The organism is Paenibacillus sp. A3M_27_13 (assembly GCF_024213315.1).
Lineage (GTDB): Bacteria > Bacillota > Bacilli > Paenibacillales > Paenibacillaceae > Paenibacillus > Paenibacillus polymyxa_B.
In genome coordinates this window covers 403,700-865,072 of sequence record NZ_JANAVE010000001.1, presented here as the reverse complement: position 1 = coordinate 865,072, position 461,373 = coordinate 403,700, and the positions used below count along the sequence as shown (strand labels likewise).

At 46.2% G+C, this 461,373-nt stretch carries 392 protein-coding genes, 2 tRNA genes, 4 pseudogenes, 2 riboswitches and 2 other annotated features (2 of these 402 only partly in view); of the genes and pseudogenes, 316 read left to right on the top strand and 82 right to left on the bottom strand.

Features of this window, described 5'->3' with window-relative positions; translation table 11 throughout:
* Positions 1-546, bottom strand: partial view of a carbohydrate ABC transporter permease gene (locus NLX82_RS03815; RefSeq protein ID WP_028540498.1) — the 5' portion only. It extends 354 nt beyond the left edge of the window; 546 of the gene's 900 nt are visible here — the first part of the coding sequence; it begins with the start codon at positions 544-546; its stop codon lies beyond the left edge, outside the window.
* Positions 547-815: 269 nt separating this feature from the next.
* On the opposite strand from NLX82_RS03815, the gene NLX82_RS03810 reads away from it, so the two are divergent.
* From NLX82_RS03810 to NLX82_RS03780, 7 genes are all read left to right on the top strand, one after another.
* On the top strand, positions 816-1,775 hold the full coding sequence (locus NLX82_RS03810) for an ABC transporter permease (protein ID WP_023989418.1): 960 nt from the start codon (positions 816-818) through the stop codon (positions 1,773-1,775).
* Between the two features lie 21 nt (positions 1,776-1,796).
* Positions 1,797-2,420: a YesL family protein gene (locus NLX82_RS03805; RefSeq protein WP_023989417.1), complete on the top strand. Its 624-nt coding sequence runs from the start codon at positions 1,797-1,799 to the stop codon at positions 2,418-2,420.
* A gap of 28 nt (positions 2,421-2,448) precedes the next feature.
* Positions 2,449-3,969: an extracellular solute-binding protein gene (locus NLX82_RS03800; protein ID WP_028540499.1), complete on the top strand. Its 1,521-nt coding sequence runs from the start codon at positions 2,449-2,451 to the stop codon at positions 3,967-3,969.
* A gap of 134 nt (positions 3,970-4,103) precedes the next feature.
* Positions 4,104-5,465 (top strand): glycoside hydrolase family 28 protein, encoded by a 1,362-nt coding sequence (locus tag NLX82_RS03795; RefSeq protein ID WP_068942319.1) that lies wholly within the window; start codon positions 4,104-4,106, stop codon positions 5,463-5,465.
* A 23-nt stretch (positions 5,466-5,488) separates the two neighbouring features.
* Positions 5,489-6,373: a dienelactone hydrolase family protein gene (locus tag NLX82_RS03790; protein WP_068942317.1), complete on the top strand. Its 885-nt coding sequence runs from the start codon at positions 5,489-5,491 to the stop codon at positions 6,371-6,373.
* A gap of 24 nt (positions 6,374-6,397) precedes the next feature.
* Positions 6,398-7,354 (top strand): pectinesterase family protein, encoded by a 957-nt coding sequence (locus NLX82_RS03785; RefSeq protein ID WP_023989413.1) that lies wholly within the window; start codon positions 6,398-6,400, stop codon positions 7,352-7,354.
* Positions 7,355-7,370: 16 nt separating this feature from the next.
* Positions 7,371-8,948, top strand: coding sequence for a glycoside hydrolase family 43 protein (locus tag NLX82_RS03780; RefSeq protein ID WP_076295455.1), 1,578 nt, complete (start codon positions 7,371-7,373; stop codon positions 8,946-8,948).
* A 64-nt stretch (positions 8,949-9,012) separates the two neighbouring features.
* Here NLX82_RS03780 and NLX82_RS03775 read toward each other — a convergent pair whose 3' ends face one another.
* A complete protein-coding gene (locus NLX82_RS03775) occupies positions 9,013-9,900 on the bottom strand; it encodes a LysR family transcriptional regulator (RefSeq protein WP_023989411.1) in 888 nt (295 codons plus the stop codon).
* Positions 9,901-10,018: 118 nt separating this feature from the next.
* Here NLX82_RS03775 and NLX82_RS03770 point away from each other — a divergent pair, with 118 nt between their 5' ends.
* Both NLX82_RS03770 and NLX82_RS03765 read left to right on the top strand, forming a co-directional pair.
* On the top strand, positions 10,019-11,044 hold the full coding sequence (locus NLX82_RS03770) for a YeiH family protein (protein ID WP_053325755.1): 1,026 nt from the start codon (positions 10,019-10,021) through the stop codon (positions 11,042-11,044).
* Positions 11,045-11,283: 239 nt separating this feature from the next.
* The gene (locus NLX82_RS03765; protein WP_254347495.1) at positions 11,284-12,828 is read left to right on the top strand and encodes a GH25 family lysozyme; all 1,545 of its coding nucleotides are present in this window, start codon (positions 11,284-11,286) and stop codon (positions 12,826-12,828) included.
* Between the two features lie 71 nt (positions 12,829-12,899).
* Here NLX82_RS03765 and NLX82_RS03760 read toward each other — a convergent pair whose 3' ends face one another.
* A complete protein-coding gene (locus NLX82_RS03760) occupies positions 12,900-13,166 on the bottom strand; it encodes a DUF2642 domain-containing protein (protein WP_025719729.1) in 267 nt (88 codons plus the stop codon).
* A gap of 168 nt (positions 13,167-13,334) precedes the next feature.
* On the opposite strand from NLX82_RS03760, the gene NLX82_RS27510 reads away from it, so the two are divergent.
* On the top strand, positions 13,335-13,463 hold the full coding sequence (locus NLX82_RS27510) for a hypothetical protein (RefSeq protein WP_013371969.1): 129 nt from the start codon (positions 13,335-13,337) through the stop codon (positions 13,461-13,463).
* A gap of 189 nt (positions 13,464-13,652) precedes the next feature.
* Here NLX82_RS27510 and NLX82_RS03755 read toward each other — a convergent pair whose 3' ends face one another.
* The gene (locus tag NLX82_RS03755) at positions 13,653-13,883 is read right to left on the bottom strand and encodes an LSm family protein (RefSeq protein WP_023989407.1); all 231 of its coding nucleotides are present in this window, start codon (positions 13,881-13,883) and stop codon (positions 13,653-13,655) included.
* Between the two features lie 112 nt (positions 13,884-13,995).
* On the bottom strand, positions 13,996-14,661 hold the full coding sequence (locus tag NLX82_RS03750) for a cupin domain-containing protein (RefSeq protein WP_023989406.1): 666 nt from the start codon (positions 14,659-14,661) through the stop codon (positions 13,996-13,998).
* A gap of 457 nt (positions 14,662-15,118) precedes the next feature.
* Between NLX82_RS03750 and NLX82_RS03745 the strand changes: the two genes are divergently transcribed.
* The 6 genes from NLX82_RS03745 (at position 15,119) to NLX82_RS03720 (ending at position 19,714) form a co-directional block, all read left to right on the top strand.
* Entirely contained in the window at positions 15,119-15,772 is a 654-nt protein-coding gene (locus tag NLX82_RS03745; protein WP_023989405.1) for a cell wall hydrolase, read from the top strand.
* A gap of 184 nt (positions 15,773-15,956) precedes the next feature.
* Positions 15,957-16,307: a hypothetical protein gene (locus tag NLX82_RS03740; protein ID WP_013311042.1), complete on the top strand. Its 351-nt coding sequence runs from the start codon at positions 15,957-15,959 to the stop codon at positions 16,305-16,307.
* 31 nt (positions 16,308-16,338) lie between these two features.
* Positions 16,339-17,325 (top strand): ketoacyl-ACP synthase III, encoded by a 987-nt coding sequence (locus tag NLX82_RS03735; RefSeq protein ID WP_023989404.1) that lies wholly within the window; start codon positions 16,339-16,341, stop codon positions 17,323-17,325.
* 201 nt (positions 17,326-17,526) lie between these two features.
* Positions 17,527-18,075 (top strand): GNAT family N-acetyltransferase, encoded by a 549-nt coding sequence (locus tag NLX82_RS03730; RefSeq protein WP_023989403.1) that lies wholly within the window; start codon positions 17,527-17,529, stop codon positions 18,073-18,075.
* Positions 18,076-18,208: 133 nt separating this feature from the next.
* Entirely contained in the window at positions 18,209-19,312 is a 1,104-nt protein-coding gene (locus tag NLX82_RS03725; RefSeq protein WP_023989402.1) for a glycerol dehydrogenase, read from the top strand.
* A 186-nt stretch (positions 19,313-19,498) separates the two neighbouring features.
* Positions 19,499-19,714: a hypothetical protein gene (locus NLX82_RS03720; RefSeq protein WP_013311038.1), complete on the top strand. Its 216-nt coding sequence runs from the start codon at positions 19,499-19,501 to the stop codon at positions 19,712-19,714.
* Between the two features lie 71 nt (positions 19,715-19,785).
* Here the strand turns inward: NLX82_RS03720 and NLX82_RS03715 are convergent, their stop codons facing one another.
* Together NLX82_RS03715 and NLX82_RS03710 are read right to left on the bottom strand one after the other, a co-directional pair.
* Positions 19,786-20,817, bottom strand: a complete 1,032-nt coding sequence (locus NLX82_RS03715; RefSeq protein ID WP_023989401.1) for a glycosyl hydrolase — start codon at positions 20,815-20,817, stop codon at positions 19,786-19,788.
* A 31-nt stretch (positions 20,818-20,848) separates the two neighbouring features.
* A complete protein-coding gene (locus NLX82_RS03710) occupies positions 20,849-21,127 on the bottom strand; it encodes a hypothetical protein (protein ID WP_028540506.1) in 279 nt (92 codons plus the stop codon).
* A 353-nt stretch (positions 21,128-21,480) separates the two neighbouring features.
* Here NLX82_RS03710 and NLX82_RS03705 point away from each other — a divergent pair, with 353 nt between their 5' ends.
* The 3 genes from NLX82_RS03705 to NLX82_RS03695 all read left to right on the top strand — a co-directional run bounded on the left by NLX82_RS03705 (position 21,481) and on the right by NLX82_RS03695 (position 22,290).
* Positions 21,481-21,663, top strand: a complete 183-nt coding sequence (locus NLX82_RS03705; protein WP_023989399.1) for a hypothetical protein — start codon at positions 21,481-21,483, stop codon at positions 21,661-21,663.
* Between the two features lie 52 nt (positions 21,664-21,715).
* On the top strand, positions 21,716-22,042 hold the full coding sequence (locus NLX82_RS03700) for a YnfA family protein (RefSeq protein ID WP_023989398.1): 327 nt from the start codon (positions 21,716-21,718) through the stop codon (positions 22,040-22,042).
* 95 nt (positions 22,043-22,137) lie between these two features.
* On the top strand, positions 22,138-22,290 hold the full coding sequence (locus NLX82_RS03695; RefSeq protein ID WP_023989397.1) for a hypothetical protein: 153 nt from the start codon (positions 22,138-22,140) through the stop codon (positions 22,288-22,290).
* Between the two features lie 76 nt (positions 22,291-22,366).
* On the opposite strand, the gene NLX82_RS03690 is transcribed toward NLX82_RS03695, so the two are convergent.
* Positions 22,367-22,555 (bottom strand): hypothetical protein, encoded by a 189-nt coding sequence (locus NLX82_RS03690; RefSeq protein ID WP_023989396.1) that lies wholly within the window; start codon positions 22,553-22,555, stop codon positions 22,367-22,369.
* Between the two features lie 130 nt (positions 22,556-22,685).
* Complete coding sequence (locus NLX82_RS03685) at positions 22,686-22,844, bottom strand: hypothetical protein (protein WP_013311032.1); 159 nt, start codon at positions 22,842-22,844, stop codon at positions 22,686-22,688.
* 246 nt (positions 22,845-23,090) lie between these two features.
* Here NLX82_RS03685 and NLX82_RS03680 point away from each other — a divergent pair.
* From NLX82_RS03680 to aspS, 17 genes are all read left to right on the top strand, one after another.
* Positions 23,091-23,176, top strand: a tRNA-Leu gene (locus NLX82_RS03680).
* A gap of 337 nt (positions 23,177-23,513) precedes the next feature.
* A complete protein-coding gene (locus NLX82_RS03675) occupies positions 23,514-24,191 on the top strand; it encodes an MBL fold metallo-hydrolase (RefSeq protein ID WP_076158249.1) in 678 nt (225 codons plus the stop codon).
* A gap of 492 nt (positions 24,192-24,683) precedes the next feature.
* On the top strand, positions 24,684-25,205 hold the full coding sequence (gene loaP, locus NLX82_RS03670) for an antiterminator LoaP (protein WP_023989394.1): 522 nt from the start codon (positions 24,684-24,686) through the stop codon (positions 25,203-25,205).
* Positions 25,206-25,346: 141 nt separating this feature from the next.
* Positions 25,347-26,099 carry a 4'-phosphopantetheinyl transferase family protein gene (locus NLX82_RS03665; RefSeq protein ID WP_023989393.1) on the top strand — a complete coding sequence of 251 codons (753 nt, stop codon included), beginning with the start codon at positions 25,347-25,349 and terminating at the stop codon, positions 26,097-26,099.
* A gap of 49 nt (positions 26,100-26,148) precedes the next feature.
* Positions 26,149-26,388 carry an acyl carrier protein gene (locus NLX82_RS03660; RefSeq protein WP_013310983.1) on the top strand — a complete coding sequence of 80 codons (240 nt, stop codon included), beginning with the start codon at positions 26,149-26,151 and terminating at the stop codon, positions 26,386-26,388.
* Positions 26,385-27,623 (top strand): beta-ketoacyl synthase N-terminal-like domain-containing protein, encoded by a 1,239-nt coding sequence (locus NLX82_RS03655; RefSeq protein ID WP_076158245.1) that lies wholly within the window; start codon positions 26,385-26,387, stop codon positions 27,621-27,623. The genes NLX82_RS03660 and NLX82_RS03655 overlap by 4 nt, the downstream gene beginning before the upstream one ends.
* Positions 27,624-27,638: 15 nt before the next feature.
* Positions 27,639-28,901: a hydroxymethylglutaryl-CoA synthase family protein gene (locus tag NLX82_RS03650; protein WP_023989391.1), complete on the top strand. Its 1,263-nt coding sequence runs from the start codon at positions 27,639-27,641 to the stop codon at positions 28,899-28,901.
* Positions 28,898-29,659 (top strand): enoyl-CoA hydratase/isomerase, encoded by a 762-nt coding sequence (locus NLX82_RS03645; protein WP_023989390.1) that lies wholly within the window; start codon positions 28,898-28,900, stop codon positions 29,657-29,659. Before NLX82_RS03650 ends, NLX82_RS03645 begins: the two co-directional genes overlap by 4 nt.
* 45 nt (positions 29,660-29,704) lie before the next feature.
* Positions 29,705-30,454, top strand: a complete 750-nt coding sequence (locus NLX82_RS03640) for a polyketide synthase (protein WP_023989389.1) — start codon at positions 29,705-29,707, stop codon at positions 30,452-30,454.
* A gap of 221 nt (positions 30,455-30,675) precedes the next feature.
* On the top strand, positions 30,676-41,814 hold the full coding sequence (locus NLX82_RS03635; RefSeq protein WP_254347494.1) for a hybrid non-ribosomal peptide synthetase/type I polyketide synthase: 11,139 nt from the start codon (positions 30,676-30,678) through the stop codon (positions 41,812-41,814).
* Positions 41,798-61,486 (top strand): SDR family NAD(P)-dependent oxidoreductase, encoded by a 19,689-nt coding sequence (locus NLX82_RS03630; RefSeq protein WP_254347493.1) that lies wholly within the window; start codon positions 41,798-41,800, stop codon positions 61,484-61,486. The genes NLX82_RS03635 and NLX82_RS03630 overlap by 17 nt, the downstream gene beginning before the upstream one ends.
* Positions 61,487-61,536: 50 nt before the next feature.
* The gene (locus NLX82_RS03625; protein ID WP_254347492.1) at positions 61,537-74,937 is read left to right on the top strand and encodes an SDR family NAD(P)-dependent oxidoreductase; all 13,401 of its coding nucleotides are present in this window, start codon (positions 61,537-61,539) and stop codon (positions 74,935-74,937) included.
* A 31-nt stretch (positions 74,938-74,968) separates the two neighbouring features.
* Positions 74,969-83,845 (top strand): hybrid non-ribosomal peptide synthetase/type I polyketide synthase, encoded by an 8,877-nt coding sequence (locus tag NLX82_RS03620; RefSeq protein ID WP_254347491.1) that lies wholly within the window; start codon positions 74,969-74,971, stop codon positions 83,843-83,845.
* A gap of 60 nt (positions 83,846-83,905) precedes the next feature.
* Complete coding sequence (locus tag NLX82_RS03615) at positions 83,906-84,781, top strand: SDR family NAD(P)-dependent oxidoreductase (RefSeq protein WP_025718361.1); 876 nt, start codon at positions 83,906-83,908, stop codon at positions 84,779-84,781.
* Between the two features lie 61 nt (positions 84,782-84,842).
* A complete protein-coding gene (locus tag NLX82_RS03610) occupies positions 84,843-85,796 on the top strand; it encodes an acyltransferase domain-containing protein (RefSeq protein ID WP_254347490.1) in 954 nt (317 codons plus the stop codon).
* A 31-nt stretch (positions 85,797-85,827) separates the two neighbouring features.
* Positions 85,828-88,101, top strand: coding sequence for an ACP S-malonyltransferase (gene fabD / locus NLX82_RS03605; RefSeq protein WP_023989384.1), 2,274 nt, complete (start codon positions 85,828-85,830; stop codon positions 88,099-88,101).
* Between the two features lie 65 nt (positions 88,102-88,166).
* The gene (aspS, locus tag NLX82_RS03600) at positions 88,167-89,936 is read left to right on the top strand and encodes an aspartate--tRNA ligase (RefSeq protein ID WP_302055712.1); all 1,770 of its coding nucleotides are present in this window, start codon (positions 88,167-88,169) and stop codon (positions 89,934-89,936) included.
* 185 nt (positions 89,937-90,121) lie between these two features.
* On the opposite strand, the gene NLX82_RS03595 is transcribed toward aspS, so the two are convergent.
* On the bottom strand, positions 90,122-92,065 hold the full coding sequence (locus tag NLX82_RS03595) for a serine hydrolase domain-containing protein (protein WP_254347488.1): 1,944 nt from the start codon (positions 92,063-92,065) through the stop codon (positions 90,122-90,124).
* Between the two features lie 257 nt (positions 92,066-92,322).
* On the opposite strand from NLX82_RS03595, the gene NLX82_RS03590 reads away from it, so the two are divergent.
* A complete protein-coding gene (locus NLX82_RS03590; RefSeq protein ID WP_254347487.1) occupies positions 92,323-94,383 on the top strand; it encodes a glycosyl hydrolase 115 family protein in 2,061 nt (686 codons plus the stop codon).
* Positions 94,384-94,743: 360 nt separating this feature from the next.
* On the opposite strand, the gene NLX82_RS03585 is transcribed toward NLX82_RS03590, so the two are convergent.
* Positions 94,744-94,998: an MFS transporter gene (locus NLX82_RS03585; protein ID WP_075154430.1), complete on the bottom strand. Its 255-nt coding sequence runs from the start codon at positions 94,996-94,998 to the stop codon at positions 94,744-94,746.
* 90 nt (positions 94,999-95,088) lie between these two features.
* On the opposite strand from NLX82_RS03585, the gene NLX82_RS03580 reads away from it, so the two are divergent.
* The gene (locus NLX82_RS03580) at positions 95,089-95,967 is read left to right on the top strand and encodes a LysR family transcriptional regulator (RefSeq protein ID WP_254347486.1); all 879 of its coding nucleotides are present in this window, start codon (positions 95,089-95,091) and stop codon (positions 95,965-95,967) included.
* A gap of 86 nt (positions 95,968-96,053) precedes the next feature.
* Here NLX82_RS03580 and glpK read toward each other — a convergent pair whose 3' ends face one another.
* The 4 genes from glpK to NLX82_RS03560 are packed head-to-tail and all read right to left on the bottom strand — an operon-like array spanning position 96,054 to position 100,885.
* Positions 96,054-97,571, bottom strand: coding sequence for a glycerol kinase GlpK (glpK, locus tag NLX82_RS03575; RefSeq protein WP_254347485.1), 1,518 nt, complete (start codon positions 97,569-97,571; stop codon positions 96,054-96,056).
* Positions 97,572-97,583: 12 nt separating this feature from the next.
* The gene (locus tag NLX82_RS03570; protein WP_023989377.1) at positions 97,584-98,519 is read right to left on the bottom strand and encodes a transketolase family protein; all 936 of its coding nucleotides are present in this window, start codon (positions 98,517-98,519) and stop codon (positions 97,584-97,586) included.
* 2 nt (positions 98,520-98,521) lie between these two features.
* Positions 98,522-99,367, bottom strand: a complete 846-nt coding sequence (locus NLX82_RS03565; protein WP_023989376.1) for a transketolase — start codon at positions 99,365-99,367, stop codon at positions 98,522-98,524.
* A 54-nt stretch (positions 99,368-99,421) separates the two neighbouring features.
* Positions 99,422-100,885 carry an L-fucose/L-arabinose isomerase family protein gene (locus tag NLX82_RS03560; protein ID WP_023989375.1) on the bottom strand — a complete coding sequence of 488 codons (1,464 nt, stop codon included), beginning with the start codon at positions 100,883-100,885 and terminating at the stop codon, positions 99,422-99,424.
* 312 nt (positions 100,886-101,197) lie between these two features.
* Here NLX82_RS03560 and NLX82_RS03555 point away from each other — a divergent pair, with 312 nt between their 5' ends.
* The 11 genes from NLX82_RS03555 (at position 101,198) to NLX82_RS03505 (ending at position 113,416) form a co-directional block, all read left to right on the top strand.
* Positions 101,198-102,268, top strand: a complete 1,071-nt coding sequence (locus NLX82_RS03555; protein WP_023989374.1) for a LacI family DNA-binding transcriptional regulator — start codon at positions 101,198-101,200, stop codon at positions 102,266-102,268.
* Between the two features lie 42 nt (positions 102,269-102,310).
* Positions 102,311-104,260 carry a BglG family transcription antiterminator gene (locus tag NLX82_RS03550; RefSeq protein ID WP_028540520.1) on the top strand — a complete coding sequence of 650 codons (1,950 nt, stop codon included), beginning with the start codon at positions 102,311-102,313 and terminating at the stop codon, positions 104,258-104,260.
* A 178-nt stretch (positions 104,261-104,438) separates the two neighbouring features.
* Positions 104,439-104,798 (top strand): PTS sugar transporter subunit IIA, encoded by a 360-nt coding sequence (locus NLX82_RS03545; RefSeq protein WP_023989372.1) that lies wholly within the window; start codon positions 104,439-104,441, stop codon positions 104,796-104,798.
* The gene (locus tag NLX82_RS03540) at positions 104,795-105,094 is read left to right on the top strand and encodes a PTS sugar transporter subunit IIB (protein WP_023989371.1); all 300 of its coding nucleotides are present in this window, start codon (positions 104,795-104,797) and stop codon (positions 105,092-105,094) included. Before NLX82_RS03545 ends, NLX82_RS03540 begins: the two co-directional genes overlap by 4 nt.
* Before the next feature lie 44 nt (positions 105,095-105,138).
* Positions 105,139-106,548, top strand: a complete 1,410-nt coding sequence (locus tag NLX82_RS03535) for a glycoside hydrolase family 1 protein (RefSeq protein WP_028540521.1) — start codon at positions 105,139-105,141, stop codon at positions 106,546-106,548.
* Positions 106,549-106,593: 45 nt separating this feature from the next.
* A complete protein-coding gene (locus NLX82_RS03530) occupies positions 106,594-107,898 on the top strand; it encodes a PTS sugar transporter subunit IIC (protein ID WP_053325740.1) in 1,305 nt (434 codons plus the stop codon).
* Between the two features lie 71 nt (positions 107,899-107,969).
* A complete protein-coding gene (locus NLX82_RS03525; protein WP_254347484.1) occupies positions 107,970-109,256 on the top strand; it encodes a glycoside hydrolase family 140 protein in 1,287 nt (428 codons plus the stop codon).
* Positions 109,257-109,379: 123 nt separating this feature from the next.
* Positions 109,380-110,042 (top strand): S-layer homology domain-containing protein, encoded by a 663-nt coding sequence (locus NLX82_RS03520; RefSeq protein ID WP_254347483.1) that lies wholly within the window; start codon positions 109,380-109,382, stop codon positions 110,040-110,042.
* 259 nt (positions 110,043-110,301) lie between these two features.
* Positions 110,302-110,970 carry a uracil-DNA glycosylase gene (locus tag NLX82_RS03515; protein WP_013310967.1) on the top strand — a complete coding sequence of 223 codons (669 nt, stop codon included), beginning with the start codon at positions 110,302-110,304 and terminating at the stop codon, positions 110,968-110,970.
* A gap of 16 nt (positions 110,971-110,986) precedes the next feature.
* Entirely contained in the window at positions 110,987-111,409 is a 423-nt protein-coding gene (locus NLX82_RS03510; protein ID WP_023989366.1) for a hypothetical protein, read from the top strand.
* Between the two features lie 120 nt (positions 111,410-111,529).
* Entirely contained in the window at positions 111,530-113,416 is a 1,887-nt protein-coding gene (locus NLX82_RS03505) for an Ig-like domain-containing protein (RefSeq protein WP_254347482.1), read from the top strand.
* Between the two features lie 69 nt (positions 113,417-113,485).
* Here the strand turns inward: NLX82_RS03505 and NLX82_RS03500 are convergent, their stop codons facing one another.
* Complete coding sequence (locus NLX82_RS03500) at positions 113,486-113,788, bottom strand: hypothetical protein (RefSeq protein ID WP_013310964.1); 303 nt, start codon at positions 113,786-113,788, stop codon at positions 113,486-113,488.
* Positions 113,789-114,175: 387 nt separating this feature from the next.
* On the bottom strand, positions 114,176-114,370 hold the full coding sequence (locus NLX82_RS03495) for a hypothetical protein (protein ID WP_013310963.1): 195 nt from the start codon (positions 114,368-114,370) through the stop codon (positions 114,176-114,178).
* A gap of 140 nt (positions 114,371-114,510) precedes the next feature.
* On the opposite strand from NLX82_RS03495, the gene NLX82_RS03490 reads away from it, so the two are divergent.
* A complete protein-coding gene (locus NLX82_RS03490) occupies positions 114,511-114,948 on the top strand; it encodes a NucA/NucB deoxyribonuclease domain-containing protein (RefSeq protein WP_023989364.1) in 438 nt (145 codons plus the stop codon).
* A gap of 5 nt (positions 114,949-114,953) precedes the next feature.
* On the opposite strand, the gene NLX82_RS03485 is transcribed toward NLX82_RS03490, so the two are convergent.
* Positions 114,954-115,106 (bottom strand): hypothetical protein, encoded by a 153-nt coding sequence (locus NLX82_RS03485; protein WP_023989363.1) that lies wholly within the window; start codon positions 115,104-115,106, stop codon positions 114,954-114,956.
* A gap of 114 nt (positions 115,107-115,220) precedes the next feature.
* On the opposite strand from NLX82_RS03485, the gene NLX82_RS03480 reads away from it, so the two are divergent.
* From NLX82_RS03480 to NLX82_RS03450, 7 genes are all read left to right on the top strand, one after another.
* The gene (locus NLX82_RS03480; protein ID WP_076159414.1) at positions 115,221-117,041 is read left to right on the top strand and encodes a sensor histidine kinase; all 1,821 of its coding nucleotides are present in this window, start codon (positions 115,221-115,223) and stop codon (positions 117,039-117,041) included.
* Entirely contained in the window at positions 117,016-118,641 is a 1,626-nt protein-coding gene (locus NLX82_RS03475) for a response regulator transcription factor (protein WP_254347481.1), read from the top strand. The genes NLX82_RS03480 and NLX82_RS03475 overlap by 26 nt, the downstream gene beginning before the upstream one ends.
* 136 nt (positions 118,642-118,777) lie before the next feature.
* On the top strand, positions 118,778-120,460 hold the full coding sequence (locus NLX82_RS03470; RefSeq protein WP_254347480.1) for a type 2 periplasmic-binding domain-containing protein: 1,683 nt from the start codon (positions 118,778-118,780) through the stop codon (positions 120,458-120,460).
* Positions 120,461-120,702: 242 nt separating this feature from the next.
* Positions 120,703-121,593 (top strand): ABC transporter permease, encoded by an 891-nt coding sequence (locus NLX82_RS03465; protein ID WP_025718416.1) that lies wholly within the window; start codon positions 120,703-120,705, stop codon positions 121,591-121,593.
* Between the two features lie 27 nt (positions 121,594-121,620).
* Complete coding sequence (locus NLX82_RS03460; protein ID WP_023989359.1) at positions 121,621-122,499, top strand: carbohydrate ABC transporter permease; 879 nt, start codon at positions 121,621-121,623, stop codon at positions 122,497-122,499.
* Positions 122,500-122,527: 28 nt separating this feature from the next.
* A complete protein-coding gene (locus NLX82_RS03455; protein WP_367995871.1) occupies positions 122,528-124,615 on the top strand; it encodes a beta-galactosidase in 2,088 nt (695 codons plus the stop codon).
* A 102-nt stretch (positions 124,616-124,717) separates the two neighbouring features.
* A complete protein-coding gene (locus tag NLX82_RS03450) occupies positions 124,718-125,770 on the top strand; it encodes a glycoside hydrolase family 53 protein (RefSeq protein ID WP_068941472.1) in 1,053 nt (350 codons plus the stop codon).
* 96 nt (positions 125,771-125,866) lie between these two features.
* On the opposite strand, the gene NLX82_RS03445 is transcribed toward NLX82_RS03450, so the two are convergent.
* The 4 genes from NLX82_RS03445 to NLX82_RS03430 all read right to left on the bottom strand — a co-directional run bounded on the left by NLX82_RS03445 (position 125,867) and on the right by NLX82_RS03430 (position 132,352).
* Positions 125,867-127,630 carry a methyl-accepting chemotaxis protein gene (locus tag NLX82_RS03445; RefSeq protein ID WP_068941474.1) on the bottom strand — a complete coding sequence of 588 codons (1,764 nt, stop codon included), beginning with the start codon at positions 127,628-127,630 and terminating at the stop codon, positions 125,867-125,869.
* 324 nt (positions 127,631-127,954) lie between these two features.
* The gene (locus NLX82_RS03440) at positions 127,955-128,914 is read right to left on the bottom strand and encodes an AEC family transporter (protein WP_025718424.1); all 960 of its coding nucleotides are present in this window, start codon (positions 128,912-128,914) and stop codon (positions 127,955-127,957) included.
* 98 nt (positions 128,915-129,012) lie between these two features.
* Positions 129,013-130,731, bottom strand: coding sequence for an NAD-dependent malic enzyme (locus NLX82_RS03435; protein ID WP_023989354.1), 1,719 nt, complete (start codon positions 130,729-130,731; stop codon positions 129,013-129,015).
* 379 nt (positions 130,732-131,110) lie between these two features.
* Complete coding sequence (locus NLX82_RS03430; protein WP_254347479.1) at positions 131,111-132,352, bottom strand: nitrate/nitrite transporter; 1,242 nt, start codon at positions 132,350-132,352, stop codon at positions 131,111-131,113.
* A 418-nt stretch (positions 132,353-132,770) separates the two neighbouring features.
* Between NLX82_RS03430 and nirB (NLX82_RS03425) the strand changes: the two genes are divergently transcribed.
* Complete coding sequence (nirB, locus tag NLX82_RS03425) at positions 132,771-134,945, top strand: nitrite reductase large subunit NirB (protein ID WP_254347478.1); 2,175 nt, start codon at positions 132,771-132,773, stop codon at positions 134,943-134,945.
* An 86-nt stretch (positions 134,946-135,031) separates the two neighbouring features.
* Positions 135,032-137,212, top strand: coding sequence for an assimilatory nitrate reductase catalytic subunit NasC (gene nasC / locus NLX82_RS03420; protein WP_069080021.1), 2,181 nt, complete (start codon positions 135,032-135,034; stop codon positions 137,210-137,212).
* 127 nt (positions 137,213-137,339) lie between these two features.
* On the opposite strand, the gene NLX82_RS03415 is transcribed toward nasC, so the two are convergent.
* Both NLX82_RS03415 and NLX82_RS03410 read right to left on the bottom strand, forming a co-directional pair.
* The gene (locus tag NLX82_RS03415) at positions 137,340-138,413 is read right to left on the bottom strand and encodes an anthranilate phosphoribosyltransferase (RefSeq protein WP_254347477.1); all 1,074 of its coding nucleotides are present in this window, start codon (positions 138,411-138,413) and stop codon (positions 137,340-137,342) included.
* Positions 138,414-138,432: 19 nt separating this feature from the next.
* A complete protein-coding gene (locus NLX82_RS03410; protein WP_023989349.1) occupies positions 138,433-139,035 on the bottom strand; it encodes an ANTAR domain-containing response regulator in 603 nt (200 codons plus the stop codon).
* A 446-nt stretch (positions 139,036-139,481) separates the two neighbouring features.
* On the opposite strand from NLX82_RS03410, the gene nirB (NLX82_RS03405) reads away from it, so the two are divergent.
* Both nirB (NLX82_RS03405) and nirD read left to right on the top strand, forming a co-directional pair.
* Positions 139,482-141,914 carry a nitrite reductase large subunit NirB gene (gene nirB / locus NLX82_RS03405; RefSeq protein ID WP_069080019.1) on the top strand — a complete coding sequence of 811 codons (2,433 nt, stop codon included), beginning with the start codon at positions 139,482-139,484 and terminating at the stop codon, positions 141,912-141,914.
* A 12-nt stretch (positions 141,915-141,926) separates the two neighbouring features.
* Positions 141,927-142,256 (top strand): nitrite reductase small subunit NirD, encoded by a 330-nt coding sequence (gene nirD / locus NLX82_RS03400; RefSeq protein WP_025724005.1) that lies wholly within the window; start codon positions 141,927-141,929, stop codon positions 142,254-142,256.
* Positions 142,257-142,548: 292 nt separating this feature from the next.
* Here the strand turns inward: nirD and NLX82_RS03395 are convergent.
* Positions 142,549-142,620 (bottom strand) — tRNA-Val (locus NLX82_RS03395).
* Between the two features lie 141 nt (positions 142,621-142,761).
* Here NLX82_RS03395 and NLX82_RS03390 point away from each other — a divergent pair.
* Together NLX82_RS03390 and NLX82_RS03385 are read left to right on the top strand one after the other, a co-directional pair.
* Positions 142,762-143,205 (top strand): GNAT family N-acetyltransferase, encoded by a 444-nt coding sequence (locus NLX82_RS03390; RefSeq protein WP_023989346.1) that lies wholly within the window; start codon positions 142,762-142,764, stop codon positions 143,203-143,205.
* Between the two features lie 90 nt (positions 143,206-143,295).
* Positions 143,296-143,532: a DUF3892 domain-containing protein gene (locus NLX82_RS03385; protein WP_023989345.1), complete on the top strand. Its 237-nt coding sequence runs from the start codon at positions 143,296-143,298 to the stop codon at positions 143,530-143,532.
* 122 nt (positions 143,533-143,654) lie between these two features.
* On the opposite strand, the gene NLX82_RS03380 is transcribed toward NLX82_RS03385, so the two are convergent.
* Entirely contained in the window at positions 143,655-144,413 is a 759-nt protein-coding gene (locus NLX82_RS03380) for an MBL fold metallo-hydrolase (protein ID WP_023989344.1), read from the bottom strand.
* 201 nt (positions 144,414-144,614) lie between these two features.
* Here NLX82_RS03380 and NLX82_RS03375 point away from each other — a divergent pair, with 201 nt between their 5' ends.
* Both NLX82_RS03375 and NLX82_RS03370 read left to right on the top strand, forming a co-directional pair.
* Entirely contained in the window at positions 144,615-145,172 is a 558-nt protein-coding gene (locus NLX82_RS03375; RefSeq protein ID WP_023989343.1) for a hypothetical protein, read from the top strand.
* 79 nt (positions 145,173-145,251) lie between these two features.
* On the top strand, positions 145,252-145,557 hold the full coding sequence (locus tag NLX82_RS03370) for a DUF1292 domain-containing protein (protein WP_007431055.1): 306 nt from the start codon (positions 145,252-145,254) through the stop codon (positions 145,555-145,557).
* A 105-nt stretch (positions 145,558-145,662) separates the two neighbouring features.
* On the opposite strand, the gene NLX82_RS03365 is transcribed toward NLX82_RS03370, so the two are convergent.
* On the bottom strand, positions 145,663-147,138 hold the full coding sequence (locus NLX82_RS03365; RefSeq protein ID WP_013310938.1) for an aminotransferase class I/II-fold pyridoxal phosphate-dependent enzyme: 1,476 nt from the start codon (positions 147,136-147,138) through the stop codon (positions 145,663-145,665).
* 187 nt (positions 147,139-147,325) lie between these two features.
* Between NLX82_RS03365 and NLX82_RS03360 the strand changes: the two genes are divergently transcribed.
* Entirely contained in the window at positions 147,326-148,609 is a 1,284-nt protein-coding gene (locus NLX82_RS03360; RefSeq protein ID WP_023989342.1) for an MFS transporter, read from the top strand.
* A gap of 26 nt (positions 148,610-148,635) precedes the next feature.
* Here the strand turns inward: NLX82_RS03360 and NLX82_RS03355 are convergent, their stop codons facing one another.
* On the bottom strand, positions 148,636-149,268 hold the full coding sequence (locus NLX82_RS03355; RefSeq protein WP_025724011.1) for a YktB family protein: 633 nt from the start codon (positions 149,266-149,268) through the stop codon (positions 148,636-148,638).
* A 279-nt stretch (positions 149,269-149,547) separates the two neighbouring features.
* Here NLX82_RS03355 and NLX82_RS03350 point away from each other — a divergent pair, with 279 nt between their 5' ends.
* Positions 149,548-150,147 (top strand): hypothetical protein, encoded by a 600-nt coding sequence (locus tag NLX82_RS03350; protein WP_023989339.1) that lies wholly within the window; start codon positions 149,548-149,550, stop codon positions 150,145-150,147.
* A gap of 173 nt (positions 150,148-150,320) precedes the next feature.
* The gene (gndA, locus tag NLX82_RS03345) at positions 150,321-151,727 is read left to right on the top strand and encodes an NADP-dependent phosphogluconate dehydrogenase (protein WP_013310934.1); all 1,407 of its coding nucleotides are present in this window, start codon (positions 150,321-150,323) and stop codon (positions 151,725-151,727) included.
* Between the two features lie 245 nt (positions 151,728-151,972).
* Here gndA and NLX82_RS03340 read toward each other — a convergent pair whose 3' ends face one another.
* Positions 151,973-152,278 (bottom strand): rhodanese-like domain-containing protein, encoded by a 306-nt coding sequence (locus NLX82_RS03340; protein WP_010345522.1) that lies wholly within the window; start codon positions 152,276-152,278, stop codon positions 151,973-151,975.
* Between the two features lie 269 nt (positions 152,279-152,547).
* Here NLX82_RS03340 and aroA point away from each other — a divergent pair, with 269 nt between their 5' ends.
* The 4 genes from aroA (at position 152,548) to ptsP (ending at position 158,234) form a co-directional block, all read left to right on the top strand.
* Positions 152,548-153,840 (top strand): 3-phosphoshikimate 1-carboxyvinyltransferase, encoded by a 1,293-nt coding sequence (gene aroA, locus NLX82_RS03335; RefSeq protein WP_028540541.1) that lies wholly within the window; start codon positions 152,548-152,550, stop codon positions 153,838-153,840.
* Positions 153,841-153,873: 33 nt separating this feature from the next.
* On the top strand, positions 153,874-154,308 hold the full coding sequence (locus NLX82_RS03330) for a CoA-binding protein (RefSeq protein ID WP_013310932.1): 435 nt from the start codon (positions 153,874-153,876) through the stop codon (positions 154,306-154,308).
* A 300-nt stretch (positions 154,309-154,608) separates the two neighbouring features.
* Positions 154,609-156,492 carry a glucose PTS transporter subunit IIA gene (locus NLX82_RS03325; protein WP_023989337.1) on the top strand — a complete coding sequence of 628 codons (1,884 nt, stop codon included), beginning with the start codon at positions 154,609-154,611 and terminating at the stop codon, positions 156,490-156,492.
* Positions 156,489-158,234: a phosphoenolpyruvate--protein phosphotransferase gene (gene ptsP, locus NLX82_RS03320; protein ID WP_023989336.1), complete on the top strand. Its 1,746-nt coding sequence runs from the start codon at positions 156,489-156,491 to the stop codon at positions 158,232-158,234. Before NLX82_RS03325 ends, ptsP begins: the two co-directional genes overlap by 4 nt.
* Before the next feature lie 187 nt (positions 158,235-158,421).
* On the opposite strand, the gene NLX82_RS03315 is transcribed toward ptsP, so the two are convergent.
* Entirely contained in the window at positions 158,422-158,958 is a 537-nt protein-coding gene (locus NLX82_RS03315; RefSeq protein WP_053325723.1) for a type 1 glutamine amidotransferase domain-containing protein, read from the bottom strand.
* A gap of 338 nt (positions 158,959-159,296) precedes the next feature.
* Between NLX82_RS03315 and NLX82_RS03310 the strand changes: the two genes are divergently transcribed.
* From NLX82_RS03310 to NLX82_RS03295, 4 genes are all read left to right on the top strand, one after another.
* A complete protein-coding gene (locus NLX82_RS03310) occupies positions 159,297-159,743 on the top strand; it encodes a hypothetical protein (RefSeq protein WP_023989334.1) in 447 nt (148 codons plus the stop codon).
* A gap of 101 nt (positions 159,744-159,844) precedes the next feature.
* Positions 159,845-160,186: a bacillithiol system redox-active protein YtxJ gene (gene ytxJ / locus NLX82_RS03305; RefSeq protein WP_013310927.1), complete on the top strand. Its 342-nt coding sequence runs from the start codon at positions 159,845-159,847 to the stop codon at positions 160,184-160,186.
* 107 nt (positions 160,187-160,293) lie between these two features.
* Positions 160,294-161,301 carry a catabolite control protein A gene (ccpA, locus tag NLX82_RS03300; protein WP_023989333.1) on the top strand — a complete coding sequence of 336 codons (1,008 nt, stop codon included), beginning with the start codon at positions 160,294-160,296 and terminating at the stop codon, positions 161,299-161,301.
* 114 nt (positions 161,302-161,415) lie between these two features.
* Positions 161,416-162,114, top strand: a complete 699-nt coding sequence (locus NLX82_RS03295) for a 5'-methylthioadenosine/adenosylhomocysteine nucleosidase (protein WP_068941485.1) — start codon at positions 161,416-161,418, stop codon at positions 162,112-162,114.
* Positions 162,115-162,126: 12 nt separating this feature from the next.
* On the opposite strand, the gene NLX82_RS03290 is transcribed toward NLX82_RS03295, so the two are convergent.
* Positions 162,127-162,759 carry a GNAT family N-acetyltransferase gene (locus tag NLX82_RS03290; protein WP_023989332.1) on the bottom strand — a complete coding sequence of 211 codons (633 nt, stop codon included), beginning with the start codon at positions 162,757-162,759 and terminating at the stop codon, positions 162,127-162,129.
* A gap of 246 nt (positions 162,760-163,005) precedes the next feature.
* On the opposite strand from NLX82_RS03290, the gene acsA reads away from it, so the two are divergent.
* Positions 163,006-164,721 carry an acetate--CoA ligase gene (acsA, locus tag NLX82_RS03285; protein WP_028540545.1) on the top strand — a complete coding sequence of 572 codons (1,716 nt, stop codon included), beginning with the start codon at positions 163,006-163,008 and terminating at the stop codon, positions 164,719-164,721.
* Between the two features lie 118 nt (positions 164,722-164,839).
* On the opposite strand, the gene NLX82_RS03280 is transcribed toward acsA, so the two are convergent.
* Positions 164,840-167,863 (bottom strand): penicillin-binding protein 1A, encoded by a 3,024-nt coding sequence (locus NLX82_RS03280; RefSeq protein WP_254347476.1) that lies wholly within the window; start codon positions 167,861-167,863, stop codon positions 164,840-164,842.
* Positions 167,864-167,998: 135 nt separating this feature from the next.
* Positions 167,999-168,265: a binding site (T-box leader), on the top strand.
* A gap of 66 nt (positions 168,266-168,331) precedes the next feature.
* Here NLX82_RS03280 and tyrS point away from each other — a divergent pair.
* Positions 168,332-169,585, top strand: coding sequence for a tyrosine--tRNA ligase (tyrS, locus tag NLX82_RS03275; protein ID WP_013310921.1), 1,254 nt, complete (start codon positions 168,332-168,334; stop codon positions 169,583-169,585).
* Positions 169,586-169,784: 199 nt separating this feature from the next.
* Entirely contained in the window at positions 169,785-170,654 is an 870-nt protein-coding gene (locus NLX82_RS03270) for an AraC family transcriptional regulator (RefSeq protein ID WP_068941495.1), read from the top strand.
* Between the two features lie 79 nt (positions 170,655-170,733).
* Here NLX82_RS03270 and rpsD read toward each other — a convergent pair whose 3' ends face one another.
* The gene (gene rpsD, locus NLX82_RS03265; protein WP_025723468.1) at positions 170,734-171,333 is read right to left on the bottom strand and encodes a 30S ribosomal protein S4; all 600 of its coding nucleotides are present in this window, start codon (positions 171,331-171,333) and stop codon (positions 170,734-170,736) included.
* Positions 171,334-171,769: 436 nt separating this feature from the next.
* On the opposite strand from rpsD, the gene NLX82_RS03260 reads away from it, so the two are divergent.
* The 5 genes from NLX82_RS03260 (at position 171,770) to NLX82_RS03240 (ending at position 176,758) form a co-directional block, all read left to right on the top strand.
* Positions 171,770-173,755: a sensor domain-containing diguanylate cyclase gene (locus tag NLX82_RS03260; protein ID WP_028540548.1), complete on the top strand. Its 1,986-nt coding sequence runs from the start codon at positions 171,770-171,772 to the stop codon at positions 173,753-173,755.
* Positions 173,756-173,950: 195 nt separating this feature from the next.
* Complete coding sequence (locus NLX82_RS03255) at positions 173,951-174,802, top strand: hypothetical protein (protein ID WP_483312054.1); 852 nt, start codon at positions 173,951-173,953, stop codon at positions 174,800-174,802.
* A gap of 76 nt (positions 174,803-174,878) precedes the next feature.
* The gene (locus NLX82_RS03250) at positions 174,879-175,994 is read left to right on the top strand and encodes an aminopeptidase (protein ID WP_013310916.1); all 1,116 of its coding nucleotides are present in this window, start codon (positions 174,879-174,881) and stop codon (positions 175,992-175,994) included.
* A gap of 89 nt (positions 175,995-176,083) precedes the next feature.
* Positions 176,084-176,326, top strand: a complete 243-nt coding sequence (locus tag NLX82_RS03245) for an HPr family phosphocarrier protein (protein WP_013310915.1) — start codon at positions 176,084-176,086, stop codon at positions 176,324-176,326.
* Between the two features lie 141 nt (positions 176,327-176,467).
* Positions 176,468-176,758: an Fpa/YlaN family protein gene (locus tag NLX82_RS03240; protein WP_007431028.1), complete on the top strand. Its 291-nt coding sequence runs from the start codon at positions 176,468-176,470 to the stop codon at positions 176,756-176,758.
* A gap of 140 nt (positions 176,759-176,898) precedes the next feature.
* Here NLX82_RS03240 and cax read toward each other — a convergent pair whose 3' ends face one another.
* Positions 176,899-177,969, bottom strand: coding sequence for a calcium/proton exchanger (cax, locus tag NLX82_RS03235; protein ID WP_028540551.1), 1,071 nt, complete (start codon positions 177,967-177,969; stop codon positions 176,899-176,901).
* Positions 177,970-178,161: 192 nt separating this feature from the next.
* Here cax and NLX82_RS03230 point away from each other — a divergent pair, with 192 nt between their 5' ends.
* Positions 178,162-178,527: an Asp23/Gls24 family envelope stress response protein gene (locus NLX82_RS03230; protein WP_013310912.1), complete on the top strand. Its 366-nt coding sequence runs from the start codon at positions 178,162-178,164 to the stop codon at positions 178,525-178,527.
* A gap of 226 nt (positions 178,528-178,753) precedes the next feature.
* Here NLX82_RS03230 and ftsW read toward each other — a convergent pair whose 3' ends face one another.
* Entirely contained in the window at positions 178,754-180,013 is a 1,260-nt protein-coding gene (gene ftsW / locus NLX82_RS03225) for a putative lipid II flippase FtsW (protein WP_023989322.1), read from the bottom strand.
* Positions 180,014-180,264: 251 nt separating this feature from the next.
* Here ftsW and NLX82_RS03220 point away from each other — a divergent pair, with 251 nt between their 5' ends.
* The 9 genes from NLX82_RS03220 to NLX82_RS03180 all read left to right on the top strand — a co-directional run bounded on the left by NLX82_RS03220 (position 180,265) and on the right by NLX82_RS03180 (position 189,566).
* The gene (locus tag NLX82_RS03220) at positions 180,265-181,470 is read left to right on the top strand and encodes a M20 metallopeptidase family protein (protein WP_254347475.1); all 1,206 of its coding nucleotides are present in this window, start codon (positions 180,265-180,267) and stop codon (positions 181,468-181,470) included.
* Between the two features lie 84 nt (positions 181,471-181,554).
* Entirely contained in the window at positions 181,555-181,983 is a 429-nt protein-coding gene (locus NLX82_RS03215) for a CBS domain-containing protein (protein WP_023989320.1), read from the top strand.
* 176 nt (positions 181,984-182,159) lie between these two features.
* Positions 182,160-183,983, top strand: coding sequence for a DNA repair helicase XPB (locus NLX82_RS03210; protein WP_023989319.1), 1,824 nt, complete (start codon positions 182,160-182,162; stop codon positions 183,981-183,983).
* A gap of 6 nt (positions 183,984-183,989) precedes the next feature.
* Positions 183,990-186,014 (top strand): helicase-associated domain-containing protein, encoded by a 2,025-nt coding sequence (locus tag NLX82_RS03205; protein WP_254347474.1) that lies wholly within the window; start codon positions 183,990-183,992, stop codon positions 186,012-186,014.
* Positions 186,015-186,122: 108 nt separating this feature from the next.
* Positions 186,123-186,563 (top strand): YlbF/YmcA family competence regulator, encoded by a 441-nt coding sequence (locus NLX82_RS03200; protein ID WP_013310906.1) that lies wholly within the window; start codon positions 186,123-186,125, stop codon positions 186,561-186,563.
* A gap of 39 nt (positions 186,564-186,602) precedes the next feature.
* Entirely contained in the window at positions 186,603-186,863 is a 261-nt protein-coding gene (locus NLX82_RS03195) for a YlbG family protein (RefSeq protein WP_023989316.1), read from the top strand.
* Positions 186,864-187,093: 230 nt separating this feature from the next.
* A complete protein-coding gene (locus tag NLX82_RS03190; protein ID WP_023989315.1) occupies positions 187,094-187,531 on the top strand; it encodes a hypothetical protein in 438 nt (145 codons plus the stop codon).
* Between the two features lie 209 nt (positions 187,532-187,740).
* Entirely contained in the window at positions 187,741-188,697 is a 957-nt protein-coding gene (locus NLX82_RS03185) for a selenium metabolism-associated LysR family transcriptional regulator (RefSeq protein ID WP_254347473.1), read from the top strand.
* Positions 188,697-189,566, top strand: coding sequence for a PHP domain-containing protein (locus NLX82_RS03180; RefSeq protein WP_254347472.1), 870 nt, complete (start codon positions 188,697-188,699; stop codon positions 189,564-189,566). The genes NLX82_RS03185 and NLX82_RS03180 overlap by 1 nt, the downstream gene beginning before the upstream one ends.
* A 92-nt stretch (positions 189,567-189,658) precedes the next feature.
* Here NLX82_RS03180 and NLX82_RS03175 read toward each other — a convergent pair whose 3' ends face one another.
* Positions 189,659-191,404 carry an Rqc2 family fibronectin-binding protein gene (locus NLX82_RS03175; RefSeq protein WP_053325718.1) on the bottom strand — a complete coding sequence of 582 codons (1,746 nt, stop codon included), beginning with the start codon at positions 191,402-191,404 and terminating at the stop codon, positions 189,659-189,661.
* 229 nt (positions 191,405-191,633) lie between these two features.
* Between NLX82_RS03175 and NLX82_RS03170 the strand changes: the two genes are divergently transcribed.
* From NLX82_RS03170 to spoVM, 19 genes are all read left to right on the top strand, one after another.
* Positions 191,634-194,432, top strand: a complete 2,799-nt coding sequence (locus NLX82_RS03170) for a calcium-translocating P-type ATPase, SERCA-type (RefSeq protein ID WP_254347471.1) — start codon at positions 191,634-191,636, stop codon at positions 194,430-194,432.
* A gap of 109 nt (positions 194,433-194,541) precedes the next feature.
* Positions 194,542-195,375 (top strand): diaminopimelate epimerase, encoded by an 834-nt coding sequence (gene dapF, locus NLX82_RS03165; protein ID WP_254347470.1) that lies wholly within the window; start codon positions 194,542-194,544, stop codon positions 195,373-195,375.
* A gap of 207 nt (positions 195,376-195,582) precedes the next feature.
* Positions 195,583-196,608 carry a hypothetical protein gene (locus NLX82_RS03160; protein ID WP_023989310.1) on the top strand — a complete coding sequence of 342 codons (1,026 nt, stop codon included), beginning with the start codon at positions 195,583-195,585 and terminating at the stop codon, positions 196,606-196,608.
* A 155-nt stretch (positions 196,609-196,763) separates the two neighbouring features.
* Positions 196,764-198,650, top strand: coding sequence for a bifunctional homocysteine S-methyltransferase/methylenetetrahydrofolate reductase (locus NLX82_RS03155; protein WP_028540559.1), 1,887 nt, complete (start codon positions 196,764-196,766; stop codon positions 198,648-198,650).
* A gap of 35 nt (positions 198,651-198,685) precedes the next feature.
* A complete protein-coding gene (locus NLX82_RS03150) occupies positions 198,686-199,573 on the top strand; it encodes a YicC/YloC family endoribonuclease (protein WP_013310895.1) in 888 nt (295 codons plus the stop codon).
* 56 nt (positions 199,574-199,629) lie between these two features.
* Positions 199,630-199,890: an extracellular matrix/biofilm regulator RemA gene (gene remA / locus NLX82_RS03145; RefSeq protein WP_005548256.1), complete on the top strand. Its 261-nt coding sequence runs from the start codon at positions 199,630-199,632 to the stop codon at positions 199,888-199,890.
* 14 nt (positions 199,891-199,904) lie between these two features.
* Entirely contained in the window at positions 199,905-200,477 is a 573-nt protein-coding gene (gmk, locus tag NLX82_RS03140; RefSeq protein WP_013310894.1) for a guanylate kinase, read from the top strand.
* Between the two features lie 122 nt (positions 200,478-200,599).
* On the top strand, positions 200,600-200,803 hold the full coding sequence (gene rpoZ, locus NLX82_RS03135; RefSeq protein ID WP_013310893.1) for a DNA-directed RNA polymerase subunit omega: 204 nt from the start codon (positions 200,600-200,602) through the stop codon (positions 200,801-200,803).
* A 90-nt stretch (positions 200,804-200,893) separates the two neighbouring features.
* The gene (coaBC, locus tag NLX82_RS03130; protein WP_254347469.1) at positions 200,894-202,198 is read left to right on the top strand and encodes a bifunctional phosphopantothenoylcysteine decarboxylase/phosphopantothenate--cysteine ligase CoaBC; all 1,305 of its coding nucleotides are present in this window, start codon (positions 200,894-200,896) and stop codon (positions 202,196-202,198) included.
* Entirely contained in the window at positions 202,198-204,774 is a 2,577-nt protein-coding gene (gene priA, locus NLX82_RS03125; RefSeq protein ID WP_254347468.1) for a primosomal protein N', read from the top strand. Before coaBC ends, priA begins: the two co-directional genes overlap by 1 nt.
* A 132-nt stretch (positions 204,775-204,906) precedes the next feature.
* The gene (gene def, locus NLX82_RS03120) at positions 204,907-205,404 is read left to right on the top strand and encodes a peptide deformylase (protein WP_023989305.1); all 498 of its coding nucleotides are present in this window, start codon (positions 204,907-204,909) and stop codon (positions 205,402-205,404) included.
* A gap of 6 nt (positions 205,405-205,410) precedes the next feature.
* Positions 205,411-206,370, top strand: a complete 960-nt coding sequence (fmt, locus tag NLX82_RS03115; RefSeq protein WP_023989304.1) for a methionyl-tRNA formyltransferase — start codon at positions 205,411-205,413, stop codon at positions 206,368-206,370.
* The gene (gene rsmB / locus NLX82_RS03110; RefSeq protein WP_023989303.1) at positions 206,367-207,782 is read left to right on the top strand and encodes a 16S rRNA (cytosine(967)-C(5))-methyltransferase RsmB; all 1,416 of its coding nucleotides are present in this window, start codon (positions 206,367-206,369) and stop codon (positions 207,780-207,782) included. Before fmt ends, rsmB begins: the two co-directional genes overlap by 4 nt.
* Before the next feature lie 187 nt (positions 207,783-207,969).
* A complete protein-coding gene (gene rlmN / locus NLX82_RS03105) occupies positions 207,970-209,010 on the top strand; it encodes a dual-specificity RNA methyltransferase RlmN (protein WP_013310887.1) in 1,041 nt (346 codons plus the stop codon).
* A gap of 6 nt (positions 209,011-209,016) precedes the next feature.
* A complete protein-coding gene (locus NLX82_RS03100; protein ID WP_069080004.1) occupies positions 209,017-209,793 on the top strand; it encodes a Stp1/IreP family PP2C-type Ser/Thr phosphatase in 777 nt (258 codons plus the stop codon).
* The gene (gene pknB / locus NLX82_RS03095; RefSeq protein ID WP_254347467.1) at positions 209,790-212,060 is read left to right on the top strand and encodes a Stk1 family PASTA domain-containing Ser/Thr kinase; all 2,271 of its coding nucleotides are present in this window, start codon (positions 209,790-209,792) and stop codon (positions 212,058-212,060) included. Before NLX82_RS03100 ends, pknB begins: the two co-directional genes overlap by 4 nt.
* Before the next feature lie 73 nt (positions 212,061-212,133).
* Complete coding sequence (gene rsgA / locus NLX82_RS03090; protein WP_254347466.1) at positions 212,134-213,051, top strand: ribosome small subunit-dependent GTPase A; 918 nt, start codon at positions 212,134-212,136, stop codon at positions 213,049-213,051.
* Positions 213,052-213,055: 4 nt separating this feature from the next.
* Positions 213,056-213,724, top strand: a complete 669-nt coding sequence (rpe, locus tag NLX82_RS03085; protein ID WP_023989299.1) for a ribulose-phosphate 3-epimerase — start codon at positions 213,056-213,058, stop codon at positions 213,722-213,724.
* A gap of 391 nt (positions 213,725-214,115) precedes the next feature.
* A complete protein-coding gene (gene spoVM / locus NLX82_RS03080) occupies positions 214,116-214,196 on the top strand; it encodes a stage V sporulation protein SpoVM (RefSeq protein WP_010345573.1) in 81 nt (26 codons plus the stop codon).
* 223 nt (positions 214,197-214,419) lie between these two features.
* Here the strand turns inward: spoVM and rpmB are convergent, their stop codons facing one another.
* Positions 214,420-214,608, bottom strand: a complete 189-nt coding sequence (gene rpmB / locus NLX82_RS03075) for a 50S ribosomal protein L28 (RefSeq protein WP_013310881.1) — start codon at positions 214,606-214,608, stop codon at positions 214,420-214,422.
* 509 nt (positions 214,609-215,117) lie between these two features.
* On the opposite strand from rpmB, the gene NLX82_RS03070 reads away from it, so the two are divergent.
* From NLX82_RS03070 to NLX82_RS03055, 4 genes are all read left to right on the top strand, one after another.
* Entirely contained in the window at positions 215,118-216,902 is a 1,785-nt protein-coding gene (locus NLX82_RS03070) for a DAK2 domain-containing protein (RefSeq protein WP_254347465.1), read from the top strand.
* Between the two features lie 49 nt (positions 216,903-216,951).
* Positions 216,952-217,821, top strand: a complete 870-nt coding sequence (locus NLX82_RS03065; protein WP_023989297.1) for a DegV family protein — start codon at positions 216,952-216,954, stop codon at positions 217,819-217,821.
* A 1-nt stretch (position 217,822) separates the two neighbouring features.
* On the top strand, positions 217,823-219,871 hold the full coding sequence (gene recG, locus NLX82_RS03060) for an ATP-dependent DNA helicase RecG (RefSeq protein WP_069080003.1): 2,049 nt from the start codon (positions 217,823-217,825) through the stop codon (positions 219,869-219,871).
* A 111-nt stretch (positions 219,872-219,982) separates the two neighbouring features.
* Positions 219,983-220,270, top strand: a complete 288-nt coding sequence (locus tag NLX82_RS03055; RefSeq protein WP_013310877.1) for a stage VI sporulation protein F — start codon at positions 219,983-219,985, stop codon at positions 220,268-220,270.
* A 148-nt stretch (positions 220,271-220,418) separates the two neighbouring features.
* Here the strand turns inward: NLX82_RS03055 and NLX82_RS03050 are convergent, their stop codons facing one another.
* Positions 220,419-221,687 (bottom strand): DNA polymerase IV, encoded by a 1,269-nt coding sequence (locus NLX82_RS03050; protein WP_069080002.1) that lies wholly within the window; start codon positions 221,685-221,687, stop codon positions 220,419-220,421.
* Between the two features lie 216 nt (positions 221,688-221,903).
* Here NLX82_RS03050 and NLX82_RS03045 point away from each other — a divergent pair, with 216 nt between their 5' ends.
* Positions 221,904-224,429 carry a transglycosylase domain-containing protein gene (locus NLX82_RS03045; protein ID WP_254347464.1) on the top strand — a complete coding sequence of 842 codons (2,526 nt, stop codon included), beginning with the start codon at positions 221,904-221,906 and terminating at the stop codon, positions 224,427-224,429.
* A 14-nt stretch (positions 224,430-224,443) separates the two neighbouring features.
* On the opposite strand, the gene NLX82_RS03040 is transcribed toward NLX82_RS03045, so the two are convergent.
* The 5 genes and pseudogenes from NLX82_RS03040 to NLX82_RS03020 all read right to left on the bottom strand — a co-directional run bounded on the left by NLX82_RS03040 (position 224,444) and on the right by NLX82_RS03020 (position 228,733).
* Entirely contained in the window at positions 224,444-225,565 is a 1,122-nt protein-coding gene (locus NLX82_RS03040) for a Ger(x)C family spore germination protein (protein ID WP_023989293.1), read from the bottom strand.
* Positions 225,562-225,894 carry a GerAB/ArcD/ProY family transporter gene (locus tag NLX82_RS03035; protein WP_254347463.1) on the bottom strand — a complete coding sequence of 111 codons (333 nt, stop codon included), beginning with the start codon at positions 225,892-225,894 and terminating at the stop codon, positions 225,562-225,564. Before NLX82_RS03035 ends, NLX82_RS03040 begins: the two co-directional genes overlap by 4 nt.
* 20 nt (positions 225,895-225,914) lie before the next feature.
* A pseudogene (locus NLX82_RS03030) lies at positions 225,915-226,652 on the bottom strand (GerAB/ArcD/ProY family transporter).
* On the bottom strand, positions 226,645-228,108 hold the full coding sequence (locus NLX82_RS03025) for a spore germination protein (RefSeq protein WP_076159474.1): 1,464 nt from the start codon (positions 228,106-228,108) through the stop codon (positions 226,645-226,647). The pseudogene NLX82_RS03030 and the gene NLX82_RS03025 overlap by 8 nt, the downstream one beginning before the upstream one ends.
* Before the next feature lie 223 nt (positions 228,109-228,331).
* Positions 228,332-228,733, bottom strand: a complete 402-nt coding sequence (locus NLX82_RS03020) for a YhjD family protein (RefSeq protein ID WP_023989292.1) — start codon at positions 228,731-228,733, stop codon at positions 228,332-228,334.
* A gap of 307 nt (positions 228,734-229,040) precedes the next feature.
* Here NLX82_RS03020 and NLX82_RS03015 point away from each other — a divergent pair, with 307 nt between their 5' ends.
* Positions 229,041-229,931: a DMT family transporter gene (locus tag NLX82_RS03015; protein WP_076159477.1), complete on the top strand. Its 891-nt coding sequence runs from the start codon at positions 229,041-229,043 to the stop codon at positions 229,929-229,931.
* A gap of 463 nt (positions 229,932-230,394) precedes the next feature.
* Positions 230,395-231,099, top strand: coding sequence for a YitT family protein (locus NLX82_RS03010; RefSeq protein ID WP_023989290.1), 705 nt, complete (start codon positions 230,395-230,397; stop codon positions 231,097-231,099).
* A 66-nt stretch (positions 231,100-231,165) separates the two neighbouring features.
* Here the strand turns inward: NLX82_RS03010 and NLX82_RS03005 are convergent, their stop codons facing one another.
* Positions 231,166-231,615, bottom strand: a complete 450-nt coding sequence (locus tag NLX82_RS03005) for a DUF2188 domain-containing protein (RefSeq protein ID WP_076295278.1) — start codon at positions 231,613-231,615, stop codon at positions 231,166-231,168.
* A 91-nt stretch (positions 231,616-231,706) separates the two neighbouring features.
* Between NLX82_RS03005 and NLX82_RS03000 the strand changes: the two are divergent.
* Positions 231,707-232,522, top strand: a pseudogene (locus NLX82_RS03000) (lipid II flippase family protein).
* A 105-nt stretch (positions 232,523-232,627) separates the two neighbouring features.
* Here NLX82_RS03000 and msrA read toward each other — a convergent pair.
* Both msrA and NLX82_RS02990 read right to left on the bottom strand, forming a co-directional pair.
* Positions 232,628-233,599, bottom strand: coding sequence for a peptide-methionine (S)-S-oxide reductase MsrA (msrA, locus tag NLX82_RS02995; protein ID WP_023989287.1), 972 nt, complete (start codon positions 233,597-233,599; stop codon positions 232,628-232,630).
* Positions 233,600-233,769: 170 nt separating this feature from the next.
* A complete protein-coding gene (locus NLX82_RS02990) occupies positions 233,770-234,387 on the bottom strand; it encodes a TVP38/TMEM64 family protein (RefSeq protein ID WP_023989286.1) in 618 nt (205 codons plus the stop codon).
* Between the two features lie 351 nt (positions 234,388-234,738).
* Here NLX82_RS02990 and NLX82_RS02985 point away from each other — a divergent pair, with 351 nt between their 5' ends.
* The 5 genes from NLX82_RS02985 to NLX82_RS02965 all read left to right on the top strand — a co-directional run bounded on the left by NLX82_RS02985 (position 234,739) and on the right by NLX82_RS02965 (position 239,109).
* Positions 234,739-235,428 carry a TerC family protein gene (locus NLX82_RS02985; protein ID WP_023989285.1) on the top strand — a complete coding sequence of 230 codons (690 nt, stop codon included), beginning with the start codon at positions 234,739-234,741 and terminating at the stop codon, positions 235,426-235,428.
* Between the two features lie 163 nt (positions 235,429-235,591).
* Positions 235,592-236,536, top strand: a complete 945-nt coding sequence (locus NLX82_RS02980) for a Gfo/Idh/MocA family protein (RefSeq protein ID WP_076159489.1) — start codon at positions 235,592-235,594, stop codon at positions 236,534-236,536.
* Between the two features lie 72 nt (positions 236,537-236,608).
* Positions 236,609-236,929 carry a hypothetical protein gene (locus NLX82_RS02975; protein WP_023989283.1) on the top strand — a complete coding sequence of 107 codons (321 nt, stop codon included), beginning with the start codon at positions 236,609-236,611 and terminating at the stop codon, positions 236,927-236,929.
* A 96-nt stretch (positions 236,930-237,025) separates the two neighbouring features.
* Positions 237,026-237,304, top strand: coding sequence for a DUF6171 family protein (locus NLX82_RS02970; RefSeq protein WP_023989282.1), 279 nt, complete (start codon positions 237,026-237,028; stop codon positions 237,302-237,304).
* A 320-nt stretch (positions 237,305-237,624) separates the two neighbouring features.
* Positions 237,625-239,109: an alpha-N-arabinofuranosidase gene (locus NLX82_RS02965; RefSeq protein WP_254347462.1), complete on the top strand. Its 1,485-nt coding sequence runs from the start codon at positions 237,625-237,627 to the stop codon at positions 239,107-239,109.
* Between the two features lie 85 nt (positions 239,110-239,194).
* On the opposite strand, the gene NLX82_RS02960 is transcribed toward NLX82_RS02965, so the two are convergent.
* Positions 239,195-240,013 (bottom strand): AraC family transcriptional regulator, encoded by an 819-nt coding sequence (locus NLX82_RS02960; protein WP_023989280.1) that lies wholly within the window; start codon positions 240,011-240,013, stop codon positions 239,195-239,197.
* 166 nt (positions 240,014-240,179) lie between these two features.
* Here NLX82_RS02960 and NLX82_RS02955 point away from each other — a divergent pair.
* The 7 genes and pseudogenes from NLX82_RS02955 to NLX82_RS02925 form a co-directional block, all read left to right on the top strand.
* A pseudogene (locus NLX82_RS02955) lies at positions 240,180-240,473 on the top strand (Gfo/Idh/MocA family protein); the annotation flags it as partial.
* 2 nt (positions 240,474-240,475) lie between these two features.
* Positions 240,476-240,646, top strand: a complete 171-nt coding sequence (locus tag NLX82_RS02950; protein WP_023989278.1) for a hypothetical protein — start codon at positions 240,476-240,478, stop codon at positions 240,644-240,646.
* 18 nt (positions 240,647-240,664) lie between these two features.
* Complete coding sequence (locus NLX82_RS02945; protein WP_023989277.1) at positions 240,665-241,432, top strand: sugar phosphate isomerase/epimerase family protein; 768 nt, start codon at positions 240,665-240,667, stop codon at positions 241,430-241,432.
* Positions 241,425-242,507: a Gfo/Idh/MocA family protein gene (locus NLX82_RS02940; protein ID WP_013310855.1), complete on the top strand. Its 1,083-nt coding sequence runs from the start codon at positions 241,425-241,427 to the stop codon at positions 242,505-242,507. Before NLX82_RS02945 ends, NLX82_RS02940 begins: the two co-directional genes overlap by 8 nt.
* A 77-nt stretch (positions 242,508-242,584) precedes the next feature.
* The gene (locus NLX82_RS02935; RefSeq protein ID WP_013310854.1) at positions 242,585-243,553 is read left to right on the top strand and encodes a sugar phosphate isomerase/epimerase family protein; all 969 of its coding nucleotides are present in this window, start codon (positions 242,585-242,587) and stop codon (positions 243,551-243,553) included.
* Between the two features lie 20 nt (positions 243,554-243,573).
* Positions 243,574-244,305 carry a ThuA domain-containing protein gene (locus NLX82_RS02930; RefSeq protein WP_023989276.1) on the top strand — a complete coding sequence of 244 codons (732 nt, stop codon included), beginning with the start codon at positions 243,574-243,576 and terminating at the stop codon, positions 244,303-244,305.
* 246 nt (positions 244,306-244,551) lie between these two features.
* On the top strand, positions 244,552-244,896 hold the full coding sequence (locus NLX82_RS02925; protein ID WP_013371810.1) for a winged helix-turn-helix transcriptional regulator: 345 nt from the start codon (positions 244,552-244,554) through the stop codon (positions 244,894-244,896).
* A 125-nt stretch (positions 244,897-245,021) separates the two neighbouring features.
* Here the strand turns inward: NLX82_RS02925 and NLX82_RS02920 are convergent, their stop codons facing one another.
* Entirely contained in the window at positions 245,022-245,321 is a 300-nt protein-coding gene (locus NLX82_RS02920; RefSeq protein WP_226887755.1) for a hypothetical protein, read from the bottom strand.
* Between the two features lie 318 nt (positions 245,322-245,639).
* Between NLX82_RS02920 and NLX82_RS02915 the strand changes: the two genes are divergently transcribed.
* The gene (locus NLX82_RS02915; protein ID WP_075154407.1) at positions 245,640-246,407 is read left to right on the top strand and encodes a DODA-type extradiol aromatic ring-opening family dioxygenase; all 768 of its coding nucleotides are present in this window, start codon (positions 245,640-245,642) and stop codon (positions 246,405-246,407) included.
* A 139-nt stretch (positions 246,408-246,546) separates the two neighbouring features.
* Here NLX82_RS02915 and NLX82_RS02910 read toward each other — a convergent pair whose 3' ends face one another.
* On the bottom strand, positions 246,547-247,263 hold the full coding sequence (locus tag NLX82_RS02910; protein ID WP_013310849.1) for a Crp/Fnr family transcriptional regulator: 717 nt from the start codon (positions 247,261-247,263) through the stop codon (positions 246,547-246,549).
* 258 nt (positions 247,264-247,521) lie between these two features.
* Between NLX82_RS02910 and adhE the strand changes: the two genes are divergently transcribed.
* The 4 genes from adhE (at position 247,522) to NLX82_RS02890 (ending at position 254,689) form a co-directional block, all read left to right on the top strand.
* Entirely contained in the window at positions 247,522-250,134 is a 2,613-nt protein-coding gene (gene adhE / locus NLX82_RS02905) for a bifunctional acetaldehyde-CoA/alcohol dehydrogenase (RefSeq protein WP_023989274.1), read from the top strand.
* Positions 250,135-250,462: 328 nt separating this feature from the next.
* Complete coding sequence (gene pflB / locus NLX82_RS02900; protein WP_025722256.1) at positions 250,463-252,724, top strand: formate C-acetyltransferase; 2,262 nt, start codon at positions 250,463-250,465, stop codon at positions 252,722-252,724.
* A gap of 51 nt (positions 252,725-252,775) precedes the next feature.
* Complete coding sequence (gene pflA / locus NLX82_RS02895) at positions 252,776-253,534, top strand: pyruvate formate-lyase-activating protein (protein WP_076159496.1); 759 nt, start codon at positions 252,776-252,778, stop codon at positions 253,532-253,534.
* 723 nt (positions 253,535-254,257) lie between these two features.
* A complete protein-coding gene (locus NLX82_RS02890; protein ID WP_069079995.1) occupies positions 254,258-254,689 on the top strand; it encodes a hypothetical protein in 432 nt (143 codons plus the stop codon).
* A 12-nt stretch (positions 254,690-254,701) separates the two neighbouring features.
* Here the strand turns inward: NLX82_RS02890 and NLX82_RS27505 are convergent, their stop codons facing one another.
* Positions 254,702-254,824, bottom strand: a complete 123-nt coding sequence (locus NLX82_RS27505; RefSeq protein ID WP_256715643.1) for a hypothetical protein — start codon at positions 254,822-254,824, stop codon at positions 254,702-254,704.
* Between the two features lie 353 nt (positions 254,825-255,177).
* Between NLX82_RS27505 and NLX82_RS02885 the strand changes: the two genes are divergently transcribed.
* The 5 genes from NLX82_RS02885 (at position 255,178) to NLX82_RS02865 (ending at position 261,751) form a co-directional block, all read left to right on the top strand.
* Positions 255,178-257,400 carry a copper amine oxidase N-terminal domain-containing protein gene (locus NLX82_RS02885; RefSeq protein WP_023989272.1) on the top strand — a complete coding sequence of 741 codons (2,223 nt, stop codon included), beginning with the start codon at positions 255,178-255,180 and terminating at the stop codon, positions 257,398-257,400.
* Positions 257,401-257,653: 253 nt separating this feature from the next.
* Positions 257,654-258,145 carry a Fur family transcriptional regulator gene (locus tag NLX82_RS02880; RefSeq protein ID WP_013310843.1) on the top strand — a complete coding sequence of 164 codons (492 nt, stop codon included), beginning with the start codon at positions 257,654-257,656 and terminating at the stop codon, positions 258,143-258,145.
* A 1-nt stretch (position 258,146) separates the two neighbouring features.
* A complete protein-coding gene (gene yidD, locus NLX82_RS02875) occupies positions 258,147-258,437 on the top strand; it encodes a membrane protein insertion efficiency factor YidD (protein ID WP_254347461.1) in 291 nt (96 codons plus the stop codon).
* Positions 258,438-258,849: 412 nt separating this feature from the next.
* Positions 258,850-260,868 (top strand): methionine--tRNA ligase, encoded by a 2,019-nt coding sequence (gene metG / locus NLX82_RS02870; protein WP_254347460.1) that lies wholly within the window; start codon positions 258,850-258,852, stop codon positions 260,866-260,868.
* A 166-nt stretch (positions 260,869-261,034) separates the two neighbouring features.
* Positions 261,035-261,751, top strand: a complete 717-nt coding sequence (locus NLX82_RS02865) for a cytochrome c biogenesis CcdA family protein (protein ID WP_068941542.1) — start codon at positions 261,035-261,037, stop codon at positions 261,749-261,751.
* Here NLX82_RS02865 and splB read toward each other — a convergent pair.
* Positions 261,744-262,808, bottom strand: a complete 1,065-nt coding sequence (gene splB, locus NLX82_RS02860; protein ID WP_023989268.1) for a spore photoproduct lyase — start codon at positions 262,806-262,808, stop codon at positions 261,744-261,746. The genes NLX82_RS02865 and splB overlap by 8 nt on opposite strands.
* Before the next feature lie 252 nt (positions 262,809-263,060).
* Between splB and mntR the strand changes: the two genes are divergently transcribed.
* The 3 genes from mntR (at position 263,061) to NLX82_RS02845 (ending at position 266,450) form a co-directional block, all read left to right on the top strand.
* Complete coding sequence (gene mntR / locus NLX82_RS02855; protein ID WP_007430946.1) at positions 263,061-263,486, top strand: transcriptional regulator MntR; 426 nt, start codon at positions 263,061-263,063, stop codon at positions 263,484-263,486.
* Positions 263,487-263,622: 136 nt separating this feature from the next.
* A complete protein-coding gene (locus tag NLX82_RS02850) occupies positions 263,623-265,365 on the top strand; it encodes a family 10 glycosylhydrolase (protein WP_069079991.1) in 1,743 nt (580 codons plus the stop codon).
* Between the two features lie 95 nt (positions 265,366-265,460).
* Entirely contained in the window at positions 265,461-266,450 is a 990-nt protein-coding gene (locus tag NLX82_RS02845; RefSeq protein ID WP_069079990.1) for a patatin-like phospholipase family protein, read from the top strand.
* A gap of 117 nt (positions 266,451-266,567) precedes the next feature.
* Here NLX82_RS02845 and NLX82_RS02840 read toward each other — a convergent pair whose 3' ends face one another.
* From NLX82_RS02840 to NLX82_RS02830, 3 genes are all read right to left on the bottom strand, one after another.
* Complete coding sequence (locus tag NLX82_RS02840; RefSeq protein ID WP_023989265.1) at positions 266,568-266,888, bottom strand: hypothetical protein; 321 nt, start codon at positions 266,886-266,888, stop codon at positions 266,568-266,570.
* Between the two features lie 7 nt (positions 266,889-266,895).
* Complete coding sequence (locus NLX82_RS02835; protein ID WP_023989264.1) at positions 266,896-267,888, bottom strand: DUF1385 domain-containing protein; 993 nt, start codon at positions 267,886-267,888, stop codon at positions 266,896-266,898.
* Positions 267,889-268,138: 250 nt separating this feature from the next.
* Positions 268,139-269,140, bottom strand: coding sequence for an ABC transporter substrate-binding protein (locus tag NLX82_RS02830; RefSeq protein WP_023989262.1), 1,002 nt, complete (start codon positions 269,138-269,140; stop codon positions 268,139-268,141).
* 285 nt (positions 269,141-269,425) lie between these two features.
* On the opposite strand from NLX82_RS02830, the gene NLX82_RS02825 reads away from it, so the two are divergent.
* The 33 genes from NLX82_RS02825 (at position 269,426) to NLX82_RS02665 (ending at position 299,548) form a co-directional block, all read left to right on the top strand.
* Positions 269,426-270,007: a YqhR family membrane protein gene (locus NLX82_RS02825; RefSeq protein WP_023989261.1), complete on the top strand. Its 582-nt coding sequence runs from the start codon at positions 269,426-269,428 to the stop codon at positions 270,005-270,007.
* An 81-nt stretch (positions 270,008-270,088) separates the two neighbouring features.
* Complete coding sequence (locus tag NLX82_RS02820; RefSeq protein ID WP_053325698.1) at positions 270,089-271,162, top strand: M24 family metallopeptidase; 1,074 nt, start codon at positions 270,089-270,091, stop codon at positions 271,160-271,162.
* A gap of 33 nt (positions 271,163-271,195) precedes the next feature.
* Positions 271,196-271,753 (top strand): elongation factor P, encoded by a 558-nt coding sequence (efp, locus tag NLX82_RS02815; RefSeq protein WP_023989259.1) that lies wholly within the window; start codon positions 271,196-271,198, stop codon positions 271,751-271,753.
* Between the two features lie 197 nt (positions 271,754-271,950).
* Positions 271,951-273,204, top strand: coding sequence for an aspartate kinase (locus tag NLX82_RS02810; RefSeq protein ID WP_254347459.1), 1,254 nt, complete (start codon positions 271,951-271,953; stop codon positions 273,202-273,204).
* Positions 273,205-273,615: 411 nt separating this feature from the next.
* The gene (gene spoIIIAA / locus NLX82_RS02805; RefSeq protein WP_023989257.1) at positions 273,616-274,611 is read left to right on the top strand and encodes a stage III sporulation protein AA; all 996 of its coding nucleotides are present in this window, start codon (positions 273,616-273,618) and stop codon (positions 274,609-274,611) included.
* The gene (spoIIIAB, locus tag NLX82_RS02800; protein WP_023989256.1) at positions 274,604-275,122 is read left to right on the top strand and encodes a stage III sporulation protein SpoIIIAB; all 519 of its coding nucleotides are present in this window, start codon (positions 274,604-274,606) and stop codon (positions 275,120-275,122) included. The genes spoIIIAA and spoIIIAB overlap by 8 nt, the downstream gene beginning before the upstream one ends.
* A gap of 12 nt (positions 275,123-275,134) precedes the next feature.
* Positions 275,135-275,338, top strand: coding sequence for a stage III sporulation protein AC (gene spoIIIAC / locus NLX82_RS02795; protein WP_010345636.1), 204 nt, complete (start codon positions 275,135-275,137; stop codon positions 275,336-275,338).
* A gap of 8 nt (positions 275,339-275,346) precedes the next feature.
* Positions 275,347-275,736: a stage III sporulation protein AD gene (gene spoIIIAD / locus NLX82_RS02790; protein WP_013310826.1), complete on the top strand. Its 390-nt coding sequence runs from the start codon at positions 275,347-275,349 to the stop codon at positions 275,734-275,736.
* A gap of 12 nt (positions 275,737-275,748) precedes the next feature.
* Positions 275,749-276,939, top strand: a complete 1,191-nt coding sequence (spoIIIAE, locus tag NLX82_RS02785) for a stage III sporulation protein AE (protein WP_023989255.1) — start codon at positions 275,749-275,751, stop codon at positions 276,937-276,939.
* A 39-nt stretch (positions 276,940-276,978) separates the two neighbouring features.
* Positions 276,979-277,749 (top strand): stage III sporulation protein AF, encoded by a 771-nt coding sequence (gene spoIIIAF, locus NLX82_RS02780; RefSeq protein WP_023989254.1) that lies wholly within the window; start codon positions 276,979-276,981, stop codon positions 277,747-277,749.
* 16 nt (positions 277,750-277,765) lie between these two features.
* On the top strand, positions 277,766-278,407 hold the full coding sequence (gene spoIIIAG, locus NLX82_RS02775; protein WP_023989253.1) for a stage III sporulation protein AG: 642 nt from the start codon (positions 277,766-277,768) through the stop codon (positions 278,405-278,407).
* Positions 278,408-278,469: 62 nt separating this feature from the next.
* Positions 278,470-279,294: a SpoIIIAH-like family protein gene (locus NLX82_RS02770; protein ID WP_023989252.1), complete on the top strand. Its 825-nt coding sequence runs from the start codon at positions 278,470-278,472 to the stop codon at positions 279,292-279,294.
* Positions 279,295-279,432: 138 nt separating this feature from the next.
* Complete coding sequence (gene accB, locus NLX82_RS02765) at positions 279,433-279,924, top strand: acetyl-CoA carboxylase biotin carboxyl carrier protein (RefSeq protein WP_023989251.1); 492 nt, start codon at positions 279,433-279,435, stop codon at positions 279,922-279,924.
* Positions 279,925-279,985: 61 nt separating this feature from the next.
* The gene (accC, locus tag NLX82_RS02760; RefSeq protein ID WP_023989250.1) at positions 279,986-281,329 is read left to right on the top strand and encodes an acetyl-CoA carboxylase biotin carboxylase subunit; all 1,344 of its coding nucleotides are present in this window, start codon (positions 279,986-279,988) and stop codon (positions 281,327-281,329) included.
* A 125-nt stretch (positions 281,330-281,454) separates the two neighbouring features.
* Positions 281,455-281,868, top strand: a complete 414-nt coding sequence (locus NLX82_RS02755; RefSeq protein ID WP_028540595.1) for an Asp23/Gls24 family envelope stress response protein — start codon at positions 281,455-281,457, stop codon at positions 281,866-281,868.
* Between the two features lie 73 nt (positions 281,869-281,941).
* Positions 281,942-282,481, top strand: a complete 540-nt coding sequence (gene amaP / locus NLX82_RS02750) for an alkaline shock response membrane anchor protein AmaP (RefSeq protein ID WP_013310819.1) — start codon at positions 281,942-281,944, stop codon at positions 282,479-282,481.
* A 15-nt stretch (positions 282,482-282,496) separates the two neighbouring features.
* Positions 282,497-282,730, top strand: a complete 234-nt coding sequence (locus tag NLX82_RS02745) for a DUF2273 domain-containing protein (protein WP_023989248.1) — start codon at positions 282,497-282,499, stop codon at positions 282,728-282,730.
* A 135-nt stretch (positions 282,731-282,865) separates the two neighbouring features.
* The gene (gene nusB, locus NLX82_RS02740) at positions 282,866-283,315 is read left to right on the top strand and encodes a transcription antitermination factor NusB (RefSeq protein WP_013310817.1); all 450 of its coding nucleotides are present in this window, start codon (positions 282,866-282,868) and stop codon (positions 283,313-283,315) included.
* Between the two features lie 37 nt (positions 283,316-283,352).
* Complete coding sequence (gene folD / locus NLX82_RS02735) at positions 283,353-284,210, top strand: bifunctional methylenetetrahydrofolate dehydrogenase/methenyltetrahydrofolate cyclohydrolase FolD (RefSeq protein WP_076264823.1); 858 nt, start codon at positions 283,353-283,355, stop codon at positions 284,208-284,210.
* 12 nt (positions 284,211-284,222) lie between these two features.
* Positions 284,223-285,587, top strand: coding sequence for an exodeoxyribonuclease VII large subunit (xseA, locus tag NLX82_RS02730; RefSeq protein WP_076264824.1), 1,365 nt, complete (start codon positions 284,223-284,225; stop codon positions 285,585-285,587).
* Entirely contained in the window at positions 285,577-285,837 is a 261-nt protein-coding gene (gene xseB, locus NLX82_RS02725; protein ID WP_013310814.1) for an exodeoxyribonuclease VII small subunit, read from the top strand. The genes xseA and xseB overlap by 11 nt, the downstream gene beginning before the upstream one ends.
* The gene (locus NLX82_RS02720) at positions 285,809-286,732 is read left to right on the top strand and encodes a polyprenyl synthetase family protein (protein WP_068941553.1); all 924 of its coding nucleotides are present in this window, start codon (positions 285,809-285,811) and stop codon (positions 286,730-286,732) included. The genes xseB and NLX82_RS02720 overlap by 29 nt, the downstream gene beginning before the upstream one ends.
* A gap of 107 nt (positions 286,733-286,839) precedes the next feature.
* Positions 286,840-288,738 (top strand): 1-deoxy-D-xylulose-5-phosphate synthase, encoded by a 1,899-nt coding sequence (gene dxs / locus NLX82_RS02715; RefSeq protein ID WP_023989244.1) that lies wholly within the window; start codon positions 286,840-286,842, stop codon positions 288,736-288,738.
* Positions 288,739-288,814: 76 nt separating this feature from the next.
* Positions 288,815-289,666, top strand: coding sequence for a TlyA family RNA methyltransferase (locus NLX82_RS02710; RefSeq protein ID WP_023989243.1), 852 nt, complete (start codon positions 288,815-288,817; stop codon positions 289,664-289,666).
* A 155-nt stretch (positions 289,667-289,821) separates the two neighbouring features.
* Positions 289,822-290,298, top strand: a complete 477-nt coding sequence (locus NLX82_RS02705; protein ID WP_028540597.1) for a hypothetical protein — start codon at positions 289,822-289,824, stop codon at positions 290,296-290,298.
* Between the two features lie 16 nt (positions 290,299-290,314).
* Positions 290,315-290,764: a transcriptional regulator AhrC/ArgR gene (gene ahrC, locus NLX82_RS02700; protein ID WP_013310809.1), complete on the top strand. Its 450-nt coding sequence runs from the start codon at positions 290,315-290,317 to the stop codon at positions 290,762-290,764.
* 58 nt (positions 290,765-290,822) lie between these two features.
* The gene (gene recN / locus NLX82_RS02695; protein ID WP_023989241.1) at positions 290,823-292,541 is read left to right on the top strand and encodes a DNA repair protein RecN; all 1,719 of its coding nucleotides are present in this window, start codon (positions 290,823-290,825) and stop codon (positions 292,539-292,541) included.
* A 123-nt stretch (positions 292,542-292,664) separates the two neighbouring features.
* Entirely contained in the window at positions 292,665-293,825 is a 1,161-nt protein-coding gene (gene spoIVB, locus NLX82_RS02690) for a SpoIVB peptidase (protein ID WP_254347458.1), read from the top strand.
* Positions 293,826-294,041: 216 nt separating this feature from the next.
* Positions 294,042-294,845 (top strand): sporulation transcription factor Spo0A, encoded by an 804-nt coding sequence (spo0A, locus tag NLX82_RS02685; RefSeq protein ID WP_023989239.1) that lies wholly within the window; start codon positions 294,042-294,044, stop codon positions 294,843-294,845.
* Between the two features lie 516 nt (positions 294,846-295,361).
* Entirely contained in the window at positions 295,362-296,111 is a 750-nt protein-coding gene (locus NLX82_RS02680; protein ID WP_023989237.1) for a class I SAM-dependent methyltransferase, read from the top strand.
* Between the two features lie 299 nt (positions 296,112-296,410).
* Positions 296,411-298,111, top strand: a complete 1,701-nt coding sequence (locus NLX82_RS02675; RefSeq protein ID WP_254347457.1) for a methyl-accepting chemotaxis protein — start codon at positions 296,411-296,413, stop codon at positions 298,109-298,111.
* Between the two features lie 113 nt (positions 298,112-298,224).
* Positions 298,225-298,779, top strand: a complete 555-nt coding sequence (locus tag NLX82_RS02670; RefSeq protein ID WP_233903742.1) for a hypothetical protein — start codon at positions 298,225-298,227, stop codon at positions 298,777-298,779.
* Between the two features lie 364 nt (positions 298,780-299,143).
* Positions 299,144-299,548: a hypothetical protein gene (locus NLX82_RS02665; RefSeq protein WP_023989234.1), complete on the top strand. Its 405-nt coding sequence runs from the start codon at positions 299,144-299,146 to the stop codon at positions 299,546-299,548.
* A gap of 108 nt (positions 299,549-299,656) precedes the next feature.
* On the opposite strand, the gene NLX82_RS02660 is transcribed toward NLX82_RS02665, so the two are convergent.
* Both NLX82_RS02660 and NLX82_RS02655 read right to left on the bottom strand, forming a co-directional pair.
* Positions 299,657-300,433 carry a sporulation protein gene (locus NLX82_RS02660; protein ID WP_023989233.1) on the bottom strand — a complete coding sequence of 259 codons (777 nt, stop codon included), beginning with the start codon at positions 300,431-300,433 and terminating at the stop codon, positions 299,657-299,659.
* Between the two features lie 171 nt (positions 300,434-300,604).
* The gene (locus tag NLX82_RS02655) at positions 300,605-301,201 is read right to left on the bottom strand and encodes a thymidine kinase (protein ID WP_254347456.1); all 597 of its coding nucleotides are present in this window, start codon (positions 301,199-301,201) and stop codon (positions 300,605-300,607) included.
* A 207-nt stretch (positions 301,202-301,408) separates the two neighbouring features.
* Here NLX82_RS02655 and NLX82_RS02650 point away from each other — a divergent pair, with 207 nt between their 5' ends.
* The 6 genes from NLX82_RS02650 to lipB all read left to right on the top strand — a co-directional run bounded on the left by NLX82_RS02650 (position 301,409) and on the right by lipB (position 307,572).
* Positions 301,409-301,642 (top strand): hypothetical protein, encoded by a 234-nt coding sequence (locus NLX82_RS02650; RefSeq protein WP_341057569.1) that lies wholly within the window; start codon positions 301,409-301,411, stop codon positions 301,640-301,642.
* Positions 301,643-301,768: 126 nt separating this feature from the next.
* Positions 301,769-303,190 carry a dihydrolipoyl dehydrogenase gene (gene lpdA, locus NLX82_RS02645; protein ID WP_023989230.1) on the top strand — a complete coding sequence of 474 codons (1,422 nt, stop codon included), beginning with the start codon at positions 301,769-301,771 and terminating at the stop codon, positions 303,188-303,190.
* Between the two features lie 140 nt (positions 303,191-303,330).
* Positions 303,331-304,359 (top strand): thiamine pyrophosphate-dependent dehydrogenase E1 component subunit alpha, encoded by a 1,029-nt coding sequence (locus NLX82_RS02640; RefSeq protein WP_068941562.1) that lies wholly within the window; start codon positions 303,331-303,333, stop codon positions 304,357-304,359.
* Positions 304,360-304,361: 2 nt separating this feature from the next.
* Entirely contained in the window at positions 304,362-305,348 is a 987-nt protein-coding gene (locus tag NLX82_RS02635; RefSeq protein WP_254347454.1) for an alpha-ketoacid dehydrogenase subunit beta, read from the top strand.
* 88 nt (positions 305,349-305,436) lie between these two features.
* A complete protein-coding gene (locus tag NLX82_RS02630; protein ID WP_254347453.1) occupies positions 305,437-306,828 on the top strand; it encodes a dihydrolipoamide acetyltransferase family protein in 1,392 nt (463 codons plus the stop codon).
* A gap of 45 nt (positions 306,829-306,873) precedes the next feature.
* On the top strand, positions 306,874-307,572 hold the full coding sequence (gene lipB / locus NLX82_RS02625) for a lipoyl(octanoyl) transferase LipB (protein WP_068941567.1): 699 nt from the start codon (positions 306,874-306,876) through the stop codon (positions 307,570-307,572).
* 121 nt (positions 307,573-307,693) lie between these two features.
* Here the strand turns inward: lipB and prli42 are convergent, their stop codons facing one another.
* Positions 307,694-307,798 (bottom strand): stressosome-associated protein Prli42, encoded by a 105-nt coding sequence (gene prli42, locus NLX82_RS02620; protein ID WP_023989226.1) that lies wholly within the window; start codon positions 307,796-307,798, stop codon positions 307,694-307,696.
* An 85-nt stretch (positions 307,799-307,883) separates the two neighbouring features.
* On the opposite strand from prli42, the gene NLX82_RS02615 reads away from it, so the two are divergent.
* The gene (locus NLX82_RS02615) at positions 307,884-309,017 is read left to right on the top strand and encodes a tripeptidase T (protein ID WP_254347452.1); all 1,134 of its coding nucleotides are present in this window, start codon (positions 307,884-307,886) and stop codon (positions 309,015-309,017) included.
* Positions 309,018-309,088: 71 nt separating this feature from the next.
* Here NLX82_RS02615 and mciZ read toward each other — a convergent pair whose 3' ends face one another.
* Complete coding sequence (mciZ, locus tag NLX82_RS02610; RefSeq protein ID WP_076159536.1) at positions 309,089-309,232, bottom strand: Z-ring formation inhibitor MciZ; 144 nt, start codon at positions 309,230-309,232, stop codon at positions 309,089-309,091.
* Between the two features lie 125 nt (positions 309,233-309,357).
* On the opposite strand from mciZ, the gene NLX82_RS02605 reads away from it, so the two are divergent.
* The 7 genes from NLX82_RS02605 (at position 309,358) to NLX82_RS02575 (ending at position 314,962) form a co-directional block, all read left to right on the top strand.
* Entirely contained in the window at positions 309,358-309,969 is a 612-nt protein-coding gene (locus tag NLX82_RS02605; RefSeq protein ID WP_023989223.1) for an NUDIX domain-containing protein, read from the top strand.
* Positions 309,970-309,973: 4 nt separating this feature from the next.
* Positions 309,974-311,170, top strand: coding sequence for an endonuclease Q family protein (locus tag NLX82_RS02600; protein WP_254347635.1), 1,197 nt, complete (start codon positions 309,974-309,976; stop codon positions 311,168-311,170).
* Between the two features lie 188 nt (positions 311,171-311,358).
* A complete protein-coding gene (spoIIM, locus tag NLX82_RS02595) occupies positions 311,359-312,012 on the top strand; it encodes a stage II sporulation protein M (protein ID WP_023989222.1) in 654 nt (217 codons plus the stop codon).
* A 99-nt stretch (positions 312,013-312,111) separates the two neighbouring features.
* Positions 312,112-312,609 (top strand): ferric iron uptake transcriptional regulator, encoded by a 498-nt coding sequence (gene fur, locus NLX82_RS02590; RefSeq protein WP_023989221.1) that lies wholly within the window; start codon positions 312,112-312,114, stop codon positions 312,607-312,609.
* Positions 312,610-312,775: 166 nt separating this feature from the next.
* Positions 312,776-313,018, top strand: a complete 243-nt coding sequence (locus NLX82_RS02585) for a YqzK family protein (RefSeq protein ID WP_023989220.1) — start codon at positions 312,776-312,778, stop codon at positions 313,016-313,018.
* A 102-nt stretch (positions 313,019-313,120) separates the two neighbouring features.
* The gene (xerD, locus tag NLX82_RS02580; protein WP_254347451.1) at positions 313,121-314,065 is read left to right on the top strand and encodes a site-specific tyrosine recombinase XerD; all 945 of its coding nucleotides are present in this window, start codon (positions 313,121-313,123) and stop codon (positions 314,063-314,065) included.
* A 72-nt stretch (positions 314,066-314,137) separates the two neighbouring features.
* Positions 314,138-314,962, top strand: a complete 825-nt coding sequence (locus NLX82_RS02575; RefSeq protein ID WP_023989218.1) for a purine-nucleoside phosphorylase — start codon at positions 314,138-314,140, stop codon at positions 314,960-314,962.
* A gap of 123 nt (positions 314,963-315,085) precedes the next feature.
* On the opposite strand, the gene NLX82_RS02570 is transcribed toward NLX82_RS02575, so the two are convergent.
* A complete protein-coding gene (locus NLX82_RS02570) occupies positions 315,086-316,297 on the bottom strand; it encodes an O-antigen ligase family protein (RefSeq protein ID WP_028540613.1) in 1,212 nt (403 codons plus the stop codon).
* A gap of 205 nt (positions 316,298-316,502) precedes the next feature.
* Here NLX82_RS02570 and NLX82_RS02565 point away from each other — a divergent pair, with 205 nt between their 5' ends.
* The 20 genes from NLX82_RS02565 to ytfJ all read left to right on the top strand — a co-directional run bounded on the left by NLX82_RS02565 (position 316,503) and on the right by ytfJ (position 336,082).
* Positions 316,503-318,146, top strand: coding sequence for a glycosyl hydrolase family 28-related protein (locus tag NLX82_RS02565; protein ID WP_068941573.1), 1,644 nt, complete (start codon positions 316,503-316,505; stop codon positions 318,144-318,146).
* 213 nt (positions 318,147-318,359) lie between these two features.
* On the top strand, positions 318,360-319,553 hold the full coding sequence (locus NLX82_RS02560; protein WP_068941575.1) for a D-alanyl-D-alanine carboxypeptidase family protein: 1,194 nt from the start codon (positions 318,360-318,362) through the stop codon (positions 319,551-319,553).
* A 96-nt stretch (positions 319,554-319,649) separates the two neighbouring features.
* Complete coding sequence (gene spoIIAA, locus NLX82_RS02555) at positions 319,650-320,003, top strand: anti-sigma F factor antagonist (RefSeq protein WP_013310782.1); 354 nt, start codon at positions 319,650-319,652, stop codon at positions 320,001-320,003.
* Positions 320,000-320,455 (top strand): anti-sigma F factor, encoded by a 456-nt coding sequence (spoIIAB, locus tag NLX82_RS02550; RefSeq protein WP_023989214.1) that lies wholly within the window; start codon positions 320,000-320,002, stop codon positions 320,453-320,455. Before spoIIAA ends, spoIIAB begins: the two co-directional genes overlap by 4 nt.
* An 11-nt stretch (positions 320,456-320,466) precedes the next feature.
* Positions 320,467-321,222 carry an RNA polymerase sporulation sigma factor SigF gene (gene sigF / locus NLX82_RS02545; RefSeq protein WP_023989213.1) on the top strand — a complete coding sequence of 252 codons (756 nt, stop codon included), beginning with the start codon at positions 320,467-320,469 and terminating at the stop codon, positions 321,220-321,222.
* A gap of 176 nt (positions 321,223-321,398) precedes the next feature.
* The gene (locus tag NLX82_RS02540) at positions 321,399-322,052 is read left to right on the top strand and encodes a stage V sporulation protein AA (protein WP_053325683.1); all 654 of its coding nucleotides are present in this window, start codon (positions 321,399-321,401) and stop codon (positions 322,050-322,052) included.
* A complete protein-coding gene (locus NLX82_RS02535; RefSeq protein WP_023989211.1) occupies positions 322,049-322,471 on the top strand; it encodes a stage V sporulation protein AB in 423 nt (140 codons plus the stop codon). Before NLX82_RS02540 ends, NLX82_RS02535 begins: the two co-directional genes overlap by 4 nt.
* Before the next feature lie 26 nt (positions 322,472-322,497).
* The gene (locus NLX82_RS02530) at positions 322,498-324,192 is read left to right on the top strand and encodes a spore germination protein (RefSeq protein ID WP_068941577.1); all 1,695 of its coding nucleotides are present in this window, start codon (positions 322,498-322,500) and stop codon (positions 324,190-324,192) included.
* Between the two features lie 110 nt (positions 324,193-324,302).
* Positions 324,303-325,670, top strand: coding sequence for a diaminopimelate decarboxylase (lysA, locus tag NLX82_RS02525; protein ID WP_013310776.1), 1,368 nt, complete (start codon positions 324,303-324,305; stop codon positions 325,668-325,670).
* A 162-nt stretch (positions 325,671-325,832) separates the two neighbouring features.
* On the top strand, positions 325,833-326,267 hold the full coding sequence (locus NLX82_RS02520) for a peptidylprolyl isomerase (protein WP_013310775.1): 435 nt from the start codon (positions 325,833-325,835) through the stop codon (positions 326,265-326,267).
* Positions 326,268-326,518: 251 nt separating this feature from the next.
* Positions 326,519-327,532 (top strand): 2-oxoacid:acceptor oxidoreductase family protein, encoded by a 1,014-nt coding sequence (locus NLX82_RS02515; protein ID WP_023989209.1) that lies wholly within the window; start codon positions 326,519-326,521, stop codon positions 327,530-327,532.
* Positions 327,532-329,820: a thiamine pyrophosphate-dependent enzyme gene (locus NLX82_RS02510; RefSeq protein WP_028540618.1), complete on the top strand. Its 2,289-nt coding sequence runs from the start codon at positions 327,532-327,534 to the stop codon at positions 329,818-329,820. The genes NLX82_RS02515 and NLX82_RS02510 overlap by 1 nt, the downstream gene beginning before the upstream one ends.
* Positions 329,821-330,039: 219 nt before the next feature.
* Positions 330,040-330,507: an IDEAL domain-containing protein gene (locus NLX82_RS02505; protein ID WP_013310772.1), complete on the top strand. Its 468-nt coding sequence runs from the start codon at positions 330,040-330,042 to the stop codon at positions 330,505-330,507.
* Positions 330,508-330,575: 68 nt separating this feature from the next.
* A riboswitch (FMN riboswitch) is annotated at positions 330,576-330,749 on the top strand.
* 331 nt (positions 330,750-331,080) lie between these two features.
* On the top strand, positions 331,081-331,746 hold the full coding sequence (ribE, locus tag NLX82_RS02500) for a riboflavin synthase (protein ID WP_071558546.1): 666 nt from the start codon (positions 331,081-331,083) through the stop codon (positions 331,744-331,746).
* Between the two features lie 60 nt (positions 331,747-331,806).
* Entirely contained in the window at positions 331,807-332,490 is a 684-nt protein-coding gene (gene ribB / locus NLX82_RS02495) for a 3,4-dihydroxy-2-butanone-4-phosphate synthase (RefSeq protein WP_023989206.1), read from the top strand.
* Positions 332,491-332,569: 79 nt separating this feature from the next.
* Positions 332,570-333,034: a 6,7-dimethyl-8-ribityllumazine synthase gene (ribH, locus tag NLX82_RS02490; RefSeq protein WP_023989205.1), complete on the top strand. Its 465-nt coding sequence runs from the start codon at positions 332,570-332,572 to the stop codon at positions 333,032-333,034.
* Between the two features lie 172 nt (positions 333,035-333,206).
* Positions 333,207-334,001, top strand: a complete 795-nt coding sequence (locus NLX82_RS02485) for a segregation and condensation protein A (RefSeq protein WP_034095057.1) — start codon at positions 333,207-333,209, stop codon at positions 333,999-334,001.
* Positions 333,970-334,581 (top strand): SMC-Scp complex subunit ScpB, encoded by a 612-nt coding sequence (gene scpB / locus NLX82_RS02480; RefSeq protein ID WP_013310766.1) that lies wholly within the window; start codon positions 333,970-333,972, stop codon positions 334,579-334,581. The genes NLX82_RS02485 and scpB overlap by 32 nt, the downstream gene beginning before the upstream one ends.
* Before the next feature lie 166 nt (positions 334,582-334,747).
* Entirely contained in the window at positions 334,748-335,461 is a 714-nt protein-coding gene (locus NLX82_RS02475) for a DUF2953 domain-containing protein (RefSeq protein ID WP_071558547.1), read from the top strand.
* A 129-nt stretch (positions 335,462-335,590) separates the two neighbouring features.
* Positions 335,591-336,082 carry a GerW family sporulation protein gene (ytfJ, locus tag NLX82_RS02470; protein ID WP_023989202.1) on the top strand — a complete coding sequence of 164 codons (492 nt, stop codon included), beginning with the start codon at positions 335,591-335,593 and terminating at the stop codon, positions 336,080-336,082.
* 91 nt (positions 336,083-336,173) lie between these two features.
* Here ytfJ and NLX82_RS02465 read toward each other — a convergent pair whose 3' ends face one another.
* Positions 336,174-336,896, bottom strand: a complete 723-nt coding sequence (locus NLX82_RS02465; protein WP_053325680.1) for a protein-glutamine gamma-glutamyltransferase — start codon at positions 336,894-336,896, stop codon at positions 336,174-336,176.
* Between the two features lie 208 nt (positions 336,897-337,104).
* Here NLX82_RS02465 and NLX82_RS02460 point away from each other — a divergent pair, with 208 nt between their 5' ends.
* The 6 genes from NLX82_RS02460 (at position 337,105) to NLX82_RS02435 (ending at position 342,813) form a co-directional block, all read left to right on the top strand.
* Positions 337,105-338,367 carry a D-alanyl-D-alanine carboxypeptidase family protein gene (locus NLX82_RS02460; protein WP_076295281.1) on the top strand — a complete coding sequence of 421 codons (1,263 nt, stop codon included), beginning with the start codon at positions 337,105-337,107 and terminating at the stop codon, positions 338,365-338,367.
* 57 nt (positions 338,368-338,424) lie between these two features.
* Complete coding sequence (locus NLX82_RS02455) at positions 338,425-339,168, top strand: nucleoside recognition domain-containing protein (protein WP_023989199.1); 744 nt, start codon at positions 338,425-338,427, stop codon at positions 339,166-339,168.
* Positions 339,169-339,175: 7 nt separating this feature from the next.
* The gene (locus NLX82_RS02450; protein WP_023989198.1) at positions 339,176-339,706 is read left to right on the top strand and encodes a spore maturation protein; all 531 of its coding nucleotides are present in this window, start codon (positions 339,176-339,178) and stop codon (positions 339,704-339,706) included.
* 78 nt (positions 339,707-339,784) lie between these two features.
* Positions 339,785-340,543, top strand: coding sequence for a pseudouridine synthase (locus tag NLX82_RS02445; RefSeq protein ID WP_023989197.1), 759 nt, complete (start codon positions 339,785-339,787; stop codon positions 340,541-340,543).
* A gap of 109 nt (positions 340,544-340,652) precedes the next feature.
* Positions 340,653-341,369 (top strand): response regulator transcription factor, encoded by a 717-nt coding sequence (locus tag NLX82_RS02440; RefSeq protein ID WP_013310758.1) that lies wholly within the window; start codon positions 340,653-340,655, stop codon positions 341,367-341,369.
* 1 nt (position 341,370) lies between these two features.
* Positions 341,371-342,813: an ATP-binding protein gene (locus tag NLX82_RS02435; protein WP_023989196.1), complete on the top strand. Its 1,443-nt coding sequence runs from the start codon at positions 341,371-341,373 to the stop codon at positions 342,811-342,813.
* A gap of 214 nt (positions 342,814-343,027) precedes the next feature.
* On the opposite strand, the gene serA is transcribed toward NLX82_RS02435, so the two are convergent.
* The gene (serA, locus tag NLX82_RS02430) at positions 343,028-344,620 is read right to left on the bottom strand and encodes a phosphoglycerate dehydrogenase (RefSeq protein WP_028540623.1); all 1,593 of its coding nucleotides are present in this window, start codon (positions 344,618-344,620) and stop codon (positions 343,028-343,030) included.
* A 261-nt stretch (positions 344,621-344,881) separates the two neighbouring features.
* Positions 344,882-345,131: a binding site (T-box leader), on the bottom strand.
* A gap of 185 nt (positions 345,132-345,316) precedes the next feature.
* Between serA and NLX82_RS02425 the strand changes: the two genes are divergently transcribed.
* Both NLX82_RS02425 and NLX82_RS02420 read left to right on the top strand, forming a co-directional pair.
* Positions 345,317-345,904, top strand: a complete 588-nt coding sequence (locus NLX82_RS02425) for a type II CAAX endopeptidase family protein (RefSeq protein ID WP_025723057.1) — start codon at positions 345,317-345,319, stop codon at positions 345,902-345,904.
* Positions 345,901-346,242, top strand: coding sequence for a hypothetical protein (locus NLX82_RS02420; RefSeq protein WP_023989193.1), 342 nt, complete (start codon positions 345,901-345,903; stop codon positions 346,240-346,242). Before NLX82_RS02425 ends, NLX82_RS02420 begins: the two co-directional genes overlap by 4 nt.
* A 140-nt stretch (positions 346,243-346,382) precedes the next feature.
* Here the strand turns inward: NLX82_RS02420 and NLX82_RS02415 are convergent, their stop codons facing one another.
* Entirely contained in the window at positions 346,383-347,315 is a 933-nt protein-coding gene (locus NLX82_RS02415; protein WP_075154396.1) for a polysaccharide deacetylase family protein, read from the bottom strand.
* A 94-nt stretch (positions 347,316-347,409) separates the two neighbouring features.
* Between NLX82_RS02415 and NLX82_RS02410 the strand changes: the two genes are divergently transcribed.
* From NLX82_RS02410 to spoIVA, 15 genes are all read left to right on the top strand, one after another.
* Positions 347,410-347,787, top strand: a complete 378-nt coding sequence (locus NLX82_RS02410; RefSeq protein ID WP_023989191.1) for a hypothetical protein — start codon at positions 347,410-347,412, stop codon at positions 347,785-347,787.
* 197 nt (positions 347,788-347,984) lie between these two features.
* Positions 347,985-348,599, top strand: a complete 615-nt coding sequence (locus NLX82_RS02405; protein WP_013310751.1) for a genetic competence negative regulator — start codon at positions 347,985-347,987, stop codon at positions 348,597-348,599.
* Positions 348,600-348,685: 86 nt separating this feature from the next.
* On the top strand, positions 348,686-349,381 hold the full coding sequence (prsW, locus tag NLX82_RS02400; protein WP_023989190.1) for a glutamic-type intramembrane protease PrsW: 696 nt from the start codon (positions 348,686-348,688) through the stop codon (positions 349,379-349,381).
* Between the two features lie 264 nt (positions 349,382-349,645).
* Positions 349,646-351,031: a germination protein YpeB gene (gene ypeB, locus NLX82_RS02395; RefSeq protein ID WP_023989189.1), complete on the top strand. Its 1,386-nt coding sequence runs from the start codon at positions 349,646-349,648 to the stop codon at positions 351,029-351,031.
* Positions 351,032-351,196: 165 nt separating this feature from the next.
* Positions 351,197-351,856, top strand: coding sequence for a flagellar brake protein (locus NLX82_RS02390; RefSeq protein WP_023989188.1), 660 nt, complete (start codon positions 351,197-351,199; stop codon positions 351,854-351,856).
* 128 nt (positions 351,857-351,984) lie between these two features.
* The gene (gene cmk, locus NLX82_RS02385) at positions 351,985-352,692 is read left to right on the top strand and encodes a (d)CMP kinase (protein WP_023989187.1); all 708 of its coding nucleotides are present in this window, start codon (positions 351,985-351,987) and stop codon (positions 352,690-352,692) included.
* On the top strand, positions 352,689-353,282 hold the full coding sequence (locus NLX82_RS02380; protein WP_069079974.1) for a lysophospholipid acyltransferase family protein: 594 nt from the start codon (positions 352,689-352,691) through the stop codon (positions 353,280-353,282). The genes cmk and NLX82_RS02380 overlap by 4 nt, the downstream gene beginning before the upstream one ends.
* Positions 353,283-353,402: 120 nt before the next feature.
* Positions 353,403-354,629, top strand: a complete 1,227-nt coding sequence (gene rpsA / locus NLX82_RS02375) for a 30S ribosomal protein S1 (protein WP_013371699.1) — start codon at positions 353,403-353,405, stop codon at positions 354,627-354,629.
* 147 nt (positions 354,630-354,776) lie between these two features.
* A complete protein-coding gene (gene der, locus NLX82_RS02370) occupies positions 354,777-356,099 on the top strand; it encodes a ribosome biogenesis GTPase Der (protein ID WP_013310744.1) in 1,323 nt (440 codons plus the stop codon).
* A gap of 11 nt (positions 356,100-356,110) precedes the next feature.
* Positions 356,111-356,719 (top strand): glycerol-3-phosphate 1-O-acyltransferase PlsY, encoded by a 609-nt coding sequence (plsY, locus tag NLX82_RS02365; RefSeq protein ID WP_025723065.1) that lies wholly within the window; start codon positions 356,111-356,113, stop codon positions 356,717-356,719.
* The gene (locus tag NLX82_RS02360; protein WP_023989185.1) at positions 356,712-357,752 is read left to right on the top strand and encodes an NAD(P)H-dependent glycerol-3-phosphate dehydrogenase; all 1,041 of its coding nucleotides are present in this window, start codon (positions 356,712-356,714) and stop codon (positions 357,750-357,752) included. The genes plsY and NLX82_RS02360 overlap by 8 nt, the downstream gene beginning before the upstream one ends.
* A gap of 165 nt (positions 357,753-357,917) precedes the next feature.
* Positions 357,918-358,193 carry a stage VI sporulation protein F gene (locus tag NLX82_RS02355; protein ID WP_013310741.1) on the top strand — a complete coding sequence of 92 codons (276 nt, stop codon included), beginning with the start codon at positions 357,918-357,920 and terminating at the stop codon, positions 358,191-358,193.
* A gap of 178 nt (positions 358,194-358,371) precedes the next feature.
* Entirely contained in the window at positions 358,372-359,022 is a 651-nt protein-coding gene (locus NLX82_RS02350; RefSeq protein ID WP_068941592.1) for a hypothetical protein, read from the top strand.
* A 39-nt stretch (positions 359,023-359,061) separates the two neighbouring features.
* A complete protein-coding gene (locus NLX82_RS02345; protein ID WP_028540631.1) occupies positions 359,062-359,412 on the top strand; it encodes a 2Fe-2S iron-sulfur cluster-binding protein in 351 nt (116 codons plus the stop codon).
* A 420-nt stretch (positions 359,413-359,832) separates the two neighbouring features.
* Positions 359,833-361,311, top strand: coding sequence for a stage IV sporulation protein A (gene spoIVA, locus NLX82_RS02340; protein ID WP_023989182.1), 1,479 nt, complete (start codon positions 359,833-359,835; stop codon positions 361,309-361,311).
* Between the two features lie 331 nt (positions 361,312-361,642).
* On the opposite strand, the gene NLX82_RS02335 is transcribed toward spoIVA, so the two are convergent.
* Entirely contained in the window at positions 361,643-362,554 is a 912-nt protein-coding gene (locus NLX82_RS02335) for an MmyB family transcriptional regulator (RefSeq protein WP_023989180.1), read from the bottom strand.
* 131 nt (positions 362,555-362,685) lie between these two features.
* Between NLX82_RS02335 and NLX82_RS02330 the strand changes: the two genes are divergently transcribed.
* The 5 genes from NLX82_RS02330 to NLX82_RS02310 all read left to right on the top strand — a co-directional run bounded on the left by NLX82_RS02330 (position 362,686) and on the right by NLX82_RS02310 (position 368,154).
* Positions 362,686-363,618, top strand: coding sequence for a zinc-binding dehydrogenase (locus NLX82_RS02330; RefSeq protein ID WP_028540632.1), 933 nt, complete (start codon positions 362,686-362,688; stop codon positions 363,616-363,618).
* 333 nt (positions 363,619-363,951) lie between these two features.
* Positions 363,952-365,067, top strand: coding sequence for a sugar ABC transporter substrate-binding protein (locus NLX82_RS02325; protein WP_013310735.1), 1,116 nt, complete (start codon positions 363,952-363,954; stop codon positions 365,065-365,067).
* 66 nt (positions 365,068-365,133) lie between these two features.
* Positions 365,134-366,651 carry a sugar ABC transporter ATP-binding protein gene (locus NLX82_RS02320; protein WP_254347450.1) on the top strand — a complete coding sequence of 506 codons (1,518 nt, stop codon included), beginning with the start codon at positions 365,134-365,136 and terminating at the stop codon, positions 366,649-366,651.
* Positions 366,648-367,634, top strand: coding sequence for an ABC transporter permease (locus NLX82_RS02315; protein ID WP_013310733.1), 987 nt, complete (start codon positions 366,648-366,650; stop codon positions 367,632-367,634). Before NLX82_RS02320 ends, NLX82_RS02315 begins: the two co-directional genes overlap by 4 nt.
* 247 nt (positions 367,635-367,881) lie before the next feature.
* A complete protein-coding gene (locus NLX82_RS02310) occupies positions 367,882-368,154 on the top strand; it encodes an HU family DNA-binding protein (RefSeq protein ID WP_013310732.1) in 273 nt (90 codons plus the stop codon).
* A 71-nt stretch (positions 368,155-368,225) separates the two neighbouring features.
* Here NLX82_RS02310 and NLX82_RS02305 read toward each other — a convergent pair whose 3' ends face one another.
* Positions 368,226-368,519, bottom strand: a complete 294-nt coding sequence (locus tag NLX82_RS02305; RefSeq protein ID WP_034095056.1) for a hypothetical protein — start codon at positions 368,517-368,519, stop codon at positions 368,226-368,228.
* A 37-nt stretch (positions 368,520-368,556) separates the two neighbouring features.
* Between NLX82_RS02305 and mtrB the strand changes: the two genes are divergently transcribed.
* The 30 genes from mtrB (at position 368,557) to NLX82_RS02155 (ending at position 394,857) form a co-directional block, all read left to right on the top strand.
* Complete coding sequence (gene mtrB / locus NLX82_RS02300; protein WP_013310730.1) at positions 368,557-368,787, top strand: trp RNA-binding attenuation protein MtrB; 231 nt, start codon at positions 368,557-368,559, stop codon at positions 368,785-368,787.
* A 98-nt stretch (positions 368,788-368,885) separates the two neighbouring features.
* Positions 368,886-369,437 carry a hypothetical protein gene (locus NLX82_RS02295; protein WP_254347449.1) on the top strand — a complete coding sequence of 184 codons (552 nt, stop codon included), beginning with the start codon at positions 368,886-368,888 and terminating at the stop codon, positions 369,435-369,437.
* A gap of 116 nt (positions 369,438-369,553) precedes the next feature.
* A complete protein-coding gene (locus tag NLX82_RS02290) occupies positions 369,554-370,423 on the top strand; it encodes a heptaprenyl diphosphate synthase component 1 (protein ID WP_076295286.1) in 870 nt (289 codons plus the stop codon).
* A 9-nt stretch (positions 370,424-370,432) separates the two neighbouring features.
* Entirely contained in the window at positions 370,433-371,161 is a 729-nt protein-coding gene (locus NLX82_RS02285) for a demethylmenaquinone methyltransferase (protein WP_023989173.1), read from the top strand.
* On the top strand, positions 371,154-372,026 hold the full coding sequence (locus NLX82_RS02280; RefSeq protein WP_028540635.1) for a UbiA-like polyprenyltransferase: 873 nt from the start codon (positions 371,154-371,156) through the stop codon (positions 372,024-372,026). Before NLX82_RS02285 ends, NLX82_RS02280 begins: the two co-directional genes overlap by 8 nt.
* Positions 372,026-372,685, top strand: a complete 660-nt coding sequence (locus NLX82_RS02275) for a UbiX family flavin prenyltransferase (protein ID WP_013310725.1) — start codon at positions 372,026-372,028, stop codon at positions 372,683-372,685. The genes NLX82_RS02280 and NLX82_RS02275 overlap by 1 nt, the downstream gene beginning before the upstream one ends.
* Positions 372,642-373,508: a menaquinone biosynthetic enzyme MqnA/MqnD family protein gene (locus tag NLX82_RS02270; protein ID WP_028540636.1), complete on the top strand. Its 867-nt coding sequence runs from the start codon at positions 372,642-372,644 to the stop codon at positions 373,506-373,508. The genes NLX82_RS02275 and NLX82_RS02270 overlap by 44 nt, the downstream gene beginning before the upstream one ends.
* Entirely contained in the window at positions 373,505-374,479 is a 975-nt protein-coding gene (locus NLX82_RS02265) for a polyprenyl synthetase family protein (RefSeq protein ID WP_013310723.1), read from the top strand. Before NLX82_RS02270 ends, NLX82_RS02265 begins: the two co-directional genes overlap by 4 nt.
* Positions 374,480-374,589: 110 nt before the next feature.
* Positions 374,590-375,033, top strand: a complete 444-nt coding sequence (gene ndk / locus NLX82_RS02260) for a nucleoside-diphosphate kinase (protein ID WP_209942701.1) — start codon at positions 374,590-374,592, stop codon at positions 375,031-375,033.
* A gap of 30 nt (positions 375,034-375,063) precedes the next feature.
* Positions 375,064-375,864 (top strand): CheR family methyltransferase, encoded by an 801-nt coding sequence (locus NLX82_RS02255; RefSeq protein WP_023989169.1) that lies wholly within the window; start codon positions 375,064-375,066, stop codon positions 375,862-375,864.
* A 228-nt stretch (positions 375,865-376,092) separates the two neighbouring features.
* The gene (aroC, locus tag NLX82_RS02250; protein ID WP_028540638.1) at positions 376,093-377,262 is read left to right on the top strand and encodes a chorismate synthase; all 1,170 of its coding nucleotides are present in this window, start codon (positions 376,093-376,095) and stop codon (positions 377,260-377,262) included.
* 1 nt (position 377,263) lies between these two features.
* The gene (gene aroB / locus NLX82_RS02245) at positions 377,264-378,358 is read left to right on the top strand and encodes a 3-dehydroquinate synthase (RefSeq protein WP_254347448.1); all 1,095 of its coding nucleotides are present in this window, start codon (positions 377,264-377,266) and stop codon (positions 378,356-378,358) included.
* A gap of 2 nt (positions 378,359-378,360) precedes the next feature.
* A complete protein-coding gene (gene aroH, locus NLX82_RS02240) occupies positions 378,361-378,735 on the top strand; it encodes a chorismate mutase (RefSeq protein ID WP_013310718.1) in 375 nt (124 codons plus the stop codon).
* A 386-nt stretch (positions 378,736-379,121) separates the two neighbouring features.
* Positions 379,122-380,672: an anthranilate synthase component I gene (gene trpE / locus NLX82_RS02235; protein ID WP_075154394.1), complete on the top strand. Its 1,551-nt coding sequence runs from the start codon at positions 379,122-379,124 to the stop codon at positions 380,670-380,672.
* Positions 380,673-380,706: 34 nt separating this feature from the next.
* Complete coding sequence (gene trpD, locus NLX82_RS02230; RefSeq protein ID WP_023989165.1) at positions 380,707-381,753, top strand: anthranilate phosphoribosyltransferase; 1,047 nt, start codon at positions 380,707-380,709, stop codon at positions 381,751-381,753.
* Positions 381,743-382,537 carry an indole-3-glycerol phosphate synthase TrpC gene (gene trpC / locus NLX82_RS02225; protein ID WP_023989164.1) on the top strand — a complete coding sequence of 265 codons (795 nt, stop codon included), beginning with the start codon at positions 381,743-381,745 and terminating at the stop codon, positions 382,535-382,537. Before trpD ends, trpC begins: the two co-directional genes overlap by 11 nt.
* Positions 382,534-383,205: a phosphoribosylanthranilate isomerase gene (locus NLX82_RS02220; protein ID WP_023989163.1), complete on the top strand. Its 672-nt coding sequence runs from the start codon at positions 382,534-382,536 to the stop codon at positions 383,203-383,205. Before trpC ends, NLX82_RS02220 begins: the two co-directional genes overlap by 4 nt.
* On the top strand, positions 383,202-384,398 hold the full coding sequence (gene trpB, locus NLX82_RS02215) for a tryptophan synthase subunit beta (protein WP_023989162.1): 1,197 nt from the start codon (positions 383,202-383,204) through the stop codon (positions 384,396-384,398). Before NLX82_RS02220 ends, trpB begins: the two co-directional genes overlap by 4 nt.
* Positions 384,395-385,201, top strand: coding sequence for a tryptophan synthase subunit alpha (gene trpA, locus NLX82_RS02210; RefSeq protein ID WP_023989161.1), 807 nt, complete (start codon positions 384,395-384,397; stop codon positions 385,199-385,201). Before trpB ends, trpA begins: the two co-directional genes overlap by 4 nt.
* Before the next feature lie 57 nt (positions 385,202-385,258).
* Positions 385,259-386,362 carry a histidinol-phosphate transaminase gene (hisC, locus tag NLX82_RS02205; protein WP_023989160.1) on the top strand — a complete coding sequence of 368 codons (1,104 nt, stop codon included), beginning with the start codon at positions 385,259-385,261 and terminating at the stop codon, positions 386,360-386,362.
* A gap of 26 nt (positions 386,363-386,388) precedes the next feature.
* Positions 386,389-387,477, top strand: coding sequence for a prephenate dehydrogenase (locus NLX82_RS02200; protein ID WP_068941606.1), 1,089 nt, complete (start codon positions 386,389-386,391; stop codon positions 387,475-387,477).
* 809 nt (positions 387,478-388,286) lie between these two features.
* The gene (locus NLX82_RS02195) at positions 388,287-388,883 is read left to right on the top strand and encodes an RNA polymerase sigma factor (protein WP_013310707.1); all 597 of its coding nucleotides are present in this window, start codon (positions 388,287-388,289) and stop codon (positions 388,881-388,883) included.
* Entirely contained in the window at positions 388,880-389,506 is a 627-nt protein-coding gene (locus NLX82_RS02190; RefSeq protein ID WP_025723085.1) for a hypothetical protein, read from the top strand. Before NLX82_RS02195 ends, NLX82_RS02190 begins: the two co-directional genes overlap by 4 nt.
* Positions 389,507-389,574: 68 nt before the next feature.
* The gene (locus tag NLX82_RS02185) at positions 389,575-390,177 is read left to right on the top strand and encodes a histidine phosphatase family protein (protein WP_023989155.1); all 603 of its coding nucleotides are present in this window, start codon (positions 389,575-389,577) and stop codon (positions 390,175-390,177) included.
* Positions 390,178-390,343: 166 nt separating this feature from the next.
* Positions 390,344-391,453, top strand: a complete 1,110-nt coding sequence (locus tag NLX82_RS02180; protein ID WP_068941609.1) for a hypothetical protein — start codon at positions 390,344-390,346, stop codon at positions 391,451-391,453.
* Between the two features lie 52 nt (positions 391,454-391,505).
* Positions 391,506-392,012: a gamma carbonic anhydrase family protein gene (locus NLX82_RS02175; protein WP_025723088.1), complete on the top strand. Its 507-nt coding sequence runs from the start codon at positions 391,506-391,508 to the stop codon at positions 392,010-392,012.
* A gap of 22 nt (positions 392,013-392,034) precedes the next feature.
* On the top strand, positions 392,035-392,214 hold the full coding sequence (locus tag NLX82_RS02170; RefSeq protein WP_013371655.1) for an IDEAL domain-containing protein: 180 nt from the start codon (positions 392,035-392,037) through the stop codon (positions 392,212-392,214).
* 173 nt (positions 392,215-392,387) lie between these two features.
* Positions 392,388-393,032 (top strand): DUF1405 domain-containing protein, encoded by a 645-nt coding sequence (locus NLX82_RS02165; RefSeq protein WP_028540646.1) that lies wholly within the window; start codon positions 392,388-392,390, stop codon positions 393,030-393,032.
* 2 nt (positions 393,033-393,034) lie between these two features.
* Positions 393,035-393,931, top strand: a complete 897-nt coding sequence (locus tag NLX82_RS02160) for a GNAT family N-acetyltransferase (RefSeq protein ID WP_028540647.1) — start codon at positions 393,035-393,037, stop codon at positions 393,929-393,931.
* An 80-nt stretch (positions 393,932-394,011) separates the two neighbouring features.
* A complete protein-coding gene (locus tag NLX82_RS02155; RefSeq protein WP_023989150.1) occupies positions 394,012-394,857 on the top strand; it encodes a sporulation protein YpjB in 846 nt (281 codons plus the stop codon).
* Between the two features lie 77 nt (positions 394,858-394,934).
* On the opposite strand, the gene NLX82_RS02150 is transcribed toward NLX82_RS02155, so the two are convergent.
* Positions 394,935-395,804, bottom strand: coding sequence for a YitT family protein (locus NLX82_RS02150; protein ID WP_023989149.1), 870 nt, complete (start codon positions 395,802-395,804; stop codon positions 394,935-394,937).
* A gap of 214 nt (positions 395,805-396,018) precedes the next feature.
* Here NLX82_RS02150 and NLX82_RS02145 point away from each other — a divergent pair, with 214 nt between their 5' ends.
* The 27 genes from NLX82_RS02145 (at position 396,019) to NLX82_RS02015 (ending at position 422,528) form a co-directional block, all read left to right on the top strand.
* Entirely contained in the window at positions 396,019-396,348 is a 330-nt protein-coding gene (locus NLX82_RS02145; RefSeq protein WP_023989148.1) for a nucleotide pyrophosphohydrolase, read from the top strand.
* 50 nt (positions 396,349-396,398) lie between these two features.
* Positions 396,399-396,917 (top strand): tetratricopeptide repeat protein, encoded by a 519-nt coding sequence (locus NLX82_RS02140; protein WP_023989147.1) that lies wholly within the window; start codon positions 396,399-396,401, stop codon positions 396,915-396,917.
* 31 nt (positions 396,918-396,948) lie between these two features.
* Positions 396,949-397,752, top strand: coding sequence for a 4-hydroxy-tetrahydrodipicolinate reductase (dapB, locus tag NLX82_RS02135; protein ID WP_023989146.1), 804 nt, complete (start codon positions 396,949-396,951; stop codon positions 397,750-397,752).
* 56 nt (positions 397,753-397,808) lie between these two features.
* Entirely contained in the window at positions 397,809-398,246 is a 438-nt protein-coding gene (mgsA, locus tag NLX82_RS02130) for a methylglyoxal synthase (protein ID WP_023989145.1), read from the top strand.
* Positions 398,243-398,935, top strand: a complete 693-nt coding sequence (gene bshB1, locus NLX82_RS02125; protein ID WP_023989144.1) for a bacillithiol biosynthesis deacetylase BshB1 — start codon at positions 398,243-398,245, stop codon at positions 398,933-398,935. Before mgsA ends, bshB1 begins: the two co-directional genes overlap by 4 nt.
* Positions 398,936-399,141: 206 nt before the next feature.
* Positions 399,142-400,305, top strand: coding sequence for an N-acetyl-alpha-D-glucosaminyl L-malate synthase BshA (bshA, locus tag NLX82_RS02120; RefSeq protein ID WP_023989143.1), 1,164 nt, complete (start codon positions 399,142-399,144; stop codon positions 400,303-400,305).
* Positions 400,306-400,360: 55 nt separating this feature from the next.
* Entirely contained in the window at positions 400,361-401,683 is a 1,323-nt protein-coding gene (locus NLX82_RS02115) for a CCA tRNA nucleotidyltransferase (RefSeq protein ID WP_076159304.1), read from the top strand.
* Positions 401,676-402,650, top strand: a complete 975-nt coding sequence (locus NLX82_RS02110) for a biotin--[acetyl-CoA-carboxylase] ligase (RefSeq protein WP_028540649.1) — start codon at positions 401,676-401,678, stop codon at positions 402,648-402,650. The genes NLX82_RS02115 and NLX82_RS02110 overlap by 8 nt, the downstream gene beginning before the upstream one ends.
* A gap of 345 nt (positions 402,651-402,995) precedes the next feature.
* Complete coding sequence (gene panB, locus NLX82_RS02105) at positions 402,996-403,895, top strand: 3-methyl-2-oxobutanoate hydroxymethyltransferase (protein ID WP_023989139.1); 900 nt, start codon at positions 402,996-402,998, stop codon at positions 403,893-403,895.
* Positions 403,892-404,830, top strand: a complete 939-nt coding sequence (panC, locus tag NLX82_RS02100) for a pantoate--beta-alanine ligase (protein ID WP_023989138.1) — start codon at positions 403,892-403,894, stop codon at positions 404,828-404,830. The genes panB and panC overlap by 4 nt, the downstream gene beginning before the upstream one ends.
* Positions 404,823-405,206: an aspartate 1-decarboxylase gene (gene panD / locus NLX82_RS02095; protein WP_013371641.1), complete on the top strand. Its 384-nt coding sequence runs from the start codon at positions 404,823-404,825 to the stop codon at positions 405,204-405,206. The genes panC and panD overlap by 8 nt, the downstream gene beginning before the upstream one ends.
* Before the next feature lie 82 nt (positions 405,207-405,288).
* On the top strand, positions 405,289-405,921 hold the full coding sequence (locus tag NLX82_RS02090; RefSeq protein WP_023989137.1) for a tetratricopeptide repeat protein: 633 nt from the start codon (positions 405,289-405,291) through the stop codon (positions 405,919-405,921).
* Positions 405,922-406,078: 157 nt separating this feature from the next.
* On the top strand, positions 406,079-408,946 hold the full coding sequence (gene dinG, locus NLX82_RS02085; RefSeq protein WP_053325663.1) for an ATP-dependent DNA helicase DinG: 2,868 nt from the start codon (positions 406,079-406,081) through the stop codon (positions 408,944-408,946).
* 44 nt (positions 408,947-408,990) lie between these two features.
* Positions 408,991-409,644 carry a redox-sensing transcriptional repressor Rex gene (locus NLX82_RS02080; RefSeq protein WP_013310684.1) on the top strand — a complete coding sequence of 218 codons (654 nt, stop codon included), beginning with the start codon at positions 408,991-408,993 and terminating at the stop codon, positions 409,642-409,644.
* On the top strand, positions 409,631-410,932 hold the full coding sequence (locus tag NLX82_RS02075; protein ID WP_023989134.1) for an amidohydrolase: 1,302 nt from the start codon (positions 409,631-409,633) through the stop codon (positions 410,930-410,932). The genes NLX82_RS02080 and NLX82_RS02075 overlap by 14 nt, the downstream gene beginning before the upstream one ends.
* 37 nt (positions 410,933-410,969) lie before the next feature.
* A complete protein-coding gene (locus NLX82_RS02070; RefSeq protein ID WP_069079760.1) occupies positions 410,970-411,494 on the top strand; it encodes a cell wall elongation regulator TseB-like domain-containing protein in 525 nt (174 codons plus the stop codon).
* 446 nt (positions 411,495-411,940) lie between these two features.
* Positions 411,941-412,474, top strand: a complete 534-nt coding sequence (locus tag NLX82_RS02065; RefSeq protein ID WP_220025323.1) for a hypothetical protein — start codon at positions 411,941-411,943, stop codon at positions 412,472-412,474.
* Entirely contained in the window at positions 412,467-413,969 is a 1,503-nt protein-coding gene (locus NLX82_RS02060; protein ID WP_254347447.1) for an AAA family ATPase, read from the top strand. Before NLX82_RS02065 ends, NLX82_RS02060 begins: the two co-directional genes overlap by 8 nt.
* Positions 413,970-414,105: 136 nt before the next feature.
* The gene (locus tag NLX82_RS02055) at positions 414,106-414,978 is read left to right on the top strand and encodes a 3-hydroxyacyl-CoA dehydrogenase family protein (protein WP_023989130.1); all 873 of its coding nucleotides are present in this window, start codon (positions 414,106-414,108) and stop codon (positions 414,976-414,978) included.
* A complete protein-coding gene (locus NLX82_RS02050) occupies positions 414,975-416,171 on the top strand; it encodes an acetate/propionate family kinase (RefSeq protein ID WP_023989129.1) in 1,197 nt (398 codons plus the stop codon). The genes NLX82_RS02055 and NLX82_RS02050 overlap by 4 nt, the downstream gene beginning before the upstream one ends.
* Before the next feature lie 132 nt (positions 416,172-416,303).
* On the top strand, positions 416,304-417,599 hold the full coding sequence (gene asnS / locus NLX82_RS02045) for an asparagine--tRNA ligase (protein WP_013310674.1): 1,296 nt from the start codon (positions 416,304-416,306) through the stop codon (positions 417,597-417,599).
* Between the two features lie 3 nt (positions 417,600-417,602).
* The gene (locus tag NLX82_RS02040) at positions 417,603-418,331 is read left to right on the top strand and encodes a DnaD domain-containing protein (protein WP_071558556.1); all 729 of its coding nucleotides are present in this window, start codon (positions 417,603-417,605) and stop codon (positions 418,329-418,331) included.
* Positions 418,332-418,510: 179 nt separating this feature from the next.
* Positions 418,511-419,143, top strand: coding sequence for an RNA polymerase sigma factor (locus tag NLX82_RS02035; RefSeq protein ID WP_316243892.1), 633 nt, complete (start codon positions 418,511-418,513; stop codon positions 419,141-419,143).
* Complete coding sequence (locus tag NLX82_RS02030) at positions 419,140-419,610, top strand: hypothetical protein (RefSeq protein ID WP_254347445.1); 471 nt, start codon at positions 419,140-419,142, stop codon at positions 419,608-419,610. The genes NLX82_RS02035 and NLX82_RS02030 overlap by 4 nt, the downstream gene beginning before the upstream one ends.
* Before the next feature lie 92 nt (positions 419,611-419,702).
* Positions 419,703-420,968: a multi-tm2 domain protein gene (locus NLX82_RS02025; RefSeq protein ID WP_254347444.1), complete on the top strand. Its 1,266-nt coding sequence runs from the start codon at positions 419,703-419,705 to the stop codon at positions 420,966-420,968.
* Between the two features lies 1 nt (position 420,969).
* Positions 420,970-421,752, top strand: coding sequence for a hypothetical protein (locus NLX82_RS02020; protein WP_069079756.1), 783 nt, complete (start codon positions 420,970-420,972; stop codon positions 421,750-421,752).
* Positions 421,753-421,916: 164 nt separating this feature from the next.
* The gene (locus NLX82_RS02015) at positions 421,917-422,528 is read left to right on the top strand and encodes a flavin reductase family protein (RefSeq protein WP_028540656.1); all 612 of its coding nucleotides are present in this window, start codon (positions 421,917-421,919) and stop codon (positions 422,526-422,528) included.
* A gap of 202 nt (positions 422,529-422,730) precedes the next feature.
* Here the strand turns inward: NLX82_RS02015 and NLX82_RS02010 are convergent, their stop codons facing one another.
* From NLX82_RS02010 to NLX82_RS01980, 7 genes are all read right to left on the bottom strand, one after another.
* Complete coding sequence (locus NLX82_RS02010) at positions 422,731-423,387, bottom strand: methylthioribulose 1-phosphate dehydratase (protein WP_023989122.1); 657 nt, start codon at positions 423,385-423,387, stop codon at positions 422,731-422,733.
* Positions 423,388-424,065, bottom strand: coding sequence for a 2-hydroxy-3-keto-5-methylthiopentenyl-1-phosphate phosphatase (locus NLX82_RS02005; protein WP_254347443.1), 678 nt, complete (start codon positions 424,063-424,065; stop codon positions 423,388-423,390).
* The gene (locus tag NLX82_RS02000; protein WP_254347442.1) at positions 424,062-425,273 is read right to left on the bottom strand and encodes a 2,3-diketo-5-methylthiopentyl-1-phosphate enolase; all 1,212 of its coding nucleotides are present in this window, start codon (positions 425,271-425,273) and stop codon (positions 424,062-424,064) included. The genes NLX82_RS02005 and NLX82_RS02000 overlap by 4 nt, the downstream gene beginning before the upstream one ends.
* Positions 425,270-426,136 (bottom strand): pyrroline-5-carboxylate reductase, encoded by an 867-nt coding sequence (proC, locus tag NLX82_RS01995; RefSeq protein ID WP_254347441.1) that lies wholly within the window; start codon positions 426,134-426,136, stop codon positions 425,270-425,272. The genes NLX82_RS02000 and proC overlap by 4 nt, the downstream gene beginning before the upstream one ends.
* Positions 426,137-426,175: 39 nt before the next feature.
* On the bottom strand, positions 426,176-427,468 hold the full coding sequence (locus tag NLX82_RS01990) for a glutamate-5-semialdehyde dehydrogenase (RefSeq protein WP_254347440.1): 1,293 nt from the start codon (positions 427,466-427,468) through the stop codon (positions 426,176-426,178).
* A 12-nt stretch (positions 427,469-427,480) separates the two neighbouring features.
* Positions 427,481-428,686: a glutamate 5-kinase gene (gene proB / locus NLX82_RS01985; RefSeq protein ID WP_028540662.1), complete on the bottom strand. Its 1,206-nt coding sequence runs from the start codon at positions 428,684-428,686 to the stop codon at positions 427,481-427,483.
* A 241-nt stretch (positions 428,687-428,927) separates the two neighbouring features.
* Positions 428,928-430,109 carry a pyridoxal phosphate-dependent aminotransferase gene (locus NLX82_RS01980; RefSeq protein WP_254347439.1) on the bottom strand — a complete coding sequence of 394 codons (1,182 nt, stop codon included), beginning with the start codon at positions 430,107-430,109 and terminating at the stop codon, positions 428,928-428,930.
* A gap of 176 nt (positions 430,110-430,285) precedes the next feature.
* On the opposite strand from NLX82_RS01980, the gene NLX82_RS01975 reads away from it, so the two are divergent.
* The 5 genes from NLX82_RS01975 (at position 430,286) to NLX82_RS01955 (ending at position 434,156) form a co-directional block, all read left to right on the top strand.
* Positions 430,286-431,104, top strand: coding sequence for a carbon-nitrogen family hydrolase (locus tag NLX82_RS01975; protein WP_254347438.1), 819 nt, complete (start codon positions 430,286-430,288; stop codon positions 431,102-431,104).
* Positions 431,105-431,126: 22 nt separating this feature from the next.
* Positions 431,127-432,407 carry a helix-turn-helix domain-containing protein gene (locus NLX82_RS01970; protein ID WP_254347437.1) on the top strand — a complete coding sequence of 427 codons (1,281 nt, stop codon included), beginning with the start codon at positions 431,127-431,129 and terminating at the stop codon, positions 432,405-432,407.
* 234 nt (positions 432,408-432,641) lie between these two features.
* Entirely contained in the window at positions 432,642-433,061 is a 420-nt protein-coding gene (locus NLX82_RS01965) for a hypothetical protein (RefSeq protein ID WP_023989114.1), read from the top strand.
* Positions 433,062-433,132: 71 nt separating this feature from the next.
* The gene (locus NLX82_RS01960; protein WP_023989113.1) at positions 433,133-433,933 is read left to right on the top strand and encodes a hypothetical protein; all 801 of its coding nucleotides are present in this window, start codon (positions 433,133-433,135) and stop codon (positions 433,931-433,933) included.
* Between the two features lie 82 nt (positions 433,934-434,015).
* The gene (locus NLX82_RS01955; protein WP_023989112.1) at positions 434,016-434,156 is read left to right on the top strand and encodes a hypothetical protein; all 141 of its coding nucleotides are present in this window, start codon (positions 434,016-434,018) and stop codon (positions 434,154-434,156) included.
* Positions 434,157-434,495: 339 nt separating this feature from the next.
* Here NLX82_RS01955 and NLX82_RS01950 read toward each other — a convergent pair whose 3' ends face one another.
* A complete protein-coding gene (locus NLX82_RS01950) occupies positions 434,496-435,413 on the bottom strand; it encodes a LysR family transcriptional regulator (protein ID WP_025723122.1) in 918 nt (305 codons plus the stop codon).
* Positions 435,414-435,687: 274 nt separating this feature from the next.
* On the opposite strand from NLX82_RS01950, the gene NLX82_RS01945 reads away from it, so the two are divergent.
* The 10 genes from NLX82_RS01945 to hydG all read left to right on the top strand — a co-directional run bounded on the left by NLX82_RS01945 (position 435,688) and on the right by hydG (position 447,383).
* Positions 435,688-437,289 carry an ABC transporter substrate-binding protein gene (locus tag NLX82_RS01945; protein WP_023989110.1) on the top strand — a complete coding sequence of 534 codons (1,602 nt, stop codon included), beginning with the start codon at positions 435,688-435,690 and terminating at the stop codon, positions 437,287-437,289.
* Between the two features lie 4 nt (positions 437,290-437,293).
* Positions 437,294-438,292 (top strand): ABC transporter permease, encoded by a 999-nt coding sequence (locus NLX82_RS01940; protein WP_226887757.1) that lies wholly within the window; start codon positions 437,294-437,296, stop codon positions 438,290-438,292.
* Positions 438,289-439,155 carry an ABC transporter permease gene (locus NLX82_RS01935; RefSeq protein WP_023989108.1) on the top strand — a complete coding sequence of 289 codons (867 nt, stop codon included), beginning with the start codon at positions 438,289-438,291 and terminating at the stop codon, positions 439,153-439,155. The genes NLX82_RS01940 and NLX82_RS01935 overlap by 4 nt, the downstream gene beginning before the upstream one ends.
* Positions 439,140-439,913, top strand: a complete 774-nt coding sequence (locus tag NLX82_RS01930; RefSeq protein WP_048481509.1) for an ABC transporter ATP-binding protein — start codon at positions 439,140-439,142, stop codon at positions 439,911-439,913. The genes NLX82_RS01935 and NLX82_RS01930 overlap by 16 nt, the downstream gene beginning before the upstream one ends.
* The gene (locus NLX82_RS01925; RefSeq protein ID WP_075154381.1) at positions 439,910-440,692 is read left to right on the top strand and encodes an ABC transporter ATP-binding protein; all 783 of its coding nucleotides are present in this window, start codon (positions 439,910-439,912) and stop codon (positions 440,690-440,692) included. Before NLX82_RS01930 ends, NLX82_RS01925 begins: the two co-directional genes overlap by 4 nt.
* On the top strand, positions 440,679-441,749 hold the full coding sequence (locus NLX82_RS01920; protein ID WP_075154380.1) for a pyridoxal-phosphate-dependent aminotransferase family protein: 1,071 nt from the start codon (positions 440,679-440,681) through the stop codon (positions 441,747-441,749). Before NLX82_RS01925 ends, NLX82_RS01920 begins: the two co-directional genes overlap by 14 nt.
* Positions 441,739-442,878, top strand: coding sequence for an amidohydrolase family protein (locus NLX82_RS01915; protein WP_254347436.1), 1,140 nt, complete (start codon positions 441,739-441,741; stop codon positions 442,876-442,878). The genes NLX82_RS01920 and NLX82_RS01915 overlap by 11 nt, the downstream gene beginning before the upstream one ends.
* Before the next feature lie 117 nt (positions 442,879-442,995).
* A complete protein-coding gene (locus NLX82_RS01910; RefSeq protein ID WP_069079747.1) occupies positions 442,996-444,612 on the top strand; it encodes an alkaline phosphatase in 1,617 nt (538 codons plus the stop codon).
* Positions 444,613-444,868: 256 nt separating this feature from the next.
* Positions 444,869-445,921: a [FeFe] hydrogenase H-cluster radical SAM maturase HydE gene (gene hydE, locus NLX82_RS01905; protein WP_226887778.1), complete on the top strand. Its 1,053-nt coding sequence runs from the start codon at positions 444,869-444,871 to the stop codon at positions 445,919-445,921.
* A gap of 49 nt (positions 445,922-445,970) precedes the next feature.
* The gene (gene hydG, locus NLX82_RS01900; protein ID WP_069079746.1) at positions 445,971-447,383 is read left to right on the top strand and encodes a [FeFe] hydrogenase H-cluster radical SAM maturase HydG; all 1,413 of its coding nucleotides are present in this window, start codon (positions 445,971-445,973) and stop codon (positions 447,381-447,383) included.
* 147 nt (positions 447,384-447,530) lie between these two features.
* Here hydG and hydF read toward each other — a convergent pair whose 3' ends face one another.
* The 8 genes from hydF to NLX82_RS01850 all read right to left on the bottom strand — a co-directional run bounded on the left by hydF (position 447,531) and on the right by NLX82_RS01850 (position 456,834).
* Positions 447,531-448,784, bottom strand: a complete 1,254-nt coding sequence (gene hydF / locus NLX82_RS01895; RefSeq protein WP_254347435.1) for a [FeFe] hydrogenase H-cluster maturation GTPase HydF — start codon at positions 448,782-448,784, stop codon at positions 447,531-447,533.
* Positions 448,771-450,219, bottom strand: a complete 1,449-nt coding sequence (locus NLX82_RS01890) for an aspartate ammonia-lyase (RefSeq protein WP_076159271.1) — start codon at positions 450,217-450,219, stop codon at positions 448,771-448,773. The genes hydF and NLX82_RS01890 overlap by 14 nt, the downstream gene beginning before the upstream one ends.
* Complete coding sequence (locus NLX82_RS01885; protein ID WP_028540676.1) at positions 450,216-450,806, bottom strand: 4Fe-4S dicluster domain-containing protein; 591 nt, start codon at positions 450,804-450,806, stop codon at positions 450,216-450,218. Before NLX82_RS01885 ends, NLX82_RS01890 begins: the two co-directional genes overlap by 4 nt.
* A gap of 65 nt (positions 450,807-450,871) precedes the next feature.
* Complete coding sequence (locus tag NLX82_RS01880) at positions 450,872-452,377, bottom strand: [FeFe] hydrogenase, group A (protein WP_023989099.1); 1,506 nt, start codon at positions 452,375-452,377, stop codon at positions 450,872-450,874.
* A 32-nt stretch (positions 452,378-452,409) separates the two neighbouring features.
* Entirely contained in the window at positions 452,410-453,060 is a 651-nt protein-coding gene (locus NLX82_RS27500; RefSeq protein WP_076295294.1) for a 4Fe-4S dicluster domain-containing protein, read from the bottom strand.
* A complete protein-coding gene (fdhF, locus tag NLX82_RS01860) occupies positions 453,057-455,219 on the bottom strand; it encodes a formate dehydrogenase subunit alpha (protein WP_076295295.1) in 2,163 nt (720 codons plus the stop codon). Before fdhF ends, NLX82_RS27500 begins: the two co-directional genes overlap by 4 nt.
* 127 nt (positions 455,220-455,346) lie before the next feature.
* Positions 455,347-455,712 carry a hypothetical protein gene (locus NLX82_RS01855; RefSeq protein ID WP_013310644.1) on the bottom strand — a complete coding sequence of 122 codons (366 nt, stop codon included), beginning with the start codon at positions 455,710-455,712 and terminating at the stop codon, positions 455,347-455,349.
* A gap of 696 nt (positions 455,713-456,408) precedes the next feature.
* Complete coding sequence (locus NLX82_RS01850) at positions 456,409-456,834, bottom strand: MaoC family dehydratase (RefSeq protein ID WP_028540679.1); 426 nt, start codon at positions 456,832-456,834, stop codon at positions 456,409-456,411.
* A 345-nt stretch (positions 456,835-457,179) separates the two neighbouring features.
* On the opposite strand from NLX82_RS01850, the gene NLX82_RS01845 reads away from it, so the two are divergent.
* Together NLX82_RS01845 and NLX82_RS01840 are read left to right on the top strand one after the other, a co-directional pair.
* Positions 457,180-458,598 carry a helix-turn-helix domain-containing protein gene (locus tag NLX82_RS01845; RefSeq protein ID WP_254347434.1) on the top strand — a complete coding sequence of 473 codons (1,419 nt, stop codon included), beginning with the start codon at positions 457,180-457,182 and terminating at the stop codon, positions 458,596-458,598.
* Between the two features lie 453 nt (positions 458,599-459,051).
* Positions 459,052-459,224: riboswitch (M-box (ykoK) riboswitch) on the top strand.
* Between the two features lie 311 nt (positions 459,225-459,535).
* On the top strand, positions 459,536-460,090 hold the full coding sequence (locus tag NLX82_RS01840) for a DUF1003 domain-containing protein (RefSeq protein WP_069079742.1): 555 nt from the start codon (positions 459,536-459,538) through the stop codon (positions 460,088-460,090).
* A gap of 153 nt (positions 460,091-460,243) precedes the next feature.
* Here the strand turns inward: NLX82_RS01840 and NLX82_RS01835 are convergent, their stop codons facing one another.
* The gene (locus NLX82_RS01835; RefSeq protein WP_254347433.1) at positions 460,244-461,101 is read right to left on the bottom strand and encodes a hypothetical protein; all 858 of its coding nucleotides are present in this window, start codon (positions 461,099-461,101) and stop codon (positions 460,244-460,246) included.
* A gap of 234 nt (positions 461,102-461,335) precedes the next feature.
* Here NLX82_RS01835 and NLX82_RS01830 point away from each other — a divergent pair.
* Positions 461,336-461,373: pseudogene (locus NLX82_RS01830) on the top strand (NucA/NucB deoxyribonuclease domain-containing protein); it runs 401 nt beyond the window's last position.

Below are 461,373 nucleotides of genomic sequence, written 5' to 3'. Positions count from 1 at the left end.
GGCTGATTCCTCCAAATCATCTGGCAGCGCCTGAAAAAAGTTACGCATGATAATCAGGTTAAACGCATTAATGGCCACGGGAAGAATCAAGGACCAATACGAATTGATAAGCCCCATACTTTTTACAACCAGGAATGTCGGAATCATCCCCCCACTAAACAACATAGAGAACACTACAATGAAGTTAATCGTATTGCGGCCAAGTAGATATCTTCGGGATAATCCATAAGCCATAAAAGCAGTAAATATCATACTTACAACTGTACCGACGACCGTTACTCCAACCGAAACCCCGAGACCTCTAAAAATGGTGGGAGTCGACAGAATATAGCGATAGGCATCCAAGGAAAAAGTAACTGGGAATAAAATGAACTTCTTGGCTATCACTTCTTCAGTTGAGGCAAAAGAGCTGGCGATGATATTCAAAAAAGGTAAGAGACAAGTGAGGGCAATGAGAATCAATAGTGTGCTGTTTACAATGTTGAAAATACGGCTGCCCAGCGATTCTTTTTTTCGTAATTTTTGTTTTCGTAATGGTTGCGTCAATGTGGTTGACCTCCTCGTAATCGTTTACATGTCAACCTTATCAAGAGGAAAGAATTCCGTATATAATCAAATCTTGAGGTGTTCTCTAATCATGGAGAAAAGCGGATGATCATTAGGTTGTGTTGTAATCATTAGCTAAGGTGAAAAGGTTGAAAAGTAGGCTGTATACTCAATTTTGTAAACGCTATCATTTGATGATTATATGCGGAATGCTGAAAATCGCGTACTCTTGAAAACGTATACAGGAATGTTTGAAGGAGGTCGAACTAATGAAAGTTTCAAGTGTCCCCGCACCAAACATGAAAATGAAAAAGAACAAAAGAACGACGGAAAGCCTTTTACGAATGCAGAAACACAAGTTGCTCTATTTAATGGTTTTACCCGGACTGGTGTACTTCATTATTTTTAAGTACTTTCCTATGGGGGGATTGGTGATTGCATTTCAGGATTATCAAGCTTTTCAGGGAATCACGGGCAGTCCATGGGTAGGAATGAAGCATTTTATTCGTTTGTTTACCGAGCCTACGTTTTTTATGCTGCTTCGTAATACACTGGTTTTGTTTGCGCTGAACATTGTAATCTTTTTTCCATTGCCCATCATTTTGGCACTCATGTTGAACGAGGTTAGGAAGATGTTTTTTAAAAACATTATTCAAACCATCATCTACATCCCGCACTTTATGTCATGGGTTATCATTGTTTCGATTTCTTATGTATTCCTAACCGTAGACGGTGGGGTGCTGAATGAAATGATTGCCGCGCTGGGCGGTGAGAAGATCAGCTTCTTAACTTCTCCGCAATGGCTGCGAACCGTCTACATCGGGCAAGTGATTTGGAAGGAACTCGGCTGGTCTACCATCATTTATCTATCTGCGATTACAGTGGTAGATACGCAATTGTATGAGGCAGCAGAGATGGACGGAGCTGGACGCCTGAGAAAGACATGGCACGTTACCTTGCCTGCGATCCGCCCAGTCATTATTACATTGTTAATTTTGAAGATCGGTAGCACGTTGGATTTGGGCTTTGAGCATATGTATCTGCTATTGAACTCATTAAACCGCGAGGTTGCCGAAATCTTTGACACCTACATTTATACTGCGGGCTTAAAGAATGGACAATTAAGTTTCAGTACGACGGTAGGACTTTTTAAAGGTGTAGTAGGGTTAATCCTGATTATGGGCTCCAATCGACTGGCCAAGAAATTTGGTGAAGACGGCGTTTACTAATGACGACGGGAAGGATGCAAAATGGTACGGTTTGTAGAAAACATGAACAAATGGTGCATGCGCCTGCTGCGCCTGGTCTACCTTAACTTGCTTTGGACGGTTGCGACGATTCTGGGCTTGGGTTTTATAGGCGTTGGGCCTGCAACCGTTGCTATGCTTAGTATTTTAAGGCAGTGGATTCGGGGCAATGAGGAAGTCGCCATTTTCTCGACGTTTGTACGTTACTTTAGAGAAAGCTTTAAAGAAGCAGCAATCATTGGCGGGCTTTACAGCCTTGTGGGTTACGTGCTCTACGTGGATATAGTCAACGTCTCGTCCTGGTATGTTCGTGTGGTGACGCTTATTGGAGCCTTTTTGTATCTCATCTCTTTGGCCTACATTTTCCCGCTGCTGGCTCACTATGATTGGAAAGGTATCGGACTGAAGGTCAAAATGTCGATAGTGATTGGATTTTCGTATTTACAATATACGCTTGTTCTTTTTGTAGCCATTGTCGTGCTTTTTGCATTGATTCTAGGCTTGTACCCAGGAATTCTAACTTTTGCCGGAGCAAGTATTATGGGTTATCTCGTGATGTGGATGACGCATCAGGTGTTCAGCAAAATAGAGCGAGAGGTTCTGGTGAAAGAGGAAGATATGGCATAAATATATAAACAGAAAAGGAGCAAACACGATGAAAAAGGGAATCACGACGAAAAAGGGAGTATCGGGCCTTCTTGCTGTACTAATGGTCATGAGTGTTTTTTTAGCTGCTTGCGGTGACAAGGGAGCTGAGGATCAAAGCGGCCAAACCTATGATCCGAAGTCCAAACTGGAATTTACCTGGTTAAACGTATTGCATACAGCTTCTCCGCCTACAGAAACGATCAAAAGCAAAATTGAAGAATACACCAATTCTAAAATCACGTTCAATTGGGTGCCTGACGCTTCCAAAGAAGAGAGAATCACTACCGCGCTTGCATCCGGCGAATTGGCCGATATGGTGACTCTGACGATGATGACAAATTCTTCAGTACGAAGCTCTTTGAAATCAGGGCTATTCTGGGATGTAGGAAAGTATTTGGATGATTATGAAAATTTGAAGAAAATCCCGCCTGAAGTTCGGGAAGCCGCATCCATTGAAGGGGTACTGTATGGCGTTCCGTTCCAGAAGAATCTGGCTCGGGCGGGTCTGGTCATTCGCCAGGATTGGCTGGATCGCTTGGGACTGAAGGTGCCGACGACACTGGATGAGTTGTATGAAGTTGCGAGAGCGTTTACAGAAGATGATCCGGATGGAAATGGAAAAAATGATACGACTGGGTTTGTTGACAGATCGGATCTACGCTACAGCAGCTTCAAAACTTTAAGTTCCTACTTTGGCACACCTAATGGCTGGAAAGTAGATGAAAGCGGAAAATTTACGCCGGAATTTGATACTCCTCAATATTTGGAGACCTTAAAGTATTCCAATAAATTATACAAAAATGGATATCTTTCTAAAGACTTTGCTGTAACCGCTAAAACGGACCAGCAGCAACAATTTGCACAAGGTAAAGCAGGTATTTATACAGGCATGATCGATATCTCTAACCTCAGAACCTTGTCCCAAGGCTTACAAAAGGGGCTGAAGCTGGTACCGGTTAACAAGATTTCGAATGGAGATGGCAAATACCACGTATGGTCTGAGGGAAGCGGGGTAGGAGGTTTGCTGGCATTTCCGAAATCCGAAGTAAAAACAGAAGCTGAGTTGAAGAGACTGCTGCAATTTGTAGATGATTTAATTGACAAAGATGTATATATGTATATGACCGGCGGTATAGAAGGCACTCATTATAAGATCGAAAAAGATGGAGCCTTCAAAATTACGAATACAGATTTGTGGCAAGCAGATGTTCAGCCGTTTTCAAGCTCCAGACCAAGTGAAGTGACCTACAACTTAAAAGATGCCAATCCAGAGAAGGAACTGGCTAATGAATTAGTCCGAGAAAATAATGAATTTGCTGTTCTGGACCCAACCGTGCCACTGGATTCAGTCACCGCTAATGAGCAAGGAACAGAGCTGGAGAAAATCATTACCGACGCCTCCTTCAAATTTATTATGGGTGAGCTTGACGAAGCAGGATTTAAAGCAGCCGTAGAAAACTGGAAAAACTCCGGTGGATCACGGATTACTGCTGAGTACGAGGAAGCGTATAAGAAAACGAAAAAATAATAGCTGAGCATGGCTGTTGCCCCCAGACTCCTTGAATAATTTCTTGGATGTTGAAATCCGGGGGCAGCTTATGCTTTCTTCCCAATACAAAATGGATCTAACATTCACAAAATATAAAGACAGGAGAGAACGAAATGCAATTGTATAACATTGTAGATTATGGAGCAGTTCAGGATGGCACGACGCTGGTTACGGGAGCGATTGCGGCTGCCATTGAAGCGGCCAGCAATGCTGGAGGAGGAACCGTTTTTGTTCCGTCTGGGACGTATCTGACAGGTGCTATCTTTCTGAAAAGTAACATTGAGCTGCATGTAAGCCCTGGCGCAACTCTGTCCTTCAGTACGGAACTGGCTGATTACCCTGTAGTAGAATCCAGATGGGAAGGCGTTCAGCGGGAAGTGCATGCGTCATGCATTTATGGGCAGAACCTTGAGAATATTTCAGTTACAGGTAGCGGAACGCTGGATGGAAATGGTCAGCCGTGGTGGGAAAAGCACCGCAATCATCCAGAGGAGTTACAGTATCCGAGACCCAAATTAATCAGCTTTGACCGTTGTCAGCGGGTTACCATTAAAGATGTTATGTTAAAAAATTCCCCCAGTTGGACTGTAAACCCCATCGCTTGCTATAACGTTACAATTGATAATTTGTCCATTCTTAACCCGGCGGACTCCCCCAATACGGATGGCATTAATCCTGAATCCTGTTCCAATGTTCGTATTAGCAACTGCAATATAGATGTGGGCGATGACTGTATTGCGATCAAAGCAGGAACTGAAGATACACAAGAGCGAATTCCATGTGAAAATATTACGATTACCAACTGTACGATGGTGCATGGACATGGCGCAGTCGTACTGGGAAGCGAAATGAGTGGTGACATTCGTAATGTTACGATCAGCAATTGCGTGTTCAAGCAAACGGATCGGGGCATACGTCTGAAATCCAGACGAGGACGTGGCGGAACCATCGAGGATATTCGCGTCAGCAACATTGTGATGGAAGATGTAATTTGTCCATTTATTCTGAATCTTTATTATTTCTGCGGCCCTCGGGGCAAAGACAAATATGTGTGGGACAAAAATCCCTATCCGATTACCGATGAAACCCCGTGCTTTAGACGAATCCATTTTTCCGATATTACGGCACGACAGGTTCATGCGGCTGCTGGATTCTTATACGGACTTGCAGAACGATATATTGCTGAAATCACATTTTCCAATATTGATATTTCTATGGCTAAAAATGCAATTCCCGGTCGTCCGGCCATGATGACAGGGATAGAAGATATGAACAACCGTGGTTTTTATCTAGGTAACGTGAAGGATATTCGTTTTCAACATGTGACGATTGAGAATCATGAAGGTCCTGCCTTTTATATTGAAAATGGGGAAGACGTTGAAATCAATCGTTGCCATTCGAAGAATACAGCTCAGCCCGAAAAGCTGATAGAACAAGTAACGATACAACCTTCTGAACAAAATATGATGAATTAGGAGGGCATGAAAGGAGGTACAACGTGGATAAGTTGCAAGCATTGTTGGGAGACCTTCCGGCAGATCGCCCTGTAACGGCAACTCTGCTGAATCAAGAAGAGCGTGAGGGATATCGACTGGAGTGTCTCCTGCTGGACTTGAACGGGATCGAGTCTGTACCCGCTTATGTAGCTACACCCTTACAAGGGAACGGTCCGTTCCCATTGGTCGTTTTTAACCATTCGCATGGAGGCAATTATACGAACGGGCGCAAGGAACTGATCCATAGCAGTTCTTACTTACAGCAGCCCTCGTTTGCTACAACTCTGACAGACATGGGATACTGCGTATGCTGCATTGACATGTGGGGATTTAATGAACGTGGAGGCAAAACCGAGAGCGAGCTGGTAAAGGAAATGCTCTGGCAGGGCCAAGTGATGTGGGGCATGATGCTGTATGATAACCGTCGTTTGGTGGATTATATGTGCCAGCGTGAGGACATTGATGCTTCTCGTATCGGAACAATCGGTATGTCGATGGGTGGACTCATGGCATGGTGGATGGCTGCGTTAGATGAACGGATACAGGTCACGGTTGATATTTGTGGACAGGTAGATGCCCATACGCTGATCGCCAAAAGGGGATTGGACCATCATGGCTTCTACTCCTATGTCCCCGGCTTGCTGAAGCATTTTACCACCTTGGATATTCAAAAGCGGATCGTACCTCGTCCACGGATGAGTATAACAGGTCAAAATGACCGGATGTGTCCTATTGAAGGAGTCGAGCATTTGGCAAAAGGGCTGCTGGAAGCTTACCAGGAGGCAGGTCACCCTGAGCATTGGCAGCCTGTGATTGCGGGCGGTGGACATATGGAGACGTTGGAAATGCGAACGGCGTGGCAGTCATTTTTAGCTGAACACCTGTAAATCAAATGAAGGGATCGGGGTACCATGCTAGTTGGAAAAGAATCCTTTTGTGATTTCCATACGATTCAGGAGGCGATTGCTGTATTGGAGCAGTCAGCTTCCAACGAAATGGAAACGCTAACTATTTTATCAGGTACTTATGAGGAAGAGGTACGAATTTACCGTTCATATCTTCATATTATAGGCATCGGGCAGGTAGAGATTCGAATGGATCGGTATGCCAAAGAGAGGGATGAAGCGGGTGAGGAAATAGGGACCTTTGCGACACCTACTTTATTTTTAGGCGGTAGCCATCTGATCTTGGAAAATCTCACAATTTCCAACACGGCAGGACAGGGAGAAGCCATTGGGCAGGCCGTTGCGGTATACGCTCATTGTGATGAAACGGTCTTTAGAAACTGTACCTTTAAAGGGCACCAGGATACTTTATTTACAGGCCCTCTACCTCCTGCACCGAAAGAACGACTCCAGTTTGGTGGAATCCATTTGAAGGAGCATCATAGGCACTATCGGCAGCTCTATCAGCATTGTTATATAGAGGGTACGGTGGACTTTATTTTTGGTGGGGCTACCGCGTATTTTGAAGATTGCGAAATTCGCAGTTTACGCCATCATAAGAACCAAACGAGCTACGTTACAGCTGCCTCTACGCCGCAAGGACAAGCGTATGGTTATGTATTCAACCATTGCTACCTAACTGCAGAGCCTGATATTACTCCGGTTTTTTTGGGGCGTCCGTGGCGGGAATATGCCAAGACCGTATTTGTCGATTGTAAAATGGGCGATCATATTGACCCACGTGGCTGGGACAATTGGGACAATGTTGCGAACGAGAAAACCGTCTGTTATCAAGAATATAACGGACACGATGAAGTTGCTACGTTACGTAAGCAGCGTGTTCCGTGGGCGGATTGTTTTGAAGCGGGAACAGAAGCATGGAGCAAGGAACAGGTTTTTGCTGAAGTTACATTTTGGAAGTAAGGAGAAGTGAGGTCTCATGATGATCCAAAATCCCATATTAAAAGGCTTTAATCCCGATCCGTGTATTACACGTGTCGAAGATACTTACTATATTGTGGTGTCATCGTTTGAGTGGCTGCCTGGAGTGCGGGTGTACCAGTCCAAAGATTTGGCAAATTGGGAGCATTGTACAGATATTTTGACCGATCAGGTTGACTTAAGAGGTAATCCTAAAAATTGCAGCATTTGGGCACCGCAGCTTAGCTATGCAGATGACCTTTTTTATCTGCTCTATACGGATGTGAAAAGCACCAAACGTCCGTTCAAGGATGTTCATAATTTTGTGATGACGGCGCCTACGATCCAAGGACCGTGGTCGGACCCCGTTTATCTTAACAGTAGCGGATTTGATCCGTCTTTATTTCATGATGAGGACGGACGTAAATGGCTGTTGAACGCATTGTGGGATTACCGCATGTTGGAAAGCAATAAATCTTCCGGTATAGTCATGCAGGAGTATGACAGCAAGCAACAACAGCTCATTGGCGAGCCTGTTAAAATCTTTGATTGTACTCCTTTAAAGAAAACAGAAGCGCCTCACATCTACAAGCAAAACGGATATTATTATCTTGTTACAGCGGAAGGCGGAACGGGTACGGGGCATGCCGTTACCGTAGCACGCTCGAAGCAGATATCCGGGCCATATGAAGTAGACCCGCACAACCCAATGCTTACGTCACGTGATCAACTTGATTTCCCGTTACAATGCGCAGGACATGGCAGTCTTGTACAAACACCAGACGGCGAATGGTACATGGCTCATTTATGCACACGTCCAGTAGAGGGGAAATATGCCATTTTAGGACGGGAAACAGCCTTGCAGCAAGTGTACTGGAATGATGAAGGCTGGCTGCGATTAACTGCTGGGGGCCATACACCTCAATTGGAGGTACCCGCACCTCAAGGGATGTTCTCGGTTAAGCAAGAGCAGCAGAGTTATGTTTTTAAGGATTTTTTCGAGGGACCCACATTAGATAAAACGTGGAACACATTGCGTATCCTGGCGGACGATAGCTGGTGTTCATTAAGCCAGCGCCCAGGCTACCTTCGCATTCTGGCTGGAGAATCCATTCAAAGTCTGTTCCAGCATCACGTGCTTGCCATTCGGCAAACGGATCATCATTTCCGGGTAGAAACAGCATTGGAGTATAAGCCGACAAGCTATTTACAAATGGCGGGGCTACTACTGTACCTTAATGAAGAAGATTATTTGTATGCCTATATTAGCTATGAGGAGGGGCAAGGGAAGGTACTGCGCATGATGCGATGTGAAGCCAATACATTTACCTTAGTTCCTCAAGCAATTACGCTTCAGGACGATCTTCCTATACATTTAGCTGTGGAAGTCCATGCATCCCACGGGCAATTTTATTATGGAGTCGGAGACAAACCTGCTTGGAAGCGGCTTTTTGAAATGCAGGATATCAGCTTTTTATCCGGGGGTTTTACAGGAAATTTTGTAGGTATTGCTGCTCATGATATGCAACAATTCCAAGGAAGCTACGCTGATTTTTCTCATTTCTTCTATCATGGTAAGGATCATCTTTCCTCATAAAAAAACATGATAATGATTATGTTGAAAGCACCTTAATGGGTGCTTTTTTCGTTGTTTCTGCACTTTACCTTTTCACATTATAACTTCGCAAAATCTCCAAAAAAGCGGTGCTTGCTTTCGTTTCAAATGTCGAAGAAGGAGTTAGGAAGGAGAATTTTCGAATAACCGGAAGATTACGAATATCCAGTACTTTTAATGTTCCCAGAGCAAGTTCCTTCTGAATGACCCATTGGGACAGCAAAGAAATCCCCAAGCCTGCTTCTACAGACTCTTTGATGATCTGTGTACTGCCAAAATTCATCATATGAGAAGGGGAGAACTGAAACCGTGCAAACATTTTTTCAGCCGCTTCCCGGGTTCCAGAACCTTCTTCCCGCAGAATCCAGATGTCCTCTTGCAGCTCACTTACATCCACTTGAGATTTACCAGCCAAACGGTGATTTTGCGGAACGACGATATACATTCTATCATCAGCAAATGATTCGATGTGTAAATGGTCATGCTGAAATTCTCCTTCGATAATGCCTACATCCAGTTGATTATGGATCATGAGTTTTTCAATTTCCTGGGTGTTGCCGATGGTAATGGAGGGCTGAATGAGTGGATACCGGACCCTCATTTGCGCGATCACATGCGGCAGCACATATTCGCCATACGTGTAGCTTGCGCCGATCGACAGGTTTCCTTTTGCTGTATGCATCAGCTCGTCCACCAAATACTGCATCCGTGTATGGAGACGGATAATCTCCTGAGCATGATGATACACAATTTCACCTGCTTTGGTTAAGCGTACATACTTATTGCTACGCTCCAGGAGGCGGGTTCCTACGCTACGTTCCAGCGTTTGAATATATTGACTTACCGCAGGTTGGGTCATGTGTAACACCTCGGCAGCTCGTGTGAAATTTTGTTTCTCCGCGACCATAACAAATACGATTAAAGATTGGTCCAAGGCCCATTCCTCCAAATTCATAATATCTATTTACTTATTATCATTATTATAATGATTTATTTTTCTTATGACAAAAAACATATTAAGCTGGATGCATGTAGAATTGGAGGGGTTCACCATGAACAGTCATACACAACACACCAAATTATTTTCGAACAGAGGTCGATTATTCCAGCGTATATTTGGCATTGTCCTCACGATGTTATTTGCTTTGGCAGGCTATGGCCTGAACGAATTGCCAGGCTTTCATTATGTAGGTCCATTGGCTTGTGCCATGTTTCTCGCTATTCTGTACCGACAGTTGTGGGGATACCCTGAAGCTGTGCGCTTGGGAGTTGAGTTTTCAGCAAAGAAAATACTACGTGGAGCTATTGTGTTATTTGGGCTGAAGTTGAACATGGATGTTGTCATTCATCATGGACTTGGTTTACTTTTGCGTGATGTGGGCACTGTTGTATTTTCCATCTTTTTTACGGTTTGGCTGGCAAAACGTTTCAAGGCAGATGCTTCGCTTTCGCTTCTTCTTGGTATTGGAACAGGAGTTTGCGGTGCAGCAGCGATTGCAGCGGTTTCTCCCTTGTTAAAATCCAAAGATGAGGATACAGCCATAGGGGTAGGACTCATTGCCTTGGTTGGAACGGTATTTGCCATTTTATTTACTGTGCTTCGGCCCTGGCTTCCTTTGACGGATATGCAATATGGAATCTGGTCGGGTATCAGTTTACATGAAATTGCACATGTGGCCTTAGCTGCAGCCCCTGCCGGACAGGATGCACTTGCAATGGGCTTATTAGCCAAACTGGGGCGTGTTTTCTTACTCATACCGCTCAGCTTTGTTTTAATGGTTTGGATGAAACGAACTGGAAAAATTCGTACAGACGCTAAAGTGGAGTTCCCCTGGTTCCTCATCGGCTTTATGGCTACAAGTATTGTGGGCAGCTATGTTTTTGGAAAATATATTGTAGTTCCATCTAGTCTGACGAACGGAATTTCTCAAGTTACCACCTTTATGTTAACGATGGCTATGGTAGGCATGGGGCTGAATGTGAGCTTTAAGGCTTTGCGGGAGAAAGCAATGCTTCCCTTACTGGTACTGTCTGTTACTTCGATCATTCTTATAGGGTTAACATTTTTAACAGTGTGAACATGAAGTATTCGTTTGTGATAAGATTGCTAGTAAACTAGATTAATAAAACTGGAAAAAGCTCTGCTTGCTGTATAGCTGGCAGAGTTTTTTAGTACTTTTGTATGATAAGACTGAAATATATACTGAATCAATCGTAACTTTTTACATATGATTCGCGTCTATCAAAATGGAGGTCCTGAGAATCATAGAGTGCAAGAATTTCATAAGCGAAAATTTAGAGAATGGTAGGGTACATAATGAAGAAAATTTGTTTATTTGCTTTTTTGTTTCTGTTTCTACTAGCATTTCCAAGAGAAAGTCATGCTGCATCTTCGAGTTCACATCTTCAGTTGGATGGTAAAGATATAAGTGTTGGCAAAGGTGTTCAGATTCAAGAAGTAAAGGGGAATGTACTGGTTCCACTCCGTCTCATTGTAGAGGAATTGGGTTATAGCGTGAATTGGGAGTCCAAGACAGGGACCATAACTATACATAAGCAAAATCTTAACCTCAGTCTTCAGGTCAACAATCCCATAGCCTCTGTCAATGATCATCAAATGGGATTGGCTGTAGCGCCTTTGCTTAGAGAGGGGACGACTTATGTTCCGCTTCGCTTCGTGTCCGAACAGACAGGGATTGATGTGGCCTGGAACAACGAGCTTAAAACTGTGTTCCTGACGACTCCGCCTACTTCAAGCCGCAATAGCGAGTCCACTCATGATCATTCTGCTACTCCAGCTGTAAGTAATTCTAAAGAGAGTGCGCGTACGGCTATAAACCAAATTAGCTTCGCTAATCACCAATTGACTATAGCTGTTAATGGAAAAGCAACCCCCAAAGTAACTACGTTGACTCATGCAGACCGTATTGTTGTAGACATACCTAGTTCAACGTTTTCTGAGGAATTTCTAGCATCGCAATCATTTGACAGTAGTGGACAAGGAAGTTTTCCAGTCACTGAAGATCCAGATGTTTCCCAAGTAAGATACTCCATGTTTAGTACAACCCCCGCATCGGTACGTATTGTGGTTGATCTTAATCACAGCACACCCTTTCATGTACTCAATGCGGATGATGGTAAGGTTGTTATAGCGTTGGATCAGGAAACGGAGGAGCCATCAACTACCGAGGACGTTATACCTACCATACCTGTTGTACCTGCGATTTCTTCTGATGGACACGCGCAAGGAATTGACGTCTCACACTATAATGGCAATATTGATTGGCAGCAAGTGGCAGCGGCAGGTAAGACATTTGCTTTTATTAAAGCTACAGAGGGCACAAAATATCAAGATAATCAATTTTTGATAAATGTACAGGGTGCCAGAGATGCTAACATCTTGGTTGGCGCTTACCACTTTTTGAATGCTACTACCGCGGATGGAGCTCGTCAGGAAGCAGCTAATTTTGCCAGGGCTATAGATTCAGCAGGAGGCAGGCTAGATCTGCCCCCTGTGATGGACTATGAAAATAACCCCAAAGGTCTTACTCCTGCACAAATTAGTGAAGTGGCTCATGCCTTTTTGGATGAAATGGAGAGGCTTACCGGGCGTCAGCCAATCGTATACACGGGCAATGTTTTTGCTTCCAAGTTTGATCCTACATTTTCTATGTATAAACTGTGGGTAGCCCGATACAGCACTACGCAAAAGCCGACCGCGGTTCCAGCTTGGAATAACTGGTGGGCTTGGCAGTACAGTAGCACAGGCAGTGTTCCGGGTATTCAAGGCCAAGTCGATTTGGATGAATACAACGGAACGATAGATGAACTCCGGGCTTCACTGGCAGGAGAGCTCGATTAGCCAAATCATATCATGATCAATCCTCGCGAATCCGGAACGGGATCTGCGAGGATTTTTAATGTCTGATTTGTTTAGTTGGGCATGATCCATACGATTTCGCTGATTCGAACAAAGAATTTTTTTCCGTATACATCTAAAATGACATGGTCGGGCTTACAATCGACTACGCATCCATCAATTCTGCCACGTGTTGTCTCAAGTACAACGTACTTGCCGATCACCGATTTTAATGTTTCTACGACGTATGGATCTACAGGGTGCACCACGACGTGATGAGAGGTAGGATGGTGAGGAAAAGGTTGATTAACGTTGTAATTGAGCATTTGATTTGAATTCAATTGCTTCACTCCTTCAAGATTAGTTGTGTTATCCTATGCTCCTGCCTAGGAAAGGTGTAGGCTAATGCCCATCAGCGAAAACATTCATAACATTGCCGAAAAGCCCGGTCCATAGGAAAGCTCAATACATAAGCTATGTTGTACCTTGAATTGAAGGAGGCAATGACCATGAGTGAATGTGAAAGAGGTTGTGGTGGCGGTTCAGTAGGGGGCTACCCAGGAGTATGGACATCGACAGGAGCTATCCTGGTACTGTTCATTTTGCTCGTTATCATTACTAAGTCTTTATGGGTTTAAATTGAAATGAGTAGCTTAACCCCCCATCGGTATATAACCGATGGGGGGTTAAGTGCTTTAGAGGATGGAACGTATGATAAAACACCTCAAATAACAGCGTACAGGCCCTACACAAACTGTGCCGGGCTGGGCAGCTGTCATTTGAGGTACATTGGCATCTATAGACAGGAACGGACAATGGAACAGAGATTAAATTAACGCAATCGCCAGCAGGGTGAACAAGCTCAAAGTTAAGATTTGATTCCCATACCCGTAGCCAGGATAAAAGGCAGACGTTTGTACACGTCCGTTCCGTTCTTTTTTTAAGTACACATTATTACGATCCACATCCATAATGGTTCCTTCGTACTGTTTTCCGTCAACGGTGAGAATACGCACTTTTTTATTCATGCAGTTCAAACAGTTGTAATAAGCGTCCATTCCATCACCCCCTCTTATACATTGGCATTTTATGAGAGGGACGGTCTTATGGTAACGGCGAACATACAGGGAAAAGGTATTCCCTCGAACTTAAGGCCTGACTAGAGTTAGCCTATTCTTGATAGGGATTAAAAGAGAAGCCAGGATATCCATTGGTATGGGCGTAACCTCTTTGGGGGGCGACCTGAGGGTGGGGTGAAGTATCGGCAAGCCTTACATGTATCCCAGGTTTTCGGGGGGGCTGCTGCTTGCAGTCATTGGGAGGACCGATGATGACAGGCTTTTTAATTGGGGCGAGTGCTTCCTGAATCTTATTCTCATTCAGGCAGTAAGTATGAGCCAGAATGTTACTTGGCGTTAGCCGCAAAATGTCGGAGCCCAGTATGAATTCAGGGGTCGGAGCATTAAAAATGGTCAACAAATGAGTGTTGTCCATCGTGGCGACCAGATAATGCCACCATCCCTGAGGAACGTTAGCCACTTGGCCAGGTGTGATCGGAAAATGTCGTAACTCGAGGGTGAAGGGGTTAATCAGTGACACGGTTACTGCTCCAGAGATGCAGTATACCAGTTCTGTGGCATTTTGGTGATAGTGAGGCTCCACAACATTAGCTGTGCTAAGGCGAATATCCAGCAGCGATACATTCGCCAATGTATTCAGCTGCTGGATCGACAGCTCGTTGATCGAGTTTTGAGCATCCTTCTGAAACAAAACATTGTCTCTTAAATCATAGGTAAATTGTACAGTAGGGGAGGTGTAATCCATATATGAATCCACGCGTCGTTTCCTGCCTTTCTATTATTCGAAATTTGATGATCGTACGCTACCCTATGCATACGCCCATGTATGTGTGCGCGGATATGTGATTTGAATTAGTAGAAATCAGGCTCCGGTCCCGGGCAAGTTGAAGCGAAAAATAGCGAAAAAAGTCACGTATTCAAGTGTGGTCAGAACATGATCCATTGTTCTTAATACACGTCATCCCTTTAGGGATGGCGTTTTATTTGCTTGGGTAGTCTTAGGACCAGAGCCGGATGATACGTAAATGCGGCTTATGGTATACTGCAACGGACGTGTGAAAGCATGATTGTCCCATTCCGTATGTAGCCACGCGTCATTTCTGCAGCTAGGCATAAGTTATGTCATAAGAAACATCATCGGATAAACGTCCCTGAGTTGTACAGGCCGGAATGGTTGCACCGGACAGAACATGAAAGAGGAGGTTGTCTGGAATATGAAAAAGTTATCTATTTTAATCCTGTCCTGCGCATGTATGTTAGGTACTGTATTGTCAGTCGCACCAGGACAAGCACAAGCACAAACGTCAGCTTTGAAGAAAGGGGTTCAAAGCGAACGGGTGCTGGAGCTTCAACAGCAGCTTCATTCGCTCGGTTATTTCAAGGCTGGGTTTACTGGGTACTATGGTTCTCTGACCAGTAAAGCGGTGGCTCGTTTTCAACGGGATAACGGTCTGACACCTGATGGAGTAGCCGGAGCGGCTACACAAGCCAAGCTGGAATCCTTCGGAGAGGTGCGCGTAACCGCGCTGGATCAACTGGCTCGTATCATTTATTCTGAGGCTCGCGGGGAATCGTTTGAAGGTCAAGTGGCTGTCGGCGCTGTCGTATTAAACCGTGTTCAGTCCGGTGAGTTTCCAAGCTCGATCCCGGACGTTATTTTGCAGCCTGGTCAATTCACCGCTGTACAGGATGGTCAATACCGCCTGAAACCCAACAAGACTGCGTACCGTGCAGCCAGACAGGCACTTAATGGTGCTGATCCGACCAATGGGTCCTTGTTTTATTACAACCCGGCCATTGCTACAGCCAAATGGAGTAAAAGTCGCCCGGCTGTCATCTCACTCGGTCGCCATACGTTTACGAATTAATTTCATATGAGAATACGCAAATTTCTAGCCGTCAGTTGCTTCTTCTAGGAGCAGTGACGGTTTTTTATATTCACAAATTTGTAATATTTTAGTGGTGAATTATCTGATTTAATATTAAAAATTCTACCTATTATTCCGATACTCTTAATAGACAAAAAAATGAAATTAAAGGAGTCCTTCTAAAATGAGTCAACATCCTTACACTATCGAAGTAGATCAAGCCATGAAAACGGTACATATGGCGGTGAATGGAGTTTTTAGCCAGGAGGAGTATGATAGCTTTGTAAAAGATTATGTAGCCAAAACCTCATCCATTCAGGCGTCCAGCTTTACACTCAAGGTAGATTGTACCCAGATGGCACTTTTGGGTCCGGGAGAAGTGGAAAAATTGAAGGGCTCATTTGTACGTTATAAAGAAACTGGATTTACCAAAGTAATCTTTGGCATCAGCCTTCAACAAACCATTATTAAAATGCAGCTTGGTCGAGTAGCACGCGAAGCAGGATTAAACAACGTAGATATTGTTGTACAATAATGCGCTGATGTATGTGTAAGGGGGAAGCCTGATGAGCCATATCAAAATAAAAGCACTGGGTGTGTATCATCCGTCCCATTCGTTGGATAACGAATACTATGTTCGCCATTTTGACGAGCAGGGCAAAGATATTCGACGCTTCATGGAGCATATGGGTAGAAAACAGCGTTATATCATTGATGATCCGAACGAAAACGGTCTAACAATGGGAATTGCGGCTGCGCAAAAAGCTCTGGAACAGGCTGGTATGACAGGCCGTGACGTGGATATGATCGTGTTCTCCACTCAAGTTCCTGAGTCACTGTTTCCGATGAATGCATTGTTTGTTCACCAGGCGATTGGGGCCAGACATGATGTGGCCGTGATGGATTCCAACGCGAATTGTGCAGGGATGACAGTCGCTGTCGATCAAGTCAGTCGGTCGATGTTATCTAATCCTGACGTGCGGACAGCGCTTATTATCGGTTCGGATTATAATTCACTCATTTCCGGTCCGGAGGATGAGATTACTTATGCGAACTATGGAGATGCTGCATGTGCGGCTATTTTGGAGCGTACAGAAGAAGACACCGGATTTATAGATTCTATGTATTTTACGGACCCAGTCAATATAGATAAAATTTTGTACCCGGCTCAGGGGTTAGCGGCGACACTCCAAAGGAACGCCCCCGGAAAATATATTCAGTGGCTTCCGTTCGACGCCAATATGGCCTTGCCTCCTACATTTGATCTGCTTGAACGCATTTTAAAAAAGAATGGGCTGACGCCTCGGGATGTACGGGCTTATTGTCTGTCTCAGTTCTCGTTAGCAAATGTATTGAAGATTCAGGATCACTTGGAGCTAGAGGATGCCCAAATGATTTATGTGGGTGATCGATATGGTTACACAGGTACCAGTAGCCCGTTCATTGCTCTATATGAAGGTATTGAATCGGGTCGTATCCGGCGCGGTGATTATGTACTGTTCTGGACGATTGGAGCTGGATATCAACTGGTTGCTATGTTATTTAAATACTAGGAATATGAAGACCTTGCAGCTGCAAGGTCTTTTTGTGTATCACACAATGACAACTGTAATGATTTGGTTGTGTTATGTTTGATTATTTTGTAAAATTTAAACATTGAGTACATAAGGGAGAGCTTATATTGCGGACATCGGATAGCATGACAATTATGACAGAAAACATGGCACACAATTCATAATAGGAGCTGAAGGGGCATTAAGATCGAAAATTTATTTTATGGAGAACGAATAAAATTGGCCGCAGTCAGGGAAGAAGATGCCGAAGTGATGTTCAAATGGGGTGAGGATGCGAAGTATCTGCGAAATGTAGATACGGATTTGGCGCTCCCTTACACGTTGAAACAGATGGAGTCAGAAGGATCTCCCAGCTCTAACGAGGTCTATTTTCGATTAAGAACATTGGCAGATGATGTCTTGATCGGATTTGTTGCTATCCACGGAATTGAGTGGAATAATCGCAGCGGGCAGCTGGCAATAGGTATAGGTAATACGGACTACCGTGGCAAGGGCTTTGGGGCAGAAGCTGTAGGTCTCATTCTTCGTTATGCGTTTTATGAGCTCAATTTAAATCGGGTCGGCTTGGATGTGATTGAGTACAATACACAAGCGATCCGAACTTATGAGAAGGCGGGGTTCCAGCTTGAGGGTAGAGTTCGTTCTGCTGTTCTTCGTGATGGTAACAGTTATGATCGTATCATGATGGGTATCCTGTATTCTGAATGGCGCTCGACTGTTCAAGTATAATAGATACACAATTTGTTCATAAAATATTCCATAATAAGCCTTTTAATAACGTGAAAAGAGGTTTATAGTTAAAGGGTCACATGCCCAAATCATTATTAATTTGAGTATGAGTCAAAGCTGAGGAGGAATTTACATGGCAAACGTTGTAAGGTCCGTTACTTCACCCAAGAAATTTATTTCTGGACAAAATCTACTCTCGTCGTTAAATGACTATATTAAGGATTATGGCGATAAAGCCTTTGTCATTTGTGATGAGTTCATACTTGAAAGGGCCCAAAAGGAGGCGGGTGCTTCAATTGAAGCAGCTGGTAACCAGGTGGTCTTCGAGAAATTCCAATATGAATGTACAAAAGAAGAGATTGATCGTAACCGTGAATTGGTGCGTAAACATGGTTCGAACATTATCATAGGGATTGGCGGGGGAAAAACGTTGGATACCGCCAAGGCAACCGCTTATTATGAAAAGCTGCCTGTTGTTATTTTCCCAACGATTGCTTCTACAGATGCTCCTTGTACCGCGCTTGCGGTTATATACAAAAAAGATGGCTCTTTTGATGAATATCTGTTCCTGCCTACTAATCCAGACGTTGTACTGGCGGATACAGGCATTCTGGCAGCAGCGCCTGCACGTTTCTTTGCAGCTGGAATCGGTGATGCACTGGCCACTTATTTTGAAGCTCGTGCTTGCTATCAGGCTAACGGGGATAACCTGGTTCTGAACAAGCCTTCCACTACAGGATTGGGACTTGCTCGTCTTTGTTATGATACGTTGCTGGAAAATGCTGTGAAGGCCAAACGTGCTGTGGATCGGAAAGTATATACTCGTGCGGTGGAGGATACGATTGAAGCTACCATTTATCTGAGCGGTGTTGGTGCAGAATCAGGTGGGTTGGCAGCAGCACACGCCATTCATAACGGCATGACGGCTGTTCCTTCGCTTCATAAAGCACAGCATGGTGAGAAAGTTACATTCGGTTTGTTAACCCAGCTAGTGCTGGAAAATGCACCGAAAGAAGAACTGGAAACCGTGATTAAACTGGTTAAGGATGTAGGCCTTCCATTGACGCTTCGTGACTTGGGTGTAGAGGAATTTGTTGAGGCTGAATGGCGCCAAGTGGCTGAAGCTGCTTGTGCATCGAATGATACAATGGTCAACATGCCGTTCCCGGTTAGTCCTGCTGACGTGTACAATGCAATCATTGCAGCGAATGCAATAGCAGAATCCTATCAAGAATAGTTTCTTCCTAAATCACGAAAATGGGTTTACAAAAACGGGTCTGTCACATCACTGGCAGACCCGTTTCGTTTACGTGCACTAACATGTGAAACGAAAGAGGGTACCAGGGACTTATATCCTATCTTGTTCTGACCGATATACATGTAACAGGGAAATTAGGTTGGTTACACAGCAGGAGGAGATTTGATGTTGGTGCATGGTAAAACACGTAGGGGCAACTTGTACATCCATATGTCCAGCGGTTTTCACAAAATTGGAGATTATCGGGAAGAATATTCTGTAGCACCGGGTGATCGGCTGATGTCTAGACTGTCCAAGCGGATCTACACCATTGTATCCGTACATCTTGGTGAAGAGGCGTATGCCGATATTGATCTAGAAGAGGTTATTAGAAATAGTTAGAGTGCTTTATTTGGATTTGGTATAAAAAAGCTTCCACTTTGCTCCTAGAGCGAAGTGGAAGCTTTTTTCTTTCAGCGTAGGGACTCATGAAGAAGGTCTCGTGTGATGATATTATTTTGGTTCATAAAATGTCTGATTGCTGCTTGTGAATTGGTTGCAGACAGCTCCTTTCCCCATGTCATGGCATAGGCCCAGGCTGGCTGATTTTGCAGCACCTTCGCACTTGGCAGAATATCACTTTCTCCGATTCCCATAGGCTTGCCCTGCGCAAGCTTTAGCAATTCGGTGTAGTAGGAGGGTTTGTAATCATTGTTATAGATATCAGCTGCAAGAATATCTACTCGGTTAATACCTGGGAAGGACAAATTATAGGGAGTGCTATATGCGTTTGGAGCATTGGGACTCCACACCCACAACAGGTTATCCAGATGATGGACATGAGTGAACCGATCATACATTAGATTCCACAACTTAGCATAATTTTGCTTGTTTCCCCACCAAAACCAGTTGCCGTTCATTTCATGATAGGGCCTCCATAAAACAGGTACATCCGCGTCTCGTAAGGTCTTAAGGGACAAAGCCACCTCATCCAGATCAGCGATCAGTTGTTTATATTGCGGGGTACCCGGCGTGATGTAACGATTAAATTCAGCTTGAGTAATTTTTGCTTGTACGTTTTTCCACGTTTTAGGTTTGCCAGGAAGCGCCTGATGGAAGGTAACAGCTACGATTCCGCCGTCCTGACTCCATTGGATAGCACTATTCACAACATGCTGACGTTGCTCTCGTAGGGCTGTACGGGACTGGTTAGCCAATCCTCCAAACTCATAGCCGTGAAGTCCTGCGTATTGTCCGCTGATTTGTTGTAGCTTGTTATTTTGTTCATCCGGTGCCTCTAAGTAATCATGCTGCCCGGAAATTAGCATATCATCCGGTACATTAGATAGGTAGGCAAGTAATTGCTTGGCTTTGGCAGAGGCCTGAACATTAATTGGCGGGGCGGCATCGGCAACAATGAATGATTGCTGAGAGCCGCTGAAGAGTAAAACAAGCATTAGCAGTAGCACCCTCTGTAACCAAAAGCGTGTTGAGTGAGATTTCATGGCGCTCCTCCTTTGATGCATGGTAATGGGATTAGTATTTTTCTTTTTGCTTTCTAAGCTGTATATAGGCGCTAATAATAATCACCAGCAGACTAATCGTGGCCCATCCATTGAATTCCTGTAAGTGTATCCAGTTATCCCACACAAGGAAACCTAAAATTACAACGAGCAAACCCATTGCAAGATACATTTTGGTTTGTGCTGGACGTTGGGTTCGTTTTGAAATCCAATGTATGATGCCGAGAACGATGGCTGCCTGAAATAAAAATATGCCCATCATCATTAAACTTGCTATAAAGATTGGGGACATCGGTATCCTCCTCCTGGGTTTACAAACAGAATATGCAGGTTGTAACCGGGATGTGGATTCTTAGATGTCAATTTAATTATAAGTTGAGTAAACAAATGAGCGCTGGTTACGATCTTGAACAAGTTGACTAAATTATACCATAACTACCGTCCTGCAATGAAAGACGTCTAAATACCCACTCTACCTTGATTCGACATCATACTTTATATTCAGCGAAATATTGACATATGGATGTACACTTCACATATATGAAGATGCAATCAGAAATATATGTGAAGTATATGCATAAGAGCAACGCGAAATCGACGGAAAAGTTTGGTATGATTAAAGTGGATTGAAAAGGAGGTGCTCTTATGAATGAAGAAAACAGACCATTCTCTAGGTCAGCAGATGCTGAAGGAGCCAAAGCGAACTTTGATGCCAATCAGCGGAAGCTTCTCTCCGAGGGAGTGCCTAGCTTATGGCGTCAGGTCAGCAACCTGCTGATTCTGGTTGGCGTGATTGCATTGATTATCCTTTTAGGTCGAGTGCTCTAATGAGATATCCAAAAAAATCGAAAAGAATTTGAAGAATTAGGGATGTGAAATGGTGTTAAAGGCAGCTTTACTTTTTATATTGGCTGGCATCGCTGAAATTGGAGGAGGATATTTGATTTGGCAGTGGCTGCGTGAAGGAAAGACATGGTATGTCGGACTTTGCGGCGGAGTAATCTTGGCTGTGTATGGAATCATTGCTACCTTTCAGGTTTTTTCCTCCTTTGGGCGTGTATATGCAGCATACGGAGGTGTCTTTATTGTTCTTTCCATTGCATGGGGCTGGTGGATTGATAAAAAGACACCCGACTTGTACGATTTCATTGGTGGATTGATTTGTTTGGTCGGTATAGCTGTAATCCTATTTCCGCGATCAGGATGATAGGACGAAAAACCCTATTTTATTTTTGAAAACATGACTATAGGTCTACAAAAATAAGCTTCATATTCCGAAATAGAACTTAAGGAGGGGGTTCTATGAACTGGAATCAAATGAAGCTTAGATTGAAATTTGGTAGTGCTGTACCGAAGAGTGAAGGTAATTTCTCTTTTGGTATCATGTGTGGACTCTTAATCAGCATCGTGCTGTGGATATCAATCATTGGCTGGATCATGCTGATCTTTAAGTGATTTTACGAAATCACTGTACATATCAAAACAAATGAATTAAGGACTGCTCACAAACCTGTGTCTTATTACCCATGCTTTATTTTGTGAAATCGTTACGTAACTTGTCTATCCCGCGACCTATGGCTTCATCAATCATATCAGTAGCAGCAGGTGTATCTGCATCGGTGTCAGGAATGCGATTAAATCCTGGCTCGCGCTTGTCCAGGGATTGTTTATGTTCGATTTGATCGTCAGTACGATTCTTTTCAGAGTTATTATCTCTCATAGCACATCACAGCTCCTTTTATTAGGCATATTCAGCTTCTATACTTTACATAAACGCTTGTGCTCCAGACTAAACGTTGATAAAAATAAAACCGGGAGGGAGTAAATCCCGCCCGGTACTTCCCAAACAACTAGCGATGCTCAATCAGATCAATCGCTCCCAGAACAACATGAGCCAGTCCGAAACCGAGAATGCCTGTAGCTGCAAGTTTGTACTTACTGCTCAGCAACACAGCGCCTGAAGCCGATACTACCGTTCCAAGAACAGCTGGAATCATACCTTCACGCATTCGTAACACCCCTTCTGGTAGTTTGGAAAGACGTTTATTAGTGTAATTCAAATGTGCACAAGTTATACAAAAAGAGAATTTTATTATTTTTTTTTAAAACACTTTACAATTCGATAAAATTATCGTATTATATGTTGGTGCCCAATTGAACGACATTTACATAATGAGAACACTTCTTAATCAGATGCGTGTTTCTCAGATACTTGTAAGACAAGTAAGTGTGAAGATTAGCGTTCCTAAATTTATGCCGGGGTGGCGGAATTGGCAGACGCACAGGACTTAAAATCCTGCGGTAGGTGACTACCGTACCGGTTCGATCCCGGTCCTCGGCATTTTTGATTTATAACGGACACATCAAAGTTAAATGAACGAAAATAACGCGAGGTTCTGTGTACCTGCGGAATACTCCGTAACAGGTACACAGAACCAACAAAAACGTCTCACCGTTAACATACGGAGAGGCGTTTTTTGTTTTGGAAAAATTAAGCGATCTTGTAACAGAGAGTTGGAGCCTTTCTATTGCATCAATTGTTATAATCATAGGACAACGAAATTAGGCCTTTATAATTAAATAGTAAGTATTTCTAAAAAATGAAGTGGCCCAAAACCTTAAATCAGAATGTTGTTGTTTTTAATTAACTATTGGGAAGGTGGTTCGGTGAAGCTGATATGAATCTGACTTTTCATATGGAACAGTTAAGAGCCTGTTTTATGAATTTTATCAATTATGTATATTTTGTAATGGATGAGAAAACAAGAGACATAGCTATTGTTGACCCATCATGGGATTTATTAAAGGTAGAGTCCTATCTTCAACATTTGAATGGCGATCTCAAAGCGATACTATTAACTCACTCACATTGGGATCATATTAATTTGGTAAATCCACTCCTGGAAAAATATAACCCGCAGGTATTCATGTCAACAAACGAAATCGATTTTTATCATTTTAGATGTAGAAATTTACATTCAATTAAAGACAAGGATTCAATCCAGGTCGGTGAAACAGAAATTAAAAGTCTTTTGACTCCTGGACATACCGCGGGAAGTGTATGCTATCTTTTATCAGATCGCTTATTTACTGGGGATACAATATTCATTGAAGGTTGTGGCTTTTGTGACCCAAATGGAGGAAATCCAATAGAATTATATAATAGTGTTCAAAAAATAAAGCGAGAAATTGATGACTCTATTCAAATTTATCCTGCTCATTCATTTGGTAAAGCGCCTGGTTTTACACTCAATCACCTCATGGATGAAAATATTTATTTTCAATTTACGAGTAAGGAATCTTTTATTAAATTTAGAATGCGTCCGAACCAAAAGGGCCTGTTCGATTTCAAATGAGTCTGTATTGTGGCCCAGTTCTAATGGTGAGAGAAAATCTTAAATATAAAAAATAATACATAACGATCTATCATTTGTCTGTGCCCCAGATGCTCAAGTTAACTAGAGTAAAACACTCGGATCAGTTCTTTTATAAGCCGCCAGAAACGTTGAAGCTGTATTCGAAAGATAATAATGACTTCAAATTAAGCATTTTCAGAAAGGTTTGCGAATCCAATCTGAACTTGGCCGTTTCCAATCAACTGTGAATTGACAGGGTTTGAGTAGAGGATTATAATGGAAAAACATTATTCCAATTATATGATTATATGAAAAATAAAGGAACTTTTCTGTGGTTAATCGCTGGCGGGTCACGTTAACCATCAAAGAGGGATATATCGTGAGAGATTGTAGCTTATCAAGTAGGATAAGTGAAAGGGCGAAGCTATGTATATGGGTAGTAGACATTATAGGAGATGATTTGGCAGTACGTTTTTATAGGAGATGAGTTAAGTGAGCTGGTACGTGTTTTTTGTGCGAACGGGTAGGGAAGAACAGGTCAAGCAGCTTATTAATGAGTGGTTGGATTCTGAAGTCTACAAACCCTTTATACCACTCCAAGAGAGACTCTTTAAAGTAGCAGGAATAGTAAAGAAAGAATGGGCTCCTTTGTTCCCAAGCTATGTATTTATTGAGTCGAATTTACCTGACTTGCAGTTCGTAACCAGTACAAATTCAATGATTTGCACTTCTAGTGATATCATTCGTTTATTGAGATACTCGAAGTTTGAAGCTTCAATGAGAGATTCGGAGAAACAAATGTTAGAAAGTCTATGCAATGATAGCTATTGTATAGAATCATCAACTGGAATTATTGAAGGAGACAATATATGTATCCTAGATGGCCCACTTAAAGGAAGGGGGAGTATAGTTAAGAAAATAGATAGACATAAACGACAAGCGGTCATTCAGTTAGAATTTATGGGTGATATCAGGTTAGTGAGAGTAGCTTTGGAAATTATAAGTAAGGTTTAAAGTGGAGAACTCGTGACGAGTTCATACTCCATGAGGAAGCTTTCAGAACCCTTAAGGGATTTGAAGGCCTTTTTTGATTTGGACTGCTAAGTTAGTAGTTTACTAGGGGGGATATGCGTAGCCTCGTATGCAGAACAACTAATGTTGAAGCGGGAAGATGCCGTGATGAAGGCGGCCGTCAGTTTTGTCCATGCAGATTATAACGCAGACGCTCCCCTTGATCGAGAAGTCTTTCATTCGGATGAGTGTAGTTACTTCGAGAGTTTGGTATTCCATCGGCGGAAATCCAACTTTGTGCTTGGCAGGCTAAGTGCCAAACAAGCAGTTTCGGTGCTGTTAAGCGAGCCAGACCTGCGCAACGTAAGTGTGGAGTCAGGTGTCTTCGGCCAGCCCATGCTTCGAATCAATGGTGTCCACAGCTATCAGGTGAGCATTGCCCACTGCGACTATATCGGAGCGGCTGTTGTTTTTCCCGAAGCACATCCCATGGGCATTGATATTGAGAGGATTGATTCTAAGCGAAATAAGACAATTGAAAGCCAACTGACGGTGGAAGAAAAGGAAAGAATCTCTGTCGTGCGGGGAGTAGGGGAGTACTCAGCTTTATTGACGGTTTTTTGGACAGTGAAGGAGGCCCTGTCGAAAATATTACGTACAGGTTTTACAACATCGCTGCATGTACTTGAAATGAATGAGACCAGGTTTGTGGATGGATACTTCCAAAGTACATTTTCACATTTTCCACAATATGCTGCCCAGTCTTACCAGTTAGGTGACTATATCTGCACGATTGTAGCACCGAGGAAGACGGAATGGAGTATGAATACTTCTCGGCTTTATGAAAAATTCAATGCAAGTTTTCATCGAAATCCGTTTGTAGATCATGTTTACTGAACACTAGGTTTGTTGAGTTTTAAATCATTTATTTTTTAGGAGGATACCTATGCATAAGGAAGAAGTATTCGATATCGTTAAACGTTGTATTCGTGAAGTGCTTCCCGAATTACAAGATCACACGTTCGAGTATGGCGATCGATTGGTGGATTTGGGTGCAGATTCAGTAGATCGGGCTGAAATTGTAAACAAGACGATGGAAACATTATCTCTTAATATTCCGCGCGTCGAATTGTCCGGCGTGAAAAATATAGGGGAATTGACAGATGCACTTTATGCGAAATTATGAAAAATTATGAAGAGTCTGAGTTAGTCGTTACGGGGATTGGCGTGACTTCGGCGATTGGGCAGGGGAAGGCTGCTTTTGCCTCGGCGTTGTTCAAAGGGCAGCATGCATTTGGCGTCATGCAACGCCCGGGCAGAAGAGGTGAAGCTTCATTTATAGGTGCGGAGCTGCCACCCTTGTCTTATCCGAAGGCATTATCCAAACGAATGTTACGTACAGCATCATTTTCGGGGCAGGTGGCCATGGTAACCCTTCAAGAAGCCTGGGAAGATGCCCAATTGGATAACGTTGATCCTAGCCGTATTGGACTGGTGATTGGAGGCTCCAATTTTCAGCAACGGGAGCTATTTCAGACCTATGAGGCCTACCGGGAAAAAATGTGCTTTGTACCGCCGACCTATGGGGTTTCCTTTATGGATACTGATTTGTGCGGACTATGTACCGAACAGTTCGGTATTCAGGGGTTAGCTTATACCGTCGGTGGTGCATCCGCGAGTGGACAAGTCGCAATCATTCAAGCAATTGAGGCCATTCAAGCAGATCGTGTTGATGTTTGCATTGCAATGGGGGCATTGATGGATATTTCGTATATGGAATGCCAGGCATTGCGATCCTTGGGAGCGATGGGAAGCGAGCGATATGCCGATGAGCCTGCAATGGCGTGTCGACCATTTGATCAATCGCGGGACGGGTTCATCTATGGGGAATCTTGCGGGGTTGTAGTCATAGAACGGGCCGATTCTGCCGTGAGGCTTCGGGAGAAACCTTATGCCAAACTGGCAGGATGGGATATGGGAATGGATCGAAACCGGAATCCCAATCCCTCCTACGAAGGCGAAGCCCGAGTGATTAGAAGAGCTTTGGAGAAAGCAAAGCTGCTACCGGAAGAGATTGATTATATTAATCCCCATGGGACAGGCTCGGTCGTTGGAGACGAGATAGAAATAAAGGCATTACAGGATTGTAAATTGTCACATGCCTATATCAATGCAACTAAATCCATTATCGGTCACGGCTTGAGCGCGGCAGGAACTGTTGAAATTATTGCTACTCTTTTACAAATGAAAGAGTCGAGACTTCACCCTACCCTTAATTTGGAGGAGCCTATCCAATTGGACTGCAATTGGGTGAGGAATGAGTCCGTACCAGCAATTATTCACAATACTATGAATCTAAGCATGGGGTTTGGTGGAATCAATACTGCCATTTGTATGCAAAAATGTGAGTCGCGTATTTGAGAGAGGGGGACGATTATGGTTGTCGTGGGAATTGAGGCAATGAACGTTTTTGGTGGCTCTGCCTATCTGGATGTTATGCAATTAGCCCAACACAGGCAATTGGATCCTGCAAGGTTCGAAAATTTATTAATGAAAGAAAAGGCGGTTGCCCTACCTTACGAAGATCCAGTTACCTTTGGAGTAAATGCGGCAAAACCGCTGGTGGACGCTCTTTCAGAAGCGGAAAAAAACCGAATCGAAATGCTTATCACCTGTACGGAATCAGGTATTGATTTTGGGAAATCAATCAGTACATATATTCACCACTATTTGGGGTTGAATCGGAATTGCAGATTATTCGAGCTCAAGCAAGCCTGCTATTCCGGTACTGCTGGACTCCAAATGGCGGTGAATTTTATTCTTTCTCAGGTCTCGCCAGGAGCAAAAGCGCTTGTAATTGCCAGTGATATTTCACGATTTATTGCTGCTGAAGGCGGGGATGTCTTGAGTGAGGATTGGTCTTATGCTGAGCCAAGTGGAGGCGCAGGGGCCGTGGCAATGCTCATTAGTGAAAATCCTCATGTTTTTCAAATCGATGCAGGCGCTAATGGATATTACGGCTATGAGGTGATGGATACTTGCCGGCCGATTCCAGATAGCGAGGCTGGGGATGCAGATTTGTCTTTAATGTCCTATCTGGACTGTTGCGAGCAAGCGTTTTTGGAATACCAAAAACGGGTGCAAGGAGTGGATTATAAAGATACCTTTCAGTATCTTGCCTTTCATACTCCTTTTGGCGGAATGGTAAAAGGAGCGCATCGCACGATGATGCGAAGGTTGACTAAATCCAAACCAAATGAGATTGAGGCAGATTATTTACAACGTGTTAAGCCCGGATTGGCGTATTGCCAACGAGTCGGTAATATTATGGGGGCGACTTTGTACCTCTCCTTGGCAGGTACGATTGATCAGGGTACATTCGATGCTCCAAAGCGAATCGGCTGTTTTTCCTACGGGTCAGGCTGCTGCTCTGAATTTTATAGCGGGGTTGTTATGCCGCAAAGCCAGGAACATCTGCGGCGTTTTGAAATTGAGCGTAATTTGAATGATCGCTATCAGTTAACTATGGATGAATATGAATCCCTGCTAAAAGGCAGTGGCGCTGTACGGTTTGGAACCCGCAACGCCAAGCTGGATTTTCAATTGATTCCGGGGGTGATAGCTTCCGGGAAAGGGAGACAGCGGTTGTATTTGGAAGAAATCTATGAATTCCACCGTAAATACAGGTGGGAATCATGAGTTATCAAACGATTCAGGTTCGGTTTCAAGAATCGATTTGTTATATTCGCTTTTACCGACCGGAGGCAAATAATACGATTAATAATACCCTCATCGAGGAGTGCTTGCATGTACTTGCACTGTGTGAGGAGTCAGTTACGATCGTAGTTTTGGAAGGTTTGCCGGAGGTGTTCTGTTTTGGCGCGGATTTTGAGGGAATGCGTGAAAAAGTGGAAAGTGGACAAGAACATGCAATGAGTCCAGAGCCTATGTATGATCTGTGGTTAAAATTAGCAACTGGGCCCTATATCACGATTTCTCATGTGCGAGGAAAAGCAAACGCTGGTGGCGTCGGATTTATTGCTGCCAGCGATATTGTGATAGCCGACGAGACGGCACAGTTCAGCTTGTCAGAATTGCTATTTGGACTTTTCCCTGCTTGCGTTCTACCATTTTTAGTCCGCAGGATTGGATTCCAAAAAGCGCATTATTTAACACTAATGACGCAGCTCGTTTCGGTTCAACAGGCCCATGTATGGGGGTTGGTTGATGCGTACGATGCTCAGAGTGAGATGGTGCTACGCAAGCATTTATTACGCCTCAGACGATTGAGCAAGCATGGGATTTTACGCTACAAGCGCTTTATGGATGAACTCAACGATTTGCGTCAGTGTAAACCACTAGCGTTGGCGTCCAATCAAGAGGTGTTTTCAGACGCTCAAAATCTTAAGGGCATTTTCCGATACGTTGAAACGGGGCAATTTCCGTGGATGGACTGATGGTCTACGCCACAAGATGGGGATGTAGGAGGGAAGAAGATCATAATGTCACAATCCGTGGTTGAATTACTTGAAATCGAACGAGGTATTATTCAAGTGAAAATGCAAGATAGAGTTCATAAAAATACATTTACGCTTGAAATGACCCATGGACTAAGACAAGCGTTCAAGACGATCCAAGAAGATTCAACCTGCAAAGTCGTAATTCTAACAGGATACGATAATTACTTTGCCACGGGTGGGACGCAAGAGGGACTGTTGGCTTTACATGAAGGAATCTCGAAGTTTACCGATGAAAATATTTACTCACTTGCATTGGGCTGTAAAGTTCCAGTGATAGCTGCTATGCAGGGACATGCGGTGGGCGGAGGCTTTGTAATGGGGCTATTTTCTGACTTTGTAGTCCTAAGCAGGGAAAGTGTGTACACGACTAATTTTATGAGATACGGATTCACACCGGGAATGGGTGCCACGTATATTATTCCTAAAAAACTAGGGTTCAGCTTGGGAGAAGAGTTATTGTTAAATGGGGGCAATTATCGAGGTGTTGAACTGGAAAAACGGGGAGTTCCATTTCCGACCCTGCCCCGCAAAGAAGTGATGGGCTATGTAATGGATCTTGCCCGGCAGCTAGCCGAGAAACCCAGATTTTCTTTAATCACGCTAAAGGATCATTTGGTTGCTCCACTCCGGGAACAGCTTCCCAAAATCGTAGAACAAGAGCTTATCATGCATGAGAAGACCTTTCATCAAGCGGAGGTTAAAGAACGAATTATCAACTTGTTTGGAAAATAACCAAATAGAGATTCGTTGAACGCCTTTGCGGTTGTTCATGCGAACCAGCAACGAGTGTGAAAGAGGCATATAGCCTTCCTCATCACTCGTTTTTTCTTTGATATATTTTAGCAGGCAACTCCTGGCAATGCTTCAAACGTGAATAATAGCTCAAAATGGACAGGGTGATAAGCCTTTAGCTCATGTTATATAAACTTTGTGTTTTGAGGAGTTGGTGGAGAATGATGCGAAAACATGACCAAACATGGAACCTTGATATTCCGATCGCTTCTTTTATTGAAACTTGCCGGAAATTTCCTGAAAAAGAGTTATTTACGTTTGAGAAAGAAGGCCAGAGTCCTCAAATTCTTTCCGGAAATACGCTTCTACATCAAATACAGGCTTTGGGCAATATCCTATTGAAAGAACTGGCTGAGCAGGAACGGGCACTTCTTGTATTTCCTCAGGGTCTGGAATATATCAGCAGCATGCTGGCATGTTTTTATGCAAATATCGTGGCCATACCTACACCTATTACAGATTCGGAGCCGGATGAAAAAATCTTTGAGAAGATGATGCCTATCTATAGGGATTCCCAAGCCGTATGTATCATAACCAATACGGACTTCAAAGCATTTCTCCAAACACGGAGGGAGTTTAATTCAATCCGTATCCTGAATATTGATGAAATCTTTCAAGAAGACACCGTTGACGTTGAGATAGAGATGAGAATGCCAGCGCCGCAGGATACTGCTCTTTTGATGTATACATCGGGCTCGACATCCTTGCCAAAAGGCGTAATCCTCAGTCACAGCTGTGTGATGAATCAGGCCAAGGCCGAGCAATGGAGAATTGACCGGAATAGTCGTGTCGTTTCCTGGACGCCGCAATTTCATGCTTTTGGACTGCATAACAATATTTTAGTCCCACTTTTAAACGGGGCGTCGAGCATTATTCTCCCGCCAGAAAGCTTCGCTAAAAATCCGGAAAATTGGATTCATATGATTGACAAGTATCAGGCTACCCATACGGCAGCGCCAAATTTTGCGTTCGATTATTGCTGCTCCACACTGGACATAGCTTCAATTAAGCAATATTCACTTCGCCATCTCCAAGCGATTATATGTGCAGGTGAGCCCATCCGGAAGGAAACTTACGAGAACTTCATCCATAAATTCCGGGAATTAGGGCTACAAGAGGATATATTTTGTCCCCTCCTTGGCTTATCGGAGCTGTGCCCTGTCGCCAGTATAAAACCAGGTCAGTCGATGAGATTCCTTAACTTGGATATCCCTAGCTTGGAGCAACGAAGAGTCCAATACACGGATGAAAAGAATAAATCGAAGTCCGTAGTGAGCTGTGGGGAGATTGAAGATCCGACGCAAATACGAATTGTTCATCCTGAAAGGCATACACAATGCTTACCGGAGGAAGTCGGCGAGATTTGGATTAAATCCGCACGGATGGCAGAGGGATATTTAAACAGGAAGGAAGAAACGAATAGCACTTTTGAGGTAGCCCTTTCAGATACAAAAGAAGGCGGCTTTTTTCGTTCCGGGGACCTTGGCTTTATTGCGGATAATCATATCTATGTCATCGGTAGAGAGAAGGAAGTCATCATTATTCGCGGCAAAAACCATCATCCCGTCGATATTGAATGGACCATCCAAAAAAATATGCCAGAGTTGACCTTGCCCATCGCTGTATTTTCCTCTGAAATCAATGGTCAGGAAAAAGTAATCGTCGTACAGGAAATTGAAGCGCCCCTTCATGAGCAGGAATATAAACGTCTGGTCGAAAACATACTGAATGCCGTATCCAATACGCATCAACTTGAAATTTACGATATCTATTTGCTGCTTAAGGGAAGTATACCCAAAACTGGAAGTGGGAAAATCCAAAGAAAGATCTGCCGCAATGCTTATATCAAACAAGAGCTTCAAGCACTTTATCAATATCGGAGTGCGTTCTCACTATCACATTCGAATATGGAAGAAACCGCCGCAGAAAACCATGACAGTACCATAAATGCCGTTTCATTGGTTCAATCGAAGATTCAGGAGTATATAGTGCAATTTTTGTGTTGGGAACTGAATCTCAAGCACGAGGAAATGAATTTGAATACAAATCTTCATGGTTATGGCATCGATTCTATTCTTGTCATGAAGCTTATACGCGGCCTTGAGAAGTCCTATCCGATCAAGGTCAAAGCAAGAGAAATTTTAGAGAACCCGACGATTCAACTATTATCGGCATATTTAGCCCAAAAGGTGGAAGAAGATAAATCCACTGTACAGGTCAATACTGAGAAAAATTCGCTCAGTTTCCGAAGGAATCCGCTTTCTGAAGTTCAGAAAGGGTTGTGGCTATTACATAAAATGTCCCCTGAGATGAATGCTTACAATATACCAATATGCCTCCGGTTTAATACGAAGATTGAGATTGAGAGCATTAAACGGGCTTTTCACATCGTTTTAGAACAGTATCCTATTTTAAAAAGTGTGATTGAAGAGGAAAATGGGATACCTTATCAAAAGCTGCAGCCCACGCAGCCGCTTCATGTGCAAGTGGAGGATATTTCAGCCTTGGAAGCAGATGAGATTATTCCATTTATTAGGGATAAAGCGAAGCAACCATTCGTGCTGGAACAGGATCCTTTGATGCGTATTTATGTTATGTCCAGATCTGAACAGGAACATTTCATACTGGTTGTCATCCACCATATTATTTTTGATGGAAGTTCTTTCGGCATGTTTACACAAAGCTTTTTAGATGCCTATAAAAACGTGGTACAGGGAAAGACATCGACAGTGTTTCCACCCGCAGCGAGCTACGGCGATTTTGTTAAATGGGAGCAAACGATGTTAGCGAGTGCAGAAGGGGAGAAGTATCGTTCCTACTGGACACAACAGCTGTCAGGTGCTTTACCGACCCTGGAGCTGCCATATGACCGCTCTGTTTTTCCGGCTCAAAGCATGGAAGCACAAACATATTCCAAGCCGCTTCCGCTTAAATGGGTCAAACGGGTAAAGTCTTTTGCCCAAGCGCAATATACGAGCTTGTCTACAGTCTTGTTAGGTATGTATACGGTATTGCTTAACCAGTATTCGGGACAGGAAGATATCATTGTTGGAATGCCAGTTATGGTGCGCCCGGAGCAGCGTTTTGATAATTTAATCGGCTATTTTGTCAATATGCTTCCAATCCGGAGTCAGATATCGGAAACAGAGACATTCCTGGATTTCATGAAAAAATTGCAGCTGACAGTAGTCGATGGAATGGATCATGCCTCGTATCCTTTTCCGGCTCTGGTCCGAGAATTGAATGTGCCGCGGAAGCAGACGAGCTCACCTGTTTTCCAAGCAGCCTTTTCTTATCAAAACTTCCTTCCAACTTCAAGCTTTCAGCAGCTTTGCAAGCCATATAAAGATATCTTTTTCGTCGAATTGGTTGAAGAAATTCACCAGGAAGGCGAATACGAGTTGGTATTGGAACTGCAAGAGCAGGAAGAGGAAATGATATTAAATATTAAATATCGCTCCAATTTGTTCGATCATTCAACCATCATACAGATGGCAGAGCGTTATATAGAATTAGCGGAAGCACTTATGGAGAATCCCGCTTGGCCCTTGGAGGAGCATTCCTTACTCTTACCAGAGGAAAAGGACATCATCCTTAATGACTGGAATGCTACCGGAACAAGTTATCCTGATAAGTGCTTCCCTGAATTATTCGCAAAACAGGCAAGAAAAACACCTGAAGCTATTGCAGTTGTATATGAAAAGGAATCGCTTACCTATGGGGAACTAAAAGAAAAGAGCACTTTACTGGCCTTATATTTGCAGAAACATGGGGTAACTCCTGATACTCTTGTGGGGATTTGCATGGAACGTTCTTTAGATATGGTGATTGGGCTGTTAGGAATCCTGATGGCCGGTGGAGCCTACGTACCGCTCGATCCGGAATATCCGGAGGACCGATTGGAGTATATGCTTCAGGATTCCAATGTTTCACTGGTTATTACGCAATCGGGGTTGTTGGAGAAAGTATCACGCTTGGAAGGGAACAACGTTAGCTGTATTGTCCTTGATAAAGACTGGGATCATCTGAAAAGTGATGTGAAGGGTAGAAAGACAATCAAACGGGAAGTGCAACCTCACCATTTGGCATATGTGATATATACCTCTGGAAGTACAGGGAAACCCAAGGGGGTCATGATTTCACATAAAGCGTTGACCAACTTTCTTATTTCCATGGGAGAGCAGCCCGGTTTAACAGAGCAGGACAAACTACTTGCGGTGACAACGTATTGCTTTGATATAGCGGGACTGGAATTATATCTGCCTTTGATTAAGGGGGCTCAATGCTATATTTGCAGCTCCAAAAACATAAAGGATGCCGAAAGACTTAAGCGGGAAATTCAAAGAATAAAACCGACAATCATGCAAGCTACTCCTGTGACTTGGACTCTGCTCTTTCAAGCCGGCTGGAAGAACGAAGAGAACATGAAAGTTCTCTGCGGAGGGGAAGCCCTTTCGGAAACGTTGAAATCTTATTTTGTTCATAACAGCTGTGACGCATGGAATATGTTCGGTCCGACTGAAACCACAATTTGGTCTACAATTCAAAAGATCGACGCAGATAAGCCTATTTCGATCGGTAAGCCTATCGCAAACACCCAGATTTACATTTTGGACAAACATCTTAGACCTGTGCCTGTCGGTCTTCCGGGAGAGCTTTTTATTTCGGGCAGCGGATTGGCCAGAGGCTATTGGAACCAGCCAGAGCTTACGGCTGAAAAGTTCATAGACAACCCATTCAATCCGGAAACCAAGCTCTACAGAACTGGAGATTTATGCAGGTGGCTTTCGGACGGCTCTATTGAGTATGTGGGACGGATGGATTATCAAGTGAAAATTCGCGGGTTTCGGATCGAGCTGAGTGAAGTTGAAGGTCAGGTCAGAACATATCCAGGAATCGATGATTGTGTCGTGATTGCCAAGGAACAGGAGGGAAATAAGCAGCTTATTGCCTACTGTTTGCTGAACAATTCCGAGTCCGGTAAGCCTCCTCTTGATCCGAAGGAAGTGCGAAACTATTTAAAAACTTTCTTGCCTTTTTATATGATACCAGCATTTTTTATAGAGCTAGATAAGCTGCCTTTGACCCCTAATGGGAAAATAGATCGAAAAGAATTAATGAATCGCAGGATCGAGTTAGCAACAACAAGAAAGATCCATTTACCACAATCAGATGTTGAACATCAGGTTCTAGCGGTGTGGAAAAAACTTCTGAATGTTGATGATCTAAGTACAGATGATGCTTTCTTTGACGTAGGCGGGAATTCTTTTTCAGCAGCAGAGATGATCGGAAGGGTCAAGGAATTGTTGGAATGCGATATTTCGGTGACAGCATTGTTCAAGTATCCGACAGTTAAGGAACTCAGTGCCTACATTACAGAAACAAGAAGCGAGAATGTTGATTCTCAAACGGAACAATCACATACAGCGGAACAAACAGATACAGCTGAAAATACAGCCTTACCGAAAATGGTTTCAGGCGAAGATGACCTCAAGCCACCCTACCCAGATTACTTTGAGGATAGTCTCGCAATTATAGGGATTTCATGTCATTTTCCAGGGGCCAAAAACCATGCCGAGTTTTGGAGCAATTTGAGGGCAGGGGTGGAGAGTGTCCGCTTCTTTTCCGAGGAAGAATTGGTTGGATTAGGGCTGGAAAAAGAAATCGTCGGGAATCGAGGCTATGTTCCCGGACGATGCACGATTGAAGGAAAAGAGTATTTCGACCCTGAGTTTTTCAGCTTATCACAGAAAAATGCAGAGTTTATGGATCCTCAAATGAAATTGCTGTTGCAGCATTCATGGAAAGCCGTTGAGGATGCTGGCTATATTAGCAAAGAAATTCCTGAAACCAGTGTGTATATGTCGGCAAGCAGCAGTTTCTATCAAGCATTTATTCCAAATTTGGCGTCGCAATCACCTAATGTCCTGAAGAACGCGGATGAATATGTAACCTGGATTTTAGCACAGGGTGGGACAATTCCTACCATGATCTCTCATAAATTGGGATTTAAAGGTCCGAGTCTGTTTGTGCACTCGAACTGCTCTTCCTCATTAGTCGGATTGCGTCTGGCTTCGCAAAGCCTGTTATCCGGTGAAGCCAAATACGCTTTAGTCGGAGCATCCACGATCTTTCCTTTCACCAGTTTAGGCTATGTGCATCAACCCGGCTTGAATTTTTCCAGTGACGGACATATTAAAGCCTTTGACGAGTCGGCAGATGGAATGATTGGCGGAGAAGGGGTTGGGGTTGTTCTACTGAAGAAAGCCCCAGATGCCATTAGAGACGGTGACCATATTTATGCGCTTTTACGGGGAGTAGGTGTGAACAACGATGGAACCGACAAATTAGGGTTTTATGCCCCAAGTGTCAAAGGTCAGGCTGAGGTTATTCAGAAGACGATAGAATCAACCCGAATTCATCCCGAATCCATCAGTTATATCGAGACGCATGGAACTGGAACCAAATTGGGCGATCCTGTTGAATTTGCCGCCTTAAATGAAACGTACAGGCAGTATACAACCAAAAAACAATTTTGCGGTATTGGATCGGTCAAAACCAATATCGGGCATCTGGATACTGCAGCAGGTTTGGCGGGGTGCATTAAAGTTGCTTTAAGCTTATACCATAATGAGATTCCTCCTTCACTTAATTACGAAAAACCGAATTCTGATATCAATTTTCCTGATTCACCCTTTTATGTTGTTGATAGTCTCCAAAAATGGGAGAAGGCGTCGGCTCCTCATCGGGCGGCGTTAAGCTCCTTTGGAATAGGCGGAACTAACGCTCATGCGATTTTCGAACAATTTGTAGTCAATGCTGAATCAGAACGATTTAAAGATAGTTCTGTGAACAAAGAAGCTGTATATCTGATTCCATTATCTGCAAGGAATCATCATCGTCTTAAAGTGTATGCACAAGAGCTTTCAGATTTTTTGATAGCTTCTGAAGACATTAATTTGTCGGATGTATCCTTTACGCTTCAGACAGGACGAATGGCAATGAAAAACCGGGTAGCTTTTATCGTAAAGAATACGAGCGAGCTGGTACAAAAGCTCCAATCGTTCACGAATGAACAAGAATCTATCGAGAATTGCTGGAGGGGAGAAAACAATCAGTCAAAAGATTCAGTGCAATTATTTGAACAGGAAGAAGTTTTCAAGGAATTAATGAGCAAATGGATTGCAAATCGTGAAATGAACAAGCTGGCAGAGTTGTGGACCAAAGGCTTCTATTTAGATTGGCGATTGCTATATTCCAATGTCATACCGAAAAGAATAAGTCTACCTACGTATCCTTTTGCTCAGGAGCGCTGTTGGGCTCCTGAGGTTGAGGCCGGAGCAGTAAGAACCGAAACAGTGGATGCGCCTGCGATTAGCCGTACACTGCTATTTGAGCCTGCCTGGAAGGAGCAGGACGTACCACTGGAAGCCGAAGCCCCTGACTATGATTGGCGAATGGTCTTGCTTTGTGAGCCGGAAGAAGCTTTGCACGAGCGACTCGAAGCGAGCTTGAATGGAGCTGCGCAGGTGCTTGCCTTTCAATCCGGAAAAGGTCGGGTCGATGAGCGGTTCCAGGCCTATGCTGTTCAGGCCTTTGAGAGCATCCAAAGTATGCTCAAAGACAAGCCGAAGGGAAGAGTATTGGTCCAAATTGTGGTGCGGAACGCCGGGGAAGGACGGCTCTTTTCGGGACTTTCGGGACTGTTGAAGACAGCCCGTCTGGAAAACCCGAAATTCATCGGGCAGCTGATCGAAGTGGATCAGGGAGAACAGGCGGAAGGTATCCTGGCGAAGCTGGAGGACAACAGTCGAAGCCCGATGGATGGCTGGATTCGCTATGAGGAAGGTCAACGGAAAACCGCTTTTTGGAGCAGGCTCGAAACATCTGGGCAAAAAGAGGAGCTTCTATGGAGAGATGGTGGGGTCTATCTGATCACTGGCGGCTCCGGCAGTCTGGGGCTACTGATTGCAGAAGAGATTTCCCGGCAGACGCGAGCAGCGACCTTCATTTTGACGGGGCGGTCGTCGCTGGACCAAGACAAGCAGACGAGGCTGCAGGAGCTGGAGGCTTCAGGGGCCAGCGTGGTGTACAGGCAAGGCGATATCACCGATAGGAAGACGGTTATCGATTTACTGAACAGCATCGAGCAGGAATATGGGCGTGTCCATGGGATCATCCACTGTGCAGGGGTGATTCAAGATAACTTCATCATCAAGAAAACAAGGGAAGAATTTATAGAAGTGCTGGGACCGAAGGTGAGCGGACTGGTCCATCTGGATGAGGCAAGCAGTGGCCAGAACCTGGACTTCTTTGTGCTCTTTTCTTCCATATCGGGTAGCCTGGGCAATCCGGGACAGGCTGATTATGCGACCGCTAATGCCTTTATGGATGCATACGCCGAATACCGGAACGCACTGGTAGGGGCCAAGCAACGGCAGGGACAGACGTTATCTATCCGCTGGCCGTTATGGAAAGAGGGCGGAATGCGGATCGATGCGGATTCGGAACAGATCATGACGCAAAACATGGGCATTACAGCCATGCAGACCTGGTCGGGAATGAGGGCGTTGTACCAAAGTTTGGCCTCCGGCAAGGAGCAGGTGATGGTCATGGAAGGGGAGCCCGAGAAGATCGAGACCTACCTGACGAAAGCCTTCTCACAGGCCGGTGTCCGTGCCATCCAGGCAGCTGTACCTAACCAGGCAAGCGTACCTATGCTGGATGCAGGCTTGCTCTACGACAAAACCTTGCATTGTCTCAAGGTGCTGTTTGGAGAGGTGACCCGGCTGAGCGTCAGCAGCATTGAAACCAATGAACCGCTGGAAACCTATGGAATCGACTCGATCATGATTACCCAGCTCAATGCCAAGCTGGCGGGCTTCTTTGGAGAACTGTCCCAGACGCTGTTTTATGAGTACCAAACCTTGCGTGCTTTGACGGAATATTTTGTGGCGGAATACCCGCAGGAGTGTATGCAGTGGACCGGGATGAGCCGTGACATGCAGCCTGTAGAGGAAATACTTGCGGCACCGCTGTATGCCGAGGAAGAAGCCGTGCCGGCTGAGGCAAAGGCGGAAGCGAAGCCTGTCCGAAGCTTGGCCGGGTCTGCTCGTGCGGAAATGCGTGAACCGATAGCGATCATTGGGATGGCTGGAAAGTATCCCTGGTCCAGAGACATGAACGAATATTGGGAAAATCTAAAAGCAGGGAAGGACTGTGTCACCGAAATCCCGCGTGAGCGCTGGACGATGGAAGGGTTCTTCCATCCTGATCCACAGGAAGCGGCGGTGAATGCAAAAAGCTACAGCAAGTGGGGGAGCTTTATCGAAGGTTTTGCAGAATTCGATCCGCTGTTTTTCAATATTTCGCCACGGGAAGCACTCGGTATGGACCCGCAGGAAAGGCTGTTCATTGAAGCCTGCTGGGAAGCACTGGAGGACGCGGGCTATACTCGGGAGCAGCTTGTGGTGCGGCATAACCGCCAGGTAGGCGTATTTGCCGGAATTACTAAGACGGGCTACGAGCTCTATGGGCCGGAATTATGGAAGAAGGGAGCGCAAATATTTCCCCAAATATCCTTTAGTTCGGTAGCGAATAGGATTTCGTACCTCTTTAATTTGCAAGGGCCAAGCATGCCGATCGATACGATGTGTTCGTCCTCGTTGACCGCGATTCATGAAGCCTGTGAGCATCTGTACCGTGGAGAATGCGAAATGGCTATTGCAGGCGGAGTAAATCTGTATCTCCATCCGCTCAGCTATGTCGGACTTTGCGCCAACCACATGCTGTCGATAGACGGGCAGTGCAAGAGCTTCGGCAAAGGAGGCAATGGATTTGTCCCTGGAGAAGGCGCGGGGGTCGTCCTATTAAAGCCACTGTCCAAGGCGATCGCTGATGGGGACCTCATCCATGCGGTGATCCGGGGGACAAGCATCAACCATGGAGGTAAGACCAACGGCTATACGGTGCCGAACCCGACAGCCCAAGGGGAACTGATTCGGACGGCATTGGAGCGAGCGGGGGTCCACGCGCGGACGGTCAGCTATATTGAAGCTCACGGGACAGGTACGGAGCTGGGAGACCCGATAGAAGTGACGGGTCTGACTCAGGCATTCAGGAAGGATACGCCGGATACGGGATTCTGCGCCATAGGCTCTGTGAAGTCCAACATCGGACACTTGGAGGCGGCAGCGGGCATCGCCGGGGTTGGGAAAATCATCTTGCAGATGAAAAACCAGACGCTGGTTCCCAGCCTGCATGCCCAAGAATTGAATCCGAATATCCATTTCGGTCAGACGCCGTTCGTCGTCCAGCAGGAGCTGGGGGAATGGAAGCGGCCGGTGGTTGAGATCGATGGAGAGACGCGGGAATACCCAAGGATTGCCGGGATTTCATCGTTTGGAGCGGGAGGCTCCAATGCACATGTCATCATCGAAGAGTACATTGCAGAAGAGAGGGTGCCGATGAGCGTTACGGCTCAAAAGCCTGCGATCATCGTATTGTCGGCCAAAAATGAAGAACGACTGAAAAAGCAGGCAGAGAGATTGCTAGCCGTTACGCGGGAAGGACAGCTCAGCGAAAGCAGTCTGGCCAATGTGGCATACACGCTGCAGGTGGGACGCGAGGCCATGGAAGAGCGCCTGGCAGTGATTGCAGGGTCTATGCAGGAGCTGGTGGACAAGCTGGAAGGATTCCTGGAAGGACGGGACGGAATCCCTGAGTTGTACCGGGGCCAGGTCAAACGGAATAAGGAGGCGCTGACGGCGCTGGTAGAAGATGAAGACATGGAGAAAATGATTGCTGCGTGGATAGGGAAAAGGAAATATTCGAAGGTTGTTGATCTCTGGGTCAAGGGACTGGCAATGGATTGGAACATGCTTTATGGGGATGCCAAGCCGCGGCGAATCAGCCTGCCGGCCTATCCTTTTGCGAGAGAGCGGTACTGGATCACGGATATTAAAACTAAATTGGCTTCCATTGAATCTGCAGATGCTGTAAAGCCAACAGATTCGTTCATTGCCCAAAAGACACTTGCCAAAACGGCAAATGTTTCGGAAATGAATAAGGAAGACATCGATGCTTCAAATGCCAAAGCTATTCCTTCGTATATCCAAAACATCCAGAGTCATATTTCTGCCAGTGTAAAAATAAAGAAGATGCCAGATCTTTCTTACCTAGCGGCTGCATACGAGACAATGTCCTCGACTACAGTCGACAGCAAAGCTTACTCGGAACAGGACGGAGCGACACGAGGGGCTGAACGGGAATGGAGGCTTACAGATGAAGGAAATGAATGATATCTTATGCAGGCTGTTATGGAGCCATTTGCGCTTGATGGGATTATGTCCATATGCGCAAATGGAAAAGAAAGCTATGATCGCAGATTTTAAAACAAAAACCGCCTTACTGAATTTATACGATCGTTGGCTTGAAGAAAGCATAGAGATTTTGGTACGGAATCAGTATTTGTATTGCAATGGAGAGTCATATAGCGTAGCGGGTACCGCTTCGGTCAATCTGCAGGCTGTATGGAAGGAGTGGGAATGGAAGAAAGGGGCATGGCTGAAAAATCCGGATCTCTCAGCCTGGGTATTTTTGGTAGAATCAACCTTGCGCAAACTGCCGGAAATTTTAACCGGGAAAATACCAGCCACCGATATCATTTTTCCTAATTCCTCTATGAAACTGGTAGAAGGTATATATAAGAACAGTCCTGCAGCGGATTACTTTAATGAAGTGTTGGGAGATATCGTAGTTTCCTATCTGAATGAGCGGATTAAGCATAACCCGTCGGTACCGATTCGAATCATTGAAATTGGCGCAGGCACTGGAGGTACTAGCGCTTTGGTCTTCCAGAAGCTCGAACCTTATCGGAAGCATATTCAAGAATATTGCTATACCGACAAATCCAGAGCATTTTTATTACATGCACAAAAAGAGTACGGTCCGCAAAACCCTTACCTGACTTATCAGATTTTTAATGTGGAAGAGTCGGCTCAGGGACAAGATATCGATACAGGTGGATATGATATTGCGATTGCCACCAATGTATTGCATGCCACTCGGAACATTCGCCAAACGTTACGCAATGTCAAAGCAGCGCTGCGAGAAAACGGTCTGATTCTTATAAATGAAATCAGCGGTAACTCTCTGTTAAACCATCTATCCTTTGGCCTTTTAGAGGGATGGTGGCTTTATAATGATCCGGAGCTGCGCATTCCAGGCTCTCCCGGGTTATATCCCGAAAGTTGGCGAAAGGTATTGGAAATGGAGGGTTTCCGGTCCGTTTTCTTCCCTGCTCAGGAAGCGCATGATATAGGTCAACAAATTATTGTGGCGGAAAGCGATGGTCTGATTCGGAACAAACAGGAGCCTGAACACGACAAATCTCAAATGAAACAGCGTGACGAAGGAATTCGATCAGATATTGATGTAACAAGCGAGATGGCTGAAGAGTATGTCCAGGAGCTTATCGTAGGGAAGCTGGTAGAGGCTTTGAATGTGGACTTTACTATGATTGATATTCATGAGTCTTTCGCAGATTATGGCCTGGACTCCATTCTTGGCGTCAACTTTGTGCAGGCTGTCAATCAGGGGCTGGGGATTCATTTGCAAACCACCGACATCTTCGATTACAGTTCGGTAAAACAACTGACGCTATACATTTTAAGCCAATATGGAGATAAAGTTTCACAAGTCTTGGACCAGAGCGCTAATCCAATAGACAACATGGAAGATGCAAGTCGCGACATCCAAAAACTTAAAGACACGGATTATACGATTCATCCTGTTGAAACGGCAAGTATATCCTTTGAGCCGGACAGACCCAATAAGAAGGATAAAGAGAGAGCTTTAACACCAAGGGAGCCCATTGCGATTATTGGAATGAGCGGGCGGTTTGCTGGATCAGATAATGTATATGAGCTTTGGAATCACCTTAAGAACGGTGACGATTTAGTGGAAGAGGTAACCCGATGGGATCTTTCGAAATACCAGGAAAAACATGCAAGCTATTGCAATCACGGCAGTTTTTTGGGGGATATTGATAAGTTTGATCCGCTTTTTTTCAATATCTCGGGACTGGAAGCGACCTATATGGATCCGCAGCAGCGATTGTTTCTGGAGGAAGCGTGGCATGCTCTGGAGGATGCTGGCTATGCAGGTACAGGGATGGAGGGTCGCCGCTGTGGAGTGTATGTGGGTTGTGCCGAGGGAGATTACCAACAATTGCTGGGTGAAGACCTGCCTCCACAAGCGCTTTGGGGTCATATGGGTTCCGTGATTCCCGCTAGAATATCCTACTACTTGAATCTTCACGGACCAGCAATAGCTGTAGATACAGCTTGTTCCAGTTCGTTAGTTGCAGTTCATCTGGCTTGCCAAAGCTTATGGACCGGAGAAACGGATATGGCTTTAGCGGGTGGTGTCTATATTCATACGACCCCTCGCTGCTATTTGTATGGTGACAGGGCAGGGATGCTGTCTCGCTCGGGACGCTGCTATACCTTTGATGACAGGGCAGATGGAATGGTTCCGGGAGAGGCGCTTGGCGCGATTGTGCTCAAGCGACTTCATGAAGCTGTTGCTGATGGAGACCACATCTATGGAGTGATTTCAGGCTCGGCGATCAACCAGGACGGCACCACGAATGGACTTACTGCGCCAAGCCAGAAATCTCAGGAGCGACTCGAGCAAAATGTATACGATACATTTCATATCCACCCAGAGCAAATCCAGATGGTGGAAGCACATGGAACTGGCACCAAATTGGGAGATCCCATTGAATATCAGGCACTGACTCGAACCTTTAGAAAGTATACCGACAAGAAGGAATATTGCGCCATAGGGTCCATTAAGACGAATATTGGCCATACGCAAATTGCGGCAGGAATTACGGGAATGATCAAACTGTTATTGTCATTAAAGAATAAGCAAATTCCTCCTACACTTAATTTCCGGTCGGGCAATTCAAACATTCAGTTTGCGGATAGTCCTTTTTATGTCAATACGTATCTGCAGGACTGGGAAGTTGAGCCTGGAGTCAGACGCTGTGCAGCGGTCAGCTCTTTTGGTGCCAGCGGTACGAATGCTCATATGGTCATAGAAGAGGCTCCACAGACGGAACGGAGACATTCCGAAAAGCCAGGTTATTTCATTCCGTTGTCGGCACGGACTTCAAAACAATTGCGCCAGCAGGTAGAGCAACTGCTTGCCTATTGCGAACAGGAGCCTAAGGCGGATTGCGGTAATATGAGTTATACATTATTGCTTGGGAGAAAGCACTGTAATCATCGTCTTGCCTGTGTTGCCCGTAATCAAGGCGAGCTTGCCATGTCCCTTAAAAAGTGGCTGGAAAAAGGCAGTGCTTCTCAAGTTTATCATTCTGAACTGCACGAAAAAGATCAACGCATACAAACATCTTTGAAAAGATACGGGGATGAATGTATTTACAATTGTCAAAACGCAAGCGATACCCGCGAGTATTTGGAGCTTTTGACTACGATTGCAGATCTGTATGTTCAGGGATATTCGTTAGACTTTGAGTGCTTGTTTTCAAATGAACAGTACTCTAGGATTCCGTTGCCAACTTATCCTTTTGCAAAAGAGCAGTATTGGGCGCCTAGGAGTGAGGACGAAATTACAGGCGGCAGAGCGGCAGAGCGTGAACCAAAATTAACGGTCGCCAGAGCTGCGGAAGCGCCTGCCGTTACGAGTAGTCGTACACTGCTATTTGAGCCTACATGGAAAAATCAGGATGTACCGCTGGAAGCCGAAGTCCCTGCCTATGATCGGCGAATGGTCTTGCTTTGTGAACCAGACGAAGCTTTGCACGAGCGACTTGAAGCGAGTTTGAACGGAGCTGTGCAGGTGCTTGCCTTTCGATCCGGGAAGAGCCGGATTGATGAACGGTTCCAGGCCTATGCTATTCAGGCCTTTGAGAGCATTCAAAGCATACTCAAAGACAAGCCTGAGGGGAGGGTGCTGGTCCAAATTGTGGTGCGGAACGCCGGGGAAGGACGGCTCTTTTCGGGACTTTCGGGACTGTTGAAGACAGCCCGGCTGGAAAACCCGAAATTCATCGGGCAGCTGATCGAAGTGGAACAGGGAGAACAGGCGGAAGGCATCCTGGCGAAGCTGGAGGATAACAGCCGTAGCCCGATGGATGGCTGGATTCGCTATGAGAACGGACAACGGACAATCGCTTGCTGGAGCAGGCTTGAAACATCTGGGCAAGAAGAGGGGCTTCCATGGAGAGACGGTGGGGTCTATCTGATCACCGGCGGCTCCGGCAGTCTGGGGCTACTGATTGCAGAAGAGATTTCCCGGCAGACGCAAGCAGCGACCTTCATTTTGACGGGCCGGTCGCCGCTGGACCGAGACAAGCAGACGAGGCTACAGGAGCTGGAGTCTTCAGGCGCCAGCGTGGTGTACAGGCAAGCCGATATCACCCATAGAAACACCGTTATCGATTTATTGGACAGCATTCAGCAGGAATTTGGACGTGTCCATGGGATCATCCACTGCGCAGGGGTGATTCACGATAATTTTATCATTAAAAAAACTAGTGAAGAATTTATGGAGGTGCTGGGACCGAAGGTAAGCGGACTGGTCCATCTGGATGAGGCAAGCAGTGGCCAGAACCTGGACTTCTTTGTGCTCTTTTCTTCCATATCGGGCAGCCTAGGCAATCCGGGACAGGCTGACTATTCGACCGCCAATGCCTTTATGGACGCATACGCCGAATACCGGAATGCCCTGGTAGGGGCCAAGCAACGGCGGGGACAGACGTTATCCATCCGCTGGCCGCTATGGAAAGAGGGCGGAATGCGGATCGATGCGGACACGGAACAGATCATGACGCAAAACATGGGTATTACAGCCATGCAGACCTGGTCGGGAATGAGGGCGTTGTACCAAAGTTTGGCCTCTGGCAAGAAGCAGGTGATGGTCATGGAAGGAGAACCTGAGAAAATTGAGGCCTACCTGGCAAAAGCCGTTTCACAGCCCGATGTCCATGCTATCCAGGCAACTGCGCCTAAGCTGGATTCGAACTTGCTCTACGATAAAACCTTATATCGACTCAAGGTGCTATTGGGAGAGGTGACTCGGCTGAGCGTCAGCAGCATCGAAGCCCATGAGCCGCTGGAGAGGTATGGAATCGACTCGATCATGATTACCCAGCTCAATGCCAAGCTGGCGGGCTTCTTTGGAGAGCTGTCCCAGACGCTGTTTTATGAGTGCCAGACCTTGCGCGCCTTGACGGAATATTTTGTAGCGGAATACCCGCAGGAGTGCATGCAGTGGACCGGGATGAACCATGACATACAGCCTGTGGAGGAAACACTTGCGGCACCGCTGTATGTAGAAGTAGAAGCCGTGCCATCTGCAGCAAAAGCGGCAGCGAAGCCCGTCCGAAGCTTGGCCGGGTCTGCCCCTGCGGAAATGCGTGAACCAATAGCGATCATTGGGATGGCTGGAAAGTATCCCTGGTCCAGGGACATGAACGAATATTGGGAAAATCTAAAAGCAGGGAAGGACTGTGTCACCGAAATCCCGCGTGAGCGTTGGATGATGGAAGGGTTCTTCCATCCTGATTCACAGGAAGCGGTGGCGAATGGAAAAAGCTACAGCAAGTGGGGGGGCTTTATCGAAGGATTTGCGGATTTCGATCCGCGCTTTTTCAATATTGCGCCACGGGAAGCACTCGGTATGGACCCGCAGGAAAGGTTGTTCATTGAAGCCTGCTGGGAAGCGCTGGAGGACGCGGGCTACACCCGGGAACAGCTTGCGTTGCGGCATAACCGCCGGGTAGGCGTATTTGCCGGAATTACCAAAACGGGTTTTGATCTATACGGACTTGATTTATGGAGAAAAGGAACGCAAATATACCCTCACACATCCTTTAGTTCAGTGGCCAACAGGATTTCGTATCTCTTTAATTTGCAAGGGCCAAGCATGCCGATCGATACGATGTGTTCGTCCTCGTTGACCGCGATTCATGAAGCCTGTGAGCATCTGTACCGTGGAGAATGCGAAATGGCTATTGCAGGCGGAGTAAATCTGTATCTCCATCCGCTCAGCTATGTCGGACTTTGCGCCAACCACATGCTGTCAGCAGACGGGCAGTGCAAGAGCTTCGGCAAAGGAGGCAATGGATTTGTCCCTGGAGAAGGCGCGGGGGTCGTCCTATTAAAGCCGCTGTCCAAGGCGATCGCTGATGGGGACCTCATCCATGCGGTGATTCGGGGGACGAGCATCAACCATGGAGGCAAGACCAACGGCTATACGGTGCCGAATCCGACAGCCCAAGGGGAACTGATTCGGGCGGCATTGGAGCGAGCGGGGGTCCATGCGCGGACGGTCAGCTATATTGAAGCCCACGGGACAGGCACGGAGCTGGGAGACCCGATTGAAGTGACGGGTCTGACCCAGGCATTCAGGAAGGATACGCCGGATACGGGATTCTGCGCCATAGGCTCTGTGAAGTCCAACATCGGACATCTGGAGGCGGCAGCGGGCATCGCCGGGGTTGGGAAAATCATCTTGCAGATGAAAAACCAGACGCTGGTTCCCAGCCTGCATGCCCAAGAATTGAATCCGAATATCCATTTCGGTCAGACGCCGTTCGTCGTCCAGCAGGAGCTGGGGGAATGGAAGCGGCCGGTGGTTGAGATCGATGGAGAGACGCGGGAATATCCGAGGATTGCCGGGATTTCATCGTTTGGAGCAGGAGGCTCCAATGCACATGTCATCATCGAAGAGTACATTGCAGAAGAGAAGGTGCCGATGAGCGTTACGGCTCAAAAGCCTGCGATCATCGTATTGTCGGCCAAAAATGAAGAACGACTGAAAAAGCAGGCTGAGAGATTGCTAGCTGTTATGCGGGAAGGAAAGCTAAGCGAAAGCAGTCTGGCCGATGTGGCATACACGCTCCAGGTGGGACGCGAAGCCATGGAAGAGCGCCTGGCAGTGATTGCAGGGTCTATGCAGGAGCTGGTGGACAAGCTGGAAGGATTCCTGGAAGGACGGGACGGAATCCCTGAGTTGTACCGGGGCCAGGTCAAACGGAATAAGGAGGCGCTGACGGCGCTGGTAGAAGATGAAGACATGGACAAAACGATCGCTGCCTGGATAGGGAAAAGAAAATATTCGAAGGTTGTTGATCTCTGGGTCAAGGGACTGTCGATGGATTGGAACATGCTTTATGGGGATGCCAAGCCGCGACGAATCAGCCTGCCGGCCTATCCTTTTGCGAGGGAGCGGTACTGGATCACGGATATTATGAGCCCATTTGTAGAAAGAGTCTCTTCTGTAGAAAGAGCTGTTACGGAAGCTCAGGAAAAGGCAATTCCCGTCCAGACTCATGCGATGCAGCCAACAGCCCTAATACAACCCGGTTTTTTGAATAGTTCTGAAAAACCAAGCGCCATATCCTTACCGAATTTGTTGGACCGTCAGCCGCACCTAAGCAAGTCTACCAACCAGGAGGGGACAACGATCATGTTAACTTCACTGGAGGAGACATCGCACACATTTGAGGATGAGAAGAAGACGGAAGCGCTGTCGTCTATTCCTTCTGCAATATCGGCGGAAATATTGCAGGAGGAGCTGACAACAAGCCTGGCGCAGGCTTTATATATAGATCGGAGCGATATCGATTCGGATAGAAACTTTGTTGATCTTGGATTGGATTCCATTATTGGCGTAGAGTGGGTTCGTAGCATTAATAAGCATTACAATACAGCCATAACAGCGACAAAAGTCTACGATTATCCAACCATCCGGGATTTTAGCAAATTTGTAGAGAAGGAATTGTTGAGCAAATCAATTGCGCCATTCTCTGCCCAGTCTATTTCGGATCATTCTCCAGCAGAGTATTCACCGTCATCCGTTGCATTAGAGCCGGAGAAATCGGCAGAGGCTTCCATTCAGGTGAATTTGATGCCGATTTCGTTTGAAAAGCAGGCGCAGGCCAGCATGGCTGAGTGCAGCGCCTCTGCAGAGCTGTTACAGGAAGAACTGACGGTGAGCCTGGCTGAGGCTTTGTATATGGAACGGAGCGAGATTGAGGCGGATAAAAACTTTATAGATACCGGACTAGATTCCATTATAGGCGTAGAGTGGGTTCGAAACATTAATAAACGATATGGTACATCTATAGCAGCGACCAAGGTCTACGACTATCCGACCATTCGCCAATTCGCTGCATATTTGGCACAAGAAATCAATAAGCGTGGAGGAAGCTCCAATCAACAGTCCTTGAGCACAGTCCCGGACACGGATAAGCCTATTGCGAAAGTCCATTCGAAGGGACCTGACACGCTGCAATGTTCCCCAAGGCTATCGCCTAAGGAGGATTCCGAGCCATTCCACCTGGTAAAGGTAGCAGAGGATTCATCGCCTATGCCTTCGGAAAATAAAGAAGTAATTGCAATTGTCGGGATTTCGGGAAGATATCCTGGTGCGGAAGATGTGCAGCAATATTGGGATAATCTCGCTCTAGGCAAAAATTCCATTATTGAAATCCCGAAGGACCGTTGGGATGTAAGCCAATATTACGATCCTCGTCCAGCGCAAGAGGGGAAAATCAATTGCAAGTGGCTGGGTGTTTTAGAGGATATGGAATATTTTGATCCGTTATTTTTCAATATTTCTCCTACCGAGGCGGAAGGGATGGATCCCCAGCAGCGCATTTTTATGCAGGAAGCATATAAGGCAATTGAGGATGCAGGCTATAGTGGCTCACAATTGGGAAATAAAAAATGCGGGGTTTACCTTGGAATTTTAAATAATGAATATAGTATGCTGCGGTACAAGCATCAAGCGCAGTTCACCAATACTACTGGGAACAGTAACGCTATTGCAGCGGCTCGTATCTCTTATTTCCTCAATCTGAAGGGTCCGGCCATATCCGTAGATACGGCATGCTCCTCATCGCTGGTGGCAACCCATCTGGCATGCCAGGCGTTATCTAACGGAGAGATAGAAATGGCGTTGGTTGGCGGGGTGTCGCTATATCTGACTCCTGAATCGTATGTAGGCATGTCTGCATCCGGAATGTTGTCGCCAGATGGCCGGTGTAAAACGTTTGACAATAGCGCCAACGGCTTTGTTCCGGGGGAAGGAGTAGGGGCGCTGGTTCTGAAGCGGCTGAAGGATGCTGAGGCTGATCGGGATCATATATACGGAGTTATTATTGGGTCCGGAATCAATCAAGATGGAAAAACCAACGGGATTACCGCTCCAAGCACAAACAGCCAAATTGAGCTGGAGCGGGAAATATACAACAAATATCAGATTGAGCCTGAAAGCATTAGCTATGTTGAAATGCATGGGACAGGAACCAAGCTGGGCGACCCTATTGAATTGGAAGCTTTATCAACCGCCTTTAAAGAGAAAACCGATCAGAAGAACTACTGTGCCATAGGTTCGGTAAAAAGCAATATCGGGCATACTTCTGCAGCAGCGGGCATAGCAAGCGTGCAAAAGGTGTTGCTATGCATGAAGCATAGAAAACTAGTACCGACACTGAATTTCAAGAACCCGAATGAGCATTTTGATTTTGATAATTCTCCTTTTTATGTCAATACAGAATTGAACGCCTGGGAACCTTCCCGCGGGAACAAAAGGCGCGCCGCTGTGAGCTCTTTCGGATTTAGCGGTACGAACGCCCATCTTATTATTGAAGAATATCGTCCCGGGACTGGAACATCTGCGACATCACCAGCAGCCGCCGATATCCATAATCCCGTTCTCTTCGTTTTGTCTGCTAAAGGTGAAAAGCAACTAAAAACGTATGCCGAAAGAATGAGGAGCTTTATTGCATCCCGGGAAAATCTTAACCTCTCGGATATGGGGTATACGCTGCAAGTGAGCCGCGAGCCGATGGATTACCGGCTGGCTTTTGTGGCAGATTCAAAAGAGGCATTGCTAAAAGCGCTCGAAGGATTTGCGAATCATGATCTGGTTTCTGGCGTCCTAACGGCGCAGGTGAAAAAGAGCAAAGACGGGATTGTGATGTTTGAGGCGGATGAAGATGCCAAATCGTTGCTTGAAACCTGGATCAAGAAGAGAAAACTGAAAAAAATAGCGGAGTTGTGGGTAAAGGGGCTAACTATTGACTGGAACAAGCTGTATGGGGACATCAAACCTTACCGGATCAGTCTACCGACCTATCCTTTTGCGAGAGAACGCTGCTGGGCGCCTGAGCTTGACAGCAAGGCAGGCAAAGGCATGACTTCTGTCACTGCTGCTTCGCTCCATCCTTTACTGCATCTAAACACCTCCGATTTCTCGGAGCAGCGGTTCAGTTCGACTTTTACAGGCCAGGAGTTTTTCCTGAAGGATCATGTGGTGAATGGACGCAAGGTTCTATCCGGGGCTGCTTGTCTTGAAATGGTCCGGGCGGCCGTGGATCAGGCAACAGGATATGATGAGGGCGGGCCAACCGGAATTTGCCTTAAAAACGTGGTTTGGGCACGGCCTATTATCGTAGAGGATGGGCCACTACAGCTACACATCGGACTTTTCCTGGATGATCATCAAGAGATTTCCTATGAAATATATGGGGAGAGCGCAGAAGCTGATGCAGGGATTGTGATATATAGCTACGGCAGTGCTACACGAAGATCGGCTGTGGAGGTCCCAACACTGAATATTAAAGACTTGCAGAATGTATGCAGTCGGAACTTCGACTCCACACAATTGTATGGAGTTTTCAGGGATATGGGAATGGATTATGGCCCTGGACATCAAGGGATTGAGATGGTGTATGCGGGAGAGGGTCAAGTGCTGGCTAAGTTATGCTTGCCGGCTTCCGTTTCTGACAACCAAAGCAAATTTGTCCTGCATCCAAGTATGATAGATTCGGCCTTGCAGGCAACCGTAGGCTTGACGCTGGGGTCTGGCGAGATCAAACCTTCTTTGCCTTACGCCATTCAAGAAGTTGAAATTATAAAAAATTGCAGCTCCATCATGTGGGCGCTGATTCGCTACAATGCAGACGGTCTAGCTGAGGAAAAGGCACAGAAGCTGGATATTGACCTGAGCGACGAAACTGGAGCCATCTGTGTCAGGATAAAAGGATATTCATCAAGAATTCTGAATAGGGACTTGATTTCCTCGGATGTTCAGTCAAATTCCAGTAACTTGATGCTTGAACCCGTATGGAAAGAGCAAGGGATTGCTCTAGGGGCTGAAATGCCCGTATATGATCGCCATGTCGTGTTACTCTGCCAGCCGTCCGAGATTTCCCGTGAACAAGTTGAAGCTCGGATGGACGGCGTGCAATGCATTGTACTGCAACCCGACCGAAACGGAATCGCGGAACAGTTCCAGCATTACGCCGTCCAGGTGGTTGAAGAGATTCAAAGCATTTTCAGGGAAAAACCCAATGGCAAGGTGCTGATCCAGATTGCCATAAGCGGACAGGAGGAGCAGCAGCTTTTCTCGGGACTTTCCGGTCTTTTAAAAACGGCCCGGCTTGAGCATTCAAAACTGGTAGGTCAGTTAATAGAACTGGGACAGGATGAGGACTGGGGAGCAATCATAGACATTTTAAAAGAAAACAGCCGTAGCCTCGAGGATATCCAGATTCGGTACGAGAAAGGCACACGGTGGGTTTCCTGCTGGAACGAAGTTCACATCTCTCAGGAAGCGGCGGGTAACCCGTGGAAGGATGGCGGAGTGTACCTGATTACTGGCGGTGCCGGTGGATTGGGACTCATTTTTGCCAAAGAGATTACGGATAAAGTCCATAAAGCCGTCTTGATTTTAACGGGGCGTTCCGCGCTGGATGAGGGCAAACGGGCTGAGATAAAGAAAATGGAGGCATTAGGGGCGCGAATAATATACAGACAGGTCGATGTGACTCAGGAGCAGGCGGTGACCGATTTAATCCAGGAAATTCAGGAGGAATTCGGAAACATCAATGGCATCATTCACAGTGCAGGAGTCATTCGTGACAACCGCATACTCCAAAAAAATAGCGAGGAAATGCTGGAGGTTCTCGCACCCAAAGTAATAGGGACAGTGAATCTGGATCAGGCAAGCAAGAATCTGCCGCTTGACTTCTTTGTTCTATTTTCGTCTGTAGCCGGAGGATTAGGTAATCAGGGACAGGCAGACTATTCTGCAGCTAATGCGTTTATGGATGCTTATGCCGGATACCGGAACACTCTGATAGCATCTAAGCAGCGCCAGGGTCAAACGCTATCCATCAATTGGCCGCTATGGAAAGAGGGTGGGATGCGTATTGATGAGGAAACGGAGAAGCTGGTAAGGCAGCGTACAGGCATGAGCGGCATGTCAACCTCTTCCGGCGTTCAGGCCTTGTATCGTGGCATGATCGCGGGCGTTGATCAGGTTATGGTGATGGAAGGCAATCTCGCAAAAATGAAGAAAAGCATGGGTTTAATCACGACTCCAGAGATTAGGCAGCCTGAAAAGGTGACAGGAATTTCAGAAGCTTCCCCTAAAAGCAATGCCGTACCGGATCTGCTGGACAAGGTACAGGCCGCTATGATACAGGCCGTGTCAAAATTGCTGAAAGTCAAACTTGAAGATATTGATGAACATGTAGAACTGAGTGAGTATGGCTTCGATTCCATCCTACTCACACAATTTACCAACAACATCAATCACTTATACCGACTTGAGCTGACGCCGGACATATTTTTTGAATACACAACGATTCATGACTTCACCAGGTATTTGGTGGACGAATATGATGCCGTGCTTGGCGAGCAGTTTGCCGTGCATGCCCGGATTGAGCCTGCTGTCCAGGCCGTGGAGGATGATAGGGAAGACAGTACCCACGTTAGACGGCAGCGTTTCCGGTTTGCAGGCGGGAATGTGTTGTCCATGCCGCAACAGACTCAGGCTGTTCCTGAACCTATTGCCATCGTGGGAATGAGCGGTGTATTTCCCATGGCTCGGGATGTGGATGAGTTTTGGAAAAATCTTGAGGAAGGCAGGGACTGTATCACTGAAATCCCTGAAGATCGCTGGGATTGGAAGACGTATTACGGTGACCCTGAGCAGGAGGCCAATAAAACAAACATCAAGTGGGGCGGGTTTATTGAGGGGATCTATGAGTTTGACCCGTTATTCTTTGGAATTTCACCACGGGAAGCCGCACTCATGGACCCGCAGCAGCGTCTGTTGATGACCTATATCTGGAAGGCGATTGAAGATGCAGGCATTCAGGCAGGGAGTCTGTCGGGAACCCGCACAGGAATCTTTGTAGGTACCGCGAACAGCGGCTACAGCGGTATGATCTATCAGGGAAATGTGGGTGTCGAGGCGTATTCCTCCAGCGGTATGGCACCGTCTGTTGGGCCCAATCGAATGAGCTATTTCCTTAATATTCATGGTCCGAGTGAGCCTATCGAAACGGCTTGCTCCAGTTCGCTGGTGGCCATTCACCGAGCCGTTAGAGCCATAGAGGATGGAAGCTGCGAGATGGCGATTGCAGGCGGTGTCAATGTGATTATCACGCCTGAACTCCATATCAGCTTCAACAAAGCAGGAATGCTGTGTGAGGACGGTCGGTGCAAAACCTTCTCCGATAAGGCCAATGGCTACGTGCGTGGTGAAGGGGCCGGCATGCTTTTCCTGAAAAAGCTGAAGGATGCAGAGAAGGACGGAGACCATATTTATGGTGTAATTCGGGGTACTGCCGTCAATCACGGAGGCCGGGCCAATTCCCTGACAGCTCCTAATCCGAGGGCTCAGGCGGATGTGTTGGTAAATGCATATACAAAGGCCGGAATCGATCCAAGGACTGTCTCTTACATTGAGGCCCACGGGACAGGCACCGAGCTGGGCGATCCGATTGAAATTAACGGACTGAAAGCAGCTTTCAAAGAGCTTTATGAGAATACAGAGGGACCCGGGATCACAGAATCCCATTGCGGATTGGGCTCGGTGAAGACCAATATCGGACATCTGGAACTGGCTTCTGGAATCGCGGGTGTCATAAAAGTACTGCTTCAGTTAAAGCATAAAAAGCTGGTCAAAAGCCTTCATTGCGAGGCAATTAATCCCTATATAAAAGTTGAAGGTAGTCCGTTCTATATCGTTCAGGAGGCGCGGGAGTGGAAGCCACAGCGGGATACTCAAGGGAAAAATATTCCTCGAAGAGCGGGTGTTAGCTCCTTTGGATTCGGGGGTGCCAATGCCCATTTGATAATCGAAGAATACATTCCTGGAAAGCAGGCGCAGAATTCTATTACCCTTACCACCCCAAAATCGGCTATTGTGGTGCTGTCAGCCAAGAGTGAAGGACAACTGCTAGAGCAGGCGCAGCTATTACTTGCTGCAATCGGGGAGCATCCGTTCACAGACAGCAGTCTGGTAGATATAGCGTATACCCTTCAGGTGGGGCGCGAAGCAATGGAAGAACGTTTGGCTTTCGTTGTAGGCTCTCTCCGGGAGCTTGAAGAGAAATTGAAAGGATTTGTGGAAGGCCGGGATGGTATCCACGGCTTACACGTGGGACACGCCAAACGCCATAAAGAAGAAATTAGAGCTCGTGAAGACGGAGAGGGTGCAGGCACGACGATTGATGTTTTGGTTAGCGAAGGCAGCTATGGAAAAATCGCAGACCTTTGGGTAAAAGGAGTCGCAATTGACTGGGCCCTGTTGTACGGAGAGGCTAAACCAAACCGTATCAGTCTGCCAACCTATCCCTTTGCCAAAGAACGATATTGTATAACCGATATCAATAAACGGACGGGAGCAAGCGGTGTTGTGTTGGAACGGGAGACAGCAGTCGGCATTCATCCCTTACTTCAGCGTAATACGTCCGATATTTATGGACTGCAGTTCAGCTCCATTTTTACGGGGAAGGAATTTTTCCTGTCTGACCATGTGATAAGGGGGCAGAAGCTCTTGCCTGGAGTGGCCTACCTTGAAATGGCGCGGGCGGCAGTAGAGCAGGTTGCAGGATCTCCAGAAGATAAGTGGACGTCCATCCGGTTAAAAGATGTGGATTGGATCCGTCCAGTTGTGGTTGGGGAGGAGTCGGTTGATGTCAGTATTGGGCTCTATCCGCAAGATGGCGGGGAGATCGCCTATGAAATTTACAGCAAGTCTGGAGCAACGGACACCGAGCTGGTGGTGCAAAGTGAAGGCAGGGCAGTAATTGTTCCGGTGGCAGAGGTCCCTGCTATAGATATTAAAACCTTGCTGGAGCAGTGCAGTCTGGGCTCCGTTTCATCCCGTCAGTGCTATGAGGCGTTTGCGGCGATGCAGATTTCCTATGGGCCGGGACATCAGGGAATTGAGAAAATATATGTCGGAGTGGGTCAAGCGCTTGCCAAGTTGTCCTTGCCTTCTTCCGTTTACCATACGATGGAGCATTATGTGATGCACCCCAGTTTGATGGACTCCGCTCTTCAGGCGACGATAGGCTTGATTATGAGTGCAGGTGATCGCAAAGCTTCCATTAAGCCAGCTTTACCATTTGCATTGGAAGAGTTAGAGGTATTTAACAGATGCACATCAGAGATGTGGGCCTGGATTCGTAATAGTGAAGACAGCAGGCAGGATGGCCCGCTGCAAAAGTTAGATATCGATTTGTGTGACGAGCAGGGGAATGTTTGTGTGAGGATGAAGGGATTTTTATCACGAGTTGCTGAAAGAGGGACAGGGGCACCAGAGGAATGGACTGCACCGGAGACTTTGATGCTTGAGCCTGTGTGGGAAGAACAAGCGATTGCTCTGGAAGGAACAGCACCTGACTATCAACAGCATCTGGTAATTTTATGCGAACCGGGATATATTTCCGGGGAAATTATTGAATCGCAAATGAACGGGGTGCAGTGCCTCATTCTCCAATCCGAAGAGAAGAGCATTGATGCACGGTTTAGGACTTATGCGACACAGGTGTTTGAGGCAATTCAACATATTCTTAAAACGGAATCCAAAGGCAAAACATTGGTTCAGCTTGTCGTTCCGGTGCAGGATCACCAACAGGTATTCTCGGGACTTTCCGGACTCTTAAAAACAGCATGGCTGGAGAATCCAGTACTGGTTGGCCAATTGATAGAAATGGATGTGGAGCAGGATCCAGCAGGTCTGATAAATATCCTGCAAGAAAACAGTCGCGGTTCTATAGAACCACATATCCGCTATCAATCAGGTAGACGGCATGTTGCCGTATGGACGGAAATTAAAGCCTCCGGGGAAGCGATCAGCATTCCGTGGAAAGACAGGGGAGTATATTTAATTACCGGCGGAACCGGAAGTCTCGGTTTGATTTTTGCCGAAGAAATTACACGACAGGCCAGGGATACCGCTTTAATTCTTGTCGGACGCTCCCCGCTTCGTGGTGACACCAAAGCAAGGATTGAGGAGATAGAGGCTTTAGGTGCAAGAGTAGTATTCCGACAAGCCGATGTCGCCGATAAAAGGGCCGTTGAAGTTTTGATTCGGGATATTCAGGAAGAGTTTGGGAAGCTGGACGGAATTGTGCACAGCGCAGGAATGGTTAGCGATAATTTCATTATTAAAAAAACACGGGAGGAATTGCAAAACGTTTTGGCACCAAAGGTTACGGGATTGGTGAATCTGGATCAGGCTTGCAAGGAAATCCCGCTGGACTTCTTCATCCTTTTTTCATCCGTTGCAGGGAGCCTCGGGAATATAGGGCAGGCTGACTATGCTGCTGCCAATGCCTTTATGGACGCCTATGCCAAGTACCGTAATACGCTGGTAGAGCGAGAACAACGCCAGGGGCGGACGATTTCAGTCAATTGGCCACTCTGGAAAGAAGGCGGAATGCGTATTGATGGGGAAACAGAAAAGATCATGGAAGGGATGGGGATGTTTGCAATGGAGACTGGTGCAGGAATTCGGGCTTTGTATCAGAGCCTGGCTTCCGAAAAGAATCAAGTCATGGTGTTGGAAGGGCATGCCAGTCAGCTAAGAGAAACGCTCCTGCAGCAACCGTCCCTGAATCAGGCTGGAGATGCCTCCTCTATGATAAGGGAAAGCGAGATGGGTTCGGTCATCGGACAAGACCTGCTTGCCGAAAAAGCGGCAAATTATTTAAAGCAATTGCTCGCTACATCCATCAGGCTGCCGGCAAGGCAGATTGAAACCGATGCCCCTATGGAGAAGTACGGCATTGATTCCATTATGATTAAACAGCTAACCCGTGAGTTGGAGAAAACGTTTGGAACACTGCCCAAAACTTTATTTTTTGAATACCAGAATATCCGGGAATTGACCCAATATTTCCTTAAAGTCCACCAGAAGCAGCTGATTAAATTGCTTGGAATCGAGACAGAGGTCAACCCTGCGAAAGAATTCAAGCCTTCTACGATGGAAAACGACCCGGGAAGGTCACTTTCTGATAGTCGGAAGCAATCGCGTTTCATGCCAGTTCAGGCAAGTTTCCAACCGCAACCGAAAAGAGCAGGCGAATCAGAGGAAATTGCCATTATCGGTTTGTCGGGCATGTATCCCGATGCAGAAAACATACGGGAATTCTGGAACAATCTGCGCGATGGGAAGGATTGCATTACGGAAATTCCCAAAGATCGCTGGGATCACAGCATGCACTTTGACGAGGACAGGAACCAGTCCGGAAAAGCTTACAGCAAGTGGGGAGGCTTTATCAAAGGTGTGGATCAGTTTGACCCCATGTTTTTCAATATCTCTCCTAGAGAAGCACAGATAATCGATCCTCAGGAGCGTCTATTCCTGAAATGCGTCTATGAAACGATAGAGGATGCAGGCTATACCCGGGAAGCGCTTGGACTAGAGCGGGGCCTTGGGCAGGATAGGAATGTGGGTGTTTTTGTCGGGGTCATGTATGAAGAATACCAGCTTTATGGGGCACAGGAACAAGCTAGGGGCAGAATGATTGCCGTTCCTGGCAATCCGGCTTCCATCGCAAATCGGGTATCTTATTTCTGTAACTTCCACGGTCCGAGCATGGCTGTGGACACCATGTGTTCTTCTTCATTGACGACCATTCATCTGGCCTGCCAAAGCTTGCGACAAGGCGAGTGTGAGCTTGCCATTGCTGGCGGCGTCAATGTATCCATTCATCCGAACAAATACCTGATGCTTGGGCAAGGCAGGTTTGTATCGAGTAAAGGACGGTGCGAAAGCTTTGGACAAGGCGGAGATGGATATGTGCCAGGAGAAGGCGTAGGAGCCGTACTGCTCAAACCACTGTCCAAAGCTATTGCAGATGGCGACCATATATATGGGGTCGTAAAGGGGACCTCGGTGAATCATGGAGGGAAGACAAACGGATTCTCAGTTCCTAATCCCAATGCGCAGGCCAGTGTAATTGGAAGGGCCTTTAAGAAAGCAGGAATTAACCCCAGAACCATTAGTTACATCGAAGCGCATGGCACCGGGACATCCTTAGGTGACCCCATTGAAATCGCCGGATTGCAAAAAGTTTTCCAGGAATATACGGAGGATAAGCAATTTTGCGCAATCGGATCGGCAAAATCAAATATTGGGCATTGTGAGAGCGCGGCAGGGATCGCCGGAGTTACAAAGGTGCTCCTTCAGCTCAAATACGGACAAATCGTGCCTTCATTGCATTCAAAAACACTAAACCCGAATATCGATTTTAGCGATAGTCCTTTTATAGTTCAGCAGGAGCTGGGAGAGTGGAAAAGACCCGTCGTCACAATGAATGGGAAGACAGTTGAATACCCAAGAATCGCAGGTATTTCCTCCTTTGGCGCCGGAGGCTCCAACGCACATGTGCTCATTGAGGAATATATCCCTGAGGAGCAGGAGACTAGACAAGTTACCATTCCACTGCAAAATCCGGCAATGATCGTGCTGTCGGCGAGGAATAAAGATCGACTGGATGAACAGGTGCAAAGACTGCTTGCTGAACTCAAAGAGCCGGAATACTCGCAAACCAGCCTGGAGGATATAGCATTTACTCTGCAGGTGGGACGGGAAGCCATGGAAGAACGGTTAGCAGTCATAGTTAAGTCTACCCGTGAGCTTACAGAAAAGCTGGAGAGTTTTTTAGCGGGGAATGAGGATATTGACGGGCTGTATTTGGGTCAGGCAAAGAAGAATAAAGACATCCTAGCTGTTCTTGAGGCAGACGAAGACATGGCAAAAATGGTGGATAGTTGGATAAGCAAGGGGAAGTATACAAAGCTGGCGGAGCTTTGGGTGAAGGGGCTACTCTTCGATTGGACTAGACTTTATGAGAATACCAGCCCTCGTCGGATTAGTCTGCCAACTTATCCATTTGCCAAGGAGAGCTATTGGATCTTCGCGCGTGGGGGCGAATCCCGGGACGTCGAGGCGGAAACTCCTGTAGTCGATGTGTCGGTACAAGAGTTCGTTTCCAGCCCTCCTGCAGTTAACCATAGCAACGATAATGTGCAGAGACAGGCTTTGGCGAAAGTACCTGAAAAACCGCAGGGCATTTTGCTAAGCTCCGTTTCCAACATCCAGATGGTAGCAGATAAGCCAGAAAAGTCAGCTGTGCTGGCAGAATCCAAGCCTGCCCCGCCGCAACCTGAGGCCAAGCCTTCTTCGCCGCCGCCCATTGTTGCCAGGGATGAGGCAAAGCGGTCGACATATGCGCCAACGGCTGTACGGATAGAAACATTGGAGAAGGAACTGGTAGAAAGTCTTGCGAAATCCTTGAGTATGAATGAAATGGATATTGGCCGGGATGATCAATTTATTGATATGGGACTGGACTCCATTATAGGTGTAGAGTGGGTGCAGGCTGTGAATAAACGCTTTGGAACAGCTATTCCGGCAACCAGAGTGTACGACTATCCTAACATTAAAGAATTCTCCAAATTTTTGGCAAAGGAATTGAACAAGTCGGCGGGAGATACAAATCAGGATCCTACAGAGCCGAAGCCTAAGCAGCCCATGCAAGTCTTGTTACAGAAAGTACTGCAGGGTGAGTTAGATTTTGAACAGGCCGACCAGTTATTCAACCAATTACACTCGTAGACAGCCAACATGATATTTGTCCTATTTCATACAGCTAGGAGGACATGTTTATGGATTCAAAAGATATTTTTCGTGCGGTGCAAGCAGGGGAAATCAATTATGAAGATGCTGAAAAACAATTGCTTCAATTTATTGGCGAGCTCCCGGATGAATCATTGGAAGCCAGTCCACAGGAATTATCAGAAGGACGGGCTTTCACGTTGCAACCATTGGACAGCTTCCACACGTCGGAGGATGGGCAGGAGATAAGCGCCCCCCAAATGAAGGTACAGTCTGTGGTTGAATTGCAGGAATTTGAGCACGGGATTGTCTTGTTGAAAATGAAGGACACGGTGCACAAAAATACATTTTCCGATGAACTGATTATTGGCCTGAATCAGGCGTTTGAGACAGTGCAGGCTAACGAGAATTATAAAGTTGTGATTCTGACGGGATATGACACCTACTTTGCCACAGGAGGCACCCAAGAGGGGTTGCTGGCTATCCATGAGGGAAAGGCGAAATATAGCGATACCAATGTTTACAAGATTGCTTTGGATTGCAAGCTGCCCGTCATCGCTGCTATGCAGGGACATGGGATTGGTGCTGGCTGGTGCATGGGGATGTTTTGCGATTTTATCGTGATGAGTCGGGAAAGCATCTATACTACTAACTTTATGAAGTACGGCTTTACTCCCGGAGCGGGTTCGACCCTGATTTTCCCTGAGAAATTCGGGGTTAGTATGGCACAGGAAATTCTATTTACAGGTACTAGATATAGTGGTTCGGAACTGGAAACCAAAGGGGTTCCTTTTCCGGTTGTACCGAGGAATGAAGTGGTGCCGCACGCCATGCAGCTGGCAAGAAAACTGTCTGAGTCTCCCAGGGAGTCATTAATTGAGCTGAAAAACCATATGGCCCAATCGATAAGAGAAAAGCTGGCGGCTACTATTGAAAAAGAAATAAAAATGCAGGATAAAACGTTTCTGAATCAGCAAGAAGTTAAAGAACGGATTCAATTCGCCTATGGACAGCTGCCGAATAGCAATGATTCCCACAAAACGGTCAAGCATGCTGATTCTAAAAAAGCTATGCTAGATATGCCGCGCGGTCAGGAACATAAGGAGTCTATCGCAATTATTGGTATGGCAGGGCAATTCCCGGAATCAGGGACTTTGGCTGAATTTTGGGACAATCTGGCTCAGGGCAGGGATTGTATATCGGAAATCCCTTCAACGCGATGGTCAATCGATGAATATTACGATACCGATCCCAAGGCTCAGGGAAAAACCTATAGCAAATGGATGGGTGTTTTAGAGGATGTAGATAAATTTGACCCGTTGTTCTTTAATATATCCCCTGCAGAAGCAGAGATGATGGATCCTCAACAGCGCCTATTTCTTGAAAGCAGCTGGAAATGCATTGAAGATGCCGGATTAAATCCAGCCTCACTGTCGGAGAGCCGCTGCGGTGTTTTTGTAGGTTGTGCAGCCAGTGATTATGGGAGGTCCATGAGTGGGCAGGGGTTAAATGCGCAGGTTCTTATGGGAGGGTCTCCTTCAATTCTATCCGCTCGGATTTCGTATCTGCTAAATTTGAAAGGTCCTTCTTTGGCTATTGATACCGCATGCTCTTCCTCTCTGGTGGCTATTGCTGAAGCCTGCAACAGTCTCCTTTTAGAAACAAGTGACCTTGCTCTGGCAGGCGGAGTCATGATTATGGCTGGTCCGGGGATGCATGTTATGACTAGCAAGGCAGGAATGCTGTCCAAGGATGGACGGTGCTTTACCTTTGATGCCCGTGCAAACGGGTTTGTCCCCGGAGAAGGAGTTGGGGTCATTTTATTAAAACGGCTCTCTGATGCAGTCAGAGACAAGGACTCCATATATGGAGTTATTCGGGGATGGGGAATGAACCAGGATGGAAAAACCAACGGAATAACTGCCCCAAGTGTAAATTCACAAATCTCGCTGGAAAAAGACGTATATCGACGGTTTAACATTCATCCCGAAACCATCTCCATGATAGAGGCCCACGGAACAGGAACAAAGCTGGGTGATCCTATCGAGGTGGAGGGACTTACGGAATCATTCCGATCCTATACAAGCAAGAAGGGCTATTGCGCATTGGGGTCACTGAAAAGCAATATGGGTCATATGATGACTGCGGCCGGAGTGGCCAGTGTGATGAAAGTGCTGCTGGCCATGAAGCACCACCAATTGCCGCCTACCATTCATTTCGAATCCTTAAATGAGCATATTTCTCTGGAGGATAGCCCGTTCTATATTAACACCAGTCTGCAAAGCTGGGAGCCCGAACCGGGAGTACCCCGGCGTGCGGGCGTAAGTTCTTTCGGATTTAGCGGCACTAACGCTCATATGGTTATTGAAGAATATGTTCCTGTAGTCTCTGCGGTGAATCTACCCCCAGTGGGTAAAGACAACCCGGGACTATTTGTGCTGTCCGCTAAAAGTGAACAATCCTTGAAAACCTATGCAGCAGATATGATGAATTTTGTTAAGTTGCACGAAAGCGTTAATCTCACGGACCTGGCCTATACCTTGCAAGTGGGAAGAGAGGCCATGGACTGGCGTCTCGCGTTTTTGACGGATTCAAGAGAAAATCTGATAGATGAACTTGAACATTTTATTAACGGAAACTCGTCGGAAAAAGTGCTGATCGGCCGTGTGAACTATCCAGGTGGCGGAATCGAACTCTTGGATTCGGACGAAGACACCGGAACCCTGGTTCGGGCCTGGACTGAGAAGAAAAGACTTGATAAGGTAGCCAAATTGTGGGCCAATGGCGCAAGCATTGAATGGGACGCACTTTATGGAGATATCAAGCCCAGACGAATCAGTCTGCCGACCTATCCTTTCGAAAGGGCACGCTATTGGTTATCCGAAACAGACACTGGACAAGGCAGTGTAAATCTGGCTATGACTGCCCAAATTCATCCTTTATTGCATCAGAATATTTCCGATCTCTCCGGACAACGTTATAGCTCTACTTTTACAGGCCGGGAATTTTTCCTGTCAGACCACAGAATCAAGGGTCAACAAACATTACCCGGGGTGGCTTACCTCGAAATGGTGCGAGCAGCTGTAGAAGAGGCAGTGGGGGCCGTAGTAGAAGGCGGGACCCATATTCAGCTGAAAAATATCGTATGGGCTCGGCCTGTGGTTGTAGCAGACGGACCGGTCAGGGTACTCATCAGTCTATATCCCCAGGACAATGGAGAGATTGCGTTTGAAATATGCAGCGGGATGGAAGGGGCCGACGCTGAAGGTATTATACACAGTCAGGGAATGGCTGTGTTGGAGAGGGTTGGGGAGATACAGTATCTGGACCTGAATGTCTTACGGGCAGACTGTACCCTCACACCACTTTCTTCGAGCCAATGCTATGAAGCTTTCAAAGCCATGGGGATAGACTATGGACCCGCACACCGTGGCATTGAGGCAATCTTTCGAGGAAAGGATTACGTGCTGGCCAAGCTGTCCCTACCATCCGCTGTACTCCATACTCAAACTGAATTTGTACTGCATCCAGCTTTGATGGATTCAACTTTGCAGGCCACAATCGGCTTGGTAATGGGTTCGGAAGAAAATTTGCCTGTAGGCAAGCCTGCGTTACCCTTTGCTTTGGAGGAACTGAAGATATCCGAAAAATGCACTCCAGTGATGTGGGCCCGGATCTCTCACGATGGGAGTGAAGAGACGTCGAATGGATTAAGCAAGGTGGATATTGATCTGTGCGATGAGACCGGAAAGATTTGCGTGCAGCTCAAAGGACTTTTATCCAGAGCTTTGGAAGGAGATGTGGGGCAAGCCAGCATCACTGAGGATATGGGTACACTGATGCTTGAGCCTATCTGGCAGGAGATGCCTGTCACCACAGGGGTGAACGCTAACGAAGATATCCAGCATGTTGTGATCCTGTGTGAAGTGGATGGTATCTCCGGGGAGGATATTGAAGCCCACATGGATGGTACTCGCTGCCTTGTTTTACAGTCCTCCAGCATGGATATGGACAGTCGGTTTGAAGATTATACCATTCAGATATTTGAAGAATTGCAAAGCATCCTGCTAGACATCCCAAAACAGAAAGTTTTGATACAGCTTGCAACCCGCGCTCGGAAGGACCAACAGGTTTATTCCGGGCTCTTTGCAATGCTGAAAACCGCTCAAAAAGAAAATCCGAATGTCATGGGTCAGTTGCTTGAGCTTGATGTAGAGAATGATTTCGAAGAAATCATTGAGAAACTACAAGGGAACCGAAGTGACCGGCATAACGAACGGATACGGTACCAAGGGGACAAACGACAGGCTTTAATGTGGCAAGAAATTGAAGCCTTACGTGAAGATGCAGACCTGCCGTGGAGAGATGGTGGGATCTATCTCATTACTGGTGGCTTAGGCGGCCTGGGGCTCATTTTTGCCAGAGACATTGTGCGCAATGTGAAAAACTCCACCGTCGTATTGGTGGGTCGGTCATCACTTTCTGCGGACCAAAAGGCTCTGTTAAGCGAACTGAGAGCGCTGGGTGGTCATATAGAGTACCAACAGGCGGATGTGGGCCACAACGAATCGGTTACCGGGCTAATTCATGGCATCGTCGAGCAATTTGGCTGCCTTAACGGTATTTTGCACACAGCCGGAGTGATTCGGGACAACTTCATCATCAAGAAGACTAAAGAAGAGGTTAGAGAAGTGCTGGCTCCGAAGGTCTCAGGAGTGATGAATCTGGACCAGGCCAGCAGAGACCTGCCTCTGGACTTCTTTATCTTATTTTCTTCTGGCGCAGGAAGCCTTGGCAATGTAGGGCAGGTTGACTACTCCGCTGCTAATGGCTTTATGGATGCGTATGCCTCCTATCGAAATGCTTTGGTGACAGCAAAGCAGCGCCAGGGGCAAACACTGTCGATAAACTGGCCTCTGTGGAAGGATGGAGGCATGCATGTCGACCTGGAAACGGAAAGGGCGATGCAAGACCTGGGCATGATTGCCATGCAAACGGAGAATGGAATCAAAGCTTTGTATCAAAGCCTGTCTTCCGGCAGAAGTCAGGTTATGGTGATCGAAGGGTATCCCCAAAGGATTAAAGCGGCAATTTTAGGCCAGCTCTCGGAAACTGATGTCTCAGGCCGATCTGTAATGGAAAGCGGAGGAGCACCGCTTATCGGAGAAGAATGGCTAAGGGAAAAAGCGGAGGGTTATTTGAAAACGGTACTTTCAACCGTGATCAAGCTGCCCGCTGAAAGTATAGATGTAAATGCACCAATGGACAGGTATGGGATTGACTCCATACTGGTTATGCAGCTTACCAATGAATTGGAAAAGACTTTCGGCTCATTACCGAAAACATTATTTTTTGAATACCAGAATCTCCGGTCATTGACGGGTTATTTCCTTGAATCGTATCGCGGTCGGCTGATTGATGCTGTAGAAGCGACAGAGAAGAATACGGCTCCTGATGCAGGCCCGAAAGTACCTATAAAAGCAACCATAGAGCCTTTAGTCTCGATATCGGCTAATCGTAGGCGTCCATGGCTTTTCCCGACAGGTATACAGCCACATCAGGAGAAGAAGGCATTAGACATTGCAATTATCGGCGTGTCGGGGAGATATCCGGGAGCATTGGGTATCCGAGAGTTCTGGGACAACCTAAGGGATGGAAAGGATTGCATTACAGAGATTCCTAAGGAACGCTGGGATCACAGTCTGTACTTTAATGAAAACAGAGGCAAGCCCGGAAAAACCTACAGCAAGTGGGGAGGGTTCATCGATGGAGTGGACTGGTTTGACCCGTTGTTTTTCAATATTTCGCCAAGGGAAGCGGAAACGATGGACCCGCAGGAGCGCTTATTCCTGGAATGCGTTTATGAAACGATAGAGGATGCAGGTTATACGAGAGAAACCCTTTGTGCAGAGCGGGAGCTTGGCGGCATAGAAGGCAATGTCGGGGTTTACGTCGGAGTGATGTACCATGAGTATCAACTCTATGGAGCCCAGGAACAAGCCAAGGGAAGGATGATTGGACTTCTCGGGAATGCCTCGGCGGTTGCCAACCGGGTATCGTATTTTTGTAATTTTCAAGGGCCAAGTATCGCTGTAGATACCATGTGCTCCTCGTCACTGACATCAATTCATATGGCCTGTCATGGACTACAGCATGGAGAATGCGAACTGGCAGTAGCAGGAGGGGTCAACGTCTCCATCCATCCTAACAAATACCTATTGTTGGGACAGGGAAGTTTTGCATCAAGCAATGGGAGATGTGAAAGCTTCGGACAGGGAGACGGATATGTACCGGGAGAAGGAGTCGGGGCTTTGCTGCTCAAGCCATTAGCCAAAGCCATAGCAGACGGAGACCGGATATATGGAGTTATCAAAGGAACTGCAGTGAACCACGGGGGAAAAACCAACGGCTATACCGTACCTAACCCCAACGCACAGGCCCGTGTGATTGGTCAGGCAATTAAGGAGGCAGGAATCAACCCCAGAACCATCAGCTATATAGAAGCCCATGGAACAGGAACTCCACTGGGAGACCCGATTGAAATTGCAGGCTTACAGAAGGCCTTCCGGAAATATACCGGCGATAAGCAGTTCTGTTCAATCGGGTCGGCGAAGTCTAATATCGGGCATTGTGAGAGTGCTGCTGGTATCGCCGCGGTGACAAAGGTGCTTATGCAGTTGAAATATAAACAAATCGTGCCTTCGCTACATGCAAGTACCTTAAATCCCAATATCGACTTCAGCGATAGTCCCTTTAAAGTTCAGCAAGGGTTAGAAGAGTGGAAAAGACCAGTAGTTGCTATCAACGGTGAAACCAGAGAATACCCAAGGGCAGCAGGAGTATCGGCCTTTGGTGCTGGGGGCTCTAACGCTCATGTGGTTATCGAAGAATATATTCCAGAAGAAGCTAGTCAGCAGCAAGCTGCGCCTGTATCCCTGAATCCTGTCATAGTCGTGTTGTCGGCCAAAAATAAGGAAAGGCTGGACGAGCAGGTGCAAAGATTGCTGTCTGCACTCAGAGAGCTGAATGACCCGCATACAAGTCTCTCAGATATCGCCTACACGCTGCAAATCGGGCGAGAAGCGATGGACGAACGTCTGGCGATCATTGCAAAATCCATCCAAGAGCTTGACTGGAAATTGGAAGGCTTCCTACAAAAAAAGGAAGGCGTAGAAGAACTGTATAGAGGACAGGTAAAGCGTAATAGAGGAGGGCTTGTCACTCAGGAAGTCGATGAAGATATGGCTAAAATGATTGATGCATGGGTGGACAAAGGGAAGTATGGAAAGCTCGCTGAACTTTGGGTTACGGGACTGATTTTGGATTGGAACAAGCTTTATGAGGATGTGAAGCCTCGCAGGATGAGTCTGCCAACCTATCCTTTTGCCAGAGAAAGCTATTGGATACCCGTACATGAGGAAAAGAGCGCCGCAATAACAGAAGCCGCTTCGTCCCAATCATCCTTTTTGACACCTTTACTGCATCAGAACACTTCAGACTTTCTGGAACAGCGGTTCAGTTCAACGTTTACAGGCGAGGAATTTTTCCTCAAGGATCATGTTGTGAAAGGTCAAAAGGTTCTGCCTGGCGTAGCCTATCTTGAGATGGTACGGGCGGCTGTAGAACGTTCCACAGGAGATATGGACAACAGCACAACAGGAATCCGTTTGAAAAATGTAAACTGGATTCGGCCCATTGTGGTGGATAACCAGCCAGTTTCTGTACACACCAGGCTCTACCTGGAAGACACTGGAAAAATCAGCTTTGAAGTGTATAGCGGGCAAGTAGGAAGCGAAAGAGGGCATACCGTGCATAGCCAAGGTGATGCGGTGCAGGTTTGCGTAGAGCAAAAACCGACACTAAACCTTAAGGCGTTACAGGCAGATTTTGGTCAACACAGGTTTAACGGATCGCAATGTTATGAAATCTTCGAGGAAATGGGAATGGATTATGGCCCGGCATACAGATGTGTGGAGAAGGTATATACACATCCGGGCAGGGTACTAGCCAAGCTGGCATTGCCTTCCTTCATTTCTAATATGGCGGACAGCTTGGTTCTTCACCCCAGCTTGCTGGATTCGGCCTTGCATGCATCCATCGGGCTAATTATGGGCCAAGAGAACGGAGGGTTGTCGGGTAGCGCTGTACCAGCTACGCCTCATATGCCGTTTGCCCTCCAAGAGATTGAGATTTATGGGGCATGCACCCCGAACATGTGGTCGTTGATTCAATACAGCGAGGGCAGCAAGAAAGAAGACAAGGTACAGAAGCTTAATATTGACTTGTGTGATGAGGAAGGAACTATTTGCGTCAGAATAACAGGATTATCCACCCGGGCGCTGGAAGGAGAAGTCGGCATTGAAAATGCACAAGGCGCAGCGGCAGGAGAAAGTGCCGCCGACCCGCTTGTAGGATCCGTAATGCTCATCCCGAAATGGGACCCTGCTGCTGTAAAAAAAGATGTCGTTTCCCCGTCACCGACAGACCGATTGGTCATTGCAGGTGGTACTGACAAAGACAGACAGGCCATCCGGGAGTATTATCCTAGGGCGCATTTCTTGGAGCTTCAAGCGCACGATTCCATTGAAACAGTTGCCTCAAAGGTAGAAGAATATGGAGCCGTTGACCATATCCTGTGGATTGCACCCTGTGTTTCCGTCGAATCGGTGACTGCCGAGTCCTTGATCAAGGAACAGGAGCAGGGAGTCCTTCTCTTCTTTAGAATGGTCAAAGCGATGCTTTTATTGGGATACGGGACGAAAAAGCTAGGCTGGGCAACGATAACCAATCAAGCTCAGCCGATGGATCAGAACGATACAGTCAACCCGACTCACGCAAGTCTTCATGGGCTGGTAGGCACCATGGCCAAAGAATATCCGAACTGGAAAATCCGTATCCTTGACCTGCAATCCGATGATGACTGGCCGCTATCCGATATGTTTACGCTGCCTTCGGACCGACAAGGACGGATGTGGGTTTACAGAAATGGGCAGTGGTACCGGCAGCACTTGGTCCCATTCAAACAGACTTCAGGTTTAAAAGGACAGACGCTATACAAAACCGGAGGCGTCTATGTGGTCATCGGGGGTGCCGGCACTATCGGAGAGGCTTGGAGCAAGTATATGGCCTGTACCTACCAGGCCCAGATGGTGTGGCTAGGCAGAAGGCAAAAGGATGCCTCTATCCAGGCCAAACTGGACGGATTTGAAGGCCTGGGACCTGTTCCATGCTATATCACGGCGGATGTAGCAGACGAAAGGGAGCTGCAGCGGGCATATGAGGAAATAAAACAGCGGTACTCCAACATAAACGGAGTGGTCCACTCAGCCATTTCATTTTTGGAGAAGGGCTTGGAAGATTTGACGGAGGAAGAGCTCCGGTCAGGGCTTTCAGCAAAGGTTGATGTAAGTGTACGCATGGCTCAGGTCTTCCAAAATGAGCCGTTGGATTTCGTATTGTTCTTCTCTTCCATGATTACCTATGTAAAGAATCCGGGACAAAGTAGCTATGCTGCCGGAAGTACCTTTAAAGACGCGTTTGCGCATCGTCTTTCGCAGGAATGGCGTTGTCCAGTGAAGGTCATGAACTGGGGATACTGGGGGAGCGGCGAAAACAATGCCTCTCAAAATGGAGGGCAGGAGGTAGAAAATTACTCCAGACTGGCGCAAATAGGTGTTGGGCTCATTGACCCGCAGGAGGGGATGGAGGCGCTTGAGACGCTTCTTGCCTCACCGATAGACCAAATGGGGCTTATGAAAACAACAAGACATCTGGAGATGGAAGGGACTAATCCGACGGAAGAGATTGATCTCTACCCGCCTAATTCGGATCCGAATCTCAGGGATATTCAGGAAAATATTGCTACAGCAATACAATCAAGAAGCCATTTTATCGAAAACTATGCTGCAGACGATATGGGCGACCTCCAGGAAAGGGAGATGGAACATCTCCTAAGCAGGTTGTTGCGGGAGCAGCTCTTGTCCATGGGGTTATCAGGGACAGATCGTCAGTCTGTCGACGAGTTCAAAAATAAACTCGGACTACCTGAGCTATATGGCAAATGGCTGAAAGAGAGCATGGAGATTTTGGCACAGATGGATAACGACCTATCAGGTAGAAACTCCAGCTTGACGGATCGAGATGATGTCTGGCAGGAATGGGAAGAGCGCAAGCGTACATGGCTACAATATCCGCAGATGAGAGCAAGGGTTAATTTGGTTGAGACAACGCTACGGGCTTTACCGGAAGTGCTTACCGGAAAATCGCCTGCGACTGAAGTCATCTTTCCCAATTCCTCAATGGAACTAGTGGAAGGAATTTACAAGAACAATCTGGTGGTGGACTACTTTAATGAAGTACTTGCCGATACTACTGCCGCTTATATCCAGGAGAGGATTATGGCCGACGCCGCTGCGGAAATCAGAATTCTGGAAATCGGCGCGGGCACCGGAGGGACCAGTGCCACGCTATTCCTGAAATTACGCCCATACCGCAAACACATTCAGGAATATTGCTATACCGATATTTCCAAAGCCTTTTTGATGCACGCGGAAAAAGAGTATGGGCCGCATAATCCGTATCTCAGCTACCAGATTTTTAATGTTGAAGAACCTATTGCTGGGCAAGGTGTTGAGACGGGTAAATATGATATTGTCATTGCCGCTAATGTACTTCATACCGCAAAAGACATCCGCCAGGCGTTACGTAATGCTAAAGCGGTTTTGAAAAGCAACGGCTTGCTCCTGCTCAATGAAATCACAGGTAGTAGCGTGTTTACCCACCTTACCTTCGGATTGCTAGATGGCTGGTGGGCGTATGAGGATCCGGAATGGCGTATTCCTGGATGTCCAGGGCTTCACCCTCAAATATGGGAAACCGTACTGGACAAAGAAGGCTTCCATGCAGCGTTCTTCCCGGCGCAAGAGGCGCATGATTGGGGCCAGCAGATTGTTGCAGCCCAAAGCGATGGCTTGGTTCGGCAAAAGCGACAGCACAAACGAAGATCAATATTGATAGAGAAAAGAACCGTAGAAACGGTATCAGTGAAACAACAATCTCAACCCAAAATAGAGGTAGCACAAGCAGAGGTAGAGCATGTGCTGCGTGAAAAAAGTACGGCGTACTTTAAACATTTGCTTGGTGAGACGCTAAAAATGGAACCGGGAAGTATCGACTCAACGGTTGCCCTGGAAGAGTATGGAATCGACTCGATATTGGTTGTGCAAATCACAAATGTTTTGCGTGAAGTCATCGAGGATTTTGCCAGCACGCTGTTTTTTGAGTACAACACCATAGATGATCTAGTAGCATACCTTCTTCAAACGCAAAAGGACTCGTTGAAGAAGCTGGTAGGAATGAAGGAACAGGAGTTGACCGAAGAGACTTCCAGAGTTGAAGAGGTCCCTGCTTTGCAATTACTCGCTACTGTCCCAATGAAGTTTGACCGGGGAGGGCGTTTCCTTAAGCCTTCTGACAGCACAAAGGAAAAGCCAACGACACGATCCTCCAATATCAGGGATGTTGCGATTGTTGGGATGTCAGGACGCTATCCGGGAGCTCGTAATATAGAGGAATATTGGAACAATCTAAGAGAAGGTAAAAATTGCATAACTGAAATTCCGAAAGACCGTTGGGATTGGAAGACCTACTTTGACCAAGAAAAAGGGAAAAGGGGCACAATCTATACGAAATCGGGCGGTTTTATCGAAGGCATTGATTTATTCGATCCGCTATTCTTTAAGATTTCTCCCGCAGAAGCCGAAACAATGGATCCGCAGGAAAGACTGTTCCTGGAAGCAGCATATGCAAGCATAGAGGATGCTGGGTATACCCCTGCCAATCTTTGTGAGAGTAGAAGAGTCGGTGTATTTGCAGGCGTTATGAACGGAAATTACGGTTTGGGACCTCAATATAATTCCATCTCGAATCGGGTTTCCTATCATTTGGATTTCCAAGGTCCGAGTATGTCCTTAGATACCGCTTGCTCTTCCTCATTGACGGCGATCCATTTGGCTTTGGAAAGCCTGTATAGCGGTACAAGCGAGTGTGCCATTGCCGGGGGAGTCAACTTGATTGTAGACCCTATCCACTATATCAAGCTGTCGGCTATGACGATGCTTTCTAAAACGGGTGAATGTAAGTCATTCGGAGATCAGGCAGATGGATTCGTCGACGGAGAGGGTGTCGGCGCGATCGTGTTGAAGCCGTTGGAGAAGGCGATTGCAGATGGCGACCATATTTATGGAGTAATCAAAGGGAGCATGCTTAATGCTTCAGGTAAAACCAGCGGTTATACAGTACCTAGCCCTCAAGCTCAATCCTGGTTGATTGAAGAAGCGCTCCAGCGTGCGGATGTCGATGCAAGGACAGTCAGTTATATTGAAGCCCACGGAACCGGTACAGCTCTGGGAGATCCTATTGAAATTGCAGGACTGACAAGGGCTTTCGAAAAATTCACAAAGGATAAGCAGTTCTGCGCCATAGGGGCGGTCAAATCTAATATAGGCCATTGTGAGAGTGCAGCAGGCATTGCAGGAGTGACTAAAATATTGTTGCAGCTAAAGCACAGCCAGCTAGTACCATCCTTACATTCAAGGAAGTTGAACCCTGAAATTAATTTCAACAATACTCCATTTATCGTTCAGCAAAGCCTGGAGGAATGGAAGAGACCGGTAATTACAACCGATGGAATCACAAAAGAATATCCAAGACGGGCTGGAATATCTTCTTTTGGTGCAGGCGGGGCAAACGCTCATATCGTGATTGAAGAGTATATTCCCGAGTATCAGGAACAGTCTGGAACAGAATCCGCTTCTCAGGGACCTGTCATGATCGTGTTGTCAGCCAAGAGCGAGGAGCAGCTTAAGGAAAAGGGACGGCAGCTGCTGAATGCTCTTCAGGGTCAGCTATTCTCCGCAAGCCTATCGGATATTGCTTACACGCTTCAGTTGGGGCGCGAAGCGATGGAGGAGCGTTTAGCCATACTTGTGGAATCTACCGCAGAGCTTGAGGAAAAATTAAAGAGTTTTGTGGATGGACGCCATAACATGCTCAACCTATATAGGGGACAGGCTAAACGTAACAGAGAATCGTTGTCTATTTTTTCGGGGGACGAAGACTTGCAACAAATGATCGATCTTTGGATTTCCAAAAAGAAATATACCAAGCTTTTGGAGCTGTGGGCCAAAGGGATAAATTTGGATTGGGAAAAACTTTACACAGGGAAGATGCCTCACCGTATCAGCCTGCCTACCTACCCTTTTGCTAAAGAGCATTACTGGGCTTCTGAAAGCAAGGATCAAGTAAAAGCCTATGCATTATTTTCGCAAGGTGAGAGCGATGTAGACTTTGATGATATATTGTGCGGCAGACTCTTGGATGAAATGATGAACGATACCCTGTCTGTTGATGAGGCTGCCAGTGAAATCCTCAATATATGTATACGTAAATGAGAAGTTTCTACGTGCTGGGAGGCAATAGAAGATGAAGGATTTTTTTCAATATATTCTAGGCGAGGTAAAAAGCGGACGGATACAGAAAGAGGATGCCATTGTAAAAATACGCCAATTTCAAGCTCAAATGGTTTCACATGAGGCCCCGCAAAGCGGAACAGGGACTGCGGGGTCCTTGGCGGATACGGGAGTCCTTATGCTTGAGCCTTTCTGGAAAGAGCAAGTTGCTCATCAGAAAGTGGCACGCCCTGAATTTAGCCAGCATCTGGTGGTGCTTTGCGAACTGGATCATTTCGCGGAGCGAAGCATTGAATCGCTCATGAAAGGAACCCGTTGCATCAAGCTGCATGCCAGCCAAAGCAGCATGGATGAACGCTTTCAGGCGTATGCCCTCCAGCTGCTCACGGAAGTGCAAATGGTTCTCACAGAGGAATCCAAGGGTAGCGTACTGATACAGATTGCAGTTTCCGCACAAAGCGCACAGCAACCTTTCGCAGGACTATTGGGATTACTGCAGACAGCTGAGAAAGAAAACCCGAAAATCGTAGGGCAACTCGTAGAATTGGAATCTGTAGGTCTGGAAGAGGTGATTGAGAAATTAAAAGAGAACAGTCAATATCCAAAGAATAAAAGGATACGGTATGAGGATGGTAAACGTTTGGTTCTCGGTTGGAACGAGATGAAACCCACTGAGACAACGGGAAGAGTACCCTGGAAGGATCGGGGGACTTATTTGATTACGGGTGGTGCAGGAGGTTTAGGACTTATTTTTGCGGAGGATATCGCCCAGCGAGTCAGGGAAGCCACGCTAGTTCTTGTAGGCCGTTCAAATCTAGACGAAGGCAAACAGGCCATATTGGAGAAGTTGAAGGCACTGGGGACCCGCGTTGAGTACAGACAGGTAGATGTAGCACGGAAGGAAGAGGTCTCCAAATTGATCCTTGAGATCAGGGAAGAGTATGGAGGCCTTGATGGTATCCTTCATAGTGCTGGAGTAATACAGGATCGTTTTATTATGAATAAATCACAGGAAGAGTTCGCGGAAGTAATGGCACCAAAGGTTGCCGGACTGGTGAACTTAGATCAGGAGACCAAGGAGCTACATCTGGATTTCTTTATTCTCTTCTCCTCAATAGCTGGGATTATGGGCAACCCCGGTCAAGCCGACTATTCTGCCGCTAATGCCTTTATGGATGCCTATGCCGCGTATCGAAACAGCCTTGTATCCTCAAAGGGGCGCAAAGGGCAGACGCTATCTGTCAATTGGCCTCTTTGGAAGGATGGAGGGATGCATGTGGACGATGACACGGAGAGGGCTTGGCAAAGTATTGGCATGGTAGCCATGCAAGCTTCAAACGGTATCCAGGCTTTATATAACGGTCTGGCCGCTGGCCTGAATCAGTTATTAGTAATAGAAGGTGAGCAATCCAAATTGCAAAAGTATTTCCTGGCGTCCCAACCACAGGAGAAAGAATATGTTGAAGAGTCAGCTTCTTCAGAGGTGAATCTTGAACTGCTTCTTGAAAAAACCTTACATCAGCTAAAACTATTGTTTGGAGAAGTTACCAAGCTGAGCATTGACAAAATTGATGTCAGCGAGCCTTTAGAAAGCTATGGCATAGACTCCATCATGATTACAAGGCTTAATCAAAAGCTGCAGGGGATTTTTGGAGAAATATCAATGACCTTGTTTTATGAATATCAGACGTTGGAAGCAGTGGCCGAATATTTTATTGCTGATTATCACAAGGAATGCGTACGGTGGACAGGACTCGGAAGCCCGATAAAGACGGAAGAGAAATCCGTCTCCATTTCCGCAACCTTGCATGCTGCCAGCGAGTTTTCTTTGTCACCCCTGCCAAAGGAAGAAAACAATCGTATCTGCAACACGGCTACTAACAGAGACCGTGTGAAACACGAGCCAATAGCCATTATTGGTGTAAGTGGACGATATCCGCAGGCCAAAAATATGGAAGAGTACTGGAGCAATCTGGAACAGGGCAAAGACTGTATAACAGAAATCCCTGCGGAACGCTGGAAGAGGGAAGGTTTCTACTGTTCCGACATCAAAGAAGCTGTTGAGAAGGGCAAAAGCTATAGTAAATATGGAGGATTTGTGGAGGATTTTGCAGATTTTGATCCTCTCTTCTTTAATATATCTCCCCGGGAAGCGATGAGTATGGATCCTCAGGAGCGAATATTCCTGGAAGAATGCTGGAAGGTTTTCGAGGATGCAGGATATAGCAGGGAACAGCTCGCCGAACAGTATAATGGCCGGATTGGCGTCTTTGCAGGAATTACCGGAACGGGGTTCAATTTATACGGGCCAAAGCTGTGGGAACAAGGACAACCCGTCTTTCCGCGAACCTCCTTCAGCTCGGTAGCCAACAGAATATCCTATTTCTTGAACTTAAAGGGGCCCAGTATCCCGGTTGATACCATGTGCTCTTCCTCATTAACTGCAATCCACGAGGCCTGTGAGCATATCTTTAACGGTGAATGCGAAATGGCTGTTGCTGGAGGAGTCAACTTATATCTTCATCCTTCAAGCTATATCTTTCTCAGTACGATGAGAATGCTATCGCCTGAGGGGCGGTGTAAAAGCTTTGGGGAAGGCGGGAATGGATTTGTCCCTGGCGAAGGTGCAGGGGTTGTGCTGCTCAAACCTTTGTCACGAGCCATTGCAGACAAGGACCATATCTATGCCGTTATTCGGGGAACCCGTATCAACCATGGAGGAAAAACAAACGGGTATACCGTGCCTAACCCGGTAGCACAGGGTGAACTGATTAGAGAGGCTTTTGATAAAGCAGGCGTAAATGCCCGGGCAGTCAGTTATATTGAGGCCCACGGTACTGGAACGGAGCTCGGTGATCCTATTGAAGTCACCGGGCTTACCCAGGCATTTAAGAAAGATACGCAGGACACGGGGTTTTGTGCTATCGGCTCGGTAAAATCAAACATAGGCCATTTAGAGGCGGCCGCAGGGATTGCAGGCATCGCTAAAATCATCTTGCAAATGAAAAACCGGAAAATTGCCCCTAGCCTGCATTCCCAAAAACTGAACCCTAATATAAACTTTTCCAAAACGCCATTTGTAGTCCAACAGGGGCTTTCTGAATGGGAGCGTCCGATAGTGGAGGAGGATGGCGAACAACGGGAATACCCGAGGATCGCCGGGATATCTTCCTTTGGAGCCGGTGGGGCTAATGCCCATATTGTCCTTGAGGAATACCTCCCTGCGGAACAGGATGACTTTCAAAATACCTTTACTCCTCCAAGACCGGTCGTCATAGTTCTGTCGGCAAAAAGTGATGGAGCATTGAAGGAGCAGGTAAGCCAATTGGCTACTGTAATGGATCGGAATGAGTTTTCCGATCACGATTTGGTGAATGTGGCTTATACCTTGCAGACAGGACGTGAGGCGATGGAAGAGCGCCTCGCTGTGGTCGTTGAATCAGTGGAGGAACTTAGAAGCAAGTTGCGGGGCTTTATTGGAGGAAGACAGAGTATTGCACAGCTTTACCGGGGACAGGCCAAGCGAGACAAGGAGAGCTTGAACATGGCCTCAGAGGAGAAAACGCTCGATGAAACGATTGATTTACAGATTCTAGCGGAAAAGTACGGCAGAATCTCAGACTTGTGGGTCAAGGGTGTCCGTATTGATTGGAGCAGACTTTACGGTAATGTCCAGCCCCGCCGTATCCCTTTACCCACATATCCTTTTGCCAGAGAACGATATTGGATACATGTAGATGAAGAAAAGCCGTTCGCCAATGTGGCTGCACATCTACATCCATTACTGCATCAAAACACCTCCGTACTTTCTGAGCAAAGATTTAGTTCAACCTTTAGCGGCCAGGAGTTTTATCTGAAGGACTCCGTAGTTGACGGAAAGCTTGTCCTGTCAGAAGCGGCATGCCTTGAAATGGTGCGGGCAGCGGTGGAGCAGTCGTTAACAGTACAGGAGAAGGGTCAGGCAAACATCATTATTAAAGATATTGTATGGACACATGCTCCCGCTATAGGAGATCAGCCGTTAGAAATACATATAGGGCTCTTTCCGGGAGATCAAGGAGCGATTGGCTTCAAAATCTACAGCAGATTAACAGAAGCCAGGGACCCTGTCTTACACAGCCAGGGTAGTGCCGAACTGAAGATGTTAAATGAAGCGGAAACGTGGGATATACAGGCTTTGCAGATGGAGTGCTTTCAGCATGTTTCGCCTGGGATAGACGATGAAGCAGTGTGGGGCATGGGGGCCGACTACAGTTCGGGACATCAGGCCAATGAACAAGTGCATATAGGACAGGGGTTAGTGCTGGCCAAGCTATCGTTGCCTTCCGGTATAAGGAATACTGAGGGCTTATTTGTTTTGCATCCCTTTATAATAAATGCTGCATTGCAAATGCCGCCGGCATACTTGTTTTCGAATGATGAAAATATCATGCGGCCTTCAGGCATTGACCCTCTACAGAAAATACGGCCGACTGCCATTGAGAGACTCGAAATTTTTCGGGAATGTCCCTGTGAAATGTGGGCGTTGATCCGGTATAGCAGAGGAAGCGGGGCTGGTCATAATACGCAGAAGTATGACATTGATTTGTGTGATGAGGCAGGCCAAGTCTGCGTGCGTATAAAAGGATGCTCCTACAAGGTAGTGGGCGCATGTGAGAAAACACCTGGTGTAATGATGCTCCAACCCTTCTGGAAAGAACAGGCGGTTGCGGAGGACACGATGGTTCCCACTTACGAACGACATGTGGTAATGCTTTGCGAAACAGATACCATTGCTGCAGGAGATATCGAGTTCTCCTTGGCAGGAATGGAATGTATCACTCTGCAATCCGGTATGGAAGAGGTTGATCGGCGCTTCGAAAAGTATGCCGTCCAGGTTTTTGAAAAAATAAAAAGTATCCTGAATGACAAACCCAAAGGCAAGGTGCTGGTGCAGATTGTAACGATGCCTCAACATGAAAAGCTGCTCTTCGCTGGGCTGTGCGGCATACTCAAAACTGCGCAAAAGGAAAATCCAAAGATCCATGGTCAGTTAATTGAAGTTGAGGGTACAGAAAAAATGGAAGGGCTCATTGAAATACTAAAGACGAGCAGCCGACACCCTGCGGATAGCCGCATCCGGTTTGCAGAAGGCAAACGTTGGATTCCTGTCTGGAGTAAAGCAGAAATGCCGTCAGAAACACCGGATATTCCATGGAAAGACCGCGGGGTTTATTTGATTACTGGAGGAGCAAAGGGTTTAGGTCTTATTTTTGCTAAAGAGATTGCGCGTCAGGCCAAGGAAGTGACTTTGATTCTTACTGGACGTTCCCTACTGGATCAGGACAAGCAGACCTCATTGGAGGAATTGAAGGCATTGGGCGCCCGGGTAGAATACAAGCAGGCGGATGTCACGCGGAAGGAAGCTGTGGTTGGCTTAATTGAAGATATCAAACAGACATACGGCGGAATCAACGGCATCCTGCACAGTGCTGGAATAATTCAGGATAACTATATTATTAAAAAGACTAGCCTGGAATTCAGGGCAGTGCTGGCGCCCAAGGTTGCGGGACTGGTAAATCTGGACCAAGCCAGTAAGGACATTGCTCTTGACTTCTTTATCCTTTTTTCGTCAGGTTCGGGAGTGGGTGGTAATGCAGGTCAGTCTGACTATGCTGCCGCGAATGCTTTTATGGACGCATATGCCTGGTACCGCAATACCTTGGTATCCTCCATGGAGCGTACAGGCAAAACGCTGTCCATCAATTGGCCGTTATGGAAAGATGGCGGAATGCGGCCTGACCAGGAGACGGAGAAGGCCATGCAGAAGGTGGGTATGTATGCGATGAGGACAGAGACAGGAATGAGCGCCCTGTACCAAAGCATAGCCTGCATACCGGATCAGGTCATGGTGATCGAAGGAGACGTAGAGCTAATCAGCAACATGATGATCATGGAGGGACAGCTTGAAGAAAGCGGCAAAGCATCCCGGGATCAGGCGCTCGGATCAGAAGCTGAAGCATACATCGTTTCCTCCACAGCAAAGAAGACAGAGTCCGGCCAGGAAGAAGACCTGTTGCGTGAAAAGACGGTCCATTACTTGAAGACTCTGCTTTCATCGTCCATCGGCCTGCCAGTATATCGAATCGAAGAGGATACACCTTTTGAAAATTATGGGGTTGATTCTATAAAGTCTATGGAGTTGACCGACCAGCTGGAGAAAACGTTCGATCAGGTGTCGAGGACTCTATTTTTTGAATATCCGGATATCCGGAGTTTAACGGAATATTTTGTGGAAGCCTATCGAGACCAATTGATCGCTTTGTTTGGCATAGATCAGGTAGCGGTTGCAGGCGCGAAAGCCGACACAACTGTTGCAGCAAACAAGGAAGTGTCCGGCAGAGAAGAGGACCTGCTGCGTGAAAAGACGGTCCATTACTTGAAGACCCTGCTTTCAACGTCCATCGAACTGCCCGTATATCGAATCGAAGAGAATACACCTTTTGAGAATTATGGGGTTGACTCTATAAAGTCTATGGAGTTGACCGACCAGCTGGAGAAAACATTCGATCAGGTGTCGAGGACTCTATTTTTTGAATATCCAGATATTCGAAGTTTGACGGAATATTTTGTGGAAGCCTATCGAGACCAATTGATCGCTTTGTTTGGCATAGATCAGGCAACAGCTGAGGGTGAAAATGCCGAACCAACTTCTATAACAAATAAGGCAGTGTCCAGCCAGGAAGAAGAGCTACTGCGTGAAAAAATGGCAAGTTACCTAAAGAGCCTGCTCTCTTCGTCCACTGGACTGCCGGAACATCGCATTGAAGAGGACAAAAATCTAGAAAACTATGGTGTTGACTCCATAAAGTCAATGGAATTAACCGATGAGCTAGAAAAAAACTTCGGCCCGCTATCGAGGACCTTACTTTTTGAATATCCGAATATCCAGAGTTTAATAGAATATTTCCTGGAATCGCATCGAGGCGAATTGATTGAATGGTTTGGTATGGAGCAGGTAAAAGCCCCTTCTCCGATATTCCGTCGTCCCCAATTTTCGGCAACCGAGGTAGAGGCTCAGGAGGAGAAGAAACAAGAAACAGGAGCGATGGACATTGCTGTCATCGGGGTGTCCGGGAAATATCCAGGGGCGGAAAATCTTCAGGAGTTCTGGAGCAATCTCCAAGAAAGCAAGGACTGCATTACCGAAGTTCCAAAAGATCGTTGGGAGCACGATCTTTATTTTGACAAGGAGAGAAGCAAGCCGGGAAAAACCTACTGCAAGTGGGGCGGTTTCATGGAACGAATAAGCCTGTCAGAGCCAGCATTCTTTCATCTCACCCCCTATGAGATCAGTTTAATGGACCCGATGGAGCAACTTTTCCTGGGAATAATATGGAATTTGCTTGAAAGTGCAGGATATACGCGAGAGGCATTACAGAAGAAGCACCAGAACAAGGTTGGCGTCTATGTGGGCGCTACGTATCACAAATACTGCTCCTGTGATATCGAACCGGACTCTGCCCAACGGGTAACATCATTTGGGTCTGTTGCAGTCGCAAATCCCATGTCGCATTATTTCAATTTCCAGGGACCGAGCATATCCATTGATACGATGAGCTCTTCCTCAGCTGTAGCTGTCCATATGGCATGTGAAAGCCTGATCAGGGGAGAGTGTCAAATAGCGGTAGCTGGCGGGGGGAATCTATTGACTAGTCCCAAAAAGTATATTGAATCCAGTCAAAATCAGTTGATTGGAAGTCATGAAGATAGCAGAAGCTTTGCAGATGGGGATGGGTACCTTCCAGCGGAAGGAGTTGGAGCGGTACTCTTAAAACCGCTTCATAAGGCTGTACAGGATGGAGATTGCATTTTAGCGGTTATTAAATCCACGGCAACCAATCATGGGGGACATAGCAATGGATATACAATCCCTAACCCCAATGCGCAGGCGCAACTAGTCGAAGAAAACTTTTTGAAAGCCGGTATAGACCCCCGGACGATCAGTTATGTAGAGGCAGCCGCAAATGGTTCTACATTGGGAGACCCTATTGAACTTGCTGCTTTGAATAAAGCATTCCAGAAATTCACGACCGAGCAGCAATTTTGTGCCATTGGCTCAGTCAAATCCAATATAGGGCATGCAGAAGCGGCTTCGGGAATATCACAGCTAACCAAGGTCATATTGCAATTGTGGCATCGAAAACTGGTTCCTACCATTAAGGCCGAGAAGCTTAACCCTAATATTAATTTCAGTAATACTCCATTTTATTTGCAACGGGAGGTTCAGGAATGGGAGCGGCCTGTAATTGAGATTCAGGGAGAAGAACGGGAATTCCCGTTGCGGGCAACCGTAAGCTCCTTTGGTGCGGGAGGCTCTAATGTGCATTTCATTCTGGAAGAATATATCCCTTCAGAAAAAGACAACATTCATTTACGAGTGGCAGATCAGCCCCAGGTGGTGATTCTCTCGGACATAAACCGGGAGAGACTGATGGCGCTTGCCAATCAATTACTGGGATATCTGGAGCAGCAGAGCGATGATGCCTTACAAGATATTGCCTTTACACTTCAGACAGGCCGCGAAGCGATGACATGCCGGGCGGCAATCGTAGCGAATACGCGGCAGGATCTACTCACGGGTCTTAGGGAACTTCTCGAAATAGCCGATAGCGGCAACGGGCCCGAAGGGGCATCTATTCCTTTATTTATAGGAGAAAGTGCAGAAGACTCAAATACGAGTGCGCTTCTCTCAGGGAAAATAGGAGAGACCGTTTCTCAATTGCTGCTAGAGGAGAAAAATATGGAAAATATAGCGATGTATTGGACCCAGGGGGGCAGGATTTCATGGGAGGCACTCCATGAGGATAAAGATGTTCGCAGAATCCCCCTACCGATAACCCTGTTTTAAACATAAACAGGGAACCGATCACTATCAGATGGAAAATACAAAATATTCTGGAGGTAAATCATGAGGGAATTTAAAGATAAGATAGCCGTAGTTACGGGAGCCGCCAGTGGGATTGGCCGTGCTATTGCGGACCGATGTGTAAATGAGGGCATGAAGGTCGTCCTCGCGGATATTGAGGAAGAGGCCCTTCTAAGGGCCGAAAAACAATTAAAAGACATGGGTGCAGAAACGTTATCCGTGGTGACGGATATTTCCAAAGAAGCTGATATACGTGCATTAGCGCAAAAAACGGTTCAGACATTTGGAGCTGTGCATCTTTTGTTCAACAATGCAGGAGTGGACGCCGGAACGGGCTGCTTATTATGGGAAAATACGGTGGCGGATTGGCAGTGGGTAATAAACGTAAACATATGGGGGATTCTCTTTGCAACTGAAATTTTTGTTCCTATTATGCTGAAACAGAAAACCGCATGTCATATTGTGAATACAGCATCCATCGCCGGGCTATTGTCCGGCCCTGGTAATGGCATATATAGCGCATCAAAACATGCCGTTTTAAGCTTGTCTGAAACGCTACACCAAGAACTCAGATTGATAGGTTCCAATGTAGGAGTTTCAGTTGTCTGCCCCGGGTTCGTACGCACCCAAATTATGGATGCGGAACGGAACCGACCGACGGAGCTGAGTAAGCAGACCGGACTAGGAAATCTTCCCCCGGAAAGACAAGTCATTAATCAATTGGCCCGCAAGGCTGTCCAGAATGGAATACTTCCAGAGGATGTAGCAAATCAGATGTTTGAGGGAATCAAAAAAGGGCAGCTATATATCATAACAGAGCCGAAATTCAAACCTGCAATAAGACAACATATGGAGAATGTTCTTAACGAAAGCAATCCCACACCTTCCCAAATGCAATTAGTTCGCAATCTACTGTGAAATATTCGTTTTAAATGGAGTTATTGGGATTTTATCAATGAGTATGTTGTGGGAGGTTAGAATGGACAGATCTGTGATTTTTATGTTTTCAGGCCAAGGCTCACAATACTACGGCATGGGAAGAGAATTATTTAAGTTAAATCCAGTTTTCCGAAAATGGATGACCAAGCTGGATGAGATTCATACGGATATTACAGGCAGGTCCGTATTAAAAATGCTGTACGACGACAACCGTGGGAGAGGAGACGTGTTTGATAGTCTGTTATATACTCACCCCGCAATTTTCATGGTGGAGTATGCCCTCACACAGGTATTACTGGAAAAGGGGATTTATCCTGATTACGTTTTGGGTTCCAGCCTCGGTGAGTTTGCATCTGTTGCTGTGGCTGGTTGTATGAGTTATGAAGATACTCTTCAATGCCTTGTCAAGCAAGCAGAAATGGTAGAAACCTACTGTCCAAAGGGTGGCATGCTGGCCGTAATTGGCGACCTCAGTCTGTATGACCAAATATCCGTATTGAATGCCAATTCAGAGTTAGCATCAATCAACTATGACTCGCATTTTGTCATTTCTGGCAGCTGTGAGGAACTGGAAGGAATTGAACGCTACTTGATAGCAAATGAGTTTATATGTCAAAGATTACCGGTCCAGTTTGCTTTTCACTCTTCCTTAATGGACCCTATAGCCTTGGAATATACAGCGTATTTAAAGCTTAAGCCCCTAAGGAATCCGACTATAAATATGGTTTCATCTATGTACGGAGGAAAGGCGACATCCCTTGACAACCGTTTTCTTTGGGATGTCACTAGAAAACCTATCCGTTTTCGGAACGCTTTAAAATGTCTGGGAGACGGGGACGGGGTCATCTATATTGACCTTGGCCCCTCGGGCACTCTTGCTAATTTTGTGAAGTACAATTTTGGTAGCAAGAAAATGGCAAGTATTTGTTCTATTCTTTCACCTTTTCAAAACGATATGAAAAATTTGGATCGTCTATTTGAAATATTCGACTAATATGCATTCACTAGCAAAAAGGAGGACACAAATGATCGCATATCTGTTCCCTGGACAAGGGGCTCAAGCCAAAGGCATGGGAGTAGGACTATTTGACGAATTTCAGGAATTGGTTGCAAAAGCGGATGCTATTCTTGGTTATTCTATTAAGAAACTGTGTCTTGAAGATCCTGCCAATCAACTAGGACAAACGGATTTTACCCAACCGGCGCTATTTGTCGTAAACGCTTTGAGTTATCTTAATAAATTAAAAGAGACTGGAAGAAAACCCGATTATGTTGCAGGACATAGCCTAGGTGAATACAATGCCTTATTTGCCGCAGAGGCATTTGACTTTGAAACGGGCTTGAAGCTGGTTAAAAAAAGAGGAGAACTGATGGTCAAGGCTACCGGTGGTGGTATGGCAGCGGTCATAGGCTTGAACGAGGAAGTATTTAGAGAAGTTATCGAGAAAAATAATTTAAGGGAGATTGATGTTGCTAATTTTAATTCGCCAAGCCAGATTGTCATCTCAGGACCGAAGGACATGATTGAGCAGGCGCAGCCAATTTTTGAGGATGCAGGAGCCACAAACTATGTGATTTTAAATGTAAGTGGAGCATTTCACTCCAGGTATTTGGAAGATGCCAGACAGAGATTTGAGGCCTATGCGTCACAGTTCGAATTCTCAAAATTGAAAATACCAGTCATTTCAAATATCTATGCCAGACCCTACAGGCAGCAAGATGTAAGGAGTACGCTGATCAACCAGATCGTAAGTCCAGTCAAATGGTCGGAAAGTATAAGATATCTAATGGGTAAAAATGTAACCCAGTTCATACAGGTTGGGCCTGGAAAAGTCATAACAGGGTTGGTTAACGCAATACAACGAGACGCAGAACCGCTGATTGTGAGGGAGGATGAGGAACGTAGCGAGCAGGTACAGGAAGTAAAGTCGAAGAATAGTATATCCGGCCAACGATTTACGGCGGAGTCTCTTGGTCATAGCGAATTCAAAAAATATTATGGACTTAAATACGCGTATCTTATGGGTTCGATGTATAAGGGAATATCTTCAAAAGAGATGGTCGTAAAAGCAGGTAAGGCAGGAATGATGGGATTCTTTGGGGCAGGGGGAGTCAAGATTGGGGCCCTTGAGGAAGCTATAAAGTATATTCAGCAAGAATTGAACCAAGGCGAAGCCTATGGAATGAATCTTATTCATGTTCCCGATCACCTGGAAATAGAAAATAACATCGTTGATTTGTACATAAAATACGGTGTTAGAACTATTGAAGCCTCTGCTTTTATGAGTATAACGCCTTCTTTGGTAAGGTACAGATTGAAAGGTTTGAAACGAAATGAAAAGGGGATCGTAACACCGCAGAACAGGATTATAGCGAAAGTATCAAGACCCGAGGTTGTGGAGGCATTCTTGAGTCCTGCGCCTCAGAATATCGTAAATAAACTGCTCGAGGAAAATAGGATAAGCCGGGATGAGGCCCGGATGGCGATGGAAATTCCTATGGTAGACGATCTGTGTGTCGAGGCTGATTCAGGCGGGCATACTGATCATGCTGTTGCATATGTACTGGTTCCGTTAATGCTTAAAATGAGGGATGAAGCGTTACTTAAGTATAAATACAATAAAAGTATAAGGGTAGGGGCAGCCGGGGGGATAGGGACTCCACAAGCTGCTGCGGCAGCGTTTATACTGGGTGCGGATTTTATCATGACAGGCTCAATCAACCAATGTACGGTTGAAGCAGGGACAAGTGATGATGTAAAGGATTTGCTCCAGCAGTTAAATATACAGGATACAGACTACGCTCCCGCAGGAGATATGTTTGAAATGGGAGCGAAGATTCAGGTTATGAAAAAAGGAGTTTTTTTCCCGGCCAGGGCGAATAAATTATATGATCTTTACCGTAATTATAACTCCATAGATGAAATTGATAGCGGAACCAAAAAATATATTGAAGAAAAGTATTTTAAGAAGAGTATTGAACAAGTATATGAAGATATTAAAGCTTATTACCCGGCTGAGATCATTGAAAAAGCTGAAAGAATTCCTAAACGTAAGATGGCGTTGATATTTAGATGGTACTTTACTTATTCTACACGACTTGCAATGAATGGAGACAAACACAGTAAGGTTGATTATCAAGTACACTGCGGACCAGCCCTCGGCGCTTTTAACCAATGGGTTAAGGGAACAGTCTTTGAGAATTGGAAGAACAGGCATGTTGACGAAATAGGACAAAAAATAATGGTTGAAACTGCGGAATACCTGAATGAGAGGTATAAAGCTTTAACGATAATGTGAGTATATGTGTGGAGAAAAATAGAAATCATTAAGATGATAGGGAATAAAAGAAAGTGGGGTTTTTCATGCATAGTTACAGGACTCATAACTGTGGAGAATTGGATCAAAAACATGTCGGCGAAGTAGTGAGAATTGCAGGATGGATAAAAAATATGCGTGACCATGGCGGGGTTATTTTTATTGACCTTAGGGATCATTATGGAGTAACGCAGATTGTTGTTTCTGATAATAACGAATTGAAAGATTTTGTATCAAAGATCACCAGAGAGTCAACTATTTCTGTTACAGGCACTGTATGTAACAGATCTGAAAATACGATTAGTCCCACTATGAAAACCGGACATATTGAGTTAGCTGCTAATGAGATAAAAGTTTTAGGGAAGGTAGTGAATCCATTACCTTTTGAAGTATCTTTAGCAAATGAAGCTCGGGAAGATTTAAGATTAAAGTACCGTTTCTTGGATCTACGGAATGAAAAAATACACAATAATATTATACTTCGTTCTAAAGTAATTCAAAGTATCAGAAGAAAGATGATCGATTTGAATTTTTTAGAGATCCAGACACCTATCCTGACAAGTTCATCTCCAGAGGGCGCCAGAGACTATTTAGTTCCTAGTAGAGTGCATCCAGGCCAATTTTATGCCTTGCCTCAAGCACCACAACAATTTAAACAATTATTAATGGTTTCGGGCTTTGATAAATATTTTCAAATTGCTCCGTGCTTTAGAGATGAGGATGCAAGGGCAGACAGATCACCCGGCGAGTTTTATCAGCTGGATTTGGAAATGGCTTTTGCAACACAGGAAGATGTCTTTAATGTAGTTGAAAATATGCTATATGAAGTTTTCTCTGAATTTACAAATTTTAAAATCTCAAAGCCTTTTACCAGGATTCCATATCAAGAAGCCATGCTCAAATACGGGAGCGATAAACCTGATTTAAGAAATCCATTAATTATCCATGATGTTACAGAGCTGTTTACAGAGACTGATTTTAAAGTATTTAAAAATAAAACGATAAGAGTTATTGCTGTTCCTGGTTGTGGAGCACAGCCAAGAAGCTTTTATGACGATATAGTAAACTTTGCTATTGAGGCTGGAGCGAAAGGCCTCTCATGGATTAAGTTCAACGATGATATGTCTCTTAGTGGCTCTATTGCAAAATTCATCTCTGAAGAGGTGAAAAACGAATTAATACATGTTACGCAAGCTAGTTCAGGATATGCACTGTTTTTTGCTGCTGACCAACTTAAAAATGTCGAAAAAATAGCCGGTGCTGTCAGAAATCAATTAGGAAAAAGACTGGATTTGCTGGAAAAGGATATATATAAATTTTGCTGGATAGTTGATTTTCCTATGTTTGAATTGGATCCTGATACTCATAAAATTGGGTTTAGTCATAATCCTTTTTCGATGCCACAAGGTGGTATGGATGCGCTGCTGAATATGAATCCTCTTGATATCCTAGCGTACCAATATGATATTGTATGTAATGGGATTGAACTGTCCTCGGGTGCTGTCCGTAACCATGATACGGAGATTATGGTAAAAGCCTTTGAGATTGCAGGTTATACATATGGAGATATCAAGAGTAAATTTCCTGCACTCTTTAATGCTTTTCAATTTGGGCCGCCGCCTCATGCAGGTATAGCACCTGGAATTGATAGGATTGTTATGATCATTGCAAATGAATCGAATATCCGAGAGGTTATTGCTTTTCCAATGAATAGCAAAGCGCAGGATCTATTAATGGGAGCACCTTCGGAGGTTACTGAGAAACAATTGAGAGATGTTCATATAAAATTGGTAAATACTCAGCCAGAAACAGAATAAACAGATTCAACAACATACTGAAAGCAAAGGCTGAAATCGGCACGTATTTGAATCTCATTGAGTGTGTTAAAAACTCTCCCTGCTAGATGCAGAGGAGAGTTTTTTTATTTAGCTCAGATTGGGGTTGTTCACGATGACAATCTTCATCGGTATACTAGAAGGTATGGCAGGCTTATCAAGTGGAGCTATGCCAAAAAGTAGAAATTATAGGAATACAGGAAAATCGAAATAGCTAGAAACGAAAGAATCAGCGTCGCGATGTATACCTTTCTTAACAATGTTGTTTTGGAAATATTGCATTTTCTTACAGCAAGATAAGCGGCCGGTACAAAGGCAAGCCCAAGTACCCAGAAAAAGATAATATTCAAATTGAAATTGGACATAGGCTGAAAGGGGTCGCCTATCAATTGGATGCTGGAAGCAATGAGATTGACGATCACAAGCAGACCCAGCAATGGTATTACGGTTACACTGTCAGGGAAGGGAAGCCGCGAAGTACTCTTCTGCTTTCTTGCGTCCTTGAGCTTCCGCAGCCACCCTGTAATACCAAAAACAAACCCAAGCGCAAACCAAATGCCGCATGCCCCCACTAGAATATAACTGAAAATGGATGTTTGCAGGAAGGAGATCGGCAATTGGTCATCGATCACTCCATATGACAACTGCGTCACTTTACCATCGGCATTGGTTAAGAAAAAAAGACGACTGATGTTTAAGCCCGCGTAATCATAAGAAGTGCTCCCAGGAGTCACACGTTCAAAAAAATAGGGTTTGGTTTCTACATAATCAACATGAATATTCATGGATGGAATACTCAGAGTGATTCCGCCATTGCCGTTGGCTGTGACCACTTCTTCCGCATTAGATAATACGGGTATAAGCTTCAATATATCAGATGATACTGCACGAGCAGAGCGGTATTTTCCCGCCACATCCGCGCTATGCTTCAACGTGCTGTCCGCTTGCGGAGTAGCGTGGGAATCCCCGACAAACAGGTCAATGAGTTCGCTTCTCGCACCGGACATTTCATTTTCCACATTGGTCAGGATGCTGATCCCAAAGTTTTGATCCGGTACGATAGAGACCAGAGAGGAGAATGAATCTGTATTTCCACCGTGCTCGATAACACGATAATCTCCCGCGAACCGTTCCCAAAAGCCATGGGCATTCCCCGGAAGCTCGGGATAGTGGGTATATGAAGCCTCATGCATTTCTCGCAGGGTTTCATTCTTGTTGAATAGCGAATATTTTAAGGAATGCTCCATGTTCAGATGAGCAAGCATAAAATGAGCCATGTCCTCCGAAGTAATGTTTAACGCACCCGCCGGCACATCATTAAAGAAAACATTGGGCTTTGCCACCCAGTTTCCATCCTTCTTGGAGTAGCCTGTTGCTTTATGTTCGATAACCTCCGGGATAAGATCATATCGTTGTGTAAAGTAAGAATGTTTCATGTCTAGAGGCTCAAATATATGTTTCTGAATATAGGTTTCAAAAGGCATTCCGGATACACGTTCTATAATATAACCGGCCAGGTTGGTCCCATAGTTGGAATAAGCAATCACTGTTCCAGGCTCATAAATCTGTTCAGGCTGATTTCTGGGTGCGATATGCTCCTTGAGAGGCCTAAGATCAGTAGGATCATGAACCAAAAGTTTTTCCAGGTGCTCCTCAAAACCTGCCGTGTGGCTCATCAGTGATTTCAGGGTAATAGGCTTATCAAAAGAAAGCTTGAGAAAGCCGTCAGGCAAGTATGTGCGGATGTCCGTATTCAAATCCAGCTTTCCCTGCTCAACCAGTTGCATTACTGCCGTCCAGGTGAACAATTTCGATACTGAACCGGCCTCCATATAGGTTGTTTCCGTACTCATGGGTATTTGTTTCTCGATGTTTGAGTATCCGTAACCTTTTGAAAAAACAATTTTCCCGTCCTTTACTATGGAAACCGCAGCACCAGGAATCGCTGTTCCTATATATTTTTTCATAATTTGATCTGTTCTGTTTTCGATTTCGGAAATCGGAATTCCAGAGGGCGTGGTTGGAACGGACCCAGAAGCATATGTCTGGACCGGGATAAATGCCATCAATGCCAACAGGAACAAAGAGGCAAATCGTTTTTTCAATTTCATATCAAGTCTCCTTTTTGCTGCACTTGAATCTTTAAGGGCAGTCTGTTTTTTGGAACATTTTTAGTGTAGCAATCAAGTCTTTCTTATTTCTCTCCTGTTCCTTACTTTTTTCTTTCTCGAATTAAGCTTCAACTCTCAAGTGATTTACCGAAAAAAAGCTATATTTACGTTGGAACAGCTTTATATGTATGTTGCCAACCTATAAAATAAAGACAAGAAGAATCCTCATAGTTGAAAAAAATAGGAGATGACAATAAATGAAAGCTTGTGAACCTCTAACTATTTCATCTGAAAGCGGATACAATCTTCAAACCGATGAAAGTGTGCCCATTGCCCACGCTTGGAACATGATTGCGCGAGATCATAAGCAAGTGTTTGGCCGCAAGCCATTGCAAACAGAAGTAGAGCCCTCGATCATTATCCGTTATGCGCAGGAAGGAGATAGCTGCCCGCATTGGCCAGAGGGCTATTGTCTGCGTTTTGTTGCTGGTAGCAAGGGAACGGTACTTCATATTATTGGCCGTGATGAATTAGGAATTATTTATGGACTGCTTCATTACAGCCGTTTCGCTCTGGGTGTGGAGCCGTTCTGGTTCTGGGCGGAGCTTCTCCCGCCTAAGCGGGATACCATCGTTTTGCCAAGTCAGAATGTTGACAGTATACCGTCCAAGGTCCGATATCGGGGATGGTTTGTCAATGATGAGGTATGCTTGATTGGCTGGAAGGATGATTATCCACCGACGGAGCAGGTGTGGCAGCCCGTTTTTGAAGCGTTACTGCGGTGCGGTGGAAATATGGTGATTCCCGGAACCGATTTACCACGCATAGGTATCCATCATAAGCTTGCAGCAGACATGGGCTTATGGATCACACATCATCATGCCGAGCCGTTGGGGGCGGAAATGTTTTTGCGCGCCTTTCCGGGTAAACAAGCTAGCTACAGAGAGCATCCCGAGTTGTTTGAACAGCTGTGGCAGGAAGCGATTGAACGACAGAAGGAAGAGAAAATTGTATGGGTATTGTCTTTTCGCGGGCAGGGTGACAAGCCTTTTTGGGAAGATGATCCTTCCTTTAATACGCCGGACAAACGCGGACAATTAATATCGTATGTGGTTCGCAAGCAGTACAATATGATCTGTGAATTTGTGGAGCAGCCCGTGTGCTGTATGGCGATGTATGGTGAGATTGCCGAGTTATACAAGCAGGGGCATATTGAAGTACCCGAAGGGGTGATCAAAATATGGGCAGACAATGGTTACGGTAAAATGGTATCTCGGCGCCATGGGAATCTCAATTATCGTGTACCAGCATTGCCCGAGGCGCAGGATGGGGGTAAGAATGGAGTATATTACCATGTGACCTTCCACGACTTGCAAGCGTCGAACCATCTAACCCAATTTCCCTCCTCAGCCAGCTTGATTGTAGAGGAATTAACAGCAGCGTTTACTACAGGGGCGGACGAGTATCTGCTGGTCAATTCAGGTAATATTTTGCCGCATGTATATACGCTGGATTTAGTAGCAAATTTATGGACGAGTGGTAACGTGGATACCGAAGAGCAGCTTACTGATTTTATCGGGCGGCTGTACAGTAGTCAGCTTCAAGAGATTTCCCAATTATACCGGGATTATTCCCGTTGCACTATCGTTTATGGCCCGCATAAGGATGATCGAGCAGGGGAGGAATTCTATCACCATCCGGCTCGGCAAATTATGGGGTATTGGCTACAAGGCAAAGAAAGCAGTGATGAACGGCTGTACTGGGCTACTGGAGAAAGGCCTTTTCCTGAACAGGTACGCTGGTTCAAGGAAAAAGCCGAGTCGGCAATCCCGGATTGGGTTGAACTACGAGAGCGGTGTCTACGAATCATGAAGCAGTTGCCTGAAGATGAATGTCGCAGGCTGTATAATCAACTGCTTGTGCAGATTGAACTGCATCTGAGTGGTTCACGTGGACTGGCAAGCTTATGTAGCGCTTATGGGCTGTTCCTTGAAAAAGATTACCCAAGAGCATTTATACTAGCTTCTCATGCCGTTTGGAGCTACCGGATGGGTAAAGAAGCGTTATCGCTCGCAGGAACTGGAAGATGGGAGCATTTCTACCGGGCAGATTGGTTAACCAATCTAGATAACACTATTTCTCATGCGGACACTGTGCGGAGATTTCTTCGTCTTCAGGGAGACAGTCCGGATATGTTCCTGTGGTCCAAACAATATTTAATGCCAGAAACAGAGAAATATATCTACCTGGAGAATACGCATCGCAAGCCCCTTACCGATGATGAATTGGCACGCTGTCTGGAGAAGGTATTATATTAAAAGGATCTTAGAACTTCTATGACTTCTGATAAAAGAACCTTCCAATCCATGAAGTTAGATGGACAGGAAGGTTCTTTATAACCTGATCTACATATTCGTTGAGCTTCTTGCCAAGTGTGGATGTGATTCTCAGCCATCTAACCGTCAATGTTTTTATAGGGCAATAGGTATTTCTTGGGGGAGAACTCGTGATTCTTAGCACGCCACGAAACTATGAAGGCAAGTAGCATAAGAATCAGTAACGCTCACGGGAAAGAGCTGCTTCCAAGTGTCTCCAGAAGAATTTCGCCAAGCAAACCGCCTCCACCAATGGCCAAATTCCAAGCGGTTACAAGCATAGACTGTGCCACATCTGCGCTCTCACAAGGCAACAGTTAAATAGACAACAGCAGGTTGGTGACTTCTGATTCCCAGCGCCAAAGATGCGATAGCGAAGCCGAAGGTACTCACAAGTACCAGTAGACGCAGCCAGCGGTCAATGAATACACCGATCAACCCGATTCCGGCAACCGAAGTTATTCCAAAAATAAGCAGCACCACATCTGTTTGGGAAGCCAGTCCAGCTTGATTTAGATAGGGAGCGATATAGGTGTAAAGAATATTATGCGCTAGCACCCAAATTAAAACGACAGTTAAAGGTATATTTGATATAACTGAAATACTATTATTTCATGGAGGGAATAACCGTATGTTTATAACGGGTGTATGTCTGTGAATATGAATCATCTTGAAGTGTTTATGAAGGTTGCGGAGAAAATGAATATGACGGAGGCTTCCAAAGTGCTGTTTATTTCCCAGCCTGCGGTTAGCAAGGCTTTGATCCAATTTGAAAATACTTTGCAGGTGAAATTGTTTATTCGCGACAAGCAGAATGGACTCGTACTGACCGAAGTGGGAAAAGAAATGCTGAGTCTGGCCAGACAAATGAAGGAAATCGAAGATAAAATGGTTCAGCTTGCGTGTCAGGAGAATAAGCTTTTACGCGGTAAAGTAAAAATAGGCTCCTTCCCGGCAGCCTCTACGAACTTGCTTCCAGAAGCGATCTGCTTATTCCGCTCCCAATACCCCGATGTCACCATTGAACTGATGGAAGGAAACACGAATCAAATTAAACAATGGGTGGAGGATCGCACTGTTGAAATTGGAATAGTAGCTTCTCCTTTCGATCATTATGACGTCCATATTCTTGAACACGATTCCATGGTTGCTATCATGCCGGAGAATCATCCATTGCAAGCAGAACATGAGGTTTCTCTGGAACAGAACAGGAACGACCTTATATTCTGTAAAGGAGGACATGAATCTGCTGTATTAAACACCTTGCATGAGCAGCAAATTCCTTTCCAGGAGAGTCTCACGGTCCAAACGGCTGAAACCTTAGTCCATATGGTCCAAAAAAAGTTGGGCATTGGCATTATATCGAAGTTTACGCTTTCCTCGGTGTCCCATACACTAATCGTTAAAGAGATCATTCCCCAAATTTCGCGGGATATCGGAATTATCGCGCATTCTTTTGATGAAGCGACCCCGGCAGCCCGTGAGTTTGTAAAAGCGTTGGGTCAGTTATATCGTTCGAGTGAGTAACTTAATAAAAGGGCCTTTGTAAAAGCAAGGGCCCTTTTTGTTTGGTTTGTATTGGGGAGATATGAGGAGTGGAGTACAGAGATTATTTATAAAACGGGAGATTCATGCTGTTGTTGCAATACAGACTGAACAGCCCGCTGCCAGCCAGTATAATATTTCTCTCTGGTAGCCTCATCCATCTTTGGTTCGTATGCTTCATACATTTTAAGATTGGATGCGATTTGCTCTGGATCGGACCAAAAGCCTGTGCCGAGCCCACCGAGATAGACCGAACCCATGGCCGACAGCTCGGCACATGTGGATCGGGTCACAAGGTTGCCCAGAATATCGGCCTGAAATTGCATCAGCCAAGTGTTGGAGGAAGCCCCGCCGTCCGTGCGCAGGCCGACCAACTCAATCCCGGACTGTTCCTGAATAAACTCTATAGCGTCCCGTACTTGGTAAGCGATGCTCTCCAGCGCAGCCCGGACGATGTGTCCTTTGCCAGTTCCACGGTTCATACCGATAATTGCCGCCCGGGCGTAGGGATTCCAATAGGGAGCGCCCATTCCGACAAAGGCAGGCACAAGATAGACGCCATCGTTTGCAGGAACGCTTTCGACTAAGCGCTGCATTTCCTCAAAGGTAGAGAACAGTCCTAAGTTGTCCTGCGTCCATTTGATGCTGTCGCCTGTTGTCCGGATGATGGCTTCAAGCGCATACGTAACAGTTCCGCCGGCCCCCCAGGCGATAGCGGTTACAAGTCCGTCACCGCCATCCACCGGATGATTCCCTACGTTCATTAATACAGAGGTACCCGTGCCAAAGGTTGCTTTGGCTGTTCCGGGCTTGAAACACAGATGCCCATACAATGCCCCTTGTGAATCCCCAATGACGCCCGAAATCGGTATTTTCTCATTGAAAAGGTCGCAATCTGCCGTATATCCGAAAATAGCGTCGGATGGTTTAACCTCAGGCAGCAGGGAAGAAGGAACGGAGAACAGCTGGGCAAGCTCTTCATCCCACTCCAGCGTGTGGATATTGAACAGCGATGTACGGCTGGCATTTGTAAAGTCGGTTGCATGGTTTTTACCGCCGGTAAGCTTCCAAACCAGCCAACTGTCCATGTTCCCTGCAAGTAGCCTCCCTTCAGCCAGCAGGTTGGCAGCTCCTTCCGTATGTTCAATGATCCATTTGAACTTGGCAGCGGAGAAATAAGGGTCAAGCATAAGCCCTGTTTTGGCGTGGATGGTTCTTTCGTGGCCAGCTTGCTTCAGCTCGGCGCACAGGTCCGCCGTACGTTGGCATTGCCAGACAACAGCATTATATATTGGCTGACCAGTCCTCTTATCCCACACCAATGCCGTTTCGCGTTGATTGGTGATTGTCAGCGCAGCTAGTGCGGACGGGTGGACGCAGGCTTGCTCCAATACGCTGCGGGCCGTTATTTTGACATTTTCATAAATTTCGAGCGGATCATGCTCTACCCAGCCGGGATGGGGGTAATATTGCTTATGCTCCATCCCGCTGCGGGCGATTACTGTACCCTGATGGTCTACAAGGAGTGCTTTGGTGCCTGAAGTACTCTGGTCGATGGCCAATATATATTGTTGATTGTGCTCCATATGCTTCGCCCTCTACTTATTAATCAATTCGAATGCAATTTGTTTGATATTGTCACCCGTAATGCCGTAGTGGTGGAAAACTTCCGCCGATTTACCGGCAATCGCCGGCTCATCCGGGATGCCGAGCACTCTCATAGGAACCGGGTGATTCTGCACAACAACTTCTGCCACGGCTGCGCCGAGACCGCCGTAAATGCTATGTTCCTCAACGGTAATGATGCGTCCAGTTTCACGTGCAGCGGTAATGATCGCCTCTTCATCCAGCGGCTTGATTGTATGCATGTTGATTACCCGGGCGGATATGCCTTCGTCGTTGAGTGCCTTGGCGGCATCGAGTGCGATTCGCACGGTTTCACCGACACCAATAATTGTAACGTCGTTGCCTTCTCTCACAGTTATAGCTTTGCCTATTTCGAATGGGTAATCATCGGTTTCGTAAACGTCCTCAACGGGATTACGCCCGATTCGCACGTATACGCCGCCGTCATATTTTACAAGCGCTTCGGTCAGTTTCTTCGTTTCGTGACGATCAGCAGGCAGGACAATCGCCAGTCCCGGAATTGCCCGAGCTACTGCGATATCTTGCACGGAGTGGTGTGACATGCCAAGCGCCCCGTAGCTGACGCCTCCGCTAATGCCGATGAGCTTCACATTTGTCCGCGAATAAGCAACGTCAACTTTGACTTGTTCAATACTGCGCATACTGAGGAAGCAGGCTGGTGAAGTCACAAACGGTTTTTTGCCGCTGTGGGCCAGGCCTGCAGACATGCCTACGATATTCTGTTCGGCAATGCCGACCTCGACGAACTGCTGCGGGAACGTATTGGCAAAGGGAGCCATTGCAGCAGAACCGCGCGAATCGCTGGCCAGTACCATGATATCACGGTCGTCTTTGGCCAACTCCAGCAGTGTGTCACAGATTACTTGGCGATTAGGAATTTTATTCATGCTTAATGCACCTGCCCTTTCTGCGTCAATTCTTCGATCGTTGCCTTTAGCTCTGTGAGAGCCAGCTCCAATTCTTTATCATTAGGCACATGGTGATGCCATGCCGGGACATTTTCGGCGAACGATACGCCTTTGCCCTTGGTGGTATTGGCCATAATTAACGTTGGCTTTCCGGCTACTTCAGGGGCGGACCTGAATGCCTTAAGCAATTCTTCCATATTGTTGCCGTTGATAGAGACGACGTTCCAGCCGAAGGCAGTCCACTTCTCTTCCAGCGGCTCCAGTCCCATGACTTCTTCGGTAGCACCGCTGATCTGGAGTCGGTTGCGATCGATAATGCCGATCAGGTTATCCAGCTTATAATGAGAGCCTGCCATAGCGGCTTCCCAGTTGGAGCCTTCGGCCTGTTCGCCGTCTCCCATTAAACAAAATACACGGTAAGGACGGTCATCCCGCTTGGCAGCTAGTGCCATGCCTACGGAAATGGGCAGGCCGTGGCCGAGGGCCCCGGTGTTCATTTCAATCCCTGGAACCTTGTTGTTCGGGTGGCCAATGAGTCGGGTGCCGAACTGGCTATAGGTCTCCAGCTCTTCTTTTGGGAAAAAGCCCCGGTCGGCCAGAATACACCATAGAGATTCTACGGAATGCCCTTTGCTGGCGATAAAGCGATCACGGTCATCCCATTTTGGATTAGCAGGATCAACGTTCATGATTTCATAATATAAAGCCGTTAAAATGTCTGTATTGCTCAGCGATCCCCCCGTATGTCCCGTTTTGGCGCGGTGAATGATGGTTAGCAGGTCCATGCGGATTTGTGCGGCTTTTACTTTCAGTTCCTGGATTTCCATAATGTCCTCCTCAAGATAGGTATTATAGGGATGGGCTTTGTCGCTTTAGACGTCTCAAACGTGAAGGTTCGGGCGCTTATTACGGGCGAGATCGGATCCTCTAAGCCAGCTTTGAATTTCCTGTTCCGTGGGATCGACCGGATCAGGTGTCAGGCCGGGTATATAATTGCAGGCCTCATAAATGGCCGGGATCACATTGGCGTGGATACCTACGGAATGATGGACGTAAGGCCCTTTTACGAGTTTTTCCTCCCACAGCGGCCAATCGTTTACTTCCACCCATACGTAGGAGCCGCGGGTATAAGGACCTTCAATACCCCGGGCACGCCCGAGGAACATGGAGTACTCACCGTGGTCGCCGTCAAATCGGGCAATGGTCATACCGCCACCGCGGATTTCGCCTTCATGAGTTCCGGGAGAATGGTCGTCGAAGAGAAAATGTTTGCGTAACTTCGGTTTGTTCTCTACGGAGAGCGAGACCGGGAAATTGCCACAGTGGAAGAGAAGTTCGCCGTTATCATTCTCAGGATGTCGAACAGTAATATCTGCGAAGAAGGTTGGCAATGTGTTCATGGAGGCAGCCTGCACCATAATGGAAGTAATGGCTCCATGGATATCTGTTTCACAAGTAACCGGAATTTGTTCGTCAGTCAGGATTGCATTGGCCAGACACGGCATAATAGATATGGCATCCTGCAAAGAGGACCAGCACTGAATTGCGATAGCGCTGCTTCCCGTCTCACGGGCGAAGGATTTCATGGCGACCTTTAAAGCGGCTATCCGTCTTACATCATCTTCGGTCACTTCACTGTAATCGAGTTTTTCTTTAATGTAATCCATCGTTTCCAGAAGCTCTGAGCTATTGCTGGAGGCGATTTTTTTGGTTCTAAGCTGAATGTCGACAATGGTAATGGGATGAATCTCAATGCCGAAGCGTTCCAGCAGTTCGCCTTCATTGCACATCATCGTCCAGAATGAAGCGGGGCGGGGGCCAATCTGGAGAATGCGTAAGCTCTTGAATTGGCGCACGACGTTGGCGGCCGCCACAAAGTTGGTAAAGCCTCTTTCGAAAACCGGATCATTCACCCAACTGTTCGTTACATAGGTGAAGGGAACGTTGAATCTTCGCAGCACTTTACCTGTGGCGAAAATACCGCATTGGGTGTCGCGAAGGCGCATGCCGTCCGCAAGCGGCGCTTCATCCCGCGGTCCCCACAGCAGGACAGGCTTGCCGAGCGCCTTGCCTACACGAGCTACAGTATCTTCTGTACCAAAGTTGCAATGTGGGAAAAAAACAGCGTCGACTTCTTCTTCTTTGAATCGCTTTGCGATTAAATCCGCGTTTATATGGTCGTCATACAGCAAGCCTTCCTCATTAAGGCCCTCCAGGTCTACAATGTCGATATCCATGCCAAAACTCTCAATTTTCTTGCGAATTTCCACTTTGTACTTAAAGGCATCGTCGGCGCTGAACGTAAATCGGCGCGTCGGAGCATAACCCAACTTTAATTTCTTCATGATCATGTCTCCTCTGTACTTGAATAAACAACATTTGCTGAACAAAATAGAATAAATAAACTAAACAAAACCAAATTAGTTTAGTTGTAAAAACTAAATTCAATGTCTATTTCTATGTCGAGGCCATAGTAACATCGAATTAAAACGGTGTCAATTAATTATTTAGTGATATTTAGTTATAAAAACTAAAAAAAATAACTAAACAAATATAAATAAATTCAGCTAATTATTGCATCGCATCTCAAATCGGTGTAAACTTCATTTATTCACTTCACTGCTGTGTTCATCTTATTTAGAATGGAGAATTAGGGCATGAAAATGGAAGACATTGCCAAGCTGGCCAACGTATCCAAATCAGCTGTTTCACTGGCCTTCAGCGGCAAGCCGGGTATTGGCCCGGATACGCGTGAACGTATTCTCCAGGTAGCCCACGAGGCAGGATACAGTCCCAAAAGCAAGACGATAACGGCTTCAAGAAGTGATAAGTCCTTGCTTTTTCTCGTGTGTACAAATTCGGGCATTGTCCTTGAGGAATACTATCAACAGCCATTTTTTAAAGAATTAATCCAGTTTATTGAGGAACGTTGCCGACAAAAAGGGTATTCGTTGATCTTCTCGACGGTCGACGTAGAATTTTTCCAGAGGGATATCCAGATGGTTGCAGAGGAGAAACGCAGTGCAGGCACCATTGTTCTGGGAACCAATCTGACCCGTGAGCAGATCAGTGATATTCATGGCAAGCTACCGAATCTGATTGTGCTGGATACCTGCTTTGATACGCTTCCCGTACAATTTATCCAGATTAATAATGTTATGGGTGCTTATCAGGCAGGAGCTTATTTATGCGACATGGGTCATACCTCAATCGGTTATATTGCTTCAAATGTACGAATTCATAATTTTGAGGAACGTAAACGCGGATTTTTGGCGGCACTCATGGAACGGGGGCTGAAGATTCCGGAGGCACAAATGCTGGCTGTAGCGCCAACCATTCTTACTTCGCAGGAGGATCTGAATCGGCAGTTAACCGTTTATCTGGAGAGCGGGAAAACTTTGCCGACGGCCTGGTTCTGCGAATGCGACTATATTGCTATCAGCGCTATGAAGACCATGAGCGAGCTTGGCATCCGGGTACCGCAGGATACTTCAATTATCGGCTTTGACAACATTACGGAATCGGTCATTGTTACGCCGGAGCTAACGACCATTCATGTAGAAAAAGAAAGAATGGCCGTTCTGGCTGTCGATCTCCTGACCGATACTATTGAGCAGGGAACGCAGGTTACAGCAAAAATCACAGTGGATACGAAATTTGTAGAGCGCAATTCCTGTGCTGCTCCTGCCACTTTCGTACCTAAAGGCGAGCTAACCGAGCAGGCCTGAGTAGAGGATAGATTTTGACAAAAGAACGGGGGGTCACCTTGAATGAATACGCGAATGGTTTCGATTCTACAGCATTTGCTGGCTGCGGACACTCCTGTCAACAGCGAGCATCTGGCAAAGTTGATCCAGGTTACTTCCCGTACCGTACGTAGCGATATCAGAGAACTGGATGAATTTCTGGCCAAGCATGGAGCATCGATTCAGCCTGTTCGTTCAAGGGGGTATGAACTGAAAATCACGGACGACCGCAGCTTTCGTACGCTCCTACAGCAGTTGTTCCTGTATAACGAACCGGATGATCCCAATTCTCCTGAATACCGACAGCGTTATTTAATCTCGCGCCTCCTGCTTACAGAAAATTATTTGAAGCTCGAAGAGTTGGCGGATGAGTTATACATTAGCAAATCCACCGTACAAAATGATTTCAAAGAGGTTAAGCATATGCTACAGGCTTACGGAATCGGCATTGATAAGCGCCCGAATTACGGTGTCAAGCTGAGGGGCGACGAGGTTCGCTTACGTTTCTGCATGTCTGAATTCATCGTCAACCGTTCTGAAGAAGAAAGGGCTGGGGGCGTGGAGGCCGCATCGAGAATGGTTACCCCTTGGGAAATGACACTCATTCGAGGTATTATTCTGGAGCAAATCCAGAACCACGGGGTCACTTTGTCGGATGTTGCCTTCAACAACCTGTCCATTCATATCGCTATAGCTTGCAAGCGTATTCGCGATGGGAACCGGGTCGCGATGCTTTCCGATGAAAGGGAAGATTTTCGGGCTACCGAGGAATTTCGAGCCGCTGAACATATTGTTAGCCACATTGAAAAGCAAATGGATTTGACCTTTCCGGAGGATGAGGTTGCTTATATCGCCATGCATCTGGCCGGGAACAAGTGGTTTGAGGGAGTTACGGAGCAACAGACAGAAGAGACAGGGCCTCAGAAGCTCTTGGATCGGGGAATTTATGAGCTTGGCAGAGAAATGCTGGCTGAAATTGACAGGGGCTTTAACCTGAATATCAGCCGGGATCAAGAACTGTTAATGGGCATATGTCTTCATCTGAAATCGGCGCTAAACCGCGTAAAATATAGGATGAATATCCGTAATCCGATGCTGGATCATGTGAAGAATAATTATCCTTTGGCTTTTCAGGCGGGGGTCATAGGTGCCAAGTTAATCGAGAGCAAACTGAATTTGACCATACCAGAGACAGAAATGGGTTATTTGGCGATTCATATCGGGGCCGCCATGGAAAGGCAGCAGATGAACAACAGACCTAAACGCTGCCTTGTCGTATGCACTTCGGGTGTTGGAAGTGCCCGCTTGCTGTATTACAAGCTACGTAGCAAGTTCGGTGAAAGGCTTGAGGTTGCTGGCACGACCGAGTATTACAAGTTGCAGCAGGTTCCTTTGCATGGCATTGATTTTGTGGTAAGCACAGTTCCAATCCCGCAGACATTATCCGTTCCGGTCGTGGTGGTTCAGACTCTGCTTGGCGGCGGTGACATCGATAAGATTGAAGAGCTGCTGACGGATGAAAACGAATTTACTTTCCGCTACATTATGGAAGAGCTTGTATTTCTGAGACATAACTTTACTACAAAAGAAGAGGTTATTACTTTTTTGGGAGAAAGAATGCATGCTTCCGGATTGATCCGCTCTTCCGAGGGATTCATCGGATTGGTGATGGAAAGGGAAAATGCTGCTCCTACGGCTTACGGAAATCTGATAGCCATTCCTCATCCTATTATTCCGCAAAGCAACCGGACGGTATGGGCGGTCTGTACACTGAAATCTCCCATAGATTGGTCCGGCAAGCCCGTGCAGTTCGTCTGCCTGCTCAGTATTAACAAAAACGGCGACGAGCCTCCGGCGAAAATGTATAAGCATCTGATGGGACTACTCGACGACTCGGATATTATCCAGCAAATGCTGGAATGCAAAACCTACGGGGATTTTGCTCAAATTATTGTCAAACATAAACTGTATTAAAATAAAGCTCTGCACGACATCTGCTTGGATTTTGAACAAGCATCGTGCAGAGCTTCTCTATTTTTTTCCATTGTAAGCATTTCCGCTTCTAGTGGAAAAGGGTTGCGTTTAGAAGTCGGCAAGAATCGTATACACTGAATCTGTAAGCTAAAGAGATGAAATGCATGAGGTGAATTCAATGGACGAGTATCAGGAAATCATAATGGGACTTATAACAAATTCGGGTATTGCGAAGAGTAAAGCTATGGAAGCTATCAGCTTTGCCGAGAAGGGTAATGCGGAGCAGGCAGCAGAATGTCTTGAAGAATGCAAGAACGAGCTGGTCCAAGCGCATAAATCGCAGACGCGACTGATCCAGCAGGAAGCGGGTGGGACAGCTCATGAAGTGACACTGCTAATGGTGCATGCACAAGACCATCTCATGTCTGCCATTACGACCAAGGATCTGGCGAGACATATCGTGGAACTTTACAGCAGATTGAACCGTTACGAAGCAACAGTATCCATCACACCATTATCGGGGAGGAATAACCAATGAAACAAATTACGCTTGTATGCGCAGCAGGAATGTCTACAAGTATGTTGGTACAAAAGATGCAGAAGGCTGCACAGGCTCAAAATGTTGAGGTTGAAATCAGAGCTACTTCCGAAAGCTCTTTTAAAGAGTATGCGGACAAAACGGACGTATTGCTGATAGGACCGCAGGTTGGCTACTTGGAAGACGATTTTAAAACCAAATACGAGCCTAAAGGCATCAAGGTAAGCGTAATCGACAGAATGGATTATGGCATGATGAATGGTGAAAAAGTACTTGCCGAAGCCTTAAATCTATAATCGTCTGTACATATAGATCAACACTTTTTCATTGGAGGTGTTAAATGAAATATCATAAATTGAAAGCGTTTGATTCCAATTTTCTATGGGGTGGATCGACCTCGTCCTATCAGTTTGAAGGAGCATGGAACGAGGACGGAAAAGGGCCGTCTGTTATTGACACCCGTCCGCCCCGGGAAGAGATCACTGATTATAAGGTGGCAAGCGATCATTACCATCACTATAAGGAAGACATTGCCTTACTGGCGGAAATGGGCTTTAAGGCTTATCGCTTCTCGGTGGCCTGGACCCGCATTTATCCGCAGGGAACAGGGGAATTGAATCCGAAAGGCATACAGTTTTACAACCATTTAATTGATGAGTTATTAAAATACGGGATCGAACCGATCGTGACCATGTATCATTTTGATCTTCCGGCAGCTTTGGAAAAAGAAGGCGGATGGTCGAACCGTAGTACAATCAACGCATTTGAAACGTATGCGAAGACATTGTTCGAACACTTTGGGGACCGGGTGAAATATTGGTTAACTATTAACGAACAAAACATGATGATTTTGCACGGTTCCGCTTTGGGAACGTTGGACCCGAACCTGAAGAATCCGAAAAAGGAATTGTATCAGCAAAATCATCATATGCTTCTGGCTCAAGCCAGGGCGATGATTCTGTGCAAAGAAATGTTACCTGAAGCTAAAGTGGCACCGGCCCCTAACATCTCGTGCGTATATCCAGCGTCTTCGCGTCCGGAAGATGTGCTGGCGGCTGATAACTTCAACGCAATCCGCAATTGGTTATACCTTGATATGGCGGTGTTTGGCCGTTACAATACGCTGGTCTGGAGTTACTTCGAGGAAAAAGGCTATACGCCTGAGATTCAAGAAGGGGATATGAGCATTCTGGCCGCCGCGAAGCCAGACTTTATCGCTTTTAATTATTACAGCTCTGCAACGGTCAAAGCCAGTACCCAGAATTCGGTAGAAAAAGGCGGGATGGGAGATCAGCAAATCTCAGTTGGAGAAGTGGGTGTTTTTGCTGGGAGTGGAAATGAGTATCTGGAGCGAACGGAGTTCGGCTGGGGAATTGATCCGGCAGGCCTGCGTGTTACTCTTAGGAAGATCTATGACCGCTACCAGCTACCGCTGATCATTACCGAGAATGGACTGGGGGCTTTTGATTCCTTGGAAGAGGGCGATGTTGTAAGAGATGATTACCGCATCGATTACTTGCGCAAGCATATCGAGCAATGCCAGCTGGCTATTACGGACGGGGTGGAGCTGTTTGGTTATTGTCCTTGGTCCGCAATTGATCTGGTCAGCACCCACCAGGGAGTAAGCAAACGTTACGGATTCGTCTATGTTGACCGGGATGAGTTCAACCTGAGACAATTGCGGCGGATTCGCAAGAACAGCTTCCATTGGTACAAAAATATGATTTCCTCAAATGGAAGCGCTCTCTAGATTATTGTTCAACAGATGAAACTCTAAAACAGGAGTTGAAGGAATATGGCTAACGAAAAAAAACTATCGCATAAATTGCAAAGATACGCTGGGAAAATTCAGCAAAATCGCTATATGAGCGCTATATCAAATGGACTGATGTCCACCCTTCCTTTTTTGATTATTGGAGCATTTTCGACGCTTTTCTCCGCACTTGCCTGGGAGCCTTACCAGAACCTCATCGCACCCATCAAGGGTATTATCGGATTAGGATCGACGATGACAACTGGCATCGTCGCCCTCTATGCAGTCTTCTTCATTGCCTACAGACTGGCGCAAGCTTTTGACAAGGACCCACTGGTTCCTGCAGCAACGGCACTGCTCTCGTTTCTTATTTTGACGCCGATTCAAACATTCGATAAAGTCCGGGCGCTTCCACTTCAGTGGCTCGGTGCGCAGGGTTTGTTTGTCGCCATGTTGGTTGGCTTGCTCGCTTCCCGATTGTATATCTGGATTGTCGATCGCAACTGGACCATTAAAATGCCCGAAGGAGTACCGCCTACCGTTGTCAAAACATTCTCAGGATTAATTCCGGCGATACTCGTAGCTATGGTATTCGTTATCGTTTCCGGTCTATTCATGCATACGTCATTCGGTACGGTCCATGAGTTTATTTATACCTATCTGCAAGTGCCACTGGAAGGACTGGGTGGATCACTGGGGGCTATGATTGTCGCCCTCATCATTATGCAGGTGCTCTGGATGTTCGGAATCCACGGTGCAATCGTAACGCTTGCCATCGTCAAACCGATCTGGATGAGCCTGGATCTTGCCAATCTCGACGCTTTCCAGGCGGGAGCTCCGCTACCGAACATTATCGGGCTGGCTTTCTGGTATATCTTCTCAAACTATGCGCCGATGCTGGGCTTCGCTCTCCTGCTGGTCTTCTTGGCCAAGAGCAAGCAATTACGCACGATTGGCAAGCTCGGCCTTCCGGGGACTTTCTTCTCGATTCACGAGCCACTCAATTTCGGAATTCCAGTTGTTTTGAATCCGCTCCTGGCTATTCCGTTTATCAGTTCTCCTATCGTCTGCGCCGTCCTCGGTTATTTTGCAACAACTGCGGGCTTGCTGCCTGCGCCCATCGGAATTTACCCGGCATTTGGCACTCCGATTTTTGCTCTGGGCTTTATTGAGGGGAGCTGGAGACTTGCAGTTGCACAGCTTTTGCTCATTCCCGTTTGTATGCTGATTTACTATCCGTTTTTTAGAACGCTTGATAAACAAGCGTTGAACAGGGAACGCGAAGCACAGGAAAAGTCAGAGCAGGAGGGAACGGCTGGAGCCCAAGCTAGTATCGTTACTTCATAAATGAGCAATAAAAGGGAAAGCGGCGAACTGTTCGCCGTTTTCTGTCATTACAGCAATAAGGGGGATGCCGTATGATAAAGCTTGGCATAGCGGAGAATAAACGTTACTTTGTCAATGAAGGAGTTCCATTTTTCTATCTGGCGGATACCGTCTGGAGCGCATTTACCAACATCTCACTGGAGGAATGGGCTGATTATCTTGACTACAGAAGTAGCCAGGGGTTTAATGTTCTGCAAATCAATTTGCTGCGGCAGTGGGATGCCAGCGGCAGTGATTTGGATTACGAACCGTTCGAACGGATTGAGGACGGGAGCTACGATTTTTATTCGCTGAATCCAGACTATTTTGACAGGGCGGAGACAATGGTCGAGATGGCGGTGAGCAAGGGATTTGTACCCGCGCTTGTTTTGCTTTGGTGCAATTATATCCCGGATACATGGGCGGCCAAGCTTCGTGATGAGAAAAAGATGCCTCTGGAGGCGGTAGAACCGTATGTGCGTTACGCGGCAGACCGATTCTCAAAGTATCACCCTATCTATATTGTGAGCGGGGATACCGACTTCCCGTCAGAGCGAGCGAACGAGTATTACCGCACCACACTTCACGTTGTGAAGACACATAGTCCGGAGTGCTTGACTACTCTCCACATTCAGGGGAGACTGGCGGATCTGCCGGATGAGTTCATTAACGATCCTAATTTGGACTTTTACATGTACCAATCAGGTCACAATTCGCAGTTTCAGTCCAAGGCCTACACCTTGGCGTTGGACTTCTACAACAAGCGGGTAACACGGCCTGTGCTAAACTCGGAACCTTGCTACGAGATGATGGGATACAGCCGGAGAGAATACGGTCGTTTCGGCCGTGCCGACGTGCGTAAAGCTGCATGGCAAAGTCTTTTGTCCGGTGCGGAAGCCGGCGTAACCTACGGAGCACATGGAATATGGAGCTGGCACAAAAAAGGGAAACGATTTGGAGTTACTGGGGAAGGTTTTGATAGCCCCTATGAATGGCAGGTTGCCCTTAAATTTGAGGGAGCGTGGGATTATGGATTCGCGAAGTGGCTGTTCCAGATGTACGGACTGGTAGATTTGCAGCCTTGGAACATAGTACTTAAAAACACGGAAGAGATTCGAGTTGCCTCAACCAGAGGCTTCGAAAAAATTGCTATTTATGTGCCGGTGAACACGGTCCTGAAGCTAGACGCCGATCTCAGAGAATATGACTTTACGATTATCGACCTGGAATACCGCCGATTTGCAGCAGCTTCGGTAGCGTTTCAGGGCAATGTAACGGTTATTGATATGCATAATTTTGAGGGGGATGTCATCGTGATTGGCGTGAAAGATAAGAATTGAGCGTTCGGGCAATCTTCATTCAAATCTCTGTTAGATATCGCTTGCAACCTTTCCATCCTGAACTACGTCAAAGAGGTTGTTAATGGCCAGGCGGCCTAATTCAACTACAAGGTGGAACTTGACATGAACATGAGAAAAAGTGCATTTGCAGCCATTACAACTGTAGCCATTTTGTCCTTCTCCGTTGGAGGTCAAATGTCTGCGGCAGACCGTCAATTCAAGGATTTGGACAACGTAAGCGGCAAAGAAAAAATTATATCCCTTAAAGATCAGGGTCTGCTCAAAGGTGCCTCTGACACGCAGTTTCTCCCGTCATCTAAAGTGACCGCTGCCCAGGGCATTCAGTTGATCTCCGGCGGACTCCAGCTCAGTTTGGCCGCTATTGATTTTAATAAGGCGCCACAGGCCAGCGGACTGTTTACCCATGTTAAGGATACTGCATGGTATGCTGAAGCCTTTATCAACGCGCATTATAATGGCGTAGAGATTCCAAAGGATATCGTTCCTTCAAAAACCCTGACTAAGGAAGAGTTCACCCACATGCTGATTCAGGGCATGGAAAAAGCAGGCGCTCTTCCGATGATTAAAATCGCACCTGCGAATATTGCGGATGAGAGCGAACTGGAGCCTTCTTACCAAGGTAGCATTCAACGCTCGCTAGTCTACAAGGTCAATACCTTGGATGCAAGTGAAAAGTTTCATCCAAAAAGCGAGATTACACGTGCCGAAGCTGCTGTTATGTTATATAATGCATTGGAATACCTGAATGCTCATACAAAATCGTAATAAATACAGCAATAAAGAGCTTTTCTTCTGAGGGAATTAAGCTTTCAGTTACTTGACATCATTATCGTTAATGTTATAATAAGGAAATCGAATTTAGACCTGCGGTAGCTGATTACCGTAAGGATATTTTCCTGGTCCTTCGGCATATAACACAGGTAACGAATAAATAAGCTGGCTCCGGATGAGGAGTTCAGCTTATTTTTTTGGATCAAAAAGCTTACCGTTTTCACAGATCTACATATTGAGAGGAGACAGGGGTATGTTTGGAAATGACTGGGATGATGTACTACGAGAAGAGGTCGAAAAGCCATACTTTAATGAATTAAGGTATACGTTAGCCCGAGAGTACAAGTTACATAAGGTATATCCTCCAAAAGAAGACTTGTTTTCCGCACTTAAATTAACGCCATTTCATCTGACCAAAGCGGTTATATTGGGACAGGATCCATATCATGGAGAGGGACAAGCTCACGGTTTGAGCTTTTCTGTTAGACCTGGTGTGCGAACACCGCCATCTCTACTAAATATATACAAGGAGCTTCGCGATGATATCGGCACTCCCATTCCGAATCAGGGATACCTCGTGCCTTGGGCTGAGCAAGGTGTGCTGCTGCTAAACAACGTGTTAACCGTGCGTGAAGGACAACCGCAATCTCACCAGGGAATAGGTTGGGAACGTTTCACGGATGCTGTCATTGAAGCGATTAATGAACGCGAGCAGCCAGCAGTGTTTATTTTGTGGGGGAGCCATGCTCAGAAAAAAGCAAGCTTCGTGAATACCAGCAAGCATTTGGTGCTGAAATCCGTTCATCCAAGTCCATTGGCGGCTCACAGAGGCTTTTTTGGCAGCAAGCCTTTTTCGCGTACCAATGCATTTTTGCAGGAGCATGGAATGGAGCCTATTCGGTGGGAGATTCCTAACCGCTAGCACTGGAGGTGAGGACATGCGTCAGTGGAAGGGACGTCAGGTCATTTTATATCACGGCAACAACGGTCATACCCAGAAGGTGCGCGGCACGCTTGAAAAATGGGATGATATACGAAAGTGTGTTATTTTAGGCCCGAAAATGCTTGCTATTCCTTTTGAAAATATTACGCATATTACCATGCTTCCTCCGGGGCGTGAACGTAGAAGCCGCCATCCGGCGAAGCTGAACGCTATCGGTTATGTAATGAGCGTTCCGTTACAGTTTGATAATGCCATTCATTTTCAGTCGGCGGTGACGATTTGGAGAGAGGATCAGCTGATTGCTTATAATGTAAAGCTGGTTAGCCACTCGGCACACGATGTAATTCTTGAAGATGGACAAACCTTATCTAAAGAAGAGCATTTGTTTGTAGTAAGGTCACTACGTGGAGAACTTTAACTGTAATTATTCACCTTTTTTTGATGAAGGGTTCAATTTAGTTAGCTGCTAACCGATAAAAGTAATGGGATTGTTAATTATATCCTATTTTATAGAGATGAAACTAAGGGAGAGAAACGAATGGAGCGTATGAAACGTATGAGCAAACGGAGTACCTTCTTACTTGCTTTGCTGATGTTTGTATTTGCAGCATGGCCAGCGGGTTTGATCCGGGCTGAGGAGAGCACGACTTCCACGGTACAGTGGGACAGTCAAAATCCGACTACATTGAATCTGGGTGGAAGCCCCGCTCAATTAAAAGTGTGGTCATTGACAGAAAAGGGCAAAGAAGATGTTACACAAAAAGCAGAATGGATCTCTGGGGATTCAAGCATTTTAAAGGTAGATAAGGGACTCATTACTCCTGTGTCAAAAGGGCAGATTAAGATTGTTGCCACATATGAGCAGCAAACGGTAAGTACAACGATTACAGTAAAATCGCCTTACAGCAAGCTGCAATTAAATCCGTCTAGTCCCATTAATTTGACGATTGGTGGAGAATCAAAGCAATTGACTGCTCAAGGTGTACTTACTGGAGGTGGGACGGAAAATGTATCCGGTGTCGAATGGACTTCTTCGAATGCGGCTGTTGCTACCGTTGAAGATGGTCTGGTTCGTCCACTTGCCAAAGGCGTGACTTACATTAAAGCAAGCAAAGATGAACTCAAAGCACAAACGATTGTGTATGTGCGTTCTTCTTCTCAGGCATTAGTATTGAATGCAACTGGGTCCAAATCGGTCTTTCTGGGTAGCTCCCCAATTCAGGTTAGTGCAACCGATGTCAACCTGACTGGCGGCAAGACAGATGTGACCAACACGGCAGAATGGACTTCCTCCAATCCGTTGGTTGCCACAGTCGAGCAAGGTAAAATCACACCGATGGATGCAGGCAATTCGACGATTACAGCGTCCTATCACGGTTTGAGCAAGACTCTGAAGATTAATGTACTTCCGACGGTTGAAAAACTGGTTTCAAGCAAAGCCAGTCTGACTCTCGAAACAGGAGGCAAAACTTCTCTTCCGAGTATATCTGCTTATTTGGTCAATGGGGCTAAAAAAGCAGTTCAATCCGATGTAAAATGGAGCTTAAGCAGTGAAAGTGCAGTTAAAATAGCAAATGGTAAGCTGATTGCAGTGAACCCAGGCAGTGCAACATTGACAGCAACGGTAGGTGCACTCAAACTGGATATTCCAGTGACTGTGCAATACAAAGTGCTCAAGCTGACCGCTTCTGAGAAAAAATATGTATTGGTTGCAGGCCAAGAAGCAAGTATTCCGACAGTAAAAGCACACATGGCTGGTGGCGGAATCCTGGATGTTACCAATCAGGTAAGCTGGGTAGGTACAACAGCCGCAGTTACAGTAGCAAATGGTAAAGTAAAAGCGGTGAGTGGCGGTAACTCTGGAATCAAGGCTATGTATATGAACAAATATGTGAAAGTACCTGTCATTGTGGAAGGAGCCATTTCTACATTGACACCAAGCTTTTCGAGTGCTGATATGAATTTGAAAGGAAGTAAGTCCATCAAAGTTATCGGCATATATACGGATGGTAAAAAAGCTACGCTGAGCAGTAAAGTGAAATGGACATCATCGAATGCTTCCGTAGCGATCGTAAAAGGCTCTTCCATTAAAGCCGTTGGAATTGGAACAGCAACGATTACGGGCACATATCAAGATAAGTCGTTTAACGTTGAGATCAAGGTCACACCTAAGCTGCTCAAACTGGTATTGAGCAATAAAAACCTGAAGCTGCCTAAAGGCTCCTCTCAAGTGCTTAGTGTGAATGCAGTTTATGATTCAGGCGCTACTACCAATGTGACAAGCTCAGCGGTATGGACATCTTCCAAACCGTCGATCGTACAGGTTACTGGCGGTCAGGTGAAGGCGATTGATACCGGAAGTTCCAGTATCAAAGTAGTCTATGGTGGTAAGACTGTAGCGACATCGGCCAGAGTGTTAAAATAGTCTACGTATATTGCCACATCCACTTATACAAAATAACCCCCGGTCCAAAGACCGGGGGTTATTTTCAGCTTATTCTACGCCGTCCTGATAATGATTTTTCCAGTGCTTATCGCCTTTGTGTGCGAAGTCTTCAACTGTCTTTTCCAAAGTAGCTACCAGTTGGGCTTTAATCTCAGAAATTGTGTCTCGGAACAGTCTTTCTTCCGTACCATTGATTTTTTCACCATATAGAGCCTGAGCGGCTATAAATTGACGATGTTGCTCCACAAAACTGTCAATCGAATGCAATGCATGCTCCACGTATTGGGAAATGCTATGATGCTCGTTAGGCAGTTGCAATTTTAATTCATGAACTCTGTTTAATAATGCCATGATGATCACCTCGTGCGTTTTGTTATGTCAATAATTATACATCATTTTCGGAAAACTTTCATTAAATTTTGATTAAAATGTGACTTTTATTATGTCATGATTGCATTTTCACTGGTGATCAGGCCTAATTTTCGGAATTATTTCATTCTTTCCTTTGTGTCGTGATTTTAAAATTTAATATATATGACACGAAGATGATATAAGAGCAAGCTGCGACAGCTGTCTTTCTGACATGTTATAATGGGGGAAAAGCCCAGTAGGAAAGGTTGTCAGTATGGTATGAAGCTTTTTAAAGGTTTATTTTGGGGGATTCTGATCAGTCTTCTCCTGTGGTGTGCCTTGTTTGGGCTTGTCCGCTGGATGTCTCATTAAGTCGCTTCCTGTATCTTATACAATAACTCTTGCGACTGTATCCACGTCATTAACGGAAATCGTATATACGTGTTCGTCATCATAGAGCTTGAATTGCTGAGTTTCTTGGTCAGATAGGAGCTTAGGCCAGCCAATTACGGTACTTCCATTCAGTAATCGGATTACAACGGCTTGCATTTGGCTCACGGCCAGTTTGATCTCATCGTTCATTCGTACAACCTCCTCTCTATACTATTTGTCGTCGAATATTCAACCTTTTTTTATAGTCAGTAAGGGGTTACAAAAAATAAAATCCAGGGATTACCTTAGTTGAAGGCATCTACTGGAATAGCTTGAAGGGAAGAGGGAAATTGAAGAAAAAGTTGCTAAGTTTTATAGCTTTAGTGCTGCTAGCTTTGGGCGCGTACTGGTTTGAAGGAGGCAATCTTCTTACAAAAATGACAGGAGAGAACCCGCCTTCATCGGCTCAGGTTACGCTGCAATTCCCGTCAGGTCGCTACCCTGAAACGGCGCAGCATATTAAGGAAGCCATTCAGGCGGGAAAATCACCGGTATGCACAATTGACCGTGAAGGAGCCGAGCAAAATCGCAAGCATTCGCTTGCAGGTGTTCCCACTCGTAAAGGATACGATCGTGACGAATGGCCGATGGCTATGTGCTCAGAAGGTGGCAAAGGTGCAAATATCAAATACATAGCCCCTAAGGATAATCGTGGGGCAGGATCATGGGTCAGTCACCAATTGGATGAGTATGAGGATGGAACTCGTGTGAAATTTGTTGTGAAATAGTGCTATTACTTTTTATTACCTTGGGCTGTTTCCTGTCTGGCCTTAATCAACGCCAGAAAATCAAAAAAATCACCTAGTGTATTGAAGCCGGCACCTAAAATGGCCAAGTCTTCAGCGGATAGTTGGTTAAACCATTCCATTTGCTTAGCATCAAACATATTATCACCGCCAACCATTGATAATGTATAGTATGTACTGACGGCAACGAAGGTCAGGGCTCTGGCATACCATTTAAGTATGCTTGTTTTTTGTGCAGAGGATGTGTAGAACTCATGTTTAAATTTAATTTTTATACTAAAATCGTCTCCATCGTTATCGTATTGCTTATACCTATGCTGATCCTGTATGTCTATTCTAATCAGACAACGACAGGTGTATTACGTGAGGAGCTGAATCAATCTAATTATAATCAGCTGACTTTTTTTCAAAACCAGGTGAATACGAATATTGAAATGATCTCCTCTTGGCCGCATCTGCTGATTCATGATCCCGATGTAGCCAGTTTTCAAGCGATTTTTTTGAAGGACAAGGTTCTCAATCTGGATGGAATTAACCTTGTCAAACGGATCCAAACCAAGCTTGGGCTTCAGGAAAGCTCTTCTAATTGGAGAACCGGGCTGAGTATCTATTCTCCTTCGCTTGGACGGGTTGTATCGGAGAATGGAGCAGGTTTATATGACCAGAAAAAACTAAATCAGCTGATAAAAGACGGCTGGCAGGTATCCAAAAAAAGATCATACGGGAAGGACCAATTTATATTTTCATTGTATACATTATCCCCGTTTTCTTCACTTGGTAATCCAGAAACCGCTAACACGATTATTAAGGTTGAATTTGACAGCAGTAATATTCAGGACATGCTTGACCGCTTCAAAGGTGATGGTCGAAAGGAGCCTTTTTATTATAAAAAAGGCGTAGGAGTGATCTTTAATCGTACTGCAAATGAAGAGCTGTCTGGAAAGCTGATTTCTAAATTGGAAAAAATGGGACTCCATGAAGTTGATAATCTGACTGTGAAAATTGGAGAAGAAAGCTACCTGGTTCATGCCGTTCTTTCGCAAACGACTGGTTGGTATTTGATTGATTACATGCCTTTGTCCGATATGATGTCTCCAATTTACTCATCGAATCGACTGTTTTATATAACTGTTGTTGGCTCGCTGCTGGTAGGCTTGATTGGCGCTTACTTGCTTCATTCACAGGTACAAGTGCCGATTCTTCAGCTTGTGCGGGCATTTCGGAGACTAAAGGATGGGGACTATGCTGTTCGATTAAGTCTAAGGGGGAGTCACGAGTTTGCTTTCCTGTCTAGTCAATTTAATCTGATGGTCGAACAGATTCAGGAGCTGTTTGAGAAGGTGTATGTTGAGCAGCTGCATGTCAAGGAAGCGCGACTAAAGCAGCTCCAGTCACAAATCAATCCGCATTTTTTTTATAATTGTTTTTCGTTTATTACAAGTATGGCAAAGCTGCGCAATCATGAGGCGGTTGTAGCCATGGCTCATAATTTATCCAGGTATTATCGGTATACGACAAGACAGGAGCGGGATTTGGTTCCATTGTCAGAGGAAGTCGAGTTTGTTCAATATTATTTGAACATACAGCAGATGCGTATGCCAAGGCTAACGTTTTTAATTCATGTTTCTTCACAAGCCAGCAGTCTGCTGATTCCGCCGCTTGTAGTGCAGCCACTGGTGGAAAATGCGGTGCTGCACGGGATAGAGCCTCAAGCGGAGGATGGTATAATTCATATTTTAACGGAGCGTGTTGGCTCGTATATGTACCTGATTGTGGATGATAACGGACTCGGTTTGAGTAGAGAAGCTATAACTGCCCTGACATCAACGCTTGACAAGCCTGTGGAAGAGGATCATGGATACGGTTTGTGGAATGTGCATCAACGCATGCGATTACATTTTGGGGAAGATGCAGGACTGGAATTCTCTTTGTCTCCATTGGGAGGATTGCGTGCAGTTTTAAAATGGTCGATCTCAACAGAAGCAGAGCATGCGAATGGTTTAATTGAGCCTTCGCCAAATTCGAATATAGTTAAAACGGAGGGACCAGATGGTTCAGATATTACTAGTAGATGATGAGAGTTATGTAACAGAAAGTCTGGCAGCTACCATTCCGTGGGAGACGCTAGGCATCGAGAGGGTTCATCAAGCGGCTTCCGCATTAGCAGCGGTGGATGTGCTGGAAGCGTACGATATTGATATTCTGGTTACGGATATTCGTATGCCTGGCATGACGGGACTGGAGTTGATTGTTGAGGTAAACGAACGATGGCCACATATCCGAAGTTTGTTACTGACAGGCTATGCCGATTTTGAATATGCTAAAAAAGCGCTCCAGCTTAAGGCTTTTGATTACATTTTAAAGCCGGTGGATGATGAAGAGTTTATCAAATGTGTGTCAGCTGCCATGGATTCGCTAAAGGAAGAATGGGAAGCATTTGACAAGGTCCATCAATTACAATATAGCCGCAGAAACGATTTTGGTGTACTGCGGACCCATTTGATGCATGATTTGCTACTCGGGCGTGATTTGCCAGTACCAAAAATAGAGAGCAAAATATCCGAGTACGAAATCAAGCTACGCACGGGACATCCTGCCAGTATGCTGCTTATTCAGCTAGGGAAGCATTTTTCTGATATGGACTATCATTCAGTGTCCTTAATTGAGTATGCGATTGGAAATATTGCCGAAGAAGTGTTCGCACCTGATTTTCACGTTTGGCATTGCAAAGCGCCGCATGATTGCTTAATTGTATTAATAGAAGGGAATTGGAATTCATTTCCTGAACGGAGTGCGGATGAGCAGAATCGTTTTTTGAGTGCGGCGATTGAGACCTTTCGAAAAAATGTGAGCAATTACTTGAAAGGGGAAATTTACGTTGCATTAACCGGATGGTTTAATTTTCCAGAGGAGCTGTCTAAGCTATATCAGACAGCGATTAGATCCTTATACTGGAACCATCACGAGGAGACGGATACACTGCTATTCATAGAAGAACAGGCAGAACAGCCACACAGCTCAGTTAAGTCACTGGAGGGGCTTTATATGCACCCTACGCTTACTCATCTGCTAGAGTCCAGGCAATGGGAAGAGGCCGAAGCGAAAGTGAACCGTGTATTTGGAAAAATGGAAGAGGTGGGATATACACGCGAACATTTATATGAGCTGTTTATTTCGGTGACGAGTGCCTTTATGTATACAGCGCACAAACAAGGACGTTTCATTACACAGATGGACCAAGTAGGCTTCGATCCGTTACATGCGCAGAAAATGGTTCATTCGTTTCCCCACCTCAAAGAGTGGATACTTTCCATGATGAACAAACTTAAATCTGAATGGTCCGCAAGCGAGCAAAGCGCTAAAAGCTATGTGGTCAAGCAAGTTCAGGAGCTCATCTCCCAGGATAAAGGTCAGGAGCTGTCTGTTAAGACGATTGCCGATCAGGTTTATCTTCATCCAGTCTATCTGTCTAAAATTTATAAAGCTGAAACCGGAGAAGGTTTGGGTGACTACATTATCCGAATGAGAATGGAGCGGGCTCTTTATTTGCTCAAATATTCCAACAAAAAAATATACGAAATTACGACGGAACTGGGCTATCAGAATCCCCAATATTTCAGTAAGATGTTCAAAAAGCATTACGGAATGACTCCGCATGAATTTCGGGACCAGTAAAGATGGGACCAGTAAGGACGAAACCAGCAAAGATCAGTTGGGAAAGGTGCAGAAATATTTATTTTGTGACATAGGCTGCGAAGAAAAGCCCTCTTATAATAAAAGAGTAGAAAATGATTTTTAGAGGGGGAACAATATGCGAGTTCATTCGAAAAAAAAGTTGTTGTCGTTGATCGCCGCAACTATGGTATTAGGAGTTGGCCTTGTGGGCTGCTCAGGATCGGAAAATGATGGGAATGCGGACAGCACAGCTAAAACTGAAAACGTATACAAAGAAAAATACAATCCGGAAGTCACAATTTCCACGGTATGGGGTGTAGATCCCGCCTTAAAATTTAAAAATGGTGAATCTATCGAAAATAACATTGCGACAAAATGGGCTAAAGAGAAATTCGGTATTAATATCAAATCACTCTGGTCCGTCACAGATACGAATGGCGCATTTGCTACGAAGCTGCGATTGGCTATGTCCTCCGGTCAGGAGATGCCGGACGTCGTTGTATTGGGGACGGAGAATGAGCAACTGGCACAGGACATGATCGATTCTGGTATGTTTGCAGAGGCTGGTCCGTTGTTTGACAAGTACGCTTCGGATACCTGGAAGCAGGCGATGAATCAGGATACGAACGTATGGAATCAGTATAGCCGAGATGGCAAAAAAATGGGTATTCCTGTGCTTGATTTTGCCTATAACCATGATTATGTATTGTGGGTACGACAAGATTGGTTGGATAAGCTGGGTATGAAGGCTCCAGAGACGATGGATGATCTGGAAAAAGTGATGGATGCCTTTAAAAATAAAAATCCGGACGGACTGGCACCAAACAAAGTGATTCCGCTCAGCATCGGTTTCAAAACATCCATGAACACTTGGATGGGTGACCCATCCTGGATTTTCGGGGCATATGGCACTCTACCTCAGCAGTGGAACAAAGGCACAGATGGCAGTTTGGAATATGGCTCCGTGCAGCCTGGCATGAAGCCGGGTTTGCAAAAGCTGAGCGAGTGGCTCAAAAAGGGATATATTCCTCAGGAAGCAGCATTGTGGGATGAAAATAAAACGTCAGAACCTACAGTCGCAGGAACAGCCGGTATGATTCCTGGACCATATTGGATGAGCGGCTGGCCGCTTCAGGATACAGTCAAAAATGCGCCGGGTGCCGTGTGGAAGCCGATCAAGATTCCAGCGGGTCCTGACAACAAAGCCATGCGCCACGGAACGCAATATACCAATGGTGTTGTACTAATCAACAAACAAATGCAGCATCCTGAAGCTTTTTTCACTTATCAAAATTATTTGTTTGACCATTATGCTAATGCTAAACCGGACGGTGATTTGTCGAATGGGCTGTTTAAGGGCTACGATTATGATTTGGATGCGGGCGGAAAGCTAATGTCTATCGATAAAATACCAGGCGGTTATGTAAACTCTTTTCGTTATTTGCTGGTTCGTGATGGCGCGCGTATACCTGATGCCCAAATGAAGGCTTTGTTAAGTTTGGCTAACGGCGCAGAACCGAAGACCCGTCTGGAGAAAGATGTAATGGTGAATTACGGGAAAGATACTCCTGCAGCTGCCAAAGTGCTTATGGAACAGAAGGATATCTCCATGAAAGATCAGTTCACGGGCCCTACTACGCCAACCATGAAGGCTAAAAAGGACTATCTGGATAAGATTGAAAGTCAGACCTTCAATGAAATTATTTATGGCAAGCAGCCGATCTCTGCTTTTGATACCTTTGTACAGACGTGGAAAACAGCTGGTGGCGAACAAATTACAAATGAAGTAAACGAATGGTATAAAAGCGTCGAAAAGTAAAATCATGATGTTGTAATAGTTAGGAGGGCTGTCCCAAGGTGGACAGCCTTTTTACTACAGCTTTATCAGGATTGAGTAGAAATGAATGCGCTATTATGATGTGTGTGAAAAAAATTTCATTCGTTTGGCGAACTTAAAAAATGATTGCTTTTGTGCCATGTATGTTGGTTTTTTGAACTGTTGGGACAGCGAAAACGCTTTTATAATTGAAGTATACCATGAGAGTTACAGGAGGAACTGCAATGAGAAGTCTGCAACGTACGTGGCCATTTCATATCATGCTGCTGCCAGCCATCATTTTCTTAATTGTATTCAGCTACATTCCGATGGGCGGCATCGTGATGGCCTTTCAAAATTACAAACCTTGGCTAGGCATAACTGGTTCCGAGTGGGTTGGACTGGATAACTTCCGCTTTTTGTTTCAACGGGAGGACAGTCTTCAAGTCGTCTGGAATACACTAATTATTGCTGTGTTAAAGATGTTTTTCAATCTGGTGGTTCCGTTTGTTTTTGCTATACTGCTGAATGAAATTCGCAAGGTCGGCCTTCAGCGATCCATTCAGACACTGGTTTATCTGCCACACTTTCTTTCGTGGGTCATCTTGGGCGGAATTCTGATTGACCTGTTGGCTACAGATGGATTTATGAATCGTATTCTCGGTAGTTTCGGGATCCAGCCTATCTTTTTTCTGGGAGAAAATAACTGGTTTCGGTTTACTGTCATTGTATCGGATATATGGAAGGAGTTCGGATACAACACCATCGTATTTCTTGCTGCACTGGCGGGTATTAATCCTTCGTTGTATGAGGCTTCTGAAATGGATGGAGCGAGCCGCTGGAGACAGACGCTGCACATCACTGTACCTTCGTTAATTCCGATGGTAGTCGTTGTTGGAACGCTTGCACTTGGCAATGTACTGAATGCCGGTTTTGACCAGATTTTCAACCTTTATAATCCGCTGGTTTACCAAAAAGGCGATATTATTGATACATTCGTCTACCGGACAGCGTTAATCAATGGGGAAATGGGCTTTGCCACCGCAATCGGCTTGTTCAAATCCGTTATCAGTATGATTCTCATTCTGATATCTTATCGACTTGCTTACAAATGGGCAGGTTACCGCATATTTTGATTCCACGAGGCTGAAAGAGGGAGAGTCATGTATCATAAAACAACGCCATATCGCATCTTCAATGTGTTTAACATTTGCTTGCTTGTGATTTTGTCCATCATGTGTATCGTTCCGCTGATTCATGTGTTGGCGGTATCATTTAGTGCTAAATCAGCAGCAGATGCCAATCTGGTTGGGCTGTGGCCGGTGCAATTTTCATTAGAAGCCTATAAGAAGACGATGAATAACCCAATTTTTCTGCACTCTATCTGGATTTCTGTCTGTCGGACTGTATTGGGAACCGGCTTAACATTGCTTATTACCTTTTTAGCTGCTTATCCACTTTCAAAGGAAACATCTGTGTTCCGTAGCAGAAACGTATATTCATGGTTGTTCGTATTCAGCATGATTTTTAACGGTGGTCTGGTTCCATTCTATATGGTTATTCAAAAGATCCATCTTATGGACAGCTTCTGGGTACTTGTTTTGCCAGGAGCGGTCAACACATTTCTGGTCATCCTTATGTTGAACTTTTTTAGAGGAATTCCTAAAGAGATGGAAGAGGCCGCATTGATCGACGGAGCAGGACATTTTCGGACATTGTTTAGTATCTTTTTACCGATATCCCTGCCTTCCATTGCCACGATTGCGCTGTTTAGTATGGTATTTCATTGGAACTCCTGGTTTGACGGTCTGCTCTATTTGAGCAATGCGAAGGACTATCCGCTGGCGACGTTCCTGCAAACTGTAATTATTCAGAAGGACATGAGTTCCATGAGCATGAGTCCCAAAGAGATGGAATTACTTTCTCAAACGACGGTTAATGCTGCGCAAATTTTCATTGGTGCAGCGCCTATTCTCATTGTATATCCATTTTTACAAAAGTATTTTGTTAAAGGTATGACGCTAGGTTCCGTCAAAGAGTAACAGAATTCATAGAAGGAGATGATTTGTAGTGACGAATCAAAACATAATCAAGTACCCTCCCATTAGTGAGCGAGTTCCACGTATGCTGCATGGCGCGGACTATAACCCGGAGCAATGGCAGCATTACCCTGACGTGTTAGCGGAGGATATCCGTCTAATGAAACTAGCCAAATGCAACGTGATGTCTGTCGGTATTTTCTCATGGGTTTCATTGGAGCCTGAGGAAGGTGTATTTACGTTTGAGTGGCTGGATCGTATTCTGGATTCGTTTGCTGAGAACGGAATCTATGCTTTTTTGGCCACTCCTAGTGGAGCAAGACCAGCCTGGATGTCACAAAAATATCCTGAGGTGCTGCGTGTGGAGGCTAACCGTGTCCGTAATCTGCACGGGTTTCGCCATAATCACTGTTCTACATCGCCTGTTTACCGGGAAAAAGTACGTATCATGAATACGAAGCTGGCCGAGCGTTATGCTAACCATCCTGCTGTGATTGGCTGGCATATTTCCAATGAATTTGGTGGAGAGTGCCACTGTGATTATTGTCAGGAGGCATTTCGCGCTTGGGTCGAGGATAAATACGGTACGCTGGACAAGCTTAATCACGCATGGTGGACGACCTTTTGGAGTCATACGATTACGGATTGGAGCCAAGTTGAGTCCCCGGCACCTCACGGTGAAACACAGGTCCATGCCCTGAATTTGGACTGGAGACGGTTTGTGACCGATCAGACCGCAGATTTTATCAAACATGAGATTGTGCCGCTCAAGGCTGCAAATCCAGCAATTCCGGTCACAACCAATTTAATGGAGTTTTTTGAAGGATTGAATTACTGGAAGTTTGCTGATCTGCTCGATGTTATATCCTGGGATAGTTACCCAACGTGGCATGACCGTGAGGGAGATGATAGCCGTCAGGCTGCTAAAGTCGCCATGATGCACGATATTATTCGTTCAATCAAGGGAGGCAAGCCTTGGATGCTCATGGAGAGTACACCGAGTTTGACGAACTGGCAAGACGTAAGCAAGCTGAAGCGACCAGGAATGCATCTGCTATCGTCTTTACAGGCTGTGGCACACGGGTCAGACACCGTTCAATATTTTCAGTGGCGGAAAAGCCGCGGTTCGAGTGAAAAGCTGCATGGTGCGGTTGTCGATCATGTCGGACATGAGCACACTCGTGTATTTGGAGATGTGACAGAGGTCGGTAATGCGCTGGAAAAACTGGAGGAGGTTATCGGTACATCGGTACCGGCGGAGGCCGCAGTCATTTTTGACTGGGAGAACCGTTGGGGAATCAACGATTCACAGGGACCACGCAACAAAGGTGTGAAATATGAAGAGACAGCTGAAGCGCATTATTTGGCACTTTGGGAGCAGGGTGTACCTGTAGATGTCATTCATATGGATGCAGATTTCTCCAAATACAAACTTTTGGTAGCTCCGATGTTGTATATGGTCCGCAGCGGTGTGGGGGAGCGTATACAGAAGTTTGTTGAAAACGGTGGCGTTTTCGTAGCAACCTATTGGTCTGGTATCGTAGATGAACATGATTTGTGCTTCCTTGGAGGCTTTCCGGGGCCGCTTCGTAAGACGCTGGGGATCTGGTCGGAAGAGATTGACGGGTTGCATGATCATGACCGTAATCACATTTTGCCGGTTGAAGGCAATGAGCTGGATCTGCAAGGGGAGTATGAAGCTGTAGAATTGTGTGATCTCATTCATACGGAGGGTGCAGAGGTACTGGCTGTGTACGGCTCAGACTTTTATGCAGGACGCCCGGCTTTGACGGTGAACCGTTTGGGAGAGGGAAAGGCTTATTACATCGCATCACGCAACACCGGACTGTTTCACAGTCATTTTTACAGAAGTTTAATTGATGATGCAGGAATCAGTAAAGCGCTCAATGTGAAGTTGCCTCATGGAGTGAATACGGCGATTCGTACCGATGGGGTTCATGATTATATTTTTATACTAAATTTCACGCATGAGTCGCAAAAGATTACGTTGGATGGGCGAACTTATGCGGATATGCTTGAAAATCATGCGATAGAAGATGGTAGCGTTCAATTGGATGCCTACGCTGTTAAGGTTTTAAAGACAGAGCGCAATAAATAGAACATGATATTAAAGTGTGATCTCTGTCGTTTTCCCGAGTGAGGGAACTGGTAGATTGGTCAGAGGCAATGAGAAGTATACAATTCGGATGGGAGATGACTTATGAAAACAGGTAACCGCACGATGGTATTTGCGATGTTGATCTTGCTATCCAGCTTATTGTATCCGTTCGGCTCTGTAGGGTTGGGTGCGGCTTCGGCCGCCCCTGCTTTCGCCAAAGGAGCAGATATAAGCTGGGTAGCAGGAATGGAAGCGCAAGGTATGACTTGGAAGGATAAAAAGGGTGTTCGTCGAGATATACTGCAAATTTTGCGAGATGACTATCAGATTAACTCGGTACGTATCCGTGTGTGGGTAAATCCTGACATGAAAGATTATGCAAGCGGATACATGAATGCCGAAAAGGCAGCAGAACTAGCGCAGCGAGCTAAAAAATTGGGTATGAGCGTTATGCTGACTCTACATTATAGTGATTCCTGGGCAGATCCAGGGCAACAGAACAAACCTTATGCGTGGCGCAATTTCACATTTACACAACTCATGGATGCAGTCTGGTCTCATACGGTCTATGTTATGAACACGATGAAAAGCAAGGGGGTAACACCGGACTGGGTGCAGATCGGTAATGAGACGAACAATGGAATGCTCTGGGAAGACGGCAAAGCTTCGGTGAACATGAAAAACTATGCCTGGCTCGTCAATACAGGTAATAATGCTGTAAAATCGGTAAGCAGCAGTACTAAAACGATAGTACATTTAGCCAACGGGGATAACGGTTCCGTGTTGAACTGGAATATCGGCGGGCTGATTGATAATGGAGCTCAGTTTGATCTCATCGGGCTGTCTCTGTATCCGTCTCCTTCTGACTGGCAGGGCAAGGTGGATCAGACGATTACCAATGCCAATAACCTCATTGCCAAATACGGTAAAGGTATTGTCATCAGTGAAATCGGGATGGAATATAACGAACCTGCAGCTTCCAAGGCATTTATTTCTGCAATCAAAACAAAGGTTCGGAACATCGGAGGCGGCAAAGGTACAGGGGTATTTTATTGGGAGCCGGCTGCAACTCCAGGTTACAATCAGGGTTATAACAAAGGTGCTTGGCAGGCTGACGGTAAGCCAACCTCAGCTTTGGAAGGATTTGTAAATTAAGAAGTATGTAAGAGTATATCAAAGAACCTCTAGTTCGCTTTCTATGCAGACTAGAGGTTCTTTATTGTTATCTTGAGTTACTTGGAAGTTATAAAATTAGGCTTCCCGGTTCACCTTGAAGAACGAAATGAGCTCTTCCAGCTCCCCGGACATCAATGTAAGCTTGTCAGAAGCTTGGACAATAGAAGCCATAGACTCAGCCTGTTCTCCAATGGTATGCTCGATTTGTTTGCTGCTGCCGACTGTTTTGCTAACTGTCGAAGACAGCTCGTCAGAGGTAGCTGACATTTCCTGCGTGCTGGCCGAGATCTGCTCCGTTGCGCTGGATACCTCCTGAATTTGTGACGACACTTTATTAGACGCATCTAAAATTTCAGAGAACATTTCGCCTGTCTGCTTCGTAACTTCCAGCCCAATGTGAACTTCTTTTGTACCAAGGCTGATACCTTTTACAGTCTGCTCAATTTCTCTTTGGATTTCTTCAATGAGCTCTGCAATTTGTTTGGCAGACTCTTGAGACTGTTCAGCCAAATTACGTACTTCTCCCGCTACGACTGCAAAACCTTTGCCCTCTTCACCGACTCTGGCAGCTTCGATAGAAGCGTTCAGTGCAAGCAAATTCGTTTGACTGGCAATGCCTGTAATGATGCTGACGATATTACTGATTTCGTTAGAACGGTTCTGCAGCGCATTAACGGAATCAGCTGTACTTTCCATTGTAGTGGAGATGGAGTCCATTTGAGCGGAAAGCTTTTGGGCTACCTGATTGCCTTCAACGGAGCGTTTTTCCATAGAATAAGCTTGATCCGCTACGGAAGAGGAGCTTTCGGCAATCGTTTGGATAACTGTCGACATTTCATTCATAGATCTGGAACTTTCAAGTGCTGCGTGATCCTGAGCTTCAAGTCCCTGGGTTATTTCCTGAATATTGCTGTTAATGACGTTCGTATTCGTACTGTTTTTCTCGCTAATGCTTAACAATTCCTGGGCAGATCCCGTAACTTCTTGTGTCGTATTCTGTACTTTCACCATTGTATCGTTAAGGCGTTTGATCATAGAATTGAATTTTTGATTGATAATGCCAAGGTCGTCCTCGCCTGTCTTGATTTTTACATTCAGATTACCCTCGCTGACTTCCTCAATTCCCTTCATCAAGCTACGAATCGGGGATAGGGTCCGTTTTACCAATAAATATTGGATCGTTAAGAAGATCGCAAGGAACAGAATGAGCAATGACACACCATATACAAGCAATTTATGAAGTCCGGTAGGTACAGAGCTCGCGTCTACGTCAAAGTATATCGCACTTGTGATTTTACCGCTTTCATCTGTAATTGGGTAAACAATAGTAGTCCATGTACCATATTCGTCCGAGTAAAAGCTGCTCAACGATGATTTATTGGATTGAAGCATTTTATTTACAGCTTGTGCATTTTCGTCAGGAAGAGTGTACATATCCCCAATATCCAACTTCAAGTCTTGGAAAGCTTGGACTAAATTTGTGGGAACGCCAATAATGGAAGTTTGATTTCCTTCTGTTAGTTCTGTGCCAAATATGTAAGCTTGGGCAACATTAGGATAAAATGTGTGGATAGAATCTAGGAATTTGCGTAAATCCTGTTGAGCAGAACCGTTATAATCTTTTTCGCTTAATGCTTGTTGTACTTTTGTTTTGTCAACATCTTCTGCCCATTTTTTAGTCAATACTTTAACTTGGTCTTGCAGCTGCGTGGTGAGAATGTTCTTTTGAAGTATATAGCTGGATGTGATGAGAATAGCACCTATTAATACGATGTTAAGAAAAGAGATTAATAGATTTTTACCAAAAAAGGACATAGTTCTCCACTTCAAGTTTTTCACGTTTTCTTCTCCTTTGAATTAGCAATTTAGTTTCATATACAACCTACCCCATATATATTTCGACAATTTGCTTTCTAAATGTTAGGTATTTATTAAAAGGGAGAGAAGAAGGTTATTTAAAAAGAACGGCGGCCCCTAGTGAATGAAACGATGGGACCGCCGCTTGTCGGCAAAACTGGATTTTATGTTGTTTTTCCAAATAATCTTACTAAATCACTTTATTGTTCAAACAATATTTAAAAAATAAGATAAATGAGGGCGAACGGGTATGCTTTATACCTATAAATACCTGGATTGCATTGAGGGTTCTTAAGTTTCTGTCCCTTATAAAAGAAGTGAAATGAGCAAAGGTAATGAAATGAGCGATAAGACTGAGCTAATAACAAATGCAGATGCAGCTTCCGTTTCCAGTGTTTCATAACGGGTAGCAATCATAGCAGCCACAGCCGAGCCGGGAAAAGCGACAAGCAGTACGGCTTTGGTTACATCCTCATGGGATAGTCCTATCAGAACAGCAATACCGAGCATAACTATAGGCATTACGATGGCTTTCAGCACAGCGATGCTAAGTGCTTTTGGACTGAACGTAATCTTTTTGATACCAATGGTTACCCCGATGGCAAATAGGGCTGTACCAGCAGTAATATTGCCGATTTGATCAAACATGGATTGCAAAAGTTTCGGAGCGTGGAATCCACATAGAGTCAATACGACACCAAACAAGGGTACGCAGGCAAGCGGCTCGCTGAGTCCATGAAGGACTGATTTCATAGTGACTTTAAATAAGTTGCCTTTAGTGCCGTCAGATTCTGTTGTTTTGCGCTGACCGACCGTTCCCAAAATACTTGCAAGCGGATCAAGAATGGCATTAACGACGATCCCAGTAATCGCAATAGGGATGGCGACTGCCGCACTTCCGAACAAGCTTCCCAGAACCGGAATTCCCATGAATGCGAAAGAAGGCTGTGTTGAATTCAATGCGAACATGGAGGATTCAGTCAGGCCTTTTTTGGCAATTAAGCGATAAACAATGAGCAATACAATATAAAAGCCGATTACACCAAGTAGCAAAGCCACAAGAAAGGGCCACTTTTGAATCAATGTCTCTCTTGGTGTCGTCGTAATACCAATAAACAAGTGTGCAGGTAGAGCAAACTTCGTCACGAGTGTATTTAATCCCTTAGAAGAAGCAGGGTTAAAAGCCTTAAACAATCCTGCGAAATAACCAATTAAAATGACAAAGAAAATAGGAATTAAGATAATAAAAATATGACCTGTAGCCATGATGTTGCCTCCAATGAAGATGTCCGCCAAAAAAGGCGGACATCAGTTAAATAATCACTTTGCGTATGCAAGTACAAATTTGATGTTGTCGCTATTTTTTAAACCAGGACCGCTTCCTGACCATATTGTTTGATTGGTTTATATTTGCAGTCCCACATCGCATCTCGAACCGCTTGTGCGATATCGTCCGGTTGATGACGCGCTACTCCATCCTGAACTGCTGCCTTGGCCACAGCCACGGCTACCGCTTCAGATACTTCGCGTAATTCATTGATTTTTGGCAGCAGGGAAGCACCAGGCTGCGACAAATCAACCATTTGAGCTACTGCATGGGCAGCTGCTGCAAACATGCTATCTGTTATAATTTTGGATTTTACCACGATTGCGCCAAGACCAAGACCCGGGAACACGAAAGCATTGTTGGATTGCCCAATTTCAAACTTAATATTGTTATAGATCACCGGCTCAAAAGGACTTCCTGTTGCAATGAGGGCTTTTCCTTCGGTCCAGTGGATCAAATCTTGCGGAGTTGCTTCTGCCAGTGGAGTCGGGTTGGACATAGGCATAATAATAGGACGTTCTGTATGTTTGGCCATTTCTTTAACGATTTCCTCACTAAATGCCCCAGTAACACCGGAAGTACCAATCATAATCGTCGGTTTTACGCGGCGAATGACTTCAAGCAGTGGGATTTTGCCATCCTCAGCATGTTCCCAGTCACGGCATTCTGCAACATCACGCACATAAGGGACTTGGAATGGAAAAAGTCCTTCTGTTTCGTTGGTAAGCAGGCCACGGTAATCATAAGCCCAGAAGTTACGTCTTGCTTCTGCTTCTGACAGTCCTTCCAGCATCATGGCTGCGCTAATTTGGTCTGCATTGCCGATTCCAGCAGCTCCTGGGCCAAAGACTAGAACCCGATGCTTGCTCAGTGGGATTCCGGACAATTGAACACCGGACATTACACCTGCGAGCGTAACCGCTCCAGTACCTTGAATATCGTCATTAAAAGTCAAAATACTATTTCCGTACTTATTGATAATGTTCCGTGCGTTGACATTGCCCAGATCTTCCCAGTGCAGCAGGGCATTCGGGAAAAAGGAAAGTGCAGCTTGAACATAAGTGTCAATAAATTGGTCATATTGTTCTCCACGTACACGTTTATGACGATTCCCCATATATAAAGGATCTTCCAATAGCTTCTCGTTGTTTGTACCTGCATCAAGAACAACTGCCAGTACTCGGCTAGGATCTATACCAGCAGCAGCAGTATACACAGCAAGCTTACCAATAGAGATATTAATACCTCCGACTCCCCAGTCCCCGATTCCCAAAATACTCTCGGAATCTGTGGCTACGATCAGGTCGATATCATCAGGGTCTAGGTTCAAATTCTTAAAAGCCTCTCCAATACCCGCCAGATTATCAATAGATAAATACATACCACCAGGTTTGTGATATTCATGACTGTATTCCTGTATAGCCTGGCCTACTGTTGGTGTATAAACAATCGGGAGCATTTCGCTTAGGTGCTCAGAGAGCAAACGATAATAAAGAACGGTATTCCGATTAAAAAGATCATTTAACGCAACATTTTTACGCAAATTATCCGGTTGGCTCTGAAATTGCTCGTAAACCCGCTGAACCTGCTCCTCAATAGTTAATATCGTAGGAGGAAGGAGACCGTCAAGTCCAAGCTGTTTCCGTTCTTCCAGGGTAAAAGCTACTCCTTTATTCAGCAGTGGGTTGGCAAGTAGATCTTTTCCGGTTAATTTAGTTTCGATAGATCCGTCTTCCGTAAAATGAAAAGCACGCATTTCCAATTCCTTCTTTCTAAAAAATTACATTTAATTAATCCTTGAACAATTCGTGAACAAGTATACGCCTTATTTTAAACCAAGTGAACAAGTATGTTGTGTGAAAAATGGTTATATAAGTGTTTACATAAGAAAAATTATGAAAATGAAAGCGATTTTCAATGTTTTTTGAATGAAAATTTCATTTAATTTTCATGATATTTTCGGAAAATCTTGATTGAATGTGATAATCATCATAGTTTTATAGGCGCAGTTCGATTAAGCGTGCATGAAAAATAGCTTAACTTCATTTTAAATAAACGAAGTTAAGCTATTTTTTGGCTATAGGGATGGTTGAGGGACAAAATTTAATGCTTCGCAGCTCTATGTTTAATGAACATCAGGCATTTAATTCTCCGATGCGATTGACGGCTTCATCAGTAACTGTAGCAGAGCGTTGCATCCAGCTGTTACGCCATTTCAATTGCATTATGATGACGAGGGTAAAGGCACAGAACGTGATTAGGCTCAGAGAGATGAAGCCTGGCATATATGAACCCGTTGATTTGTACAGATGACCCAGTATAAGGGGGAGGAAGTACCCGCCTATGCCACCAGCAGCGCCGACAATGCCGGTCATGAGCCCGATTTCGTTGCCGAACCGCTGCGGAACGAGCTGGAATACGGAGCCGTTGCCAGCGCCAAGGCACATCATGCCTACGAACAGCAGCACAACTACCACGGTAAGTGGCGGTAAAAACGCAATGCCAGCGAGCATAATCCCGGCTCCCGCATACAAGTACATTAACATGCGTGAACCACCAATCCGATCGGACAAAAAGCCGCCTACAGGACGAAAGAAGCTTCCGGCAATCACACAAATGGTCGCAAAATCGGCGGCATGTACCGCGGAGAGGCCATATTGGGTATTAAAGAAAATAGTCAAATAATTAGAAAGGCCAACGAATCCGCCAAACGTCACGCAGTAAAAGGCACAGAATACCCAGGCATCCCTCTGTTTGAGCACCGAAGCATATTGCGACAGACTTTTTGGTGCTGGGCGGTGAGGGCTATTGCGGGCAAAAATACTGAACAGAACGAAGACGGTTAAGATGGGGAGGATGGCCAATCCGAAAACGGCTTCCCAACTGCCAAAATGTTGAGCAATGCGGTTGGCGAACAATGTCGCAAGGACGGTACCGCTATTCCCAGCACCGGCAATTCCCATAGCCAAGCCTTGATGCTCTTTGGGGTACCATTGACTGGCCAACGGCAGCGCAGCTGCAAATGATGCTCCAGCTACGCCCAGGAGCAGGGCAACAACGTACATGTGCTCTAGCGAATCAACCCACAGCCAGCCGAGCAAGAGAGGGATTATCGTGACAAGCATACCAATCTGTCCCGTGAGCTTCGGACCGATATAATCCGACATGAATCCGAGCACGAGCCGCAGCAGGGAACCACCAAGTATAGGTAGGGCGACAAGATTGGCTTTTTGTACAGGGTCCATTGGATAATCATTAGCAATTACAACGGCCAATGGTCCGATCATTCCCCATATCATAAAACTGATATCAAAATACAGAAAGGAGCCAAATAGGGTGGGCTTGTGTCCGCTTTTCCAGAAACTTTTTTTGTTCATTCTCCATCTCTCCTGTTCTCATTGTTGTTCTTTGTCTGAAAAATGTAATTTGAACATGAAAAAGCCGCAAATCGCCCCTACATGGTATCTAGGAAACGGTTTGCGGCCTCATTGCCGTGGTTGACACACCTCATTGTGAGTCGACTTGGTATGATCACGTTGGAGTGATTTTAATCAAATTATAAAAAAGGATCTGTTTTATGTCAATATACATAACACAAAATCGTAAAAAAATTAAATATAAGGTGAAAATATAGCTTTCATGTATTAAATATTGACATGACATTCACAATTCAGTAATCTTAGATACATATCGGCACAACGATGTGCCGACATTTACGGCAACGGTGCCCTTTTCCATTGAATGGAGAAGGGCTTTTTCTGTCTTATTTTATTCGGAGAATGGGGCTGGTTTAATATGATGAAAAAACTGGTCGTCGTCGGCAACGGTATGGCAGGCATTAAATGTGTGGAGGAAATACTTGATCTGGAGCCAGAGCGGTTCCAAATCACGATATTTGGTGCAGAGCCCCGTCCCGGGTACAACCGAGTGCTCCTGTCCAAAATGCTTCAGGAGGAGAGCTCATTTAAGCACATCGTTACCCATGACTGGGACTGGTATGAAGAGAACGGGGTAAAGTTGTACGCGGGTGAACGCGTCTGTCGTATTGATGTTGCAGCCGGGATGGTGGAAACGGAATCCGGCATCAAAGAACCTTATGACATGCTCATATTGGCAACGGGCTCATTGCCTTTCATGCCGCCCATTCCCGGAGCTCGAAAACAGGGGGTAATCGCTTTTCGTGATGTGAATGATTGTGAAACCATGGCAAGATATGCCAAAACATACCGTAAGGCCACAGTTATCGGAGGGGGGCTGTTAGGACTTGAAGCCGCTCAAGGCCTGTTGAATCTAGGGATGGAAACTGAGGTTGTTCATAATGCGCAGTATCTTATGAACCGTCAGCTTGATCGGACGGCGGCTGTGCTTCTGCAGCGAAAGCTGGAACAACAGGGCATGAGGTTTCATTTGGCGAAGGAAACGGTCAACATCATAGGCCGAAACAGGGCGCAAGGATTGATATTTGCGGACGGGAACAGGTTGGAAACGGATTTGGTTGTGCTGGCGGTTGGTATCCGACCGAATATCGAATTAGCTCAGGACAGCGGTCTGACCGTAAACCGTGCCATTGTCGTGGATGATTATATGCGCACGAGTATTCCCGGTATTTATGCCGTCGGCGAATGTGCTGAGCATCGCGGGATTTCATACGGGCTAGTGGCGCCGCTATATGAGCAGGGCAAAGTGCTGGCAAAAGTTATTTGTGGTCGTGAAACGGCTCCCTATGAAGGGACGGTTCCGTATGCGCAGCTCAAGGTAGCGGGGATTCATCTGTTTTCCGTAGGAGACATTCGCGAAGAGGGAAGCGAGATAGCGGTCATGGAGTATAACGGGATGCAGGAGGTTTACAAAAAAGTGATGATGCATGCCGGTGCTGTCACTGGTGCCATTTTATTCGGAGATACGGCGGAAAGTAACTCCCTGCTCGGTATGGTACGGCGCGGCGCGTCGGCTACAGAGCTAACATCCCGGGATAACGGCGGAAGCAAAGCGGAGGATGCGGCAGCCGCACTGCCGGAAGAGGAAACGGTATGTGCGTGCAACGGCGTGAGTAAGGGGGCTATTTTGCGAGCGATCACTACGGATAAGCTGAAGACGGTGGAAGAGGTGAAGAGTCGGACCAAAGCATCCGGTTCCTGTGGGGGCTGTCGGCCGCTGGTGGCTGCACTGGTCAAAAATAGTTTGTCCCAATCGACAGTTTCCGGACCTGTAGTTACTCCGACCGCCCAAGAAGTAGTCCCTGTGTGTGGATGTACGCATTACGATCATGATTCGCTTAAAACAGCTATGGTGGACGCAGCCTGTCAGACTCCAGATGAAGTAGTGTCCCGTCTCGGTTGGACTAGACAGCAGGGGTGTGAATTGTGTCGGCCGGCTGTACTTTATTATTTGGAATCCCTTGGGTTGCGCGACAGATCTGCGACAAATCCATTAGGTGCTGGTGTTGTGGTTCAGGTCACACCGCAGTACGGAGGAGAAGCGCCCTCTGCGGGTCTGCGCTTTACGAACCTAAATGCCGAGAATCGGGCTTTTGTTGAGTCGGACCTGATGGATCAGGCATTTGTAGAAGTAGCCTGGCTCAGAGAGCGGTTGGTAACTTTATGGGGAAGTCTCGCATTGCCCGCGTTGGTTACAGTTGCTATTTGTCCTGGATCGGCGTATCCGGCAGGTGTACTTGTCCACGATATTGGAATATCCCGATCTCCAGTAGGCTGGGAGGTTTATGCCGGTGGCCATGCAGAGCATCCAGTTCGCCAGGGGCAGCTGCTTGGATTGGAGGAAGACCCGGCAGAAGCGGTCCTGATGGCTGTAGCCTGCTTGCAAATATACCGACATAGTGCCCGGTATGGGGAGAAAATGTGGGAGTGGATTGAAAGGACTGGCGTTCTGGCATTACGGGAAAGTGTGCTTGACGCTGCTCTTCGAAGTGGACTGGCGGGTAGCCTGCGGACCACAATGCTGACAGGATGATGTGATGGGTTGAGTTCAGTTGTGGCGATATTCTATCGTGTGCAGACAATAAAATTCCGAAAAATGGCGAAGGGGAGGTGACTTTGATGTGTCAGTCAGGAGAAGGCAAACCGGAAGCTGGGCTACATGTATCGTCAGTAATGGATACGCAGTGCCCGTTTTGCAGCGTGCAATGTAAGATGACCGTTAGTGCGGGTACGGAGACACTTGCGGGTATCATCCGTACAGTGTATAAGGCGGAAGGGAAGGCTAATGCAGCCTCGCAGGGTAGGCTGTGCATCAAGGGAATGAATGCGCATCAGCATGCGACTCATGCGGAAAGGCTGGTACAGCCCCTCATACGCAAAGAGGGCAAACTTGTTCCCGTCAAGTGGGAGGAGGCGTTGGATACTATAGCTAGCAGTTTCTCTACGCTACTGTCCACACAGGGTCCCGATGCAATCGGTATTTACGGTGGAGGTTCACTCTCCAATGAAACGGCTTATTTACTCGGTAAATTTGCCAGGGTGGCTGTAGGTACACGATATATCGATTATAACGGGCGCTTCTGCATGTCGGCAGCGGCATCCGCTGGCAGTAAAGTGTTTGGCGTTGATCGCGGACTGACCTGCAGACTGGCTGATATTCCGTTGGCTCGTTGTATTGTGCTTGCAGGTACGAATATCGCTGAATGCCAGCCGACCTTAATGCCTTATTTTCATCAGGCGAAGGAAAACGGCGCGTTTGTCATTGTAATTGACCCGCGCGCGACACCAACGGCGGCGGCTGCCGATTTGCACCTGCAAATCAAGCCAGGTATGGATGCTGTGCTGGCTAATGCCATGCTAAAGGTCATCGTGGACGAAGGATTTGCGAATGAAGAGTTTATCCGCAAGCGGACCAACGGCTATGATCAGCTGTTGACTCATTTGAAGGGTGTGGATCTGAGCGAATCGGCTGCGTTGTGCGGAATTGAGGTAGAAATGATCCAGCAGGCAGCACGTGCCTTTGGCAGTGTGGAGACCGGCATCGTTTTTACGGCCAGGGGTGTTGAACAGCAGACAGATGGACATATGGCGGTGCGTGCATTTCTTAATCTGGTGCTGGCCACTGGCAAGATTGGAAGGGAAGGGTGCGGTTATGGAGCTATTACAGGTCAGGGAAACGGGCAAGGGGGGCGAGAGCACGGCCAAAAGGCTGACCAGCTTCCTGGTTACAGATCAATTGAGGATGAAGAAGATCGATCCTATGTGGCGTCCGTGTGGGGAGTAAAACCAAGCAGTTTACCGGGTAAGGGAGTGTCCGCCTATGAAATGATGGAGCTTGTCCATCAGAGAGAAATCCAAGCTTTGTTCGTGATGGGCTCTAATCCTGTTGTATCTAACCCGAATGTCCGGCTGGTGGAGGAAGCCCTCAAAAAGCTGAATCTGCTGGTTGTGGCGGATATGTTTCTCACTGAAACCGCGCGGATGGCCGACGTTGTTTTGCCTGTGACGTCTTATTTGGAGAATACGGGGACGATGACCAATCTGGAGGGCCGCGTTCTGCTACGGGAAGCGGCGAGGTCCGCACCAGGCGAGGCTAGAGATGACTGGAACATTTTGTGTCAGGTAGCTGCAAAGCTAAACAAGGGCAGCTATTTCTCGTACAGGGATGCTGAGCATATCTTTGAAGAACTGCGGCTTGCCAGCCGGGGCGGTCCTGCCGATTATTATGGGATCACATATGACAGGTTGCGTCGTGAAGAAGGGGTATATTGGCCATGCCCGTCTACGGACAGAGCCGGTATGGATACGATGTTTCGGGAAACCTTTGCCCATTCCGATCAAAAGGCTGTTTTTACGGTGGTTGAAAGCTGTGGAGCAGGAGAGGAGATATCCGAGGAGTACCCGCTTATTTTGACGAACGGCCGCGTGCTGGCTCACTATTTGACCGGTGCACAAACGCGCAGAAGTCCGTCGCTGGCCGCACGAGAGATTGAGAATTATGTGGAAATTCATCCGCGGACAGCGCGACGCTGGCATATCAGGGACGGGGAGTGGGTAGAAATAGCATCACAGCGCGGCAGCTTCACTGTCCGCGGCCGGATCAAACCACATATCCGCGAAGATACGCTCTTCGTGCCCATGCATTGGGGTGGGATACAAAATGTAAATCGGGCGACCCGACCCGATCTTGATCCGTTCTGCCGGATGCCTGGCTTCAAAACGGCTGCTGTACGCATCCGTCCCCTTCACCTGGCCGTAGCCGCGACCAGTGCAGATAATGGGGAATGGTCTGAGTTCTAGAGCAGGACTGAGTAAGTGACTTTTTCTTTGCATAAAAGGCCAGCCCCCTTTGTATGAGTGAGGGAGCTGGCCTTTTTGGGTTGGACAGTTTAGGGCCCGCAATCCCTAGACTGCGTGACGCCAATAATTAAAAATGCATTCGGGTTTCGGATCTGCTTGCTCCTGTTTTTATTTCTTTTCTGAGCATAGCTTCCCGCCAGTGACAATACAAACCCCAGGCGTCCCCGTTTTCTAGCAGCGGTTTGCAGGTATACAAACCTTCCTCTATGGAGTCGACTCGCCCTGCAACGAACAGTCGGACCGCACTGTTGAGTAACACTTGATTCGAAAAGGCTATAGAAGCTGTGCCTTGCAGCACTTCCTCCGTAATGCGCAGCTGTTCAGCGGGGGTCCAGTTATGCTCGGGTACCACCGAATCCAGCCCGTACATTTCCGGATCAATAACCTGTAGTGATACCTCGCCGTTAGCAAGCAGGTAAGTCCGGGTCGGCCGATCGATGAACAGATCCTCCGATCCTTCGCTCCCCTGGACGATCAGAGCCCTGCGGTAATTCAGATTTTGCATGAGTTTTGCCGTCTTCTCGAACACAGTATTGTGGAAAACGCCGAATACAATATACGGGGAAGAACCGTAATCAACCAGTTTCTCGGCAGTATTCAGCACTGTGCGAAGCCCCAGCTCTTCGCGAATGGGCCGCATATCTCGCAGGGGCGCGCACCACTGTTCGGAGGCAACGAACAGTACACCAGTCAGCTTCGCGGCATGAATGGCGGTTTCACGTGTCATGTTCCGGGACGTTACCCCCATTTCCTGCAGTAAAAGCGGGAGCGTAACACCCCATTTGGGAGGGAGAGGTGCACTGCCATGCATCGTTACAGGAATTCCGCATGAGGCGAGTAGAAAGGCCGTTGCGAAGGTGGCGATAAATGAAGACTTTCTGCCATCGTACGGACCGGCGAAATCAATCCCTTCCTGCATCGGAAAGCGATGGGTATATTTACGGCAGATGTTTACAAATTCTTCCAACTCGGCAACACTCTCCATTTTAATGCGCTCCGCGGCAAAGAAAGCTCCGATTTGAGCAGGGGTTGCTGACTGGGTCATAATAAGTTCGGCAGCAGCTTCGGCTTCGGCGTAATTCAGATCCCGGGCGCCCCTTTTGCCGCGACCAACTTCTTTTAATATTTCAATGATATTCATGTTCGGACCCCTTTCAGATTTATGCTTTTAGCATTTGCTGTGCTTTGACGATGGAGATGGCCACATCAACGATACGTTTGCGTTCGTTCATTGCTTTTTTGCGTAGCACATCATATGCTTCCGCTTCCGGGATACCGTTTACTTCCCCAAGTATTCCTTTCGCCATATCAATCCATTTGCGTTCTTCCAGCCGAGCGGTCAGTTGCTTGCGTTCACTTTGCCAGTGCTGGCGTTCAAAAAAGCGTTTGGCGCTAAAATGAAGAGCCCAATTCAGCTCATGGGCTGCCATAGAAGGGGTTAGAATGCCATCGACAGTGACATCAGCTTCACAGGCCTCTGTCGATGATAGCGCTGATTCTGCGCTGCACCACCAGAGCAATGGGATCGCTTTGGCTTGCTCCAGCCTGCCACTCCATATGCTGATAGTGCCGACAGGTATGTTTAGTACCGCCGCGTCTGCATTAAGAATTAGCTGTTTGATTTCAGATTCATTGCGGCAGGGCAGGGTTAGGTATCCGTTGGACTCTAAAAGGTGCTCAGGTCCTGCCTGCCATGAGGAAACGGCGTGTGTCTGCTCAGATACATAGTCAGAATGTAAGTGAATTACCAACAAGGAACGCAAGCGGGCTCCTCCTCTCTGTAACATGAAGGGTAGTTAGCGATGGGGATAGTAATCATTGATAACAAATATGACATAAGATTTTGTCTGCCTGCTTATTTTTTTCATCATCATCAAGCTAAAACGGACTTTTAAACCATTTTGGCGTGTTTTGGACTGAAAATCAATCCTAATTTTGTAGGGGAGTGATATTTTATACGTCATAGATATGTTACATGGTGATAAAATATAATTTTTTATAAGTTAATGCGTAAGGAATGTTGACATATCATTTGAAGCATTATATATTAGCTACAATACTTTTTAATTCCATACTCTGATGGATACAACGGCGTATTCGATGAAACGGCAATGGAGCCTGTTTTCTCATGTGGAGGGATATTTTGAATCCCCATATGTGAAGCAGGCTTTTTATGTTTTGAGGATACAAATGGAAGGGAAGTGACCTGATGAACGATATCCAAAAGTTAGTGTTGATCGGCAACGGAATGGCGGGGATACGCACTCTCGAACATTTGCTGAAGCTTGCACCAGGTAGCTATGAGATTACGGTATTCGGGGCCGAGCCCCATCCAAACTATAACCGGATCATGCTGTCCTCCGTTCTGGCGGGAGGGGCTGGTTTGCAGGATATTGTCATTAACGACTGGAGTTGGTATGAAGACAACAATATTCGATTGTATACCGATGATCCTGTCACAGCCATCAATACGGAAAAGCAGCAGGTGACGTCGCGCTCCGGCGTATGCATCTCTTATGATTTGTTGTTGTTGGCAACAGGTTCTAAAGCCTTTATTCTGCCGCTTCCAGGGGCCGACAAGGAGGGTGTTATCGGTTTTAGGGATATTCGTGACTGTGAAACGATGATGGAGACGGCAAAGACGCACAAAAAAGCAGCTGTTATCGGCGGCGGATTGCTTGGGCTAGAGGCAGCTAGGGGGCTGCTTAACTTGGGGATGGACGTCACAGTTATTCATATTAACGGATATATTATGGATCGGCAGCTGGATGAGGCTGCTTCCCTTATGCTCCGGCGCGAGCTGGAGGAGCAGGGAATGACTTTTCTGGTCAATAAGCGAACGGCGGCTATTACGGGCCGTCGTCGCGTGGAAGGATTGAAATTTGCCGATGGCAGTGAGCTGGAAGCAGACTTGATCGTTATGGCGGTAGGCATCAGACCAGACATTGAACTGGCGGTGTCGGCGGGAATTCCTGTAAACCGTGGCATCATCGTAAATGATTACATGGAAACGAATGTCCCTGGCATATACGCCGTTGGCGAATGTGCAGAACACCAGGGAATCACTTACGGACTGGTAGCTCCATTATATGAGCAGGGTGGTGTGCTGGCTCAGCGGCTCGCGGGAATGGAGACTCCCGGCTACAGTGGTTCCGTCACTTCTACAAGGTTGAAGGTATCGGGTGTCGACGTGTTTTCAGCAGGGCATTACAAGGATGAACCGGGAACACGTTCCCTGCGGTATCAGGATGATATTGGCGGCGTCTACAAAAAAATCGTGATCAAGGACGAAAAACTGATCGGAGCCGTTCTGTTTGGGGATACGTCTGACGGAGCCATGCTGTTTTCTTTGATCAAAAGTGGCGGGTCGGTGGTTGGCCGAGAGAAAGAGTTATTACTTGGCTTCAATCCCGGTCAACCTGAAGCTAGTGGCGCCATGATGCTGGAGCAGATGCCTGATGACGAAATTGTATGCGGATGTAATGGTGTATCCAAGGGTGACATTGGAGAGGCGGTTGCGGCTGGCTGCCGGAGTGTCGGGGAGATTAAGGCATGTACGAAGGCATCGGCATCATGTGGCGGCTGCAAGCCATTAGTGGAGGGACTCTTACAGCTATACGCAGGCGCAGAAGCCGGAGAAACGCTGAAAGAGGGGATTTGTAGTTGTACGACGCTTGACCGGGAAGCGATCATTGATGGCATTCGGGAGATGGGATTGAAGAGCGTCAAAGAAGTGATGAATGTGCTGGGATGGAACGAACCGGAAGGTTGCACGAAATGTCGGCCGGCCCTCAATTATTATCTAGGTATGGTATGGCCGATCGATTATGAGGATGAGAAGGAATCCAGATTCACGAATGAACGGTACCATGCCAATATACAGAAAGATGGCACCTATTCTGTCGTGCCCCGCATTTATGGAGGAGTTACTTCACCTGCCGATCTGAAGAAAATTGCTGCTGTCGCAGAAAAATACAATGTGCCTCTGGTTAAATTTACGGGTGGCCAACGTCTTGACCTGCTTGGTGTGAAAAAGGAGGATTTGCCGGGGATCTGGGCCGAGTTGGATATGCCGTCTGGATATGCCTATGGAAAGACGCTGCGAACGGTTAAGACGTGCGTAGGTAACACCTTTTGCCGCTTTGGCACTCAGGATGCTATGGGTATGGGCATTCGGTTGGAAAAGGCATTTGAACGGCTGAATGCGCCATCCAAAGTCAAACTGGCTGTATCTGGTTGCCCGCGTAACTGCGCTGAAGCGACGATAAAGGATTTAGGCGTCGTTGCTATTGACGGTGGCTGGGGGATCTACGTTGGAGGTAACGGCGGTATTAAGGTTCGGGCAGCTGAACTGCTTTGTACCGTTAAAACCGAGGATGAAGTAATGGAATGGACCGGTGCCTATCTGCAGTATTATCGCGAGCAGGCCAATTGGAACGAACGCACAGCCCATTGGGTGGAACGGGTCGGAGTTGAATCCGTCAAACAGGCACTCGCGAATGCAGAGACGAGGAAACAACTGGTGACCAGAATTGAAGAGACGTTAAGCACGACGACTGATCCGTGGCACGAAATTATTCACAACGAAGAGCTGCGCAAAAATTTTGTACAGTTGCCGGAACTTAAGGCAGTAACGGAATAGGGGGCTGACAAAATGGAGACCAATACGACAACCAACAGAGTCAGAATAGCTGATCTGAACGAAATTGACCGACGTGGAGCAAGGACAGTTCGCATTCATAATACAGAGATAGCTGTATTCCGTCTGAGCGATGGCAGCGTGCATGCGCTTGAGAATCGTTGTCCGCACAAAGGGGGGCGGTTATCCGAAGGAATGATATGTGGCTCAGCGGTCCATTGTCCGCTCCATGACTGGAAAGTTGACCTTTCCACTGGCCGGGTGCAAGAGCCGGATACTGGATGTGTGACTGCTTACCCCACGGAGATTGATAGTGAGAGCGGGGCGGTTTATATCGTAATCTAAGAGTTCTATACGTATTGTGCTGATGGTTCTGCTTTTTTTCTTCTATATAATAGAAGGATCAAGGTGAAAGGCTTTGTTGAAGAAGTGGTGCTGTTAAAGTGCAAATGATCTGAGTATACAGAAAAGTCGACCCTATTTTTCCGGGCGGCTTTTTTATCTTATAAGTATGATTTTAATTAAAAAATAGGTTATTGACTAAATCTTAGTCAATGACCTATCTTCTTTTCTCAGGATAACTCGCTTTATCTCTAGACAAATAAAAAAAGCCTTGAGAATCAAGGCTTTTGACGAATAGGACGGATGGGGATCGAACCCATGACCCTTACCCTGTCAAGATAATGCTCTCCCGCTGAGCTACCGTCCTGCGGTTATTAGATAATATCATGTATTAACCATATATGTAAAGTGAAAAAATAGAAGTCAGCCTGTACTTCATGACCATTTATATATATAATTCGAATTTAGCGAGTTTGCAATTTGGAATTAATGATAGGGGGAACAGATGATGGCCGCAGAAATTATAAGTGTAACAACAGAGGAACAGCTACAGGAGGCAATATCGATCCGTACCAAAGTGTTTGTCGAAGAGCAAAAGGTTCCTCTTGATTTAGAAATTGACCATTATGACAAGCTGGGAGATACGGCCCATCATTTGCTAATTTGTGAACATGGTGAAATGGTGGCCACTGGTCGATTGACATACTATGAGGAAGATACAGCTAAAATGCAACGTATTGCCGTTCTCAAGGAGCATCGTGCGGCAGGCTATGGACGTGTATTACTGCTAGCACTGGAGGAACGTGCACGTGAATTGGGGTTAAGATACTCGCTGCTAGATGCCCAATGCCAAGCCGAGAGGTTTTACGAAAAGCTCGGTTATGAGACGATCTCCGATGAACCTTTTGACGATGCGGGAATACCGCATGTACGTATGCGCAAAAAGTTGTAGTCGACAGCGTAAGGTGCATACAAATCTGTACAATGTGCATGCTAGTAAAAGTTCCTCCACTATAATACTATGGATAAGGAGCGATACAGTATGGCTGATACAGAACGAGAGCAAATTACAGCAGTACGTAAAGACGGGGATGGCGACCTTACGTCTTTTCAGACATCTACCGGTCGGGTTTTAGATTATAACCAAGCATTGAACGAGATTGAAGCAGGCTCAATTGCAGGCGTTAACGTTTTCAAGGCCAAGGATGGAAGCAAACGAATTCGGGGAGATGCCGATGGAGATCCATCTAATAACCTGGATCAACTGCCATTGTTCTGACCTTAACTCGCAACATTAGAATACAAGTTCATCATTATATTCAAGAACAGCAAGCCGCCTGGCTATCCTTTGTAGGAAAGCCAGGCGGCTTTTTGTTAATTGTTCAAACTGTATTTAGCATGCTACTCTGCACGTTCCAACTCTGTAAGTTGATATACTCGTTGCTGCTCCAGAAAGGACATGACTCCTGCTTTCTCCCTGAATTGTTCCATATCATCACTATAGTGCATCAGATGAATCCGCTCTTGAAGAGATGGCGCCAAGCTTAGCAGCTCGTCCAACGTCGTATGGACTTCTCCAGCGCCTTGTAATTGAACCTCGTGCAGAATACTCCGACATCCTCGTTCATGCACCAGATGATGAAGCAAATCAGGGTCAAAAACCATATCTGCACTATAAAAAAGGCGGTCATTAATGAATATTGAATAACTGTTTTTACCCGGAATATGCCTTGTAGGGATTAGCTCCACCTGGATACCCGATACTAATGTAGTGGGTACACCAGGCGTTATTACGTTTACCTCGAATACATCTTCAAGCTTGTCAATCATACCTTGCTGTGACATTCCGCCCTTGAGCGTATGTTCCCACAAAGGGTGGATTAGTGGTTCGGCGATATAAAGTAGAGGCTTGCGACGATGGAGAATGTTCATTTGAAAACCGAATTCCTCCAAACCTCCGACATGATCTGCGTGAATATGTGTGATTAAAATTGCGCCAATATCAGGCAAAGGGACGCCCATTTGGTGTAATGCTAAAGAAGCGGTTGTACCGCAATCGATCAGCAGTTTGCCTTCTCCGCTGTCCAGCAGCGCGTTGTTGTTGTAATAATGCTTGGCAAAGGCACTGCCTGTGCCAAGCATTTGTATCGTTAGGCTCATTATGGATTATCCCTCCGGACTTTGTGTACTAGGACATTCTACAGTCGTATTTTATCACCTATGCTGCTGGAACTAAAGATTTGGCTCCTTATGTAAAAACTTTGGACAATTTGTGAAACACAGCGCAACTTGTGCGGCTGAGCTAGGTATAAATGTACGACAGAAGGTTTTAAACAGATAACGATGGAGGGATTAGTAGTGATGAAATGGAGAAAAGTGATGGCCCTAGTGATGGCCTTTTCAATAATGGGAGGGACCGCCATTTCGGCGGAATCCGCCAAGGACCAAGTGCAGTTGATTATTAATGGAGAAGTGTCAAAAGATGGCGCAGTTGTCATTGATGGGAAAACCTATGTGCCCATCCGTGATTTTAACGGACTTGTAAATTTTGATCCATCCGGTGGAAAAGTTGTTTTCGACCAGCCTAACGTGCATATGTTCCTGTTCAAGGGAGATACGGTGTTTGGTAACGTGAATAAAGGCAATAAAGTGAAATTTAATGTATTCAGTCAAATTGATACCTTGAAAACAGATATCTCTGGAGTGAAGGTAGCGATCACCGACCCTTCAGGCAACGTGAAGGATATTCAGTCCCAAGATATCAAAGGAGCGCAAAAGGATAACTTCTGGTTCCGTACGAACGACTTTACGTATGATTTCAAAACAGCAGGGAATTACCGGGTTGGTTTCTACATTAAAGAGAGCAAAGACGGCAGCTATACCCTGGTGTCCGAAAAAGTCATTACAGCGATAAATTAGGCATACCACAAATTGACCTGCACCCTTGATCATGTTACGATACGGGGGAAAATAAAACAATTTGAAGGTAGGTATTTCCATGAGTGATCACAAACATGAACACGGTGAAGCCTGCAACCACGATCATGACCACGAACATGAAGAAATGGTTCTTACGCTAACTGATGAAAATGGTAAAGATGTAGAAATGGTGCTGGTAGAGACCTTTGACGTAGAAGATCACGTTTATGCTCTTCTGCTTGAGCGAGGCAATCCCGAAGCGGATGGCATTATTCTTCGTATGGAAGAAGAAAACGAAGAAATGGTGCTTTACAATATTGAGGACGAAGATGAGTGGAAACGTGTAGAAGCCGCATATAGCGAGCTTGTTGCCCAATACGAATAGAATTGGATGTAGCAGCTGCATAGCTCTTTAAGAAAAAGCCCCCAAATGGGGGCTTTTTTTGTTGGCTATCAACATATTTTGTAAGCATGTGTTGACAGTTCAATATTATGAAATAGCGTCAGTCTCGACGATAACCTTCACCTGATGTACTGTTCGGTCCTCAGGTCCTTTAACAGGCAGGCCTACTTCTACATGATCAACAATATAATCAATATTGTCCTGCGAAATAACTTCTCCTGGCAGTAAGATCGGAATACCAGGTGGATACACATAAATGAATTCTGCAATAATGCGGCCAGCAGATTCCTTGAAAGGCACGATTTCCGTATCTCCATAAAAAGCGTCTCTTGGAATAAGGGAGAGCTGAGGAATATCCGGTATCTTTACAACCAGTTCATGCTCCTGACCTGTGGAATAGTGCAGAGAAGCCAGCTCACGCAGAGCTTTCAACAAAATTTCAATTTCCTCTTTGGTATCACCAGGGGTCACCAAACAGAGAATATTGTACATATCGCTAAGCTCAACCTCGATATTGTAGTGATCTCTCAGCCAATTTTCGACATCGTATCCGGTAAGACCTAAATGACGGATATGAACCGTAATTTTGGTTGGATCATAATCGTAGGTAGCTTCCGTGCCGAGAATTTCACTACCAAAGCAATATAGTCCTTCAATCTTGTTAACCTCTGAGCGGCAATATTCAGCCAAATCAAGGGCTCGTTGTGCTATTTCATGACCGTTAAGTGCTAGGTTGCGTCGGGATGTGTCCAAGGAAGCCAACAGGAGATACGAAGTGGATGTCGTTGTCAGCATACTGAAAATCGTTTGTACACGTTGTGGGTTAACGTATCCGTTTTTCGTATTTACATTCAAGATCGAGCTTTGTGTCAAGGAACCGCCCAGCTTGTGGACACTTGTAGCTGACATGTCTGCTCCCGCCTCCATGGCGGACATCGGTAGATCAGGATGAAAATGAATCAGTACCCCGTGAGCCTCATCGACCAGGACCGGCACATTATAGCTGTGAGCGAGATCTACAATTTCTTTTAAGTCGGCGCACACACCGTAATATGTCGGGTTGATAACAAGGACGCCCTTGGCGTCAGGGTGGCGTTCCAATGCCCGGCGTACGGACTTGGTTGTAACCCCGTGGTGAATACCGAGATTTTCATCACTGACTGGAGAAATGAATACTGGTTTTGCACCAGCAAAGATAATGGCAGACATTATAGATTTGTGTACGTTTCTGGGTACAATAATTTTATCACCTGGCAAGCAAATGGACATAATCATGGTGATGATGGCTCCGCTTGTCCCCTGTACACTGTAGTAAGTATAATCTGCTCCGAAGGCATCTGCTGCAAGCTTTTGGGCTTCTTCGATGACACCTGTTGGTTGATGCAGATCGTCCAATGGAGCGATGTTGATCATATCTATGGAAAAGGCATTATCCCCCATAAATTCGCGAAATTCCGGATCTGCTCCGACTCCCTTTTTATGACCTGGGATGTGAAATTGAACCGGGTTGCTCTGAGCGTGCTTCTTCAAAGCAGTAAAAAGCGGGGTGTTGCTTTGATTCATTAGTGTTGTCACAACCTTTCGTGCAGGATTTCGACAATCCTGTGCAAGTGATAATAGAACAAAATTGAGTATAGCAGTTTGAAGTAGGAATGCAAGCGATTGAGGGCGCATTTATTTGCGAAAGAGTGGAGTAGGCGGAGAACCCGGTCTTTATAGCCAAAAAACGAAGGTGGAGGATGTGGATTAGATGTGGCAAAAAGGACGAAAAGAAGCTCCGCAGCGGCTGTGGACTCCTTTTTTTAGCAAATTGTGGGTTTTGGTATTTCTAGTCGAATTTATGAAAGGATCTCTTCTGGTATCCATCCTTCCGGTATATATGGGAGAAACGCTTGGTTTGTCAGCCGGGATTATTGGTTTAGCCTTTTCACTTCAATATTTTGGAGACAATGCGTTCCGGGCACCGGCGGGCTGGATGGCTGAACGGCTTGGTTACCGTGGAACGATGTCGACCGCACTGTTGTTTACGCTTGTAGCTATTATTATGCTGAGCGTACTGTCAGAGCCCGTGTGGCTCGTCGTCGCGTGTCTGCTGCTCGGTCTGGGTACTTCTCCGCTCTGGCCTTGTGTTATGACCGGAACGACCGAAATGTCCGGGCCTAATAACAGCAATGGCGCGGCGATGGGCACACTGGAAATTGCGTCTATGGGCGGAACGGGATTGGGTCCGCTCATTATGAACTTCGCCATATCCCACTATGGGCATTCTTACGGCATGGTGTTCATGATTTTGATAGGATGCAGTGTTGTATTGTTGTTGGTTGCTCTCATGCTGCCAGGACCGAAAAGGTCTGCTAACAAAGGTGACCTCGAACAGAGCGCTCTAGTGTCGTCTGATGGGCACATAAAGCAGAAGCGGGGAGTTCTGAAAGGAATCCAGGAGACGATTGGCGTGCTCAAAACAAAGCTTAACGTCAATCCGTTAATTTACCCGGCGCTGTTTTTGCAGTCTTTTGTTATCGGTTTAATCAGCCCGGTACTGACGCTATACGCTCGGACGGACCTCGGGATTTCACCAAACCTGTACAGCGTCCTCCTGATTGCAGGCGGTGGGGTGACTGTGCTGGCACTGATCCCTTGCGGCAAGTTGGTCGACCGACTTGGAACGGAGTATTTTCTACATGTTGGTTTTTTGCTAGCCGGAATTACACTGTTTCTCTTTTCAATCGTTCGCTCTATTCCGCTGGTGTTTGTATCCGTAGCGCTTATTGGTTTGGGATATGCGCTCATTTTGCCTGCATGGAACACATTTCTTGCCCGACTGATTCCGGAAAGCGAGCGAGCAACGGTATGGGGCTTTTTTTTAACACTTCAAGGCTCCGGCATGGTTATAGGCCCGCTCGTTTCAGGAGTGCTATGGGACCGTGCCGGACACACAGCACCATTTATCATCAGTGGGGTCGTGATGCTGCTCATGTTTGGCTGCCACCTGGCTCTGGCGCGTAATCCACGCAGGAAGACTGTGGAGGCCTGAACAGCACCTTGAAAAGCGGCGAGGGCTTACTCTTTCGAGAAAGACATTCGGTACAGCGGCAGTAAATGCTCAAAGGTAGAACGCACAGCCTGTAATAATGCAGCCCCGTCGCTGGCGAGTGGATCTTCTCGGTCAATACGGATTCCACACATGACCTCCGCTTTTTTTACCTGTTGCAGCTTGTGGATGATCGTTTGAAAATCTTCATTATCCATGTGTTGTTGTTCTGTGCCTTCTGGAGCCATATGATCCATGGACCAGTAAAAATGATCCGGTAGGTTAGAACGTACATCACTCAGGTTGGCTTCGAGCGCCTGGGCAAATGTAGCTTTGTTCGGGCTTTCATAAATAATTGCGAAGATGACGAAAAGATGGGAAGCGAACATGCCTACCTCAAAATGCGGCAGCGCCTTGTATCCGCGCTTGTTTGCCGCCCAGGCAACCCAAGTATCTTTGGGGGGATTGACTTTCCGTCGTGCATGCTTGGCAACGTGAACGTGCATAGGCTCCCCACATAAGTCTGTCAGGAACGGGGCCAATTCCTCGCCAATTGCCTCCAGTTTGGGCCGAACCTGCTGAATCAGCACTTCCATACGAGGCTCCAACCCCGGTATTTCAAAAACATCGAAGTCCTTTGCAGTAAATCCACTAAATGTCATTCCTTTTCCTCCTGTAACTGGGTTAGGCCATGTCGTGTGGCGTAATATGTCCGATTATAGCATAATGCCGCCGGGCGTGGCCGACTTTAGACCAGGTTTGAAACAAGCATATAAGGCAAAAGTAGGATTGTGCGCTGTTACTCATAAAAATAGGTCAAATAACCAAGTACCCTTACATAAAATGAAGTATAAAATAGAGCAAGGGAAGATCAAGCGGGAAAGCCGCAGGCTTGCTGTAGCCGGACTTCTTGAATCGGACTTGAAAAAGGAGGGAATGCCGTGAACAAGGGCTGTGAGGTAGAATATTGCAATCTAGAGCTCCGGTTTAGCCGTCGGCATATCCATAATCTGATCAAGGATTTGATATCGGAAGGGTATTCGCTGTACTGGAGCGAGGATGAGTCGTACCTGGTTTTGTCGGTGAGAACTGGGCGCAAGCTGGTGAAGCTCCGTTTTCAACAGCTGCGCACAGGACACTACAAGTTAGCTGGAGATTATGTAATCCGCGATGCCAAGCTGGCTGAGTGGTTGGAGAAGCTGATTGGAAGCACCCGAGGTCATGCCATTGTCAAAAGAGTTAAGGATCATCATATTTTAGTGGAAAATATTTTGTTCGGTGAGGTTATTCGTCTGGTCGAGGTTACTGGCTTTAAGCAGCGTGTCATTTATCAGAAAGGACCGGTGCTGTCCGCACAGGAAATGGAGGATATGTACGCTTCCAATGAAGGGGAAACCAGGCTGCTGCTGCTCAAAATGGAAGTAGACGATGAATTGGAGAAACTGTTCACAGCGATGACAGACGGAGATAAGGCTAAAATCGGGAATTGCCATGAACGCCTGCAAACGCTATCCCACCAACTGCTGATGATGGAAGTGTAATACATCTGAACACCTCATGAAAATGGGGTGTTTTGATCTGTGAATAGACAGGGGTTCACTTCTGACACCAAAAACGTTAAAATAGAAGTGCACGTGTTCCGATTCACATAAAGTGTAATGCGGTAAAGCGGCGATGTAGAAGACAAAATATGTTGCAAAGGATGAGGAACCAGATGGCAAAACAGCAAATTGGTGTGATCGGCCTGGCGGTAATGGGTAAGAATTTAGCCCTTAATATTGAGAGCAGAGGCTTCACCGTCTCGGTTTTTAATCGCTCTCCAGAAAAAACGCACGATCTTATCAAAGAAGCAGAAGGTAAAAAACTGACGGGTACTTTCTCTATTGAAGAATTTGTGAACTCATTGGAGTCACCCCGTAAAATCCTGATCATGGTTCAAGCTGGTAAAGCTACAGATGCCACGATTGAACAGCTTGTGCCTCATCTGGACAAGGGCGACATTATTATAGACGGAGGCAATGCCTACTTCCCTGATACACAGCGCCGCAGCAAGGAGCTGGAGGAAAAAGGACTTCGCTTTATTGGTACAGGCGTATCCGGTGGTGAAGAAGGTGCCTTGAATGGTCCTGCTATTATGCCGGGTGGACAAGAAAGTGCCTATAAACTGGTAGAGCCGATTCTGACGGCAATCTCTGCCAAAGTGGAAGGCGACCCATGCTGTACATATATCGGTCCCGACGGTGCTGGTCACTATGTAAAAATGGTGCATAACGGTATCGAGTACGGCGACATGCAATTGATCGGTGAAGCTTATCACCTGTTAAAATCAGTCCTGAACGTGAATGCGGAAGAGCTTCATGAAATCTTCACGGAATGGAATAAAGGGGAACTGGACAGCTACCTGATCGAAATTACAGCTGACATCTTCTCCCAATACGATGCTGAAACAGGCAAGCCAATGGTAGACGTTATCTTGGATGCTGCTGGTCAAAAAGGTACAGGTAAATGGACAAGCCAAAGCGCTTTGGATCTGGGTGTGCCATTGTCCATGATTACCGAATCCGTATTCTCCCGCTTCTTGTCTGCTATGAAAGACGAGCGCATTGCGGCAAGCAAAGTGCTGAGCGGTCCTAATGCTGAGTCCTTCAGCGGCGACAAAAAAGAATTTATCGAGAGCGTACGTAAAGCACTGTTTGCAAGTAAAATTGTGTCCTATGCTCAAGGTTTCGCTCAAATGCGTGCAGCTTCCGATGAATATGATTGGGATTTGAAATACGGAAAAATCGCTATGATCTTCCGCGGCGGTTGCATTATCCGCTCGCAATTCCTGCAAAACATCAAGGATGCATATGACCGCGACCCTGCCTTGAAAAACCTGTTACTGGATTCTTACTTCAAAAATGTAGTTGAAACGTATCAAGATGCATGGCGTCAAGTGATTTCCGTGGCTGTATCTCAAGGTATTCCAGTGCCTGGCTTCTCCAGCGCGCTTGCATACTATGACAGCTACCGCACTGAGCGTTTGCCAGCAAATCTGCTGCAAGCACAACGTGACTACTTCGGTGCCCATACGTTCAAACGTGTGGACAAAGAAGGCGTATTCCATCATCAATGGTTCTAATGAACGGACGGATATGTATGAATAGCATTATGTAATACAACGGAAGCTTTTTTGCCCTATGGGTAGAAGAAGCTTCCGTTTTTAATTTTTAATTATGGATATCATTCTAGGGTAGTAGAGGATTGTGTAATCTTTTGAGGCTATGGTATGATAGGGACAGAATATTTTAATGCATTACCGCGTCTAAGCTTTGAGTTAAAACAAAAGAGACGGGAAGTTCTCGTCTCTTTTGTTAAGTAGGTTTTCTATTGCTCCTGTGACCATTGCAGCATGCCGCCGGTCATGTTAGTACAGCCTTCATAACCTAGCTGCTGTAGATATTCGCAGGCTCGTTCACTGCGATAACCGCTCCGGCAAATAAAGATAATTTCACCGGTGCGTTCAATTTCTTCAAGACGACCCGGAAGCTGTCCGAGCGGAATGTGCTTGGCACCTTCAATCATGCCTTCCGCTACTTCTTCCGCTTCGCGGACGTCGATTAATTGCAATTGCTCTCCTGCTTGCAGACGTGCGCGCAACTCAGAAGGTTCAATCAGGGCGATTTGCGTCATGGCCGGACCTCTTTTCTGATAAATAATGGGTGCTGCGTATGTTTTTGATGTGTGCAAAATGTCACACATACTCTATGTATGATAGCTAAGCTATCTCTAGGCTGTCAATTGGCTTAATCCTAAAGGCAGGTATAGATTAATTAACCGACGGGATTCACTCGGGCGACCTAGATTAATATTTCTTATTTTTTGGGTGGAGAAATGAATGCTACAACTTGTATAATTAACGTAAAATAGGATGGTTTGAACCGAAAAGGAGCATGTACATTATGGATGTTATCGTTAGACCTACCCCTTCCTTGCAAGGAGAGATTGGGGCCCTGTCCTCCAAAAACTACACTACTCGCTATCTGCTCACTGCGGCACTTGCTGAGGGACAAAGTACCATTTATTATCCAGCTCATAGTGAAGACAGTGATGCTATGCGTCGTTGTATCGCCGATCTGGGTGCAGTACTGGAAGAGGATGATGAAAAAATAATTATTACAGGTTTTGGTAGCCATCCTCAAGCTGTGAAGGAATTGAATGTGGGAAACGCAGGAGCGGTGCTCCGTTTTTTGATGGGTATTGCATCTCTATGTCCGGATGTTACATTTGTTAATACATATCCCGACTCATTGGGTAAGAGACCACATGATGATCTAATCGATGCACTGGGGCAACTGGGTGTGAAAGTAGATCATCGTGAAGGTAAGTTGCCAATTCGTATTCAGGGTGGTCAGGCGAAAGGCGGTAAAATTCAGGTGTCCGGCTCGGTTAGCTCACAATATTTGAGCGCCTTGCTATTCCTTACGCCTTTACTAGAGGAAGACAGTGAAATCGAAGTGCTGCATGATTTGAAATCCAAGGTGGTCATTGGGCAGACCCTGGAGGTATTGCAAGAGGCTGGTATTATCATTCATGCAAGCGATGATTACATGTCTTTCCGTGTCCCGGGGCGGCAATCCTATCAGCCACGTACGTATACTGTACAGGGAGACTATCCAGGGAGTGCAGCGGTGCTAGCGGCTGCTGCAGTAACGAATTCTGATGTTACCATTCATCGTCTTAAAGAGCAGAGCAAACAGGGAGAACGCGCTATCGTAGATGTGCTGCGCATGATGGAAGTGCCACTGACACACGAGAACGATACCGTTGTCGTGAAGGGCAATGGCCGATTGAAAGCTGTCGAGTTTGACGGTGATGCTGCAACAGACGCTGTGCTTGCAATGGTGGCTGCGGCTGTATTTGCTGAAGGCACGTCCCGCTTTTATAACGTGGAGAATTTACGGTATAAGGAATGCGACCGCATTACCGATTATTTGAATGAGCTGACCAAGGCTGGAGCTCGGGTAGAAGAACGCCAAGCGGAAATTATCGTACATGGCAGACCGGAAGGTGTCGAAGGTGGCGTGGAAATTAACGCGCATTTTGATCACCGTGTTATTATGGCCTTGACGATTGTAGGTTTGCGTTCACAGAAGCCGTTAGTGATCAAGGATGCACATCATGTCGCCAAATCGTATCCGCAGTATTTTGATCATCTAACGACGCTTGGTGCTTCTGTAGAATGGGTAAAATAAAAGCAAACGAAGATGCGAATAGGAGGGAACAGGATGGCTTTTGAAAATCCGTCGAGAGAAGAGATTAAAACCATTTTGGAACAAGTAGGCAATATTGCGGTTGTTGGTTTGTCTGATAAATCAGATCGAACCTCTTATATGGTTTCTTATGCCATGCAGAAGCGGGGATACCGGATTATTCCGGTTAACCCTGCGGCGGCAGGGCAAACGATTCTTGGGGAGACTTGTTATGCCAGTCTTGCTGAAGTACCTGAGCCTGTGGAGCTGGTCAATGTATTCCGCCGCAGTGAATACTGTGCAGAGGTTGCGCGTGAAGCAGCAGCTATTGGAGCTAAGATTTTGTGGCTTCAACAGGGGATTATAAGCCAGGAAGCCGCTGACATTGCGCAGGAGCATGGAATGACGGTTATTATGGATCGTTGCATTAAGGTGGAGGACTCAGTGACCCAGGCTGTACGTAAAGGATAAACAAGGATCAGTGACCCGTGCTATACGCACATGAAAACCTTCTTCCCTTGCTTCACAGGGTTGAAGGTTTTTGGTGCGAAATGAGGAATATGGTAAAGTATATTATACTTTTAGCAATCCATATAATGTATGTATGCCTGATGATGAAAATGGTCTAGACGGATTCATAGTGTTATCTGTTGTGGTGATAAAGTTTTTTGACCTGTAGAAGCGTAAATAAATATTTTGGCAGATGGAATCATTGCTTTGACAAAAGTATTTATTCGGCTTACCATCAGGGATAGAAAGGAGAGGAATGCCATGAATTGGCTCGGATCCTTACAACAGCTCGGTCGTGCTGTCATGCTCCCGACGATGGTGCTACCAGCCGCTGCAATATTGCTAAGTCTCGGCAGCCTTCCTTGGTCCACATGGGGATTCCCTATGGTGTCTGATATGGCAAATGCGGCGGGACATGGGATTTTTTATTTTTTGCCATATTTATTTGCGGTTGGTGTTGCACTGGGGATGTCGAATCAGGCAGGTCAGGCGGGACTGGCAGCATTAGCTGGTATGGCTATATATGATCAGGTCACATTGAGATTTGGAAACGGACTCATTCAACCGGCGACGCTCATTGGTATCATTTTGGGGGTCATTTCAGGGGTGGCTTATAATCGCTTCAAAAGCATCAAATTGCCCGAGGTGCTTCAGTTTTTTGGGGGTACCCGATTTGTTCTGCTGCTTATTGGCCTCTTCTCGGCTGTGTTTGCAGGACTCATGCTAATTATTGCCCCACTCATACAGAGAGGGCTGCAATTTATAGTAGGTCTGGAATCGAGCTTGGGCGGCTTTGGACTGTTTATCTACGGTATTCTATATCGGTTGCTGGCGGCCTTTGGTCTGCACCATCTGCTTAATAATATTTTTTGGTTTCAACTGGGTACATATAAAACGCCGTCTGGCAACGTTGTGCAGGGAGATTTACCCCGGTTTTTTGCTGGCGATCCGACAGCGGGCTATTTCATGTCCGGGTTGTTCCCCATTATGATGTTTGCGATCCCTGCCATTGCGCTGGCGATCATTCAGGAAGCACGTGAAGATTTGAAGCCAAAGGTGCAAAAAACATTTTTGACGGCTGCGCTTGTCTGCTTTTTTACCGGAGTGTCGGAACAGATCGAGTTCGCCTTTTTGTTTGCAGCACCTTATTTGTTCCTCGTTCATGCGGTTATGTCTGGGCTGGCCATGTGGCTTACCTTTGAGCTGGATATTCATCACGGATTTTCCTATTCGGCGGGTTTTATAGATTATGTCCTTAATTTTCATCTCTCACATAACGCCTGGTTGTTAATTCCAGTGGGAGTGGCGTATGGGCTTGTGTATTATGTACTGTTTCGATGGGCTATCCGGCGGTTCCGTATTCCAACTCCTGGGCGCGAGGAAGGTTCGGTTCTGGAGGATTGGGCCGGCAATATTCCTTATAGTGCTCCGCTTATTTTGGAAGCACTTGGCGGGAAGGAAAATATTGTGCAGGTGGAGGCCTGCATCACACGTTTGCGGCTGACCGTCCACAATGACAGACTGATCGATACCGGAGCGATGAAGGCTTTGGGATCGGCCGGGCTTATCAATCTGGGTGGAGGTAATTTGCAGGTTGTATTCGGAACGTATTCAGAACTGATTCGTGAGGAAATCGCGAAGCTGATGGAGCGTGATCTCCCTCAAATTTTGTTCAACGCTCCTGTACATGGAAAAATGCTCCCGATTCATGAAGTGCCTGACAAAATTTTTGCGACGAAGCTGGTCGGGGACGGTGTTGCTTTTGTTCCTGAACGTGGTGAACTTGTGTCTCCAGTGTATGGTACTGTGATGCACTTGTATCCGACTATGCACGCTTTAGGCATCTCCACACGAGAGGGACTTGAGGTTCTGCTCCACATAGGGATTGATACTTCACAGCTAAAAGGAAATTTTACTGCTATGGTAGAAGCAGGCGATACGGTGGAACCGGGGCAATTGCTGATCAAATTTGATTTGCAGGCGCTGCGAGAGCAAGCTCCATCACTGGTGACTCCTATGGTCATCACGAATCCGGATCGCGTCAAGTCGTGGAGCTTTGCTCCGTTTAAAACAGTGAAAAAAGGTCAGGCCTCGGTAATGTCCGTTGTGCTGCATGACAGGAATGTTGGAGGGGTAGAAACATGATAGAAGGCATCGGCGCCGCAGCAGGTGTGGCAATCGGGAAGGCATTTGTCCTGCCGAGCTGGGAGTGGGATTTACCTGATCAAAAAATGGATGCGGTAGATCTTGCAAAGGAATTTGAACGGTTGTATGAAGGGATACGCACATCCAAAAGTGAGATCCAGTTTATTAAGGATGAGTTTCGAGAGATGGTGGGGCCGGAGGAATCCAGCATTTTTGATGCTCATCTTGCGATATTGGAAGATCCAGAATTCATGAATGAAATTCGCGGAATTATTGAGCGTCAGTATAAGGCGGCCGAGGTGGCCGTGAAGGAAGCCATTGATCATTTTGTAACAATGTTTGATTTACTGGATGATGAATATATGAAGGAGCGGGCAATCGATATCAAAGATGTGGGAAACCGGCTGCTCAAGCATTTGCTGGGTGCACCGGAAGTGACTCTTCCCAAGGATACGCAGCCCTATATTCTGGTAGCCAAGGAGCTCTCACCCTCCCAATCGGCACACTTGAATCCTAGCTATGTTTTAGGGATTGTAACTATGAATGGTGGGAAAACATCACATTCTGCGATCATGGCCCGCGCACTTGGTATTCCACTCGTTTCAGGACTGGAGAGCAATCTGAATTTGCCCGTTCAAACGGGAGATATGATGGTTGTGGATGGAGACCTGGGCAAAGTTTATGTGAATCCGGAAAAAACGGTAACTGATCATTATAAAATTTTGCGTGACGAGCAGCGACGCAGAAAAGAGCAGCTTCAGGTGCTTGCTTCTGTAGATGCCGTGACCAAGGATGGAACCACCCTGAGGCTGGCGGCCAATATTAGTTCGATTAAAGAGCTGGAGGCAGCTTTGAAGCATGGCGCTCAAGGTGTGGGACTGTTCCGCACGGAGTTTTTATACATGGATCGCAAATCTGCTCCAGATGAAGAGGAGCAGTATGAAGTATATCGGCTGATAGCGGAAAAGGCAGGAAACCACTCTGTAGTCATCCGTACATTGGATATCGGTGGAGATAAGCCGTTGGACTATCTTCAACTACCAGAGGAAGAAAATCCTTTTCTAGGTTACCGTGCTATACGGATCAGTCTGGATTGGAAGGAATTGTTTAAAACCCAGTTGACTGCAATTTTAAGAGCCAGTGCAACGGGAAATATCAAGGTAATGTATCCGATGATCTCATCCGTGGAGGAGGTCCGCCAGGCAGATGCTCTTTTGAAGGAGGCTATGGCGGATTTGGATGCAAGAGGGCTTGCCTATAATCCAAACATTCAGCGAGGAATTATGATTGAGGTACCGGCTGCAGCGATGATCGCTGATCTATTGGCAGCTGAAACAGATTTTTTTAGTATCGGAACGAATGATCTGGTTCAGTATGTGCTGGCTGTAGACCGTATGAATGAGCAGATTGCACATATGTACCATCCATACCATCCAGCTGTACTTCGAATGCTGCGCATGACTGCACAAGCGGCACATCAAGCAGGAATTGATGTAAGTGTATGTGGTGAGATGGCTGGAGATGAACGTTCCGTTCCTCTTTGGCTGGAACTGGGGATACATCAACTCAGCATGTCTCCCCAATCTTTGTTGCGGGTCAAGCATCGTGTGCTGAATACGACTGCATCTGAGGCAACGACAGTCGCTCAGGTTTGCTTTGGCATGTCCACTGGTGCAGCGATCGAAGACAAGCTGACTGCAGCTAATGTCAGCTGCACTCCGGCCGGGCCTGGACGGCAGTAATATATAATGTCCGCAAAGCTTTGCACAGCCAACACCCCGTACTGTTGAGCTTGTCGTAGCAAACCTTAATGGCGTAGCACGGCTTGGACGAAAAAGAACCTTCAAAACCACTTATTCATGGTTTTGAAGGTTCTTTTTTTCATCTTGTTGACAGCCTCTTGAGATTACGGAAAATTAACTTAATCTCTTATTTCTGGGTGTTATCTGCTAACAAATCGCAGAACGCTTTTCCGTAAGGTGGAAGATCAGGCGGCCGACGAGCAGATACAATATGTCCGTCCGTCACAACTGCCTCATCCTTCCAAATAGCTCCTGCATTCTCCATATCATCACGAATACCTGGTGTGGAGGTTACCGTAACACCATCCAAAATTTTAGCAGAAATCAGTACCCAGCCTGCATGGCAGATTTGTCCAATCGGCTTATGAGCAGCATGAAACTCCTGTACGAGTTGAATTACCTTGGGATAGCGGCGCAGTTTATCAGGTGCCCAACCGCCAGGGACGAGAATCCCGTCATAATCACTGCTATTCAGTTCCTCAAAGGCATATTCCGCTTCAGCAGGTACGCCATATTTTCCAATATATTTTTTACCTTTTTCCGCACCGGCTAAATGCACTTCTGCGCCTTCTTCACGAACACGGTAAATCGGATACCACAGCTCCAGATCCTCGAATTCCTCATCCACCAGGGCGATAACCTTTTTTCCGGCAAGTCTTGACATCCAACCATCCTTTCGTGCGTCACATGATGACACCTCTGTTTTGTAATCTGTACTTTTACATCTTAAGAAAAAGAACGCTCGAAGTCCATTCCTTCGCAGATTCTTATGTTAGTAGTCTGCTCTTTGACAGCAATTGTCGTCATTTTCTGACCCGCCAAAGCTTTGGTAATTTGTTCATAGCTGCAATCTGTGGAAGGATTTGAGGTCCCAAAGTCGAAATAAAACAAGGTATGATAGATTTAATGGAGTTAACAATTATTTATTAGACTAGTAGATAGATATATTTGGATTCTGATGAGATCCTCGTATAGTTTGATCCTACGTAATGAGGTGGTTAAATGCAGAAGCAATGTCAATGTGGCAAACCGATGGGACTGGAACTGCGAAAGGTAATCTATGCGGGCAAGGTTGAAATTTTGCACGTCCCTGTATTCTCATGCTCGTCATGCTTTTCCAGTGAGGTTTTGCAGCATGTGACGAAGGACATTAAGGCACTATTACAAAGTCTAGGGAGCAAACCTACGGCACGGAGAATATCTTTTGCTCGCAACAATGAACTGGCAGAAATAATTCGCAAGCTTGTATTGGAGGAAGCGGACAATCCCAATGTGGATTGGCAATCTGCTTTGGAGGAGCGCATGGAGCTTCGAATTAATCTCTTACTGGATCTTTATCGCTATGCGAGAAGTCTGGGAGACGAAGATTGGATGAATGATGTAGAGAAAAAATTGGTTCAATTATCCGGTTTTACCAGTGAATCGGTATTTACGAATACAAAAAACTAAAAAATATGAAAATTTTCATGGTCACCATTGGATTTTACATGTTCTTTTTGTTACGATGTGAATAGGCCATACGACAAGACACAGAAAGGAATGTATATCCAATGGCGACGATGACAAAAATGACTACTGTTCAACAATTAAATACGGCTCTGGAAGCGTCATCAGACAAGCCGTTGCTTCTCTTTAAACATAGCACACGTTGTCCGATAAGTGCAGGCGCATATCAGGAAGTGGAGTCCTATTTGCATGGCGCTCCCAACGAAAATATTGAATACGGTATCATTTATGTAGTAGAAGATCGGCCGGTGTCCAATGAAACCGCGGACAGGCTTCAGGTGAAGCATGAATCCCCCCAGGCCATTTTAATCAAGGGCGGAGAGGCTGTTTGGCATACATCCCATTCGAATATTACAGCCCGTGCACTCCACGATCATCTCACATAGATAGAATGTGTGCTGTCGTTGCATAAAGTAGTATTTTGTCGTATCATGGTTCTAATTAGTTGATCTAGGATTCGGTTGAAAATTTATTGGCAATGGAGAGAAGGAATGTGACGGTAACGATCTATGATGTAGCTCGCGAAGCTGGTGTCTCAATGGCCACAGTGTCCCGCGTAGTTAACAATAATCCTAATGTGAAACCTCAGACCCGCAAGAAAGTGTACGAAGCGATTGAACAATTGGGATATCGCCCAAATGCGGTCGCTAGAGGTCTGGCGAGCAAGAAGACAACGACCGTCGGCGTGGTTATACCGGATATATCGAACTCAATTTTTGCAGAAATTGCGCGCGGTATTGAGGATATAGCGAATATGTATCACTATAATATTATTTTGTGTAATGCCGACAAGCGAAAAGAAAAAGAGATTCGTGTCATCAACACATTGCTTGAAAAGCAAGTGGATGGTCTTCTGTTCATGGGTGGTACAGTAACGGACGAGCATATTCAGGCGTTCCATACAGCTGCGGTCCCTATCGTTCTATGTGCAACGAGTGATGAAAAAGGAAGCTATCCTTCGGTCGATATCGACCATGAAGCCGCTGCTTTTGATGCAGTAAACACGTTGATCCGCCATGGACACCGTCAAATCGCAATGATCAGTGGTACGCTTCAAGACCCTGCAAACGGCTATGCACGTTTCCAAGGTTACAAGAGAGCACTGGAAACAGCCGGAATTGATTATCAGGAGGATCTCGTGCGAATCGGGAACTACCGTTATGAATCCGGTGTCGAAGCAATGAAATATTTTCTCGGCCTGAAGAAGAAGCCAAGTGCGATTTTTGCTGCTACGGATGAAATGGCAATTGGTGCGATCCACAGTATTCAGGATGAGGGTTTGAAAGTTCCTGATGATTTTTCGGTAATCAGTGTTGACAATATTCGTATGGCCTCTATGGTTCGTCCTCAGCTGACAACCGTCGCGCAACCGATGTACGATTTGGGTGCGGTAGCGATGCGTTTGCTGACCAAGCTGATGAAAAAGGAAAACGTGGAGAATCCTCGCGTTATTTTGCCGCATGAAACTATTTTGCGGTTGTCAGTTAATTATTTAGACTAGACGCAGTGCTGAATAGGATATACCTTCGATGAAAGCTCCTTTGATGGAGCTTTTTTCGCGGATATAAAGCTTCTTATGGACATCATCATCAAACCAAGAATAGAGGGATGCGTAATGAGCCGACTTTATGGATTAATGGGTGCTATGGATGAAGAAATTGAATTGCTGCTGGCAGCGATGACGGAAGCGAGCAAGACGGTCAAGGCTGGAATCACGTACACCACAGGAATCATTCACGGGCAAAGAGTCGTTGTCTGCAAATCCGGTGTAGGCAAGGTTAATGCTGCGGTAACAACACAAATCCTGATTGATCATTTTGGTGTAGAACAGATTATATTTACGGGAGTGGCAGGGGCAGTTCATCCCGATTTAAACATTGGGGATATTGTCATCTCATCAACATGTATGCAGCATGATATGGATGTAACGCCTTTGGGCTATGCCAGAGGGGTCATTCCTTATCAGGACACCTCAGAGTTTGTGGCAGATCCCGAGCTTGCAAGTCTAGCTGAGCAAGCCTGCAAATCGTTTGGCGATCGGTATATTGTCGGCAAGGTACTTTCTGGCGATCAATTTGTTGCAAATCGTGAGTTAGTGACTGCATTGCATCAGGAAATGGACGGTGCTTGTACCGAAATGGAGGGTGCAGCTGTGGCTCAGACAGCTCATATGAACGCTGTGCCTTATGTTGTCCTACGATCTATGTCAGATAAGGCTGATGGATCGGCTCACGTTAATTATGCTGAATTTACGGTAGAAGCTTCACATCGTTCGCATCGTATTGTGGAGTTCATGCTCAAGCATTTGGGATAAGAGTATAATTTTTTAATACATGAATCTTCGGACAAACCGGATATGGTCAAACTGCTCCTGTGATGCGAGGGGCACATCCTTTCCCATTCGTACCATCAGACAGTTAGCAGGATGTGAGCATATTTCAGGATCATCCGTGGCGTACCAGACCATATCTACAGTTTTCATCAGACGTTCCATCATGCGGCGGTATTCCCATACGGAGAGACCGCTGCCTTTTAAATCCCAATGCCAATAGTATTCGGTGGTAAAAATAATATAGGATTCAAGTTGTCTGTCCTCAAAGGCAATCCGAATCATTCGGCTACCCAGGCCCAGACCACGATAGTCATCGGCTACCTCAACAGCTCCAAGTTCCAGTAAATCCTTCATGCCAGCTTCCGACCAGCGCTCCATCTCATCTGGGTAATGAAAAGTAACATATCCCAGAAGGGTTTCCCCGTTGTGGGCAATGATAATTCTGCCTTCTGGCAGTTCCGAAATATCCACCAACGCGTCGAACTGTTCCTTTGGTTTGCGAAAGGCATCTAATTGCTTGTGCATTTGAAATGAACGCAGTTGATCCGCGGATACGGGGCCTTCTACATAGATTGTTTGTCCGTTATGATCCAGCGTGTCCAAGTGGTACAGTTTTAAATGCTGCATGTGTACGCCCTCCTTGTTCGCCATGAGCTCGTTCCTCATATCCCCTACTTATAGCAAAAAAACAATTAAATGAAAAGGATGGTCGTCACATCCTGACCTATGATATACTGTTTTAGACATAAAATGTTCACAATTAAGTGCTTAAATCAACCAGTACACCAAAGGACTTCATCTGCTTTATTGATTTTGTAAGCGTTATCTTGTTCTGTGTGATTCTCATTAATCCATTGTGAGGAGGCTGAACGCATGAAGATTGAAGAACTCCAGACTGTAGTTCCCACATCCAACATGGGCCCGTATGAACAAGCTTACAACAACTTTCAGTGGGAGGATGCAGAGCGTCATTTTACGTGGTATGAAACAGGCAAGGTCAATATGGCACATGAAGCCATTGATCGACATGTACAGGAAGGACGAGGTGAGAAAGCGGCACTATTGTATTGTGACGCAAACCGTCACGAAACCTACACCTTCTCTCAGCTTCGTGCTAGTTCTAACAGGTTCGGAAATGTGCTGCGGAAATACGGTATTGGTAAAGGGGAGCGGGTGTTTATTTTCATGCCACGTTCACCCGAGCTGGTTATTAGTTTACTTGGTGTTCTAAAGGTTGGAGCTGTTGTCGGTCCATTGTTTGAGGCGTTTATGGAAACTGCGGTTAAGGATCGATTGGAGGATAGTGGGGCGGTGGCATTAGTGACCACACCTGCGCTTCTGTCACGGGTAAAACGTGAGGAGCTTCCTGAGCTGCGACATATTTTTGTGGTTGGTGATATGGATGCACGCGAGCAGGGAATTATCGATTTCGAGACAGAAATGCTTATGTCTTCAGAGGAACTTGAGCCAGAATGGTTGAATCGTGAAGATGGATTAATTATTCACTATACATCAGGCTCAACAGGCAAGCCCAAAGGCGTGTATCATGTGCAAAATGCGATGATTCAGCATTACTATACTGGCAAAATGGTGCTGGATTTGCGGGAAGATGATGTGTATTGGTGTACTGCTGATCCTGGCTGGGTCACGGGAACATCATACGGTATTTTTGCTCCATGGCTAAATGGAGCGACGAATGTCATTCGTGGGGGGCGTTTCAGCCCGGAAGACTGGTACCGCACGATTGAGCGTCACGAAGTGACCATATGGTATAGTGCTCCTACAGCGTTTCGGATGCTGATGAGCGCAGGGGAGCAGGTTGTTTCCAAATATGATCTTAGCAGTCTGCGGCATGTATTATCCGTTGGGGAACCGTTGAATCCAGAAGTGGTGCGATGGGGATGGCAAGTGTATACACAGCGCATTCATGATACTTGGTGGATGACGGAAACAGGAGCACAGTTGATCTGTAATTACCCTGAGCTGCCAATTAAGCCGGGTTCGATGGGAAAGCCACTCCCAGGTATTCAGGCTGCTATTTTGGACGACAGAGGGCAGGTGTTGCCTCCTGACCGGATGGGCCACTTGGCGATCCGTACACCATGGCCATCCATGATGAATCGTATATGGAACAATCCGAACAAGTTTCAGGAATATTTCCGCTTTCCCGGTTGGTATGTATCGGGTGATTCAGCTTACATGGATGAGGACGGATATTTCTGGTTTCAGGGTAGGATTGATGATGTCATTAACTCCTCCGGGGAGCGAATTGGCCCTTTTGAGGTGGAGAGCAAGCTTCTGGAGCATCCTGCAGTAGCGGAAGCCGGAGTCATTGGAAAACCAGATACCGTGCGGGGAGAGATTATCAAGGCTTTTGTTGCACTGCGTGAAGGCTATGCACCGTCTGAAGCTTTACAGCAGGACATCTATCGCTTCGTTAAGGAAGGGCTGTCTGCTCATGCTGCTCCACGCGAAATTGAGTTTAAGGAAAAGCTACCCAAAACCCGTTCCGGTAAAATTATGAGACGCGTGTTGAAAGCCTGGGAGCTTAACCTTCCTACAGGTGACTTATCTACCATAGAGGATTGAAGTGCTGTGCATATTAGAATTAAAAAAGGGAGTCTCCAAAGCCTTAATGGCTAAGGGGACTCCCTTTTTGATAGGGTGAATCTCATATTCACCCTATCACTTTCTGCTTTGTCTTCTGTTATGGACGGACGGCTCCGGAAGGAGCCGATTCCCCTATGGTATTCATGGAAGTGACACGAAACCAGCCTTTTGGCTTTTTCCCCGACTTATATTCAAAGCTGGGAGATGCGGTAGAGCCTATGTTTGTAAAAGGCTCCGCACCGCTTTCGCTGTAATACACGTTATAGCCTGTAATAGCGTCCGCAGACTTACCTGCGCTCCATTGGAGCGCTACGGATGAGCCAGCGGCTTTAGCTTGAGGCTGTCCAGGGGCAGTAGGAACCTCTGTAGGCTGTGCACCTGTTCCATCTCCCTCGCCCGGAACGTCTGGAGACTCAGAATCTGCAGGTGGCACCACAGGTGCTGCGCTTGCTTTCGTGCTTGGCCCAGACTCATGGCCGCCTACATCAACGGCGGTCACGTAGTAGCTGGAGCTGCTGCCCCCAGGGCTGTCAGAGAACACCTTGGAGCCGTCAGCCATAACAACCTTGCCAAGCCGTTGGAAGCTGCCCCCATCTGTAGAACGATACAGACGGTATCCTACGACGTCGCTGTTTCCGCTTGGGCTAAAGCTGATTATGGCTTTGCCGTCTCTATAGCTTACGTTGATGCTAGATGGAGCGTTAGGGGCTGCTCCATCGTCCTTGCGTGGATCAATCTGAGTAGGAGCTTCCTTATCTGCATCCTGAGGCAGATAGTAGGACAACGAATTATGTCGTCTCATCACCTTAAAGGCTTGCTGAAGCTCTTTAATCAATTCTGAGATGGGCTTTTCCCGTTTCCTAACGGTCCGTTCATATAACATATCATCCGGTGTACCATCGCGTGGAATATAATTCACACCTTGGTAGGTAATATATTTCGCACGGCTCACACCATTTTCACTGTTTTTAGGTGGATACTTACTGTTATAAATGTCCGAACCATACGCGGATGCTGTACGGCTTACAATGCCGTCAGGTCTCTTGAAACTGTCCGTTTGGAACAGCTGGGCATCTTTAGCTGTTACTTCATTCATGATTAGAGCCCATAAGCGACGAGCCCGCTCTTTTTGGACTTTCGTTTCAAGCTTATTGACAGGTTGCTTGTAACCAACCCATACACCCAGCGTGACGTCAGGCGTAAAGCCCTCGAACCAAACATCAGTGTAGGATTGCGTAGTGCCTGTCTTGCCGGCAATCGGAATCTTGCCGGATTGATCAAAGTTCCGCTTCACCAGTCTGCCTGTGCCTTCCGACACGGCTGTACGCAACATATCCGTCATCAGGTAGGCGGTTTGCGGTGAGAAGGCCTGCACAGGATTAGCCTGATGCTTATATACAATATTGCCTTGCGAATCCACAATCTTTTCGATCATATAGGCGTCATTAAACACACCGCCATTTGGAATGGCTCCATATGCATTCGTGAGTTCCTCGACAGTCACCCCATGGGCCAAGCCGCCAAGTACACCCGTTTGAGCGTTGTTATCACTGGATTCCAAGGTGGTGATACCCAGTTTTTTAGCAAAAGCCCAAGCGTTGCTAATCCCTACTTTTTCGTTAAACAGCTTGAGTGCTATCGTATTTAGCGATTGATTCAGTGCATAACGCGCCGTAACCAATCCTTGATAGCGGTTGTTAGCATTTTTCGGAATGTGATATCCATTACTGCCATCTTTCAAAATAATAGGGGCATCATCCACGATACTACCAGGCTGCACAAGACCGCTGTCCAATGCAGGGAGATAGGCAGCAATCGGTTTCATTGCCGAACCTGGCTGACGTACCATCTGCGTGGCATAATTCATCTGCTCCTTTTGGAAGTCCCGACCTTCCATCATTCCAAGAATGGCGCCTGTTTTATGCTGAATCAGAATAGCCGCTGCTTGTTCGTCACCCTTGGTTTTACTAGTGGCAGAGAAGTTGTTTTTATTTTCTGCAATTTGACGCATAGATTTGTAGACGCTCTTATCAATGGTGGTGTACACCATATAACCGCCTGTGCGAAGCTGCTGTTCAGCTTCTTTGAGTAAATCGTTATCGTCCTTGGTCTTGGCATCTGCACTGGCATTAGCTGCTTGACCCGGATTGGTGACAGACATGAGTGCCTGCGCAGCCTGTCGTTCTGTTTCCATCATAAGGTATGGATAGGTGTTATAAGCTTTAACAGTGCGTGGTGCGAGAGATTTTTTGATATCAAAAGCCATCGCTTCATCATACTGTGCTTTATTGATTTTGTTCTCCTCCAGCATTCGACTGAGCACCAGGTGCTGGCGGTTGATGGCTCTTTTAAAGCCAGCTTCATTAAACTCGCCCTTACCGTTGTAAGCAGAATAAGAAGAAGGAAGCTGTGGCAAACCTGCCAGATAGGCGGCCTGGGCTACATTAATCTCGTTCAGATCATTCTCATTAAAAATACCTTTGGCCGCTGCTTTAATGCCAAAGACGTTGTAACCGCTTGAACCGTTACCAAAAGGTACTTTATTGAGATAGGCCGTAATAATTTGCTGCTTGCTCAGGAAGCGCTCAAGGCGCAGAGACAGCAAAATTTCTTTGACCTTGCGGTCATCCGTGCGATCGAGATTTAGAAAGACACGACGCGCAAGCTGCTGGGTGAGGGTACTCCCCCCGGTTTGTACGGATTCATGCAGCGCCTTTTGCTTCACAGCACGCAGCGTTCCCGACAAATCGACACCTTTATGCTCATAAAAATGATTATCTTCAATGGCAATGACTGCGTCAATGACGAGTTGTGGAATCTCCTTAAACGTGACAGGTCTTCGATCTTCTTCTGTCCGAAGTTGTCCGATGGGAGAGCCATCATTGAAATAAGCGAAGCCTGTAATTGCATTCTTATCTACTTCCTGTAGGATCATGGATCTGGAACGCACGGGTTCGCTTTTTACAATAGAAGCAACATAGCCAGCGGCGGCCCCCCCTGCAAATAGTGCCCCCATAAAACCGATGATGATGACCCACTTTATGACACGGCCGAGCCTTCGCATGGTTGTCCTCAAGCGGGAAGGCTTTGGCGCTGATACATTGTTTTTTTCTTCAACCATTAAGTCTTCCTCCTTTATAACAGCCATTATTATAGCATAAAATTACAAAATGAACCCATATGCTAAAAAGCCTGTCTTTTGGTGTCGTTGACTACATAAAAGCAGTGTGTTATAAATAGGTCAAAGTAAATATCGTGAAAAGCAGAGAAAGACTTCAGTAGAAGGCGGATTCACGTTGTACAGAGAGCCGATGGGTGGTGTGAATCGGTAGCGTCCCTCCTTTGAATTACCGTCTGGAGCTGTCTGGATGAATGGAAAGCATTTGCAGGTTTGCGAAGCTACCATAGTAATCCAGTACCGGGTGTAGGCCCGTTATAGGAATGAAGTGAAAGAAATGTATGTCTTTGACATGCGTTTCTTTAATTAGGGTGGTAACGCGAGTAGCTCCTTCTCGTCCCTTGGGATGAAAGGGGCTTTTTGGTTTGTCTAATATGTAATATTTTGGATGAAAAATAGGAGGTATACAGGATGAAGTGGGAAGAATTGAAGCCGGAGCAACAGGTAGAGGTCGAGCGACAGCTAGAGGTGATACAGCGGGGTGTGGCGGAAATTGTACCGGAGGATGAGCTGAAGCGTAAGGTAATCAAATCGGTCGTTAGCGGCGAGCCGCTTAAAATTAAGCTGGGTCTTGATCCATCTGCGCCCGACATTCACATCGGACATACGGTTGTTATGCACAAACTGCGCCAGTTCCAGGAATTAGGCCATCAAGTGCAACTGATTATCGGAGATTTTACAGGCAGAATTGGTGATCCGACAGGTAAATCGGAGACTCGTAAGCAACTGACTGAGGAAGATGTACAGCGTAATGCACAAACGTACAAGGAACAAATTTTTAAAATTCTCGATCCTGAAAAAACAAAGGTATTCTACAATTCCGAATGGTTAGGGCCAATGTCTTTTGCTGATGTAGTAACCCTGTCGGCCAAAGTAACGGTTGCCCGTATGTTGGAACGAGATGATTTTACAAAAAGGTACCAAAACGGATTGCCGATCAGCATCCATGAGTTCTTTTACCCGCTGATGCAGGGCATGGATTCCGTGGCTCTCCAAAGCGATATTGAATTGGGGGGGACGGATCAGAAGTTTAATCTGCTGATGGGCAGAACCCTGCAAAAAGAATACGGAGTTGAGCCGCAGGCTACTATTACATTACCATTGCTTGAAGGGCTGGATGGCGTCCAGAAGATGAGCAAAAGTTTGGGGAACTACATTGGTGTTGATGAGGAGCCGAACGAAATATACGGGAAATCCATGTCCGTTCCTGACGAGCTGATGCTGAAATATTTTGAGCTTGCAACGGATATCAACAACGAGGAGCTGGCAGAGCTGGCGAAAGGTGTTAAGGACGGCTCAGTACATCCACGTGATGCCAAAATGAAGCTGGCTGGAACGTTAGTGCGCATGTACCACGGCGAAGAAGCAGAGGAAGCAGCGAAGCAGCATTTTGTGACCGTATTCCAGCAACGTGCGCTGCCTGACGATATTGAAGAGTTCACCTTGACGGCTGATCAGTTAGAAGAAGGTGGCATTCGTGTGATCCAGTTGCTGACTCATCTGGGCTTTGCAGCATCAAATGGTGAAGCCAAGCGCAGTATTCAGCAGGGTTCGGTCAAAATTAACGAAGAGAAATGGACCGATGTGAACGAAGCATACACGCCGAAGGAAGGCGACATTGTGCAGGTAGGTAAACGGAAATTTGCTAAAATCAAGCTTGGATAATGAAAATATATTCAAAAGCAGCACTGAGATTGTATCGATCTCAGCGTTGCTTTTTTTTCTGACAAGTGAAAAGTCATGGTAAACTTAGCACAAATAATCAAACATGTAGGTAAAGAGTTATACATAATGAAAACGTGGGTTGCACAATTTGGGTGTAGGATAGATAACCAAAACAATTACAAGTGCGGGGAAGGATTATATGGACTATTTTAAACGAATTCAGTGTGCGATTGAGTTTATTGAATTGAATCTCCGGGAGGATTTAAAAATTGCCGAGATTGCTTCACAGGCATGTTTTTCAGCTTTTCATTTCCAACGGGTTTTTCAGGCCATTTCGGGTTTTACGGTTCAACAATATATAAGAAGGAGAAGATTGTCCGAGGCGGCTGAACAGCTAAAACAATCCAATCAAAAAGTGTTGGACATTGCTATTGAGTATCAATACAACTCACAAGAAGCTTTTACCCGCGCTTTTGAAAAGAATTTTGGGATCACCCCTGGCAAGTATCGTAACGGTGATATCGAGTTTCCTGCGCAAAGTAAAATCAATTTTCTGGATTACCAAAAAAATACGATGGGGGATTTGGATGTGAATAAGCCGGTGATATTGCAGCTCGAAACAGTTAAAATTGTAGGATATGAATATAAAACAAATCTGAATAATGAGCAGCACTATAAAGAAATCCCAGGGTTTTATGGGCACTTTGGAGCAAATGAATATTTTATGTTTATCCCGAACAAAATTGCACCGGGAATGTCATATGGGGTTGCCTGTCGATTTGAAGACAACGGTGCATTTTCATTTGTGGTGGGCGAGGCAGTTGAAAAAGAGTCAAAAGAACTGGCAGAGGGTTTCATATATATGGAGATTCCAGCAGGGAAGTATGCTGAGTTTGACGCTTCGGGTTCAGATGGACGGGTTCAGAATATACGAGACTTTATCTATGGCACATGGCTTCCTAATTCTAATTTTGAACGGAGGGAGGGGCCTGATTTTGAAATTACGGACGTGATGAATTCCTCCTATCCAGATCACTTGAGTATGAAGGTATACATCCCCATTGAATAAAACCCTCAGGCTCGATGCATAGGAAATATAAAAAAAGCACCCGAATAAATTCGGGTGCTTTTTGGTGCTAATACAAGGATTAGCGGTTGTAGAATTCGACGATTTGTTTTTCATCGATATCTTGGGACAATTCGCCACGCTCAGGCAAACGAATGAATTTACCTTCCAGAGCTGCGTCATTGTACTCCAGGTAAGCTGCCAAGTGGTTGCGGTTTTCCAAAGCTTCTTTAATGGAAGACAGGGAACGACTTCTTTCACGAAGACCGATCACGTCGCCAAGACTTACTTGGTAAGAAGCGATGTCAACTTTTTTACCGTTCACAGTAACGTGACCGTGAGCTACCAATTGACGTGCGCCTGCACGGGAATTAGCAAAGCCAAGACGGAACACAAGGTTGTCCAGGCGGCTTTCCAGCAAGAACATAAAGTTTTCACCAGCGATACCGTGCATGTGTTGAGCTTTGTTGAACAGGGTACGGAATTGTTTTTCACCCAAGCCGTACATGTGACGCAGCTTTTGTTTCTCTTGAAGCTGCATACCGTAGTTGCTGATTTTTCTCCGTTGGTTTGCACCATGTTGTCCCGGAGGGAAAGGGCGTTTCAATTCTTTACCTGTGCCGCTCAGGGAAATACCGAGACGACGGCTCAATTTAAATTTAGGACCAGTGTAACGTGCCATTATAGAGTTAACTCCTTCATAATTAAAATTTGAGTTGGGGCTCTCTTTGCGCTCCAATTTGTTCGGCGCTACCAATTAAGGTAAGACGCACTACTGACAGAAAAGTTCAGCCGCTGTCCTGTCAGCAACAAAAAAGATGAGGGTGACACAAACTGTTACGCCCAAAATTTAAGATCCGCACAGTAGATAGTTCTGCCGTACAGTCTTTTTCATTAATATATACTATATGTAAGAGTGGGTCAATGTCAAGAAAAGAAAAAGAATGAAAACGTCAGAATTTGTCGATAGGGCTTAAGAACTAAAAAAGTGGGACGAATTTCTGAAAAATGGATGCAAATTTCTAGAGTTGAGAGTAAAATAGATCATATTATGAGCTATAGTGGTGTATAGCCGCTGTCTTGGTACAGCTAATTTTGCTGTGAAGGAGCGCCTTAATATGTCGGAATTTTCAACAACGGATCAGCAAATGCTTGACAGTAAAACAGTCCAGGCTGGCGGTGCTCCGCTGTTTGATGATAAAGGATATACGTCTTTTGCCTGGCTCCAGAACATGGATATGACACCCTATGATTTCCCCTATATTAACCAGCTGCTTGTCCAAGGATATCGGAGTTGGTTACAGCAGAGCAATGGTATATCCTGGATTAACGAAGAATATACTGCTGTTTTTAATTTTATAGGTGTTCGTGTTGCTGGTAGGGAAGAAGATGATGACGAGGATTTGGATTTGGTCGAACGTTGTTGCATATCTAGAGAGATGGAAGTGAGTCAGCGCAAACTTCGTGATGGAAGCCTTGCGTTTGTGTATATGGTTCCCATACTATGCCGTAATTACAAGAGGGAGCCCTTTGCCGCTCTTCGTTTTACACGGCCTGCTCAACATTCTGTCTCAAATCAGGACACATTGTTAGCAGCTGCTTTACATTTTAAATCCTGCTTTTACTCGAAGTTTGAGTATATATTTATGGAAGATATCCTTGGGATGCAGAATCGAAGCGATCGTGAAGGTAGACGCCGTTCTATTTTATTTCAGATTGTAAAACGGATGCATGACAAAATTGACGTGGAAGGCGTGCTGGATGAGGTATTCGGGAGCATCGCCTATTTGTTTCCCCATGTAGATATCACCTTGTATATGAGTCAGGATCGACACAGTCGCAATCCGCAGGTCAAACCTTTGCTGCTGCATGAACGGGACGAAGATGTATGCGTCCGTGCATTTATGAAAGGGCAAATGGCTGTGAATGAGCCTGTCGGTACACAAGATGAAATGACTGAAATCGGCATCCCATTACGTGGCAAGCAGGGTGTATACGGTGTTTTCCATATGATCCTTCCATCGGGTGCGGATAGTATGAAAAAAGTGGATGTAGAGCTGATTGCCATGATGGCGGATACGGCTGGCACTGCATTTGAAAATGCGAAGCTGCTTGAGCAGTCTAATGTACTTATTCATGAATTGCGTCTCATTAATGAACTGGTTCAGCGCTTGAATCAGAGCCTGAAGTTAAATGAAATATTTGAATTTGCCGTGCAGGAGTTATTAAAAATGTTCATGGCTGACTTTTGTTGTATTGTACAGCTTGATCAGGATGGAAGCTGTTTTAAGGTCATGTCGAGTAATGTGGAAAGCTTAAAATTAGAAAGTTACCCTCATGAAGAGGGATTTGCTGGACTGATACGCAAAACAGGAGAACCAGTGATTGTGTCGGACTATAGAAAGGATGGGAAGATAACCTCTCATTTTATGGATGCGACGGACTCCCAGTCTTTGATGGCTGTACCTATGAAGACCAGCGGTACTCCTAGAGGGGTTATACTATTGTCCAGCAAGCTTCCACACTTTTTCTCTTATGATAATTACAAAATGCTGCAAATGCTAGCCCCTCACATCGGGTTGGCGGTAACCAATGCTATGCTGCACGCTGAGGTGCGACGTTTGGCTAATATGGATATGTTAACAGGTCTGTATGTACGTCATTATGTGGACCAAATCATTCAGCAACATCAGGAAAAGGATTTCTGTGGATCTCTTATTTTGGTAGATATTGATCAATTCAAACAGGTGAACGATACGTATGGGCATCAGACGGGTGACGAAATTCTGAAAAGCGTCAGCAATATCGTTCGTTCGGCGACTCGCGATGAGGATGTATGTGCCAGATGGGGCGGCGAGGAGCTTGCCATTTATTTACCGCAGCTGGGGGTACAGCAGGCGCTCGGATATGCAGAAAAAATACGTTACCGTGTACAGCATGAAACCGAGCCTCAGGTGACTGTTTCTTGCGGGATTGCTGAATGGAACTGGCTGGACGAGCAGATCAGTATTGAATCTTTATTTTATAGCGCTGATATGGCCTTGTACGAAGCGAAAAATGAAGGACGCAATCGAATAGTTGTTGATCATGTAGCCAATGTGTAGAGAATATTCCTTAGGGAGTGTTCTCTTTTTGTCTTGCATAACCCATTGCAGACAGGTAATCCTAAACGTAGCTTTATCGTGTGTATGTTTGAACTATAGGGAAAACACGATAAAGTGAACCAGGTAGCATAACTGCCTTGAAGCAGGATTATTGCTCATGAGTACAGTTATGTTCAGGATAGGATGGATGATGGGATGCATTGGAGAAAGCAATGGGTGATGCAGGTTTGTGGTGTGTTCCTTGTGATAGGTGTGTTAAGTGGTTGTGCACTGGATCGACAATATACTCCTGAGCAGATTTTTAAGAGATCTGTTGCAGGAATGGCTGGCAAAGAGATGGTAACGTTTACTGGACGGATTGCAATTAGAGCTGACAGTGGTCTGCCAACGAATAAGCAGTTTGAATATCGCGGTAGGCTAAGAAATCACGATGAATTGATCATGCATTGGGGCTCTACAGAAGCTTTTCGTAAGCAAGGTGGCTACGTAGCCCTGCAACAAGGTAAGTCCGAGCATGATGTTACACAAGAACATTTTCTTCGTCAGAGTGGAAAATGGGTTGCGCTGACATCCGGTTATCCCCCTCTGGGTGGAAATGGTATGTTAAATCGCTTCAATCCGATTCAGGAGCTTGAGGAATTAAATACACTGAATAAGAGCATTCGTATGGAAACGGGAGCTGCCCGGGGAACTTGGATGTTGAGGATTGAACCGGAATCTGCTTCGGCAAAGCGCTGGTTGAAAGATCGTTTAATAAAAGAAATGAATACGTTAAACCCTCAAATCGGGATATTAAAAACGCAGCATACAGGAACGAATCGAGAACTGCAAAAGAAGCTGACTCAAGTATGGTCACAAAGTTGTGAGGATATGAGCAACCAGTTGGAGCAATCCATTGTGCGTACTGTGTATCATCTGACCATAGATCGCCAAACAGGTTTACCCTTAAAGCTTTCATCGGAATGCAGGATTTCCCGACAGGGAGTGAATGAAGAGCTGCATCAAGAGGCTTTGATAACCAGAGTTACTTTTGAGGACTACAAGTAACGGAGCGGGCGTGATACAATGAATTTTGAATTAACCATTGTTCAAAAAGAATGAAATAGAGAAGGAGAGACACTACATGAAAGATCCTAGAATACTTAAGCTGGCGGAAAATTTGGTAGGTTACTCTGTTGAGGTGCAGCCTGGAGAAAATGTATTGATCGAAATGATTGGTACAGAGCGTGACTTGCTTAACGCCATCATTCATGAAGTTGGTAAAAAAGGTGGAAATGTTTTTGTACAACTTACAGACCGTAAGGTACAGAGCGCCATGCTTCGTCACGCGACAAAGGAAATGCTGGAGACCTGGGCTGAGATTGACCTTAACCGGATGAAGCAAATGCACTGCTACATCGGAATTCGTGCAGGGGAAAATGTAAATGATCTGTCAGATGTGCCGGAAGATAAAATGAAAATGTATAATTCCATTTATCAGCATGCGGTACATAGCGAACAACGGGTGAAACACACCAAATGGGTAGTGCTGCGTTATCCGAATGACAGCATGGCTCAATTGGCGAATATCAGCACAGAAGCATTCGAAGATTTTTATTTCGATGTGTGTAATCTGGATTATGCAAAAATGGACAAAGCTCAAGATGCATTGGCAGACCTGATGAATCGGACGGACAAGGTACGGATCAGCGGACCGGGTACGGATTTGAATTTCTCTATTAAGCAAATCGGAGCTATCAAGTGTTCAGGTCAATGCAATATCCCGGATGGCGAAGTATACAGCGCACCTGTACGTGATTCCGTTAACGGAACTATCAGCTACAATGCACAAACCCTATATAATGGTATTACTTTTGAAAATGTTAAATTCCGTTTTGAAAATGGTAAGATCGTGGAAGCGACGAGTAACGATACGAAGCGGCTGAATGATATTCTTGATTCTGACGAGGGAGCACGTTATATTGGCGAGTTTGCCATCGGGTTTAATCCGCACATTTTACATCCAATGAAGGATATTTTGTTTGACGAGAAAATCGCTGGCAGCTTGCATTTTACACCAGGTCAAGCTTATGAAACAGCGGATAACGGTAATCGTTCATCCATCCACTGGGATTTGGTGTTGATTCAGCGTCCAGAATACGGCGGTGGTGAAATTTATTTTGACGATGTTTTGATTCGTAAAGACGGCATCTTTGTACTGCCTGAGCTGGAGCCATTAAACCCTGAAAATTTAAAATAACGATATCCGTTCTTGCTGAGAAAGCGATTTCAATGTATTATTATGGATGAGTAACGATACATGACAATTCAGTAAAGCGAGGGATCTCTATGTCCAATAATAACGCGGCTGTTGTTGAAATTGCACAGACGGCGAGCAAGTTCACCTCTTCCATCGTCCTTCATTCCGAAAATAAGTATATTGATGTGAAAAGTATACTGGGCTTGTTTACGACCCTAGTCAGCAGCCATAGCTATGAACTACACGTTCATGGACCAGATGCGGAGGAAGCTAAGAAAGCGATCATCGAGGTGTTCGAGAAGCACGGACTTCATATTTCAGTAGCCAGCTAACTTTATTCTTGAAGCAAAAGCATCCCTACCTGTAACTGTAGGGATGCTTTTTTTGTCAGGTTCTTGTATTAGCCTGCAATTTGGTCTAATATTAAGGATAGGACGTCTTGTGCGACATTGAGACATAGGGGGGAAGAATCCATGACTTCATCTGATTTGCAGGAACAATTGAATATCAAGGCTATTAATCTGCTTCAGGAAGATGCAGATAAAATAAAGAAGCTTATTGAAGTACAGATGGAGAATCTGGCAACCCGTTATTGCCCTCTCTATGAGGAAGTGCTGGATACTCAGATGTACGGATTTTCCAAGGAAGTGGATTTTGCGGTTCGCGCTGGACTTCTTCCGGAAATGGTAGGTAAACAGCTGGTCAGTGAGCTGGAACGCAATCTGGCTATTCTATATGAGGCCATGAATAATAAGGCCAATTAGGAAGACGGTTGAATTGATGAGAGCATGCGTAGTTTGAGAGCATGCTTTTTTTGATGCCTTTTTTAAAAAAATGTTCTTTTAGGATGGTGAAAGCGCATCGCCCTTCCACCATCCTAATGCACATTTTAAAACCTTAAAAGCTACACAAGGAAGAAGGATACACCTAACAATACATACACTACCAGTAGCATGAGTCCCTCATACCAGTTGGTTGAGCCGTCCTGGGTGATGGATTTGGCGATAAATACAGCGACAGCAATGGCGACCAGCTCAATTGTGGTGAAAACAATATTCATCGTGTTTCCCATAAAGTAACTGATAAAAATCAGCACAGGGGCAACAAATAGTGCAATTTGCAAACTGCTGCCGATAGCTATTTCGACAGATGCACCGATTTTGTTCTTCATCGCCAGTAAAATAGCAGCGCTGTGTTCGGCTGCATTACCAATAATAGCGACGAGGAAGGCACCTACAAACAATTCGCTGAGCCCAAATTGGGTCGTAAATACCTCCAGTGTACCTACCAGCCATTCGCTGACAAAAGCGACCATGACAGTAGCGAGTACCAAATAGGCAATGGATTTGTTTCTGGACCACACAGGGGCATGCTCATGTGGCAATTCTTCATCTTTTTGTTCGGTCACATCAGCTAAATAGTCCTTATGCGTAATCATAGAAAAAATAAGCCACGCAATATACGCGACAATGAGCGTGCCTGCGACAATGAGGCTGAGCGTATCTGATTCGTTATCCGTGATAACGTGTGTGTTCAGAAAGACAGCTGGAACGAACAAGGCAATAACAGCCACAATCATCAGAGAACCACTTAATCCAGCCAGCGATATATTGAAATTTTGCACTTTGTACTTTAAACCGCCAGCGAACAGACTTGCTCCGAGCACCAGCAGCAGATTACCGATGATGGAACCGGTAAGACTGGCCTTTACCATATCGTAAAGACCTTCTTTAACAAGAAAGATGGCGATGATCAGTTCGGCTGCGTTACCAAAGGTGGCATTTAAGAATCCGCCTAAACGTTGGCCAGCATAATGCGCGACACTTTCGGTCGCCCTGCCGAGAAAACCGGCTACGAATACAACAGAAATTGCGCAAATGACAAATTGGGCTATAGCGTTCCAATGCGTGTAATGAGCGACTGCGCTAAGAGCAAATGTCACTATAAGCAAAGCGGGAGATAACCATTTTTTCAATGAAGAGCACCTCGATATCAATAGATGTGTACAAGTTTGGTGAAAGCTGTCACTTGTATGGATTTTCTAAATTAATATACCCAAAATGATATAGGTTGTAAACGAAAGTTGTTTTTCATACGTAGGGTTTGCATTTGGAGTGGCTGAGGCTTTACAATACAAATAAAGGATGGATGAAGGGGGACATAGGTCATGGCAGAGCAAATTCAACAACTGGAAGCAGGAAACATCAAGATTTCCAACGATGTCGTAGGTAAAATTGCCGGGATGGCCGCATTAGAGACACCGGGCATTGCTGCAATGTCAGGCGGTTTATCGGAAGGCTGGGCCAAAAGGCTGAGCGGTAAAAATGTGCAAAAAGGCGTATCAGTGGAGGTTGGACAGCTGGAAGCTGCCATTGATCTACGTATTATCGTGCTCTACGAAACACCTATTCATGAGGTGTCCCGAATTCTTCAGCAAAATGTGCGAGAAGCCGTCGAAAGTATGACGGGTTTGCGGGTCGTGGAAGTGAACGTAAAAGTGGAAGGTGTCGCGTTCAAGGACGACGCAGTGTAAAAGAATCAGGAACCGATAAATTGACGTTTTTCACCAATTGTATACATGCCGGGAATTCCGTGGGATAACCCGAATAAAAACACGAAAACTGGTGGTTATAGAATCGCCAGTTTTCGTTTTGTGAGTCAACAGTATAGCCATTTTTGCAGAGGATTCCCGTATTTTTATACATAACCAAAAGAACTTCCAAAGCCACCGTTGTAAGTGGTCCATGGAAGTTCTTTTTTTAACGAAAACGGTTGGTTCTACGCGTTTGAAAGCGATTGGGTACTTCATTACGGACAGCTACCCCTGTGGTGCGTTCCTGCACCGCTTGTTTGGTGTTCTCACGAGAAATACTGAGCATAATGCCCATGGAAAACATCATGACAAGTAGGGAGGAGCCACCAAAGCTGATAAATGGAAGCGTTACGCCAGTGATTGGAATCGTTTGGGTTACACCGCCGATATTAATGAAGGCCTGAATAGCGATCAAACCCATGATGCCAGTGCCTACCAACGTTCCGAACGGATCATGGCAACGCAGAGCAATGATCATGCCTCGCCAAATGAAATACAAATATAGCATCAGGAATATGGCTGTTCCGACAAATCCGAATTCTTCACCAATTACAGAAAAGATAAAATCATTAAATGAATTAGGAAGATAGTGAAGCTTGATAATACCTTTACCAAATCCTGCCCCGTTTAAACCGCCTTCACCTATAGCTTGCAAGGACTGTACCAGATTGTATCCTGTTCCTTGTCTATATTTCTCGGGATTAAGAAAGGCTTGAAAGCGTCCGATTTTATAATCTTGCTTGGCAGCAGCTTGTCCATCTGTGGTTCCAGAATCTCCTCCAAACAACGACCCAATGCCAAATACGATGGAAGCGCCTAGCACGAGCAGAACAATTGATGCTGTAATATGCTTGACACTGGCTCCACCGGCATAAATAATCAGACCACTGGTAGCAACCAAAATGAAGCAGGAGCCTAAATCAGGTTGAAGCATGATGAGTCCTGCAACACAGCCTACAATGACTGTTACAGGTATGTAGCCAGTCCGCAGATCTCTAAAGCGATCTCCTTTTTTGACGATTAGTGCGGATAAGTAAAGAATGATGGAAATTTTTGCAAGCTCCGTTGGTTGGAAGCCAACACTACCAAACCTGAGCCAGCTTTTTGCGCCGTTAAGTGAGCCTGTAAAAAGAACGATGATTAGCAGTAATATAGTTATGAAAAATAAAGGTACAAAAAGCTTTTTATATTTTTCCATCTTAATATTCATAGCTACCAACATAATAAAAAGTCCAAGTACAGCAAAAGCAGATTGGCGCTTCACAAAATATAAAGAGTCAAAATTGTATTCTTTATTCAGCAGAGCTACGCTGGAGCTGGAGCTAAATACCATAATTACACCGAATCCAACCAATAACAAAGTGAGGATCAGCAATTGAAAATCCGGTGTGCCTCTTCTTCGAGTCTCCGGCTTCGTATTTCTCATATCAGCTTCCCCCGGTATTCGCCACAAGGTATATTCCTCGCAGACGGTTATCATTTTATCGTTTATCCATTTTATCATATTATGTTTGTTGGGCTTCTGCAACCTCCCTGAAGCAACAGATATCGCAACAATTCCATATCTGCTACAATAGGATGAAAATGAAGACTTGAGAGCAGCGGTGCATACGTGGTGACGCTGCATGATTAATTCGGGAACTTGCCCGGTGCTTTAAAAGGAGAGGTGGAGCAGAATTGACACAACATGCGATAGATAAGATCTGGTTTGATCGTTTGCAAGAAAACATGGTGGAGTGGCGTAGACATTTACATAAGAATCCCGAAATTTCCTTTCAAGAAAGCAAAACCGCAGCTTTTGTGGCGGATAAGTTGGAGAGTTGGGGAATCGAGATTCGCCGTCAGGTAGGGGGACACGGTGTTGTAGGCACCATTCGTGGTGCTAAACCTGGGCCTGTCGTCTTGCTGCGCGCCGATATGGATGCTCTTCCTATTCAGGATGAAAAGGAATGTGAATATCGCTCCAGCGTGGACGGAGCCATGCATGCTTGCGGCCATGACGGACATACATCCGCGTTGCTTGGAACGGCTTACTATTTCAGTCTGAATCGGGACGAGCTGCAAGGAGAAATTCGGTTGTTGTTCCAACCTGCGGAGGAATTGCTGCCTGGCGGAGCGGTCAGTGTAATAAAGGATGGTTTATTGGAAGGTGTGGATGTCATTTATGGCATCCATTTATGGACACCTTTTCCGGTCGGGACGGCCGCGAGTTGCGCAGGGCCGTTGATGGCGGCGGCAGACGATTTTTATATTGAAATCACAGGTAAGGGTGGGCATGGTGGGATGCCCCAGTCCACTAATGATAGTGTCGTGGCGGGTTCAGCTCTTGTTATGCAACTGCAAAGTGTTGTAAGCCGTTCAGTCGACCCATTACGACCTGCCGTGCTGACGGTGGGAACCATCCAAGGGGGCTCTGCGCAAAATGTGATCGCAGAAACGTGTCGCTTGAGTGGAACGATTCGTACGTTTGATGAGGAGACACGAACGGTAATGAAGGAGCGACTGCATGAGGTGACGGAGCTTACAGCCGCAACATACGGTACAACAGCACAGGTTCGCTATATTATGGGATACCCACCAGTTGTCAATGACACACATGAAGCATCTCGTTTCTTTAATGAAGCAAAATCTGTTTTCGGCGAGGAGAATGTGCAGGAAGCGTCGAAGTTGATGCCTGCTGAAGATTTTGCGTATTATTTGGAACGTGTGCCAGGTTGCTTCATGTTCGTAGGAGCGGGTAACCCAGTTAAAGGAGCAGTTTATCCACACCATCATCCAAAATTTGATTTTGATGAGGATGCTATGATTAACGCGGTTCGTTTGTTTATTGCGATGTCTATGGGATACGCTGCGGAACGAAACGCAGGGGCAATTAAGGGCTAAAATGAGTTGAATTGGGAACGGTTCAATCTGGAGTATGAGGTTAATGAAATGGGGTACCCTACTGTTGAAAAGGAGGGAGTACCCATGAAAAAGGTTCAGGAAGTTATGACTAAAAAATGCGTAACGGTTACCCCGCAGGACAATATTTATGAAATTGCGGTCAAAATGAAGGACAATGATACTGGTTTTATTCCGGTTGTGGAAAGCGAAGGCAGTGATAAGTTGATCGGTGTAGTAACGGACCGTGATCTTGTCGTTCGCGGTTATGCGGCTAAAAATTCGGGTTCGGGTTCGGTCGATACCGTCATGACGACAGGTATTCGTACAGCCAGTGCGGACATGTCGGTGGACCAAGCAGCTGAACTGATGGCAGAACAGCAAATCCGTCGTTTGCCCGTAACGGAAGGAGACCGTCTGATCGGGATTGTCTCGATCGGGGATTTGGCTGTTCGTAATATTTTTGCAGACAACGCTGGAGAGGCGCTTAGTCATATTTCCGAGCAGGTCCACTAGAAGAATAATTAAGGTAGTATTAGTTTGGGGAGATCTTTACCCCGAGCTTCTAATCAGGAGTTCAACCCGAATATGGGTTGGGCTCCTTGCTATTCTGGTTGATATGCCAATAAACGGATAAGCTATTTATTATATAAGTTTAAAATGATGTATTGTTATATTATCAGGAGGTAGTTATGAATCCAGATCATCCTTGTATTGTACAACGTGATTTTACCGTTCTGCTGGAAATGGGCTTGCCCGGTTCAGAATGGGCTCGTTCTCAGTTGCAGATTTATGCGGAGCTGGTTAAAAGCCCGTCCGCTTTTCATACATACCACATCACTCCATTGTCTTTGTGGAACGCAGCTGCCCTCGGATGGAGTGCTGAGGACATTCAAAATAGTTTGCACTCCATGTCCCGTTGGGATATTCCACGTGATTTGTTGAAGGATATTGAACAGCTCGTTTCTCGTTATGGGACGTTGACGCTTTCACGGGAGGGTACGGAAGAAGAGCGTGCTTATAGTACAGATACTATTGGCGGATACCGTACTGAGCATGAGCCAGACGGAGGTATAAAGACAGGGAAAGCCAACAGCTATACAATGGGTGATCGCTTGATCTTGGCAGCAGAGACCCCCGCTTTACTGGGTGAGCTACTGACCAAGCAAGAGCTTAAACAGCTTGGTTTACTTCGAGTTGATGAGGAAAGCGCATCGGTTCCGCCCGAAAATCGAGGCTTGCTCAAGCAGGAATTAACGCGCTTGGGATATCCCGTTGTGGATACGGCAGGCTATCTTGAGGGGAATCAGCTTAGTTTCACCTTGGGAAAGGGACAAACGAAGTTGCAGCTTCGTGATTATCAAGTAAAGGCCGCTGATGCGTTTGAAGGAGCGGACGGCTTAGGGGGTAGTGGTGTACTGGTGCTTCCATGCGGAGCCGGAAAAACAGTGATAGGTATGGCGGTAATGAATCGGTTTCAGTGCGAGGTGCTTATTCTAACATCTAATACTACTTCTGTACGGCAATGGGTAGAAGAGTTAAAACGAAAGACGGATATTCCTGCCGATTCCATTGGGGAATATAGTGGTCAGAAAAAAGAGGTGCGTCCGATTACGGTGGCGACCTACCAAATCTTGACACACCGTCGCACCAAAGATGGGGATTTTGAGCATATGAAACTGCTGAGTGAGCGGAAGTGGGGACTCATTATATATGATGAGGTTCATTTGCTGCCCGCGCCAGTATTCCGGGCGACGGCTGACATTCAGGCTACCCGTCGTTTGGGGTTAACAGCCACGCTGGTTCGAGAGGATGGTTGTGAACGCGATGTGTTCTCTTTAATTGGACCCAAACGGTATGATATGCCGTGGAAGGAACTGGAGCGACAGGGCTGGATCGCTCAGGTCGATTGTGTGGAGCTACGGCTTCCAATGACAGCTGAACTTTTGGAGCGCAGTATGCGTGCCGAGGGTAGACAGCAGTACCGAATTGCAGCCGAAAATCCGGTCAAACTGGAGGCGGTACGTAGCCTGATGCAGCAGCACAGCGGCTTGCCCACGCTTATTATTGGTCAATATTTGGACCAATTACGTATATTGGCTCAGGAGCTCGGTGTCCCACTGATTACGGGTTCAATGAGCCAGACGGAGCGGGTGCGTTGGTTTGATGCGTTCCGCAAGGGTACAATTCGGACCCTATTGGTATCCAAGGTTGCAAACTTTGCGGTGGATCTGCCGGATGCGGCAGTAGCCATAGAGGTATCGGGTAGCTTTGGCTCTCGTCAGGAAGAAGCGCAGCGACTGGGCCGCATTTTGCGACCAAAGTCGGGCGAGAATAAAGCTTATTTTTATGCGCTAGTGACGGAGAATAGCAAGGAGACGGATTTTGCAGCTCGTCGTCAGCTGTTTCTGATTGAGCAAGGCTATGAATATGCGGTTCGCAGATTTAGTGTGACAGAGGCTATCGTAGGCCGGGATGATAAGCCTGGAGATCGTGGAAAGAAAAAGGAGGCCTAATCAAGAATGGGCGTAACGAACACGCAAGACAGCTGGAATGAGCTTTCATCAGATGAGCTGCTGGTGCTTAGACAATGCTTTATCCGGTACGCGGGACAGCCCATGAAGGAAGAAGAACCTATACAGCTTACCCGGGGAGCGTTAAGCGGAGTCGAAACGAAACTGGCACTGCGTGGATTACGTGCCCGGGGCTGGCTGGAGGCTGTTACCAAATCGTGGGGCGAACGAATTTTATATATTCCGGTTCATCGGCTACCGGATCTGTACGATATGTTGTTAGAGCAAAATCCAATGAACATGATGCATTCGGATCATCCGATAATGGTACATGAATCAATGACAGGCCTGGAGTCGGATTTGCTGCATGCGTTGTCACGTATTGCGGTACAGGGCGTTCCTTTGACGGCCAAAGGAACCATACATAAGCGGTCATTGCAAAAATTGAATGAACTGACCCCCTTTCGCCCAGAGGACCTGATAGGTCTTGGGTTGCATTATGCGCATGCAGAGCTGTATCCAGTGCAAACGGTGGTAATGATGGATTTGCTACTCAGTTTGGGTCTGTTAGTGAAAGAAACTGTGTCTTTTCGCGTTCAGGAAACGGAACTGGAGACTTGGATTCGTTTGTCTGCTTGGCAAATGCGCAAGCATATTTTTGCTACACTCATGGAAAGATACGGCAAGGCCGAAGCGTCTATGCAGCATTTTCGCTATATGCTGTGTGCCGTCTCCCAGTATGTAGGATCAGAAGGGTGGATATCTATCAAGTGTTTGCTGCAATGGATGCTTCAGGTAGGTCTGATCCAGCAGGAGAGTACGAACGGAGCTGATCCCAAGAACGGTGCCCTTTTAGACCTTGTTCCTACAATCTCAAATACGGAAGGGTTTGCGGGAGAAACGGTATCTGATTTTAATTTCAATGGACCATTCATGGAGGAATTGAAGGGTTGGCTGAAGGCACTGACTGCTTTTGGAATGGGCGATTGGGGCCAGACTGCATCGGGCGAACTGTGTTTTCGCTGGGATGTATCTGTGATAGATATGCTTCGTCCCAATAATTACGAGGATACACATCAAGAACAAGGTACTTTTTATGTACAACCTGATTTTGAAATATTGGTTCCACCAGATGTGGCATATGATGTGCGCTGGCGACTGGAATGCTGCTGTGAACGTGTGACAGGAGATCGGATGGTAGTATACCGGATCACCAGAGAAAGTGTTACAGAGGCAATCGAGTTAGGAATGGAGGCCAAAGCAATTCCTGCTCTTCTGCACAAGTTCAGCCGGACAGGTGTGCCTGATCATGTACGCATGGCGGTAGAACAGTGGGCAGGCGATGTCGGACGGACGGCTTTTGCAACGGTAACACTTTTGCGATGTGGCACACAGGAGGATGCAGACATGGTTGCACGCCATCCCGCGCTGGAAGGATTGCTGGAACGGCTCGGTGACAGGGACTTTATTATTCCGGCGAGCTCTGCTGTCAAAATACGAAAAACGCTTGCTGCAGTTGGATTAGGTCCACGTCGTGAACTGGAAGGTTTGGACGATCCGACTCATCATTATCCATTGATTTTGGAACCAGAGAACATAAGTTCAGGCAGTCCCAACAGTGAAATGGAGTCCGACCCTACTCAAGCCCGTTCTATATTTTCCCAAGAGGGAAGAGCAGGTTTTGTTTATACTGGGCGCACGCTGCATTTTTACGAACAAGAGCACACGCTGCCTGATCCGTCTGACTATTTTCCAGAAAGATCTACAGTCCCCTCCTCATGGACAAAAGAATGGAGGAGTTACCATACTTCCACTGCCCGGCAGTTGATCGAGCAAGCGATTCGTTGGCAGGCTGCTGTGGGACTGCGAATCGGTGGGAAAGAGGTTAAATGGATACCGGAGGCGGTGGTTCCCGGTGCACCATGGAGTGTCACAGGCTGGTACGCCTCAGGAATGGATGACGAAGCACCTTCTCCTGCGACTTTACAGCCAAGTGAATGGTCAGACATGCGGCTGCTGGTTCCTTTTACATAGTAGAGCCAGGAAGTGCATGAAACTCCTTCTTCTCAAAAGAAGGATGTGGTATGATAAATGAGTCTACTTTTACAGGGTAGAACTTTATATAAAGTGAGATGAACATTCATGAGCGTAGCCGAATTGAATACGGTCAATATGGCAGAAGTGCTTATTAACGCCTATGAATTGGGCGATATGGTCAACCGATCCTTTGAGGTATCGGATTATTTATATTGGAAACAGCGTGTGGAATTGAACCCGTCTATTCAGGCGTGTGTACGCAAGCTGGATGCCAAAAAGGAGCTATTCGCGGAAACGGAGCGTTTTGGGCATTTTCATCCGAACTATCATGAAGCGAAGGATGCAGTGCAGGTCGTTGAGCTGGAACTGGAACAATTCGTGGATGTTAAGGAGTTCAAACGAGCCGAAAAGGCGCTGGATGATATGCTTCATGCCATGTCTGAAACGATTGCATATTCCGTGTCCGAGACCATTAAGGTGCCGAGCAATGATCCGAATGTGAAAAAGGGCGGATGTGGCAGCGGAGGGAAATGCTCCTGTGGATAGGTCATAGGAATGATACCGAGTGGAGGGGAGATGAAGCGAATGTTTGCCGAGCGGACAGGGTACATCATTTGGGTAAGCGATATCAAGGCTGCCCGCAATCTGGAGAAATACGGAAATGTCCACTTTATTTCAAAGCGTATGCATTATGTAGTTATATATATGAATGCGGATCGGGCAGAAGATACCGTTAAAAATATTCGCAGACTTTCCTATGTGCGTAAGGTCGAGCGCTCTTTTCGAAATGAGATTAGGACGGAGTACAACGACGATAAGGAAAAGATGAAAGAATATGAAATATAAGTTTCTAATGTCTATAAATTGTAAAATATTCTTAAAAGGTCAGCCTACGGGCTGGCTTTTTTTTGTAAAGTCAGGACTTTTGCATAATGGTCTTAATGCTGTTAGACCTAAAAAATCTTTAAAAACCGCCTATAAACTTCAATTTTGTAACTTGTAGTCCCGGGTCTGTTGAGGTAACATATGAATATATTGGTAGATATAAAGACCTATCTGGTGGGGAGAGTGATCCCGTGCGTGACAAAGCAATGCAGCGATGGAGTACATACGAACCGTTCTACGTGGAGATGGGCGATAAAAAAGTCGCCGATATCGTGATTACAAATCATGCGAAAACTCGCTACTTAGATCGGATAGAGCAGAAACAGTCCGAGACGAATCATATCGCCGCCTGGCTTTGGGAATGCCTGAAGCAAAACAGGATGGAGTCCTACTATCATAACGAAGAGGATGTATATTTAATTGATGGTGATCTGGTCGTCGTGGCCGAATTTGGAGAGTTGCCCGGCGAGATGGATATTGCGGGGAATCCGCTGCACAAGATGATTGTCATTACCTTTTTGGGCCGGATGTCGGAGACCATTGAATTAAGGGATTTGAAGTCATACTATTCATGGCTACGCCATTCGCGGCGCATGACACTGATGAAAAGCACTCGTAAGCAAAAATAGACGGTGATTGGGCGGTCGGCCCTAGGCGAAAAAATCTCCGAACTTATGATTACCGTCAACTTTAAGTAGAAAGTATGCAGTTATTAGCTGCATGCTTTTTTTATTTCCAACAATATAACTCTCCAATTCGGTAAGTTTACTTGGAAATGCTTCGACAGATGTTTTTCTTATGTTAAAATAGGGAGATCAGAGGGGAGAGGGCTGTCAGTATGAACTTTCATCAGTTGCACATTTTTTATACCGTAGCGGAGCGCGGAAGCTTCTCGGCGGCGGCACAAGCGCTGCATATGACACAACCTGCGGTGACGATGCAAATTCAGTCTTTAGAAGATTATTTCGGCACGAAGCTGCTGCAACGTTCGACTAAAAAAATCGAGCTTTCAGAGGCGGGAGCGACACTATTACCTTTTGCGAAAAAAAGCATGCAACTGATCAGGGAAGCTGACGAGGCGATGTCTGCTTTTACTCACATGCTGGAGGGAAGATTGCATATTGGCGCCAGCCTAACGATTGGTGAGTATATTGTACCAAGAATGTTGGGGCCGTTTGGCCAGGAATACCCTCATATACGTATGGCGATGAATGTGATGAATACGACTCAAATTATGGATGATATACTAAAACATCAGTTGAATTTAGGACTGATTGAGGCCCCAGTCCAGCATCCAGATATCGTGGTGGAACCTGTGATGCAGGACGAACTGAAACTGATTGTGCCTTCAGGCCATGCGCTGGCCAAGGCAAAAAAAGTGGTTCTGGAAGATGTGTTTAAGCATCCTTTTGTAGCCAGAGAAAAGGGATCTGGTACACGTCAAGTGATAGAAGATGAGCTGAAAAGTCGTGGTGTGGATGCCTCCCGACTTGGTATTGTAATGGAGATGGGGAGCACTGGAGCGGTCAAATCGGCGGTAGAGGCTGGACTGGGTATTACCATGCTATCACCTTCTTCGGTGAAGCATGAAGTTGCGCTCGGATTGTTGAAAATTGTAAACATTTCAGATATCACGTTCAAACGAGAATTTTATGCAATTCATTTAAAGTCGGCGTTGTTGCCGATTCCGGTAGTAACCTTCCTGTCTTACTTGCGTCGTCATGATCAGGGAACGGACGTGCAGATGGACTCGCAGGACGAGCTTGCAAAGCTGAAAGAGAAGGAGGATGCATAATGAAGGAGCAGATTAGCGTAAAACGATATGATTTACATACACACACCCTAGCATCTGACGGTATGCAGCCACCTGTAGATAATGTGCGCTGGGCCAAGGAAAAAGGACTGGCAGGTGTGGCCATTACAGATCATGATACGGTAGCTGGCCTGGAAGAAGCTCTGGAGGAGGGAAAACGCATAGGAATTACTGTGGTGCCAGGAGTGGAAATTAGTACTCGAGCTGGCGGTAAGGATATTCATATACTCGGTTATTTTATGGATTACCGCAATAAAGTGTTTTTGGAGCGGTTGGAAAAGCTTCGCCAGGCGCGGGATACCCGTAATGATTTGATTTTAAGTCAATTGCGTAGTCTGGGCGTGGAAATCACACTGGATGAAGTGGTGGCTACGATGGGCAGACCGCTGGCACCAGATGAAAGCATTGGACGTCCGCATATGGCGGATACGCTGGTTCAAAAGGGATATGCGAAGGATATGCGAGACGCGTTTGACCGTTACTTGGCGGAAGGAGCGCCTGGATATGTGTCAGTACCCCGTGTAGAGCCTGCGGAGGCCATAAACTGGATTCGTGAAGCAGGAGGGGTACCTGTGGTGGCCCACCCTGGCTTGTACGGAAATGATGAGCTGGTTCGCTCAATTATAGAGGAGGCGAAGCCTGTGGGCTTGGAGGTGCGACATTCGGACCATGATGCTGAGGCTGAGAGCCGATATACTGTGATGGCGGCGCAATATGGGCTCATTGCAACTGGCGGCTCGGATTTTCACGGCGCACGCCAAGGTGTTGTTTTCCACGGTGATCTGGGTAGCCGTAGTGTGGAAGGTCAGGTTGTCGAGGAATTGAGGAAGGCTGCTGTTGGTCAAAAGTAAATAAAAAGCCCCTTGCCTTATGCATGGAACACAAGAAGTGTACCGTGCAAAAGAACAAAGGGCTTTTTTTGGATTCAATAGGCTAGTGAGACTTAGCCGTTTTTGATGCGATTCGGCAGCTTTTTGATCAGCTCCTCGTCGGGTGTAATGAAGAGCGTACGCTGATGGTCGTAGATGACAAAGCCGGGTTTGGCTCCGCTGGGCTTACGTACATGCCGAATCAGGGTGGCGTCCACAGGTACACTGCTGGATTGCTTGGCCTGGCTAAAATAGGCAGCGAGTTGAGCTGCCTCCTCCAGCGTCGTATCCCCGAATTGCTCAGCACGTATAACGACGTGTGACCCCGGAATATCCTTTGTGTGCAACCAGGTGTCATTTGGTCCGGCCAGTCGATTTGTCACATATTCATTTTGCAAGTTGTTTTTGCCGACCAGTAACTCGATACCTTCGGATGATGTATAGACGTGCAGGGTTGGACGGTCGTTTTTCTTCTTTTTCTTTCCTTTTTTGACCCGATCTCTGAGATAGCCCTGCTGAACCAGTTCTTCACGTATTTCCTCAATGTCATTCATAGAGGCATGGGCTAGCTGCTGAAGAAGATTGTCCATATAACGGATTTCTTCGTGCGTTTTCTCCAGTTGTTCATCAATGACAGCCAAGCTGTTTTTATATTTGTTGTATTTTTTAAAATACCGTTGTGCATTATCCGACGGGTTGAGTAGTGGGTCCAGTGGGATGGTCATTGGACGCTGTTCCTCATCATAAAAGTTAGTGAGCGTCACTTCTTTGTCCCCTTTTTTCACCTCATGCAGCGAAGCGAACAGCAACTCTCCATAAATGCGAAATTGATCGGCATCTTCCGCCTCGGCCAAATCCTGATGGAGATAGTCGAGTTTTTTTAGGTTTTTACTCCGCTCGTTTTGCAGAAACCGCAGTAGGTCACTAACCTTTTGCTTAACCGTATCCCTTTCTGCTTTTTCACCGAAGAAGTCCTCCATACACTCACTGATAGTAGGGTACTCCTTACGTCCTTCTTGGATCAACGTCAGTGGAATGGCTGAGAATATCACTTTATCTTGTGCGTTTAGTCCAGATACCGGCTGAAAACGATGATTCCGCACGTCACCCATGATGTGACTGAATGTCCTCCATAGTGAACGATCACTATCACCAGATACTTCATTAGTTACTCGAGTTAGTATCTCTTCAGCAATGAGGGGACTGAGTCCAGTAAAAGTGTTCACGATCCAGCGTTTGGGAGCTTCTTCTGCCTCGATCGCTGTTTGATACGAGGATATGAAGGCTGCCTCTTCCGTTTCTAGTGGATTCAGCTTGTTTTGTTCAGGAGGCTCCGTGTATTGAAAGCCAGGCATAATGACCCGATAGCTGCTGATAGACGGTGTGACATGATGAATGCCATCCAGCATCACGCCTGTTTCCGGGTCAAGCAAAATAATGTTGCTGTGTCTACCCATCAGTTCAATGATAATTCGTTTGAGTGAAATATCTCCCAGTTCATCACGTTGACGTATATCCATGTGAATAATACGCTCCATGCCCACCTGCGTGATTTTCTCAATAACGCCTCCTTCGCAATGCTTGCGAAGTAGCATACAAAACATAGGGGCTTCTGTCGGATTAAGAAAGCTTTGTTCTGTAAAATGTACACGCGGGAAGGTCGGATTAGCCGACAGCAGCAGCTTTACGCTTCCGCCTTGTGCCCGCAGATTCAGCACGATATCGCGATCATTTGGCTGATGTATTTTATTAATGCGCCCGCCCCGGATGCCTTGCAGTTCGTGTACGATAGCGCGGGTTACGATTCCGTCCAATGCCATAATTATGTTCTCCTTTGAAGCAAATGTATTTTCGCCTTCCTTCTATGATACATAACTTTGGGACAAAACTTAAGCGGCTTTGTGATATTTCAGGTCCTGTCCGAATAGATTGAATCTAGAAAGTCTGTCCAGCTTATCAGCAATCGCGGCACAAAAATATAATAACGGGCAGCCATCCTACGCACAACCGACGGAAACGGACTATCTGACCGGGAGGGAATTGGGGAGAATGGAACAAGCACACTGGCACCAATTAAGCAATGAACAGCTTTCAACAAGTCTGGAAGTCGACCCGAAGCAGGGTCTTTCGGAGGAACAGCTTGCGGAACGAAGAGAAAGGTCAGGATGGAATGAGCTGAGCGAGGGGAAGCGAGTTTCGGCAATCTTGCTGCTGCTCAACCAGTTCAAGGATTTTATGATGCTCGTATTGATGGGAGCGACCCTGATATCCGGCCTGCTTGGCGAATATTTGGACGCGATTACCATTATTGCTATTGTTGTACTGAATGGAATTCTCGGCTTTGTACAGGAATTCAGAGCTGAGCGTTCATTGCGAGCTTTGAGACAACTGTCGGCTCCAACCGCCAAAGTGTTGCGGGGCGGCAAACGAATTCAAGTTCAGGCCAGAGAGCTGGTTCCGGGTGATATTGTGCTGCTGGAAAGTGGTGATCGCATTCCTGCAGATGTAAGGTGGTTGAGTACGAACGGCTGTGATGTAGAGGAGTCTGCCCTGACGGGGGAATCAGTTCCGGTGAGTAAGCATTGCCGCCCTATTCATGCCGCCGAAGTACCACTCGGGGATCAAAAAAACATCGGTTTTATGGGCACGATGATGACCAGAGGAACCGCACAAGGAATGGTTATACGTACAGGTATGAGTACCGAAATGGGTAAGATCGCAGACTTGATTGAAAATACGGAGTCGCAGGAGACACCGTTGCAGCACAGATTGGAGCAATTGGGCAAAATCTTGATTATCGTAGCGTTGGCGCTAACGGTGCTCGTTGTCGTAGCAGGCATTTTACATGGACAGCCAGCCATGAGCATGTTCTTGGCCGGAGTGAGCTTGGCTGTGGCGGCTATACCGGAAGGATTGCCGGCTATTGTGACGATTGCGCTCGCATTGGGTGTGCAGCGTATGATTAAACGAAAGGCGATTGTGCGTAAGCTGCCTTCTGTTGAAACGCTCGGCTGTGCATCTATCATTTGTTCCGACAAAACGGGCACCCTGACCCAAAATAAAATGACAGTCACCAAGCTATGGCTGGACGGTCGCTTCTGGGTAGTTACGGGAGAGGGCTACGACCCACACGGGCATATTATGGATAGAGACCTTCCTGCTGATCTTAAAAACGGACAATCTCTGCGTAGACTGCTACAAGCCAGTGTACTTTGCAACAATGCTGAAATTGTTCAAGCTGATACAGAGGAGTTGCGTTCGAAAAAGAAGACCAAAGAGCCGACGCCGTCCGCCGTTTGGGAGCTGAAGGGTGACCCGACGGAAGGAGCACTGGTCACGTTAGCTGCCAAGGGCGGGGTCACGAGACAAGGGCTATATGAGCTGTACACAAGGGAGCGAGAATTCCCTTTTGACTCGGATCGGAAGCGAATGTCGGTACTCGTACGCCACCAGGGAGGACACATCGTCTTTGCCAAAGGTGCGCCGGATGTGCTGCTGGGTCAGTGCTCCTACATTTTATGGGAAGGAAATGTCGTTCCGTTAACGGGCACGCTGCGCCAAAAGGTACTGGCAGCTAACGAAGGAATGGCCTCAGAGGCGCTGCGTGTACTTGGTGTCGCTTACCGTGATATCCGCTCGCATGAGCGTGTCTCCACGGTTGAGGAGGCTGAAGCACAGCTGATCTTTATCGGGCTGACAGGCATGATTGATCCGCCACGTCGCGAGGTTCGCGAAGCCATTGGCAAGTGCCGTCGTGCTGGCATTCGCACTGTGATGATTACCGGAGATCACGGTACAACTGCAGAAGCCATAGCACAGCAGTTGGGCATTCTTCAGCGCGGATCCCATGTGTTGACAGGACAGGAATTGTCTGTGATGGATGATGCGGCGCTGGACAAAGCTGTTGATACCGTCTCTGTGTATGCACGGGTTTCGCCGGAGCACAAGCTACGGATCGTCAAGTCACTTCAAAGACGCGGACATGTCGTAGCCATGACCGGTGATGGCGTCAATGACGCTCCGGCGATAAAGGCGTCGGACATCGGTATTGCGATGGGCATTACCGGGACGGACGTGACCAAAGAAGCGGCTGCGCTTGTACTGAGTGATGATAATTTCTCAACGATTGTAGCCGCAATTGAGGAAGGACGGAATATTTACGAGAATATCCGTAAATTTATCCGTTATCTACTCGCCTCCAATGTTGGTGAGATTTTGACGATGTTCTTTGCCATGATGGCCGGGCTGCCATTACCTTTGTTACCGATCCAGATTTTATGGGTGAATCTGGTGACAGATGGCCTACCAGCGATGGCTCTGGGGGTGGACCAGCCAGAAAAGGATCTCATGGAGCACAAACCTCGTGGCGCAAAGGAAAATATTTTTGCTCGTCGACTGGGCTGGAAAATCATTAGTCGTGGCTTGTTGATTGGTTTATGTACGCTAGCGGCCTTCTGGCTGACATTACGTATTGCACCGGATGACGCAGGACAATTGATCAAAGCACAGTCCGTTGCCTTTGCTACGCTAGTTCTGGCACAGTTAATTCATGTATTTGATTGCCGTAGTTCCCGTTCTATTTTCCATCGTAATCCGTTTCAAAATAGTTATCTCGTGCTTGCCGTGCTTTCTTCCGTAGTGTTAATGCTGGTGGTTATGTACGTGCCTATGCTGCAACCTATTTTCAAAACGGTACCGCTCGGTTTGCGTGAGTGGGCGCTATCCATTGTGGCAGCCGGGATTCCCACGTTTCTGATGGGAGCGGGAAGTGTATGGGGCGGTCGACGCAACCGTCGTCGCGGCGGAAATACACACTTTTCAGCGGGACGTACGAAGTTTTCAGCCTAGAAATCAGGTCATGTATACCGCATCGCTTTCCCACTATTGCCCTGTATGATATCATGGGATCAAAGCTTCATGAGGAACATGATATCAGCAGCAACGGCGGAGGTAAGCTATGGAATTCACAAAAATGAACGGTCTAGGTAATGATTTTATCGTTTGGTTTGGGCATCAGGATTTGCCGTCTGACGCCTCGGAATTAGCTGTTCGACTATGTGATCGACATTTTGGTATTGGTGCCGATGGGTTGGTATATATATTGCCGTCAGAAAAAGCGGATTTCTGCATGCGTATCATTAACTCGGACGGCTCGGAGGCCGAGCAATGCGGTAATGCTATCCGTTGTGCTGCTAAATACGTATATGACCGTAAGCACATCAACCGTGAACAGATCACGATCGAGACACTGGGTGCAGGGGTACAGCAGGTCGAACTAACTGTAGAGAACGGACTTGTTCGTATGGTGAAGGTGGATATGGGAGAGCCGATTCTTGAGGGTTTGAAGATTCCAACTACACTGGATCTGTCTAGCGTAATTAATGAGCCCATTGAAGCTGGCGGAAGTGGTTTTCGTTTTACGGCTGTATCTATGGGGAATCCGCACTGTGTCATTTATGTGGAGGATGCGCCAAGCTTTGATCTGGAAGCCTGGGGGTCGAAGCTGGAATGCCATCCGCTGTTTCCTAAAAAAACAAATGTTGAGTTCTCCACGGTACGTAGCCGGAAGCATATAGATATGAGAGTATGGGAGAGGGGAGCCGGACCAACGCTAGCTTGTGGAACCGGAGCCTGTGCTACACTTGTTGCTTCTGTACTAAACGGGTACAGCGACCGCCACGCCATTGTAAGCCTGAAGGGCGGCGATCTGGATATCGAATGGAGCGAGGACGATAATCACATATATATGACGGGCCCGGCTGAGATCGTGTACGAAGGTCGTCTGTTCTAAATCATGTGAACTTTAAAAATAGCGTGCAACTGGCCTATGAATCGTATAGAAGTGAGTGAAAAGAAGACCTTAGTAGGTCTTCTTTTTTTGGACTTACATGCCGCTGTATACAAGGAATACGATGAACAAAGCAACATTCTGTCTTTTTTTGGCGCCTGAACGATGTATAATATAGAAAATGAGAAAACAATAAGGAGGCCGTTCATAGTGCGGAAATTTCGTTGGATTTCAGCAGTTGCAGTCCTCATATTTGTAGCCACCGCGCTTCCGGTTCAGGCGGCGACCATTCCTGCTGGCGCGGAAACGACGGACAAGCAGGTTGGCTCGCTAACTCCGACAGTGGTAAGCCGTTTAGAAAAAGCGGTGCAAGAACTCATCGGTTCAAAGACAGCATTTCAATTTGACGATGTGACAGATATGGGGAAAACTTGGATTGTAGAAGGCGAACTGGAAGATGGAACTGCTACGTTGCAGACAGAATATAATAAAGAAAAAAACAGAGTGGATTCTACAACCATACGATATAAAATAAGCAGCTTAGGAAAGGCGATGAACGCGCCACTCAAGACGAAAGTGCTAAACAGCGCCAAAGCGTTTGACAGCAAGCGTCCTTTGCAATTTGAAGCATTCTGGCGGGTCAAATCCCCTTATCAGTCCAACAAGCCTTCAAATTACTGGGTATTTTGGGGCGCAGGAGAACAAGCTTCCTCGTTGTATGTGGATGTGGATCGAGGTAACGCTATTACCATCAACGCGGACTATGCGCTGAAGCAGGTGGACCCTTTGTTACTGAACCGTGCAATGAACACATTTAAGCGTGTGAGTGGACAGCGAATCAAGGTACAGCACGCTTCACGGTACAAGGACGAGACGAAGGGACTTTCATATTGGTCGTTCGAGGATGCAAACGAGGCGAGTGAGGTCAAAATTAGCGCGGTAACCGGTAAAGTGCTGGCCGTATCCACCTATGGGGTGGACTGGAATGATGACGCAGATTTCAAAAAAACATTTGCAAGCCCGAAATATACTGCCTCAGAAGCTTTGAAGCTAGTCAAGCCCAAGGCTCAAATGTTGTTTAATATCAATTTGTCGGGCTATAAAGTGAAAGTTCAAGGGAATCAATATACGTTCTCGAAGCAGCAAAAGGGAACGGATTCTATTGTGGCTAAAGTGAATAAAAAAGGGACTTTTTACGCTTACTCTCTTCATTCTTCTGATGGGAAAATGCCATGAAAATGTAGTAGGAAATAGAAAAGATAAATCAAGTCGTTTCACTCCTGAGATCATTTTGTCGGGGAGTGGGGCGGCTTTTTTTGTTTTTGGCTTATGTTTATAGTCTCTTTATGTTACATTAGTATGAAAATAAAGAGCGGGGTGGAGCAGAGGACATGAAACCGGATTTGCGTACTGTGCTGAATCGTGAAATTATTGTCGGAGACGGCGCAATGGGGACTTTTTTATATCAGCTAGGATTTCCAGTCAATACGTCTTTCGAAGAACTGAACATCACTTCGCCTGACGTTATATCAGACGTGCATGGTCAATATTTAAGTGCAGGAGCTCGATTGCTGGAGACTAATACATTTTCTGCAAATGATTATAAGTTAGCCCGGTTTGGACTGGAATCTAAGGTAGAAGAGATCAATCGTGCCGGTGTGAGAATTGCCAGAGCTGCGGCCGGACCTGAACATTATGTGGTAGGTGCGGTGGGTTCCATATGTGGGGGCAAACGGCTTAACATATCCAAGCTGGAGCTGGCAAGAAACTATGAGCAGCAAATTGATGCCCTTCTCTCCGAAGGAGTCGACGGCATTCTGTGCGAAACGTTTTATTCACTGGATGAAATACGCATTGCGCTTCACAGTGTACGTAAATACAGTGACATTCCGGTAATTTGTCAGTTTGCAGTTGATCAGGTTGGTCGTACCCAGGATGGTTTTTTAGTTGCGGAAGCTTTTTCGGTGCTGCGTAATGAGGGGGCAGACATCCTTGGATTTAACTGTCACTCGGGTCCGCAGGGAATTATGAGTGTAATGGAGCAGCTGGATGGCCCTTTGTCTGTACCGCTGTCCGTATATCCGAATGCGGGACTAGCAGATTATGTGGACGGTCACTATGTATACGGTGCATCACCTGAGTATTTTGGGGAATGTGCCAAGTCCTTTGTAGACCTGGGGACGAGGCTGCTCGGTGGTTGCTGCGGAACTACACCGGACCATATTGCAGCTATCTCAAAAGCTTTGAACCGTTTGCAACCGCCTCCGCTGGCTTCAAAAGAAGCTCTGTCGAAAGAGTCCTTTCAAGTGGCGGAGCAGATTGCAGATGAAGGGGAACGAGGAAATGGCAGACATACCAGCGAGCCCAACATTGTGGATCTGGTTAAGGAACGACATACGGTCATTGTAGAACTGGATCCTCCGCGCGATCTGGACATTACGAGGTTTATGCAAGGTGCTCATGCGTTGAAGAAAGCCGGGGCCGACGCACTTACACTGGCTGACAACTCGCTTGCAGTTACTCGTATGAGCAACATGGCGCTTGGACATTTGGTCAGTATTGAAACAGGTTTGCGCCCATTAATTCATATAGCATGTCGTGATCGCAATCTGATTGGTACTCAATCCCACATGATGGGTTTTGACGCGCTCGGTATTGACCATGTACTGGCGGTTACTGGCGATCCGGCGCGGTTCGGTGATTTGCCAGGCGCCAGTTCGGTGTATGATATGACCTCTTTTGAAATCATACGCATGATCAAGCAATTAAATGATGGTGTTGCATTTTCCGGTAAGCCACTGAAGCAGAAGGCTAATTTTGTGGTAGGTGCCGCATTTAATCCTAACGTCAAGCATTTGGGTAAAGCCGTGCAGCGATTAGAGAAGAAAATTGCCTCCGGAGCTGATTATGTTATGACTCAGCCCGTTTACGACCACGAGCTCATTGCAGCCATCGCGGAAGCGACACGACATTTGGAAGTACCGATTTTTATCGGTATTATGCCGCTGGCTAGTGGGCGCAATGCAGAATACTTGCACAATGAAGTGCCAGGCATTCAGTTATCCGATGAGGTGCGTGCACGTATGTCTGGTCTAGAGGGTCCGGAAGGACGAGCAATGGGCGTGTCTATTGCCAAGGAGTTACTCGATACGGCAATGGAACATTTTAATGGTATCTATTTTATGACTCCATTTATGTTCTATGAAATGACAGCTGAATTGACTTCTTACGTATGGCAAAAATCAGGCCGCGTACAGGCCCCCTTGTTTCGACTATAATAATCAATTACAATAGTATAATGGATGTGATGCCGATGTCATTGAGTATGACCGGATACGGTCAAGCCATCCTTCATTATGAGGGCTATAAAGTGCGCTTGGAATTGAAATCGGTGAATCACCGCTATTGCGAAGTGATGATGAGAATTCCGCGCGAATGGACTCGTTACGAAGATGGCTTGAGAAGAACGGTTCAACAGCAGATTAAACGCGGTCGTATCGATGTCTTCATCCACAGAGAACGTGATGAAGAACAGATGCCCGCCGCGCGGTTGAATGACACTGTGGTGCAGGCTTACCTGCATGCAGCGGAGCAGCTGGCGGATCGTTATGGAGTGAAAGGAACGTTAGGGATAAGCGATATTCTTGCTTTGCCTGACGTTCTGGGTGAGCCTGGAGAGGCTTGCCATGGAGACGAAGAGGACTGGGAAGAGCAACTACAGCGAGCTTTGAATGAAGCTTTGCAAGGTTTACTGGAGATGAGAAGGCGAGAAGGCGGGCATTTGGCGCAAGATGTGGAATCCCGTATTTTACGGCTGGAATCCCTGCATCATGAAATGACGGTGCTGGCTCCTCATGTTGTGAGCGACTACCGTAACAGGCTGAAACACAGGCTTAAAGAGCTTCAGGACGGTTCATTTACGCTTGATGAACATAAGTTCGGAATGGAGATTGCGTTATTCGCGGATCGCAGCAATATTGATGAGGAACTTACCCGGCTTCAAAGTCACTTTGGACAGTGCAAGGGATTGCTGCTGTCAGACGAGCCGGCCGGTCGCAAATTAGATTTTTTAATCCAGGAAATGAACAGGGAAGTCAACACGATCGGCTCCAAGGCTAATCATCTCACATTGGTTAATTTGGTCGTTGAGATGAAAGCAGAGCTCGAGAAAATTCGTGAGCAGGCTGCAAATATTGAGTAGCTACCTGGTAGCGGCACGGCTGCAAGAGTCACATGTATAGGGGGAAAGACCTGAATATGGCAATCAAATTGATCAATATTGGTTTCGGCAATATCGTGTCGGCCAACCGAATTATCTCCATCGTCAGTCCGGAGTCTGCTCCGATCAAGCGGATTATACAGGAAGCCAGGGACCGTCATATGCTAATTGATGCTACCTATGGCCGCCGGACGCGGGCTGTTATTATTACAGACAGTGATCATGTAATCCTGTCTGCGGTGCAGCCGGAGACGGTCGCTCATCGCCTATCCACTAAAGATGATGACAATGACGAATAAAAATGGAGTGTACTATGGCTAAGGGATTATTATTTGTAATATCCGGACCTTCGGGTGTCGGTAAAGGGACGGTAGGCAACGCATTGCGTGATAAGCTACCAGAGATAACATACTCCGTTTCTGCTACAACTCGAACACCTCGTTCAGGCGAACAGGATGGAGTGACCTATTTTTTTAAAACGCGTGAAGAATTTTTGGGTATGATTGAACGAGATGAAATGCTGGAGTATGCTGAGTATGTAGGGAACTATTATGGTACTCCACGTGATTTTGTAGATCAGACGCTTGCGCAGGGAAAAGATATTTTTCTGGAGATTGAAGTTCAGGGAGCGCTAAAGGTTAAAGAAAAATTTCCAGAAGGCATATTCATTTTTCTGCTTCCGCCTTCGCTAGACGAATTAAAGGATAGAATCCGGGGACGGGGCACAGAGACTCAAGCGACCATAGACCACCGTATGTCGGTAGCTGTGGATGAAATGAATTTGTTGCGTCACTATGATTATGCGGTCGTCAATGATGAGATTGATTTCGCTTGTAAACGAATAGAATCCATTATTATCGCCGAACATTGTAAGGTTCATCCTTAAACGAGGGCTTTACATATGCCAAGCGTACCTAAAGAGAAATAATACTGTATAAGCTGAGCTTGAAGGTGTACACTGGAGTTCAGCTTATACAGTCCCAAAACTACATGAAGAGGTGTCTATTCGTGCTGTATCCTTCCATTGATGAAATGATGAAAAAGGCAGATAGTAAGTATTCGTTGGTTGTAGCGGCTTCACGTCGTGCCAGACAGTTGCGCGAGGGTGAAAAGACGACTCTCAAGAATCCTAAATCCCACAAACAGGTTGGAGTGGCGTTGGAAGAGATTTACGCGGATCATCTGCGTCTTGAAAGCGGCGAAGACGAGTAAGAATTATACACAACTATTATAACCGGGCGCAATGCCAATTCCTTTGACAACCGCAAGGTTGTTATTTTTTTAGGTCAGGGGGAGTTAACGATGTTGAAGGGAAAAGTTATTATTCTTGGTATAACTGGCGGAATTGCTGCTTACAAAGGGGCTGCGCTGTGCAGTAGGTTGACGCAAAAGGGAGCCGAGGTTCATGTGATTATGACGGCCTCTGCCAAGGAGTTTATTACCGAACTTACGTTGCAGTCGCTCTCTCGTAATCCGGTGTACAGTGACACATTTGATGAAAGAGAGCCGTCAGTCGTATCCCATATTCATCTGGCGGATGCGGCTGATTTGGTGCTTGTTGCTCCTGCAACTGCGAATATTATCGGGAAAATGGCGCATGGTCTTGCTGATGATATGCTGTCTACAACGCTGCTGGCTACAACAGCGCCTATTATGGTGGCCCCTGCGATGAACGTACATATGTACACTCATCCGGCAGTCATGCAAAATATGGAGACGCTTGTATCACGTGGCGTGAAGATGATTGAGCCTGGTGAAGGATTACTGGCTTGCGGTTACGTTGGCAAAGGACGTTTGGAAGAGCCGGACACAATTGTGCAAACCATAGAGCGCTTTTTTGATCAGCAAGCTCAGGAACAAAAAACCAACATCAAGTCTGAACCACGATGGTTTGGTGGCGAATCTATGGAGGCTCAAGTGCCTGAGTCACTTGTGAATGAGAATGAATCGGTGCTTTCAGGCAAAAAAGTCATTGTAACGGCTGGAGGCACGATCGAGCGAATTGATCCAGTGCGTTATATCACAAATGATTCATCTGGCAAAATGGGCTTTGCCATTGCAAAAGTGGCTCAGGAGATGGGTGCAGAGGTGCACTTGATTGCTGCCAATACCAGCGCGGAACCGCCTGCTGGTATTATGTTTGAAAGAGTCCAGTCAGCTGAAGACATGTACGCCGCTGTATTAAAGCAATGGGAAACGAGCGATATGGTCGTTATGGCTGCTGCAGTTGCAGATTATCGACCACGTGAGATTGCACAGACCAAGATCAAGAAAAAAGATAGTGTATTTACGCTAGAGCTAGTGAAGAACGTCGATATTCTAGAATCACTCGGACAGAGTAAGAAACATCAATTTTTAATTGGCTTTGCAGCTGAAACCGAACATTTGGAGACGTATGCGATAGATAAATTAGAACGTAAAAATTGTGATTTGATCGCGGCAAACGATGTAACTGTGAATGGTGCTGGTTTTGGCGTCGATACGAATGCTGTTCAAATTTATGACCGAAGCGGGATCGTAGAGCGTATTCCTGTACAGTCAAAGGAAGAAGTTGCGCGTAAGTTGCTTACTATAGCCGCGGGACGCATGGGTGGGGTGCTGCATTAATGGAGACGGGCAATTTAGTTGCCAAGGTCATTGTCGATGTACCTGCCAAGGATACGGACCGCACCTTCGATTATCTGATACCAGACTCAATGAGACCTTGGATTGAGCCGGGTAGCCGGGTAGCTGTACCATTTGGCAAACGGACGGTGCAGGCTTTTGTCATCTCGGTAGTCCCAGCTGATGATCCACCGAAATACAGGATGAGAGCGATCCAGGAGTTGCTGGATTTGGTACCACCCTTATCTGGTGACCTAGTCGAACTGGGCAAATGGATGAGCGAACGTTATGCTTGTAATCAAATTATGGCACTGCAAGTGATGATTCCTACCGCGCTCAAGGGCAAGGCAGAACGTTATATCTCAATTGCCGAACAGCATGAGTTAACGCATCCACAGCGTACTATACAACCGAATCAGGGCGATGAACTCGAATGGGCACTTCTGACCGACGATGGTATGAGTGATCCGACGGAGCGTCGGATTGTTAGCTTCATTCAGGAGAAGGTGCAAGTCCCATTGCAGCAACTCAGTCGACGTTTCCCTGAGGAAGCAGAGGTTATTAAATCACTGTTACGCCGGGGTGTGCTTCAGGAAAGTCAAGTTATTAAAGACAAACTTGGCAAAAAGACCATGAAATCCGTTGATCTGGCTATCGGCATAGACGAGGCATCAACGGCGCTGGAGCAATTTTCTACCAAAGCGCAGCGTCAGCGGGAGGTACTTGCTTTTTTGCTGGAACGTAGCGAGTTTCTGCCTCTGTCGCTGAAGGAAGTCATGACCTCACTGAGTGTGTCTGCTGCAACGGTTAAGGCGCTGGAAGATAAGGGCTATGTGTTGCTGGAGGATGTCGAAGTGTTCCGCGACCCGTACCGGGGCAGACACTTCAAGCCTACAGAGCCACTCCCTCTCACAGTAGAGCAGCAGTCGGTATATGAACGGATTATTCGCCAGCTGGACACGCGTGAGCAAGGGGCTTATTTGTTGCATGGAGTCACAGGGAGCGGTAAGACGGAAATCTATCTGCAGACGATTCAGCGCTGTATCAAGCAGAATCGTCAGGCCATTGTGCTGGTACCTGAAATATCGTTAACCCCACAAATGGTTGAGCGTTTTAAAGGCCGGTTTGGCGATCAGGTAGCAGTGATGCACAGTAGGTTGTCCGGGGGGGAACGGTACGATGAGTGGCGCAAAATACGCGAAGGCCGTGTGAAAGTGGCGATTGGTGCTCGCTCGGCAGTATTTGCGCCTTTTCGTGAGTTAGGTCTTATTATTATGGATGAGGAGCACGAAACGTCCTACAAGCAGGAAGAGACACCTAAATACCATGCGCGTGATGTTGCCATTCGTAGAGCCCATCAGCATGGGGCTGTCGTTATTCTCGGCTCGGCAACACCGTCGCTGGAAAGCTACTATGCGGCTCGATCACAAAGCAACGACGAGTTTGCGCCGTTGCTGCTTGAAATGCCAACTCGCGCATTGGGGAACACGTTACCCGAAGTACATATCATGGATATGCGTGAGGAACTGCGTGCTGGCAACCGCTCTATGTTCAGCCGTGCGTTGCATAATGGAATTGCAGAGCGGTTAGAGCGTAAGGAGCAGACGGTACTACTGTTGAATCGGCGTGGGCACTCCACGTTCGTCATGTGCCGTAGCTGTGGCTATGTCGCGGGTTGTCCGCATTGTGATATTTCGCTTACGTATCATCAACGGTCGAACAATTTACGTTGCCATTACTGTGGTTATTCCGAGCCCGTGCCTCAGACTTGCCCTGAGTGCGGTAGTGAGCATATTCGTTATTTCGGTACAGGTACCCAGCGAGTGGAAGAAGAGCTGGCGAAGCTATTCCCCGGTATACGTGTTGTTCGAATGGATGTTGATACAACGACAGAAAAAAATGCCCACGAAAAGCTTCTCAAGCAATTTCGTGATAAAAAAGCGGACGTGCTGCTCGGTACTCAAATGGTTGCCAAAGGCCTGGACTTTCCCGATGTGACACTGGTTGGTGTCATTACTGCGGATTCGGCTCTCAATTTACCGGATTTTCGGGCTGCGGAAAAGACATTTCAGCTGTTAACACAAGTAGCTGGACGGGCTGGGAGACATCAATTGCCGGGGGAAGTATTCGTACAATCCTATACTCCAGAGCATTATTCGGTGATTCACGCAAGTCGCCATGATTATGCTTCTTTTGTGAGGGAAGAATTGAAACACCGCCGCAATTTGCACTATCCACCATATTGTCGTCTTATTTTGGTGACCTTTTCTCATGAACAACTCCCGGTGCTGGTCCGACTGGCTGAGAATTATTCAGCAACACTACAGGGACGGGCCAGACAACGGGGCTGGTTCGGGAATATGGATCGTCTTACATCGGATGTACTCGACATTTTGGGGCCAGTAGCTTCACCCATTTCGAGAATCAAGAATAGATACCGATTTCAATGTATGATAAAATGGCGTGGAAATATCGATGCGATTAGTTTGGCTCAGCAAGTAGCTGATGAAATGGCCGAATCCGCACAGGCACAAAAGTTGCTGATTAGTCTGGATGTTGATCCGCAAATGCTTATGTAGAGTGTTGCCACAAAAGTTATTATCACAATTAATGCGGACAAGCCGTCCGTACATAGGATAATGTAGCAGTCGCGTGTGTGATGAATACAGTTAAGCCTAAATGAAACATAAAGAGGAAGGTGTTCTGTTGTCATGTCAATTAGAATTATAGTGTTGGAGCCGGATGACGTATTGCACAAAGTAGCAAAGGAAGTCACTAAAATTACGCCTAACGTGCAAAAGCTGCTCGACGATATGGCAGATACGATGTATGAAGCGGAGGGAGTAGGTCTTGCTGCTCCGCAAGTAGGTATTTTGAAGCGTCTCATTGTTGTAGATGCTGGAGATGAGCATGGATTGATTAAAATGATCAATCCAGAAATCGTAGCCGAAGAAGGGGAGGAATTGGGTCCTGAAGGCTGCCTGAGTATACCTGGGTTGAACGGGGATGTGCGTCGTGCCGAGAAGGTTACAGTCAAGGGACTGGACCGCGAGGGTAAGGCCATTACCATTACAGCGACAGGGTTGCTTTCTCGTGCTTTTCAGCATGAAATTGACCATTTAAATGGAATTTTATTCACGGATATTGCAGAAAAAGTATATGAGGTTGCGCTGGAACAGCCAGGACCGAACCGTCAGATAGGAGAGTGAGGTTCGATGACTCAAGACATTCGTATTATCTTTATGGGTACGCCTGAGTTTGCAGTGCCATCGCTGAACATGTTACTGGACAACGGTTATAACGTGGTTGGTGTGATTACACAGCCCGATAAGCCACAGGGACGAAAAAAAATATTGACGCCTACACCAGTCAAGGAAGCGGCAGAAAAACGCGGATTACCTGTACTGCAACCGACCCGCCTGCGCCAGCCAGAAGCGGTGGCTCAGGTGGCAGAGCTGCGTCCTGATCTGATCGTAACCGCAGCCTATGGGCAAATTTTGCCTAAGTCCGTACTAGACTTGCCTCGGTTCGGCTGTCTGAATGTGCATGGTTCGTTACTTCCCCGTTATCGGGGAGGTGCACCGATCCAGCGTGCGATTATTAACGGTGAGACCGTGACGGGTGTGACGCTGATGTATATGGCGGAAGGACTGGATACTGGCGATATGATATCGCGAGTTGAGGTTGCTATAGAGCCGGAGGATACCTCCGGTACGATTTTTGAGAAGTTAAGCGTAGCTGGAGCAAAGCTTTTGCAGGACGAGCTGCCTAAGTTGCTGGCAGGCCAATCAGACCGTACGCCGCAAAATGAGGACGAGGCTACCTATGCCCCTAACCTGAACCGCGACGATGAGCGTATTTCGTGGAGTGACAATGCACAGCAGATATACAACCGGATTCGCGGCCTTGTTCCTTTTTCCGGCGCGTTTACGCTTTGGGAGGGAAATGTTTTTAAAATATGGGCTGCTGAGCAGCCTTTCATAAATAATGAAGTGAGTGGCTCAAATGCCCCAGCACCCGGGACGGTTCTTCAATTGACCGCTCGTGGCATTGAGGTGCAGACAGGCGAAGGAACTCTCTGGCTGACTCAGGTTCAACCGGCTGGCAAAAAGGTTATGGATGCCGGAACCTTTGCACGCGGCGGACAGATGAAGCCAGGCATGGTGCTCGGATGAGCGGGAGTCACTCCCGCCAGGGAGGCCAAGGCAAGGGAGTGGGTGCCAGAACCGGCAAGACTCGCAATCAGACGGCGCGGGAAGTTGCACTTGATGTGTTGACCAGTGTGGAGCAAGAGGGTGCGTATAGCAATCTTGAGCTAAATCGTCGGCTTCAGCAGGCAGGTTTGTCTGCAAGTGATGCTGGTTTGGCGACGGAACTTGTATACGGTACAGTCGCACGCCGAAATACACTAGATTATTTTTTGAATAAATTTGTTCAAAAAGGAACGGCCAAGCTTCAGGCTTGGGTACGTTCGTTGCTGCGGATGAGTGTGTATCAGGTGGTGTATCTGGATCGAGTTCCGGATCATGCAGTCGTTAGTGAAGCGGTGACCATTGCCAAGCGGCGTGGGCATCAGGGGATTTCCGGTATGGTCAACGGCGTGCTCCGCAGCATGCTACGTGAGCCGGACAAGCTGCGTATTCCTGACGATTTGTCACCGGAGGAACGGATTTCATTAGAACATTCCCATCCACAGTGGCTGGTTAAGCGCTGGATTAAGCAATACGGTGCAGATACTGCTGAGGCTATCTGTCAGGCTAATAATGAACCCCCTGCGGTCAGCGTACGGGTGAATACGACAATGACCAGCCGTGATCATCTGCTGGACGAGATGCGCTCAAAAGGGATTGATGCTGTTCCTTCGGCAGTTAGTTCCTATGGGATTGTTGTTCGTAGCGGTGGAAATATGGCGCTTACCTCGTGGTATACGGACGGCTTGCTGTCCGTACAGGATGAAAGCTCCATGCTCGTTGCTGAAGCAGTCGCTCCTGAGCCTGGCATGCTGGTACTGGATTGCTGTGCCGCTCCAGGTGGCAAAACAGCTCATATGGCTGAGCTGATGAAGGATCACGGACGGATAGTTGCGAATGATCTGCATGCCCATAAGCATCAATTAATTCGTGAACAGGCTAATCGACTTGGCCTGGATGCCGTGGAAACAGTCACTGGTGATGCGCTAGAACTGAAGGAACGATATGCTCCAGCTTCTTTTGACCGTATTTTGCTGGATGCGCCATGCTCTGGCTTTGGAGTGATTCGTCGTAAACCGGACCTGCGTTGGAGCAAAACTGCGCAGGATGTTCGCGACATTACACAGCTTCAGCATGAGCTGCTGGATAGTGTGGCGGGACTGTTGAAGCCAGGTGGTATTCTGGTATACAGCACATGCACGATTGAACCGGGCGAAAATGAAGGACAATTGACTCAATTTTTAAGCGAACATCCAGAGTATGAATTGGCAGAGGGTCATTCCTTCCCGGACGTGAGCCGCGAAAAGGATAGTATACAGGGAGGCTCGGTACAGCTGTTACCGCAGCATTTCCACAGCGACGGATTTTATATCGCACGCCTGCGTCGGGTGAAATAGCGCGGAAGAGAATTCCAGACAGCTTTCCACCAGTAATTCCACATTCCGCCGGAACATTTCCGGCGGTTTTTTGCATGAAGACGAAAAATTTTTACCCCCTCAGGGATTTGTGCTAAAATAGGAAGAATGAAAAATACTATCTGCGATCAAACAGAACTTAATGAAGAAGGAACGGGTGCAAACATTGATGAAACCTTTTATATATGATTTAACTCTGGAGGAGCTTCAGGACTGGGCCAAGAACAATGGCGAGCCTGCTTTTCGTGGAGGACAAATTTTTGACTGGCTGTATGTGAAGCGAGTCAATGATTTCAGCGAGATGACGAATTTGTCCAAGGCGCTGAGAGAGAAGCTTGAGGAGCAATTTAGTTTTGTGACGCTTAGTGAAATTACAAAGTTGGAATCGAAGGACGGTACAGTAAAATTCCTGTTCGGTTTGCACGATGATCATGCCATTGAAACGGTCATTATGAGACACAATTACGGAAACAGCATTTGTGTAACGACTCAAGTGGGGTGCCGGATTGGTTGTACTTTCTGCGCTTCGACGCTTGGAGGCCTCAAACGGAACCTGACGGCTGGTGAAATTACTGCACAGGTGGTGCAGGCTCAGAAAATTTTGGATAAAACCAATGAACGAGTGAGTAGCATCGTGATTATGGGCTCGGGCGAGCCTTTTGAAAACTATGAAGCGACCATGACGTTTTTACGTACAATGGTTCATGAAAAAGGTCTGAACATTGGTCAACGTCATATCACAGTGTCGACCAGCGGTATTGTACCGAATATTTATAAATTTGCCGACGAGGATACCCAGATTAATCTGGCAATATCCATTCATGCGCCTAATGATGCGCTTCGTTCGAAGCTGATGCCTGTAAATCGGCGTTATCCCTTTAAGGATGTTATGGATTCTCTACGTTACTATCTTGCTAAGACGGGGCGGAGAATTTCGTTTGAATATGCCCTGATTGGTGGGGTAAACGATCAGGCAGAACATGCTGAAGAGCTAGCGGATGTGTTAAAGGACATGCTGTGTCACGTCAATTTGATTCCAGTCAATCATGTGCCTGAGCGCAAGTATGTACGCACATCACGCAGTGATATTTTTAATTTCCAACGTATTCTTGCCGAAAAAGGCGTCAATGTGACGATCCGGCGTGAACAGGGTCACGATATTGCCGCTGCTTGCGGTCAGTTGCGTGCAAAGCATATGGAGTTGGGGTGAAACCATTTGATCAAAACAGTTCATGTCAGCCATGTCGGACGTGTACGTTCGGTGAATGAGGATTCTGCCTGGATCAGGCACTTGGAGCAAGGCTATATCCTTGGGATTGTTGCCGATGGTATGGGGGGGCATTTGGCCGGTGATACGGCCAGCCGCCTTGCGGTAGAGACACTTGCCGCTGATTTGGCGACGCTGGAGAGCGGATTATCCGCACATTCTTTGACGGCGGCGCTCAGCGACGCTATTTTGCATGCCAATGAAGTCATCTTCCAGACGGCTGCACGCGATGAAAAGTATCATAATATGGGAACGACAGTTGTTGCGGTTTTATTAAACGACGCATCCGGAATTATCGGACATATCGGTGACAGTCGTGCCTATGTCATTTCCAAAGGAGCGGTACGTCAGCTTACAGAAGACCATACTTTGGTTAATGAGCTGTTCAAAAACGGTCAGATCAGTAAGGAAGAACGGGAAAACCATCCTCGTCGCAATGTACTGACACGGGCGCTGGGCACTGATTCCGAGGTGAAAGTGGATATTGACTCCATTGCGCTGGAAAATGGCGATGTACTGTTACTGTGTAGCGACGGATTAAGCAATCTGGTAACGGAAGAACAAATCAGCAAAGTAGTAGGTGCCGCAGAGAATCCTTTGGAGGAGCGCGCGGATCGTCTGCTACATCTGGCGTTGCTTGCCGGAGGAGACGATAACATTACTGTAGCTTTGTTTGAATTGCCCGACGACACGGTTTCATTGAGTGAAAAGGGGTGTGACGCATGATCGGGCACCTGCTAGGGGGAAGATACGAAATTATTGAGCGTATCGGTGGCGGCGGTATGGCGCTGGTGTATAAGGCTCAAGACATTTTGCTGAATCGCAATGTCGCAGTTAAAGTGTTGCGCCAGCAATTTGTTCATGATGAGGAATTTATTCGCCGATTTCGGCGTGAGGCGCAGTCTGCGGCCTCGCTTTCGCATTCGAATGTGGTCAGTATTTATGATGTCGGCCAAGAGGATGAAATCCATTATATTGTAATGGAGTGCATCGAAGGTAAAAATTTGAATGAGATTATTAAAGAACGTGCGCCATTGCAAGTGGATGAAGCAGTACGGATTGCTTCCCAGATTTGTGATGCGCTGGAGCATGCCCATCAAAATCAGATCATTCACCGAGACATTAAGCCTCATAATATATTAATTGGACGTAATGGACGGGTTAAGGTAACTGATTTTGGGATTGCTAGAGCTGTTACGTCAACGACCATTACCCAGACGGGTTCTGTTGTGGGTTCTGTTCATTATTTTTCACCTGAGCATGCAAAGGGTGTCGTCACCGGCGAAAAATCGGACTTATATTCTTTAGGTATTGTCTTATATCAAATGCTGACAGCGCAGCTCCCTTTCCTGGGAGAAAGTCCAATTAGTGTAGCGCTCAAGCACTTGCAAGAGGAATTTGAGGAACCACGTAAAATTAATCCGTTGATTCCGCAAAGTGTGGAAAATGTCATTCTAAAATCCATGCGCAAAAATCCAGAAGAGCGTTATCAATCGGCAGACGAAATGCTAAAAGATCTGGAAACCTGTTTGCTGCCGGGACGGCGTAATGAATCCAAGCTGGAGTTTACACATTTGGATGATGAGGATCAAACACGGGTTATTCCGGCTATTAAGCCTCAACAATTAGGGATGTCTTCTAGTGGCGATGATGTACCTGCTCAACCGCGTGAGTCTGAACAGCTTCCGAGCAAGCAATCGTCCAAAAATAATAGAAAAAAAGCGATCTTGTGGGTAACACTAGTGTTGGTGTTACTTCTGTGCATGGGCGGAGTGGTGTACTATGTGCAAAGTGTACTTGTCGTGCCTGAGGTAAAAGTACCAGGTGTATTGACACAAACAGAAGACCAAGCGAAGGTTAATCTCAGTAAAGCGGGATTACTCATTGAGGAGCCAATCCAGCATGAATACAAAGAGGGAATCGCGCCTGGAGTTGTATTTTATCAAAGCTATCCTGCAGATTCTTTAGTCAAGGAAGGAACCAAGATTAGTCTGAAAGTCGGGATTGCCAAGCCGCTCACCCCGATGCCGGATGTCAAAGGCCAAAGCTACGAGAATGCTGTTAAGCTGCTGACCGCCCAGCAAATTAAGGAGACGCAGATTCAGCAAAATGAGCAGTTCAGTGATCAGGCCGCGGGGACCGTCCTTAGTCAGACACCCGCTGCAAATGAGCCATTTGATAAGGACTCAGTCCAGGTTGTGCTCACAGTCAGCAAGGGCGCTGATACTGTGAAAATGCCAAGCCTGGTAGGGAAGACGCAGAACCAAGCAGAAAATGAGGTTAAAAAGGCAGGGCTGAAGGTTGGCTCGATTAAAGAAGAATTTAGCTATGAGCAGGAAAAAGGAAGAGTAACCAAACAGTGGCCGTCAGAGGCAGGCAGTGAGTTGCCACCAAATACGGAAATTACGTTTTATGTAAGCACGGGTTACCCGCCAGAAGCTATTACACTACCATTTAATGTGCCTGTTGCGCCGAAGGAAGAGGGCAAAAACAGCAAAATTCGTATCACTTATACGGATGCGCGTGGAGAAAATCAGGAATGGGGAAGCCGTACGATTAATACGACACAGATGTTCACTATCAATCTGCTAATGGCTCCGAACAAAGACAGTGTTGTCTCAGTATTTAGAGATGGTGACTTTATTGATACGTATCCAGTCTCTTATATTGAGGCGAAAAATGGAACGGTGACGATGCCCCAAATTGCTCCGCCTGCTGGAACTTCACCAACGGATACACCTGATGGTACTTCCTCGCAGAATGGAAGTGGAAACGGCGAGGAAGGTGATAGCGGGGGATCTTCTAATGATACTGGCAATAGTGGAGGCGACTCGAACAATCAGGAGGGCACAGGAGGTAATGGTGACCCTTCCGCCTTTGTTCCTGGAACGAATTCCACGGGGAGTACGCGCAGTGAGTTGGCGGTTAGTCATAAAAACAACCCAGGCCACGCAAAGAAGGAAAAAGTGATTGAGGCTGTTCAGCATCAGTAAACTTGCAATAGGAAGATGCTCAACCTGTTATACGCAATGAAACTTGAACATTATGAAGGAGGACATCTTACACATGCCTGAAGGTCTGATCGTCAAGGCGCTTAGCGGATATTATTATGTCTCCAGCCTGGATCAGGATGGGCGTCCGGTATCTGGCGAAGCTACGGTACAATGCAGAGCACGCGGCATTTTTAAGAAAAAAGAGATTACGCCTCTTGTCGGTGATCGGGTCGTTTACGAACTGACTGAGAACGGGGAAGGTATGGTCGAGGAGATTAGAAAGCGTACGACAGAGCTAATTCGTCCTCCAGTAGCTAATACCACGCTAGCCGTGCTACTGTTTTCCTTGCGTGAGCCGGATTTAAACCTGCCTTTACTGGACAAATTTTTAGTCCATATTGAGCACGCCGGACTGGATACGATTATCTGTTTGACTAAGCGCGATTTGTATGAAGGCAGTCCTTCAGAGGATGACACCGTGCTGGCCGTTCAGGAAATGTACCGGAAGATCGGTTATGAGGTGCTGGTAACCAGTGCCCGTACCGGAGAAGGGACGGCTGAGCTTAAGAAGCTGTTGGCTGGTCAAATCAGCGTGTTTTCCGGGCAGTCAGGTGTAGGAAAGTCTTCCATGCTTAATGCTCTGGAGCCTGGGTTAACGCTGGAGACGAGCGCCATAAGCAATAAGCTGGGCCGAGGAAAACATACGACTCGTCATGTGGAGCTGATTCCTCTAAACAACGGAGGGTTTGTAGCAGATACACCAGGGTTTAGCCAGCTAGATTTTCTGGAGCTAGGTGTGGATGAGTTATCTCCCTGTTTTCGTGAATTCCAGCAGTATGCGGAAGGATGTAAATTTCGGGGGTGTACCCATATTCACGAGCCTAGCTGTAAAGTAAGAGAGGCCCTGGAAGAAGGCCATATTTCACAGGGACGATATGATAGCTATTTGCAGTTCTATCAGGAATTAAAAGAAAAAAAGCGGAGGTACTGAGTATATGTTAAAAATAGCACCGTCGATTTTATCCGCTGATTTTGCTCGCTTGGGCAGTGAAGTTGCGGAAGCTGAGGCAGGAGGGGCAGACTGGATTCATGTGGATGTAATGGATGGACATTTTGTATCCAATATTACACTGGGCCCACCTATCGTTCAGGCTATTCGTCCGCATACGACTCTTCCCTTGGATGTTCATCTGATGATTGAGCATCCTGAACGCTATATTGGCGATTTCGTAAAAGCAGGAGCCAACATCATCACTGTTCATGCTGAGGCCTGTGTTCATTTGCATGGTGTCCTTCACTTGATCAAGCAGCAAGGCGCTCTGGCTGGAGTGGCTCTCAATCCGGGTACTTCACCATACGCGATCAAGGAAGTGCTGCCAAATGTGGATATGATTCTGGTGATGACGGTCAATCCTGGCTTTGGAGGTCAGTCCTTCATTCCAGAGACGTTAAATAAAATCAGACAAATCCGTGCTTGGCTGAACGAATTGGGCCGTCCAGATGTACATATCGAGGTAGACGGAGGTATTGCGGAGGAGACGGCACCAGCCGTATTTGAAGCGGGGGCTGACGTGTTAGTGGCTGGTAGTGCGGTATTTGGCAGAGCAGACCGCGCAGCGGCTATTGCTGCGATTCGGGACAGTGCAGCTCGTTTGTCCAAGTGAAGCTGACTGAAGCATTGTGGATGACTGTAGCGAGCATGGCGACGGGGTTGACCCTTAGCTGTTTCTCGCTAGTGAAGGCTCCTTGGAATGCTGTTCTTTCACTTTTGGCTGTTCTAATTGTACTGTTTTATTTTCGAAAAAATGAACGGCGGGGTTTACGAATAGGTTTTGTGGTGTGCAGCGTACTTTATTATATCCTGTTTATTTTCATACTCTCAGCATATCTCTATGTTCGCGGACTTGTCTGATGGTATAGCCTGGGATGGTTGTGCATAAATATGGTTACATGAGCGGGATTCTCATGTAGCCTTTTTTTTGTGGGGCAACAACCCTTGACAGGTTGCATAAACTACAGAGAACGGATGCAGGAGGATGATGGGGAGGGTGAGGCATGAAGTTTTACACAATCAAGCTGCCAAAATTTCTGGGTGGATTCGTTAAAGCCATTTTGAATACATTCCAGAAAAACTGAATTCAACGTAATGTAAACACAGGATGTAGGATGAAAGCTGGAGGTACACAGGGCATGCTTCCCGGGCACAACAGATAGGTAGCTCGGCAGTAAAAGATAGGAACGCACGGGAAGGTGCCTGACATTTTGTTCTCCTGAACCAGATGGATATTACTTTCGAATAACCAAAAAAGCACCCGTTTAAAACGAGGTGCCTTTTGTTTATAACGATATTTTTTTACGACTACACGCGAGTCACTTTACCGGCTTTCAATGCACGAGTGCTGACATAAACGCGTTTCGGTTTACCGTTAACGAGAATGCGAACTTTTTGTACGTTGACGCCCCAAGTACGGCGATTACGGTTGTTAGCGTGAGATACGTGGTTACCGCTGCCAGGCTTTTTGCCTGTTACAGAACATTTACGAGACATGATTCCACCTCCTATTCTGAAAATAACCAAATTCCATATGGAACGGGTCTCTCTTCAGGCCGACTGGGTCAGCCGGACTTTGTAAGTCACTAACCTGAACAAAACAATACTTAAATATAATATCATAGTCAAAAAAGCTCCGTCAACTGATTCAAAAACTTTATTTATTTCTCTTTCGCATTATAGTACAATATGGGATAGTTATTGCTGCGATTATTTTGTATTAAAATGGAATGTGAATTCTTATTCCAGTCATGCCGGCAGTTCAGAGGCGGGACTATAGTCATCATTCCAGCCGATGATTTATTGTTAGGCAGTTGACTGGTTTTTCATTTTATATGACCTGTAGAAGAACGACCAGACGTGAGTACAAAAGCTTACGAAAGTGTGATATTCGTATTCGTCGTCTGGCTTTAGTATAATTCAATTGAACCTGTACGCACAGTTGAATAAGGTGTTGTGAAGGTTGATAGTAAAACAAGTGTATTAAGCTAGGAAGGGGAATTCTCTTGAGTAATCGTTCTTTGAATGGAACAGATTTTACCGCAATGGTTTTAGCCGGGGCGGAACAATTACAGCAGCATGCGGAACATGTCAATTCACTAAATGTATTCCCAGTGCCAGACGGTGATACGGGAACCAACATGAATTTGACGATGAGCGCGGGCGTAACGGAATTAAAGAGGGGGGACTCTTCCTCCATCGGTGTCATGTCCGGCATATTATCCAAAGGTTTGCTGATGGGAGCCCGCGGCAATTCAGGGGTTATCCTGTCTCAGTTGTTTCGTGGCTTCAGCCGTTACGCTGCCCCATACGAGGAATTGAATACCCTTCAGTTCGCATCGGCATTGCAGAGCGGGGTGGATGCGGCCTACAAGGCGGTTGTTAAGCCGGTGGAGGGTACAATTCTTACCGTGGCGAAGGAAGCGGCCAGGCATGCTGTGTTTTTCTCGCGCCGGACGAACGACATCACGGAACTGATGGAAGAAGTGCTTGCCAAAGCGAAGGAAACGCTTGCCATGACGCAGGACATGCTCCCTGTATTGAAGCAAGTAGGAGTTGTAGATTCGGGTGGGCAAGGTCTTGTGTACATTTATGAAGGTTTTATGCAGCATCTTGGAAGCGGCTTGGTGACGTCTTCAACTGCAAAAAGTGATAATGTACGCACGGTTTTTGCTCCTCACGTATCGGAGAGACATACTGCTACTGCAGTTGTTCCTTCCCCAGATGCGCCGATTTCTGCGCAAGCGAAGCTCGAAACGGATAATATTGAATTTTTGTATGATATGGAGTTTTTTATTAATCGACAATTGGGCGAAGCGCAAGGTACCGATTTTGATGAGGAAGCCTTCCGGAAAGCGTTAGCAGTAGATGGTGATTCTATTATCGTAATTTCAGACGATGATGTCATCAAGGTTCACGTGCATTCTAAGGCTCCTGGTGAAGTGCTGAATTTGGCACTGCGCTACGGAGAAATTACACAGATTCGTATTTTAAATATGCGCGAGCAGCATCGTGATTTGTTGTCTGCGGGTATGGATGTTGCTCCTGAGCCTGAGTGGTTTGCTGAAATACCAACAGAGCCTGCACGTGAGGAAGAGCCGTCTGAGCCCCCTGCTCATGAACTGGCATCCTTTGGTTTTATAGCTGTGGCTTCCGGTGAAGGAATTGCTGATATTTTCAGAAGTTTAGGCGTCGATGTTGTCCTTTCTGGCGGCCAGACAATGAATCCGAGCACAGAGGACTTCGTTAATGCGGCGCGCTCGATTGCGGCTCAACATATTTTTATTCTTCCGAATAATTCCAATATTATTTTGGCGGCAGAACAAGCACGTGAACTGCTAGAGATGGAACGTATGGTGTCGGTTATTCCGAGCAAAACAATTCCTCAGGGCATTGCGGCAGCATTTGCCTTCCAGGAGGAAGAGGCTTTTGAGGTGAATCAGGACAATATGCGTGACGCAGTCACCCGGGTGAAGTCTGGGCAAGTGACCTACGCGGTACGGGATACGACACTGGATGACCTGCATATTACAGCCGGGCATTACATCGGTATTCAGGATTCCAAAATTGTAGCGACCGAGGAACACTTAATGGCAACGTCCCGTCTTTTGCTAGCGAAAATGCTGGTGAATGGCGATGAAATTGTTACGATTCTCACAGGTTCAGACGCGAATCAAGAAGACACAGATCAGCTTGTTGCATGGCTTAAAGAAAATTATGCGGATGCTGAAGTGGAAGTTCATGAAGGTGGTCAGCCGATTTATCCTTATTTGTTCTCAGTGGAAACCTGATGTGCTTTAGCACGCCCATGGAAGTCCACAACAAAAGGAGGTCTGACTGATGAGCAGTACCATCATTTTGACGGATAGCACGGCTGATATTCCACCGGAATTAGCAGACCGTCTCGGTATAGTTGTTGTACCATTGACAGTGATGTTCGGCAGCACAGCTTACCTGGACGGCATTGAGATGTCAGCGTCGCAGTTTTACAGCGAACTAGTACGGGCTGATGAGCTACCTACGACATCACAGCCTTCACCAGCCCGTTTTTTGGAGACATACACGACGCTGTTGGAGCAATACCCCGAGAGCCAGGTTATCTCTATCCATTTATCCTCGGGTGTGAGCGGAACGTATCAGTCTGCTCTGCTGGGCAAATCCATGCTGGAGAAGCATGAACATAGAGTGACTGTGGTGGATTCCAAATCAGCTTCATACGGATACGGCATGCTAGTGGTTTATGCGGCAGAGCTGGCGGCTGCCGGGCACTCCCCGGCTGATATTGTTCGGGCTGTGGAACGTCGTGGGGAGCGCCGTCGTTTGTATTTCCTGGTGGATACCCTGGAATACTTACAAAAAGGCGGACGTATTGGCAAGGCAGCGGCAATGGTTGGTACGTTACTTAACATTAAACCGATTCTTTCGATTGACAAAGAAGGCACTATTTATTCGGTTGATAAGGCGAGAGGGCATAAAAAAGCGACAGCACGTATAATTGAACTACTGGAGCGGGATTTAAAAGGCCAAAAAATTAATATTGCTGTGGGTCATACGGCAGATCGCTCAGCGGCAGAAGCGTTCGTGGCTCAGCTGGCAGAGCATTTTGAGCTGGGAGATCGAATATATACTGAACTTGGCGCTGTGATTGGGACCCATGTAGGGCCAGGAACGATTGGCATTTTTGTATGGCCGGCCGGAGATGAGAGGTAATATGCTGCAATTGGATCAAATACCTTTAAAACAAATACATGGCGTGAGTGCTCTCAAAGAGGGAGAGCTTCACGCTTTTGGCATTTCTAACGTACAGGACATGCTGGAATATTATCCGTTTCGGTATGAAGATTACCGACTGCGCTCGCTAAGCGAAGTGAAGGATGGAGATAAGATTACAGTACAGGCCAAAATTATGGGCATTCCGGTGCTTCAGCGTTACGGGCGCAAATCAAGGTTGACTTGTAAATTGATGGCCGAGGATTGGATGTTTACCGCGACGTGGTTTAATCGGCATTTCATGAAGGAGCAGCTAACCTCAGGTCGTGAAATTGTGGTGACTGGTAAATGGGATCTCAAACGGATGCAGATGACTGTTGCAGATTCTGAGTTTCCTGATAAAGGAGTAGCCCGCTCGGGGACACTTCAACCGGTGTACTCTATAGGCGGCAAGATTACGCAAAGCTGGATGCGAAAAACAATGAGCCAGACACTCCAGCAGTTTGGTGAAATGATCCCCGAAATATTGCCTGAGTTGCTTGTGCGTAAATATAGTATGATGCCGCGCAAGCAGGCTATTGCAGGTATACACCAGCCTCAGGACAACCGCGAGGGGCAAGAGGCTCGTCGGCGGATGGTGTATGAGGAGCTATTTTTATTTCAGCTGAAAATGCAGGCATTCCGGGCGCTAAATCGTGGTCGAGCGGACGGGGTGGTACATACCGTGGATAACGCCACGATTCGTGAATTTGTAAGGGCTTTGCCTTTTGAATTAACGGATGCACAGAAGAAGGTAGAGCTTGAAATACTGCACGATCTACGCTCACCTTATTGTATGAACCGTCTGCTTCAGGGAGATGTTGGGTCAGGTAAAACAGTTGTTGCTGCCATCGGTTTATTTGCCACAGTACGTTCCGGTTTTCAGGGAGCGCTGATGGTGCCAACCGAAATATTGGCCGAGCAGCACATGCGATCGCTTCACAAGCTGTTTGAGCCCTTTGGAATCAGTGTGGGCCTATTGACTGGGAGTACAACCGGGAAGAAGCGTAAGGAGCTCCTAGCTGCTCTCCAAATGGGTCTGCTGGACATTGTAGTAGGCACCCATGCTCTCATTCAGGAGGATGTATATTTTCGCCAGCTTGGGCTTGTTGTAACGGATGAGCAGCATAGATTCGGAGTGAATCAGCGTAGTGTACTGCGTCGCAAAGGCTATAATCCCGATGTGCTGACGATGACGGCCACACCGATCCCCCGTACGCTGGCCATCACTGCGTTTGGCGATATGGATGTTTCTACGTTGTCAGAGCGGCCGAAGGGGCGTATTCCAATTTCCACCTATTGGGTGAAGCACGAACTGATGGATCGGGTACTTGGTTTTATTTCCCGCGAGGTAGATCAGGGACGGCAGGCTTATCTGATTTGCCCGTTGATTGAAGAGTCGGAGAAGCTGGACGTACAGAATGCCATCGATTTGCATATTCAAATGCAACAGGCTTTTCCACATTACCGCGTTGGGCTATTACATGGACGAATGACTCCCGCAGAAAAGGAAGAAGTTATGCGTTCTTTCTATGCGAATGAGGTTCAGTTACTCGTTTCAACGACGGTTGTGGAGGTGGGGGTAGACGTTCCCAATGCGACGCTAATGATCATTATGGACGCGGATCGTTTTGGGCTGTCCCAGTTACATCAATTACGTGGACGTGTCGGACGGGGAGCACATGCCTCGTATTGTGTACTGATCGCTGATCCTAAGTCGGAGGTTGGTCAGGAGCGGATGAAGGTTATGACCGATACGGACGATGGTTTTGAGGTGGCTAGACGCGATCTGGATTTGAGAGGGCCGGGTGACTTTTTTGGCACCAAGCAGAGTGGGCTACCCGAGTTTCGTTTAGCAGATATGGTAGCGGATTTTGAGGTGCTGGAAAAGGCGCGGGAGGATGCAACCGATCTGATTAAGGATTCGTCCTTTTGGACATCTCCGCAGTATGAAGCACTGCGCGGTTATTTGCAAAAAGAACAGATTTTCCAGGGGGATCTCATCGACTAATCCACCATGAATCATGAGGTTGTTCTAAACGTTTTAAACAGATAGGCACAATGGACAGGCTGGCCGTCATATATTTGGGAATGACCGAATGATATGGGAGGTGTGGCAACATTGAGCTATCAGCAATATGGAATTAGTCCGCAACTGGTGGAGCGGATTAAGTTGAAAATGAAGAATCGTGCGCTCAAGGAGCGGGTTAAGCAGCAGATTGAAGGTGTGACTAAAGCGGACCTGCAAAATAAAGCTAAGGTGCGTCATCTTGTGAAGTCCACTTCTGCTATTTTAAACGAGCGTTTGACGGCTGCACAGGAGGAGCAATTGACCGCCTTCGTATTGGCACAAAAAATTGATCCGTCCAATACATTCCATCTAATCAAGCTGTGGGGAATGTTCCGTTGATTGCTATTTGAAGAGGTGCTTCAAAGCGCTCTCCATGTTTTTTTGTGAAGCAGAGATGAAAAAGGATTGCCTGATATCAGGCAATCCTTTTTGGTTTGTATTAGTTCATTCCCCGGGCAATAGCTAGTGTGTGCTTATCATGAGACTTTTATTTGTAATGACCTCCAATTTTGATAGACCGTTCCATGGCCTGCCCGGCATCTGTTAACGACGATGCGCGCATGATGATGGACTGACCGTACCGATCCTTTAAAGTGTCCGTCACCTTTTCCAAAGCACGGGATCGCTCCAGATCCTCAAAAAAATCCAGCTGATACAGTTGATCATCCACCAATCCGCTTAAAGTAACCCCTGCGCGCTTCACGGGCATATGATTCCAAAAAGTATAAAAGATTTTTTTAACGGTTTCATATACCTTTTGGGTATGGTTTGTAGGATCGGGTATCTTCATTTGTCGGGAGAATCCGGTTGGTGCCTCGTAGGGACTGCATATACAATGAACAGTCACAACCGAGCCCATATATCCTTTGCGGCGGGCGTCCCGACACACCTCCTCTGTTAGTTCAAGCAGGATGGTTTCCACTTCCGCAGGCTGGAGATAGTCGCGGGGAAGAGTCATCATATGACCGATGGATTTGGGAGGTGTATTAAATGTTTCCGGCTTGACCGGGCTGTGATCGATCCCGTTAGCAGTTCGCCATATCACCTCTGCCTGAATATCGGACTGCTTGCCGAAATGAGACCGGAATCTGTCCTGTAGCCGGGGTAAGGGAGTACGTGCAATATCTCCAATGGTGTGTAGTCCAAGCTTCTCCAAATGCCGTTCCATGCGCGAACCGATGCCGAACATAAGACGTACTGGCTGAGGCCACAGCAACGCTGCAATATCGGATGTAGGCAACAAGAAAATGCCACTGTCATTTTTTTTAGCCCATATATCTGTTGCGGTTTTAGCCAGCATTTTGTTTGAGCTGATGCCAATTCGAATCCATACTCCTGTTTGTGCCAGTACCTTTTGCTGAATTTCACTTGCAATACTCACCGGATCCCCGAACAGGGAGAGGCTTCCGCTCATATCCAGAAACTGTTCATCAATGCTGAAAACCTCAACCAAATCCGTATATTCATTATAGATTTCTGTTATTTTTAATGAGACATCGATATAATGCTGCATACGTGGGCGTACAATGATAAGGTCAGGACATTTTTTCACCGCTTCTCCCAGGCGTTCTGCTGTAGATATACCGTATTTTTTGGCCAGCGGACACGCAGCTAAAATAATGCCTGAACGAAGTGCAGGGTCACCGGCCACAACGAGTGGCTTATGTTGGTATTTGGGATCATCTGCTTTTTCGATGCTGGTATAAAAACTTTGGCAGTCCGATAAGAATATGGTTCTATTTCTGCTTTCCTTCAAAAATCCGACCTCCTCTCCTGATATGTGTGGGTCATCCTTCCAAAATATTCTTGAATGTATACTCTTATAGTAGTATTATATACAGAACAAGTGTTCCTAATACAAATGTATTTTTTGGAACGTTACAGTTTACGGAAAACCTAACATGGCGTATCATAATATCTTGAGCAAAAACAAGTGGAAATGAATGAATATTGAGGGGAGAAAACCATTTTTATGAACCCAAAACGTCGACCATCATCTCAAAAACGCAGTAGGTGGCGTATTTTTGGCAGAGTTTTGCTGATTAATATCAAGTGGTTCTCGTTTGCGGGTGTACTTGGAGTGCTGTTTGCTGGAGGTCTTATATCCGGTTATGTGGCGGCACTGGTTCATGATGAACCTGTACGATCACGTCAGTTGATATATGAAAAGGTAAATGAGAACGCTCTGACCAGCTTTGTATTTTTTAATGATCAGGTAACTCCGGTTGGAAGAATGCGCATGGAGGAGGATCGACAGCTCGTTGATCTGAAGGATGTTCCTCAGTCTATTGTGGACGCCCTCATTTCAACGGAAGACAGCCAATTTTATGAGCATCGTGGTGTGGATTTAAAGGGAACTGCTCGTGCCGTTAAGCAGAAGCTTTTGAATGAAAACCGCCAAACAGGCGGCAGCACACTGACGCAGCAGGTAGCCCGAAGGGTTTTTCTCAGTCTGGATAAGACGGACAGTCGCAAGGTGAAGGAAATGCTGCTGGCACTGCGTATGGAGCGGTTTATGGGCAAGGATAAAATATTAACGGCTTACTTAAACAAAATGCCTTTTGGTAATGGTTCCGCTGGTTACAATTTATATGGAATCAAGTCTGCTTCGTTAGGGATTTTCAATGTAAGTGATCTACATAAGCTTCATATTGCTCAGGCGGCTTATTTGGCAGGTCTCCCGCAACTGCCATCTGTTTATTCCGCTTTTGATGGTAAAGGGAACTTCGATGAAGAAGGCTTCAATAAAGCGATGGAGCGCCAACGTGTCGTGTTGGGAAGAATGCTGGCAACAGGTAAACTTACGCTATCCGAATATAACGAGGCGCTTCAATTTGATGTGAAAGCCACTCTTGCGCCACATCGCGAAAAAAGTTATAATACATTCCCTTATTTGATGCTGGAGACAGAGCGGGAAGCCGCCCAATTGTTAGCGCTCCAGCAAAATCCCGATATCACGGCAGCCGAGATTTCCAAGCCTGAGCATGCCGAGCTTCTTCAAAATACGCGAGAAGAGTTGCAACGGTCCGGCTATCGAATTTATACAACGATAAATAAGAAAATTTATAACAATATGCGGCAGATTGCAGCCAATCCACAAAATTTTTCTCCATACAGTAAGAAGAAGGGATTAGAGCAGATTGCAGCAATCATGATTGATCATAAAACAGGGGCTATACTCGGTATGATCGAGGGCAGGGATTTTAATACCGAGCAAATGAACTATGCAACTCAAATGACACGTCAGCCCGGTTCTGCCATGAAGCCTATTGCTGCTTATTTACCTGCTTTGGAAAAGGGCTACACTCAGCCAGCCGGTCTTATTGATGATTCACAAATCATATTGAAAGACGGGCGTAAAGGTTATCATATTCCTAAAAATTATAACAGACGGTACGAGGGGCTTATGACAGCCCGTGAAGCACTCAATCGGTCAATCAACATCCCTGCGCTGAGGCTGTTCCTATATGAAGTTAAAATTCCAAATGCTTGGAATTTTGTGCGTTCTCTTGGAATTACGACGATTCAGCCGCAGGATGAACATGCTCAGACAGGGGTTTTGGGTGGACTAAGCAAAGGGGTATCCGTCGAGGAACTGACCGCAGCATATGGAACGATTCCCAATATGGGTGTATATAATGCACCTCATCTGATCAGCAAAATTACGGATGCCAACGGGAAGATCGTATATGAATTTAAACCGCAGACGAAGCGTGTATATTCGCAGCAAACCGCATTTTTGATGACGGATATGCTCAAAACGGTTATATCAGATCCGAGGGGAACCGGCAAACGCCTGCAAAATGCTTTTAAAAGCTACGGTGCCATTGATATCGCCGGTAAAACCGGTACGACACAAAACTTTGGTGATGTGTGGTTTATGGGGTACACACCTGACGTTACACTAGGCGTCTGGGCTGGTTACCGCCAACAGGTTAATACATTATCTCAAGAAGGCCATTCCAGAGCACAGTCAGTGTGGGCACTGATCATGAATGAGGCGGTCAAGGACCAGCCTGAGCTTTTTAAGAAAAAGCACTTTATACGGCCGGAAGGTGTTGTAAGAGTTACGGTTTCTAGCCTTACAGGTAAGCTGCCAGGGCGTTATTCCCGTCAATCGGGTCAACTCGTGACTGACTGGTTTAATCAAAAGTATGTGCCTACCGAAGTTGGAAGAGAACAGCTTCCGCGTTCTGCTAGACCAGTGGTCCCGTCTAAACCAGATATCAAGGAAAAAGAAGTCCCAGAGGTTGAGGTACCTGCAATAGATCAAGAGAAAATTCCACCAGAGGAAACGGATCCTACTGTTCCTGACGCAGGCACAGAGATAGATATGCCTGATGAGAATGAAGATTTGCCATCTACAGATACTCCGCAACCTTCTGTTGAAAACGAGCAGGTGACTCCTTCTGAATCACAAAGCCAGAGTGAGACTCCAAAAACCAAATCTGACGAAGTTGTTTATCCTGAAATAATATCTGATCAACCCAAAAACTAAACGACAGGAACGGCCTAGTTTAAAATGCCGTTCCCGACAATGTCTACAGTGACCTGCGGATGAAAACGGATATTGGGGTATTCTTTATTCCAATCTACACTTTTCCATACTGCTGGATAATGAGCGATCAACTGTCTGCCTACGCCAAAGGCATCACATCCATTTTCCTGAAGTGTACGGATAATTTGTTCCGCATCCTGGGTCATGATTTCGGAAAGTTGACGGTTCAGACGCTGTACGTTAGCTTTATCTTGAAGATGGTTTCGTGCATATTCAACAATATCGACAGGCAATTTTAGGTTAAGCTCCACATCAATTTGTCCATCGCGCTGAACGTTCACTTTAAGGCTACGTTTGACATTCTGGATTTTAGCCTGATACGTAATAAAGTTTTGCACATCACCGACAGGTCCGGGATGTATCCTTTTTACAAAGCGAGCTGTATTTTTCCACTTTCCAGTCATTAACACATATAAAACACCTTGCTCACTACTTAGGCTTCCTGTGAATTTTTGTCCGTGAAATAAGGCAATTCCACGTGCTGTAATATCTTCTCCTTCTTTGGAAAGATAGGGGAGTACAAAATCTTGACCCGGATCAAGCATTGGGGGGAGCAGTGTCTCCAGTGTCATTTCCGGGAACATACACATTTCCTCAAGGCTTCTGATTTTTTTGGTTATAAATTCGCCAATCAAGAGGCTACCTATGCTTTTTTGATCTATTATTTCCCCAGCTAATCCATCTACAATAGCTACCTTGACATGGGAAGTCGGATGGTCAGGCTCACGATACAGCACATCCAGATAGGGATATAAATCTTTTCGGGCCAAGCTTGTACCATACAGAATAACTCCGTATTTGAAAAAGCGGATATCCCCGGTTACTTTGGCTCGGATTTTGTCTGTACTTTGCCGAACGGAATGGCCGGTGCCTGAGTGAATTTCATTGGTGCTTTTACCTTGATTGCTTTGAGAATCGTCTACAACCTCTAGCGTTTGCAACAACATGCCTTCAGGAGTGAGATCATAAGCCGATGCATTTGCCAATCGGGCATCCTTCAAATTGTCCTGATCCCAGCAGCCTGTTATAAAAATGAGTAGAGTTAGCATTCCAAGCGCTCTGCTCTTTTTTTTCATGTTTCAGGTCCCTCCTTTTTTTTGAAGAGATAGGAGAGGATCAGCAGCAGAAAAGGGAACGCAATTAGGAAAATATAAGCAGAATTATTGGCTATGGAACCAATAAGCTCGAAATCTTCTCTTCGTTGAGGCAAATAGGCAATACAACATGAGGCGAGCACAACAAAGGAAACCGCCTTTTTGTGACTTTTTTGCTTGAATAGATAGCTTATTCCGTAAGACGCCGCATAATAATAACCACTTATAGCTCCAAAGATCGAAATGAGCCAAATCGGCAGAAAAATAAAATCGACCCGATCCATCGTTCCCAGTGGAATGGATCTGAGCAAATAAATGACTGGCTCCGGCATTAATTCAAGCTGTTGGGGGCTGAATACGGTTTACAGGTAAATACGGTAAAACAATACAATAGTACCACGATCGCGTTAGCTGCCAGAATTGACTTGAGCTTGCTTGTACTTTTGCCCTCAACCATGGGAAAGACGACAAGAATGAACTCAAAACCAAACATCGCTAGGAGCGTTTCTTTTGAACCGACAATAATACGGGGCCATCCCGCCTCAGTCAGAGGTAGCAGATAAAGCGGGTTGGACTGCTTTATACCATAGCTAATTAACAGCATCATGGGAAAAATCAGAAATGAAATTAAAACAAGTACTCGGGCAATCGTTCTTAAATTTTCGCGAACCAGATATATGCTACTGAACAAAAACAGGGCAAGTATAGCCCAACGGGGAGTATATTGCAGCATCCAGCGGTTAATGACGTCATAAGCGTTCACAAGAACCGAGGTACCCATGAGCAGATAGTAAGCAATGTAAGCCACAGTCAATGCTTTTCCAATCTAGCAACCAGTAATCTGGGTTAATATTTGATAAATCGAAGAGGAGGGAAAACGTCTTAGCAGGAGCCAGCACATCAAAATAATGAGTTGAATCAAAAGGCCACCAATAATGACAGATATCCAACCCCCTCCTTTAGTTGAAAGGTGCATCTGATAGGGAAGTGACAAAATATCTACGCCAATCTCAAACTTAATGATGAGAAAAAACAGTTGACCCGATGCAATGGTACTTTCTTTATTCACGTCTTTTCCAGCTCCTAGAGTCGTTCTGCTGCTTCAATTTTTGGGCTTGGGAATCATATGGTCGCTGATGGAATGTCCAAATCGGAAAGCGGATAAAAACATCTTTCATATCACCGAGCCGGAATGGTGCAAGAGGAGCAAAGTAGGGCGTACCAAAGGTCTCCAGCTTGCAAAGGTGGATGGTAAGAAAAAGTAAACCGAAAGCAATGCCAATGTATCCAAACAAGGCTGCAGCAGTCATCATCGGAAAACGAAGGATACGAACCGCTGAGCTCATTTCATGAGAAGGCACTAAAAAAGAAGAAATGGCTGTTAACGAGACGACGATGATCATCGTATACGACACGAGACCAGCCCGAACGATAGCATCTCCGATGACGAGACCGCCAACGATTCCAATAGTTTGACCAACCCGACTGGGTAGACGAACCCCGGCTTCTCGTAGCACCTCAAAGATCAATTCAAGCAGCATAGCCTCCACAATCGCTGGGAATGGAACGTTTTCCAGTGATTTTTTGATGGTATGCGCCAGCTCTAATGGCAAAATAGCTGGATGAAAAGCAATCGTCGCAATGTAAATGGCAGGTAGCGTAAAAGCGATCAAAAAGCTCATCATTCGAATCGTTCTTAGAAATGAACTAATAATCCAACGGCCGTGATAATCATCTGGGCTTTGGTAAAATGCAAAAAAAGAGACGGGAGCTATTAGAGCAGTTGGGCTACCTTCAGCCAAAATCGCTATGCGTCCCTCCATTAGATTGGCGGTCACACGATCCGGTCGTTCCGTGCTGAGCTGTTGAGGGAAGAGGGAAAAAGGGTTGTCCTCAATAAACTCTTGAATAAAACCGGGGGGGAGCACCATATCGGAGGAGATCGCTTTAATTCTCGTTTTCACTGCTTCCACTAGCTCAGGATTAGCCAAGTCTTGAACATAGACAATAGCGATTTTAGTCCGGGTTTTAGATCCCACATAAAAGTAGCGTACAACCAGTGACGGTGTGACAATTTGTTTGCGAATCAGATTCAGATTGATGGATAACTGCTCAATGAATCCATTGTGCGGTCCGTGAATAATCCCTTCGTTTTCTGGTTCGTCCGTACTGCGAGCATACGTTTTTTCGGAAGAAAGGATAAAAAATCCTTCCGCTCCATTTATCATAAAAATGCAATATCCCTGGATAAGCGAATCAGCAGCATTTTGAAGGTCGGTGTCTTTTTGACTGCTTAAGGTGGTGAACATTTGATGAGAGACTGCATCGGTTTTCTCATATAAGGCACTCAGGATATGAGTTTGAATCATCTCCTGATCTACGAGCGAATCAATATAGAGCAGCATACCGTCTTTGCCGTCAACGGAAATCGCCTGCTTTTTTAAATCATCCGTATAAAAAAGGGCTTGCTCAATAAAGGAAACATTCCTACTTAATTCAACGGAAGCTGCGTCATGTCCAGCCAAGAGAGCACCTCCTTTTTGGATGAGATAGGCATAATGTGTGTCAAATGGATTGAGTTTATCCATGATATGGTGACTTATCCATTCTCGAATCACCTTCACTTCACGTAACGCAATAGTTTTATACTAGAATTTAATTTAGGTTGATAAATGGGAGGTGGGTTGGTTATTTTGCAGGGAATGAAAATTAATCGTGCAAGAACCAGAGACGAGATTACAAGGGGGCTTAATCTTGGGTGGGGTCAATTCCCAGATAATGTCCCAGTTTCCGTCGGACCTCGCTGCGGGCAAAGGATGAAAGCATGAAAAAACGCCTTTGATAGCCGCGGCATACATACAAAACCTCTATGCCTTCATGATTTCGGATTTCGCTGTAAATTTTAACCCCTAGTGTTTTCATTCGCGCCTTTGTCTCTGCTAATTGAACAGCTACGCGCTGTTGTACTCCAGTCAGGCTACGAACATACAAATCGGGCATTTTTAGAGGAGAGGTATTTATAATACGAATGTCTCGTTCCAGCACATCCAGCACAAGAGTTAGAAGTACACAGATCTTGATCAGCCCTGCGTCTTCTTCAGAAGGCAAAGGAGCTTTATTCTTGTGGTTTAGTGTCTTTTGGTTTGGCATAAAAATCTCCTTTACTCCGAGTAAGAATACAATATATAATCAGTATATAGAACATACGTTCTGTTTATACCTCCCCCATCATAGGAATTTTTCCATTACTAAAGCAATCATCAATTAATGGAAAAGTGGTAGGGAGCGATATCCTATGTGCCTTTGTGTAAAGAATTCATGCGTTTATCGCCAATGACAGTCAAACAGAGTTTATGTTAAGCTATTGGATAAAAACTTACATAAAAGGGGAGATCGTTCTGGCTGCGGTCAGCCTTTACTATTTAACTTAAGAAAGTAGAGAAAGAAGGTATACATATTGTCACGTTCGTTATATGCAGCTTTATTATTGTTGAGCCTCATTTGGGGCGGTTCGTTTATGTTTATCAAGGTGTTGTTGCTACATCAAGTAGGGCCGTGGACGATTGTATTTCTCAGATCCAGCTTTGGATTTATTTTTATCGTCTTATTAATGCTACTTATGCGCAGGCCGTTTGAAATCAAAAGCATTCCGTGGAAATCGGTTATTCTGGTAGCTTTGGTCAACATGGTTTTGCCATGGACATTGATCGGTTTTAGCGAGACCAGAATAGCTAGCAGCATGGCTTCTGTATTGAATGCCACCACGCCAATATGGACCATGTTGGTGGGGCTTGTTTTTTTCGGGGCTATTTTTCATCGAATGCAGTGGTTAGGAATGGGTCTCGCTTTTGTAGGAATCATTATTTTATTGGGTATTAATCCTGCATCTATTATTTCTGTTGATCCTGTGGGTTTTGGATGTATGCTGCTTGCGACTCTCTGCTACGGATTTGGAACACAGCTCTCCAAACGTTTTCTCTCCAATCTTTCCATGTATCAGGCTACTTTTTCGACACTGTTTGGTGCTGCGGTAGGGGGTGGCATTATGATGGCAATTGTGGAGAGACCTGATTTGTCGATTGTTTCTGACCCAGGTGTATTGGGTTCTCTTATAGGACTGGGAGTTTTGGGATCAGGAGTAGCATATATTTTGTTCAACTACATGATTTTGCGGGGGAGTGCGGAATTTGCTTCTTCGGTGACGTATTTTGTACCAGTAAGTGCCATCGTATGGGGCTTTTTGCTCTTGAATGAACATATCGGCTGGAACGTTCTGACCGGGCTGGTCCTTATACTTGGAGGCGTGTTTATGGCCAACCAGCGTAGAACCGCCAAATTAAGTGGATAATAATCTAAACAGAAATAAAATACGCTTTGGTTATTATATTAAATGTGCATTCGCCAAACCTACGGTATAATGCGTTAATTCGCACATACAATAAAGCATGCTCACACATAAAATAAAATATGGTGCAGCAAAAAAGCAAGCTGTTTAGCAGGTGACAAGGTGTGGTATAATAAATTATAGAATTATATGTACCACAGAAATGTCGGAGTTTTATTCCACAAAAGAAAGGATCAGGATACCATGTGTCCCCGAAGGATACTTCCCCAAAGGACGATTTGGAAACGATTTGATCTGTCTTATACTTAGCTTTTCCGCGGAGTAACGTCAAGTTGCGAAAGCCAACTCTGCGGAAGAGGGGATTGTACATGCGAAGGACCAAGTCCTCCAGGCACATCTTACCCGGTAGCTTCCGTAAGAGTGGGTTCATCCACATCTAAACTTACGAGAAACCGAGGGAGCCTGTATGAGGAAAACTTACGAATCTATCGTGAACAATGGAGCACTGAGACAGATTGCTGTCATGTTGCTCGGAACATGCATTTTAGCTTTTACGTATTATCACATTAATGCTCAAAATCATTTGTCAGAAGGCGGATTTGCAGGCTTGGCCCTGCTGGGACATTACGCGTTTGGCATATCTCCAGCATGGAGTATGTTGCTGCTTGATATTCCCGTCATATTGCTGGCATGGGTACTGAAGGGCAGAAGATTTATGCTGCTTGCGTTAATCGGAGCCATCGCTTTTTCACTGTTTTATGCAGGATTTGAGAAGTATTCGACTCTGGTTATAGATCTACATGGAAATCTGCTGATAGCTGCTCTACTTTGTGGGGTGCTTACAGGTTTGGGAGCCGGAATCGTACTGCGATTCGGTGGAGCAACCGGGGGCGATGATATCTTATCTCTGCTGATCAGTGAGTGGCGCGGGTGGAAAATCGGCAACGTGTTTATTGTCAGTGACATCATCGTACTGGGATTATCATTGTTGTATCTGCCTATGAAGGAAACAATGTTTACAATACTGGCTGTGTGGCTTGCCGGAAAAATAATTACATGGACGACCACGTTCCAACTGCACCGACCTGTGAAAAAGGTACTGCCAGCGGCTATTCCCGCTAAAAAGGTGGTTGCCAAAACAGTGCCGGTCGTCCACAGCCTTCGTCAATAAGGAAAGGGTGTTACGTCAGGAGAGAAATCTTCTTACGTAACACCCTTTCGCTGTATTCAGCTTCTATCAGGAAGGCTTTAAAGTTGAATGAATGCGTCCATTCCGGTCATGAATAATTGCAGAAATCTGTTGGTGTTCTACAAAACTTTGAGCTTCGTCAATCGCCTCATTTTTGTGTTTAAAGGTTGAAATGGGCTGGTTGTGTCCCTCTTCTTTGATTGCCCAGCGATCCTCGTGCGGCACCACATGAATGGGTTCCTTTGCATCGGAAGAAGTGGAATGATGGTTGTGCAGATTTTCGCTTGAATGCTGTTTTTCATGTTTTGTCGGTTTCTCATCTTGCTCGGCTGGATGATTATCGTTCCATTCCTCGGCTTGGGAAGTGGCAATCGCAATCGAGCGCCCTTCTTCATAGCCGTCATGGAGTAGGGCGTTAGCAATATCGACGGCTTTTTCTCGCACACGAGGCTCCAGGTTTTTCATGGATGGAGGGTAATCATGTTTGTTCCAAGGCATAGTTGAACACTCCTTATAACAGATGATGTATTATGTATTACCCGTTGTCGGCTTAAACAAACGGAAATCAAAAAAATGAATATATTGTAAAATGTATCTTGAGAAAAAGCGTATAATGGTGTGCAGAATACCAGAAAAAGGAGTGAAGTATTTGCTTGCCTGGGGTTTTGTTTTTTTGCTGACTATCATCATTCATACTACAGATAGCTTGTCCTATGCTCTTCGGCTTGGTGGTTTGCGAGCGCGTCGGATTGGATTGGCGTTAACCGTTGCGGGGATGCTGCTGTTGGTTTCACGCACCTCTAACATGGCGCAGGGGCCTTTACTTGGAGGGATGGTCGATCAGGCTAAAGCTGCAACACAAGTGGGCAGAACGGATATTAGACTGGAACTATAATTACTGTATCCAACAGTGGTACGCATGTCAGCCAGATGGATTGTGCATTTGGAGCATACCGGATCTATTCCGGCTTTGGTGCGTCATTTAATGCTGCGAAGTCGCTGGAAACATGCAGGCTACTACATAAAGCGCCCCACCTGGTCAATGCTTACTTCACTGATTAGTGGAGCGATACCCAAGCGTCTAATTATTCTGAATATAGCTGTCACTGCGATTTATACAACAGGAGTAGTATCTGCTTTATATGCATCATTCCTGTGGCCTGCTCAAGGTACAGCAATGTCAATGTCGTCAGGTCTAATCAATGGCGTCGCAACGGTATTATTAACCTTGTTAATTGATCCAAGATTGGCGGTTCTGTCGGAGAAAACGCTACGAGGGGAGCTACCCTTAACTCGGATGAACAGCATGTACGGCTGGATGATCATCTCGCGCTTGGCAGGTACTTTATTAGCCCAGCTATTGCTAGTACCGCTAGCCATTTGGCTTGGATGGGTAATGAGTTAAATGGCTAGCTTACGTAATGATGTGCTGCCACATCCCAAAAAAGGCTGGCCCGTGATCATCTATTAAAGATAGATCGCGGGTCAGCCCCAATGATTCCATGGCTATTTACTGTTCAAATAATGACTTATATGCTCCGTATCCTTCACGTTCCAAGTCTTCTTGAGGCACAAAGCGGAGCGCGGCGGAATTTATGCAATAACGCAAACCATCTGGACCAGGACCATCATCGAATACGTGCCCTAAATGGGAGTCAGCTTCACGACTTCGCACCTCGGTACGGATCATAAAATGGCTGAGATCAGTTTTTTCTTTGACATTGTAGCTGCGCAATGGACGGGTAAAGCTGGGCCAACCGCAACCTGCGTCAAATTTGTCCAATGAACTGAACAAAGGCTCTCCTGATACGATATCCACGTAAATGCCTTCACCTTCATGATCCCAAAACTCATTTTGAAAAGGGCGCTCGGTCGCGTTTTTTTGTGTTACTTCGTATTGAATAGGCGTCAGCCGATCTTTAAGATCGGATTTATCAACCTTGCCGGACCAATTTTGCTCGATAAAATCTTCACGTCCCGAACCTTTGCGGTAGCGCTTGTAATGAGCGGGGTTCTTCTTATGATAGTCCTGATGATATTCTTCTGCTTCATAAAAAGTGGCCGCAGGCAGGATCGGTGTAGCAATGGGCTTGTCGAAGCGGCCACTTTGAGCCAAAGCTTCTTTAGACGCTTCTGCCTTGATTCGTTGCTCTTCATTATGATAGAAAATAGCCGTTTGGTAGGATGAACCCCTATCGTGGAACTGTCCACCTTCATCCGTCGGATCAATCTGCTGCCAGAATAGCTCCAACAGTTTTTCATACGGGAAAACTTGTGGGTCAAATGTAATCTGTACGGCTTCCACATGTCCCGTTGTTTCAGAACACACCTCTTCATAGGTAGGATTTTCGGTATGTCCCCCTGTGTATCCAGATCTAACCTTCAAAATACCGGGTAATTCCTCAAAAGGGGAAACCATGCACCAGAAGCAGCCACCTGCAAAAGTTGCTTTTTCTACTGTGTGTGGATTGTTGGTGCTCATATTTGTCACTCCAATCTGAGAATGTTTAATTAGTTGTTATTTAAATAGCTTACAATTAAATTATATACGAGATTTTTGCAAAATCCAACGAAACGTCAGAAACCAAACAGCAGTGTAACTGGCTCTGTCCTCAAAAATCGCAACGAAAGAGACGGTGGCAAACTATCGCATTATATTCTATTGGCGCGTTGAAGCCTTTTTCGGTAGAGTATAAAGCCGCCGCCCACCAGTGCAGTATATAGCACCAAAATGAGCAAACCGGTGATTGGATGTTCTGCAAAGGTGCCGCCTGCATAAGCATACACCGCAATTGCGGGAAGCTTGCCAATAGCTGTACCTAGGATAAAGCTCCAGAACGGAAACCCTGCTACTCCAGCGTATACATTTACCGCTGCCTGGGGGATGACCGGAATCAGGCGAGCCAGCAGCACAGCAGCAAAAGGCTCCCTCTCCATGACCCGATTGAAGCGCTCCAATGCGGGAACCCGCTCCAAATAGGCACGTCCTTTGTCACGGAACAGGGTACGTACGGCACTATAAACGACCAGCGCAGCCAAGGTAGTGCCCAGCCAGCAGATCAGAGCACCTTGCCAGGGGCCTGCGGCATAAGCAATAGAAGCGATAATCAGCTTGTACGGCACAAACGGTATTAACGCGAATAAAAATGCGAGCAGTAGCAGAACTGGAAAGGAGGTTTGCTTGTCCGCCCAGGCGAGCCAATCATATCTGTAGATAAACGCGATGCAAAGCAGCGAAACATAAGCCGCGACGAGTAGCCATTTTTTCATTTACATACCTCTTTCAATATCCCTGTTCGGCTTATCGCTTATACAGAAAAAAATAGGGTTCACATTCCCAATAATGTGTGCTATACTGCCACTAATAGAATAGTTCCCAAAGGGGAGTAGCTCAACGAGTAAAGTCGTCATTACGGGATTTTTAATCCCCGGCTTTATTGGCAACGTAATGTTGTAAGCGAGACCTTTGCCAGGATTTTAGGAATCCGGGTAAATGGTCTTTTTTTGATGCCAAATTTGGGTCAAGCGCCGTTTCCGGATTCCGTGAAATGGCGCTTTTTTAGTATAAAGCGCTGAACTATGTACAGTATAACAAATAAATAAAAAAGGTGGGAGAAACGTATGGATTTTTTGTCAATTGAGTTTTTAACCGCATTAGTATCCATCATTATCATTGATCTGGTGCTAGCTGGTGACAATGCCATCGTAATCGGTTTGGCGGCTCGCAATGTTGATAAGGCCAATCAAAAGAAGGTCATTATTTGGGGGACGGTCGGAGCGGTCATCATTCGTGTGATTGCTACAGTGCTGGTCACGTATTTATTGCAAATTTATGGTTTGCGTTTGATTGGGGGACTCGCACTTATCTATATTGCCTATAAGCTGCTGGTCGAAGAGAAAAAACATGAAATTTCAGCTACGAATCAAATGTGGGCAGCGATCCGCACGATTATTATCGCGGATACGATGATGGGCCTCGACAATGTACTTGCTGTTGCGGGAGCAGCTCATGGAAACATGCTGCTTGTTATACTGGGTCTGGCAATCTCCGTTCCAATCATGGTGTGGGGAAGTACGATTATCTTGAAGCTGACTGAACGTTACCCAGTAGTTATTACGATTGGTGCTGCTGTACTGGCTTACACTGCCGCCAAAATGGTGGTGGCGGAACCGCTGATTGCACACTGGTTTATGAACGGGGTCATTAAATACGGCTTTGAGGTTCTGGTTGTGGTTCTGGTTGTAGCCATTGGGATGCGTGTTAAAAAAATTAAAAGTGAAAAAACAAGAAAGCAAGCGCAGCACGCCTAAGCTAACTTACATTAAGTAAACTTAGCTGAAGCTGAACATTCATGCCGTAGAGGCTGTTCTGTTAGGTCCAACTGGACCCGGAGCAGTCTCTTTTCTTTGCTTGTCAGCAGACTTCCATGTAAACTAGACAACAGATGAATGAGTGATTAAAGGTGGGAGCGAAATGGACAAGCAAACGAAGACAAGGGTAGCTATTGCAGGACTGGGTGGTATTGCTCGAAAAGTATACTTACCGTTACTGGCAGCACACCAAGGTGTAGACATTGTAGGTGTCATGAACCGTTCACAGGAGCCGGTGAGTTCCATTATGGAGCAATATAGGTTGCCAAGAGGAACGACTGATGTGAAGGAGATGCTAGCATGGGAACCGGAAGCTGTATTTATACATGCCGCGACCGAAGCTCATTTTGATCTAGTTATGGCGTGTATTGAAAAAGGGATTGCTGTGTATGTGGATAAACCGTTGTCCTATGATGTTCGTCAGAATCTGGAAATGACCGCTTTTGCGGAAGCGCAGGCCGTGCTGCTGGCGGTAGGCTTTAATCGACGTTTTGCCCCGCATTATGTAGCTGCTAAAGCATGGTTAGAGGAAGCAGGTGGATTCAGTCAATGTGCGGCCATTAAACACCGTACTGGATATGATCGAAGACCGGCGGCACAGACGGTTTATGATGATTTAATTCACATGCTTGATTTGCTTTTGTGGTTGGGTGGCGATGATTATGAGCTGCTGCATAGTAGTATGAATACGACGAGTGATGGATATATGGATGCTGCGTTCGGGACCGTACGTTTGGGGAATGCTACCGGAAGCTACAGTATGAGTAGACAGGCAGGGGCTGACATAGAGAAGCTGGAGCTTCACGGGGCAGGACGGTCTGTTGAAGTAATAAATATGGAACAGGCTGTTTTTATGCAAAAAAATCATTCACCACTAACGCAAACATTTGGAAGCTGGGATACGATTTTGGAAAGACGGGGATTCACCGGAGTCGTGAATCATTTTCTGGAGCATATTCATCGTCCGGAGGAGTGTGCTGTACGGGCTGGAAAAGTATTGGAAAGCCATATGCTGGCTGACGAACTGATCAGCCGTTTGAGTGTTTAATATGGAACGTCCGAACGTGATCTTAACAGTCCAGACAGACATCAAGAATTAGGTTGAAGGAGAAATGAATGAATGGAAGAAGATAACCGTGGTAAACAGCTAGAAGAAGCCATCATTGAAAATTATAAGCAAGAAGAAGATATGATGATCCTTGTATTTGCGCAATGGTGTATCAATCACGGGTTGGAGCCAGAGGAATTATATCGTGTAGCGTATCCGCATCAGGATAGTAACGAGCGTCTGCTACGAGTACGCAAGTTGACTGTATCGCGTGAAGAAGCGGGTGATATTCCGCTGGATACGGTATTAGGGGTACTGTCCATGTTCGGAAATGAGGACTTGGCGATGGTCGTATCTGAGGCGGCTGCCAGCCTTTCGTCGGAACGGAAATAGGGCTAGCCAGAATAAACAATATACTGTTATCATTTATGGCATCATGGACTCACTGTATTTACTTAAGACATTGTTGATGGGGAGGGTAAGCTTACGATGGAAGATATACCTATGCCAAGTACCTGTAAAGGCTGTGAAAGAGATATCTCGATATCGGAAGAGCAAATTACCAGAATTCTAACCAACATGAGACCCAAAATGGAATGTGTAAACGATGAAGTGTACGAAGCCAGACTGTTGGCCTGCTCACAATGTGAAGAGTTAATGTCCGGGCATACATGTGGCATCAGCGGAAGTATTGTTCGTGTACGTGCTTTGGCGGCAGCTCAAAATTGTCCCAGTTACCATGGTTCACGCTGGATAGGAACAGCCTAAAAGATACAATGCTCAGGCTCGGCTGAACTTGGATTACGGGTTAAAGTAGTCATACCTTGGTCTGCCCTAATGGCAGGCTTTTTGGTTTGATTGGACCTTTTCTTAACGATTGACAAAAAGTAGGCAATAAAATATATTAAACACGTGAAATGTTTTTATTTAATTATTAATATTTATATTAATGTTTTCTAGATGTGATGTTACGTAAAAATTAAGATCGGAAGAAGATCGGTAATATGAGTGATATTTAGACCAAAAATGAAAGCGCAAACATTCGTGCGGGTGTTCCAACAATCTTAATATTTTGGGGAGGGTTTGTTGTGAAGGGTTCTATTGTTGTTAATACCGATTGGAAACAAGGCATTATTAATAAAAATATTTATGGACAATTTGCTGAGCATCTTGGACGTTGCATTTATGAAGGCATATGGGTTGGAGAGGACTCACCGATTCCAAACACAAACGGAATTCGAAATGATGTAGTGGAAGCCCTGAAAAAGCTGAACATTCCTGTATTGCGCTGGCCGGGAGGCTGTTTTGCCGATGAATATCATTGGAAAGATGGTATCGGACCAAAAGAAAACCGTAAGAGAATGGTAAATACGCATTGGGGCGGTGTGGTTGAAAATAATCATTTTGGCACACATGAGTTTTTTCAATTGTGCGAACTGTTAGATGCAGAGCCTTATATTTGTGGAAATGTCGGCAGTGGTACAGTTCAGGAAATGTCGGAATGGGTAGAGTACATGACCTTCGATGGAGAGTCCCCTATGGCTGCATGGCGTCAGGAAAACGGTCGTGAGAAACCATGGAAGCTCAAATATTTTGGAGTGGGTAACGAAAACTGGGGTTGTGGCGGTAACATGCGCCCAGAATATTATGCCGACCTGTATCGCCGCTATCAGACATATGTCCGTAACTATGGCGAGAACCGCATTTATCGGGTTGCAGGGGGGGCGAATGTGGATGATTATCGTTGGACCGAAGTGTTGATGCGTGAAGCTGGGCATCTTATGGACGGTTTGAGCCTGCATAACTATACGATCCCGGGAAACTGGGAAGGGAAACGGCAAGCACTCGGCTTTGATGAAGCGGAATGGTTCGAGACGATGAAAAAATCATTGCATATGGATGAATTGATTACTCGTCATTCAGCCATTATGGACCAATATGATCCTGACAAAAGGGTCGGACTGATCGTCGATGAATGGGGAACCTGGTTCCTGACTGAGCCGGGGACCAATCCGGGCTTCCTGTATCAGCAAAACACGATGCGCGATGCGCTGGTAGCTGGGCTGCACCTACACATTTTCCATAATCACCATGACCGAGTACAGATGACGAATATCGCTCAAATGGTCAATGTTTTACAGGCCATGATTCTGACCGAAGGCCCTGCTATGCTGTTGACGCCGACATACCATATATTTGAAATGTTTAAGGTGCATCAGGATGCACAAGCACTGGCTGTTCATGTAAAGGTGGGCGATTATGAATATGATGGGGATTCCATCCCACAAGTAAGCGTGTCCGCCTCCAAGGCGCAGGATGACAATATTCATATTAGCTTTTGCAACATCCATCCGGGCGAGTCGGCAAACTTGAATTTGGAGCTAAGAGGACTGGAAGAGGTTAAAAAGATCAGCGGTGTTGTTCTTGCCAGCGACGATATGCAGGCACATAATACGTTTGATCAGCCAGAGCGTGTGAAAAAGGAAGCTTTCACATCCTATCAGCTGCAAGGTCAGCATTTGGATGTTACACTGCCACCAATGTCGGTAGTGATGCTGACAATTGCTCCGTAAAAAAGCTGGGTTGTGGTATGTAAGCACAATTTCATTATTATTGGTTATGAACAAAGAGAGCGTTCAGGTGAACGCTCTCTTTTACCTACAATTGCTCGCGGTGAATCACCCTGAATTCTTTGGGCGACATACCGAAGCGGGAACGAAATACACGATGAAAATACGTGTAATTTGCAAATCCTGACGATTCGGCGGCTTGTTCCAGTGACATGGGACTGAAAATGATTCGTTCTCTCGCCATGTTAAGCCTGATGTCCAGCGTGTACTGCATAATGCTCGTATCGAATGTTTCCTTAAACAGATGTACTGCTCGGGATACGCTGATACCGACGTGTGAAGACACGTCATCCAGCTTGAAGTTAGAGGATGCATTTTCTTCAATATAATTTTTAATCTGATACGCAAGATAGTTATGATGAGTAGCGATAGGATGATCGGATAGCATACGGTCAAACTCCAAACATAAAATGCGCATGTAATAACTTGATATTTCCGGGTAAGGATTAGAAATACGTCGTTGCTCCATCACAAGCTGACGAAATAGGCCAAGCAGGGCTTCTGTGAGCTGAACCTTAATTCTGTTGGGTCGTTTATGATGGTTCCACCACTCATCTACCCAGGAACCACCGAAAAAAATGTGATAATCTCCACTTTCCACGACCAGATCTCCCATGGGATTCAACTCACTATGAATATCCAGTTCATAAGGCTCGGTAGGATTGAATAGCAGTAGATCACCCGCTTCAATCCGTGTCATTTCCCCGTTAATGCGGGCCTGGCAGCGTCCATCTGTTTGCAAACGGAATAAATAATTTTTGATCCCATCAGGCTGGTTCGAATAAAAGGGCTTTCGATGGAAGGAATAGCCTGCGGTAAGAACCTGACAAGGCTCGACGATAGACATGATGATGACTCCTTTGGGCATATGGCTGTTTCAAATATTGACCAGATTGTTCATGTTTTAATCATATTATTCATTTTAAACGAAACAGAAATAGAATACTATGTGAACTGTAAAGCTTACATGTTAGATGAGAAAGTACATGTTGGAGGCCAAGGAGTGTGACGACGTGGAACGAATGAAGGCCGGGATTATCGGATGCGGTACTATTAGCTCGGTATATCTTGAAAATCTCCAAAAGAGCCCACTTATTGAAGTGGTGGCCGTCGCTGATTTACTAGATGAGAGGGCCAAGGAGAGGGCCGATGAATTCAACATTGAAAACGTATACAAGGTGGATGAATTGCTTCGTCAGCCTGAGATTGAGCTTGTATTTAATCTGACCGTGCCTGGCAGCCATGCACTGACAGATGTGGCGATACTAGAGGCAGGCAAGCATGTGTACAGTGAAAAGCCTTTGGCGCATTGAAATTCACGGACCATCGTGCTAATGCTGAGCTGGCCTACCATGTGTTAGAAGCCATGCATGCTTTTCAGCGCTCATCATTGGAAGGCAATCACATTACGCTGGAAAGCACGTTCAAGCCGGACGAGGATTTGTATTATGGAACAGATATAATGGAAAATTCATCCTAATTAAAGAGGTGCAGGGTAATGGCTAAAGTAGGATTGCAATTGTACACAGTAAGGGAAGAGCTTGAACAGGATTTTGAAGGTACATTGCGCAAGGTAGCTGAGTTTGGCTATAAAGGGGTAGAATTTCATACCTTTTTCGGACGCAATGCCAAGGATGTCAGAGCGCTTTTGGATGAGCTAAATCTGGAAGTTGTCGGAACTCATATACAATATTCTCGTTTGTTGGATCATTTGGATGAGGAGATTGCATACCACAAAGAATTGGGCAATAAGTACCTAATCGTTCCTTATTTAACCGAAGAACAGCGACAGTGGGATGAAATTTTTGCTAATTTGAATCGTATTGGTGAAAAAGTGAAAGAACAGGGCTTGATACTGGCTTATCATAATCATGATTTTGAATTGACAGAAAAAATCAATGATCGCCCGGTATTCGATGCTTTATATGATGCGGTTTCCGATGATTTGTTACAGGTCGAAATGGATACTTGTTGGGTATACTATGGGGGCTATGATCCAGTGGAATACATCGGACGTTATAATGGACGCCTGCCTATCATTCACTTAAAGGATATGGCACGTGACGAGCAACAAAAAGCAGTGACTGTAGAGCTTGGCAAAGGCGAAGTGCAGCTTCAGGCCATTACAGACGCCGCTATTCAGGCAGGTGTGGATTGGGTCGTCGTGGAACAGGATTTCTGCTCAAACCCTCCAATCGAAAGCATTGAAACCAGCATTAAATGGCTCCAACAATACGCAGCTCAGGGAGGAAATATTCATGTCTAAAACACTCAAAATCGGGATTATTGGTTGTGGAGGCATTGCCAACGGCAAACACTTGCCGAGTCTTGCCAAGCAGAAGCGTGCAGAAATCGTTGCATTCTGTGACATCATTCAGGAGCGCGCTGAAGAGGCAGCAGAAAAGTTTGGAGTTGAAGGGTCGCAAGTTTATAGTGATTACCGTCAGTTGCTAGAAAATAAAGACATTGAAGTCGTACATGTGTGTACACCCAATGACTCGCACTCAGAAATTACCGTAGCGGCGCTTGAGGCAGGTAAGCATGTGCTGTGTGAAAAACCGATGGCTAAAACTGCTGAGCAAGCACGGGAGATGCTCGATGCAGCCAACCGCACAGGTAAGAAGCTGTCTATTGCGTATCAAAACCGATATCGTGATGACAGTTTGTATCTGAAGCAATTGGTTGAGCAAGGAGAGCTTGGAGACATTTATCTGGGCAAAGCCATTGCTCTACGTCGTCGCGCGGTTCCGACTTGGGGAGTATTCTTGGATGAAGAGAAGCAGGGCGGTGGTCCTCTTATTGATATTGGCACGCATGCACTCGACCTGACACTCTGGCTGATGGATAATTACAAGCCTAAAAGTGTACTAGGTTCAACCTTCCATAAGCTAGGGGATCGTAAAGATGCGGCAAATGCCTTTGGGCCTTGGAATCCTGAGGAATTTAAGGTAGAGGACTCAGCTTTTGGTTTTATTACGATGCAAAATGGAGCTACGATTGTACTGGAATCCAGCTGGGCATTGAACGTCGTAGAGTTTGGCGAAGCGAAGACGCTGTTATGCGGAACCGAAGGCGGAGCCGATATGCAGGATGGATTGCGCATTAACGGGGAAAAGAACAGCCGCTTGTTTGATACGAAAATAGATCTGGATGCAGGCGGTGTTGCCTTTTACTCTGGAGAAACGGAAAATGAAGCAGACCGCGAAGCCCGTCTGTGGATCGAATCTATTCTGGACGACAAAGAACCTCTTGTGAAGCCGGAACAGGCACTGGTTGTTACTGAAATTTTGGAAGCTATCTATGAATCGGCCCGTACCGGGAAAGCTGTCTATTTTGACTAAGCACGTAATTATCCCGAATAGACCATCATTATAATGAAAGCAGCTTTTTTCACATATGATACAGGGAGGGATTTCTTTTGAAACTTGGAGTATTTATGGTGTTGTTTGGCGGACGTTCGCTGGAGGAGGCACTGGATTATGTGGCTTCTCAAGGATTGGATGCTGTAGAAATCGGTACAGGCGGCAACCCAGGAGATAAGCATTGTAAGCCGGATGAGTTGCTGGAGAATGATACAGCGCTCAAAAATTTTAAAAAGGCAGTAGAGTCCCGCGGACTAACGATTAGTGCGCTTAGCTGTCACGGCAATCCTCTTCATCCGCAAAAGCATTTGGCCCAAGCTGATCATGAAACGTTTCTTAAAACCGTTCGATTGGCAGAAAAGCTGGAAGTTCCAGTTGTGAACACTTTCTCTGGCTGTCCGGGTGATCATGAGGATGCGAAATATCCAAATTGGCCTGTGGCTCCGTGGCCTAATGATTTTCAGGAAGTGTTGAAGTGGCAATGGGAGAATAAAATTATTCCTTACTGGACTGAGACGGGAAAATTTGCAGCAGATCATCATGTTAAAATTGGGCTGGAGCTACACGGAGGCTTCTCCGTTCATACACCAGCGACCTTGCTTCGTTTGCGTGAAGCTGCGGGAGAGGTCATTGGTGCTAATCTGGATCCGAGTCATATGTGGTGGCAGGGAATTGACCCAGTGCAGGCGGTTCAAATTTTGGGTCGAGAGGGAGCCATTCACCATTTTCATGCCAAGGATACGACGATTGATCCGGTCAATGTAAATAAATATGGGCTTACCGATATGCAGGAATATACGAAAATGCTAGATCGCGCTTGGCAGTTCCGTACTGTGGGTTATGGACATGATGTAAAAACCTGGGCAGATATTATCAGTGCTCTGCGTCTGGTGGGATACGATTATGTAGTGAGTATTGAGCATGAAGATGGTCTGATGTCCGTGGAGGAAGGCTTTACTAAGGCTGTCCACAATCTTCGCCAGGTATTGATTGAAGAACCGCTGAGCGAGATGTGGTGGGTCTAACCTAATAGGGGGAAATGTTGATGATTAACGTCACCATTTGGAATGAATTTTTGAACGAAAAGTTGAATGATGAAGCCAAACAGATATATCCTGACGGGATACACAAAGCGTTGGCTGACGGCCTGGCAGGAGAGGGATTTGCCATTCGAACAGCTACTCTTCGTGATGATGCCGAGCATGGTTTGGGAGAAGAGATCCTGAATTCCACAGATGTGCTGCTGTGGTGGGGGCATAAAGCCCACGATCAGGTGAGCGATGAAGTTACGGCGCGTGTTGTAAAGCGAGTGCAAGGAGGAATGGGCTTGATCGTGCTACACTCGGGCCATTTTTCAAAGCCATTCAAAGCCCTAATGGGCACTAGCTGTGATCTGAAATGGAGGGTGGCAGGTGAACAGGAGATTATTTGGTCGGTGAATCCGTCACATCCTATTGCAGAAGGCATAGACGCCAAAATTTTGTTGAAGCAGGAAGAGATGTATGGCGAGTTCTTTGATATTCCAGCGCCGGATGAATTGGTATTTGTTAGTAACTTTGAAGGCGGCGAAGTATTTAGAACCGGATGTACTTTCCGCCGAGGTAGCGGTAAGATATTCTATTTCCGCCCAGGTCATGAGACCTATCCGACTTATTACCAGCCTGATATTTTGAAAGTTATCGCCAACAGCATTCGTTGGACTTCTCCGACAAATATTAACAAACCAATATATGGAAGAAGTGAACCTGTAAGGCCTCTCGGTGGAGTGTTGGTATAATAACAATCATCACATTTTGATGAGCTGTATAATGAACAGATTGATAGGCGGAACCTCTAGGGATTCCGCCTTTTTGTATTTAACGATTTAGACATATACCTGCTGTGTTGGTTTGTTGTATAATCAGTTTTGGTCATGGCAACTTTATCAGCGCAGGTATTTAATTTAAGAAGAAAGTGTTTTCTTTCGGGATAAAGTATGCTAAAATGATATATACTAACAAAAGGAAAGCTTTATCAAACCGAAATGCAAAAGAAGGTGAAAAATTTGGAGAGTCAACCGCAATTTACAAAAATGTGTCCGCGTTTTGAAACCGCCTTTTCATGTTTGGGTAAGCGTTGGAATGGATTAATTATTCAATCCATGATGAGCGGTCCTAAGCGGTTTAAGGATATTTCCAATCTGATTCCCACAATGAGTGACAAAATGTTATCAGAGCGGATGAAAGATTTGGAAAATGAAGGAATACTTACACGTCATGTATATCCGGAAACTCCTGTCCGCATTGAATACGAGCTAACAACCAAAGGCCGTGCGCTTCAGCCGGTTATGGAACAGATTCAATTTTGGGCTGAGGAATGGATTAGATGAGCACCAAACTAAATAAGCGTTTCTCATAGCAAAACAGCCTTTTCCTAGGAAAAAGGCTGTTTTTTTATTTTGTGTATAGGACTACTTATCCATTTTACAGAAATGATCTGCATAGGCAGGACGGCTTAATAGCCTTTGACGCGCCCTGCAACTGAGAATAATCCTGCTGTTGCACGGCGGGGCACACGGGTTTGAATATCCAGCGCGGCCGAACGGAATGTACCCAAGCAGGAATGGCAAAGTCTTCCTGCATAAATGGGGGAACGGCAGGATTCACAAGGATAATCAAGCTGACTGTATGTGGAGGGAAACTTGCCTGCTCTTACCCAATCTGTGAGCAATTCTATAGGTGTGCCGGTTACGTCACTGAGCTGACGAGTATGAGTAGAAGGATGCTTCCATAGATAGTTAGAACAGCGGTCCAAGAATATATTTTCTTCCTGAATACAAGAACTACACAGGTTTCTAAGGTTTTGACGAAAAACGGAACCGCATTTTGGGCAATTAGAAGTATGTATCTCCATAGAAACCAGTCCTTTGTATCGGAATATAGTGAAATTTTAAAATTTATTAGTTATATATTACTATGACCTTATACCTATATCAATCTTTATTTATGGAATCTCTGATCTTTAAGTGTATGTTGAAATCTGTGTTGACATTACTTTGTTACTTATGTATTATTACTTACATAAAGTTACTTAATGAATAAAATAAACTATTACTGATAAGGGGATCTTTATATGATGCCATCTTTATTTTTGGCCCACGGCTCACCGATGCTTGCTATTGAACAGACGGACTATACTTCATTTTTAGAGCAACTGGGGAAAAGCATTCGCCCTAAAGCGGTTGTTATCTTTACTGCTCATTGGGAAGCGCAAACGTTGACGATCAGTTCGATGGATGACGTGTACGATACCATTTATGATTTTGGCGGTTTCCCACCGGAACTGTACACGGTGAAATATCCAGCACATGGTTCTGTGGAACTGGCCAATAAGCTGGAAAAATTATATGAAGAAAAGGGCATTGACGTACAAACTGACCGGGTGAGGGGACTGGATCATGGATCCTGGACATTGTTGCATCGTATGTATCCTGAGGCAGACATTCCGGTAGTTCAGATCTCAGTAAATCCATATCTTTCGCCCAAAGCACAATATGCCATTGGTGAAGTGCTGCGTGGACTGGGAGAACAAGATATTCTGGTCATTGGCAGTGGAGTGACTGTTCATAATCTGCGTATCGTCAAATGGGGGGAAACGAAAACAGAACCTTGGGCTATAGATTTTGATGATTGGATTATTGAAAAAGTTCAAAGTAGAGATATAGAGGCTTTGGATCACTATGAAAGCGAAGCACCGTATGCTCGCCAGGCCGTACCAAGAGCAGAGCACTTTGTACCGTTGTTTATTGCAATGGGGAGTGGCAATCCTGCAAACAAAGCCAAGGTCATCCATAGAAGCTATGAGATGGGGAATTTAAGTTATCTATGCTTACAGTTTTAAAAAGTGTGTTGCCAGAAGAAGGACTAGTGTTAAAATGCTTCGCAACTGCTTCTGTATAAGTAGAGGAGTGGAAATAAATTAGGGAGTGTTATAAGCTATAATGGCTTATAACACTCCCTTTTAAATAAAAAACGATTTATTATATGCGGCAAATCTCACGAGGGCACAATTCACAATGACATACGCCTTGCAGCATTTCCAAATCCTTGACAACAATCATGCCATTATCATATTCAACTGCATTTTTCTTACGTAGATCACTAAGCATCCGGTTTACGCTTTCCCGAGTCGCACCGATCATATTTGATAAGTCAGTATGAGTAATTTTTTTATGAATCAGGATATGTTCGCCGTGAGGCTCACCATAGGTATTGCATAGACGGATGAGTGTTGAACATAAAGCGCCAGGCTTGCCGTACATCATCAAATCGCGGAACTTAGTCTGAGTAATGCGATGATGCGAACCCATCCATTTCATAAAGTCAATCGCAAAATCACAATGCTGGCAAATAAGTAGCTCCAGATCTGTATGATCGATTACGCCAATATCACTGTCTTCCAGAACCTCAGCAGAAAAGGAATGCTTAGTACCGAAAAATGGATCGGCTTGACCAACAAGATCGCCGCTTTGATACATATATAGAATAAGTTCCTTACCCTCATCCGTTGTTTTGGTTACTTTCACGCGTCCGCGCTTAATATAAAACAGCTTATCCGCTGTATCTCCTTCCCAGAACAGATGCGAGCTTTCTGGCATAACTCGATCTTTCATCATCACTTGCAACCGGTTGAAGCTGGCCTCCGAGAAGCAACAGGTGTTGCCGCGGGCTTCCATTACATTTGTAGGGTTTCTCATCGTCCATTTCCCCTTTGTATCCTATGTTTTTTATCTGCAACTTGATCAATTCAAATTCATTATATACCTGCGCAATGCGTTTTTGGGGCAAGAAGAGGGGGTAAAAGTGGCAGAATTCCAAACTTTGTGATTTAATTCACTTCATAAAATAAAATTTTAAATAGATTGTGAAAAAAATCACAATATATCTTGAAAAGCTGTGTTACGATCAGTGCGTGAACAAGAGATAGTACACGAGATAACAGGAGGATGAGGGAAATGGCTGTTAAAAACGAGGTTATCCAAAAAGAGCAAAGCGCAGAGCAGTATATTCAAACGCTGATTGACCGGGGGAACCGGGCACAGCAAGCTTTCATGAGTATGAATCAGGAACAGATTGACGAAATCGTACAAGCTATGGCACTCGCAGGGATGGATAAACACATGTACCTGGCGAAGTTGGCTGTTGAAGAAACAGGACGCGGTGTGTACGAGGACAAAATCACCAAAAACATGTTTGCAACAGAATATGTCTATCATAGTATCAAAAATGAAAAAACCGTCGGTGTCATTGAAGACAATGATTTTGACAGTTTTCAAAAGATAGCAGAGCCAGTCGGCATTATCATGGGGATCACTCCAGTGACAAACCCGACTTCGACTACGATGTTCAAAGCGTTGATTGCCATTAAAACACGTAACCCAATCATTTTCGGTTTCCATCCATCTGCTCAATCGTGTAGTGCGGAAGCAGCCCGCGTCTTGCTCGAAGCAGCCGTCAAACATGGTGCTCCAGCTGATTGTATTCAATGGATTGAAGCTCCATCGATGGATAAGACAAATTCACTCATGAATCACCCGGATGTGGCTCTGATTCTGGCAACTGGTGGATCAGGCATGGTTAAGGCGGCATATAGCTGCGGTAAACCTGCTCTGGGTGTAGGCCCAGGTAACGTGCCTTGCTTTATTGAAAAAACAGCAGACATCAAGCAGGCCGTGAACGATCTTATCCTCTCTAAATCTTTTGACAACGGTATGATTTGTGCTTCCGAGCAAGCGGTTATTATCGAAGAGCCAATCTTCGAACAAGTGAAAAAATTGATGATCGCTAACGGCTGCTATTTTGTAAATAAAGAAGAAGCAGCTAAGCTCACTCAAGGAGCTATGAATGTCGAGAAATGTGCAGTGAACCCAGCAATCGTCGGGCAGTCTGCTGTGAAAATTGCTGAAATGAGTGGTATCACAGTACCAGCAGGAACTAAAATTTTGGTCGCTGAGATTGAAGGGGTAGGAACAAAATTCCCATTGTCTGCGGAAAAATTGAGTCCTGTATTGGCTTGCTATAAAGTGAAAAATGCGGAACAAGGTATTCAACGCGCTGCTGAAGTCGTGGAATTCGGGGGCATGGGCCACTCGTCCGCTATTCATTCGAACGATGAGGACGTTATCGCTCGCTTCGCAAACCGTCTGCAAACAGGACGTATCATTGTAAATGCACCTTCCACACATGGTGCGATTGGCGACATTTACAACACCAATCTTCCTTCGTTGACACTCGGTTGCGGTTCGTACGGTCGTAACTCGACTTCGTCGAACGTATCGGCAGTCAATTTGATTAATGTGAAAAGGGTGGCGAAACGGACGGTGAATATGCAATGGTTCAAAGTACCTTCCAAAATCTATTTTGAAAAAAATTCGACACAGTATCTTGCTAAAATGCCTGATATCACACGTGTAGCCATTATCACGGACCCTATGATGGTAAAACTGGGATATGTGGATCGTGTTATTCATTATCTGCATCAACGCCAAACACCGGTAGCTATCGAAGTGTTCTCTGAAGTAGAGCCAGATCCATCGACAGTTACGGTAGAACGTGGTACAGAAATGATGAGACGTTTCCAACCGGATTGCATCATCGCACTGGGCGGCGGTTCGCCAATGGATGCGGCTAAAGGCATGTGGATGTTCTATGAATATCCAGATACTGATTTCAATAACTTAAAACAAAAATTCATGGATATCCGTAAACGGATTTACAAGTACCCACGTCTGGGCCAAAAAGCACAATTTGTAGCTATCCCTACAACCTCGGGTACAGGTTCCGAAGTTACATCGTTTGCAGTAATTACGGACAAAAACCTGGGTAACACGAAGTACCCGCTGGCTGACTATGAGTTGACTCCTGATGTGGCAATTATTGACCCAGTGTTTGTATATTCGCTGCCTAAAACAGCTGTAGCGGACACAGGTATGGACGTTCTGACACATGCTATCGAGGCTTACGTGTCCGTAATGGCTAATGATTACACAGATGGTCTGGCAATTAAAGCCATTCAATTGGTATTCCAATACCTAGAACAATCGGCTCTGATCGGTGATAAGCTGGCTCGTGAAAAAATGCATAATGCTTCCACACTTGCTGGTATGGCGTTTGCTAATGCATTCTTGGGTATTAACCACAGTCTTGCACATAAATGGGGTGGACAATACCATACAGCGCATGGCCGCACGAATGCCATTTTGCTGCCGCACGTTATTCGCTATAATGCGAAAAAACCGACAAAATTTGCTTCGTTCCCTAAATATTCGCACTTTGTTGCGGATGAGCGTTATGCAGAAATCGCGCGCATACTGGGACTGCCTGCACGCACCACCGAAGAAGGGGTTAACAGCTTGATCGAAGCAATCCGTAAGATGAACAAAACACTCGGTATCGAGGAATCGTTCCAACAAATCGGTTTCGATGCGAAGGATTTCGAATCACGTGTAGACTATCTGGCTGACCGCGCATTTGAAGATCAATGTACAACTGCGAATCCGAAGTTGCCACTGGTTACGGAGTTGGCTGATGTCTATCGCAATGCCTTCTACGGACGTTTTGACCAATAATATAATAGGTACGAAGAGGCTTGTGAAAAAGCATTTTCTCGTTCAATACCGATGCAGGCTCTCTATATAGAGGGCCTGTTGGTTTGGGAAGGGAGGTGAACGGCAAGGCTAAGGATATAGGCGCGAAGCTAGGGAAAATAAAGTGATAAAAATCACTCATATTGTGATTTTTATCACATACTACACTCTATCATTATTCTACAATAAGGGTGTAAGAAAGGTCCCGACACTGAGCGTAAGGCATCGGTGAACAGGCCGGGCTCAAGAAATAGCTTTATCGTGAAAAAAATCACAAGTCCGGAAGACCAAACAATTTGGAGGGATTTACATGTCGGTGATTGAGAGAGAATTACAAGAGCAACAATCTGGCTGGAGAGGTTTTAAAAAAGGCAAATGGACTAAAGAAGTCAACGTCAACGATTTTATTGAAACTAATATCTTACCTTATGTTGGCAATGAAGAATTTTTGGTTGGTCCTACCGCCAACACAACTGCATTGTGGGATATTGTATCCGATCTTACCAAAAAAGAGTTGGCAAACGGCGGCGTGCTTGATGTAGACGTGAATACGCCATCCACTATTATTTCACATAAACCGGGTTATCTAGACCGGGATAAAGAGCAAATTGTCGGTGTACAAACAGATGCTCCATTCAAACGCTCTTTGCAGCCGTTTGGTGGAATTCGGATGATGATCGACGCTTGCAAAGCCTATGGTTTTGAAGTACCGGAAAGTATCATTGATATCTTCACTCATATTCGTAAAACTCACAACCAAGGTGTATTTGACGCTTATACAGATGAAATGAGAGCAGCTCGTAAAGCTGGTATCATTACTGGTCTCCCAGATGCATACGGTCGTGGTCGTATTATCGGTGACTATCGTCGTGTAGCTTTGTATGGTGCAGACTTCTTGATCCAAGATAAAAAACTGCAACTGAAAAGCCTTGAAGTTGATTCCATGGAAGAAGACGTAATTCGTCTGCGTGAGGAAATTTCCGAACAAATTCGTGCTTTGAATGAACTGAAACAAATGGCTGCTGAACACGGTTTTGATATCTCAAAACCTGCTAACAATGCGAAAGAAGCTTTCCAATGGGTATATTTTGGATATCTTGCAGCAATCAAAGAACAAAATGGTGCAGCAATGTCCTTAGGACGTGTATCTTCCTTCCTTGATATTTACTCTCAACGTGATATGGAAGAGGGTACAATGACAGAAGAACAAGCTCAAGAACTGGTCGATCATTTTGTTATGAAATTGCGTATTGTTAAGTTCTTGCGCACACCTGACTATAATGAACTGTTCAGTGGAGATCCAACTTGGGTTACTGAGTCCATTGGTGGTATGTCCGTAACTGGAGAAACTCGGGTAACTAAAAACAGCTTCCGTTTCCTGCACACCCTCTACAATCTGGGACCTGCACCGGAGCCGAATCTGACTGTACTGTGGTCGGAAAAATTGCCTGAAGGCTTCAAAAAATATTGTGCGAAAGTTTCTATTGAAACTAGCTCCATTCAGTACGAGAATGACGATCTGATGCGTCCGATTTATGGAGACGATTATGGTATTGCTTGTTGTGTATCGGCAATGAAAATCGGTAAACAAATGCAATTCTTTGGTGCTCGTGCCAACTTGGCTAAAGCTCTGCTGTATGCAATTAACGGTGGTAAAGATGAAAAATCTGGCGTCCAAGTAGGGCCTGAATTCCCAGCCATTACAGGCGAAGTTCTGGAATATGAAGAAGTGTTGAGCCGCTTCAAACCTATGATGGAATGGTTGGCAAAACTGTACATGAACACTTTGAATGTTATTCACTACATGCATGATAAATATAGCTACGAACGCATTGAAATGGCGTTGCATGATCGTGATATTCTCCGCACCATGGCTTGTGGTATTGCGGGTCTGTCAGTTGCTACCGACTCCTTGAGTGCCATTAAATTTGCAAAAGTTAAACCAATCCGTAACGAAAAAGGGATTGCAGTTGACTTTGAAATCGAAGGCGAATACCCTTGCTACGGTAACAACGATGACCGTGTAGATAACATCGCTGTGGAACTGGTAGAAAGCTTCATGAGCATGATTCGCAAGCATAAAGCTTATCGTAATGCGGTTCCTACTCAATCTGTACTGACTATTACTTCTAACGTGGTTTACGGTAAGAAAACAGGTACAACACCGGATGGACGTAAAGCAGGCGAACCGTTTGCACCAGGGGCAAACCCAATGCACGGCCGTGATAAAAAAGGTGCTTTGGCATCTCTGAGTTCCGTGGCTAAATTGCCTTATGAACACAGTCTAGATGGTATCTCGAACACCTTCTCCATCGTGCCTAAAGCACTGGGTAAAGAAGAAGAAACACGCAAAACAAACCTTGTTTCGATGATGGATGGCTACTTTGGAAGCCACGCACATCATCTGAATGTCAATGTGTTTGCTCGCGAACAACTGTTGGATGCAATGGAACACCCAGAAAACTATCCACAGCTGACGATTCGTGTTTCCGGCTATGCCGTTAACTTTATCAAGCTGACTCGTGAACAACAATTGGATGTTATTAACCGTACTTTCCACGGTACAATGTAAATAAGTATTACAATGACGCACGCATAGCGGATGCGGGAAGGATGATGCAACATGTTGAAAGGTCACATACACTCATTGGAAACCTTCGGGACCGTCGATGGTCCCGGCATCCGCTTCGTGCTCTTTATGCAAGGATGCTTGTTGAAATGTCAATATTGCCATAACCCGGACACTTGGGCCTTGAATGAAGGTAATCCAATGACGTTGGAGGAGGTATTGGCTGAGATTGAGCCGTATTTAGCCTATTACCGTTCTTCAGGAGGCGGATTGACCGTATCCGGTGGAGAACCGACGCTGCAAGCTCATTTTGTCGCAGAGCTGTTCAAAGAAGTGAAACGTCGGTGGAATTTGCACACGACACTGGACAGTAACGGCTTTAATGACGCGGGCCGTATCCATGAACTGCTGGACGTAACAGACTTGGTGCTACTGGATATTAAGCATATTGACAATGATAAGCATATTAAGCTTACAGGCAAGTCTAATGACCGTATGCTAAGTACGGCTCGCTGGTTGTCTGAGCAAGGGCGCAAAATGTGGATTAGACACGTATTTGTACCGGGTATTCATGATGACGAGCAAGATTTATTGAATTTGGGACGGTTTATCGGAACGTTGAACGGAGTCGAGAAATTCGAAATATTACCTTACCATCAAATGGGTGTTTACAAGTGGGAAATGCTCGGTAAGGTGTATCCGTTGGAGGGAGTTCCATCTCCTACAGATGAAGAAGTTCAACGTGCTTACCGACTCATTGAAGAGGGTCGTCTGGAGACTGCAGGAAAGAATGCTGTCTGTCGTCCATCATAATTTGGGACCAGTTTATACTAAATAAAAAGATAGCGTAAGAACTGTTAATAATGTTTATTAACTCTGTTAAGTAGATAAAAATAAAAAAAGATAAGTAATCAGCGTGTACCAATATTAAAACGGTGCGCGCTGTTTTAATTTATCTTGAAATATTGAGTTTATAGAATAGATATATCTTTGGCTGGCTTGAATCAGCTTGTTCTTACTCTGGTAAAAGTACTACTTTTTAGTATTGAGATGTGTAAAAGAAGGCTGTAACCTAGTGTTATCTAATCACTTTTTTTAAGATGCATATGCTTTGAGTTCTGACTAGTCGAAGATTAGCATCTTAGACAGCCTTAAATGAAATAATTATATAATTGTATAGTTACATTTCACTTATTAAATAGGCTTTAGATACTAACGATTGATAGATACAAAGTTACTTCCGTAAGTATCTACTAATTTAGTCTTAAAGATATATTACACTGCAATTTGGTTAAGATACATAGAAAATGAACAACGTAGAAATTTCGCTCTGTAAACAATATATTTTTTTATAAGTTAATAAAATGAGGAGTTCGGATTTCAATTGTTTTATATTTTAAAATTATTTCTATATTTATAAAATCATTATATCAAAAACACAAATATATATGAATAAGGAAAAATTTGTTTACTTTTTCGCCTAAATATTATACTATAAATTTGTGAAATATAAAAAAGTAAAGGAGACAAGAAACAATGGAAAAATCTAAGTTGTTAGGTTTAACTGCTCTCTCAGCTCTCACTTTATCTTTAAGTTTAATACCTACTCAACAAACCTATGCTGAAGAAAATGTGGTTAACTCAAATTCAAGTCCGCAATCATTTATTGAACAAACATTAATAAATGAGAGTGCAGTTACACCTCAAGGATCAAGATCATATCAACTTGGTCAAACTTCTGCATCTATTTATTTGAATGGGTCTCTGGATATTCAGATTTATACGACTCTTAGCAATTCAGATTTGTACAGTATTGACATTTATGATAGTAACGGTAGACATGTCTACCAGCGTGATAGAAATCCAAGTGAAGGAACTAGTTTTCATGTGAGTGGTTTATATGGGTATCATACAGTTCGTGTACAAACTTATAATAATAACGGAACTTTTTCTCTAACTTGGCCTTAATATATAAATTATTTATTGGGTGTCTAAAGTCGATTTGATGACTTGGACACCCTTTTCTTTTTCAAGTAAACAAAAAGGGATATGTTGCTTTAACGATAAAGTAACTTTTTCACTTCGTTTTTCTTTATTTTTCATAGTTTTATTTCCATCATCCATGCCTGAATTTTTATACATAGCTTTTTAATATAAGTACTGTTATGAAAATGATTTTAGTATATAATAAGGGCTTCATCTCAATTGAGAGTTTTTTTGATGAAATAAATTAAACACTGAAAAAATCCCTAATGCTACCTGATAGCTTGCTTATTTAATAGATTATTAGCGTATCAGGGGATTATTCTATTTATTTTAGTTTTTGCAGTCACAGGAGAAAGTTCCCTTTTTTTCATGATCAGCAAAATTTCCAGAAACTTTTTAACAACTGATGCGTCTAATAGTATGACTTTTTACGGGAATGATAATAATTTGGTGATAGAAGGAGACAGACAATGAATTTCAAGAAATGGACCATGCTCACCGCTCTTGCGGTGGCTCAGGTGGCCGCAGTAGCCCCTGTAGGAGCAGAAGCAGCATCAACAACCGTTCAATCCACCGATTCGGTTAGCGCACAGCAGGCTCAGGCCAATGTTGCTGATTCAGGCGTTCAGAATAGCATCGGAGTTCAAGATGGAACTAGCACACAAAATGACACGGTGACACCTAATAATACAGGCGTATCCAATGATCCACTGACTGGCCTGCCTACGAATACAACCAACGGATCGAACGTATCCAATGATGTATACGGTGGAGACGGAACGATCACCAATCCTGGTGGAGCTCCAACATCCATGGGTGCTAATCAATTGATTTTGTACTTAAACAGCGCGAAAATGGAACAAAACGGACAGGTGTACACAGCAACTCAGCCGATGACTGTTAAGGACGGAGTTTCCTATGTAGCTATCCGTTCTCTTGTCAGCCGTGTCGGATTGCAGTTTAGTTATGACACTGCCACCAAAGAAACCGTAATCACACAAGGAACAAATGTCATGCGCTTCAAAACAGACAGCAAGGTTTATACGGTTAACGGTGAAGCCAGACAAATGAAGGGACCGGCTTTTCAGCAAAAGAACGTATTTATGGTGCCATTGACCTCGATTACACAGGCCTTAAATATTCCTTATACTGTGAATAATACGACTAAACAAGTTATCATGGATTTGAATCAGAAGCCTAAAGCTTCCTTCACGGTTCAACAAAAAGATATCTATGCGGGCGAAACCCAAGTTACGTATTTGACGAAGGAATCTTCTCCTACAGGTCTTCCGATTGTGAACCAACGTTGGGAAGGGAAGCAGGACGTATTTCAGGAGCCAGGTACATATGTAGTTACCTATTCTGTTCTTGACTCTGCTGGGAACTGGAGTGATCCTTACTCAGTTACACTTACAGTAAGACCACCAAATCAGCCGCCAGTGGCTCTGTTTACAACTGATAAAAAAGAGTACAAAATGGGTGAGAAAATCACCATTACCGACCTGAGTACAGATGATGAGAATGCTATCACTAAGCGTGATTGGGAGAATAAGAAACTTGCCTTCTTCCAACCAGGTGATGTAACAATCACACTCACCGTGACTGATAAGCACGGCGCAACAGGTACCAAAAGTGAAACAATTAAAATTACGAATGAATTGCTGTACAACGAAGATGATTTCAATAAAATCTTCACACCATATGGTGATAAATATACAGTAGACGGCAGTCAGGTGCCTACCATGGCTACCATTCCTTTGACTAGTACATCTTCACCGCGTCTTTTGATCCGTGCTAACAGCCCGGAACGTGTATTTCAGGACGGAATTGTGTATCAGGAAACCGGATCAGGCAGCACGCGCATACTCGTCCATCATGTCAATGAAACGGGGAGAGATGTGAAGATGTACGTGATTGCGACCAACAACAATATCACTCCTGCCAATATAAATGTCGAAAATTCCGGTTTTGCCGGTCCATCTGATTTTGCCACGGCTGCGGGTAAAGTTTCAATTCAAAAATATTTTCAATCTATGATAGATGGAAGCAAGCGTTCTAGTACAGTTCTGAATCCGGGTGAAAGCCGTATTATTTTGCAGGATTTGAACGAGAAAAAAATGAAGCAAAAGCAGGTCATTTCTCTATTGTCCGATCTATACACGGATCAACCAATCCAATATACGGTCATTATGGTGGATGCGAATGCAGATCCTATGACCGTACTGCCCACGCTGGCAAAACTTCCGAAAGACGGAATTCACAACCGTGGAACGTACGCTAATGCTGATATCTCGCTCAATTATACCGAAGAGGTTGGTAAAACAGCTCAACGTATCGTTCTTGGTGATAATAAGGTAGATCCGAACCTGATTGGTACGGACGGTCTGGATGGCTCTTCTGCTTCCAATGCCGGTAATTTTGGTGTTGTATATAAAGTTAAATTGGATCATGTAGCGCCGTATTCACTGATTACCTTCAACCCGCGTGGAGGCGAATATTCCGGTTATGCGATGGTAAACAATCAGGTTGTGGGTATCCCGACGAACGGCGCGGTATGGGCTCCAAATGAGATGAGTGTGCTGTATCGCACAGGGCATATCGAGGAAAGTGTAGAGATGTATTTCACTGCTGCTGCAGGAAGTAACTTGCCAGTTTCCGTAGTAGTCATGCCTTTACCAGCTATTAAAAATTAATATGAATTAACCGGTGCTGTTTACCGGCTTAGACCTTGGGTCTCGTCATTCACCGTTTAAAAGTCGATGTCACTTGCAGAATATAGGCGTTCTCCTGCTGCGAATTTAATCGTAGCGCCGGAGAGCGTCTTTTTCTTATGTATAGATACGAATATCTCTTATAATATTGACTTTAATCGTGGTATAATAAATAGATGCAAGCCTAAGCCTGCATCAGAAAACCTGAAACTACAGACAGGGGAGGGTGAAACGCATGCTGACAAAGGATGAAATTATTGCAACAATGTCCGCTCAGGGGCTGCGTATTACAGATCAGCGCAAGACGTTGGCCACGTTATTTTCCGAGAATGAAGGGTATCTGTCCCCCAAAGACGTTTATGAATATATGGGTAAGAAGTACAGTGGACTTAGTTTTGATACGGTTTATCGTAATCTGCGTGTAATGCAGGAATTGGGTGTACTGGAACAGGTATCTTTTGAGGATGGAATGAAGTTCAAGGTGAGCTGTAATGAGCATCATCACCATCACCATATGATTTGCTTGAGCTGTCAGAAAACATTACCGATTTCTTTTTGCCCAATGCAAATGACGGATACAACGGATCAATTCCAAATCGTCGAGCACAAGTTTGAAATTTTTGGTTATTGCAAAGATTGTCAACAGAAGAATGGGCATACTGACAGTAATTCGGATGGGGGATTCAGACAGACGAGCAGTCACACTCACAGCCACGGGGGCTACTGAAATGAAAATCACCACACGCAGAGTGGTACAGGCTCCGATTAAGTTTTATCGTTCCTATATTTCACCGTTAAAGCCGGCTACCTGCCGATTCTATCCAACGTGTTCGGCGTACGCGTTGGAGGCGGTAGAGATGCATGGTGCGCTCAAAGGTTCATGGCTTGCTGCTAAGCGTATAGCCAAGTGCCATCCCTTTCATCCGGGCGGCGTAGATTTGGTCCCTCCTGCAAAAAAGGGAACAGATAGGTCTAGCGAAGATCATTTGGCTACCCACTCTGAAAAGGGTCTGACTTGACAGCGCTATGCGGATTTGGTTATATTTTGGTTAATATTGTTTTCCTGCGAAGGGATGAGTAGGGTAAAACGCCCAGTACAGAGAGCCGGGGTTAGCTGCAAACCGGTCTGGAGCGAAGCCTGAATATGGTCCTGGAGGAACCTTTTTCGAGCGTATTTGCCACAATTATTAGTGCTTGGGAGGCAATCGTAAGGGGGAGGCGTGTTCCAGCGTTAATGGGCGGTCAGATGTGACCGGTGAAGCCTGTAGTCTGCGAGGATACAGGAAAATTGGGTGGTAACGCGTGAGGTGACTCTCGTCCCATAGGGGCGGGGGTCTTTTTTGTGCCCAATTTGTGCCAAATACATGAATTGGAGTACCATCATGTCAGCAGGTCTTATAGCTGCCGTGAACAAAACAGGAGGCAACACACATGTCCAATGAGAACACATTTTACATTACGACACCGATCTATTATCCGAGCGACAAGCTACATATAGGTCATGCTTACACGACGGTTGCGGGAGATGCAATGGCCCGTTACAAGCGGCTACGCGGTTATGAAGTGCGCTATTTGACAGGAACGGATGAGCATGGTCAGAAGATTGAGCAGAAAGCAAGTGCAGCAGGCAAAACGCCGCAACGTTTCGTAGATGATATTGTGGCAGGTATTCAAGAACTGTGGCGGAAGCTCGACATTTCCAATGACGATTTTATCCGTACTACGGAAGAACGCCATAAGGCTGTCGTACAAGAAATTTTTGATCGTTTACTGAAGCAAGGCGATATTTACAAGGGAGAATACGAAGGCTGGTACAGCATCCCTGACGAGACGTACTACACAGAAACTCAGCTGGTTGACGTGGTGAAGGACGCCGATGGCAATGTGGCTGGAGGAAAAAGCCCGGATAGTGGACACCCTGTAGAACTGGTCAAGGAAGAGTGTTACTTTTTCCGTATGAGCAAGTATGCTGATCGGTTGCTGCAATTTTATGAAGAGAATCCGCAGTTTATCCAGCCGGAATCACGTAAAAAAGAGATGATCAATAACTTCATCAAGCCGGGTCTGGAGGATTTGGCTGTATCTCGTACTACCTTCGATTGGGGCATTAAGGTGAAGGGGGATCCGAAGCATGTCGTGTATGTGTGGATTGACGCACTTTCCAACTACATCACAGCCTTGGGTTATGGCTCTTCCAATACCGAGCTGTATGATAAATTCTGGCCTGCAAATGTGCATATCGTAGGTAAAGAGATTGTAAGGTTCCACACGATATATTGGCCGATTATGCTGATGGCGCTGGATCTTCCGTTGCCTAAAAAAGTATTTGCACATGGTTGGCTGCTCATGAAAGACGGTAAAATGTCGAAATCTAAAGGCAATGTTGTAGACCCAGTGACGTTGATTGACCGTTATGGTCTGGACCAACTACGATACTACTTACTGCGCGAGGTGCCTTTTGGGGCAGACGGAACATTTACACCAGAAAGTTTTGTAGATCGAGTTAATTCGGATTTGGCAAATGATCTGGGCAACTTGTTGAATCGTACCGTGGCGATGGTAGATAAATATTTTGATGGTAAGGTTCCAGCTTATGAAGCGAATGTAACAGCATTCGACGGAGCTTTGGAAGACATGGCAACATCGACTTATAGTAAAGTAGAAGAAGCCATGGAAAACATGGAGTTTTCCGTGGCATTAACGGCGATTAGCCAATTTATTAGCCGTAGCAACAAGTATATTGACGAGACGCAACCATGGAATTTGGCTAAGGATGAGGCAAAACGTCGCGAATTGTCATCTGTTATGTTGCATTTGGTAGAAAGCTTGCGCATCGCTTCCATCTTACTCCAGCCATTCTTAACCCGTGCTCCTCATAAAATTTGGGAGCAGCTCGGTATTAGCCAAGGTGAGTTGACTACATGGGATAGCGGCAAACAGTTCGGTCGTATTCCGGAAGGAACGCAGCTGGTCAAAGGTAATCCGATCTTCCCGCGTCTGGATTCAGAGCAAGAGGTTGCTTTTATCGTGGAAGCGATGACTGGAGGTAAGAAGCCGGAGGAAGCTACGACACAAGCTCAACCGCAGAATGCATCTGAGACGAGCCAGGAAGCACCGGAGGCAAAGGAAGAGATTGGCATTGAGGATTTTGCCAAGGTGGAACTGCGCGTTGCTCAGGTCGTCGCCTGCGAGCCTGTGAAGAAGGCCGATAAACTATTGAAGCTTCAGCTTGACCTTGGTTATGAGCAGCGGCAAGTAGTATCAGGGATTGCGAAGTTTTATACACCTGAAGATATCATTGGGCACAAGGTGATCTGTGTGACCAATCTGAAGCCAGTAAAACTTCGGGGAGAGTTGTCGCAAGGTATGATTTTGGCAGCATCACATGGAGATCAGCTTACGCTGGCCACCGTACCGGAAGGTATGACGAATGGTGCGGTTGTAAAGTAGAACGCTATGTAAAAATAAAAGAGCGTAATGAGCGTATGTCCGGGAATTATTCTTCCTGGGCATGCGCTTTTTGGCTTGCATCATATTTTGCTCCCGCTATACGTATGTTTTAGTAGGCAGGGCTTGTTTGCTTGTGTTCACTTAAGACAGGTGGGAGGAAATGATGATGACAAATATCAACGCTGGGTTGGCGATCATAGCCGGACTGGTTTCTTTTTTTTCACCGTGTTGTTTACCGCTGTATCCATCTTATTTATCGTATATGACAGGGATGTCTGCGCGTGAACTGGCTGAAGGATGGCACAAGGCTGAGGTTCGTTATCGTACGATGGGACATACGCTTGCTTTTGTATTGGGCTTTTCGGTCGTTTTCTATTCACTGGGTGCAAGTGTCGGGTTGCTTGGAGAATGGTTTGCCAATTATGGGGATGCGCTAAGAGTGGTAGCGGGATCACTTATTTTACTAATGGGGCTGGTATCTCTTGGTGTGGTGCGTCCTTTGATTCTAATGAGGGAGCATAAGCTTCGCTGGACATGGAAGCCTGCCGGGTACGCCGGTTCCTTTGTAATCGGAATTGGATTTGCGGCAGGCTGGTCGCCCTGTATCGGTCCCATGCTAACAGCTATTATCGCTTTGGCGGCAGTAGAGCATCACATTTGGTTCAAACTGATTACAGGCTATGCGCTTGGCTTTGCGATTCCATTTTTTGTATTAGCTTTGCTGGTAGGCTCTGTTCGACTATCCTCTCGCTATACCTCCATCCTCATCAAGACAGGTGGCATACTACTAGTTATTACGGGCATTTTACTGGTAACGGATCATATGACCGATGTAACGCTATTTTTACAACGGATTACCCCAGATTGGATGCTAGTTATGTGAAATATTCAATACGACTTAAAGGGAAATGTTCAAAAATGCGCTCTGTGATAAACTCTCGCAGTGCATTTTGCTGTTCATCGGGATAAACATATTTGTTTTGTCCCCAGCGGCCCCATTTTTTCTTGCGTTTCTCTATGTCCATCTCCAGCTTGGTTTTCGGATAACGTTTCTCGATGACAGCTTTGGATGTTTTGGTGAAGCGATGCTGAATTAATTCGAACGTCAAATCTTTTGTAGCATGCTGTGGCAAGGTTTCTCCCAATTTTCGCAGCAACTCGCCGTAACCTTCTTCCCAGCCGTCATACCAGATGATGGGTGCGATGATGAACCCCAGTGGATAACCGGCTCGTGCGATTTTGCCAGCGGCTTCAATACGTTCCTCGAAGCGTGAAGTTGCAGGTTCAAACTGTTTAATAACATAATCGGAATTAATGCTAAAGCGGATGCGAGTATGACCATTATGTTTAATATCCAGTAATGGATCAACATGATGGTATTTAGTAACAAAACGCAGACGACCAAATTCTTCATCTGCCATGAAACGAATCAAGTCTCCAAGCGTTCCGGTGATATGCTCCAAACCAACTGGATCGGAGGTGCAAGCTGCTTCAAAACGGGTAATTTCAGGCGCACGCTCCTCGATATAAGCTTTAGCTGCTGATAAGATATCGTCAGTGTTGACATATACACGAATATACGGCTTTGCTCCCAAGGTTGTTTGTAAATAACAGTAGTGACAGTGCCCCATACAACCAGTCGAAATGGGGATGGCGTATTCGGCAGAGGGCTTGGATTGGTCAAAAGTTAACGTTTTACGGATACCGACAACCAAAGTTTTTTTTGCCATTCGGTACTTTTCAACTTCAGTTTCACCTGGTAAATTGGTAATTCGGTTGTGAGAGGTAGTCATCCGATACGGAATATCCTTGGCTTTAACCCAATCCATAATACGCTGGCCCTTGGGATAATTCAGTGCGTCTGGCTCAAAAAACACCAGATCAGGCAAAAATGGCTTGGTTCCTCTGGTTTGGACAGGAGTACGCTCAAGCGTAGACATGACTAACGCTCCTTTCGAAATAAATCCACAGTGCTCTGGTGTCCAACTTTAACATATTGTCGCAGAAATAAACGATGCAGGGACGACGATATTAGTGTGCCCCGCTTAAATTGAACAAATCGTGGCAATAGCTGTGAGTGGAGGGATGAGACTTGCCAATGGGCAATGATAACATGTATCATTACATAGTAGGTTTAACGCAGGAAATGAAGGCGGTAAGCGCCCGTTCAATAACAGAAAAGAGGGAAACAAGTGCCAACGCCAAGCATGGAAGATTATTTGGAACGCATTTACCAACTGATTGATGAGAAGGGTTATGCTCGTGTCTCGGATATCGCAGAGGGGTTAGAGGTGCATCCTTCGTCCGTCACCAAAATGATTCAGAAGTTGGATAAGGACGATTATCTTGTATATGAGAAATATCGGGGACTGATTTTGACACCGAAAGGGAAAAAGGTCGGCAAACGGTTGGTTGATCGCCATCAGTTATTAGAGCAATTTCTGGATATGATTGGGGTTGACAAGGACCTAATATATAAAGATGTGGAAGGTATTGAGCATCATTTGAGCTGGGATTCCATCACCCGTATCGAAACATTGGTTGAGTATTTTCGTCGGGATGAAGATCGCTTGCGCCAGCTTCATGACATACACAAGGAATTGAGTGGAGATTCCTAAAAGCATCTGTCCTTACGGACGATGCTTTTTTATTTGTCCCGACCGCAACAAATATCCGGTTATTAGCGTCTATCCATTATATAGCAGGACAAGATAGGGGTTAAAATTAACAGGGTTAGCGGAGGATTGTAATAATATGAATCGAAAGAAAATAGTGGCATTGGCTGCTGGCCTACTCTTAGCAGTGCAGACTGCCATCGTTCCTGGAGTTCAAGCAGCTCCAACTGGTAATATTGAAATTATATTGGACGGACAGTCCCTGCAAAGTGACGCGTCACCGTATATTGTACAGGGAGCCAATGTTACGATGGTTCCTTTGCGAGTGATTAGTGAGGGATTGGGCGCTCAGGTCAACTGGTCGGAATCGTCCGGTACGGTAACGATTACAGCACAGAACAAAAATATATCTATGGAGAACGGTGCACAAAGCGCTACGGTGAATGGCAAGTCAGTTCGACTGGATGCATCTGCCCGTATGACAAGCGGGAGAGTCATGGTGCCTCTGCGTTTTGTTGGGGAAGAGTTGGGATTAAAAGTGGATTGGCAAGCTTCAGAGCGAGTTATTACGTTAAGCAGTGGTAAGGAAGGTGTCTCTACTGGCGGGAACACTTCTGCAGGAAGCAGCGGCTCTATATCAGATACGCCTGCATCTGGCAATCAGGAGAGTGTAAGTACAGATCAGGGAGCCATCGATGATGAGCAGGCGGTTGTCACTTCACCGTCAACGTCTACTAGTGAGGACGGTTCAAGTTCTTCACAGGCAAATGTTGTTCAGGTAAAGGCTTCAACTTCCATGCGTGGAGCATGGATTTCTACCATTAACGGAGATTGGCCTTCTTCCGCTGCCCGAAGCAGCTCAGAGAAGCAAAAGCAGGAGTTTACTAAAATGCTCGATGATTTGCAGGGGATGGGCATCAATGCGGTATTTGTTCAGGTTCGTGCCAGCGGTGATGCGCTCTATCCATCGAGTCTTGTACCATGGAGCAAGTATTTGACCAACACCCAAGGTAAAAATCCAGGCTACGATCCCTTGAAATTTATGATTAGCGAATCGCATAAGCGAGGGATGGAATTCCATGCCTGGTTTAATCCGTTCCGTGCGAATTCTACAGGAACAACCAGCGGTTTGGCTGCAAACCATGTGGCTAATCAACATCCGGACTGGATTGTTAAGAATGGTAGCCAATTGTACATCAATCCAGGAATTCCGGCTGCACGTCAGCATGTCATTGCGGCGATTATGGAGGTCGTGAGCGGATATGATATTGACGGCGTCCATTTGGACGATTATTTTTATCCTTACAGCGGGACTTTTGATGATGATGCGACCTTTAAAGCATATAATGCCAACAAAATCTCTAACAAGGGCGACTGGCGGAGAGATAATGTGAACAGTTTTGTTCGAGATTTGGGCAAAAGCATTCATGCCAGCAAGTCAAAAGTTCAATTCGGGATTAGTCCATTTGGGGTATGGCGTAACAAATCTCAGGACTTAACGGGTTCAGACACGAAGGCAGGCGTTACAGCGTATGATACGACGTTTGCGGATGTAAGAACCTGGATTAACAAAGAATGGATTGATTATGTAGCTCCACAAATTTACTGGAGTATCGGTTTCCCGGCGGCGGGATATGACAAGCTTGTCGCATGGTGGTCCAATGAGGTCAAAAACTCAGATGTTAAGCTGTATATCGGTCATTCTCCTTATAAGATCGGCACCCCTGAAAAGGGCTGGCAAACGGCTCAAGAGCTAATTAAGCAGCTTGAACTGAACGAAGATTATAAACAGGTCAAAGGGGATATTTACTTTAGTGCACAGCATTTGCGTAAAAATCCATACGGACTCATTCAGCTTCTTCAAAATTATTATCAAATGTGATATAAATTGGATCATATAGGTTCTATTTGGGCCTCCGTTCTCATACATAAGCAGTAGAACTGCTTACTCCCAAGAGAACGGAGGTTTTTTGATCTATGCTGATCAATGCTGTGTTCCAGGGTGGAGGGGTTAAGGGAATTTCGCTGGCGGGTGCAGTTAAGGCTGCGGAGGAGCATGGAATTGTATTCAATCGTTTGGCAGGTACATCATCAGGTGCTATTGTAGCTGCTTTATTGGCTGCGGGATACTCTGCGGATGAAATGAAAGCCGTAATTGAGAAAACCCCCTTGGTCAAGTTGTTACGACGTTCTCCAGTGTTCAATATTAAGTGGGTTGGACCAGCAACTCGTATCTTTCTTAAAAAAGGGCTCTACTCAGGGGAGGCACTGGAGCACTGGGTACGTGAGCTGTTACGAGCTAAGGGAGTGCGTACGTTCGCGGATTTACCTCCTGGCAAACTGCGCATTATTGCATCAGATATCACGAATGGACGCATTCTGGTGCTTCCTGAGGATATCAAACGTTTTGGTATCAATCCCTCTTCACTGGAGGTAGCTAAAGCCATTCGGATGAGCACAAGTATCCCTTATTTTTTTGATCCTGTTATGTTAAGGCTTGATTCTGCACTTGCCAAGGGAAAGACTTTTTCTCAGCAATTTGTATTTGTAGTTGATGGGGCTTTACTAAGCAATTTGCCGTTGTGGCTTTTTGATGAGCCTGTAAATGAACGTGAGGCCAAAACGATTCCAACGGTAGGGTTTCAAATGGTGGGCAAAACGGGGACGGAGACCAAAGTTTCTTATATACGGGGTCCATTGACCATGCTGCAGGCTATTTTTGATACCATGCTATCAGCACACGATGAACGATATATTGAGCAGGAGAATCGGTATCGGACGATTAAAATTCCAACATTGGGTATCCGCACTGCACAATTTAACATTTCTACAGAGCAAAGTGATTTGTTGTATGCTTCCGGTGTGCAGGCAGGGGATGCTTTTTTCCACAAATGGAGCATCACTTCTTACCAGCAGCAGTATAGCAAGTACCAATTGATGAAGGATACCATGTACGCTATGAAATAAACACTAACTCGCAGTTAAAGTTAATTTAAAAGGGTGTAAAAAAGGAGCCTCTTCCCGGTCATATTTGAATACGCGGGTGATGGCTCCTTTCTGCTACATTTTAAAGGATGATTATCATTAATGATATTTAGGTTGTTCTTCTTCATTTTTGCCCTTGGAACCTTCAATTACATGAAAAGGATACGCTTTGCGCTTGCCTGTAGTCTGCTGCTTACGTGCGTTGGCTGTTTTGGCCATGGTGCGCACAGAGGGTTTGATTTTGGGAGTACGATTGCGTTGCCCTGGCAGGTATTTGTATAGCAGAAATATAACTGCAAAAACAAGGACGGGAATTAGTAAACTCATGAGAAAGCCCCAGCTTCCTCTCCATAGCATATCCACAATCCCATATGCACCCAAAGCAAGGGTAAGCCAGAAAATAACGGCATGTCTGTTCATTATTCACTCATCCTTTCACAGGATCAAGGACCGGACTGTTGAAGGTCTCCTTTACAGGTACGTTTTCCAACTCAGCATCCAATTCAAGCATACGCTTAAATGAGGCAATGGATACCTCCACTTGATCATCAGTCGGTTCTTTGGTGGTAAGTAGTTGCAGCCACAGACCGGGGTAACCTAAATAACGAAGTACCGGAATTTCACGAAGAGCATTGGTCAGCTTGAGAAATTCAAAAGAAAGCCCCAGTACGATCGGAAGCAGTAGAAGCCGTTGCCCCATGCGCTCCCACAGATTATCGTAGGTAAATAGGGAATAGACAAGTACTCCGATGATCACGGTCAGCATAATAAAGCTACTACCGCAGCGGTAATGCAGACGGCTGTATTTTTGTACATTGGCCGGGGTTAGTTCTTCCCCTGCTTCGAATGCTGTAATTACTTTATGCTCTGCGCCGTGATATTGAAACAGTCGCTTAATTAACGGAGTTTGGGAAATACTCCACAAATAAGCCAGTAGCAGAATCAGCTTAATAGCTCCTTCTGCGAGGTTATGCAAAATTTGGCTGTGAAACAAGCTTCCGAACAGGAAATTCTCTACAATAACCGGAACGAGAGTCAATACAATTTTGCCAAACAGGAATGACAAAATACCGACTGCCGCCACACCGATCATCATACTCAGACTCCAGCGAGATTCTTCTTTTTTCTTTTGCTCAGCGCGTTCTTCCGGATCTACTTCATCATCAGCATACGCATCGGCTGAATAGTTTAAATGCTTGGTACCCTTGGCGCTGGAGTCGATGATGCTTACAATCCCCCGCAATAAAGGAATTCTGCGGAATTTGGATACCCAGGATTGCTCCTTGCGTGGTACTTCCAAATATGTGATTTCGCCAGTTTTGCGGCGAACTGCCGTGACATTGACACGCTTGCCGCCGAACATGACACCTTCAATGACTGCCTGACCGCCGTAGCTCACAGGCTTGGATGCTTGTGACAACCGTCTCACCTCTCTTAATACATGCTTTTTTGTATATTGTATCGAATTTGGAAGGGAATATCTAGTTAGATGAAACTGAGTGTAGTAATTAGGCCACTCCAAGCTAAGATTCTGCTTTTAACGGAGAAGGTAGAAATTCTTATCGTGGAGAAAGCTCATGCCACAGGCTTATAAAAAAAGCATTTATGGAGCTCAGACTGCTCACATAAATGCTACTCATTATAAAACCGAATGAATATTTGGAGACAACTTATTGCGTAATTGCCCCGACAACCTGGTCAACCAGCCCTTTTGAAGAGAGGGGGCCGCCAAATGTCCATGTCGTACCGCTCAGTGAATAGGTACGTTTTTCTTTAACGAAATTTAGACCATTCCAGACCGAATTATTTTTCATGGGTGCGCCGAAAACATTATCGTCCGGCTGAACAATATAGATAAAGTTGCTGTCCTGAACGGCAGACAGAGCTTCAATGCCTACGGTTGAAAAGCCATACTGTTCAACTTTGCTCGGTTTCCAATCGTTAATCATGCCGATCTTCGCCAGTGTTGCCACGACGACTGAGTTATCTGAAAACATACGAAGGCTGGCCGCATTTTGCGAAGTGAAAGCCTGTGTCAGTATATAATGATAATCCGACTTGCCAGCAGCGGTGAGCTTTTCTTTGGCTTCAGCATAATGCTGATCCAGTTCGGCAAGCACCTGCTTAGCTTTGTCTTCTTTTCCAAGAGCACCTGCGATGCTATTAAAAATTTCTACCATTTTATCATGATCGTAGCCGTTACCATCGTTCAGATTATATTCGATCGTTGGAGCGATGGCCTTGAGTTGCTCATAGATAGCCTCATTTCCATCAACATTTGAAATGATCAGATCCGGCTTCAATGCAGCAATCGCTTCCAGATTCGGCTCGTTACGCGTGCCGACATCGACCACGCTACTATCGAGAGCCGCCTCCGGTGTCACGTACACCTTGTAGTTGGCATTGTCTGCATTACCAACCGGCTGAACGCCCAGCGCAATCAAATCCTCTGTAAATGTCCATTCCAGCACTACGACACGCTGTGCGGGCTTGTTGAGCGTGACCTCACCACGATTATGCTTTACCGTCACAGGACCAGTCGCTGTGTCAGTCGGTTTGCTACCCGACGTGGCTGTCTGATCTTTATCCGATGCTTTGTCGGCTGCTCCGCAACCTGCCAGAGTGAGCGTAAAAACCATTAACAATAAAATCCCGATTAATCCCTTTTTCATAGAAGCGTTCTCCCGTATATATGTTTTTAGGAAATGATAATGATTATCATTTTCATCATTATATTATGATAGAGGATTGAAATTTTGTCAATGTAAAAAACGGGTCCGTACCCTCAATTGGAAAGCTGCCATTATTCAGCATTCCTGTTCATTGTTAAACTATTCCCCCTTGGAGCATACTACCTAGCAAAATGGAATGCAGAATCCGATGGACGTACATGCATTTCCGATTGCAATTGTCTTTACGATGGGAAAAGTTTGCATATTGAAAGGGGATTAAACAACATGAGTGAAACCTACTCTATACCCAAGATAGGACATGAACAGGAGCAGTCTCGCGGATCTCAGGATCAACGTCATCATAACGACAGTGGTAGAGGCAGGCAGCAGTCAGGCAAAATACATACGCCTCTCATTCCTTTTGCACTTGAGTTGGGTTTTTTTGCGGGTTTACTCTGGGGATTGCTGCGCTGGCTGTTTTATAAGTTGCACTTTACGGTAGTAGCGCCTGGCTTTCTCGCAGAGCCTTTTTTCAAGCATTCGTTTATGAACACGATGGCGGGACATCTGGTAGGGCTACTTTTTTTTATTGGATTATCCGTCGTAGCTTCACTGGTGTACACTCTGTTGCTGCGCAGATTTAAGGGTCCTATACCAGGAATTGTGTATGGTCTGATTTGGTGGGTTGTTTTATTTGTATTAACAGGTCCTAAGCTAGGAATGATGAATGCTCCTGATCGGTTAACATGGAATTCCTTATATACGGAAATTTGTGTGTTTATACTGTGGGGACTATTTATCGGATATACCGTTGCTGTCGAGTATACGGATGAAAGAAAGCGCGAGCCTGAGAAAGCTGAGGGCTGAACGTAACAAAAACTTCTCAAGCGCCTATCCCCTGTGTTAAAATAGCATTTGGTTATTTGACAGAGGGGAGCGGAATGAAAGATGAAGAATGACCGGGTGTTAAAGCTGCGGCAGGCGCTGGGCGAGCATAATCTGCGGGCTATGCTAATTACTAGCCCTGTCAATCGTCGATATTTGACAGGCTTCACAGGTTCGGCGGGTTATGTGCTGATTACGGAATCCCATAGCTATTTGCTGACTGACTTTCGCTATATGACGCAAGCGACCGAACAAGCCGAAGGCTTCACGGTGGTGCAGCACGCTGCACAGGTCATGGAAACGGTGAAAGAATTGCTGTCTTCCCATCAGATCAGCGAAACAGGCTTCGAGCAAGACGCTGTAACTGTTGCGACGCATAAAGCTTATAGCGAAGATTTGTCACCTATTTCACTGGTTCCAGTGTCGGGCATTGTGGAGAAGCTACGGGTGTACAAGGATGCAGAAGAGCTGGAAGTGATGCAGCGGGCAGCGGATTTGGCAGATGCTACATTTGCACACATTTTACCTTACATCAAGCCGGGTGTCAGCGAGCGTGAGCTGGATCTGGAAATGGAATTCTTCATGCGCAAGCAGGGAGCTACATCCTCTTCATTTGACACAATTGTGGCTTCCGGGGTTCGTTCGGCATTGCCTCATGGCGTAGCCAGTGCTAAGTTAGTACAAGCAGGCGAGCTAATTACGTTTGATTTTGGTGCGTTGCTGGATGGCTACTGCTCCGATTTGACACGTACAGTGGCTACACAAGGGGATTTAGCGCCTCAGTTGCGTGAGATCTACGATATTGTGCTTAAGGCGCAGCTTCACGCACTCGAACATATTAAGCCGGGCATGACAGGCCGTGAAGCGGATGCACTGACCCGGGATATTATTGCTGGCCATGGCTATGGAGACAATTTCGGTCACAGTACAGGTCATGGTCTGGGTCTGGAAGTACATGAATCTACACGCCTGTCTAAGGCAAGCGATGATATTCTGGAGCCGGGCATGGTTGTAACGGTCGAGCCAGGTATTTATGTGCCTGGATTGGGCGGTGTACGGATCGAGGATGATATCGTTATTACAGATAGCGGCATCAAGGTATTAACACATTCGAGCAAAGAATTTACAGTCGTTTAATAACGATAACAGTCCTGTAGGAGGGGTATTTTAGTGATTAACGTTAATGATTTTAAAACAGGATTGACCGTCGAGGTAGACGGAGATATTTTTACGGTGCTGGATTTCCAACACGTAAAACCGGGTAAAGGTGCGGCATTCGTGCGCTCCAAGCTTAAAAACCTGCGTAACGGCAACACTGTTGAACGTACATTCCGTGCGGGTGAAACGATCGGCCGCGCGCAAATTGAAAACCGTGGTGTGTCTTACCTCTATGCGAGCGCAGACGAGCATACATTCATGGATAACGAAACCTACGATCAATTCACACTTTCCAGCGATCAACTGAAATGGGAACTTAACTTCCTGCAAGAAAACATGAATGTAAACATCATTAGCTATAATGGTGAAATTCTCGGGATTAACCTGCCTAACAGCGTAGAGCTGAAGGTTATTGACACTGAGCCGGGTATTAAAGGTAACACCGCTACAGGTGCTACTAAAAATGCAAAAGTTGAAACAGGGCTGAACGTTCAGGTTCCATTGTTTATCAACCAGGACGACGTATTGCTGATTGATACACGCGATGGTAAATACATTTCCCGCGCATAAATTTTGCAGCTTTTAGATTTCCTCTGTCCTTGTTAAGGGCAGGGGATATTTTTATAAGCACTAATATTAAAAAACAATGGCTCCGTACAGCACTTTCGTATTATACTGTACTAAAGTTATGCCGCAGGATGTCACGTTCAAGTCGTTTGGTGCCATCTCAAGGTTACATACTGTTGAGTCTGAGGGAGTGAATATCGTTGTCTTTGTATGTCATGAAATTCGGAGGCAGTTCCGTCGGTGACACGGAGCGCATGAAACGCGTGGCAAAACGCGTTGTGGAGAAACAGAGTGAAGGGCATCAATGTGTAGTGGTCGTTTCCGCAATGGGAGACACGACAGACGAACTGATTGACCAGGCCAAATTGTTGAATGAGCAGTTGCCTGCACGTGAGCTGGATATGTTGATGACGACAGGTGAGCAAATTTCAATCGCCTTGTTGTCGATGGCTATTCAGCAGTTGGGTCATGAAGCGGTATCGTTTACGGGATGGCAGGCTGGTTTCCGTACTGAATCTGACTTTGGTCGAGCACGGATTACGGATATTCAACCTCAGCGTGTGCTGGATGCACTGAGCAGCAACAAGATCGTTGTTGTAGCTGGTTTCCAAGGGATGTCTGCAGAGGGAGACATTACGACGCTGGGACGTGGTGGATCTGATACGACGGCGGTTGCGCTGGCGGCGGCGATTCAAGCGGACGCCTGTGAAATTTACACGGATGTGGACGGCATATATTCAACAGATCCACGGATCGTGAAGGTTGCTCGTAAGTTAAAAGAAATTTCTTATGATGAAATGCTGGAATTAGCTAATTTGGGTGCAGCTGTATTGCATCCTCGTGCGGTAGAATATGCCAAACATAACCGGGTACCGCTGATTGTGCGGTCCAGTTTTAACCATAATGAAGGAACGGTCGTAAAGGAGGATGCAGTAATGGAACAAGGCGTTGTAGTCAGTGGGATTGCATATGATAAAAATGTAGCAAGAATCAGTATTTTAGGCGTCGCCGATATCCCCGGTGTACTGGCGAAAGTATTTGGAACACTGGCGGTAGCCAAAATTGATGTAGACATTATTGTACAGAGCGGGGTTGAAGCTGGTAAAGCGGATTTCTCCTTTACAGTAGCTCTGACGGATCGTGAAGCAGCACTGAAGACGCTGGAAGGTATTCGTGGAGAGCTTCCGTACCGTGAAGTAACGTCTGAGGAAAACCTGGTGAAGGTGTCCATTGTAGGTGCAGGAATGGTTAGCCATCCGGGTGTTGCTGCGCAAATGTTTGCCGTACTGGCAGAGCAAGGCGTTAGCATTAAAATGGTAAGCACATCTGAGATCAAAGTATCGTGTGTAATTGAAGCAGGTAAACTTCATGAGGTTATTCAGGCGTTGCATACAGCTTATAACCTGGACACCGAGGAGCAAGCGTTTGTGGGTGGACCGCAGGACCGTCGTTAATAACTGCAACGTGAGATCTAGACACTGAATATGTCTAATGTGAACGATGCTTATGATAGGTAAAGGTTGATACAGGCCCTCTATTTATAGTTTGATAAATCATAGAATATAGCAGTAGGTTAAGAGGTTGTTCCATCAGCGAGAGTTAGACTGAGGGGCAGCCTCTTTTTTTGCTGAATCTATCTTTTCTACCCAAGGGTATCCCTTAGCTGACAAGGCTTTGAGAGGCCCTTTTTTATTTGTGCGAATTAGAGAATGGTGCTTAAACAAGCGGGAGAAAGGTCTGTTGAGTGTTGATAGGAGTTAGCAAAAGTTTGCCTAGGTTTTCAATATATTTTCGGCATAAAAAGCGAGAGTCAACCATAGACTTGTCTTAAAGAAAAAGGACAACTGTGAGGGGGCGGCATCGGTATGGAATGGCTGGAGTTATTTCCCGAACCGTTGCACGGTATACTCGGAAGGCTTCCAGAAACGGTATTTAAGCAACTGGAAGAAATCCGGGTCAGGGAAGGAAGGCCGTTGGAAATTAATGCAAATGGTGATCATCATTTTGTAACGTCTGCTGGTCGGCTGACTTTGAACCATGTGGAAGCCTATAAGCCTGACCGTGAGGATGCCCACCGACTGCTGGATTTTATCAGCAATCATTCCCTGTATACCATGGAAGAGGAGCTTCGTAAAGGGTTTATTACGATCCCTGGCGGTCATCGTATTGGCTTGGCAGGGAGAACCGTGCTCAACCGAGGACGAGTGGAGCATTTGAGGGATATAAGCAGCTTTAATGTAAGAATTGCTCGTGCAATTCCCGGCATAGCTGATCGGATATTGCCTTATGTAGCAGATCGAATGTCCGGGAAAATCCGGCACACCCTCATTTTGTCCCCTCCTCAGCATGGCAAAACGACACTGCTTAGGGACTTGGCTCGGCAACTCAGTTACGGAGGGATGGAAAGCAACGGAGGGCGACGGAATGGACTCAAGGTAGGCATTATAGACGAACGCTCTGAGATCGCTGGTAGTCACAAAGGTATCCCCGGTTTTGATGTCGGGCCTCGCACCGATGTATTGGACGGATGTCCGAAAGCAGAAGGCATGATGATGATGATCCGCTCGATGTCACCGGATGTCCTCATTGTTGATGAAATCGGACGACCGGAAGATGCGGAGGCGGTGCGCGAAGCGCTTCATGCAGGCATTGCAGTCATTGCTTCCGCACATGGTCGCGATGTGGCTGAAATGGCGACCCGGTCTGCGTTTGCTGGATTAACTACAGGACAAGAGCTGTTTCAACTCTACGTCATGCTGGAGCGGACGAGCCGGGGCGTCTCATTTCGGCTGGCAGATGCCAAGCAGCGCAGGCTTACACTGCCTGGAGAAGGGCAGAATGGGGGCATCTCCTATGCTTAAGCTGCTGGGTGCAGCCTTGGTTATACTGGCCGCTACGCTGGCAGGCTGGCAGCGGGCAAGGCAGTTTGCGATGAGGCCGCGGCAAATCAGGGAGTTGATTCTTGCGCTGCAAAGATTGACCACCGAGGTTTCCTACGGGGTGTCTCCGCTACCAGATGCTTTCGCCAAGACAGGAGAGCCCTTGCGAGAGCCGCTGCGCACTCTGTTTCAGCAAGCCTCACGCTGGATGCACCCCTCTTTTGGCCTGACTGCCAGAGAAAGCTTGCATAAAGCTATTGAAGACTCGTGGAACCGTTCCTCTATGAAGCAAGCCGAGAAGGAAGCGATGCGGCAGCTTGCTTACAGTCTTGGAACCAGCGACCGTGAAGACCAGATCAAGCACATTGCGCTGACCATCCAACAGTTATCCCATGAGGAAGCGCAGGCGCAGGCAGATCAGGTGAGGTACGAGCGTATGAGCAGGAGCCTGGGACTGCTGATCGGAGCATTGATCGTCATTTTGATCTATTAGCGGGGTGCTCGAATGAATTTAGAAGTGAACGCAATTTTCCAGATTGCCGGAATTGGCATTATTATCGCTATGATTCATACCGTATTAAAGCAAATGGGCAAAGAAGACATGGCCCACTGGGTAACGGTCATTGGTTTCGTCGTGGTCCTGTTCATGGTGGTGCGAATGCTGGATAACCTTCTGCAAGAGATCAAATCTATCTTTCTTTTTCAGTAGGTGGACACATGGAAATCATTCAGGTGGTGGGCTTCGCCCTCATTGCCACAGTCCTCATTTTAGTCATTAAGGAACAGAAGCCGATGTTTGCCTTTTTGATTGCAACAGCTGCGGGAATCGTCATTTTTTTGCTGCTGATTGGCAAGATCGGATCTGTGGTTGCTGTACTGGAGCGACTGGCCCGGTCTTCAGGCATGGATATGATCTATTTTAAAACCGTATTGAAAATAATCGGTATCGCTTATATTGCTGAATTTGGAGCGCAAATCGTTCGGGATGCAGGACAAGACGGGATTGCTTCCAAAATTGAGCTTACCGGAAAGGTACTCATTATGGTGCTCGCAATCCCGATTATCAGCATTATTATTGATACCATTCTGAAGCTGATGCCCGCCTGAGGGGGTGATGCCATGAAAAGGCTAGGGGGCATGCCGAATCTCAAAGTAATTGCAATGTTGCTGCTATGTCTCTGGTGTGCCTCAGCTGCGGTCCTCTTTGCAGATACACCGACAAACGAATGGATCAGACAGCAGGCGGAGCAAATGCCCAAAGATGAAGTAGAACATTATTGGGACGGGCTCATGCAGCAATACGGCGGATTTTTCCCTGATCAGAAAACGCCTTCCTTCATGGACATGCTGCTTCCAGGCGGTGAAGGGTTCAGCATAAAGGGTGTATTGAGCGCTATAGCTGATTTTTTCATCCATGAAATCCGGGTAAATGCCAAGTTGCTCGTCACCATCGTCATGCTCAGCATTATGAGTATGGTGCTGGAAACGCTGCAAAGTGCTTTTGAAAGCAAACAGGTCAGCAAAGTGGCCTACGCTATCGTATACATGGTCATTATCATTCTGGCGATTAATAGCTTTAGTGTAGCGATTGGTTATGCCAAAGAAGCGATTGATAGCATGATTCACTTCATGATGGCAATGTTGCCTTTGTTGTTTACCATGTTAGCCTCGATGGGTAACGTCGTAACAGTTTCGGTGACCCACCCGCTGATTGTATTTATGATCAACACAGTCGGAACAGTCATTCATACGCTGGTTTTCCCGCTACTGTTTTTCTCGGCTGTGCTCTACTTGGTCAACTCGCTGACAGGCAAATACAAACTGACCCAGCTAGCCGATCTGTTGCGGAACGCTGGAGTAGCAGTGCTGGGAGTGTTGCTGACCATATTTCTAGGAGTCATTTCGGTACAAGGCTTGACATCGTCAGTTACTGACGGATTAACGATCCGCACAGCCAAATATATTACAGGTAGCTTTGTTCCGGTGGTCGGCAAGGCGTTGGCAGATGCGACAGATACAGTCATTTCGGCTTCGCTGCTCGTTAAAAATGCCATTGGTCTGGTAGGAGTCATTATTATTTTGTTCCTGTGCGCATTTCCTGCTCTCAAGATTCTGACACTGGCTCTCATTTATAAAGTGACAGCAGCGATCATGCAGCCTTTGGGTGATACGCCTATTGTGGAATGTCTCGATGCGATCGGCAAGAGCATGATTTATGTTTTCGCGGCACTGGCGGCAGTGGGTTTAATGTCCTTCCTTGCGATTACAATCATGCTCGCAGCAGGAAATATGACGGTCATGATGAGGTGAACCAATGCACGTAAACCAACAAGGGGGGAGGGGAGTGACGTGACCTGGCTGGGAGGTTGGCTTAAGGAACTGGTGCTAATCGTGTTGCTGGCTTCTTTTGTCGATATGATCTTACCGAGCCGATCTATGGAAAGGTATGTCAAACTCGTTCTCAGCCTGCTTATTCTGCTGACGTTGCTGTCTCCGGTCGTGCGCTTACTGAGCAGCAGCCCCTCCGAGGTTTTAGGGCGAGCATTGGATCTTCAACGTCAGGCTGAGACAGGCAAGAGGGAACCGACATTGGAGGAGATTTTGGCAAAAGGCAGCCAGTTAAAGCAACAGCAAGAACAAAGCTCCATGCAATGGGCTGGCAAAGAGGTAGCTAAGGAAATGAAAGGACAATTGGAACAGTATACTGGGTTAGCAATTCAGTCGGTCCAGGTTACCCTTGCAAAGATTCAACAGAAGGAATCGGGGCTGGAGGCAGGAACGGGTGTCCAGTCGGTAGTGGTCAAATTGGCGGAGCAGCAGCCAGAAAAAGAAAAGAAAAACACAGACGTCTCGCCTGGTGCAGATGCTAAGCCGATTATGGTGGAGCCTGTGGCCGAAAAGACAGTGAATATTCGTGTGGAGCCGACACATACAAAAACTTCAGATTTTAATGAAGGAACGCGAGAAGATGATCGTAATCCTGATAAAACTGCTGAGGACGGAAAACCAACGGATACGAAAGCTTTTGACTTAATTACAGGACTTCTACGTGAAAAATGGGGGATAGACAGCAAAAATGTTCAGGTGGTTTCTTCGCAGGATGGAACACATGAATGGTAACAGGAGGTGAGCAGAAATGAGCAAATGGCTGAAAAAGCTGGAGCGATGGCTGGGTGGAGGGGCGGATGGGGCGAAAAGATTCAACTCATTTCGTTGGCTGCTTATACTTGGCCTTATCGGTGTAGCGATCATGCTTTTTAATTCATTCGTTAATGTGAAAAAGGTCGATCCAGAAAACGTAGGGCGTGAGCCGCCTGGCGTGATGAAAAATGAGCCTACATTAGAGACAACAACAGGTGAAGAAAGTTCCTTTGCCGGGATCGAGAAGGTTTTTGAGGACAATATGAAACAGATGCTGGAGCAGATTGTTGGCGTAGGAACCGTCGATGTCATGGTTACGGTAGATTCCACCGAAGAAGTTATCGTTCAACGCAATGTAAAAGATATGCAGGAAGAGAACAACGAGACGGACGCCAATGGTGGACAACGGCACACTACTCAATATACACGTGATGGCGAGATTGTCACCTATGAGTCATCAGGTGGTCAGCACACCCCGATTGTGACAAAAAAAGTAAAACCGCAGGTGAGGGGAGTGCTTGTTGTGGCTATGGGGGCAGAAAACCCTACAGTGAAGCAGCTAATTGTCGATGCTGTACAGAAGGGACTAAATGTACCTTCCTACAAAATTTCAGTCGTACCGCGCAAGCAGGGATAATATGGAATTGAGGAACAAAGAAGTTTATATTTTAAACCATTAATGAATATGGAGGACGGAACATGAATAATAAAAGACAAACCGTTTGGCTGGTGTCCATGCTGAGTTTAATGGTCGTGCTGTCTGCGTATTATTTGTTTACGGAGGACTCGAGCCCTGCAAATCCACCAGTAGCCGATAGTGAGCAAGTGAGCAAGGTTAAGCAGGATGCCGCACAGGAAGCAACGACGAAGGCAGAGGAACAATTGAACGAACTGAAGGTAAATGAAGTAGTGACGAATGGAGAAGTAACTGATGGAGCATCGGCAACTTCTACAAAGTCGGATACGGCTTCCACAACTGATCCAACAACGGAAAACTCAAAAGGCGATAAAGATACGGCAGCTGCCCCTACTACTGAACCGGCGACATCCGATCAAAACACAACTGCGACTAAAACGGACGCGACAGCACAAAGTGACGACAAAGCAACCTCTACAGCCAAAACCGACCAGCAGGTACTGGATCAAGTGGCAACCGATCAAGCTGCCCAACCTACAGCAGCAGCAGTGATTGACAACTATTTGCTGGAACGGGATGTGGAAAATCAGAAGAAAAATGATGAACTGACTACCGCAATGAACGACAGCACACCAAAGAAAGCTGCTGAGGCTCAAAAGGAACTACATGTACTTGAAGATAAGCAGGCTAAAATTACTGGAATTGAAGAAGAGCTTCAGCAGCAGTTCGCCAATGCGGTCGTCCGTGAGGAAGATGCTGATAAATACAAAGTAGTGGTTCTGAGTGAAAAATTGGATGCTAAGCAAGCGGTAACAATTGTCGATAAAGTCATGAAGGAACTGAATGTAACGCAGGATAAGATCAGTGTCCAGTATGTTACACAATAAGACAAAAAACGCGAAAAAGCCCGGATTTCTGCATTATTCCGGGCTCTTTCTATTTTTAATGATTGTGATATAATACATAAAGCTGTTTCAACAATGTTATCAGCAACCGGCAAAATGCTGAAGGAGTGATTAATAGAGATGTTTAAATTAAGCGAGATTAAGGAATTGATCAAGCTGGTGGATGAAACGTCTGTGCATGAGCTTGAAATTGAAAATGAAGGAACTCGCCTGTTGATCCGGAAACCGGGCAAAAGCGAGATCGTTACGGTACAGGCTCCTGTGGCAACACCTGCTTATGCAGTGGCACCACAAGCTGTTATTCCAAATCCACAAGTACAGTCCGATGTTGGACTTGCAACTGCTGGGGAATCGAGGGAATATGCAAGCAATCTACATAAAATCGTATCTCCGATGGTAGGCACTTTCTATAGTTCTTCATCTCCGGATACGGCTCCGTATGTGAGTATCGGCAGCAAAGTGGGCGAAAAAACAACGGTATGTATCATTGAAGCGATGAAGCTGATGAACGAGCTGGAAGCTGAAGTGAAGGGCGAAATTGTGGAAATTTTGGCCGAAAACGGACAGTTGGTCGAGTATGGCCAGCCATTGTTCCTTGTGAAACCGGAGTAAAAAGCTTGTTTGAACCCTCTTTTGAGGGTTCGGCAAGACTACTCCCAGGGAGGATAAAGTCATGACATTTCAAAAAGTATTGATTGCGAATCGTGGAGAAATTGCGGTTCGTATCATTCGCGCTTGCCGCGAAATGAATATTTCGACAGTTGCCGTATATTCGGAAGCTGACAAGGATTCGTTACATGTGCGTCTCGCAGATGAGGCTTACTGTATCGGACCGACACTATCTAAGGACAGCTACCTTAATTTTACGAATCTGATGAGCGTTGCTACATTGACTGAATGTGATGCCATTCATCCAGGTTACGGATTTTTGGCGGAAAACGCAGACTTCGCTGAAATTTGCGAATCGTGTAATATTACGTTTATTGGTCCTTCTCCTGAAGCCATTAACAAAATGGGAGATAAGGCCGTAGCCAAGCAGACCATGAAGGATGCCGGAGTTCCGGTTATTCCGGGTTCAGACGGGCTGGTTGAGGATTTGCAGGATGCGATCAGCATCGCACGTGATATCGGATATCCGGTAATTATCAAGGCCACAGCAGGTGGCGGAGGTAAAGGTATTCGTATCGCCGAAGATGAGGATAACCTCATTCAGCAAATCACTACCGCTCAGCAGGAGGCGCAAAAAGCATTTGGCAATGCGGGTGTCTACCTAGAAAAATACTTGACCGGTATGAAACACGTGGAAATACAGATCATAGCGGACAAGCATGGTAATGTTGCCCATTTGGGCGAACGGGACTGCTCTGTGCAGCGTCGTCGTCAGAAGTTATTGGAGGAAGCACCATGTCCTGTACTATCGCAGGATGTTCGTGAAGAAATGGGTCAGGCAGCTGTTCGTGCAGCTTTGGCCGTTCAATACTCTGGTGCAGGTACTCTCGAATTTTTGCTTGGCCCGGACAATAATTTCTATTTCATGGAAATGAATACACGTATTCAGGTAGAACATCCAGTAACAGAAATGATTACTGGTGTAGACCTGATTAAGGAAATGATTTCTGTCGCTGAAGGACATCCGCTTTCCTTTACGCAGGAAGAAGTCACCATCAATGGCTGGGCGATAGAGTGTCGTATTAATGCTGAGGATCCGGATCGTAATTTTATGCCTGCACCGGGTAAAATCGGATTTTATCTGCCTCCAGGCGGTCCTGGAGTACGGGTAGACAGCGCAGCATATCCAGGTTATAGCATTCCTCCTTATTATGACTCTATGATCGCCAAGCTGATTGTGTGGGCACCTACACGGCAAGATGCAATTGCCAAAATGAAGCGGGCTTTGTCTGAGTTTGCTATTGAGGGCATACCCACAACGATTTCTTTTCATCAGCGCTTGCTAGAGCATCCTACCTTTATTAAAGGCGATTTTGATATTAAATTTTTGGAGGAAAACGAAGTTTAATCGGTATATTTCCTCAGTTTGTCATAATGAACGCCAAATGATATAGTATGGATAATAAGTGAGCATGTCTGCTTTGAAATCCAAAGCTGGAATGAAACTTATTTTGACCGAAAGGTGTTGAAGGTATGAGCACAGTGCCAACCGAATTCGAACGTACAGAAATTGGGGAGATTCAAATTGCCCCAGAAGTTATTGAAGTCATTGCCGGACTGGCTACCGTTGAGGTACCGGGCGTTGCGGGAATGAGTGGCGGATTTGCTGGTGGGTTTGCCGAATTGCTAGGCCGCAAAAATTTATCTAAAGGTGTAAAAGTGGAAGTCGGACAGCGTGAAGCTGCTGTAGACGTCTCCGTCATTATTGAGTACGGTAACCGTCTGCCTGAGGTGGCTGCTGCTATTCAGCATAATGTTAAGCGTTCGATTGAGAACATGACAGGTCTTAACGTTGTTGAAGTGAACGTGCAAATTCATGATGTTCAATTCAAAAGTGCCGAAAAAGTAGAAGAGCCGGAAGTGCTGGGCGCCGGACGGGTTAAATAGAGCGATACTTTGTACAAACCCCCGACCCTTATGGGTCGAGGGTTTACTCTAATTTAAGGAGGCTGTGCGTTTCGTGGCTAAAGTTATGGACAGACTTCTGCTGTTCTTGTACAGCTTAAGTATCGGAATTATTTCCATTCTCGCCATCCTCCTCCTGAGCGGGGCCATTCCGTATGTTTTAAGTATTGAGGATGAGCGAGTGGTGTGGTTTACCAGCCTGATTATTGCAGGGGTTCTGTTGTTATTGAGTCTTCGTTTTTTTTATATCTCTATTCGACGGAACCAAACCGTACAGCATTCTATTGATCAACGAACGGAATATGGTGACATTCAGATTTCAGTGGACACCATTGAAAATTTGTGCCTCAAAGCAGCTTCCCGATTTCGCGGGATGCAGGATTTGAAAGCACGCGTTCGCGTGTTGGAATCGGGACTTGATATTACGATTCGGGCGGTTGTAGACGGGGAAAGCTCCATTCCGGTGTTAACCTCCGAGGTACAAAAGGGGGTACACGATCATGTGGAAGAAATTACAGGAATTCCTGTGTCCAATGTGTCGGTGTACATCGCTAATGTTTCTCAGTCACCCAGCTTTAAGAGTCGTGTGGAATAGAGGTGATTTTCCCTGATGCCCTGGAAAGAAATATGGGGAAGTTACAAGGGCCGGATCATGGGGATCACGGCTGGTATTTTTTTCGGTTTTATTTATTTGTGGGCAGGCTTTTGGAATATGTTGTTCTTTGCATTGATGGTGTTCATCGGATATACGCTAGGAAGACGTAGCGATTCAGCGCTTGGTTCATTCCTCCCTTGGAAGGAATGGGGCGATTGGTTGTCGCAGCGTTGGCGTCCTTTTAAATGAACCCTGTGATACGTGTTCTCCAAAATAGAGCTGTAGCTTCTTTGCGCCCAACGTTTTGGAGGATGCGTTCACAGGTTTTTTTGTGGAAATTGGTTAGAATGAAAAATAGATATAGGCAAGCGTAGGAGGCAGGGCATGAAAAGACGTCTGGCGAGGGAATTAGCGGTACAGAGTATGTACCATATGGAAATGAATGAAGTGGATGCGGCAGCAGCCGTGGACATGTTGCTTCAGGAAGCCGCTGAGGAAAACGAAGCGGAAGTTGTCGTTAAAAACGCGGCAGTTTTAAGAGCGTATGTTTTGGAGCATGTGCGGGGTACGTGGGAGCACAAGGAAGCCATTGATGGGCTGTTGGTGGATTATCTTAAAGGCTGGCAGATCAGCAGACTTTCACGTGTAGATCGTCAAATTTTGAGACTTGCGGCATATGAGATGATTTTCCGTGAGGATGTTCCAGCTAAGGTAGCTGTTAATGAAGCGATTGAATTGTCGAAGCACTTTGGTACCGAGGAATCCGGTAAATTTGTTAATGGTGTACTGGGACGAGTGATTCAAGAACTGGAGCAATTGAAAGCACGTTTTTAAGTAGAGACTACTGAATCAGGTTGGAGAGTGGATAAACATGTCAGCACCGATCATTGATGGTAAACAAATCTCTCAGGATATTCGCGCAAGCATTCAGCAAGAGGTCATTCGTCTGAAAGAGCACCGGTTTCAGCCGGGACTGGCTGTTGTATTGGTAGGCGAAGATCCCGCTTCGCAGGTATATGTTAAAAACAAGGAAAAGGCATGCCATGATCTCGGCTATTACTCAGAGGTTCACCGGTTAACAGCAGATACTTCGCAGGAAGCATTGCTGGAACTGGTGGACAAGCTGAACCATCAAAGTACTGTCCATGGAATTTTGGTACAACTGCCGTTGCCAAAGCATATTCATGAAAAAGCTGTCATTGACGCGATTGCAGTGGAGAAGGATGTGGATGGATTTCATCCGGTGAACGTAGGAAATTTGGTCATCGGTGACGATAGTCTATTGCCTTGTACTCCTGCTGGAGTCATTGAGTTAATCAAGCGTGCTGGAGTGGAGATAGCTGGTAAACATGCGGTAGTTATTGGTCGCAGTAATATCGTAGGCAAGCCAGTGTCTTTATTGTTGCAGCGTGAAAATGCTACGGTTACGATGTGCCACTCCCGTACAGCGAATATCGCGGATCTAAGTCGACAAGCGGATATCTTAGTCGTTGCGATCGGCAAAGCCAACTTTATTGATGCTTCGTTCGTGAAGCCCGGAGCGGTAGTGATAGATGTGGGGATGAACCGTCTGGAGAACGGAAAGTTGGCGGGGGACGTTGATTTTGAGAGCGTGAAGCAAGTGTCTGGTCCGATTACGCCTGTTCCCGGCGGAGTAGGCCCGATGACAATTACGATGCTGATGCAAAATACGCTTGTAGCGGCCAAGCGGTCGCACGGTTTGGCATAAGGGCAGCTGCCTGTGGCTGAACAACGTATTTACTCTATAAAGGACCTGAATCGTTATATCCGGATGAAACTGGAATCGGATCAGGTGCTGTCTGATGTATGGATACGCGGGGAAATTTCTAATTTTACGCATCATTCGAGTGGTCACATGTACTTTACGCTCAAGGATGAGGGGAGTCGCATACGTTCGATTATGTTTGCAACCCATAATCAGCGGCTCCCTTTCGTACCGAAAGAAGGTACGCGTGTTATTGCCCGGGGAAACGTATCCGTGTACGAACGAGATGGACAATATCAGTTTTATGCAACTCAAATGCAGCCTGACGGCATAGGAAGCCTTTATCTGGCTTACGAACAGCTCAAGCAAAAGCTGGATGCAGAGGGACTGTTTGATACTGCTCGTAAGCGTAATCTCCCTGCCCATCCGGCAACCATTGGCGTGATTACGTCACCGACCGGAGCGGCTGTGCGTGATATTATTACGACACTTCAACGGCGATACCCGCAGGCTGGAATTGTGTTGTATCCTGTGCTCGTACAAGGAAAAGGTGCCGCACCCTCGATAATCAAGGCAATTGAAGCTATGAATCGTATGCAAGAGGTTCAGGTGATGATCGTCGGACGGGGAGGTGGCTCGTTGGAAGAACTGTGGGCTTTTAATGAGGAAGCGGTTGCGCGCGCCATTTACGAATCGGTCATTCCGGTTATTTCGGCAGTTGGACACGAAACGGATTTTACTATTGCCGATTTTGTGGCTGACTTGCGTGCGGCAACGCCAACCGCAGCAGCCGAGTTGGCTGTGCCTAATCAGGCAGAGCTACGGGATCAGCTGCTCCAACGTGAGCAACGGTTGCGCAACGCCCTCCGGCAGCGGCTGGAAACCAGCCGTGAACGCTTGGCGAGGCTTCAGCGTTCACCAGTTCTGCTGCACCCACGCCGTTATATGCTACAGCATGCAGAGCGAATGGACATGCTGCATCAGCGGCTGATTCGCGCAGCGGGTAACCGTTCGCGTTTGAACGCAGAAAAGAACGCACGTATGCGTCAGGTACTAGAGCGGTTTAATCCGCGTGAACAAATTCGTTCGGCACGCAAGCAGACGGATATGGCGCAACGTCAGCTGGAGTCTGCGATGCGTGCTATTACGAAAACGGGACGGCAGCAGTTGCACACGGGAATTCGTCAGCTGGATGCGCTGAGCCCACTCAAAGTCATGGCCCGAGGCTATAGCTTGGTATACGATGAGCAGGAGAAACGGCTAATTAAGTCGCTCAAAGACGTACAGCCGGGAGATTCCATCAAGATTAAAGTAAGTGATGGGCAGTTGGACTGCCAAGTATGGGGAATGAAGGAGGACGCGAAGCACGGTGGCGAATGAAACGGAATTGAATTTTGAAGCGGCTATGGCCGCTCTTGAAGAAATTGTCGGACAACTGGAGCATGGAGACGTTCCTCTGGAGCAAGCCATTGATTTGTTCCAGCGGGGGATGAAGCTGTCTCAGCTTTGCAGTCAGAAGCTGGAGCAGGTTGAACGTAAAATTGAAATGATCGTGGAAGAGGATGGAGATTTGCGCAAGAAGCCTTTTGGCGGTGGATTGGATGAAAACGGCGGTGAAGGGCTTGAATAGACCGTCGTTCAAGGAATATTTGACCGGGACGACGGATGTAGTTTCATCCGCACTGATCGAGCAGTTCCCGGTCGATTGGAACATTCCCGCTGTTCTTCGAGAATCCATGAATTACTCACTTACCGCAGGCGGAAAACGGCTGCGGCCTCTGCTTGTGATCGCTGCTGCTGAAGCATTCGGTGGAAGTAGGGAAGCTGCGCTGCCAGTGGCATGTGCGGTAGAAATGGTACATACGTACTCCCTCATTCATGACGACTTGCCAGCCATGGATGATGATGATTATCGGCGAGGTAAGCTGACGAATCATAAGGTATACGGCGAGGCGGTTGCTGTCCTTGCGGGTGATGCTTTGTTGACCCATGCCTTTTACAGCATTGTGCAAGCAGGACGGCGTCACGGTGTTTCATCCGATGCGCTATTGTCCATTGTCGAGGATTTGTCCGAAATGAGTGGCGCGCGGGGCATGGTAGGCGGACAGGTTGCCGATATGTCAGGCGAGCAAGGAATGACGGGGATCGAGGAACTGGAATATATCCATCTTCATAAAACTGCTGATTTGATTATTTTCTCGCTCTTGGCAGGTGGACGGATTGGTGGGGCGGACAAGAGTCAATTAGAGGCGCTTCGCCGTTTTGGACGAGACTTGGGGCTGGCTTTTCAGATACAGGACGATATACTGGACCTCATAGGCGATGAGAGCAAAATGGGTAAGAAAACGCAAAGTGATGTTGAACAGGAGAAGGTTACCTATCCGTATTTCATTGGTATGGACGCATCTTTGCAGCAGGTGGAGAAACTCACCGCATCTGCTAAAAAAGTGATAACAGAGAGCGGTATTCCCGATTCTTCTCGTTTGCTGGAGATAGCCGATTACCTGATGAAGCGTGATCATTAGTTGCCTTAGAGCTGTTTTGACTTGTCTGCGTTTAAGCACAGTCAAAAAGTGTGATATAATACTTGTTAACTTTACACACAAACTTGAAGGAAAGCGGGGAGATATGCGTGCTGCTTCCACACATAAAGCAACCAGGCGATCTGAAATCACTGTCGGTTGAGGAGTTGGCTTCTCTGGCCGAGGAAATCAGGAGCTTTTTGATTGAGAAGCTGTCCGTGACTGGGGGGCATCTGGCATCGAATCTGGGAGTGGTTGAGCTCACGATCGCCCTGCATTATTGCTATAACAGTCCGAAGGACAAGATGATTTATGACGTTGGGCACCAAGCCTACGTACACAAAATATTGACAGGGCGAATGGATCGTTTTGATACACTTCGTCAGCGTGATGGACTTTGTGGTTTTGTAAAAAGAAGCGAGAGTGAGCATGATGTTTGGGAAGCCGGTCATAGCAGCACTTCTCTGTCGGCCGCAATGGGAATGGCTTTGGCTCGAGATTTGAAGGGCGAGGACAATAAAGTCATTGCAATGATCGGAGACGGCGCGTTGACTGGGGGGATGGCCTTCGAAGCGTTGAATCATATCGGACATGAGCGCAAAAATTTAATGGTCATTCTGAATGACAACGAAATGTCCATAGCACCTAATGTGGGGGCCATGCATAATTATTTGAGTAAAATCCGCTCGGACCGTCATTATTTGCGAGCAAAAGATGAGCTGGAAGTCTTGCTGAAAAAAATACCCGCGATCGGCGGTAAACTTGCCAAATCGGCTGGCCGTGTCAAGGACAGTCTTAAATATATGATGGTGCCTGGTGTACTGTTTGAGGAACTGGGACTTACGTATCTCGGTCCAGTGGACGGGCATGATTTGCCGAAGCTAATCGAAACCTTCCAGCAGGCTGATAATGTCACTGGCCCTGTATTGGTGCATGTCGTAACCACCAAGGGCAAGGGCTATAAACCTGCAGAGGCAGATTCACACAAATGGCACGGAATCAGCCCTTACAAGATTGAATCGGGTCAGGTACTCAAAGCTGTAGGTAATCCGATGTATACGGAAATTTTCGGCCGAACGCTGATTGAGCTGGCTGAGCAGGATGAGCGCATCGTTGCGGTCACGCCTGCTATGCCTGGTGGATCAGGACTGGTACCGTTTAGTAAAGAGTTTCCTAGCCGTATGATTGACGTCGGCATTGCTGAACAGCATGCAGCTACCATGTGTGCTGCGTTGGCAATGGAAGGGCTGAAACCGGTGTTTGCGGTGTATTCCACTTTTATGCAGCGTGCTTATGACCAGATTGTGCATGATATCTGTCGTCATAATGCGAACGTAATGTTCGCGATTGACCGTGCAGGTTTTGTTGGGGCTGACGGGGAAACTCATCATGGCGTGTTTGATGTGGCATTCCTACGTCATATCCCGAATCTTGTGCTTATGATGCCAAAGGATGAGAACGAGCTACGCCATATGATGAAAACAGCGCTCGACTATGAAGACGGTCCAATTGCTTATCGTTACCCGCGTGTTAATGTGGTTGGCGTGCCGTTGGATAAAGAATTACAGGCTATTTCCATCGGCAGTTGGGAGCTCCTGCGTAAGGGTGAGGGCTTTGCTGTAATTGCATCAGGACCGATGCTCCAGGTGGCGACAGAGGCTGCGGAGGCGATGAAACGTGAAGGGTTGCAAGTGGGCGTAGTGAATGCCCGTTTCCTGAAGCCTTTGGACGAGGATATGTTGCGTGAGCTGGCTCGTCAGCATACGAAGCTGATCGTATTGGAAGAAGCTTCTGAAGCAGGAAGCTTGGGTAGCGCTGTACTGGAATTTTACGCCAAAGCCGAAATACAAGAGGCGCAGGTGCGCCTAATGGGGATTCCCGATCTGTTCGTGGAGCATGGCTCCATTAAAGAGCAGCGTGCTGAAGTAGGGCTTACCATTGAAGATGTATGCTTAAAGCTGCGTAAATGGGCTGCTGAACCAGCATATGGCATGGGACAATCCGTATAGGGTAACTTAAAGCGAAGACCATGACGTTTATAAAAAGTATGACAAGAGCAGCCTGGCTGCCTAAAGGGAGATTAACATGTCTGTTCCGAAGGAACGCATTGATGTATTACTTGTAGAACAAGGCTTTTTTGAAAGCCGTGAAAAAGCTAAAGCTGCGATTATGGCTGGTCTAGTGCTGGCGGACAGCGAACGGATAGAGAAAGCGGGTATGAAGGTACCACGCGCCAGCGAGCTTAAAGTTAAGGGTTCGGTGCATCCGTATGTAAGCCGTGGAGGATTAAAGCTAGAGAAGGCCATTCGTCAATTTGAGCTGGATATGAAGGGCAGGACAATGCTGGATATTGGTTCGTCCACTGGAGGTTTTACGGATTGTGCACTTCAGCATGGAGCGGAATACGTATACGCCATTGATGTGGGTTATAATCAGCTGGATTGGTCGCTTCGTAATGATGAACGAGTATGCGTAATGGAAAAAACGAATTTCAGATATATGACACCTGCGGATTTGAATGGTTCTGTCCCGAATTTCGCAAGTATTGACGTTTCGTTTATTTCATTACGTATTATTTTGCCCCCGTTGCTTGCCTTATTGCATCAACCTGCTGATATTGTAGCTCTAATCAAGCCGCAATTCGAAGCTGGACGCGAAAAGGTCGGAAAATCCGGTGTGGTCCGTGATCCTGCTACGCATAAAGAAGTGTTGCAGACCATTCTGATGTTTGCGCATGAGCTTGGACTTACGCTGCAAGGTTTGGCTTATTCGCCTATTACAGGTGGAGAAGGCAATATTGAATTTTTAGCGCATTGGCGTTTGGATGGGCTTCCTGCTGCAGAATCGCAGCTGGAGAAGATGGATTTCAGACCACTAATTGAACGTACTGTTCAGGAAGCAGGGCAGACTTTTAATAATGGTCCATCGCGTAAGTAACATTCAGGGGTTCTCCATGAGTTCTGTGAACTTAAGGGAACCTCTTTTTGGTGTGAGGGATTGATTATAGAACTCACGTTCGCCTATAATGAGATGTACAAAGGAAAAGGAATTTTACATCTTGTCCTAGAATATGTCCATGAGGTGATCGGTCCATGGACACAAGATATGATACGATTATCATCGCTGTAATCGGGGTGATATTAGGGATATGGGCTTTATATAGCCTGCGTGCCTGGTTGAAGGAGCCAGGGCCGCTTGTGCTAAAGACAATACCGATTAACGAGGATTTGGATGAAGGGCCTGCTATAGATATACTCGAAGAAGCAGGTTATGAAGTAGTGGGTGGGAAAATGAAAATACCGCTTGCTTTTAAAGTGAATGGACATACCGTGTATAGCCGTTTGTTTATAGACTACGTGGCTGTACGAAACGGTTCGACATATATGGTCAAAACGTCACGCCGCAAGAAACCAATGGAGTGGAGTGGTCCTGATTTACGGGACAGGCTCATGCCGTATTTGTTGCTCTATCCGGGTTGCGCGGGTGTATTGTACGTTGATACGGACGAGCGAAGTATTCGCCTTATTACATTAGTGGAAGACCTCGAAGAAGAGGAATATGAAGGTTAATCCATAGGAGGATTATATGAAGGGTCAACGACATATTAAAATTAGGGAAATTATTTCACAACATGAGATTGAGACGCAGGATGATCTGGTTGAAGCATTGCGTAAGGCTGGTTTTCAGGTCACACAGGCGACCGTATCGCGTGATATCAAGGAGCTGCTGCTGATCAAGGTTCCAATGGACGATGGCAGATATAAATATTCAATGCCTTCAGATCAGCGCTACAATCCGGCCCAGAAACTGAAACGTACGTTGGTCGATAACTTTTTGCATATTGACTACACAACCAATCTGATTGTGATGAAGTGTCTGCCGGGAACAGCCAACTCGATTGCTGCTTTATTGGACAATATTGAATGGTCCGAGATTATGGGTACGATTAGCGGAGATGACACCATTTTGATTATTTGCCGATCGGAAGAAAACAGCGAAGCTATCGTGAATCGTCTTATGGGCTACATTTCCTAATTATAATGGCTACGCATATTAGGCGTTTTAATTTGTACATCATAGAGGTGAAAGAACGATGCTGGTCACTTTGTCTATACGGAATTTGGCGGTCGTAGAGGCCGTCGATGTTCATTTTTATAAAGGGTTTCATGTCTTGAGCGGGGAAACAGGTGCTGGTAAATCCATTATTATCGATGCGCTTGGGCTGATTGCAGGCGGTAGGGGCTCTGCTGATCTAGTACGTTACGGTTGTGATAAAGCAGAGATGGAAGCCTTGTTTGAGCTGCCGGTAAAACATCCAGTTTGGAAAACACTTGAGGAACAAGGGATTAAGGCCAATGCGGAGGAGCATTTGCTGATTCGTCGCGAACTTACGGTTCAGGGGAAAAGCTCTTCTCGAATTAACGGTCAGATGGTTAATTTAACGATGCTGCGTGAGGTAGGTGAGCAGCTCGTCAATATCCACGGGCAACATGAGCATCAAAGCCTGCTACGTGCAGATCGCCATCTGGCGCTGCTGGATACGTTCGGTGATTCGGTGATCGGTCCAGTCAAAACGCTTTACCGTGAGCGTTACAATGCTTTTGTCAAAGCGGAAAAAGAAGTAAGAGAACTGCAAAGCTCCAGTCAAAAGGCTTATCAGCTTTTGGATATGTACCGATTTCAATTAGAAGAGATCGCTGCGGCGGAGTTGAAATTGGGAGAAGATGAATTATTGGCAGAGGAACGGGTCAAGCTATCCCATAGTGAGAAAATGATGGATGGGATATCAGGGGCATACGAACTGCTAAGCGGCAGAGGTGGGCTGGATACGATCAATAACGTATTGTCCAGATTGAACGATGTCCAAAGCTATGACAGCAAAAGCCTTCAGCCTATTGCGGAGCAGATTCAGTCTGCTTTTTACCAGTTAGAGGACGCAGCATTCCAATTACGTTCTTATCGTGAGGATATTGAATTTAATCCAGGCAAGCTGCATGAAGTGGAGCAACGTTTGAATCAAATTACCGGATTACAGCGAAAATATGGTGATAGTATAGAGCAGATTTTGGAATACTATAGCCGTATTGAGCAGGAAACCGATCTGCTGGAAAATAAAGATGAGCGGCTGGAGCAGCTCATTGCAAAACGGGATGAGTTGCTTTCCGATTTGCTGGAGATTTCGGAAGAGCTTACAGAAGCACGTGAAATTTGTGCTGAAGAGCTTGCAGAGCAAGTGGAGCAGGAGTTAAAAGACCTGCAGATGGAAAGAACGTCACTCAAGGTGCGTATTGATCCAATTGAAGATCCACGCGGATATGAGTATAAAGGTCTGAAGGTAAGACCTACCAAGCAAGGCATAGATAATGCGGAATTTCTTATTTCCCCCAATCCAGGTGAGCCACTACGTCCACTTGGTAAGATCGCTTCAGGCGGTGAGCTATCACGTATCATGTTGGCGATGAAAAGTATTTTTGCGCGTCATGATCAAATTCCAGTACTCATTTTTGACGAGGTGGATACCGGGGTGAGTGGTCGTGCAGCTCAATCCATTGCCGAGAAGCTATATCGTTTATCTTCCGTTTGTCAGGTGTTTTCCATTACTCATTTGCCACAGGTGGCATGTATGGCAGATCATCAGTACCTTATTGAGAAAAATGTTCATGATGGACGGACCATGACTCAAATTGAGGGACTTACGGAGGACGGGCGTGTCAAGGAATTGGCACGGATGCTGGGCGGCGTGGAAATTACCGAAAAAACATTGCATCACGCACAGGAAATGCTGAATTTGGCGGAAGGAAAGAAAGCCTGAAAAGAGCGGCTGGCGTAATGTTTAACAGTTATAAAAGCCTGGGGGCAAGGTTACCTTATAGGTACGCAATTGGCGACCACCTTTACTCGTCAAGCGAAAGAAGCAAAGGGAGCGTGACAGCCATTGAATTTTTACTCCAGGATCAAATTGCTCGGTCTTTTGCTTGTTTTTCTTATGTGTTCTATCGGTAACGCTCAGTATGTGCAAGCAGCGCTGCCTCCACAAGCTTCTTTGGATTTGTTCGGCTCTAAAAGCATGAGGACAACCCAAGAAAGTGTAGTCCCCGATTTAAAAGTATACCCGGGGGGGCAGACGATTGGGGTCAAAGTAAAATCTTCAGGAGTGCTTGTCGTCGGTCACCATATCATTCAGGAAAGTAATGATCGTAAGGTGTCACCTGGTGAAACAGCAGGGATTCGCCTAGGGGATCGAATTACACACATGAACGGCAAGCCACTCAATAGCCTGGCAAGGGTTGCTGAGGCAGTAGACGAAGCAGGTAAGAACAAAAAACCGCTCGACATCACGCTTTGTCGAGGGGAGCAGACCATTTCCACCAAGTTAACACCAGCATATGATCAAGATGATAAAGCGTGGCGGCTTGGGTTGTATATTAGGGACTCGGCTGCAGGTGTAGGTACATTAACGTTTTACGCACCGGACCAGGGTGTATACGGGGCCTTGGGTCACGTAATTACCGATATGAATACCCAAACCCCTATTGTCGTGGGGAGCGGAGAGATTGTGCAATCCAATGTGACGTCAATTGCGAAAAGCCAAAGTGGGGAACCAGGAGAAAAACGCGCTCATTTTCTCAAAGATCATCGGGTATTAGGAAATATTGAACGAAATACGAATTTCGGAATCTTTGGGAAAATGTCAGATGAGCCGCAATATGGATTGTATTCGACTCCTATTCCAGTGGCTCTTGCGAATGAAGTAAAAGAAGGATCGGCAGAAATTTTAACTGTGCTGGAAGGTCAACAAATTCAGCGGTTTCAGGCGGAAATTGTACACATCTCTCAGCAGGACAAACCAGCAACCAAAGGACTTGTGATACGCATTGTAGATCCAAAGCTACTGGATAAGACCGGGGGAATCGTGCAAGGAATGAGCGGTAGTCCGATTATCCAAAATGGTAAGCTTATCGGGGCTGTGACACATGTATTTGTGAATGATCCTAAATCAGGTTACGGTTGTTTTATCGAATGGATGCTGCGCGATGCAGGAATCATGCAGAATAACGTAAGCTTGAAATCATCTTCTAATCTTAAGGCGAGCTAGTGGCCTTAAGATTTTTTTGTCGAAAAGCAGGGGAATAACTCATAATTGCAAGATAAAGAATCAATTATAATAGAAACTCTAAAAAAAATAAATAAAAATAATTTTCGACAGAAGGAATTCATAATTCGATGTCGAAATCATATACTCCGACAAGAAATATTTATATACTGTAAACAGATATCACAATGGAATATCACTCAATGAGGAGGAAGTACATTGCAAAAAATTGAGGTATTGTTGGCTGATGACAACCGGGAATTTACGAATTTGCTTGCTGAATATATTTCCGATCAGGAGGATATGGAAGTTACAGGAATCGCCTATAACGGCGAAGAAGTGCTCCAACGCATCGCAGAATCCCGCAACATACCTGATGTACTTATTTTAGATATTATTATGCCTCACCTGGATGGTCTCGGTGTGTTGGAGCGTTTGAGAGAAATGAACCTGACTCCACAGCCGAAAATCATTATGCTGACTGCATTCGGTCAAGAAAATATTACACAAAGGGCCGTACAGCTCGGGGCATCTTATTATATTTTGAAGCCGTTTGACATGGAAGTGCTGGCTAACCGTGTTCGCCAATTGGTGGGACCGCAGTTAGTTAGCAGCAGTCCGGTGACCATTTCATCCATGCGGTCCAACGTAGTACCTATGGGTAAGACGAAAAACCTGGATGCCAGTATCACAGCCATCATACATGAAATTGGTGTACCAGCTCACATCAAGGGCTATCAATATTTACGTGAAGCCATTACGATGGTGTACAATAATATCGAAATTTTGGGAGCCATCACCAAAACATTATATCCGGCAATCGCCGAAAAGTTCAAAACGACGGCATCTCGCGTAGAACGCGCCATTCGTCATGCTATCGAGGTAGCATGGACCCGTGGAAATATCGACAGCATTTCACACCTGTTCGGTTACACCATTAATATCAGCAAGTCCAAACCAACTAATTCAGAGTTCATAGCGATGGTGGCAGATAAGCTGCGGATTGAGAATAAGGTGTCCTGAAAGAGTCAGAATGATTGATGAAGCAAGGGATTTTTGTTTATCAATGATAATTGCAGGGATGGCTTCTAATCTCCAAAACAGCCGCCCAGATTACCGATAAACTTCTGAATAGTAGAAAACTAATACCGCCTTTTTATTGGTTCTTCCAAGAACCAGTAAAGGAGCGGTATTTTTTATGAACGATTTTCAATTTCAACTGGACAATTTAAAGTTTTCTTCAATTATCGTCATTTCATTGCTATCAGTCGTCGTTCTACCAAGGGAGAGAGTTGGAATTGTTATTGAACTATTGCTTGATCGACAAGCTCTATAAGAAATATAATTAAAACAATCTTTCAAATGAGGTGAATCGGATGTCATTCCGTATTGTTCGAGGTATTTAGTTTCCGGGCTGGAAAAAACGCGTACCAGCCGTCAAGGGAGAAGTCTATCCTTTTGGCTACAAAAACTAAAATTCTGAATGATATCGGTCTGCTAACTCGTAGTTTTTATCCTTAATTGGAAGGTGGAAGAAAAATGAATTCAATAGAATATAAAGAGTTTTATGATAAGGTTGGAAAAATCAACGGATGGGATTTCAGCAATGTGAAATGTATCTCCAAAGGAGTAAAATGGGACTTCTACAATGAAGTGGCGAAGACATGCAAGAAGTCGGATATATTGCTTGATATCGGTACTGGCGGCGGGGAAGCAATTTTATCAATAGCAGATTCTGCATTACTTCTAGTTGGGATTGACCATTCCACCGGAATGATTGAAACAGCAACCAAGAATTCTGCTGAATCAGACATAGCAAATGTTCGTTTTCTCCAGATGGATGCTGAAAATCTAAATTTTCCTGAGAACTTCTTTAATGTAATCTCTTCTCGACATTCATGTTTTTATGCAAAAGAGATAGCAAAGGTGTTAGTAAAGGGTGGTATGTTCCTGACACAGCAAGTAAGCGAAAACGACAAATTAAATATTAAAGAAGCGTTTGGAAGAGGACAGGCATGGGGTGCTAAGAAAGACTCGTTAAAAGCTAAATATATTACCGAATTAAGTGATGCGGGCTTTAACGATATACAGTCATTTGAATTCAATGCAAACGAATATTATCAGACTCCTGCTGACTTAATATTCCTCTTGAAACACACTCCGATTATTTCTAACTTCGGAGAAAAAGAAATTGATTTTCAAATACTCCAACAATTTATTATAGACAATCAAACCGAAATAGGAATAAGGACAAATTCAGAACGATTTATGGTGATTGCTAGGAAGTAAAACATAAAGGGATACCCGTTTCTGGGTATCCTTTTTTTAAAACTTATAAGTTTGATGGAATAAGTGAATAAAGATTTTCAGCATCTCCCTCCCTATATGACGGTACAATTGTTGGGGATTATAAAACATAATGCTCTCCACGAGGTTATAAAATAAACCTGAATCAGTTGCACCAACCATCACGAAGGGAAATTTTCCTTTTGTAAACAGTTCTGAAATTCTCTTTAATTTTGATATAAACAAAGTGTCGTTTCTTGTCGATATAGTATCTAATATAAAGAGAACTGAGGAGCGTATATATGAAATTTAACATTCGAACAAAATTGTTATTGGGTTTTTTAGCGGTAATAATCCTTTTGATCGTGATTAGTACAGTATCTATCTCAAAAATGAAAAACCTAGGTGACACTTCGATGGCAATTGATAGCCATTGGATGCCAAGTGTGACCATACTGGGAACACTAAATGGTGATGTATCTGATGTAGAGCGGATTTCATTAAACATTATTGTAGAACGTGACCCAGAGGAAATGGAGAAGGTTCAGGCCGAATATGATAAGGTTTTAAAAAAGGTCGAGGACGGCCGCAAAACATACGAAAAATTAATTGCTACCCCTAAAGAACGCGAAATGTACGAAGAATTCTCCAAAAATTATACGGAGTATTTGGCTAAGTTGCCTGAAGTGATCGAAGCAGGTAAAGCTAATGATTATGCTCAATCAAGCATCCTTCATCAAGAGTCCTATAAGTTATGGTATAGTTCAAACGATATGATCAGTCAGCTCATTAAATTGAATGCAGATGGATCTAAACAGACTACGAAAGAAGCTGTTGACAACTTTATTTCAGGGAGACAATTGATCATCGTTTTGAGTATAGCAGCCGTTATATTAGCATTGATCATGGCAATCATCATAGCCCAAATTATTTCTAAACCTATCTTGCGGATCAGTCGTGCTGCTGAAAGTATTGCATCGGGTGATCTTACAAGTGAAGCTATCATTGTGAAGGGCAAGGACGAGATCAGTACGTTGGCACATTCCTTCAATGTCATGGTTGAGAACCTTCGTCAACTGATTCAATCTGTGAGTAAGACGACTGAGTTGGTAACCACTTCCTCAGAAGAATTGACGGCCAGCGCAGAGCAAAATAGCCAAGCTTCTGCACAAATAACCGAAACGGTGCAAGAAGTAGCTACTGGAACAGGAGACCAGGTAGATATGGTGACGAAATCGTCCCAAGCTATTGAGGAAATGTCTATCGGTGTTGAGCAAATCGCCATCCGCGCGCAAAATGTATTCGCATCTGCGCAAGATGCGGCCCATAAATCGGCTGAAGGTAACCAGATGATTCAACAGGCAGTTACGCAGATGAATGCCGTGAATGATTCGATGAATGGATTGGCAGATCTCATGGCTGGATTGGGAGAGCGCTCAGACGAAATTGGCAAGATCATTGATGTTATCACCAATATTTCTAGTCAGACCAACCTTCTTGCCTTGAACGCTGCGATTGAAGCGGCCCGTGCAGGAGAACATGGTCGCGGATTTGCTGTAGTTGCAGGCGAAGTTCGCAAGTTGGCTGAACAATCGGCTCATTCAGCTCAACAAATTACGGAGCTAGTGGGATTGATTCAAAAGGATACTACCCATGCTATTGAGGCGGTAGCGTCTAACGGGAAGGATGTCATGACAGGTCGTGAAGTTGTACAAAATGCAGGCGCATCCTTTGAACTCATTCAGGAAACCGTAAATAAAGTGGCCAGTGAAATTGAAGAGGTTTCTGCCGGATCAGAACAAATGTCTGCAAGTACAGATGAGATTGTTGGTTTTGTCAGACAAATTTCAGCGATTGCTGAGGAAGCCGCAGCAGGGACACAACACGTATCTGCCGCAACTCAGGAACAGCTGGCGTCCATGGAGGAAATTGCTTCATCTGCAAGAAACCTGTCTACGATGGCAGAGGATCTGCAAGGGCAAATTGGTAAATTCAAAGTATAATTCGTATACTGCTTTTTATGTTTCAGAGGAACTAGCTGCTCTATTGTGAGCGGCTTTTTTCTTTTTTTATTAATATATTGTGATTAAAGGGTGGAGATATGAGGAATCTGTAATTGGAAAGATATGATATAATGGTGGGAACTTCTTTGGGTTGGAGTGACATCATGGACAATAAGACTGAACTTAAAGCAAGTGACCTACGTCAGTTAGCGATAGAAAAAATCATAGCTACACCGTTTTTGAATGATTTTAAATATCTGAAAAGCAGAAAAGTTTTGAAAAAAGAAACCAAGGAATTTATATTTGGAATTTGTTTTGGTGCGACGAAATATGGTGCATTAAAAGTTTATATTATCGTAGAATCCAAAAGAATAAAAAAGAAGTATAGTACTGGGGCTTGTTTTCACAGTGAGCTGATTGCTCTCACCAAGAAATATACGGGAAACAGGGATTACCTTGTGTCCACAGAAGCAGAAAGAGAACGGGTGATCCAAGAGATTATTGAAGATATCTACACTTTCGCGTTGCCCTTTTTCAAGCGATTTGAACATGTAGAAACACTAGCAGAACAAGTACATAAGTCAGGCTTTTTACCGCATCGCAAACGCTTTGATAAGTTTAATCCTTTGACGAAAAGATTCATTGATTTTTATTATCAAGGGGAGTAATGTAGCCATCTGGGACATTTTTGTTCTCACCATTGGGCAGTAGGTAAGCATTTTGATAAGGAGAACGAATTCAATGGGGGGGATATTATCGTTTTTCAAAAGGATGATGTACAATTTGTAAAACGGGGCAATGTACTCCTTAGGAAAAGATGATTTACCTAATATGCTCAATTTCTTGCTTAGAGGCGAGTCGGATATTGCACTGGAGGGTACGTTTTTTATATGGGTAGACAATCGGATGAACAGCACAGAGGCTGTATAACGGGTATAATTTCAATGAATAAAGCTATAGGCTAAGTCATCGCATTGAACGGGCTAGTGGTATTAACCCAATTGATTCTAAAGCAAAGGCGGGGATGAGAGCATGTGGAATAGTCTGACTTGGGTGTTCTTCGGCGTGTTGTTGGTGGCGTTGGGTTGGATTGTTAAAGCAAGGCGTAGTCGCAGCAGCAACAAACAAGTGCATGAACAGCGGGGCAGTAATGTCGTTGAATTTCGTCCTCGTAAGTCCGCTCGACAATCCCGCACAGGAAATGAATCTAAGTCTAAAGTGTCTTCCGGTTCACGCGCGAATGAAAAAGCAGCAGGTATTCAGGCGCAAACTGGGTTTGGACTGTCTGACTCTATCCAGGGCACAGGCAAGCAAAAATGCTCCTTTTGTAAAAAAGAAGACAAATTAACCTTCTATGCGGATGACAATGGATCGCTGTATGGGGTATGCAAAGAGTGTAAGCATAAGGCGGAAAGACAGGATATGTTGCCACTTTAGTCTATACAGACGATTGAGGACCATCATTAAAAAATTCTTATAATTAATAAAAACTCCCAACCGATGCAGTAAATTGGTTAGGAGTTTTTTTGTTTGTGCTTTACATTGTTATCTAATTTGCCTGTCAATCAATTCCTCAAGCGCATCTGCTATGTGATCTGGTCCATAGGATAGCTCTTCCCGGCTTAAGCTCAACCAGGCATGACGCTCATCCATATCAAAGGCAGTCTCCAGCCAACCAGATAACCCTCTGCCCCTGCGGTCTACTTCTACAAGCACATGCACACCCTCGGGTTCCAACTGCATAATCAGCTCCAGCTCCTCGATATCACGTGCATACTCTGATCCGGGCGTAAATTCAAATTCCTGTACGTACGGAACACCGCGTCCCAGCTTAGGGTGACGTTCGCAGGTGGAGGAACGGAATCGGAAGCCCAACAGGTGAACCGCCTCAAAGACTGTATTCATATAGGGATGTGGCTCGATTTTGAGTGAATCACGATCGGTTGGGTCCAAAGCCATGCCAATATCTAATGCTGTTTCCAGCCAGACGGGCTGTTTGGCATGAGTAACAGGAGTTTCCAACGGCAATCTGAAGGAAAAAGGAATTTCAAGCTCCTGTCCTTGCTGTAGATGAAAGCCATCTGATACCTTGATCCGTGCAATGCAGCAGGTGGTGGTAGTTTTTTTATCATCGTGCTCCACGATATATTCAGTCTTGAGCTCAATGTCAATTTTGCCGATTTCCTGATCAATTTTGCCGCCTTTGATGCGCATGATGCCACTAAGTTCTTCCCCAGGCACATATACGGCTTGATCTACCAGTGTATCGACTTTAGCTGAACCGATTCCTGCGCTTGCTAAGATTTTGTTGAAAAAACTCATTATTCCGTCCCCCCAGATAACCTCATGGTCATGATATACAAACGAAAACTAAAAACTTGTACAGCTTAACCGGATATACGGGGCAATGGTTCGAATCGTTCCAAAAAAATGCAAGAAAAAAGTAACTGGTACTCACGTAGGCATATTGCAGCTTGTCGATCTATCTGTCTACTAATCGCAGTTCACTTTATGAGGAGGTATAAAGCAATTTCGACAGCGAGGCTCATAAGCCTCAGAGTCACCGATCATCACAATAGGTCCTACAGTGGAAGGTTTACCATTTACCATACGTTGCGTAAATACTGCTTCCGAGCTACCGCATACAGCGCAAAAGGAAGTCAGCTTCTCGATATCATCCGCCATGGCGAGTAGACCACCGACATAGCCGAACTCCTTGCCTCGATAATCCAGATTCAGCCCATCGGCAATTACATGCTTGCCGCAATAAGCTAGCTCTTGTACAAGCGACATAATATGACGACTGAAAAACTGGACTTCGTCAAAGGCAACCACGTCGGCATCTTTTGTTTCTTGTAAAATACGCTGAACGAGCTCATCTGTGAGTTTTCTGGGGATAGAGATAGCGGGCAGCCGATATCCGATCCGGCTTACTATTTCGTCCTCGGCATAGCGGTTATCTTCAGCGGGTTTGTAAGCGATCACTTTACGATGCCCGTATTGGATTAGTTTTTGACAGCGGCGAATCAATTCGCCGGATTTTTCACTGAACATGGGGCCTGTAATAATCGTAATTCGTCCTGTAGGCAAAGCGAATTCCCCTCTCTGTAACATGTACATAACACTGTAAATCTTCTTCTCCGAAAGAAAACGCCATTATAGATTACCATAACCAGCCGCATACAGACTAGAGAAAATATATTGTTTTTCGACATGTTGTGTATGTCTATTCCTAAAACGTAAATGTGGTCGTCATTGCTCTGCCGCCTCTGGCATGATATGGTGAAGCGTAGTGGAATGAAGGGAAGAGTGAAAGGCATGGACGAAAAAAATACGGATTATAGTGCCAAAAAAGGAGCATTACTGGAGCAAGGGCTGATCAGCCCGCAAGCTCTAGAACTCATCACTGAGCTGGAGACAGAGCTGAGCTTTCTGCGCAAGCAAAATGAATCATTTCGCAAGGCGCTGCGAGCCAAATCAGCACAAAGTCCAAGGATGTCTACTAAATTACGAGATGCGCTGTATGAATGATATGGAAAGATATCTGGATTAAAGGGTTATCTTTTTTGTAGCCTATGCCTAAATGCTATATTTTGTACAGTGAAATAAAGAGAGTACAATAAGCTATATATAATCAATTGTTAATGGAGGAGAAACATGACTATACATTGTGATGTCGCTATTTTGGGTGGAGGAACCGGGGGGTATGTAGCAGCCATTCGTGCCGCCCAGCTAGGCAAGGAAGTGGTTATCATCGAAAAGGACAAGCTTGGCGGAACCTGTCTGCACCGTGGTTGCATTCCGAGTAAAGCCTTGCTGCGCAGTGCGGAAGTATATGCGACGATTAAGGAAAGTGCACAATACGGTATTGAGACATCGGGAGCACAGCTTGTATTTCCTAAGGTTCAGGAGCGTAAGGAAGCCGTTGTGGAGCAACTGCATCAAGGCGTTCAATTTTTGATGCGTAAAAATAAAATTACGGTGCTGAGTGGTAAGGGACGTGTGATTGGTCCGTCTATATTTTCTCCAAAAAGCGGGGCAGTTGCTGTGGAACTAGAAAATGGTGAGATGGAAACGATTGTTCCTACACATCTCATTATCGCAACGGGATCACGCCCGCGTGTGCTGTCCGGACTGGAGCCAGATGGCGAATTTATTCTGAGTAGTGACGAAGCGTTAACTATGGAGGAGCTACCAGCATCCCTGATTATTGTGGGCGGTGGTGTTATTGGCGTAGAGTGGGCTTCCATGCTAAATGATTTTGGCGTGGAGGTTACGGTGGTTGAAGCCGCGAATCGACTTATTCCCACGGAAGACGAAGACGTTTCGCGTGAAATGCAGCGCTTGTTAACCAAGCGTGGTGTCAAGGTGCTGACGGGTTCACAAGTGCTGGCTAAAACATACGGCAAAGATGAGGAAGGCGTACAGATTGACGTGCAAAAAGGGGAAGAAACCGAAACCCTCAGCGCTTCCAAATTGCTCATTTCTGTAGGGCGTCAGGCAAATGTGGAAAATATCGGGCTGGAAAATACGGATATCCGCGTAGAGCGTGGCTTTATCTCGGTTAATGAGCATTTGCAGACGAATGAACCACATATTTACGCCATTGGAGATTGCATCGGCGGCTTACAACTGGCGCATGCGGCGAGCCATGAAGGTTTGCAGGCGGTTCATCATATGGCGGGCGAAGAGTTTCACAGTGTACCTAACCATCTGATTCCGCGGTGTATTTATACACGTCCTGAAGCCGCGAGCGTCGGCTTAACGGAGCAAGAAGCCCGTGAGCGTGGACATCAGGTGAAGACAGGGAAGTTCCCTTTTCAAGCTATCGGAAAATCGCTAGTATACGGCAGTCGGGACGGCTTCGTCAAAGTAGTGGCCGACGAGAAGACCAATGATATTCTCGGTGTACATATGATCGGTACGCATGTGACGGATCTGATCAGCGAGGCCGCTCTTGCGCAACTGCTGGATGCTACGCCATGGGAAGTCGGACAACTTATTCATCCGCATCCGACGTTGTCGGAGATTTTGGGAGAAGCGATGTTGGCCGTTGATGGACAGGCGATTGGCATATAAACGTTTCAAATAAATCGGTGCTTTTCTTTTTGGGGAGAAAAGGATTATAATGGGGTTAGCCAGAGTTTAGTACCAGGTTTTAAGACAAGATGGTACTAGGTACTGGAAGTAGGATGTTTGACACTTAAGGAGGTGCCTCAATGAGTTCTAAAGGCGCTGTAGACGCTGGCTTCAGACATGAACAGCTGGGACTTACTCACGGACAAGTTATTGATATGTACAGATATATGTTGCTCGCAAGAAGATTTGACGAGCGCAACATGCTCCTGCAACGGGCAGGGAAAATTAATTTCCACGTTTCTGGCATTGGACAGGAGGCGGCACAAGTAGGTGCAGCTTTCGGCCTTGACCGGGAAAAGGACTATTTTCTTCCCTATTATCGGGATTATGGATTCGTGCTTGCGGTAGGAATGACGCCGCGCGAACTAATGCTGTCGGCATTTGCCAAGGCAGATGATCCCAATAGCGGCGGTCGCCAGATGCCAGGACATTTTGGTAGTAAACGGCTGCGTATTGTGACAGGCTCCAGCCCAGTAACGACACAGGTTCCGCATGCAGTAGGTGTAGCTTTGGCTGCCAAAATGCAGAAAAAGGATTTTGTTTCGTTTGTTACGTTTGGGGAAGGCTCCAGCAATCAGGGAGATTTTCACGAAGGCTGTAACTTTGCTGGTGTACAGAAGCTGCCAGTCATCATTATGTGCGAGAATAATCAATATGCGATATCGGTTCCGATTCATAAACAGTTGGCAGGCAAGGTAAGCGACCGTGCTTTGGGATATGGTTTTCCAGGGATTCGAGTCGATGGTAATGATGCGTTGGCGGTATATGCGGCGGTGAAGGAAGCACGGGAACGTGCTGTCCGCGGTGAAGGTCCTACGCTGATCGAAGCCATGATGTACCGTCTGTCTCCTCACTCCACCTCTGATAATGATCTGGCTTACCGGACCAAGGAGGAAGTGGATGAGAACTGGGCCAAGGATGGCGTAGCCCGTATGAAAAACTACTTGATTGAATGCGGCATTTGGGATGAGGCCAAGGATGCGGATCTGTCGGCTGAGCTGCTGCTCGAAGTCAAGGAAGCGATTGAATATGCAGATAATGCGCCTTTTCCAAAGCCCGAAGATACGCTGCTGCATGTGTATGCAGATAGCGATGGGGAGGGCCGGTAACGATGGCGATTATGGAATATATTGATGCGATTCGTCTTGCCATGAAAGAAGAGATGGAGCAGGATGAAACGGTTTTTGTATTAGGTGAGGATGTCGGGGTGAAGGGCGGCGTCTTTACAACGACAAAGGGGCTTATGGACCAATTCGGTGAGCAACGTGTCATGGATACGCCATTGGCTGAGTCGGCTATTGCCGGGGTTGCGATTGGTGCAGCCATGTACGGAATGAAGCCGATTGCCGAAATGCAATATTCGGACTTCATGCTTCCGGCTACGAATCAGATTATTAGTGAAGCAGCTAAAATCCGTTACCGCTCTAACAACGATTGGAACTGTCCTGTGGTAATCCGCGCGCCAATCGGTGGTGGTATCTTTGGTGGTTTGTATCACTCTCAGTGTCCAGAATCTATCTTTTTTGGTACGCCGGGTTTGAAAATTGTTGCTCCATTTACACCTTATGACGCAAAAGGATTGTTGAAAGCAGCTATTCGTGACCCTGATCCAGTGCTGTTTTTTGAAAATAAAAAATCCTACAAGCTGATCAAGGGTGAAGTGCCTGAGGATGATTATATCGTTCCGATTGGCAAGGCTAATCTATTACGTGAGGGTGACGATATTACGGTCATCGGATATAGCCAGCCTTTGCATTTTGTCATGCAGGCTGCTGAGGAATTGGAGAAGGAAGAGGGCATTACCGCACATGTTGTGGATTTGCGCACACTCCAACCGCTGGACCGCGAAGCCATTATTGAGGCTGCACGACATACAGGTAAGGTATTAATCGTGCATGAGGACAACAAAACGGGCGGCATCGGTGCCGAGGTATCGGCAATTATTAATGAGGAGTGTCTGTTCGAGCTGGATGCGCCGATTGAGCGTCTATGTGCTCCTGATGTACCAGCCATGCCGATCAGTCCACCGATGGAGAAGTTTTATATGTTAAACAAGGATAAAGTTAAGGAAGCCCTGCGCCGTCTTGCAATGTATTAATAAAAGCTAGATTGGACGAAAGCATTCCAAAAGTATAGCGGGGGCAGCGGTAAAACGCGCCCTCCTATGATGTTAAGGAGTTGAAAAAATGTCAGACCAAACACAATGGAACGACGTGACCATGCCACAATTGGCAGAATCGCTCGTATCGGCGACAATTGCCAAATGGCTCAAACAACCTGGTGAAACGGTAGAGCAATTCGAGCCGATTTGCGAGGTTATTACAGATAAAGTGAATGCAGAAATCCCATCCACATTGGACGGCATTATGGGTGATCTGTTGGCAGAGGAAGGTCAGACAGTAGCGGTAGGCGATTTAATTTGCCGTATCCAGACGAAGTCGACTGCACCTTCGGCGGCAACAGGAGCGACACCTGTTGCACCAGCATCTCAAAGTACCGTACAAACACAATCTCAGCAGAGTGCTGGATCGGACCAGTCCATGAGAGGACGTTTTTCCCCAGTGGTGCAAACCCTGGCTGCTGAGCATAATGTCGACTTAAGCCAAGTACCAGGCACGGGCATGGGGGGAAGAATTACCCGCAAAGACGTGCTGAATTATGTGCAGCAGGGCGGTTCTGCTCCCACTGGAGTATCTGGACAGCCGACTGCGACAACATCAGGACAAGGCTCTCCTTTTGCAGGAAGACAGCAGTCTGCCACTCAGCACAGCACACCGATTCAAAATATGGACCCTGCTATTCCGGTTCGTAACAGTGGGATTCATTTGACGGAGGCTCCAAAGGCTCCTGTGATCGAAGTTGAGGGTGGCAACAATAACAGATCCGAGTATTTTATTGATGTTACACCCATTCGCAGTGCAATTGCTCGCAATATGCGACAAAGCGTTTCCGAAATTCCACATGCATGGACGACGATTGAGGTGGATGTGACCAACCTGGTAATGCTCCGCAACAAGATCAAAAACGAGTTCAAGCAAAAAGAAGGCATCAATATTACGTATCTGGCTTTCCTCATGAAAGCAGTCGTGAATGCAATCAAAGAATATCCGATCATGAATTCGGTGTGGGCTGTGGACAAAATTATCGTCAAAAGAGATATCAATATTTCGCTAGCCGTGGGTACAGAGGACTCCGTTCTTACTCCTGTTATTAAAAAAGCGGACCAGAAAAATATTGCTGGATTAGCTCGTGAAATTGACGATTTGGCACGTAAAACCCGGGAAGGCACGCTCAAACTGGACGACATGCAAGGCGGAACGTTCACTGTAAACAACACAGGCTCCTTTGGTTCGATTTTATCTTATCCGGTAATTAACTATCCGCAGGCTGCAATTCTTACCTTTGAATCCATTGTCAAAAGACCAGTGGTTATTGATGATATGATTGCGGTTCGCTCGATGGCTAATCTGTGCTTGTCGCTGGATCATCGCATTTTGGACGGAGTGATTTGCGGACGATTCCTGCAACGGGTTAAAGAAAATCTAGAAGGCTACACTTTGGATACGAAGCTGTACTAATCATCCGAACAGTGGGGGAAATGTACGGAGAGGAAGTGACAGGCCGTGAACAGACGACCGCTTGATGTAACCTATACGAATAGGATGGAATATGCCCATGCATGGGATGTCCAGAAGGAGATTGTGGGAAAGCTGGATGCGGGAGAGGCAAGAGAAACGCTTATGCTTCTCCAGCATCCACCGACCTACACGATTGGTTCTCAGCGGCATCCTGAACATTTGCTCCTCACACCAGAGCAACTGAAGGAGCAGGGAATCAGCGTCTTTCAGATTGACCGTGGGGGAGACATTACATATCATGGGCCGGGGCAGCTTGTCGGATATCCTCTACTTATGCTCGGCAACCGGGAGGCGCTGAATCTGCACGGATACCTTCGAAGTCTGGAAGAAGTGATCATCCAGTTGTTGGCATCTTATGGGGTTGAGGGAAGCCGTAAGCCTGAATATACGGGGGTATGGATCGGGAATCTAAAAATTGCGGCCATTGGCGTCAAATTCAACAAGTGTAAGCACCGTCGGGGCTTCGTAACCAGCCATGGCTTTGCCTTTAACATCAAATCAGGGATACAGCATGAGGGCTTTGAGGGCATTGTCCCGTGCGGAATTCAGGAATACGGTGTGACATCATTGGAGGACTGCATACAGAAGCCTATGTCGGTGGAGCAGATTGCGAAGGAAATTGTACCGTTCTTTGAACAGCAATTTTCATTTGCTGCGCAATGGCAAACGCATTCTTTCCAATAAAGGTAAGGCGGGCTATTGTGTATGTACACGAAAGCCCGCCTGTTTGCTTTACGTAACAGCTCGTCCACTCAAGGCTTCAATAGTGCCTTAGAGCAGCCGGATACCTTGAGCGGTATAGTTATTATAGTGGCATAATAAACGGCTCAATTACCATGAACAGCGTAGAACCAATCATAGCTGCGAGCATAATGTAGACGAAAAAACGAACCCATTTTTTGTTCGACATGTGTAACTCCTTTAGGATAGGTTTAAGTCATAGATAAGAACATCTATCCGTATTGTAGCGTAATCGGGAAAGAGAGGAAAGTTTAATGACAGTAAAAGTAGTAAAAGACCGAATTGTACAGGAATTTATGGAACTCGTACAGGTGGATAGTGAAACGAAAAATGAGCAGGAAATATCACGTGTTCTAAAAGAAAAGTTTAATGCACTCGGGCTGGAAGTAATGGAAGACGATTCTCGTGAAAGAACCGGACATGGTTCAGGAAATCTGATCGTCACCTGGAAAGCGGAAGGTGTGGAGCAAGCACCCAAATTATTTTTTACCTGCCATATGGATACCGTTACTCCGGGTAAAGGCATTAAGCCACAGTTGGGTGAGGATGGCTGGATTCGTAGTGACGGTTCAACGATTCTGGGTTCTGACGACAAGGCGGGAATTGCTGCTTTGTTCGAGGCGATTCGTGTCGTGCGCGAGCAGAATATTCCCCATGGTCAAATCCAGTTCGTGATTACGGCTGGCGAGGAATCTGGTTTGATGGGTGCACGGTTGATGAAGCCAGAAGTGCTAGATTCTGATTTCGGATATGCTTTGGATTCGAATGGTGAAGTTGGCTCTATTTGTATAGCTGCCCCAACGCAGGCACGTATTGAAATGAAGATAACTGGGAAGTCCGCTCATGCGGGGGTAAATCCAGAAGATGGCATTAGTGCCATTCAGGTCGCTTCTAAAGCCATTTCTAAAATGAAACTAGGACGGATTGATAAGGAAACGACCGCTAACATCGGCAGTTTCGAGGGCGGCGGCGCGACGAATGTGGTATGCGATTTTGTATTGATCCGTGCAGAGGCACGTAGTATTGTGCAGGAAAAGGTTAATCATCAAATCCAGCATATGCGTGAAGCGCTGGAAACCACCACACGCGAATTTGGTGCACAGGGAGAGTTCCGCAGTGAAGTCATCTATCCGGCATTCAGCTTTACGGAGCATGACGAAGTTGTACAGGTTGCACAGCGTGCAATTCAAGGACTGGGACTGGCAACGCCGACCTTCCATTCCGGTGGTGGCTCAGATGCTAATGTATTCAACGGGCTTGGAATTCCAACGGTGAATTTGGCTGTGGGCTACCAGAACATCCATACAACAGAGGAAAAAATCAAGGCCGATGACCTGGTGAAGGTTGCTGAAGTTGTCATAGCTCTGATTCAAGAAACCACAAAATAAACTTGTATCATACACTTGCAACATACTGAAAAAAGGTTCAGGTTAAAGACAGGAACAGCGTTCCTTCGTCTTTAGACCTGAACCTTTTTTGGAACAGCTAGCGAAGCGATGGTGGCGGTAGGTCCGTGTTCCTTTTGCCACTGACGCAAGAGTGCTTGAATCTGCCAGGCTTTACCAACGATATGGAGGGTGCTTTCAGTACGGTAGCTTTTCATTTCTGCATCTCCTCATGACAGGAAGTTTGTTATCCTACCACCAGCATATGTACAAAGTGGACAAGTTAGACTAACTTTGGTGATAATTAATAAAGAAAGATAGATATGAAGGAGGAAACTTACCGATGAACGAGCAAACGAACGGACAATTAAACAAACCAACAAACGATGCACATCGCAAGCCTTATTCCAATCCTGCGCTGGAGGAAAAGACCGTGTCTACACAGCCTATCTTTGAGGGGAAGGTCATTACATTACAGGTAGACACGGTAGAGCTTCCCGACGGCTCCACTGGAAAGCGTGAGATCGTAAAGCATCCAGGGGCGGTGGCTGTTTTGGCTCTACACGAAGGGAAAATGCTGGTCGTGGACCAGTACAGACAGGCGATGGGGCGCTGTGAGGTAGAAATTCCTGCAGGTAAGCTAGAGCGGGGTGAAGATCCGATGGAAGCAGCGGGGCGTGAGCTGAGAGAAGAGACAGGTTATACTGCCAAGTCGTTGAAGCTGCTGCACTCCTTTTATACCTCTCCTGGCTTTGCGGATGAAATCATTCATCTGTATGTTGCCGAAGAACTGGAGTTAGGTGAGATGGAACCGGATGAGGATGAATTTCTGGAGTTGTTTGAGGTGACGCTGGAAGAAGCACAGACGCTCATTCGTGAAGGACGGATTAGTGATGCCAAAACGATTCTGGCCGTCTATGCGTGGCAACACCGCCAACATACAGGGAGCTTCTAAGCGGATGGATGAAAATATAGTAGAACTTAACGACTACTTTGCAGACTTGCATATTCATATTGGCAGAACAGAGAAGGGAAATCCGGTCAAAATTAGTGGCAGCCGCGATCTGACCTTTGCCAACATAGCTAAGGAAGCCTCCGGTCGTAAAGGAATTGGGCTGATCGGTATCATTGACTGCCATGCACCTAATGTACAGGAGGATATTCGTACCTATTTACATACGGGTGAAATGAAGGAAATCAGCGGCGGCGGTATCGCTTACCGGGATACGGTTATTCTCCTTGGCACGGAGCTGGAAATACGTGCTGAAGGTCGCCCTGAGGCGCACGTACTGGCCTATTTTCCAGATCTGGCGGCGATGGAGGATTTTACCCAATGGCTGGCCCGGCATATGAAAAATGTTAATCTTAGCTCACAACGAATCTATGCGCCGCCACGCGAGTTGCAGCAGCAAATTTACGGACGTGGAGGCATTATGGTGCCTGCGCACGTGTTTACTCCTCATAAGGGCATATACGGCAGCTCAGCGGCCCGTATGGAGGAATTGCTGGATATGGAGCTCGTTAGCGGGGTGGAGCTGGGGCTGAGCGCAGATTCATCTATGGCCGGTTTGATTTCGGAACTGGATCGCTTCAGCTTTCTCACGAATTCAGATGCCCATTCACTTGGGAAAATAGGACGAGAATACAACAAATTATCACTGGCAAAGCCGTGTTTTGATGAATTCAGAATGGCTTTGGAGCGGCGGGAAGGACGACGGGTGCGTGCCAACTACGGATTAAATCCGAAACTGGGCAAATACCATCGTTCTTACTGTCAAAGCTGCGGTACGATTATTGACGAGCAACAGATGGCGGATGAACGTTGTCCTGACTGTGGTCATACCAAGCTGGTGCGAGGTGTGCTGGATCGAATATGGAGCATTGCCGACCGTGAACAGTCCATGATTCCTTCCCATCGTCCGCCATACATTTACCAGATTCCACTGGAGTTTATTCCAGGTCTGGGCAAAGCCAAGCTGAACCAGCTATTGGTTGCATTTGGAACAGAAATGAATATTTTACATGAGGTTACGCAGGAGGAGTTAGCAGCAGTCGTCGGAAAAGTGCTAGCAGAGCAAATTGTGCTTTCACGCGAGGGGAGACTGTCGCTTGTATCCGGTGGTGGTGGAACATACGGCAAAATAGCTAAGTCCTAGTAAAGTCTTGTCCCTCTAAAGGCATATCAGCGTCTGCTTGTTCATAACCATAAATTATCTATGCCGCTGGCTTGGCACATCATTCGTGATGCTTGATCTGCAGTGAAAGCTGCCCCATTTCTAGCCATCAGCCGTCGGATTACGGTTGTTTTTTGGACAAACAAGCAGATGAAAGGGGCAGGACGCCGATGCAATGGTTTCGTCATACGTTAAAAGATCAGACGCCGTATTATGTTTTCTTGGCTGTGCTGTTTCTGGTGGGAGTCGTCTTTGGCGCACTTATGGTTAACGCACTCTCGCTGGAGCAGTTACAGGATTTGTCCCGTTACCTGAAGGATTTTTTTGTAACAGTCAATCAAAACGAACAGGGCTTCGCTGATTCGCAGGCGGCTTCGACCTTTTGGGATAGCGTATCTTTACATCTGAAATGGGTCGGCCTAATTTGGGTGTGTGGCCTTTCGGTTATTGGTCTACCGGGCATTCTTGTATTGAATTTCCTCAAGGGTGTGCTAATCGGATTTTCAGTAGGTTATATGGTGGGGCAATATTCGTGGAAAGGACTGCTATTTTCTTTGGTTTCAGTTGCTCCCCATAACCTGCTCGTCATTCCGGTACTGCTCGTCTGCAGCGTGGCTGCGATGACTTTTTCCATCCATATGATCAAAACCAAAATACTCGCTACCCGGCCGTCAGACGGGATGCTGCGTCCGTTGCTGTCTTATGCAGGATTGACTGCTGTGATGATGGTGCTTCTTATCGGTAGCGCGTCCTTTGAAACTTGGATCACCCCGGTTATGATGCAATGGGTCACTCCTATGCTGACAGCTTCCGTATCATCTTGATCCGTTTCAAAATGTTTGACTTTATTTGTATAGACCCCCTATAATAATAGGAGTGAAAAAAGTGCAGTAGGCAGTAGCTTTGCAGGGGGAGGGAGACACATGGAAGCACGGATCGAAAAAATTAAGCAGCAGCTGCAATCCCAGGGCTACAAACTAACGCCTCAGCGGGAAGCCACCGTCAGAGTTTTACTTGAGAACGAAGATGATCATCTGAGTGCGGAAGATGTATTTATGCTCGTCAAAGAGAAAGCTCCCGAAATCGGTCTGGCAACCGTATACCGTACCCTAGAACTGCTAAGTGAACTGCATGTCGTGGAGAAAATTAATTTTGGTGATGGCGTTGCGCGTTATGATTTGCGCGGCGATACAACCAAACATCACCATCACCATTTGATATGTGTGCAGTGTGGCAGTGTAGATGAAATACTGGAAGATTGGCTTGGACCATTGGAGGAGCGTCTGGAACGGGAATATAATTTTACCGTAGTGGATCATCGTTTGGACTTCCACGGTATCTGTTATCGTTGTAAGGCGAAGAACGATACGACGGCTCAGAAATCTTTGGGCAAATCCAGAAAACACAAATCTCAGGACTAAAAGCTGACTACCCAAGCTCTCACCGACGAAGATGCGTTCGGGAGAGCTTTTTTGGTTAGGAATCTGTTGTTCGAGATTAAGTGGTATAAAAAGGAATAGCTTGTCATACCCTTCCATAGAGAGTCCTAATAGGGACTATATTCTGAGGAAAAGGCGGCTGATCCACATGGTACTATCGTTGCGGAGAGGACTAAAATGGCTGCGTTTGGTAATATTGTTCGGAGTGCTGGCATGTATGTTCTTTTATAGCCTCAGGCTGTTTACAGATTGGATAACACCTGTAGATCATTACCGAATACCGGAAGGACATGCAGTTAAGGTATTTGGCGGGCAAAAAGTAAATGAAGGGTCCGAGCATCGAATAGCAGTGTTGGAACGTTTACGTTTCTTTTACTGGTATGGTGAATAGTCTAAGTAATCGGTCTTGATGAGCTTATGATATGAACGCACACGAAGAAGCAGACGCTGAGACTGAACCGTTGTATGCAGAACAAGGAGACTTTTGGAACTCATGAAAATGTACATTCAACCTTTCGTTCAATATATGGAAGAGGAAAAGGGCTTGTCGCGCAGCACATTGGAAGCGTATCAACGGGACGTACAGCAGTTTACCGAGTTCGCAGAAAGCTGTGGTATTGAGCAGCCGGATAACGTCCAACGGTCACATCTGGTACTGTATTTGGGCCGTTTGAAGGAACAGGGAAAAGCTGCGGCGACGATATCACGTAGCGTCGCCTCCATTCGCTCCTTTTTTCATTTTCTTATTCGGGAGGGAATTACGATCCATGATCCGTCCGTTCTGCTGGAGATGCCCAAAGCGACTAAAAAGAAGCCCTCGGTGCTAACGCAGGATGAGATAGAGCGTTTGCTGGACGCGCCGGATGTGACTGCCCCGCAAGGGGTGCGAGACAAGGCGATGCTGGAGTTGCTGTATGCGACGGGCATTCGTGTATCGGAGCTGATTGCCCTAAACGTGCGTGATGTCCGCACCGATCTGCGCTTTGTGCACTGTGGCGGCGAGGCAGGCAAGGAGCGTGTTGTACCGATCAGCCGTGAGGCATCACAGTGGGCACAAGCCTACATGGACGAGCAGCGTCTATTATTGCTGAGATCCGGGCAGGGTGAAGAAGCTCAGGTAGAGCAGGAAGCCATGTTCCTGAACGTATCTGGTCAGCGTCTCAGTAGACAGGGCTTCTGGAAAATGATTAAGAAGTACGGCCAGGAAGCAGGCATAAGCGAGGATATCACGCCCCACACGTTGCGGCATTCCTTTGCGGTACATATGCTGGAGGGCGGAGCGGACTTACGCTCTGTACAGGAAATGCTGGGTCATGCTGATCTGTCAACGACGCAGGTATATGCGCAGACGGCCAGACGGAATATGAAGGAAGTATATGAAAAGCATCACCCGCACGGCGGCAACCGCACTTCTCATGAAAGCAAAGATCGAACGTAACGATACTTTGCTTTCATAGAAAATGTGATAATGACTATAACTTTACGATTGTACAAGTCAGGAGAGATATTAATGTCAACAGCCAACCAATCTACAATTCAGGAAGCAGCAGATTATATCCGTGCCAAGAGCGGAATACGTCCAGAGATTGGTCTTATTCTGGGATCAGGTCTCGGTATTCTGGCCGATTTAATTCAGGATGGAATTAGTATTCCTTATCAGGATATTCCCCATTTTCCTGTATCGACGGTAGAAGGTCACGAGGGAGAATTACTGTTAGGCACGATTGAAGGTCGCGCTGTCGTCATGATGAAAGGGCGCTTTCATATGTATGAGGGATATGGCCCGCAGCTGACGGCTTTCCCAGTTCGGGTGATGAAGCAATTGGGGATTCAAAGTCTGCTGGTGACGAATGCAGCAGGTGGTGTAAACACTTCCTACGAAGCAGGCGATCTGATGGTCATCTCGGATCATCTTAATCTGACCGGACAAAATCCATTGATCGGACCGAACGATGCTGGTCTAGGCGTTCGTTTTCCAGACATGTCGGAGGCGTACAGCCGCCGCTTGCGTGAAATTGCCAAGCAAACGGCTAACCAACAGGGCTTCAGTCTGCAAGAAGGTGTATATGCTGGATTGCTGGGGCCTAACTATGAAACGCCTGCTGAAATCGTTATGCTGCGTACACTGGGTGCAGATGCGGTGGGTATGTCGACCGTATCTGAGGTTATTGTAGCCCGTCATGCAGGTATTGAGGTACTGGGCTTCTCCTGTATCACGAATATGGCCGCAGGCATTCTGGATCAGCCTTTGTCCCATGGTGAAGTGATGGAGACGGCAGAGAAAGTACGTGAGCAATTTTTAAAACTTGTGCTAGCGATTATTCCACAAATGTAGATTGGGGATCATGTTCAACCGAAGCGGTGGACATATATCCCAAGAACCCCATATCCGATCGCCTTTTGATGGCGTGGATATGGGGTTCTTTTTTACATCAACGGTTGAGCTGAGTATGATCTCCTAATGAAGAGGGGGTGTGCTCAATGCAGTTGAATTCGCTTTTTCTGCTACAGCCAGTTTATGTCGTTCTTGCACCTTGATCACAATAACCATAAAAATGATCCAGTAAATGGCTAGCGAGTTCAGGAAACGGCTGTCCGTTATATTGTTCAATACAATAAATAGGAAAAAAACCACTGCCGTCAGCCATGTATACATATCTGCTTTGCCAATTCTGAATTTAAATAAAGTTGTTATGGCGAGTGTAATTGTTGCCAGTAGTCCTGTAAGGCCCACATCGATCCACAGATCACGGAAACCGCTATGGCTGCTTGTCAGATCAAATCGGATGCCGTTCGCATAGATACTGGGTCGGGCTGCCCAGTAGGAGCCGTAACCATGTCCGAACCAGTAATGGCTCTGAATAGCACCACCAATCCCCTGCCAGATTTCCGTTCTTCCAGTTAAGGTCGTTGTTTTTCCGAATTCCGACGCAATCGCATCTCCATAAGTAAAGGTGAGTACCAAACCCAAAAGAACGAGCAAGCAGGAACAGCTAATGAAGAAACCGCGCAACGCAATGCTTCGGATTCTCTTGAATAGCAGTATAAACAATATAAATACAAAGAGCGAAGATGTCAGTACCAAAGAGGTGGTAGATTGGCACTCGATGAGCAATAGGGCATTGAGTAAGATAAAGCCAATATGCAAAACTTTACGTTTACCCCTGAAAAAATAAATGACATGTGAAACAAAACTTAACAGAGAGAGAGTTCCAAGTGTATTTTTATGACCAGAGATGCCCTTCCATAGCCCAGTATGTTCTACTCCACCATGAATGGCAAAGGAGGGAACGAGCAAAACGGCGAGTAGATTGAGTATGCTCAAAATACTTAACGTAACGACTAAGAGGCGAATGCAGCCCTGAGTTGTATAATGGGTGACCAAATAGAGCCCAAAGGTAGAGAAGGCAAGGAATTTGAGAACCATCAGCAAGGAAGAGGTCTGTTCTTGTTCAGCCCATAAGCAGGAGGCAGCGATGTACAGCGTGAGTAGAGTCAGTAACGGATTGTCGGCTAAGGTTGCGATCAATGACTTGAGTGAAGGTAGTAGCATGGTATAGCTGAACAACAGGATAAGCACGGAAATCGTGATAACTCTGGGGGACAAACCCTGACAAGCATAAGGAATCGAAAAAGCCAGTAAACCAGCTACTGTAAGTACATGTTTCACGATTTCACCACCTAGATACATTATGTATCTATAATATACAAAACGTATCTTCTTGTACAATAATAATAAAATATTTATTTTCATTTTTCTCAAGCCTAGAGCAAGCCCTCTTGTGCATATACTCAGTCCATGCTAAGAAAATGAAGAATTCTTCGGCTTGGTCAAAAAAGGAACTTTTTACGTTTTTAAACATGGGGGTGTTCGGGTGGCGGATCATTTTACAGACCGTTTGAAGTTGAATTTGAGTGGTACGGGCAAAGAGTTAACGCCGCAGCAATTAAATGAAAATTTTAAAACCATTGAAAAAGAATTCATTGAACGAAGTGTAAACGTAAGCTGGTTTGGAGCTGCTGGTGATGGTATTCAGGATGACACGGCAGCTTTACAGGAATTGATTAATAAGACCCCCGATTATTCCATTCTTCACATCCCCAGTGGACGATACAAAATAACCTCTACCTTACAGATTCGCAAGCAGGGTGTGCGCATTTTTGGCATTCATAAGGGCAGATACCGACAAGGCAAAGGTGTTACGTCGATTGAATATTATGGTACGGGTCCTTGTTTTCAAATTGGAGATGAAAGTCTACCATCGTTTAGCGGATATCAAAATGTGCAGTTTCATGACTTATCGATCCGGTACGAGGGGGCTGACATAGGCACATTAAATAATCCGTTTTCGCAGTCAGTGAAGCGTGGATATTATGGCAAAGGTACTTTGGGTATTCAGGATTGGAAGGGTGGCGGAGTTGTCCTGGATAACGTCCTAATTGAGCATTTTGAAACGGCTTTTTGGGGCTATGAAAGTGATGTGAATTTATTTAAATGCACGGAGATTAATTACAATAAAACAGGGATTCACTTGCAGAACAGAAGTTCACAGTTTACTAGCATAGCGCTTTTTACATTGGGGAACGATACGGCATTGGATCTGAATAGCTCCAATGGGGCCAGATTTTTGGCTAGCCAGCACATTAAGGATGGAAGCTCCAATGATATTCCCATTCTAATTAATGATTTTATGAACGCTGAATTTATAGGTTGCTGGTTTGAGGGACTAAGCAGAGAGCATAAGATGACAGTGCCTTCTTTTATTCAAATTGGTGCTACCAAAGAAACAAAAAATGTGGCCTTGCGTGACTCCATTTTAGCGATAGCGGACAAATTCGATGACACCCAATCCGTATGTAACTATTTTGTGGATGTGGTCATTGGCAAAAAAGTTTTGGTGGACGAGGTGGGAGGGTATCCCCGTAATCTAAAGCAGCTTATTTCTTTCTCTGGTAGCTCTTCCACACAGCAGGTGACACTTCGCTCACATTTGGATTTTAGCTATAGCAATAATCGTTATGGCGAGAATAATGGGACAGGGCAGGCTTTGCTGCTTGTCGAGAAATACTCAAACAACGGGATTGAGCATTTGGACGAAACCTTTGTTAAAGCCTACCTGGGAGCAAGGCAAAATCTTCCCGCAGGTAGCTGGCAGAAGGTGAAGTTTAATCAAATCAACCATGATGAGCTGATCGAATTCGATGCGGTGAATAGCCGATGGCGAGCCAAGCGAGCTGGGAAATACAGAATACAAGTCTACATTTCGACCGATCCCCAAGTGGATGGCAATCGCACACGGCTGGCACTTCACCTGAATGATGAGCAGCTTACCGGAAGTTCCGCCTATGCGTATCTCGATGATAGGGTAATTGGCGGACTGAACTATAGTGCATTGAGTGGAGCTATGGAACTTAGATTGGAAGCGAATTCTTTTATTGATATACGGGTGTTCAGTCAAAATACGATGGATATTCTACCCGGTGGAGGAATCACATATCTCACTATAAGCCGAATTTAAACAATTATTTCACAGACGATAGATGTTCTGTCATTTTATATATTGGAAAATGCGCACCATGCTGACTCAGCTTGGTGCTATTTGATGTTTTTATTCATATGGAATATTTTTCTTTCATTCTGACGACAATGGTTAGCAGCACGCGAATAGGCCGGAGGGGTAAGTAAATGGGCTCCGGTGCTTTACGCCAATATGTTGAGGAGGGAACCGATTGTGAAGAAAAAAGTGGTGGCGTTCATCCTGGCTTGTCTGGTAGCCTTGACTGCCGTCCCTGTCGGCGGTTGGGCCGAAGAAAGCAGACCTGAAAGCAAACCCAAAGAGGGATCAGCGGCTGAGCTGGCTCCCGAGGCTCTCTCGGCGATCCTGATGGATGCAGATACGGGCACAGTCATCTATGAAAAAAACAGTCGTGAAAAGCTTCCTCCAGCGAGCATCACCAAGATTATGACGATGTTGCTGACAATGGAGGCTATTCAAGATGGCAAGCTCAAGCTGACCGATAAAGTTCGGGCCAGCGAATATGCGTCTTCAATGGGAGGCTCGCAAATTTTCTTGGAGCCCGGTGAAGAAATGACGGTCGATGAGATGCTGAAGGGAATTGCAATGGCTTCCGGCAACGACGCCTCTGTGGCGATGGCTGAGAAAATTGCAGGATCTGAACAGGCTTTTGTCGAGATGATGAATGCGAAGGTGCAACAGCTCGGGCTCAAGGATACGCATTTTGCCAATTGCAACGGTTTACCCGTAGAGAATCACTATTCTTCTGCGCATGATATTGCGGTTATGAGCCGAGAGTTGTTGAAATACCCGCAAATTACGAAATATACGGGAGCCTATCAGGACTATTTGCGCAAATCCTCAGTCAAACCCTTTTGGCTGGTGAATACGAATAAGCTTGTCCGTTTCTATACTGGAGCAGACGGGCTGAAAACAGGCTATACGGCAGAAGCAAAGTTCTGTCTTTCCGCTACTGCGAAGCGTGATGGCTTGCGTGTCGTAGCTGTGGTGCTCGGGGAGCCAAATACGAAGATACGCAACAATGAAGTATCTTCCATGTTCGACTATGCATTTTCTCAATATACAATGAAATCCATATACAAGCCGGGTGAATTGCTGGGCAGCGTAAAAGTTGAAAAAGGCGTATTGCCAGAGCTGAAAATTCAGGCTGACCGTTCTTACAGTGTACTGGTGAAAAAAGGTGGCAACAAACAAACGTTGCGTCATGAATTGCAACTGGCCCCAAGCCTCAAAGCTCCTGTCCGGGCTGGTGACCCAATCGGTAAGCTGGTCGTCTATCAGGATGGACAACAGCTTAAGGAGTTTAATATCACTTCGCCTGTGGCTATCGAAAAGGCCGGATGGTGGAAATTGTTTAAACGTACCATGTCGAACCTATTTTCTTTGTAGATTTTACGGGGTTTTCTTCTAGTTTTGTCGGAGGGCAGGAATCGTCTGCGGCTACGTAGAAATCCTTGTCCAAGACCGGGAGGAGAGTGAGTAAGCATGAACCTGCAAATTGAAATGGAGCATCACCGGGGGGTACTGATTGTAAGGCTGTCTGGTGAGCTTGATCACCATACGTCGGACATGGTCCGTATGCAAATGGACGAGGCGATTCAGCGCCGGCAATGCGAGCATATTGTGCTCAGCCTGAAGAATCTTCAGTTTATGGATAGCTCCGGCCTTGGCGTTATCTTGGGACGGTACAAACTGATCAAGCAAAAGGGCGGAAAAATGGCAGTCTGTGATGTCAATCCGCCAGTACACCGACTGCTGGATATGTCAGGGCTGTTCAAAATCATGCCCATATATGACAACGAGGGAAATGCGCTCACGGAACTGGAGGTTGTGTCATGAGAGAAGGCACGGGAAACAATTTCATGAGCTTGCAGTTTGCTGCCAAATCGGAGAATGAAGCATTTGCTCGTGTGGCTGTCGCGGCCTTTATTTCCAGGCTTGATCCCACAATGGATGAGCTAAGCGATTTGAAAACCGTGGTGTCTGAAGCGGTGACAAACAGTATTATTCACGGTTATGACAGCGATCCGTCAGGTGTCGTAACGATCAAAGTCGGGATTGAAGCGGACGTGATCACGTTGGTTGTTGAGGACGCAGGGCGAGGAATTGAGGATATAGAGCTAGCCAAGCAACCTCTATATACGTCCAAACCTGAATTGGAACGCTCCGGCATGGGCTTTACGATTATGGAAAATTTCATGGATGAGTTTGAAGCAGTCAGTGAGCCGGGCGGAGGCACGTCGGTCCGGATGAAGAAAAGGATTGAATCCAAGAAAGCTTTATATAATTAGGAGTTGATCCTATGGAAGCAGGAGGAAAAAAAACTTCGCACAGCTATTTGGAGGATGCGGAAGTCAAGCGGCTTATTGCACTGAGTCAATCTGGTGATAATGAGGCTCGTGAGACACTGGTCAATAGTAATATCCGGCTCGTCTGGTCTGTCGTGCAGCGCTTTATGAACCGGGGGTATGAACCTGACGATCTTTTTCAAATTGGTTGCATCGGCTTGTTAAAATCGGTGGATAAATTCGATCTCAGCTACGAAGTCAAATTTTCAACATATGCAGTACCGATGATTATCGGTGAGATTCAACGGTTTCTGCGTGATGACGGTACACTCAAGGTTAGCCGTTCCTTGAAGGAAACGGCCAATAAGGTCCGCAAAATGAAGGACGAGCTATCCAAACGACTCAACCGCCTGCCTACAGTCAAGGAAGTTGCTGATGAGCTGGGAGTGACACCGGAGGATGTTGTTTTTGCGCAGGAGGCCAATAAGCCGCCTACTTCAATTCACGAAACGGTTTTCGAAAATGACGGTGATCCGATTACACTTATGGATCAGATTGCTGACGAATCACAGGAAAGATGGTTCGACAAGCTGGCACTCAATGAGGCCATTGGCGGACTATCTGAGCGGGAGCGGTTGATTGTGTACCTGCGCTACTACCGGGATCAGACTCAATCAGAGGTTGCAAGTCGGCTTGGTATTTCTCAGGTGCAGGTATCACGGCTGGAAAAAAAGATTTTACAACTGATCCGCGATCAGATTGCCCAATAATAACAGTCAGGATCTTAGTGACATCCTTATGCTTACGTATTACTAAAGGGTATTCCAAAGCCATTTTAATGGCAAGGGGTACTCTTTTTTGCGTGGGATAAAAGACAATACACAGAATAGGTTTCCTTGCTTCGTTCCATACTAATCGATAATTACGAGGATAAGGAGGGGATCGGATGACTCATAGTCCGGCTCCTACAGTAGCTCCTATTGTCTACTTGCGGCTCCGCAGCCGTGTCCGCATGATACAAGGGCAGGATTTACATTTGGGTGATGTAGCCCAACTGCTGACTAATCCTGAATGGGAAAAGGATTTGCTTGAGCTTGTTCTCAAGCGGCCGCAGCACCAGGACGGTAATCTGATACTGATAGACATGCTGCAGATTATAGCAAAAATTAGAGATCATATTCCGGGGGTCGTAGTTGAATCTCTCGGGAAGCCGCATGTACTTGTGGAACTTGTGGAGAAACCCCGTAAGCCGTCCAAAATACTGTTTGTTTTGGTATGGGTGCTTCTGTTTTTTGGCTCTGCGCTGACAATTATGAATTTTCATGCCGACGTTAGCATGATGGAGGTACAGGTTCGGATTGTGGAGATGATTACGGGACATAAGGATGAGCATCCGTACCTGTTTCAAATTGCTTACTCGATCGGCATCGGCTTTGGCATGATCGTTTTTTTTAATCACTTGTTCAAGAAAAATTGGAACGAGGAGCCGACGCCGCTGGAGGTGGAAATGTATCTGTATCAGGAAAATGTGGATCAGTATGTTGTGGCAGAGGAATATGAAAAGATGGCCCTTCTGCAGACAAAGGATAAGAAACCATGATATTTGTACAGGCTGCACTTCAGATTATTTTAGGTATTGCTGGGGGCCTTGCGGTGGGTAGCGGTGTAATTGCTTTTTTTATTGTGCTGGATATCATGCCGCGATTAGCACAACTTACCCGTACGTATAAAAAATCACGTGCATACGAAAAGGCAATGATTGTAGGCTCAGTACTGGGAACTGTGGTCGATTTTTGGAACATTTGCTTGCCACTACCGGGCATATTTACATGGATACCTGGGTTATTTTGCGGAGTGTTTATTGGCTTGCTCGCCGCGGCTCTAACGGAGGTATTGAATCTCCTGCCTATACTCGCCAAGCGACTCCACATGACCGTGTATATGCTCGGTCTGTTGATGGCAATGGTGCTTGGCAAGGTGACGGGTTCCTTATTTGACTGGTTTGTATACAACCGTTAACAACGAAAGCGAAGGGGGCAAGGAATATGGATCACAGAGCGGATCAAGAGCATCAGGAGCAGCATCAAGAAGACGGGGGAATTGGAAAGGAAAACCACACCGGCGGAGAAGAGTTGAGTCCATGGCAGAAAAAGCAGGCGCAGGAATCAGCACGTTTTAAACACAAAAAAGAGAGTGAGCGGTCTGATAACGTAGAGGAGTCCGTTCGCTACTGGCAGGCCGAAGATGATATATCGCCGAGGATGAAGGATAATAAGAATACACTTGAAACAGTATTAGGTTTGGGGGAGACCTTTGATGTCGTATTCAGGGAAATGACACTGGGTGGGCGTCATACCGGATATCTGTTCCTAAATTCCTTTGCGAAGGATCAGATCATGCTTGAAGTGCTAAAGCGGCTCACCTATCTGACGCCGGATGATCTCTCTTCGGATGGACTACAAGCGTATTTTGAAAATTTTATTCCACATATTCAGGTGGAGAAGACGGATAAGATGTCTGTGGTCATTAACAAGGTGCTGACGGGACTGAGTGCCTTTTTCATGGAAGGCGAGCGTTTTTCCCTTATTCTGGATACTCGTAATTACCCGGTGCGTAATCCGGAGGAACCTTCTTTGGAGCGGGTTGTGCGCGGTGCTCGCGACGGGTTTACTGAAACAATGCTTACAAATGTAGGTCTGGTGCGCCGGCGTTTGCGCGACCCAGGGCTTAAATTTGAGGCTATGCAGGTCGGACGTCGAACCCGAACAGACGTATGTTTGGGTTACATTGACGATATTGTGGATAAGGTGATGGTGGATACTGTACGAGACAAAATTAAAAATGTTAATTTGGATGGTATTCCGCTGGCCGACAAGCAATTAGAGGAGACGATTATCAATAAAGGTTGGAATCCATATCCATTAGTACGATATTCGGAGCGACCAGATGTCGTGGCATCGCATATCATGGAAGGAAGGCTCGTTATTTTCGTCGATACCTCACCCAGCGTGATGATTTTGCCTACCACTTTTTTTGACTTGTGTCAGCATGCAGAAGAGAATCGGCAAACCGCTTTTATGGGAAGTTATTTGCGGTGGGTACGTTTTATAGGTATATTCGCCTCGATGTTTCTGCTTCCGATGTGGCTGCTAATGGTCATCAATCCAGAATTAAAACCGGCGTTTCTTGATTTTATTGGTCCTCAAAAGGAAGCACATCTTCCGCTGATTGCCCAGTTTATCATTGTAGAACTAGGGGTCGATCTAATGCGAATGGCGGCTGTGCATACTCCGACACCACTGGCTTCCGCTATGGGCTTGATCGCAGCGATTCTGGTCGGTGATATAGCGGTTAAGACGGGACTTTTCGTGAATGAGGTCGTGCTGTATATGGCTGTCGCTGCCATAGGAATGTTCGCAACACCGAGCTATGAGCTGGGGTTAGCGAATAGACTGATTCGACTATTCCTGCTGGTTTCTGTTGCAATTTTTCACGTACCGGGCTTTGTCGTGGGTACGACACTGATCATTTTGATGCTGACGCTGCATCGGTCATATAATTCTTCGTATTTGTGGCCGTTCATTCCTTTTAATGCCAAAGCGTTAGCTTCCATCTTGTTCCGTATGCCTGTACTAGATGCGCCTAACCGCCCGTCATCTAACAAAACGAGGGACAATACGCGTATGCCCCATACGGATGCCGACACAGATTCGAACTCAGGCAATGGACAGGAGCATTAATATAAATGATCTGCATAAAAATCCATTGTTCTTGATGTTTTTTTTGCTATACTGGTGTAAACATTCGATGGAATATGACTAGCTTGTTCCAGAAAGAGAGGCGCCAGAACATGTATTTGCATGGAAGCAGTAAAATTAACAGCAATGGACATTTGGAGATCGGCGGTTGTGATACAACGCTTTTGAAAGAGCGTTTTGGCACGCCGCTATATATTGTTGACGAACAGTTAGTCCGCCGGCGCTGCCGGGAATTCATAGAAGCTTTTCGTGAAACCGGATTGAAGTTTCAAGTTGCTTATGCAAGCAAAGCGTTTTGTGTTATGGCGATGTGTGCTTTAGCTGCTGAAGAAGGAATGTCGCTTGACGTAGTTTCCAGTGGAGAATTGTTTACTGCGCTACAAGCAGGGTTCCCGGCAGAGCGAATCCATTTTCACGGCAATAACAAAACACCGGAAGAAATTGAAATGGCGTTAGATGCGCAAATTGGCTGCTTCGTCGTTGATAGCGAAATGGAGTTGCATTTGTTGCAGGCCCTTGCCTCCGAGAAAGAACAGCAGGTGAATATCTTACTGCGTGTTACACCAGGGGTTGAGGCGCATACGCATGAATATATGGCCACAGGTCAAGAAGATTCGAAATTTGGCTTTGACATTGGGAATGGTACAGCACGCCAAGCAGTGGAACAGGCTATCGAGCTGGACCATCTTAACCTGTTAGGGGTACATTCTCATATCGGTTCGCAAATTTTCGAAGTGAATGGCTTTCAAATGGCTGCTGAACGGGTTGCAGCTTTTTCCAGAGAAATTAAAGAACAGCTTCAGTTTTCTTTCAAAGTGATTAATCTGGGTGGGGGATTTGGCATTCGCTACACAGAGGAGGACACACCGCTGAAAGTATCCACCTATGTGCAGGCTATCGGCGAAGCGGTGAAAACCTATTTTTCAGGACTTTACGATGAACTTCCAGAAATTTGGATTGAGCCGGGACGCAGTATTGTAGGCGATTCAGGCACGACCTTATATACGGTAGGAAGCATCAAGGATATTCCGCAGGTACGTAAATATGTCTCGGTAGATGGCGGGATGACAGATAATCCACGTCCTGCACTGTATCAGGCCAAGTATGAAGCGATGCTGGCTAATCGAGCGCAGGATACGAACGAAGAGACGGTGTCCATTGCGGGCAAATGCTGCGAAAGCGGCGATATGCTTATTTGGGATGTAGAACTACCTCGTATAAATAGCGGCGACTTGCTCGCTGTTGCCTCAACCGGAGCCTACAATTACTCGATGGCGAGTAATTATAACCGAATACGTCGACCAGCAGTTGTCTTTGTCAACAACGGTGAGGCCGAGTTGGTGGTGCGTCGGGAAACCTACGAGGATATCGTACGCAACGATGTTGTGCCACAGCGCTTGATTCGTGATCAAGCCAGTCCGGCGGTTCAGCCTAACGCCAAGATTACGGTTTCGTCCTGATTTTAGCATTGTAAGATCAAGCAGGCCATTGAGTCGGTAATAATACACCGGGGACAATGGCCCTTTATTTTGGACAAGACTTTGCTAAGCGCGGCAATTCATAGTAAACTGGAACTTGATGTTATTTAGTTCTCAAAACAGGTTGAAAAGGAGATACAAACAATGAAAAAAGGTAGAATAGATCTTGAAAACGGCGGTATCGTCGAAATTGACTTTTTCCCAGAAGAAGCTCCAAACACCGTTGCTAACTTTGAAAAGCTGGCAAACAGCGGTTATTACAACGGTTTGAGCTTCCACCGTGTCATTCCGGGCTTTGTGGCTCAAGGTGGTTGTCCAATCGGTAACGGTACAGGCGGTCCTGGTTACACGATTGACTGTGAAACAGCTACGAATACAACAAAGCATGCCAAAGGCGTTCTGTCCATGGCTCATGCAGGTCGCAACACAGGTGGCAGCCAATTCTTTATCTGCTACGCTCCACAACCACATTTAGATGGAGTACATACTGTATTTGGTAAAGTAACCAAAGGTATGGAATTCATTGATGCTGTAAAACAAGGCGACAAAATGAAAGAGGTTAAAGTATTTGACGTGTAATTTTACCGTTAATTACATGATCTTTTTTAAATAGCGTTGCACCTAAGCCGTTCTGTCTTTGGACAGGGCGGCTTTTGTTGTCTTTTGTTTGACGGTTTATTGATTTTCGCAATCACGTAGGCATTACAGTGCGTAAGATCACATTCGAAAAGTAAGTGTTGTGATAGCCTTCTCATAAGAATGCATTTTCCATTTATTTTATATGAGTATTCAAACTCAGTAAGGATTGGAAAAGAAGGGGGCTTATCACATTGTCTATTTTAACGCGCACAAATCGACTCGGATTTTTTGAAATCCGGCTGGAATCCATTGGTGGACTCGGCGCTAATCTGGCTGGAAAAATGTTGGCCGAAACCGGGGTGCTTGGTCTGGGGCTGAATGCTTCAAATTTTTCGTCCTACGGTTCGGAAAAAAAGGGAACTCCGGTTAAAAGCTTCGTCCGCTTCTGTGAGCCGGAGGTCGATATTCGGGATCACAGTCCGATTGAGCAACCGCATGTGGTAGGCATTTTCCATGAAACGTTATACAAAACGGTAAATGTAATCAGCGGACTGCCAGCGGATGGGATTGTAGTGGTTAATTCCACGCGTCCAGCAGAAGAAATACGGGCTGATTTGGGACTGGTATCTGGTACATTAGCGGTGGTGGATGCGATGGGCATCGCACTGGAAGAGCGAACCAAACTAAATACGTCCATGCTCGGTGCCTTGTTCCGTGTCTGTGATTTCCTGGACCCGGAAGCGATGAGATCGGTTATTCGCAGTACCTTTGAAAAGAAAAATCCACTGTTAGTGGAACCTAATCTGCGTACGTTTAACCGTGGTTATGATGAAATGGAACTGCACGTATATCCAGTTACTGATGACGCAGAGGATCGGGTTTTTGAACGTCCGCAGCCATTGCTGGGATACGAAACCCAACTACTGGGGGGCGTTATTGCAACTCAGGGAAACAGCATGACGAGAGATGTTAGTGGTTCACGTCAGGGGTATGTGCCTGAATATGAAGCTGATAAATGTACCCATTGTGCCAAGTGTGATTCGATTTGCCCGGATTACTGTTTTGTATGGGAAGAGCAAGCAGACAAACGCGGAAGAATGATGCCATTTTTGCAAGGAATTGATTACCAGTATTGCAAAGGATGTCTGAAATGTGTAGATATTTGCCCGTCGGGGGCATTAAGCTCGCGTCGCGAACAATGGGGATGGGCGGAACAGAATCGAGTTGCCCACCAATTTCCGGCATATGAAGGAGGGCGTGCGTAATGGCAAAACTGGAGGAAGAACTCAAACAGACAGGCGCCGCGCAAGTGACAACGTTCGAATCCGGTAATGAAATGGCAGCTACGGCGGCTGCGCAGATTAATTATCATATGATGGGATATTTCCCGATTACTCCATCTACCGAGGTAGCGCAGTATCTGGATCAGATGAGAACGAGAGGTCAGCATAATATTAAGCTGGTTGCAGCAGACGGAGAACACGGATCGGCAGGGATTTGTTATGGAGCTGCCGCAGCGGGAGCGAGGGTTGTGAACGCCACTAGTTCGCAAGGTTTCCTGTACATGCTGGAGCAGTTACCTGTTCAGTCAGGTACCCGTTTTCCAATGGTTATGAATCTGGTGACACGAGCTGTTAGTGGTCCCCTGGATATTCGCGGGGATCATTCGGACCTGTACTATGGTTTGAATACAGGCTGGGTCATTTTGACGGCAAGTACACCACAGGCTGTGTATGATATGAACATCATGGCACTAAAAATCGCAGAGCATAGCGATGTTCGGCTGCCTGTAATGGTCGCATATGACGGTTTTTATACGTCCCATCAAAAACGTAAAGTGCAATATTTTGCCGATGCTGAGACCGTGCGCGGTTTTGTAGGTCCTAACCCGAACTTGAATTATCCGAATATTACGGATTTTGATCATCCTGTTACCGTGGGTGCGCATATGAACGGTGATGACCTGACGAATAATCATGTTCAGCTATCCGAAGCACTGAAGCTGTCAGAAGGAGTATATGAGCAGGTAGCAGCAGAATATGCCGCTTTATCCGGTCGGGAATACCCGATTTTGGATCTGTATCATATGGAGGATGCTGAGGTCGCGGTATTCCTGTTGAATTCGGCGGCTGAATCGGCCAAGGATGTGGCGGATCAACTCCGCGCGCGCGGGATTAAAGCTGGTGTGATACGTCCGAATATCATCCGACCGTTCCCAGCCGCACAACTGCGGGAAGCATTACGCGATGTCAAGGCGCTGCTGGTAGGTGAACGTGCAGATTCGTATGGGGCAGACGGCGGTAATTTAACGCATGAAATTAAAGCGGCCTTGCAGGAGGACCCGCTGAACCGGACACTCGTGTTGAGTCGTATATTTGGCTTGGGCGGCAAGGATTTTTATGCGGAAGATGCAGAGGCGTTCTTCCAGCTTGCGATTGAGGCGGCAGAGGCCGGACGAGCCGAGAAGCCCTTTGATTATTACGGAATTAATCCGGGTTCACCGGACAAGGTGATGCCGCAAGTTATGCAACCGCCACGTGGCAATGCATACCGTACGGGTCTGATTCAGGTTACGCCGGACGAGGCGACCGGGAAGCTCAAAGTCAAGGTACCACCCCTGCGATCGTTGACGACCAAACCACGCCGTCTTACACCAGGTCACGGGGCTTGCCCAGGATGTGGGGCATTGTCTGCGCTGGAACTGTTTTTCAAAGGTATTGAAGGGGATATTGTCGTGCTGTTCCAGACAGGCTGCGTATATGTGACGACGACAGGGTATCCATATACATCACACAAACAACCGATGATCCACAATCTTTTTCAAAACGGGGCCGCTACACTTTCGGGAGCGCTGGAAGCTTATATGGAAATGAAGCGCCGCAATGAAATTGAGATGTCGGACGATCCGACCTTTATCATGATCAGTGGTGACGGTGGGATGGATATTGGTATGGGTTCTGCGATTGGTGCGGCTCTGCGTAATCATAAGCTGATCATGTTGGAATATGATAACGAAGGGTACATGAATACAGGTTCACAGCAATCGTACTCCACTCCGCTCGGTCACATGACCAGTACGTCGGGTGTAGGGAAAATGCAAAAAGGAAAGCAAGGGCATCACAAGGATACCGTGCAAATCATGGCTGCTTGTAACATTCCGTATGCTTTTACAGCAGCTGAAAGTCATCCGCAGGATATGCTGCGTAAAGCAGCCAAAGCTCAATGGTATGCGAACAACGTGGGTACGGCCTATGGTAAGATCCTGTGCGCCTGCCCGCTGAATTGGAAATCCGAAGACAGACTGGGCACCAGCATTGTGGGCGCCGCAGTCGAGTCCTGTTTCTTTCCTTTGTACGAAATAGAGCAAGGCAGTACGACGATTACGTATAATCCGGAAGACAAGGGAAAACGGATTCCAGCTGCAGAATGGTTGAAATTAATGGGTAAAACGAAGCATCTTCTCAAGGAAGAGGCTACGCTGGCTACCTTTGAGCAGGAGATTGAGCGTCGCTGGACTACCCTGAAAAAGAAACATGAAATTTCAGAGCTATAATTCTGTTTTTTGCATAATCATCGATTAGCATTGTTAGCCGCTGTTACTGTAGTGGTTCGATCAAGATTCTTTGCGCTTATTGCGCAAAGAATCTTTTTTGTCGTTTATGGGTTGAAGCATAAAAAAACAGGTAATGATTTCCGATATAGGAGTGGAGGCCTATAAGAGGCACGTTAAAAAGTTTTCTTCTGAATTTTAAGATGCAATGAGGTGCAGGTAATGATTAAGCTGAATACAGTTGAAATAATCGAAATTATAAAGAAGCAGATCCCTAAGGTTATGAACATCAAGCCAGTAGAACTAAAATTTACGGACGATTTTGGACGGGCATCGCTGGCAGCGACAGAACACAAATTCACACTGACGAACCAGCACTATTCTGCCAAGGTGATGGATTGCGTGTTAGAAACACAGGTACGCCCCATTTTAATGTGCGAAATTATTTATTTTCTGAAATGCGAGTTTATTGACGGACATGTTGATGTACGACTGGATTATGAAGCATGTTCTGAGGAAGGGCGGGGACCTGTTGCTTCAGCCGTAATTACCTTTGATCATGCAACAGAGTTGGGAGTCGAGGAGCTGGCCGATCTGATTGACTTGGCGCTTCATATGAATGATAAAACCTGGTTTGAAGAACTCTCCAGCCAATATGTCAAAACCAAAGCAGGCGCTTCTATTAGATAACTTGCTTTTTTTAGAAGTCGGTGCTAATATACGTAACAAGTTTAATGTTAATTCAATTAAATAAGAGCAAGATCCTTCGGGGCGGGGCGAAATTCCCCACCGGCGGTGATGACATGTTTGTGGATCGTTTTTGTGAGAAACAGCATGGCTTAGTCCGTGACCCGGATGCTGAATGATCGGCAGAAGGTGGACCTGGTGCAAATCCGGGACCGACAGTATAGTCTGGATGGGAGAAGGATACGAAGCGCATGTGCATGACGTGACATGTGCCGATTTTTAGCATACCCAATTGTGCGTACGGCTTATTTCGTTGTAGGACAGCATCGGGCGATAGCTTGCTTAAGCTTTCTTTTTGATGGGTGTTCTGAGCGTATTTGGTTGTATCCTCAGTCATGCTTTCTATTGGCAAACCTATGATTTCATGTCGTCTTAAGATGCATATGAACTGCGCTTGTATACTACAAATGTGACTCTCATCACCCCCATGACGGATTGAATCCGAACTGGGGGTTTTTTGCGCTTATAGCTGATGAATTAGGGATAAACTGAAATGTAGTGGAAAGGAGTGAAGGCATGTTTACCGGATTAGTTGAGGAAGTGGGTCGCATTCAAACTATTTCCAAAAGCGGTGAAGCGATGGTGTTGGGGATTTCGGGTTCCGTGGTGTTGGGCGATTTGAAAATAGGAGACAGTGTCTCGGTGAATGGCGTTTGCCTGACGGCGATACGGATTGGTTCGAAAGACTTTAAGGTTGATGTGATGCCGGAAACCTTTCGCAGCACTAATCTGAAAGAGTTGAGATCCGGCAGCAGAGTCAATCTGGAGCGAGCGATGACGGCGAGTGGAAGGTTCGGAGGACACATCGTGCAAGGACATGTGGACGGGACGGGAACGATTCGAGGGGTGACATCAGACCAGAATGCAGTTGTGTTCGAAGTTGAGCCTAAAAATCAAACATTATTTAAATATATTCTACCCAAAGGGTCAATCACAATTGATGGTATCAGCCTCACAGTCGCACAGCGTACGGGAGATACCTTTGCCGTATCCATTATTCCCCACACTTTATCCGAAACGGCCTTACAAGCCAAACGTGAGGGGGATACCGTCAATATCGAATGTGATATTTTGGGCAAATATGTAGAACAGCTTTTAAATTACAGAGGTGCAGCGGAGGCGGAGAGAGTAGAAAAAGCTCCTCTCAGTTTGGACTATTTGGCGAAACACGGCTTTGCCTGATATTGAATGGTAAGCCTGTTTAGGAGCATTCGTGGCACAAGACATAAGGAGGAAAGTGTTATGGATAGAGGTAGCCAAACAAGTGCAATGGCAAACGTCATGGAGCATGGCGAGTTGGAACATGACGAAGAGATTCGTTTGGATTCCATCGAAGAAGCGTTGGAGGATTTAAAAAACGGTAAAGTCGTTATTGTAGTGGATGATGAACAGCGCGAAAATGAAGGCGATTTTATCGCTTTGGCTGAAAAAGCGTCGCCTGAGGTCATTAATTTCATGATTACAGAAGGTCGCGGGTTGGTCTGTGTGCCAATCACACGACAAAGAGCCGAAGCTTTGGAATTGCATCCTATGGTAGAGCAAAATACAGATTTCCATGGTACTGCCTTTACGGTATCGGTAGATCATATGGAGACAACAACGGGTATTTCAGCGGCCGAGCGCTCCTTGACTGTACGCGCCTTGGCAGACGAAGCAGTCACAGGAAGTGATTTCCGCAAGCCTGGTCACATGTTCCCGCTGATTGCTCGCGATGGTGGTGTCTTGCAGCGTGCTGGTCACACTGAAGCGGCTGTTGATCTGGCCCGACTCAGTGGCTTCAAGCCTGCTGGGGTCATTTGCGAAATTATAAAGGAAGATGGCTCAATGGCCCGCCTGCCTGATCTGGCAGTGGTCGCCAAGCGACATCAATTGAAGCTGATCAGTATTCAGCATTTGGTGGCCTACCGTCGTCGTTTGTCATTGTAAAAATACATCTCGGTTCCAAGTAAATCTGAAGTATTATCCGAAGTCCCTAAATAATTAAACTAAGAGAGGTTGATTAAACATGGCACGTTTTCTAGAAGGTAATCTCGTATCGAACGGTTTAAAATATGGTATTGTGGTGGGCAGATTTAATGAGTTTATTACGAGCAAGCTGTTAAGCGGCGCAATTGACGCCCTTCAACGACATGGTGCGCAGGAAGATGAAATTGATGTAGCCTGGGTTCCGGGTGCATTTGAAATTTCACTGATTGCACAAAAAATGGCTGCAAGCGGCAAATATGATGCCGTAATTACGCTGGGTACGGTCATCCGTGGTTCTACTTCACATTATGATATCGTCTGCAATGAAGTGGCCAAGGGTGTGGCAGCAAGCAGTCTGAAAACGGGAGTACCCGTTATTTTTGGGGTAGTGACGACAGAAAACATTGAACAGGCTATTGAACGAGCAGGTACGAAGGCTGGTAATAAAGGTTGGGATTCTGCATTGGCTGCGATTGAAATGGCCAATCTCGGCAAGCAATTTTAATTATAGGAATAGCTGAATAGAACGGTATAAACTGCAAGGTGAAAAGGGATTGGATTGTTAAGCAAGGCGATGACGTATATACTACAGAAAGAGGGATTGATAACGTAGAGCATAAGTGCTATAGGGAAAGGTATTGTTGAATGATGATTGGAGTAAGGCAGGGGGAAGCACATTGACAGTCGTAAACTACAAGCTGGAAACATTCGAGGGTCCGCTGGATCTACTGTTGCATCTGATTGATAAAGCCGAGATCGACATTCAGGATATCCCGATTAGCGATATTACTGATCAGTATATGGCTTTTTTGCACAGTATGCAGGAGCTGGAACTGGACATTACGAGCGAGTTTCTGGTGATGGCGGCGACGCTCTTATCTATTAAGAGTAAATTGTTGCTTCCCAAGCCACCTGTGATGGAATATGACGATTTGGATTTTTATGAGGAAGAGGATTATGATCCACGTGAGGAACTGGTCCGCAAGCTGGTGGAGTATCGTAAATATAAAGGGATTGCTCGCCATCTAAGTGAACGTGAGTGGGAGCGGAGTCTAATTTATGGCAAGGAGCCAGAAGATCTAAGCGCATTCCTGCCCACTGAACCCGCAAATCCGGTGCATGGGCTGCATGCAAGCGATTTGGTCGCGGCCTTTCAGCGTGCTTTGCGCAAAGCAGAACGACGTACGACGGTAACCCGTGTTCATCGAGACGAAATTTCAGTTAAGGACCGTATCCGGCAAGTTATCGGGGCGTTAGAGATGCTGGGGAACGGAGGACGGCTACTGTTCTCCAAGCTGATGCATGAGGATATGTATCGGCATGAGGTGGTTGTGACCTTTTTGGCTATCCTTGAACTGATGAAAATGAAACAAATTTTCTGTTATCAGGAGAAGCTTTTCGATGATATTGTAATGGAGTGGAGAGGGGATTTACGGGTTAATGGATTATCTGAAGCTGAAATCAATTATTGAGGGACTGCTGTTTCTCGCAGGAGAGGAAGGGTTGTCCACCAAGCAGATCGCCGACATTGTAGAGCAGCAGCAAGAGCTGGTTGAACAGTGCCTGGAAGATATGAAGCAGGACATGGAGCAGGGGGGAAGGGGCTTGCAACTTGTCCGTATTGCCGGTCATTATCAGCTTGCAACTTTATCCGAACATGCACCTTACTTTGAAAAGCTCGCATACTCTCCGGCACGTGCCTCACTGTCTCAAGCTGCTTTGGAGACGCTGGCCATTGTTGCCTACCGCCAGCCCATTACAAGAGTTGAAATCGAAGAGATTCGGGGTGTCAAATCCGAGCGGGCCATACATACACTGGTCAACAAGGAGCTCATTGAAGAGAAAGGTCGAGCTGAAGCCATCGGACGGCCAATATTGTACGGAACGACGAAATCATTTTTGGATTATTTCGGTCTGGGCTCTTTGGCAGATCTACCGCAACCGGAGTTGTTCGAGGATTCGGACAATTTGGAGGAAGAGACTCAATTATTGTTCGAGCGTCTGGAGAGCAGCCAGCCTGCGGCCAACGATCTAGATCTTGAATCCCAATAAAGTTGCTCCGGATCTTGCGGCTCACTTATGTAAAGCTCAAACAGACAGCCAGTCCTCACATAGTTGGGGGCTGGCTGTTGGTATTTTAAGATGCATGATTTTCCGGCGAACGGTCATACTATTTTTGCCATGATATCTATAGCAAAAAGGTAGGGAGGACTCGCCAGTGTGGAAATGGATCAGTATCGCCATCATCGTCGTTATATTACTTGTGCTGGCTATTCTGCTCTCTCGTATTCGGTTGAAGCTGGATATTGCCAAACATGACAATGATGATCGGGCGCATCTAGAGATCAGATTTCTATACGGGATGATTAAAATGAATTACGATATTCCGGCCATTCTCATAACAGGTTTAAAAAAAGGGCTTCTCTATCGGCTTGACCGCAATAAAAACATACATAAAACGGATGCTTCCGTGGATAGCGGAAATATTGATACAGAAAAAATAAAGCAATTTATACATGATATACGGGTTTTGCTCAAGGGAACGAAATCCTTACATCGATGGTTGCGACATACCTTGGCGCATGTGACGTTGTCCAAAATGGAATGGTCTACCAATATAAGTCTTGCTGATGCGGCTTATACAGCTACCTCAACCGGTATTTTATGGGGATTGAAAACGACCTTGATCGGTTTTGCTACCAGCTTTGTACGTGTGGACTGTATCCCGAAGCTGTTTGTCGTGCCCTATTGGGTGGATCGCTTGCGTTTTACTACCACCTTGACCTGTGAAGCAAATATGTCGCTTGGTTATTTGATTTTCTCTATGCTCATGTTAGCTTACCGCATATGGCGCGTTCCGGGTGGACCGGAGGCGTGGAAACGGGTTTTTTCCAAAAAAACCGAGGATGTTCAAGCTAACAGTGAAAGATAAACTGTGGAGAGAGGTGAAACTCAATCCTTTCTGAACTATCGAATGACATACATATTTCCTTGAACCCCTGCGCACAATAGCGAAAGAAAAGGCAGTCTACGCTTGAGATAAGCAGAGGAGGAATAAATCATGTCAGATCACCCGATTCAAGGGCTCATGCAAACCGCAATGGAAAACATCAAAGCCATGGTAGATGTGAATACGATTGTAGGAGACGCAGTGGAAACACCCGATGGTTCCGTTATTTTGCCAATCAGTAAGGTAGGATTTGGTTTCGCTGCCGGAGGAAGTGATTTTAACGTAGACGAAGAGGCACTTCATACTTCCTCGGCGTCGGGTAATCATAGCGGGAAGGAAGGGCATCCTTTTGGAGGCGGTAGCGGTGGTGGTGTATCTATTCATCCCATTGCTTTTCTGGTTGTTGGCAAACAGGGGGCACAAATCGTTCCATTGGACAATCAAACGCATCTGATTGAGAAGCTCATTGACTCCACGCCATACCTGATTGATAAGGTTCAGTCTATCTTCCAGAACGCAGGCGGCAACTTGCAGACTCCACCCCCACAGGTACCTGTAGATGTTGCTACGGATCACAGTAATTCTGGCCCGGCTTACTTGTAAAAGTTATTGAAATTAAAAGCGTTCTCTCAGGAAGGTATCCCAAAGCCGAGTATAGGCTAAGGAATACCTTCTTTTCTGCTTGTACTTGGCCCTATCCCCGAATATACTGCCTTCCCCCAATGACAGCATGTATATGGTGACTGTATTCCTGTTGATACAAAGTATGCAGCGAGATTTCATTTTTTCGATTTCCTTCGGCAGCAAACTGGGATAGGTAGATGAAGTCCGGATAGATCACTTCATCCGTCAAATAAGCAGATACCGTGGCTTCCGGTCGACGATGTTGATTCAGGGAATCGATAATACCCTTCGCCGGCAAGATGCCAATCCCATGTCCATAAAACAAGTCTTCCTTCAGCTTAACGACATTTTCTCCTTTCCATTCCAATGTTTCAGACGACACATCCGGATTGTTGAAATACAGAATATCGCCGGGAGCCGCTTTATGACTTCCTTGCTGCTGTATGAGTCTGAGGTCGCTGTCATAGTGCCAGTCATACAACAGCATATCTGCAAAAATCCGATTAAACTCACTTTCCAAAATGGAATCCAGCACTCCTTTGTACAGCACAATAACCATAGCTGTTGCACATTCAAAAGCGTATTGATGACCGTTTAAAAAGATATCTCTGATCCCCTGTGCTGGTGTGACACCTGCTTTGATCTGAAAGCCACCTTTTTCCGTTAAATCCCAAAATTGCTGGTTGCAACGTGCGGTAGAAAATGTGGCAAAGGATACACCACTACGGTGTAATGCTTCTGCGGACTCTACAATCCGTGATCTTAAAATCATTTCAAACTGTAGTCGCTGCATGTTATAACCCCTCGATCCATATTTAACGTTTAGTAACTAATATATATGTATTCAGGGAGGGATGTTGCTTAGTTTGTGTAGAAAGAAAGCGAAAAAGGAGCAGCTAATGGCTGTCCTGTAAAGGAATTTTCTGTTATAAAGGTGGACATACTTTGAACAGCTTGGACATAGAATGGTACAAGACTTGCTCAAAACCGGAGGAATCCAAATGTTTAAAAAAAAGCAACACATCCACGCGGACCACAGCCATTTCTTGAATAAGGCACGCGCATTTGTTTTGCCGCTGGTACTTCTGCTTATTTCGTCATTGCCGCTTACGTTGCTAAGTCCGCAGCCCGTTCGGGGAGCGATAAAAACAGAAGCAGCACCGCCCGCATTAGGAACCCATGCACAGGCTGCTTCTTTAATTGATGTCACATCAGGAAGAATCATTTATTCTACCGAGGGTGACCGGGAGCTACGTATTGCCAGCCTGACCAAAATTATGACAGCGATCGTGGCCATTGAACATGGAAGCTTGCAGGACCGGGTAAAGGTGAGTCCAACGGCGTATGCAAAAGAAGGTTCCTCGCTTTTTCTGCAAATGGGTGAACAAATGTCGCTGGAAAATATGCTGTACGGCTTAATGCTCCGTTCTGGTAATGATGCCGCTTCTGCCATTGCTGAGCATGTGGGGGGGACAGAAGAGGGATTTGTCCATTTGATGAATGACAAGGCGGTTCAGCTTGGGCTAAGCCATACACATTTTGCTAATCCGCACGGGCTGGATGCCGAGGGACATTATTCCTCAGCCAATGATATGGCCCGGCTTACTGCTTATGCGCTGCATAATCCAACTTTTGCCCGTATCGTAAAAACAGAACTGAAAAAAGCACCGAATCCCAACGATTCTTGGGACTACTCATGGCACAACAAAAACAAAATGCTGCGGCTGTATGAGGGAGCTGACGGGGTGAAAACAGGCTTTACCAAAAAAGCATTTCGCTGTCTGGTCAGTTCAGCCACACGGGACGGTCGCCAGCTCGCTGCTGTTACCTTGAATGACGGGGACGATTGGAACGATCATGCCCATATGCTTGATTACGGATTTCGATATTATCCGCTCATTCCGATTACAGACAAGCAGCAACCTATCGATGGTTACCCACTATTAACAGGTACAAGCTTTGCATATCCTTTACATGATAGTGAGAAGACCCAGTTGCACAAAAGACTAGTGTTGTATAAAAATTCCGCCTCTGTAGACAGAGCGGACATATCTTTTGGCTTACGAGGACGGGTCGAATTCCTATTGGATGGTGAACTTATTGGTTCCGTTCCTGTGTATGAAAAAGGGAGTAAGCTGCCAGCTCAAAGTACCGTACGGCCACAGCAGGAGGCTCCAACTGCACAAGATCCTGCGAACAATACTCAGCAACGAGGTTGGACGAGCAGATGGAACGAAATTCTTAAAAATTTGTTTGGAGCCTAGGGCAAGCAGGAAATAGAGCTGCACGTGTCACATCATTGGGTAAAGGAGGAATCAGCCATGATTCATCTCATATGGGTGGCTTTGATTTGTATTGGATTTGTATTTGCTGCCGCGCAGGGAAATATTGAGGTGGTGACGAAAGCGGCTTTTGACGGGGCAACTACGGGGGTTACAGTGTGCTTTGGACTGATAAGTGTGCTGGTGTTTTGGATGGGCATGATGAGGCTGGCTGAAGATGGCGGGCTCTTACAGAAAATATCCAAGCTGCTTTCTCCTTTGGTTGCCTTTCTCTTCCCTGATGTTCCGCGTAATCATCCCGCTATGGGTTACATTTTGTCCAATATGAGCGCCAATCTGCTGGGTCTGGGGAATGCAGCCACACCGATGGGAATCAAGGCGATGCAAGAGTTGCAGACGCTCAATCCAGATAAGCAAACCGCCACACCAGCCATGTGTACGCTGCTCGCCCTGAATACAGCCAGTATTACGCTTATTCCTACGACGTTGATCGCGATACGGCTTAATTTTCATTCCGCACATCCGGCAGAAATCGTTGGTACAACACTGGTAGCGACCGCAATAGCCACCTTTGCCGCAATTGCGGCGGACCGTTGGTACCGTAGTCGAGAATTGCGCCGCCGTCCTCCAGCGATTCCGCCGTCCCAGACATCCTTGGCGCCACTCACCTCACCAGCATCAACATCTGCTGCCTCTTCAACAACGTCGTCCGTATCTTCACCTGCCGTTCCGCGAACGGGAATCAAGGCTGCCAAGGGCAGGGACACCACTTGGAAAGGATGAGGGAGGCATGCTTTATTTTATTAACCTCGTATCAACTTGGGCTATCCCGGTTATTCTCGCTTTTATTCCTTTATATGCATATGCCAAAAAGGTGCCTGTCTACGATTCTTTTGTGGATGGAGCTAAAGACGGCTTTTCTACCGCCATCAGCATTATTCCTCATCTCGTAGGCATGATGGTGGCGATTAGCATTTTTCGAGCATCCGGCGCTTTGGACTATTTGATCTCCTGGGTAACGCCATGGATTAAGCACTGGGGCGTCCCCGGTGAGGTATTGCCTTTAGGCTTGCTTCGTCCATTGACGGGCACTGGTTCACTTGCGTTTACGACGGATCTAATTCGCACCTATGGCCCGGATTCCATGATCGGTCGGATCGCTTCAACGATTCAGGGCAGCACAGACACGACGCTGTATGTGCTAACTGTATATTTTGGTGCGGTAGGTATCCGCAATGGACGGTATGCTTTGAAGGTAGGACTATTTTCAGATGTGGTTGGTTTTGTGGCAGCCATTGCGATTTGCCTGCTTATATTTTAATTTCTGTATCGTTTTTTGAACGGGGGTTGTGATTTTGCTCATGGATGGGTATCATTAGCATGAGGTGAATTAGCGAACATGGAAAGATTGCAGAAAATATTGGCCCAAGCTGGTGTAGCTTCCAGACGTAAATGTGAGGAGCTTATTCAGGCGGGCAGCGTGGAAGTGAACGGGGTTGTCGTAACTGAACTGGGAACGAAGGCAGACCCTGATCAAGATATGATTACGGTAAAGGGACGCCCGATCAAAACCGAGAAAAAAATCTATCTGATGATGAACAAACCTAAAGGAGTTATTACGAGTGCTTCCGATCCGGAAGGCCGTAAAATTGTGTCAGACTATCTGAAAGGCGTTAAGGAACGCGTATATCCGGTAGGACGTCTCGATTACGACACCGAAGGACTGCTGTTGCTTACCAATGATGGCGAGTTCGCCAATCTGCTCACTCATCCCAAGCATCATGTGCCCAAGACATATGTGGCAACAGTCAAAGGCGTTCCGCATGGGACTGAGCTGGACAAGCTGAAAAAAGGAATCGTGCTGGAAGATGGCATTACTGCACCAGCCGAGGTAGAATATAAAGATGTAGATCCGAATGGTAAGGAGTCTGTGATCCAGATTACCATTTATGAAGGCAGAAATCGCCAGGTAAGACGGATGTTTGAGGCCATTTCACACCCAGTCATCAGACTCAAGCGGATTGCCTTCGGAGATCTTTTGCTACAAAACTTGAAGCGCGGTCTGACCAGACCCCTAACTAAGGACGAAATCAACCGTCTCATTCAACTTGCCAAATCAGACAACACGAAAAAGAAACGGACAGGACGGGGGTCATAACCCCGGCCTTTTTGGTGTAAAGAGACTGTTGGATGAGAGTAAAGTTTGACCAAGCACAGGAAAATAGTAAAATAGAGAGAATGCTTTTTTTAGCGAAGGGGCTGGGAATATGTCAGAACAAAGCAACCGCATATTAATTGTAGACGATGAAGAACGCATTCGCCGCCTTCTGCGGATGTATCTGGAAAAAGAAGGATATGTAATTGACGAAGCTGAGGATGGTGAGATTGCCCTCCAAAAAGCGACTGCAAGCGATTACAGCATTATTTTGCTCGATGTAATGCTTCCGGGGATGGATGGAATTGAGGTATGTACACGGCTGCGTCAGACCAAAGCTACACCTGTGATTATGCTGACTGCCAAAGGCGAGGAAGTGAACCGTGTACAAGGCTTTGAAGTCGGAGCCGATGATTATGTGGTTAAGCCCTTTAGCCCGCGAGAAGTCATTTACCGGGTGAAGGCGATTTTACGCCGTTCGTCGGAAACTGCCTTTTTAACGAAAGAGGCGGTACCAAGCAATAGTATTGTTTTTCCGAATCTTATCATTGAGCATGATGCGCACCGGGTAACTGCGGGTGGAATTGAAATCAGTCTCACGCCTAAAGAGTACGAGCTGTTGCATTATTTGGCGGTGTCACCAGATAAAGTCTTCTCGCGCGAAGAACTGCTGAAAGACGTTTGGAATTACGAATTTTTTGGTGATCTGCGCACTGTGGATACGCATGTGAAACGGCTTCGTGAAAAGCTGAATAAGGTATCGCCAGAGGCAGCGGCTATGATTACGACCGTGTGGGGCGTAGGTTATAAGCTGGAGGTTCCAAAATAACGTGAACTTCTGGAGATCGCTGGTGGGCAAGCTGTGGATCACCATCATTTGTCTTGTAGGCTCTGTGCTTATTTTTCTAGGGCTTTTTTTATTGCCGTACATCAACAGAAATTTTGCGGCGTATGAATCGACGGAAATCAAGCATTTGTTCACCTATACATGCATTGTCGGATTTTTATTGACGACCTTTTTTGCCCTATTCCTTTTTACTAAAATCACACAGCCTATGCAGCTGTTGATTCAGGCGGCGAATGCGATTCGTGAGGGAAGGTATGATACTCGGCTTTCGCTGGTGACCAGTGATGAAATTGGAGAACTGGCGAAAACTTTTAATCATATGTCTACGGAACTGGAAGCAACGATCCGCAGTCTGAATGAGGAAAAAAACCATTTATCCAGTGTACTGCGAAGCATGTCTGATGCAGTAATCACCTTCGACAGAAGCGGACAAATCATCTTGACGAATCCGCCGGCACAAAGTCTGTTGGATATCTGGAAAAAGCTGGAGTGGCAGGAGCGTGATCTGGAGGAGTTTGGAGCTTCTGTACCTGAGCCTTTGCAGTCTCTGTTCCATACCGTTATGGACAGGGGAGAGGATGTCGGAGACTATATCCATGTCAAGAAGGGCTCCTGGTCGGTGCAGATGGCGCCTCTGTATACGGATAATGCAATCCGCGGTGCAGTAGCTGTGCTTAGAGATATTACGGAAGAAGTGAAGCTTGAGAAGATGCGGAGTGATTTTGTGGCCAACGTCTCTCATGAAATCCGTACACCTTTATCTATGATGCAGGGCTACAGCGAGGCGTTGCTGGATGGTATGGCGGGTTCACCTGAAGAATCCGAGGAGCTGGTACAGGTCATCCATGATGAATCATTACGCATGGGAAGATTAGTCAAAGATCTGCTTGATCTGGCCCGAATGGAGGCTGGTCATACAGACATGCACCGACAGGAAGTGGATGTGAATGAGCTGATCGAGCGTGTTCATCGTAAATTTACGGTACGTTCGAAGGAACAGGGACTGACACTCGATTACCATGAGCAAGGCCAACGTTTGCTGCTGCCTGAGGCAGATGAAGACCGACTGGAGCAGGTATTGACCAATTTGCTGGATAATGCATTCAGACATACACCCGGCGGGAAAAAGGTTACTATTGCGGCGGATCGAATTTTGGGAGAACGGCATGAGTTAATCCGTATTCGGATTAAGGATGAAGGTGTAGGCATTGCCAGCGAGGATCTACCTTATATTTTCGACCGCTTCTACAAGGCAGATAAGGCCAGAGTACGTGGTGAGGATAAAGGGACTGGTTTGGGGCTTGCTATTGTCAAGAATATTGTAGAGGCTCACGGAGGCTCTGTCTCTGCTGCCAGCGCATTGGGGGAAGGGACGGAATTTACTATTTTGCTGCCGATCTCCAACAAAACAAAGCTGGGTCTGTAACAGGCTTATAAGCCCCAACTGATATACCCCGGTTTGCAGGCATCCTCGGAAGAGGGTGCTTTTTGTTGAAAAATCAACATTTATCTTGTTCAACGTGGAACATCCTGTTTCAAGATAATTGCTCTCATGATAGATAACGGTATAAGAAAAAGACGCCTGGTAGCCAGGCGCCTCTCTTTATTATAAACCTTGGACTTCTCAATACTGTCTGGAACTAATCTAGCACTACTTCTTGGGCAGTATTTAGTTCTGGCAAACCAACGAGTTGAACCAGCACATCTTTAGGCACGGCTTTATCGACGGTCAAGATCATGATGGCTTCTCCGCCGACAATTTTACGCCCTACTTGCATGGAAGCGATATTGACGCCGTTCTCCCCAAGCAAGGTGCCGACACGACCGATAATGCCTGGTTTATCATTGTGGGAGATGAGCAGGAAATGAGCTTCCGGTGCCACATCTACTGGGAACTGGTTCAACCGAACAATACGTTCGCCATAGCCTGCCAGCAGGGTGCCAGATACACGTTGCTCTTCGCCGCTCTGGGTTTTGAGTGTAACGGTAATCAGGTTGGTAAATCCCTTGGTGGCGGGCGCCTGAGACACGACAAGATGGATGTCACGTGTTTTGGCCAGATGTACAGAGTTTACAATGTTCACATCGCTGCCCAGATGACGGCTAAGTACACCTTTCAAAATATAACGTGTCAGCGGCTGTGTATCCACAGAGGACAAATCACCAGCGTAATCTACCTGAATTTCACGTACAGCCTGATTCGTGATCTGAGCGGCAAAGCTGCCCAGCTTCTCTCCAAGCGAGAAATATGGCTGCAATTGCGTCATGACGTTGGATGGTACTGGAGGCATGTTGACCGCATTTTTAAAAGGCTCATCACGCAAAATATGCAGCACTTGCTCGGACACATCGATAGCTACATTCTCCTGAGCTTCGACAGTTGAGGCACCCAGATGTGGTGTGACGATAATTTTCGGATGACTCAGGAATGGGTGATCCTGTGCTGGCGGCTCTGACTCGAATACGTCAAAGGCTGCACCGGCAACGATACCTTCATCAATGGCTTCAACAAGAGCCATTTCATCGATAACTCCGCCCCGGGCACAGTTGATGATGCGCATTCCTTTTTTCATCACTTCAAACTGTGGACGAGCAATCATATGTTTCGTTTCCGGTGTTAATGGTGTGTGTACGGTCATAAAATCTGCGTTGCGGATAATTTCGTCCACGCTCGCCAGCTTAATGCCCAGCTTCTCAGCGCGTTCTTCCGTTAGAAATGGATCATAGCCGAGGATGCTCATGCCAAATGCTTTGGCACGTTTAGCCACCTCACTGCCGATACGTCCCATGCCGAGGACTCCAAGTGTTTTGTTACGCAGTTCGACACCGAGGAATGTTTTACGATCCCATGTACCGCCAATGGTTTTGGCATACGCCTGTGGAATATGACGTGCTAGAGCCATCATCATCGCAAAAGTGTGCTCACATGTCGTAATCGTGTTGCCGTCAGGAGCGTTAATAACGATAATCCCGCGCTGTGTTGCTGCTTCAAGGTCGATATTGTCCACTCCGACCCCAGCTCGCCCTACAACCTTGAGGTTCTTACCTGCCGTCATGATTCGTTCGGTTACCCGAGTTTGGCTTCGAACGAGTAACGCGTCATAATCACCAATAATTTGAACCAATTCATCCTCGCTGAGACCTGTGTTCTTGTCCACCGTGACATCGTCTGCATCCATCAGTTGCTGGATGCCCAGGTCACTGATCGGATCGGATACTAACACTTTAAACATTTGGTTTCCTCCTCAAAGTTAACTTCTTTTATGGACAGGATGTACTTCAAACTGAAATACATTCCATAAAGAACATGAAAAAACTTGAAATGCTTCTAAAAGTACAGGAGAGCGGTGTGAAATACTAGTGTGATAACGCATTGACGCAGAAAAGGGATGGAATAGCATTATGCACCAAACTAACGACCAAAAGTCTTATGCGGAGACACTTTGCGGTTTTCGGGCATCAAAAAAACTCCCGAATCACATACTATCTCCATAGTAAGGGACGAGAGTTATCGTGGTACCACCCTAATTCGCAGCCATTTCGCAATGGACTGCCTTCAGCGGTCATAAAATGACCGAAAGGATAACGGTTTTCTGCCGATTGCATCTAATGCCGGGAAATATTCCCCAGACCTCGGTGCAATAACTCAGGAGCGCTGAAAGTAGTTACTTCGTCACCGGCTTCCACCCAAGCACCGGTTCTCTGAGGACGAAATCAATACCTTTTCTCCATCATTGTTGTTGTCGCTAATAATTTTTTCATAATGTATCATGGCTTACATGGGCATGTCAATAGGACATGCGACATGTGTGGATAGCCGGCTAGATATATAGCTACAGAATGCGGAAAATTAAGATTTAAGTCTTCTTGAATCCGTCCGACTTTTTGGCTATGATGCTAAAGAAGACTATGCAGAGGACTAACTAACTATGAAAAAGCTTAAAGTGAAATGGAAAAGAGCGCAAATTCATGAATTGAATGACCGCTTGCTGCTTTACAATTTGTATCTAACTCAGGGTCTGACCCTGCTGATTGGCGCAATCTGGATTATTTTTCAGAAAAGAAATGTGTTAGAACTATTTGCATTGCCGAACACTCTGCACGTCTTATGGTGGGGATTGGGCTTGGCCGCCGCTATGTTACTTGTGGATCTGTTGCTATCCCGGATTATGCCTGAGGATGCTATGGATGACGGTGGTATTAACCAAATGCTGTTTCAAAATCGTCCGGTTTGGCATATTATTTGTATAGCAGCTATCGTCTCCATCTGTGAGGAACTCTTGTTCAGAGGTGCGATTCAGTACAGCTTTGGTCCTTATTGGACAAGCATTTTGTTTGCGGTGATTCATATCCGATATTTACGGCATTGGATTCCCACTGGCTGGGTTTTTCTTAGCAGTTATGGATTGGGCTACATATATGTGCAGACCGGTAGTCTGTGGGCACCGATCATTTGTCATTTTGTGATTGACCTTATATCTGGTTTAGCGTTACGTTTTCGGAGGTATGAAGAATGAATCAGGAACTTAGCAGAGTGCAGACCTATGGTAGCCGTCGAAATGGTCGCAAAGGCAAGGAGGAGGACAGGTCAAAATCTAAACCAGTTCGCTCCCGTGCTTCACGGCCCGTGCCAGAATTGGCTCACGTTGCCGCTGCACCAGAAGTTGCTGTGACGATGGAGAATGACACTCCTGCCAGTGAGTATCGAACGCGGGCGGAAATGTTTCCTTCCCGCCGTATTCGGGTAAGTAAGTGGTTTTTAAATTTTTTGAGCACTCTTTTTGTGCTGATTACTGCAGCGTTACTGTGGTGGGGCATCAAGGGTGCACCACCCATCAGTGAAATGCTTTGGTAATATAAAGTTATTATGGACGTCTGTGCTTAGGTCAAGGCGCGTAATGATACGGTAAAGGCCTCCATCTCCGCATGAATAGCGGAGAATGGAGGCCTTTATTGCATCTTCTATAGTTAATCCGGAGTATACGCAAGTGTCTATTAGCTGGCAGGAACCTCAATGCCTTGCGGATCGACAAATTGGTAACCCTTTTGCTCAAGACGCGTCAATATACTGTCCAGCGCCTCAGCTGTCCATGGCAGTTCATGCATCAAAATATTGCTGCCTGGATGAAGTTGTTCTGTTACGTTTTTGAGGAGTGCCTCCGTTTTATTAGGCTGATACTTTTTCATTGTCCAGTCCAGAGAACCGACGGACCATGTCATGTATAGGAGACCGTTTTCCTTAGCGACCTTGCGACCTACGTCTCCGCCTGCACCATGAGGGGGACGGAAGAATACTGGGGCTTGTCCTGTAATGTCCTTAACAGCTTTTTGTACTGTTTCAATCTGTTTTTTGACCTCGGGCTCAGATTTATTCTTCAGCACGATGTGATCCCAGCTATGGTTGCCGATGGGCTGCCCACGGTCATGGATAAGCTTGAGCAACTCAGGATGCTCTTTTACACGGTAACCGTTTACGAAGAAAATTGCTTTCGCTTTGTGTTTGTCCAGTACATCTATGATTTTGTTAATCATGGCTGCTTCCTTAGGACCATCATCAAAGGTCAGTAACACGACTTTTTTTTCGGTACCTTGTTGGTTAGGGATTACATTGTAGGCTTTATCCAAGTGATACATTTTGTTATTGGTAGTTGCAGATGTTGCAGATGTCGCAGCTCCTGTTTCGTTGCTTTCGCTGGTTTTATCATTTTGTGCATTGGTTTTACCCGCTGAGTTATGATCATCACTGCCTGCTTGCTTACTGCTGCTTTTTGGGGAAGAGACGTTGCTCTGATCTTTAGCGCTGTTACTTGAGTCAGACGCTGCCGAATCCTGCTGGTTGCTTGTTGCCGCAGATTCCGGCTTGGTTGCAGTGCAAGCACTAAGCAGCAGACATGCGGTGAACAAAATGGCTGCTGTTTTTGTACCCATTATTTCATCTCACCTTCCTGTATTTTATACCGTATGAGTTTGTCACTACTGACGAACACTATGCTTGATTCTACCACAAAGGGAGGTTCTAATTGTGAAAACATCTTCATTTTTCCTGGGAATCGTCTTGGGCGCTGTCGCAAGCTCTTTGATCTCCCGCAACCGCAACATGTTGGGCTTATCTATGGACATGGGTGGAAAAAAAGGCGGCAATTTAGTGCAGAAAGCCCGTACTAAAATGATGGACGCGGCATTCCCCGGAATGGGCGAGATAACGCTCAATAAAGAAGACACCCATAAGGATCAAGACCATCATTTACAAACAGATAAAACCGCTCATAACGCCCATACTGCCAAGAACAAAGAAGAGAATATGAAGTTGATTAAAGACTTCATCAGCACAAGTCCCGATGTTAAACGTGAGGTCGAGCAAATTTTGAAAGAAACTCATACAGCCGTACCGGGATTGTAACCCAGAAACCTTTATTCCGAATCATTTTGCGGCTTTTTTGTAAAAGCCGTTCAAATGATTCTTTTTTTTATCTTTTTATTGCGTGCATTTACGATTATAAAATGATAACATGATTACATAGAACCATTTTCATCACAGGCATCATAATTGCATCATAATCTGTTAATAACACTCGGCTGCCAGGAGGAGGGTCCAGTATGAAAATAGAAAGATTAAGTCAGGACAAGATACGGATTTTCCTTACCTTTGACGATTTGAGCGAACGCGGTATTCAAAAAGACGATATGTGGCAAGAAATTCCAAGAGTTCATGAGCTGTTTACCGAAATGATGGATCAGGCATACAGTGAACTGGGCTTCGACGCCACGGGACCGTTAGCTGTCGAAGTCTTTGCGCTTCCTGCTCAAGGAATGGTTGTTATCGTCACCCGGGGAAAATATGACCATCAACAGTATGGTTCGGGTCCCGATGAGGAGCTTCCAGAAGAAGTCTACGAAATGGAAGTCACGCTGGAGCATAGCGATTCCATCGTTTACGCGTTTAGCGATTTCGAAGTTCTCATAGAAGCGGCTCATATGCTTCGTAGCAACACTACGGAAGCAGGTAAGCTGTATCATTATAGAGGAAAATGGATTCTGCATTTGGAACCAGAAGAAGTAGAGGAGTCCAAGCTTGCGGCTTTAATCGCGGTTCTTGCTGAATTTGGAGAAGGCTCATCCGTTACACCAGCTATGTTGGAAGAGTACGGCAAGCTGGTCATTCCTGAACAGGCAGTTGCTGTCATCTGCACTCATTTTGACAGCCGTTCTTGATTCGTTCTATTGAAAGTGATATCGAAGTGAATTTGTCGGCTCTGCGCTGAAAGCAGGGCCGACTCATTTTTATGGAGGGATGATCGGTGCTTCTGTTTTCGGTTTTAGCGGCAGCCACAGCGCCGGGTCTCGCCTTATTGATGTATTTTTACTTGAAGGACAGGTATGATTCGGAGCCACTGCACATGGTTATTAAAGTGTTTTTGCTCGGCTTTTTGGTGGTTCTTCCTGTCATGATTTTTCAACGCGGGCTGCTGCTTTGGCTAGGGGATCACACGTTAATCCAGGTATTCGGCATTTCAGCCGGAGTGGAAGAGTTTTTTAAATGGTTTCTGTTGTATCACATCATCTATAATCATACCGAGTTCGACGAGCCTTATGATGGTATTTTGTATGCAGCCGCAGTCTCACTCGGATTTGCAACGGTTGAAAATCTGTTATATGCCTGGGCGGGGCATGCTTCGATTAGCATGATGCTGATGCGATCATTGCTACCGGTATCCGGTCATGCGATGTTTGGCGTAATGATGGGCTACTACATGGGGAAGGCCAAGTTTTCAAAGGGCTTGAGGAGCAAATACATGTTGTTGCTGTCATTGGTGCTTCCATGGTTCTGGCACGGAGTATACGATTTGATTTTGACGAAATTTTCGCATGACTGGATCTGGTTTATCATTCCACTGATGGCATTTCTATGGTATGGGGGAATGGCGAAGATTAGTCGAGCCAATAACCGTTCTCCTTTTCGCTTGTTAAAGCGGGAAGAAAAGGTTAATATGTAACGAAATGGGACACACTGATCTGACAAACCTGTTAGAGAAAGAGGTGTCTTTTTTTGCGCATAAAAGTAAGAATTCATTGTAAAAGATGCGGGGAACGCTTTGTGCTAAGAGGACGCATAGAGCAAGGACAGATTCAGACCGGCTTTAAGCGCTGCATTTGCGATAACTGTGAGTTTATTGTTGAAGTCATGGAAAAGCATGCATAAGAGAGCTTTCTTCTTGTCACACTATCGGTAGTGTACTTGAAGAAAGGAGACTCCCAATATGTATAAGCGACTTAGTGCCGTATTGTTCCCGGTGGTTACCCTGATGATGATAGGAGCATTTGTGTGGGGTTATCAGCAAAGCCAGATGAGAAAAGAGGTGTCTCTTCAGGCAGATAACATGTCGATTAAAGCGGAAAATCAATACCAGCGTGCGTTTCACGATTTGTCGTTTCATATGGATCAGTTGCATTCTCAACTCGGTAACGCGGTTGCTGTCCATAACACTTCACACTCGATGCACCGCAAATGTTTGATGAACGTGTGGAGGATTGCAAGTGAGGCCCAAAATGAGGTTAATCAGTTGCCTCTCAATGTAATGCCTTTTAATCATGCCAAGGATTTGCTGTCACATCTATCCGCATTTTCGTATCAGACCGCTGTTCGTGATCTGGATCACGAGCCTTTAAACGAGAAAGAAATTTCGAACCTGAAAACGTTATATAACAATTCCAAAGAAATTTCGAAAAACATGCAGGAAGTGCAGCAAAAGGTCCTTAGTAAAAATTTGCGATGGATGGATGTAGATATGGCGGCAGGTTCTCAAACTGGGCCGAAGGACAATACCATTATTGATGGCTTTAAAACCGTGGACAAAAAGGTGGAAAACTACAAGGAGCTGGATTGGGGACCGTCTGTAGCCAGCATCTATGATAAACGCTCTGTGAAAAAATTGAGTCTCCCGGCAGTGAATGCAGAACAAATTAAACGAAATGCCGCTGAATTTACAGGAAAACCGGAAAGTCAGATTCGTGTGAACGAAAACGGTAAAGGAACGGAATGGGCATCTTATACAGCTACCCTGCTAAATAAGAAGCAACCCGTGGCCAGTATGGATTTCACGAAAAAAGGCGGCAAGCTTATTTCTTATCATGACATGAGGGCAGTAGGTCCTAAAAAAGCAACACGTAATGAAGCGATTCGCTATGCTAGTGAATACCTTGAACAAAAAGGTTACAAAGGAATGAAGCCAGTTGCATATGATGAAAGCGGGAATTTAGCTAACATTACATTTGCGAGCCAACAAGGGGACGTGATTATCTATCCAGAAAAAATCACAGTCAGATCAGGCCTTGATAACGGACAAGTGATCGGTTTTCAATCCAGTGATTATGTGTATGAGCATAGTCATCTCCGCCGCATTCCGCAAGCGAAATTGAATTTGAATGCAGCACGAGCAAAATTGAATCCTGAGTTTCGTGAAACTTACCACCGTAAAGCCTTAATTGAAAATGAACTTTCGAATGAAGTTCTGTGTTATGAATTTGGTGGTAAAATCAATGGTTCCGTTTACCGGATATACATTAACGCCAATACAGGGATGGAAGAAACGATTGAAGAGGTTAAAGATTCAGATGAACCTCAGGTTACTGCAAGTAATGCGTAGTTGATTACATGAAAATGAATCAATAGTCACTCTAAACCTCCTTCATGAAGGAGGTTTTTTGTGCTTTAGTCATAGCTCGAACAAATATAATGCTTAATATAGGCATAAAGTCGTGGTATTATATACCTTAATTAGAGCTTTTAATGGACAAGGATGGTGGATCATTTGTTTCCCAAAATTAATGATGTGTTATACATACAAGTGGCTGGTACTGACCATAAGGACGAGATTTTTGAATTTAAGTCTCGTATTGCGGAAGAGGAGTCACAGAACTTTCTAATTGAAATTCCTATGTCACAAACAAGTGGACACTTGAAAAAATTGTTTCTAGGGGAAGAGCTGTCTATATTTTTTATGAGCGAGGGAGGTATTAAAAATTATTTCAATACCCACGTTACGGGTTTTAAAGAGGATATCCTCCGGATGGTTCGCATCCACAAACCTGCTCCAGACAGCATCAGCAAAATTCAGCGCCGAAACTTTCTTCGGGTTAAGGCCAACTTGGAAATTGCGGTAAAGCATGGTGAGAACGAGTCCAGATTTGTAGCAGAGACGCATGATGTGGGAGGCGGAGGCGTTTCTTTTCAGACCCAGGGAGCTCATCATCTTGAAGAAGGAGAATCATTATCTTGCTGGATTTTGGTCCCTTATAAAAACGGAACTCAAGAGCATGTTCCGTTCCAATCTGAAATTGTACGTATTCAGCAGATGGAAAACGGCCGCAGACTCATTATGCTGAAATATGAGAAAATTGCTGATCAGGAGCGCCAAAAACTGATTAAATATTGTTTTGAACGGCAGCTGGAATTCCGGGAAAAATCTTAATCATCCGAAATTTTTCTTTTTTAGTAACCTGTCGCTTATTTTGCATCGCCTATAAATGTGTGGTATAATTTTCACGTCGCAGGCAATGCCTGCTTTTTTCTTGAGGTTAGGTTAGGAGGAATTCCCTGTTGGCAAGGCAACATGTATCTTCAAGTAACAAAATAAATGTAGCCATTGATGGACCTGCTGGTGCAGGGAAAAGTACAGTGGCCCGCCTGGTGGCGAAAGCACTTTCTTATGTATATGTAGATACCGGCGCCATGTACCGAGCAGCAACGTGGTACATGATGTGTAAGGAAATTCCTGCAGAAAATGTACAAAAAGTGCTTCAGCATGTACCTGAGCTGGTGATTGAATTAGTACCGGACCCCACAGGCCAAAAGGTTTATTGTAACGGGGAAGATGTAACCACTGTGATCCGTTCGATGGAAGTGACTAGCAACGTGTCACAGTATTCAAGTATTGCTGGTTTACGTACACGTTTGACTGAAAACCAGCGTGAAATGGCTGCACGCAAGGGTGTCGTTATGGATGGTCGCGATATTGGAACAACTGTACTTCCCGATGCGGAAGTCAAGGTGTTCATGACCGCAAGTGTTCAGGAACGTGCCTCTCGCCGTTTTAAAGAACTGAGCGAAACTGATGATATCACTCTGGAGCAGCTAGAACGTGACATTGCGGCACGTGACAAGCTTGACGAGGAGAGGGAGGTATCCCCGCTTCGTTGCAGTGAGGACGCCATCGTGCTCGATACGACCCATATGGGCATTCAGGATGTCGTTGATACGATCGTATCTTATTGCTTAACGGAGAAGGATGGAGAGATCAGCCAATGATATATACTGTATGCGCCAGTATTTTGCGTCTCATTTACCGCGTTCTGTTTAGACTTGAGGCGGTAGGCAGGGAAAATGTTCCTGCCGAGGGCGGAGTACTGTTGTGTTCTAATCATATTAGTAATCTTGACCCTCCTACAGTCGGTATTTTGTTGAAGCGAAAGGTTCACTTTATGGCAAAAGCCGAGCTGTTTAATGTTCCTGTACTAGGTCCACTAATTGGGAAACTGGGAGCTTTTCCAGTCAAACGCGGTGGTGTAAGTAAGGAATCCATTAAGCTGGCATTGAACATTTTGCGTGACGGTAAGGTTATGGGGATCTTTCCCGAAGGCTCCAGAGGAGCTGGGGGAATCGGTAAAAAGGGTGCTGCAAGCTTTGCGCTACGCAGTGGAGCGGCTGCCGTTCCGGTCGCCATCATTGGTGATTACAAGCTTTTCCGTAAAACGAAAGTGTTATACGGTAAACCTGTCAATTTGGACGCTTACCAAAAGGGTGCCGATATCGCAGGAGATCCGCTTGAACTGGCAACAGAAGCAATTATGTCTCGTATTCGCACGATGAAGGAAACGGGTAAGCCTACGAATAACTGAAAGGCTTGCATGAATTGTGTCTAAGCTCGGAAAACTAGAACAAAAGTTTATTTATGTTTTGAACTCTGCCATGCGCAGGTTTAAATAAATGGTTTTTTTTGAATTGAGGAGGGTATTGACATGTCGGAAGAAATTAAAAATCAAGAAGCTGCTGAAGCGGCAAATCAAGACGAGCTCGATCAAATCGTCTCCCTGAAAAAAGGTGACACCGTTAAGGGTACAATCGTGAAATTGGAAGATAACCAAGCGGTAGTAAGCATTGGATATAAATACGATGGAGTTATTCCAATTCGCGAGTTGTCTTCTGGTCTGGATAACGCAGAAGAAGCAGTACAAGTAGGCCAAGAGGTTGAAGCTAGAATTATCAGCATCGACGATGGCAAAGAAAAACTTGTTCTGTCCAAACGTGCAATCGACAGTGAAAATGCTTGGGAAAAGTTGGAGCAACTGTTCGAAAGCAAAGAAGTATTTGAAGTCGTTGTAAATGATGTCGTTAAAGGTGGCATCGTGGTAGACGTAGGTCTGCGCGGATTCATCCCTGCATCCATGGTAGAACGTCACTTCGTTGAAGATTTCAGTGATTACAAAGGCCGCACATTGCGTGTTGTTGTAAAAGAACTGGATCGTGAAAATAACAAAGTGATCCTTTCTCAAAAAGACGTTCTGGAAGCAGAATTCGAAGCCAACAAGCTTAAAGTAATGGCTGAGCTGAAAGAAGGCCAAGAAATCGTAGGTACGGTTCAACGTCTTACTCAGTTCGGAGCTTTCGTAGATGTTGGCGGCGTGGACGGTCTGGTTCACGTGTCTGAAATTGCTTGGACTCATGTCGATAAGCCTTCTGATGCAGTTTCTGAAGGAGATCAAGTGAAAGTAAAAGTCTTGAAAGTAGATCCTGAAAAAGGAAAAATCAGCCTGAGCATGAAAGCTGCACAGCCTGGTCCTTGGGAATCGGCTGCTGGACAATTCAACAACAATGACATCGTAACAGGTGTTGTAAAACGTCTGGTTAACTTCGGCGCATTCGTTGAAATCGCTCCTGGTGTGGAAGGTTTGGTTCATATTTCCCAAATTTCCCACAAACACATTGGAACTCCACAAGAAGTTCTGGAAGAAGGACAAGAAGTGAAAGTTAAAATTCTTGAAATGAATCCTTCCGAAAAACGTGTTAGCCTGAGCATTAAAGAAACTGAGGAAGCTCCTGAAGCTGCTCCTAAAGCAGAAAGAGCACCACGTGCATCTCGTGCACCTCGTGAGGAACTGAATAATCCTAACGTTTCCCTCAATAATTCCGGTCTGAGCATTACGCTCGGCGAGCGTTTTGGCGATAAGCTGAACAAATTTAAATGAGTTTAAATCAATACATTTTATAATAAGCATAACGTACACCATCGGCGGACCCAGAGGGTTCGCCGATTGTTGTTACGTGACCATATCGCCAATAGGTATGTTTTTTGCTATGATGATAGCGGAAGAATTGACAGGAGGAGTGAATTTATGGCAAGACCCGTTGTGGCTATCGTTGGTCGTCCGAATGTGGGTAAGTCCACTATTTTTAATCGGATTATCGGGGATCGTTTGTCCATCGTGGAAGATAAACCCGGAATCACTCGTGACCGTATATACGGTATATCGGAGTGGAATGGTAAATCCTTCAGTATTATTGACACCGGCGGCATTGAGATTGATGGTGAGGATGTCATTTTAAAATCCATCCGTATGCAGGCCGAACTTGCAATAGAAGAAGCAGATGTAATTGTATTCATGAGTGATGCGAAAGCAGGAATTACACAGTCAGATGAAGAGGTAGCTCAAATGCTATATCGTTCGGGTAAACCGATCATCGTAGCTGTCAACAAGGTGGACAACCTCAGTCGCGCCGATCTGATTTATGAGTTTTATTCTTATGGATTTGGTGATCCAATCGCTGTTTCTGGTAGTCATGGAACAGGGATAGGCGACTTGTTAGATGCCATTACGTCCAATTTGCCTGAGCTGGAAGAAGATCACTATGATGAAGACGTTATTCGTGTTGCCTTGATCGGCCGCCCAAATGTAGGTAAATCTTCACTGGTTAACGCCATTTTGGGAGAAGAACGGGTTATCGTTAGTGACATTGCAGGCACGACGCGTGATGCAATTGATACACCTTTTGAAAAAGACGGTCAAAAGTATGTGCTGATTGATACGGCAGGTATGCGTAAACGTGGTAAAGTTTATGAAACGACCGAAAAATATAGTGTAATGCGTGCCATGCGTGCCATTGAGCGTGCAGATGTTGTACTGGTCGTTATTAACGGCGAGGAAGGCATTATTGAGCAGGATAAGCACATTGCTGGCTATGCTTATGAAGCGGGTAAAGCATCGCTGTTTGTCGTTAACAAATGGGATGTCGTGGACAAGGACGATAAAACGATGCACCAGTTTGAAACGAAAATTCGCGATCACTTTCTGTTTATGACATATGCTCCGATTGTGTTCTTGTCTGCAAAAACGAAGCAACGCCTGCAAAAGCTGCTTCCTGTTGTACAGCATGTGGCGCAACAGCATGTGTTGCGTATTCAGACACATTTGCTGAATGATGTAATTTCCGATGCGGTTGCCATCAATCCTCCACCAACAGACAAGGGACGTCGTCTGCGCATTAACTATGTGACCCAGGTTGCTGTTAAGCCGCCTACGATGGTTGTATTCGTAAACGATCCAGAAATAATGCACTTCTCGTATGAGCGTTATCTGGAGAACAAAATTCGCGCCGCCTTCAATTTTGAAGGAACTCCAATTCGTATCTTTACACGGCGCAAGTCTGACGAAAGTTAGGAGCGAATAGGTTGATTTTACAAATCGTTGCCATCGTACTCAGTTACTTGCTTGGCTCTGTCAGCTTTAGTTTGCTGTATGGAAAATTAAAAGGAATCGACATTCGCCAGCATGGAAGCGGCAATGCCGGTGCGACGAATACGCTGCGTGTGCTTGGAAAAGGCCCAGCTATCCTGGTGCTGCTGCTGGACGTACTTAAAGGGGTTATTGCAGTGCTAATAGGGCACTGGTTAGGTGGACAATCATCCTGGGTACCGGGTTTGTGCGGCATTGCGGCGATTGCGGGCCATAACTGGCCGGTATATTTTCACTTCCGTGGAGGAAAAGGTATTGCGACTGCTATTGGTGTATTGGCATCGCTTGCCTTACTGCCCGCACTATATGCCGGAATCATTGCGATACTTGCAATCGTAATGACGCGTTACGTATCCTTGGGATCGCTCATTTTTGTCATTTTGACCCCCTGGATATTACTCGTGCTTGGTTATGCATGGCCGTTATTCTGGACGGCTCTAATCATTTGTCTGTTCGCTGTGTGGAGACACCGTACCAACATAGTCAAGCTGGTACGGGGGAATGAGAATAAGCTTGGCTCCAAAGGAGGAGATCGTCTTGTCTGAGAAAATAGCTGTGCTGGTCGCGGGGAGTTGGGGAACAGCCCTGGCTTCCGTTCTTGCGGCCAATAACAACAATGTCTCTGTCTGGACGAGAAACGAGCAGCAAGCAGCTGAAATCAATGAGAAGCATACGAATGAGCATTATTTACCAGGCTCCATTTTGTCTGATCGCATTTCAGCTACAACTGACATGCAGACTGCGGTATCTGGTGCTAGAGCAGTGATTATCGTATCTCCTTCGGCTGCTGCTCGTCAGGTAGCACGTAGTCTGAAAGCTCATTTTAGCAAGGATATGCTGGTAGTGCATGCCATTAAAGGTTTTGAAACTGAAACGCTTAAACGTATGTCCACGGTGATCTCGGAAGAACTGGAAGTCGCGGAGGGCGATATTGCCGTGCTGTCTGGTCCGAGTCATGCGGAAGAAGTGGTGAAGAAGTGTCCTACAACGGTCGTTGTAGCTTCCTCCAATGAGAAGGCTGCACAGGCCGCACAGGGGCTGTTCATGAACTCCTATTTCCGCGTCTATACAAACCGTGATTTGCTCGGCGTGGAACTGTCCGGGGCGCTAAAAAACATTATCGCATTGGGTGCGGGAATGTCAGACGGACTTGGTTTCGGTGATAATGCCAAAGCGGCTTTATTGACTCGTGGATTGGCTGAAATTACCCGTGCCGGAGTTGAGATGGGTGCTAATCCTTTAACCTTTGCCGGCCTGGCTGGTATTGGCGATCTAGTGGTCACTGCAACGAGTCGTCACAGTCGCAACTGGCGTGCAGGGTCCCTATTGGGACAGGGCCAGCAGCTTGATGCTGTGCTAGAATCGATGGGCATGGTCGTAGAAGGTATTCGAACGACAAAAGCTGCATACGCCATCTCTCAAAAATTAGGTGTTCAGATGCCTATTACAGAGGTGCTGTATGGAGTACTGTTTGAAGGACGTGACGTCCGTAAGGCCGTTGAGGCGCTGATGGGTCGCGATCCTAAGACCGAGATGGAAGTCATGCCACTTCAAACTTGGGAGCAATGGCATTCTTAAGGGTCGGATGAGCTTTAATAATATAAAGGCTGTCTCATGGTAGATTTTTTCTATAATGAGATAGCCTTTTTTAGTTAGGCGTTTGGCATGTCTTATGTACGCTTAATCACCTTTTGTCTCCGCCACTCATAGACTGAGTTGAGCAATGGCGGAGGAGGGGAGATTGTGAATAAAAACTTTCCGAAAGATGCATTGAAGGCCATTAACAAAAAAGGTGGCAAAAACATATCCGAAAATGCAGTGAAAAAGCTGGCAGGCACGGTAAAGGCGGACACGCTTCAAAGCGAAGCGCAACTGCGTCAGCTTATCAAGCAGGTGTCTGCGATGGCCAACATTCCGGTGTCGGAAGATACAGTAAGGGATATCGTTGGTGCCGTCAAAAAGAGCGGAATGAATCCTTCCAATATGGAAGCGTTGATGAAAATGATGATGAAAAAATAGACCGCTGGCCGCACGCCGGTTAGTATTATTCACCGTGAACCGGGAAGGTTCGCGGTTTTTTTTATATTTTGGAGCAGCTAACCTCTTTTTCAGTACACAAAATATCGAACTGCCCTGTCGAACATGTTATAATGATGCCCATCAGGAAACGGAAGGAAAGACAGCAAAGGAGGAAACGATGTTGAAGGAGGCAATATCATCAGTGTTAGTAGACAGGCTTCCTCACAATCTGGCAGTTGCGCTGAGTAGCTTGGCTGAGAGCTGGTCAAAAGTGTCGGTTCCGTGGATGCTGGGGGGGAGCTGTTCACTACTTGTGCAAGAAGTTGAACTGGATCGCCTGCCTCGGGACATTGATATTTATGCGGATATTCATGCTGCAAAGCAGCTCCATGCGCACCCCCTGGGTATGAGTATAGATCGACAGCAGGTTGACCGTAGCGGCTCTTACGTTTCATTGCTGAGCCACTATGACTTGGAGGGTTTTCCAGTCGAGTTGGTGGGGGGATTTGAGGTATTATGTGGCGGAGCGTTATACCGCTTAGAGATTGAGCGACTACTTTGGTCGGCTGGGGTTCAGCTTGAGCTGGGGAGTGCTTCACTGCGTCTGATGCCGCTCAGTCATGAACTTTTATTCAATATATTGCGAAATCGACCCGACCGATATAAAGCGATTGCAGATGTTATGAAGCGCGACCCGCGACGTCATATCATTGTACTGAAGCAGCTACTAGTCAGTAATATTTGGAATGAGGAGCAATTGGACAAGCTTGCAGAACTTCTGCCTTGGCCCGAGTTGCATTCCGTCATCCTGATGGGCAATGAAGTATAAGCTGTGTGTGTTAGGAGAAAGACGAATGGAGGACCGTTCATGAATGTGCAGATTATGTTCAAGCCGTCAGGCAGGCGCGTACAGGTCGGTCAGGGTACGTCATTGCTTCAGGCTGCCCGTAAAGCGGGTGTATATATTCCCACTCGTTGTGACGGAAAAGCAGCCTGTCTGATGTGTAAGGTACAGATATCACCGGAATGGGCTGAATTCGCAGGCCAACCCAGCGATGCAGAGCAGCGTAAGCTGGGACCTTTACTGGATGAAGGAATACGCTTATCCTGCCAGGCGCGTGTCCAAGGCGATATGCAGGTAACCGTACCGGAGGATAGGCTTAAGGCGGCTATCAGGCGGCAACTGGAGCGTCAGGCGATGGATGATGAACTGTGGTAATGCCGATTATATCAGGAGAATAAAAAAGGATGGTTTCCGACGACTCTAAACGGTCAGGAGAAACATCCTTTTTTTATTTAGTCTAGCGACGAAGTCATGGGAGAGTCTTGCCCCGCATATATTAGGTGAGTGGACCCAAACGTAAAATATCGTTTCTGCAATGATCGCTGTGTCGTAATCTATTTTTTAAAAAACTAAACATATTTTACGGAGGGGATACATATGATGGTATCAGTCCAAATGCATGTACGAGTTTACGCCGTTTCGCCGATTCCATCAGTCTCCTGAATCTCGGCGGCGGACGACTTCCGGGCATTTTAAAGGCTGTTCTGCCGCATCTGGGATCAAGCAGTTGGTTGAACACGAAGCGGATGCTCTTTAAGCATTTTTCCTTCGGAGACTTTTGAGGAGGGGATTTCAATGGAGAAAGTGGACATTTTTAAAGACATTGCCGAACGCACCGGAGGAGACATTTATCTTGGGGTCGTCGGCGCAGTCCGAACAGGAAAATCAACGTTTATCAAGCGGTTTATGGAGACGATTGTTCTGCCGAACATTACAAGTGAGGCGGACCGTGCCCGCGCCGTAGACGAGTTGCCGCAAAGTGCGGCAGGCAAGACGATCATGACGACGGAGCCTAAATTTGTACCGAATAATGCCGTCCAGATCAAAGTAACGGAAGGACTGGACGTGAATGTACGTCTGGTTGACTGTGTAGGATATGCAGTAGAAGGAGCAAAAGGGTACGAGGATGAAAATGGTCCGAGGATGATCTCCACACCATGGTTCGAAGAACCCATTCCTTTTCAGGAAGCGGCGGAAATTGGTACACGCAAGGTTATTCAGGAGCATTCGACGCTCGGTGTGGTAGTCACTACAGACGGCACGATTGCGGAAATCCCGCGCAGCTCTTATGTAGAGTCGGAGGAACGCGTCATTGAGGAGTTGAAGGAAGTTGGCAAGCCATTTGTTTTGGTTATCAACTCCACGCATCCGCGCAGTGATGAAACACTCCAGCTTCGCAGTGAGCTGGCTGCCAAGTACGATATACCAGTTATGACACTCAGCGCGGCGACTATGACGGAAGATGATGTTACAGGCGTACTTCGTGAAGTATTGTATGAATTTCCGGTGCATGAGGTGAATGTAAACCTGCCGAGCTGGGTCATGGTACTGAACGAAGAGCACTGGCTGCGTAGCAATTATGAAAATTCCGTTCGCGATACGGTTAAAGATATTCGACGTCTGCGTGATGTAGATCGAGTGGTTGGCCAGTTTATGGAATATGAATTCATCGACAGGGCCGGATTGAGCGGGATGAATATGGGGCAGGGCGTAGCTGAAATTGATCTGTATGCTCCCGATGAGCTATATGACCAGATTTTGGTCGAAGTCGTCGGGGTAGAGATTCGCGGCAAGGATCATTTGCTGCAAATGATGCAGGATTTTGCCCATGCCAAACGGGAGTACGACCGCTTCGCCGAGGCGCTGGAAATGGTCAAGACAACGGGATATGGCATTGCAGCGCCGTCGTTGTCCGAAATGGCACTAGACGATCCGCAGTTGATTCGTCAGGGCACAAGGTTTGGTGTGCGGCTCAAGGCAACAGCACCTTCTATACACATGATCCGTGTGGATGTGGAATCGGAATTTGCTCCGATTATCGGAACAGAGAAGCAAAGTGAGGAGCTTATGCGCTATCTGATGCAGGATTTTGAGAATGACCCAATCAAAATTTGGGAGTCAGACATTTTCGGACGTTCGCTGCATTCCATTGTACGGGAAGGCATTCAGGGTAAAATCGCTATGATGCCGGACAATGCACGCTATAAGCTGCAGGAAACGCTGGGTCGTATCATTAATGAAGGCTCCGGCGGTCTCATTGCTATTATTCTTTAAGGCTAAGCCACACCCAAAAAAATGTATAAGAGAAATACCGTGGAGAGCAATTGGCTCTCTATGGTTCGCAAAAACAAAATATTAGACTGACCTCTAAAACCAGACAGGGGTAGCCATGGACGAGAAAATAAAGTCCTAGACTACCTCTGTTTTTATTGAGCTTTTCGTTTCTCCTAGCGGGATTTAGGTTCAAATGTAACAATCCGATTAATGAGTTTCACAACGTGATTACCCTGGTAGTCATTTTCATATTTGGTCTCTTTCAACGTAGCACCGAGGCTTATTTAATTTGCAATGAACGATTCTTATAATCGATATAGCAATTGACTGGCTATTTATTAAAAGCGTTGTTCTGGCATTCGGCAGGACACCCCAAATATTCAAATACTCTGCGTCCAGGTTCGTCAATCGGTAAGTACACTTCAATTCCAGGATACATGTGGCTGCTTACAGAAAGATGAATTTGCTTGTAGCGAATGGGGGCTAAATCGGCCATGGCTCCCATTCTGGCCAAAATGATTTTAGAGTGCTCAACTTCATTTGATGAGTCCTTTGGCTGCATACTCCAATATTTATTAAGATCGTCGTATTTTCGAAATCTGTCAATTAACTTTTTATACCAATGGTCGTATCGGGAAAACATGTTATATCTTTTGAAAGCTTGTATCCCGTAAATAGCATGAGACTCCCACTCTTCGAACGACTCAGCATCGAAGGTAGAACGGGGACGAATGGAAAAATCGGAGTTAAAATGAAAATCAACTTTATTCAGTTTTCCATTCATAAAAGAATCGGAGGGGATATCAAATAAATGGCGAAACGGCTCATTTAACCCCTTGATATCTAAGGTATGAGTAACGATCATTGCCGGAAATGGCAAATTACTCATGATCTGCTGCGCTTGCTCCAGAGCCAGCTCCAGAGACCGTCCCTCCAATTCGTAATGGATCGGAAGATAATCAGCGGCGAGGAGAAGATCATTGCGCTCATCTGAAGTGCACTCCAGATACTCAGCAATATGGATCATCGTTTGCCGATCCGGTATTCGACGAGACCGTCCAACCAATAGATTTTTATACGTAGGACATGCCTCATCATTAAGCTCCTGCTGAGTAAATCGTTTCAATAACGGGTGAGATAGCTCAGTATATTCCCGTTGACGTTTCATGCGAACAGCTTCAATCTCTCCCAATACGATTTTTAATGTTTTATATTGGAAGTCCTCGTCCTTGTGCATGGTCATCCTTTTTCAATCCTTTTCATAATGAGGTGTAGTTCTACACTTGGTGCAGATGATTCCCTACAGTATACTACATTGTGAAAAAGGTGAGCTATTTACAAGAGGTTCTCAATGATAATCATGGAGGAGATCGTATGGTTCGTGCAATTGTAACAGATCCGTTTGCTTCAGGATTTTTCGCGATAAAGGAAGTTGCCGCCCCACAGGCCCAGCCTTGGGAAGCGATCGTTCAAGTACAGGCCTTCTCTCTTAATCGGGGTGAAGTTGTAGATGCAAGGAATAATGGAAGACAGATCAGACCAGGCTGGGATTTTGCTGGGATCGTCATCGAGCAGGCCAAAGATGGCACGGGTCCGAAACAAGGAAGCCGTGTGGTAGGCCTTCTCCCAATGGGAGCATGGGCCGAACAAGTTGCTGCCCCTACTTCATTACTGGCTGAATTTCCCGATGATATTACCTTCGCCCAGGCTGCTACTTTACCGGTAGCCGGTCTGTCAGCGCTCTATACGCTTAGAAAAGGAGGAATGCTGCTCGGTAAGCGAATATTGATAACTGGCTCGACTGGCGGAGTGGGGATTTTTGCACACCAGCTAGCAGCGCAATCAGGAGCTTTTACAGTAGGTGTAGCCAGAACCAAGGGAAAAGCTCTACTTGTTCAAGAGGCTGGTGCTAATGAGGTTATCGTTGGAGATACGGCGATTTCATCGGTTGATACATTTGGACCTTATCATCTAATTTTGGATTCAGTAGGTGGTGATACGCTAGCTGCATTACTACCTCAGCTTGTGCCAGAAGGGATTTGTGTATCCATGGGACATTCGTCCTCACCTTACGCAACGATTAATATCAGGGGCTTAGGTGGTAGGACCTTGTACAGCTTCTTTCTAGGAGAGGAGATAAATCGCTATTCGCCAGCGGAAGATCTGAAATTACTAGGTGAGCTTGTTTCAAAAGGCCAGTTAGTACCAAGGATCGAAGTGGAGGCATCGTGGAAGGAAATTGGAACTATTGCCCAACAACTGATAGATCGGAAGTTTTCTGGTAAAGCAGTGCTCCAAATAAGTTAGATGGGAGCGTCCTCATATTGAAAATGACAAGGAGATTGTATCTCCAGGCTAGTCTCCGCTCATGATGTTCACATTTTAAGCATAAGCAAAAATCGATCCTGTGGCGTACCCTGTCAAGTAGAGAACTAAAAAGACACCTCTATGCAGCAACCGTTCCCCGTTATTCAATCGGGGGCGGTTGTTTAATTTTTTTGTGGAATTGTCGTATTTTGTCATATGTAGTCGGAATTTTTTCTATATTTCATAAAACCTATTTACATACTTGGTTTAAAGCGATATATTAAGTATCAAATTTGAATTATTTTGTGGATTGAACGAGGGGGAAATGAAATCATGAATATCCAAAAAGAGCTCCAAAGAAACAAAAAGCTAGGGCTGGGGGCTATCATGCTACTGGTGCTGGTTTTGCTGGTCACTGCATGTGGCGTGCCGAAGACAGAGAGCGGCACTCAAGGGACAAGCACTGCAGGATCGAATACAACAAACGGAAAAACGGACAATTTAAATCTAAAGGGTAAACGGGTTGCGTTGATCATGGAGTTTAACACGGGCACATTTTCGCAACAGTATGTTCAAGGTGTGGAAGAGGAAGTTAAGAAATTTGGCGGTACGCTGACTAAGTTTGTGGCAGATAACGATAAGGCTAAAATGGCTTCTCTGCTTGATAGTGCGATTAACCAGCAATTTGATGTCATTTTGACTGATCACGGTGATGCATTGCTGGAGACAGGGCTGAAAAAAGCAATTTCCCGCAATATTCCGGTTATCGTGTTTGATGCTGCCGTCAATGTTCCGGGTGCGGTAGTGCTCTCACAGGATGACCAAAGCATGGCTGAGCTGACGCTGGAGCAAATGAAAAAGGATATCGGTGGCAAAGGCAACATTGTGAAAGTATGGGTTGCCGGATTTGCACCGATGGAACGTCGTCAGGTTGCTTATGGTGCATTTTTGAAATCCAATCCAGATATTAAAGAAATTGCGACTTTTGGTTCGGCTCAGAATCCTGCGTTGGATACGCAAGCCAAAATGGAAGCTGTATTAAAGCAATATCCTAAGGGCGAAATTACAGCCGTCTGGGCGGCGTGGGATGAGTTTGCCAAAGGTGCAGCCCGTGCCATCCAACAAGCGGGACGTACGGAAATTAAAGTCTACGGCATTGACATGAGCGACGAGGACTTGCAAATGATCCAGGACCCGAAAAATCCTTGGGTGGCCTCGGCAGCCGTAGATCCAACAGATATCGGGCGCGTACAAGTGCGCTATGCATATCAGAAGTTGCATGGGGATAATCCGGAGGAGAAAGTTGTACTGAAGGCTGTATATGTGCAACGCGAAGCGCTGCCAGATAAGCAAATTTCCACATCCGAGCTGTCCCAATATGTGAAGGGATGGGGCCAAAGCGAGCAGGGCTATAAGGATTGGATGAAGGAATATGAAACGTCCAAATAAAATGTTTGCATAACGCAAAGGCGCGCTTCGGCGCGCTTTTATCATAAGCAGGCGTGAGGGGGCACCATGAGTTCACAAGTATATACATTGGAAATGAAAAAAATCAGCAAACAGTTTGCTGGTGTAGATGCGCTGCGAGCCGTGGATTTTACGGTGCAGGGTGGCGAAATTCACGCTCTGCTGGGCGCCAACGGGGCAGGGAAAAGCACATTGATGAAGATTTTGTCCGGTGCGTATCGTTCCGATCAGGGAGCTATCGTAGTTGGTGGGAAGGAACTGAACATTAGTTCACCGTGGGAGGCCAAAAGAGCGGGAATTCACTGTGTGTATCAGGAGGTCGATTCAGCGCTTGTACCTCAGTTAACTGTCGCTGAAAATATTGTAATGGACGATTTGTCTGCACCTGATGGTCGATGGTGGGCTGCACCGGGTTCTATGCGCAGACGAGCGCGTGAGGCATTAGCACGTCTGGAGGTAGATATTGACGTAAGACGATATGTGTCTGAATTGACGTTGGCAGAAAAACAGCTTGTGCTTATTGCACGCATTCTGACACAGCAAGCAAATACCATCATTTTTGATGAGCCTACGGCGCCGCTCAGCGAGGAAGAAACGCGACGTTTGTTCCGCACAATCCATACACTCAAGGATGAGGGAGTTGCATGTATCCTCATCACACACCGATTGCCGGAGGTTATCGAACACAGTGACCATGTTACGGTGATGCGTGATGGTGAGCGCGTGTTCACGGGGCCTGCCTCTGATTTAAGTGTAGGCGACATCGTTACGCATATGCTTGGGAAAACATTTGAAGAGGAGTTCCCAAAAACAGAGGTACCGATTGGTGAAACGGTATTGGAAGCGAAAGGGCTTCACAAAGGATTACGAGTGCACGGCATTGATTTACAAGTCCGATGTGGTGAAATTCTCTCTATTGTGGGTTTGGTTGGTGCAGGCAAGACAGAGCTGTCACGACTTCTTACAGGAGCAGACAAGCCGGATAAGGGAGAGTTGACCTTTAAAGGTCGCTCCATTCGATTGAGAGAGCCAGCGGACGCGGTAGCTCAAGGAATTGTGTCCATACCCGAGGAGCGGCGTAAGCAGGGGGTGTTAATTGAGGAGAGTGTGGAAAGAAACCTCAGCCTTCCGCTTTTGGGCAAACTGAGTGTCCTTGGTTTCATCAGTCGGCGTAAAGAACGAAATAACGGTAATGGAATTGTCGCCTCTCTCGGTATTAAGACGCCATCGCTCCGCCAGAATGTTAAATATTTAAGTGGTGGGAATCAGCAAAAAGTTGCGATTGGGAAATGGTTGCATTCTGGAGCGGATGTATTTGTTTTTGACGAGCCAACCAAGGGTGTAGATATAGGGGCAAAAAGTGATATTTTCCGTATCATTGGCGAGTTGGCGGAGCAAGGAAAAGCGATCATTTATCTAACCTGTGAATTTGCTGAAGGGATTGGCATTGGTGATCGGATTGCAGTGATGTATGATGGAAAAATTATAAAGGAATTTGCGCGGGGCGAAGTGGAACAGGAACAGCTTCTGTTGTATGCCAGCGGCGGTGAAGAGGTGCATTCATGAAGGAAAAATGGTTAAACGTCTCATTTCGTTACGGTGCCGTAGTTGTCATTATAGGTGTGTTAGCGTTTTTTTCATCTACATTACCTTATTTCTGGACGTATGATAATTTAATGGACATTCTTGGCTCAATTGCCATTGTGACTTTCGTTGCCATTGGTGTGACGTTGTCACTTATTGTGGACGGTTTTGACCTATCGGTGGGAGCTACAGTATCTTTGACAACGGTCGTTTCAGCTTCTTTGATGGTCTGGTATGAGCAGCCTGTTGCGGTGGTCATTATTGTGTCTCTGGTTGTCGGTGCTTTGGTAGGACTGTTGAATTCATTACTGATTATTAAACTGCGTATTCCTGATTTGCTCGCAACCCTTGCAATCATGTATATTGTAAGCGGGATTCACAAAACGTACGCCCAGGGCTATACCATATACAATCATATGCAGTTTCCCGATGGCAGCAAGGCGCCGGGGGAGATATCTCCTGCATTTCTTTTGCTGGGGCAAGGTAAATGGTTGGGTATCCCGATTTCAGTTATTTTACTGTTGCTGGCTGTGGCAGCGGTGCATGTTTTCTTGACCTATACAAAGCATGGGCGTCAAATGTATGTAACGGGTGGAAATGAGGAAGCTGCTCGTCTGTCAGGCATACGGGTAAAAAAAGTCCGTACTCTGGCCTATGTTGCTTCAGGCGTATTTGCGGCGATTGCCGGTATTTTGTATGCCTCGCGAGTAGGCTCAGGCCAAATTGACGCGGGTTCCCCCTTGCTGATGGAGGCGGTAGCTGCAGTATTCGTCGGTTTTTCGGTCTTTGGTGCTGGTAAACCCAATGTCATTGGTACATTTATTGGTGCAGTGTTGATCGGTGTGTTGGTTAATGGACTAACGATGATGAATGTGCAATATTTTGCCCATGATATTGTCAAAGGAGTAGTGCTGGTACTTGCGCTGGCCGTTACTTTTTACGTGTTAAACCGTCGTCGTACTTGAAATTGTCTGTGGACTGTATTACTATAAACCTTGTTCCACGCAAGAAGGGTGCCATAAAACGCCAGTTTCGGCCTATATTGCGGAGGTTAGGTATATTCTATGTATATTTAACGACGAAACGGAAACAGATGATAACATTATGGAAGGCAGTACGCCGCCCGGGTTATTTTATACAGGCGACCTCATATCGGTCATTAACACCGATAACCTTAATGCTGGACTACACTTGAATTGGGAGGTGAATATTATGAATAAAACGGATTTGATCAATCAGGTTTCTGAAAGCACTGAATTGTCCAAAAAGGACGTAACCAAAGCAATCGATGCAGTATTTGAGGCGATCTCTGGAGCGCTGCAAAGCGGAGATAAGGTGCAACTGGTAGGTTTCGGGAACTTTGAGGTTCGTGAACGTTCCGCACGTAAAGGACGTAACCCGCAAACAGGAGAAGAAATCGAAATCCCTGCGAGTAAAATTCCGGCATTTAAACCGGGTAAAGCGCTCAAAGACGGAATTAAATAAGATTTCTTACATATTCCCAATGCGCTGAAAAGACCGTGAATTTGATTCACGGCCTTTTCTTTTTGTCCTGTTTACTTCGTGGTAGAGGTGCTATGGACTGGAGAAGAGGAAGCTGTTCTGCCGTTTCGCGAGGCATAAGCGATCAGCACTAGGGGTTCACCTGTTAGCTCAGCAAATTCATGCTCCAGCTGTTGAAGTCGTTCGATTTGGGCAGGACTGAGATTGGCGGGAAGATAGTTTTTCATCAGATCCGTTCCTTTCTTTAATGGATGGGACTGCACGGATAGTATGGCTCGGGACACGCTAATTGTTGCAGGTAGCGAAGGAAGCATGTAGTTGACAAAACAAGCTTGAATCTCCATCATAAAAAGTATAGCTTCGGCTCTCAGGGAGGAAAAGGACATGGAAGATAATGTGACGGGTAGTAGTGAGTACGTCGTAATTAAAGCGAAAAGCAACGGATGTCAGGTTTTTGGTCTGACCAGAGGTCAGGATACACGCTTGCATCATTCAGAAAAATTGGACAAGGGCGAAGTACTGATCGTCCAATTTACGGATCATACTTCTGCTATTAAAATTCGCGGCAAAGCCGTTGTGATGACCAAGCACGGGGTAGTAGATACGGAGGATTAAAATGCAGGCATAGCCTGCTTTTTTTTGTTGTAGAATGAGAGTGAGGACCTTTACCGTAGCAAACCCACATTATGAGGTAGAGGTCAGGGGAGGCTCTGATGAAACCTTGGATTGTATTCGGTGGCTCCATTCTCATAACCATCGCAGCAGCTGTGTTGCTGCCGTCCTTACAGGTGCTGGACTCAGGAACCGCAGCAGTTCGCGAGACACAGGCGACGATTTCGCCTCAGCAACGGGTGCTGCTGTCGGATGACAATCTGGTGGATACGCTGAATGAGCTGCCGTTGACCACACCGATTGCAAGCGCAAGCTGGGAACATTCAGTCCTGACCCTGGATGTCAAGCTGTCTAAGGAAGAAACTGCCCCACTAGAGATTTATCAAAACATGGCGGAGCTTGCCGCTTTTAGCTTTTACGGAACGACGAATGTACGGCAATTGCTGCTTCGGGTGGTGACACAGGATGAATGGTCAGGAGAACGTCATTTGCTGCTTGCATCCGATATACGCCGGAACGAGTGGACGAACGAGGCATTGGAACAGCTGAGAAGCCGGGAAGGCGCGGAATTGCCAGAGGATTTGAGGTCCCGTTTCCGCATTACGGTAACGCCCATGTGGCAAAACAGGTTTAACGGTGTATATACAGATTAGATGTTTCTGCCGGTGGACCTACAGTACTTTAGTCGCGAATCATTTTAAATTGTGATATAATATAAGGCATTGCAATTATTTGAGTATAGCAGAAAGTCATGTCTCGGAGGCTTAGGATGAAACCGTATCGCGTACCCCAATTAGCAAGGAAATATGTGGAATACGACATGATTCAACAACATACGGAAATGCCGGCTTTTCCTGACAGCCGTACCCGTTTGATGTTTGTGTTTTTGAACCGGAATGCGCAGGAGCTGCATGCCAGTGAGGACGAACTGTACGCATTGGTAACCTCGCTTGTGCAGATGGGGCTGGATACGCATGATATGATTGATACTTTATCCGGTATACGGAGCCCGGAGGAGATGCGTTCCAGACAGCTGAAAGTGTTAGCTGGGGACTATTTTAGCAGTCGTTTTTATCAGCTGCTTGCACTGGCAGGCCGCATCACGGCCATTTCGAAGCTGAGTGATGCTGTATGTGAAGTGAACGCAGGGAAAATGAATCTGTACTGGGGAATGAAGCAATTCCGATTGGATGCAACTCAGTATTTAACTCAGATGGTTCGTTTCAAAAAGGAGCTTTTTTTATCATTCACTTCACTTGTAGCAGAACAGGATCAGGAAATTTGGAAGCAGCTTCTCAACAAATTTGCCCTCTGTGACACCTTGGTGGAGGAATGGGGCAAGCGGACAGAACCGGACAAGTCCCGTTTCGGATATATGTTCTGGCATATTTATGGTAACGGGGACCGGAACGAGCAGGCATTGCTTTCAGAGAGTGGTACTGACACTGAAGCATGGCGTAAGCTTGTTCTGAAATACAAAGCCGAGGATGCGATACTGGACAAGCTTCGCACGGCTGTTACACACATCCGGCAGATCCTGTCAGATGATCAAAATACGGGGATCGAGGAATTTGAACGCATGCTTGAGCCTTTCCTGAAGCTGCTAAATAGTCCGCACCCAGTTGTGAGGGAAGGTTAGGTGAACGTGATGGGATCAAGCGACACCAAGCCGAAAGAGCAATTCGTTCATGGCGTGTTTGAAAGCATAGCAGGTAAATACGATTTGATGAACGATATACTGAGCTTTCGCAGACATAAGGCTTGGCGGAAATTTACGATGAAAAAAATGAACATGCATCGCGGCGATACGGCAATTGATCTTTGCTGTGGTACATGTGACTGGACGCTTGCGATGGCACGAGCAAGTGAAAGTGGTCACATCGTAGGACTCGATTTTAGTCAGAACATGCTCAATGTTGGCGAGCGTAAGATTACATCAGAATCCCGTGAAAAGCAAATTAAGCTTGTTCAGGGCAACGCGATGGAACTACCTTTTGAAGATAATTCATTTGATTATGCGACGATTGGTTTCGGTCTGCGCAACGTGCCTGATCTGCGCCACGTGTTACAGGAGATGCAACGAGTCGTCAAACCTGGCGGGCAGGTCGTATGTCTGGAATTGTCCAAACCTACTTGGCAGCCGTTCAAGGGAATTTACTACACATATTTTCAACACATCTTGCCCATGCTCGGCAAATTGTTCGCCAAACGTTATGAGCAGTATAAATGGCTCCCTGATTCGTTGGCGCTTTTTCCAGGAAGGGATGAGTTGGCTGGCATCTTCCGTGAAGTCGGATTGAAGGATGTTCAGGCTCATTCTCTCACCGGAGGCATTGCGGCATTGCACATTGGAATCAAGGAGAGTCAGCATGTTTAAGAAAATTGCTATTTTTTTGGAAATGATTAAAATTGAACATACGTTATTTGCGCTCCCATTTGCATTCATGGGGGCTGTATTGGGGTCTGTTATCGTGACAGGCAACCTTCCCTCTTGGCCGCAGATCGGCTGGATTCTGCTAGCTATGGTTGGCGCACGTAGCGCGGCTTTTGGCTTCAATCGTATGATTGACCGGGTGATTGACGGGAAAAATCCGCGCACAGCAGGACGCGCTATCCCGGCGGGGTTGCTCAAATCGAGCGAAGTGGTGATTTTCATTATCGTCAGTTTGGTGTTGTTATTCTGGGCATCATTCAAGTTAAGTCCGCTGGCGTTCAAGCTGTTCCCGCTGGCCTTTTTTATGCTCGTTTTTTATTCTTACACCAAGCGTTTCACTTGGCTTTGCCATATTGTGCTTGGTCTGACCATTGGTTTGGCGCCACTCGGCGCGTGGGTTGCAGTAACGGGACAAATAGATTTGACTGCTATCGTACTATATCTCACGATTGCATTTTGGACGGCGGGATTTGATGTAATTTATGCTTGTCAGGATATAGATTTTGACCAAAACGAAGGAGTTTATTCTATTCCTGCCCGTTTTGGTGTAGCAGGTGCGTTGAACATCGCTCGGGCATTCCACGTCATTACGGCAATCGGATTTATTGTACTGTTCTTTATTGCAGATTTAAGCTGGTGGTATCTGGCGGGCATGATTATTTCGTACATTATTTTATTTTATGAACACTATATCGTATCTCCAAAAGATTTGAGTCGTTTGCAGACGGCATTCTTTACTATGAACGGTGTACTTAGCACTGTCGTGTTTGCCTTTACACTGATTGATTTGGTGGTGCGTCAATACTAATGAATAATCAGGTGAGCGGACATCAAGGCAAACGAATCGTTATTGGCATTACAGGCGCGAGCGGAAGCATTTATGGTGTGCGACTGGTAGAGACTTTGCTGGACTTGCAATACACAGTTCACCTGATCGTTTCCAATGCTGGCTGGCGGGTATTGAAAGAGGAGTTGGGCTGGAATGTGACTGACCGGGAAGGGGCTTTGAATGAACAATTCGGAGGCCGTCCCGGTTCTCTTGTATACCATCCGTTCACAGATATTGGAGCTTCGATTGCGAGCGGCTCTTATTTGGTGGATGCGATGATTATTATGCCATGCTCGATGGGGACGTTGTCAGCAGTAGCACACGGCTCGTCCGATAACCTTATGGCGAGAGCAGCGGACGTGATGATGAAGGAAGGTCGTCCGCTGATCCTTGTGCCTCGTGAAACACCTCTACATGCCATTCATTTGGAAAACATGCTTAAGCTTGCGAGACTCGGCGTCAAAATGATTCCGGCTATGCCGGCTTTTTACTTTCATCCGAAGACGCTGGATGATATTGTGCTGTTCCTCGTAGGCAAAGTATTGGACAGCTTGCGTATAGAACATCAACTGTTTACGAGATGGGGGGATTCCGATGCCGACGCCGGACACCAAGACAATCACAATCGGAAAAATTAAATATACAAACGCTTGGCCTATTTTTCATTATTTTAATCCTTCTGAGCTTCTCCATTCGGCGGAGATGGTTTCTAAAGTTCCGGCTGAATTGAATCGAGGTATGCTGAATGGGAGTTTGGATATCAGTGCGATGTCCTCATTTGCGTATGCATCGGGTGCTGAGGAAATGCTATTGTTGCCGGATTTATCCGTCAGTGCAGATGGTCCTGTGCAATCCATTTTACTATTTTCACGCAAGCCGCTGGACGAAATCAAAAACGGAACCATTGCACTAACGAATACGTCTGCTACATCCGTGAATTTGTTGAAAATTTTGATGCAAAAGGCATGGGAAGGTCAGCCTTCCTATTTTGACTGTGAACCGGATCTTGACTTGATGCTGGAACAGGCAGATGCAGGGCTACTGATTGGAGATCACGCGATTAAGGCATCTTGGCGAAGCGAAGGTCTGTATGTTACGGACCTCGGAGAAGAGTGGAAGCGCTGGACGGGTTATAGTATGACTTTTGCTGTATGGGCAGTACGACGTGCTGTTGCTGCTCAAAATCCCGCGGCGGTGGCTGAAATTGCAAGTGCGTTCCGCGTAAGCAAGCAGCGTAGTCTGTCGGACCTGACGCCTGTTATTTCTGAAGCATGCGAGGAAATTGGAGGTCTGCGAGATTATTGGGAGCGTTACTTTACTAATCTGTGTTATGATTTTGGAGAGAAGCAACAACAAGGTTTAGAGCTTTATTTTCAGTATGCGCATGAACTGGGGCTGCTTGACCGACGAGTGAAGCCGCTTCTCTGGAGTGACAATACGCTGACACGGGTGAAAGAATGAAACGATTGGATTTGTTCGGTTTATTAAAGAAGGATATGAACTTTATAGAAGAAGAGTTGTATCGCAGTATCGACAGTACGGAGCCGTTGATTAATGATACGTCGCTTCATCTGCTTAAAGCAGGGGGCAAGCGTTTGCGTCCCGTATTTGTATTGCTGGGAGGCAAGTTTGGAGAATATGATCTGGACAAGCTCAAGCGTATAGCGGTACCTCTGGAACTGATTCATTCTGCCTCTCTCGTTCACGACGATGTGATTGACGATGCGGAAATGAGACGCGGTCAACCCACCGTGAAGTCCAAATGGGACAATCGGGTGGCTATGTACACCGGAGACTACATATATGCACGTGCGCTGTCTATTGCTGCTGGACTGCCGAATCCCGACATTCACCGGGTACTGTCTAAAGCGCTGGTGCAGATGTCCATTGGTGAAATGGAACAAATTCGTGATTTTTTTAATGTGGATCAGAGTGTGCGGAATTATTTGCTTCGCATACGGCGAAAAACGGCATTGTTGATTGCGGTTAGTTGCCAGCTGGGAGCTATGGCTGCAGGGGCACGAGAAAGTGTCAATTCCCTGCTGTACAGCTATGGCTATAACGTAGGTATGGCTTTTCAAATTCAGGATGATCTGCTTGATCTGTGTGGCACGGAAAAAAAGATTGGCAAGCCGCCGGGCAGCGATATGAGACAGGGGAATATTACGCTTCCGGTGATTTATGCGCTTGAACAGCCTGAGTTGCGTGCCGATCTACTGGCTGAAATCCGCCGCATTCAGGATGGAGATGGGCAAGGAGACGCACGCAAAGCGGTGGATATGATCAAAAAAAGTGAAGGAATCGCTAAAGCTGAAATTCTCGCCGACCGATATATTAATAAAGCGCTAAACGCGCTGGACTTACTACCAGATGTCAAAACAAAAAAGACGCTACGCGATATTGCTCATTTTGTAACACGCCGCTCCTACTAAAGTTGTGTTTTGGGTTTGCTGTGACAAAATGCTTTAACCGGTTCCAAGCTTTCTGTTACAATACAGTTTAGTACTGTATAAATACATTAGATTGGATTGGGAGTGAGCCGATGGATCGTACTTTTTTGATGGTTAAACCGGATGGTGTACAACGTGGATTGATTGGACGTATCATCAGTCGACTGGAAGACAAAGGCTTCAAAATGACGGCTGGCAAGCTTGTGCAAGTATCTAGAGAACAGGCAGAACGGCATTATGCGGAGCATGTGGGCAAGCCTTTTTTTGAAGAGCTTGTAGGTTTTATCACATCAAGTCCTGTGTTTGCTATGGTATGGGAAGGGGATAACATCGTTACGCTTTCCCGCTTGTTGATTGGTAAAACACAAGTAACTGAAGCTCTTCCGGGCACAATTCGTGGAGACTTTGCAGCACATACACCGTTTAACCTCATTCATGGTTCAGATTCACCGGAGAGCGCAGAACGCGAGATTGCAAATTTTTTCATGCCGGAAGAATCCGTTCGGTATGAAAAAAGTGTGGCGACCTGGATGTAAGTTAAATTACGTATGAAGAAGGATGGTAGCATGACGGATATGGAACTGGGTCAGACGGACCCCGATTACACAGCGTTTATCCGCAAAATCAAGGACAGCACAGGTATTGATCTTGCACAATACAAAGAAGCACAGATGAAAAGGCGGTTAACTACGCTTCGCAACAAAAACGGGTTTCCCAGTTTTGTTTCTTTTTATGATGCCATGATGAAGGAAAAACCTCTATTCTATGAATTTCTGGATCGAATGACGATCAATGTTTCGGAATTTTGGCGAAATCCCAATCGGTGGGAAGTGCTGCGGGATACAATCTTGCCACAGCTGCTTGTGGGGAAGCAGAAGCTTAAGCTGTGGAGTGCGGCCTGCTCGACTGGTGAAGAGCCTTATAGCCTGGCTATGGTTCTCGACGGTAAAGGGATTTTGGGGAATTGTTCCATTACAGCTTCCGACATTGATGACGGTGCATTGGCAAAAGCCAAGGAAGGCAAATATTTGGAGCGTTCGCTCAAGGATGTACCTGAGCAGGTGGCTAGCAAATATTTTAAGCCGGATGGTGCGATGTATCGAATTGATGACCGTTTGAAACAAGCCGTGAAATTTCAAAAGCAAAACTTGCTGCTGGATCGGTTTGAGGATGGTTATGATCTCATTATCTGTCGAAATGTAATGATTTATTTTACAGAAGAGGCAAAACATACGTTGTATCAAAAGTTTGCAGCCAGTCTTCGTCCCGGCGGTGTGTTATTTGTCGGTAGTACAGAGCAAATCTTTTCTCCTAACCAATATGGTCTGGAATCGACGGAAACCTTTTTTTATCGCAAAAAAGCATAAGCCTGCATGTATCATCCAAAGTTTGTAGGAACTTATTTATATCCTTGAGTAATTGATGGTTGGCTTATCAGCAAAGCACGTCCTTTAGCCCCTTTGGCTAAGAGGCGTGTTTTTGTTTATCTGCATACACGTGGCTTTTCTTGTCAAAGAAAGGTGCGTATACTATAATGAAGCACAGTTAAAGATTTTAGCGATGCACAGTTTAACAGTTTAAAGGGGGAACGCGTCATGAGTTTACGTTATTTAACCGCGGGGGAAACGCATGGTCCCCAGCTAACTGCCATTGTAGAGGGTATGCCGAGCAATTTAAAATTGGATTTTGAGGAATTGAATTTTCAGCTGCACCGTCGTCAGAAAGGGTATGGACGGGGTCGGCGTATGCAGATTGAAAAAGATACGGCGAAGATTGCCGGAGGCGTACGTCACGGCTATACCACAGGTGCACCGATTGCGCTGGTTGTGGAAAATAACGATTGGAAGCACTGGCAGAACATTATGAATATTGAGCCTATTGAAGGCAGTGATGAAGACAAGCGTCGGGTTCACCGGCCACGTCCGGGTCATGCGGATTTGAATGGCGGAATGAAATACAACCTGAAGGACCTTCGTAACGTGCTGGAGCGCTCCAGTGCACGTGAAACAGCAATTCGTGTGGCATGCGGCGGTTTGGCCCGTCAATTGCTGGCTGAGTTCGGAATCAAGGTGGCAGGTCAGGTCATCCGTATTGGGGAAATCGAAGCTCCTTACCGTGATTTGCCGATTGATGAGCTGATTGCCGTGACAGAAGCCTCCTCGGTGAGAGTAACCGATCCAGAAACCGAAAAGAAAATGGAAGCATACATTGATCTGATCAAGCAAGAAGGTGATTCAGTCGGTGGGGTAGTGGAGTGTATTGTAGAAGGTGTTCCGATTGGTCTGGGCAGTCATGTACAGTATGATCGGAAACTGGATGCACGTATCGCACAAGGCGTCATGTCGATTAATGCATTTAAAGGCGTGGAGATTGGCATCGGCTTTGAAGCAGGGGAATTGCGCGGTTCACAGGTGCATGACGAGATTCTATATGATGAGGAACGTGGATATCACCGTCGTACCAATCGTTTGGGTGGTTTTGAGGGTGGTATGACGAATGGAATGCCAGTTGTGGTTCGTGGCGTAATGAAGCCGATTCCCACACTCTACAAGCCGTTGCAAAGCGTCGACATTGATACAAAGGAAGCGTTCACCGCACAGGTTGAGCGTTCGGATGCATGTGCAGTGCCAGCGGCAAGCGTAGTCATGGAGCATGTCGTAGCTTGGGAGATTGCGAAAGCTTTGCTAGAAAAATTCGGTGGGGATTCGATTGAAGAGATTCGCGCGAATATTGCATCCTACGAAGAACAACTGGGGCGGTACTAAGATGAGTACGCTGACGGTACAACTTGGCGAACGTTCTTATCCTATTCATATCGGACGAGGGCTGTTACATCGATCCGGAGAGTTGTTGAAGGAACGAGGAATTGCGCAAAAAAGCCCGTTGTTAATTGTTTCTGACGAAAATGTAGCGGGATTCTACTTGGCAACATTGGAGAGCAATCTTCAGGCGTCTGGCTACAAGACAGTGTCCTTTGTCGTTAAGCCAGGTGAAACCTCCAAGTCGCTTGCTGTATTTGAGCAGGTCATAACAGCAGCCATTGAGGGCGGTTTGGATCGCAATTCAGCCGTTATTGCACTTGGTGGTGGTGTGGTGGGTGATTTGGCTGGATTTGTGGCAGCTTCTTATATGAGAGGTGTCAAGTTTGTACAGATCCCCACTACGATCCTTGCCCATGATAGTAGCGTGGGCGGTAAGGTCGGCATCAACCATCCTTTGGCGAAGAATATGATAGGAGCCTTCCATCAACCGGAACTTGTGTTATATGACGTAGATACGTTGTCTACCTTACCTCCTCGTGAGGTATCTGCGGGGCTTGCTGAAATGATCAAGCATGGTTTGATCTGGGATGCTGATTTCGCCCAGTGGTGCCGTGACCATGCGACTGATTTACTTGCGCTGGATGCGACAGCTCTGGAGTACGGTCTGGAAAAGGGATGTTCCGTAAAAGCCGAAGTGGTGTCGCGCGATGAACGAGAAAATGATTTACGCGCTATTCTAAACCTAGGTCATACGATTGGTCATGCGATTGAAGCCATTGCGGGATATGGTGAGTTTTTACACGGGGAAGCCATTTCTATTGGTATGGTCGGCTCCGCACTTTTGGGCGTGAAGCTGGGGGCAGATCCTTCTTTGGTAGATGAAACGAAGGATATGTTGTCTTCGCTACGGCTACCGACCTCCCTTCCGTCACATCTCGATACAGATCGGCTGCTGGACGCGATGATGCATGACAAAAAGTTCAAAGAAGGCAGCATTACTTTTGTCGTCCCACGTAGCATCGGGCACGTGGAGGTTGTGAAGGATATTTCCGTCTCTTACATCCGACGAGTTATTGAACAGTTAAAAGAGGGGGCGTAACGATGTACAATCGGGGAATTCGTGGCGCGACGACCGTAGTGAATAATGAAGAAAACGAAATTTTGGAAGCAACATGCCAACTACTGGAGGAAATTGTATCCTACAATGAAATTCAGCCGGAGGATATTAGTAACGTATGGATTACGGTGACCCATGACCTGGATACTGCCTTTCCAGCCAAGGCCATTCGTCAGCTTGATGGCTGGGATATGGTTCCGCTCATGTGTGCATTAGAAATTCCTGTGGCAGGCAGTTTACCCAAGTGCATCCGTTTGATGGTACAGGTGAACACCGATAAATCCCAGCGGGAAATTAAACATGTATATTTGAACGGAGCACAGGCGTTAAGACCGGATCTGGCTTCCCAAGGGAAATAAGTGCCCGTTTTTAAAGTTGATGGTTGCCAAAGTAACATCCCATGAGATATAGTGTGTGTAGCAGAGTTAAGTAGAGTAGAGTTAGCCAGAGACAGAGTTGAGATGAGAAGAGTGCAGCCTTAGCCAATTCCATATGAGATTACAGAGATCGGCGGTAGCGGGTAAGCTTTTGTCTATGAAGAGATATTCTTCTACAGAGAAGCTTATTTGAGGCAACCTGTGCGGTTATACAAAAGGGATGAGTGTATACTTATCTATTTGCTGTAGTCATTTTACATATGGAGCATTCTTATAATTTCGATAACTGACAGCCTCTACCTTACCGGTAGAGGCTTTTTTATATTCTCTCCTTTGGTTCTGCGCCAATTTGGAAAGGAAGTGATCTCATGTTAACGCCGCATGTGGAGCAAGTGATAACGATGGCGAGTGAATTTAACCTGATTCCTGTGTACAAAAAAGTGCTGGCTGATATGGAGACGCCGATTCGGATTTTCCGTCGGTATGCCGAGCGGGACCGTGCCTTTCTGCTAGAGAGTGTAGAGGGAGGCGAACAGTGGGCGCGACATTCATTCATCGGTACAGACCCGTTCCTAATGGTCTCGGGTAAAAAAGGACGTTTGATATTGGAGCAACACGGTAAACGGCAAATATTAAACGACAAGCCGATTGAAGCGCTCAAAGCATTGCTTCGTAAATACCGTAGTCCGAAACTGAAAGAAATGCCTCCATTTACAGGCGGGGCTATTGGATTTTTTGGATATGACTTGCTTCAATACTATGAAAAGCTGCCAGAGCATTCGGTAGATGATTTGAATATGGATGATATTCGTTTTATGTTCTGCGATCAAGTCATTGTCTTTGATCATGTGAAACAGCAAATTTTGCTGGTCGGCAATGTTCATGTAGGTGAAGGGTTCCGCGATGAGGACATTCGTGCTGCTTATGCTGATGTGGAACGCAGGTTGGAGGAAACGGCGCAGTATCTGCGCAAGCAGACCCCGCCTGAGCGATTAGGATCGGTTTCCATTCCTGATGATGTGGAACTAGGTGAGATCCAATCCAATATGACGAAGGAACAATTTATTTCAAACGTAGAGCAGGCGAAGGAGTATATCCGCTCCGGTGATATTTTTCAGGTTGTACTATCCCAGCGTTTTCACATTGATACAGAGGCCTCTCCTTTACAGGTATACCGCGTGCTGCGCACGATGAACCCGTCGCCATATATGTATTATTTGAAAATGGATGACGAGATCATCGTAGGCACTTCGCCTGAGGCACTCGTCAAGGTGGAAAACGGCCGGGTAGAAACCCGTCCTATTGCAGGAACGAGACCGCGTGGGGTAACGGAGACAGAAGATGCGGCACTTGCTGAAGAACTGTTAAACGATGAAAAAGAGCGTGCAGAACATCTGATGCTGGTCGATTTGGGAAGAAATGATTTGGGCCGTGTATCACAGTTTGGCACAGTCAAATGCGATACGTTTATGGAGATTGAACGCTATTCCCATGTCATGCACATTGTTTCCAATGTGTCGGGTGAGCTACGTGAGGACAAAGATTTCTTCGATGCCTTCCTGTCTTGTCTGCCAGCCGGCACTGTATCGGGGGCTCCGAAGCTACGGGCCATGGAGATTATTGCTGAGTTGGAGCGGGAAGCACGCGGACCCTATGCAGGGGCGATTGGATATTTGGGCTTTTCGGGCAATATGGACGCTTGCATTACGATTCGCACAATTGTGTTTAAAAAGAACCGGGCCTATGTCCAGGCAGGCGCTGGAATTGTGTGGGACTCGGTTCCGGAAAGCGAGTATCAGGAGACGGTAAACAAAGCAAAGGCATTGCTGAAGGCAATCCGCACGGCAGAAGTGATGTTCCCGGCAACGACACAGCCCTATAACAGCGTCATCAACCAGGATTATTTGTACACTCCGTAACACACAAAAATCTGATTTTGAGGAGGAGACGACAATGGAACGACATGACATGATGCAAGTGGGGTTAAGCCGGATCATTGAGGGACAGCATCTTTCGCGTACGGAGGCCCGTAGCGTAATGGAACAAATTATGAGTGGAAATGCTACACAGGCGCAAATTGGCGGGCTACTGACGGCTCTTCGCCTCAAAGGGGAAACGGTAGATGAAATCACTGGTTTTGCCGAGGCTATGCGTAGCTACGCTAGTCCAGTGCAAGCTGAAGAAGGCAGTGGTCGTCTGCTGGACACATGTGGCACTGGAGGTTCGGGTATTCACAAGTTTAATATTTCTACGATATCCGCGATCATCGCAGCTTCGGTGTCAGTACGGGTAGCAAAGCATGGCAATCGTTCTGCAAGTGGCCGTGCCGGGAGCGCTGATGTCCTGGAGGCGTTGGGAGTCAACATTCATTTGACGAGTGATCAGGCTAGGTCTTGTCTGGACCGAATCGGCATCTGCTTTTTATTCGCACAGCTGTATCATCCGTCTATGAAGCATGCCGCTGCGCCGCGCCGTGAGCTGGGTGTGCGGACGGTATTCAATATGCTTGGTCCTTTGACGAATCCGGCTGGTGCGGATCGGCAGCTGTTGGGCATTTATGACGCCAATAAAACGGAAGTCATTGCCGAGGTATTGAACCAGCTAGGCTCCAAACGGGCCATGGTTGTCAGTAGTCTGGATGGACTAGATGAAATTAGTATTTCAGCTGCGACACGAGTATCCGAGCTGAAGGACGGCAAGGTTCACACGTTCGAGCTTCATCCGTCGGATCTGGGCTTGCAGACGCATTCTCTCGATCAGGTGCTGGGCGGCGACGCACAGGTTAACGCAGATATCATAAGACGAATTTTGAACGGAGAGCATGGATCTTATCGGGATGTTGTGTTAGCGAATGCAGGAGCGTGCATTTATGTATCAGGCGCGGCAGCCACCTTGACGGACGGAGTAGCACGAGCGGCAGAAGCCATTGACTCGGGACTGGCACTTTCCAAGCTAGATCAATTAATACAGGCAACGGGGGAATATCAATATGTATCTTGATAAAATTGTGGTGACGAAGCGACAAGAAGTGGAGCAGCTTAAGAAGCATTTTCAAATAAGTAAAGCTGAACGATTAATTGCTGATTTATCTGCGACGAGAGGATTTGAAAATGCGATCGCGAGCGGACGCAACCGTCCGCTCGGACTGATTGCTGAGGTGAAGAAGGCTTCCCCATCCAAAGGGTTAATTCGACCGGATTTCCACCCTGTGGACATTGCACGTGCATATGAGGGAGCAGGAGCGGATTGCATTTCTGTACTGACAGATGTGACGTATTTTCAGGGGAGCCCTGAATATTTACAGCAAATTCGCGATCAGGTGAAGATTCCGCTGCTGCGAAAGGATTTTATCATTGATGAACGGCAAATATATGAAGCTCGTCTGCTGGGAGCGGATGCGGTGCTGTTGATTGCCGCTATCCTGGAACCGCGTGTATTAGGGTCCTTTTTACAGATCGCCAAGGACCTCGGGCTGGACGCATTGGTAGAGGTGCATGACAGTGAGGAGCTTAAAGCGGTGCTGGAGCTGGGGACAGCAACCTTAATTGGCGTAAATAACCGAAATCTGCGGACATTCGAGACTCGTCTCCAGACGACAGAGGAGCTGATCTCACTAATTCCTAAAGGGGTTACGTTCATCAGTGAAAGCGGAATTGCGGGACCGGAAGATGTAAAGTATCTGCATTCGGTAGGTGCACACGGTATCCTGGTCGGGGAGCATCTGATGCGCAAGGAAGATGTAGGACAGGCTGTAGCCGAATTGATGGACGGGATTATAGCATGAACAAAACGGGCATAAAAATTTGTGGACTTCAAAGCGTTGAAGTGCTAAAATCTATGGTAAACTTACCGGTCGATTATATAGGTTTTGTGTTTGCCGACAGCAAGCGCCGGATTGACGGCGTACAGGCTGGAGAGCTGCTTCGCGTATTGGATGAATGGACCTCAGGCAGCAGACCGCGCAGCGTGGGTGTATTTGTGAACCCTGGTGATGCACTGTTAAATGATGTGATGGAGAAAGCACCCTTGGATGTCATACAGCTGCATGGACAGGAGAGTCCGCAGCGCTGTCGGGAGATCAGGGAGCATTTTGGTATACAGGTATTCAAGGCATGGTCTGTGGACAGTCAAGGACAGCTAGAACGCTCGGCGGACGAATTGGATGCCTATGTCGGGGCAATTGACGCTTTACTGCTGGATACATACGATCCCCTGTATGGTGGCGGCTCCGGAAAAACGTTTGCGTGGGATCGAATTCCTGCCTATCAGGCTTGGACTCATCAACATGGAATTCCTTTGTTTGTAGCCGGCGGGCTGACTGCCGATAATGCGGAAAAGCTAGTTCATGAGTATCATCCCGATGGGCTGGATGTATCCAGCGGTGTAGAGACGAACGGAGTCAAGGACATTGCAAAAATCACAGCATTCGTAGAAAGGGTGAAGCAGGCATGACACAATTACCTGATAACAACGGACGTTTTGGAACATTTGGAGGACGTTTTGTACCGGAAACGTTGATGAACGCACTGATTGAATTGGAGGAATCCTACCGTAAGTACGCGGATGATCCCGAGTTTAAAGCAGAGTTGAACGGGCTCCTAAAGGACTATTCTGGTCGGGAAACGCCGCTTTATCATGCGGAGCGTCTGAGTCAGCATTTGGGCGGGGCTAAAATTTACTTGAAGCGCGAAGATTTAAATCATACCGGTGCCCACAAAATCAATAATGCATTAGCTCAGGGTTTGTTGGCGAAGCGTATGGGTAAACAGAAGGTCATTGCTGAGACAGGCGCAGGACAGCATGGTGTCGCGACAGCGACTGTGGCTGCGTTGCTCGGATTGGAATGCAAGGTGTTTATGGGCGAAGAGGATACTGTGCGCCAGCAGCTGAACGTCTTTCGGATGCAGCTTTTGGGTGCAGAGGTCATTCCGGTGACATCGGGTACACGTACACTTAAGGATGCCGGGAATGAAGCTTTGCGTTACTGGGTCAGCCATGTCCATGATACGTTCTATATTTTGGGTTCAGCTGTCGGTCCGCATCCGTATCCGATGATGGTGCGGGACTTCCAACGTGTGATTGGTGATGAAACACGTCGCCAGATCCTAGAGAAGGAAGGCAGACTTCCGGATGTCATCGTGGCAGCGATCGGTGGCGGAAGCAATGCCATCGGCATGTTTTATCCTTTTATTCAGGATCAGGGTGTCGCTTTGATTGGCGTGGAGGCCGCTGGAAAAGGTGTCGAAACGGAATTTCATGCAGCTACGATGACCAAGGGAACACAAGGGGTCTTCCAAGGCTCTATGAGTTATCTGCTTCAGGATGAGTACGGACAAGTGCAGCCTGCGCATTCCATCTCGGCTGGACTGGATTATCCAGGTGTTGGACCGGAGCATTCATACCTGAAAGATATTGAGCGGGCCAAGTATGTTCCGATTACCGATCAGGAAGCGCTGGATGCGCTTCAGCTTCTCTGCCGTACCGAAGGAATACTTCCTGCATTAGAGTCGGCACATGCAGTTGCACAGGTCGTCAAGCTGGCACCTACGTTGACGGCAGATGATATTATCGTCATATGTTTGTCTGGACGCGGGGATAAAGATGTGGACTCCATTATCAAGTATTTGGGAGGAAATCCGTCATGAATTTAATTGATCAGGCGTTTGGTCGCCTTAAAAATGAAGGCAAAACGGCATTAATTCCTTTTCTGACGGTAGGCGACCCGGATGTGGATACTACAATAGAGATCATTAGGCAGTTAGAGTCGGCCGGAGCTGACATATTGGAACTGGGTGTACCCTATTCCGACCCACTGGCTGACGGTCCTGTAATTCAGCGCGCGTCTGAGCGTGCACTGAAACGGCAAATTTCCATCCGCACGTGCATGGAGACAGCTTCTCTGGCTAGGGCGGCAGGTTCAAGCCTGCCTTTTATTCTGTTCACGTATTATAACCCTGTATTACAGATGGGTATGGATGCTTTCTTCGCAGGCTTGCAGGAGCACGGTATCAGTGGTCTGATTATTCCGGACCTTCCGCTTGAGGAAGCGGAGGAGCTGGGAGGACGGGCAGCAGAGGTGGGTGTGCATCTGATTCCTTTGGTGGCTCCAACTTCTGAACAGCGGATCGAGCGAATTGTCCGTCAGGCCCGAGGATTTGTATACTGTGTATCCTCGCTGGGTGTAACCGGGGAAAGAGCTTCCTTTTTTGAAGGTATAGAGGGCTTTATCGCGCAGGTCAAACGGCATACGGATATTCCGGTAGCGGTCGGCTTTGGGATCTCTACTCAAGAGCAGGTAGCCCGGTTTTCAAACATTTGCGATGGAGTTGTGGTCGGCAGTGCTATTGTACGTCAGGTGGAAGAAGCCATTCCATTGCTGAATGATTCTGCGCGCAGGCAAGAAGGTCTTTTGCAAATTCATAATTTTGTGGCACAATTAAAGCAGTAATGGCTGTCAAAATAGAAAGTAATAAATATGTTCTGATTGGATAGAGGAGGTAGGGGCATGCAACCTAAACCGCATATTGTACATTTGCCAGTATATCAGCCCGGTAAACCGATTGAAGACGTAAAACGTGAGCTGGGACTCGATGAAGTCATCAAGCTCGCCTCGAACGAGAATCCGTATGGTAGCTCTCCCAAAGTGTTGCAGGCCATTCAGCAGGAGTTTGCTAACATTAGTGTATATCCTGACGGAAGTGCCGTAGCTTTGACACAGGCACTAGCTAAACGGACGGGTTTAAAAGAGGAACAGTTTATCTATGGCTGCGGATCTGACGAAATAATTGCGTTGATTACGCGTGCTTTTCTCCTTCCCGGGGAAGAAAGCATTATGGCCGATCAGACATTTTCCGTATACAAAAGTAACGTAGAAATTGAGGGAGCGGTTGCAGTTGAGGTGCCTTTGCGTGACGGTGTACATGATCTGGATGCTATGCTGTCCCACATCAATGACCGTACGAAAATTATTTGGATCTGTAATCCAAATAACCCGACGGGCACGATTGTACCCGAAGCAGAGCTGATTGCGTTTTTGGACCAAGTACCAAAGCATATCATGGTTGTACTGGATGAAGCCTACGCCGAGTTTGTGACGGATCGCTCGTATCCCGACGGCATTCGTTTGTTGCCAGCGTATGAAAACCTGGTTGTACTACGCACCTTCTCCAAAATCTATGGGCTTGCTTCGCTGCGCATTGGTTATGGTATGGGAGCTGAGTCAATCATTCGCTTGATAAATCAGGTTCGTGAACCGTTTAATACATCACGGGTAGCACAGGCTGCGGCCATTGCTGCCTTGGAAGATCAGGAATTTGTTCAAGAATGCCGGGATCGTAATGCAGAGGGCAGAGCTTATTTGCAAAATGAGCTGAAGCGTCTGGGACTGGAGTCTTTCCCGGCACATGGTAATTTTATTATGCTGGATGTACGTCGTCCATCCGGTGAAGTATTCCAGGAGTTGCTTCGTAAAGGTGTGATTATTCGCGCAGGTCATCACAAATATCCGACATATATTAGGGTGTCGGTTGGATCACAGCCGCAAAATGAGTTGTTTATTCGTGCGCTGGAACAGGTCCTGGGGGCGGAAGCGGCGAAAGTACGCCTATAATTTCCGCAGATGGGATTTGATAATTGATGAAGATTGCCATTTTCGGCGTGGGACTGATTGGTGGGTCCCTCGCACTTTGTTTTAAAGGGAAGCCGAATATTACTGTTGTCGGCCATGCTCATCTCCCTGAACTGATGGAACCGATGTTAAGCCGTGGTGTCGTGGACACCGCGACTCTCTCGGTTGAAGAAGCGGCAGCGGATGCCGATTTTATTTTTTTATGCGTACCTGTGGGCTTACTGGAGCATTATCTCGAACTGTTAAGCAAGTTACCGCTTAAAGCGGGTTGTATTATCACTGATGTAGGCAGCACGAAATCGGCAATTGCCAAGAAAGCATCAGAAATTTCTTTGCGCAACGCTTACTTTATCGGTGGTCATCCGATGGCCGGTTCAGAGCGTTCCGGTGTAAAGGCTGCTTCCGCGTTGCTGTTTGAAAACGCATATTATGTGCTTTCCCCGGCAGAGGGTGTGCCTGAGGAAGCATACAGTTCACTGGAACGTTTGTTAAAATATACTAGTGCTCATGTTGTGCGTGTCCAACCTGATATGCACGATGACATTGTCGGCGCGATTAGCCATCTTCCGCACATTATTGCAGCGGCGCTGGTGAATCAGGTGCGAAAGCACAATGATGAAAATCCGTTGTACCGTACATTGGCCGCCGGTGGGTTCCGTGATATTACACGGATAGCCTCTAGTGATCCGGTTGTGTGGCGGGACATCTTACTGAGCAATCGTGAAGTTTTACTAGGTCTGTTGGAAGAATGGAACGGACAGATTGAGCGTTTTACCCATTTACTGAGAATACAAGACGGTGAGGGAATAGCTGACGAGTTTTTGACAGCTGGGCACTTCCGCAGTGAACTGCCAGAGCGTCGCAAAGGAGTCATCGTCTCCACGTTTGATCTGTATATTGATGTACCGGATACCCCAGGGATTATCGGGCGAATTGCTATGGAACTCGGTAATCACAGCATTAATCTGAGCAATATGCAAATCATTGAAAGCCGGGAGGATGTCCCAGGCATCATGCGGCTTTCCTTCCGTCAAGAGCAGGATTGGGAGCGTGCTAAGACTCTGCTGGATTCGATGGGCTATAAAGTGGTGGTATAGGAAGGAAAGTGAGATGTTCGTTAAGGAGGCCGCTTCGCGATTCATTTGATCTTACGATCGCTGTTGCCGCCGGATTTTTTTCGATCAGATTCTTTAATGGGAAAATCCGGCGGCAAAGGCGAACGCTCCGCTTCTCCAGATTCAAATGAACCTCTGCGCTACTGACCGCCTATAAAGCAACACACACTTTCTGGGAGTGAAGTAGTAGAAAAGATCTAGAGCGGACGAAGGTTTCTTCGTCCGCTTTTTTTAAAGCTCCTTTTTTTGAATAAAAAAAAGACCACCCGGGCAAAGCCCCGGGTGGTAGCTACTTTTAGTGAAGTAGCTGAGTAGGATAGGAGTGGAGAGAAACCATACTGTACTTTTATTATATGTATACGTTTTCATTTTGTCAATATTTTTTTAAAGCGTTTTCTTTTTGTGTATTTATCCTTATTGGTGCATTTGAAAAGAACACTTTCAATCGGTTAGTCATTTAATCTTGAAAAAATTTAAAATCCATTGAAAAGCTGTATAAATGAATTAGTTGCCAGCGTTAGGGAGGCATTGATGGAAATCGTGGGGATTTTGGACTTTTTTACTGGCGGTCATTTTGTGGTACAATGGGTAAGTCCATTTTGGATGTTGAATATTGTTGGGGATAGCACCGTTAATGTTGGCACTACATAGGGTAAGAAAATAACAAATGTTCCATGATGCTGTTTCATCCATTTGCGCAGAGGGCGCAACTTTTTTTGACCTGTTCGGTATATATAGACAGAATCGAACGGGAAAACAGCACATGTATGGGCGAGGAGGGTCTCACTCGGATGATGACAGATTCCCAGATGATTCAGGAAATCAAACAAGGTAATGTTGAGGTTTATTCAGAATTAATGAGGCGGCACCAACGTAAAATTTTAGCTTTTGTTTATCATATGCTGAAAAGTTCGAACCTGGAAATGATTGCTGAGGACTTATGCTCAGAGACGTTTTATAAAGCGTATCGGAGCCTGCACTCTTTTCGCGAGGTAGACGCATCGTTCTCCACTTGGTTATATACAATTGCACGCAATACGGTGCTAAGTGAGCTTCGCAAGCACCGTAGCGGTCAGGTTCCATTGGAGGAGAGCGGTTATGTACCGGTAGCTCCATCGGATGTAATTCCGGAGCAGGCCGTCCTTCGCGGTGAGAAGGTAGAGATGGTTCGTGAAGCGATCAATAGATTGCCTGAGAAGCAGCGATCTGCGCTGATTTTGCGTGAATATGAGCAATTAGATTATCAGGAGATTGCGACTATTTTAGGACAGACGGTCAGTGCGGTGAAGTCATTGCTTTTCCGGGCAAGAACCAGTGTGAAGACGCAGTTGGAGCCTTATTTTTTTGAACCTCTCTATGAGGAAAACGAAGGGATGAGCAGCCAATGAAATCCAGGGACACTGAGGATTTGTTCGCTACAGGCAAAAATGTATCGAAACAAGACTCGGAGCGCAGACGGGCCAAAAGCTCGTCTGCTGGGTGGGAGCATGGTTCGGAAGAAAAAGAGTGGGATTTGTCAAAAGAAAATCGATCCGCCATTCGTGATATTTCCTTTGAAATAACAGATGATAAGCTAGAGGCAATGAATCGCAGGGTCATGGATCGAATTTATGAAGAATCACCGTGGCTTGTTCCGGGCGAGCATCGACGTGCGCGTGTGAACCCAGCAGCCCGTAAGTATATGTCTGTATGGATCGCCGGCTTCTTGGCCGTATTTTTATGCAGCTTTTTGTTTTTGAACTGGAATGGAAGCTCCTCTCAGGAAAATCCCCCTCAAGCAGCTCCTGTCATGGACACTGGTATTTTACCGACAGGCCTGTTGGAAACTACAAGTACATCTCCACAATATCAATACCACATTAAAGATGTGAATAGTGGCATTATGGACCCGCTGGTTGCTAGCATTGTTCCTACTTATCCGCAATACTGGATGCTGTTGTCTGTATTGGCACTTGCGCTTGCTTTATTTTCTCTGGGCTGGATCCATCGGGCGAGAAGGGTCAGAAATTAGCAGGACAGCTGGTCCAATATGAATTCATAATAATGACTGAATAACAAAACAGCGGAGGAAACGACACGATGCTTATTGGCTTGATCAGACATGGATTGACGGATTGGAACGCGGTAGGGAAAATCCAGGGCCACAGTGATATTCCGTTGAATGAGGAAGGGCGCAGACAGGCACGCCTGCTAGCAGAACGATTAAAGGAAGAGCCTTATCATTGGGACGGGCTTATTACAAGTAGTCTCTCCAGAGCGAAAGAGACTGGGGAGATTATTGCTTCTGCTCTGCATCTCCCGTTGTTAGAGCCTGATGATCGACTAAGAGAACGTGCTTATGGTCAGGTCGAGGGCATGACACAGGCCGAGCGTGAAGAGAAGTGGGGAGTCGACTGGCATCTGCTGGATCTAGGGCAGGAAAGCGATGCGGATCTTCAGCTTCGTGGGCTAGCTTTTATGGAGGCCATTTGGACGGGAAATCGGGACAAGAATCTGCTGGTCGTTTCCCACGGCGGTTTTTTGGCTAATTTGTATAAGGCTCTGTATCAGGAAAAATTCACGGAACGAATCGGCAATTTGTCACTTAGCGTACTCCAGCGTGAGGATATGGATTGGGCACCACTTTTGTATAATTGCACGAAGCATTTGCAAGAGAAAAGTGACTGTAACTCAAAAAGTTAGTAAAAGACCAAGGCTTCTACTTATCGTAGAAGTCGTGGTCTTTTTTGTTTTTTAATTATAGCTTTGCAAAAAAAGAGGTTTAGAGTCTGAACAATCCGTCAAAGCTGTGGGTACAACAGGTAAGAATCAATTCCGGATGACAGTCCAGTGACGAGGCGATGGAACAATGAATCTGGCGGATATGCTGACATTTGCGGATATTGTGCATTTGAACAGAATCGCGGTGTATTACGATTGTGACTGTAAACCTAATTCCAAGCATGAGTTGATCCAGGGGATTTTGACGAAGCTCGGCAGCAGTAGTTTTTTTGAGACGCAGGTCAAGGAGCTGAGGTTGTCAGAGGTAAGGTTTTTGAACGCGCTGCTGTTCGATGACCGACCGTATTTCAGCATGGAGGAATTGGTTGCAATAGCCAAACAGTCTGTTGAGGAGGACGAAAGTCCTGGTGAGCGGCCAAGGGATATTGTGACCCGTCTGCGTTCTAGTGGCTGGTTGTTCAATGGTTCGACGCACAATACGAGGTATTTGTTCCAAATTCCGTTGGATATGAAGGAGCGCTTTCGACGTGTTATGGTACATGACTTCCAAAGCGGAATGACCCGGGTGAGCGAACCGTCGTCGTACCGGGATGAAGGGCATCTGCTGGCAGAGGATTTACGACTTTTCCTTCAATACATGGGGCAGCATGAGGTTCCGCTAAATCCCGAGGGAGCTTGGTATCGTCGCAATCAGCAGCAGCTGATGGAGCATTTGCACATTGCGGAGCCGCTTTTGGGTAAGGGAGGATGGCGTTTCGGGTATGGCTCCTCTTTTAAGTTTTATCCAGACCGAATGGCACTACTGTATGATTATGCCCGTCACTCCAAGTACATTGAGGAGAAAGGGGACCAAGTTGTGCTGACGACAAAGGGAGAAGCGCATCAGGAGCATACAATTGAGCAGGAAATGATACAGCTATTCAGGTTTTGGTTAAGATTGTATAAAGGAGCCGTTCCTAATTTGCTCTCTCTAGTCTACTGGATTGGAGAATGTGCCAGGCCTTGGACGTCCTCAGAGTCGCTTTTTGTACATATCGGCCCACTGATTCGACCGTTTTACTATGATACGCCCCGTTCGGTCTTTGATCAGAGGATTATACGAATGATGCTTCACTTGGGTATGCTTCGTCAGGGTGATCATTCGACAGGACCATCTGTACAGATGACGGCCTGGGGGCTGAAGTTGGCGGGAGAGTGCCGCATTGGGCGGAACGACTCGGGTATACGGCTCCATTGACAAGCAGCACACATGTTGATAGAATTTCACCCAAAATGAGAGGGTGAAGTTGATGCTGATTCACTATAACGGAAACATGCCACAGCTCCATTCATCTGTCTATGTGGCAGAAGGAGCAAAAATTGTCGGAAAAGTAACGATCGGTCAAGATTCCTCTGTATGGTTTAATGCCGTACTGCGCGGAGATATGGCGCCTATCATCATCGGTGAACGCTGCAATATTCAGGACGGTGTCGTGGGACATGTGAACACGGATCAGCCCCTGTTGCTGGCGGATGACATTTCGGTAGGTCATGCTGCAATAATCCACGGTTGTACGGTAGGCAAAGGCACTTTAATCGGTATGGGGGCCATTGTACTCAACGGAGCGGAGCTTGGTGAATATGCTTTAATAGGAGCAGGGTCGGTCGTTACGGAAAATACCAAAATACCACCCTATACTCTTTCTCTCGGTACACCTGCCAAAGTGGTGCGCGAATTGACAGATGCAGATTTGCAGCGGATGTCACGAACGGCACTCAGCTATGTGGCGAAAGGAAAAGAATATAGGATCTCTTAAACTCATGTTGGAGGTGCATCCTATGGATAAAATGAAGGTTACTTATGAAGTAATGTTGGGCCTGTCTGCTGAGATGGTTTTGGACGAGGCATTACGTAAACACCGGAGTGAAAAACTCTACAAGGATATTGATGAGGCGCTAGCCTCCGGAGATGAAGTAGCTTTTCGTCATCTTACGGATGAGCTGAAAGCAATGAGTTAGAACAATTTTAGGAACCCTAAGTTGGATTTCAGACAAATCGTTAGTTCGAGATTATAATCATCAAACCTGACTGTAGCGGCGGTCAGGTTTTTTTGATACGCTTGGATATGATATAGTCTTTGTAGGATGGAGCCTGTACAAGGTAACTGTCGTATGAACGGAGGATGAAGGACGTGTCGTTATCTTATTTGTGGAGCCGGTCGTTCTTGACGAGCCGGCCTTTTTTGTGGCTGCTGTTCTGGTGTAATTTTGTGGGAACAGTGTATGGGTACATATGGTATGGGGGGCAGTTGGAATATACACTAAATTATCACCCGTTGTGGCAGATTGTATTTGTGCCTGATAGTCCGACGGCGAGTCTGTTTTTTACGATCTCTATAGCATTTTTGCTCTATTCTCCGCATCTCAAGAGCTTAAAGGTCATTCGCCAGATCATGGAGGCGTTGGCTGTTGTCACGAGTGTAAAATATGGCATCTGGGCTTCGGCTATTATTTTTTGGGGAGTCGCGCAGGGGGGACACATGATATGGCAGGATTGGATGCTGGTGGCATCTCACACGGCAATGGCGGTCGAAGTGTTACTGTTCGTGCGTTTTTTCACCTGCAAATGGACTGCTTTATGCCTAGCTGCACTCTGGACATTGTTAAATGATACGATGGATTATACATTTGGCATATATCCGTATCTTCCGAAGACGCTAACGGATGATGTACCGCAAGTGCGTGCTTTTACCTATATGCTGACCCTTGTCAGTATCATAGCGACATGGCTTGCCATGTTTGGGCGCAATCGAATGGGAGTAGAAGTGGAGAAATAGAGATGAATATTGTTATAAGCCAAAAAGAATATATATTTAAAAAAGGAATCCGTGATGATCTTAAAATAAGAAAGAGCTTTAATCAATTAGCCAAACAAAGCTTTGGTTTTGATTTTGAGGCTTGGTATCAATTGGGCTTTTGGAATGATAAATATATCCCTTACGTACTTTTAGATGGGGAGGCTGTTGTGGCTAATGTATCTATAAGTCTGATGGATTTTTGTTTGTCGGGTGAAATAAGAAAGTATATCCAAATCGGAACTGTAATGACGGATACCAACTATAGAAATCAAGGGTTGAGCCGGTTTTTAATAGAACGTGTATTAGAAGATTGGCAGGGCAACTGTGATGCTATGTATTTGTTCGCAAATGATAGTGTGAAGAATTTTTACCCTAAATTCGGGTTTGTTTCGGTACAAGAATATCAATTAAACCGGAAAGTAACCGCAAACAACGTAGACATTAAAGTTGAGAAATTGAACATGGAAGAGCAGTCGGATTTAAATTTACTGAAAAATAAAAGTGCTAGATTAAATCCGTATTCACTTTTTGCTGCGAAAAGTAGTGAATGGCTGGTCTTATTCTATGCCATCTCGTTTTTTAATGATAAATTTTGGTATATACCTCAATACGATACGATTGTGGTTGCAGATTTTGAAGGGGATACGATGAATTGTTACGATATTTATGGAACGGGCGAAATTCCTATGGATATCATACTGTCAGCGGTAACGAAACAAGAAACGAAGAAGGTTGTTTTTGGCTTTACACCAAGAGAACAGGAAGGCTGCAATATTTCTCTGTTGAAACAGGAAGATACGACGCTATTTTATAAAACTAAAGATCAAAACACATGTAAAGAAAACCAACGAATGTTTCCTATTTTGTCCCGGGCATAACCCGGCTTCAAACGATTCGTCCTAAAGCAAGTTCTAGTCCCGGTAACCTTGCCATACAGTAAGGTGAGGAGGGATGTCCCATGTTTAGGGGTCAGGCGTTTCAAATTATGATACGTATTGTTTCGAGTGTTGTTTTATCTATGGTCCTGCTGCTATCTGTCTGCGTCCCTCCAGGTGTGGCAGAAGCGCGTGATCAGTCAAAACCCATAGGAAATACAAAAGAAATTGAGGAACTAGATCATGCAGCTGCGATACTGTACCGGGATGTCATGGACGGGAACATTGAAAAAGCGCGCGCGGATGTAGCCGAGGTGAGTCGATGGTTTGGCACCGGACAGGTGCAGGCAGCGTTATCTGTAGAGGCCATTCATGCTTTGTCCGGCAGCATCCTTGAGGTGCAGCAAGCTACACAGTCCGTCCAAGCATCACCGGATGAGTGGGTGAAGGCTGCGGCCAATTTACGACTTGCGACCGATGCGCTTGCACATCCGCGTCAGCCTTTATGGCAGCAGTATTATAAGATTTTAAAAGAAGATGTTAGTGGCTTGAACAGCCAGTTTGCTAAAGGTAACATGAAGGGTTTCAAAGCTGGAGCCGCAGTGCTGGAGGACCACTATGAGACGATCCGTACAGCAGCATTGATTCATGGCAGAACAAGTGAAGTTGTCCGGGCTGATTCATGGATTTCCTACGTCAAAGGTTTGGGGGATCAGCAAAATGCAGATGCCTCAGCGATTAGAGGGGCGTTGGATCAGGGGAATCCGACGTTTAATGCCTTGTTTGGACGTGAAAAAGACGCCACTGCCCTGGCGCCATTTATCCCGCGTGAAAGTGAGCGCCGGGCAGAATTGGCAATCGGCATGATTGTTCTGCTGGCGCTGGTCTATGCAGGTTATCGTAAATATCGAGCTGGTCTCTCTGGATAACGATGCAAAATTCAAACATTCGCGTCGTTGGCTGCTGAGCCATCCATATAGGTTAGCCCATCGCCCGGATTTCCGGGCTATTCCTCTTTGAACCCCTCTCCATGTACATCATGCACATCCTGTATGATAATAAACGCCCGTGGATCAACCGATTTAACAATTTGGTGCAAACGTCGTATTTCCTGACGAGGCACGACACAATAGGCAACATGCTTGGCCTGCTTGGAAAATGCACCTACAGCCGGAATAATAGTAACTCCGCGATCCATGTCCCTAATAATAATATCCGCAATGTCCATCGTGTGGTCGCTGATAATCATAAAGGCTCTGGCGGAATAGGCCCCTTCTTGTATAAAATCAATAATCTTGGACGCGATGAACACGGCGACTAATGTATATAGAATTTTTTCTTTTGGTATGTAAAGTAGTGAAGCACCGATAATGACAATATCAATGACCAGCAGAATCCTTCCCATACTCCAGCCAAACTTCCGGTTTAGAATACGAGCGATAATATCCGAGCCGCCCGTGGTGCCGCCAAAGCGGAACACAATACCTAACCCGGCCCCAAGCGTAACCCCTGCATATAATGAAGAAAGTATAAAATCGTGTTCAGTCTGAAACGTTCCCATCCATCCGAAATGAATCATTTTTTCAAATAACCACAGAAAAAAAGTGAGCGACCCGATACCTACCCCTGTATATAGAATTTGCTTGCCCCCAAGCATTTTCCAACCAATTAAAAATAAAGGAATGTTCAGAAGTAATGTGGAGAGAGAGGGTGAAATCGAAAAAGCATAATTAAGCAGCAGGGTGATCCCTGTAATACCACCTTCCATCAGTTTACTGGGTATAATAAAATAAAGCAGACCGAATGCATAAATGGCGGTCCCGAGCACAATGGATAAAATCATTTTAAGCTGTTCCATGGACTTGGATATCTTCATATAATCCCTCGCAGTAGCAGTTTAAGGAAGAACGACTTCATGCTGATTTTGCTAAATCGCAGCTCCTTATATGTAGTATACCTTTTTACGCTAGCTTTAAAAGACTGATGACTGTAAGTTGGGATCATAAGTACACAATTAAAAAAAATTTGTTTTAAAATGTGCTTTACGATAACATATGAATAAACCTGCACATGGGGGGATTGCGTGTTTCATGGAAAAATCATTAGATGAAATTCAACGTGAGGTAGACCAGTATATATCTCAATTTAAGGAAGGGTATTTTAGCCCTTTGGCGATGTTGGCCCGGATGTCTGAGGAAGTCGGGGAACTGGCGAGGGAAGTCAATCACTCCTTTGGTGAGAAACCGAAAAAAACGGATGAGGCGGACAATTCCATTGAGCTAGAGCTGGGGGACATTTTGTTCATCACAGTTTGCTTTGCGAACTCACTAGGTATAAATTTGACCGAGGCTCATGATAAGGTCATGCAAAAATTTAACACGCGTGACGCGAATCGCTGGACTAAAAAGGACACCGATTAGGCGTTTTGTACATATGCTGTACCAAACCGGTTACCCGGAGGTGCAGTGTCATGAAGGCGGAGGAATACGTTCAGAAAGCTTATCAGTGCATTTTGCAGAACGATTTTGAGCAGGCCGTGGAATGGTTTGAAAAAGCAATTTCAGCCCAGCCTGATCATGCGGAGCATTATTTCCGGTGCTCAGTTACCTATGCTCGCAGTGGTCGTTTGGAGCAGGCTCTCGCATATGCAGAGCATGCGGTTCGTCTCGCTCCACAGCAGGATGAATATATTCTCCATCTGCATGCGCAGGAAGCCAGGCAGCATACGGAGAAGGCCAGAAAAATGCTGGATGTTGACAGAGCTACGCCACAGGTGCGTCAGGATGCGATTTTACTACTGGAACGAGCAATAGCCCTCGATCCGTTATGTGGGGATGCTTTTTTGCTGCTCGCATTGATTTATGACGAATTGAATGAGTATAAGCTGGCTGTGCAGGCTGCTCGTGAGGCGGCTGCACTGTTTCCTCACAATGTGCAGCTTGCCAACCTCATGAAGAAGTTATGCCAGCAGATGAATGAACAGATCTAACACAAATGGATGCATAAGGAGTTGTAGGGATATGTCAGAACCAATAAAAGTGGCTGTTGTAGGAGCAGCAGGGCGTATGGGCCGTGAAGTTATCAAATTGGTTCTTCAGGATGAGGAACTACAGCTTGTGGCCGCAGTGAACAGAACACATGCCGGCAGTGATGCCGGCCTTCTCGTCGGACTACCGGAAGCGGGTATCGCTATTGTGGAGGATGTGGAGCAGGCTTTACTGGAGAGTCGTGCGGATGTCATGGTCGATTTTACGGGGCCGCGTTTTGCGTACGCACATACAGCGCTTGCTATCAAGCATGGAGTTCGTCCGGTTATCGGAACGACAGGGTTTACCCCCGAACAGATTGATGAACTGGACAAGCAGTGTCGTGAGCAGCAGATTGGCGGTCTGATCGCGCCAAACTTTTCGATTGGAGTCATTTTGATGATGCGGTTTGCGGCTCAGGCAGCGAAATACTTCCCACATCTGGAAATCATCGAATATCATGGTGACCAAAAATTGGACGCGCCATCGGGCACAGCCATTAAGACCGCAGAACTGATCGCCGAACAGCGTGAAGAGTTACGACAGGGTAACCCGGAAGAGGAAGAAACGTTAGAAGGATCACGGGGGGGTTACTATCAAGGGTTCCGTGTTCACAGTGTCCGTCTTCCCGGTGTGTTCGCACAGCAAGAAGTTATATTCGGAGGGTTTGGACAATCTCTGAAAATTCGTCAGGATTCTTATGAACGGGCGGGCTATATGCCGGGTGTTAAAATCGGTATTCAGAAAGTCATGGAGCAGCCAGGGCTTGTATATGGATTTGAGCATTACATCGATTAAGAATACGCGAATGATTTGACGAATGAAATTATAGAATGAGGCAGGAGGAACTTTGAATGTTAAAGATTGCATTTATAGCGCATGACCGAAAAAAGGATGAAATGGTAAATTTCATAACGGCCTATGAGCATGTTTTTACAGATCACCAGTTATTTTCAACAGGTACAACAGGTCTGCGCATTATGGAGCAAACCAAGCTTCAAATTCATCGTTTCATGTCCGGGCCGCTTGGAGGAGATCAGCAAATCGGGGCTATGGTTGCGCAAAATGACATGGACTTGATTATATTCTTGCGTGATCCGCTCATGGCACAACCGCATGAGCCGGACATTAGCGCCTTGTTACGTTTGTGTGACGTGCAGGGGATCCCTTTGGCAACTAACGTTGCAACTGCTGAAATACTGGTCAAAGCACTAGACCGTGGCGATTTTGCTTGGCGTGAGCTGGTACATAAATATAAACCGGGCATTGACCAGCAGGGTGATGTAAAATGACGCTGGACATCCTGATTTTCGGAGCCCATGCCGACGATGCAGAAATAGGAATGGGTGGCACGATTGCCAAGCATACAGCCGCTGGTTTAAAGGTGGGCGTGTGCGATTTGACGCGGGCTGAAATGTCATCCAATGGTGATGTGGATACTCGTATGTCAGAAGCTGAACATGCTTCGAAAGTGCTCGGGCTTGCTGTGCGTACGAATTTGGGTCTACCTGATCGTGGATTAAATGTCACTCCTGAACATGTAGCTGCAGTTACAGCAGAAATTCGACGCCATGCACCTAAAGTTGTATTCGCTCCTTATTGGGAGGATCGGCATCCAGACCATGTCATGTGCAGCAAGTTGGTGGAGGAAGCGGTATTTAACGCCAAGTTGCGACGTTTTATGCCAGAAAATCCTGCGGTACAGGTAGAGCAATTATATTTTTATTTTATTAATGATATTGGCAGAACGGATTTGATTGTGGATATTACCGAGCATTATGAAGCCAAGGAACAGTCGTTGTTGAGTTATGCTTCGCAATTTCAGGCAACGCCTGGAAAGGATACAGTATCCACACCATTAAATCAGGGATATGTAGAACGCGTAAAAGCTCGTGACTCGTTGTTGGGTCAGCGCAAACTGATTTCGTATGCAGAAGGCTTTGCGTCCAAAACGCCATATCTGGTTAAGCTATTCACATAAGGATTTTGCAAAAATCCAATAAGCGACTTCCAATGATAAGATATAGATCGAAAGGGTTTAGTTTGTCTATATCTTGTACTTCGGAGCGATTGGAATCGAATTTTGCAAAATCCTGACATAAGAATTCTATACTTGAGCATTTTGCAGAATGTTAAAATAAATCGGTAGAAAAGTTATCACTGATGAGCGGAAGGAGGCAGCTTAGCTTGAATGACAAACTGAAAATTGGAATTACCTGTTATCCGTCGCTGGGTGGTTCCGGCGTAGTGGCTACTGAGCTGGGCAAGTTGCTGGCAGAAAAAGGGCACGAGGTTCATTTTATTGCCAATAGCATTCCGTTCAGATTAGGCGGGGCGTTCCAGAAAAATATTTTTTATCATGAGGTTGAAGTTAACGATTATTACGTGTTTAGATATCCGCCATATGATTTGTCACTGGCGACCAAAATGGCCCAAGTCGCACAAATGAAGAATTTGGACGTACTCCATGTTCATTATGCGGTACCACATGCAGTATGCGCTTACTTGGCGAAGGAAATGGTGGGTGATCATCTGAAGGTGGTAACCACCTTGCACGGTACGGACATTACCGTGTTGGCACAGGATGAGTCGTTGAAGGACCTGATTCGGCTGGCTATTAACAAAAGTGACGCTGTGACAGCGGTTTCCAAGGATTTGATTCGGGAGACGATAGATGCGTTGGAAATTACACGGCCTATTGATTTAACCTACAATTTTGTAGATAAACGGGTATATTATCCACGAGATGCCGCTGCGCTTAGAAGTGATTTTGCCCAACCGCATGAAAAAATAATGATGCATATTTCCAATTTCCGTCCTGTCAAAAGGGTGGGAGATGTGTTGGATATATTTGAAAGAGTGCAACGTAAAGTACCTGCGAAGCTTCTGTTGGTGGGGGAAGGACCGGATCTTCCAAAAATCCGTTGCAAAATCGAGACTTTAGGTCTGCAAGATAAGGTCTTCTTTTTAGGTAAGCAGGATCAGATCGCAGAAGTGATTTCTATGGCAGATGTACTGCTGCTTCCCTCGGAAAAAGAAAGTTTTGGTCTGGTTGCGCTGGAAGCAATGGCCTGTGGAGTGCCGACTATCGGTTCTCAGGCAGGGGGAGTACCTGAACTCGTTGTGCATGGAACTACAGGGTATCTTGCTGAAATCGGTAATACGGAGGCAATGGCTGATTATGCAGTAGAGCTGTTGTCCGATGAAGCGATGGCGGAACGTTTCCGTGAAGCGTGTCTGACACGCGCCCGTACAGTTTTCTGTGATAAGCTGATTACCCGTCAATATGAAGAGATATATTACCGTGTGTTGGGACGCGAGGTGCCGGATCTTAAACCGATCAGCGTTTAAGGGGGCGGACTCGCGTCCGTTTTTTATATTGAATACTTGCAAAGGGGGAAACCCTGTGAATACAAATACTTGGCAATATGCTGACCAAGAGATGGCTCTTCATGGTAGAGAGGTCATACATACACTAACAGCAGCAGGACACGAAGCTTACTGGGTCGGTGGTTGTGTGCGGGATGAGCTATTAGGACGAGCTATTCATGATATGGATTTGACCACTTCGGCTGAGCCTGAACAGGTCATAGCGCTATTCCCTCACGTCATTCCGACAGGGATTCAGCATGGGACGGTTACGGTCATGCAGGGTGGTCATGCGTTCGAGGTGACCACTTTTCGTACGGAAAGCGGTTATGCCGATCACCGCCGTCCAACGGAAGTTGCCTTCGTGAAGGATATCCGTGAGGATCTGATGCGACGGGATTTTACTATGAATGCGATTGCGATGGCAGAACACGGAGAGCGGGTGGACCCGTTTGGGGGAGAAGCCGATTTACGATCTGCTCTCGTTCGTTGTGTAGGCCGAGCCGAGGAACGCTTTGAGGAGGACGGGTTGCGGATGCTGCGTTGCATCCGTTTTGCCTCTGTATTTCGGTTCCGCGTTGCATTCAATACCTGGAAAGGTATGATTCGGCGCAGAGAGGGACTTCGTTACATAGCCATGGAACGTGTGCGGGTCGAGCTGGAAAAGATGCTGGCGGGCCCTGACCCTTTACGTGGGTTGGAGATGCTGGGGCGTAGCGGATTGCTCGGCTGTACGAAGGTTCCGGTTCCCTGGGAGCAATGTGAAGCACAAGCGCTCAAGGGGATCGTTCAACTGCAAGAAGAACTGCGATGGGGCCTGCTCTTAATGTCTTGTAGACTTACCTCAGAGGTAGCTGACGAGCTACTAAGAGCTTGGACCTTCTCCAACGCGGTACGACTTCGGCTGGTTCATTTGCTGGAATGGGAGACCGAATTAATCTACAGAACTAGTGTCATAGCTGGCGACTCCGTTACGGAGGAGTCTGACATTATCAACGATGAGGCACTGCGTCGTAGCTGGATTCGACTGCTAATTAGACTGGGAAAGGATACAGCTTCAGACTGGCTTGATCTTTACAATACACTGCCTGCTTCATTCCGCGGATTACCGCCATGGGTAGAAAAGCATGTGGCGAAAACAGCCGAACTGGCAAGCTTGTGGACAAAGCAGGCTGTAGTCGTTCGTATCAAAGATTTAAATATTACAGGAAATGAACTGGTTCAGGAGATGAATCGACCAGGCGGACCTTGGCTGGGTCAGATGATGGAACAGCTTTTACAAGCTGTTGCCTGTGGAGATATTCCGAATGAAACAGAAACATTGCTTCAGGAAGCGAAACGGGTGATGAGTAGTGAATAATCATGAAAGATTGTTAGGCATACTGGAGGAAGGTACATCCGATTACGTATCAGGGGAGGAAATCAGCCGACGGCTCTCGGTTAGCCGAACAGCAGTATGGAAGCAGATCAACAAACTGCGTGAGTTGGGCTACAATATTGATGCCTCCTCGCGTCGGGGCTATCGGTTGATATCCCGACCGGATCGGCTAGAAGTCTCCAAATTGGCCGATATATTAAATACCCAATCGTTTGGCCAGCGTATCGTTGTACTGGATTCGACGGTATCCACTCAGCAGGATGCCATGCGTTTGGCAGAAGAGGGCGCGCCAGAGGGGACAGTAGTGCTTGCAGAGGAACAAACGGCAGGTCGGGGACGTCTGGGGCGGAAGTGGTATTCACCTCGTGGCAAAGGAGTCTGGTTGAGCATTGTGTTGCGCCCTACCCAGCCTTTGGCTTTTACCCCCCAGCTAACGCTACTTACAGGTGTAGCAGTGTGTAGAGCCATTCGTCGGCTGACGGGTGTGGAGGCTGGTATCAAATGGCCAAACGATCTGCTGATTCATGGTCGCAAAGTATCCGGTATTCTGTTGGAATCTGCAACAGAGGATCAACGGGTTCGCTATTGTATTGCAGGGATCGGCATTGACGTAAATTTGAATAAAGAAGATTACCCGGAAGAGTTATCGCAGGTGGGAACGTCATTGAAAATAGAAGCAGGGCGTGAAATTGACCGTACTGTGCTGATTGCCTCAGTGCTGGAAGAGATGGAACAGCTAAGTAAGTTGTATGCCGAGCAGGGGTTCCAGCCTATAGCCATGCTGTGGGAGGCTTTGTCCGTGACTATGAACCGTAGTGTACGGGCACATACCGGACAAGGGATAACTGTAGAAGGTACAGCTGTTGGCTTGGACCCTTCCGGGGCACTCGTGATAGAAACGGATCAGGGAGAGCGAATCCAGGTCATTTCAGGGGATATACAATTATAGAAGCGACCTTAGCTATGAAAACGACCGAAATCGTTCTATTCTCTGTGCAAAACTTCACGTGAAAAAGCTGATGTTTTTTGTTATACTGTGCAGGAGGCGGCATCGGACGGTCCGAGCTGCACTCCAGGGGCACATGCTCTACTTTAGCAAGTTTGTAAGACCATCATAACTTCATTTGAAGGTTACGTTGGATTCTGCTCTGAGCCGAACAGGACCGAGACAGAAGGGACGATCTCAAAATGAGTGTCTTTTTTGGCTGTTCGGACCTTTTGATGACGCAGATGTACAGGCGTTCATAAAAGGTTATTTTTTGTGCCAAAAAAAGATGGAAGGGAGCCATTCGCAATGGCAGGAAAACAAGCACTGAATATTGTGAAAATGAAAAAAATGAAGCAAGAGGGCATTCCGCTCAGTATGCTGACCGCCTATGATTATCCATCGGCTAAAATAGCCGAGGAGGCGGGAATTGACATGATTCTCGTAGGTGACTCGCTGGGTAACGTAGTTCTTGGTTACGATTCAACCATCCCTGTAACCTTGGATGATATCGTGTACCATTCCCGGGCAGTCGCAAGAGGCGCGGAACATACATTTATCGTAGCGGACATGCCTTTTATGACATATCACAGCAGCGTATCAGAAAGTCTTCAGGGCATCCGCCGTCTGATGCAGGAAGGACATGTGCATGCTGTTAAATTGGAGGGCGGAGCTGAAATTGCCGATGTCGTAAAAGCAACTGTTCAGGCAGGTGTGCCTGTATTGGGACATATCGGGCTTACTCCGCAATCGGTTAATCAAATTGGCGGCTATCGCATTCAAGGCAAGGACGAAGCGGACGCACGCCGGTTGATGGCTGACGCCAAGGCGCTGGAGCAGGCGGGTGCTTTTGGCGTTGTACTGGAATTGGTAACTGAGGAAGTGGCAACAGCGATTTCTAAAGAGCTTTCCATTCCAACCATTGGAATTGGTGCTGGACGTGGATGTGACGGTCAGGTACTTGTTTATCACGATCTGATTCAGTACGCATCGCCTTATTTCAGCAAACGCTTTGTTAAAACCTATGCCGATGTAGGCGGCTTGATCCGCAGCAGCATTGAGCAGTATGTGAGTGATGTGAAAGGGCGGGCATTTCCGGCCGCAGAGCATGTGTTCAGCGCGGATGACCGCGTTGTGGAATCCCTATACGGTAAGGCAAAAGGACAGACACAGGAACAAGCTAAGGAAAAGGTGGAATCTCGGTCATGATCATCGTAAGAGAAGTGGCTCAGCTGCGCAAGATTATTGCTGAACGTCGGCAGCTTGGGACAAACGGAGCAAAAACAATAAACGATTCTGCTTCTTTACAGCAACATAAAGTCGGCTTTGTACCAACAATGGGATACCTGCATGAAGGACATGCGAGCTTGATGCACAAGGCGCGTGAAATGGCAGATACGGTGGTGCTTAGCATTTTCGTAAATCCGATTCAATTTGGACCGAATGAAGATCTGGAAAGCTACCCCCGCGATGAAGCTCGTGATTTGGAGGTAGCACGGCGCGAGGGCGTGGATATTGTATTTTTGCCAACTGTAGCAGAAATGTATCCACAACCAACCCAAACCAAAATTCGTGTATCCGCTTTGACAGATCGCTTGTGCGGTGCCTCCCGTCCCGGCCATTTTGATGGTGTGACTACGGTGGTAGCCAAGCTTTTTAACATGATAGGTCCTGATTTGGCCTTTTTTGGAATGAAGGACGCGCAGCAGGTTGCTGTGCTCCAGCAGATGGTGACTGATCTCAATATGAACGTGACTATCGTACCTTGTCCCATCGTCAGAGAGGCGGATGGTTTGGCCCTCAGCTCCCGTAATGTGTATTTAAGTGCAGAACAGCGCGAGCAGGCGTTGGTGCTGTCCCAGTCACTGCGTAAGGTGCAAGAAGTGAGCGAAGATATTGTAACAAACACAATTACGATTCGTCAGCTACATCAAATGGTGGAGTCCACCATTACTTCCTCTCCTTTAGCAGACATTGATTACATTGAAATATTAACTTTTCCCGGTCTGGAGCCCCTTCTTCCCGAGCAACGGCTATGTGATGTTCAGGAAGACGTCATCGTAGCGCTGGCTGTGAAATTTGGCAATACCCGACTGATTGACAATATAAGAATACAGAAGGCGGAGGTGCTTTCCCATGTTTAGAACCATGATGAAATCCAAAATTCACCGCGCTACCGTTACGGAAGCTAACCTGAACTATGTGGGGAGTATCACTATAGATGAAGATCTCATGGAGACATCGGATCTGTTGGAGAATGAAAAGGTTCAAATTGTAAACAATAACAATGGAGCTCGACTGGAAACCTATGTTATCCCCGGACCGCGTGGGAGCGGAGTGATCTGTCTCAACGGTGCGGCAGCCCGTTTGGTGCAGCCTGGTGATACAGTCATTATTATTTCCTATGCTTCCATGTCGAATGAAGAGGCCAAAACATACAAACCAACAGTGGTATTTGTTGATGAACATAATAAACCAGCCCAAACGATGAACAAAGAAGTACACGCGACGATCATGTAATGAATGGGAGTGCGGATGAAACCCGTCTTTTAAGCGAAAAATGTGAGTGTATTAATCCATCTTTCATAAGGGCGGGATGCACATGTTCCAGCATGTATTCGCAGAAATGAACAGCATGTTAGATGATATCGTGAAGCATTACCCATCAGCCCAGGGCTCCCGCAGGCAGGAGCTGCTACAGCACTGGAGTCTGCTGCGGAGAATGAGTGACGGAATTATGGATGAGTGGCTGGCCTTTGAGGAAAAAATGGTTTGCTTGCGTGCGGCCGGATTTTCCGCAGAGACCGATATGTCTGACACTGAGCTGCCTGAAAAAGAGCTGCCAGCTTTTAATCGGGGGCAAGGGTATTATCGATTACTTATGTACCCTGAGGCGATCCAACAATTTGAGCAGGTACTACAGCATTTTCCGAACAGCTGGCAGAGTCGCATGTATATGGGAATGGCCTATTTTCAACTAGATGATCCAGCAGAGGCTGTATGCCATTTTCAGAAGGTGCTGGACCTGACTGAGCAGGCAGGACTAAAGGCGGTCATCTATAATGCGCTAGGCTGTCTGTTGGCAAAGCAGGCTGACGTAGAGGAGGCGCAAAAATGTTTTGCTCTCGCACATCAGTTCGATCCTGCGTTACCCGAGCCGCTGCACAATATGGAAGCCTGTTTGTCCGGTACCGAAATGCTTCGATACGACAGCTCCATGATGACCTGGATGTAGTTGTCAGACACCGAGTAAGACGATGCATGCCCACCTCCTCAGGCGGCGTGTGCATCGTCTTTTTTGGCTGTCTTAATTTCCAAACAGGCGATCTTCTGCTATGCTAATATATAGAGTTATTATTTTTGTAAGTGTCATAAGAAAGGATTAAGCCCGAATGAAATTTGCGGTATTGGATTTTGAAACGACAGGCACCCAGTCCGCGGATGACATCATTCAAGTCGGACTTGCAATTATAGATCATGATAACAGCATTTCCCGTGTTTACGGCTCTTATGTGAACCCTGGCAGATCTATTCCACCTTTTATCACTGGATTGACCGGAATTACAGACGATGACGTCAAGGATGCTCCTGCACTTGAAGAAATGATGATGGAGCTCGTGCCTATGCTGGACGATGTTGTGCTGGTCGGTCATAATGTGGCGTTTGATTTTAATTTTTTGCAAAACGCTCTGGATCGGTGCGGATATTTACCGTTTAGCGGAAGAATCTTGGATACAATGGATTTTCTGAAAATTATGTTTCCATCGCTATCTTCGTATCAGTTGGGGTTTGTGTCTTCTGAGTTCGGGCTGGCGCATGATCGCCCTCACCAAGCAGACAGCGACGCGTTGGCTACCGCTGAGGTGTTTTTAAAGTGTCTGGGTGAGCTTCAAGCATTACCTCTGATAACGATACAGCGGCTTAGTGATTTGTTTGCAGAGGAAGACAGTGACCTTGGATGGTTTCTTGATGGGGTGCGTGAAGAGAAAGAGCTTGATCCTATTCAGGATTTGGAGGGACATCAGTTTTTTCGTCAGCTTGCGCTAAAAGTGGAAGATTGGACGGAGCTAGCTGCACCGCGTAGAGAAGATGACCCGAATCCACTTTCAGGTGTTTCCTTTGAGGAGTACATGGATGATGTGCGGGACAATTTGCGTTCATCCTTGAGCCAATATGAGGAGCGCGAGGCGCAGATACAGATGATTGAGGGTGTAAATCAGGCACTGAGTGAAGACAAGCATCTGCTGATCGAAGCAGGTACAGGAACAGGAAAGTCTCTCGGTTATTTGCTCCCATCGCTGTATCACAGTGTAAAAAAAGGACAGCGCGTTATGGTAAGTACACATACGATCAACCTGCAGGAGCAATTACGCGAGCGCGACATTCCTATGCTGACCAAGGTGATTCCGTTTCCGTTCCGGGCTGCTATTTTCAAGGGTCGGGGACATTATTTGTGTCTGCGTAAGTTTGAACATAAAATAAACAGAAGAGACTTCGCGACGCCGAAGGAAGACTTAATTACAGCGGCTCAGATGATCGTCTGGTTGACGCTAACAGAAACCGGTGATGATGAAGAACTGAATCTGAGCAACCGTGGAGGGGATTTCTGGGAAACGGTGGCGAGTGATTCAGAGTCCTGTCTTGGTCGTTCTTGTCCATGGTTCCGCAAATGTTATTATCATCGTGCACGCCATGAAGCAGGGATAGCGGATGTCGTTATTACGAATCACTCTAAGTTGTTCACAGACGTCAAAGCCAGTCACCAGTTGTTGCCGAGCTATGAACATCTGGTGATTGATGAAGCCCATCACCTGGAGGAAGTAGCTGGTAAGCACCTAGGTATGCATATGAAATATTTCACACTCGTGCATACACTGACGCGACTGTTCAAAGACAGCAAGAATGGACAACTGCCTTCACTTCGTCAACAGTTGGCAAAATCGGGACACGAGAAGTCGGCGGATTGGGCTTCAACCATCGACCAGATGTATCCGCTCGTGTTAGAGGTTAAGGAAACTTGGGACCTGCTAAGCGACAAGCTGTTTGGCATGTTGCCAGAGCGAAGCGATGCGACACCGGGTGAAACAGGACAGTTTTCTTCCCGTCTCAAACCTTCGGCCAAGCCTGCAAAGTGGGATCAGGCGGGGGCTTTGGAAAATCAGCTATATGTAACGATGAGCGAAATTTTGCGTAAGGGCGACAAGCTGATGCTGGACGTCAAGGAAGAACATGACGATTATGCGGCAGATAGCCTTATTACAGATATCACGGGTCTGCTCAAGGATTTGGCGGGAATCCGAGAAAATTTGCGCTTTTTTATCCGACTCGATGATGAAACAACCGTATACTGGCTCGAAGCGAGTGGGCAATTCCGTAGTAAATCATTGCAATTTTATGCGGTGCCCGTCGATGTGAGCCGCCAGTTGAAAGAAATGTTTTTTGACAAAAAAAGAAGCATTATTCTGACGTCTGCTACCTTATCGGTAGATAAGTCGTTTCAGTACATGATCGATCAGCTCGGCTTGCAGGAGGCCGCAGATCAAGAGCGGCTGATGACTTCGCAGCTCCCGTCACCCTTTAATTACAGGGATCAGGTGTTGCTGGTCATTCCACGGGATTTCCCAAGCGTGAAGGGCAGTGTAGGAGATGCACACTTTGTAGATATGCTCGTTAGCTCTCTAGGAGCGACTGCTCAGGCGACGCGGGGGAGAATGCTCGTTCTGTTTACTTCCTATCGGATGCTCCGGCAAGTGTATGAGCCGCTCAAAGAGGCCTTAGCATCCAGCGAAATTACTGTGCTGGGACAAGGTGTGGACAGTGGGAGTCGCAGCAAGCTAACCCGCCGTTTTCAGGAAGCCAAAGCTTCTGTATTGCTGGGAACCAGCAGCTTCTGGGAAGGCGTCGATATTCCAGGAAAGGCTCTGACTTGTCTGGCCATTGTTCGCTTGCCGTTTCAACCGCCGAATCACCCGTTGCTGGAGGCAAAAAGCGAGCTGCTTCAGCAGCAGAAGAAGAATCCATTTATGAAGCTGTCTGTACCACAAGCGGTCATTCGCTTCAAACAGGGATTTGGTCGGTTAGTACGTACAGCGAGTGACCACGGGGTCGTTATCGTTTACGATACGCGTGTGATCGAATCCTATTACGGAAAGCACTTTTTGTACTCGTTACCGGGACCAAAAATGGAGCATATGCCATCGGAGCAAATGGTGCCCCGCATCGCCGAATGGCTCCAATCCGCCCCGGAGACAGAGGCATAACGGACGGACACTAAGTATGTTCGTTACAATTAGGGGGAGCAAGTATGAAATCAGATAAAATTTCAGAGGCTGTCGTACGGAGGTTACCCGTATATTTACGTTATCTGAATGCACTTCACAAACGGGAGGTGGCTACGGTCTCTTCTCAAGAGTTGGGACAGAGGCTAGATTTGAACCCGGCCCAAATCCGTAAAGATCTCGCCTATTTTGGAGATTTTGGTCGGAAGGGTATCGGTTATGATGTTTCTTATCTAATTGAGAAAATACGCCATATCCTGAAAATCGACCAGCAAATTAATGTCGTATTGGTCGGTGCGGGTAATCTGGGGCAAGCCCTTTCGAATTATAACGCTTATTTAAAAGACAATATGAAGATTGTCGCAGTATTTGATGCGTTTCCGGATAAGGTAGGGACCAAGATCAATACATTGGTCGTTCAACCGATGGATGAACTGGAAGCGACTGTGAAAGAAAAAAACATTCGAATCGGGATTATTACCGTACCTGATTTTGAAGCACAGCACGTGGCTGACAGGCTTATTGAGAGCGGAATTGGAGCGATCCTGAACTTTGCACCGACTACTCTCAAGGCACCGGCCAACATTCGGATTCATGCCACAGACTTTACAACTGATTTGCTTAGCCTCGCTTATTATTTGGAGGACGGAAAGGAAGAAACACAATATGACAGTGAATAAATGGATGATTAAAAACGGCTCTTTTGCCGTAAATGGATCAGAAGCTGGGGTAGTCCATGGTTTTATGATTGTGGAGGATAGCCGTATTACTTATATTGGCGAAACTTTGCCTGCGGGTGAGGAAGAGACGGAAGCGATCGATGGTAAGGGGCTATTGTTTTTACCTGGTCTGATTAATACTCATGGTCATGCGGCGATGTCTCTGCTGCGTGGGCATGGAGATGACTTGGCACTTCAAGTATGGCTTCAGGAGAAAATGTGGCCTATGGAAGCCAAGTTTACATCTACGGACGTGTACTGGGGTACGTCCTTGTCTGTGCTGGAAATGCTGAAAGGTGGAACAACGACCTTCCTGGATATGTACGATCATATGGATGAGGTGGCTCGTGTAGCTGAAGAGTCAGGTATTCGTGCAAGTCTGATGCGTGGAGCAATTGGACTTTGCTCGGAAGAAGAACAGCGAATCAAGCTGGCTGAGGCCGTGACTTTTGCGCGTAACTGGCATGGTAAAGCAGACGGGCGTATTACAACGATGATGTCTCCGCACGCGCCATACACATGTCCACCTGCGTTTATTGAAAAATTCGTACAAGCTGCGCATGATCTGGACTTGCCACTGCATACGCACATGTCTGAGACGATCGCCGAAGTGGAGCAAAACGTACGCGACTACGGTTTGCGTCCAGTTGCACACTTAGATAAGCTTGGCTTTTTCTCCCGTCCTTCGCTTGTTGCCCATGGCGTTCATTTGAACGACGAAGAAATAGCTTTACTGGCTGAACGTGGTGTAGCGGTTTCACATAATCCTGGTAGCAACTTGAAGCTGGCAAGTGGTGTGGCCAGAGTGCCTGAATTGCTGCGTGCAGGGGTTACTGTTTCTCTCGGAACGGATGGTCCTGCCAGCAATAATAACCTGGATATGTTCGAGGAAATGCGTCTGGCGGCACTTATTCACAAGGGTGTATCCGGTGACCCTACGGCAGTTCCTGCAAGTGAAGCGCTGCGTCTGGCAACAGAATACGGTGCAAAGTCGATTGGTTTAAAAGAAGTAGGAGCGTTGGCAGCAGGCAACAAGGCTGACTTTATCGCGTTGGATCTGAATCAGGCACATTTCTTGCCGCGTACAGATCTTATTTCCCATGCGGTATACTCTGCAAGCGCCAAGGACGTGGCTCATGTGTGGGTAGACGGTCGCCAGGTTGTGAAAAACGGCGAATGCCTGACTATGGACGAGGAACGTATCAAACATGAGGCACAAGCCGCCTTTGAAGGGCTGCTGTCGCGCTAATTTAGGTGTCACATCCCCTTAGAGAGGAAGCACAGGTTTGAAAAATAAGAAAAAATGGATAGCGGTCGCCATTTTGGCCGTGATACTGATCCTGGTCAGCATTTTCTGGTATTATTCCTATGTTACTCAAGACCAGGTGGCTGAGAAAAATGCCGCTATCATTAAGGCCAAGCAATCAGGTGGTCTGGTTAGCACGACTCAAACATGGAAGTCTGTGTGGGATCAGGTATATTGGGTGGTTCAAGGGAAAAATGCACAGAATGAAAATATAATGGTGTGGGTTCCTTTTCAAAAAGTGGAAGGACAACCTAACGTACCTGTCGCAGATAATAGCGGTGTTCACACCGAGTTGCTGAAGAACGGAGTCGATGAGCAAAAAATGACGGCAATAATTCAGCAGCAGCTTCCAGGTGCAAAAATTGTAAGGCTTCAGCCGAGTGTGTTCAATGGCGAATATGTGTGGCAGTTGTTTTACGATGATGGAAGTCATCATTACTACACCTTTTATCGTTTCTCAGATGGGGTAGCGACGGGTGTGAAATATACTTTGCCCAATAACTGAGCTGGTGTGAGGATTGGCAAATGTTGAATGAATGACTAGTAAATGATTAAAAACTCAAGAAAAAGACGTAAATACGACAAAAATCGTATTTACGTCTTTTAGTTTTGCTATGCCGTAAAGCTGGCTGAAAGCCAGTGAAGCATCTTTACCTATCCATCTTCTCTCCTAGGTCAAATTCATCTTTGTGGCGGGCAACAGCGATCGTAAGATCAAATCCTACACGCAGCGTCTCGCCTCCACCATAACCAAAGATTTTGCCTCATCACAACTCCTCCACACATTGCCTTCGATATTAGATATACGTTATGATATACTATATTTTATAAGTGATAGACAAAAATGATAGAAAAAAGAATTGCTGATCACTATAAGATCATGCAATTTGGTTGTTTGTTGACATTCGTCCCGTTTCTTCTGAGTTTTACATTTTGAGAGGAGGATGTTGTTTGAAATTGCGTGCAGTTCCTATCGTTGTGGCGGCAGTTTTGGCAGCTTTGCTGCTATTTGGGGGATGGTTCATTTACCGTCAGGTTACAATGCAAAGTCCTCTGGAAAAACTGGTATCTCAATATCCAGGCGTGACAAGCGCTCAAATAGATATTAAACAGGATCAGGTTGTATTGAAACTAGATCTCAAACCGCAGGCGGATGTGGCCAAATTGGTCGATGTGGTTAAGCAAAAAGGACAATCCATCATTGGCAGCCGCACCATTAAGTTGGATATCGCAGATCGTTCCAATTCAGCACTGAATCAATGGTGGTCTGAGGCTATGTTTCCTGTGGCCGAAGCGATGGAAAATAAAAAGTATACTCAAATTTCATCTACAGTTGAGCAGATGAAAAAGAAAAAGACGGGTATCAAAGCTGATACCGATATGGATTCGAACAATGTCTATATCCGACTCAGCGAAGGTAAAGCGACCAAGTTTATCGTTTTGCCACGTCAATCTCAGCAAATGGGGGTATGGCCTAATGCCTAGATGGATTAAGGAAATATTAATCGGCATTGTGCCGGTAACCATTATATTTCTCGTTTTTATTGGGGTAAATATTATCCCTCTTCTGGTTGCTGGCGTGATGTTCAGCGGCTTGTTAATGCTTATGCATGCGCGTGGCGGTTTGGCCGTAGGTGCTGGGCAAGAGCGTAAACGTAAAAAAAATGGTCCGGACAAGCTGACTTTTGAGGAAATCGGTGGGCAAGAAAGCGCTAAGCAGGAACTGCGCGAGGCCCTGGATTTTTTGAATCGACATGATGAAATTTCCAAGTTTGGTATCCGTCCATTAAAAGGCGTTTTGCTCACTGGTCCTCCGGGAACAGGAAAAACGCTGATGGCGAAGGCAGCGGCACACTACACTAATTCTGTATTTGTTGCAGCCTCAGGTAGTGAATTTGTTGAAATGTACGTTGGTGTTGGAGCGGGTCGTGTCCGTGAGTTGTTTCGGGAGGCGCGTACTCGTGCAGCCAAGGAAAAGAAGGAAAATGCAATTATTTTTATTGACGAAATCGATGTAATTGGTGGTAAACGTGAGGGTGGACAGCAACGAGAATATGATCAGACTTTGAATCAGTTACTGACAGAAATGGATGGTATTTATTCCGCAGATACACCGCGGATTTTGATCATTGCGGCAACAAACCGTAAAGAAATGCTGGACAGCGCCTTAACGCGTCCAGGGCGTTTTGATCGTCATATTCAAGTGGATCTGCCTGACAAGAAGGGCCGTCTTCATATTCTAAAAATTCATGCCAAAAACAAACCGATTCAGGAAGATGCAAATCTGGACAAAATTGCTGAGGAATCTTACGGGTTTTCCGGCGCACAGCTGGAGAGCGTGATGAATGAAGCAGCAATCTATGCGATGAGACAGGATCAGAAAATGATTGGGCAGAAGCATCTGTCGATGGCAATTGACAAAGTGATGATGGGTGAAAAGACAGACCGAGAATCGACCTTGGAAGAGAAAAAACGTGTAGCGATTCATGAACTAGGACATGCTATTATGGCCGAAATTGTTCGTCCCGGTAGCGTAAGCCAGGTAGCACTTAGCCCTCGTGGGAAAGCGCTTGGCTATGTGCGCCACAATCCACAGCAAGAGCATTATTTATACACCAAGCAGTTCCTGGAGGAGCAAATTATGATCTCGCTCGCAGGGGCTACGGCGGAAGAAATGTACTATGGCGGTCGCAGTACCGGCTCAAGTAATGATTTTGAGCAGGCGCTGAACATCGTCCATACGATGATGACTTCCGGTTTGACTTCACTTGGCATTATTAACATGGAAATGGTAACCAAAGAAGAACTCATGCGGGAAAATGGCGAGATAATGGCTGACCTGCATACCCGAACTTTGGAGCTGCTGGAAAAGCATCGTCCTGTGTTCGACAACTCACTTGACATCCTGATGAAGGAAGAAACTCTGTCTGGAGACCAATTTAGATGTCAATTTAGTGAAAATGCTTTATTACCAGCATAATTTTTTATGCTGGTTATTTTTTTTTACTTTTAGTCCGTGCTAAGATATTATTATCTATTGGGACATAAACATGTATTTTTCGACAAAGAAGGATACAATATATGAGAGTGACCAGGAAAGGGTGGAGTAAAGAATCATGCAATTTAAAAAAATCGGCGTCATCGGCGGCGGCACCATGGGACAGGGGATTTCTGAAATGCTCGCGTCCAAAGGAATCGATGTGCTGCTGGTAGAGCAGACACCAGAGAAACTAGACTACGCCTACAATATGATTGAAACGAGTCTGGACAAACAACTGGAAAAGTGGGCAATTACTCAAGCTGAGAAAAAATTGATCTTATCCCGTATTCAAAAAGTAATCCATTTAGCGGAGCTCGGCAGCTGTGATATGGTCATTGAGACTATTACAGAGAATCTGGACGAGAAGAAAGCAGTGTTCCAAGAGCTAGACCATGTGTGTCCAAGCAATATTATTCTTGCAAGTAATACATCCACGCTGAGCCTGACCGAGCTTGCTAGCTCGACCAAGTATCCTGAGCGTGTTATTGGTATGCACTTTATTTATCCAGTATCCCGTATTGATCTTGTAGAAATTATTCGTGGTTTGAAAACTTCGGACGATACATTTGAAAACACTAAAATGTTCGTGGAAGAGATAGTGGAGAAAAAAGGAGTCATGATTTATGAATCTCCTGGATTCGTAACAAGCCGGATTATCTGTCTGCTGATTAACGAAGCGGCCCATGTACTTCAAGAAGGCGTGGCTTCCGCTGATGATATCGATGACGCTATGCGAATCGGATATAACTTCCAAAGCGGCCCTTTGGAAATGGCTGACCGCTTTGGTCTGGATTCCGTTTTGGCTGCTCTGGAGCGTATGTTCCGTGAATTCGGCGAATTGAAATATCGTCCGTCCATCGTACTGAAGAAAATGGTGCGTGCAGGTAATCTGGGCGTGAAATCGGGCGAAGGCTTCTTTAAGTACGACAAGGATGGTGACCGGATATGAAAATTCTCGTAATCAATGCAGGGAGTTCTTCCCTGAAATACCAATTGTATGATATGACGGACGAGTCCGTTCTGGCAAAAGGATTGGTAGAGCGCATCGGTATGGATTCCTCCATTCTGACGCATAAGCCAACCAATAAAGAAGAATACACTGAAGTTAGCGAGATTTTGGAACATACTACAGCCATCCGTAAAGTGCTGAACGTACTCACAGATGCTGAACATGGTGTAATCTCCAGTACTAGTGAAATTCAGGCTGTGGGCCATCGTGTGGTTCATGGAGGCGAAATCTTCAAACAGTCAGCAGTTGTAACGCCTGAAGCGAAGAGTGAAATCCGTCGCTTGTTTGACCTGGCGCCACTGCATAACCCTGCTTCCATGATGGGGATTAAAGCGGCTGAATTGAATATGCCAGATGTACCACAGGTTGTGGTATTTGATACCTCGTTCCATCAAACTATGCCTGAAAAAGCTTATATGTACGCCATTCCAAGAGTGTTGTACAATAAGTATAAGGTTCGTCGTTACGGTGCCCACGGCACTTCCCATGATTTTGTAAGTAAGGAAGCCGCCAAATTCCTTGGTCGTCCTTTGGAAGACCTGAAGATTATCACTTGTCATATCGGTAATGGTGGTAGTGTAACAGCAGTTCAAGGCGGTTTGTCTGTTGATACTTCCATGGGTATGACTCCATTGGAAGGTCTTATGATGGGTACTCGTAGTGGTGATTTGGACCCAGCAATCGTACCTTATGTCATGAACAAAGAAGAATTGACTGTCAATGAAGTCAATTCCATGTTGAACAAGCATAGTGGACTTTTAGCTATCTCCGGTATCAGCAGTGACATGCGTGAAATCACAGAAGGTATGGAAAAAGGCGAAGCTAATTCTACATTGGCATTCGAAATGTATGAATACCGTCTGCGCAAATACATTGGATCGTATGCTGCCGCAATGAACGGAGTAGACGTAATTGCATTTACAGCAGGTGTAGGCGAGAACTCCATCGTTCTGCGTAAGAGAGTGTTGGAGCAATTGACATTCCTCGGTATCGAGCTGGATGAATCGTTGAATGCTATTCGTTCTGGCGAGCCTCGTCGGATTACAACTGCAAATTCAAAGGTAGAAGTACTGATCATTCCAACGAACGAAGAACTGGTTATTGCCCGCGACACGTTCCGTTTGGTTCAGTAGTTCGGTTCGAAAGTGTAAACTTTATGCATGCGGACTATTGTTTGAGTTCCGCATGCACCAAACAGCGAGAGCAAACAGCCTGACCCAGGGGGAAGGGCTGTTTGATTTTCGGTTAAGAGGAGAGAGACGGTCATGACGAATAAAAGTACGATTGCCCAAGTGGGCCGCCATGTAGGGGAAACGGTTACAATCGGCGCTTGGGTAAACAATAAACGATCTAGTGGTAAAATTCAGTTCCTGCAACTGCGCGATGGTAGCGGGTATATTCAAGGGGTTATCGTGAAAAGTGAAGTGTCCGAGGATATTTGGAATGACGCCAAATCCTTGACTCAAGAGAGCTCCCTTTACGTTACTGGAGTGGTGCGTGAAGAACCGCGTAGCCAATCGGGCTTTGAATTAACGGTTACAGGCATTGAAATTATTCATTTGACCGAAAACTACCCGATTACACCCAAAGAGCATGGTGTAGATTTCCTGATGGATCATCGTCACTTGTGGCTGCGTTCCGCCAAGCAACGTGCTGTTCTGATCGTACGGGCGGAAATTATCCGTGCTGTACAGGAATTCTTTAACGGCAACGGCTTTACGAAGGTGGACCCACCTATTTTGACTCCTTCCTCTGCAGAAGGTACAACAGAGTTGTTCCACATTAAATATTTTGATGAAGATGCGTATTTGACACAAAGCGGACAGTTGTATATGGAAGCCGCGGCAATGGCGCTGGGCAAAGTGTATTCCTTTGGTCCAACTTTCCGTGCGGAAAAGTCCAAAACACGTCGTCACCTGATTGAGTTCTGGATGATCGAGCCTGAGATGGCTTTTGTGGATCATGAAGAATCCTTGCGCGTTCAGGAGCAGTTTGTAAGCCATATCGTGCAATCTGTTCTGAAAAACTGTGCGAAGGAGCTTGAAACAATCGGACGCGATGTTTCGAAGCTGGAGCAAATTCAAGGCGAATTTCCACGTATTACGTATGATGAGGCGATTGCCTTCCTTCAAGGTGAAGGTTTCGATATCCCATGGGGCGAAGACTTTGGTGCTCCTCATGAAACGGCGATTGCTGAAAGATATAACAAACCTGTGTTCATTACACATTGGCCAACTCACATTAAGGCATTCTATATGAAACCAGACCCAACCCGTCCAGAGGTTGTTCTGTGTGCCGATATGATCGCTCCTGAAGGCTATGGCGAAATTATCGGGGGTTCCCAACGGATTGATGATCCAGCATTGATGGAAGAACGTTTTAACGAGCATAACTTGGCTCGTGAAGCCTACCAATGGTATATGGACCTGCGCACCTATGGTACCGTTCCGCATTCCGGCTTTGGACTGGGCCTGGAGCGTACAGTAGCATGGATTTGTGGACTCGATCATGTACGTGAAACGATTCCGTTCCCACGTATGCTGTATCGTTTGTATCCGTAACCGATGACCGGATCATTCGACAAGACATCAGCGGCAGAATGGGCGGAGGGAGTAGCCTTTGCTATGGAAGCCGGAATGGTCCAGATTCCCTATGCCCTGCTCAAGCATTATCGGACACTTCGGCTGACAGATGCTGAAATGCTGCTACTGATGCAGTTGCTTGCCTTTAAACAAGCGGAACGTAATGAATTTCCGACATGGGAACAATTGCAGACCCGTATCGGATGTACTGCGAACGAAATCGCACTCTATTTCAGTAAGCTCATGAAAGAAGGATTTTTGAGAATCGATTCCGTAGAAGACCGCAGTTCATCCGTACAATTCGAACGTTACAATTTGACGGGGCTGTATCGTAAGTTGGCAGAATGTATGATCGCCGAGCGTAACGAGCAGCATGATGAAGATGACATTTTGTTTGCCGGAAAGCCGGATTTACTGAATGGAATATCAGAATCCCCGCTTACAGAAGAACGGAATTTGTTTACGATTTTTGAGAAAGAATTCGGGCGGCCATTATCACCGATGGAATACGAGACGATCACCAGCTGGGTGGATCAGGATCGGTATCCCGAGGAGCTGATTTTGCTGGCTTTGAAGGAAGCGGTATTTGCAGGGAAGGTTCATTTCCGGTATATAGACCGTATTTTGCTGGAGTGGAGCCGAAACCGTGTTCGTAATGCACAGGATGCCAAAGAATACGCCCAGCGATTCCGTGGTGGCGGACGCAATTGATATATCGGTCTAAGCCTTTTAGGCTAAGCAGTAGACTTATGTATCGAGGTTGTCACTGCAAATTGGCTAATGTGCAATGAGAACAATCTGGAATATCGCCTGTGCGCGTGAACTAAGCCGAAATGAAAGCGAGTAAATAGGCTTTAATGATAGAGGACACACCATTCCGTCAGGAGGGTGTGTCCTTTTTAAATATTTTTTTTGAAATATGCAGGGGAAGGAAATTTCCTGGCGTCTATAGTATTGGGAAGGGGGAGAGCGTCATTGATATAGAGAGAATCATTGAACGAATACGGTCCGGTGACCGGCAGGCGTTCCGTGAGATCGTAGAGCTGTACAGCAAGCATATATTTCATGTCGCCTATTCGGTACTGCATGACAGCAAGGAAGCAGAAGATGCCGCGCAGGAGGCATTCGTTCAGGTGTACAAGTCTCTCCCCCAGTACCGGAACGAAGGATTTAAAACGTGGTTGAGCCGAATTGCGCTCCACAAAGCGCTGGATATTAAGCGCAAACAGGACAGACGACCCGCAGAGCTTATAGACGTCGCACAATCCCTTGTACAGCTCCCTTCCCGGGATGAGGATGTGCTGGCTCGTCTCATTCGCGAGGAGCAAATTGAAGAACTATCGCAAAAAATCGCCCAGTTGCCCCAGCAACATCGGGATATTATTCAAGCCTATTATATGCAGGGCAAAACCTACGACCAAATTGCAGAAGAGACGCAGGTAGCTTTAAAAACAGTAGAGTCGAGGCTCTATCGGGCGCGGCTATGGATTCGAAACCACTGGAAGGAGGAGGAATGGCAATGACTGACCAACAGGATAAACCGTGGATTGAAGGGAAATCGAATGACTGGCATGCTTACATTGCAGGAACTTGCACGATAGAGGAGTCTGCCCGGCTGGAAAAGCTCCTGCTGGAAGACGAACAGGCGCTGATGCTATATCTTGTCGCACTGGAGCAACTGGAGTCAACTATGAAAGATTATTCTGCCTGGATGGATACGGAGCGCTTCACAGATCAGGTAATGGCCGTTCTTCCCGAGATAGAAGCTGAACCGAATCAAGTTCTGTTTAAAAAACGCCGCTGGTTTGAAAAACCTGTGTTTCACTACGTTGTCGCCGCAAGCCTAACGTTGATCTTGTTGTCCAGTGGAGCCTTTGACAAAATGATGCCGCAAACAGATGGAAAGCCGATTCCTCCAAAAGAACGCGTTTCTTACAGTCAAGAGGTCATGCGAGCTACAACAACCTGGCTCGATAAATTAAAGCCCTAAATCATCGGATAAAGGCTGAGATGAAAAAACTCAAACAACAACCTTCAAATGGGGACTTTATTAAATCCCATAAATAGAAAGGAAGTGTAGCGATGCCTTATGCGGAAAGAAGCAAGCTCTTGGCATTTCTATTGAACATCATTCCCGGTGTGGGACACTACTACTGGACCAGAAAAGCCAATGCGTTTGTATACACCATTTTGTTTTTCGGATGTCTGGCGGGAGGATTATTTTTTTCAGTGGTTTCAAGAGACGAATTACCTTTATTGGCCAGTATGTTTGTTGCCGCTCTTTTTTGGGGGCTGAGTATGCTGCATATCATTATTAGCTTATTACGTTATGATCCTCGTGCAGCTGCTGTTCCATATCCCCCACATGCAGGACCCAATCCATATGGTTATTACTCGCAAAGTGGGCCTTATGGACATGCAGGTTCAACGGGAGAGGTACCGGAGGGGGCAACAGACGCGGATGTGGATGCACCGGGAGCAGGAATGGGATATGGCCCGGGCTATAACCATTATCAACAAGGACACTATGGTATGGCAGGATCACCTGCTTTTCAAAAAGGATCGGAGAATGAACGCTTTTTTACGATTTTGCTGTCGTTCATTCCTGGATTGGGACACCTTCATTTGGGGCTGATGCAGCGTGGTTTGTCTTTTCTGCTATCTTTCTTTGGCTTTGGAGCGATCCTCGTTTTTATTACCAGCATTACAAACGAATCCGGATTTTTGGCGTTTGCGGGCGTGCTGCCGATCATTTGGCTGTATTGCATGTTTGATGCGGTGCAGCATGTACATCGCAAACAAGCGGGAGAAATGCTTCAGGACCGGACTTTGTTTGAGGAACTGGAGCATGGAAGAGTCGAGGGACGGCGGAGTAAAATGCTGGCTACCATTTTATCGGTATTTCCCGGTGCTGGACATATGTATATCGGTTTGCAAAAGCGTGGACTCCAGCTTATGCTTCTGTTTTTAGGAGGCATCTATGTACTGGACGTGCTATATCTTTCACTCTTTTTGTTCCTGATTCCGGTGGTTTGGTTTTACAGCTTTTTTGATGCGTTGCAGCAAGTAAGCCGTTATGGACGGGAGCCGCTGATCGACAAGCCTGTGATCGGTATGTTTGCACAATATCACCGCTGGGTAGGCTTGGGGTTGCTATTGCTGGGCGCCTATTACATCTTAATCAACGTACTAGTTCCTACTCTGGATCGTCTGTTTCCGAATGGAGAGATTTATAATTTGGTTGACATGTATCTACGGACGATTATCGTATCCTTATTGTTGATTGGCGGTGGTATTTGGATGATGATTGGGAATTCCAAATCTAAACGAGTAAAGGAGAAGCAATAGAATGGATACTGAGTTTTCAAAGAGTGAGGCTCCCTTTAAGGGAGCCCATCATCCTCATAGCGATGGAGGAGGCTCCACAGGTATATTTGGTACATCGTCTAACAAAAATAGTTCCTCTAAAGCGTCAAACGCTCCGGCAGGGGTGTGGAAAGTCGGAAGGCTGTCAATGGGACTTTTCCTCGTCCTGCTGGGGGGCATAACGTTTGCCTCCAAGTTTTGGGGAGCGGGCATACTGGACCAGGCTTTGACCTGGTGGCCTGTCGTTTTTGTTTTGCTGGGGTTGGAAATTTTAATGTATACTGCTTGGAAAGGGACGCGTGAGCGCATTCGTTATGATTTATTCAGTATGTTTATTACGGCGGTATTGGTTTTTTGCTGTATCGGATTTGCCTTGGTCAGTTCATTGGGGATCACTCCGCAAGTCAGAGAAATAATGAGTTCGGTTCAGGAAACAAGGCTTCTCCCAGACTGGCATGAAAAACTGCCTGCCGGAGTGACCAAGGTGATTGTACAGGGAGAAGATCCTTATGCGGTCAAAATTGATGCAACCACCTCACCGGAGGTGCATGTGTTCGGGAGTTATGTATACACAGGCAAAGAGGACGAAATAAAGGGGCAAGATTTATATCAGACCAAGCAAATCGGCGATACCTTGTATGTATTACTGGGTCAAATTCCGACACGGTTTATGCAGACTCAGCAGCAGCTTGATGTTACGATTGCTGTACCTGAGGGAATTACGGTTACTGTGCGCGATAGCCGAGGAAATATAATTGAAAAATAGGGAGATCTTCCGGCTCCAACTTTACATTTCGTATCATTCACGCGATACTGAAAGGGAAGCCTGAGATGTCATCCATGTCGCTAACTAATGGTGCATTTGCTTATCAGGCGAAACTTGATGATGTGCAGTCGAATAGCGATTGTAATCGGAAATGAGGGAGAAAAATGATTTCGTTGAATCCTGACACGCTTACAGGGCGTGAAAATTATAAGCTGTTGACCGGAAGTATCATCCCAAGGCCGGTAGCCTTTGTAACGACTTTGAGCAGCGAAGGGGTGCTGAATGGTGCGCCGTTCAGTTATTTTTCCATCGTAGCTTCTGAACCGCCACTGCTGTCTGTATCCGTACAACGTGTTGATGGAGTACCCAAAGATACAGCACGTAATGCGATGGAGCATAAGGCTTTTGTCGTACATATCACAGACGAGGACAATGTGGGAGCGGTGAATGTGACGGCTTCCCGTCTGTTGCCGCAGGAGAGTGAGGTTACACTGGCAGGCCTTACCCCGGTCAAAAGTACAAAAATCGAAGTTCCCGGTGTGGCAGAAGCGAAAATACGTATGGAATGTATTCTGGAACAGGTTATACCGTTGGGAGGTCAGGAGGACACACCTGCCTGTGATCTGTTAATCGGACGCGTAGTGCAGTATCATTTGTCCGAGGAAGCGTATCAAAATACGTATGTGATTGCTAAGGAGTTGCGTCCAGTAAGTCGTTTGGCTGGGAACAACTATGCGAAGCTAGGAGAGCAATTCACGCTGGAGCGTCCCCAATAGGGGGCGTTTTTTTACAGCATATCCAAAATTATATCAGGAGGATTCTTATTCATCATATTTCCTTTTATGTCGCTAGTAGAATAGAAATACCCTTATTATAAAAAAAGAGAACGTTCCTGTGCTATCGCTTAGGCTCCGTTCTCGATATTCAATGACTACTTTTACAAATAAGGATACGCATCTTTGATATTTATGAGTTTATTTACTTCAAAGTTTTCAGCAGCAGGGAGCGATAGGTTGTTTCAAACAAAAATTCAAACGCCTCCAAATGCTTTTTAGCTTCAAATACATCACGGCCCCACGCATAAATGCCGTGGTTACGCAATAAAATTCCAGGCACCTGATCATTCAGCACACCAGGTACGAGCTTGGCAATCGAGGCAATATCCGCGTAATTAGGCAGCACAGGAATATCAATGGCAGCATTTTCTTTCCAAATGTTAAAAGCCTTGATCAGCTCAATACCTTGGATAGGTACAGCGCCTTGCTCACCGTAATATTCGGAAATCAGATTGTTAAACACGGTATGCACATGAAAAACGGCTCCGCAGCCTGTTAGGCGGTAAATTTCACAATGTATAAGCGTCTCTGCGCTTGGCTTGAGGTTTGTCGCTTCTGCCGCTTTTCCGTACTGGTCTACGAATAGAAAATCTTCCGGAGTACGCTTGGTTTTATCCTTGCCGCTGGCGGTGACTGCAAAATAAAATTGTTCGGGATGAAAGTCACCAATTCGGATCGACAAATTGCCGCTCGTGCCGGGGAACCAGTTGCGAGATGCGAATAGTTCTTTGACATCAGCGAGTTCTTCCAGTGCGCGGCGTTTTTCTTCCAATGAAATGTCTGCCAAGTTAAAACTCATTTACAGCACCCCTTGCTCCTGTTTTTGCTTTAAACCCTCGATAATGTCATCAAATGTTTCAAAGGGTACATGTGGTACGCCAAGCTCTTGACACTTTAAAGTCAGATGCGAACGGGAGTACACAAGATCGGCAATTTTAGCTCCTTCAAAATCGGTCAGGCTGTCGCCGATCAAAATCCGTTCGTATTGTTCGGAAGGGTATTGACGAATCACAGTCGTTTTACACATGCCACAATCATTTGTACACGGTTCCTCACATGGATGCGGCCAAGTAATCTGGATGCGATCCCCGGAAAAATCCGCTCCGTTGCAATAGACGTGGTCGTGTGGAATATCGAAGGGTTTTAGCAATGGATCAATAAAAAAATCAATGCCGCCACTGGTGACGAAAAATTGAATCTGCTGCTCTCGTACATAGCCCAAAAAGCGTGCAAAGCCCTCGCGTATACCAGCTTGTCCAAGTACATATGAGATAATTTCGTCCTTTTGCTCCGAAGGCATGAGGGCAAACATCGCACCTACGCCTTCACGAATGGATGTATGCCCATTTACGATCTGATGCATGATGGGCTCACAGCCTGTAGGTTGAAAATGCTTCATAATGGCGACAATATTGTCGCTGTTCGTAATTGTCCCGTCAAAATCGCAAAAAATGACGGGCTTCTTCGCTGTGCTCATCGTTCACCTCCCCATGTGTCGAGCGCAGATTGCAGCTCGGGGTGAGTACGGGCGTATTCTGCCAGAGGGACATTTTGCTGTACCGCTTCAATCGCCTGCACAAAGGCGCGCCCACCAGCGTCTGTACCCAGCGGATGACCGTGAATCCCGCCCCCAGCGTTGACAACAACGTCAGTACCAAAGTCACGTACAATTAACGGCACGAGGCCCGGGTGAATCCCTGCGGAAGGGACCGGCATACTGGCGTTCAGCGGTAGATCAGGGGTGATCAGCTCATCGCGGATCGCCATGTTTTCCTCACGCGGCATCGTCACTGAGCCGTAGGGAGAAGGGAAGAGGACGAGGTCAGCGCCAGCCAGCCGCATAAGCTGACCGAGTAGGACGGACGCCGAAATACCATAATGCGGCGATGGATAAGCAGCTCCCGCCAACGAAGGATGGGCTGCAATCGGCACCGAGACGGCAGGATCGCTACTAAGTTCATGTAGCACATCGTAACCGTAGGCCAACACGTTAAACAGTAACGCGTTGGCACCCGCATCAATGGCCTTGAGAGCTTGCGTCTTAAGCTGCGAGGTCGGCCCCGTTAAATTAGCGGCATACAGCAGCTTTTTACCGGTTTCACGCTCAGCCGCTTCGGCGGCTTTGATGCAGGCTTCGACACGTTTTTCAATCGGCGTCAGCGCGTTTTCAAACAAGATCTCGTCGTCCTTGATCAGATCAACGCCACCGAGAGCCTGCCGGGTAAACTGTTCACGAAGTTCGTCCAAATTGAGGCCAATTACAGATTTGAAAATGCTCATGAGCAGGGGACGATCATACACGCCAAGCTGTTCGCGCAAGCCGCTGATACCGAATTTCGGTCCTGGAAAAGCAGAGCGGAATGCTTCCGAGAAACCCAGCTTCGTTAGCTTAATTCGGCCGTCCATCGAAATTTTGCCGAAGACTGTGACCAGCAGAGCAGGAATGTCTCGGCTGAAGTTGACATCCGGGTAAGCGATGGTCAGGTCCGCGTACCGTTCACCGGGACCTCCATCGTAAATATCCACAGAATGAACCGAGCCAAGATGCTTTTGCATCGCGTCCCGTTTGGCTTGCGGGAGCTCAGTCCAGCTGCCCACCGTCATGCCGATGGCAATAGATTGGGCCTTTTGGTTAAAATCGGCTTTGTCATCGTATACCCGGTAGGTCGCCAAGCAATAGCTCATTCAATTCCCTCCTTGAGTACAGCTCCCATCTCGCGGGATCGTTCAGCGCACCGCTGCACCGCCGCAATCACCGTTTCGTAGAAGTCACCTTTGTCCAGCATTTCCAATGCAGCTACCGTAGAGCCATTAGGAGACATGATTTTGTGGCGAAGGGCAGAAGGCTCCTCTCCGGTTTGCTGCACCATGCGTGCCGCTCCAAGCGCGGTTTGCACCGTTAGTTCGTGCGCTTGCTCAGGGGTCAAGCCACCACGGATTCCCCCGGCAATCATGGCTTCCATCAGGTAGTAGACATAAGCAGGGCCGCTTCCAGATATCCCGGTCAAAACATCCATTTTCTCTTCTTCTATAACCGTTACCGTCCCTACAGATTCGAACATCGTAAGCACGTTTTTACGCTGGTTTTCGCTGATTTCCTTGGAAAAGCTAATGCCTGTGGCTCCCAGCCCAATTGAGCTGGATGTATTGGGCATCGTCCGTGCGATCGGCTGCTTGCGACCCAGCAACGTTTGCATCGTACGAATGGACAATCCTGCGATTACCGAAATAATCAGCTGCTCATCAGACAGAAGTGGGCCGAGTTGCCCAAGTGCTTGTGCAGCATCCTTGGGCTTCATGGCAAGCACAATGACCGGAGAATGACGCAGAAGCTCGGTTTTGGCGGCATCCTCGGTTTGGAACAAGACTCCATATTGCTTTTGAAGTTCCTCAAGGCGAGCCTGATTACTGCGGTTGATGACGGTAATACCACTACGTTTGACGACAGAACGAGCCGTCATTCCGCGAATAATAGCCTCTGCCATTGATCCTGCCCCGAAAAATGTAATTTGCTCATTAATTAAAACCTTTGTTTGTGATTCACACATAGATTCATAACCTCCAAGGATACAGATTGATTTATGTTATTATTCCCTGATTTGTCCAGTACCGTACACGCGATATTTGGTTGAAGTCAAGGCAGGCAATCCCATTGGGCCGCGGGCATGTAATTTTTGTGTGCTGATTCCGATCTCGGCACCAAACCCAAACTCGAAGCCATCCGTGAAGCGAGTGGATGCATTGTGATACACGGCTGCCGCGTCCACTTCTTGCAGAAAACGCTCGACATGGGCTTTGTCCTCGGTGACAATACACTCAGAATGCATCGTACCGTAACGGGCAATATGCTCTAGTACTTCGTCCAAATTGTTTACGACCTTGATGTTCATAATGTAATCATTATACTCGGTGCCGTAATCCTCTTCTGTAACAGGAATAGCCCAAGGGGCCAATTCTCGTGTGCGTGCACAGCCGCGTAGCTCAACCCCCGCATCACGAAAGCGTTCTGCCAATCCTGTTAAGTGTGCTTTTGCATAATCCGAGTGTACGAGCAATGTTTCCATCGAGTTACACACGGACGGTCTTTGCACCTTGGCATTCAGTGTAATCGCTTCGGCCATTGCTGCATCCGCTGTAGCGTCCAAAAAGGTATGGCATACACCAGCTCCGGTTTCGATGACAGGTACGGTAGCGTTCTGAACAACATTTTGAATGAGTGAACGCCCGCCGCGTGGAATAATTACATCCAGCAAGCCGTTCAAGGTGAGCATTTCGTTGACCGAGGCACGGTCTGAATCTTCAATAAGTTGAAGCGCCTCGCGTGGCACAGCTGTTGCGTCTAGTGCCTGCTGGAGTACTTCGATAATCTTGCGGTTGGAGAAGAGGGCGGCCGAACCACCGCGTAGCACAACCGGATTGCCTGTTTTCAAGCACAGGCCCGCGGCATCCACGGTTACATTTGGACGCGCTTCATATATAATGCCGATGACACCCAGCGGCACACGTATCTTCTCAATTCTCAGACCGTTTGGACGTTCAATTTGCTCAAGGGTGTCGCCGACCGGGTCAGGCAGTGCCACAATTTGGCGTAATCCTTCGGCAATAGCTCCGATTCGGTCCTCGGTCAGCTTGAGGCGGTCGAGCAGCGACTCCGATGTTCCCTGTTCCCGTCCATGTTTCAGGTCATTATGGTTTGCTGCAATCAGCTCTTCAGTATGATTTACTAGAGCTTCAGCCATAGCAAGCAATGCTTCATTTTTCTGTGCTGTAGTCAGGCGGTTCATGACCCCGGCACTTTTTTTGGCAAGATTGGCTTTGGTTCGTACTTCGCTAAACTGATTTTCCTCGGTTGCAGCTGTGTTAGTCTTTAAATCACTCATGTTACGGCCTCCCTACATACATAATGTAATCCATTCATCCCTGTGGATCACCTCAAGCCGGTGAATGGGACCGATTTTGCCCACAACCTCGCCGCTGGATAATCCTTGTACAATTCGGAGCTGTTCATCGTCATAATTGACGATGCCGCGTCCTAACACTTTATTTTCCGGTCCGAGCACCTCAACGACATCTCCGGCATGAAAGCTGCCTTCGACACGTCGTACGCCAACCGGAAGTAGACTGTGTCCTCCGTGAACCAACGCTTCCTCGGCCCCTTCGTCTACATGCACCGCGCCCAGAGGGGTGGACATAAATCCAAGCCACTGTTTTTTCATCGGAAGTGAAGAGAGGTGAGTGTCAAAATAAGTTCCCGGTCCGTGTCCTTCGACGGCTGCGTTTAGATCGCCATTCGCGCTTACACGTCCCACATATACAGGCACACCGCCGCGTGTAGCGACTTTGGCAGCTTCGATCTTGGATCGCATGCCGCCAGTACCTACAGACGATCCAGAACCTCCAGCTAATGCATAAATCTCCTCTGTAATTTCTTCGATACGTTCAAAACGTACGGCATTCGGATGCTTGCGCGGATCTGCCGTATATACGCCATCGGTGTCCGTAATGATAATTAGATGCTGAGCTTTGACCAGATTGGCAACCAGCGCGGACAGCATATCATTATCGCCGAATTTCAATTCGTCAATCGATACAGTATCATTTTCGTTAAAGATCGGGATAACCTGCTGGCGCAGCAATTCTTCTACGGTCATTCCGGCATTATTCATCCGTTTGCGGCTCAAAAAGTCACTACGGGTCAGTAGAACCTGCGCGATCACTAGGTCAAAATCTTTAAAAGCCTGCTCATAGGCCTGCATGAGAAGGGCTTGGCCAACAGCCGCTGCCGCTTGCTTTTCATGCAGTAGCTTAGGGCGAAACGGGTACCCAATCTCTCTGAATCCGGCGGCTACTGCACCTGATGTAACCAGCAGCACTTCATGACCTTTTGCACGAAGCAAACTGATTTCCCGGGCAAAATAAGCGATGGCTTCCCGATTCAAGCCACCTTCCACTCCAGTTAGAGAGCTGCTTCCGATTTTAATGACGATTCGTGTTGACAAGACGTCCACTTCCTTAATTTTACTCTTTTTAATACAAAAAAACTTCCATCCTTTGTATGCAAAGGACGAAAGTTTGTGCTTCCGCGGTACCACCTTCATTGATGATTCATGATCATCCCACTTGAAACCTGTTAACGGCAGGGACCGCCTGATTGCGCAGGGCGCTCGGGGATAGGAGTTGGGAGAGAGTCCAGGTAAATTCTTGCAGCCTATCGGAATTTACTCTCTGAACAGGACCGAGTCTCTCTTAATAGTCCCTTCAACGCGCTAAATGATATTGGATACAGAATACCACGAAAAGACCAGGTTTGGCAAAGAAGTTGTAGCTGGAAAATACGGCTTAACCAAACAGGTTTAGCTTGCCAATTCGATCAGCCGCCTCGGTCAGTCGAGCTTCTGAGCTGAGCAGTCCCGCTCGCACATATCTTTCGCCGCCATTCCCGAAGCCGATCCCTGGAGCAACAGCCACCTTGGCTTCCCGCAACAACAGATCGGCAAAAGAAGTGGAAGTATAGCCCTGCGGCACAGGCAACCAACTGAAAAAGGAGCCGCTTGGGCGCGTCGCCTTCCAGCCTATTTGCCCAAGTGCATCATAAAAAGCGTTACGGCGTGATTCATAGCGGGCTACCAGCTCGCCTACGCAGTTCTGCGAGGCCGTCAAGGCTGTCGCCGCCGCTGCCTGAATGCCGCCAAACAAGCTTACATAAATATGATCCTGTAGGAGATTAATCATCGAGATGATTTCGGCATTACCGAGCGCGAAACCAACACGCCAGCCCGCCATATTGTACGTTTTGGACAAGGTATAGAACTCAATCCCCACCTCTTTAGCACCCTCAGCCTGTAGGAAGCTTACCGGACGTTCGCCATCAAATCCAATAGCGCCATAGGCGAAATCACTGGCAACTACAATACCGTTACGTTGCGCGAATTCAACTGTATCCTCGTAAAAGGAAAGTGGAGCCGTTGCCGAGGTTGGATTATTCGGATAGTTAAGGAACATTAACTTGGCGCGGCGGCGGTCTTCCTCGGAAATGGCTTCATAATCGGGCAGAAAACGGTTCTCTTCTTTTAATGGGAGAAAAGACATTTCCGCTTTAGCCAAGGATACACCAGACCAGTAGTCCGGGTAGCCGGGATCAGGGACGAGACACACATCCCCGGGATTGAGTAAGACTTGCGGCAGCTGAACCAAACCCGTTTTTCCGCCAAACAGGATGGCGACCTCGGTTTCAGGGTTGAGCGTCACACCGTAATCCTCCTGATAGCGCTGGGCAACGGCTTCCTTGAGAAAGCTGTAACCACGAAATGGCGAATATTTATGATACAGCGGATTATCCGCTGATTCCTGCAAAGCTTTTACAATATGAGAAGGAGTGGGAGTGTCGGGGTTCCCCTGTCCAAGATTAATGACATCATGCCCCGCCGCGATTTCACGGTTTACATTTTGTACAAGTGTGGCAAAAAATTGAGTGGGTAACTGTTTCATGACGTCAGCGGAGGGAATAGAAAAATGAGTCATCAATTCACACGACCTTTTGGAATAGTTTAAGAAATAATCTATCACGATTTTACCGAGTTGTATAGGGGGAATTAAGCTTGCATGGTTGCGTAATCCAGACTGATCGGGCTATGATGGGGGAAAATACCGGACAATGGGTCGCGGGAAGCTCTGGCTCACAAGGAGGATGAAGGATTTTGACGTATCAGGAAGCTCAGCCGTTCAGTGTTGCACTCATACAAGCTCACATAGAGATAGGAAATCCCCCGGAAAACCGCAGTCATATCCGAGCTTTAATGGAACAAGCGATGAAAGTCGAACTGAAGCCGGATCTGATTGTCCTGCCGGAAATGTGGAACACAGGTTATGCCTTAGATCGCATTCATGAGCTGGCGGACAAGGAAGGGACGGAGACTCGGGCATGGATAGCAGCATTCGCTGCCACCCATGAAGTGAACGTAGTAGCTGGGTCGATCGCAGAGAAAAAAAGCGACGGTCATGTGTATAATACGATGCTCGTTTTTGACCGAACAGGCAAAGAGGTTGCTTCGTATTCCAAGATTCATCTATTCCGACTTATGGATGAAGAAAAATATTTGCAGCCTGGCGAAGAAAAGGTTTTATTCGCACTGGATGGCGGGATTCAGGCAGGGGCGTCGATCTGCTATGATATTCGTTTTCCTGAACTAGCCCGTAGTTTGGCCCTGTCGGGCGCAAATTTGCTGATCGTACCCGCAGAATGGCCTCATCCCCGGCTTCATCACTGGCGTACCTTGCTAACCGCACGTGCTATAGAAAATCAAATGTATGTTATTGCTTGTAACCGGGTAGGTCGCAGCGGAGATACTGATTTCTTCGGGCATTCGCTTATTATTGATCCATGGGGAGAAATCATTGCTGAGGGCGGAGAGCAGGAGGGGATCATCACAGGAACGATTGAGTCTGCCTTAGTGCAGGACGTACGTGGTCGTATTCCGGTGTTTGAAGATCGGCGTCCCTCACTGTATGACCGATAATCAGTGTAGAAAGGAATACTCCATGCTTAAGGAACGCATTGAATTTTTGTGTAAAAAGAAAAATCTGTCCCGTAAAGAGCTGGTAGACGGGCTGGTGACACCAGCACATTTCGCAAATATACTGGCTGACCGTTACCCGTTGGCAGAGGATTTGGCCGAGCAAATTGCTGGGCGTTTAGGTGTAAATCCCTCCTACCTCTTGCGTGCAGCGGCAGAGGATGAAGAGACGCTGACTACAGCGGATAAGATTTTCACAGAGCTGTCCAAGCTGGCTAATCCTGCCACGGAAAGCTATGTGGATCTACTGGAGGATCGCAACGATTCGCTTGTGGTGGAAATGACGACTTATTTGATGAAGGCCGTTTATTACCAGCAGTTAAATGACCCAACGGCCTATGAATATTTACATCAAACCTATTTGAATTTTTATTTGGAGAAGTTTGGTCGCTCGGATGAGGTGGAGCTGCCCGCACCGCTAAAAAAAGCAATATTATTTTATAAAATCCAGTATTTCCGCTCGAAAAATCATTATTATGATGTGCTGAATAACGTTACGCAGCTAAGCCGTCTAGTGGAAGAGGGGACGGAAAACTGGCTGAATGCGCAAAACATTATGATGGAGGCCTGTATTCAGGTTAAGCAATTTGATCAGGCGAAGCAGGTATTCGAGCAGACGATGCGCAGAGTATATGATGATCGGCTTTTTCACCGTTTGACGGGCCTGTATGTGGCTTACAGCGGATATTGTTTTGCCATGGGTTCTGTACAGGAAGCACTGCTAACGTTGTCTATGGCTGAGGCCAATTTGGTCTATTTGGAAAATGCGGCAGATATGCTCACGACCATTCTGAACAACCGGATTATTATGCTGACATCGATTGGCGAGCTGGATAAGGCTTTGGAGGAAGTAGCGCGTTTTGAAGCGCTGGTGAGCCGGGAGCGGGAGGAAATGCAGCAGATGATGCTGCCCGTTACGCTAATTTATCGCTGTGAGATTGCGTTTGCGCGCAAAAATTGGGGGCTTCTCTCACAGCATTTGGATCAACTGCGTAAAACAAATCTGACAACAGATCAGCAAATGGGGCTTGATTTTTATGAGAGCCAACTGGCGCTTGCCCAAGGGAATCAGGACGCCTTTTGGATGCATGCCTTGCAATGCTTGCCTTATTTTGAAGCTCTCCAGCATCCAGCGCGGCTTGAACAGTTATATGAAACGCTGGCAGTTGTGTCCGAGGACAGTCGTCGTTATAAAGAATCATCGGCGTATTATCGCAAATTGGTCTATCTTTTGCGTAAAAAATAGCCTGAATTCACTCGTTTTTCACAAAACTATCGGATGATCGTGCGAAAGAATACTCCAAAGTGCGCAAAATTTTGTGTAAACCGTCCCAGAGTTCAAAATAAACCGGAAAAGTACAGGTTAAAGCTCCTGTTTTTTCGGTTTTTTTGTATGCGCCAAAACGTATTGTGATGTCAGATACCGTCTTCTATACTGAATTCATAAGGTACGACAATACAAAATACGAGGTGCAACCACATGATGAACTTTTTCGGTAAAAAGAAAAAACAGCAGGATGCGATAGAACAAGCAGATCAACTGATGAATAAGGGTTTGTCCGGATTATTTATGAAAGGTTTGGTACCCAAAGAGCATCGGGAACAGATCAACCAAAGCCTAAACTCGGCAAGACAAGCTCAAACGGCAGCTAACAGTAGTTTGTCGATGTCGGCGACTGCGGTTGTTATTTCGGTAACAGATACCGGGAAGCTCGTGAATTTTGATCCGATTGTGGTGCTAATGCTAGATGTGACAGAAGTAAACGGTAATCGATATCCAAAAACGTTGGAAACGCTCGTATCCAAGCTGCAAATTCCGCGACCTGGAGATACGGTGGGTCTGGGGAGCAATCCGGTAAATCCATCGGAGCTGATTTATATGGGTCTGGTGACAGTGTAAATGAGCAGGTCGTTTCACCTTTCTTGCTGACATATAATTTGAACAGATGATTGAAAAAGGGGTTTTGGAGGATGAAAGGATTTTTGAGTATTATCGGGGTACTTATGGTGTTTGGTGTAGGCTTCTCACCATTTTTGGCTAACTATTTATGGGATGATCCATTTGTGATTATGGATGCCCCGTGGTATAGGCCGTTAATTTATATAGGCTTTGCGCTTATTTTTCTACCTGGAATTTTAGGTGTGTTTTTTGAAGGCGGTAAGGTTAAGAAGGGTGTTCCTGGGGTTGGGATTATTACAAGTGTTCAGCTAACAGGGACTTATGTAAACAATCAGCCGCAGGTAAAGCTCGGGTTGACCGTAACCAAACATGGAGAAGACAAATATGATACTGCTTTGACGACGATTATTCCTTTGACTTCCATGGCTCAATTTCAGCCAGGCTCGATCATTCCGTTGGTCGTATCGGAGAAAGATAAACTGAAAGTAGGACTTGACCTGAAAGGGCAGGTGTCGCAGACGGATTTACAAGCGTTAATGAATGAGCAAATGGTCAAGCAGGGCGTATCGCCTGAGCTGATGGAAATTGCCAAAACCGGTGAGCAGGCATATGCGAAGGTGCTGGATGTCACACCCATGGGGGAAGCAGGACCTAATAAAATTAAGCTTCAATTTACGCTGAGTGTTACGAAAAACAACGGCGATACATTTAATGTAACCACGCAAAAGGTTGTTTTTTCTTCCCAACTATCCAAGCTGCAGCAGGGAAGTATTATAGAGGTCATTTATTCACCTCAAGATCCTTCGAAATTGGTCTTTAAAACACAAGTGAGTGAAGCCGAGGTACAGCAAGCATTTGGTTCTTCTCGATAATAAAAAAGTTTTCTGATACCTGTTTCAGATACAGCCCATAGGTGTATTATAATAGTATCCCGACACCAGGAGGTTGATAACGATGGATAACCAAAGTAGATCCGAACTGGCGAATAGGGATGGCCTGTCACGGCCGAGAGGCTTAAATAGACAGGTTGTCGGAAACAATTATGAAATGGGCTATGATCAGGATAAAAGTCCACCAGATTTAGGGAGACCCTGATCACAAAAAGGCGAGGACAGGCACTTTGGGATCACACAGCACATTGGAACTGAGGTAGGACATTCTTGGGAGACCAAGGCTAGAGACCTTAAGGAAAGAAGTGATGCGGGATGGATAAAGTGGAGTTTCCGAGCAAGCGTAAAGTAATCAGGCGAGGCTGACATGAAATTCAAATGAACATGAAATGTGGTTCGTTAAAGACAGATGGAAGCAACATCGCAACAGTGTAATCGAACCCGTAAAGTAAATGAAGTATTGAAAGCATAGGGGCGAAGCCCCGGGACCGTCTTCTTCTCTGGCTTTGGCTGAGGAGGAAGACGGTCCTTTTCACATTCGAAGCTACTTTTGAGAAAGTTGCTCGACCGTTTCTCGGAAGGTATCAATAAAGGCTTCGGCAGCTTTAGACAAATAACGTCCGTTTCGGTAGGCAATGGCTAGGGTACGGCTAGGGGTAGGTTCGGCGAGTGGCAATAATGCTGGAACAAACTCGCTGCTGGCGGCCCGGGCGATAAAACGGGGGACGAGTGTCACTCCCATACCTGTCGCTACAAGCGATTGGAGCGTCTCCATATTAGTGCTCTCAAACACCACATTGGGTTCAAAGCCAGCTTGATGACACAAATCCATCGTCAGCTTGCGAAAGCCTTGCCCTTTTTTCAGAACGACAAAAGGCTCATCTTTCAGTTCTTCCATATGCACAGGCTGCGGATGGTCTCCGTTTTTACGCAGGGCTAGGGGGTGACCTGGAGGAACGGCAAGATCAATCCACTCTTCACCGATCGGCACATAGGAAAGTGTAGGTTCTACTAATGGAAGAGATAGCAGGCTGAGATCTGTATCCCCACTGGCAGTTTTTTTCTCCAAATTCATGGATGAATCCTCGACCAACACGATTTCAATGTCCGGATGAGCTTTCTTGAATACAGGCAGCACATGCGGCAGCAAATGAGAACCTGTGATGGGCATACTGCCAACCACAACCTTCCCTTTTCGCAGTTGAGAAATGTCGTCCATTTCCTGCCGGAGCTGCTCAACTGCATCGACTATTTTTTTTGCCTTTTCCACAAAGCTTGCTCCTGCATGTGTTAATTCCACCGTGCTGGTGTTGCGTTGAAATAGAAGTACCCCAAGTTCTTTTTCCAGTTTGGACAATTGTTGGCTCAAAGAGGGCTGAGCAATATGCAGTTTTTCTGCTGCGCGTGAGAAGTTTTTTTCCGCTGCAATTTGCAGGGTGTATTGAAGTTGTCTGAATTCCATCGAGTTTTAAACCCCTTTTATATACGCTTTTATAATGGTTGTCGTCTTATAAGCTTTACCTATTACTTCATAGACTGATTATACAATAATATAATGAAATTCCCAATCCCATATGAACTCCATGTGTTCACAAGCTGGAAAATCCCTATGTTTACTTTTATCTTTGATTTTATAAATTATGGTATTTAATTCTGTTTGACATGGCAAATGGGTTCATCCATAATATTATTCATATTAAAACAATATGTTTTATTGGAGAAAAGGGGAAAATGAGATGTCCAAACTTATTGTATCTTTTAGGAAACCGTTTTTGGTTGGATCTTTAGCATTTCTTTTATTGGTTCTCGTGGCAGGATGCTCCGGCTCCAAAAATGATGCAGATAAAAATACAAACGCAACTAACCCAAGCACAACCGCTGATCAACCCGCGGAAGGGGGAACCTTTACATATGGCCGCCCGGCTTCCGTAACCTCGTTTGATTTGCATAATCAGATTACATCAAATAATGCTTTTGCTATCGACAAAGTATTTGAGCCGCTGGTTGCCTTTAACGGTGATGGAAAAATTGTGGATTGGCTTGCGGCGTCGCACAATATTAGCGCGAATGGATTAACCTATACTTTTGTTTTACGCGATGGCTTGAAATTTTCAGACGGCAAAGGAGTTACTGCCGAGGACGCGGTTTTTTCAATTCAGCGTCATTTGAATGTAGGAGGTCCTCTTGCAATAGCGGCACAGGTGGCTTCGCTTTCGGCTCAAGATGAAAAAACACTTGTAATTAAGCTTAAAGCGCCGTATACGCCGTTTATTTCTGAACTCTCAAATTTCTCCAATGGCATCCTTCCAAAGGATTTTGGCGGTGTCTCGGAAAAAGAATTCTTTAAGAATCCGGTCGGTACCGGTCCCTTCGTCGTTAAGAAATGGGATTCTGCCGGTGATCTTACTTTCAGCAAAAATAAATACTATTGGCAGAAAGGCAAGCCATATATCGATGAACTTGTCTACAAGCTCATTGAAGATGACAGCCAAGCGATTAACCAGCTGAAGGCTGGCGCGATAGACGCTATTGAGTCTGTAGCTCTTGAAAATGTAAATGAATTAAAACAAGGAACTGATACCAAAGTGGCGACCAATGGAAGCTGGGTGACAGAGCAATTGTTCTTCAATACCCTGGACGAGCATTTTTCGGATGTGCACGTTCGCCGTGCGTTGGCGTTGGCACTTGACCGTAATGGATTGACCAATGCGGTTACCTTTGGTTTCGCAAAGCCAGCCAATTCGCTTTTGCCGCCAGCCATTCCCTACAACACGAACGATACGATTAAAGCGCTCAGCTTTGATACGAACGCTGCCAAAGCAGAGCTTGCAAAATCAAAGTTCCCTAATGGGTTTTCTACAAAATTGCTCATTGCCTCTGGTAACAACTCAAGAACTCAGGAGGCACAGATTATTCAGGCGGCCGCCAAAACGATCGGCATAGACATTCAAATCGAATCTGTTGAGTTGGCCTCATTTCGCGAGCGTTTCTTTGCCTATGACTTTTCGGCAATGATCAACAGCGGACAGGCGGATTCTCCAGAAGCCAACTCGATCCTCGCTTTCCAGACAGACCCGGAAGGCTTTAGCAAGTCGTACTGGACTCATTACACGAACAATGAAGTTACCAAGCTCCTGCACGAGGGGCAAAAAACACCTGATGGGGAAGAACGTGCGGGAATTTACGCCAAGCTTCAACAAATCCTTGCAGACGAGGTACCTTACATCCCGCTTTATTATCCGGATATTCTGAAAGGTGTTCGTTCTTCCATTGATGGCCTGGTCGTGCTTCCCAATAACAGCGCTCGTTTTGAAGATGTACGTGTGAAAGGTAATTAGATCCTTGACGGCCCACAATTTATTTAAAAAGTCTGCCGGATTGTCTGCAAATCTAACTTCTCCACACAAATGGCTTGTGCGCGCTATGATAAGAGCGGCATCAGTAGTCATCTGTGTGGTGGTGGCAGTCTTCTTCATCATAAGGCTGGTGCCGGGAGACCCCGCCAAAATGATTCTGGGGGAATACGCCACAGCTGAGGCTATTGAGAGTATGCGCCATAGGTTGGGGCTGGATCGTTCTCTTTGGGAGCAGTTTATAGGCTTTGTGCACAATTTCTTTACACACGGTGATACCGGCGTTTCGATTGTTTTTGAGACTTCTTCAAGAGAGTTGATTGCAGAGCGGGCCCCTGTGACGCTGCTGCTCATTGCAATGACCTGTCTTTTTTCCATCATTGTTTCGCTGGTGCTGGCCACCCTTGCGGCAACACATAAAGACGGACTGCTTGACCACATTATACGCATCTTGCCTGCTGTAACGCTCGGTATGCCGATTTTTTGGGTTGGACTGCTACTGATTCTGGTATTTAGCGTTCGGCTTCGCTGGTTCCCCGTTGGGGGAGTCGGCGAGGGCTGGCTTGGAATCTTGTACAGTCTCGCCCTTCCTGCGATCACTGTCGGATTGTCGCAAATTCCCTCGCTTGTTCGTTCTTTAAGAGCGCAGATGCTGGAAGTGCTGGAATCTGATTTTGTTGTAACCTTGAAGGCAGCGGGAATCCCCGGCCGGGTTATATTGGTAAAGCATGTCCTGCGCAATTCCGCTCTTCCCGCTCTTATGCTGCTTGGCGTAAACATTGCCTACCTGATGGGCGGCACGTTGGTAATTGAACAGGTTTTTGGCCTCAAGGGTATCGGAAGCCTGTTATTTTCAGCCATTTCAAACCGGGATTTTCCTGTTATACAGGGGATTGCTCTTTATTGTGCGATATCTGTGGTCATCATCGGCTTCGTGATTGAGGTTGCTTCTGGGTATCTTGATCCCAGGACGAAAGGAGAACAATGAAACGCACGCAATTAGATCTTCAGATTCAGAAGGCGGGTCATAGCAACCGCTCTTGGGGAAAAATACTAAATACTCCATCTCTTTTATGGGGCAGTATTATGTTTGCGTTACTCATAGGTATTGCAGTGTTCGCACCGGTTATTAGCCCCTACCAGCCTTCTGATCAAAATATTTCGGCAACTTTACAACCCCCGTCCTTCGAACACTGGCTGGGAACCGATCAACTGGGGCGTGATTTGTTTACACGGCTGATCTATGCCGCACGGACTGATTTGAAGATTATGGTGCTGGCGGAGATCATCCCTTTTTGTATGGGGGTGTTTCTGGGAATGCTTGCCGGGTATTATGGTAAATGGGTAGACACGGTTATCACGCTTTTGACCGATACGTTTATTGCGTTCCCTTTTTATTTGATTGTAATTATAGTGGCGTTTGCAAGCGGTACGGGTGAACAGGGGATATACATTACATTTGTCCTGGTTGGCTGGATTGTATACGCGCGCGTGGTCAAGGGTCTTAGCGCATCGTTTCGCAAGCAGGAATGGATAGCCGCTGCAAAAACTCTGGGAATCCCGGATATTAAAATCATACTGCGCCATCTTCTGCCGAATGTGTTACCGCAAGCGGTGGTAGTGCTTATGACGGACATGGCTGTTCTGCTTGTAGCCATTGTTACGCTAGGCTATCTAGGTATCGGCATTGCGCCGCCAACTCCGGATTGGGGAACTATGATTTCTGATGGGCAGCCCTTTATATCTACTAAGTGGTGGCTTTCAGCAATCCCGGGCTTTGCGGTAGTATATACAGGGATAGCCTTATCCCTTGTGGGCGATGGGCTAGCAGATATATGGAGAAGAAAATGAATGCTATGAATCCAATTTTAGAAGTGGAAAATTTGTCGCTCGCGACGCAATCGAATCATAAATTGGTCACCAATGTGAGTCTCAAAGTTGAAGCGGGCGAAAGTATAGGACTTGTGGGGGAATCCGGATCTGGAAAATCGCTCACGCTTCGCTCCATCATAGGGTTGCTTCCCTCCGGTATTGAACAAGTTGGCGGGCATATTAGGAGCAATGGCAGATGCGCAATGATTTTTCAAGACCCGATAAGGGCACTTGACCCTCTCTGCCCGGTGGCTCGGCAGCTTGCCGAGGTTGTGTACTACAGGCAGAAGGTGAGTCGGAAGGTCGCGCGCACAATAGCTTTGGAACTGCTTGAAATGCTCGGTCTTCCCGATTCCTTAAAGCATACTGACCGTTACCCCCGCCAGCTTTCAGGCGGCCAGTGTCAACGTATTGTTATTGCGATGGCTTTGGCGTGCAAGCCGGGCATCCTTCTTTGTGATGAGCCAACAACTGCGCTTGACGTAACGGTTCAACGGCAAATACTTGACGTTATTTCACGTCTTCAAAAGGAGTTGGGTTTTGCCATGGTGTTTGTTACGCACAATCTTGCTGTAGCTGCTTCGATGTGCTCAAAGCTTTGCGTTATGAAAGAGGGAAGAATCATAGAGCGGGGAGACACTTTGCCCCTTTTACAAAACCCGCAAAATCCGTATACACAGTTGCTGATAAGCTCAGTGCTTCCTCTCCCGGATCTTGAAAGGAGCGCGGATTTATGAAAACAGCCTTGCGGATAGAAAATATAACGGTTGCTTATGGTAAGTTCACCGCGCTTGATCAAGTAAGCCTGGAGCTGCAGGAGCGTACCACGCTTGGTCTTGTGGGAGAATCGGGTTCAGGAAAGTCTACCCTCGCGCGGGTAATAGCCGGGCTGATCGCCCCGGATGAGGGCCGGATCATGCTGGGTTCTCAGGTACTGGGCAAGCGACGGAGCCGGGAGCAGCATAAAAGAATACAAATGGTTTTTCAAAACCCGGATTCCTCGCTAAATCCAAAGCATACGATCAGGCAAATCCTTGCCGAAGCCTTACTTTTTCACAAGATTGTTGACCGAGCTCAAGTGGACAAGAAATGTAGGGAACTGCTTACACGTGTTCACATCGATGAAAGCGCCCTTGGCAGATACCCTCACGAATTTTCCGGCGGTCAGCGTCAGCGAATAGCAATTGCCCGCGCATTAAGCGTTGAGCCAAGCATACTTATCGCAGATGAACCAACGAGCGCACTGGATGTTTCGGTACAACGGAGTATGCTTGAACTGTTGAGCACACTCAAATCGGAGCTTAATCTTACGATGCTTTTTATCTCTCATGACTTGGGAGTTATAAATGCCATAAGCGATATTGTTGCTGTAATGCGGCAGGGGAAGCTGGTTGAGATCAACCCCAAGGAGAAATTCTTTTCTCGTCCTGAAACGCCTTATAGCCGTGAGCTTTTGTCCGCTGTTCCTAAAATGCCAATATCCCATTCTGCAGGAGGTATTTATGAGTCAAAATAATAAAGGATTTGTACCTCTTACAATATCGGAGTTTGATACGCTAACTAACTTGCTCTCCAAACTCCTGTCCACCCAAGAATCCCCGGTAATCATACCGGGCGAGGCGATCCTGGGAATTGAAGCCATAGCAGCAGGCATATCTGCGCCCGACCGTAAAATTCTAAACATTGTGACAGGTCCATATGGAACGATTTTTGGTAACTGGCTTGCGCGTGGCGGAGCAGAAGTCATCGAACTCAAAACATCTTTTGATGATGTGGTAACTGTAGATGAAGTCGCCGCAGCGATTGAGCGATATAACCCATGTGCGCTTTCTTTTGTGCAGGCGGAAGTGGTTACAGGAGGCTCTAATCCAACAAGGGAAATCATGGAGCTTGCGCGTCGATCAAACATTATAACCGTGATAGATTCAGTTTCTGCAATCGGGGGCGAACCGGTGCTTATGGACGAGTGGGGAATTGATTTTGTAGCTGTAGGGGCGCAAAAAGCACTATCCGGGCCTAACGGGATCAGCGCTGTGGGGATTTCTCCCCGTGGCTGGGAGTTTCTGGCCTCCAACAAAAATGCGCCGCGCAATTCCATACTGTCTTTGCTTGACTTAAAGCGTTCTCCTAATCATGTGACGCCCGTGCGAGTTCCTGCCAACATCCCTGTTTTGGAAGCCCGTGCGCTTATAGAGTCATTAAAGCTTATTGAAGAAGAAGGTCTGGAAGCAGTCAACCGCCGCCATCGCTTAACTACATCTGCTGCAATTGCTGGCATTAAAGCCTTGGGCCTTGAACCGTGGCAGCGGAATAAAGGTAGCTACTCAACGTTGACTACAACGGTTCGGATTCCTCAAGGCGGTAATTTCAATATCGAACAGCCCATAGGCATTGTCGCACCCGGAGATGGAGAATTGCATAATAAACTCTTACGCATTAACCATTTTGGGGCGAAGGCAAATCAACAAAGCGTTGAAGAAGCTATCCAAACGCTTGCTGAGCTTGTACATCAAGACCCTTATCATGCGCTTGCCGCCCAAAGGTTAATTTGGGGGAATGAAGATGGAAAATAAAATTCAAAAAGAGTTAACCTACAAAAATATATTTGTGGTGGGGATTGATGGGAAACGATTCGATATAACAATCACCAATGGTCGTTTTTCGTCCATTGCAGAGTCCTTATCCTCGCATACTCAACAAAATGGTCCAGATGGCGACTTATGGATTAGCCCCGGCGTAATTGATCTTCATACGCATTTGGCATGGACGGATTTTAATCATACTGATCAGGAGAAGCGCGATGAACTGGAGATCGAAGTGATGCAGGCGCAAGCCTTTGAGGCTACTTTCCAGGCTGGAGTGACTTCAGTGCGTGATGCAGGTGGGCTTTTGCCAAGTACGGTGAAGCATATAGGTCAGCATTATAGCCAGCCTTTAAGAGTTTATACCAGTGGTGATATGCTTGGAGCCGGAGACGCACGAGGTCTTAAGCATTTGGAACGGCGGGTAACAGAAATTATTGATTCCGGGGCAAGCTGGATTAAAATTCTTGCAACGGGGGGACTAGGCTCGTCGCCAGATACAGTGCTGAACCCGATTTTTTCTGAGGAAGAATTCTCTTTTATTGTGCGTAGCGCCCATGCACGCAACATAAAAGTCATGGTTCACACCTGGGGTGGACCTACTGTGGATTGGTCTATTGACGCTGGAGTGGAATCTATAGAGCATGGAATGTATTTGACCGAGGATCAAGCCAACCGGCTTGCGCAATCCAGGACAGCCTTTGTGCCTACTGCTTCCATCTATCGTATTGCTGCAGACCCTTCTGGAGTTCTTTCACTCGATAGGGAAATTTGTGATCGCGCCGCCCGCGCCGCCGAAGCCCACCCTAAAGCCGTTAGCTATGCCAAAAGAGCAGGCGTACGAATTGCGTTCGGTACAGATTTTGCCACACCTTCGTTACATGGACGTAACCTTGAGGAATTAGACACACTCATAGACTGTGGATTAACTCGAAAAGAGGCCTGGCAGGCTGCCACGGAGTTCGCCGCTGAAATTTTGGGATATGGGGACAGATTGGGACGTATAAAAGAAAACTACACAGCAGATACAATCCTTTTTAATGCTGATCCGTATAAGTCACAAAACGCCAAAACACTCCGTGAAAGTATCGTATCGGTAATTCAGGGACAATTTGAGTGAGACCAATACTCCAGAGAGCATCTTTAATATAGTTAGACAATCCCCTTAACATTCTCCTGACAAAGTATGATTAGACTTAGTTCTGATTGTACAATAAAGTGTCTGGGAGGAAATTGAATGCTAAAATGTTGGGGGATACATACGAAAAAATCGGTGGCAGCACTCGTAGCGGCTATGATGCTAGCAGTAAGCGGTGGGACGGCGATGGCAGTCGAAAAGGACACGTCGATTAAAAACGTAATTATTTTGATTCCAGACGGTATGGCTAATGACGCCACTGCACTGGCTAGATGGTACAAAGGATCTTCCTTAACGTTAGACAGCATGGCAAGCGGCATGGTGCGTACACATTCTGCGGATGCTCCAATTGCCGATTCTGCTCCAGCGGGTACTGCTTTTGCCACAGGACATAAATCTCATACTGGGTATGTAGGTGTCCTTCCTGATGAAGCGACAATGCCCGGACAACAACCCATTGCAGCGGGTGACGCCAAAAAGCCTGTAGCTTCCATTCTTGAGGCTTCCAAGCTGGCAGGGAAATCGACTGGAATTATTGCGACTTCGGAGATTATGCATGCGACACCAGCTGATTTTACCGCACATTATCCTGATCGTAAAAATTATGATGCACTCAGCATGCAGCAAGCCTACAACGGGGTTGATGTAGTGTTAGGTGGAGGCGGCAAGTTTTTGGACGCAGCAGGGCGTAAAGATGGCCAAGATTTGGTAGCCCAAATTAAAGACCAGGGTTATGACTTTGTCACGACACCTGAAGGGTTGAAAAATTCGACCTCCAGCAAGCTCTGGGGCAGCTTTTCTCCTGAAGCCCTTGCGTATAACCTGGATCGCGATGCATCCAAGGAACCTAGTCTGGCAGAAATGACATCGAAAGCCATTGATGTGTTGTCCAAAAACGATAAAGGCTTCTTCTTAATGGTAGAAGGCAGTAAGGTGGATTGGGCCGCCCATGCAAATGATCCAACCGGAATTATTAGTGACGTGCTTTCGTTTGACGATGCAGTGAAAGTTGCTGTGGATTACGCCAAACAAAACCAAAATACAGTCGTCGTAGCAGTGACAGACCACGGAAACGGTGGATTGACGATTGGTAGCAGCGATACAACTAGCAATTATGACAAAACACCTTTAGCTTCTTTTATAGGCCCGCTGAAAAAAGCGAAGCTGACGGGTGAGGGCTTGGAAGCCAAGCTGAATGCAGATCGCAGCAATATTAAAGAGGTGCTTTCCACATATTTTGGCATCACCGATTTGACAGACGAAGAAGTAAAAACCATTAAGGATGCCAAAGAAGGAAGCATGAACTATGCTGTTGGACCGATCATTAGCAAACGTGCGAATATTGGCTGGACTACAGGCGGACATACAGGAGGCGATGTCGTGCTGTACACGTATGCGCCGAACGGAGACCGTCCAACCGGTGTAATCGACAATACAGATGTTAATAAATATATGACACGTGTACTTGGACTGGATTTGGGTACGGTCAGCAAGCAACTTTTTGTTCCTGCAAAAGCCGCTTTTGAAGCTAAAGGAGCCAAGTTTACTGCGGACACGAAAGTCATTACGGTGACCAAAGGCAGTAACAAGCTGGAGCTTCCGGTATACAAAAATGTCGCTACGCTGAATGGTAAAAATACCACGCTCAACGGTGTAGTTGTATTTAACGGCGTTGATTATTTTGTACCCCAGCAGGCGATTGATTTGATTCAGTAATAAGCAGAACCATCGACAAGGGCTGTTTCTTCCATTAGAGGAAGAGACAGCTTTTTTGTGTGTTGATATAAATGTGTATTTTTTGGGGCAGAAGTTGGAGGAGGTTTTTATAAAATGGGATTTTTTGTGAAACTAATCACGTTACATCCTCTCCGATATTGCTAGAATAATACATGTACGGTACAAGCCGCTGATGATGTGAAGTCCGGATGGACGAGGGAAGAAGGGATGAGTCACGGACGAATTATTACTGCGTCTGGCTGACGGCAAGGAATGGACGCATATGGAAATGATGGAGCTGCTGACACGTCTGGATGATGAGCCAACGCTTCGGGCTCAACTGCGCCACCTGGCAGCTCGCACCAAATTGGAGCGCTATGGCAAAGGTGTTTTTTTACGGGGATTAATTGAATTCTCCAGTATATGTCGTCAGGACTGCATGTACTGTGGGCTGCGCGCTTCGAATAAACAGGCAGATCGTTACCGTTTGCAGCCAGAAGAAATTCTGGCCTGTTGTGCGGAGGGGTATGAACTCGGTTATCGGACCTTTGTGCTGCAAAGTGGGGAAGATTACTGGTTTACAGCGGCACGGCTGACGAAATTGATTCGCGAAATTAAAAGCCGTTTTGCGGATGTGGCGGTTACACTGTCCATCGGTGAACGGGATGATGAAACTTATGAGCAATTATACGAGGCGGGCGCGGACCGTTTTTTGCTGCGGCATGAGACAGCTTCCCCCCGTTTGTACGCCAAGCTGCATCCGACGATGACGATGGAAAGCAGGCGCAGCCGTCTGCTGGCTTTGCAACGAATCGGCTTTCAGATCGGGGCCGGATGTATGGTGGGGTTACCAGGACAAACGAATAGTGAATTAGCAGACGATTTGGTCTATCTGCACAGCCTGTCACCAGATATGATCGGGATTGGCCCCTTTTTACCGCATAGCAACACGCCGCTTCGGGATGCCAGTCAGGGGAGCATGGAAAAGGCACTCGATATTATTTCGTTATCCCGATTGGTCGTTCCAGATGCACTTATTCCGGCGTCCACGGCAATGGGAACGATTCATCCCCAAGGCAGGGAGAAGGCGCTTCAGGCAGGGGCAAATGTGGTGATGCCCAATTTGTCGCCACTAGCGGTGAGACCTAAGTATGCGATTTATGAGAATAAAATATGTTTGGGCGATGAGTCTGCCCAATGTCGACATTGCTTGGAGCTGCGGATCCGTGGAGCGGGATTTGAAGTCGATATGGGGCGCGGCGATAGTTTGAGGGTGCAACGACAGCTTATGAGACAGGAAACTTTGTGAGGCCATAACGGAAACATTGCAGTAACCATAAATAAGGAGATGGGTATACGTGAGTGGAGTACGGGAGAAAGTGTCGGCGGATTTTATTAATGAAGCAGAGATTATGGCAGCAGTGGAGCAGGGGAAACAAGAGGCAACAGATCGAAGCCGTATTTTAGAAATTTTAGAAAAGGGGAGAGCCTGCCGGGGACTGAGTGCGAGTGAAGCGGCGGCTCTTTTGCATGTGGATGATCCTGAATTATTGGAAGAGATGTTCAAATCTTCGAGGGCAGTCAAAGAACAAATTTATGGCAACCGAATTGTGCTGTTCGCCCCTTTATATGTAAGCAACCACTGCGTGAATAACTGCGAATATTGTGGTTATAAACATACCAATGACAGCTTTACTCGTAGCCGTCTGACACCGGAGGAATTGGTACAGGAGGTTAGAGTGCTTCAAGAACTGGGACACAAGCGGCTCGTGCTGGAAGCGGGGGAAGACCCAGTCCATTGTCCCATTGACTATATCGTCGATTGTCTGCGCCAGATCTATGAGGTCAAGGTAGATAACGGCAGCATTCGACGGATCAATGTGAATATTGCATCCACAACCGAGGAGGACTATCGGAAGCTGGCAGAGGTAGGCATTGGTACGTATATTTTATTTCAGGAAACGTATCATCGGGAAAGCTATCGTAAATTCCACCTGCAGGGACCAAAGCGGGACTTTGATTGGCACACCACCGCAATGGACAGAGCCATGCGTGCGGGTATAGATGATGTGGGGATCGGTGTGTTGTACGGTCTGTATGATTTCCGCTATGAAACCGTAGCGATGCTGAAACATGCCGAGCACTTGGAAGAAGCCTTTGGGTGTGGCCCTCATACGGTTTCAGTTCCACGATTGCGTCCGGCTGAAAATGTAGACCTGGAGCGATATCCGTACCTAGTCAACGATGAGGATTTTATGAAAATTGTATCCGTCCTTCGACTGGCTGTCCCTTATGCTGGTATGATCCTGTCCACACGCGAGGAGCCGGAATATAGGGACCGCGTCATTGGTCTAGGCGTGTCGCAGATTAGTGCAGGTTCAGCTACAGGCGTAGGGGCATATGCAAAACAGGAAACTGATGATAAGCCTCAATTTGAGGTGGGGGATCATCGCTCACCATCGGAGATTATTAAAAGTTTGTGCCGTGGCGGATATATGCCGAGCTACTGCACAGCTTGCTACCGTGAGGGGCGAACTGGAGATCGTTTCATGGAGCTTGCCAAATCAGGACAAATTCATAATGTGTGCCAGCCGAATTCGCTGCTGACCTTCCAAGAATATCTGCTGGATTATGGGGATGAGGAGGCGCGTGAACTGGGAGCTGCCGCTCTGCGAGAGAATTTGGAGCGTATACCACGTGAATCGACGCGCCGTTTGACGCTTGACAGACTGGAGCGACTGGAAGCAGGCGAGCGTGATTTGTATTTTTAGCAATTTATATTATTCGTAGTATCATTTCACACTATGAAAATTCTCATGATTTATAATAGAACTTGAAAATAAAAAGCAGTCGCGTTGGAATCAGCGCGACTGCTTTTGTGTATCTGGAAAAAAATATTAATGACGAGATAAGGTCTTTTAGGAATAACTGCCGGCTTCTACAGCTTGCTCCCATGCCAGCATAGCAGATGGGAAGCATTCAATAGCACGGGGAAAGACCCCCTGTACATAAGCGATGAAAATACCATAGTTCACAATCGGCACTCCGGCAGCTTTCGCTTCCGACATTCGATGAAGCATCGTACGCCGATTGAGCATGCATGCACCGCAATGAATAACCAGTGCATATTCGCTCAGATCATCAGGGAAGCTGGAGCCGGATGCATGCTCGATGATGAGACGTTTGCCTATCGTTTGGCGGAGCCAGCGGGGAATTTTCACTCGACCAATATCGTCAGATTGGCATTGGTGAGTGCAGGCTTCGGCAATGAGTACACGGTCTCCATCCTTGAGGCGATCAATGGCTCTTGCACCTCGTACCAGTTCGTCCAGATCGCCTTTATGACGGGCAAACAGGATGGAAAAAGAGGTAAGAGGCACATCCTTGGGCGTGTCGGCCGCTACTTTCATAAAAACCTGTGAATCGGTAATGACCAACTGAGGCTTACGTCCCAATCTCTCCAGCGTCAATCGTAGTTCATGTTCTTTGGTCACTACGGCGATGGCATCGCTCTCTAGTGTATCGCGGATTGTTTGCTGCTGTGGCAGGATCAATCGGCCTTTTGGTGCAGCTTTGTCGATTGGGACGACCAGCACAACAACATCGCCGGGTGACAACAGGTCACCGACGATACGGAAACGATCCTCGTTTTGGGGGAGAGTATTCGTGATAGCCTTTTTCAGTTCCGTGTCTCCCTGGAGCAAAGATGCACTGAAAGGAATCAGGGTGAGATCCAGTTCAGTTGCCAGCTTTGTAGCCGTTTTATCTGATTCAGTAAGGGTATCTACCTTATTCAATACCCCAATAACAGGAATCTTTTTGTTGCGGAGCTTTTCGAGTAGCTCATGCTCGAATGGTCCGACTCCAACGGTGGCGTCGATAACGAGCAAGGCCAAGTCTGTACTATTAAGTATTTCTAGCGTTTTGTTGCGGCGCAGCTCCCCGACCTCACCCTCATCGTCCAGTCCGGCGGTATCCACCAGAACAATGGGACCCGCTGGGAGCAGCTCCATCGGTTTGAAAACGGGGTCCGTGGTCGTTCCTCCTACAGGAGATACCACAGCGACGGGCTGACCCGTCAGGGTGTTCAGAATGCTGGATTTGCCTGCGTTGCGGCGACCGAGCAGGACAATATGTGGTCGGTTGCTACGAGGGGTATCATTCATTCCCATGGTGAGTTCCTTCTTCCTGCCCCGGAATTCCGGGTTTGGTTACTGTATAGGGATGGCATAATTGGTCAATCCTCGAACGGGTCAGTAGGCCGCGATCTTCTGCAATATCCTCTGGTGTGCGACCTTGCACAATGGCTGCAGATGCAATGGAGGCAGCTTCATCATAGCCAAGCTCCGCGACCAGCGCAGAAGCCATCACGGCTGAGTTACGCAGATTTGTAGTGCAGCGTTCCTCACGCACGATCAGGCCGCGTACGCATCTTTCCTCGAATAGTCGAACCGCGCTGTTCAGAATATGTAGCGATTCCAGCAGCGATTCGGCAATCAGCGGCAGGAATGCGTTTAGTTCCAACTGACCGGAGGCAGCGGCCATAGTGATAGCCGCATCTTCGGCTATCACACGCATGGCTGTTAGTCCTGCCATTTCAGCTATTACCGGATTGACCTTGCCAGGCATAATAGAGGATCCGGCCTGAACTGGAGGCAGCGTGTATTCGCCAATACCACCGAAAGGACCAGAGGCCAGTAGGCGAAAATCGCCAGATATTTTGTACAGATTCACGGCGGCTGATTTGAGTAGACCGGACACCTCCACAAAGACATCCATATTTTGAATCGGGTCCATCGGGTGGTCGCTGCGACTCAGTCCAAAACCAGTCTCATCCGCCAGCTTTTCGACCATCCGATAGCTGTAAGCGCGGGGCGCGTTCATACCTGTGCCAATCGCCGTGCCTCCAATAGGGATTTCCCGCAGCCGCTCTTCAGCTTTATAGAGACGCCAGCGGTCGCGCGCTATAGCCTTTGCGTAGGCACCAAAGCCCTGCCCGGCCATCATGGGCAGGGCATCCATTAGCTGAGTGCGGCCTAGTTTGAGCAGGTCAGCATATTCCGTTTCTTTGTGCTGTAAAGCATCCTGTAACGAAGACATCGTGTCACATAAAGGCCGAAGCAGCCGTATTGCTGCAATTCGTAGCGCTGTGGGATAGACATCATTCGTAGACTGGCAGCAGTTCACATCATCCAGAGGATGTATAATCTCATACTGCCCTGGTCTGCCTCCTAGCTGTACGATGGCCAAATTAGCAATGACCTCATTTACATTCATATGGGTACTGGTGCCTGCGCCGCCTTGCATGGCATCCACGGTAAACATATGTTGGTGCCTCCCGGCGAGTATTTCGTCGCAGGCATTTACAATGGCAGAGGCCCGTTGGGCAGGGAGCCGTTTCTGCTCACCATTCACTTGAGCGGCTACTTTTTTTACCAACACAAGAGCGTGGATCAGGTTTTGGTTCACGGGTCTGCCACTGACCGCAAAATTGTTCATCGCGCGTGCGGTGTGAATACCGTAAAAGGCATCTGCGGGAATTTCCATCTCTCCTAGCGCATCCCGCTCGGTTCGCGTATTTGTAGACAGAGGGAAACCTTCGGTCATAGACCCGTTGCCGGAATGCGTGTCATATGCAGTAGCTGACGTGCACTTGCAGCGCGTTTTTCTTCAACCCGGGCATGAACCAGATCTGGCTCGACCAGCTTGAGGGCTTGTGTTGGACATTTACCAATACAGGCCGGACCGCCGTCCACGCCTTCGCATAAATCACATTTGCTGGCAATCATGCGCTCTTTGGGTTGCAAGCGTCCTGACATATTGGTATACAATCCATCCTGCACGACAGGCTGCCCGTTTCGATACTCGGGTACCATGTTAATCGCGCCGTAAGGGCAGGCGATCATGCAGGTTTTACAGCCAATGCAGCTTTCGCTATTAATGAGAATGCAGCCATCTGCGTTCGTAATAGAGCCGTTCGGACAAGCGTTGGCGCATGGAGCATCCTCACAGTGACGACACTGAACGGGTGCAGTGACCCCAAATGATTTGATAACCTTCAGACGAGGGTGAAAATGAAACTCATCATCCGGCGAGATAAAAGGGTTCTCCGCTGAATGTGCGATGACACATGCGATTTCACAGGTACGACAGCCGATACATTGATCGGGATCAGCTAAAACAAAACGGTTCATACAATTCGACTCCTCTCTAACTTACGACAAAAATAATGTATACAGCATAAAAATAACTTAATGTATTAATGAATGGAGTAATCCGCATCCCCTTTGGTGGAAATAGTGTTGCTGCGGCTTTGCTTGCCGGGCCCCCGTTGTTGGAAGGTGGTGTGCAGCAGATGATGCGACACATGACCCAGCGGCTCACCTAGAAATTCATCATAAAGTTTGATGATGTGAGGGTTCTCATGCGATTTTCGTACCTGGTGTGCAGCATCATGTCCATAAATGGAGGATTTACGTGCACGATAAGCTTCAATTCGTTGCTTTTCTAACATGAGCTTAGGTTGTCCCCCTCCGCTGATACATCCAGCAGGGCAGCCCATCACCTCAATAAAATGATAATCACATTCGCCCGCCTGGACACGATCCAGTAGCTGATAGGCATGTTGTAGCCCGGCGACGACCGCTACCTTGAGCTGCAGCTTGCCTACCTGAACCTCAGCTACTCGAATGCCTTCCTCACCACGTACAAAATCGAGCTGGAGCTTCGGCAGTTTTTCATTTGTCAGCAGCTCGTAACCTGTACGGATGGCAGCTTCCATGACTCCTCCAGTGACTCCAAAAATGGAGCCTGCACCTGAATATTGTCCTAACGGTGAATCGAATTCTTCATCAGGCAGGTTCGCAAAATCAATTCCGCGCTGCTTGATCCAGTATGCAAGTTCACGTGTGGTCAGTACCTCATCCACATCACGGTAACCGTCAGATTCCATTTCGGGACGATCGCATTCAAATTGTTTACAAGTACAGGGCATGATGGCAACGCTGTATATATTCGCAGGTTCCACCTCGTCCAGTTGTGCGCCATAAGATTTGATTAGCGCTCCTAACATTTGCATCGGAGATTTGCAGCTGGATAGATGGTCTAGCAGATCGGGATATTCAATCTCTGCAAATCGGACCCATGCTGGACAGCAGGATGTGAACATGGGTAAGGGACCGCCTTCGGTCACGCGACGAATCAATTCAGTGCCTTCCTCCATGATGGTCACGTCAGCTCCAAAGTTGGTGTCGTATACCCGGTCGAAGCCAAGGCGGCGTAAAGCAGCAGCCATTTTCCCAGGCGTCAAGGTGCCGAACGGCATTCCGAATTCCTCCGCGAGTGAAACACGAATGGCTGGAGCACATTGGACGATCCGAAACTGTCCAGGTTTGGTCATCATATCGGCTACCTTATTCAAGTTGTAGCTATAATAGGCAGCGAATAGTGGCTCTCTGATGTCGGCAGGCATATCGCGTTCTTGGATACGTTCCAGCCGTCTAGCGGCGCCTTCCTGTGAAGATGAACCTGCCCAGTCAGATGCGTATACGCTGCATATTTGTACACATTGACCGCAAATAACACATCGGTCTGCATTAACGGTTTGCGGTTCTCCGGGCAATCCCTCTATGGCATCTACTGGACAAACCCCAGCACAACGTCTGCATCCTGTGCAGAGCGTAGGGTCAATATGAATGACAGGGTCTGTGCAATCAGTCGTCTTCATACAAGGAGGCGAGGAGATCTTGTCTATTGTGGTTGACATGGTTTTCTACCTTTCTGCGGCTGATTTTGGCCTTATAGGCGTGGGAAAAAGACTTCCCGCCGAGGCTCTGGAGGTGAGTCGGATATACCTTTGGCCAGCCGTAGGACATGATTCGGGCAGGCCTCTACACATGCAGGCTGTCCGTTCTCTGTTTCCGCGCACAGATCGCATTTGCTTGCTGCGGTGCGGGGAAGGGCGACTCGATTTGCACGGTGAGTCAGGCCGGACTGCGTTACAACGTGTCCTGCCCGGTAGACCGGAGACACCTCAATTGCCCCGAAGGGGCAGGCCAAAACACAGGAGGTACAGCCGATACATCGTTCCTCATCTATCATGACGACGCCGTCCTCCTGACGAATGGCCTGTACCGGACAAGCATGTGCGCAGGGGGCATTTTCGCAATGCCGGCATTGCACCGGCACATACATTTCCCCTGTACGTACAACATACACCTTGGGTACAACAGGTACGCTGACGGTTCCGACCGAAGCTCCTATGCCGTTAGCCTGACTGTGAACGGCGAAGCACGCCAGTTCACAGGCTTTGCAACCGATGCACTGTCCGGCGTCTGCGACTACAAAAGAAGAAGCAACAGCGCTTGTTCTACTGGCTGCTCCCATTCTACTCGTCGAAGCTGACCGGTTATCTGTCAGACGGTGCATCATATTCCCTGTGCCGCTCATCTCGTCACCTTATTAGCCAAAACAGCTTCCTGGACGTTCATCTGTCTGCGAATCCGTTGGTACGATTCATGTACATCACGTTCGGCCTGCGCTTGGTCGGCGATCCGTTCCAGACGGATGGCACAGTATTTTAATTCCGGGGTTTTGGATACCGGATCGAGAAAATCAGCGGTCAGCTCGTTGCATGCTCCAACCCACCAGTGATAGGTCATGTAGGTCGCACCTTGTTGCACACGGTCACTGATTTGTGCCCGTGCCATGATGCGTCCCCGGCGAGAGGATATAGCAACAATTTCGCCATCCAGAATATTCAGATCTGCTCCGTCTTCTGGGCTAATCTGAATAAAGCCAGGCTCATCAGACAACTGGCGCAGCGCGCGGCAATTGCCAGTCATGGTACGAACGGAATAGTGACCTACCTCACGGACTGTGGACAAGACAAGCGGGTATTTTGCATCCGGTTGTTCTTGTGGTGGACGCCATTCGCAGGCGAATAATCTGCCTTTGCCACTAGGTGTCGAAAATTGATTTCCTTTATATAAATACGGTGTACCTGGATGATCCTCAGTAGGGCAGGGCCATTGCACGCCGCCTTGCTGCTCCATTTTTTGGTAGCTGGCACCGGAGAATAATGGGCTGAGACTGCGCATTTCATCCCAAATTTCTTCTGTGTTTGCATAGGACATAGGATAGCCCATGGCGGTAGCAACCTCGCTAATAATAGCCCAGTCTGGCTTTACATCACCCTGTGGCTCAACGGCCTTACGGATGCGCTGAAAGCCCCGATCTGCCGAAGAATATACGCCGTCATGCTCACCCCAGGCAGTAGAAGGGAGGATGACATCGGCGTGCAGCGCTGTTTTGTTCATGAAAATATCCTGAACCACGACAAATTCCAATTGGTCTAGGGCTTCACGCAACTCGGCGGCGTTCGGATCGCTTTGTACAGGGTCCTCGCCAAAAATGTAATAAGCTTTCAGCTTGTTCTCCTTCAGAATGAGGTGTGGTACCTCCGTAAGTGGATAGCCTTTTTTACGTGGCAGCTCAACACCCCATGCTTTTTCAAACTTTTTGCGAGCTGTGTTATCTGTTACATCCTGATAGCCAGGATACACATTCGGCAAAGCGCCCATATCACAGGACCCCTGTACATTGTTTTGTCCCCGTACTGGTCCGATACCCACATTCGGCTTGCCCAAATTTCCAGTCAACAGTGCAAGGGAAGCGAGCCCCTTTACCACATCAACGGCCTGTGAAAATTGACATACGCCCATTCCGTACAAAATTGTAGCGGTAGGGGCCTTTGCATATTCCCTCATAGCCGCCCGGATATCGGCCGCCTTGACCCCCGTAATGCCTTCCGCATATTCGGGAGTATATTTTTTAATGCTGTCTACGTATTCGGCAAAGCCTTCTGTGTTTGCTTCAACATATCGTTTGTCGTACAGTCCTTCATGCACAAGTACATGACCAAAAGCGTTCACCAAAGCCATGTTCGAACCGCCCTTTAAGGGTAGCCACATATTCGAAATACGAGCTGTTTCGGTCATGCGCGGATCGCATACAATAATTTTGGCGCCTCTTTGCTTGGCAGCTACAATGCGTCTTGCGACGATCGGATGTGTTTCGGGTGCATTATATCCAAACACGAAAATGAGATCAGAGTGTTCAATTTCAGGAATAGAGTTGGACATAGCTCCATCTCCGAGCGAGTAAGTCAAACCTGCTACAGAAGGGCCGTGGCATACACGAGCGCAATGGTCAATATTGTTCGTGCCAATGACCGCTCGCATGAACTTTTGCATGACATAATTGGCTTCATTACCCGGACCGCGTGCGGAGCCCGTTCCCATAATGGAGTCGGGTCCGTATTTTTCCTTAATTGCTGACAGCCGTTCGGCAGTATATTGAATGGCTTCCTTCCACTCGACTTCCTCCATAACTCCATTTTTGCGAATCATGGGCTTGCGCAAGCGTGCAGTCAGAATTTGCGGGTCATTCAAAAAATCCCATCCATAGTGTCCTTTCAGACACAGTGTTCCTTCATTCGTACGACCACCAGCCGGCTCTGCGCCAATTACCTGTCCTTTTTCCACCAGCAAATGAAGCTGACAACCGCTCCCGCAGTAGGGACATACGGTCAATACCTTGTCTGCCATAAGTGCAGCACCTCTTTTATATGAAATAGATGAAACTCGTAACATAAAAAAAGCCAATACAAAAATGCCGCTTTACGCTGCATCCTGTACTGGCTTATCCGCGAGCGAGGAGACAAGCTCCTTCCCGCTAATCCAACCGGTGTATGTGTTGTAGTTCTAGAGTAATGATAATGTGTCCGTCTCCATGGACGGAGGGGCAGACCTCCCAAGTATAAGTGAAGGGACTGCCGAGTGTTTTTTCGGCTTCGTTCATAAACTCCTTTTCTAGATAGGGACGAAGGACGTCCCAATATTCCCTGACCTTGTCCTCAGCCCCTTCATGAACGAGAATTTCGGACAAATTAGACAATGTACCTCGAATTTCTACCGTAATCCGGAGCGGCGAATCCAGTGAAACCTTGACGTTGTCCGGTCCTTTTCCCCGGTAGTGCTTGACAATACACACGGCCAACTTCCTGATGCGCTCACGGTATTCCAATTCGGTATTCAACATCTGGACACTCCGCTTCGAATCAAAATAAAGGCGTACTTGCCGCGCATGCCAGACAGCCTGTGTAGCTGGTTTAGAACAAGACGTAACCGTCCCGACCAAAGTGGTCTGCCCAGCACGGCGTATCACCCTTCTATGGTAGAACAGGTTGACCCGGAAAGATGTGAAATTCATTACACTGAACCAAAATTTTACATAGATTAGACCGCTCTTGAAGCAACTATACCTCTATGGTTTGTATGATGCTTCTCGTTCCATCGCGTTGTTTGTCCAGATCCAATACAAAAGCAGTTGAATGACAAACTATGGGCTGAGATTAGTAAATGTCATTCTCAAAGCCCTCTATACTAAAATAGCACAGTGCGAATCTCAGAGATTTATAGTAAATTATTCATTTATATGATTTGCAATATCAATTTATTATTATTACATTGGACGGAAATGCTAGTCGAACTCCAGAAGGCATAGATATGTTATCCAAAATGGTGGAAAAGTACGGGTTCAAGATGTAGAATCTATGCGATATTCAGTTTGTAGAAGGGCACGTCAAGGTCGTCAAATGAAGACTTAGTAGGAATTACTGCAACGTGTGGCTGAACATGAAGCCGCAAGTCAAGCCACGTTAGAATAAAGAGAAGAGGTTCGTGCTAAAATGCATGGACCTCTTCAAACTTGTAATAATTGATTTTTTATGAAACTTTACTGTTTAACCAGAACGGATAAATCGCCTTCAAAAACTTGCTCCTCTTTGTTGTTGAAAGTCGACAGCAATACAGTAACGAGTCCTGTTCCATTCCTCATCTCTTTTACTCCAATCACTTCAACAATGGTGTACAATTCGTCGCCTGGATATACTGGTTTAATAAATTTAATATTATTCATAGCAGTTCCAGCAATAACCTCATCACCGTAACTGCCTGTTTCAACCCAAAGCTTAAAAGAAACAGCTAATGTTTGAATTCCTGAAGCGATAATTCCATTAAATCTACCTTGTAATGCTTTCTCTTCATCTAAATGCATATATTGCGGGTCAAACTCCCTTGCAAATCTGGTAATATCCTCTTTAGTTAATTTTAAAGACTTGGTTTTAAATACTTGTCCGATATAAAATTCATGAAACCGCATTATTACACCTCTTGATTAAATTATTTGCTTATTTATAGAGTAGCATAATATCACCAATCATTTGTAGTCCCACTCAGCAAGTAACCCTCCGTACTTTTGTACAGTCAGATCAATGTAAGTGTCTGCTTTTTGAAGGATTATATTTCCATTAACATAAGTCTCACCGGTAACAGTGGCAGGGTTATTTGACTTCAATGCAGAGTGACTCTTTGGAACTGCTTATTTTATATACTTCGACATTCGATGCAAATAAATAAAAATTATTGACAACTGTTAAATTATGGACAACAATAGAATGCAATAATATATAAATATTGGTACTTCTGTATGGAGGGTGGTTTATCTATGAAAGTTACACCCACGATTAGAGCAGAATTGGAACAATATCTAAAACAAGAAGGTTTGAGCATGATGGAGTTTGGGCATATAGCGGGCATGAATAGGGGGATAGTAAGTAGCATAGTGTCAGGCAATAAATCTATGTCTGTTAACCAGATAGATCGCATTACCGAGGCTATGGGGTTACCGGAAGGTCACTTTTATGTCTTGTTCATAGAAAACTACATCATCGACCATCCTCCGAATATGAGACGAATCGAGCCATTTTTGTTTCGCTGTGCGGAGTTGGACAAGTTGGATGCAATCCGTCGAGTGGTGGGAGCCATCATGGACAATCTACTGTATTCACCCAAGCTATTTGAAATTGCAGAAGAATTGTTGGCGCAGGGAAGACATGCGGCTGCATTGCTGCTCTATGAGGGGGTAGCTGAAGCGGAGAAATATCAACATTCAGAACGATTGGCAGTCTGTCAATATCGTATATTCACGATTCAGATTGGTGACGACCAAAGCCGCAACCACAAGGCAGCTATACTATTTGAGCCTTATGTCGAGCGCCTAGATGATTTAGAACAACTTGATGCGTTAAAGGATTTGGCTAATGTGTACAGGTCTTTGCGTAAGTGGGACAAGGTTGAGGAAATGGCAAGGCAAATGAGAGGGAAAGCTGAAGTACAATATTCCATAAAGCATCAGCAGAAGAATCGAAAGAACAGGGAGCATGAAAAGGAAACCAGAAATCCGTTATTTGGATACATTGCTTACGCCGATTTGTTGTGTGCTAGTGTTTGTGAAGCCCAAGGCGATTATCAACAAGCTCTACAATATACATACGCCTATGCGGATTTAGACTGGGTTAAAGAGGATGACGAGGATACAAAACACTGGATAAACCTGTTCAGTCAGTGGGCGGTAGGAAATACTTACGTATATAAGCTGTTGTCAGGAGAAATAAGCCTGCTGAACGATTATGTTGAATATATTGCTACAACATCAGCCGCTAACGAGAATGAAAAGCTTTCAAAACTGCTGAATGTTATAATCGCAGCAAACCAGTTTAGCATAGATGTAGACAATATACTCAAACGATTTGAAACGCTAATTGCGACTTTTTCACAGCAACCATCATCAGATGATATGTATACCCGACAAGTGATACCGGATTATATCGCGTGGTTTGGTTACGAATTAGGTTTTTATTATTTATACCGAGGGAAGTACATTGATGGCTTTAAATATTTGATGAATGCAATGGTAAAGTCACATATAATAAATAATGAAACTTACTTTATAAACTGTATGGGGTTGTTTGTTCGTTTTCAAGCCCATGCAGTTCCTGAAACTAAAGCTGAGTATTTCAATTTTATTGAAAGGGTGTGGGAAAACAATGTTCAAAAAAATGGTATTTTTAGTCATCGCGGCTAGCTTTTTGTTTATTGTTACTATGCCGGACCAAGCCTTTAACCACCACCATAGTATTCAGCCTAACGTTACCATTGGAGGATTTTAAAGAAAAAGCTCTGCTAACCTGATGGTCGGCAGAGCTTTCTTTAGTGCAGGAATTACCACACACGGCAGAATAACTATCTGAGGTGATCAGCTTGAACCATACATATAAAGTGTTAAAGTCGGATATAGAACTATTTGCTGCTGCATTAAGCCAGGTAAGAGTATATGTAGTAAAACCGTTGGGTGATGATATGATGTAAGTTTTAGACCATCTGTTTGCCGCAACTGCGGCCCCACGACTTATTATTTTTGCGTTATAAGGGGGAGTGCCAGCGTCGCTGTCACCAGGCACAAACACATGTGGAATATAGCAAATATATTTGGGTTTGACAGCACATTTAGACAGCAGTATGCTTGCTAAGGAAATATTGATGTCCTCGTTAGGTGAGGCTCCTATATGAACATAAGCCACTGCCCGGAAACATCGAAAGATGCCAATGGGTATAACAGGAATTGCCGGATTAAGGCTCTTCTTAATGTGGCTAAAGAACTTTGGTTCTTTTACGTCGTATAGTGCTAAAGCTCGACTTGGGGGAATCGGATATTTGTATGCTTTATCCTGCATGCAGAACGACGCCCTTCAGTTAGCTGAGGGGCGTTTTTATTTCAATGTTGTAGTATTGGCAATGATTTGGTTCCAGTGTGATCAGTAAAATATGGAGCCCACAACATGTTAAGGGGAGAGGGGTTGAACCATTCAATGAGTAGTCGAAGTTCGTCTGAACCGGATCCAGAACCAGGGAGTCTATTGGCAGTCGGGTTAAAACTAGATACCATAATTGAGTATGGTTGCTATTCCTCCCCTACGGGTTAGTATTGGGCCCGACTGCCTTAAAACAAGGAGGCAGTTGACATGTCAAAAATGAATTTTTTTCAAAAAAAACAGCAAAATAAAAGTGCTGCTCATATTCAAGGCTTTGATATTGAATTGAATCAGGAAAATACCCGTCGTATTGATCGGCTAGTCGATAGTTACGAGAATAGCATTCTTTCTCATTTAGATGAAGCGTACCAAAGAACGACAAGCTGGCAAGATCGTCTTGCAGATCGGATTGCATCATTCGGCGGTAGCTGGAGATTTATTACTTATTTCGCTATCTTTCTGGCCCTCTGGATACTCTTGAACAGCTTGCCGTTTACTCGCTTTCATTTCGATGAACCTCCATTTATCTTGTTGAACTTGTGTTTGTCCTTTATTGCAGCATTTCAGGCTCCGGTCATTATGATGAGTCAGAACCGCCAAGCTGCAAGGGATAAGCATGAATCGATCATTGACTTCGCGATCAACTACAAAGCCGAACAAGAGATTGACGATATGCAGAGCCACCTTCATCGGATCGAAGGCGAACTGATTGAGATTAAAAAACTCTTACTTGTTCTAAAACAACCGAATGAAGAACATAAATGACACTTTAGATTATATAGAGGCCCCGTAGAGAAGTTTTTACCTGAATCGATTCCGATTAACGAATCTTATTTCTTCCGAATCAATTTGAATTTAGAGTAGATGTGAAAAAGGACTCCGCTGGTATGTAACCAGTATGAAGTCCTTTGTTGTTTATTATTTTGTTGAATACTCGCTTACTTCAAATGTGAGTATTTTATTGAATATTACATAGTCCTTACGGTTGCTGAATGGACCTTTGTTGTTATTGTGTTTATCGATAGCAAAGAATGAAGGGCCTCTACCAGCATCTTTAGCGTCATACCAAGCAATGAATGCACTGAGTTCTTTTTTACTTAGATCGAATTCCTTATCAAATCCATTGTCCATTGTTACAGTCAGAATAGCTCGGTCGCCAGTTGGTTGTGCTGGTTCGGTCGGCTCAGTAGGTTCAGACGGATTAGGCTCAGGACTTGGTGTTGGATTTGGCGTCGGTGTTGGTTCAGGTGTCGGTTTAGGATCTGGTGTTGGAGAAGGTTCCGGTGCTGGTACTGTATCTTTACTGTTGAAAAAGTCAAGTTCGCTTATATTTATGTCTTCACCACTAAGTGAATAAAGAGTGACGAATCTAACGCGTTCTACTTTTTTTTCATTTGGAAGCTTCTTCAGTTCTCCATTTCCTACGTTGGTTTCAAATATGCCTATATAACCTGTGTCTCGGTCGTAGAAACTATTTCTTAAATTTTTAGAATCACTTTTAAGCTTGTAAGAATCAATAGTTCTATCTGTACCTAAATCAATCATAACCATCTTATCTTTAGGAAGTAAATAGTTTGTTTCTTCATTGTTATCTGTTATAAGTGTTGTACTTGCTTTGCTTGCATGGGGTCTTCCTATAAAATATATGTCAGGTATCATTGCATCAACACTTTTTCCGTTGGCATAACCTCCCGTATAGGCACTCACTGATGACAATGGGAGGAAAATAGTAATAAGTAAAGTGAAGCATAAAATTAAATTGAGCTTTCTTTTCATGTATAAATCCCCTTTTTGTTTATTTGCTCAGTAATCATACAAAATTGAAAAAGGGAGTCTAAACATTAATGTCTATATATTCAAAAATAAGTTTAAATGTGGTTTTTAATTTCTGGAGTAATGAGCTCTGCCCGAAAACTGGTATGAGTCCTTTTTATTATGTGACAATATACGCGATACTTCGACATGTCTCCCAATATAGTATTGAGAAGATTAAATACTATGGAGGGTCGTATGATAAAAGGAATCGCAAAAGGATTAATCGTATTGTT

Bases quoted from the DNA above. Each gene is read 5' to 3' on its own strand.
- NLX82_RS03230 (WP_013310912.1), top strand. From the start codon at position 178,162: ATGGCAGAGCAAATTCAACAACTGGAAGCAGGAAACATCAAGATTTCC.
- NLX82_RS01850 (WP_028540679.1), bottom strand. From the start codon at position 456,834: ATGCGGTTTCATGAATTTTATATCGGACAAGTATTTAAAACCAAGTCT.
- NLX82_RS02520 (WP_013310775.1), top strand. From the start codon at position 325,833: ATGAAAAAAGGTAGAATAGATCTTGAAAACGGCGGTATCGTCGAAATT.
- NLX82_RS03515 (WP_013310967.1), top strand. From the start codon at position 110,302: ATGTTTGGAAATGACTGGGATGATGTACTACGAGAAGAGGTCGAAAAG.
- NLX82_RS03480 (WP_076159414.1), top strand. From the start codon at position 115,221: ATGTTTAAATTTAATTTTTATACTAAAATCGTCTCCATCGTTATCGTA.
- NLX82_RS02265 (WP_013310723.1), top strand. From the start codon at position 373,505: ATGAAACGATTGGATTTGTTCGGTTTATTAAAGAAGGATATGAACTTT.
- spoIIAB (WP_023989214.1), top strand. From the start codon at position 320,000: ATGAGAGAAGGCACGGGAAACAATTTCATGAGCTTGCAGTTTGCTGCC.
- NLX82_RS02075 (WP_023989134.1), top strand. From the start codon at position 409,631: ATGACAGTGAATAAATGGATGATTAAAAACGGCTCTTTTGCCGTAAAT.
- NLX82_RS02160 (WP_028540647.1), top strand. From the start codon at position 393,035: ATGAATATTGTTATAAGCCAAAAAGAATATATATTTAAAAAAGGAATC.
- NLX82_RS02440 (WP_013310758.1), top strand. From the start codon at position 340,653: ATGTCAGAACAAAGCAACCGCATATTAATTGTAGACGATGAAGAACGC.
- NLX82_RS03590 (WP_254347487.1), top strand. From the start codon at position 92,323: ATGAAAGCTTGTGAACCTCTAACTATTTCATCTGAAAGCGGATACAAT.
- rsmB (WP_023989303.1), top strand. From the start codon at position 206,367: ATGAGCGGGAGTCACTCCCGCCAGGGAGGCCAAGGCAAGGGAGTGGGT.
- NLX82_RS02055 (WP_023989130.1), top strand. From the start codon at position 414,106: ATGCAATTTAAAAAAATCGGCGTCATCGGCGGCGGCACCATGGGACAG.
- remA (WP_005548256.1), top strand. From the start codon at position 199,630: ATGGCAATCAAATTGATCAATATTGGTTTCGGCAATATCGTGTCGGCC.
- NLX82_RS02320 (WP_254347450.1), top strand. From the start codon at position 365,134: ATGAGTTCACAAGTATATACATTGGAAATGAAAAAAATCAGCAAACAG.
- NLX82_RS02510 (WP_028540618.1), top strand. From the start codon at position 327,532: ATGGCAAAACTGGAGGAAGAACTCAAACAGACAGGCGCCGCGCAAGTG.
- NLX82_RS02605 (WP_023989223.1), top strand. From the start codon at position 309,358: ATGAACGAGCAAACGAACGGACAATTAAACAAACCAACAAACGATGCA.
- NLX82_RS03645 (WP_023989390.1), top strand. From the start codon at position 28,898: ATGAGTTATCAAACGATTCAGGTTCGGTTTCAAGAATCGATTTGTTAT.
- NLX82_RS03460 (WP_023989359.1), top strand. From the start codon at position 121,621: ATGTATCATAAAACAACGCCATATCGCATCTTCAATGTGTTTAACATT.
- NLX82_RS02015 (WP_028540656.1), top strand. From the start codon at position 421,917: ATGATTTCGTTGAATCCTGACACGCTTACAGGGCGTGAAAATTATAAG.
- NLX82_RS27500 (WP_076295294.1), bottom strand. From the start codon at position 453,060: ATGAGCGGCACAGGGAATATGATGCACCGTCTGACAGATAACCGGTCA.
- NLX82_RS27505 (WP_256715643.1), bottom strand. From the start codon at position 254,824: ATGAAAAATAAAGAAAAACGAAGTGAAAAAGTTACTTTATCGTTAAAG.
- NLX82_RS02445 (WP_023989197.1), top strand. From the start codon at position 339,785: ATGGAAAGATTGCAGAAAATATTGGCCCAAGCTGGTGTAGCTTCCAGA.
- NLX82_RS02180 (WP_068941609.1), top strand. From the start codon at position 390,344: ATGAATCTGGCGGATATGCTGACATTTGCGGATATTGTGCATTTGAAC.
- ribH (WP_023989205.1), top strand. From the start codon at position 332,570: ATGGCACGTTTTCTAGAAGGTAATCTCGTATCGAACGGTTTAAAATAT.
- NLX82_RS01840 (WP_069079742.1), top strand. From the start codon at position 459,536: ATGTCAAAAATGAATTTTTTTCAAAAAAAACAGCAAAATAAAAGTGCT.
- aroH (WP_013310718.1), top strand. From the start codon at position 378,361: ATGTACAATCGGGGAATTCGTGGCGCGACGACCGTAGTGAATAATGAA.
- NLX82_RS02155 (WP_023989150.1), top strand. From the start codon at position 394,012: ATGTTTAGGGGTCAGGCGTTTCAAATTATGATACGTATTGTTTCGAGT.
- panC (WP_023989138.1), top strand. From the start codon at position 403,892: ATGATCATCGTAAGAGAAGTGGCTCAGCTGCGCAAGATTATTGCTGAA.
- NLX82_RS02285 (WP_023989173.1), top strand. From the start codon at position 370,433: ATGGGATCAAGCGACACCAAGCCGAAAGAGCAATTCGTTCATGGCGTG.
- NLX82_RS03550 (WP_028540520.1), top strand. From the start codon at position 102,311: ATGAATACGCGAATGGTTTCGATTCTACAGCATTTGCTGGCTGCGGAC.
- ndk (WP_209942701.1), top strand. From the start codon at position 374,590: ATGGATCGTACTTTTTTGATGGTTAAACCGGATGGTGTACAACGTGGA.
- NLX82_RS02350 (WP_068941592.1), top strand. From the start codon at position 358,372: ATGTTGAAGGAGGCAATATCATCAGTGTTAGTAGACAGGCTTCCTCAC.
- NLX82_RS03785 (WP_023989413.1), top strand. From the start codon at position 6,398: ATGCTAGTTGGAAAAGAATCCTTTTGTGATTTCCATACGATTCAGGAG.
- NLX82_RS03500 (WP_013310964.1), bottom strand. From the start codon at position 113,788: ATGGCATTATTAAACAGAGTTCATGAATTAAAATTGCAACTGCCTAAC.
- panD (WP_013371641.1), top strand. From the start codon at position 404,823: ATGTTTAGAACCATGATGAAATCCAAAATTCACCGCGCTACCGTTACG.
- NLX82_RS03210 (WP_023989319.1), top strand. From the start codon at position 182,160: ATGAATCCAGATCATCCTTGTATTGTACAACGTGATTTTACCGTTCTG.
- NLX82_RS02660 (WP_023989233.1), bottom strand. From the start codon at position 300,433: ATGAGTTTTTTCAACAAAATCTTAGCAAGCGCAGGAATCGGTTCAGCT.
- NLX82_RS03710 (WP_028540506.1), bottom strand. From the start codon at position 21,127: ATGTCCCCAATCTTTATAGCAAGTTTAATGATGATGGGCATATTTTTA.
- def (WP_023989305.1), top strand. From the start codon at position 204,907: ATGTCAATTAGAATTATAGTGTTGGAGCCGGATGACGTATTGCACAAA.
- NLX82_RS02335 (WP_023989180.1), bottom strand. From the start codon at position 362,554: ATGACCATGCACAAGGACGAGGACTTCCAATATAAAACATTAAAAATC.
- mciZ (WP_076159536.1), bottom strand. From the start codon at position 309,232: ATGAAAAGCTACCGTACTGAAAGCACCCTCCATATCGTTGGTAAAGCC.
- NLX82_RS02530 (WP_068941577.1), top strand. From the start codon at position 322,498: ATGGATCACAGAGCGGATCAAGAGCATCAGGAGCAGCATCAAGAAGAC.
- rpsD (WP_025723468.1), bottom strand. From the start codon at position 171,333: ATGGCACGTTACACTGGTCCTAAATTTAAATTGAGCCGTCGTCTCGGT.
- NLX82_RS02280 (WP_028540635.1), top strand. From the start codon at position 371,154: ATGTTTAAGAAAATTGCTATTTTTTTGGAAATGATTAAAATTGAACAT.
- NLX82_RS03360 (WP_023989342.1), top strand. From the start codon at position 147,326: ATGTGGCAAAAAGGACGAAAAGAAGCTCCGCAGCGGCTGTGGACTCCT.
- NLX82_RS03250 (WP_013310916.1), top strand. From the start codon at position 174,879: ATGAAAGATCCTAGAATACTTAAGCTGGCGGAAAATTTGGTAGGTTAC.
- NLX82_RS01910 (WP_069079747.1), top strand. From the start codon at position 442,996: ATGCTAAAATGTTGGGGGATACATACGAAAAAATCGGTGGCAGCACTC.
- NLX82_RS02930 (WP_023989276.1), top strand. From the start codon at position 243,574: ATGATTAACGTCACCATTTGGAATGAATTTTTGAACGAAAAGTTGAAT.
- NLX82_RS02960 (WP_023989280.1), bottom strand. From the start codon at position 240,013: ATGTCTATCGTCGAGCCTTGTCAGGTTCTTACCGCAGGCTATTCCTTC.
- NLX82_RS02600 (WP_254347635.1), top strand. From the start codon at position 309,974: ATGGATGAAAATATAGTAGAACTTAACGACTACTTTGCAGACTTGCAT.
- NLX82_RS02310 (WP_013310732.1), top strand. From the start codon at position 367,882: ATGAATAAAACGGATTTGATCAATCAGGTTTCTGAAAGCACTGAATTG.
- NLX82_RS03170 (WP_254347471.1), top strand. From the start codon at position 191,634: ATGGAACAAGCACACTGGCACCAATTAAGCAATGAACAGCTTTCAACA.
- fmt (WP_023989304.1), top strand. From the start codon at position 205,411: ATGACTCAAGACATTCGTATTATCTTTATGGGTACGCCTGAGTTTGCA.
- spoIIIAA (WP_023989257.1), top strand. From the start codon at position 273,616: ATGGAATGGCTGGAGTTATTTCCCGAACCGTTGCACGGTATACTCGGA.
- NLX82_RS03740 (WP_013311042.1), top strand. From the start codon at position 15,957: ATGAGTCAACATCCTTACACTATCGAAGTAGATCAAGCCATGAAAACG.
- NLX82_RS02575 (WP_023989218.1), top strand. From the start codon at position 314,138: ATGTCAACAGCCAACCAATCTACAATTCAGGAAGCAGCAGATTATATC.
- NLX82_RS02885 (WP_023989272.1), top strand. From the start codon at position 255,178: ATGAATTTCAAGAAATGGACCATGCTCACCGCTCTTGCGGTGGCTCAG.
- NLX82_RS02345 (WP_028540631.1), top strand. From the start codon at position 359,062: ATGAATGTGCAGATTATGTTCAAGCCGTCAGGCAGGCGCGTACAGGTC.
- NLX82_RS02450 (WP_023989198.1), top strand. From the start codon at position 339,176: ATGCTTTATTTTATTAACCTCGTATCAACTTGGGCTATCCCGGTTATT.
- NLX82_RS03215 (WP_023989320.1), top strand. From the start codon at position 181,555: ATGAAAAAGGTTCAGGAAGTTATGACTAAAAAATGCGTAACGGTTACC.
- NLX82_RS03525 (WP_254347484.1), top strand. From the start codon at position 107,970: ATGATAAAGCTTGGCATAGCGGAGAATAAACGTTACTTTGTCAATGAA.
- spoIIIAE (WP_023989255.1), top strand. From the start codon at position 275,749: ATGAAAAGGCTAGGGGGCATGCCGAATCTCAAAGTAATTGCAATGTTG.
- trpE (WP_075154394.1), top strand. From the start codon at position 379,122: ATGTTAACGCCGCATGTGGAGCAAGTGATAACGATGGCGAGTGAATTT.
- NLX82_RS03720 (WP_013311038.1), top strand. From the start codon at position 19,499: ATGTTGGTGCATGGTAAAACACGTAGGGGCAACTTGTACATCCATATG.
- pflA (WP_076159496.1), top strand. From the start codon at position 252,776: ATGTTGAAAGGTCACATACACTCATTGGAAACCTTCGGGACCGTCGAT.
- NLX82_RS01965 (WP_023989114.1), top strand. From the start codon at position 432,642: ATGATGAACTTTTTCGGTAAAAAGAAAAAACAGCAGGATGCGATAGAA.
- NLX82_RS03175 (WP_053325718.1), bottom strand. From the start codon at position 191,404: ATGGCATTGGACGGAATCGTAACCCGCGCTATCGTACACGAACTGCAA.
- NLX82_RS01925 (WP_075154381.1), top strand. From the start codon at position 439,910: ATGAAAACAGCCTTGCGGATAGAAAATATAACGGTTGCTTATGGTAAG.
- trpB (WP_023989162.1), top strand. From the start codon at position 383,202: ATGACACAATTACCTGATAACAACGGACGTTTTGGAACATTTGGAGGA.
- NLX82_RS03570 (WP_023989377.1), bottom strand. From the start codon at position 98,519: ATGAATAAAATTCCTAATCGCCAAGTAATCTGTGACACACTGCTGGAG.
- NLX82_RS02915 (WP_075154407.1), top strand. From the start codon at position 245,640: ATGATGCCATCTTTATTTTTGGCCCACGGCTCACCGATGCTTGCTATT.
- NLX82_RS02145 (WP_023989148.1), top strand. From the start codon at position 396,019: ATGGAAAAATCATTAGATGAAATTCAACGTGAGGTAGACCAGTATATA.
- proB (WP_028540662.1), bottom strand. From the start codon at position 428,686: ATGAAGGTGGTACCGCGGAAGCACAAACTTTCGTCCTTTGCATACAAA.
- NLX82_RS03715 (WP_023989401.1), bottom strand. From the start codon at position 20,817: ATGAAATCTCACTCAACACGCTTTTGGTTACAGAGGGTGCTACTGCTA.
- asnS (WP_013310674.1), top strand. From the start codon at position 416,304: ATGACGAATAAAAGTACGATTGCCCAAGTGGGCCGCCATGTAGGGGAA.
- ftsW (WP_023989322.1), bottom strand. From the start codon at position 180,013: ATGAGAAATACGAAGCCGGAGACTCGAAGAAGAGGCACACCGGATTTT.
- NLX82_RS03655 (WP_076158245.1), top strand. From the start codon at position 26,385: ATGAAAAATTATGAAGAGTCTGAGTTAGTCGTTACGGGGATTGGCGTG.
- NLX82_RS03185 (WP_254347473.1), top strand. From the start codon at position 187,741: ATGAACTTTCATCAGTTGCACATTTTTTATACCGTAGCGGAGCGCGGA.
- dinG (WP_053325663.1), top strand. From the start codon at position 406,079: ATGAAATTTGCGGTATTGGATTTTGAAACGACAGGCACCCAGTCCGCG.
- NLX82_RS03045 (WP_254347464.1), top strand. From the start codon at position 221,904: ATGAACCCAAAACGTCGACCATCATCTCAAAAACGCAGTAGGTGGCGT.
- NLX82_RS02275 (WP_013310725.1), top strand. From the start codon at position 372,026: ATGAATAATCAGGTGAGCGGACATCAAGGCAAACGAATCGTTATTGGC.
- NLX82_RS03005 (WP_076295278.1), bottom strand. From the start codon at position 231,615: ATGCCTTGGAACAAACATGATTACCCTCCATCCATGAAAAACCTGGAG.
- NLX82_RS03475 (WP_254347481.1), top strand. From the start codon at position 117,016: ATGGTTCAGATATTACTAGTAGATGATGAGAGTTATGTAACAGAAAGT.
- NLX82_RS02005 (WP_254347443.1), bottom strand. From the start codon at position 424,065: ATGAGCACAGCGAAGAAGCCCGTCATTTTTTGCGATTTTGACGGGACA.
- adhE (WP_023989274.1), top strand. From the start codon at position 247,522: ATGGCTGTTAAAAACGAGGTTATCCAAAAAGAGCAAAGCGCAGAGCAG.
- NLX82_RS02420 (WP_023989193.1), top strand. From the start codon at position 345,901: ATGAATCAGGAACTTAGCAGAGTGCAGACCTATGGTAGCCGTCGAAAT.
- NLX82_RS03505 (WP_254347482.1), top strand. From the start codon at position 111,530: ATGGAGCGTATGAAACGTATGAGCAAACGGAGTACCTTCTTACTTGCT.
- sigF (WP_023989213.1), top strand. From the start codon at position 320,467: ATGGAAGCAGGAGGAAAAAAAACTTCGCACAGCTATTTGGAGGATGCG.
- NLX82_RS02380 (WP_069079974.1), top strand. From the start codon at position 352,689: ATGATATATACTGTATGCGCCAGTATTTTGCGTCTCATTTACCGCGTT.
- NLX82_RS01915 (WP_254347436.1), top strand. From the start codon at position 441,739: ATGGAAAATAAAATTCAAAAAGAGTTAACCTACAAAAATATATTTGTG.
- proC (WP_254347441.1), bottom strand. From the start codon at position 426,136: ATGTGTGAATCACAAACAAAGGTTTTAATTAATGAGCAAATTACATTT.
- NLX82_RS02405 (WP_013310751.1), top strand. From the start codon at position 347,985: ATGAAAATAGAAAGATTAAGTCAGGACAAGATACGGATTTTCCTTACC.
- ptsP (WP_023989336.1), top strand. From the start codon at position 156,489: ATGATAGAAGGCATCGGCGCCGCAGCAGGTGTGGCAATCGGGAAGGCA.
- NLX82_RS02770 (WP_023989252.1), top strand. From the start codon at position 278,470: ATGAATAATAAAAGACAAACCGTTTGGCTGGTGTCCATGCTGAGTTTA.
- NLX82_RS03780 (WP_076295455.1), top strand. From the start codon at position 7,371: ATGATGATCCAAAATCCCATATTAAAAGGCTTTAATCCCGATCCGTGT.
- NLX82_RS03065 (WP_023989297.1), top strand. From the start codon at position 216,952: ATGAGCAGTACCATCATTTTGACGGATAGCACGGCTGATATTCCACCG.
- NLX82_RS03155 (WP_028540559.1), top strand. From the start codon at position 196,764: ATGAAACCGGATTTGCGTACTGTGCTGAATCGTGAAATTATTGTCGGA.
- NLX82_RS03695 (WP_023989397.1), top strand. From the start codon at position 22,138: ATGAACTGGAATCAAATGAAGCTTAGATTGAAATTTGGTAGTGCTGTA.
- NLX82_RS02175 (WP_025723088.1), top strand. From the start codon at position 391,506: ATGCTGATTCACTATAACGGAAACATGCCACAGCTCCATTCATCTGTC.
- metG (WP_254347460.1), top strand. From the start codon at position 258,850: ATGTCCAATGAGAACACATTTTACATTACGACACCGATCTATTATCCG.
- acsA (WP_028540545.1), top strand. From the start codon at position 163,006: ATGAAGATTGAAGAACTCCAGACTGTAGTTCCCACATCCAACATGGGC.
- NLX82_RS02295 (WP_254347449.1), top strand. From the start codon at position 368,886: ATGAAACCTTGGATTGTATTCGGTGGCTCCATTCTCATAACCATCGCA.
- NLX82_RS02090 (WP_023989137.1), top strand. From the start codon at position 405,289: ATGTTCCAGCATGTATTCGCAGAAATGAACAGCATGTTAGATGATATC.
- NLX82_RS02705 (WP_028540597.1), top strand. From the start codon at position 289,822: ATGGACACAAGATATGATACGATTATCATCGCTGTAATCGGGGTGATA.
- mtrB (WP_013310730.1), top strand. From the start codon at position 368,557: ATGGAAGATAATGTGACGGGTAGTAGTGAGTACGTCGTAATTAAAGCG.
- NLX82_RS03325 (WP_023989337.1), top strand. From the start codon at position 154,609: ATGAATTGGCTCGGATCCTTACAACAGCTCGGTCGTGCTGTCATGCTC.
- dapB (WP_023989146.1), top strand. From the start codon at position 396,949: ATGTCAGAACCAATAAAAGTGGCTGTTGTAGGAGCAGCAGGGCGTATG.
- NLX82_RS02255 (WP_023989169.1), top strand. From the start codon at position 375,064: ATGACGGATATGGAACTGGGTCAGACGGACCCCGATTACACAGCGTTT.
- NLX82_RS03770 (WP_053325755.1), top strand. From the start codon at position 10,019: ATGAACAGTCATACACAACACACCAAATTATTTTCGAACAGAGGTCGA.
- NLX82_RS02990 (WP_023989286.1), bottom strand. From the start codon at position 234,387: ATGAAAAAATGGCTACTCGTCGCGGCTTATGTTTCGCTGCTTTGCATC.
- NLX82_RS02315 (WP_013310733.1), top strand. From the start codon at position 366,648: ATGAAGGAAAAATGGTTAAACGTCTCATTTCGTTACGGTGCCGTAGTT.
- hydF (WP_254347435.1), bottom strand. From the start codon at position 448,784: ATGGGAATGAATGATACCCCTCGTAGCAACCGACCACATATTGTCCTG.
- NLX82_RS03385 (WP_023989345.1), top strand. From the start codon at position 143,296: ATGGCTGATACAGAACGAGAGCAAATTACAGCAGTACGTAAAGACGGG.
- NLX82_RS03675 (WP_076158249.1), top strand. From the start codon at position 23,514: ATGAATCTGACTTTTCATATGGAACAGTTAAGAGCCTGTTTTATGAAT.
- NLX82_RS03295 (WP_068941485.1), top strand. From the start codon at position 161,416: ATGAGCCGACTTTATGGATTAATGGGTGCTATGGATGAAGAAATTGAA.
- NLX82_RS02000 (WP_254347442.1), bottom strand. From the start codon at position 425,273: ATGAGCTATTGCTTGGCGACCTACCGGGTATACGATGACAAAGCCGAT.
- NLX82_RS03340 (WP_010345522.1), bottom strand. From the start codon at position 152,278: ATGACGCAAATCGCCCTGATTGAACCTTCTGAGTTGCGCGCACGTCTG.
- bshB1 (WP_023989144.1), top strand. From the start codon at position 398,243: ATGACGCTGGACATCCTGATTTTCGGAGCCCATGCCGACGATGCAGAA.
- aroB (WP_254347448.1), top strand. From the start codon at position 377,264: ATGAGTACGCTGACGGTACAACTTGGCGAACGTTCTTATCCTATTCAT.
- NLX82_RS02330 (WP_028540632.1), top strand. From the start codon at position 362,686: ATGGTTCGTGCAATTGTAACAGATCCGTTTGCTTCAGGATTTTTCGCG.
- NLX82_RS02720 (WP_068941553.1), top strand. From the start codon at position 285,809: ATGAAAACGGCGGTGAAGGGCTTGAATAGACCGTCGTTCAAGGAATAT.
- NLX82_RS03435 (WP_023989354.1), bottom strand. From the start codon at position 130,731: ATGCGTGCTTTTCATTTTACGGAAGACGGATCTATCGAAACTAAATTA.
- NLX82_RS03725 (WP_023989402.1), top strand. From the start codon at position 18,209: ATGGCAAACGTTGTAAGGTCCGTTACTTCACCCAAGAAATTTATTTCT.
- NLX82_RS03660 (WP_013310983.1), top strand. From the start codon at position 26,149: ATGCATAAGGAAGAAGTATTCGATATCGTTAAACGTTGTATTCGTGAA.
- NLX82_RS02615 (WP_254347452.1), top strand. From the start codon at position 307,884: ATGACAGTAAAAGTAGTAAAAGACCGAATTGTACAGGAATTTATGGAA.
- coaBC (WP_254347469.1), top strand. From the start codon at position 200,894: ATGTTGAAGGGAAAAGTTATTATTCTTGGTATAACTGGCGGAATTGCT.
- tyrS (WP_013310921.1), top strand. From the start codon at position 168,332: ATGAAGTGGGAAGAATTGAAGCCGGAGCAACAGGTAGAGGTCGAGCGA.
- panB (WP_023989139.1), top strand. From the start codon at position 402,996: ATGGCAGGAAAACAAGCACTGAATATTGTGAAAATGAAAAAAATGAAG.
- NLX82_RS03810 (WP_023989418.1), top strand. From the start codon at position 816: ATGAAAGTTTCAAGTGTCCCCGCACCAAACATGAAAATGAAAAAGAAC.
- NLX82_RS03495 (WP_013310963.1), bottom strand. From the start codon at position 114,370: ATGAACGATGAGATCAAACTGGCCGTGAGCCAAATGCAAGCCGTTGTA.
- NLX82_RS03485 (WP_023989363.1), bottom strand. From the start codon at position 115,106: ATGTTTGATGCTAAGCAAATGGAATGGTTTAACCAACTATCCGCTGAA.
- NLX82_RS03690 (WP_023989396.1), bottom strand. From the start codon at position 22,555: ATGAGAGATAATAACTCTGAAAAGAATCGTACTGACGATCAAATCGAA.
- NLX82_RS02635 (WP_254347454.1), top strand. From the start codon at position 304,362: ATGGCGATTATGGAATATATTGATGCGATTCGTCTTGCCATGAAAGAA.
- NLX82_RS03255 (WP_483312054.1), top strand. From the start codon at position 173,951: ATGCATTGGAGAAAGCAATGGGTGATGCAGGTTTGTGGTGTGTTCCTT.
- NLX82_RS03415 (WP_254347477.1), bottom strand. From the start codon at position 138,413: ATGAATATCATTGAAATATTAAAAGAAGTTGGTCGCGGCAAAAGGGGC.
- trpD (WP_023989165.1), top strand. From the start codon at position 380,707: ATGGAACGACATGACATGATGCAAGTGGGGTTAAGCCGGATCATTGAG.
- pknB (WP_254347467.1), top strand. From the start codon at position 209,790: ATGATCGGGCACCTGCTAGGGGGAAGATACGAAATTATTGAGCGTATC.
- priA (WP_254347468.1), top strand. From the start codon at position 202,198: ATGGAGACGGGCAATTTAGTTGCCAAGGTCATTGTCGATGTACCTGCC.
- NLX82_RS02710 (WP_023989243.1), top strand. From the start codon at position 288,815: ATGTCTGTTCCGAAGGAACGCATTGATGTATTACTTGTAGAACAAGGC.
- ytxJ (WP_013310927.1), top strand. From the start codon at position 159,845: ATGGCGACGATGACAAAAATGACTACTGTTCAACAATTAAATACGGCT.
- NLX82_RS03735 (WP_023989404.1), top strand. From the start codon at position 16,339: ATGAGCCATATCAAAATAAAAGCACTGGGTGTGTATCATCCGTCCCAT.
- NLX82_RS03440 (WP_025718424.1), bottom strand. From the start codon at position 128,914: ATGGCTACAGGTCATATTTTTATTATCTTAATTCCTATTTTCTTTGTC.
- mgsA (WP_023989145.1), top strand. From the start codon at position 397,809: ATGTTAAAGATTGCATTTATAGCGCATGACCGAAAAAAGGATGAAATG.
- yidD (WP_254347461.1), top strand. From the start codon at position 258,147: ATGAAAATCACCACACGCAGAGTGGTACAGGCTCCGATTAAGTTTTAT.
- accB (WP_023989251.1), top strand. From the start codon at position 279,433: ATGTTTAAATTAAGCGAGATTAAGGAATTGATCAAGCTGGTGGATGAA.
- NLX82_RS03625 (WP_254347492.1), top strand. From the start codon at position 61,537: ATGGATTCAAAAGATATTTTTCGTGCGGTGCAAGCAGGGGAAATCAAT.
- NLX82_RS02030 (WP_254347445.1), top strand. From the start codon at position 419,140: ATGACTGACCAACAGGATAAACCGTGGATTGAAGGGAAATCGAATGAC.
- rsgA (WP_254347466.1), top strand. From the start codon at position 212,134: ATGCCTGAAGGTCTGATCGTCAAGGCGCTTAGCGGATATTATTATGTC.
- NLX82_RS03510 (WP_023989366.1), top strand. From the start codon at position 110,987: ATGCGTCAGTGGAAGGGACGTCAGGTCATTTTATATCACGGCAACAAC.
- NLX82_RS02925 (WP_013371810.1), top strand. From the start codon at position 244,552: ATGCAAAAGAAGGTGAAAAATTTGGAGAGTCAACCGCAATTTACAAAA.
- NLX82_RS03795 (WP_068942319.1), top strand. From the start codon at position 4,104: ATGCAATTGTATAACATTGTAGATTATGGAGCAGTTCAGGATGGCACG.
- NLX82_RS03430 (WP_254347479.1), bottom strand. From the start codon at position 132,352: ATGAACAAAAAAAGTTTCTGGAAAAGCGGACACAAGCCCACCCTATTT.
- NLX82_RS02650 (WP_341057569.1), top strand. From the start codon at position 301,409: ATGAAGGGAAGAGTGAAAGGCATGGACGAAAAAAATACGGATTATAGT.
- NLX82_RS03665 (WP_023989393.1), top strand. From the start codon at position 25,347: ATGTTGAAGCGGGAAGATGCCGTGATGAAGGCGGCCGTCAGTTTTGTC.
- NLX82_RS02050 (WP_023989129.1), top strand. From the start codon at position 414,975: ATGAAAATTCTCGTAATCAATGCAGGGAGTTCTTCCCTGAAATACCAA.
- nasC (WP_069080021.1), top strand. From the start codon at position 135,032: ATGTGTCAGTCAGGAGAAGGCAAACCGGAAGCTGGGCTACATGTATCG.
- NLX82_RS03705 (WP_023989399.1), top strand. From the start codon at position 21,481: ATGAATGAAGAAAACAGACCATTCTCTAGGTCAGCAGATGCTGAAGGA.
- NLX82_RS02020 (WP_069079756.1), top strand. From the start codon at position 420,970: ATGGATACTGAGTTTTCAAAGAGTGAGGCTCCCTTTAAGGGAGCCCAT.
- NLX82_RS02305 (WP_034095056.1), bottom strand. From the start codon at position 368,519: ATGATGGAGATTCAAGCTTGTTTTGTCAACTACATGCTTCCTTCGCTA.
- rpsA (WP_013371699.1), top strand. From the start codon at position 353,403: ATGTCGGAAGAAATTAAAAATCAAGAAGCTGCTGAAGCGGCAAATCAA.
- gmk (WP_013310894.1), top strand. From the start codon at position 199,905: ATGGCTAAGGGATTATTATTTGTAATATCCGGACCTTCGGGTGTCGGT.
- NLX82_RS01920 (WP_075154380.1), top strand. From the start codon at position 440,679: ATGAGTCAAAATAATAAAGGATTTGTACCTCTTACAATATCGGAGTTT.
- NLX82_RS03240 (WP_007431028.1), top strand. From the start codon at position 176,468: ATGACTTCATCTGATTTGCAGGAACAATTGAATATCAAGGCTATTAAT.
- splB (WP_023989268.1), bottom strand. From the start codon at position 262,808: ATGTCTACGCTTGAGCGTACTCCTGTCCAAACCAGAGGAACCAAGCCA.
- NLX82_RS02585 (WP_023989220.1), top strand. From the start codon at position 312,776: ATGGTACTATCGTTGCGGAGAGGACTAAAATGGCTGCGTTTGGTAATA.
- NLX82_RS01930 (WP_048481509.1), top strand. From the start codon at position 439,140: ATGGAGAAGAAAATGAATGCTATGAATCCAATTTTAGAAGTGGAAAAT.
- accC (WP_023989250.1), top strand. From the start codon at position 279,986: ATGACATTTCAAAAAGTATTGATTGCGAATCGTGGAGAAATTGCGGTT.
- NLX82_RS03315 (WP_053325723.1), bottom strand. From the start codon at position 158,958: ATGTCAAGACTTGCCGGAAAAAAGGTTATCGCCCTGGTGGATGAGGAA.
- NLX82_RS02985 (WP_023989285.1), top strand. From the start codon at position 234,739: ATGGATTTTTTGTCAATTGAGTTTTTAACCGCATTAGTATCCATCATT.
- scpB (WP_013310766.1), top strand. From the start codon at position 333,970: ATGGATTATCTGAAGCTGAAATCAATTATTGAGGGACTGCTGTTTCTC.
- NLX82_RS02195 (WP_013310707.1), top strand. From the start codon at position 388,287: ATGATGACAGATTCCCAGATGATTCAGGAAATCAAACAAGGTAATGTT.
- rlmN (WP_013310887.1), top strand. From the start codon at position 207,970: ATGAAACCTTTTATATATGATTTAACTCTGGAGGAGCTTCAGGACTGG.
- NLX82_RS01880 (WP_023989099.1), bottom strand. From the start codon at position 452,377: ATGTCAACCACAATAGACAAGATCTCCTCGCCTCCTTGTATGAAGACG.
- recG (WP_069080003.1), top strand. From the start codon at position 217,823: ATGCTGCAATTGGATCAAATACCTTTAAAACAAATACATGGCGTGAGT.
- NLX82_RS02880 (WP_013310843.1), top strand. From the start codon at position 257,654: ATGCTGACAAAGGATGAAATTATTGCAACAATGTCCGCTCAGGGGCTG.
- serA (WP_028540623.1), bottom strand. From the start codon at position 344,620: ATGTTTAAAGTGTTAGTATCCGATCCGATCAGTGACCTGGGCATCCAG.
- NLX82_RS03205 (WP_254347474.1), top strand. From the start codon at position 183,990: ATGGGCGTAACGAACACGCAAGACAGCTGGAATGAGCTTTCATCAGAT.
- NLX82_RS03545 (WP_023989372.1), top strand. From the start codon at position 104,439: ATGGACGAGTATCAGGAAATCATAATGGGACTTATAACAAATTCGGGT.
- NLX82_RS03535 (WP_028540521.1), top strand. From the start codon at position 105,139: ATGAAATATCATAAATTGAAAGCGTTTGATTCCAATTTTCTATGGGGT.
- der (WP_013310744.1), top strand. From the start codon at position 354,777: ATGGCAAGACCCGTTGTGGCTATCGTTGGTCGTCCGAATGTGGGTAAG.
- folD (WP_076264823.1), top strand. From the start codon at position 283,353: ATGTCAGCACCGATCATTGATGGTAAACAAATCTCTCAGGATATTCGC.
- NLX82_RS03390 (WP_023989346.1), top strand. From the start codon at position 142,762: ATGGCCGCAGAAATTATAAGTGTAACAACAGAGGAACAGCTACAGGAG.
- NLX82_RS03685 (WP_013311032.1), bottom strand. From the start codon at position 22,844: ATGCGTGAAGGTATGATTCCAGCTGTTCTTGGAACGGTAGTATCGGCT.
- NLX82_RS02325 (WP_013310735.1), top strand. From the start codon at position 363,952: ATGAATATCCAAAAAGAGCTCCAAAGAAACAAAAAGCTAGGGCTGGGG.
- NLX82_RS02830 (WP_023989262.1), bottom strand. From the start codon at position 269,140: ATGAAAAAGGGATTAATCGGGATTTTATTGTTAATGGTTTTTACGCTC.
- aspS (WP_302055712.1), top strand. From the start codon at position 88,167: ATGCATAGTTACAGGACTCATAACTGTGGAGAATTGGATCAAAAACAT.
- NLX82_RS03355 (WP_025724011.1), bottom strand. From the start codon at position 149,268: ATGACATTTAGTGGATTTACTGCAAAGGACTTCGATGTTTTTGAAATA.
- NLX82_RS02940 (WP_013310855.1), top strand. From the start codon at position 241,425: ATGTCTAAAACACTCAAAATCGGGATTATTGGTTGTGGAGGCATTGCC.
- NLX82_RS03530 (WP_053325740.1), top strand. From the start codon at position 106,594: ATGGCTAACGAAAAAAAACTATCGCATAAATTGCAAAGATACGCTGGG.
- NLX82_RS03610 (WP_254347490.1), top strand. From the start codon at position 84,843: ATGGACAGATCTGTGATTTTTATGTTTTCAGGCCAAGGCTCACAATAC.
- NLX82_RS01835 (WP_254347433.1), bottom strand. From the start codon at position 461,101: ATGAAAAGAAAGCTCAATTTAATTTTATGCTTCACTTTACTTATTACT.
- NLX82_RS03450 (WP_068941472.1), top strand. From the start codon at position 124,718: ATGAAAACAGGTAACCGCACGATGGTATTTGCGATGTTGATCTTGCTA.
- NLX82_RS03370 (WP_007431055.1), top strand. From the start codon at position 145,252: ATGAGTGATCACAAACATGAACACGGTGAAGCCTGCAACCACGATCAT.
- NLX82_RS02535 (WP_023989211.1), top strand. From the start codon at position 322,049: ATGATATTTGTACAGGCTGCACTTCAGATTATTTTAGGTATTGCTGGG.
- ypeB (WP_023989189.1), top strand. From the start codon at position 349,646: ATGTATAAGCGACTTAGTGCCGTATTGTTCCCGGTGGTTACCCTGATG.
- NLX82_RS02845 (WP_069079990.1), top strand. From the start codon at position 265,461: ATGCTGATCAATGCTGTGTTCCAGGGTGGAGGGGTTAAGGGAATTTCG.
- prli42 (WP_023989226.1), bottom strand. From the start codon at position 307,798: ATGTCGAACAAAAAATGGGTTCGTTTTTTCGTCTACATTATGCTCGCA.
- NLX82_RS03595 (WP_254347488.1), bottom strand. From the start codon at position 92,065: ATGAAATTGAAAAAACGATTTGCCTCTTTGTTCCTGTTGGCATTGATG.
- NLX82_RS03375 (WP_023989343.1), top strand. From the start codon at position 144,615: ATGAAATGGAGAAAAGTGATGGCCCTAGTGATGGCCTTTTCAATAATG.
- NLX82_RS01970 (WP_254347437.1), top strand. From the start codon at position 431,127: ATGCTTAAGGAACGCATTGAATTTTTGTGTAAAAAGAAAAATCTGTCC.
- NLX82_RS03380 (WP_023989344.1), bottom strand. From the start codon at position 144,413: ATGAGCCTAACGATACAAATGCTTGGCACAGGCAGTGCCTTTGCCAAG.
- NLX82_RS01845 (WP_254347434.1), top strand. From the start codon at position 457,180: ATGAAAGTTACACCCACGATTAGAGCAGAATTGGAACAATATCTAAAA.
- aroA (WP_028540541.1), top strand. From the start codon at position 152,548: ATGGATGTTATCGTTAGACCTACCCCTTCCTTGCAAGGAGAGATTGGG.
- ahrC (WP_013310809.1), top strand. From the start codon at position 290,315: ATGAAGGGTCAACGACATATTAAAATTAGGGAAATTATTTCACAACAT.
- rpmB (WP_013310881.1), bottom strand. From the start codon at position 214,608: ATGTCTCGTAAATGTTCTGTAACAGGCAAAAAGCCTGGCAGCGGTAAC.
- spoIVA (WP_023989182.1), top strand. From the start codon at position 359,833: ATGGAGAAAGTGGACATTTTTAAAGACATTGCCGAACGCACCGGAGGA.
- lpdA (WP_023989230.1), top strand. From the start codon at position 301,769: ATGACTATACATTGTGATGTCGCTATTTTGGGTGGAGGAACCGGGGGG.
- fdhF (WP_076295295.1), bottom strand. From the start codon at position 455,219: ATGGCAGACAAGGTATTGACCGTATGTCCCTACTGCGGGAGCGGTTGT.
- spoIIAA (WP_013310782.1), top strand. From the start codon at position 319,650: ATGAACCTGCAAATTGAAATGGAGCATCACCGGGGGGTACTGATTGTA.
- fabD (WP_023989384.1), top strand. From the start codon at position 85,828: ATGATCGCATATCTGTTCCCTGGACAAGGGGCTCAAGCCAAAGGCATG.
- recN (WP_023989241.1), top strand. From the start codon at position 290,823: ATGCTGGTCACTTTGTCTATACGGAATTTGGCGGTCGTAGAGGCCGTC.
- pflB (WP_025722256.1), top strand. From the start codon at position 250,463: ATGTCGGTGATTGAGAGAGAATTACAAGAGCAACAATCTGGCTGGAGA.
- NLX82_RS03260 (WP_028540548.1), top strand. From the start codon at position 171,770: ATGTCGGAATTTTCAACAACGGATCAGCAAATGCTTGACAGTAAAACA.
- NLX82_RS01950 (WP_025723122.1), bottom strand. From the start codon at position 435,413: ATGGAATTCAGACAACTTCAATACACCCTGCAAATTGCAGCGGAAAAA.
- spoIIIAC (WP_010345636.1), top strand. From the start codon at position 275,135: ATGAATTTAGAAGTGAACGCAATTTTCCAGATTGCCGGAATTGGCATT.
- NLX82_RS03245 (WP_013310915.1), top strand. From the start codon at position 176,084: ATGTCCAATAATAACGCGGCTGTTGTTGAAATTGCACAGACGGCGAGC.
- NLX82_RS03620 (WP_254347491.1), top strand. From the start codon at position 74,969: ATGAAGGATTTTTTTCAATATATTCTAGGCGAGGTAAAAAGCGGACGG.
- NLX82_RS02980 (WP_076159489.1), top strand. From the start codon at position 235,592: ATGGACAAGCAAACGAAGACAAGGGTAGCTATTGCAGGACTGGGTGGT.
- NLX82_RS03635 (WP_254347494.1), top strand. From the start codon at position 30,676: ATGATGCGAAAACATGACCAAACATGGAACCTTGATATTCCGATCGCT.
- NLX82_RS02455 (WP_023989199.1), top strand. From the start codon at position 338,425: ATGATTCATCTCATATGGGTGGCTTTGATTTGTATTGGATTTGTATTT.
- NLX82_RS03580 (WP_254347486.1), top strand. From the start codon at position 95,089: ATGTCTGTGAATATGAATCATCTTGAAGTGTTTATGAAGGTTGCGGAG.
- nirB (WP_069080019.1), top strand. From the start codon at position 139,482: ATGAACGATATCCAAAAGTTAGTGTTGATCGGCAACGGAATGGCGGGG.
- NLX82_RS03195 (WP_023989316.1), top strand. From the start codon at position 186,603: ATGTTTGCCGAGCGGACAGGGTACATCATTTGGGTAAGCGATATCAAG.
- NLX82_RS03650 (WP_023989391.1), top strand. From the start codon at position 27,639: ATGGTTGTCGTGGGAATTGAGGCAATGAACGTTTTTGGTGGCTCTGCC.
- NLX82_RS02970 (WP_023989282.1), top strand. From the start codon at position 237,026: ATGGAAGATATACCTATGCCAAGTACCTGTAAAGGCTGTGAAAGAGAT.
- glpK (WP_254347485.1), bottom strand. From the start codon at position 97,571: ATGGAGCACAATCAACAATATATATTGGCCATCGACCAGAGTACTTCA.
- trpC (WP_023989164.1), top strand. From the start codon at position 381,743: ATGTATCTTGATAAAATTGTGGTGACGAAGCGACAAGAAGTGGAGCAG.
- NLX82_RS02825 (WP_023989261.1), top strand. From the start codon at position 269,426: ATGAGTGAAACCTACTCTATACCCAAGATAGGACATGAACAGGAGCAG.
- NLX82_RS02865 (WP_068941542.1), top strand. From the start codon at position 261,035: ATGACAAATATCAACGCTGGGTTGGCGATCATAGCCGGACTGGTTTCT.
- NLX82_RS02270 (WP_028540636.1), top strand. From the start codon at position 372,642: ATGCCGACGCCGGACACCAAGACAATCACAATCGGAAAAATTAAATAT.
- hisC (WP_023989160.1), top strand. From the start codon at position 385,259: ATGCAACCTAAACCGCATATTGTACATTTGCCAGTATATCAGCCCGGT.
- NLX82_RS02680 (WP_023989237.1), top strand. From the start codon at position 295,362: ATGAATTCAATAGAATATAAAGAGTTTTATGATAAGGTTGGAAAAATC.
- fur (WP_023989221.1), top strand. From the start codon at position 312,112: ATGGAAGCACGGATCGAAAAAATTAAGCAGCAGCTGCAATCCCAGGGC.
- NLX82_RS02425 (WP_025723057.1), top strand. From the start codon at position 345,317: ATGAAAAAGCTTAAAGTGAAATGGAAAAGAGCGCAAATTCATGAATTG.
- NLX82_RS01990 (WP_254347440.1), bottom strand. From the start codon at position 427,468: ATGAGTGATTTAAAGACTAACACAGCTGCAACCGAGGAAAATCAGTTT.
- NLX82_RS03200 (WP_013310906.1), top strand. From the start codon at position 186,123: ATGAGCGTAGCCGAATTGAATACGGTCAATATGGCAGAAGTGCTTATT.
- NLX82_RS03800 (WP_028540499.1), top strand. From the start codon at position 2,449: ATGAAAAAGGGAATCACGACGAAAAAGGGAGTATCGGGCCTTCTTGCT.
- NLX82_RS03040 (WP_023989293.1), bottom strand. From the start codon at position 225,565: ATGAAAAAAAAGAGCAGAGCGCTTGGAATGCTAACTCTACTCATTTTT.
- NLX82_RS03540 (WP_023989371.1), top strand. From the start codon at position 104,795: ATGAAACAAATTACGCTTGTATGCGCAGCAGGAATGTCTACAAGTATG.
- rpe (WP_023989299.1), top strand. From the start codon at position 213,056: ATGTTAAAAATAGCACCGTCGATTTTATCCGCTGATTTTGCTCGCTTG.
- NLX82_RS02010 (WP_023989122.1), bottom strand. From the start codon at position 423,387: ATGAGTTTTAACTTGGCAGACATTTCATTGGAAGAAAAACGCCGCGCA.
- NLX82_RS03630 (WP_254347493.1), top strand. From the start codon at position 41,798: ATGAAGGAAATGAATGATATCTTATGCAGGCTGTTATGGAGCCATTTG.
- dapF (WP_254347470.1), top strand. From the start codon at position 194,542: ATGGAATTCACAAAAATGAACGGTCTAGGTAATGATTTTATCGTTTGG.
- NLX82_RS02200 (WP_068941606.1), top strand. From the start codon at position 386,389: ATGAAGATTGCCATTTTCGGCGTGGGACTGATTGGTGGGTCCCTCGCA.
- NLX82_RS01960 (WP_023989113.1), top strand. From the start codon at position 433,133: ATGAAAGGATTTTTGAGTATTATCGGGGTACTTATGGTGTTTGGTGTA.
- ytfJ (WP_023989202.1), top strand. From the start codon at position 335,591: ATGTCAGATCACCCGATTCAAGGGCTCATGCAAACCGCAATGGAAAAC.
- NLX82_RS02505 (WP_013310772.1), top strand. From the start codon at position 330,040: ATGATTAAGCTGAATACAGTTGAAATAATCGAAATTATAAAGAAGCAG.
- NLX82_RS02755 (WP_028540595.1), top strand. From the start codon at position 281,455: ATGAGCACAGTGCCAACCGAATTCGAACGTACAGAAATTGGGGAGATT.
- msrA (WP_023989287.1), bottom strand. From the start codon at position 233,599: ATGAGCACCAACAATCCACACACAGTAGAAAAAGCAACTTTTGCAGGT.
- NLX82_RS02060 (WP_254347447.1), top strand. From the start codon at position 412,467: ATGCCTAGATGGATTAAGGAAATATTAATCGGCATTGTGCCGGTAACC.
- NLX82_RS03020 (WP_023989292.1), bottom strand. From the start codon at position 228,733: ATGCCAAACCAAAAGACACTAAACCACAAGAATAAAGCTCCTTTGCCT.
- NLX82_RS02190 (WP_025723085.1), top strand. From the start codon at position 388,880: ATGAAATCCAGGGACACTGAGGATTTGTTCGCTACAGGCAAAAATGTA.
- NLX82_RS03290 (WP_023989332.1), bottom strand. From the start codon at position 162,759: ATGCAGCATTTAAAACTGTACCACTTGGACACGCTGGATCATAACGGA.
- NLX82_RS02220 (WP_023989163.1), top strand. From the start codon at position 382,534: ATGAACAAAACGGGCATAAAAATTTGTGGACTTCAAAGCGTTGAAGTG.
- NLX82_RS03470 (WP_254347480.1), top strand. From the start codon at position 118,778: ATGCGAGTTCATTCGAAAAAAAAGTTGTTGTCGTTGATCGCCGCAACT.
- spoIIM (WP_023989222.1), top strand. From the start codon at position 311,359: ATGCAATGGTTTCGTCATACGTTAAAAGATCAGACGCCGTATTATGTT.
- NLX82_RS03745 (WP_023989405.1), top strand. From the start codon at position 15,119: ATGAAAAAGTTATCTATTTTAATCCTGTCCTGCGCATGTATGTTAGGT.
- nusB (WP_013310817.1), top strand. From the start codon at position 282,866: ATGAAAAGACGTCTGGCGAGGGAATTAGCGGTACAGAGTATGTACCAT.
- NLX82_RS03270 (WP_068941495.1), top strand. From the start codon at position 169,785: ATGGACTATTTTAAACGAATTCAGTGTGCGATTGAGTTTATTGAATTG.
- NLX82_RS01935 (WP_023989108.1), top strand. From the start codon at position 438,289: ATGAAACGCACGCAATTAGATCTTCAGATTCAGAAGGCGGGTCATAGC.
- NLX82_RS01885 (WP_028540676.1), bottom strand. From the start codon at position 450,806: ATGAACCGTTTTGTTTTAGCTGATCCCGATCAATGTATCGGCTGTCGT.
- NLX82_RS03010 (WP_023989290.1), top strand. From the start codon at position 230,395: ATGAGGAAAACTTACGAATCTATCGTGAACAATGGAGCACTGAGACAG.
- NLX82_RS03310 (WP_023989334.1), top strand. From the start codon at position 159,297: ATGCAGAAGCAATGTCAATGTGGCAAACCGATGGGACTGGAACTGCGA.
- spoVM (WP_010345573.1), top strand. From the start codon at position 214,116: ATGAAGTTTTACACAATCAAGCTGCCAAAATTTCTGGGTGGATTCGTT.
- NLX82_RS02820 (WP_053325698.1), top strand. From the start codon at position 270,089: ATGAAGAATGACCGGGTGTTAAAGCTGCGGCAGGCGCTGGGCGAGCAT.
- NLX82_RS02850 (WP_069079991.1), top strand. From the start codon at position 263,623: ATGAATCGAAAGAAAATAGTGGCATTGGCTGCTGGCCTACTCTTAGCA.
- NLX82_RS02540 (WP_053325683.1), top strand. From the start codon at position 321,399: ATGACTCATAGTCCGGCTCCTACAGTAGCTCCTATTGTCTACTTGCGG.
- NLX82_RS03805 (WP_023989417.1), top strand. From the start codon at position 1,797: ATGGTACGGTTTGTAGAAAACATGAACAAATGGTGCATGCGCCTGCTG.
- NLX82_RS02840 (WP_023989265.1), bottom strand. From the start codon at position 266,888: ATGAACAGACATGCCGTTATTTTCTGGCTTACCCTTGCTTTGGGTGCA.
- NLX82_RS27510 (WP_013371969.1), top strand. From the start codon at position 13,335: ATGAGTGAATGTGAAAGAGGTTGTGGTGGCGGTTCAGTAGGGGGCTAC.
- NLX82_RS02080 (WP_013310684.1), top strand. From the start codon at position 408,991: ATGAAATCAGATAAAATTTCAGAGGCTGTCGTACGGAGGTTACCCGTA.
- NLX82_RS02040 (WP_071558556.1), top strand. From the start codon at position 417,603: ATGACCGGATCATTCGACAAGACATCAGCGGCAGAATGGGCGGAGGGA.
- NLX82_RS01855 (WP_013310644.1), bottom strand. From the start codon at position 455,712: ATGTTGAATACCGAATTGGAATACCGTGAGCGCATCAGGAAGTTGGCC.
- NLX82_RS02665 (WP_023989234.1), top strand. From the start codon at position 299,144: ATGTGGAATAGTCTGACTTGGGTGTTCTTCGGCGTGTTGTTGGTGGCG.
- NLX82_RS03765 (WP_254347495.1), top strand. From the start codon at position 11,284: ATGAAGAAAATTTGTTTATTTGCTTTTTTGTTTCTGTTTCTACTAGCA.
- NLX82_RS02290 (WP_076295286.1), top strand. From the start codon at position 369,554: ATGAAACCGTATCGCGTACCCCAATTAGCAAGGAAATATGTGGAATAC.
- NLX82_RS01890 (WP_076159271.1), bottom strand. From the start codon at position 450,219: ATGACCGAAGGTTTCCCTCTGTCTACAAATACGCGAACCGAGCGGGAT.
- nirD (WP_025724005.1), top strand. From the start codon at position 141,927: ATGGAGACCAATACGACAACCAACAGAGTCAGAATAGCTGATCTGAAC.
- NLX82_RS03280 (WP_254347476.1), bottom strand. From the start codon at position 167,863: ATGGTTGAAGAAAAAAACAATGTATCAGCGCCAAAGCCTTCCCGCTTG.
- NLX82_RS02170 (WP_013371655.1), top strand. From the start codon at position 392,035: ATGGATAAAATGAAGGTTACTTATGAAGTAATGTTGGGCCTGTCTGCT.
- lysA (WP_013310776.1), top strand. From the start codon at position 324,303: ATGTATTTGCATGGAAGCAGTAAAATTAACAGCAATGGACATTTGGAG.
- NLX82_RS03615 (WP_025718361.1), top strand. From the start codon at position 83,906: ATGAGGGAATTTAAAGATAAGATAGCCGTAGTTACGGGAGCCGCCAGT.
- NLX82_RS02910 (WP_013310849.1), bottom strand. From the start codon at position 247,263: ATGAGAAACCCTACAAATGTAATGGAAGCCCGCGGCAACACCTGTTGC.
- NLX82_RS03465 (WP_025718416.1), top strand. From the start codon at position 120,703: ATGAGAAGTCTGCAACGTACGTGGCCATTTCATATCATGCTGCTGCCA.
- NLX82_RS02640 (WP_068941562.1), top strand. From the start codon at position 303,331: ATGAGTTCTAAAGGCGCTGTAGACGCTGGCTTCAGACATGAACAGCTG.
- NLX82_RS03640 (WP_023989389.1), top strand. From the start codon at position 29,705: ATGTCACAATCCGTGGTTGAATTACTTGAAATCGAACGAGGTATTATT.
- gndA (WP_013310934.1), top strand. From the start codon at position 150,321: ATGGCAAAACAGCAAATTGGTGTGATCGGCCTGGCGGTAATGGGTAAG.
- NLX82_RS01945 (WP_023989110.1), top strand. From the start codon at position 435,688: ATGTCCAAACTTATTGTATCTTTTAGGAAACCGTTTTTGGTTGGATCT.
- NLX82_RS01955 (WP_023989112.1), top strand. From the start codon at position 434,016: ATGGATAACCAAAGTAGATCCGAACTGGCGAATAGGGATGGCCTGTCA.
- trpA (WP_023989161.1), top strand. From the start codon at position 384,395: ATGAATTTAATTGATCAGGCGTTTGGTCGCCTTAAAAATGAAGGCAAA.
- spoIIIAG (WP_023989253.1), top strand. From the start codon at position 277,766: ATGAGCAAATGGCTGAAAAAGCTGGAGCGATGGCTGGGTGGAGGGGCG.
- NLX82_RS03330 (WP_013310932.1), top strand. From the start codon at position 153,874: ATGGCTTTTGAAAATCCGTCGAGAGAAGAGATTAAAACCATTTTGGAA.
- NLX82_RS02025 (WP_254347444.1), top strand. From the start codon at position 419,703: ATGCCTTATGCGGAAAGAAGCAAGCTCTTGGCATTTCTATTGAACATC.
- spoIIIAB (WP_023989256.1), top strand. From the start codon at position 274,604: ATGCTTAAGCTGCTGGGTGCAGCCTTGGTTATACTGGCCGCTACGCTG.
- NLX82_RS03150 (WP_013310895.1), top strand. From the start codon at position 198,686: ATGTCATTGAGTATGACCGGATACGGTCAAGCCATCCTTCATTATGAG.
- NLX82_RS02890 (WP_069079995.1), top strand. From the start codon at position 254,258: ATGGAAAAATCTAAGTTGTTAGGTTTAACTGCTCTCTCAGCTCTCACT.
- NLX82_RS03180 (WP_254347472.1), top strand. From the start codon at position 188,697: ATGAAGGAGCAGATTAGCGTAAAACGATATGATTTACATACACACACC.
- NLX82_RS03555 (WP_023989374.1), top strand. From the start codon at position 101,198: ATGAAAATGGAAGACATTGCCAAGCTGGCCAACGTATCCAAATCAGCT.
- NLX82_RS01980 (WP_254347439.1), bottom strand. From the start codon at position 430,109: ATGACTCATTTTTCTATTCCCTCCGCTGACGTCATGAAACAGTTACCC.
- spoIIIAD (WP_013310826.1), top strand. From the start codon at position 275,347: ATGGAAATCATTCAGGTGGTGGGCTTCGCCCTCATTGCCACAGTCCTC.
- NLX82_RS02185 (WP_023989155.1), top strand. From the start codon at position 389,575: ATGCTTATTGGCTTGATCAGACATGGATTGACGGATTGGAACGCGGTA.
- NLX82_RS03560 (WP_023989375.1), bottom strand. From the start codon at position 100,885: ATGAAGAAATTAAAGTTGGGTTATGCTCCGACGCGCCGATTTACGTTC.
- NLX82_RS02460 (WP_076295281.1), top strand. From the start codon at position 337,105: ATGTTTAAAAAAAAGCAACACATCCACGCGGACCACAGCCATTTCTTG.
- nirB (WP_254347478.1), top strand. From the start codon at position 132,771: ATGATGAAAAAACTGGTCGTCGTCGGCAACGGTATGGCAGGCATTAAA.
- ribB (WP_023989206.1), top strand. From the start codon at position 331,807: ATGGATAGAGGTAGCCAAACAAGTGCAATGGCAAACGTCATGGAGCAT.
- NLX82_RS03565 (WP_023989376.1), bottom strand. From the start codon at position 99,367: ATGGAAATCCAGGAACTGAAAGTAAAAGCCGCACAAATCCGCATGGAC.
- NLX82_RS03755 (WP_023989407.1), bottom strand. From the start codon at position 13,883: ATGGACGCTTATTACAACTGTTTGAACTGCATGAATAAAAAAGTGCGT.
- xerD (WP_254347451.1), top strand. From the start codon at position 313,121: ATGAAAATGTACATTCAACCTTTCGTTCAATATATGGAAGAGGAAAAG.
- NLX82_RS02975 (WP_023989283.1), top strand. From the start codon at position 236,609: ATGGAAGAAGATAACCGTGGTAAACAGCTAGAAGAAGCCATCATTGAA.
- NLX82_RS03365 (WP_013310938.1), bottom strand. From the start codon at position 147,138: ATGAATCAAAGCAACACCCCGCTTTTTACTGCTTTGAAGAAGCACGCT.
- ribE (WP_071558546.1), top strand. From the start codon at position 331,081: ATGTTTACCGGATTAGTTGAGGAAGTGGGTCGCATTCAAACTATTTCC.
- NLX82_RS02150 (WP_023989149.1), bottom strand. From the start codon at position 395,804: ATGAAGATATCCAAGTCCATGGAACAGCTTAAAATGATTTTATCCATT.
- NLX82_RS02465 (WP_053325680.1), bottom strand. From the start codon at position 336,896: ATGCAGCGACTACAGTTTGAAATGATTTTAAGATCACGGATTGTAGAG.
- NLX82_RS02415 (WP_075154396.1), bottom strand. From the start codon at position 347,315: ATGGGTACAAAAACAGCAGCCATTTTGTTCACCGCATGTCTGCTGCTT.
- NLX82_RS03520 (WP_254347483.1), top strand. From the start codon at position 109,380: ATGAACATGAGAAAAAGTGCATTTGCAGCCATTACAACTGTAGCCATT.
- NLX82_RS02140 (WP_023989147.1), top strand. From the start codon at position 396,399: ATGAAGGCGGAGGAATACGTTCAGAAAGCTTATCAGTGCATTTTGCAG.
- NLX82_RS02745 (WP_023989248.1), top strand. From the start codon at position 282,497: ATGCCCTGGAAAGAAATATGGGGAAGTTACAAGGGCCGGATCATGGGG.
- NLX82_RS02945 (WP_023989277.1), top strand. From the start codon at position 240,665: ATGGCTAAAGTAGGATTGCAATTGTACACAGTAAGGGAAGAGCTTGAA.
- aroC (WP_028540638.1), top strand. From the start codon at position 376,093: ATGAGTTTACGTTATTTAACCGCGGGGGAAACGCATGGTCCCCAGCTA.
- NLX82_RS02675 (WP_254347457.1), top strand. From the start codon at position 296,411: ATGAAATTTAACATTCGAACAAAATTGTTATTGGGTTTTTTAGCGGTA.
- NLX82_RS02630 (WP_254347453.1), top strand. From the start codon at position 305,437: ATGTCAGACCAAACACAATGGAACGACGTGACCATGCCACAATTGGCA.